This is a genomic window from Streptomyces sp. NPDC052396 (assembly GCF_044593195.1).
GTDB lineage: Bacteria > Actinomycetota > Actinomycetes > Streptomycetales > Streptomycetaceae > Streptomyces.
Genome location: NZ_JBIUAW010000007.1, coordinates 1 through 457306 on the forward strand (window position 1 = coordinate 1; position 457306 = coordinate 457306).

At 71.7% G+C, this 457306-nt stretch carries 394 protein-coding genes and 8 pseudogenes (1 of these 402 cut by a window edge); 176 read left to right on the forward strand and 226 right to left on the reverse strand.

The window, feature by feature from the left end; translation table 11 throughout:
* A partial coding sequence (locus tag ACIHFE_RS19185; protein ID WP_400108778.1) for a helix-turn-helix domain-containing protein occupies window positions 1-347 on the reverse strand: 347 nt, incomplete at its 3' end.
* Window positions 348-490: 143 nt separating this feature from the next.
* Here ACIHFE_RS19185 and ACIHFE_RS19190 point away from each other — a divergent pair.
* Window positions 491-1429, forward strand: a complete 939-nt coding sequence (locus ACIHFE_RS19190; RefSeq protein WP_400108062.1) for an ATP-binding cassette domain-containing protein — start codon at window positions 491-493, stop codon at window positions 1427-1429.
* Entirely contained in the window at window positions 1426-2190 is a 765-nt protein-coding gene (locus ACIHFE_RS19195) for an ABC transporter permease (protein WP_400108064.1), read from the forward strand. The genes ACIHFE_RS19190 and ACIHFE_RS19195 overlap by 4 nt, the downstream gene beginning before the upstream one ends.
* Here ACIHFE_RS19195 and ACIHFE_RS19200 read toward each other — a convergent pair.
* Window positions 2174-5326, reverse strand: a complete 3153-nt coding sequence (locus ACIHFE_RS19200; RefSeq protein ID WP_400108066.1) for a BTAD domain-containing putative transcriptional regulator — start codon at window positions 5324-5326, stop codon at window positions 2174-2176. The two genes, ACIHFE_RS19195 and ACIHFE_RS19200, sit on opposite strands and share 17 nt — an antisense overlap.
* A 299-nt stretch (window positions 5327-5625) precedes the next feature.
* Window positions 5626-6468, reverse strand: a complete 843-nt coding sequence (gene ddaH, locus ACIHFE_RS19205; RefSeq protein ID WP_400108068.1) for a dimethylargininase — start codon at window positions 6466-6468, stop codon at window positions 5626-5628.
* A 735-nt stretch (window positions 6469-7203) separates the two neighbouring features.
* Between ddaH and ACIHFE_RS19210 the strand changes: the two genes are divergently transcribed.
* The 12 genes from ACIHFE_RS19210 (at window position 7204) to ACIHFE_RS19265 (ending at window position 34977) form a co-directional block, all read left to right on the forward strand.
* Window positions 7204-7434, forward strand: coding sequence for a phosphopantetheine-binding protein (locus ACIHFE_RS19210; protein ID WP_400108070.1), 231 nt, complete (start codon window positions 7204-7206; stop codon window positions 7432-7434).
* Window positions 7431-8681: a cytochrome P450 gene (locus tag ACIHFE_RS19215; protein ID WP_400108072.1), complete on the forward strand. Its 1251-nt coding sequence runs from the start codon at window positions 7431-7433 to the stop codon at window positions 8679-8681. Before ACIHFE_RS19210 ends, ACIHFE_RS19215 begins: the two co-directional genes overlap by 4 nt.
* Window positions 8678-9415 carry a thioesterase II family protein gene (locus tag ACIHFE_RS19220; RefSeq protein ID WP_400108074.1) on the forward strand — a complete coding sequence of 246 codons (738 nt, stop codon included), beginning with the start codon at window positions 8678-8680 and terminating at the stop codon, window positions 9413-9415. The genes ACIHFE_RS19215 and ACIHFE_RS19220 overlap by 4 nt, the downstream gene beginning before the upstream one ends.
* A gap of 25 nt (window positions 9416-9440) precedes the next feature.
* Window positions 9441-12566: a type I polyketide synthase gene (locus ACIHFE_RS19225; RefSeq protein ID WP_400108076.1), complete on the forward strand. Its 3126-nt coding sequence runs from the start codon at window positions 9441-9443 to the stop codon at window positions 12564-12566.
* A 40-nt stretch (window positions 12567-12606) separates the two neighbouring features.
* Window positions 12607-18168 carry an SDR family NAD(P)-dependent oxidoreductase gene (locus ACIHFE_RS19230; protein ID WP_400108078.1) on the forward strand — a complete coding sequence of 1854 codons (5562 nt, stop codon included), beginning with the start codon at window positions 12607-12609 and terminating at the stop codon, window positions 18166-18168.
* A gap of 9 nt (window positions 18169-18177) precedes the next feature.
* The gene (locus ACIHFE_RS19235) at window positions 18178-24753 is read left to right on the forward strand and encodes a type I polyketide synthase (protein WP_400108080.1); all 6576 of its coding nucleotides are present in this window, start codon (window positions 18178-18180) and stop codon (window positions 24751-24753) included.
* Between the two features lies 1 nt (window position 24754).
* The gene (locus ACIHFE_RS19240; protein ID WP_400108082.1) at window positions 24755-27874 is read left to right on the forward strand and encodes a type I polyketide synthase; all 3120 of its coding nucleotides are present in this window, start codon (window positions 24755-24757) and stop codon (window positions 27872-27874) included.
* A gap of 187 nt (window positions 27875-28061) precedes the next feature.
* Window positions 28062-31271: an amino acid adenylation domain-containing protein gene (locus tag ACIHFE_RS19245; protein WP_400108083.1), complete on the forward strand. Its 3210-nt coding sequence runs from the start codon at window positions 28062-28064 to the stop codon at window positions 31269-31271.
* A 92-nt stretch (window positions 31272-31363) separates the two neighbouring features.
* Window positions 31364-32710: a lysine N(6)-hydroxylase/L-ornithine N(5)-oxygenase family protein gene (locus ACIHFE_RS19250; RefSeq protein ID WP_400108779.1), complete on the forward strand. Its 1347-nt coding sequence runs from the start codon at window positions 31364-31366 to the stop codon at window positions 32708-32710.
* 55 nt (window positions 32711-32765) lie between these two features.
* Window positions 32766-33521 carry a thioesterase II family protein gene (locus tag ACIHFE_RS19255; RefSeq protein ID WP_400108085.1) on the forward strand — a complete coding sequence of 252 codons (756 nt, stop codon included), beginning with the start codon at window positions 32766-32768 and terminating at the stop codon, window positions 33519-33521.
* Between the two features lie 65 nt (window positions 33522-33586).
* Window positions 33587-34072, forward strand: coding sequence for a hypothetical protein (locus ACIHFE_RS19260; protein WP_400108087.1), 486 nt, complete (start codon window positions 33587-33589; stop codon window positions 34070-34072).
* Between the two features lie 68 nt (window positions 34073-34140).
* Window positions 34141-34977, forward strand: a complete 837-nt coding sequence (locus ACIHFE_RS19265) for a DUF4097 family beta strand repeat-containing protein (RefSeq protein WP_400108089.1) — start codon at window positions 34141-34143, stop codon at window positions 34975-34977.
* 51 nt (window positions 34978-35028) lie between these two features.
* Here ACIHFE_RS19265 and ACIHFE_RS19270 read toward each other — a convergent pair whose 3' ends face one another.
* Together ACIHFE_RS19270 and ACIHFE_RS19275 are read right to left on the reverse strand one after the other, a co-directional pair.
* Window positions 35029-35544 carry a hypothetical protein gene (locus tag ACIHFE_RS19270; protein WP_400108091.1) on the reverse strand — a complete coding sequence of 172 codons (516 nt, stop codon included), beginning with the start codon at window positions 35542-35544 and terminating at the stop codon, window positions 35029-35031.
* Between the two features lie 476 nt (window positions 35545-36020).
* The gene (locus ACIHFE_RS19275; protein WP_400108093.1) at window positions 36021-36854 is read right to left on the reverse strand and encodes a DUF4097 family beta strand repeat-containing protein; all 834 of its coding nucleotides are present in this window, start codon (window positions 36852-36854) and stop codon (window positions 36021-36023) included.
* Window positions 36855-37516: 662 nt separating this feature from the next.
* On the opposite strand from ACIHFE_RS19275, the gene ACIHFE_RS19280 reads away from it, so the two are divergent.
* Window positions 37517-37717, forward strand: a complete 201-nt coding sequence (locus tag ACIHFE_RS19280) for a hypothetical protein (protein ID WP_400108095.1) — start codon at window positions 37517-37519, stop codon at window positions 37715-37717.
* Window positions 37714-38982, forward strand: a complete 1269-nt coding sequence (locus tag ACIHFE_RS19285) for an ABC transporter ATP-binding protein (RefSeq protein ID WP_400108097.1) — start codon at window positions 37714-37716, stop codon at window positions 38980-38982. The genes ACIHFE_RS19280 and ACIHFE_RS19285 overlap by 4 nt, the downstream gene beginning before the upstream one ends.
* Window positions 38983-39039: 57 nt before the next feature.
* Here the strand turns inward: ACIHFE_RS19285 and ACIHFE_RS19290 are convergent, their stop codons facing one another.
* Window positions 39040-40128, reverse strand: a complete 1089-nt coding sequence (locus ACIHFE_RS19290; RefSeq protein ID WP_400108099.1) for an IS701 family transposase — start codon at window positions 40126-40128, stop codon at window positions 39040-39042.
* Window positions 40129-40890: 762 nt separating this feature from the next.
* Between ACIHFE_RS19290 and ACIHFE_RS19295 the strand changes: the two genes are divergently transcribed.
* Window positions 40891-41571 carry an LmbU family transcriptional regulator gene (locus ACIHFE_RS19295; RefSeq protein WP_400108101.1) on the forward strand — a complete coding sequence of 227 codons (681 nt, stop codon included), beginning with the start codon at window positions 40891-40893 and terminating at the stop codon, window positions 41569-41571.
* Between the two features lie 60 nt (window positions 41572-41631).
* On the opposite strand, the gene ACIHFE_RS19300 is transcribed toward ACIHFE_RS19295, so the two are convergent.
* On the reverse strand, window positions 41632-42276 hold the full coding sequence (locus ACIHFE_RS19300; RefSeq protein WP_400108103.1) for an FMN-binding negative transcriptional regulator: 645 nt from the start codon (window positions 42274-42276) through the stop codon (window positions 41632-41634).
* A gap of 890 nt (window positions 42277-43166) precedes the next feature.
* Between ACIHFE_RS19300 and ACIHFE_RS19305 the strand changes: the two genes are divergently transcribed.
* On the forward strand, window positions 43167-43433 hold the full coding sequence (locus ACIHFE_RS19305; RefSeq protein ID WP_400108105.1) for a hypothetical protein: 267 nt from the start codon (window positions 43167-43169) through the stop codon (window positions 43431-43433).
* 313 nt (window positions 43434-43746) lie between these two features.
* Window positions 43747-45072, forward strand: a complete 1326-nt coding sequence (locus ACIHFE_RS19310) for a phosphatase PAP2 family protein (RefSeq protein WP_400108780.1) — start codon at window positions 43747-43749, stop codon at window positions 45070-45072.
* Between the two features lie 143 nt (window positions 45073-45215).
* Here ACIHFE_RS19310 and ACIHFE_RS19315 read toward each other — a convergent pair whose 3' ends face one another.
* From ACIHFE_RS19315 to ACIHFE_RS19345, 7 genes are all read right to left on the reverse strand, one after another.
* Window positions 45216-46295 carry a mechanosensitive ion channel family protein gene (locus tag ACIHFE_RS19315; protein WP_400108107.1) on the reverse strand — a complete coding sequence of 360 codons (1080 nt, stop codon included), beginning with the start codon at window positions 46293-46295 and terminating at the stop codon, window positions 45216-45218.
* A gap of 408 nt (window positions 46296-46703) precedes the next feature.
* The gene (locus ACIHFE_RS19320; protein WP_400108109.1) at window positions 46704-47504 is read right to left on the reverse strand and encodes a maleylpyruvate isomerase family mycothiol-dependent enzyme; all 801 of its coding nucleotides are present in this window, start codon (window positions 47502-47504) and stop codon (window positions 46704-46706) included.
* A gap of 98 nt (window positions 47505-47602) precedes the next feature.
* The gene (locus tag ACIHFE_RS19325) at window positions 47603-48799 is read right to left on the reverse strand and encodes a cytochrome P450 (protein WP_400108111.1); all 1197 of its coding nucleotides are present in this window, start codon (window positions 48797-48799) and stop codon (window positions 47603-47605) included.
* Window positions 48800-48858: 59 nt separating this feature from the next.
* Window positions 48859-50070 carry a cytochrome P450 gene (locus tag ACIHFE_RS19330; RefSeq protein WP_400108113.1) on the reverse strand — a complete coding sequence of 404 codons (1212 nt, stop codon included), beginning with the start codon at window positions 50068-50070 and terminating at the stop codon, window positions 48859-48861.
* Window positions 50067-53177 carry an amino acid adenylation domain-containing protein gene (locus ACIHFE_RS19335; RefSeq protein WP_400108115.1) on the reverse strand — a complete coding sequence of 1037 codons (3111 nt, stop codon included), beginning with the start codon at window positions 53175-53177 and terminating at the stop codon, window positions 50067-50069. Before ACIHFE_RS19335 ends, ACIHFE_RS19330 begins: the two co-directional genes overlap by 4 nt.
* An 89-nt stretch (window positions 53178-53266) precedes the next feature.
* Window positions 53267-53716, reverse strand: a complete 450-nt coding sequence (locus tag ACIHFE_RS19340) for a pyridoxamine 5'-phosphate oxidase family protein (RefSeq protein WP_400108117.1) — start codon at window positions 53714-53716, stop codon at window positions 53267-53269.
* A gap of 212 nt (window positions 53717-53928) precedes the next feature.
* On the reverse strand, window positions 53929-55455 hold the full coding sequence (locus ACIHFE_RS19345) for an MFS transporter (protein WP_400108118.1): 1527 nt from the start codon (window positions 55453-55455) through the stop codon (window positions 53929-53931).
* A 228-nt stretch (window positions 55456-55683) separates the two neighbouring features.
* Here ACIHFE_RS19345 and ACIHFE_RS19350 point away from each other — a divergent pair, with 228 nt between their 5' ends.
* The 3 genes from ACIHFE_RS19350 (at window position 55684) to ACIHFE_RS19360 (ending at window position 59825) form a co-directional block, all read left to right on the forward strand.
* Window positions 55684-56466, forward strand: a complete 783-nt coding sequence (locus tag ACIHFE_RS19350) for an isoprenyl transferase (protein ID WP_400108120.1) — start codon at window positions 55684-55686, stop codon at window positions 56464-56466.
* 126 nt (window positions 56467-56592) lie between these two features.
* Window positions 56593-57780, forward strand: coding sequence for a CaiB/BaiF CoA transferase family protein (locus ACIHFE_RS19355; protein ID WP_400108122.1), 1188 nt, complete (start codon window positions 56593-56595; stop codon window positions 57778-57780).
* A 380-nt stretch (window positions 57781-58160) separates the two neighbouring features.
* Window positions 58161-59825 carry a BTAD domain-containing putative transcriptional regulator gene (locus ACIHFE_RS19360; protein ID WP_400108124.1) on the forward strand — a complete coding sequence of 555 codons (1665 nt, stop codon included), beginning with the start codon at window positions 58161-58163 and terminating at the stop codon, window positions 59823-59825.
* A gap of 11 nt (window positions 59826-59836) precedes the next feature.
* Here the strand turns inward: ACIHFE_RS19360 and ACIHFE_RS19365 are convergent, their stop codons facing one another.
* The 3 genes from ACIHFE_RS19365 to ACIHFE_RS19375 are packed head-to-tail and all read right to left on the reverse strand — an operon-like array spanning window position 59837 to window position 62158.
* Entirely contained in the window at window positions 59837-60961 is a 1125-nt protein-coding gene (locus tag ACIHFE_RS19365) for a MalY/PatB family protein (RefSeq protein ID WP_400108127.1), read from the reverse strand.
* Window positions 60958-61389 carry a GFA family protein gene (locus tag ACIHFE_RS19370; RefSeq protein ID WP_400108128.1) on the reverse strand — a complete coding sequence of 144 codons (432 nt, stop codon included), beginning with the start codon at window positions 61387-61389 and terminating at the stop codon, window positions 60958-60960. Before ACIHFE_RS19370 ends, ACIHFE_RS19365 begins: the two co-directional genes overlap by 4 nt.
* Window positions 61379-62158, reverse strand: a complete 780-nt coding sequence (locus ACIHFE_RS19375) for a 2OG-Fe dioxygenase family protein (RefSeq protein WP_400108130.1) — start codon at window positions 62156-62158, stop codon at window positions 61379-61381. The genes ACIHFE_RS19370 and ACIHFE_RS19375 overlap by 11 nt, the downstream gene beginning before the upstream one ends.
* A gap of 424 nt (window positions 62159-62582) precedes the next feature.
* On the opposite strand from ACIHFE_RS19375, the gene ACIHFE_RS19380 reads away from it, so the two are divergent.
* Genes ACIHFE_RS19380 through ACIHFE_RS19440 form a run of 13 tightly spaced genes read left to right on the forward strand, consistent with a single transcriptional unit; the run spans window position 62583 to window position 83748 of the window.
* Window positions 62583-63899, forward strand: a complete 1317-nt coding sequence (locus tag ACIHFE_RS19380) for a trans-sulfuration enzyme family protein (RefSeq protein ID WP_400108132.1) — start codon at window positions 62583-62585, stop codon at window positions 63897-63899.
* A complete protein-coding gene (locus ACIHFE_RS19385; protein WP_400108133.1) occupies window positions 63896-64888 on the forward strand; it encodes a hypothetical protein in 993 nt (330 codons plus the stop codon). The genes ACIHFE_RS19380 and ACIHFE_RS19385 overlap by 4 nt, the downstream gene beginning before the upstream one ends.
* Window positions 64885-66159 carry a lysine N(6)-hydroxylase/L-ornithine N(5)-oxygenase family protein gene (locus ACIHFE_RS19390; RefSeq protein WP_400108135.1) on the forward strand — a complete coding sequence of 425 codons (1275 nt, stop codon included), beginning with the start codon at window positions 64885-64887 and terminating at the stop codon, window positions 66157-66159. Before ACIHFE_RS19385 ends, ACIHFE_RS19390 begins: the two co-directional genes overlap by 4 nt.
* Complete coding sequence (locus tag ACIHFE_RS19395) at window positions 66156-67400, forward strand: MFS transporter (protein ID WP_400108137.1); 1245 nt, start codon at window positions 66156-66158, stop codon at window positions 67398-67400. Before ACIHFE_RS19390 ends, ACIHFE_RS19395 begins: the two co-directional genes overlap by 4 nt.
* 5 nt (window positions 67401-67405) lie before the next feature.
* A complete protein-coding gene (locus ACIHFE_RS19400) occupies window positions 67406-68416 on the forward strand; it encodes a class I SAM-dependent methyltransferase (protein WP_400108139.1) in 1011 nt (336 codons plus the stop codon).
* Window positions 68417-68420: 4 nt separating this feature from the next.
* Window positions 68421-77111 carry an amino acid adenylation domain-containing protein gene (locus tag ACIHFE_RS19405; protein ID WP_400108141.1) on the forward strand — a complete coding sequence of 2897 codons (8691 nt, stop codon included), beginning with the start codon at window positions 68421-68423 and terminating at the stop codon, window positions 77109-77111.
* Window positions 77108-77581, forward strand: a complete 474-nt coding sequence (locus ACIHFE_RS19410; protein WP_400108142.1) for a VOC family protein — start codon at window positions 77108-77110, stop codon at window positions 77579-77581. Before ACIHFE_RS19405 ends, ACIHFE_RS19410 begins: the two co-directional genes overlap by 4 nt.
* Window positions 77578-78516: a hypothetical protein gene (locus tag ACIHFE_RS19415; RefSeq protein WP_400108144.1), complete on the forward strand. Its 939-nt coding sequence runs from the start codon at window positions 77578-77580 to the stop codon at window positions 78514-78516. Before ACIHFE_RS19410 ends, ACIHFE_RS19415 begins: the two co-directional genes overlap by 4 nt.
* Before the next feature lie 34 nt (window positions 78517-78550).
* On the forward strand, window positions 78551-79444 hold the full coding sequence (locus ACIHFE_RS19420) for an LLM class flavin-dependent oxidoreductase (RefSeq protein ID WP_400108146.1): 894 nt from the start codon (window positions 78551-78553) through the stop codon (window positions 79442-79444).
* Between the two features lie 55 nt (window positions 79445-79499).
* Window positions 79500-81296 carry a gamma-glutamyltransferase family protein gene (locus ACIHFE_RS19425; RefSeq protein ID WP_400108148.1) on the forward strand — a complete coding sequence of 599 codons (1797 nt, stop codon included), beginning with the start codon at window positions 79500-79502 and terminating at the stop codon, window positions 81294-81296.
* Window positions 81297-81300: 4 nt separating this feature from the next.
* The gene (locus tag ACIHFE_RS19430; RefSeq protein ID WP_400108150.1) at window positions 81301-82596 is read left to right on the forward strand and encodes a peptide ligase PGM1-related protein; all 1296 of its coding nucleotides are present in this window, start codon (window positions 81301-81303) and stop codon (window positions 82594-82596) included.
* Window positions 82593-83522 (forward strand): fatty acid desaturase family protein, encoded by a 930-nt coding sequence (locus ACIHFE_RS19435; RefSeq protein ID WP_400108152.1) that lies wholly within the window; start codon window positions 82593-82595, stop codon window positions 83520-83522. Before ACIHFE_RS19430 ends, ACIHFE_RS19435 begins: the two co-directional genes overlap by 4 nt.
* Window positions 83523-83532: 10 nt before the next feature.
* Window positions 83533-83748 (forward strand): MbtH family protein, encoded by a 216-nt coding sequence (locus ACIHFE_RS19440; RefSeq protein WP_400108154.1) that lies wholly within the window; start codon window positions 83533-83535, stop codon window positions 83746-83748.
* Here the strand turns inward: ACIHFE_RS19440 and ACIHFE_RS19445 are convergent.
* The 5 genes from ACIHFE_RS19445 to ACIHFE_RS19465 form a co-directional block, all read right to left on the reverse strand.
* On the reverse strand, window positions 83694-85271 hold the full coding sequence (locus ACIHFE_RS19445; protein WP_400108156.1) for a BTAD domain-containing putative transcriptional regulator: 1578 nt from the start codon (window positions 85269-85271) through the stop codon (window positions 83694-83696). The genes ACIHFE_RS19440 and ACIHFE_RS19445 overlap by 55 nt on opposite strands.
* Before the next feature lie 114 nt (window positions 85272-85385).
* Complete coding sequence (locus ACIHFE_RS19450; protein ID WP_400108157.1) at window positions 85386-88256, reverse strand: NHLP bacteriocin export ABC transporter permease/ATPase subunit; 2871 nt, start codon at window positions 88254-88256, stop codon at window positions 85386-85388.
* Window positions 88257-88265: 9 nt separating this feature from the next.
* Window positions 88266-90491: an NHLP family bacteriocin export ABC transporter peptidase/permease/ATPase subunit gene (locus ACIHFE_RS19455; protein WP_400108159.1), complete on the reverse strand. Its 2226-nt coding sequence runs from the start codon at window positions 90489-90491 to the stop codon at window positions 88266-88268.
* Window positions 90488-91291: a hypothetical protein gene (locus ACIHFE_RS19460; protein WP_400108161.1), complete on the reverse strand. Its 804-nt coding sequence runs from the start codon at window positions 91289-91291 to the stop codon at window positions 90488-90490. Before ACIHFE_RS19460 ends, ACIHFE_RS19455 begins: the two co-directional genes overlap by 4 nt.
* 127 nt (window positions 91292-91418) lie before the next feature.
* Window positions 91419-91637: a hypothetical protein gene (locus ACIHFE_RS19465; RefSeq protein ID WP_400108162.1), complete on the reverse strand. Its 219-nt coding sequence runs from the start codon at window positions 91635-91637 to the stop codon at window positions 91419-91421.
* Between the two features lie 508 nt (window positions 91638-92145).
* On the opposite strand from ACIHFE_RS19465, the gene ACIHFE_RS19470 reads away from it, so the two are divergent.
* From ACIHFE_RS19470 to ACIHFE_RS19490, 5 genes are all read left to right on the forward strand, one after another.
* The gene (locus ACIHFE_RS19470; RefSeq protein ID WP_400108164.1) at window positions 92146-92709 is read left to right on the forward strand and encodes a PadR family transcriptional regulator; all 564 of its coding nucleotides are present in this window, start codon (window positions 92146-92148) and stop codon (window positions 92707-92709) included.
* 65 nt (window positions 92710-92774) lie between these two features.
* Complete coding sequence (locus ACIHFE_RS19475) at window positions 92775-94496, forward strand: acyl-CoA dehydrogenase family protein (RefSeq protein ID WP_400108166.1); 1722 nt, start codon at window positions 92775-92777, stop codon at window positions 94494-94496.
* Between the two features lie 135 nt (window positions 94497-94631).
* Window positions 94632-95012 carry a hypothetical protein gene (locus ACIHFE_RS19480; RefSeq protein ID WP_400108168.1) on the forward strand — a complete coding sequence of 127 codons (381 nt, stop codon included), beginning with the start codon at window positions 94632-94634 and terminating at the stop codon, window positions 95010-95012.
* Window positions 95013-95063: 51 nt separating this feature from the next.
* Window positions 95064-96869 (forward strand): peroxidase family protein, encoded by a 1806-nt coding sequence (locus ACIHFE_RS19485; protein ID WP_400108169.1) that lies wholly within the window; start codon window positions 95064-95066, stop codon window positions 96867-96869.
* Between the two features lie 15 nt (window positions 96870-96884).
* Window positions 96885-99893: a hypothetical protein gene (locus ACIHFE_RS19490; protein ID WP_400108171.1), complete on the forward strand. Its 3009-nt coding sequence runs from the start codon at window positions 96885-96887 to the stop codon at window positions 99891-99893.
* Between the two features lie 22 nt (window positions 99894-99915).
* Here ACIHFE_RS19490 and ACIHFE_RS19495 read toward each other — a convergent pair whose 3' ends face one another.
* From ACIHFE_RS19495 to ACIHFE_RS19510, 4 genes and pseudogenes are all read right to left on the reverse strand, one after another.
* Window positions 99916-101151 (reverse strand): serine hydrolase domain-containing protein, encoded by a 1236-nt coding sequence (locus ACIHFE_RS19495; RefSeq protein ID WP_400108174.1) that lies wholly within the window; start codon window positions 101149-101151, stop codon window positions 99916-99918.
* Between the two features lie 214 nt (window positions 101152-101365).
* Entirely contained in the window at window positions 101366-102472 is a 1107-nt protein-coding gene (locus tag ACIHFE_RS19500; protein WP_400108176.1) for a sensor histidine kinase, read from the reverse strand.
* Window positions 102465-103140 (reverse strand): annotated as a pseudogene (locus ACIHFE_RS19505) (response regulator transcription factor). The gene ACIHFE_RS19500 and the pseudogene ACIHFE_RS19505 overlap by 8 nt, the downstream one beginning before the upstream one ends.
* A gap of 655 nt (window positions 103141-103795) precedes the next feature.
* Complete coding sequence (locus ACIHFE_RS19510; RefSeq protein WP_400108178.1) at window positions 103796-104716, reverse strand: helix-turn-helix domain-containing protein; 921 nt, start codon at window positions 104714-104716, stop codon at window positions 103796-103798.
* Between the two features lie 107 nt (window positions 104717-104823).
* On the opposite strand from ACIHFE_RS19510, the gene ACIHFE_RS19515 reads away from it, so the two are divergent.
* Entirely contained in the window at window positions 104824-105627 is an 804-nt protein-coding gene (locus ACIHFE_RS19515) for an alpha/beta fold hydrolase (RefSeq protein WP_400108781.1), read from the forward strand.
* A gap of 102 nt (window positions 105628-105729) precedes the next feature.
* Here the strand turns inward: ACIHFE_RS19515 and ACIHFE_RS19520 are convergent, their stop codons facing one another.
* From ACIHFE_RS19520 to ACIHFE_RS19555, 8 genes and pseudogenes are all read right to left on the reverse strand, one after another.
* Complete coding sequence (locus tag ACIHFE_RS19520; protein WP_400108179.1) at window positions 105730-108078, reverse strand: ATP-binding cassette domain-containing protein; 2349 nt, start codon at window positions 108076-108078, stop codon at window positions 105730-105732.
* A gap of 251 nt (window positions 108079-108329) precedes the next feature.
* Complete coding sequence (locus ACIHFE_RS19525; protein WP_400108792.1) at window positions 108330-108869, reverse strand: hypothetical protein; 540 nt, start codon at window positions 108867-108869, stop codon at window positions 108330-108332.
* Window positions 108870-109222: 353 nt separating this feature from the next.
* Window positions 109223-110563, reverse strand: a complete 1341-nt coding sequence (locus ACIHFE_RS19530) for a PP2C family protein-serine/threonine phosphatase (RefSeq protein ID WP_400108181.1) — start codon at window positions 110561-110563, stop codon at window positions 109223-109225.
* Between the two features lie 163 nt (window positions 110564-110726).
* The gene (locus tag ACIHFE_RS19535) at window positions 110727-111881 is read right to left on the reverse strand and encodes an MFS transporter (protein ID WP_400108782.1); all 1155 of its coding nucleotides are present in this window, start codon (window positions 111879-111881) and stop codon (window positions 110727-110729) included.
* 224 nt (window positions 111882-112105) lie between these two features.
* On the reverse strand, window positions 112106-114109 hold the full coding sequence (locus ACIHFE_RS19540) for an ABC transporter ATP-binding protein (RefSeq protein WP_400108183.1): 2004 nt from the start codon (window positions 114107-114109) through the stop codon (window positions 112106-112108).
* Window positions 114106-114588: an NUDIX domain-containing protein gene (locus ACIHFE_RS19545; protein ID WP_400108185.1), complete on the reverse strand. Its 483-nt coding sequence runs from the start codon at window positions 114586-114588 to the stop codon at window positions 114106-114108. The genes ACIHFE_RS19540 and ACIHFE_RS19545 overlap by 4 nt, the downstream gene beginning before the upstream one ends.
* A 330-nt stretch (window positions 114589-114918) precedes the next feature.
* A complete protein-coding gene (locus ACIHFE_RS19550; RefSeq protein WP_400108187.1) occupies window positions 114919-115851 on the reverse strand; it encodes a LysR family transcriptional regulator in 933 nt (310 codons plus the stop codon).
* 175 nt (window positions 115852-116026) lie between these two features.
* Window positions 116027-116296: pseudogene (locus tag ACIHFE_RS19555) on the reverse strand (hypothetical protein); the annotation flags it as partial.
* Between the two features lie 406 nt (window positions 116297-116702).
* Between ACIHFE_RS19555 and ACIHFE_RS19560 the strand changes: the two are divergent.
* Window positions 116703-117362, forward strand: a complete 660-nt coding sequence (locus ACIHFE_RS19560; RefSeq protein WP_400108189.1) for a zinc ribbon domain-containing protein — start codon at window positions 116703-116705, stop codon at window positions 117360-117362.
* A 267-nt stretch (window positions 117363-117629) separates the two neighbouring features.
* On the opposite strand, the gene ACIHFE_RS19565 is transcribed toward ACIHFE_RS19560, so the two are convergent.
* From ACIHFE_RS19565 to ACIHFE_RS19590, 6 genes are all read right to left on the reverse strand, one after another.
* A complete protein-coding gene (locus ACIHFE_RS19565) occupies window positions 117630-118436 on the reverse strand; it encodes an RNA polymerase sigma factor SigF (protein WP_400108191.1) in 807 nt (268 codons plus the stop codon).
* Between the two features lie 108 nt (window positions 118437-118544).
* The gene (locus tag ACIHFE_RS19570; RefSeq protein ID WP_400108193.1) at window positions 118545-119480 is read right to left on the reverse strand and encodes an anti-sigma factor RsbA family regulatory protein; all 936 of its coding nucleotides are present in this window, start codon (window positions 119478-119480) and stop codon (window positions 118545-118547) included.
* Window positions 119477-119815 carry an STAS domain-containing protein gene (locus tag ACIHFE_RS19575; protein WP_400108195.1) on the reverse strand — a complete coding sequence of 113 codons (339 nt, stop codon included), beginning with the start codon at window positions 119813-119815 and terminating at the stop codon, window positions 119477-119479. Before ACIHFE_RS19575 ends, ACIHFE_RS19570 begins: the two co-directional genes overlap by 4 nt.
* A gap of 66 nt (window positions 119816-119881) precedes the next feature.
* Window positions 119882-120133, reverse strand: a complete 252-nt coding sequence (locus tag ACIHFE_RS19580; protein ID WP_400108197.1) for a WhiB family transcriptional regulator — start codon at window positions 120131-120133, stop codon at window positions 119882-119884.
* A gap of 32 nt (window positions 120134-120165) precedes the next feature.
* The gene (locus ACIHFE_RS19585; protein ID WP_400108199.1) at window positions 120166-121395 is read right to left on the reverse strand and encodes a sensor histidine kinase; all 1230 of its coding nucleotides are present in this window, start codon (window positions 121393-121395) and stop codon (window positions 120166-120168) included.
* A 99-nt stretch (window positions 121396-121494) separates the two neighbouring features.
* The gene (locus tag ACIHFE_RS19590) at window positions 121495-124278 is read right to left on the reverse strand and encodes a SpoIIE family protein phosphatase (protein WP_400108201.1); all 2784 of its coding nucleotides are present in this window, start codon (window positions 124276-124278) and stop codon (window positions 121495-121497) included.
* A gap of 116 nt (window positions 124279-124394) precedes the next feature.
* Here ACIHFE_RS19590 and ACIHFE_RS19595 point away from each other — a divergent pair, with 116 nt between their 5' ends.
* Window positions 124395-125408 (forward strand): SDR family oxidoreductase, encoded by a 1014-nt coding sequence (locus ACIHFE_RS19595; RefSeq protein WP_400108203.1) that lies wholly within the window; start codon window positions 124395-124397, stop codon window positions 125406-125408.
* A complete protein-coding gene (locus tag ACIHFE_RS19600) occupies window positions 125405-126067 on the forward strand; it encodes an endonuclease (RefSeq protein ID WP_400108205.1) in 663 nt (220 codons plus the stop codon). Before ACIHFE_RS19595 ends, ACIHFE_RS19600 begins: the two co-directional genes overlap by 4 nt.
* Before the next feature lie 21 nt (window positions 126068-126088).
* Here the strand turns inward: ACIHFE_RS19600 and ligD are convergent, their stop codons facing one another.
* Window positions 126089-127033: a non-homologous end-joining DNA ligase gene (gene ligD, locus ACIHFE_RS19605; RefSeq protein WP_400108207.1), complete on the reverse strand. Its 945-nt coding sequence runs from the start codon at window positions 127031-127033 to the stop codon at window positions 126089-126091.
* A gap of 2 nt (window positions 127034-127035) precedes the next feature.
* Window positions 127036-127194 carry a hypothetical protein gene (locus ACIHFE_RS19610; protein WP_400108209.1) on the reverse strand — a complete coding sequence of 53 codons (159 nt, stop codon included), beginning with the start codon at window positions 127192-127194 and terminating at the stop codon, window positions 127036-127038.
* Between the two features lie 128 nt (window positions 127195-127322).
* Here ACIHFE_RS19610 and ACIHFE_RS19615 point away from each other — a divergent pair, with 128 nt between their 5' ends.
* Entirely contained in the window at window positions 127323-127868 is a 546-nt protein-coding gene (locus ACIHFE_RS19615) for a DUF6328 family protein (RefSeq protein WP_400108211.1), read from the forward strand.
* A 45-nt stretch (window positions 127869-127913) separates the two neighbouring features.
* Window positions 127914-129005 (forward strand): enolase C-terminal domain-like protein, encoded by a 1092-nt coding sequence (locus ACIHFE_RS19620; RefSeq protein ID WP_400108213.1) that lies wholly within the window; start codon window positions 127914-127916, stop codon window positions 129003-129005.
* Window positions 129006-129080: 75 nt separating this feature from the next.
* Here ACIHFE_RS19620 and ACIHFE_RS19625 read toward each other — a convergent pair whose 3' ends face one another.
* Together ACIHFE_RS19625 and ACIHFE_RS19630 are read right to left on the reverse strand one after the other, a co-directional pair.
* The gene (locus ACIHFE_RS19625) at window positions 129081-129923 is read right to left on the reverse strand and encodes an RNA polymerase sigma factor SigF (protein ID WP_400108215.1); all 843 of its coding nucleotides are present in this window, start codon (window positions 129921-129923) and stop codon (window positions 129081-129083) included.
* Window positions 129924-130235: 312 nt separating this feature from the next.
* On the reverse strand, window positions 130236-130406 hold the full coding sequence (locus ACIHFE_RS19630; protein WP_400108216.1) for a hydrophobic protein: 171 nt from the start codon (window positions 130404-130406) through the stop codon (window positions 130236-130238).
* Window positions 130407-130541: 135 nt separating this feature from the next.
* On the opposite strand from ACIHFE_RS19630, the gene ACIHFE_RS19635 reads away from it, so the two are divergent.
* A complete protein-coding gene (locus tag ACIHFE_RS19635; protein WP_400108218.1) occupies window positions 130542-130715 on the forward strand; it encodes a CsbD family protein in 174 nt (57 codons plus the stop codon).
* A gap of 92 nt (window positions 130716-130807) precedes the next feature.
* Here ACIHFE_RS19635 and ACIHFE_RS19640 read toward each other — a convergent pair whose 3' ends face one another.
* The 4 genes from ACIHFE_RS19640 to ACIHFE_RS19655 form a co-directional block, all read right to left on the reverse strand.
* On the reverse strand, window positions 130808-131251 hold the full coding sequence (locus ACIHFE_RS19640; protein ID WP_400108220.1) for a DUF5360 family protein: 444 nt from the start codon (window positions 131249-131251) through the stop codon (window positions 130808-130810).
* On the reverse strand, window positions 131251-131577 hold the full coding sequence (locus ACIHFE_RS19645; protein ID WP_400108222.1) for a DMT family transporter: 327 nt from the start codon (window positions 131575-131577) through the stop codon (window positions 131251-131253). Before ACIHFE_RS19645 ends, ACIHFE_RS19640 begins: the two co-directional genes overlap by 1 nt.
* A complete protein-coding gene (locus tag ACIHFE_RS19650) occupies window positions 131577-132155 on the reverse strand; it encodes a TetR/AcrR family transcriptional regulator (protein WP_400108224.1) in 579 nt (192 codons plus the stop codon). Before ACIHFE_RS19650 ends, ACIHFE_RS19645 begins: the two co-directional genes overlap by 1 nt.
* A 106-nt stretch (window positions 132156-132261) precedes the next feature.
* On the reverse strand, window positions 132262-132441 hold the full coding sequence (locus ACIHFE_RS19655) for a hypothetical protein (RefSeq protein WP_400108226.1): 180 nt from the start codon (window positions 132439-132441) through the stop codon (window positions 132262-132264).
* 166 nt (window positions 132442-132607) lie between these two features.
* Here ACIHFE_RS19655 and ACIHFE_RS19660 point away from each other — a divergent pair, with 166 nt between their 5' ends.
* From ACIHFE_RS19660 to ACIHFE_RS19680, 5 genes are read left to right on the forward strand one after another with little or no spacing between them, the layout of a single operon-like run.
* Window positions 132608-133795 carry an aminotransferase class I/II-fold pyridoxal phosphate-dependent enzyme gene (locus ACIHFE_RS19660; protein WP_400108228.1) on the forward strand — a complete coding sequence of 396 codons (1188 nt, stop codon included), beginning with the start codon at window positions 132608-132610 and terminating at the stop codon, window positions 133793-133795.
* The gene (locus ACIHFE_RS19665; RefSeq protein ID WP_400108230.1) at window positions 133792-134406 is read left to right on the forward strand and encodes a hypothetical protein; all 615 of its coding nucleotides are present in this window, start codon (window positions 133792-133794) and stop codon (window positions 134404-134406) included. The genes ACIHFE_RS19660 and ACIHFE_RS19665 overlap by 4 nt, the downstream gene beginning before the upstream one ends.
* Window positions 134306-135235: a methyltransferase domain-containing protein gene (locus ACIHFE_RS19670; RefSeq protein ID WP_400108232.1), complete on the forward strand. Its 930-nt coding sequence runs from the start codon at window positions 134306-134308 to the stop codon at window positions 135233-135235. Before ACIHFE_RS19665 ends, ACIHFE_RS19670 begins: the two co-directional genes overlap by 101 nt.
* A complete protein-coding gene (locus ACIHFE_RS19675) occupies window positions 135232-137796 on the forward strand; it encodes an MMPL family transporter (RefSeq protein WP_400108234.1) in 2565 nt (854 codons plus the stop codon). The genes ACIHFE_RS19670 and ACIHFE_RS19675 overlap by 4 nt, the downstream gene beginning before the upstream one ends.
* Before the next feature lie 15 nt (window positions 137797-137811).
* Entirely contained in the window at window positions 137812-138504 is a 693-nt protein-coding gene (locus tag ACIHFE_RS19680; protein ID WP_400108236.1) for a CPBP family intramembrane glutamic endopeptidase, read from the forward strand.
* Between the two features lie 12 nt (window positions 138505-138516).
* On the opposite strand, the gene ACIHFE_RS19685 is transcribed toward ACIHFE_RS19680, so the two are convergent.
* From ACIHFE_RS19685 to ACIHFE_RS19695, 3 genes are all read right to left on the reverse strand, one after another.
* Complete coding sequence (locus ACIHFE_RS19685) at window positions 138517-139536, reverse strand: DUF1259 domain-containing protein (protein WP_400108238.1); 1020 nt, start codon at window positions 139534-139536, stop codon at window positions 138517-138519.
* Between the two features lie 133 nt (window positions 139537-139669).
* Window positions 139670-140977, reverse strand: a complete 1308-nt coding sequence (locus ACIHFE_RS19690) for a phosphoribosyltransferase family protein (RefSeq protein ID WP_400108240.1) — start codon at window positions 140975-140977, stop codon at window positions 139670-139672.
* 52 nt (window positions 140978-141029) lie between these two features.
* Complete coding sequence (locus ACIHFE_RS19695) at window positions 141030-141461, reverse strand: HIT family protein (protein WP_400108242.1); 432 nt, start codon at window positions 141459-141461, stop codon at window positions 141030-141032.
* 36 nt (window positions 141462-141497) lie between these two features.
* On the opposite strand from ACIHFE_RS19695, the gene ACIHFE_RS19700 reads away from it, so the two are divergent.
* Window positions 141498-142259, forward strand: a complete 762-nt coding sequence (locus ACIHFE_RS19700) for a DUF72 domain-containing protein (protein WP_400108244.1) — start codon at window positions 141498-141500, stop codon at window positions 142257-142259.
* Between the two features lie 186 nt (window positions 142260-142445).
* Window positions 142446-142820: pseudogene (locus ACIHFE_RS19705) on the forward strand (L,D-transpeptidase); the annotation flags it as partial.
* 42 nt (window positions 142821-142862) lie between these two features.
* Here the strand turns inward: ACIHFE_RS19705 and ACIHFE_RS19710 are convergent.
* Genes ACIHFE_RS19710 through ACIHFE_RS19720 form a run of 3 tightly spaced genes read right to left on the reverse strand, consistent with a single transcriptional unit; the run spans window position 142863 to window position 145237 of the window.
* Complete coding sequence (locus tag ACIHFE_RS19710; protein ID WP_400108246.1) at window positions 142863-143498, reverse strand: pyridoxamine 5'-phosphate oxidase family protein; 636 nt, start codon at window positions 143496-143498, stop codon at window positions 142863-142865.
* A gap of 24 nt (window positions 143499-143522) precedes the next feature.
* Window positions 143523-144152, reverse strand: coding sequence for an MBL fold metallo-hydrolase (locus ACIHFE_RS19715; protein ID WP_400108248.1), 630 nt, complete (start codon window positions 144150-144152; stop codon window positions 143523-143525).
* Complete coding sequence (locus tag ACIHFE_RS19720) at window positions 144152-145237, reverse strand: S-(hydroxymethyl)mycothiol dehydrogenase (protein WP_400108250.1); 1086 nt, start codon at window positions 145235-145237, stop codon at window positions 144152-144154. Before ACIHFE_RS19720 ends, ACIHFE_RS19715 begins: the two co-directional genes overlap by 1 nt.
* A gap of 140 nt (window positions 145238-145377) precedes the next feature.
* Here ACIHFE_RS19720 and ACIHFE_RS19725 point away from each other — a divergent pair, with 140 nt between their 5' ends.
* Both ACIHFE_RS19725 and ACIHFE_RS19730 read left to right on the forward strand, forming a co-directional pair.
* Window positions 145378-145653 carry a hypothetical protein gene (locus ACIHFE_RS19725; RefSeq protein WP_400108252.1) on the forward strand — a complete coding sequence of 92 codons (276 nt, stop codon included), beginning with the start codon at window positions 145378-145380 and terminating at the stop codon, window positions 145651-145653.
* A gap of 50 nt (window positions 145654-145703) precedes the next feature.
* Complete coding sequence (locus tag ACIHFE_RS19730) at window positions 145704-145895, forward strand: hypothetical protein (protein WP_400108783.1); 192 nt, start codon at window positions 145704-145706, stop codon at window positions 145893-145895.
* Window positions 145896-145930: 35 nt separating this feature from the next.
* Here ACIHFE_RS19730 and ACIHFE_RS19735 read toward each other — a convergent pair whose 3' ends face one another.
* The 7 genes from ACIHFE_RS19735 to ACIHFE_RS19765 form a co-directional block, all read right to left on the reverse strand.
* Window positions 145931-146356, reverse strand: coding sequence for a cold-shock protein (locus ACIHFE_RS19735; protein WP_400108254.1), 426 nt, complete (start codon window positions 146354-146356; stop codon window positions 145931-145933).
* A gap of 93 nt (window positions 146357-146449) precedes the next feature.
* Window positions 146450-147385: a zinc-binding alcohol dehydrogenase family protein gene (locus ACIHFE_RS19740; protein WP_400108256.1), complete on the reverse strand. Its 936-nt coding sequence runs from the start codon at window positions 147383-147385 to the stop codon at window positions 146450-146452.
* A gap of 5 nt (window positions 147386-147390) precedes the next feature.
* Window positions 147391-148530 (reverse strand): glycine amidinotransferase, encoded by a 1140-nt coding sequence (locus ACIHFE_RS19745; protein ID WP_400108258.1) that lies wholly within the window; start codon window positions 148528-148530, stop codon window positions 147391-147393.
* 50 nt (window positions 148531-148580) lie between these two features.
* Window positions 148581-149915, reverse strand: coding sequence for a peptide ligase PGM1-related protein (locus ACIHFE_RS19750; RefSeq protein ID WP_400108260.1), 1335 nt, complete (start codon window positions 149913-149915; stop codon window positions 148581-148583).
* The gene (locus ACIHFE_RS19755) at window positions 149912-150415 is read right to left on the reverse strand and encodes a MaoC family dehydratase (RefSeq protein ID WP_400108261.1); all 504 of its coding nucleotides are present in this window, start codon (window positions 150413-150415) and stop codon (window positions 149912-149914) included. Before ACIHFE_RS19755 ends, ACIHFE_RS19750 begins: the two co-directional genes overlap by 4 nt.
* A 21-nt stretch (window positions 150416-150436) precedes the next feature.
* Window positions 150437-151666, reverse strand: coding sequence for an aminotransferase class I/II-fold pyridoxal phosphate-dependent enzyme (locus tag ACIHFE_RS19760; protein WP_400108263.1), 1230 nt, complete (start codon window positions 151664-151666; stop codon window positions 150437-150439).
* Window positions 151666-152553, reverse strand: coding sequence for an HpcH/HpaI aldolase/citrate lyase family protein (locus tag ACIHFE_RS19765; protein WP_400108265.1), 888 nt, complete (start codon window positions 152551-152553; stop codon window positions 151666-151668). Before ACIHFE_RS19765 ends, ACIHFE_RS19760 begins: the two co-directional genes overlap by 1 nt.
* 282 nt (window positions 152554-152835) lie before the next feature.
* Between ACIHFE_RS19765 and ACIHFE_RS19770 the strand changes: the two genes are divergently transcribed.
* Together ACIHFE_RS19770 and ACIHFE_RS19775 are read left to right on the forward strand one after the other, a co-directional pair.
* A complete protein-coding gene (locus tag ACIHFE_RS19770; RefSeq protein WP_400108267.1) occupies window positions 152836-154428 on the forward strand; it encodes a hypothetical protein in 1593 nt (530 codons plus the stop codon).
* Between the two features lie 90 nt (window positions 154429-154518).
* On the forward strand, window positions 154519-155718 hold the full coding sequence (locus ACIHFE_RS19775) for an aromatic acid exporter family protein (RefSeq protein ID WP_400108268.1): 1200 nt from the start codon (window positions 154519-154521) through the stop codon (window positions 155716-155718).
* A 64-nt stretch (window positions 155719-155782) separates the two neighbouring features.
* Here the strand turns inward: ACIHFE_RS19775 and ACIHFE_RS19780 are convergent, their stop codons facing one another.
* Both ACIHFE_RS19780 and ACIHFE_RS19785 read right to left on the reverse strand, forming a co-directional pair.
* On the reverse strand, window positions 155783-156643 hold the full coding sequence (locus ACIHFE_RS19780; RefSeq protein ID WP_400108270.1) for an oxaloacetate decarboxylase: 861 nt from the start codon (window positions 156641-156643) through the stop codon (window positions 155783-155785).
* Window positions 156644-156999: 356 nt separating this feature from the next.
* Entirely contained in the window at window positions 157000-157536 is a 537-nt protein-coding gene (locus ACIHFE_RS19785) for a DUF4232 domain-containing protein (protein ID WP_400108272.1), read from the reverse strand.
* Window positions 157537-157762: 226 nt separating this feature from the next.
* Between ACIHFE_RS19785 and ACIHFE_RS19790 the strand changes: the two genes are divergently transcribed.
* Entirely contained in the window at window positions 157763-159253 is a 1491-nt protein-coding gene (locus tag ACIHFE_RS19790) for a M28 family peptidase (RefSeq protein WP_400108274.1), read from the forward strand.
* Here ACIHFE_RS19790 and ACIHFE_RS19795 read toward each other — a convergent pair.
* The 5 genes from ACIHFE_RS19795 to ACIHFE_RS19815 all read right to left on the reverse strand — a co-directional run bounded on the left by ACIHFE_RS19795 (window position 159246) and on the right by ACIHFE_RS19815 (window position 168930).
* Window positions 159246-160448, reverse strand: a complete 1203-nt coding sequence (locus tag ACIHFE_RS19795; protein WP_400108275.1) for a DUF418 domain-containing protein — start codon at window positions 160446-160448, stop codon at window positions 159246-159248. The two genes, ACIHFE_RS19790 and ACIHFE_RS19795, sit on opposite strands and share 8 nt — an antisense overlap.
* 125 nt (window positions 160449-160573) lie before the next feature.
* A complete protein-coding gene (locus ACIHFE_RS19800; RefSeq protein WP_400108277.1) occupies window positions 160574-161824 on the reverse strand; it encodes an aspartate kinase in 1251 nt (416 codons plus the stop codon).
* A gap of 57 nt (window positions 161825-161881) precedes the next feature.
* Complete coding sequence (locus ACIHFE_RS19805; protein ID WP_400108278.1) at window positions 161882-163252, reverse strand: diaminobutyrate--2-oxoglutarate transaminase family protein; 1371 nt, start codon at window positions 163250-163252, stop codon at window positions 161882-161884.
* A gap of 31 nt (window positions 163253-163283) precedes the next feature.
* Window positions 163284-167336, reverse strand: a complete 4053-nt coding sequence (locus ACIHFE_RS19810; protein ID WP_400108279.1) for a Pls/PosA family non-ribosomal peptide synthetase — start codon at window positions 167334-167336, stop codon at window positions 163284-163286.
* A 1207-nt stretch (window positions 167337-168543) separates the two neighbouring features.
* Window positions 168544-168930 carry a hypothetical protein gene (locus tag ACIHFE_RS19815; protein WP_400108281.1) on the reverse strand — a complete coding sequence of 129 codons (387 nt, stop codon included), beginning with the start codon at window positions 168928-168930 and terminating at the stop codon, window positions 168544-168546.
* 250 nt (window positions 168931-169180) lie between these two features.
* Between ACIHFE_RS19815 and ftsH the strand changes: the two genes are divergently transcribed.
* The 6 genes from ftsH (at window position 169181) to ACIHFE_RS19845 (ending at window position 176675) form a co-directional block, all read left to right on the forward strand.
* Window positions 169181-171115, forward strand: coding sequence for an ATP-dependent zinc metalloprotease FtsH (ftsH, locus tag ACIHFE_RS19820; protein WP_400108283.1), 1935 nt, complete (start codon window positions 169181-169183; stop codon window positions 171113-171115).
* A gap of 318 nt (window positions 171116-171433) precedes the next feature.
* Window positions 171434-172501, forward strand: coding sequence for a phytanoyl-CoA dioxygenase family protein (locus tag ACIHFE_RS19825; RefSeq protein ID WP_400108285.1), 1068 nt, complete (start codon window positions 171434-171436; stop codon window positions 172499-172501).
* The gene (locus tag ACIHFE_RS19830) at window positions 172483-173811 is read left to right on the forward strand and encodes a DUF6271 family protein (RefSeq protein WP_400108287.1); all 1329 of its coding nucleotides are present in this window, start codon (window positions 172483-172485) and stop codon (window positions 173809-173811) included. Before ACIHFE_RS19825 ends, ACIHFE_RS19830 begins: the two co-directional genes overlap by 19 nt.
* Window positions 173808-174992, forward strand: a complete 1185-nt coding sequence (locus tag ACIHFE_RS19835; RefSeq protein ID WP_400108289.1) for a type III PLP-dependent enzyme — start codon at window positions 173808-173810, stop codon at window positions 174990-174992. The genes ACIHFE_RS19830 and ACIHFE_RS19835 overlap by 4 nt, the downstream gene beginning before the upstream one ends.
* Window positions 174985-175512, forward strand: coding sequence for a GNAT family N-acetyltransferase (locus tag ACIHFE_RS19840; protein WP_400108291.1), 528 nt, complete (start codon window positions 174985-174987; stop codon window positions 175510-175512). The genes ACIHFE_RS19835 and ACIHFE_RS19840 overlap by 8 nt, the downstream gene beginning before the upstream one ends.
* Window positions 175512-176675: an MFS transporter gene (locus ACIHFE_RS19845; protein WP_400108293.1), complete on the forward strand. Its 1164-nt coding sequence runs from the start codon at window positions 175512-175514 to the stop codon at window positions 176673-176675. Before ACIHFE_RS19840 ends, ACIHFE_RS19845 begins: the two co-directional genes overlap by 1 nt.
* Window positions 176676-176760: 85 nt before the next feature.
* On the opposite strand, the gene ACIHFE_RS19850 is transcribed toward ACIHFE_RS19845, so the two are convergent.
* Window positions 176761-177048: a dsRBD fold-containing protein gene (locus ACIHFE_RS19850; protein ID WP_400108295.1), complete on the reverse strand. Its 288-nt coding sequence runs from the start codon at window positions 177046-177048 to the stop codon at window positions 176761-176763.
* Between the two features lie 132 nt (window positions 177049-177180).
* Between ACIHFE_RS19850 and ACIHFE_RS19855 the strand changes: the two genes are divergently transcribed.
* Complete coding sequence (locus ACIHFE_RS19855; protein ID WP_400108296.1) at window positions 177181-178638, forward strand: ATP-binding protein; 1458 nt, start codon at window positions 177181-177183, stop codon at window positions 178636-178638.
* A 52-nt stretch (window positions 178639-178690) separates the two neighbouring features.
* Window positions 178691-179542: an SAM-dependent methyltransferase gene (locus tag ACIHFE_RS19860; RefSeq protein WP_400108298.1), complete on the forward strand. Its 852-nt coding sequence runs from the start codon at window positions 178691-178693 to the stop codon at window positions 179540-179542.
* 7 nt (window positions 179543-179549) lie between these two features.
* On the opposite strand, the gene ACIHFE_RS19865 is transcribed toward ACIHFE_RS19860, so the two are convergent.
* From ACIHFE_RS19865 to ACIHFE_RS19875, 3 genes are all read right to left on the reverse strand, one after another.
* Entirely contained in the window at window positions 179550-180053 is a 504-nt protein-coding gene (locus ACIHFE_RS19865; RefSeq protein ID WP_400108300.1) for a hypothetical protein, read from the reverse strand.
* A 117-nt stretch (window positions 180054-180170) separates the two neighbouring features.
* Complete coding sequence (locus ACIHFE_RS19870; RefSeq protein WP_400108302.1) at window positions 180171-181301, reverse strand: VIT1/CCC1 transporter family protein; 1131 nt, start codon at window positions 181299-181301, stop codon at window positions 180171-180173.
* A 70-nt stretch (window positions 181302-181371) separates the two neighbouring features.
* Window positions 181372-182880, reverse strand: coding sequence for a glycoside hydrolase family 3 protein (locus tag ACIHFE_RS19875; protein WP_400108304.1), 1509 nt, complete (start codon window positions 182878-182880; stop codon window positions 181372-181374).
* 217 nt (window positions 182881-183097) lie between these two features.
* Between ACIHFE_RS19875 and ACIHFE_RS19880 the strand changes: the two genes are divergently transcribed.
* The 3 genes from ACIHFE_RS19880 to ACIHFE_RS19890 are packed head-to-tail and all read left to right on the forward strand — an operon-like array spanning window position 183098 to window position 186331.
* Window positions 183098-184495 carry an MFS transporter gene (locus ACIHFE_RS19880; RefSeq protein WP_400108306.1) on the forward strand — a complete coding sequence of 466 codons (1398 nt, stop codon included), beginning with the start codon at window positions 183098-183100 and terminating at the stop codon, window positions 184493-184495.
* Window positions 184482-185483 carry a zinc-binding dehydrogenase gene (locus tag ACIHFE_RS19885; RefSeq protein ID WP_400108308.1) on the forward strand — a complete coding sequence of 334 codons (1002 nt, stop codon included), beginning with the start codon at window positions 184482-184484 and terminating at the stop codon, window positions 185481-185483. The genes ACIHFE_RS19880 and ACIHFE_RS19885 overlap by 14 nt, the downstream gene beginning before the upstream one ends.
* Window positions 185480-186331 (forward strand): Gfo/Idh/MocA family protein, encoded by an 852-nt coding sequence (locus tag ACIHFE_RS19890; protein WP_400108310.1) that lies wholly within the window; start codon window positions 185480-185482, stop codon window positions 186329-186331. The genes ACIHFE_RS19885 and ACIHFE_RS19890 overlap by 4 nt, the downstream gene beginning before the upstream one ends.
* Here ACIHFE_RS19890 and ACIHFE_RS19895 read toward each other — a convergent pair.
* The 8 genes from ACIHFE_RS19895 to ACIHFE_RS19930 form a co-directional block, all read right to left on the reverse strand.
* Complete coding sequence (locus tag ACIHFE_RS19895) at window positions 186312-187523, reverse strand: galactosyltransferase-related protein (protein WP_400108312.1); 1212 nt, start codon at window positions 187521-187523, stop codon at window positions 186312-186314. The genes ACIHFE_RS19890 and ACIHFE_RS19895 overlap by 20 nt on opposite strands.
* 46 nt (window positions 187524-187569) lie before the next feature.
* Window positions 187570-188424: a phytanoyl-CoA dioxygenase family protein gene (locus tag ACIHFE_RS19900; RefSeq protein ID WP_400108314.1), complete on the reverse strand. Its 855-nt coding sequence runs from the start codon at window positions 188422-188424 to the stop codon at window positions 187570-187572.
* Window positions 188425-188455: 31 nt separating this feature from the next.
* Window positions 188456-189553 (reverse strand): hypothetical protein, encoded by a 1098-nt coding sequence (locus ACIHFE_RS19905; protein WP_400108315.1) that lies wholly within the window; start codon window positions 189551-189553, stop codon window positions 188456-188458.
* Window positions 189550-190755, reverse strand: coding sequence for a hypothetical protein (locus tag ACIHFE_RS19910; protein WP_400108317.1), 1206 nt, complete (start codon window positions 190753-190755; stop codon window positions 189550-189552). The genes ACIHFE_RS19905 and ACIHFE_RS19910 overlap by 4 nt, the downstream gene beginning before the upstream one ends.
* A complete protein-coding gene (locus ACIHFE_RS19915; RefSeq protein ID WP_400108319.1) occupies window positions 190752-192854 on the reverse strand; it encodes a DegT/DnrJ/EryC1/StrS family aminotransferase in 2103 nt (700 codons plus the stop codon). Before ACIHFE_RS19915 ends, ACIHFE_RS19910 begins: the two co-directional genes overlap by 4 nt.
* Window positions 192855-192914: 60 nt before the next feature.
* Entirely contained in the window at window positions 192915-194120 is a 1206-nt protein-coding gene (locus tag ACIHFE_RS19920) for a radical SAM protein (protein WP_400108321.1), read from the reverse strand.
* Between the two features lie 55 nt (window positions 194121-194175).
* Window positions 194176-195243, reverse strand: a complete 1068-nt coding sequence (locus tag ACIHFE_RS19925; RefSeq protein WP_400108323.1) for an NAD(P)-dependent alcohol dehydrogenase — start codon at window positions 195241-195243, stop codon at window positions 194176-194178.
* Between the two features lie 120 nt (window positions 195244-195363).
* Window positions 195364-196158, reverse strand: coding sequence for a PIG-L family deacetylase (locus ACIHFE_RS19930; protein ID WP_400108325.1), 795 nt, complete (start codon window positions 196156-196158; stop codon window positions 195364-195366).
* Between the two features lie 217 nt (window positions 196159-196375).
* Between ACIHFE_RS19930 and ACIHFE_RS19935 the strand changes: the two genes are divergently transcribed.
* Window positions 196376-197113, forward strand: a complete 738-nt coding sequence (locus ACIHFE_RS19935) for an SDR family oxidoreductase (protein ID WP_400108327.1) — start codon at window positions 196376-196378, stop codon at window positions 197111-197113.
* 36 nt (window positions 197114-197149) lie between these two features.
* Here the strand turns inward: ACIHFE_RS19935 and ACIHFE_RS19940 are convergent, their stop codons facing one another.
* The gene (locus ACIHFE_RS19940; protein ID WP_400108329.1) at window positions 197150-198313 is read right to left on the reverse strand and encodes an alpha/beta hydrolase family protein; all 1164 of its coding nucleotides are present in this window, start codon (window positions 198311-198313) and stop codon (window positions 197150-197152) included.
* Window positions 198314-198579: 266 nt separating this feature from the next.
* Here ACIHFE_RS19940 and ACIHFE_RS19945 point away from each other — a divergent pair, with 266 nt between their 5' ends.
* Together ACIHFE_RS19945 and ACIHFE_RS19950 are read left to right on the forward strand one after the other, a co-directional pair.
* Entirely contained in the window at window positions 198580-199029 is a 450-nt protein-coding gene (locus ACIHFE_RS19945) for a CBS domain-containing protein (RefSeq protein ID WP_400108331.1), read from the forward strand.
* On the forward strand, window positions 199007-199681 hold the full coding sequence (locus ACIHFE_RS19950) for a protein-L-isoaspartate(D-aspartate) O-methyltransferase (protein ID WP_400108333.1): 675 nt from the start codon (window positions 199007-199009) through the stop codon (window positions 199679-199681). Before ACIHFE_RS19945 ends, ACIHFE_RS19950 begins: the two co-directional genes overlap by 23 nt.
* 21 nt (window positions 199682-199702) lie before the next feature.
* Here the strand turns inward: ACIHFE_RS19950 and ACIHFE_RS19955 are convergent, their stop codons facing one another.
* Window positions 199703-199996, reverse strand: coding sequence for a hypothetical protein (locus tag ACIHFE_RS19955; RefSeq protein WP_400108335.1), 294 nt, complete (start codon window positions 199994-199996; stop codon window positions 199703-199705).
* A 301-nt stretch (window positions 199997-200297) separates the two neighbouring features.
* Between ACIHFE_RS19955 and ACIHFE_RS19960 the strand changes: the two genes are divergently transcribed.
* The 3 genes from ACIHFE_RS19960 to ACIHFE_RS19970 all read left to right on the forward strand — a co-directional run bounded on the left by ACIHFE_RS19960 (window position 200298) and on the right by ACIHFE_RS19970 (window position 202638).
* Entirely contained in the window at window positions 200298-200711 is a 414-nt protein-coding gene (locus ACIHFE_RS19960; protein WP_400108337.1) for a hypothetical protein, read from the forward strand.
* 136 nt (window positions 200712-200847) lie between these two features.
* Window positions 200848-201492 carry a hypothetical protein gene (locus ACIHFE_RS19965; RefSeq protein ID WP_400108339.1) on the forward strand — a complete coding sequence of 215 codons (645 nt, stop codon included), beginning with the start codon at window positions 200848-200850 and terminating at the stop codon, window positions 201490-201492.
* 144 nt (window positions 201493-201636) lie between these two features.
* On the forward strand, window positions 201637-202638 hold the full coding sequence (locus ACIHFE_RS19970; protein WP_400108341.1) for an Ig-like domain-containing protein: 1002 nt from the start codon (window positions 201637-201639) through the stop codon (window positions 202636-202638).
* A gap of 30 nt (window positions 202639-202668) precedes the next feature.
* Here the strand turns inward: ACIHFE_RS19970 and ACIHFE_RS19975 are convergent, their stop codons facing one another.
* Entirely contained in the window at window positions 202669-203742 is a 1074-nt protein-coding gene (locus ACIHFE_RS19975) for a sulfite oxidase (RefSeq protein ID WP_400108343.1), read from the reverse strand.
* 198 nt (window positions 203743-203940) lie between these two features.
* Between ACIHFE_RS19975 and ACIHFE_RS19980 the strand changes: the two genes are divergently transcribed.
* Window positions 203941-204705: a MerR family transcriptional regulator gene (locus ACIHFE_RS19980; RefSeq protein ID WP_400108784.1), complete on the forward strand. Its 765-nt coding sequence runs from the start codon at window positions 203941-203943 to the stop codon at window positions 204703-204705.
* Between the two features lie 119 nt (window positions 204706-204824).
* Here the strand turns inward: ACIHFE_RS19980 and ACIHFE_RS19985 are convergent, their stop codons facing one another.
* Both ACIHFE_RS19985 and ACIHFE_RS19990 read right to left on the reverse strand, forming a co-directional pair.
* On the reverse strand, window positions 204825-205460 hold the full coding sequence (locus tag ACIHFE_RS19985) for a DedA family protein (protein ID WP_400108345.1): 636 nt from the start codon (window positions 205458-205460) through the stop codon (window positions 204825-204827).
* Between the two features lie 143 nt (window positions 205461-205603).
* On the reverse strand, window positions 205604-206581 hold the full coding sequence (locus tag ACIHFE_RS19990; protein ID WP_400108347.1) for a zinc-binding alcohol dehydrogenase family protein: 978 nt from the start codon (window positions 206579-206581) through the stop codon (window positions 205604-205606).
* A 92-nt stretch (window positions 206582-206673) separates the two neighbouring features.
* Between ACIHFE_RS19990 and ACIHFE_RS19995 the strand changes: the two genes are divergently transcribed.
* Complete coding sequence (locus ACIHFE_RS19995) at window positions 206674-207018, forward strand: ArsR/SmtB family transcription factor (protein WP_400108349.1); 345 nt, start codon at window positions 206674-206676, stop codon at window positions 207016-207018.
* 9 nt (window positions 207019-207027) lie between these two features.
* Here the strand turns inward: ACIHFE_RS19995 and ACIHFE_RS20000 are convergent, their stop codons facing one another.
* The 3 genes from ACIHFE_RS20000 to ACIHFE_RS20010 form a co-directional block, all read right to left on the reverse strand.
* Window positions 207028-207996: a CapA family protein gene (locus ACIHFE_RS20000; RefSeq protein ID WP_400108350.1), complete on the reverse strand. Its 969-nt coding sequence runs from the start codon at window positions 207994-207996 to the stop codon at window positions 207028-207030.
* Between the two features lie 136 nt (window positions 207997-208132).
* A complete protein-coding gene (locus tag ACIHFE_RS20005) occupies window positions 208133-208366 on the reverse strand; it encodes a hypothetical protein (protein WP_400108352.1) in 234 nt (77 codons plus the stop codon).
* A 179-nt stretch (window positions 208367-208545) separates the two neighbouring features.
* Complete coding sequence (locus tag ACIHFE_RS20010) at window positions 208546-209031, reverse strand: hypothetical protein (protein WP_400108354.1); 486 nt, start codon at window positions 209029-209031, stop codon at window positions 208546-208548.
* A 63-nt stretch (window positions 209032-209094) separates the two neighbouring features.
* Here ACIHFE_RS20010 and ACIHFE_RS20015 point away from each other — a divergent pair, with 63 nt between their 5' ends.
* The 16 genes from ACIHFE_RS20015 (at window position 209095) to ACIHFE_RS20090 (ending at window position 228763) form a co-directional block, all read left to right on the forward strand.
* The gene (locus ACIHFE_RS20015; RefSeq protein ID WP_400108785.1) at window positions 209095-211224 is read left to right on the forward strand and encodes a RiPP maturation radical SAM C-methyltransferase; all 2130 of its coding nucleotides are present in this window, start codon (window positions 209095-209097) and stop codon (window positions 211222-211224) included.
* Window positions 211225-211311: 87 nt separating this feature from the next.
* Window positions 211312-211464 carry a bottromycin family RiPP peptide gene (gene botA, locus ACIHFE_RS20020; protein ID WP_400108356.1) on the forward strand — a complete coding sequence of 51 codons (153 nt, stop codon included), beginning with the start codon at window positions 211312-211314 and terminating at the stop codon, window positions 211462-211464.
* Between the two features lie 35 nt (window positions 211465-211499).
* Window positions 211500-212663 (forward strand): YcaO-like family protein, encoded by a 1164-nt coding sequence (locus ACIHFE_RS20025; RefSeq protein WP_400108358.1) that lies wholly within the window; start codon window positions 211500-211502, stop codon window positions 212661-212663.
* Complete coding sequence (locus ACIHFE_RS20030; RefSeq protein ID WP_400108360.1) at window positions 212587-213948, forward strand: YcaO-like family protein; 1362 nt, start codon at window positions 212587-212589, stop codon at window positions 213946-213948. The genes ACIHFE_RS20025 and ACIHFE_RS20030 overlap by 77 nt, the downstream gene beginning before the upstream one ends.
* Window positions 213945-215819 carry a RiPP maturation radical SAM C-methyltransferase gene (locus tag ACIHFE_RS20035; protein ID WP_400108362.1) on the forward strand — a complete coding sequence of 625 codons (1875 nt, stop codon included), beginning with the start codon at window positions 213945-213947 and terminating at the stop codon, window positions 215817-215819. The genes ACIHFE_RS20030 and ACIHFE_RS20035 overlap by 4 nt, the downstream gene beginning before the upstream one ends.
* The gene (locus tag ACIHFE_RS20040) at window positions 215809-216594 is read left to right on the forward strand and encodes an alpha/beta fold hydrolase (RefSeq protein WP_400108363.1); all 786 of its coding nucleotides are present in this window, start codon (window positions 215809-215811) and stop codon (window positions 216592-216594) included. Before ACIHFE_RS20035 ends, ACIHFE_RS20040 begins: the two co-directional genes overlap by 11 nt.
* Window positions 216591-217985: an amidohydrolase gene (locus ACIHFE_RS20045; RefSeq protein WP_400108365.1), complete on the forward strand. Its 1395-nt coding sequence runs from the start codon at window positions 216591-216593 to the stop codon at window positions 217983-217985. Before ACIHFE_RS20040 ends, ACIHFE_RS20045 begins: the two co-directional genes overlap by 4 nt.
* Complete coding sequence (locus ACIHFE_RS20050) at window positions 217975-219150, forward strand: cytochrome P450 (protein WP_400108367.1); 1176 nt, start codon at window positions 217975-217977, stop codon at window positions 219148-219150. Before ACIHFE_RS20045 ends, ACIHFE_RS20050 begins: the two co-directional genes overlap by 11 nt.
* Window positions 219128-221080 carry a RiPP maturation radical SAM C-methyltransferase gene (locus ACIHFE_RS20055; RefSeq protein WP_400108369.1) on the forward strand — a complete coding sequence of 651 codons (1953 nt, stop codon included), beginning with the start codon at window positions 219128-219130 and terminating at the stop codon, window positions 221078-221080. Before ACIHFE_RS20050 ends, ACIHFE_RS20055 begins: the two co-directional genes overlap by 23 nt.
* Window positions 221081-221148: 68 nt before the next feature.
* The gene (locus ACIHFE_RS20060) at window positions 221149-221730 is read left to right on the forward strand and encodes a DUF2087 domain-containing protein (protein WP_400108371.1); all 582 of its coding nucleotides are present in this window, start codon (window positions 221149-221151) and stop codon (window positions 221728-221730) included.
* A gap of 3 nt (window positions 221731-221733) precedes the next feature.
* The gene (locus tag ACIHFE_RS20065; protein ID WP_400108373.1) at window positions 221734-223194 is read left to right on the forward strand and encodes a leucyl aminopeptidase family protein; all 1461 of its coding nucleotides are present in this window, start codon (window positions 221734-221736) and stop codon (window positions 223192-223194) included.
* A 74-nt stretch (window positions 223195-223268) separates the two neighbouring features.
* Window positions 223269-224537 carry an MFS transporter gene (locus ACIHFE_RS20070; RefSeq protein WP_400108375.1) on the forward strand — a complete coding sequence of 423 codons (1269 nt, stop codon included), beginning with the start codon at window positions 223269-223271 and terminating at the stop codon, window positions 224535-224537.
* Window positions 224534-224686 carry a hypothetical protein gene (locus ACIHFE_RS20075; RefSeq protein ID WP_400108377.1) on the forward strand — a complete coding sequence of 51 codons (153 nt, stop codon included), beginning with the start codon at window positions 224534-224536 and terminating at the stop codon, window positions 224684-224686. The genes ACIHFE_RS20070 and ACIHFE_RS20075 overlap by 4 nt, the downstream gene beginning before the upstream one ends.
* 113 nt (window positions 224687-224799) lie before the next feature.
* Window positions 224800-226245, forward strand: coding sequence for a glyceraldehyde-3-phosphate dehydrogenase (locus ACIHFE_RS20080; protein WP_400108379.1), 1446 nt, complete (start codon window positions 224800-224802; stop codon window positions 226243-226245).
* Window positions 226246-226385: 140 nt separating this feature from the next.
* Window positions 226386-226760, forward strand: a complete 375-nt coding sequence (locus ACIHFE_RS20085; protein WP_400108381.1) for a peptidoglycan-binding protein — start codon at window positions 226386-226388, stop codon at window positions 226758-226760.
* Window positions 226761-226903: 143 nt separating this feature from the next.
* On the forward strand, window positions 226904-228763 hold the full coding sequence (locus tag ACIHFE_RS20090) for a glycoside hydrolase family 15 protein (protein ID WP_400108383.1): 1860 nt from the start codon (window positions 226904-226906) through the stop codon (window positions 228761-228763).
* A 12-nt stretch (window positions 228764-228775) separates the two neighbouring features.
* Here ACIHFE_RS20090 and ACIHFE_RS20095 read toward each other — a convergent pair whose 3' ends face one another.
* Window positions 228776-229963, reverse strand: coding sequence for a serine hydrolase domain-containing protein (locus tag ACIHFE_RS20095; RefSeq protein ID WP_400108384.1), 1188 nt, complete (start codon window positions 229961-229963; stop codon window positions 228776-228778).
* Between the two features lie 177 nt (window positions 229964-230140).
* Here ACIHFE_RS20095 and ACIHFE_RS20100 point away from each other — a divergent pair, with 177 nt between their 5' ends.
* From ACIHFE_RS20100 to ACIHFE_RS20110, 3 genes are all read left to right on the forward strand, one after another.
* Window positions 230141-231370: an oxidoreductase gene (locus tag ACIHFE_RS20100; RefSeq protein ID WP_400108386.1), complete on the forward strand. Its 1230-nt coding sequence runs from the start codon at window positions 230141-230143 to the stop codon at window positions 231368-231370.
* Window positions 231371-231483: 113 nt separating this feature from the next.
* Complete coding sequence (locus tag ACIHFE_RS20105; RefSeq protein ID WP_400108388.1) at window positions 231484-232227, forward strand: HAD family hydrolase; 744 nt, start codon at window positions 231484-231486, stop codon at window positions 232225-232227.
* Entirely contained in the window at window positions 232224-234623 is a 2400-nt protein-coding gene (locus ACIHFE_RS20110) for a glycoside hydrolase family 65 protein (RefSeq protein WP_400108390.1), read from the forward strand. The genes ACIHFE_RS20105 and ACIHFE_RS20110 overlap by 4 nt, the downstream gene beginning before the upstream one ends.
* A gap of 6 nt (window positions 234624-234629) precedes the next feature.
* Here ACIHFE_RS20110 and ACIHFE_RS20115 read toward each other — a convergent pair whose 3' ends face one another.
* Window positions 234630-235460, reverse strand: a complete 831-nt coding sequence (locus tag ACIHFE_RS20115) for an alpha/beta fold hydrolase (RefSeq protein WP_400108392.1) — start codon at window positions 235458-235460, stop codon at window positions 234630-234632.
* A 117-nt stretch (window positions 235461-235577) separates the two neighbouring features.
* Window positions 235578-236411 (reverse strand): class I SAM-dependent methyltransferase, encoded by an 834-nt coding sequence (locus tag ACIHFE_RS20120; RefSeq protein WP_400108394.1) that lies wholly within the window; start codon window positions 236409-236411, stop codon window positions 235578-235580.
* Between the two features lie 90 nt (window positions 236412-236501).
* Here ACIHFE_RS20120 and ACIHFE_RS20125 point away from each other — a divergent pair, with 90 nt between their 5' ends.
* The 4 genes from ACIHFE_RS20125 (at window position 236502) to ACIHFE_RS20140 (ending at window position 239890) form a co-directional block, all read left to right on the forward strand.
* Window positions 236502-237059: a hypothetical protein gene (locus tag ACIHFE_RS20125; RefSeq protein ID WP_400108396.1), complete on the forward strand. Its 558-nt coding sequence runs from the start codon at window positions 236502-236504 to the stop codon at window positions 237057-237059.
* Between the two features lie 47 nt (window positions 237060-237106).
* On the forward strand, window positions 237107-238420 hold the full coding sequence (locus ACIHFE_RS20130) for a glycosyltransferase (protein ID WP_400108398.1): 1314 nt from the start codon (window positions 237107-237109) through the stop codon (window positions 238418-238420).
* Window positions 238421-238661: 241 nt separating this feature from the next.
* A complete protein-coding gene (locus ACIHFE_RS20135) occupies window positions 238662-239297 on the forward strand; it encodes a TetR/AcrR family transcriptional regulator (RefSeq protein ID WP_400108399.1) in 636 nt (211 codons plus the stop codon).
* Window positions 239294-239890, forward strand: coding sequence for a DUF2867 domain-containing protein (locus ACIHFE_RS20140; RefSeq protein ID WP_400108401.1), 597 nt, complete (start codon window positions 239294-239296; stop codon window positions 239888-239890). The genes ACIHFE_RS20135 and ACIHFE_RS20140 overlap by 4 nt, the downstream gene beginning before the upstream one ends.
* Here the strand turns inward: ACIHFE_RS20140 and ACIHFE_RS20145 are convergent.
* Together ACIHFE_RS20145 and ACIHFE_RS20150 are read right to left on the reverse strand one after the other, a co-directional pair.
* Window positions 239887-240297 (reverse strand): (2Fe-2S) ferredoxin domain-containing protein, encoded by a 411-nt coding sequence (locus tag ACIHFE_RS20145; RefSeq protein ID WP_400108403.1) that lies wholly within the window; start codon window positions 240295-240297, stop codon window positions 239887-239889. The two genes, ACIHFE_RS20140 and ACIHFE_RS20145, sit on opposite strands and share 4 nt — an antisense overlap.
* Window positions 240298-240444: 147 nt before the next feature.
* Window positions 240445-241644, reverse strand: coding sequence for an RNA-guided endonuclease InsQ/TnpB family protein (locus tag ACIHFE_RS20150; RefSeq protein WP_400108405.1), 1200 nt, complete (start codon window positions 241642-241644; stop codon window positions 240445-240447).
* Between the two features lie 51 nt (window positions 241645-241695).
* Here ACIHFE_RS20150 and tnpA point away from each other — a divergent pair, with 51 nt between their 5' ends.
* Entirely contained in the window at window positions 241696-242124 is a 429-nt protein-coding gene (tnpA, locus tag ACIHFE_RS20155) for an IS200/IS605 family transposase (RefSeq protein ID WP_400108407.1), read from the forward strand.
* A gap of 76 nt (window positions 242125-242200) precedes the next feature.
* Here the strand turns inward: tnpA and ACIHFE_RS20160 are convergent, their stop codons facing one another.
* Window positions 242201-242629 (reverse strand): hypothetical protein, encoded by a 429-nt coding sequence (locus ACIHFE_RS20160; protein WP_400108409.1) that lies wholly within the window; start codon window positions 242627-242629, stop codon window positions 242201-242203.
* Between the two features lie 83 nt (window positions 242630-242712).
* Window positions 242713-243027, reverse strand: coding sequence for a hypothetical protein (locus ACIHFE_RS20165; RefSeq protein WP_400108411.1), 315 nt, complete (start codon window positions 243025-243027; stop codon window positions 242713-242715).
* Between the two features lie 294 nt (window positions 243028-243321).
* On the opposite strand from ACIHFE_RS20165, the gene ACIHFE_RS20170 reads away from it, so the two are divergent.
* Window positions 243322-244407: a branched-chain amino acid aminotransferase gene (locus ACIHFE_RS20170; protein WP_400108413.1), complete on the forward strand. Its 1086-nt coding sequence runs from the start codon at window positions 243322-243324 to the stop codon at window positions 244405-244407.
* A gap of 9 nt (window positions 244408-244416) precedes the next feature.
* On the opposite strand, the gene ACIHFE_RS20175 is transcribed toward ACIHFE_RS20170, so the two are convergent.
* A complete protein-coding gene (locus ACIHFE_RS20175) occupies window positions 244417-245349 on the reverse strand; it encodes an aldo/keto reductase (RefSeq protein ID WP_400108415.1) in 933 nt (310 codons plus the stop codon).
* 129 nt (window positions 245350-245478) lie between these two features.
* Between ACIHFE_RS20175 and ACIHFE_RS20180 the strand changes: the two genes are divergently transcribed.
* The 3 genes and pseudogenes from ACIHFE_RS20180 to ACIHFE_RS20190 all read left to right on the forward strand — a co-directional run bounded on the left by ACIHFE_RS20180 (window position 245479) and on the right by ACIHFE_RS20190 (window position 247916).
* The gene (locus tag ACIHFE_RS20180) at window positions 245479-246405 is read left to right on the forward strand and encodes a DUF5937 family protein (protein ID WP_400108417.1); all 927 of its coding nucleotides are present in this window, start codon (window positions 245479-245481) and stop codon (window positions 246403-246405) included.
* Between the two features lie 204 nt (window positions 246406-246609).
* Window positions 246610-247101: pseudogene (locus tag ACIHFE_RS20185) on the forward strand (TetR/AcrR family transcriptional regulator); the annotation flags it as partial.
* A 125-nt stretch (window positions 247102-247226) separates the two neighbouring features.
* Window positions 247227-247916, forward strand: a complete 690-nt coding sequence (locus tag ACIHFE_RS20190; RefSeq protein ID WP_400108419.1) for a VOC family protein — start codon at window positions 247227-247229, stop codon at window positions 247914-247916.
* Window positions 247917-247962: 46 nt separating this feature from the next.
* Here the strand turns inward: ACIHFE_RS20190 and ACIHFE_RS20195 are convergent, their stop codons facing one another.
* The 3 genes from ACIHFE_RS20195 to ACIHFE_RS20205 all read right to left on the reverse strand — a co-directional run bounded on the left by ACIHFE_RS20195 (window position 247963) and on the right by ACIHFE_RS20205 (window position 251258).
* A complete protein-coding gene (locus tag ACIHFE_RS20195; protein WP_400108421.1) occupies window positions 247963-249795 on the reverse strand; it encodes a trypsin-like serine peptidase in 1833 nt (610 codons plus the stop codon).
* A gap of 269 nt (window positions 249796-250064) precedes the next feature.
* On the reverse strand, window positions 250065-250565 hold the full coding sequence (locus tag ACIHFE_RS20200; protein ID WP_400108422.1) for a peptidylprolyl isomerase: 501 nt from the start codon (window positions 250563-250565) through the stop codon (window positions 250065-250067).
* A gap of 93 nt (window positions 250566-250658) precedes the next feature.
* On the reverse strand, window positions 250659-251258 hold the full coding sequence (locus tag ACIHFE_RS20205) for a histidine phosphatase family protein (RefSeq protein ID WP_400108424.1): 600 nt from the start codon (window positions 251256-251258) through the stop codon (window positions 250659-250661).
* A 246-nt stretch (window positions 251259-251504) separates the two neighbouring features.
* Between ACIHFE_RS20205 and ACIHFE_RS20210 the strand changes: the two genes are divergently transcribed.
* Entirely contained in the window at window positions 251505-251789 is a 285-nt protein-coding gene (locus ACIHFE_RS20210; protein WP_400108426.1) for a DUF805 domain-containing protein, read from the forward strand.
* A gap of 55 nt (window positions 251790-251844) precedes the next feature.
* Here ACIHFE_RS20210 and ACIHFE_RS20215 read toward each other — a convergent pair whose 3' ends face one another.
* The 5 genes from ACIHFE_RS20215 to ACIHFE_RS20235 all read right to left on the reverse strand — a co-directional run bounded on the left by ACIHFE_RS20215 (window position 251845) and on the right by ACIHFE_RS20235 (window position 259480).
* Window positions 251845-252984, reverse strand: coding sequence for a substrate-binding domain-containing protein (locus ACIHFE_RS20215; protein WP_400108428.1), 1140 nt, complete (start codon window positions 252982-252984; stop codon window positions 251845-251847).
* On the reverse strand, window positions 252981-253943 hold the full coding sequence (locus ACIHFE_RS20220) for an ABC transporter permease (protein ID WP_400108786.1): 963 nt from the start codon (window positions 253941-253943) through the stop codon (window positions 252981-252983). The genes ACIHFE_RS20215 and ACIHFE_RS20220 overlap by 4 nt, the downstream gene beginning before the upstream one ends.
* Before the next feature lie 44 nt (window positions 253944-253987).
* Entirely contained in the window at window positions 253988-255517 is a 1530-nt protein-coding gene (locus ACIHFE_RS20225) for a sugar ABC transporter ATP-binding protein (protein ID WP_400108430.1), read from the reverse strand.
* Window positions 255518-255598: 81 nt separating this feature from the next.
* Window positions 255599-258391 (reverse strand): SpoIIE family protein phosphatase, encoded by a 2793-nt coding sequence (locus tag ACIHFE_RS20230; protein ID WP_400108432.1) that lies wholly within the window; start codon window positions 258389-258391, stop codon window positions 255599-255601.
* Between the two features lie 150 nt (window positions 258392-258541).
* Window positions 258542-259480 carry a cyclase family protein gene (locus ACIHFE_RS20235; RefSeq protein WP_400108434.1) on the reverse strand — a complete coding sequence of 313 codons (939 nt, stop codon included), beginning with the start codon at window positions 259478-259480 and terminating at the stop codon, window positions 258542-258544.
* Window positions 259481-259747: 267 nt separating this feature from the next.
* Between ACIHFE_RS20235 and ACIHFE_RS20240 the strand changes: the two genes are divergently transcribed.
* Window positions 259748-260269, forward strand: a complete 522-nt coding sequence (locus ACIHFE_RS20240; protein WP_400108436.1) for a secondary thiamine-phosphate synthase enzyme YjbQ — start codon at window positions 259748-259750, stop codon at window positions 260267-260269.
* A 59-nt stretch (window positions 260270-260328) separates the two neighbouring features.
* Here ACIHFE_RS20240 and ACIHFE_RS20245 read toward each other — a convergent pair whose 3' ends face one another.
* Window positions 260329-261417, reverse strand: a complete 1089-nt coding sequence (locus ACIHFE_RS20245; RefSeq protein ID WP_400108438.1) for a trypsin-like serine peptidase — start codon at window positions 261415-261417, stop codon at window positions 260329-260331.
* 89 nt (window positions 261418-261506) lie between these two features.
* Entirely contained in the window at window positions 261507-262601 is a 1095-nt protein-coding gene (locus ACIHFE_RS20250) for an alpha/beta hydrolase (protein ID WP_400108440.1), read from the reverse strand.
* Window positions 262602-262796: 195 nt separating this feature from the next.
* Here ACIHFE_RS20250 and ACIHFE_RS20255 point away from each other — a divergent pair, with 195 nt between their 5' ends.
* On the forward strand, window positions 262797-263762 hold the full coding sequence (locus tag ACIHFE_RS20255; RefSeq protein ID WP_400108442.1) for a LuxR C-terminal-related transcriptional regulator: 966 nt from the start codon (window positions 262797-262799) through the stop codon (window positions 263760-263762).
* Window positions 263763-263906: 144 nt separating this feature from the next.
* Complete coding sequence (locus tag ACIHFE_RS20260; protein ID WP_400108444.1) at window positions 263907-266159, forward strand: MMPL family transporter; 2253 nt, start codon at window positions 263907-263909, stop codon at window positions 266157-266159.
* On the opposite strand, the gene ACIHFE_RS20265 is transcribed toward ACIHFE_RS20260, so the two are convergent.
* From ACIHFE_RS20265 to ACIHFE_RS20280, 4 genes are all read right to left on the reverse strand, one after another.
* Complete coding sequence (locus ACIHFE_RS20265) at window positions 266156-266587, reverse strand: hypothetical protein (protein WP_400108446.1); 432 nt, start codon at window positions 266585-266587, stop codon at window positions 266156-266158. The two genes, ACIHFE_RS20260 and ACIHFE_RS20265, sit on opposite strands and share 4 nt — an antisense overlap.
* A 40-nt stretch (window positions 266588-266627) precedes the next feature.
* Window positions 266628-266951, reverse strand: a complete 324-nt coding sequence (locus ACIHFE_RS20270) for a nuclear transport factor 2 family protein (RefSeq protein ID WP_400108448.1) — start codon at window positions 266949-266951, stop codon at window positions 266628-266630.
* Window positions 266952-267037: 86 nt separating this feature from the next.
* Window positions 267038-268546 carry a methionine--tRNA ligase gene (locus ACIHFE_RS20275; protein ID WP_400108450.1) on the reverse strand — a complete coding sequence of 503 codons (1509 nt, stop codon included), beginning with the start codon at window positions 268544-268546 and terminating at the stop codon, window positions 267038-267040.
* Between the two features lie 242 nt (window positions 268547-268788).
* Window positions 268789-269508: a B3/4 domain-containing protein gene (locus ACIHFE_RS20280; protein ID WP_400108452.1), complete on the reverse strand. Its 720-nt coding sequence runs from the start codon at window positions 269506-269508 to the stop codon at window positions 268789-268791.
* Between the two features lie 102 nt (window positions 269509-269610).
* On the opposite strand from ACIHFE_RS20280, the gene ACIHFE_RS20285 reads away from it, so the two are divergent.
* The gene (locus tag ACIHFE_RS20285; RefSeq protein ID WP_400108454.1) at window positions 269611-270186 is read left to right on the forward strand and encodes a GNAT family N-acetyltransferase; all 576 of its coding nucleotides are present in this window, start codon (window positions 269611-269613) and stop codon (window positions 270184-270186) included.
* On the opposite strand, the gene ACIHFE_RS20290 is transcribed toward ACIHFE_RS20285, so the two are convergent.
* From ACIHFE_RS20290 to ACIHFE_RS20300, 3 genes are all read right to left on the reverse strand, one after another.
* On the reverse strand, window positions 270144-270554 hold the full coding sequence (locus tag ACIHFE_RS20290) for a hypothetical protein (protein WP_400108456.1): 411 nt from the start codon (window positions 270552-270554) through the stop codon (window positions 270144-270146). The two genes, ACIHFE_RS20285 and ACIHFE_RS20290, sit on opposite strands and share 43 nt — an antisense overlap.
* Window positions 270551-270862: a hypothetical protein gene (locus tag ACIHFE_RS20295; RefSeq protein ID WP_400108458.1), complete on the reverse strand. Its 312-nt coding sequence runs from the start codon at window positions 270860-270862 to the stop codon at window positions 270551-270553. Before ACIHFE_RS20295 ends, ACIHFE_RS20290 begins: the two co-directional genes overlap by 4 nt.
* A 176-nt stretch (window positions 270863-271038) precedes the next feature.
* Window positions 271039-271257 (reverse strand): hypothetical protein, encoded by a 219-nt coding sequence (locus ACIHFE_RS20300; RefSeq protein WP_400108460.1) that lies wholly within the window; start codon window positions 271255-271257, stop codon window positions 271039-271041.
* A 15-nt stretch (window positions 271258-271272) separates the two neighbouring features.
* Here ACIHFE_RS20300 and ACIHFE_RS20305 point away from each other — a divergent pair, with 15 nt between their 5' ends.
* The 3 genes from ACIHFE_RS20305 (at window position 271273) to ACIHFE_RS20315 (ending at window position 275046) form a co-directional block, all read left to right on the forward strand.
* On the forward strand, window positions 271273-272214 hold the full coding sequence (locus ACIHFE_RS20305) for a cation diffusion facilitator family transporter (protein WP_400108462.1): 942 nt from the start codon (window positions 271273-271275) through the stop codon (window positions 272212-272214).
* An 828-nt stretch (window positions 272215-273042) separates the two neighbouring features.
* Entirely contained in the window at window positions 273043-274281 is a 1239-nt protein-coding gene (locus ACIHFE_RS20310) for a cytochrome P450 (RefSeq protein WP_400108464.1), read from the forward strand.
* 231 nt (window positions 274282-274512) lie between these two features.
* On the forward strand, window positions 274513-275046 hold the full coding sequence (locus ACIHFE_RS20315) for a hypothetical protein (RefSeq protein ID WP_400108466.1): 534 nt from the start codon (window positions 274513-274515) through the stop codon (window positions 275044-275046).
* A gap of 62 nt (window positions 275047-275108) precedes the next feature.
* On the opposite strand, the gene ACIHFE_RS20320 is transcribed toward ACIHFE_RS20315, so the two are convergent.
* Entirely contained in the window at window positions 275109-277439 is a 2331-nt protein-coding gene (locus tag ACIHFE_RS20320; RefSeq protein ID WP_400108468.1) for a collagenase, read from the reverse strand.
* Between the two features lie 253 nt (window positions 277440-277692).
* Between ACIHFE_RS20320 and ACIHFE_RS20325 the strand changes: the two genes are divergently transcribed.
* Entirely contained in the window at window positions 277693-278868 is a 1176-nt protein-coding gene (locus ACIHFE_RS20325) for a PP2C family protein-serine/threonine phosphatase (RefSeq protein WP_400108470.1), read from the forward strand.
* Window positions 278869-279471: 603 nt separating this feature from the next.
* Here ACIHFE_RS20325 and ACIHFE_RS20330 read toward each other — a convergent pair.
* Window positions 279472-279756, reverse strand: coding sequence for a YciI family protein (locus ACIHFE_RS20330; protein WP_400108471.1), 285 nt, complete (start codon window positions 279754-279756; stop codon window positions 279472-279474).
* A 180-nt stretch (window positions 279757-279936) separates the two neighbouring features.
* On the opposite strand from ACIHFE_RS20330, the gene ACIHFE_RS20335 reads away from it, so the two are divergent.
* Window positions 279937-280563: a hypothetical protein gene (locus tag ACIHFE_RS20335; protein ID WP_400108473.1), complete on the forward strand. Its 627-nt coding sequence runs from the start codon at window positions 279937-279939 to the stop codon at window positions 280561-280563.
* A gap of 45 nt (window positions 280564-280608) precedes the next feature.
* Here the strand turns inward: ACIHFE_RS20335 and ACIHFE_RS20340 are convergent, their stop codons facing one another.
* The gene (locus ACIHFE_RS20340; RefSeq protein WP_400108475.1) at window positions 280609-281439 is read right to left on the reverse strand and encodes a peptidoglycan recognition family protein; all 831 of its coding nucleotides are present in this window, start codon (window positions 281437-281439) and stop codon (window positions 280609-280611) included.
* Between the two features lie 212 nt (window positions 281440-281651).
* Here ACIHFE_RS20340 and ACIHFE_RS20345 point away from each other — a divergent pair, with 212 nt between their 5' ends.
* Window positions 281652-282077 (forward strand): hypothetical protein, encoded by a 426-nt coding sequence (locus ACIHFE_RS20345; RefSeq protein ID WP_400108477.1) that lies wholly within the window; start codon window positions 281652-281654, stop codon window positions 282075-282077.
* An 80-nt stretch (window positions 282078-282157) separates the two neighbouring features.
* Complete coding sequence (locus ACIHFE_RS20350; RefSeq protein WP_400108479.1) at window positions 282158-282976, forward strand: SGNH/GDSL hydrolase family protein; 819 nt, start codon at window positions 282158-282160, stop codon at window positions 282974-282976.
* Here the strand turns inward: ACIHFE_RS20350 and ACIHFE_RS20355 are convergent.
* Window positions 282940-283854, reverse strand: coding sequence for a LysR family transcriptional regulator (locus ACIHFE_RS20355; RefSeq protein ID WP_400108481.1), 915 nt, complete (start codon window positions 283852-283854; stop codon window positions 282940-282942). The two genes, ACIHFE_RS20350 and ACIHFE_RS20355, sit on opposite strands and share 37 nt — an antisense overlap.
* 12 nt (window positions 283855-283866) lie before the next feature.
* A complete protein-coding gene (locus tag ACIHFE_RS20360) occupies window positions 283867-284466 on the reverse strand; it encodes a TetR/AcrR family transcriptional regulator (protein WP_400108483.1) in 600 nt (199 codons plus the stop codon).
* A 134-nt stretch (window positions 284467-284600) separates the two neighbouring features.
* On the opposite strand from ACIHFE_RS20360, the gene ACIHFE_RS20365 reads away from it, so the two are divergent.
* On the forward strand, window positions 284601-285473 hold the full coding sequence (locus ACIHFE_RS20365; protein WP_400108484.1) for an NAD(P)-dependent oxidoreductase: 873 nt from the start codon (window positions 284601-284603) through the stop codon (window positions 285471-285473).
* Here the strand turns inward: ACIHFE_RS20365 and ACIHFE_RS20370 are convergent.
* The gene (locus ACIHFE_RS20370; RefSeq protein ID WP_400108486.1) at window positions 285454-285879 is read right to left on the reverse strand and encodes a YybH family protein; all 426 of its coding nucleotides are present in this window, start codon (window positions 285877-285879) and stop codon (window positions 285454-285456) included. The genes ACIHFE_RS20365 and ACIHFE_RS20370 overlap by 20 nt on opposite strands.
* A 94-nt stretch (window positions 285880-285973) precedes the next feature.
* Here ACIHFE_RS20370 and ACIHFE_RS20375 point away from each other — a divergent pair, with 94 nt between their 5' ends.
* The gene (locus ACIHFE_RS20375; protein WP_400108488.1) at window positions 285974-286897 is read left to right on the forward strand and encodes a helix-turn-helix domain-containing protein; all 924 of its coding nucleotides are present in this window, start codon (window positions 285974-285976) and stop codon (window positions 286895-286897) included.
* A 169-nt stretch (window positions 286898-287066) separates the two neighbouring features.
* Here ACIHFE_RS20375 and ACIHFE_RS20380 read toward each other — a convergent pair whose 3' ends face one another.
* Together ACIHFE_RS20380 and ACIHFE_RS20385 are read right to left on the reverse strand one after the other, a co-directional pair.
* A complete protein-coding gene (locus ACIHFE_RS20380; RefSeq protein WP_400108490.1) occupies window positions 287067-287909 on the reverse strand; it encodes a siderophore-interacting protein in 843 nt (280 codons plus the stop codon).
* Window positions 287910-287937: 28 nt separating this feature from the next.
* Window positions 287938-288975 carry an ABC transporter substrate-binding protein gene (locus ACIHFE_RS20385; RefSeq protein ID WP_400108492.1) on the reverse strand — a complete coding sequence of 346 codons (1038 nt, stop codon included), beginning with the start codon at window positions 288973-288975 and terminating at the stop codon, window positions 287938-287940.
* Between the two features lie 126 nt (window positions 288976-289101).
* On the opposite strand from ACIHFE_RS20385, the gene ACIHFE_RS20390 reads away from it, so the two are divergent.
* The 4 genes from ACIHFE_RS20390 to ACIHFE_RS20405 all read left to right on the forward strand — a co-directional run bounded on the left by ACIHFE_RS20390 (window position 289102) and on the right by ACIHFE_RS20405 (window position 292595).
* Window positions 289102-290166, forward strand: coding sequence for a FecCD family ABC transporter permease (locus tag ACIHFE_RS20390; protein WP_400108495.1), 1065 nt, complete (start codon window positions 289102-289104; stop codon window positions 290164-290166).
* Window positions 290163-291188: a FecCD family ABC transporter permease gene (locus ACIHFE_RS20395; protein WP_400108496.1), complete on the forward strand. Its 1026-nt coding sequence runs from the start codon at window positions 290163-290165 to the stop codon at window positions 291186-291188. Before ACIHFE_RS20390 ends, ACIHFE_RS20395 begins: the two co-directional genes overlap by 4 nt.
* Window positions 291185-292036, forward strand: a complete 852-nt coding sequence (locus ACIHFE_RS20400; RefSeq protein ID WP_400108498.1) for an ABC transporter ATP-binding protein — start codon at window positions 291185-291187, stop codon at window positions 292034-292036. The genes ACIHFE_RS20395 and ACIHFE_RS20400 overlap by 4 nt, the downstream gene beginning before the upstream one ends.
* Before the next feature lie 160 nt (window positions 292037-292196).
* Window positions 292197-292595 (forward strand): DUF4440 domain-containing protein, encoded by a 399-nt coding sequence (locus ACIHFE_RS20405; RefSeq protein ID WP_400108500.1) that lies wholly within the window; start codon window positions 292197-292199, stop codon window positions 292593-292595.
* Window positions 292596-293075: 480 nt separating this feature from the next.
* On the opposite strand, the gene ACIHFE_RS20410 is transcribed toward ACIHFE_RS20405, so the two are convergent.
* A complete protein-coding gene (locus ACIHFE_RS20410; RefSeq protein WP_400108502.1) occupies window positions 293076-293765 on the reverse strand; it encodes a hypothetical protein in 690 nt (229 codons plus the stop codon).
* Window positions 293766-294147: 382 nt separating this feature from the next.
* On the opposite strand from ACIHFE_RS20410, the gene ACIHFE_RS20415 reads away from it, so the two are divergent.
* A complete protein-coding gene (locus ACIHFE_RS20415; protein WP_400108504.1) occupies window positions 294148-294564 on the forward strand; it encodes a hypothetical protein in 417 nt (138 codons plus the stop codon).
* A 21-nt stretch (window positions 294565-294585) separates the two neighbouring features.
* Here the strand turns inward: ACIHFE_RS20415 and ACIHFE_RS20420 are convergent, their stop codons facing one another.
* Window positions 294586-295056: a MarR family winged helix-turn-helix transcriptional regulator gene (locus tag ACIHFE_RS20420; protein ID WP_400108506.1), complete on the reverse strand. Its 471-nt coding sequence runs from the start codon at window positions 295054-295056 to the stop codon at window positions 294586-294588.
* A gap of 100 nt (window positions 295057-295156) precedes the next feature.
* Here ACIHFE_RS20420 and ACIHFE_RS20425 point away from each other — a divergent pair, with 100 nt between their 5' ends.
* On the forward strand, window positions 295157-295531 hold the full coding sequence (locus ACIHFE_RS20425) for a cupin domain-containing protein (protein ID WP_400108508.1): 375 nt from the start codon (window positions 295157-295159) through the stop codon (window positions 295529-295531).
* Between the two features lie 4 nt (window positions 295532-295535).
* On the opposite strand, the gene ACIHFE_RS20430 is transcribed toward ACIHFE_RS20425, so the two are convergent.
* The 9 genes from ACIHFE_RS20430 to ACIHFE_RS20470 form a co-directional block, all read right to left on the reverse strand.
* Window positions 295536-296639, reverse strand: coding sequence for an alpha/beta hydrolase (locus tag ACIHFE_RS20430; RefSeq protein ID WP_400108510.1), 1104 nt, complete (start codon window positions 296637-296639; stop codon window positions 295536-295538).
* A gap of 612 nt (window positions 296640-297251) precedes the next feature.
* Window positions 297252-298304 (reverse strand): hypothetical protein, encoded by a 1053-nt coding sequence (locus ACIHFE_RS20435; protein WP_400108512.1) that lies wholly within the window; start codon window positions 298302-298304, stop codon window positions 297252-297254.
* A 5-nt stretch (window positions 298305-298309) separates the two neighbouring features.
* The gene (locus ACIHFE_RS20440) at window positions 298310-299065 is read right to left on the reverse strand and encodes an aldo/keto reductase (RefSeq protein ID WP_400108514.1); all 756 of its coding nucleotides are present in this window, start codon (window positions 299063-299065) and stop codon (window positions 298310-298312) included.
* Window positions 299062-299661 carry an AAA family ATPase gene (locus ACIHFE_RS20445; protein WP_400108516.1) on the reverse strand — a complete coding sequence of 200 codons (600 nt, stop codon included), beginning with the start codon at window positions 299659-299661 and terminating at the stop codon, window positions 299062-299064. Before ACIHFE_RS20445 ends, ACIHFE_RS20440 begins: the two co-directional genes overlap by 4 nt.
* Window positions 299655-300260: an exonuclease domain-containing protein gene (locus ACIHFE_RS20450; RefSeq protein ID WP_400108518.1), complete on the reverse strand. Its 606-nt coding sequence runs from the start codon at window positions 300258-300260 to the stop codon at window positions 299655-299657. Before ACIHFE_RS20450 ends, ACIHFE_RS20445 begins: the two co-directional genes overlap by 7 nt.
* Before the next feature lie 19 nt (window positions 300261-300279).
* The gene (locus ACIHFE_RS20455; protein WP_400108520.1) at window positions 300280-301449 is read right to left on the reverse strand and encodes a radical SAM protein; all 1170 of its coding nucleotides are present in this window, start codon (window positions 301447-301449) and stop codon (window positions 300280-300282) included.
* Window positions 301450-301506: 57 nt separating this feature from the next.
* Entirely contained in the window at window positions 301507-302076 is a 570-nt protein-coding gene (locus ACIHFE_RS20460) for a nucleoside-diphosphate kinase (RefSeq protein WP_400108522.1), read from the reverse strand.
* A complete protein-coding gene (locus ACIHFE_RS20465; protein WP_400108524.1) occupies window positions 302073-303095 on the reverse strand; it encodes a thymidylate synthase in 1023 nt (340 codons plus the stop codon). Before ACIHFE_RS20465 ends, ACIHFE_RS20460 begins: the two co-directional genes overlap by 4 nt.
* 321 nt (window positions 303096-303416) lie before the next feature.
* Entirely contained in the window at window positions 303417-303659 is a 243-nt protein-coding gene (locus ACIHFE_RS20470) for a hypothetical protein (protein ID WP_400108526.1), read from the reverse strand.
* Between the two features lie 445 nt (window positions 303660-304104).
* Between ACIHFE_RS20470 and ACIHFE_RS20475 the strand changes: the two genes are divergently transcribed.
* Both ACIHFE_RS20475 and ACIHFE_RS20480 read left to right on the forward strand, forming a co-directional pair.
* The gene (locus tag ACIHFE_RS20475) at window positions 304105-304905 is read left to right on the forward strand and encodes a Scr1 family TA system antitoxin-like transcriptional regulator (protein ID WP_400108528.1); all 801 of its coding nucleotides are present in this window, start codon (window positions 304105-304107) and stop codon (window positions 304903-304905) included.
* A complete protein-coding gene (locus ACIHFE_RS20480; RefSeq protein WP_400108530.1) occupies window positions 304883-305104 on the forward strand; it encodes a DUF397 domain-containing protein in 222 nt (73 codons plus the stop codon). Before ACIHFE_RS20475 ends, ACIHFE_RS20480 begins: the two co-directional genes overlap by 23 nt.
* Before the next feature lie 424 nt (window positions 305105-305528).
* Here ACIHFE_RS20480 and ACIHFE_RS20485 read toward each other — a convergent pair whose 3' ends face one another.
* The 5 genes and pseudogenes from ACIHFE_RS20485 to ACIHFE_RS20505 all read right to left on the reverse strand — a co-directional run bounded on the left by ACIHFE_RS20485 (window position 305529) and on the right by ACIHFE_RS20505 (window position 312377).
* The gene (locus ACIHFE_RS20485) at window positions 305529-307016 is read right to left on the reverse strand and encodes an MFS transporter (protein WP_400108532.1); all 1488 of its coding nucleotides are present in this window, start codon (window positions 307014-307016) and stop codon (window positions 305529-305531) included.
* A gap of 74 nt (window positions 307017-307090) precedes the next feature.
* Window positions 307091-308887: an IucA/IucC family protein gene (locus ACIHFE_RS20490; RefSeq protein WP_400108787.1), complete on the reverse strand. Its 1797-nt coding sequence runs from the start codon at window positions 308885-308887 to the stop codon at window positions 307091-307093.
* Window positions 308888-308977: 90 nt separating this feature from the next.
* A pseudogene (locus tag ACIHFE_RS20495) lies at window positions 308978-309454 on the reverse strand (GNAT family N-acetyltransferase); the annotation flags it as partial.
* Window positions 309451-310773: a lysine N(6)-hydroxylase/L-ornithine N(5)-oxygenase family protein gene (locus ACIHFE_RS20500; RefSeq protein ID WP_400108534.1), complete on the reverse strand. Its 1323-nt coding sequence runs from the start codon at window positions 310771-310773 to the stop codon at window positions 309451-309453. The pseudogene ACIHFE_RS20495 and the gene ACIHFE_RS20500, both read right to left, overlap by 4 nt.
* Window positions 310774-310838: 65 nt before the next feature.
* Window positions 310839-312377: a pyridoxal phosphate-dependent decarboxylase family protein gene (locus tag ACIHFE_RS20505; RefSeq protein ID WP_400108536.1), complete on the reverse strand. Its 1539-nt coding sequence runs from the start codon at window positions 312375-312377 to the stop codon at window positions 310839-310841.
* A 393-nt stretch (window positions 312378-312770) separates the two neighbouring features.
* On the opposite strand from ACIHFE_RS20505, the gene ACIHFE_RS20510 reads away from it, so the two are divergent.
* A complete protein-coding gene (locus ACIHFE_RS20510; RefSeq protein WP_400108538.1) occupies window positions 312771-314090 on the forward strand; it encodes a DUF2254 domain-containing protein in 1320 nt (439 codons plus the stop codon).
* 114 nt (window positions 314091-314204) lie between these two features.
* On the opposite strand, the gene ACIHFE_RS20515 is transcribed toward ACIHFE_RS20510, so the two are convergent.
* Both ACIHFE_RS20515 and polX read right to left on the reverse strand, forming a co-directional pair.
* Entirely contained in the window at window positions 314205-315608 is a 1404-nt protein-coding gene (locus ACIHFE_RS20515; RefSeq protein ID WP_400108540.1) for an NAD(P)/FAD-dependent oxidoreductase, read from the reverse strand.
* Window positions 315609-315664: 56 nt separating this feature from the next.
* On the reverse strand, window positions 315665-317383 hold the full coding sequence (polX, locus tag ACIHFE_RS20520) for a DNA polymerase/3'-5' exonuclease PolX (RefSeq protein ID WP_400108542.1): 1719 nt from the start codon (window positions 317381-317383) through the stop codon (window positions 315665-315667).
* Window positions 317384-317516: 133 nt separating this feature from the next.
* On the opposite strand from polX, the gene ACIHFE_RS20525 reads away from it, so the two are divergent.
* Complete coding sequence (locus ACIHFE_RS20525) at window positions 317517-317840, forward strand: plasmid stabilization protein (RefSeq protein ID WP_400108544.1); 324 nt, start codon at window positions 317517-317519, stop codon at window positions 317838-317840.
* 10 nt (window positions 317841-317850) lie between these two features.
* Here the strand turns inward: ACIHFE_RS20525 and ACIHFE_RS20530 are convergent, their stop codons facing one another.
* Window positions 317851-318417 (reverse strand): TetR/AcrR family transcriptional regulator, encoded by a 567-nt coding sequence (locus ACIHFE_RS20530; protein WP_400108546.1) that lies wholly within the window; start codon window positions 318415-318417, stop codon window positions 317851-317853.
* 65 nt (window positions 318418-318482) lie between these two features.
* On the reverse strand, window positions 318483-319391 hold the full coding sequence (gene bla / locus ACIHFE_RS20535) for a class A beta-lactamase (RefSeq protein WP_400108548.1): 909 nt from the start codon (window positions 319389-319391) through the stop codon (window positions 318483-318485).
* 83 nt (window positions 319392-319474) lie between these two features.
* Here bla and ACIHFE_RS20540 point away from each other — a divergent pair, with 83 nt between their 5' ends.
* Window positions 319475-320359, forward strand: coding sequence for a LysR family transcriptional regulator (locus ACIHFE_RS20540; RefSeq protein WP_400108550.1), 885 nt, complete (start codon window positions 319475-319477; stop codon window positions 320357-320359).
* Window positions 320356-321258, forward strand: coding sequence for a serine hydrolase (locus tag ACIHFE_RS20545; RefSeq protein WP_400108552.1), 903 nt, complete (start codon window positions 320356-320358; stop codon window positions 321256-321258). Before ACIHFE_RS20540 ends, ACIHFE_RS20545 begins: the two co-directional genes overlap by 4 nt.
* Window positions 321259-321270: 12 nt before the next feature.
* Here the strand turns inward: ACIHFE_RS20545 and ACIHFE_RS20550 are convergent, their stop codons facing one another.
* The 8 genes from ACIHFE_RS20550 to ACIHFE_RS20585 form a co-directional block, all read right to left on the reverse strand.
* Complete coding sequence (locus ACIHFE_RS20550) at window positions 321271-321807, reverse strand: type 1 glutamine amidotransferase domain-containing protein (protein ID WP_400108554.1); 537 nt, start codon at window positions 321805-321807, stop codon at window positions 321271-321273.
* Entirely contained in the window at window positions 321804-322439 is a 636-nt protein-coding gene (locus ACIHFE_RS20555; protein WP_400108556.1) for a diguanylate cyclase, read from the reverse strand. Before ACIHFE_RS20555 ends, ACIHFE_RS20550 begins: the two co-directional genes overlap by 4 nt.
* On the reverse strand, window positions 322436-324091 hold the full coding sequence (locus tag ACIHFE_RS20560) for a GMC family oxidoreductase (protein WP_400108558.1): 1656 nt from the start codon (window positions 324089-324091) through the stop codon (window positions 322436-322438). The genes ACIHFE_RS20555 and ACIHFE_RS20560 overlap by 4 nt, the downstream gene beginning before the upstream one ends.
* Window positions 324088-324678 (reverse strand): gluconate 2-dehydrogenase subunit 3 family protein, encoded by a 591-nt coding sequence (locus ACIHFE_RS20565; RefSeq protein WP_400108560.1) that lies wholly within the window; start codon window positions 324676-324678, stop codon window positions 324088-324090. The genes ACIHFE_RS20560 and ACIHFE_RS20565 overlap by 4 nt, the downstream gene beginning before the upstream one ends.
* Window positions 324675-325124, reverse strand: a complete 450-nt coding sequence (locus ACIHFE_RS20570; RefSeq protein WP_400108562.1) for a hypothetical protein — start codon at window positions 325122-325124, stop codon at window positions 324675-324677. Before ACIHFE_RS20570 ends, ACIHFE_RS20565 begins: the two co-directional genes overlap by 4 nt.
* On the reverse strand, window positions 325121-326929 hold the full coding sequence (locus ACIHFE_RS20575; RefSeq protein WP_400108564.1) for a thiamine pyrophosphate-requiring protein: 1809 nt from the start codon (window positions 326927-326929) through the stop codon (window positions 325121-325123). The genes ACIHFE_RS20570 and ACIHFE_RS20575 overlap by 4 nt, the downstream gene beginning before the upstream one ends.
* Before the next feature lie 12 nt (window positions 326930-326941).
* A complete protein-coding gene (locus ACIHFE_RS20580; RefSeq protein WP_400108566.1) occupies window positions 326942-327901 on the reverse strand; it encodes a TIGR03557 family F420-dependent LLM class oxidoreductase in 960 nt (319 codons plus the stop codon).
* Window positions 327902-328014: 113 nt separating this feature from the next.
* Window positions 328015-328575 (reverse strand): hemerythrin domain-containing protein, encoded by a 561-nt coding sequence (locus ACIHFE_RS20585; RefSeq protein WP_400108568.1) that lies wholly within the window; start codon window positions 328573-328575, stop codon window positions 328015-328017.
* A 269-nt stretch (window positions 328576-328844) separates the two neighbouring features.
* Here ACIHFE_RS20585 and ACIHFE_RS20590 point away from each other — a divergent pair, with 269 nt between their 5' ends.
* Genes ACIHFE_RS20590 through ACIHFE_RS20615 form a run of 6 tightly spaced genes read left to right on the forward strand, consistent with a single transcriptional unit; the run spans window position 328845 to window position 332553 of the window.
* Window positions 328845-329012 carry a hypothetical protein gene (locus ACIHFE_RS20590; RefSeq protein ID WP_400108570.1) on the forward strand — a complete coding sequence of 56 codons (168 nt, stop codon included), beginning with the start codon at window positions 328845-328847 and terminating at the stop codon, window positions 329010-329012.
* A 1-nt stretch (window position 329013) separates the two neighbouring features.
* Window positions 329014-329445 carry an MrpF/PhaF family protein gene (locus ACIHFE_RS20595; RefSeq protein ID WP_400108572.1) on the forward strand — a complete coding sequence of 144 codons (432 nt, stop codon included), beginning with the start codon at window positions 329014-329016 and terminating at the stop codon, window positions 329443-329445.
* On the forward strand, window positions 329438-329686 hold the full coding sequence (locus ACIHFE_RS20600; protein WP_400108574.1) for a hydrogenase subunit MbhD domain-containing protein: 249 nt from the start codon (window positions 329438-329440) through the stop codon (window positions 329684-329686). Before ACIHFE_RS20595 ends, ACIHFE_RS20600 begins: the two co-directional genes overlap by 8 nt.
* Entirely contained in the window at window positions 329683-330423 is a 741-nt protein-coding gene (locus ACIHFE_RS20605; RefSeq protein ID WP_400108577.1) for an MnhB domain-containing protein, read from the forward strand. Before ACIHFE_RS20600 ends, ACIHFE_RS20605 begins: the two co-directional genes overlap by 4 nt.
* The gene (locus ACIHFE_RS20610; RefSeq protein ID WP_400108579.1) at window positions 330420-330764 is read left to right on the forward strand and encodes a sodium:proton antiporter; all 345 of its coding nucleotides are present in this window, start codon (window positions 330420-330422) and stop codon (window positions 330762-330764) included. The genes ACIHFE_RS20605 and ACIHFE_RS20610 overlap by 4 nt, the downstream gene beginning before the upstream one ends.
* Before the next feature lie 7 nt (window positions 330765-330771).
* Window positions 330772-332553 carry a complex I subunit 5 family protein gene (locus tag ACIHFE_RS20615; protein ID WP_400108580.1) on the forward strand — a complete coding sequence of 594 codons (1782 nt, stop codon included), beginning with the start codon at window positions 330772-330774 and terminating at the stop codon, window positions 332551-332553.
* Window positions 332554-332773: 220 nt separating this feature from the next.
* Here the strand turns inward: ACIHFE_RS20615 and ACIHFE_RS20620 are convergent, their stop codons facing one another.
* Together ACIHFE_RS20620 and ACIHFE_RS20625 are read right to left on the reverse strand one after the other, a co-directional pair.
* A complete protein-coding gene (locus tag ACIHFE_RS20620) occupies window positions 332774-333001 on the reverse strand; it encodes a hypothetical protein (RefSeq protein ID WP_400108582.1) in 228 nt (75 codons plus the stop codon).
* A gap of 66 nt (window positions 333002-333067) precedes the next feature.
* Window positions 333068-333754, reverse strand: a complete 687-nt coding sequence (locus ACIHFE_RS20625) for a hypothetical protein (RefSeq protein WP_400108584.1) — start codon at window positions 333752-333754, stop codon at window positions 333068-333070.
* A 257-nt stretch (window positions 333755-334011) separates the two neighbouring features.
* On the opposite strand from ACIHFE_RS20625, the gene ACIHFE_RS20630 reads away from it, so the two are divergent.
* From ACIHFE_RS20630 to ACIHFE_RS20655, 6 genes are all read left to right on the forward strand, one after another.
* Window positions 334012-334542 carry a DUF1360 domain-containing protein gene (locus ACIHFE_RS20630; protein WP_400108586.1) on the forward strand — a complete coding sequence of 177 codons (531 nt, stop codon included), beginning with the start codon at window positions 334012-334014 and terminating at the stop codon, window positions 334540-334542.
* 27 nt (window positions 334543-334569) lie between these two features.
* Window positions 334570-334896 (forward strand): hypothetical protein, encoded by a 327-nt coding sequence (locus ACIHFE_RS20635; protein WP_400108588.1) that lies wholly within the window; start codon window positions 334570-334572, stop codon window positions 334894-334896.
* 113 nt (window positions 334897-335009) lie between these two features.
* Window positions 335010-335165, forward strand: a complete 156-nt coding sequence (locus ACIHFE_RS20640; protein WP_400108590.1) for a hydrophobic protein — start codon at window positions 335010-335012, stop codon at window positions 335163-335165.
* Between the two features lie 20 nt (window positions 335166-335185).
* Window positions 335186-336145, forward strand: a complete 960-nt coding sequence (locus tag ACIHFE_RS20645; RefSeq protein WP_400108592.1) for an SDR family NAD(P)-dependent oxidoreductase — start codon at window positions 335186-335188, stop codon at window positions 336143-336145.
* Window positions 336145-336807, forward strand: a complete 663-nt coding sequence (locus ACIHFE_RS20650) for a UdgX family uracil-DNA binding protein (protein ID WP_400108594.1) — start codon at window positions 336145-336147, stop codon at window positions 336805-336807. Before ACIHFE_RS20645 ends, ACIHFE_RS20650 begins: the two co-directional genes overlap by 1 nt.
* A 228-nt stretch (window positions 336808-337035) precedes the next feature.
* Complete coding sequence (locus ACIHFE_RS20655; protein ID WP_400108596.1) at window positions 337036-338340, forward strand: MFS transporter; 1305 nt, start codon at window positions 337036-337038, stop codon at window positions 338338-338340.
* A gap of 104 nt (window positions 338341-338444) precedes the next feature.
* On the opposite strand, the gene ACIHFE_RS20660 is transcribed toward ACIHFE_RS20655, so the two are convergent.
* Genes ACIHFE_RS20660 through ACIHFE_RS20710 form a run of 11 tightly spaced genes read right to left on the reverse strand, consistent with a single transcriptional unit; the run spans window position 338445 to window position 349176 of the window.
* Window positions 338445-338672, reverse strand: coding sequence for a DUF6480 family protein (locus tag ACIHFE_RS20660; protein WP_400108598.1), 228 nt, complete (start codon window positions 338670-338672; stop codon window positions 338445-338447).
* Window positions 338673-338691: 19 nt separating this feature from the next.
* On the reverse strand, window positions 338692-339657 hold the full coding sequence (locus tag ACIHFE_RS20665; RefSeq protein ID WP_400108600.1) for a glycosyltransferase family 9 protein: 966 nt from the start codon (window positions 339655-339657) through the stop codon (window positions 338692-338694).
* A 41-nt stretch (window positions 339658-339698) separates the two neighbouring features.
* The gene (rfaE2, locus tag ACIHFE_RS20670) at window positions 339699-341087 is read right to left on the reverse strand and encodes a D-glycero-beta-D-manno-heptose 1-phosphate adenylyltransferase (protein ID WP_400108602.1); all 1389 of its coding nucleotides are present in this window, start codon (window positions 341085-341087) and stop codon (window positions 339699-339701) included.
* Window positions 341088-341108: 21 nt separating this feature from the next.
* The gene (locus ACIHFE_RS20675; RefSeq protein ID WP_400108604.1) at window positions 341109-341711 is read right to left on the reverse strand and encodes an SIS domain-containing protein; all 603 of its coding nucleotides are present in this window, start codon (window positions 341709-341711) and stop codon (window positions 341109-341111) included.
* Window positions 341708-342928 carry a glycosyltransferase gene (locus tag ACIHFE_RS20680; RefSeq protein ID WP_400108606.1) on the reverse strand — a complete coding sequence of 407 codons (1221 nt, stop codon included), beginning with the start codon at window positions 342926-342928 and terminating at the stop codon, window positions 341708-341710. Before ACIHFE_RS20680 ends, ACIHFE_RS20675 begins: the two co-directional genes overlap by 4 nt.
* Window positions 342925-343887, reverse strand: a complete 963-nt coding sequence (locus ACIHFE_RS20685; RefSeq protein WP_400108608.1) for a glycosyltransferase — start codon at window positions 343885-343887, stop codon at window positions 342925-342927. The genes ACIHFE_RS20680 and ACIHFE_RS20685 overlap by 4 nt, the downstream gene beginning before the upstream one ends.
* Window positions 343884-344918 (reverse strand): glycosyltransferase family 9 protein, encoded by a 1035-nt coding sequence (locus ACIHFE_RS20690; protein ID WP_400108610.1) that lies wholly within the window; start codon window positions 344916-344918, stop codon window positions 343884-343886. The genes ACIHFE_RS20685 and ACIHFE_RS20690 overlap by 4 nt, the downstream gene beginning before the upstream one ends.
* Entirely contained in the window at window positions 344915-345463 is a 549-nt protein-coding gene (locus ACIHFE_RS20695; RefSeq protein ID WP_400108612.1) for an HAD-IIIA family hydrolase, read from the reverse strand. The genes ACIHFE_RS20690 and ACIHFE_RS20695 overlap by 4 nt, the downstream gene beginning before the upstream one ends.
* A complete protein-coding gene (locus ACIHFE_RS20700) occupies window positions 345460-346488 on the reverse strand; it encodes a glycosyltransferase family 2 protein (protein WP_400108614.1) in 1029 nt (342 codons plus the stop codon). The genes ACIHFE_RS20695 and ACIHFE_RS20700 overlap by 4 nt, the downstream gene beginning before the upstream one ends.
* Window positions 346485-348155: a carbamoyltransferase gene (locus tag ACIHFE_RS20705; protein WP_400108616.1), complete on the reverse strand. Its 1671-nt coding sequence runs from the start codon at window positions 348153-348155 to the stop codon at window positions 346485-346487. Before ACIHFE_RS20705 ends, ACIHFE_RS20700 begins: the two co-directional genes overlap by 4 nt.
* Before the next feature lie 43 nt (window positions 348156-348198).
* Window positions 348199-349176, reverse strand: coding sequence for a UDP-glucuronic acid decarboxylase family protein (locus ACIHFE_RS20710; RefSeq protein ID WP_400108618.1), 978 nt, complete (start codon window positions 349174-349176; stop codon window positions 348199-348201).
* Window positions 349177-349601: 425 nt separating this feature from the next.
* Between ACIHFE_RS20710 and ACIHFE_RS20715 the strand changes: the two genes are divergently transcribed.
* Complete coding sequence (locus ACIHFE_RS20715) at window positions 349602-351728, forward strand: catalase (protein WP_400108620.1); 2127 nt, start codon at window positions 349602-349604, stop codon at window positions 351726-351728.
* A 182-nt stretch (window positions 351729-351910) separates the two neighbouring features.
* Here ACIHFE_RS20715 and ACIHFE_RS20720 read toward each other — a convergent pair whose 3' ends face one another.
* The 6 genes from ACIHFE_RS20720 to ACIHFE_RS20745 form a co-directional block, all read right to left on the reverse strand.
* Window positions 351911-352378: a hypothetical protein gene (locus tag ACIHFE_RS20720; RefSeq protein WP_400108621.1), complete on the reverse strand. Its 468-nt coding sequence runs from the start codon at window positions 352376-352378 to the stop codon at window positions 351911-351913.
* 69 nt (window positions 352379-352447) lie between these two features.
* Complete coding sequence (locus ACIHFE_RS20725; protein ID WP_400108623.1) at window positions 352448-353575, reverse strand: Vms1/Ankzf1 family peptidyl-tRNA hydrolase; 1128 nt, start codon at window positions 353573-353575, stop codon at window positions 352448-352450.
* A 125-nt stretch (window positions 353576-353700) separates the two neighbouring features.
* Window positions 353701-354663, reverse strand: a complete 963-nt coding sequence (locus ACIHFE_RS20730) for an iron-containing redox enzyme family protein (RefSeq protein ID WP_400108625.1) — start codon at window positions 354661-354663, stop codon at window positions 353701-353703.
* A gap of 59 nt (window positions 354664-354722) precedes the next feature.
* The gene (locus ACIHFE_RS20735; RefSeq protein ID WP_400108627.1) at window positions 354723-354926 is read right to left on the reverse strand and encodes a CDGSH iron-sulfur domain-containing protein; all 204 of its coding nucleotides are present in this window, start codon (window positions 354924-354926) and stop codon (window positions 354723-354725) included.
* Window positions 354907-355548 (reverse strand): HemK2/MTQ2 family protein methyltransferase, encoded by a 642-nt coding sequence (locus ACIHFE_RS20740; RefSeq protein ID WP_400108629.1) that lies wholly within the window; start codon window positions 355546-355548, stop codon window positions 354907-354909. The genes ACIHFE_RS20735 and ACIHFE_RS20740 overlap by 20 nt, the downstream gene beginning before the upstream one ends.
* Window positions 355549-355552: 4 nt before the next feature.
* Window positions 355553-356518, reverse strand: a complete 966-nt coding sequence (locus ACIHFE_RS20745) for an LLM class F420-dependent oxidoreductase (protein ID WP_400108631.1) — start codon at window positions 356516-356518, stop codon at window positions 355553-355555.
* A 164-nt stretch (window positions 356519-356682) separates the two neighbouring features.
* On the opposite strand from ACIHFE_RS20745, the gene ACIHFE_RS20750 reads away from it, so the two are divergent.
* Window positions 356683-356874, forward strand: coding sequence for a CsbD family protein (locus ACIHFE_RS20750; RefSeq protein ID WP_400108635.1), 192 nt, complete (start codon window positions 356683-356685; stop codon window positions 356872-356874).
* A gap of 32 nt (window positions 356875-356906) precedes the next feature.
* Here the strand turns inward: ACIHFE_RS20750 and ACIHFE_RS20755 are convergent, their stop codons facing one another.
* From ACIHFE_RS20755 to ACIHFE_RS20770, 4 genes and pseudogenes are all read right to left on the reverse strand, one after another.
* Window positions 356907-357089, reverse strand: coding sequence for a hypothetical protein (locus ACIHFE_RS20755; protein ID WP_400108637.1), 183 nt, complete (start codon window positions 357087-357089; stop codon window positions 356907-356909).
* Window positions 357090-357189: 100 nt separating this feature from the next.
* A pseudogene (locus ACIHFE_RS20760) lies at window positions 357190-357354 on the reverse strand (glutathione-dependent formaldehyde dehydrogenase); the annotation flags it as partial.
* The gene (locus tag ACIHFE_RS20765) at window positions 357335-357967 is read right to left on the reverse strand and encodes a hypothetical protein (protein ID WP_400108639.1); all 633 of its coding nucleotides are present in this window, start codon (window positions 357965-357967) and stop codon (window positions 357335-357337) included. The gene ACIHFE_RS20765 and the pseudogene ACIHFE_RS20760, both read right to left, overlap by 20 nt.
* 124 nt (window positions 357968-358091) lie before the next feature.
* Complete coding sequence (locus ACIHFE_RS20770) at window positions 358092-358985, reverse strand: glycoside hydrolase family 19 protein (protein ID WP_400108641.1); 894 nt, start codon at window positions 358983-358985, stop codon at window positions 358092-358094.
* A 320-nt stretch (window positions 358986-359305) separates the two neighbouring features.
* Here ACIHFE_RS20770 and ACIHFE_RS20775 point away from each other — a divergent pair, with 320 nt between their 5' ends.
* On the forward strand, window positions 359306-359728 hold the full coding sequence (locus ACIHFE_RS20775) for a cysteine/serine endopeptidase inhibitor (RefSeq protein WP_400108643.1): 423 nt from the start codon (window positions 359306-359308) through the stop codon (window positions 359726-359728).
* Window positions 359729-359861: 133 nt separating this feature from the next.
* Here ACIHFE_RS20775 and ACIHFE_RS20780 read toward each other — a convergent pair whose 3' ends face one another.
* Window positions 359862-361418: an FAD-dependent oxidoreductase gene (locus ACIHFE_RS20780; RefSeq protein WP_400108645.1), complete on the reverse strand. Its 1557-nt coding sequence runs from the start codon at window positions 361416-361418 to the stop codon at window positions 359862-359864.
* Between the two features lie 138 nt (window positions 361419-361556).
* On the opposite strand from ACIHFE_RS20780, the gene ACIHFE_RS20785 reads away from it, so the two are divergent.
* From ACIHFE_RS20785 to ACIHFE_RS20795, 3 genes are all read left to right on the forward strand, one after another.
* The gene (locus ACIHFE_RS20785) at window positions 361557-362237 is read left to right on the forward strand and encodes an HAD family hydrolase (RefSeq protein WP_400108646.1); all 681 of its coding nucleotides are present in this window, start codon (window positions 361557-361559) and stop codon (window positions 362235-362237) included.
* A 26-nt stretch (window positions 362238-362263) separates the two neighbouring features.
* Window positions 362264-364024, forward strand: coding sequence for a glycoside hydrolase family 15 protein (locus ACIHFE_RS20790; RefSeq protein WP_400108648.1), 1761 nt, complete (start codon window positions 362264-362266; stop codon window positions 364022-364024).
* Window positions 364025-364181: 157 nt separating this feature from the next.
* Entirely contained in the window at window positions 364182-364634 is a 453-nt protein-coding gene (locus ACIHFE_RS20795; RefSeq protein ID WP_400108650.1) for a hypothetical protein, read from the forward strand.
* Between the two features lie 42 nt (window positions 364635-364676).
* Here the strand turns inward: ACIHFE_RS20795 and ACIHFE_RS20800 are convergent, their stop codons facing one another.
* Window positions 364677-366803, reverse strand: a complete 2127-nt coding sequence (locus ACIHFE_RS20800) for a glycoside hydrolase (RefSeq protein ID WP_400108652.1) — start codon at window positions 366801-366803, stop codon at window positions 364677-364679.
* Window positions 366804-366961: 158 nt separating this feature from the next.
* Between ACIHFE_RS20800 and ACIHFE_RS20805 the strand changes: the two genes are divergently transcribed.
* Window positions 366962-367387, forward strand: a complete 426-nt coding sequence (locus ACIHFE_RS20805; RefSeq protein ID WP_400108654.1) for a hypothetical protein — start codon at window positions 366962-366964, stop codon at window positions 367385-367387.
* A gap of 9 nt (window positions 367388-367396) precedes the next feature.
* Here the strand turns inward: ACIHFE_RS20805 and ACIHFE_RS20810 are convergent, their stop codons facing one another.
* The 5 genes from ACIHFE_RS20810 to ACIHFE_RS20830 all read right to left on the reverse strand — a co-directional run bounded on the left by ACIHFE_RS20810 (window position 367397) and on the right by ACIHFE_RS20830 (window position 371445).
* Window positions 367397-367924 (reverse strand): hypothetical protein, encoded by a 528-nt coding sequence (locus tag ACIHFE_RS20810; RefSeq protein ID WP_400108656.1) that lies wholly within the window; start codon window positions 367922-367924, stop codon window positions 367397-367399.
* Window positions 367925-368017: 93 nt separating this feature from the next.
* Window positions 368018-369427: a sensor histidine kinase gene (locus ACIHFE_RS20815; protein WP_400108658.1), complete on the reverse strand. Its 1410-nt coding sequence runs from the start codon at window positions 369425-369427 to the stop codon at window positions 368018-368020.
* Window positions 369424-370131 carry a response regulator transcription factor gene (locus ACIHFE_RS20820; protein ID WP_400108659.1) on the reverse strand — a complete coding sequence of 236 codons (708 nt, stop codon included), beginning with the start codon at window positions 370129-370131 and terminating at the stop codon, window positions 369424-369426. Before ACIHFE_RS20820 ends, ACIHFE_RS20815 begins: the two co-directional genes overlap by 4 nt.
* Before the next feature lie 62 nt (window positions 370132-370193).
* On the reverse strand, window positions 370194-370571 hold the full coding sequence (locus ACIHFE_RS20825) for a hypothetical protein (protein ID WP_400108660.1): 378 nt from the start codon (window positions 370569-370571) through the stop codon (window positions 370194-370196).
* 25 nt (window positions 370572-370596) lie between these two features.
* Window positions 370597-371445 (reverse strand): patatin-like phospholipase family protein, encoded by an 849-nt coding sequence (locus ACIHFE_RS20830; protein ID WP_400108661.1) that lies wholly within the window; start codon window positions 371443-371445, stop codon window positions 370597-370599.
* A 109-nt stretch (window positions 371446-371554) separates the two neighbouring features.
* On the opposite strand from ACIHFE_RS20830, the gene ACIHFE_RS20835 reads away from it, so the two are divergent.
* Window positions 371555-371923, forward strand: a complete 369-nt coding sequence (locus ACIHFE_RS20835) for a MerR family transcriptional regulator (protein WP_400108662.1) — start codon at window positions 371555-371557, stop codon at window positions 371921-371923.
* A gap of 51 nt (window positions 371924-371974) precedes the next feature.
* Here ACIHFE_RS20835 and ACIHFE_RS20840 read toward each other — a convergent pair whose 3' ends face one another.
* Window positions 371975-373009 (reverse strand): zinc-binding dehydrogenase, encoded by a 1035-nt coding sequence (locus ACIHFE_RS20840; RefSeq protein WP_400108663.1) that lies wholly within the window; start codon window positions 373007-373009, stop codon window positions 371975-371977.
* The gene (locus ACIHFE_RS20845) at window positions 372994-373416 is read right to left on the reverse strand and encodes a cupin domain-containing protein (protein WP_400108664.1); all 423 of its coding nucleotides are present in this window, start codon (window positions 373414-373416) and stop codon (window positions 372994-372996) included. The genes ACIHFE_RS20840 and ACIHFE_RS20845 overlap by 16 nt, the downstream gene beginning before the upstream one ends.
* A gap of 232 nt (window positions 373417-373648) precedes the next feature.
* Here ACIHFE_RS20845 and ACIHFE_RS20850 point away from each other — a divergent pair, with 232 nt between their 5' ends.
* Genes ACIHFE_RS20850 through ACIHFE_RS20860 form a run of 3 tightly spaced genes read left to right on the forward strand, consistent with a single transcriptional unit; the run spans window position 373649 to window position 375329 of the window.
* A complete protein-coding gene (locus ACIHFE_RS20850; RefSeq protein ID WP_400108665.1) occupies window positions 373649-374785 on the forward strand; it encodes a PP2C family protein-serine/threonine phosphatase in 1137 nt (378 codons plus the stop codon).
* A complete protein-coding gene (locus tag ACIHFE_RS20855) occupies window positions 374782-375123 on the forward strand; it encodes a nucleotide pyrophosphohydrolase (protein WP_400108666.1) in 342 nt (113 codons plus the stop codon). The genes ACIHFE_RS20850 and ACIHFE_RS20855 overlap by 4 nt, the downstream gene beginning before the upstream one ends.
* Window positions 375120-375329: a hypothetical protein gene (locus ACIHFE_RS20860; protein ID WP_400108667.1), complete on the forward strand. Its 210-nt coding sequence runs from the start codon at window positions 375120-375122 to the stop codon at window positions 375327-375329. The genes ACIHFE_RS20855 and ACIHFE_RS20860 overlap by 4 nt, the downstream gene beginning before the upstream one ends.
* Window positions 375330-375544: 215 nt before the next feature.
* Here the strand turns inward: ACIHFE_RS20860 and ACIHFE_RS20865 are convergent, their stop codons facing one another.
* The gene (locus ACIHFE_RS20865; RefSeq protein WP_400108668.1) at window positions 375545-377113 is read right to left on the reverse strand and encodes an MFS transporter; all 1569 of its coding nucleotides are present in this window, start codon (window positions 377111-377113) and stop codon (window positions 375545-375547) included.
* Between the two features lie 238 nt (window positions 377114-377351).
* On the opposite strand from ACIHFE_RS20865, the gene ACIHFE_RS20870 reads away from it, so the two are divergent.
* Window positions 377352-377654, forward strand: coding sequence for a hypothetical protein (locus ACIHFE_RS20870; RefSeq protein WP_400108669.1), 303 nt, complete (start codon window positions 377352-377354; stop codon window positions 377652-377654).
* Window positions 377655-377741: 87 nt separating this feature from the next.
* Here ACIHFE_RS20870 and ACIHFE_RS20875 read toward each other — a convergent pair whose 3' ends face one another.
* The 11 genes and pseudogenes from ACIHFE_RS20875 to ACIHFE_RS20925 form a co-directional block, all read right to left on the reverse strand.
* Entirely contained in the window at window positions 377742-378962 is a 1221-nt protein-coding gene (locus ACIHFE_RS20875; RefSeq protein ID WP_400108788.1) for a macrolide family glycosyltransferase, read from the reverse strand.
* Between the two features lie 117 nt (window positions 378963-379079).
* A pseudogene (locus ACIHFE_RS20880) lies at window positions 379080-379739 on the reverse strand (NADPH-dependent F420 reductase).
* Between the two features lie 182 nt (window positions 379740-379921).
* Window positions 379922-382423, reverse strand: coding sequence for an acyl-CoA reductase (locus ACIHFE_RS20885; RefSeq protein ID WP_400108670.1), 2502 nt, complete (start codon window positions 382421-382423; stop codon window positions 379922-379924).
* Window positions 382420-383559, reverse strand: a complete 1140-nt coding sequence (locus ACIHFE_RS20890; RefSeq protein WP_400108671.1) for an acyl-protein synthase — start codon at window positions 383557-383559, stop codon at window positions 382420-382422. Before ACIHFE_RS20890 ends, ACIHFE_RS20885 begins: the two co-directional genes overlap by 4 nt.
* Window positions 383556-384695, reverse strand: a complete 1140-nt coding sequence (locus ACIHFE_RS20895; protein WP_400108672.1) for a GNAT family N-acetyltransferase — start codon at window positions 384693-384695, stop codon at window positions 383556-383558. Before ACIHFE_RS20895 ends, ACIHFE_RS20890 begins: the two co-directional genes overlap by 4 nt.
* Window positions 384692-385996: an MFS transporter gene (locus ACIHFE_RS20900; protein ID WP_400108673.1), complete on the reverse strand. Its 1305-nt coding sequence runs from the start codon at window positions 385994-385996 to the stop codon at window positions 384692-384694. The genes ACIHFE_RS20895 and ACIHFE_RS20900 overlap by 4 nt, the downstream gene beginning before the upstream one ends.
* Entirely contained in the window at window positions 385993-387264 is a 1272-nt protein-coding gene (locus ACIHFE_RS20905; RefSeq protein ID WP_400108674.1) for a phenylacetate--CoA ligase family protein, read from the reverse strand. The genes ACIHFE_RS20900 and ACIHFE_RS20905 overlap by 4 nt, the downstream gene beginning before the upstream one ends.
* A gap of 205 nt (window positions 387265-387469) precedes the next feature.
* A complete protein-coding gene (locus tag ACIHFE_RS20910; protein ID WP_400108675.1) occupies window positions 387470-387775 on the reverse strand; it encodes a glutaredoxin domain-containing protein in 306 nt (101 codons plus the stop codon).
* A 114-nt stretch (window positions 387776-387889) separates the two neighbouring features.
* Window positions 387890-389173 (reverse strand): aspartate kinase, encoded by a 1284-nt coding sequence (locus tag ACIHFE_RS20915; RefSeq protein WP_400108676.1) that lies wholly within the window; start codon window positions 389171-389173, stop codon window positions 387890-387892.
* 40 nt (window positions 389174-389213) lie between these two features.
* Complete coding sequence (locus tag ACIHFE_RS20920) at window positions 389214-390620, reverse strand: aspartate aminotransferase family protein (protein WP_400108677.1); 1407 nt, start codon at window positions 390618-390620, stop codon at window positions 389214-389216.
* On the reverse strand, window positions 390617-394636 hold the full coding sequence (locus ACIHFE_RS20925) for a Pls/PosA family non-ribosomal peptide synthetase (RefSeq protein WP_400108678.1): 4020 nt from the start codon (window positions 394634-394636) through the stop codon (window positions 390617-390619). Before ACIHFE_RS20925 ends, ACIHFE_RS20920 begins: the two co-directional genes overlap by 4 nt.
* Window positions 394637-394786: 150 nt before the next feature.
* On the opposite strand from ACIHFE_RS20925, the gene ACIHFE_RS20930 reads away from it, so the two are divergent.
* Window positions 394787-396004, forward strand: coding sequence for a GNAT family N-acetyltransferase (locus tag ACIHFE_RS20930; protein WP_400108679.1), 1218 nt, complete (start codon window positions 394787-394789; stop codon window positions 396002-396004).
* A 3-nt stretch (window positions 396005-396007) separates the two neighbouring features.
* Here the strand turns inward: ACIHFE_RS20930 and ACIHFE_RS20935 are convergent, their stop codons facing one another.
* Complete coding sequence (locus ACIHFE_RS20935) at window positions 396008-397099, reverse strand: M4 family metallopeptidase (protein WP_400108680.1); 1092 nt, start codon at window positions 397097-397099, stop codon at window positions 396008-396010.
* Window positions 397100-397235: 136 nt separating this feature from the next.
* On the opposite strand from ACIHFE_RS20935, the gene ACIHFE_RS20940 reads away from it, so the two are divergent.
* The 3 genes from ACIHFE_RS20940 (at window position 397236) to ACIHFE_RS20950 (ending at window position 399822) form a co-directional block, all read left to right on the forward strand.
* On the forward strand, window positions 397236-398567 hold the full coding sequence (locus tag ACIHFE_RS20940; protein ID WP_400108681.1) for an alkaline phosphatase family protein: 1332 nt from the start codon (window positions 397236-397238) through the stop codon (window positions 398565-398567).
* Between the two features lie 110 nt (window positions 398568-398677).
* Window positions 398678-399004, forward strand: a complete 327-nt coding sequence (locus ACIHFE_RS20945) for a hypothetical protein (protein WP_400108682.1) — start codon at window positions 398678-398680, stop codon at window positions 399002-399004.
* On the forward strand, window positions 399001-399822 hold the full coding sequence (locus ACIHFE_RS20950; protein WP_400108683.1) for a hypothetical protein: 822 nt from the start codon (window positions 399001-399003) through the stop codon (window positions 399820-399822). Before ACIHFE_RS20945 ends, ACIHFE_RS20950 begins: the two co-directional genes overlap by 4 nt.
* Here ACIHFE_RS20950 and ACIHFE_RS20955 read toward each other — a convergent pair.
* The 9 genes from ACIHFE_RS20955 to ACIHFE_RS20995 form a co-directional block, all read right to left on the reverse strand.
* On the reverse strand, window positions 399762-402029 hold the full coding sequence (locus tag ACIHFE_RS20955; RefSeq protein WP_400108684.1) for a germacradienol/geosmin synthase: 2268 nt from the start codon (window positions 402027-402029) through the stop codon (window positions 399762-399764). The genes ACIHFE_RS20950 and ACIHFE_RS20955 overlap by 61 nt on opposite strands.
* A 169-nt stretch (window positions 402030-402198) precedes the next feature.
* Complete coding sequence (locus ACIHFE_RS20960; RefSeq protein WP_400108685.1) at window positions 402199-402681, reverse strand: hypothetical protein; 483 nt, start codon at window positions 402679-402681, stop codon at window positions 402199-402201.
* 101 nt (window positions 402682-402782) lie between these two features.
* Complete coding sequence (locus ACIHFE_RS20965) at window positions 402783-403325, reverse strand: RNA 2'-phosphotransferase (RefSeq protein ID WP_400108686.1); 543 nt, start codon at window positions 403323-403325, stop codon at window positions 402783-402785.
* An 84-nt stretch (window positions 403326-403409) separates the two neighbouring features.
* Window positions 403410-404021, reverse strand: a complete 612-nt coding sequence (locus tag ACIHFE_RS20970) for a hypothetical protein (protein WP_400108687.1) — start codon at window positions 404019-404021, stop codon at window positions 403410-403412.
* A gap of 121 nt (window positions 404022-404142) precedes the next feature.
* A complete protein-coding gene (locus ACIHFE_RS20975) occupies window positions 404143-404820 on the reverse strand; it encodes a response regulator (RefSeq protein ID WP_400108688.1) in 678 nt (225 codons plus the stop codon).
* On the reverse strand, window positions 404817-406136 hold the full coding sequence (locus ACIHFE_RS20980; RefSeq protein WP_400108689.1) for a sensor histidine kinase: 1320 nt from the start codon (window positions 406134-406136) through the stop codon (window positions 404817-404819). Before ACIHFE_RS20980 ends, ACIHFE_RS20975 begins: the two co-directional genes overlap by 4 nt.
* A gap of 37 nt (window positions 406137-406173) precedes the next feature.
* Window positions 406174-407013 carry an ABC transporter permease gene (locus ACIHFE_RS20985; RefSeq protein ID WP_400108690.1) on the reverse strand — a complete coding sequence of 280 codons (840 nt, stop codon included), beginning with the start codon at window positions 407011-407013 and terminating at the stop codon, window positions 406174-406176.
* Window positions 407010-407972, reverse strand: coding sequence for an ABC transporter ATP-binding protein (locus ACIHFE_RS20990; protein ID WP_400108691.1), 963 nt, complete (start codon window positions 407970-407972; stop codon window positions 407010-407012). The genes ACIHFE_RS20985 and ACIHFE_RS20990 overlap by 4 nt, the downstream gene beginning before the upstream one ends.
* Before the next feature lie 158 nt (window positions 407973-408130).
* Complete coding sequence (locus ACIHFE_RS20995) at window positions 408131-408646, reverse strand: GNAT family N-acetyltransferase (protein WP_400108692.1); 516 nt, start codon at window positions 408644-408646, stop codon at window positions 408131-408133.
* Window positions 408647-408759: 113 nt separating this feature from the next.
* On the opposite strand from ACIHFE_RS20995, the gene ACIHFE_RS21000 reads away from it, so the two are divergent.
* Window positions 408760-409737: an alpha/beta fold hydrolase gene (locus ACIHFE_RS21000; RefSeq protein ID WP_400108693.1), complete on the forward strand. Its 978-nt coding sequence runs from the start codon at window positions 408760-408762 to the stop codon at window positions 409735-409737.
* A 44-nt stretch (window positions 409738-409781) separates the two neighbouring features.
* Here the strand turns inward: ACIHFE_RS21000 and ACIHFE_RS21005 are convergent, their stop codons facing one another.
* The 6 genes from ACIHFE_RS21005 to ACIHFE_RS21030 all read right to left on the reverse strand — a co-directional run bounded on the left by ACIHFE_RS21005 (window position 409782) and on the right by ACIHFE_RS21030 (window position 423499).
* Complete coding sequence (locus ACIHFE_RS21005) at window positions 409782-412373, reverse strand: condensation domain-containing protein (protein ID WP_400108694.1); 2592 nt, start codon at window positions 412371-412373, stop codon at window positions 409782-409784.
* Window positions 412370-416443 (reverse strand): amino acid adenylation domain-containing protein, encoded by a 4074-nt coding sequence (locus ACIHFE_RS21010; RefSeq protein WP_400108695.1) that lies wholly within the window; start codon window positions 416441-416443, stop codon window positions 412370-412372. Before ACIHFE_RS21010 ends, ACIHFE_RS21005 begins: the two co-directional genes overlap by 4 nt.
* Window positions 416444-416507: 64 nt before the next feature.
* On the reverse strand, window positions 416508-417665 hold the full coding sequence (locus tag ACIHFE_RS21015; RefSeq protein ID WP_400108696.1) for an acyl-CoA dehydrogenase family protein: 1158 nt from the start codon (window positions 417663-417665) through the stop codon (window positions 416508-416510).
* Window positions 417662-420778, reverse strand: coding sequence for an amino acid adenylation domain-containing protein (locus tag ACIHFE_RS21020; RefSeq protein ID WP_400108697.1), 3117 nt, complete (start codon window positions 420776-420778; stop codon window positions 417662-417664). The genes ACIHFE_RS21015 and ACIHFE_RS21020 overlap by 4 nt, the downstream gene beginning before the upstream one ends.
* 97 nt (window positions 420779-420875) lie before the next feature.
* Window positions 420876-422153, reverse strand: coding sequence for a non-ribosomal peptide synthetase (locus ACIHFE_RS21025; protein ID WP_400108698.1), 1278 nt, complete (start codon window positions 422151-422153; stop codon window positions 420876-420878).
* An 80-nt stretch (window positions 422154-422233) separates the two neighbouring features.
* Complete coding sequence (locus tag ACIHFE_RS21030; RefSeq protein ID WP_400108699.1) at window positions 422234-423499, reverse strand: MFS transporter; 1266 nt, start codon at window positions 423497-423499, stop codon at window positions 422234-422236.
* 543 nt (window positions 423500-424042) lie between these two features.
* Between ACIHFE_RS21030 and ACIHFE_RS21035 the strand changes: the two genes are divergently transcribed.
* The gene (locus tag ACIHFE_RS21035) at window positions 424043-424729 is read left to right on the forward strand and encodes a transglycosylase SLT domain-containing protein (protein WP_400108700.1); all 687 of its coding nucleotides are present in this window, start codon (window positions 424043-424045) and stop codon (window positions 424727-424729) included.
* Between the two features lie 43 nt (window positions 424730-424772).
* On the opposite strand, the gene ACIHFE_RS21040 is transcribed toward ACIHFE_RS21035, so the two are convergent.
* Entirely contained in the window at window positions 424773-426446 is a 1674-nt protein-coding gene (locus ACIHFE_RS21040) for a bifunctional 3'-5' exonuclease/DNA polymerase (RefSeq protein WP_400108701.1), read from the reverse strand.
* Window positions 426447-426572: 126 nt separating this feature from the next.
* On the opposite strand from ACIHFE_RS21040, the gene ACIHFE_RS21045 reads away from it, so the two are divergent.
* Window positions 426573-427178, forward strand: coding sequence for a disulfide bond formation protein DsbA (locus ACIHFE_RS21045; protein WP_400108702.1), 606 nt, complete (start codon window positions 426573-426575; stop codon window positions 427176-427178).
* On the opposite strand, the gene ACIHFE_RS21050 is transcribed toward ACIHFE_RS21045, so the two are convergent.
* Genes ACIHFE_RS21050 through ACIHFE_RS21060 form a run of 3 tightly spaced genes read right to left on the reverse strand, consistent with a single transcriptional unit; the run spans window position 427171 to window position 429288 of the window.
* Window positions 427171-428040: a phosphotransferase family protein gene (locus ACIHFE_RS21050; protein WP_400108703.1), complete on the reverse strand. Its 870-nt coding sequence runs from the start codon at window positions 428038-428040 to the stop codon at window positions 427171-427173. The genes ACIHFE_RS21045 and ACIHFE_RS21050 overlap by 8 nt on opposite strands.
* A gap of 40 nt (window positions 428041-428080) precedes the next feature.
* Complete coding sequence (locus ACIHFE_RS21055) at window positions 428081-429130, reverse strand: ABC transporter permease (RefSeq protein ID WP_400108704.1); 1050 nt, start codon at window positions 429128-429130, stop codon at window positions 428081-428083.
* Window positions 429127-429288: a hypothetical protein gene (locus tag ACIHFE_RS21060; RefSeq protein WP_400108705.1), complete on the reverse strand. Its 162-nt coding sequence runs from the start codon at window positions 429286-429288 to the stop codon at window positions 429127-429129. The genes ACIHFE_RS21055 and ACIHFE_RS21060 overlap by 4 nt, the downstream gene beginning before the upstream one ends.
* Before the next feature lie 100 nt (window positions 429289-429388).
* Between ACIHFE_RS21060 and ACIHFE_RS21065 the strand changes: the two genes are divergently transcribed.
* Window positions 429389-429622 (forward strand): hypothetical protein, encoded by a 234-nt coding sequence (locus ACIHFE_RS21065; protein ID WP_400108706.1) that lies wholly within the window; start codon window positions 429389-429391, stop codon window positions 429620-429622.
* Here the strand turns inward: ACIHFE_RS21065 and ACIHFE_RS21070 are convergent.
* Together ACIHFE_RS21070 and ACIHFE_RS21075 are read right to left on the reverse strand one after the other, a co-directional pair.
* Window positions 429619-430857: a serine hydrolase domain-containing protein gene (locus ACIHFE_RS21070; protein ID WP_400108707.1), complete on the reverse strand. Its 1239-nt coding sequence runs from the start codon at window positions 430855-430857 to the stop codon at window positions 429619-429621. The two genes, ACIHFE_RS21065 and ACIHFE_RS21070, sit on opposite strands and share 4 nt — an antisense overlap.
* Window positions 430858-431095: 238 nt before the next feature.
* The gene (locus ACIHFE_RS21075) at window positions 431096-431251 is read right to left on the reverse strand and encodes a DUF6131 family protein (protein WP_400108708.1); all 156 of its coding nucleotides are present in this window, start codon (window positions 431249-431251) and stop codon (window positions 431096-431098) included.
* Window positions 431252-431453: 202 nt separating this feature from the next.
* On the opposite strand from ACIHFE_RS21075, the gene ACIHFE_RS21080 reads away from it, so the two are divergent.
* Window positions 431454-432494, forward strand: a complete 1041-nt coding sequence (locus ACIHFE_RS21080) for an AI-2E family transporter (protein WP_400108709.1) — start codon at window positions 431454-431456, stop codon at window positions 432492-432494.
* A 166-nt stretch (window positions 432495-432660) separates the two neighbouring features.
* The gene (locus tag ACIHFE_RS21085) at window positions 432661-432873 is read left to right on the forward strand and encodes a hypothetical protein (protein ID WP_400108710.1); all 213 of its coding nucleotides are present in this window, start codon (window positions 432661-432663) and stop codon (window positions 432871-432873) included.
* 174 nt (window positions 432874-433047) lie between these two features.
* Here ACIHFE_RS21085 and ACIHFE_RS21090 read toward each other — a convergent pair whose 3' ends face one another.
* The 6 genes from ACIHFE_RS21090 to ACIHFE_RS21115 form a co-directional block, all read right to left on the reverse strand.
* Window positions 433048-433749: an RraA family protein gene (locus tag ACIHFE_RS21090; protein WP_400108711.1), complete on the reverse strand. Its 702-nt coding sequence runs from the start codon at window positions 433747-433749 to the stop codon at window positions 433048-433050.
* Window positions 433750-434044: 295 nt separating this feature from the next.
* Entirely contained in the window at window positions 434045-434929 is an 885-nt protein-coding gene (locus tag ACIHFE_RS21095) for a hypothetical protein (protein WP_400108712.1), read from the reverse strand.
* 12 nt (window positions 434930-434941) lie between these two features.
* Window positions 434942-435781 carry a papain-like cysteine protease family protein gene (locus ACIHFE_RS21100; RefSeq protein WP_400108713.1) on the reverse strand — a complete coding sequence of 280 codons (840 nt, stop codon included), beginning with the start codon at window positions 435779-435781 and terminating at the stop codon, window positions 434942-434944.
* A gap of 76 nt (window positions 435782-435857) precedes the next feature.
* Window positions 435858-436421: a hypothetical protein gene (locus ACIHFE_RS21105; RefSeq protein ID WP_400108714.1), complete on the reverse strand. Its 564-nt coding sequence runs from the start codon at window positions 436419-436421 to the stop codon at window positions 435858-435860.
* 62 nt (window positions 436422-436483) lie between these two features.
* The gene (locus tag ACIHFE_RS21110; protein ID WP_400108715.1) at window positions 436484-438529 is read right to left on the reverse strand and encodes an RICIN domain-containing protein; all 2046 of its coding nucleotides are present in this window, start codon (window positions 438527-438529) and stop codon (window positions 436484-436486) included.
* A 369-nt stretch (window positions 438530-438898) separates the two neighbouring features.
* Entirely contained in the window at window positions 438899-440314 is a 1416-nt protein-coding gene (locus ACIHFE_RS21115) for a M14 family zinc carboxypeptidase (RefSeq protein WP_400108716.1), read from the reverse strand.
* A 266-nt stretch (window positions 440315-440580) separates the two neighbouring features.
* Here ACIHFE_RS21115 and ACIHFE_RS21120 point away from each other — a divergent pair, with 266 nt between their 5' ends.
* Window positions 440581-441633, forward strand: coding sequence for an ETX/MTX2 family pore-forming toxin (locus ACIHFE_RS21120; RefSeq protein ID WP_400108717.1), 1053 nt, complete (start codon window positions 440581-440583; stop codon window positions 441631-441633).
* Here the strand turns inward: ACIHFE_RS21120 and ACIHFE_RS21125 are convergent.
* Window positions 441573-442985 carry an alpha/beta hydrolase family protein gene (locus tag ACIHFE_RS21125; protein ID WP_400108718.1) on the reverse strand — a complete coding sequence of 471 codons (1413 nt, stop codon included), beginning with the start codon at window positions 442983-442985 and terminating at the stop codon, window positions 441573-441575. The genes ACIHFE_RS21120 and ACIHFE_RS21125 overlap by 61 nt on opposite strands.
* A gap of 202 nt (window positions 442986-443187) precedes the next feature.
* Here ACIHFE_RS21125 and ACIHFE_RS21130 point away from each other — a divergent pair, with 202 nt between their 5' ends.
* Window positions 443188-443421, forward strand: coding sequence for a hypothetical protein (locus ACIHFE_RS21130; RefSeq protein WP_400108719.1), 234 nt, complete (start codon window positions 443188-443190; stop codon window positions 443419-443421).
* A 292-nt stretch (window positions 443422-443713) separates the two neighbouring features.
* Window positions 443714-444583: a class II glutamine amidotransferase gene (locus ACIHFE_RS21135; protein WP_400108720.1), complete on the forward strand. Its 870-nt coding sequence runs from the start codon at window positions 443714-443716 to the stop codon at window positions 444581-444583.
* Window positions 444584-444647: 64 nt separating this feature from the next.
* Here the strand turns inward: ACIHFE_RS21135 and ACIHFE_RS21140 are convergent, their stop codons facing one another.
* Together ACIHFE_RS21140 and ACIHFE_RS21145 are read right to left on the reverse strand one after the other, a co-directional pair.
* On the reverse strand, window positions 444648-445037 hold the full coding sequence (locus ACIHFE_RS21140; RefSeq protein ID WP_400108721.1) for a hypothetical protein: 390 nt from the start codon (window positions 445035-445037) through the stop codon (window positions 444648-444650).
* 102 nt (window positions 445038-445139) lie between these two features.
* The gene (locus tag ACIHFE_RS21145) at window positions 445140-445895 is read right to left on the reverse strand and encodes a G1 family glutamic endopeptidase (RefSeq protein ID WP_400108722.1); all 756 of its coding nucleotides are present in this window, start codon (window positions 445893-445895) and stop codon (window positions 445140-445142) included.
* A gap of 132 nt (window positions 445896-446027) precedes the next feature.
* On the opposite strand from ACIHFE_RS21145, the gene ACIHFE_RS21150 reads away from it, so the two are divergent.
* From ACIHFE_RS21150 to ACIHFE_RS21160, 3 genes are all read left to right on the forward strand, one after another.
* Complete coding sequence (locus ACIHFE_RS21150) at window positions 446028-447005, forward strand: helix-turn-helix domain-containing protein (protein WP_400108723.1); 978 nt, start codon at window positions 446028-446030, stop codon at window positions 447003-447005.
* Between the two features lie 49 nt (window positions 447006-447054).
* Window positions 447055-447879: a chitosanase gene (locus ACIHFE_RS21155; protein WP_400108724.1), complete on the forward strand. Its 825-nt coding sequence runs from the start codon at window positions 447055-447057 to the stop codon at window positions 447877-447879.
* Between the two features lie 103 nt (window positions 447880-447982).
* Window positions 447983-448570: a 50S ribosomal protein L25/general stress protein Ctc gene (locus ACIHFE_RS21160; protein ID WP_400108725.1), complete on the forward strand. Its 588-nt coding sequence runs from the start codon at window positions 447983-447985 to the stop codon at window positions 448568-448570.
* Window positions 448571-448638: 68 nt separating this feature from the next.
* Here the strand turns inward: ACIHFE_RS21160 and ACIHFE_RS21165 are convergent.
* A pseudogene (locus ACIHFE_RS21165) lies at window positions 448639-449298 on the reverse strand (sirohydrochlorin chelatase); the annotation flags it as partial.
* The gene (locus ACIHFE_RS21170) at window positions 449295-450419 is read right to left on the reverse strand and encodes a uroporphyrinogen-III synthase (RefSeq protein ID WP_400108726.1); all 1125 of its coding nucleotides are present in this window, start codon (window positions 450417-450419) and stop codon (window positions 449295-449297) included. The gene ACIHFE_RS21170 and the pseudogene ACIHFE_RS21165, both read right to left, overlap by 4 nt.
* Window positions 450420-450610: 191 nt before the next feature.
* Here ACIHFE_RS21170 and ACIHFE_RS21175 point away from each other — a divergent pair, with 191 nt between their 5' ends.
* The 4 genes in view from ACIHFE_RS21175 to nirD are tightly spaced (each overlapping or abutting the next) and all read left to right on the forward strand, a layout consistent with a single transcriptional unit that may run on beyond the window.
* Window positions 450611-452710 (forward strand): molybdopterin oxidoreductase family protein, encoded by a 2100-nt coding sequence (locus tag ACIHFE_RS21175; protein WP_400108727.1) that lies wholly within the window; start codon window positions 450611-450613, stop codon window positions 452708-452710.
* Window positions 452707-453915 (forward strand): NAD(P)/FAD-dependent oxidoreductase, encoded by a 1209-nt coding sequence (locus tag ACIHFE_RS21180; protein ID WP_400108728.1) that lies wholly within the window; start codon window positions 452707-452709, stop codon window positions 453913-453915. The genes ACIHFE_RS21175 and ACIHFE_RS21180 overlap by 4 nt, the downstream gene beginning before the upstream one ends.
* The gene (gene nirB, locus ACIHFE_RS21185) at window positions 453912-456431 is read left to right on the forward strand and encodes a nitrite reductase large subunit NirB (RefSeq protein WP_400108729.1); all 2520 of its coding nucleotides are present in this window, start codon (window positions 453912-453914) and stop codon (window positions 456429-456431) included. The genes ACIHFE_RS21180 and nirB overlap by 4 nt, the downstream gene beginning before the upstream one ends.
* Window positions 456428-457306: the 5' portion of a nitrite reductase small subunit NirD gene (gene nirD, locus ACIHFE_RS21190; protein ID WP_400108730.1), read on the forward strand. The gene runs 804 nt beyond the window's last position; 879 of the gene's 1683 nt are visible here — the first part of the coding sequence; the start codon lies at window positions 456428-456430; its stop codon lies off the right edge, out of view. The genes nirB and nirD overlap by 4 nt, the downstream gene beginning before the upstream one ends.

Genomic DNA, 457306 nt, shown 5'->3' on the forward strand with positions numbered 1-457306 from the left:
ATCGACCGCGTCGACCAGTGCGTCGCGTTTTTCGGCTTCGTCTCCAGCGTCCTGGTGACGACAGCGGCGACTTGCTCGTCGGTCACCGTTCGGGGTCCGCCCGAGCGGGGCATGTCTCCCAGGCCGGCGATCCTGTGCTCGACGAACCGTGCCCGCCACCGGCCCACCGCATGAGGTGTCGAACTCAGACGGAAGGCAACGTCCTTGTTCGAAGCGCCCGTTGAGCACTCCAGGATGATCCGGCACCGCAAGGCCCATGCCTGCGGCGTGGACCGACGCCGCACCCACCTTTCCAGTGCAGCCCGTTCCTCGTTCGACAGCGTTAATTCGGCCAGCGGCCGCCCCATACGTGCCACGAGGCAACTCTACTCATCTGAACAGGATTCCTGACTCGGCAGACTAGGTGCTGTCGATGTACTGGAACACCGTGTCAGAGGTCATGTCAGGGGCGTGACAGGAACGTGTCAGGCCCGGTGGGGATGGTGGGCACATGAAAAGTTCAGCAATCGCGGTTTCGGGACTGCGCAAGGCGTTCGGCGACAAAGTCGTGCTCGATGGCATCGACTTCGATGTCGCCGCGGGATCGGTATTTTCCATGCTCGGCCCGAACGGGGCGGGCAAGACGACGACGGTGAACGTCCTGACGACGTTGCTGAAGGCCGACGCCGGGACGGCGCGCGTCGCAGGGCACGACGTGGCGGCCGCGACCAAGGAGGTACGCGCGGCCATCGGCGTGACCGGTCAGTTCGCCGCGGTGGACGAGCTGCTGTCGGGCCGGGAGAACCTGCAGCTGATGGCGGATCTGAAGCGTGTGCGCGCCGGTGAGAAGCTGGTCCAGCGGCTGCTGGAGCGGTTCGACCTGGTGGAGTCGGCGGACAAGATGGCGGCGACCTACTCCGGGGGCATGAAGCGGAAGCTGGACCTGGCGATGACGCTGGTCGGCGACCCGAAGATCATCTTCCTGGACGAGCCGACGACGGGTCTCGACCCGCGCAGCCGGCGCACGATGTGGGGGATCGTCCGCGACCTGGTGGCCGACGGCACCACCATCTTCCTCACCACCCAATACCTCGAGGAAGCCGACCAGCTCGCCGACCGGATCGTGGTGCTCGACCAGGGCCGCCTGGTCGCCCAGGGCACCCCCGAGGAGCTCAAGCGCCAGGTCCCCGGCACCCACGTCCGGCTCCGGTTCGCCGACCTCGACGACCTCGACACGGCGGCGAGGGTCCTGGCCGGGGCCATGCGGGACGAACAGGAGCTGACCCTGCGGGTACCCAGCGACGGTGAGTCGAGGTCGCTGCGGTCCCTGCTGGACCGGCTCGACGAGCACATGATCAACGCCCAGGAGTTTTCCGTGCACACACCGGACCTCGACGACGTCTTCCTCGCCCTGACCGGGCGCACGAGCACCGAGGCGGTCGCCAAGTGAACAGTGCCTCAACGCCGTTCGGCGACACGATGATCATGCTGCGCCGCAACTTCAAGCACACGGTCCGGTATCCGGTCACGCTGTTCAACGCGATTTTCCTGCCCATCATCATCATGCTCATGTTCGTCTGGGTGTTCGGCGGCGCCTTCGACGTCAAGGGCAAATACATCAACTACGCGGTGCCGGGCATGCTCGTGATGGCCATCACCTACGGGCTGTCGCCAACCGCGGCCGCCGTTAACGGCGACATGACCAAGGGCATCATCAACCGGTTCAAGGCCATGGACGTCTCTCATGGCGCGGTGCTCGCCGGACATGTCGTCACCACCACCCTGCGCAGTCTGGTCGCCATCGCGGGCATCATCGGAGTCGGATTCCTGATGGGATTCCGTCCGCATGCGAGCTTCGCCCAGTGGCTCGGCGTGACGGGCCTTGTGCTGTTGCTCGCTTTCGCGGCCAGCTGGCTCACGGTCGCCCTGGGCCTGAGTGCGAAGACCGTGGAAGCGGCGGGCATGGCCACCACGCCGCTGATCCTGCTGCCATTCCTGAGCAGCACCTTCGTCCCCGCGGACACGATGGCGGCCGGCGTGCGGCAGTTCGCGGAGTACCAGCCCTTCACTCCGATCATCGAGACGCTGCGCAGGCTGCTGGCGGGGGAGGACCCCTCGAGCGGCAAGCTGCTCGCGGCCATCGCCTGGTGCGTCGGACTCACCCTCGTCGGCTATGTGTGGTCGGTCTCCACGTTCAAGAAGCGAGCGTGACCTCGACCAGCTGAGACCAGTTGGCCCGCGCCCCCTCCCGAGCCGCCTTGGCGAACCACGCGTCGCCGAGGCGGCGCCGCGCTGTCTGCTCGATCCGGGCCACGTCCGGGTGGGAGCGATCCTGCAGCCCGCGTACGCCCGCGCTCGCCGCGAGCAGCCGCACGGCCTGCTCATGCTCGTCGCGGCGCAGCGCCAGGTCCGCGACCCCGACGAGTACCTGCGCGATCAGCGGCGCGTGTCCCGCCTCGGACGCCGCCCGGCAGGCCGCCGCGCGGTGCGCCCGGGCCTCGCCGAGGTCTTCGGCGAGGTAGCCGAGCAGGTCGTGCGTCACCGCGCGGATGTTCGCCTGCTTCGCTTCGTCGCCCAGCTTGGCCGTCGCGACGCCGAGTTGCCGGTACGCCTCCTCGGCGTTGCCGCTCCACCGGGCGAGTTCCGCCTTCGAGAGGGCCAGCCCGGCCAGCGCGCCCGGCCAGGTGACCTGCTCCGCGTACCGCTCCGCCTCGGCGATGGCGGCCGCACAGGCATCCTCGTCGCCCTGCAGCCAGTACAGCTGCGCCTGCAGCGCCCGCATGCGGATGACGTCCTCGGTGGCACCGACCTCGGTGACGACCGCGATCGCCTGTTCATAGTGCTCGCACGCACTGGCGAACTCGCCGCGCACGGCTATCCGGCTCGCCAGCTCCGTCAGGGCGAACGAGATCCCGAACCGCTCACCGAGCGCCCGGAACTCGGCGAGTGCCATCTCCAGATACGCGTCAGCGTCCCGCCCGTCCCGGCCGAGCATGATCCGCATCTTGCCCAGGTGCAGCCGGGCCAGCGCACGGGCCCAGGGGTCCTCGTCGTCCAGCAGCGATTCGAACGCGGGCAGGAACGCGTCCGGCGCCTGCAGCATGCGTTCCAGCGGGGCGACCAACCCCAGCAGCGGGTGGCTGCGCTGGCTGGACCGGCTGCGCTGGCTGAACCGGTGCGCCTTGTGGATCCACTCCGCGGCCTGGTGCTCATCGCCCGGCCCGGAGTTCACAAACATCGAGATGAGGGCGTAGACCGTGGCCCGGATCTCGTCGGCCACCTCGCCGGGCGCCCTGGTGGCCGCGGTGAGCAGCTCCATGCCCTCGGTCTTGTGCCCGCTGAGCCACCAGTACCAGCCGGCGCCCGCCGCGAGCCGCATCGCCGCCTGCGCCTCGCCCGCGGCGAGCGCGCCGCGCATGGCCGCACTGATGTTGTCGTGCTCGGTCTCCAGCGTGGCGAGCCACTCCAGTTGCTCGGCGCGGCGCAGATGCGGCTCCGCGGTCTCGGCGAGCTCGGTGAAGCAGGCCAGGTGCGCGCGGCGGGCCCGGTCCGATTCCCCCGCCTCCGCGAGCCGGTGCCGGGCGTACTCCTTGATCGTGCCGATCATGCGGTAGCGCGGGACGCTGTCGGCCTCGGCGAGCAGTAGCGACTTCTCGGTCAGTGCGGTGAGCAGCTCGAGCACCTGCTCCTGTTCGACCACGTTGCCCGCGCAGACCCGTTCGGCCGCCTCCAGGCTCGCCCCGCCGGAGAACACCGACAGCCTGCGCAGGACCACCCGCTCGGCGTGGGTGAGCAGCTCCCAGCTCCAGTCGACAGCCGCGCGCAGCGTCTTGTGCCGTGGCAGCGCGGTCCGGCTGCCGCTGGTCAGCAGGCGGAACCGGTCGTCGAGCCGGTTGGCGAGCTGGTCGATGGACATGGTGCGCAACCGGGCCGCGGCCAGTTCGATCGCCAGCGGCATCCCGTCCAGCGCCCGGCAGACGCGCGCCATCGTCGCCAGCGTGTGGGCGTCCACCGCGAGATCCCGGCGCACCGCCCCGGCCCGGTCCCGCAGCAACTGGACGGCCGGCGAGGACTCGATCTCACCCGCGCCCGCGCCCCCCTCCGGCAGGGCCAGCGGCTCGACCTGCCACAGTGCCTCCCCGGTGATGCCGAGCGGTTCCCGGCTCGTCGCCAGGATCCGCAGCCGCCGGCACTCCCCGAGCACCCGGTGGGCGAACACCGCCGCGGACTCGATCACATGCTCGCAGTTGTCCAGGACCAGCAGCGCTTCCCGCTCGCGGATCGCGGCGATGAGCCGGTCCGTCAGCTCCGCGTTGGGGGCCCCGCCGAGCAGGGCGTCCCGGAGGCCGAGCCCGGCGAGCGTCGCCTGCGCCACGTCGCCGTCCGCGCCGATGGCGGCGAGTTCCACCAGCCAGGCCCCGTCCGGCAGATCGTCGAGCAGCGTGCGCGCGGTCTCCGTGGCCAGCCTGGTCTTCCCTGAGCCGCCCGGCCCGATCACGGTGGTGAGCCGGTGCTCGGCGATGAGCTCGCGGACCGCGGCGACATCGGCGCCCCGGCCGACCAAGGTGGTCAGCTCGGCACGCAGGTTGGTCTTGCGGCTGTCCTTCCGCTGCCCCAGCTCGCCCCGCAGCAACGCGACGTGCAGCGCGGCCAGCTCCGGCGAGGGGTCAGCGCCCAGCGCGTCGGCCAGGGACTCCCTGGCGCGCTGGTACACCAGCAGCGCCTCGCTGTCGCGGCCGGCCGCGACGAGGGCGCGCATCAGCGCGGCGACGAGCCGCTCCCGTACCGGGTGCGCGGCCACCAGGTCGGTCAGCTCTGTGACCATCTCCGCACCGCGCCCAAGGGCGATCTCCGCGTCGACCCGCTCCTCCATGGCGGTCAGGCGCAGTCCCTCCAGCCTGACGACCGCGGCGTCCAGCGCGGCGCTGTCCTGCAGACCGACGTCCTGCATGGCCGCACCGCGCCACAGCTCGAGGGCCTCGCGCAGCAGCCGCACCCGCCGGGGACTGTCCTCGGCGCGGGCCCGGCCCGCGATGACAAGGCGTTCGAACCGCACGGCGTCGACGGCGTCGGGCTCCACCGTCAATCGGTAGCCGTCCGTATGCCCTTCGATCGCGCCGTCCGGCAGTGCCTTCCGCAGCCGGGAGACCAGACGCTGCAGAGCGTTCGTCGCATCGGCGGGCGGGCGTTCCCCCCAGATCCAGTCGACGAGCGACGCCTTCGGGACCGCGTGACCCGTCCTGAGCGCGAGGGCGATCAGCAGTCCGCGCAGCCGTGCGCCCGGCACGTCGGCCAAGCCGCCGTCGTCCGTACGAACCTCGAATGGACCCAGCATCCCGATCTGCACCTGCTGATTTTGCCATGGTCATTCGGCAGGCATCCACTTGCCGATACTTTACGGGAAATTGGCGTGATAACGAGGTTGAACTGGTGCCGGGGGGCCAGGACTTGACTCCCAAAAAGTAACAAGTCCGGGAAAGCGTGCGGGTGGAGACCCCGAAAGGTTCGAGTGGGGCCGGACGGCTGTCCACGTCGGCCGCACCCTGCGCGGCGTGTGACGGCCCTCGCTCCTCCCCGTGTATCGGTGCGGGCTGTCCCGTCGGAGGGCAGCCCGCAGACCGCGCCGCCCTCACACAACCCCGCGCGTCATCCCCGGAGTTCGAGCGTGCAGCACTTGACGCTGCCCCCGGCCTTCAGCAACTCGGTGAGATCGGCGCCGATGGGGTGGTAGCCGCGCTCGCGCAACTTCGCCGCGAGGCCGGTGGCCGCCCGCGGCAGGACGACGTTGCGGCCGTCCGACAACGCGTTGAGGCCGAACACGGCGGCATCCGCCTCTTCGGCGTGGATCGCGTCCGGGTACCGCTCGGCGAGTACTGCCCGGCTCTCCGGGGAGAACGCCTCCGGGTAGTACATGATCTCCTCGTCCCCGAGCACCGCCAGTGCCGTGTCGAGGTGGTAGAACCGCGGATCGACGAGGGTCAGGCCGGTCACGGGGCGCCCGAAGAACTCGCGCACCTCGTCATGGGCCCGAGGGTCGGAGCGGAAGCCGGTGCCGGCCAGGATCTCCCCGCCCGTGAAGAGGAAGTCGCCCTCGCCCTCGTTGACATACTCCGCCTGCTTGACGGTGGACCAGCCGCCGCGGCCGAACCACTCCAGATAGGCCGCGGACTCGTCCGTGCGCTGGGGATGCCGGAAGCGGGCGACGAGCACCTTGCCGTCCACGACGATGGCGCCGTTCGCGGCGAAGACCATGTCGGGAAGCCCCGGTACGGGCTCGATCAGCTGTATGTCATGGCCCAGACCGACGAAGGTGTCGAACAGGTCTTTCCACTGGGCCAGTCCGGTGTCTGCCGAGGTGGGGCGGTCCGGGTCCATCCACGGATTGATCGAGTAGGTGACGTCGAAGTAGGTGGGGCGGCACATCAGATAACGTCGGGGCGACGCCTTTCGCTGCTCTTGCGCCGTCTGGTCCGACTGTATGTGCGACACCTTGGCTTCCCTTCTGCCGGTGAAATACCGAGACTTTCGGAACCGATTCCGAAGCGGTTCCAGAGTGAGAATGGAATAACGTAGCGGCACCGGAGTCAATGCTCATTCGATTCACGGTGATCCCAGCGTGAATTCAGTCCCGATGCGGCCCGGCAGCGAAGTCGAGTGCCGGCGGTGAAGGACCGCTGCCGCCCGGAGCGGTGGCTGCCCGCCACGCCCGACGCGCCGCCGGGCAGATCCCGGACAGTGCGGGGCCACACCAACGGCACGGTCGCAGACGGAGGTTGGCGGCGTCCGGCCTGCGCTCCGGGCAGTCGGCACCGGCGCGAGTGCAGGCACCCGCATTACTGTCCTGTCGGCAGGACAACCGCTGCCCGGCAGGATGTCCGCACAGTCGTCTCTTGCACTGGGTTTCCCCGGCCAATTACCTTGGCGTCGCGAGAATGCTTCAACAGCCGCTCACCGCAGAGTTCTTCGAGTGGCAGCCCGCCTACTGCTGACATCGCAATATGCTGCGCAGATTTGTCTCGCCGGCGGGACAGTGAAAAGGACACAGGGGCTCAGTGCCCGTGACGGCGATGACGGTCCGGAATGGGGCCGGCAATGGTGTGGGCGGGCCCGCACTCCCGCCGGCGGAGGAAAGAGAGGCTGGCAATGGAATCGTCGCCGCAGGTCCACCGGCGAGGTGGGCAGGACGAGGTGTCAGAACGGCAAGCCGCGCCTTCGAGTGCGCCGGTGTCACTTGTGCGGGAGATCTCGGCGCTGTGGGGGGCGTACCTCGGCGGTCGCGAGGTCGGGGCGGAGGACGACTTCTTCGCGCTCGGCGGTAATTCACTGACCGGGATCAAGATCATCGACCGGGTGGCCCAGGACTACGGCGTTCAGCTGTCCGTGCGCGACTTCTACCTGGCGCAGACCCCGGCCCGGGTTGCCGAGCTGATCGAGCAGGGGAGGGCGCGACTGTGAGGTTGACGCCGGGTGCCGCGCGCGACATCGACCTCGACCGCGTCGACCTGTTCGACCTGGACCTCTACACCTCGGGTGATCCGCACCCGATCTGGGACGTGATGCGGGCGAAGGCGCCCCTGCACCACCAAGTCCTGCCGGACGGCCGGGAGTTCTGGTCGGTCACCCGCTACGACGACGTCTGCCGTGTGCTCGGCGACCACCAGGAGTTCACCTCGGAGCGCGGCACGGTACCCACCCACCTCGGGACGGACGACGTCGCGGCCGGCGTGCTGCTGACGTCCACCGACCCGCCGCGGCACACCGAGGTCCGCAGGCCGATCGGCGCCAAGCTCACCGCGCGGGCGGTGAAGTCCTGGGAGGACTCGATCCGGCGATCGATCGTGCGGTTCCTCGAGCCGGCGCTCGACGGTGGCACCTTCGACCTGGCCGAGAAGGCACTGCTCCTCCCGGCGATGGTCACGGGCCCGCTCCTCGGGATCCCGGAGAAGGACTGGGAAGAACTCGTCCAACTGACCGCGATGGTGACGGCTCCCTCGGACCCGCACTTCCAGCAGGGCAGCGAGGCGGCGACCCTGGCGATCGCCCACCATGAACTCGTCACTTATGTCAAGGAGTGGGTCAAGACGCGGCGGGCGGCCGGAGACGAGGACGACAGCCTGCTCCACCACCTCATGAGCGTCCGCCCGGGAGGCGCGCCGCTGACCGACGAGGAGATCGCCCTCGACGGCTACAGCATTCTCCTGGGCGCCAATGTGACGACGCCGCACACCGTCTCGGGCACGGTGCTCGCGCTCATCGAGCGGCCCGAGCAGTTCGCCAAGGCGCAGGCCGACCCTTCGCTGGTCCCGAACCTGGTCGAGGAAGGGCTGCGTTGGTCATCGCCCGCATGTAACTTCATGCGGTACGCGGTGGGCGACACCCGGATCGGCGGGGGCACCATCCCGGCCCGTGGCGCGGTCGTCGCGTGGATCGGTTCGGCCAACCGGGACGAGTCCCAGTTCACCGATCCGCATGAGTTCGACATCACGCGAAGCGGCGCCAACCGCCAGGTGGCGTTCGGGTTCGGACCGCACTACTGCATCGGGGCACCGCTGGCCCGGATGACCCTGCGCATCTTCTTCGAGGAACTGCTCCAGCGGTTCGCATCGATCGACCTCGACGGCGAACCACAGCATCTGCGGTCGTACTTCATCGCCGGGATGACCCACCTCCCCATCGTCGCCCAGAAACGAAAGACGCCATGACATCCGGCTCCACCGCCGCCACGTCGCCGTGGTTCGTCCGGCCGCAGTCCACCGACCACCCCGCCCGGATCTTCTGCTTCCCCTTCTCCGGGTCCGGGGCCTCGGCCTTCAGCGCCTGGCCGGCCGTGATCGACAGCGCCGAGGTCTGCCCGGTGCAGTCCCCGGGCCGCGAGAACCGGTTGGCCGAAGCCCACTACGGCACCTATGAGAACCTCGCCGCCGGCCTGGTCGAATCCCTGGTGCCGCTGCTCGACCGGCCGTTCGCGTTCTTCGGGCACTGCGCGGGTGCGCTGCCGGCGTTCGAGACCGTGGTCCGGCTCGCCGAACTGGGCCTGCCGGAGCCCGAGTGCCTCTTTGTGTCGGGCCAGCCCGCACCGCACGACGCCGCGGGCGACCGGATGCTCACCATGACCGAGCCCGAGCTGCGCGCCGAGCTGGAGTCGTTCCTCCGCGGCCGGGGGCTCGAACCGCGGCCGGACATGATCGATCTGGGCATGCTCGTGCTGCTCCGTGATCTCGCCGCCGCGCGTGCGTACCGGCGGACGGAGCCGGTCGCGGTGCGCTGCCCCATCGTCGTACTGCACTGGCGGGACGACCCCGATGTGAGTCTCGACGCACTGGAGGGGTGGCGTAGGTACTCGGGATCGGTCGACATCCGGGCGGTCGACGGCGGCCACTACGACTTCATGAACGCTCCGGACGAATTGCTGAAGCTGTTGAGCTCATGGCGGTGAAAGCAGTGCAGCCCGTGAGAGCCGTGTGTCGAGGGAACCGGAAGGGGTTCGCATGAGTGGCGCAGCCACTGATATCGCCGTCATCGGGATGTCGTGCCGCTTCCCCGGTGTGCGCAGCCCGGATGAATTCTGGCGCTTGCTGCTCGACGGGAAGTCGACCATCGGAAGGTTTCCCGAGCATCGGGCGGTCGACTCCAGCCGCATGTCCCACCCGGACGCCGCCACGGTGAACTCGGGTTCGTTCCTCGACTCCATCGACGGGTTCGACGCGGAGTTCTTCGGAACGGGGTCGGCGGAGGCGGCCGCCATGGACCCTGTGCAGCGGCTGGGGCTGGAGCTCGCCTGGGAGGCTGTCGAAGACGCCCGTATACCGGCGACCGCGCTGGCGGGCCGTGAGATCGATGTCGTGGTCGGCGCCGCGCCCTCCGGGTACGAGCTGTTGCGCAAGATGTCCGGCAGCGACCGGGACGACCATTACGCCGCACTCGGTTCGAGCGGTGCGCTGATCGCCAACCGGATCTCGAGCCTGTTCGATGTCCGCGGCATGAGTTTCTGCGCGGACTCGGGCCAGTCCTCCTCACTTGTGTCGCTGGCGCTGACGTGCGAACGGATACGGAGCGGCGCGGTCGACATGGCGATCGCGGGTGGCGTGCACCTGGTCGCCGATCCGGAAGCGGGACTCGGCCTGGCGAATCTGGGTGCCTTGTCGCCCGATGGCGACTGCTTCCCCTTCGATGAACGGGCCAACGGCTTCGTCCGGGGCGAGGGCGGGGCGTTCGTCCTGCTGAAGCGGCTCGACCTGGCCGTCGCCGATGGTGATCACATCTACGCGGTGGTGCGCGGCTGGGGCGTCGGCAGTGGTGGTGCGTCCTCACGGATGCCGGACCCCAGCCCCAGCGGGCAGGCCGCAGCCGTGCTGTCCGCTCTCAAACGCGCGGCCGTTCCGTTCGACGGTGTCGACTACATCGAGGCCCACGGCACCGGCACACGACTCGGCGATCCGGCTGAGATATCCGGACTGCGCGAGGTGTTCCGGGAAAGCGGGCGGAGCCGCCCCCTGGTGATCGGCTCGGTGAAGGCGAATGTCGGGCACCTGGAGCCGGCCGCGGGGATCGTCGGCTTTGTGAAGGCAGCGCTCTGCGTGGACCGCGCCCACCTGGTTCCGAACCCCAACTTCCGATCTCCGAATCCCGCCATCCCGGATTTCCGGGAGGACTTCGAGGTGCTCCAGGCCGCGCGGCCCTGGCCGGGCACGCCGGGCCGGCCGCGGCGGGCAGGGGTGTCGTCGGTCGGGATGGGGGGCACCAACGCGCATGTGCTCCTCGAACAGGCACCGGAGGAGCAGACGGGATCCCGTGCCACAGCTGAGGGTTCGGCCTCCGGGGGCGTATCCGGGGCGGTGCCGTGGGTGCTGTCCGCACGGACGGAGCCGGCACTGCGGGAGCAGGCGGCGCGGTTGCGGGATCTGGTGGCCGCGGACGCGTCGCTTTCGGCGGCCGATGTGGGGCATTCGCTGGCGTCGACGCGGTCGTTGTTCGAGCACCGGGCGGTGGTGCTGAGCGGCGGCCGTGCGGAGGCGCTGGCCGGTCTCGACCTGGTGGCGGCGGGCGGTGATTCGGCGAGGGTGGTTCGCGGGGTGGCCACGGGGCCGGTGGGTCCGGTCGTCTTCGTTTTCCCCGGCCAGGGATCGCAGTGGCTGGGCATGGGAAGGCAGCTGTACGCGGAGTCGGAGGTTTTCGCGCGCTCGATCGATGAGTGCGCGCGTGCTCTGGCGCCGTGGCTGGACTGGTCACTGGTGGACCTGGTGACCGGTGCGGAGTCGGCGCCTTCGCTGGAGCGCGGGGATGCCGTGGTCCAGCCGGCGCTGTTCGCGATGATGGTGTCCCTGGCGCGGGTATGGCGGTCGCTGGGAGTGGTCCCCGACGCGGTGGTGGGGCACTCGCAGGGAGAGATCGCCGCGGCGTGCGCCTCGGATGCGCTCTCCCTGGAGGACGCGGCGCGCATGGTCGCCCTGCGCAGCCAGGCATTGACCGAGCTGGCCGCCCTGGGCGGGATGAACGCGGTGGCCGCGCCCCTCACCTGGGTTGAGGACCGGTTGAGGCGGTGGTCCGGGCGGCTCTCCGTGGCCGCGGTCAACGGGCCGGCTTCCGTGGTGATCTCCGGGGACCTTGAGGCGTTGGACCAGTTCGCCGCGATGGCGGCCGGTGACGGTGTCCGGGTGCGCCGGGTCAGAATCGAGTACGCGTCACACTCCCACCAGGTCGAACGCATCCGTGATCGTGTGCTTGAGGCCACCGCGGGTGTCTCGCCGAGGGAAACAGCGGTGGAGTTCCACTCCACGGTCACCGGGGGGCCGCTCGACACACGCCGGCTCGACAGCTCGTACTGGTACGACAACCTGCGCTCGATGGTGCGTTTCGGCGAGGTGATCGAGCACCTGATGCGTGACCGCGGCGGTGTGTTCCTGGAAGTCAGCCCGCATCCGGTGCTCGCGGTGGCGATGGAGGAGACCGCCGACGCGCTGGCGGCCTCGCCGGTGGTGGCAGGCACCCTGCACAAGGACGACGGGAGCGCGAGCAAGATCCTGGCGTCGCTGGCCGAACTGCATGTGCGTGGTGTGCCGGTGAACTGGGAGGCGGTGTTCGCCGCGGACCGGCCGCGCCGGATCGGCCTGCCGGCCTACCCGTTCCAGCGGCAGCGGTACTGGCTGACGGCACCCGATGACGCCGCCACGAACACGGACTCCGCCGCGCGGACGAGCGGATCGGGCGCGAGCACCAGGGCAGCGGACCTGGGTTCGGAATCGTCGGTCCTCAAGCTCGTATGCGTCGAAGCGGCAGCGGTGCTGAGCGTGAAGGACGGGGATCTGACGGGTGCCGATCTTTCGGCGAGGTCGACCGACACCTTCAAGGACCTGGGCTTCGACTCCTCGATGGCCGTGCGGCTCCGCAACCGGCTCGCCGCGGCGGCCGGAGTGCGGCTGCCGGCCACCATCGCGTTCACCTATCCCACTCCGCGAACGCTCGGTCGCCACATCTTCTCCCTCCTCCAGCCCGAGGCGCCTGACGCCCCGGAATCGGCGGAGGAAACCAGCCTGGAAAGCCGCAGTGATGACGATCTGTACGCATTGATCGACCGCGGATACGTGTAGCCACACCTGTTCTTCTAAGCAACCGTTGGGGGAGGCCCTGGTGGAGGATGTCGACAAGCTCCGGTCCTACTTGCGACGCGCCGTCGGCGATGCGCAGCAACTGCGCGAGCGGGTGCGCGAGTTGGAGGAGTCCGCTCGCGAGCCCATCGCGGTCGTGGGTGCGGGGTGTCGCTTCCCGGGTGGGGTGACATCCCCCGAAGGACTGTGGGGAGTCGTGTCCAACGGGGTGGACGCGATGGGCGACTTCCCGTCGGACCGTGGCTGGGACGTGGAGGCGCTCTACGACCCGGATCCCGAGGCGCATGGGAAGACGTACACCCGCTCCGGCGGATTCCTGCCCGATCTCGCGGAGTTCGACGCGGCCTTCTTCGGGATCAGCCCGCGGGAAGCGCTGGCGATGGATCCCCAGCAGAGGCTGATGCTGGAGACCTCGTGGGAAGCGCTGGAACGGGCGGGCATCGACCCGGCCGGGTTGCGCGGTTCGGCGACCGGGGTGTTCACCGGGATCTACGCGGTGGACTACGGCCCGCGGCTGGGCAGCGGGGCGGCCGGCGAGGTGGAGGGCTTCGCGATCGCGGGGACGTACACCAGCGTGGCCTCGGGCCGGGTGGCGTATGTGCTGGGGCTGGAGGGCCCGGCGGTGTCCATCGACACCGCGTGCTCGTCGTCGCTGGTCGCCGTCCACCAGGCCGTGCGGTCCCTGCGGTCCGGGGAGTGCACGCTGGCGCTGGCCGGTGGCGTGTCGGCGCTGCCGACTCCGGGGATGTTCGTGGAGGCCGCCCGGCAGCGGGGTCTGTCGGCCGACGGACGGTGCAAGTCGTTCGCGGCGGCGGCCGACGGAACCGGCTGGGGCGAGGGCGCCGGCGTGCTGGTGCTGGAGCGGCTGTCGGACGCGCTGCGCCATGGGCGCCGGGTCCTGGCGGTGATCCGGGGCTCGGCGGTCAACCAGGACGGGGCGTCCAACGGACTGACCGCGCCGAGCGAACTGGCGCAGCGGCGGGTCATCCGGGCGGCCGTGGCCGATGCCGGGCTGTCGCTCGGCGAGGTGGACGCGGTGGAAGCGCATGGGACCGGCACCAAGCTGGGTGACCCCATTGAGGCGGAGGCGCTGCTGGCCACCTACGGGCAGGACCGGGATCCCGGCAGCCCGCTGTGGCTGGGCTCGCTGAAGTCGAACATCGGCCACACCCAGGCGGCCGCGGGCGTCGGCGGAATCATCAAGATGATGATGGCGATGCGCCATGGGGTGCTGCCCAGGACGCTGCATGTGGACCGTCCGACCCCGCATGTGGACTGGTCGGCCGGGGCGGTGGAGCTGCTGACCGAGGCCAGACAGTGGCCCAGCACCCCGGGGCGGCCCCGGCGTGCGGGCGTGTCGTCCTTCGGGGTCAGCGGCACCAATGCGCATCTCATCCTGGAGCAGGCACCGGAGGAGGCAGCGGCTCGTCCGGCCGCGGACTCCGCCACCGGTGCCCCCGGAGCGGTGCCATGGGTGCTGTCGGCGCGGTCGGCGGACGCGCTGCGGGAGCAGGCGCTGCGGCTGCGGGACAGCGTGGCCGCGGACCCGGACCTGCCGGTCGCGGGGGTGGGGCAGGCGCTGGTGACGACACGATCGCTGTTCGAGCACCGCCAGGTGGTGATCGGCGCGGACCGGGACGAGCTGCTCGCCGGCCTGGCCGCCGCTGCCGAGGGGGCCAGGAACCCCGCCGGGGTGGTCTCCGGCGTCGCCAAGCCGGTGGGCGGGACGGTGTTCGTCTTCCCGGGCCAGGGGTCCCAATGGGTGGGAATGGGGCGCGAGTTGTGGGAGTCGAGCCCGGTCTTCGCCGAGCAGATGCGGGCGTGCGCGGAAGCGCTGGAGCCATGGGTGGACTGGTCGGTGATCGACACCGTGTGCGGCGGGCCAAAGGCGGCGGACCTGGACCGGATCGACGTCGTCCAGCCGCTGCTGTTCGCGGTGATGGTGTCGCTGGCGCGGGTGTGGGGTTCGCTGGGCGTGACGCCGGACGCGGTGATCGGTCACTCCCAGGGTGAGATCGCCGCGGCCTGCGCCGCGGGCGCCCTGACCCTGCCGGACGCGGCCAGGATCGTGGCCCTGCGGTCCCGGCTGCTGACCACGACCACCCAGGACGGCGGCATGGCCGGGATCGTGGCGCCCCAGGACCGGGTGCGGGAGCTGCTGAGGCCGTGGGAGTCCCGGGTCGCGATCGCCGCGGTCAACGGACCGTACTCGACGTCGGTCTCCGGTGAGGCCTCGGCAGTGCGGGAACTGGTCGCGCACTGTGAATCCCAGGGCGTTCGCGCGCGGTGGATCCCGGCGAGCGTGCCCGGCCACTCGCCGCTGATGGACCAGTTCGAGGACCGGCTGCTGGACGAGCTGGGCCGGATCACTCCCATGCCCTCGCCGGTGGCGTTCTACTCGACGGTGACCGGTGGACTGATCGACACCACGGAGCTGGACGCCGCCTACTGGTTCCGCAACTTGCGGGAAACGGTCCAGTTCGAAGCCACCATGAAGCGGCTCTTCGAAGCCGGGTACGGCGCGTATATCGAGGCCAGCCCGCACCCGTTGCTCACAGTGAACATCCAGGCGATGCTCGACACCCACCCCGATGCCACCGGAGTGGTGGTGGGTTCGCTGCGCCGCGGCAATGGCGGGCTCGCGCGGTTGTACCGGTCGGCGGCCGAGGCCTTTGTGGCGGGCGTCGCCGTGTCATGGGCGGCGGCGTTCCCTGGCGAGGACGGCCGGTGGGCCGAGTTGCCCACCTATGCCTTCCAGCGGCAGCGCTACTGGCTGAACACGCCCAACGAAACCACCACCGAGAGCACATCGGACCACCCGCTGCTCGATGCCGTGATCGATCTGCCCGAGGACGGAGAGCACGGCGGAGTGGTGGGCAGCGGGCGCCTGTCGCTGGAGCGCCACCCCTGGCTCGCCGGCCATGTGGTCCACGGTGCCGTCCTGGTGCCGGCCGCCGTGCTGGCGGAGCTGGCGGTGTGGGCGGCGCACAAGGCGGGGTGCGATTTCGTCGGCGAACTCACGCTGGAGGCACCGCTGGTGCTGTCGCGTACGGCCGGTCGCGAGATCCGCGTCATGGCCGACGGCAAGCGGGTGATCAGCGTGCACTCCCGGGGCGAGGGCGAATCCGAGTGGACGCGTAACGCCGTCGGGGTCGCCGGGTCCGGCACCGCGGGAGCCGGTCGCGAGGACGACCTCCTCGCATGGCCCCCCGCGGGCGCGGTCGGCGTGCCCTTCGAGGACGAGTACGCCAGGCTGTCCGCCCTCGGGTTCAGCCATGGGCCGCTGTTCCGCGGCCTGAAGAAGGTGTGGCGCCGCGACGACGCGCTGTTCGCGGAGGTGGAGCTGCCCGCGCCCGACGGCACGGACCCGGGCCGGTTCCGGATCCACCCGGCGCTGCTCCATGCCGCGCTGCTCCCGGCCGGCCTGGGGCGGATCGTCGACAACTCCCGGCCCGAAGGCTGGCTGCCGTTCCGCTGCACGGGGATCCGGGTGAACTCCGCTCAGCCGACCGCGCTGCGCGTGCGTCTGGCGCCCGCGGGGGAGAACGCGCTGTCCATGGCCCTCGCGGACCAGAACGGAGCACCCGTCGGCGGCATCGAGTCGCTGACCCTGCGGCCCGTGGACATCGGGAAGCTGACCGAGCTGAGCTTCGACCACCAGGACTCGCTGTTCCAGGTGGACTGGGTCGCGCGCCAGGTCCCGCCCGGGGAAGCGGCGGGCCGGTACGCGGTGCTGGGGGAGCCCGACGCGATCACCGCATCCCTGGGGCAGGGCCGGGCGGTCTTCGCCGGCCTGGGCGAACTCGCCGCCGCCGGCGGGGCGATACCCCCGGTCGTCCTCGCCGGCATCGACCGGTCGGACGCGGGCGCCGGCGACCCCCCGGCCGTCGCCGAGCAGAACCTCCACCGGGTGCTGCGGTGGACGCGGGACTGGCTCTCCGACGACCGGTTCTCCGACTCCCGCCTGGTCATCGTGACGCGGGAGGCCATCCACGACGACGAGGTGCCCCACACCGACCCGGCGGCGGCCGCGATCTGGGGATTTGTGCGCACCGCGCAGACCGAGAACCCGGGCCGGTTCACGCTGGTGGACACCGATGACCACCCCGCTTCGTGGGCGGGCATCCCGGCGGCGGCCGCGACCGGAGAACCTCAGCTCAAGATCCGGGCCGGCCTGGTGACCACCCCCCAACTGGCGCCCGCCCCAAGGCCGTCCGGCCGGGCGGCGGACGGTCCCGGTCTCGGGTCCGGGACGGTGCTGATCACGGGCGGTACCGGCGGCCTGGGGGCCATGCTGGCCCGGCACCTCGTGGCGCGGCACGGCGTGCGCCGGCTGGTGCTGACCAGCAGGCGAGGGCCGGCGGCCGCGGCGGCGGCCGGGCTGCGGGAGGAGCTGACCGCGGCGGGGGCGCGGGTCGAGATCGTCGCCTGCGACGTCACACGCCGCGAATCCGTCGCCGGGCTGATCGCCGCGATGCCGGACGAGCACCCGCTGACGGCGGTGATCCACTGCGCGGCCGCGCTGGACGACGGGGTCGTCGAGGCGCTGACCGAGGACCGCGTGGACGCGGTGCTGGCGCCGAAGACGCACGGCGCCTGGCACCTGCACGAGCTGACCAGGCATCTGGACCTGTCCGCGTTTGTGCTGTTCTCCTCGATCGCGAGTGTGCTCGGGACGGCGGGGCAGGCCAACTACGCGGCGGCCAACGCGTTCCTCAACGGGCTGGCGGAGGCCCGCCGCGCCGAGGGTCTGGCCGCCGGCTCATTGTGCTGGGGTTACTGGGCGGAACGCGGTGAGCTGGGCGCCGGCCTCGTTGAGGCGGACATCGTGCGCCTGCAACGGCAGGGCGTGCAGCCGATGGCCTCGCACGAGGGGCTCGCGCTCTTCGACGCGGCGATCGCACGGAACGAGCCGGTGCTGGTGCCGGCGCGGCTGAACCTCCAGGCGCTGGGCGCACCGCAGGCCGGCCAAGCGGGTGCACCGCTGCTGCGCGGTCTGACCGGGACGCCGGCCGGCCCCGGCGGCCCGGAGAGCCGGGAGGCCACCGACGCCGGAATCGCGCAGCAGGTCAGGTCGCTGCCGCGGGCCGACGCGGAGGCGGTGCTGCTCGATGCCGTCCGGGCGCAGACCGCGATCGTCCTCGGCCACGCCGACACCGGGCGGGTCGGTCCCGCGGTGGCGTTCAAGGATCTCGGGATCGATTCGCTGATGGCGCTGGAACTGCGGAACAAGCTGGCGGAGGTGACCGGTTTGAAGCTGTCCGCCACGCTCGCGTTCGACTATCCGAACCCGAGCGCCCTCGCCCAGTTCCTGACCGCGGGTGTCAGCCCGGGCTCCGCTGGGGAGCCGGAATCTCCGGCCGGCCGCCTGACCAAGGAGATCGAAGGACTGGGCGCCCGGCTGGAGGACGCGTTCCTCGGTCTCGCGGACGAGGACAAGGCCGCCATCTCCACGCTGCTCGGCGAGTTGCAGGGCCGGGTCCGTTCGATGGCGGGCGATGGATCACCGGTCGGCATCGTCGACCGGATCAGTTCGGCATCAGCTGGAGAGCTTCTCTCGCTGCTGGACAAAGAGCTCGGCTAGGGGAGAGCGATGACAAACGACAACAACGCTGATGTTCTCGACTACCTCAAGCGGACGTCGATCGAGCTGATCGAAACACGCCGGCGCCTGAACGAGCTGACGGAGGCCGCCGCCGAGCCCATCGCGGTCGTGGGTGTCGCCTGCCGTTACCCGGGCGGCGCGGTCTCCCCGGAGGCGCTGTGGGACCTGGTGCGGGAGGGCCGGGACGCGGTGTCGGACCTGCCGGACGACCGCAACTGGGACCTGGAGACTCTGTACGACCCGGATCCGGACCGGCCGAACTCCTGCTACACGCGCTCCGGCGGATTCCTGTACGACGCGGGTGACTTCGACGCCGAGTTCTTCGAGATCAACCCGCGCGAGGCGCTGGCCGCCGACCCGCAGCACCGGTTGTTGCTGGAGACCTCGTGGGAGTCCCTGGAGCGAGCCGGCATCGACCCGCAGACCCTGCGCGGCAGTAACACCGGCGTCTTCGCCGGTCTGGCGTACTTCGGGTACGGGAACCACTTCTTCACCCCCGAGACCATCGCGGGCTACGGGCAGACCGGTTCCCTGCTGAGCGTGGCGTCCGGGCGCGTGGCATACGCGCTGGGCCTGGAGGGCCCGGCGCTGTCGACGGACACCGCGTGCTCCTCGTCGCTGGTGGCGGTGCACCAGGCGGTGCGGTCGCTGCGGCAGGGGGAGTGCGGGCTGGCCCTGGCAGGGGGCGTCACCGTCATGGGGACGACACAGGTCCTCCGGGAGATGTCGCGGCAGCGGGGCCTGGCGGCGGACGGCCGGTGCAAGGCGTTCGCCGAGGCGGCGGACGGCACCGGCTTCTCCGAGGGCGTCGGGGTCCTGGTGCTGGAGCGGCTGTCGGACGCGCGGCGCCATGGGCGCCGGATCTGGGCGGTGATCCGGGGCTCGGCCATCAACCAGGACGGGGCGTCCAACGGGCTGACCGCGCCGAACGGGTCGGCGCAGCAGCGGGTGATCCGGGCGGCGTTGGCGAACGCCCGGGTGCAGGCGAGCGATGTGGACGTGATGGAGGCCCACGGGACCGGTACGACGCTGGGCGATCCGATCGAGGCGCAGGCGGTGCTGGCCACCTACGGGCAGGACCGGGATCCCGGCCGGCCGCTGTGGCTGGGCTCGCTGAAGTCCAACATCGGCCATGCGCAGGCGGCCGCGGGCGTCGGCGGCATCATCAAGATGATTATGGCGATGCGCGACGGGACGATGCCCAGGACGTTGCATGTGGACCGCCCGACGACGCATGTGGACTGGTCGGCCGGGGCGGTGGAGCTGCTGACCGAGGCCCGACCGTGGCCGAGCACCCCGGGGCGGCCCCGGCGGGCGGGCGTGTCCGCCTTCGGGGCCAGCGGCACCAATGCGCATGTGATTCTGGAGGAGGCGCCGGAGGAAGGGACGGTGCCCGACGCCGCCGGTCAGATGCCCGGCGGGGTGGTGCCGTGGGTCGTGTCGGCACGGTCGGAAGGGGCGCTGTGGGCACAGGTTGAGAAGCTGCGCGATTTCGCCGCCGCCAACCCGGGTGCGGATATCGCCGACGTGGGTTGGTCGTTGGTGTCGAGCCGGTCGCGGTTCGAGCACCGTGCGGTGGTGCTGGGCCGTGATCGGGACGAACTGCTGAGCGGTCTGGCGTCGTTGGGCGACGGCGCGGAGTCCGCCGGGGTGGTACGCGGTGTCGCCGGGGACCTTGGTGGAACGGTCTTTATGTTCCCGGGGCAGGGATCGCAGTGGGTCGGCATGGCGCGGCAGCTGTACGACGCCTTCCCCGTCTTCGCACAGAGCCTCGACGAGGTCTGCGAACGCTTTGACACACATCTGCCCTACGCCCTGAAGCCCTTGCTCCTCGCCGACGCGCCCACAGAGGCCCAAGCCCTGCGAACCGATGTTGCGCAGCCGGCATTGTTCGCCCTGCAGGTCAGCCTGTACGGGCTCCTGGTGCATTACTGCGGGCAGCCGAACCAGCTGATCGGCCACTCGGTCGGCGAGATCGCCGCCGCCCATGTGTCCGGCGCCATCGACCTGGACGGCGCGACCAGGCTCGTGGCCGCCCGCGGACGGGTCATGCAGACGGTTACCGAGGGCGGCGCCATGCTGGCGGTGCGCGCCTCGGAAGACGAGGTGAGCGCTCTGCTCGGCCCGTACAACCGCGTCGGCATCGCCGCCGTCAACGGCCCGGAATCGGTGGTGGTCTCGGGCAACCGCGACGAGGTCGTCGCGCTCCGGGAACAACTCGTCGCCGGCGGCACCTCGGCAAAGCTGCTCGAAGTCGACCACGCGTTCCACTCCCCGCTCATGGATCCGATCCTTGAGGAGTTCGCGGGATCGATCGGCGAGCTCCCCGCGGGGCGCATGGCGATCCCGGTCGTCTCGACCAGGCTGGGCCGCGAGGCCACGCTCCAGGAGCTGACGTCCGTCACGCACTGGGTGAACCACGTCCGCGAACCCGTTCGCTTCTTCACCGCGGTGGAATGCGCCCGTGCGGCCGGTGCGACCGTCTTTCTCGAAGTGGGGCCGGGGTCGACCCTTGCGAGCATCACCAAAGAGGCGTTCGCCAGTGTGGGCGTGGACGACGCGGTGGTCCTGTCGTCGTCGCGGCGGAACCGCGGGGCGGTGGAGACGCTGGTCGGCGCGCTGGCCCAGTTCCACGTCCGGGGCGGGTCCGTGGACTGGGGTGCCCTGTTCGGGACGCGTCGGTCCGTGGATCTCCCGACGTACGCGTTCCAGCGGACCCGGTACTGGCTGGACTTCCTGGCCGGGATGGGTACGGCGGACGTGGCCGCGGCCGGGCTGTCGACTCCGGAGCACCCGCTGCTGGGTGCCGTGGTGGACCACCCCGGCACCGACGAGGTGGTGTTCACCGGCCTGTGGTCCCTGCCCACCCACGACTGGCTGGCCGATCACGCCGTGTTCGGTGCGGTCGTCGTACCGGCGACGGCCTACCTGGACCTGGCGCTGTGGGTGGGCGACTTCGTCGGGTGTGCGGCGGTCGAGGAACTCTCCCTGGAGGTTCCCCTGATCCTTCCCGGCTCGGGCGATGTGCAGGTGCGGATCGTCGTCGGTGCTGCGGACGAGACGGGAGGCCGCTCCCTGGACGTGTACTCGCGTCCCGGCGGCGACGACCGAACGGCCGGCGGCTGGACCCGTCACGCGACGGGGAGTCTGGCACTGGGCACGGCGCCGATGGCCGCGTGGACCGATGACGCGCGATCACTCGCCGTGTGGCCACCGGCCGGGGCGCAGCAGCTCGACACCGACGGTCTGTACGACTCCTTCGCGGACGCGGGTTTTGACTACGGTCCGGCCTTCCGCGGGCTGCGCGAAGTGTGGCAGCGCGGTGACGATCTCTTCGCGACGGCCACGCTGCCGATGACCGCCGACGGCTCGGCCGGTGGCGGGTTCGCCCTGCATCCGGCACTGATGGACTCCGTGCTCCACGCGGTGGTGGCCGGCGGTGTCCTCGAGATCAGCGGCGAGCAGGGGTGGATGCCCTTCTCGTGGTCCGGGGTGGACCAGGCCGGAGAGTGCGGCTCGACCGTGAGGATCCGGGTATCCCCGGCCGGCGGCGCCGCCGTGTCGGTGGCGGTCGCCGACGAGCACGGCCGCAAGATCGCTCATATCGGGGCGTTGACGTTCCGGCCGGCGAGCGCCGAGCAACTCCACTCGGCGCACGGCGGGCACGAGCAGTCGCTGTTCGAACTGGAATGGCGACCGGTCCGGCAGAGCGAGCGGGAAACCCACCGCGAGTCGTGGGGAGTTCTCGGCGCAAAGGACGGCCTGGCCTCCCGCCTCTCCGAGGCGGGTGACGAGAGCGTCGTGTGCTACGCGTCCATCGACGACGTCCTCCTGGGGGAGGTGCCCCGGCACCTCGTCCTCTGCCTGGACGATCTTGTCGACGCCGACCCCGGTCTGCTCGCCACGGTAGGCAGCGCGGACACGCGCGTGCTGGACTCGGTCCAGCGGTTCCTCGCCGAGGAGTCGCTCACCGGATCCACGCTGGTGGTTCTCACCCGCCTGGCCCTCGACACCGGTGGCGGGGAGAGCGTCGAAAGCCTCCCCGGCGCGTCCGTATGGGGCCTTATCCGGTCCGCCCAGACAGAGCACCCCGGCAGGTTCCGGCTGGTGGACGTCGACGACGAGGAGACATCCTGGGCACTCCTCCCGGACGCGCTCGCCCTCGGTGAGGACCAACTGGCCCTGCGCGGTGGGGCGTACCTCGTCCCCCGCATGACACGCGCCTCACTTGCGAACAACCAGATCGAACCGCCGGCGGCCGGTGCCCACCGGCTGGGCATTCCGAGCAAGGGAACGCTGGAGAACCTGACCTGGGTTCCCTGCCCCGAGGTGGAGGCGCCCCTGACGAGCGGTCAGGTCCGTATCGCCGTTCACGCCGCAGGGCTCAACTTCCGGGACGTCACGATCGCCCTGGGACTGGTGGAGAGGACGGCCCTCGACGCCGGGATCGGCGGCGAGGGCGCCGGGACCGTCCTGGAGGTGGCGGACGACGTCACCGGTCTGGCACCGGGCGACCGGGTGATGGGCGTCTTCTCCGGCGCCTTCGGAAAGGTGGCGGTGGCGGATCATCGCCTGCTCATGCCCATCCCCGCAGGGTGGAGCTACACCGAGGCGGCGTCCGTGCCGGGCGCCTTCCTCACCGCCTATTACGCCCTCTTCCACGTGGCGAACCTCAAGAAGGGCCAACGGATCCTCATCCACGCCGCGGCGGGCGGTGTGGGAATGGCCGCCGTTCAACTGGCCAGACACGTCGGTGCCGAGATCTACGGAACCGCGAGCCCGGCCAAGTGGCCCACCCTGCGGGGGCTGGGGCTGGACGACGCGCATCTGGCATCGTCGCGGGATCTGGAGTTCACGGACACGTTCCTGGCCTCCTCGGGCGGTCGCGGTGTGGACGTCGTGCTGAACTCCCTCGCACACGGTTTCGTCGACGCCTCGCTGAAGCTGCTCCCCGAGGGCGGAAGCTTCGTCGAGATGGGTAAGACGGACATCCGCGATCCCCAGCAGGTGGCAGCCGACCACTCCGGAGTCGACTACCAGGCCTTCGACCTCTACGAGGCGGGCCCGGACGTGATCCACGAGATGTTCCGTGCCGTCATGAAGCTTTTCGCCGACGGGCGGGTGCACCTGAACCCGATCGCCGTCCGGAACATCCGCGACGCGCGCAAGGCGTTCCGCGAGATGAGCCAGGGCCGCCACGTCGGGAAGATCATTTTCGACCTGGGCGGCGGCTTCGGCGGTGGGACCGTGCTGGTCACCGGCGGGACCGGGGGAGTGGGTTCGCTGGTGGCACGGCACCTGGTCGCTGAACACGATGTGCGGAGCCTGATACTGGCGAGCCGTCGGGGCATGGCGGCCGACGGGGCTGCCGAGCTGGTTTCGGACCTGGAGGGGGCAGGCGCGCTCGTCAGGGTCGTGGAATGCGATGTCGCGGACCGGGCCGCCGTGGCCGACATGCTCGCGGACATGCCCCCCGGGTACCCGCTGACAGCGGTCGTGCATGCGGCGGGTGTGCTGGCGGACGGCACCGTCGAGTCGCTGACCGCGGAGAGCCTCGACCGCGTGCTGCGCGCCAAAGCCGGCGGTGCGGTCAACCTGCACGAGCTGACCAGGGAACTCAACCTCTCGGCGTTCATCCTGTTCTCCGCACTGGCGGGCACGCTCGGCACCGGGGGACAGGCGAACTACGCCGCGGCCAACGGGTTCCTGGACGGCCTGGCTGCGCAGCGCAGGGCGTCCGGCCTGGTCGGCACCTCGCTGTGCTGGGGCTGGTGGGAGGAGAGCAGCGGCATGACCGCGGACCTGGACCAGGCCGACCTCTCACGGGTCCGGCGGCTGGGCGTCGCCCCGATGCCGACACCCGAGGCACTGGCCCTGTTCGACTCGGCGAGCGCGATCAACAAGCCCGTGCTCATCCCGGCCCGGCTGGACCTGTCCGCGCTGCGGAACAAGACCGGTGACGAACTGCCGCTCCTCCTGCACGACCTCGTCGACGGCAGCCGTCCGCTCCGGACCCGGACGAGCACGGCCAGGGACAGCGGCCCCCTCGGTCTGTCCGCCAGGCTGGCCGTCCTGTCGGAGGGCGAGGCGGAGGCAGCCGTCCTCGACTGGGTCTGCGAGCAGGCCGCCATCGTGCTGGGACACTCGTCCAGCACGGCCGTCGAGGCCGACCAGGCGTTCACCCACCTCGGATTCGACTCGCTGACCTCGGTCGAACTGTGCAACCGCCTGGCTTCCTCGACCGGACTGCGCCTGCCGTCCACCCTCGTCTTCAGCTACCCGACACCACGCGAGCTGAGCCAGTACATATCCGGCCTGCTGCGTCCGGAGCCGGCGGCCCGCACAAGCTCGGCTGAGGACGCGGAGATCCGGGAAGTGCTGCAGAACCTCTCGGTCGACAGGCTGCGGAGCGCGGGCATCTTGGAGCTGGTTCTGGAATGCGCCGGCCCGCTTCGGCCGGACGCCGACGGGCGGGTGCCGGACGCGGCCACCGGTGCGGGCGAACTGCATGCGATGGACTTGGAAGCACTGGTCGACCTGGCTCTGGACGAGAGGGGAAAGTGACATGAACGACGCCGCGGATCGCGCAGCGGACGGTGGGGACCGGGTCGAGCGGGCGCTGCGCATGCTGCTGAAGGAGCGGGACCGCCTCCGGCAGGAGAACGACGCCCTGAAGGCCGGCCGTGTCGAGCCGGTCGCAGTGGTGGCTATGGCCTGCCGCTACCCGGGAGGTGTGTCGTCGCCCGAGGAGCTGTGGGACATGGTCCGCGGCGGTGTGGACGCAGTGGATGAATTCCCGGCGGACCGCGGATGGCGGGACGTGTACGACCCGGACCCGGATGCGGTCGGCAGCTCCTATGTGCGCCGGGGCGGGTTTCTGACCGATGTGGCCGCTTTCGACACGGATTTCTTCGGTATCAGTCCGCGTGAGGCGCTGGCGATCGATCCGCAGCAGCGCCTGTTGCTGGAGACGTCGTGGGAGGTCCTCGAGCGGGCGGGCATCGTTCCCGCTGATGTACGCGGGGCCGACGTGGGTGTCTTCGCCGGGGTCAGCTCGTCCGAGTACGGCTTGCGTTTCCTGGAAGGCGACAAGAACGAGCTGGAGGGCTACCTGCTGCACGGGAGCGCGCTGAGCGTCGCGTCCGGCCGAGTGGCGTACGAGCTGGGGCTGACCGGGCCGGCGGTGTCGGTGGACACGGCGTGTTCGTCGTCGCTGGTGGCCCTGCACCTGGCGGTGCAGTCACTGCGTGCGGGGGAGTGCTCGCTTGCACTGGCGGGCGGGGTGTCGGTGATGTCGACGCCCGCGATCTTCGTGGAGTTCTCCCGGCAGCGCGGTGTGTCGGCCGATGGCCGGTGCAAGTCCTTCGCGGACTCCGCCGACGGGACCGGCTGGGCCGAGGGAGTGGGTGTGCTACTGCTGGAGCGGTTGTCCGACGCCCGCCGCAACGGACACCCGGTGCTGGCTGTCATCCGCGGTTCCGCAGTGAACCAGGACGGCGCCAGCAACGGGCTGACCGCGCCCAATGGCCGCGCCCAGGAGAAGGTGATCCGGCAGGCACTGGCCAACGCGGGGGTCGCGCCCTGTGAGGTGGACGCGGTCGAGGCCCATGGCACCGGCACCGTGCTGGGGGACCCCATCGAGGCGGGCGCCCTGCTGGCGACCTATGGGCAGGACCGGGGTGAGGACAGGCCGCTCTGGCTGGGGTCCATGAAGTCGAACATCGGTCACGCCCAGGCCGCCGCCGGGGTCGCCGGCATCATCAAGATGGTGATGGCCATGCGCCACAGGTTCCTGCCGAAGACCCTGCATGTGGATACGCCCTCACGGCACGTGGACTGGTCCTCCGGTGCGGTCGAACTGCTGGTGGAGGGGCGCGAGTGGACCCGGGCGGGCGGGCCGCGGCGGGCCGGGGTGTCGTCGTTCGGAGTCAGCGGCACCAATGCGCATGTGATCCTGGAAGAGGAACCGCCGCTGGAACAGACGGACGGGCGCGGTCCGGGCCCAACGGTTCTCGGCGGGCTGGTGCCGTGGGTGCTGTCGGGCAAGAACACGGCGGCCCTGGAGCGGCAGGCGGGCAAGCTGCGCGATTTCGCCACGGCTGATCCAGGTGTGGATGTCGCTGATGCCGCTTGGTCGTTGGTGTCGAGCCGGTCGCGGTTCGAGCATCGTGCGGTGGTGCTGGGGCGCAGTCGGGACGAGTTGCTGAACGGTTTGGGGTCGTTGACCGACGGCGCGGAGTCCGCCGCGGTGGTGCGTGGTGTCGCCGGGAACCTCGGTGGTGTCGTCTTCATGTTTCCCGGGCAGGGCTCTCAATGGGTGGGTATGGGCCGACAGTTGTATGACACGTTCCCGGTCTTCGCGCAGACCCTCGACGAGTGCGCGGCCGCATTGGCCGAGTGGGTCGACTGGTCGCTGCTCGATGTGGTGCGTGGCGTGGAGGGGGCGCCAACACTGGACCGGGTGGATGTGGTTCAGCCGGCGCTGTTCTCGGTGATGGTGTCCATGGCCGCCCTGTGGCGGTCCTGGGGTGTGAATCCGGCCGCAGTGGTGGGACACAGTCAAGGCGAGATAGCTGCCGCCTGTGTGTGTGGTGCGCTGTCATTGAGGGACGCCACCAAAATCGTGGCGCTCCGCAGCAAGGCTCTGGTGGATCTGATCGGTCATGGAGGGATGGCGTCGGTCACGGAGTCCGCGGATGTCGTGGCGGAACGTCTGACTCCGTGGAACGACCGGGTGAGCATCGCCGTTGTCAACGGACCCCGCTCGGTGGTGGTGTCCGGAGAACCGGACGCACTCGACGAATTCATCGAGAAGATGAAGGCCGAAGGCGCTCAGGCCCGGAGGATATCGGTCGATTACGCCTCCCATTCACACCAGGTGACCCGGGTCCGCGACCAGGTGACCGGCCCGCTGTCCGATGTGAGCCCGAAAACGTCGACGCTGCCCTTCTACTCGACCTTGTACGGCAAAGTCATCGATACCGCAGAGCTGAACGGTGACTACTGGTACAACAACCTGCGCGAGAAGGTCCTCTTCGAATCTTCCGTCCGGCGGCTGGCCGACGACGGTTTCCGGGTGTTCATCGAGATGAGCCCGCACCCCGTTCTGACTGTCCCGGTGCAGGAAATGGTCGAGGACGTGGACGACGCGGTGGTGCTGTCGTCGTCGCGCCGGGACCGTGGGGAGGTGGAGGCCGTGGTCGGCTCGCTGGCTCAGCTGCACGTCCGGGGCGGGTCCGTGGACTGGGACACCCTGCTCGGGAAGCGTCGGCGGGTGGACCTGCCGACGTACGCGTTCCAGCGGACCCGGTACTGGCTGAACTCCTCGCACACGGCGGTGGCGGCGGAGGTGCCCGCGGCGGAGCCGCCCGCAGACGATGACCAGCCCGTCGCCCTGTCGGACAGGGTCTCCACCCTTCCCGACGGTGACGCGGAGGCGCTCGTGCTGGACCACGTCCTCGAAAAGGTCGCTGCCGTACTCGGACACTCCTCCGGCGAATCCATCGACCCCGACCAGGAGTTCAAGGACATGGGATTCGACTCGATGCTGTCGGTGGAGCTGAGTAAACGCCTGGCCGCCTCGACCGGACTCAAGCTGAGGGCAAATCTGGTGCTGCGGAACCCGTCACCGAGACTGGTCGCCGGGCACATCAGGTCCTCGATGGCCAAGCGCGATCCGCAGTGAACCGACCGTGTTCCGGGGGCCTTTCCGCCCCGTAGGGCCGTCCTGTCGACGGGACACCGCAAGTTCCACAGCGGTTTGTCCCGCCCCGGCACCAAGTTGTCTTGACCGGCTGATCCACTTCCGTGAAGGTGGAGGTGATCCGCGAATTCCCCCGATTTCCGGGCCTGTTGCTGAGGGGTTGATCCGTGTGCGTTCGTTCGGTGCGTCGTCTGCGCATAAAGGGCTGTGGCTGGCGCAGAAAATGTCTTCCGACACGCTGAACCATGCACTGACCATGTGGGATGTGGACGGTGAACTGGACGCGGCGGTCATGGAATCCGCTTTCCTGCATGTGATGGGCGAGGCGGAAGTGCTGCGCGTCAACTTCACCGACGACGGCAGCGGACTGCGGCTGACACCCCGGGAATTGGGGGACTGGCGGCCGTTCTTCCTGGACCTCAGCGCCGAGGCCGATCCCGAGCAGGCGGCGCGTGAAGCGCTGGCCGACATGGTGCGGCAGCCGTTCGACCTGGAGCGGGATTTGCTGTTCCGGCTGGGTGTGGTCAGACTCGCGGCGACCCGTTCTCTCCTGGTGATCGCCTACCACCACCTCATATCGGACGGGTTCGGCGCGGGCGGCCTGCTGTCGCGGCGCCTCGCCGAGGTGTACACGGCGCTGGTGCGGGGCGAGAAGGTGCCGGAGTTGCCGCACCCATGGGATGCCGAGTCGTTCGCAACCGAGGCAGTGGAGTACCTCGCCTCCCAGAAGTTCACCGAGGACACGGAGTTCTGGCGCGACTATCTGGCGGATGCGCCCGTGCCCGCGCAGGTTCCGCGCATCGCCCTGCCCGACTCGATGCGGTCCGCGCTCTCCGAACCGATGAGCAACGCCGACCGCTGGGCAGAGGTGTCCGAATCCATCGGCATGGTGAGCCGGACGCTGACCGTTCCGCGCGCCGAGGCGGACGCGTGGACCGAGACCGCGAAGTCCATGGGCGTGTGGATGTCATCGATGCTGACCGCGGCCGCGGCGGTGTTCTTCCGGCACCGCTGCGATCGTCCGGAGTTCCTCCTCTCGCTGGCCGTGGGCAACCGGGTCGGGGTGGCGAGCAGAACGCCCGGCCTGGCGGTGAACGTGGTGCCGGTGCGGTTGCGGGTTCCGCTCGGTGCGACCTTCTCCGAGATCGCCGACGCGATCGTCGACGAGACGTATGAGATCTTCGGTCACACCGCCTGCCACTACTCGGACATCCAGCGCGCGAGCGGAGCCGTCCTGAGCGGTCGCGGCAGCTTCGGTGCCGTCCTCAACATCGTCGAGTTCGCGGAGCAACTCGACTTCGCCGGCAACCCGGCGCGCCACCTCGGCGCGACGACCGGGACCTTCGACGAACTGTCGATCGGTGTCTACACCGACGGGAGCGCCGACAGTGACCTGTTCATCCGGCTCGACGCCCCCGCGGACCTCTACTCCCGTGCGGAACTGCGCTTCATCGGCGAGGAACTGATCGCGCACATCCGTGCCGTGCTGGCCGCCGATGCGCAGCCGGTCGGTGCGCTGGATGTGGTGAGCGGTGCCGGGCGGGACCGGGTGCTGACGGCACCGAACGACACAGAGGTACCGGTGCCCGGGCTGACGGTCCCGGAGCTGTTCACCCGCCAGGTGGAGCGCGCTCCCGATGCCGTCGCGATGGTCTCCGGGGACTCGGCGGTCTCGTACCGGGAGCTGGATGAGCGGTCGGACCGCCTGGCCGAGGCGTTGCGACGGCGGCACGTCGGACCCGAGACGGTCGTGGCGGTGGCGATGCCCCGATCGGTGGACCTGGCCGTTGCCCTGCTGGGGGTGGTGAAGGCGGGCGGAGCCTATCTGCCGGTCGACCCCGCGTTCCCGGCGGAGCGGATCAGGTCGGTGGCCGGCGATGCGTCGGTACGCGTACTGCTCACCGATGCGGCGACAGCCGAAGTGCTCTCCCTCGGTCCGGATGTTCCGGTGGTTGTGTTCGACGACATCCGGTCGGAGACCACCGACGATGAGGAGATTCCGGTTCTGGCACGCCGGGACAACCTGCTGGCCGTGATATACGGCTCCGGATGGACCGGTGCGGCCACAGGAATCGCCGTGACGCACCGGAACATGGAGCAGTTCGTCCTGGACCGCCACTGGCAAGAGGGCGGCCACAGCACCGTGTTGTGGCATGCGCCGCACACCTCCGACGCGCTTGCCCTCGAACTGTGGGTGCCTTTGCTGAACGGCGGCCGGGTGGTCGTGGCTCCTCCCGGGGAGCTGGACATCGATGTGCTGACCGAGTTGCGAGCAGCGAGCGAGATCTCCACGGTATGGCTGCCCGCGGGCCTGTTCTCGGCCATCGCGGCAGAAAGCCCCGAGTGTCTTGCCGGATTGCACGAGGTGTGGACCGGTGGTGACCATGTGCCCGCGGACGCGGTACGACGCGTGCGGGAAGCCTGCCCCAAGCTGACGATCGTCAATGGTCACGGTCTGACGGAAACGACCGTGTTCGCCGCATGCGACCGCCTGGCGCCGGACGAACCGGTGCACCACGCGGGCACGGTCGGCCGCCCGATGGACAACACCGCCCTCTATGTGCTGGGGCCGGGGCTGGCGCCGGTCCCCGTCGGCGTGGCCGGAGAGCTGTATGTGGCCGGGCCCGGTGTGGCGCGTGGCTGTCCCGGGCGGCCCGGGCAGACCGCGGAGCGGTTTGTGCCCTGCCCCTTCGGTCCGGCCGGCGGGCTCATGTACCGGACCGGAGACCGGGTGCGCTGGGGCACCGATGGCCGGCTCGAGTACGTGGGCCGGGCCGGCGCCCAGGCAGATGTACGAGGTGTCCGGGTCGAGTTGGCCGAGATCGAAGAGGCGCTGTCCGAGCACACCGGGCTGGCACAGGCGGTGGTGGTCGTCAGGGAGGACGACTCCCGGCAGCAGCGACTGGTGGCCTATGCGGTCGCGGTGGGCGGCCAGGCCGTTTCGGGTGAAGAGCTGCGCCGGTTCGCCGCGGGGCGGTTGCCGGAGTTCATGGTGCCGTCGGTGTTCATGGTGCTGGAACGCCTGCCGGTGACGGCCAATGGGAGAGTGGACCGGGCGTCGCTGCCGGAGCCCGAGTTCGATGACGGGCGGTACCGGGCACCGCGCAACCGCACCGAGCGGGTTCTGGCCGAGGCGTTCGCCGATGTGCTCGAACTGGACCGGGTGGGAATCGACGAGGACTTCTTCGATCTCGGTGGCAACTCGCTGCGGGCGATCAGGCTGGTCGGCCTGATCCGGGCGGAGTTGAACCACGAGGTCTCCATCCGCACATTGTTCGCGGCGCGCACCATAGCCGGTCTGTCGGAGATGTGGCAGGACCTCGCCCAGTCGAGCAGGCCGGCTTTGCGCAAGAGGACGAGGGACGGCGAAGTCCTCTGAGTGTTGTCCGTCGCGCAGCCGCGTCGGCGGAAGATTACCGGTCGGAGATGCGAACAGCGCATCGCGCAGCCATGCCAGCGGGAGAATTCTCTATGAGTAAGCGTGAACACGAGATCTACGATGTGGTCGGCATTGGGTTCGGTCCGTCCAACCTTTCGCTTGCCATTGCCCTGGAGGAATACCGGGCGAATGGTCTGGGGAATGAGATCAGCAGCCTCTTCTTCGAGCGTCAGTCCTCCTTCGGCTGGCACCGCAATATGCTGCTGCCGTCGACGACCATGCAGATATCCTTCCTCAAGGACCTGGTCACCTTCCGCAATCCGACGTCGAGTTTCAGTTTCATCGCATACCTGCATGCGTCGGGGCGGCTCCCGCAGTTCGTCAACAACCAGGACTTCTTCCCCACGCGCCAGGAGTTCCACCAGTACCTTGAGTGGGCGCAGACGCGGGTGGCCGATCGCGTCGCGTACGGCTCGGAAGTGATGTCGATCCGGCTGCCGTCGGGCGACGCCCCGGAGCGGTCGGGCCATCTGCGCCTGGAGGTGGCGGATGCCACCGGCCGGGCCGGCCACGTGGTCGAGGCACGTAACGTGGTGATCTCAACGGGCCTGGTTCCGAGCATGCCCGGGGGAATCGAGCGCGACGAACGGGTATGGCACAGCTCCGAGTTCCTGGAGAAGTACCGCCGGATGAACCCCGGGGAGCTGCGCCGGGTGGCGGTGGTCGGTGCGGGCCAGAGCGCCGCCGAGATCACCAGGTTCCTGTACGACGAGCTTCCGCACGCCCAGGTGTACGCGGTCATCCCGTCCTATGGCTACTCCCTCGCGGATGACACTCCTTTCGCCAACCAGATCTTCGACCCGGCGGCCGTCGACGACTACTACTTCGGCACCGAGCAGACGCGGGAGGCGTTCTGGCGGTACCACCGCAACACGAACTACTCGGTCGTCGACGACGAGGTGATCAGGGAGCTGTACCGCAAGTCGTACGACGAGGACGTACGGGGTGTCAGTCGCCTGCATTTCCTCAACCTGTCGAGGGTCACCGATGTGAAGCGCGCCGGCGCCGAGACCCGCGTCTCCCTGCAGGTGGGCCCCGACGCCGAGGTGCGCGAACTCGATTTCGACGCGGTCGTCTGCGCGACCGGCTACAACGCGATGGAACCCACGGGCCTGCTCGGCGATCTCGACCGTCACTGTCTGCGCGATGAGGCGGGCCGGTACCGGATGGAGCGGGACTACCGCATCGTCACCACCCCCGAAATACAGTGCGGCATCTATCTCCAGGGCGGCACCGAGCACACCCACGGCCTGACCTCCTCGCTGCTGTCGAACATCGCTGTACGAAGCGGCGAGATCGCCGACTCGATCGCCGCCCGGCGTGTGGGGCAGAGTGCCGGGCAGGCAATCCTCGCCGAGGTCGGAGGCGACATTCGCTGACTGCCCGACAGAGCCGTCTCCGGCGTGCGAGAGGGGATTTTCGATGAGGAGTCCGGTGGAAGAGCAGTGGGTGCGCCGCTACCGTGACGACGACGGGTGCGAGACGAAGCTCGTCTGCTTCCCCCACGCCGGAGGTTCGGCGAGCGCATACCGCACCTGGCCGCTGGGCCTGCCTTCGGACATCGGCGTGCTCGCCGTCCGGTACCCGGGCCGGGAGGACCGGCTTGGCGATCCGTTCCCGTCCGGGCTGGAAGCCCTCGCGGACGATATGGCCGATGCGCTCGGCGGGCTGACGCGGCATCGGCTGGTGCTGTTCGGCCACAGCATGGGGGCTTCGGTGGCGCATGAGGTGGCGCTGCGCCTCCAGGAACGGGGGCGTCCGCCGGCTGCCCTGTGCGTGTCCGGCAGATGTCCGCCGCATGCGCTGGACGGCCTGCGCGAGTACTTCGGCACGGACGAGGAGATCATCGCGGATGTCATGCGCTTCGACGCGAGCAGTGCGGCGGTCTTTGCGGACCCTGGCCTGCGGGAGCTCGTGCTCCCCGCGGTCCGCGCGGACTATCGGTTGGTGGACGGCTATCCCGGTGGCAGCCGGCCTCCGCTCGACTGCCCGGTGTACGGCTACACCGGTGACAGTGATTCCGAAGTGACCCCGGAGCAGATGCGCGGCTGGGCGGACATGACGCATGACGTGTTCCGGCTTCGGGTCCTGCCCGGTGGGCACTTTTACCTCAAGGCCGAGGAGGCCGCGCTGCTGGCGGACTTGAGTGACGTACTGGGGCACGTCAAGCGCCGTACAAAGGCCGTCTGAACCGGGTCCTCTTCAGCGCGTTCGGGCAACTTGTGATGGCGCAACTTATGCGCCATGATGGCGCCATGGATGTAGGTCCGTTCGTGGACGGAATCGGGCGCGAGTTGGCGGCGCTCGCTCCGGTCGACAGTGAGGGTGTCGGTGCGCTGGTGGCACGATTGGAGCCGGTGATCCGGAGCGCGTTGTTCGACGCGCTGGCAGCTGCTGTCGACGAGATCAACCGCGACCTCGCCCCGGGCTCCGTTGCACTGCGCTTCCGCGGAGGCGAACCGAACTTCGCCGTGACGTCACCGTCGCCGGAGCGGTCGTCCGAAGCTGCTGCGGGCAGCGGCACGCCGAGCGCCGAGAGAGGTGCCACCGCAGTTGTCACCGTGCGCATGCCCAGACAGCTGAAGGCGGCCATTGAGCAGGCCGCCGGCCACGAAGGGCGTTCGATGGACGCGTGGTTGGTGCAGATGACCTCCGCCCTGGTGCAGCAGGAGCGCGCTCCCTGCGCCCCCGATCGGCGTGGCAAACGGGGCCGGCAGCACTACACCGCCTGGGTGCGCTGAATCAGCCCGACCGTCATCTCGTCCCGACGTATGGGGACGCCCATCAGACATCACGAGAAGGAACAGCCATGCCTGCTTTCGATACTCCCGAACCGATTTCCGTCACGCTCGACATGGGTTCCGGCGATGTACAGGTCATCGCCGAAGACCGCACCGACACCCTCGTCGAGGTACGGCCGGCCGACGCGAACGACAGCTCGGACGTGAAGGCCGCCGAGCAGGCGAGCGTCGAATTCGACGGCCGCGTACTGGTGATCAAGACCCAGAAACCCCGGGCGATGAGCCGGAAAAGCTGGACGGTGGATGTGTCGATCGTGCTGCCCACCGGCTCGCATGTGCGTGGCGAAGTGGCAATGGGAGACCTCCGCTGTTCCGGCCGCCTCGGGGGGTGCAACTTCAAGACGCCTGCCGGGCACATTCAGCTCGATCACGTCAGTTCGATGCGCGTGAAGACATCAGCCGGCGACATCATCGTGGGCCGAGTCGACGGCGCCGCCGAGGTCAACACCGCCAATGGGCGGCTCCGTATCGGAGAAATCGGCGGCACGGCCGAGGTCAGGAACTCCAACGGCAGCACGGAAATCGGCAAGGTCATCGGCGACATCACGGTCCGCTGCTCCAACAGCCAAATCTCCATCGACCACGCTCTGGGTTCCACGACCGATGCCGCAACCTCCAATGGCAGTATCCGTGTTGGGGAAGTGACCCATGGCACGGTCGTGCTCAAGACCTCGGCCGGTGACCTGGAGGTCGGCATCGGTGCGGGGCACCCGGCGAAGCTGGACCTGACCACTGGATTCGGACGGGTGCACAACATGCTGGAAAACACCGTCGAGTCGTCCGAGAAGTCGATCGGTGTGCGGGCGCACACCTCCTACGGAGACATCAGGATCAAACGCGCCTGACGCATACCCTCTTCGGCGGGGAGGACGGGCCGTTGTGCTCGGTCGCGGTGGTTACCGCACCCAGCCGTTGAACTGCTGCTTGCCACGAGGGGTTCGCCTGCTGTTGGCCAGCGCCGCGGCGGAGGCTCGGATCATCCACGCGTTGACCGAGATGCCCTGCCTGGACGCCGCCTCCTCGATCTGGTCCTTCATCGCCTGCGGAGGCCGGAAGTTGATCCGCGCCGTGGCGCCGCTCGTGGCGCCACCGAGCGCTCCAGCCGACCAGTCGCTCGCCGCGTGACCGGTCATGTCCATGGTGTCCTCGGCGGGGCCGCCCTCGTCCGAGGGCGGCGTCACCACAAAACTGGGCTCCATCCCACGCAGGCGCAGGTCCACCGAGCCAGGTGCCAGGTCCCGGGTGATCTCGTCGGCGGCGGCGGACAGCACGTTGAGCAACATGAGCTGGACGGCCGACTCCAGCGGAGCGATGAGCCGCTCGGCGACCGCGCGGGTCTCGGCATCTCCTGCTGCTGCAGACACTGCGACAAGCTCCTCGCGCAGAGCCTCGACGTACACCCGAAGTTCCATGGAATCATCATGGCACGCCGTTTGCGCCACACGGCACCTGCTCGGCTCAACAGTCAAGGACAACCCTTTTGCCCAGGTGGAGCCCGGCCTCTCGATCGGTCGGCGGCAGCTTTTCGCATGCGATCCGGCCACTGGGCACAGGCGTGTTCGGGAGATCCGTCGCCATGGTGGTTTGATCTGGCGCCATAAGGGCGTCAGATCATATGTCGCACGCGAGCGTGGCCAGGGAGCGCCGCCGAAGTGCGCAGATCAACCGCGACCGGCCGACTCGTGCGCCAGTGTGGTGTGCAAAGGAGCGGGCCCCGGAGGGCGGGGGATTTTCCTCTCCGGGGCCCGCGATCCTCGGGGGAGGGATCTCGCGCGCAACTTGTCATGCGCAGCTGAGATCCTTGGCGCCATTGTGGCACCGCTTTGGCTCCCATTGCAAGTGACGGCGAGGTGTCGCTGACGCCACGGACTTGGCGGTGCGATCGAATTCATTCCACGCAGGAACGCTCTATGACAACGTCGCCGATCAGGGTCCGGGCCTGTACGCATACCACTTCGTCGGACTGCGCCCCCGCCTCCAGGAGCGAGAGGGACGTGTAGACGGTGCCTGCGGCGGAGTCGAGGGACAGGAGGGCGCTGCTGGGCTCGGCCACACCGACCCGGATGCTGCCGCACATGGCGGTGGCGACGACGGATCCCCGCACCACCTCTCTGACGTCGATGTCGCCCTGGGCCGTCCGGGCCTCCACGTCGGCGTGCGCCCGGCCGATCCTGATGGCCCCCTTCCCGGTGTGCATGCGAGCGACTCCTCGCACCTTTTCCACGCTGGCGTCGCCATCGCTCGCTCGGATCGTGGCCCTGCCCTCGACCTGCCCCAGGGTGACGTCGCCATGGTCCGCCATGGCTTCGACGCTGCCGGACGCACGGTCGACCGTGATGTCACCGAGGCAGGCGGTCAGTTGGAGGCTGCCGGTACGGTCGAGCTTGATGTGCCCCAATTCCGTGCTGAGTTGGCACTCGCCCAGCTCTCCCACTCCGAGGAAGTCCGCCGCCATACCCCGGCCGTGCAGACTCGATCCCGTGGGCACGGCCATCATCACGATGACCGCGCCCCCTCTTCCGCCGGGCTCCGGGACGTTCACGAGCAGCCGGCCATCGGTGAATTCGATGCGCAGCTGCTCGGCGGTCTGCACATCGTCCTGGTCGTCGCTGTCGCACGGATACGCCTCCACCGTCGTCTCGGCGCGGTCACTCGCGACGATCCGGACCTGGCCGAACATCAGGTTGAGCACCACGCGGACAGGTTCAGGCGTATCGAACATCGGCATTGCGAGCCACCTTCGGGATGTCTGCGGCCGCCGATCTGGTGCAGATGGCAGCCGGAACGACGCAGGTCCACGCTTCGTCGCGGAGTTCGTCTCCGGCCCCGGGGCGCGAGCCACCGGGATATGGGCCCGTACCGCTGGGGGCGCAGCGGATTCCGGCCCACCCCACCGCGTCGCACACGGGCGCACCTCGCGGTTCGGAGAGTAATTCTCCGCTGACGCCATGTGGTGTCACACTAGCGCCATAACAAGATATCCGGGCCCGGATGTTGGTGTGGCCCCCTTGGTATGCGGAGGTCCGGTAGTCGGTTGCCTGCGGCAGACCCGGGTTCCCCGGAGGCTGGTCCACGATGAGGGCGCACCTCGATGGCGACCCATCGGCGCACGCCCCGGCGGCGCCATCGGGGCGCCGCCGGATGCCCCCTGCGGTCCTCTCGTGCCCTGCGCCTCGGCCGGTCTCAGGGGCAGGCGCCGTTGTCTTCCGGTCAATCCAAGGCTGTGGCCGGCCGAGTGCCGTCTGCCTCGTCGAGGCACGTCCGCAGATCACAGCCGTGATACGGGGAGAGAGGCGGGCATCCGGTACCCCAGTGCCGCACAGTATCAGCCAAGGTGGCACGGTCGATGGTAGACATGGCGCCACATGGTGCCATGATGGCACTATGACTGCTCTGCGATCGCCCTGCCTGCCGATCGCCCGGCTCACAGCCCGGTGGGGATCCCCGGAACACTTCAGGTTCCCCGGGAACCGGTCCGCCGGGCTGACGGAGTACGAGGAGGAACACAGCGGTGCGGAACGAGCGGTGCGGAACATCACCCTGCCGCTCGGCACCGGGCCGCGCATCGAACAGGGGGCGCCATGAGCCAGGCAGCGGCCGCCGCGGGGCCGCACCACCTGCTCCCCGGACCGCAGGACCCCCCGGCCATCCGGGTTCGGGGGCTGCGGAAGGCATACGGAAGGACGACCGCCGTGGACGACCTCCAACTGGACATCCCGCACGGCAGCGTCTTCGCCCTGCTGGGGTCCGAGGGCGCCGGCAAGACCACCGTGCTGCGGATCCTCTCGGCGCGCACCGCCGCCGACGGCGGTGACGTCCGCATCGCGGGGTACGACCTGCCCACGGATGCCGGCGCGGTACGCGCCGCTGTTGGATTTGCCGGCCGGGCTTCGGTGGTGGACACCTGCCGCACCGCTGAGGAGAACCTGCGGCTGACACCGGCTCTGCGCCGACTGCCGGCTCAGCAGGGCAGTGCGAGGGCAGCCGAACTCCTGGCACGGCTCGGTCTGTCAGGGGTCGCCACCGAGCCCGCGGCTGCTCTGTCAAGCGACCAGCGGCGTCGGCTCGATCTGGCCATGGTGCTGGCCGCGGGTCCGGAAGTCGTCCTGATGGACGAGCCCACCGCCGGTCTCGACCCGGTGGGCCGCCGCATCGTGCGGGACGTGGTGCGCGATCTCGCCGCCGACGGCATCACGGTGCTGTTCACCACCCGCTCGCCGCAGGAGGCGGGCCAACTCGCCGACCGGATCGGCGTCCTGCACCGCGGTCGGCTCGTCGCCGAGGGCACGCAGGACGCACTGCTGCGGCTGGTCCCTGGTGGTCACATCCGTCTGCACTTCGCCGACACCGCCGACCTCGCCGCCGCTACCGCGCTGTTCCGCCTGGACACGGTCGTCCGGGACGAGGCCGAGCTCAGTCTGCAGATCCCCGGCGACGGCAGCATGGGCCTGATCCGCGCCGTACTCGACATTCTGGAGAACGCCCAGGTGGAACCGCTGCGGCTCACGGTGCACAGCCCTGGACTCGAGGACGTTTTCACCGCGCTCGTGAACAACGGCTCCCCGGGTCCGCCGGACGCCCCGGCTGGGGAGGAATCGCGCGACGGCAGGTCTCGGTGGCACAAGGTCCTGCCCATCGTGGCCGCGGCACTGCTGCTCCCCGCATACGCAGTGGAGGCCGGGCTCGCCCCCCTGCCCGGTGTGTTTCTGACGGTCCTGGTGTGCGCCGCGCTGGCGCTCGCCGGGCGCCGCAGGCGTGCCGCTCCCCGTCCGCCGCAGCGCCGCGGCCCCCTCGCGCAGCCCGGTCCGGCCCGGCTTGACCGAGCGGGCGACTTCTCTTGCAGCCGTTGATGTCCCCGGTGCGGCCGGCCCGATCCCGGAACCGGCCCCCACGATCGGGCCACGCCGCTACGGCACCTGCTGTGCCGTGTCGTGGGACGGCACCATGATGAGCCCGTGCAGGCGACGATAGGTGTACGCCGCCGAGACGAGGGCCATGTGGTGGTACCAGCCGGGGAACGAGCGCCCCTCGAAGTCCAGCAGCCCGAAGTCCTGCTCCATGGAACCGATCGCGTCCACTGTCCCGGTGCGCAGCGCGGCGATCGAGCCGACCTGCGCGAGGGTGTCGTGGGTGAGGCTGGTGAGCCACAGTGGGCGCGGCGCGTGGGCGGGACCCACTTCGGTGAAGAGCCGGTAGGGAGGGCCGGGGCAGCGCCCCTGGGAGCCACTCGGCAGAAGGACAAGCGCCGCCTGGAGGTGGGTGATGCGCTGCTCCCCGCCGGGCAGCTGGACGACGGCCGCCTCCGGGCTCTGCGCGAGGGCCAGGGCCCTTGCGCTCACCGGTGCCGTGCTGCCCTCGCCGGCGGGCAGCACCGCCAGGTGCGGTGGCACCGCGACGACAAAGTCGCGGCGGCGCTTGGCGAGTCCGTGCAGCAGGTACCCCACCTCGGGTTCGTCGCTCATGTCGACGAGGACGACGGAGGACGCGGAATCCGTGCGAGCCGACAGCCGGTCGACCAGCCGGAGCGTATGTGCCCACAGCGGCCGGTACCGCTGGGAGTCCGGTATGCGCGCGTCCCTGCGCCGTTCGGGGTCCTGCGTCCAGGTCGTCGACAGGCGCAGGCACCAGTCGACGGGGACCTGAGCGGTGTCCAGGCAGAGGAAAGACCCCAGTCCCAGCTGGCAGTTGAGCGTACGGCCCGAGGAGAGGTCGAAGTAGCGGTGGACACCCACCGACCGGTCACCGCGCTTGGGCAGGACGGCCCGGCCGATGGACCACACGGGCACGGACCGATGATCCGTCACCCAGTGGGTGAGCTCCTCCATGACTTCGTCGAAGTCCCATGGGCTGAGGCTGACGAACTGACGCAGTGACTGCACGACGGACGGGTCGCGGGAGATCGCGGTGGCGAGCCGTCGCGGCGACTTCTTGCCGGATGTGACGAGCAGCCCCTTCAGATAGGCATGTGCCCATTTGCGTTGATCGACCCTGCGCAAGCTCTTGAAAAGCGTTTCGCTGAAATGCTCCAGAGATGATTCCGGATTGACGGATTCCGGATTGATGGCGTACGTCACGCCTCGTGAAGCCGACGAGATGTCCGCTTGTACCTTATTCATGCCGCAATAACTCCCCCGACGTTACTGAGCGTTGTGGTGGGGAGTGTAGGTCGCACTCCACTGTGGCGCCAACCGTCCGAGGGCGGACGGTTGCGGTGCCTTGAGCGGTACGTAAACTCCCGGCGCTTGGCGGTGGAATGACGGCTGGATTTCACTCATGCCCGGCCGGCGTGGACCGCTCGGTCCCCTGTGATGGCGACAGCGTCTGGACTTGGCGACAATGCGGCTGTGGCCTGCAAGGACGCGGAGTGCGTGCGGTCTGTCGGGGTGATGACGCAGGGGCGGGGTGGTGTCGGGGGAGCGGCGTGTTCGCCCTACGTGTATTCAAATCAAGCCACATAGTGGACTAGACCACTGAGGGGGAGGGTGTTAGGACTCTGCAAAGTAGTGCTCGGGGCGCCGAGGTCCTTGATCTCACATCGATGTCGAGATCTACTCGAGGGCGCGGCAGTTGGCCATCCAGACCTCAACGAGTAACCGTGCAAAGCACGGGTTACTCGAGTTTCGCAAGAATTCGTCTGTGGGTAGTGGCCACCGCTTTTGGCATGCGTGTAAAAAAACGGGGTGAACGCGCTGTCTGTATTCGATGGGGAGCCACCACAAACCTGCCCGGTCGAATAGGCGCGTTGATACGGAGGCGTGATGACGAATCAGGTCCAGGACTGCAAAGACTCCAAGGCGCTCATGTTCGGCCGGACCGCGGAGGCCGTGCCGAGGGCCCAAAGAGCCGGCGAGGTGGAGTCGCGGCGCGACCAGGTACTCACCACGAAGACGGGGCTGCACATACCCATAGGGCTCGCCTTCGAGGAGTGGGAGCGCGCCGGGCGCCAGCTCTCCGGGCTGCTCAACTCGTCGTCCTGGTGGCTCGGGGACTGGCTCATCTTCGGCAAAGACCACTATGCCGACCGCTATGAGCGCGGCATCCGCGCGGCCGGGCTCCAGTACCAGACGCTGCGCAACTACGCCTGGGTTTCCCGGCGGTTCGAACAGCATCGGCGGCGCTCCGCGCTCAGCTTCCAGCACCATGCCGAGCTGGCGTCGTTGCGGATTGATGAGCAGGAGGAGTGGCTCGATCGTGCCGAGCGGATGAAATGGAGCACCAAGCAACTGCGCACTGCCATCCGGGCTCAGCGTGAGGGCATTCCGCAGCAGACTGGCGCTGTGGCGACGACGCGCCGGCTCGCCGTGCCCGACAACCGGCTGCAGTGGTGGCACAAGGCGGCGGCCCAAGCCGGCACGGAGCTGGGGGAGTGGGTGATGGCCACGCTCGACGCCGCCGCCGATCAGGTGTTGAAGGAGGACGACCGGCCGCCCCTCACCTGACTGGTTGTCGCGGGGTCCGCACACGCCAAGGGCGCGGACCCCGCGACGCGGGGAAAACGGTTACGGCAGGCGGCTCATGAGATCCGCCGTCTGTGCGTGCCGGGTGCATCCGCGTCCGGCGAACGACTGCACCACTCGGTCGCGAACCTCGGGACGCTGTTCCTGGCTGAGCTTGAACATTCCCTCGGCCTTGGTCACCCGGATGTGGAAAGCACCCACGCCGGACACTATCTTGCGGAAGTAGTCGACAGATTCGCTCATGTCCCAGCTGTGGCCGAATTCCTTCTCGAATTCCTGGACCGTCGCCTGTACGACGCCCAGCGTCTCCTCCATCGAGTCGATCTTCTCCACGACTCCGTGCACATGCACCGAGGTGAAGTTCCATGTCGGGGCGGCCGGCGTGATGTCGTAGACGGTGGGTGAGACATAGGCGTGCGGACCGGTGAACGTCAGCAGGATCACCGTCCCGGTTTCCAGCGCCGCCCAATGCGGATTGGCGCGGTTCATATGACCCAGCAACTGCATGCCGGCCAGGTCCGTGGTGGGCTGCCCCTCCCACTCGGGGTTGGTGATGACCGGAAGGTGGGTGGCGAACGGCCCGTCAGCCGGAGTCCCGTTGCTGGTCATCTGTGCCAGCGGGTTCGCGCGCATCAGATCGACCATCCATGAGACGTCCGGTTCCCGGTAATGGCTGGGGACGAACATACAGCACTCACCTTTCATGGTGTGGCGAGAACAATGACATTGCGGTGTCGCGCTCGTGAGGCTCAGCAATGATGCGGAGAATGGTCGACGAAACCGCTGCACTGTCCTGTTGGCAGGACAACGGGACCTCCATCGTGGACCGTCCGTCGCCTCCGGCGCAATGAAAGGGTGAACCGGACCCGGAAACTTTCGCCGGGAACGCCAGGAACGGAAAGCAAGGTTTCCATTCAGCGGTCAGGAGGAATTCATGGGAAACGGGCAGGCGGTTTGACTCGGCGGACGCCGGGATCCGCGAGCTGCCCGTGCTGGTGGCGTTCGGCGAGTTTTCGTCCGGTCAGGGGCGCCTGCGGCGGCCGGCCGGCGCGGCCTGACCCGCCGTTCTGGCCCCATGTCCGCTCCTACGGGAGGCCGGCCTCGACATGGAAGCCGCCTCAGCCTCACCGCGGCGACCGTGCACGGCCCCCGGGCTGCCCGGTCCACCGTGGAGAAGCCTGAACCTTTACCTGGGGGTGCCGGGCGCGGTCCAGGAAGTACAGCTCGCAGCGTCATGGTCGGTCTCCTGCGGGCGGCGCGGTCTGCGGTGGGGGGACGGCCGGTGGCGCGCATACCCGGCTCCCCGCGCGGCGGAGGCCGCGCTGCGCCGACGGCGTCGCGCCGGCCGACGGTGAGGACGGTCAGGTCAACGCCATTGTCCAGAGCCCTGGTAAGGGTGACTCTTGGATCGTTCCGCAGCGCGCCGAGGAAAGGGTGGCGGTGTCCACGGGTGGGGCGCCGGCGGCGCGGGGGAGGGCGAGGACGGTCACACCGGCGAGGCGGTCGCGTTCCTTCGGTGAGCGCGATGGCGTCGGGCGACTCGGTCGCCTCCGGAGCCGGTCGGTGTTGTCGGTCCGGTGACAGATCTCCTCGGTTTGCCGTCGCCGTCCGGCTTTTTGCGTGTGCAGTTGCGATGGACGGTGAATACCGCCCTGGCGGCTGCAGGAGCTTTTTCTGGGGGCGTGGTACGGAATCCGCTGGATTTTCGTGCGGCGCAGATTTTTGTCCGCAAAGCGGAAGAGCTCTGTCTGCTGGCGGTCAATGGCCCGGTGCATGAGCGTTACGCCGCTCAGGCAGGGGCGATTCGATTCGTGCCACGCGTCGGCTGTCTGAATACGATCTAGCGGCAGCGGCAGCGGCAGCGGCAGCGGCACGTGGACGGGGGACATGGATGCCGCGTCCGGCCGTGCGTCGGGGGCGAAGGGCCACTCCCGGAGCCCGCTGAGCGCCTCGTGGCCCCTGGGGCGTCGAGCCCGGGACCGGCCGGCCCGCCCGCAACCGCGTGGCCAGTGAAACCCACCTCCGGTCACCCCGATAGCATGTTCGAGCTCGCGGTGATCACCCTCATCGCCCGTCTTCCACCGGAAAACATCTACCAAATCGGCCAAACAATTGATATCTATAACATCGCGGCTGCTTTCGCGAATAAACGGCGGAATTGCGTCCGCTGCATGGCGCCGACCACGGGCGATACTGTGGGCCACGGCGGGTGTGGTGACCCTTGGATTCCTTATCGCGCTGGAAATCGCCGCACGTCACTATGGCCTGCCGGGGCCCATGGCCAACCAGGTGAAAGAGGTGATATGCGCCCCCAAATCGGGGCCGCTGTTGTACGCCAGTATGGCGTTGATGATGCTGGTGCTCACCTGGCGGCAACGGTTTATCGCGGCCGGTGTCGCGATCGGTATCGACATTGCCTTCTTCTTGGTGCGGTGGGCGGTCGGCGCCAAGGAAATGATGTTCGGCAATGGCGCGTTGTGGGTGGTTCTGGGTTATGCGGTCATCGCCGTCACACGCCGAACCGGCCGGGAACGTGCCCTGCTGCTGAAGGGCGTCGGGCTGGCCCTGCTGCTGGTGACCGGCCGTAAAACCGGCGATACCTGGCTGCTCATCACCTCGAAGACCCGCCCCATGGTGCTCGACCAGTATGTGGCGACCGCCGACCACGCACTGGGCAACCCCTCGTGGCTGGTGGGCCGGATGGTCCGGGCCTCCGGTTCGGTCGGCGCCCATGTTCTCCACTTCGTCTACGGCCAGCTGGTGGTGGCCGCGGTGGTTGTCGCGGTGTACCAGCTGCGCAAGGTGGCGGTGGAGCGCCGGTTCCCGGTCCATCACCTGGTGCGCACCTTTCTGGTGATCGGCCTCCTGGGGCCAGCCATCTACATGATCTTCCCGGTGGTCGGACCGATCTTCGCCTACAGCAGCGAGGGCGCCTTCGGCACCGGCGGCGGGCACTGGGCGGTGGCCAGCCTGTGGCCGGACACGCTGGTGACCGGTGCACCGCACCATATGCCGTTCGACGCGGTCACCCCGCGCAACTGCATGCCCAGCCTGCACACGGCATGGGCCACCGCGATCTTCATCCATTCCCGCAAGGGCCCGCGAATTCTGCGGTTCGCGGGCACGTTCTGGCTGATTGCCACGCTCGGCGCGACGCTGGGATTCGGCTACCACTACGGCACGGACATCGTTGCCGGTGTGGTGTTCACGCTCACGATCGAGGCAGGGCTGCGCTCGTTCGACCGCGGCTGGGACCGGTCGGGAATGCAGCTGACCGTTTACGGTGCAGCGGTCTTCACCGCGTTTTTGCTGTCGTATCGCTATCTGCCGGTGGAGATGGCCGAATATCCATGGGTGTTCGGACCGCTTCTCATTCTGGCGATGGTCTCGGTGATCTACGGCTATATACGGATCACCAAACTGTGGGAACCGAAGGCCGTCGCACCGGTGCGGCAACCGGAACCGCTGCCCGAACTGGTGTGACCCGCGTCCGGGGCGGCGGCCGGATCGCCGGCCGGCCGCCCCGTTCCGAGCTGCTTCCGAGCCTGCCCGGCCAGGCGGTCCCTGTCGTCAGCCCGGGGCGGTATCCGGGCGCTCGGCCGCTCCAATTCACCGTGGCAGTGCGGTCAGTCGCCGGTCCGGGCGGCGGGGATCCGCTGGTGCGGGATCAACGCCTCGGTGCTCCCGCGCAGTGAAACGGTTCGCTCGGGGGCGGGTATCCGGATGCCCTCGACCCGGTAGCGCTGATGCAGACGCTTGATGAACTCATGCTTGATGCGGTACTTCTCGCTGAACTCGGCAACGCCGAGGATCACCGTGAAGCCGATCCTGCAGTCCCCGAAGGTGTGGAACCGCACAGCGGGTTCATGGTCGGGGACGGCACCGGCGACGTCCTTCATCACTTCCTCGGCGATCTCGATGGTGACCCGTTCCACCTGCTCAAGGTCGCTGTCGTAGGCGACCCCCACCTGCACCGTGACGGTCAACTTCTGTTCCGGCTGGCTGAAGTTGGTCATATTGGTGCCGGCCAGCTTGCCGTTGGGGATGATGACCAGGTTCTTGGAGAGCTGTTCCACCACCGTGTTGCGCCAGTTGATGTCCACGACATAGCCCTCCTCCCCGCTGCTGAGCCGGATGTAGTCGCCCGGCTGCACCGTCTTCGAGACCAGGATGTGCACGCCGGCGAAGAGATTGGCCAGGGTGTCCTTGAGCGCCAGGGCGATCGCCAGACCGCCCACCCCGAGGGCGGTGAGCAGCGGGGCGATGGAGATGCCCAGCGTCTGCAGGATGACAAGGAAGCCCACCGCCAGCACCGCGATCCGCGTGATGTTGACGAATATGGTGGCCGATCCGGCCACTCCGGAGCGGGACTGTGCCACGGCATGCACCAGGCCGCCGATCACCCGTGCCGCGGTGAGGGTCACAATGAGGATGACCACCGCCGTCAGCGACTGGTTGACGACGTGCCCCATGGCGCGGGTCAGCGGCAGGGCGGCGGCCCCCGCCGCGGCGCCCGCCACGACCGCTGCCCAGGGAGCGGAGGTGCGCAGCATGTCGACGATGATGTCGTCCCCGCTCCACCGGGTCCTGAGGGCCCGCTCGGCGAGCCAGCGCAGGATCACCTTCAGCAGCAGGGCCACGGTCAGGCCGGCCAGCAGCGCGATGCCGGCGGCGATGAGGTTGTGCAGGGTCGGGGAATGGTTCACCGGTGGCCCCCTGCCGGGCGGAGCGGGACGGCGGGACCGGGGCTCACCAGGAGACCGCGGTGATCAGCGGGGTAATGGGGCGTCAACTTTCACCTTGCCTGTGCGGGGGAGTCACATCGCGCGGGGCCCTGGGGCGTCCGGCGCGAGCGATCATCCTGCCTCACGGCCCCAGTGAGCCGGCACGCGCCTGACCGTCCTGCGTCGCCCGACCGCCGTGAGTCCGCGGCACCGGCGGACGGAAGTTCTGTTGCCGCATGGCATGCCGCATGCACTCCGTCCCGGACCCCATTCGCCGATCGAGTACCGGTCCGAGGTGCGCGGGGCGGGGCGGCTCGACCCCGCCGCGCTCAACCGGTGCACGCGCCGGTTCCACGTCATTTACGACCTGGAGTCAGCGGTCGCTCCGGGCTAGAACTCGGAGTTGGTGAACCAGCGTTCCAGCAGATCCTGGTCGCCCCGCACCGCGAAGACATCCGCGTCACGGCCCAGCCGGCCGTACACCAGGAGCAGCAGATCCGCCGCGGGCCCCTCGATGGTGGCGTCGGCGGATTCCGAAGTGGTGCCCTGCTCGACGTCGAAGCCATCCGGCCGCAGGCGGATGAGCCAGTCGCCGGAGGTGTCCGTGCAGCGGAAGCGGAGGGTTTCGTCGGTGCCGGTCAGCTGGGCCACCTTGGGGGCGAAGAAGGTGGCGAAGCGGAGGTTGACCAGGAATTCGTCCACGCCATCGGCCGCCAGACCGTGGTCGATCACGGGGCGGAGGCCGAGGGCGAGTTCCGCGTCGGCGCGGTGGACCAGGGTTTCGAACAGCATGCGGCGGACCCAGAACCGGGCGTGCTGGTCGGCGCCCCAGGCCCACATCGCGGCATCCGGGTCGGTGATGGCGAAGGCGCTCTCGGCCTCGGCCGCGCTGTCCGCCAGCCAGTCGGGGTATCCGGCCTCGGTGGCCGGCAGTCGCAGGTCCACCTCGCGGCTGCGCGGCGGTTCCTGGACGAGTTGGCGCAGCAGGACGGAGAACCAGCGCTGCACGCTGCCGGTGTGGCGGATGAGGTCGGTCAGGGTCCAGCCGGGGCAACTGGGCACCGGGGTTGCCTGGTCGGCGCCCCGGACCAGGTCCGCGAACCTGGCGCTCTCCGCCGCGATGGCGGCCCGGTGAGTGGCGGGGGCGGCTGCCCAGCCCGAATGGTCCGAGGTGTGGTCCGAGGTGCTCACGGTGGTGCTCTCCTGGTCGTCGCGGGCCCGGCACCGGCCGGCCGGGCCTCGCCACGCAGCCTGTCACATGGCGTGGCCCGGGGCCGGGACCGGGCTCGTCACCAGGTGACCGGCAGTCCGGCCGGCATGATCGCCATCCGGTTGGGGTGCCAGGGCACCTCTGCCACCGGTACCGCCAGGCGAAGGTCCGGCAGCCGGTCGAGCAGCACGCGGAAGGCGGTCTCGGACTGCCGGCGGACCAGGTGGGCGCCGGGGCAGTGATGGCGGCCGTAGCCGAAGCGCAGATGGGGGTTGGGGGAGCGGGCGGGATCGAAGGCGCCGGGTTCGGCGAAGGCGGCGGGGTCGTAGTTGGCCGCGTCGAGTGACAGCAGGATGAGGTCGCCCTCCCGTACGGCCGTGTCGCCCAGTTCGGTGTCCTGGGTGACAAAGCGGGGGATGGCGTTGCCCAGGACGACGCTGCAGCGCAGCAGTTCCTCCACACACTGGGGCAGGGTCTCCGGGTGGGCGCGCACGGCGTCCATCGCCTCGGGGTGCTGGAGGAGGTTGAGCGCCGCGACGCCCAGGAAGCTGGCGAAGTCCTCGTAACCGCTGACGAACAGCACGGCGGTGATGTTGGACAACTGCCGGTCGGTCAGCCCCTGTTGGCGTTCGTTGAGATCGGCGAGGCGGTCGATCAGACCGCGGGGCCGGCCGGGCCGGCGGGCGGCCATGTGCTGCTGCATATGGACACGGATCTCCTCCCAGTTGCGGGCGAGTTCCTCGTCGGTGGGGGTCACCATGGTCAGGTCGAGGTCGGCCCGTACCGCCAGCCAGTCGCGGTCCTCGAAGGGCAGCCCGAGTACCCGGCACATGCACTGGGCGGCGACCCATTCCGCGAAGTGGCGCTGCAGATCGCCCGGGCTGCCCTGCCGGACCATGGCGTCCAGGCCCTCCCGGGTGATCTCGGCGACCCAGTCGGCGGGGAGCCCGGGCTGGTTGCGGCCGAGGGCCTTGAGGACCTCGTCGCGCAGCCCGGCCTGCTGAAGGTGGTTCATGGCGTCCAGCAGTTCGGGGGCCAGGATCGGGGCGTCCTGGGTGGGCCCCCCGGGGTCGCCCAGCACGGACCGGGCGAACTTCCGCTCGCGCAGCACCTGCTGGGCCAGCTCGTAGCCGGTGACCAGCCAGGCCTCGCCGCCGGAGTTGGTGCTGACCCTGGCCACCGGGCAGCTGCGTTGCAGCTCGCCGAGTTCGGGGGCGAGACGGTCGCCCTGGGTGCTGAAGGGGTAGTGCGGCAGTTCCTCGTGCGGTGCGGTCACCTTGCGGGGGCCTTTCTCATCCGGTCGTGGGTCCAGTCGTGGGTCGTCGGGGAGGTGCGTCACCAGCGCACCGGCAGCCGGGCGGGGGCCCGCAGGGGAGTGGACTCGTCCCAGGGCACCGACTCCGCCGGCACGGCCAGCTCGATGCCGGGCAGCCGCTCCAGCAACACCTCGATGGTGATGCCGAGTTGCAGCCTGGTCAGGTGTCCGCCGGTGCAGGCATGCGGCCCGTGCCCGAAGGCGACATGCGCGTTGGGGCTGCGGGTCAGATCCAGGCGGTCGGGGTCGGTGAACGCGTCCGGGTCGCGGTTGGCGGAGGCGGGCACCGGGATGACCGCGTCCCCGGTGCGGATGTGCTGCCCGTGCAGGGTGAAGTCCTCCTGGGCGACCAGGATGTTGATGGCGTTCATCAGGGGGACGTAGCGCAGCAGTTCCTCCACCGCGGCACCGGTCCGCTGGGGCGCGTCGCGCAGTTCACGCAACTGGTCCGGGTGGGTGAGCAGGGTGAACAGCGCGTTGCCGGTGTGCTGGATATTGGTCTTGTAGCCGGCCATCAGCATGGTGACCACAAAGCTCACCACGTCGTCCCGGGTCAGTTCGCTGCCCGGGCGGCGGCTCTCCGCCAGCAGGAGGTGGAGGTAGTCCTCGCCCTCACCCTCCTTCTCCTTACGGGAGATCAGTTCGCCGGCGTAGTCCTGCAGCGCGTACAGGGCCGCCAGCACCTCGTCCATCGACAGCCCGGCGGCGCTGAGCAGGGTGAGGGTGTGCGGCAGATAGATGTCGCGGTCCTCGTGCGGCAGTCCGGTCGTCTCGCACAGCACACGCAGCGGCAGCGGTTCGGCATAGGCGGCGATCAGATCGGCCGTGCCGCCGTCGGCGGACTCCACCATGGCGTCGATCAGTTCCCCGGCCATGGCCCGGATCCGGGGCGCCATGAACTCCAGGCGGCGCCTGCCGAAGAGCGGCAGCACGGTGCGCCGTACCCGCTCATGGTGCGCGCCGGTCATCTCCAGGAACGTCGGCAGGCACGGCGGCGGGGCGTCGGGGCCCTCGCGGGGCGGCCAGGCGGAGAGCAGCGGCCGGATGAGGCGGGGGTCGGCGAAGGCGGCCCGTACATCCTGGTAGCGGCTGAGCAGCCAGCCCGTCTCACCGTTGGGCAACTGGGCCTTGACCACGGGCCGTTCGGCGCGCAGCCGGGCATAGCCGCAGGGCGGGCCGGGCGTGCCCGGGTCGACCTCCGGGACCGGGACGATGTCCTCGGGGGCGGTCATGCGGTGTGCTCCGTTCCGGGAAGCGGCCGGTGTCCGGTGGGCCGGGGGATATAGCCGGAGGAGAAGAAGAACTCCAGGTACCGGTCCAGCAGGGCGGAGTCGACCGGCGGGCAGTGCAGCCCGCTGTCGGCCAGCGCCTCCTCGGCGTTGCGGCGGCCCAGCACCGGGAAAACGCCCTTGAGGTACATCTCCTTGACCGAGATATCGGCCTTGCGGCTGCGGTCCACGCACAGTGAGACAAAGGGGGCCGTCGCGCTGGCCGGGTTACGGGCGACATGGCGCACCAGCTCGCCCACCCACTGGTCGTAGGGCAGCGTGCGCAGGGTGAAGCCCGCCGCGCGCATCCGGTCCAGGACGTCCGACAGCATGGCCGGGCGCGGGTTGGTGAGGTGATGGACGCGCCCGGTGGCCGGCCGGCGGGTGGCGATATGGACCACGGACTCGGCGAGGTGGTCGACGGGGACGAAGTCCATCGGCAGCTCGATGTCGGGGGCCAGACCGGTCTCGGCGATCGTCTTGAACAGGGAACAGATGGCCGTCTCGGTGTTGCACACACCGCTCACCCGGTCGCCCGTCACCTCGTAGGGCCGGTGGACGGCCACCGGCAGGCCCTGTTCGCCGGCCCGCCGCAGCACCTCTTCGGCGACCCACTTGCTCTCCGCATAGCCCATGGTGAGCCCGTCGGCGTGGGCCAGCGGGGTGTCCTCCTCGACCTTGTCCACTCCGGCCGTGCCGAATCCGGCCACCACGGCGATGGTGGAGATGAAGTGGACGGGTATGCGGCGCGGCGCCGCCAGTTGAATGACCCGCCGGGTGCCCTCGACATTGGGGGCGCGCAACTCCTCATAGGGGTAGAGGAAGTTGACCCGGGCGGCATTGTGCACGATCAGGTCCAGGCTGCCGGCGAGTCCGGCGGCGTGACCGGTGGAGAGCCCGAGGCCGGGTTCGGTCAGGTCCGCGGGGAAGCACTCCACCCGTCGCCAGTCGGCCTCGTCCAGGCGCAGACCATAGCGGGCCAGGGTGTTGCGCACCCGCCGGGTGGCATGTGCGCCGCTGGACGCCCGTACGGGGCAGTGGACGCGCGCGGAGGTCATCCGCAGCAAGCGGTCCAGCAGGAAGGCGCCGACAAAGCCGGAGGCGCCGGTGAGCAGGATGTTCCGGGGATTCCCGGGGCAGGGGGCCGGGCCCTGGACGGGCGGCAGCTCAAAGCCGAGTTCGCTCTCGCGCTCGAAGTCGACGGGCGGTTCGGCCGGCGCCGGGCCGGTGGTGCCGGTGCGCAGGGCGCGGACGGCCGTGCCGAAGCCCTCCAGAGTGGGCGCGGCCAGCAGGGCCCTGATCAGAGTGGAGCCCAGTCCGGCATCGATGCCCAGCACCGCGAGGGTGCGGGTGACGGTCTCGGAGGCGAGCAGCGAGTCGCCGCCGAGGGCGAAGAAGTCGTCCTGAGGGGTGGGGCGTATGCGGAGCACCTGGTGCCATACCTCGGCGAGGACGTCGAGCAGTCCCTCGACCCTGGCCTGGTCCGTTTCCCCTTCCCCGGGTTCCTCGGGTTGTGGTGCGAGGGCCCGCAGCCGGGCGCGGTCCACCTTGCCGCCGCTGGTCACCGGCAGGTGGTCCATGGCCACCAGCGCCGGAACGGCCTGGGCCGGCAGCCACTGGGCGCAGTAGGCGCGGATGGCGGGCAGGGGCAGGAGGCCGCCGGGCTCGGCGGCGGTGACATAGGCGGTCAGCGCCCCCTGTTCCAGCTGGACGACGGCCTCGCCGACCTTGGGATGGGCCCGCAACCGGGCCTCGATCTCGTCCAGTTCGACACGTACACCGCGCAGTTTCACCTGGCGGTCCAGCCGTCCCCGGTACTCCAGCAGCCCGTCGGCGCGCCGGACGGCCCGGTCACCGGTGCGGTACAGGCGCCCATGCGGCTCGATGGCGGGCACGGTCACAAACCGTTCGGCGGTCAGCCGGGGATCGCCGAGGTAGCCCAGGGCCAGGCCGTCCCCGCCGACGCACAGCTCCCCCTCCTCGCCCGGCGCCGCGGCCGAGCCATCGGGGCGCAGGATGTGACAGGAGGTGGCGCCGAACGGACGGCCGATGGGGACCTGGGTGGCGTCGGCGGGCAGGGCGCGCACCCGGTACGCGGTGGAGATGACCGAATTCTCCGTGGGACCGTAGAAGTTGACCACGGTGGTACCGGGGCAGGCGGCCAGCACCTCGTTCGCCAGCCGGGGGTCCATCGCCTCCCCGCCGGCGGAGACAAAGCGCAGCCCGGCCAGGGCCTGGGGCCGGGTGCGGGCCACCAGGTGGAAGACACTGGTCGTGAGGTAGGCGACGGTCACGCCCTGGGCGCGGAACAGTTCCTCCAGCGCGAGAGGGGAGAGGAGTTCCGCGCGGTCCGCCAGCACCAGGCAGGCGCCGGTAAGCAGCGCGGCCCAGATCTCCACGGTGGAGGCGTCGGAGGACAGGCCATAGGCGTGCAGTACGCCGTCACCGGGCCCGGGCGGGGGCAGTTCACGGTCGGAGCGCACCAGGCGGACCACGCCGCGGTGCGGTATCGCCACCGGTTTGGGGCGGCCGGACGAGCCGGAGGTGAACATCACATAGGCGCAGTCGCCGGCCGAAGTGACCGGAGCGGGAATGGAGTTGGCATCGGCGGTGTGATCGACGGTGTCGAACTCCACACGTACGGCCAGCCCGCGCACCGGGCCCGCACTGCCCGGCAGGACGACGGCCGCGCGCAGCCCGGCGTCCTCGGCCATGGCCCGCAGCCGGGCCGGCGGCAGGTCCTCGTCCAACGGGACATAGGCACAGCCCGCCTTGAGGATGCCCAGCAGTGCGACCAGCGCCTCCAGGGAACGGCTGCCGCACACCCCCACCGGTGTGCCGGGCTCCACGCCCCGGGCGAGCAGCTGCGCCGCCAGCGCGTCGGAGCGGGCGCTGAGCTGACCGTAGGTCAGGGTACGGTCCCGGTGCCGGGCGGCGGGCGCCTCCGGCCGGGCGGTCGCCTGCTCCTCGAACAGCTCGGGAAGGCACCGGTCACGCGGGTACTCGCGGATGCCGTTGAGCTCGGGGCGGGCGCAGGATAACGGTCGGACGGAAAGCTCGATGTCTGTCATGAAGACCTTGTTCACTCGGGGTGCGGGGGGTGTCATGTCGTTCATGCCGTGCGGTGGTGCCTGGTGGGCCGGGCCCCGGTGGGTGAGGTTCAGCCCTTTTCGGCGAACTCGGCGGCGAAGGCCGCGAAGTTGGCCGTGCGCCAGTGCCGTGGGCGCATCCGGAAGGTGATGTCGTCCTTGAGCTGGTCCGCGGTCGCCTGGAGATAGGCGCGCGCTTCCTCGGGGTCCAGATAGCGGTGGGCGATGGCCTCGCGCAGCGCGGGGTCGACCGGGTCGGTGACCGAGGTGACGGGCCCTTCCACGCTGACATACCGGTACGGCCGGTTCTCGTCCTGGGCGCAGAGGCTGAACCGGCCCGCCGCACGCAGCAGTTGGGCCTTGACCGTCTCCCGGCCGGTCTGCACCACGACCTCCCCGCCGGGCTCGTAGTGGTACCAGACCGGCACCAGCAGCGGGGCGCGGTCGCCGCGGGGATCGGTGACGCCCAGCACGCCGATGCGCGGCTCGGCGAGAAAGTCTTCACGTTCGTGATGCGGCATGGCGGGCAGCATGAGGCGGCTCCCTGTCTCGGCAGTGATTTCCGGGGTGACTGACTGCGGGGGCTTGGCTGCCCCCTCCCGGCCGGATTACCGGTAATCCAGCCCTTTTACGAGGACTTAACGCCAACAATCGCACTATGGCGGGTTGTTCGGCTGCTGAGACTGGATGCTTCCCTTCCGTCTGTCAACCACCAACATCATTCCCAGCCAGGTCAACTCGCCGTGGTTTGATCCGGTTTGGCGGGGAGCAGAAAGGAGGCCAGGAGTGTCACCGCGAGCAGTCCGGCCTCCGCGCCCAGCGTGATCTCCATGGTTCTGGCATAGCCCAGGCGGGCCGCCGCCCCGGCCGGTGTCGCGGCGGTGACCCGGCCGCCGAGTGCGGAGAAGAAGACCGTGCCCAGCACCGCGCTGCCCAGCGCGCTGCCGAACTGCTGCACCGCGGTCAGCGTCCCCGCGGCCGAACCCGTCTCATGCGGTGCCACGGCGGCCAGCACCGTCTGGAAGAACGGGCCCATTACCAGCCCCATCCCCAGCCCGACGACCACCAGCGCCGGGGCGCCCTGCCACACCGTGACCCGGGGGCCGGCCGACCGCAGCGCACAGGCGAAGCCGCCGACGCCCAGCGCCATCACCACAACGCCGGTCTGCACCAGCGGGCGCCCGAGCCTGCTCAGCGGCCTGGAGCCCTCCAGCGCCCGCACCACCGCGAAGCCGGCCACGGTACCGGCGGACCAGGGCAGCACCGCCAGCCCCGCCTTCAGTGGCGAAGCCCCCAGCCCCGACTGGAAGTAGACGCTGAGCACCAGCGAGAAACCGGCCACCGCGGCGAACAGCGCGGCACCGGTCACCAATCCGCCCGAGAAGGCCCTCTTGCGGAACAGCCCCGGCACTACCAACGGGTCACCGCCGGCGCGAGCGACACGCCCCTCGTACCAGCCGAAGACCCCGAACAGGGCCACTCCGGCCGCCATGGACGCGAAGGCCCATACCGGCCAGCCCAGTTCGCGTCCCTGCACCAGCGGAAAGACCAGCGGCAGCGCGGCGGCCGAGGCCAGCGCGGCACCCACCAGGTCCAGCCTGGTCACGGTTGTCGGGCCGGAGGCGGGCAGGAACCGCCACCCGCCGAGGAACGCCAGCAGCCCGAGCGGCAGGTTGACCAGGAAGACCAGCCGCCAGCCGGCCCCGAAGCAGTCGGCGCTCACCAGCCAGCCGGCCAGCACCGGGCCGCCCACATAGGACACCCCCATCACCGGCCCGTACATCCCCAGCGCCTTGCCGGTCTCCCCGCCCTGGAACATCTCCTTGATCAGGCCCAGCCCCTGCGGGATCATCACCGCCCCGAACAGCCCCTGCGCCCCCCGGGCCGTGATCAGCACCTCCGGCGACATGGCCGCCGCGCACAGCAGCGAAGCGCCGGTGAAGCCCAAGACGCCGGCCAGGAACGTCCGTCGGCGCCCCATGACATCCCCCAGCCGTCCGCCCGTGATCAGCCCGACCGCCATGGCGAGTGCGTAAGCCGCGCCCAGCCACTGGGTGACACTGGCCCCGCCGCCCAGCTCCGCCCGGATCGACGGCGCCGCGATGGCGGCCACCAGCGAGTCGAGCATGTCCATCGCCTCCCCGGCGAGCAGCACCCATAGCGCCGCCCAGCGCCATCGATAGGGCGGTGGCTTCGGTGCGGCGGCGAGCCCGCCGGGGGCGGCGGATAGAGCAAGGTCATCGGCGTGGGAATCGGACATGGAAACGATCTTGCCCAGGGACGCGGGCAGCGAGACGGACTCGGCGCCGGTTGGCGGGAATTGACTGAGCGGACGGCCGCCCCGCGGGAACCGGGGACGGAAACCAGCCCATCGGCTTCCGGCCAAGTCGCTTCCCTGTCCGGGCTGTTGCGAACATTTATGCGGAATGGCGCTGGTGGCCCCTGGTAAAGTCGCCGGAAGAACTGCACAACGCGATGGAGATGGTCCATGAAGCTGCTCCCCCTGTTTCTCCGACGGCCGATGGAGAGGGTGTACGAGCGCCGACTGGCCGCCGGTCTGGCGGGGCTGCCGCGCCCCCAGCACGTGGGGATCATGCTGGACGGCAACCGGCGCTGGGCCCGGAAGGCGGGACACGCGGACGTCCGGGAGGGGTACCGGGCGGGTGGCGCCAAGGCGACCGAGTTTCTGGGCTGGTGCACCGCGGCGGGGATCGAGCATGTCACCCTCTTTATGCTCTCCGACGACAACCTAGGCCGGCCCGCCGAGGAACTGGGCCCGCTGATCGAGACCATCGAGGAGACCGTCCAGGACATCGCGGCCCAGGGCCGCCCCTGGGAGGTCCAGGTGATCGGCTCGCTCGACATGCTGCCGGGCGACAGCGCCCGGGTACTCAAGGAGGCCGCCGCCGGGACCACCGGACGCGGCGGGCTCAAGGTCGATGTGGCGGTGGGCTACGGCGGCCGGCGGGAGATCGTCGACGCGGTGAAGAGCGCCTTCGAGACACATATGGCGGCCGGCGGCGACCCCGCCGAACTGGTGGAGCGGTTCGAAATCGAGGACATCTCCCGCCACTTGTACTCGCCGATCGCCGACCACACCGACTTCATCATCCGCACCTCGGGCGAGCAGCGGCTGTCCGGATTCCTGCTCTGGCAGTCCGCGTACGCCGAGATGCACTGGGTGGACTGCTACTGGCCGGCCTTCCGCCATGTGGACTTCCTGCGTGCGCTGCGCTCCTATGCGAATCGTGAGCGGCGTTTCGGGAAGTGAGCTTCCGTGACGGGGTGCGGGTCGTCTGTGGCTGGTCGCGCCCACGCGGCGGAGCCGCATGAGCACAGCCGTCCCGCGCCCCTTACGGGGCGCCCCCGGGCACAACGCGCCCCGCGGGCCCGCCCGATGAGCCCCCGCCCGCCGCTCGACGGCGTCACCGTGGTCGCACTGGAGCAGGCGGTCGCCGCGCCCCTGGCCACGCGGCACCTGGCCGACCTGGGGGCCCGGGTGGTGAAGATAGAGCGCCCCGACGGCGGCGACTTCGCCCGTGCCTACGACCGTAGCGTCAATGGCCTGGCGAGCCACTTCGTCTGGCTGAACCGGGGCAAGCGCTCGGTCACCCTTGACCTCAGGACCACCGGCGGACGCGCCGTGCTCGCCGACCTGGTGGCGGGCGCGGACGTCTTCCTGCAGAACCTGGCGCCCGGGGCGGCCGGCCGGCTGGGCTTCTCCTCGGCCGAGTTGCGCAACCGCCACCCGCGCCTGATCACCGTGGACATGTCCGGGTACGGCGCGAGCGGGCCATATCGCGACAAGCGCGCCTACGACATGCTCATCCAGTGCGAGGCCGCACTCGCCACGGTGACCGGACCACCCGAGCGGCCGGCCAAGACGGGGGTGCCCGCCTCGGACATCGCGGCCGGCATGTACGCGCTGTCGGCCACCATGGCCGCCCTGGTCGGACGGGCCACCACGGGGCAGGGCACCGCGATCGAGATCTCCATGTTCGAGGCAACGGCCGAGTGGATGGGCTACCAGCTCTACTACGCACAGGGCACCGGGAGTTCACCGGGTCGGGCGGGACTTTCCCACCCCAGCCTCACCCCCTATGACGCGTACCCGGCCGCCGATGGCGGCGAGGTGCTGATAGGCGTGCAGAACGACCGCGAATGGGCCCGGTTCGCCGAGGGGTTCCTGGGCCGTCCGGAGCTGGCCGGTGATCCGCGGTACGCGACCAATGTGGCCCGGGTGGGCAACCGGCGGACCGTCGACGCGCTGGTGGGCGGGCGCACCGTGACGATGACGGTCGAGGAGGCCATCGAGCGGCTGGACACTCTCGGCATCGCCTCGGCACGGCTGAACTCCGTCACCGACCTGTTGCGGCATCCGCAGCTCGCGGCCCGTGACCGCTGGCGGCCGGTGGAGACCCCGGGCGGCCAAGTACGCGCACTGCTGCCGCCGTTCGGCTTCGCCGGGCTGGAGCTGCCGATGGGCCCGGTGCCGGCGCTGGGCGAGCACACCGAGGAGGTGCTGCGCTCGCTCGGGTACCCGGCGGACCGGATCGCCGCCCTCCGTGCGGACGGTGCGCTCTGATCCCGCCGGCCGGCTGATGGCCCACCGGGACCTGGGCGGGCCGACCGGCCACCGTTGACGTACCGGCTGCCCGACCCGCGTGCCCGACGACCGGCGATCCATGCCGGGCGGGATCCCGGGGCCCGCGGAAGAACATGACGGACGGGCCGGATCCCGGATGCCGAAACCCGTGGCACCTGCGCCGGATGCCAACCGCCCTGCCGGGCAAGGCGGTCGGGCGCCGGTCCGTCCCGTACACCCCACCCGCTCAAGCCCGGGAAAACGATTCATTTCCGCCTATGGGATCCGGACGGGCGATATGCCAAGATCATCCTCCAAACGCGTGCCGTGGATCGCGGACACGCCTTCCGGCACAGTCCTGGGAACGGTGATCCATGTCCGTGAGGGAGACCTTGACGCCCCGTCCGGCCGGTCCCGCCGATCTGCGGCTGCGTGTGCTGGGGTCCATATCGGCCCGGTACGGCGACACCGACCTGGTGCTGGGGCCACGGCGCCACCGGGCGCTGCTGGCCCTGCTGACCCTGCGGCTGGACCGGGTGGTGCCCACCGGTCTGCTGATCGAGGAGCTGTGGGGCGACGAGCCGCCACGGCGGCCGGTGGCCACGCTGCAGACCTATATCTGCCATCTGCGCCGGGTGCTGGACTCGGCCACCGGATGCAAGTCCCCCTCCCTGCTGAGCTACCGCGCACCGGGCTATGTACTGCGGCTGACCCCGGAGCAGGTGGACGCCCACCGCTTCGAGGCCCTGGTCAGGTCCGGCTGCCGGCTGCTGGACCAGGACGATGTGTCCGGTGCGCGCGAGGTGCTCACCGAGGCCCTGGCACTCTGGCAGGGGTGCCCCTACCAGGAGTTCGAGGAACTCCCGGCGCTGGCCGACGAATGTGCCCGGCTGGAGCAGATCCGGCTGACGGCCGTGGAGTCACTGGCCCGGGCCCGGCTGACACTGGGCGAGGCCGCCGCCGTCGCCGCCGAACTCGCCCCGGAGGCACGCCGTTACCCCATGCGCGAGCATCTGATCGGGCACCTGATGACCGCGCTGTCGGAAATCGGCTGCCAGGCCGAGGCGTTGCGCGTCTATGAACAGACCCGGACCTGTCTGGCCGAGGAGTTCGGGGTGGAGGCCGGCGCCGAGCTCAAACGGGTGCACGCGGCGGTGCTGCGGCAGGAATCCCTGCGGCACGGCGTTCCCGGGCCGGTCATCACCTCCGTCGGCGGAGAGACCTTCTTCCTCGGGGCCGGCACGATGGCCATGGCGCCCCCCGGCGGCCGGGGCGCCCTGCTGTCAACTGCGGTACCGGCTCCGATGGCGAGGCCCCTGTCCTGGCTCGGTCCGCCGGGGAAGGGGCCGGAGTTCCCGCGAGCGCACCGGCTCGGCGAAGACCGCGCACCCCGGCGCGTCCCCGGCGAACTGCGGGTGGCCACGCTCCAGTCGATCAGCATCGGCGTGATGCCGCCCGCCCTGCGCGTGCTGTACCGGGAGCGGCCCGATATCCGGCTGGTCCTCACCGAGTATATGAACGCCGCGGAGCTCCAGACCGCCCTGGAGTCCGGGGAGGCCGACCTGGCCGTCGGTCCGCTGCCCGATATGTGGCCCCATCCGGTGCGCCTGCTGGGCACCGAGGAGTTCGCCATTGTGCTGCCCCCCGACGACCCGTCCATCCCGTCCATCGGCGCGCGGCTGCCGTTCTCCCTGCTCCGCGAGCGCGAATGGGTCCGCCTCGCCCCGCGCAACGGCCTCGCCCGCTTCCTCGACGAGAGCTGTGCCGCGGCGGGCTTCCACCCGCGCACCGCCATCTACACCGAACAGAGCGCCGCCGCACCGATGTTGACCCTGTCCGGGCTCGGCCCCGCGCTCATTCCGGCGAATATGATCCCCGCGCACTTCGCCGGCCGGGTCTTCCTGCCGGACCCGCCCATCCGCCGCACCCTGGCCGCCTATGGCGGTGGCCACCCGGACGCGGCGGCCACCGCCTTTGTCGAGACCCTGGCGGCGAGCGCGCACATCATGCCCCCGGGCCTGGTGGGCGCGCTCCCGGGGCGCTGACCGGGCGGCGGTCAGCCGGCCGCCGCCGCCAGCCGGGCCACGATCCGGGTGAGCAGCTCGGGGCTGGTGGCGAAGTTGAGCCGGATAAAGCCGCGGCCCGGCGGCCCGCAGTCGGTGCCGTCGACCACCGTCACCTGGGCGCGCTGGGCGAAGAACTCCGCCAAGTTGTGCTCCGGCAGGCCCCGTTCCCGGAAGTCCAGCCAGGCGAGAAAGGTGCCCTCGGGCGGGTCGTATGCCACCCCGGGCAGGTGGGTGGCCAGCAGTCCGGCCAGCAGCCGCCGGTTGCCGGCCAGTTGGGCCAGCACATTCTCCAGCCAGGGCTGCCCCAGCCGGTAGGCGGCCACCGCGGCCACCGCGCCCAGGGTGGCCGTCCCATCGGTGGCCAGCCGCCCCAGGTTGGCCCACCGCTCCCGGTCCGGGTCATTGGTCAGCAGCATCTGGGCGCACTTCAGCCCGGCCAGATTCCACCCCTTGGACGCCGAGGTGGCGGTGAGGGCATGGCGGGCCGCCGCCGGTGACACCGAGGCATAGGGAATGTGTCGGTGCCCGGCGAGCACCAGCGGGGCGTGCACCTCATCGGCGAACACCCGCCCGCCATGCCGTTCCACCACCTCGCCGATGGCCAGCAGTTCAGCGCGCTCCAGCACCCTGCCGACCGGGTTGTGCGGATTGCACAGCACCAGCAGGTGCCCGCCGGCCGCGAAGGCGCGGTCCAGCGCGTCCAGGTCATGGACATACCGGCCGCCGGAGCGGACGAGTTCCACCGGGAGCACGGGACGGCCCAGCAGCCCGGGTACGGTGAGGAACGGTGCGTAGGCCGGCACCGGGACGATCACCGGCGACCCGGGGCGGGAGAAGTGCTGGACGGCCACATGGAAGGCGCGCACCACATCGGGCAGCAGCCGGACGTCCTCGGCGGCCACCCGCCAGCCATGGCGCCGGTACTGCCAGTCCGCGCAGGCCGCACCGGCCTCGGCCGCCAATGACGCGGTGAGGTAGCCCAGTTGGTCGCGGGACACCGCGGTCCGCAGTGCCTCGGTGACCGGTGGCGCGGTGCCGAAGTCCATCTCGGCCGCACAGGCCCCCAGTCCGCCGGGGCCGGCCGTCTCCCACTTCAGCCGCTCGGTGCGCGTCATTCGCTGAGCACATGCTGTCCGGCGGCCATGCTCTCCTCCCAGTTCTGCCCGTCGAACTCCACATAGGTGATGTTCTCGGCGGCCGAGAGGTCCAGGCAGCGGGCGTTGACGCTGAAGTACCCGGTGGGGTGCGAGCGCGGGCGGTAGAAGGGCATGATGCCGCAGACCGCGCAGAAGGTGTGGTCCGCGATGCAGTTGCCGAACCGGTAGGGCTTGAGGTACTGCTGCCCCTGGTGCAGGGTGAACCGCTCCTCGGGGACCATCAGTTCCTGGTGCCCCGACTTGTAGCAGATCCCGCAGTTGCACAGGGTCAGGGTGAGGTTGCGGCCGGCGCGGGCCGCGAACCGCACGCCTCCGCAGTGGCAGGAACCCTCGTACCGGACTCGCTCGATGGTGTCCTCGGTTTCGGTGGCCGGCTCAGTGGACATGGCACTCGGCTCCCCCGTGGGTCGGCTCGGTGACGGGCGACGGCAGGTCCACCGACATGGGAAGTCCGGTGTGCGGCCGCAATGAGTCGTGCTGGTGGGACACATGGCCCGGGCCGGCCGGCCGGCGGGTGAAGAAGATCAGCATGTCCCGGGTGGACGGCCGGCCGGGATCGGCGGCGACCACGGGGGAGACGCTGTGCTTGCGCTCATGGTCGACCACCAGCAGGGTGTCCAGGAAGCGGTGGTGACGGACCGAGCCCAGCAGCAGCTCCGGATCGGTCTCATGCCACCGGCCGGCGTTGGCCTCGCGCATGTCGTGGAGATAGGTCACCGCGCTGTCCTCGGTCATATTGGTGCTGCCCAGGAGCGTGGTCATGGTGTGGTCCACGCCGTCGCTGTGCACACCTTCCAGGGCCGGCTCGCCCAGCAGGCCGGCCTCGGTGACCGTTCTGAGGTTGAACAAGGTGCAGATCCAGTCGGTGGACCGGTAGTCCAGCAGCGGGCGGCGGGCCGTTTCCACCCCCTCGATCAGCAGCAGCTTGAAGGCCAGCAGAGCCTGGAAGGCCGTGTTCAGCTGGAGGTCGTCCCGCACCTCGTCAAAGACCCGCAGCTCTCCCGAGTCATGCCGGACGAAGTCCTCCTCCTTCGACAGCACAAAGGGCTGGAACTCCAGCCGGCGGGCCTGCCGGGCCACCGGATCCAGACAGAAACGGCCGTTACGGGACTTCCGGAAGGGCAGCGTCGGATCGCCGACCAGCCCGTCGCTCACCGACGCCAGGCTTTCCAGATCCGCTGCCGCGGCTCCCAGTGACCGCAAAATGCCCGCCAGGTGCGGGCCTTCAATGAAGACCGACCGGTCGCGTATGTAACGGGATTTGATGTCCCTGATTTCCGCGAAAACGGCCGGACTGAGTTCCGAGGTTTTCACGCAACCTCCTTGTCAATGGTCCGGAGTAAACGATCCGGACGGGGGACCGCATCCCCGCATTCCGCGGCAAAGTTAGGTGCGGATCGAGCAGGGTGTCAAGTGCCGCGATAAGCAAGGGATTTAACCGGTCCGGAAAGCCGGATCAACGCCGTTGACACCGCGTTGACATCTCGTTGACAACTTATCGGCGCGGCCCCACTAGCTTGTGGCCGAGGCAGCGGAGAAACGCCGTTCCGGCCCGAATCGAATTCACCTAGGGGAGCATGTGACGAAAGAGAGTCGTACGGCGATCGGCTTCGAAGAGGGCCGCACCGGTGAGGCGAAATGGTTCAACGACCTCACCCGGTCGCGGTTCGCCGGGCCGGTGACCCCGCACCACCGGGTGCTGTCGCGCACGGTCTCCCCCGAGACGCTCGCCGTGCACGCCGGCACCTATGAGGACCCCATCACCGGCGCGGTGGGCACCCCCGTCTTCCAGACCAGCACCTTTCTGCTGGACGACGCCAGCTATGCGGCCTTCTCCGACGGAACCTCGCGGGATGTGCCCATCTACACCCGGTACGGCAACCCCTCCCAGTGGTCGGTCCAGGAGAAGATCGCGGCCCTGGAGGGCAGCCGCAGCGCCCTGGTGACCTCCTCCGGGATGAGCGCCATCGCCAGCACCGTCTACGCGCTGACCAACGCCGGCAGCCACATCATCTCCGCCTATGACGCCTATGGCGGGACCTACAACCTGCTGCGCGAGGACATGCCCTCGGCCGGCCGCGAGGTCACCTTTGTCGACCCCACCGACATCGGGGCCATCGAGGCCGCGGTCCGCCCCGAGACGCAGCTGCTGTTCTTCGAGACCCTGACCAACCCCCTGCTCAAGGCCCCCTCGATCCGGCGCATTGCCCGGATCGCCAAGGAGGCCAACGCCCTGCTGGTGGTGGACAACACCTTCCTCACCCCGGTGAATATGCGGCCGCTGGAGCTGGGCGCCGATGTCGTGCTGCACAGCGCCACCAAATACCTCGGCGGGCACAGCGACCTGACCGCCGGCGCGGTCGTCGGCCGGCGCAAGTTCCTGGACCGGATCTGGGCCCAGGCACTGCGGTTCGGCGGCACCCTGGAACCCCTCACCGCCTTCCTGCTCGAACGCGGGCTGAAAACACTGCCGTTGCGCATGCGGGCGCAGAACGACAATGCCCGCGAGATCGCCCGCTTTCTCGCCGGGCACCCGCGTATCGCCGCCGTGCACCACCCGGAAATCGGCGGCACCCGCTATGCGGAACTGGAACGGGCGGACTATGCGGGCTTCGGCGGCATGGTGAGTTTCGAGGTACGCGGCGGGGACGAGGCCGCGCTGGACTTTATGAAGAAACTCGACATCCCCTATGTGGCCACCAGTCTCGGCGGCGTCGAATCACTGGTGAGCATGCCCAGTAATACTTCGCACAGTTCGCTCACCGCACGCCAGCGGGCCCAGATCGGCATCAATCCCGGACTGGTCAGGTTCTCGGTGGGCATCGAGAACGCCCAGGACCTGATCCGCGACCTGGACAACGCACTCGGCACGCCGGACGAGAAGGACATGCGATGAGGAACAGCTTCAACACCGCTGGATTCAGCGAAGTGGTGCATGAAATCCGCAATGACCCGGCCGAAGGTGACTTCTGGTACACCGCCAAGGCCCGCTCCTCGCCCTACCGGGGGCTGTCCACGAGCATCGGCCCCGCCCTGTTCGGCACCGTCAAGTCCGCACGGCGCTTTGAGATCGAGGCCGGCGACCCGGCCGGCACCCCCGGCGCGGACGGCCCGCTGCCCCTCCATCTGGCGCTCACCGGCATCGCCTCCTGTGCGCTGACCACCCTGGTGGGCGGCGGCAGCGCCCAGGGCGTGGTCTTCGACAGCGCCGACATGGAACTCACCTGCAAGGAAGGGAAGTTCGAAACCCGGGTGGCCGTCGGCGGAGTGTCCGACGACGGGATTCTCGCCGGACTCATCGAGCAGGTCGAGCAGTTCAGCCCCAACTACCGCACCCTCACCCAGCCCGTCTCGGTGGCCCTGGACTTCGCCGCCGGCCCGCTGCCGGGCACCACCCGGGAACATGTCCCGGCCGGGCCGCCGGCCGCCTGCCGGGTGCGCTGGATCAGCGGTACCCAGCTGCTCTCCCGCCCCCTGGGCCCCGGCACCGGCCCGGATCTGCGCATCGACGCCCCCAAGCAGCTCACCGGCGTCGACTGGGGACCCAACCCGCAGGAGTACCTGCTGATGGGCCTGGCCGCCGACCTGGCCGCACAACTGGGCCGCCACGGCCGGGAGACCACCGGCCGCCCCCTCACCTGGGAGGTGGTCGCCAAGGGCCGCGAGGACGTCGGCGGACTGCTCCAGGCCGACCCCTCGGCCGTTGTCCACCTCCAGGATGTCGCCTGCACCGTGCTGATGCCCCGGGACGCCGAACCCGGCACCGAGGGGGAACTGGCCGAGCTGGTGGCCGGCGCCTTCGCCGACTCCGAGGTACGGGAGCTGATCAGTGCCGCCCGGACCGCCGGCATCTCCTGGCAGCCGCAGGGACCGGACCACGCATGAACCACCATGGCCCCACCGAGGTCCTCGCCATCGGCGGCGGACCCGCCAACCTCAGCCTGGCCGCCCTGGCCCAGCCCCTCGGTGAACTCCGCGTCACCACCGTGGAGTCCAGGAGCTCCGTCGCCTGGCACCCCGGCCTGCTCTGGAGCAGCTCCCGGCTCCAGGTCAGCAGCGTCAAGGACCTGGTCAGCCTGGTCGACCCGCGCAGCCGCTTCAGCTTCCTGAACTACCTCCATGAACAGGGCCGCCTCTACCGGCACCTGACCGCCGGCGCCGGCCAGGTCAGCCGCAAGGAGTTCGATCAGTACTTCACCTGGGCCGCCCAGCTCCTGGGCGTCCGCCTCGGCGAAGAGGTCCGGGCCGTGGAACACCACGGCGACCGGTTCCTCATCCGCACCAGCCGCGGCACCCACCACGCGGACCACCTGGTCCTGGGCGTCGGCCAGACGCCCTGGCTGCCGGACTGCGCCCGCGGCCTGGCCGGCCCCCGCCTCTGGCACGCCGCCGAACACCTCACCCAGGACACCCCGTTGACCGGCCGGAACATCCTGCTGGTCGGCGGCGGGCAGAGCGCCGCCGAGGTGGCCCTGGACCTGCTGTCCGGACGGTCCGGGATGCCCCGCCGCCTGACCTGGGTCACCGGACGCCATGGCTTCGCTCCACTGGACGACTCGCCGTTCGCCAATGAGTGGTTCAACCCCCGGTATGTGGAGTACTTCCGCACCCTGCCGCCCGGCCCGCGCTCGGCCCTGCTCGACCAGCAGCGCTCCGCCGGCACCGGCATCACCCGGGAACTCCTCACCCAGGTCTACCGGCGCCTCTATGAACTCGACTACCTCACCGACACCCCCTTGCACCATGAACTGCTGGCCGGTGTACGGCTGGAGGAGCTCACCCAGGACCACGAGGGCTTCCGGGCCGGGCTGCTGGACACCGTCACCGGCGACCGCCGGCCGTGCCACAGCGACATCGTGATCCTGGCCACCGGCTACCGGCCCCAACTGCCGTCCTGCATGGCACCCCTGCACCACCGCATGCCGCTGGACGGCGACGGCTACGCCGTGGCCGCCGACTACCGGGTGCCCTGGGACGGCCCCGACGGCAACCGGATCCATGTCCAGAACGCGGCCCGCCCCACCCATGGCATCGCCGACCCCAACCTGGGCCTGGCCGCCTGGCGCGCCGCTGTCATCCTCAACAGCCTGCTCGGCCGCGAACACTACGAGCTCAAGGCCGACGAGATCACCCTGGGAACCGGGGGCCGGCCATGACCGACGGACCCCAGCGGCCCCCGGCCCCCAGCGGCGCCGGACGCTACCGCGCGGTGTTCGCCGCCCCCGGCGTGGCCCGCTCCCTCCTGCTGATGTTCATCGCCCGCCTGCCCGTCACCGCCATGGGACTGACCCTGACCCTGCACGTGGTCAGCGGCCTGCACCGCGGCTATGTGGCCGCCGGGCTGGTCGCCACCTCCACCACCGTCGGCACCATGCTGGGCGCCCCGCTGGTGGGCCGGGCCCTGGACCGCCACGGGCTGCGCCCGGTGCTCGCGGTGTGCGCCACCACGGCCACCGTCTACTGGCTCAGCACCCCCTGGCTGCCCTATGAGGCCCTGCTGGCCGCCGCGTTCCCGGCCGGCGCCCTGGTGATCCCGGTGAGCTCGCTCTCCCGCCAGGTGCTCACCGCCCTGGTGCCCGAGGACAGCCGCCGCACCGCCTTCTCGGTGGACGCCATCGCCATGGAGACCTCCTTTGTCGTTGGCCCCGCCGCCGCCCTCTACCTGGCCGCCCGCTGCTCCAGCCGGATCGCGCTGACCTCGATCGGCGCGGTGGTGGCCCTGACCGCGGTGCTGCTGTACCTGCAGAACCCGCCGCTGCGCGGCCGCCGCGAGACGGCCGCCCCCGCACCACAGGGCCCGCGCTCCTGGCTCAACGGCCGGATGACCGCGACCCTGCTGGTCTCCATGGGCGTGCTGTTCGTCCTCGGCGGCACCGAACTGGCGCTGGTGGCCGCCCTGCGCGCCACCGGCGAGACGGCCTGGACCGGCATGGCGGTCGCCATCATGGCCCTGGCCTCCATCATCGGCGGAGTCGTCCATGGCGCGGTACGGCGCTCACTGCCCCAGTCGGCACTGATGACCCTGCTGGCCGCGCTGGTGATCCCGGCCGGTCTGATCACCGGCCCCTGGTGGCTGCTCGGCCTGGCCCTGGTGCCCATGCAACTGGTGTGCGCGCCCACGCTGGCCGCCATCGCCGAAAGCGTCAGCAAGCTCGCCCCGCCGCACGCCCGCGGCGCCGCCATGGGCCTGCAGGACTCGGCCACCCGGCTGGGCGGGGCACTGAGCTCCCCGGTCATCGGACTGGTCATCGACCGCTCCACACCCGCCTGGGGGTTCGCCGCCTCCGGACTGGGCGGCCTGCTGTTCGTCACGGCCGCCGCGGCCTGCACCGGCGGCACCCGGCTCGGGTCCCCCCGGCGCCAACCCTCCCTTGAATCCCTCGACATGAACAGGTGAAGACGATGACGACCCTCGACACCGACGCCGGATCCTGGACCACCGCCGCCCGGATCTACAACTCCACCGTCGCCTCCTGGGCGATCAGCGCCGCCTGGGAACTGGGCGCGCTGGACGAACTCAATGACCAAGGCACCCTGGACACCCAGGAGTTCGCCACCCGCCACGACCTCGACGCCGCCTCCACCCTCGGCATGTTCCGCGCCCTGGCCTCGGTCGGCATAGTGCACCGGGACGGCACCCGGGTGACCCCCGCCGAGGGCTTCGCCGAGATCCACCGCACCCGCTCGCTCTTCCACTGGCTGGTACGCGGCAGCGGCGAACTGTTCCGGCAGATGCCGGCCGTACTGCGCAACGAGAACCGCTTCGGCGAGTTCTACCAGCGCGACCCGGTCGCCATCGCCCGCGCCTGCAAGGAGATCAGCACCTTCTGTTACGACCCCTGGTTCTGGTCGGCCATGGACGGACTCGGCTTCACCCCCCGGGTCGCGGCCGACCTCGGATGCGGCAGCGGCGAACGCCTGATGCAGATCCTGCGCCGCCACCCCGGGACCCGGGCCATCGGCATTGACATCGCCGGCGACTCCCTGAAGGTCGCCCAGGCCGACGCCGCGGAGGCCGGGCTGGCCGCCCGGATGTCCTTTGTCGAGGCGGACATGCTCACCATGGACCCGCGGCCGGAGTTCGCCGAGGTGGAACTGCTCACCTGCTTTATGGCCGGGCATGACTTCTGGCCGCGGGAGCAGTGTGTGACCACCCTGACCCGGCTGCGACAGCTCTTCCCCAACGTCCGCCGGTTCCTGCTGGGCGACGCCACCCGGTCGGTGGGCGTACCCGACCAGGAGATGAGGGTGTTCACCCTCGGCTTCGAGGTGGCGCACGACCTGATGGGCACCTTTATGCCGACCGCCGCCGACTGGGAGTCCGTGTTCACCGAGGGCGGCTGGCGACTGCGCCACAAGCACGCCATTGACATGGTGGCCAACGAGGTCATCTTCGAACTCGAGCCCCGGTGATCCGATGACCTTCGTACACGAACTGTTCCAGGAACAGTGCCGGCGGACGCCGGATGCCACCGCCGTGGTGTGCGGGGGCGAGTCCGTCCGCTACGCGGACCTCAACGCCCGGGCCAACCGGCTGGCCCGGCACCTCGTCCAGCTTGGCGCCGGCCCCGAGCGGCGGGTGGCGGTGCGCCTGCCCCGCTCGGTGGAGGCGCTGGTGGCCCTGCTGGCCTGCCTGAAGTCCGGCGCGGCCTATCTGCCCCTGGACCCGGGGCAGCCCGCCGGGCGGATCGCCGCCCTGCTCCAGGAGGCCGCCCCAACCACCGTGATCGACAGCCTTGTTGACACCGAAGGCCACCCCGGCACCGACCTCACCGACGCCGACCGCACCGCCGCACTGCACCCCGCCCACCCGGCCTATGTGATCCACACCTCCGGATCGACCGGAACGCCCAAGGGCGTGGTGGTGGAACATCGCAGCCTCACCAACCTCTTCCGTCACCATGCCGAGGTCCAGTACGCCGAGGTGGCGGCCGCCGGTGAGCGGCTGCGGGTGGGCGGTATCGCGCCGCTGTCCTTCGACGCCTCCTGGGACCCGGTGCTGTGGATGGTCGCCGGGCATGAGCTGCACCTGCTGGACGAGGACACCCGCCAGGACGCCGCCGCGCTGACCGACTATGTCCGCCGCCACCGCCTGGACGTCATCGACCTCACCCCCTCCCACCTCGAACAGCTGCTGCCCTACGGCCTGATCCGTGACCCCGCCGCCCGGCCCCGGCTGGTGGTCCTGGGCGGCGAGGCCCTGAGCGAACCGCTGTGGCGCGAACTGCGCGACACCCCCGGCGTTACCGCCCACAACCTCTACGGCCCCACTGAGTGCACGGTGGACGCGCTCTGGGCACCGGCCACCGCCGCCGAGGATGTGGTGATCGGCGAGCCGGTCCGCGACACCGTCGCCCGGGTACTGGACGACCGGCTGCGGCCGGTCCCGCCGGGTGTGACAGGTGAGCTCTACCTCGGCGGCGCCCAGCTGGCCCGTGGCTACCTCAACCGGCCCGGGCAGACCGCCGGGCACTTTGTGGCCGACCCCTTCGGCCCGCCGGGTGCCCGGATGTACCGCACCGGAGACCTGGTCCGCCAGGAGGCCGACGGATATCTGCGCTACGCCGGCCGAGCCGACGACCAGCTGAAGATCCGCGGCTTCCGGATCGAACCCGGCGAGATCGAGGCCGTGCTGCGCGACCACCCCGCCATCGCCCAAGCCGCCGTCCACGCCCATGATGTCGGCCGGCACGACCGGCGCCTGGTGGCCTATGCGGTGCCCGCCGCGAAGGAGACCGTCTCGCCCGACGACCTCCGCCGGCATGCGGAGCGCCGGCTGCCCGCCCATATGGTGCCCGCCACGGTGCTGCTGCTGGACGCGCTGCCGCTCACCGCCAACGGCAAGCTGGACCGCGCCGCGCTGCCCGTACCGCACCCCGCCGCCACCACCACCGGGCGCGCCCCGCGCTCGGCGGGGGAGCGGCGGCTGTGCGAACTCTTCGCCGAGGTGCTGCGGCTGCCCCAAGTCGGCCCCGAGGACTCCTTCTTCGCCCTGGGCGGCGATTCCCTGCTGGCCATCCGGCTGATCGGCCGGATCGGCGCCGCCCTCGGGGTAAGGGTCACCGTCCGCGATGTCTTCCACCGCCCCACCCCCGCACAGCTCGCCGGCGTACTGGACGGCGCCCTGGCCGCCCCCGTCACCCCGCTGGTGAGCGGGGAGCGCCCGGAACGGGTGCCGCTGTCCTTCGCCCAGCAGCGGCTGTGGTTCCTGGACCGGCTGGAAGGCCCCAGCCCCACCTACAACGTGCCGGTCGTCTCCCGGCTTTCCGGCCCGCTGGACCGGCAGGCGTTGCGGGCCGCGCTGCGGGATGTGGTGGTGCGGCACGAGAGCCTGCGCACCCGGTTCCCGGAGGCCGAGGGGGAGCCGGTGCAGCAGGTGGTGCCGGCGGACGAGGCCGTTCCGGTGCTGGAGGTGGAGCGGATGGCGCCGGAGTCGGTGGAGGAGCGGCTGCGTGAGGCGGCCCGGTACGCCTTTGACCTCGCCGGTGAAATCCCCGTCCGGGCCTGGCTGTTCGAGGTGGGCCGGGATGAGCATGTGCTGATGGTGCTGGTCCACCACATAGCCGTCGACGGCTGGTCCCTGGACCCGCTGGCCCGGGATCTGGGCCTGGCCTACGCCGCGCGCTGCCAGGGCGCGGAGCCCGAGTGGCCGCCGCTGCCGGTGCAATACGCGGACTACACGCTGTGGCAGCGCGAGGCGCTCGCTGACACCACCGCCCAGTCGGAGTTCTGGAAGCGCGAACTGGCGGGCGTTCCCGATGAGTTGGGGCTGCCCTTCGACCGTCCGCGGCCGGCGGTGGCCTCCTACCAGGGCGGGACGGTGGACTTCCAGGTCCCCTCCGCCGTCCACCAGCGGCTGGTGGAGCTGTCCCGCCGCCGGGGCGTGACCACCTTTATGGTCTTCCAGGCCGCGTTGGCGCTGTTGCTGGCCAAGCTGACCGGCGGCAGCGACATCCCCATCGGCACCCCGGTCGCGGGCCGCGCCGACCAGGCGCTGGACGAACTGATCGGCTTTTTCGTCAACACCGTGGTGCTGCGCAACGATCTGTCCGGCAGCCCCACCTTCGAGGACCTGCTGGAGCGGACCCGGGAGACCGACCTGGCCGCCTTCGCCCACCAGGACATCCCCTTCGAGCAGGTGGTGGAGGCCGTCAACCCGGTCCGCTCGCCGGCCCGCAACCCGCTGTTCCAGGTATCCATCACCATGAACGACCTGGACACCGCGCTGTCCCTGCCGGGACTCGCGGTCACCGGCCGGTCACAGGCCTTCGGTGTGTCCAGGTTCGACCTCAATGTCAACTTCCAGGAACGGGCTCAAGGCGTCAGCGGACATATCGAGTTCAACGCCGACCTGTTCGACACCGGCACCGTGCGGGCCATGGCCGACCGGCTGGTCCGCGTGCTGACCGCCGTCGCCGGCGACCCGGGCCGGCCCTGCGGCGCCATCGACATCCTCGCCCCCGAGGAGCGCACCCGCATCCTGGCCGACTGGAACGACACCGCGCTGGATGTCCCGGCCGCCACGCTCCCGGAGCTGCTGGAGGCGCAGACCGCCCGCACCCCCGACGCACCCGCCGTGCAGACCGGGGACACCACCCTGACCTACGCCCAGCTCAACGCCCGGGCCAACCAGCTGGCCCGGCATCTGATCACGCATGGCGTCGGCCCCGAGGCCCTGGTGGCGCTGCGGATGCCGCGCTCCGCCGACCTGGTGGTGGCGGTGTGGGCCGTCCTCAAGGCCGGCGGCGCCTATCTGCCGATCGACGCCGAATACCCGGAGTCCCGTAACGACTTTATGCTGCGGGACGCACAGCCCACCCTGGTCCTCACCGGGCCCGTCGATGTCTCCCATGTGCCGGACGGCGACCTCACCGACGCCGACCGCACCGCCCCGCTGCTGCCGGAGCACCCCTGCTACGTCATCTACACCTCCGGCTCGACCGGGGTGCCCAAGGCTGTCTCCATGCCCGGGGCCGCCCTGGTCAACCTGGTGGTGTGGTGGGCCACTTGGGAACCGCCCGCCCGTATCGCCCTGTTCTCCGCCACCAGCTTCGACGTCTCCCCGATGGAACTGCTCATCGCCACCACATCCGGCGGCTGTGTGGTGGTCCCTGAGGACGCCATCCGCAAGGACGCCGACCGGCTGGTGGAATGGCTGGCCGAGCAGCGGGTCAGCGATCTGACGGTGGTGCCCAACTTGGTGCTGAACGCGGTGTGCGAGGCGGCCCGGGCGGCGGGCACCCGGCTGCCGGCCCTGCGGCACGTCGGGCAGGGCGGCGAGGCCCTGGTGCTGTCCTCCGCCGTCGAGGAGATCTTCCGCGCGGACGAGGGCAGGCGGCTGGACAACTGCTACGGCCCCACCGAGACCCATATGGCCACCGGCTACCGGATGCCCGCCCGGACCGAGGACTGGCCGGCGGACCCGCCGATCGGCCGGCCCATCGGCAACACCCAGGTGTATGTCCTGGACCGGTGGCTCCAGCCGGTCCCGGCGGGGGTGCTGGGCGAGCTCTACATCGGCGGCGCCCAGCTGGCCCGTGGCTACCTCAACCGGCCCGGGCAGACCGCCGGACGCTTTGTCGCCAACCCCTTCGGTCCGCCCGGCGCCCGGATGTACCGCACCGGAGACCTGGTGCGCTGGCGGGCCGACGGCGAGCTGCTGTTCACCGGCCGCGCCGACCACCAGGTCAAGATCCGTGGCTTCCGGATCGAACTGGGCGAGATCGAGACCCGGTTGCGGGAACACCCCGCCGTCGCCCAGGTCGCGGTGATCGCGGTGACGGACCGGCCGGGCGCCAAGCGCCTGGTCGCCTATGTGGTGCCCGCCGCCGAAGCACCGGAACCGGAGGCCCTGCGCCGGCATGTGGCCGCCGCGCTGCCCGACTATATGGTGCCCGCCGCCTTTGTGCTGCTGGATCGCATGCCGCTGAGCCCCAACGGCAAGCTCGAACGCCGGGAACTCCCGCCGCCCGTCTATGACACCAGCGGCCGCGCCCCCCGCACCCGGGTGGAGAAGGCACTCTGTGAGATCTGGTCCGAGGTCCTGGACACCCCCTCCGTCGGCATCGACGACGACTTCTTCGCCCTGGGCGGGCACTCGCTGACCGCCACCAAGGTCATCAGCCGGATACGCGGCCGGCTCCACGCCGAGCTGCCGATCCGCGCCCTGTTCGAACACCCCACGCCCGCCGGGCTCGCCGAAGTGGTCGGCACCGCCGCCGGCGCCGGGCCGCGACTGGAACCCCGGCCGCGCCCGGAACGGATACCGCTGTCCTTCGCCCAGCAGCGGCTGTGGTTCCTGGACCGGCTGGAAGGCCCCAGCCCCACCTACAACAACCCCCTGGTGTCCCGGCTTTCCGGCCCGCTGGACCGGGACGCGCTGCGGGCCGCGCTGCGGGATGTGGTGGTGCGGCACGAGAGCCTGCGCACCCGGTTCCCGGAGGCCGAGGGGGAGCCGGTGCAGCAGGTGGTGCCGGCGGACGAGGCCGTTCCGGTGCTGGAGGTGGAGCGGGCCGAGGCGGAGTCGGTGGCGGAGCGGCTGCGTGAGGCGGCCCGGTACGCCTTTGACCTCGCCGGTGAAATCCCCGTCCGGGCCTGGCTGTTCGAGGTGGGCCGGGATGAGCATGTGCTGATGGTGCTGGTCCACCATATCGCCAGCGACGGCTGGTCCCTGGACCCGCTGGCCCGTGACCTGGGCACGGCCTACGCCGCGCGCTGCCAGGGCACGGAGCCCAACTGGCCGCCGCTGCCGGTGCAGTACGCGGACTACACGCTGTGGCAGCGCGAGGCGCTCGGCGACATGGCGGAGCAGGCCGACTTCTGGCGGCAGGAACTGGCCGGTCTGCCCGATGAACTGGGCCTGCCCTTCGACCGTCCCCGTCCGGCGGTGGCCTCCTACCGCGGCGGGACGGTGGACTTCCGGGTGACCACGGAGGTCCACCAGGGGCTGGTGGAGCTGTCGCGCCGCTGCGGGGTGACCACCTTTATGGTCTTCCAGGCCGCGTTGGCGCTGTTGCTGGCCAAGCTGACCGGCGGCAGCGACATCCCCATCGGCACCCCGGTCGCCGGCCGGGCCGATGAGGCACTGGACGAACTGGTGGGTTTCTTCGTCAACACCGTGGTGCTGCGCAACGATCTGTCCGGCAACCCCACCTTCGAGGAGTTCCTGGAGCGGACCCGGGAGACCGACCTGGCCGCCTTCGCCCACCAGGACATCCCCTTCGAGCAGTTGGTCAGGGCCCTCAACCCGGCCCGGTCGGCGGGCCGGCACCCGCTGTTCCAGGTGATGATGCCGTTCAACAGCAACCTCGCCGACACCGGTATCGCCCTGCCCGGCCTGGCCGCGCGCACCGAACCCGAGCCGCTGGAGGTCGCCAAGTTCGACCTCTCCGTCAATCTGCGCGAGGAGTTCGGCCCGGCGGGAGAGCCGGCCGGTGTCCGGGGCGCCATCGACTACAGCACCGACCTGTTCGACCACCGGACCGTGGCCACTCTGGCCGAACGCCTGCACAGGGTCCTGGCCGCCGTGCTCGCCGACCCCGGCACCGCTCTCTCGGACATCGAGGTGCTGGCGCCGGACGAGCGGGAGCGCCTGCTGACCGAGTGGAACGGAGCCCCGGCCCCCGGCCAGGTGGCCTTCGCCCACCGGATGTTCGAGGAACAGGCCGCCCGGGTCCCGGCCGCGCCCGCCGTGCAGTGCGGCGAAGAAAGCGTGGACTACGCCGAGTTGAACCGCCGGGCCAACCGGCTGGCCCGCTGGCTGATCGCCCGGGGCGCCGGCCCCGAGGACCGGGTGGCGGTGCTGCTGCCCCGCTCCGTGGACCTGGTGGTGGCCCTGCTCGCGGTATGGAAGACCGGGGCGGCCTATGTCCCGGTCGACCCCGGCTACCCGGCCGGCCGCATCGCCTACATGATCGAGGACGCCGCCCCCACGGTGGTGCTCGACGGACCGGTCGACACCCGGGGCCTCGCCGAGGACGACCTCACCGACGCGGAACGGCCGGTCCCCCTCGACCCCGCCCACCCCGCCTATGTGATCTACACCTCCGGATCGACCGGCCGGCCCAAGGGCGTGGTGACCGAACACCGCGCGCTGGCCGCCTATCTGCGGCACTGCCGCTCCGCCTACCCCGGTGTGCCGGGCACCAGCGCCCTGCACTCCTCCTTCTCCTTCGACCTGACGGTGACCGCGCTCCACGGCCAGCTCACCACGGGCGGGTGCGTACGGCTGGCCGAGCTGACCGAGGACGGCGTACGGGGCACCGTACGGCCGGACTTCGCCAAGCTGACGCCCAGCCACCTGGGGCTGCTGACCGCGCTGCCCGAGCAGGCATCGCCCGGCCGGTGCCTGGTCATCGGCGGCGAGGCACTGACCGGAACCGCACTGCGGGCCTGGCGGGAACAGCACCCGGAGGTCACCGTCGTCAACGCCTACGGCCCCACCGAATCCACCGTCAACTGCTGCGACTTCCGGCTGCCCCCGGGCGAGCCCCTGGGCCCGGGACCGGTGCCCATCGGCCGGCCCTTCCCCGGGGTCCGGATGTACGTCCTGGACCGCGGGCTGCGGCCGGTGCCGGTCGGCGTCGCCGGAGAGCTGTACATCGGCGGCGACCAGCTGGCCCGCGGCTACCTCAACCGGCCCGCCCTCACCGCCGAACGCTTTGTCGCCGACCCCTTCGGGCCGCCCGGCGCCCGGCTGTACCGCACCGGGGACCTGGCGCGCTGGCTGCCCGAAGGCGTGCTGGAATTCGCCGGACGGGCCGACGCCCAGGTGAAGCTGCGCGGCTTCCGTATCGAACTCGGTGAGATCGAGGGCGTGTTGCGCGAACAGCCCGGGGTGGCGCGGGCCGCCGCCACCGTGCACCGCTTCGGCAACGGAGACCGGCGGCTGGTCGGCTATGTGGTGCCCGAACCAGGCGTCACCATCGACCCGGAAGCGATACGGCGGCGCGCCGCACGGATGCTCACCGCAGCCACCGTGCCCGCCATGGTCCTCAGCCTGCCCGCCCTGCCGCTGACCCCCAACGGCAAACTCGACCGCGGCGCGCTGCCCCTGCCCGAACCCACCGGCGCCACCGCCGGGCGGGCCCCGCGCACCCGGCGCGAGCACCTGCTGTGCGACCTGTTCGCCGAGGTACTGGGCGTCGACCGGGCCGGGCCCGAGGACTCCTTCTTCGACCTGGGCGGACACTCCCTGCTGGTGATCCGCCTGGCCGACCGGATCAGCACCACCCTGGGCGCCGGGGTCAACATCCGCGACCTGCTGGACGCACCCACCCCGGCCGCCCTCGCCGCCCGCCTGGCCGCCGACGGCGGCACCGGCACCGCGGACCCCCTGACGCCCGTCCTGCGCCTGCGCGGCGGCCGGGGCACCCCCCTGTTCTGTGTGCACCCCGCCGCCGGCATCGGCTGGGTCTACTCCGGTCTGCTGCGCTACCTGGACACCGGCCGGCCGGTGTACGCCCTCCAGGCACCCGGACTCGGCACCCCCGGCCACCCGGCCGGCTCACCCGAGGACATGGTGAAGGACTACCTGGCACGGATCCGCGAGGTCCAGCCGAGCGGGCCCTACACCCTGGCCGGCTGGTCCCTGGGCGGACTGATCGCCCATATGCTCGCGGTCCGCCTCCAGGACGAGGGCGAGGAAGTCGCCCTGCTCGCCCTGCTGGACAGCTATCCCCGCGTCCCCGAAGCGGAACAGGACGAACAGGGGGACGCCGACGAGGCCACCGCGCTGCACCAGCTGGCCGCCTCCCTGGGCCAGGACGTCGCCCCCGACGGCACCCTCACCGGCCTCGCCGATGTGGAGGTGTCCGCCCTGGTCAGGGTCTACCGGGAACTGAGCCGCAGCTATGCGGAGCCGGTCCTGGGCCGGTTCCGGGGAGACCTGCTGCTGTTCCGGGCGGCCGCCGACAAACCCGGCGACTCCCCGTACACCCCGGACCTCTGGCGCCCGCACCTCACCGGCGACCTCGAGGTGCACCAAGTCGACTGCACCCACGGCGAGATGACCCGCCCGGGCCCGCTCGCCGCCCTGGGGCCGGTGCTCAACCAGCGGCTGGACCGAGCGACGGCCGGCCGCCACGACCACAGCGGAGAAACACCGTGACCACAACCACCAAACCCCCGGCACGGCTGCACCACATCGGGGTGCAGACCTTCGACCTGGACAACTCCCTCGCCTGGTACCGGGACTTCCTCGGCTGCCGGCCCACCTGGACCGCGACGGCGTTCTCCGAACTCACCCGCAGCCGGCTGCCCGGAGTCTCCCGGATCACCGAGATCGTCACCGAGGGCGTCCGCCTCCATCTGATCGAGCGGGACAGCCGGGAGCGGCAGCACGGCCCCGAGGACCGCGTCCAGTTCCAGCACCTGTGCCTCGCCGTCGACTCACCGGAGGAACTGCGCGCCACGCTCGCCCGCTGGCAGCGGCTGCACGCCTCCGGAGACTACGAGTTCCTGCGGCCCGACCCGCCCACCGGGATCGTCACCGACGCCGAAGGCGTCCAGAGCTTCTACTGCTTCGACGTCAACGGCCTGGAAATCGAGTTCACCCACCTCCCGGAAAGCGCGCGATGAGCAGGAATTCCACCACGGCCGCCCTGTCCCTGCCCGCCACCCTGGGCTGGGACTTCGGGGACTACCCCTACGCACTGGAACCGCTGACCCTGCCCCACCCCGGCGAGCCCTGGCTCGCCCCCGGCGCCATCGGAACCGGCCTCGCCGCCTCCTGCCGCGAACTGCTGGCCGCCGCCGGCAGCGGATCCCTGGCGGTCCCGCCCGCCACCGCGGCGGAACTGGAGCAGCTGTTCTGGTTCCGCTGGATCACCGGGCACCACATTTCCTTTGTCATCTGGCGGCTGATCGCCGCCCGCCTGGAGCAACTGGCCGCCGGCGAAGGGGACCCGGACGCCATCGCCCGGGAGATCACCGAGTACGTCCGGGCGTACAGCGCCATGATGCTCTACACCGGATCCAGCACCCGTGAGATCTACAACCGGACCATCCGGCCCAGCATGTACCGGATGCACAGCACCTTCAGCGGCACCTGGGCCGCCGACTACGCCGCGGTACGCGGCCTGTTCCGCGGCCGCAGACTGCCCCCCGTGCCCGCCGGCGAAGCCGGTGCTCTGGCGCAGGAGATCGCGCTGAGCCAGCGCATCCATCTGGGCGTGGCCGCCAAACTGGTCGCCGACGGACGGTCCTTGCTCCAGCACCTGGTCGACCAGCCCGCCGAACGGCAGCCCCGGGTCTGGAGCGGCATCTTCGACTGCTACTTCCTCACCCTGCGCGCCCCGGCCTCCGGCGAGGAGGTGCTCGCCCAACTGCTGCGCCGCTGCAAGGCGGTGGCCATGGACCTGGCGGCCAACGGACTCTACCCCCGCGTCGCCGACTACACCGGCCCCACCCCGGACGAGCTGTGCACCCCCGAAACCCTGGCCTGCGAAAGCGAACTGGCCGACATCGTGCTCCGGGTGGCCGCCCTGGCCACCGGCTGCCGGCCGCCCCGCTGACACCCACGACCACCCAAGAGAAAGCAGCCAACTCATGCGACACGGAGTCATCGTCCTGCCGGAAAAGCGGTGGACCGAGGCCCGCAAGGTCTGGGTGCGGGCCGAGGAACTGGGCTTCGACCACGCCTGGACCTATGACCACCTGATGTGGCGCTGGTTCCGGGAGAAGCCCTGGTTCGCCACCATGCCCACCCTGACCGCCGCCGCCACGGCCACCACCCGCATCGGCCTGGGCACCATGGTGGCCAGCCCCGGCATCCGCCACCCGGTCTCCTTCGCCAAGGAGATGATGACCCTGGACGACGTCTCCGGGGGACGGGCCATCTGCGGCATCGGCGCCGGCGCCGGTGGCTTCGACGACGACGCCCTGGGCCTCACCCCGCTGACGCCACCCCAGAAGGCGGAACGCTTCGGCGAGTTCGTGGAACTCACCGACCAGCTGCTGCGCCGGCCGGAGACCAGCTACCAGGGCCGGTGGTTCACCACCACCGGCACCCGGCTGCACCCCGGCTGCGTCCAGCGCCCCCGGCTGCCGCTGGCCGTGGCCGCGCTCGGCCCCAGGGGCATCCGGCTGGCCGCCCGGCACGCCGACATCTGGGTCACCATCGCCTGGCCCGGCCATGGCGAACCGCTCCCGTACCCGGAGGCGGTCCCGGTCATCCGGCAGCAGTCGGCGCTCCTGGACAAGGAGTGCGAGGCCATCGGGCGCGACCCGGCCACCATCCGCCGGCTGGTGGTGACCGGGGCGATGATCGACGGCGTGCTGGAGTCGGTGGAGAGCCACCGCGACGCCTGCGGCCTGTTCGGCGAGATCGGCGTCACCGACCTGGTCGTCCACTGGCCGCGCCCCGACTTCCCCTACCAGGGCAGCCCGAAGGTCCTGGAGGACATCGCCGCCGAGGTGCTCACCCCCGCCCGCGCCGGCTGACCGGCCCCGCCCGCCATTCCACGGCCCCACGGCCCGTCCCGAAAGGCTTTCCCCAGTGCTGTACCGACCCGAACTCCACGGCTACCACGGCGCCGTGGCGTCCACCCACTGGCTGGCCACGGCCGCCGGCAACGCCATGTTCGACCGCGGCGGCAACGCCTTTGACGCGGCCGCGGCCGCCGCCTTTGTCATCCAGGTTGTCGAACCCCACCAGAACGGCCCGGCCGGCGATGTGCCGATCATGGTCCATGACGCCGCCACCGGACAGGTGAAGGTCATCTGCGGCCAGGGCCCGATGCCCAAGGCCGCCACCATCGAGGCCATCCGCGAGCGCGGCCTGACCGGGATACCCGGCTCCGGCCTGCTGGCCGCCTGTGTGCCCGGCGCCTTCAGCGCCTGGATGACCCTGCTGCGCGACCACGGCCGGCTCACCGTCGCCGATGTGCTGGAGCCGGCCATCGGCTACGCCGAGGACGGCTATCCGCTGCTGCCCCGGGCCGCGTTGATGATCGAGGCGCTGGCGCCGCTGTTCCGTGAGCACTGGACCGAGTCCGGTGCCACCTATCTGCACCATGGCGCGGCCCCCGCCGCCGGCGCCCGGATGCGCAACCCCGCCCTGGCCCGGACCTTCCGCCGGATCGTCGCCGAGGCCACCGCCGCCACCACCGACCGCCAGGGACAGGCCGAGGCCGCCATCCACACCTTCCACCAGGGGTTTGTCGCCGAGGCCATCGACGCCTTCCTCGCCACAACCGAGGCCATCGACTCCACCGGCCGCCCCCAGAAGGGCCTGCTGACCGGCGAGGACCTGGCCTCCTGGCGGCCGTCCGCCGAGCCGGCGGTGACCCTGGAGTACCGCGGCCGGCTGGTGCACAAGCCCGGCCCCTGGTCCCAAGGACCGGTCTTCCTCCAGCAGTTGTCCCTGCTGGCCGGCTTCGACCTGGGCGCCATGGACTTCGCCGGACCCGACCACCTGCACACCGTCATCGAGTCCGCCAAGCTGGCCTTCGCCGACCGGGAAGCCTGGTACGGCGACCCCGAGCACGCCGACGTCCCCCTGAACACCCTGCTGGACCCCGGCTACGCGGCCGCCCGCCGCGCCCTGATCACCGCCGAGGCATCCGCGGAACTGAGGCCCGGCTCACCCGACGGCCGCACCCCGTGGATCCCCCCGGTCCTGGACGCCACGGACGGCCCGCTGACCCCCGAGTGGCGCGCCGAACTGGCCAACGGCATCCCCACCGTGCTGCGCAAGACCGCCGGCAAGGCCGACACCACCTGCGTCAGCGCCACCGACCGGGACGGCAACATGGTGGTCGCCACCCCCAGCGGCGGCTGGCTCAAGAGCTCCCCCGTGGTGCCCGGACTCGGTTTCCCGCTCGGCACCCGGGGCCAGATGGCCTGGCTCACCGAGGGCCACAACAACTGCCTGGCCCCCGGCAAACGGCCCCGCACCACGCTCAGCCCCACCCTGGTCAGCACCGACGACGGCAAGCCCTACCTGGCCTTCGGCACCCCCGGCGGCGACCAGCAGGACCAGTGGACGCTCAACTTCTTTGTCAACCATGTGGACTTCGGCATGTCCCCGCAACAGGCCGTGGAGGCCGCCGCGTTCCACACCGAGCATGTGCCCACCTCCTTCGCACCCCGCCAGTTCAAGCCGCTGGGCGTGCTGGCCGAGGAGGGCATCCCCAAGGACACCATCACCGAACTCCGGCGCCGCGGCCACCGGGTGACCACCGTGGAGGCGATGACGCTGGGCAAGGTGTGCGCCACCGGACCCGACGCCACCGGCGGGGTGTTCGCCGCCGCCAGCCCCCGGGGCGCCCAGGCCTACGGCATGGTGCGGTGAACCGATGAGGATCCTGGTACTCAACATAGGCACCGCGGCCGCCCGCGCCGTCCACCGCCAGCTCTGGCTGGTGCGCCCGGGCGATGTGGTGATCAGCCCCATCCCGGTGGACGAGCCCTTTCTGCGGTATGTCTGCGGGGAACTCGGCGTGGACCGCGACACCGTCCAGGTCGTGAATGCCGGCGGTGAGTTGACCGACAAGGCACTGGTCCACCCGGACCTGGTGGAGTGGCTGCGGCCGATGACCAAGGACGACGCCCAGCTGCTGCCGGCCGCCCACACCGAGGGCGTCGCCGCCCTGGCCCGGCTGCTGGGCCTGCCCCCCGGCCCCGGACTGCGGTTCGCCGCCCAGCGAGGCCCGGTCCTGCTCAACCGCAAGTCCCACTTCCGGCAACTGGCCGTCGGCGCCGAACTGCCCGTACCGGCCGGCTCGGTGGTCACCGGCGCCCGGGAACTGGCCGCCGCCATACGGCGCCATCTGCCGCGCACCGGCACCGTGATCGTCAAACGCGACGACGACCTGGGCGGACAGGGCAATGTGGCCCTCACCCTGGGCGATACCAGCCCGCTGCCCGGGGTCTGCCGGACCCTGGCCGCCACCGATCCCCGCACGGCCGCCGATGCGCTGTGGGCCGAACTCACCGACGACCACAACCCGGTTGTGGTGGTGGAGAGCTACCACCCGGCCACCCACAGCTTCTACGCCGAGTATCTGATCGCCGAGGACGGCCGGATCACCTTCCTCAACAGCGGCGGCATCCGGCGCAGCCCGGACCCCGACCCCGCCGCCGCGGAACTGGTCTGGGTGGGCCTGGAACTCCCCGCCGACCTGCCCCCCGGCACGGCCTCCCGGGCCCTGACCGCCGCGGCCCGGATGGTCGCCCTGGCGGCCGCCATCGGCTACCGGGGCCATATCAACATCGACGGCATCCGCACCACCGACGGATCCGTGCTCTTCAACGAGGTCAACGCGCGCTGGGGCGGCAGCCTGGCCCTGCACACCATCGGCGAACGGCTGCTGGGACCGGACTACGCCGACCACCATGTGATCTCCGGACTCCGGGACATCACCGCACTGCCGCTGCCCGAGGCACTGCGCATCCTGCGCGAGCAGGGGCTGGCCTTCTCGGCCGCGACCAAGGAGGGCGTGGTCATCGTCGGCGCCGACCCCCAGCTAGGCGCCCCCCTGGAGTGCGTCGCCCTCGCCCCCTCAACGGCCCGGGCCCGCCAGATCGAGACCCGCCTCCGCCGGGCCACCGCCCCTGCCCCGGCCGACCCGGCCATGGGAGCGCGGCGATGAGCGAACGAACACACCGCCCGGCGATCGACAAGACCCTGCTGCGCGGCCTGGCCACCGCCGACCGGGGACGGGTCCTGGCGCGCACCGCGGTGCTGCTCACCGGCTACGCGGCGGCCGCCACCCTGGCACTGGCCACCGACTCCGGATGGTGGGCACTGCTGTGCTCCGCCGTGCTGGGCCTGGTGCTGGCCGGTTTTATCAACGCCGCCCATGACTGTGTGCACGGCAGCCATCTGCGCTCCAAGCGGGCCAACCGGCTCGCCGGAGCCGCCTGGTCCACCCCCATCCTCCTGAACTTCACCATCTACCGGCACCAGCACCTGGTGCACCACCGCTACACCGGAGTGGAGGGGGACACCGAACCCGAGGAGACCTTCACCACCCTGCGCGGCTATCTCTACGCCCTGTCCGGGGTGCCGTTCTGGCCGGGCTTCCCCAAACGGATCTGGAAGACCTGGCGCAATGACTTCCCGGCCAGCGTGGGCACCGACAACCGCCGGCGCGAGGCCCGGCAGGACAACTCGGCCATCTGCACCTGGCTGTTGCTGATGGCCGTGCTCACCGTCCTCTTCCCCTACCCGCTGCTGATCGCCTACTGGCTGCCGCTGGTGCTCTCCCTGCCGGCCGGCGTCTTCCTGAGCCTGCCCGAGCACTATGGGCTGTGGGGCGTACCGGAGATCTCCCGCAACACCCGGACCGTCCGCTCCAACCGGCTGGTCCGCTATCTGGTCTGGAACGCCAACTACCACGCCGAGCACCACCTTTACCCGGCGGTGGCCTCGGTCAACCTGCACCGGCTGCACCGGGCCCTGCCCACCCCGCACCCCATCCAGGAGAAGTCCTACCTCCGCTTCCACGCCGGCCTGTTCGGCGCCCTGAGCAGGGGAGAGCGGGACTTCGGCAAGCTGACCACTCCCCAGGACTGAGAGGCGCCCCATGTCGAGCAACCCCTTCGAGGACCAGGACGGCATCTACCGGGTGCTGGTCAACCAGGAGAACCAGCACTCGCTGTGGCCGGACTTCGCCGAGGTGCCCGCCGGCTGGATCGTGGTGCACGGCCCGGCACCCCGGCAGGAGTGCCTGGACCATATCGAGCGTCATTGGACGGACATGAGGCCCGCCTCCCTGGCCGGCCACACCTCCGCCGGCTGAACCGCGGCCCCGGTGCCCAGCCCCCGCCCGGCCTCGGCCACGCCCAGCCGCGGCGTGGCCAGCAGCCGTGCGGCGGCACCGCGCAGCGCCAGCGGCCGGTAAGCACAGGATTCGGCCAGCCGGGCCGCCGCCACGGCATCCCGCCGCAGCCGCTCATGCCCCACCGCGGCACCCAGCAGATGCAGCGCGTCCGGCAGAGTGAGCCCGTCCAGCACCACGGTGTGCGCGCCGGGCACCCCGGCCGGCGGCCGGCGGCCGGTCAGCAGCGCCGCGGAGCCGGGCGAACGGGGCAGCAGGGGCAGCACCTCGGCGCCGTCCGGCACATCGTCCAGCACCAGCAGCAGCCGCCTGCCGTCCGTCAGCCTCCGCCACAGCATGGTCAGTTCGGGCAGCGATCCGGTCAGCCGGGCGTCGGTGACACCGGCGGCGCGCAGCAGCTCCGCGAGCACCGTCCGCAGAGCCACCGCCCTGCCGTCCGGCCCGGTCAGCGCCGCGTACAGCCGGCCGTCCGGGAAGCGCGCCCGCAGGTCGTGCGCCGCCCGCAGCGCCAGCGCGGACTTGCCGACCCCGGCCGGGCCGGCCAGGGCCACCACCGCCGGGGAACGGCCGTCCGACAACCGGTCGCCGATCTCGGCCAGTTCGGCCGCCCGTCCCACAAACCCGTCCGGAGGGTCGGGCAGTTCGGCCGGGGCCGGCCAGGCCGGAGCGGGGGCGGACGCCACCGGCGCCGGCTCGGGGTCCTGGGCCAGCAGCGCGCGGTGCAGCTCCCGCAGCCCGGGGCCGGGCTCCAGCCCCAGCTCGGCGCAGAGCAGTTGCCGGACCTCCTGATAGACGGCCAGCGCGTCGGCCCGCCGGCCCAGCCCCGCCAGCGCCTGCATGCGCAGCTCCCACAGCCGCTCGCACAGTGGCTCGGCGGCCAGCGCCGGTTCCAGGGCCGCCAGCGCCTCCGCATGATGCCCGAGCAGGACCTGCACGGCCGCCAGCTCCTCCACCGCCACCGCCCGCGACCGCAGCCACTGCTCCCGCTCGGAGAGGAAGTAGGCGGTGTGCGCCTCCGCGAAGGGCGTGCCCCGCCACAGCGCCAGTCCGTCCTGGAAGTGGCCCAGCGCCGCCTCCAGCTCGCCCCGGGCCCGGGCCCGGCGGGCCAGCGCCAGTTGTTCCCGGAACAGGTCGGTGTCCACCGTCGCCCCGTCCGCCGTCAGCAGATATCCGCCGGCGCAGGACCGGATCTCCAGCCGGTCCGGGCCGGCGGCCTCGCCCAGCACCCGGCGCAGCCGGCAGATATAGGTGCGCACGGTGCCATCGGCCCGGCGCGGAGCCGTCTCGCCCCACAGCGCCCGGGTCGCCTGCTCACAGGAGACCGGTTCGTCCCGCCGCAGCAGCAGGACGCCGAGCAGGGCCCGTTGTTGCGGGGAACCGAGATCGAGCTCGGTGTTCCCGGCCCAGGCACGCACCGGCCCCAGCAGCGAGAACCGTGGCGGAGAAGGAGATAACCGGCCTGCGAAGATGCTCTTGGCTGTCACGGGCACAGAGTCGGACAGCCCGCTTGCAGTTTGTTCGACGTCTCGCTTGCGGCCCGCCTTGCGGTTCAGCGCCTGCGCGACCTCGGGGAGCTGTGATCGGCGGTGCGCGGCAGATCAGGCCAGCTGGCGTCGCACCAGTTCATGGAACAAGCCCGCGGTATCGGCGAGCAGTTGGGCAGGTGGCCCCTGCTGTACGATCCGTCCCTCCGACATCACCACCACCCGGTCCGCGTCCATCACCGTGGACAGCCGGTGGGCGATCACCACGCGGCTGGCGCGCAGGGCGCGGGTGGACTCGATGACCACCCGCTGCGCCTCGTTGTCCAGCGCGCTGGTCGCCTCGTCCAGAAACAGCACCCGCGGCTTGCGCACCAGCGCCTGGGCGATCATCAGCCGCTGGCGCTGCCCGCCCGAGACGGTGCCGCCGCCGTCGGACAGCATGGTGTGCATGCCCATGGGCATGGCCTTGATGTCCTCGGCCACCCCCGCCAACGCGGCGGCCTCCCAGACCTCTTCCAGCGAGAACGCCTCGGCGCCGCGGATGCAGTCCAGGATCGAGCCGGAGAAGGGCTGGGCGTGTTGCAGGACCACACCGCACTGGCGGCGGACGGCGGCCCGGTCCAGGGCCGCCAGGTCCTGGCCGTCGTACAGGACGCTGCCGGATGACGGATTCTCGAAGCCGATGAGCAGCCGCAGCAGGGTCGACTTGCCGCAGCCGCTGGCCCCCACGATGGCCACGAACTCGCCCGGCCGCACCCCGAACGACACCTCGTCCAGGACCAGCGGGCCGTCCGCGGCGTACCGGAAGGACAGGTTCTTCGCCTCCAGGGCCCCGCTGAGCGGTCCCGGCCGGACGCTGGAGCCGCTCACCTCGGGTGTCTCCCGGAACAGCGGCCCCACCCGTTCGAACATGGGCTGTACGGCGGCGGCCGAAAGGAGCGCACCGGTCAGCTGGGTGACCGAGGACAGCAGCATGGTCATGGCGGTGCTGAAGGTGAGGAACTCCCCGGCGGTCATGCTGCCTTGGGCCGGTCCGGCCAGCAGCGCGAACATCACCAGGGTGCACAGCGGCAGACAGACCGCGTTGAGCACGGTGACAACATTCTTGATCCGGCCGATGCGCTGCTGGAGCACCCGGGTACGGGCGAACTCCCGGGCCCAGGCGGCGTAGGCGAAGCTCTCGGCCGCGGCCACCCGCAACTTGGGCAGCCCGCGCAGGGTTTGGAACGCCTGATTGTTGAGCCGGTCCTCGAGCCTGATCAACTGCCGCTGATAGCGCAGCTGCCACAGCCCCAGGCCCAGGAAGACCGCGGCGATCACCAGCAGCATGGCCAGGGCCACCAGGGCCAGCGGCACGCTGTAGACCAGCAGCAGAACGAGGTTCACCAGGCCGACCGTGCCCGCCTGTACCGCCACCGAGCCGATGCCGGACAGCACCCGGCGGATGGCGCCGATGCCCATGGCCGCGCCGGCCAGCTCTCCGGTGGAGCGGCCGGTGAAGAACCTGGCCGGCAGCCGGAGCAGCCGGTCCCAGACGGCGGGTTGCAGGGTGGCCTCGATACGGCCCTCCAGGCGGAGGACGGCGATGTTCTGCAGCAGGGTGAAGGCGGCCGAGACCACACCGGTGGCGATGAGCCCCACCGTGGTCTGCACGATCAGGTCGTTGTCGGCCCGGGGCACATAGCTGCCGAGCACCTTGCCGGTGGCGATGGGCACCAGGGCCCCCAGGCCCACCGCGAGCAGTCCGCCCAGCAGGATGCCGCGCAGGTCCCGGGCCGTGCCGCGCAGGCTGAAGCGCAGCAGCCGGAGCGGGCTCAGCCTCCCTTCGGGCAGCGGGCGGTAGAACATCACGGCCTGCGGTGCGAAGGCGGCCGCATTGGCCTTGCCGACGCGTTCCCGCTTACCGGTGGCGGGATCCACGGCCCGGTATCCGCCGCCTCGCCACAACAGCGCCACCGGTGTGTCGTCCTCCGCGCGCCGGCCCACCAGGGGCCCGCTGTCCTCCCGCCACCAGCTGCCGTCCAGCCGTACGGTCCGGGTACGGATCCGGGCGGCGAGCGCGATGCGTTCGACCGGATCCAGGCGCCCGTCGACGTCCCCGGCTCCTGCTCCGGTTCCTGCTCCGGCTCCGGCTCCGGGCTCGGCGAGAGTGATGCCCGCCGCGCCGGCCACCAGCCGGCACACGGCGAATGTCGTGTCGTCCCCCGTGCCACGGTGCACCGCGGCATGGGAACGGTCGATGGAGGCCAGCAGCGTCCGGTCGGCCTGGGCGCGGGCGGCCTCGCCGGCCTCGATGCCGGCCGCCGCGCGGTCCTCATGGGCGCGTTCGAGCCGCTCGATCCAGTCGTCCAGGGCATACAGCAGCCGGTACTGCTGGTCGACCATGCCCTGCCACATCCCCGGGTCGACGAGGAGCGCGCCGGCCGTGCCGGTTCCCTCGTAGAGGGCGCCGTACTGCACCGCGCCGGGAGCGACCCGCATCCACAGCACGTCGTCGTCGGCCGCGTCCGGGCCGGTGGCGGAGCGGCTTTCCAACGGGGCCTGGTAGAGCACGCGCAGACCGCGTCCCACGCCGAGCGCGAAGGCGTTCTCCAGGGGACTCGGCGCGGCGTCGGCCACACCGTACGGGTCGGGGCCGTACGGCGGGTGGCTGAGCTCACCCAGCTCCACGCGGCGCAGCCGGCAGCCCTGTACGGGGCGGCCGAGCAGGGTGTGCCGGGGGCCCTGGGCCGGGCCCAGCAGCAGGGTGCCCGCGGCCAGCCGGCCCAGGAAGTGCCAGTGGCCGTCCTGCGCCGCGTCGACGGCGAACAGGTCCAGTTCGCCGTCCTCGACGAGCCACAGCACATGGGGCCCCTCCAGGGACAGGCTGCGCAGGCCCGCGCCGTCCACGGCCGTGCCGAGCCGGCCCAGGGCCTCCACGACCGGATCGGGGGCCGGGCCCGGCCGGGTGCCGGTGGTGACCGGGGTGTAGTGGGGGGATGTCACCTCAATACCTCAGTGTTCCTTGACCAGTTGGGCGTAGGCGCCCCGCGCGGCGAGCAGTTCCTCGTGCCGTCCCCGTTCGACGACCGTGCCGCGGTCGAGCACCACGATCTCGTCGCTGTCGCGGACCGTGCTCAGCCGGTGGGCGATGACCACACAGGCGCAGCCGCGCCGCCGCAGGTTGTCCATGACGAGCTGTTCGGTCACCGCGTCCAGGGCGCTGGTCACCTCGTCCAGGACCAGCACACGGGGGTCGCGGACCAGCGCCCGCGCGATCTCCAGGCGCTGGCGCTGGCCGCCGGAGAAGTTGCGGCCGTCCTGTTCGACGCGGCTGTGAATGCCGCCGGGGCGCCGGGCCACCACCTCGTACACGGCGGCGTCCCGCAGGGCGGCGATCACCGCCTCGTCCGTGATGGACGGGTCCCATAGCGCGATGTTGTCGCGGACGGTGCCCTCGAAGAGGAAGAGGTCCTGGTCGACGAAGGAGACCGAGGCGGCCAGCGCGCCGCGTGGAATGTCCGCCAGCCGCATGCCGTCGATACGGACGGCGCCCTCCCAGGGGGCGTACAGGCCGGAGATCAGCCGGGAGACGGTGGACTTGCCGCTGCCGGAACCACCGACCAGTGCCACCTGCCGCCCGGGCCCGACCGAGAGGGAGAAGTCCCGCAGCAAGGGGGCGTCCAGCGGGCTGTAGCCGAAGGTGACGGCCTCCAGCTCGACCTGGCCGGTGAGGCGGCGGGTACCGGCGAGGGGCCCGGGCCGGGAGTGCAGCGGGTCGGCGGGGAAGTTCTCGACGTCCTTGAGGCGGTTGACATCGGCGGCCAGATCCTGGACCCGGCCGGCCATGCCATTGAGGCGGGCGAGCGGCGCGGTGAAGCCGGTCACCAGTGCCTGGAAGGCGACCAGCAGGCCGACCGAGAGCTGCCCCTGCGCCGCCCGCAGTCCGCCGATCAGCAGAATGAGCGCGCTGTTGAGCGCCGCCAGCGCGGGCGCGACGACCGCCAGCCAGGCGCTGGGCACCCCCAGCCGCTGCTGTACCTCCAGGGTGACCGCGTGCTGCCCGGCCCACCGGCGGAAGAAGCCGTTCTCCCCGCCGGTGGCCTTCATGGTCTCGATGAGCTGCAGGCCGCTGTAGGCGGTGTTGACCAGCCGGGCGTTCTCGGCACGCAGCTTCTCGGTACCGGTGGCCCGCACCCGGACGACCACCCGCAGGGCGACCACATTGAGCAGCGCGATCCCGATGCCGACCACGGTCAGCTGGGGGTCGTAGGTCCACAGCAGCACCGCGTAGAGGACCACCACCACCGCGTCCACCGCGGCGGCGGCCACATCCCTGGCCAGGGTTTCGGCGACGGCGTCATTGGACTGCAGGCGCTGCACCAGGTCGGCCGGACTGCGCTGGGCGAAGAAGGTGACCGGCAGCCGCAGCAGGTGCCGCAGAAAGCGGGCGCTGCCCAGGGTGGAGGAAATGACGCGGCCGCGCAGCAGATTGGCCTGCTGGAGCGCGGTGAGCGTCCCGGTCAGCAGCACGGCGACCGTCATCGACGCGAAGAGCACCCCGGTCAGCGAGGTCCGGCCGCCGATCAGGAAGGTGTCGACATAGGTACGGCTCAGCGCGGGCACCGCCGCGCCGACGACCACCAGCAGCAGGCTGGAGACCACGGCGGCGAGCAGGGTGCCCGAGGTGCCGCGCAGCCGGGCGGGCAGGGACGCGAGAACGCCGGGGGCGCGGCCGGTGCGGCGGAAGCCCTCGCCGGGTGCGAAGGTGAGGACCACCCCGGTGAAGCAGGTGTCGAACTCCTCCATGGGCACAAAGCGCCGGCCCTTGGCCGGGTCATTGACATACACACCGCGGCGGCCGAGGCGGCGCCCCATGCCGTCATAGACGACATAGTGGTTGAACTCCCAGAACAGGATGGCCGGGCCGCGCACCTCCGCCAGCGCGGCCAGGTCCATCTGCATGCCCTTGGCGGTCAGCCCATGGCCCCGGGCGGCCTTGAGCAGATTGCTGGCGCGCGACCCGTCCCGGGAGACGCCGCAGTCGATGCGCAGCTCTTCCAGCGGGACAAAGCGGCCGTAGTGGCCGAGCACCATGGCCAGCGCGGCCGCCCCGCACTCCACCGCCTCCATCTGCAGCACGGTGGGGGTGCGTACCGGCCGGGGCGTCCTGCCCCTGGGAACGGGCGCGGCGGCCCGGCGGCGGCGCCCGGGCGGGGTGCCCCGGTGCGCGGCGGTCATGGCAGCAGCCAGTCGACGGGCCGCTGAGCGGCGAGATGGACGGCTGCGATGACCGGCGTCGGGGAACCGAGCGGGTACGGAGGCCCGCCGGCGGAGGACCACCGGTAGCCCGAGGCGGTGGCCGAACGCTCCAGCCGCACCAGCACCGCGACCGGGTCGCCCTGCCGGCCGAACTGCGCGGCCAGCCGGCTGTCGCCGAGGAAGCCGCTGAGCTGCGCCTGCGTCTGCGGGGTGCGGCCGACGGCCGCGACATGGCCGCGCAGCACGCCGAACCGCTCCCGGGGGACGGACGGGACCGTGAGGTCGACCGGTGCGCCCGGGGAGATCCCCGCGCCGCCGTCGCCCGGTATGTACACCATGGCCACCAGCGGGTCGTCCGGGCTGCGCAGGCGCTCCACGATCGCCACATCGGCTCCCGTGGTGAGGACCGTGCCCGTCCTGGCGACCAGGGTGGTCACCCGTCCCGGCGCCACCGCGCGCACCGCACGGACACCATGGTCCGTGGCGATCTCCGCCAGCGGGGTGCCCGGGGAGAGCAACTGGCCCTCTTTGGCGAGCACCGTGGTGACCTGTCCCGCATAGGGGCTTTGCAGCAGATAACTGCCGTCAGGATGGGTGAGGATGCCCGGCGCGCTCAGCTGCGAGGACACCGACCCGGTGAATACCCAGACACCGGCCGCCACCATGACAAGCAGGGTGACGGCAAGCACAAGCCGCCCCTGGGGGCGGGCGAAGCGCAGGGGCACATCGAGTTCTTCGGGGGATTGCAGCTTGGAAAGCGCCTTCTGGCGGAACTGCACGAACTAGTCCTTCGACTGCATTCTCGGCGGAGCTGCTGAATACCGCTCAACACCGCTGAATCATTTCCGGGGAACGGCCATGAGCCCCGGAACAGGGAGGAGTTCCGGGGCTCATGGACTTTCCGGATCAGAGGCCGGCGACGCCGACGTTGAGGCCGAGGATGCCCTCGACCTGGCCCGGGACGGCCTTGGCGGCGCCGACCGTCTGCAGACCGGTCACGGTGCTCACCACGTTGTGGACGTCACCGGTCACGGCGCCGAGGAGGCCACCGGAGATGCTGACGCCACCGGCGACGGCGTCCAGGTCGGCGTCGGCGATCTCACGGGTCTCGATGTCGTTACGCATGTTGTTGCGCACCTTTCACTGTCGAATGACTCTTCCTCAAACCGGCGGCAGGCAAAAGAAATTCACCGGCCGACCGCCCGCAACGGTCCGGCCGGAATCCGGCCACCGTTCTCAGAACCACCGCGGTGCCGCAGATATAAGCACGCGAACGGATGGCGCTGCCAACCGTGTTGCCGGTCCCGGACGGGCAACTCACCGTCCCGGACAGCCGACTTTTCGATTTCTTTGCCTCATCGATACGACTTCTCCACAAGATCGAGTAACAGATTCGCGCCCCACCTCGCGCTCCCGGAACATAAATGGACACAGCGCCACCAAGTGCGCCGGGCATACCCGGCATTTCGCGAGGCGGCGGGCGGGGCGGACCGCTTGCCCGTCGCAGCTGTAAAGATTTTTTGAAGCGACCCACCGTGGCGGGCGCAGCACCGAACGTGGCGGATGAGTGAGCCGCATCTCACCCGAGCGGGGCCACTTGCCTATGAAACGAGTTGCATAGAGGATCCGGCGTATGGCGCTCGAGCACGCGATCCTTGTCTCCCTGCTGGAGAAGCCGGGCTCCGGCTATGAGCTGGCCCGGCGCTTCGACCGGTCCATCGGCTACTTCTGGACCGCCACCCACCAGCAGATCTACCGCGTCCTCAAGCGGATGGAGAACGACGGCTGGGTCACGGTCCGGGAGGTGGCCCAGCAGGGCAAGCCGGACAAGAAGCACTATGCGGTGGCCGCCGCCGGGCGGGCCGTACTCTCCGCCTGGCTGCATGAGCCGATTGAGCCCGAGAGCGTCCGGCACGATCTCGCCGTGAAGATCCGGGGGGCGGCCTTCGGTGACCAGTCCGCCCTCCTGCGCGAGGTCGAGCGGTACCGGCAGGTGCACTCCGAACGGCTTGCCCACTATCTCGCCGGTGAGCTGCGGGACTTCACCGGGCCCGATGCCCCCGCCGAGCCGGACGCCATGGAGGAACTGCAGCATGTGGTGCTGCGCGGCGGCATCGCCTATGAGCGGATGACGCTCGACTGGCTCGACGATGTGCTCGCCACCCTCCACCGGATCAGTGAGCGCCCCATCCGCTGACACCGCACCATCCAGCCCCCGATCCCGACCCCGAACCCGACTCCGAGCCGAAAAGGCGGACCACCATGGCCGACCCGCTTCTCCTCAACCCGCGCACCTACGACCCGGCGCACTTCGACCCCGAGACCCGCAGGCTGCTGCGTGCCACCGTCGACTGGTTCGAGACCCGCGGCAAGCGCAGGCTGATCGAGGACTACCGGTCCCGCGCCTGGCTGGCGGACTTCCTTGAATTCTCTGCCAAGGAGGGCCTGTTCGCGACCTTCCTCACCCCCGCCGCGGCCGCCGGCGACGATGACAACAAGCGGTGGGACACCGCCCGCATCGCCGCCCTCAACGAGATATTCGGCTTCTACGGGCTCGACTACTGGTACGCCTGGCAGGTCACCATCCTCGGCCTCGGCCCGGTCTGGCAGAGCGACAACGCCGCCGCCCGCGCCCGCGCGGCCCAACTGCTGGACCAGGGCGAGGTGTTCGCCTTCGGCCTGTCGGAGAAGACCCACGGCGCCGACATCTACTCCACCGATATGCTGCTGGAGCCCGACGGCCAGGGCGGCTTCCGGGCCACCGGCTCCAAGTACTACATCGGCAACGGCAACGCCGCCGGCCTGGTCTCGGTCTTTGGCCGCCGCACCGACATCGAGGGCCCCGACGGCTATGTCTTCTTCGCCGCCGACAGCCGCCACGAGGCGTACCACCTGGTGAAGAATGTGGTCGACTCCGCCAAGTACGTCAGCGAGTTCCGCCTGGAGAACTACCCGGTCGCCGCGGACGACGTCCTGCACACCGGACGCGCCGCCTTCGACGCCGCGCTCAACACCGTCAATGTGGGCAAGTTCAATCTGTGCACCGCCTCCATCGGCATCTGCGAGCACGCGATGTACGAGGCCGTCACCCACGCCCACAACCGCATCCTCTACGGCCGCCCCGTCACCGACTTCCCGCATGTGCGCCGTGAGCTGACCGACGCCTATGTCCGCCTCGTCGGCATGAAGCTGTTCAGCGGCCGCGCCGTCGACTACTTCCGCACCGCCGGGCCCGAGGACCGCCGCTATCTGCTCTTCAACCCCATGACCAAGATGAAGGTCACCACCGAGGGCGAGAAGGTCATCGACCTGATGTGGGACGTCATCGCGGCCAAGGGCTTTGAGAAGGACACCTACTTCGCCCAGGCCGCCAGCGAGATCCGCGGCCTGCCGAAGCTGGAGGGCACGGTCCATGTCAACCTGGCGCTCATCCTGAAGTTCATGGGCAACCACCTGCTGGCGCCCGTCGAGTACCCGCCGGTGCCGACCCGGCTGGACGCGGCCGACGACACCTTCCTCTTCCAGCAGGGCCCGGCCCGCGGCCTCGGCTCGGTACGCTTCCATGACTGGCGCGCCGCCTATGACGCCTATGGCCACCTGCCCAACGTCGCCCGCTTCCGGGAACAGGCCGACGCCCTCTGCGAGTTTGTCACCACGGCCGCGCCCGGTGCGGAACAGAGCCGCGACCTCGACCTGCTGCTGGCCATCGGCCAGCTCTTCGCCCTGGTGGTGCACGGCCAGCTGATCCTGGAGCAGGCCGCGCTGACCAGCGGCGAGGAGGACGTGCTGGACGAGCTCTTCGCCGTCCTCGTCCGCGACTTCTCCTCCTACGCCGTCGAACTGCACGGCAAGGACTCCGCCACCGAGGAGCAGCAGACCTGGGCCCTGGGCGCGGTCCGCCGCCCGGTCGTCGACGCCGAGCGCTCGGCACGGGTCTGGGAGCGGGTGGCGGCGCTGTCGGGGGCGTATGAGATGGCGCCGTAGGCGCGTCGTCAACGCCGGGGTGCCCGACGGTTCGGGTGCCCCCGGCGGCCCCGGCGCGCGCATCGGGGATGCGTCACCTATGGTCGAACCAAGGGCGCAACGCTCCCTGGACGTCCCCCGGGAAGGGGCGCTGAGATGGACGCGCGGACGGCCGCGCGCTATTCCCTGGCCGGAATCCGACTGGTGAACGGCGCGGCGGCACTGCTGACCCCGCGAATGATGGCCCGCCGGCTGGGCGCGGACCCCCAACAGCCCGCGCTGGTCTATGTGCTGCGCATGTTCGGGGTACGCACCGTGGCGATCGGCATCCAACTGCTCTGCCCCGCGGACGCCGGTGAACTCGACCGGGCGCTGCGGACCGGCACCCTTATTCACGCGAGTGATGCCCTGTCCGCCGCCTGCGCCGGGCGTGCCGGCCTGCTCCCGTGCCGCATGGCCCGGGCGGCCACCGCGATCTCCACGGTCAATGTGGTGCTGACGCTGGTGGCCCGGCGGCGGCCGTCCACCGCCGGCTGACCAGACCGCCGCGCCTGACTCCCAGGGAGGGTATGCCGGAAGGAGTTCCCCATGAGCACAACACCCGCTCCCTGGTTCGTCCAGCTGCACGACCGACTGGCGGTCGCGGTCGACCAGAGGGTCGGCTGGCAGAACCTGCCCAAACCGCTGGGGCTGCTGACGCTCATCGGCCTGCGGGACAACCTGCGCCGCGAGAACCTCTTCGACACCGGCGGCTTCCCCTCCCGGCAGTTGCCGGACATCGGCCCCCCGAAGCCGGAGAACCTCACCGGACGCACCGCCGACGGGACGTACAACGACCTGGCGGATCCCCGGATGGGCATGGCCCGTTCCCGGTTCGGCCGCAATGTGCCACCGGACCGGGCCTTCCCGGAACCCGAGGCGGAGCTGCTCTCGCCGAGCCCCCGGGAGGTGAGCCGCGCCCTGCTGACCCGGCACTCCTTCGTCCCCGCCGAGTCCGTCAACACCCTGGTCGCCGCCTGGCTGCAATTCATGATCAAGGACTGGGTGAGTCATGGGCAGGGCACCATGGACCGCCCCTGGCGCATCGCCCTGGCCGATGACGACCCATGGCCCGCGCCACCGATGCTGGTGCCGCGCACCATCCCGGACCCCACCCGCCCGGAGGGGGACGACGGACTGCCGCCGACCTTCCTCAATGACAACTCGCCCTGGTGGGACGCCTCCCAGCTGTACGGCGACAGCCTGGACGAACAGCGGGCGCGGCGCACCGGGCAGGGCGGCAGGCTCCGGGTCCCCGACGGCCCGCTGTCCCCGGACGACCCAGGGAAGGACCCGGCCGCGGTGCCCGGATTCTGGCTGGGCCTGGCCATGATGCACCTGGTCTTCATCCTTGAACACAACGCCATATGCGGTGCGTTGGAGCGCGCCTTCCCCGCCTGGTCCGACGAGGAACTCTTCCAGCGGGCCCGGCTGGTCAACGCGGCGCTGATCGCCAAGATCCACACCGTGGAGTGGACCCCGGCCGTCATCAGCCATCCCACGACCGTCACCGCCATGCACGCCAACTGGTACGGCCTGCTGGGACAACGCATACACAAGCTGCTCGGGCGCCTCAGCGGCAGCGAGGTGCTCAGCGGCATCGTGGGCGGGCACACCGACCACTTCGGTGTCCCGTACTCGCTCACCGAGGAGTTTGTCGCCGTCTACCGGATGCACCCCCTCATCCCCGACGACTGGAGCCTGCGGTCGGCCGCCGACGACTCGCCGCTGCGGCAGGCCACCTTCGCGGAGCTGACCGGGTGGCAGGCCTATGACATCCTCGGCAAGCATTCACTGACCGACCTGCTGTACTCCTTCGGCACCGCACACCCGGGCCTGGTCACCCTGCACAACTACCCCAGATATCTCCAGGAGTTCCGGCGACCGGACGGCAAGCTGATGGACCTGGGGGCGGTGGACATCCTGCGCTCACGCGAAGTCGGCGTCCCCCGCTACAACGAGTTCCGCCGGCAGCTCCACCTGCTGCCCGCCCAGGACTTCGGCAGCCTCACCGACAACCCGGCCTGGGCAGAGGAACTACGCCGGGTCTACCGGGGAGACATCGAACGGGTCGACCTCTCGGTGGGCATGTTCGCCGAACCCCGCCCGCCGGGCTTCGCGTTCAGCGATACGGCCTTTCGCATCTTCGTCCTGATGGCATCCCGCCGCCTCAACAGCGACCGGTTCCTCACCCGGGACTACACGCCCCAGGTGTACACCCAAACCGGCCTGGACTGGATCGAGGACAACAGCATGACCAGCGTGCTGCTGCGGCACTTCCCGGGGCTGCGGCCGTCCCTGCGGCCGGCCGGCAACGCATTCGCCCCATGGGCCGCGGCGAATGCCGCGCGGTGACGATGGAGGTGGGTGATGGAACCCGTGACGCGCCCCGCGCGTATGTCGCCCCGGTGGAGCCTGCTGCTGGTCCTGGTGGCGGCCGCCGTGTTCGCCGTGGGCCTGTGCATCCGTCACAATGCCCCCTGCGTCGACGACATCCGGCTGCAACTGGCGGGCAGCGCCCGGGCGGCACACCGGATCACCGACGGCCGGACCGCCGACTTCCGCACGGCCCTGACCGCGGACTTCTTCCCCATCGGGGGATACACCATCGCCGCGGTGCTGGTGTTCTGGCTGAGCGGCCGCACCATCGCGGTGCGGATGCGGCACCGGTGCCTGGTCGGCTACGGGATCACCGGCGTACTGGCCGCATTCGTCTGCGCGGTGGCGGAGAAGCTGCTGCTGCTCCATGGACTCGCCGGTGCCGCCTGGCCGTTCGCGGTGGCCACGGTGTTCGCCACGGTGAAGTGGCTGCTGCTCGTCCTCACCCTGCCCATCGCGGCGATCGCGGCCGGCATCATCCTCAAACGGGCCGCACTCCACGCCCTGGCCGGGACCGGAGGGGACACCGGCGAGTCCCGGGTCATCCCGCCCTGGCCGGTGATGCAGTCCGACGGGCAGCTGTGGCCCACGGCGACGCGCTACAGCGCGCCACGCTCCAGGACGGCGCGCTGGGATGACGGCAGCCGGGTGCCGCCCGGCCGGGAACAGGGCGGGTCCGGCTTCTGTGTCTCCGGCGGCGGCATCCGCTCGGCCTGCTTCGCCCTCGGTGCGCTCCAGGCCCTCCGCGCCCAACTGGGCCGGGCCCGCTATCTGGTGTCGGTCTCCGGCGGCGGCTACCTCACGGGTGCCCTGCAACTGGCGCTGACCGGGCCGCCCGACGACGGCCGGGGCAAGAAGGCCGGCCTGGACGAGGGTTCGTACCGGATCACCGCCGACGAGGTCTATATGCCCGGCACCCCGGAGGAGAACCACACCCGCCGGCACTCGATGTACGTCGCCGAGGGCACCGGACAGTGGCTGGTCGCCCTGGGCGCCGTGCTGCGGGGCCTGCTGGCCTCGCTGGCCCTGCTCACCGCTTCGGTGCTGGTGCTGGGACTCGCGCTGAGCTGGGGCTACCACCTGGTGCCGCTGACCCAACCGGTGCTGCCGCCCGGGCCGCTGACCTTCCGGGCACCGGCCCTGGCGGCCGTCGCCCTGCTGCTCGGCCTCGCCGCCGCCTGGTGGTTCCTGTGGCTGGTGTCCTTGTGCCTCGGCGTACAGCGGCTGTCGGACGTGCTGCAGACCGTCTACCGGACGCTGCTGGTGGTGGGCCTGCTGCTGGCCGTCCTGGTGATCGTCATCCCCGGCCTGGCCTGGGGAACCATCCGGCTCAAGCAGGGATTCGACGTGGGCGCCCCGCAGGTCGGGGCAGGCGCGGGCGGCACCGCGCTGTTCGCCTATGTGACCGTGCTGGTGAGCACCATGTGGCGGCGCGTGGAGAAGGTCAAACACCTGGCCGGCGGTCCCAAGCACGCCCGGTTGCAGCGGGCCGTGCCCAATGGGATCACCCAGTACATCCTGGTGTGGACGGTGCTGTTGGTGGTGACGGCGGCCGCACTGCTGGTGCTGGGCTGGGCGACCGCCACCGGGCGGCACTGGCCGGAGTCCCCGGTCCCCTGGCAGATCGTGCTGCCCGCCGTCCTGGTGACGGTGGCCCTGAGCCTGGACCAGACCTGGATGAGCCTGCACCCCTTCTACCGCACCCGGCTGGTCTCCGCGTTCGCCGTCCGCCGCTGGACCACACCGGGCGGGGCGCAGATCGCCATCCCCTACGGCTTCGAGGAGCCGACCCCGCTGTCCCGGTACGGCGCCAGACGCCCCGGCTTCCCCCAGGTCATCTTTGCCGCGGCGGCCAGCCTGTCCGGCGACGACCGCACACCGCCGCACCGGCACGCGGTGTCGTTCTCGCTGTCGTATGACTACATCGGCGGCCCGGACGTGGGATACGCCCCCACCGACGTCCTGTGCCGGACCACCAAGCCGGCCGTCAAACCGGTCATCCGCAAGGACCTCACCGTGGAATCCGCCGTCGCCGTCTCCGGCGCGGCCTTCGCCTCGGCCATGGGACGCCAGGCCCGCGCGTTCCAGACACTGTTCGCGCTCACCAATGCCCGGCTCGGCACCTGGCTCCCCAACCCCGGTGTACTCGGGGCCCTTTGGGCCAAGAACGCCGACTGGGCACTGCCACCGCTGCCCGCCGTCCGCCGGCTGCCCTATCTGCTGCGCGAGGTGTCCGGGCGCTACCCGATGGACGACCGGATGCTGCTGGTCACCGACGGCGGACACTACGACAACCTGGGCCTGGTCGAGCTGCTCCGCCATGGCGTCACCACCGCGGTGTGCGTCGACGCCAGCGGAGGCACGCCGCCCTTCGCCGCCGCCCTGGGCGAGGCCATCACCCTGGCCCAGGAGGAGCTCGGCGTCGAGATCACCTTCACCCCCGAAGAGTGGGTGAAACTCGTCCCCGGCGGCATGTCCCCCCTGGTGCCCCACAGCCCGCCGTCGCAGGGCCCGCCCGCGCCGCCGACCTTCCTGACACCGCCCAACCCACTGGCGTCCATGAACGCCCGGCTCTCGCCCCAGGCGGTGATCGAAGGGGTGATCACCTACCCCCGTGAGCTGAAGGACGGCAACGGCCGCAAACTCGGCACCAAGGGGCGGCTGATCGTCGCCCGGTCGACGCTGACCGGCGAGATGCCCTATGAAATCCTCGCCTATGCCCAGGGCAGCCCGGTCTTCCCCCGTGACTCCACCGGCGACCAGTGGTTCGACCACCGGCAGTTCGACGCCTACCGGGCGCTGGGCTACTGGATCGGCCTGCGTGCCGAGGAGAAGCTCCGCGCTTGCGGTCCGGACGGCCCGGACGGCCCGGGCAGCCCGGACGGTCCGGGCGGCGGGGCCCCGGCCCCGGCGCGGAAGAAAGCCGCCCGCAGATGGTGTCGCCGGAAGCGCGCCGCCCATGGCAAAGGAACCACGAGGGTTCCGCACAGCGGCAGTTGAGACGGACCCTCGCCGGGCCGTTTCAGCCACCACCTCCCTCGCCGGGCGAAGCCCCGGTGATGGCCTGCAACTCCCGCCCGGTGATCTCCTGCAGCGACAGACCGTCGCAGTTGCCGAGGACTACGCCGACCCAGCCGGTGTACGGGTAGACGTTCCAGTTGGCGCTGACACCGGGATTGCGACCGCCGCGCCCGAACACCCACTGGCCGTTGACGATACGGACCGGCATGTCGTAGGCCCCGAACGACGAACCGCTGTGGGGGATCTTGGCCCCGGTGAGCAACTCGGCCCAGGGCCGGTCCAGCACCGTGCCGTCGCCCAACGCGCGCGCGAACCGGACCAGATCCGGCGCGGTGGCGAAGCCGCCGTCCCCGGGGGCATCGATAAAGCTGCGGCCCGGATTCTTGCCGAGTACGTCCGGGTCCGGGCTGCCCTTGTCCAGATTGCGGACCGCGTCCACCTGGCTGCCGTCGGCCAGCGTCATATACGGGCGCGCGATGTGCTCGTCGGTGAGCCACTGCGGCCTGGTGCGGAACGCCGAGCCGGTCATGCCGCAGCGCCCGAAGATGTTCTCCTGCACGTAGTCCCAGTACGTCTTGCCGCTCACGGCCTCCACGATCAACGCGGGGATGGCGATATCGGCGCCGGAGTGGCCGGTGGGAGTGCCGGGCGGGGCCACCACCTTCGACTGCCGGGCCCACTGCTCGTAATACTCGTGCACCTCCTCCCGGCTCCGGAAGATGCGTTGCACGTCCTCATCCGGGGTGTCCAGCCCGGAGGCGCCGGAGAGCAGGTGATGGATGGTCACCTGCTCGGCGATGTCCTTGGCGAAGCCCTTCAGATGGGTGCCCACCGTGTCCGACAGGCTCAGCTTGCCCTGCTGTGCCAGCTGCAAGATGGCCACCGCGCCGAACGGCTTGCCCGCCGAGCCGAGGCTGAACGCGATGCCTTCGTGATTGCGGATCCCCTTCTCCCTGTCGGCCATGCCGTAGCTGCGGGACAGCACCGTCCGGCCCCGGTGCGACAGCAGCACCACGCCGGAGAACTTCCCCTCGGCGGCCAGCTTCGCCACGTACTGGTCGTAGGCTCCGCCGGGACGGGTGGCCGGTGGGATGTCGGAGTCGGTCGGGGCCGGGTCGGCGTGGCCGGGTCGGGCGCCCACCAGCGGCGCGCCGGCCGCCAGCACGCCGGCGGCCGCCAAACCGCTCCACCCGAGCAGCCGCCGCCGATTGATGCCACGTATGGAATCCGCGTCCATGATCACGGTCCTTTCCTGATCGATAGATCGACCGTTGCAGGTCTGCCGGCGACCGCTATCGGCAACTGATCACCACCCATGTGGTCCCCGTGCCTCCACTGAAGACGGGAGACTGCTGCGGTGGCGTATGCGATTTTCGATACGCCCGCGATACACCGGATCCCCGGCTCAAGGAACTGGCGCAGGCCGGCAGTGCGATGGTCCTGCCGCCGGCCTAGTGGGCCCCGCTCGGGGACGATGCCTGTGGCGTGCCGGGGAGTCGAATCGTGACAAGGAGACCGCCGGTGGGGCGGGGTGCGAGGTCGATGGTCCCGTCGTGTGCCCGGACGATGCTGTGCACGATGGCCAGCCCGAGGCCGACCCCGGCATGTTCGTCGGTGCGTGTGCGTTCTGTTCCACGTTGGAAGGGTTCGGTGAGGGTCGGTAGGAGTTCCGCCGGGACCCGATGGCCGGTGTTCTCGACCCGCAGCACGCTCGCGTCGTACTGCGATTCGGTGTGCACCGTTACGGTGCCGCCGGAGGGGAGGTTGTGGACGACGGCGTTCTGGACGAGGTTGGTCACCATCCGCAGCATGAGCGCCGCGGAGCCGAGGGTCTGTGCCTTCTCGCCGGTGACATCGAGCGTGATCCGGCGCTTTTCGGCGAGGGGAAGCAGCGTTTCGCCGGCTTCTTCGGCGATGAGGGACAGGTCGACGGGCTCGCGGGTGAAGCCCTTGCGGTCGGCGCGGCCGAGCAGCAGGAGGGCCTCGGTGAGGTCGATCGCCCGCGTGTTGACGGTGTGGAGGCGTTCGATGAGTTCGCCCTGATCCCGTGTGGGGTCGTTGCGGGCGAGGTCGAGGAGGGTCTTCGAGATCGCCAGCGGGGTGCGCAGTTCGTGGGAGGCGTTCGCGGCGAATCGTCGCTGTTCGCTGACGTGGGATTCGAGTTGTTCGAGCATGATGTCGAACGCGTCGGCGAGTTCGCGGAATTCATCTTGGGGACCTTGCATGCGGACCCGGTGGGACAGTGATCCGTTCGCGGCCATCCGTGCCGCGTCCGCGATCCGTGTGAGTGGTGCGAGCATCCGGCCGGCGAGGATCCATCCTCCCAGGAGGCCGAACGCCAGCAGGAAGGCCAGTGCTATGGCCGCGGCGGGGGCGAACATGCGCAGGAGGACGTAGCGGTTGGGTGCGACCCCGAGAAGGCCCTGGGGGCTGTCGGGTACATAGCGCAGCAGGAACCCCCACACCACGGCCAGCAGGAGAGTGCCGGCGATGAGGAGGAATCCGGCGTAGCTGACGGTGAGTTTCAGGCGGGCGCTGAGCCCTGGGCGCCTATTCATGAGTGCTGCCGGTGTCGATTCGGTAGCCGACGCCGGGCACCGTGGCTGATGAGCCATGGTTCGCCGAGTCGTTTGCGCAGGGCGGAGACGGTGATGCGGACGGCATTGGTGAAGGGGTCGGCGTTGGCGTCCCAGGCCCGCTCCAAGAGTTCTTCGGCGCTGACGACACCGCCTCCGGCGACGACGAGGACTTCGAGCACGGCGAACTGCTTCCGGGTGAGCGCGATATAGCGTCCGTCGCGGAAGACCTCCCGGCGGAAGGGGTCCAGCCGCAGGCCCGCGATCTCGCTGACCGGTGGTCGGGCGTGGGCGCGTCTGCGGTCCAGCGCCCGCAGCCGCATGACGAGCTCCCGGAGCTCGAACGGTTTGGTGAGGTAGTCATCGGCGCCGAGCTCGAACCCGGACGCCTTGTCGTCGATCCGGTCGGCAGCGGTGAGCATAAGGATCGGGATGCCGCTGCCGGAGGCGACGATTCGCCGGGCGATCTCGTCGCCGGAGGGGCCGGGGATGTCGCGGTCGAGGACCGCGAGGTCGTAGGAGTTGACGCTGAGCAGTTCCAGAGCGGAGTTGCCGTCGCCGGCGATGTCGGCGGCGATCGCTTCCAGCCGGAGACCGTCCCGGACGGCTTCGGCCAGGTAGGGCTCGTCCTCCACGATCAACACGCGCATACCCGGAGCCTAAGCAGCACGGCATATCGCCGGCATATGTTTCTTCACCCGGCTCGGACTCAGTCCCCTTGTCCGCGCGCAAGGGAAAGGTCATCGTCCGGTCCGGCGAGGGCGAGGCATCCCGCGCGGACCGAACGCGCCTCCTGGCCCGGCGCAGACAGCCCTGCGCTGTTCCTCAACCGACGCGGCGGACGGCTCGGCATCCGGGCTCAGCGTCTCCTCGGCGGCCCGCAGCGCCGCCCCCACGATCGGGTCGCACCGCCCCGGGGTGGGCGGCTCGATGCACTCCGCACAACAACGGGCCAGGCCGCCGGCTTGTCCGCGTCCGCGACACTGCGCTCACGGAAGCCCAGGTGCCCGCGGATTTGCGCACGGTGGTGCTCGACCGTCCGACCGCTCCACTCATACGCACCGCGCTTGCCGGACACGAGCCCCTGCCCGTCCTTCAACAGCGTCCAGTGCTCGACCAAGTCGTCCAGGTACAAAGGGGTACGAGCCACAGTCGTCGATCGTCCTCTCGGCACCCCATGACGGCCGGTCGTGGCGGACCTGCCGGCCCGTCTCCTGCCCAACCGCGGGCGTCTCCGGCGGTCTTGGCGGCGCCACACGGGCCCATGCCGCCAGTACCGCAGCCGAGGCGATCGGCAACGTCCTTTCACGGCCGGCCAGTTCGCGAAGAAGGCAACCGCACCTCCGCCCTGCCGTGCCCGGCGCGCCAGCGGCTGGGCGGTACCCCGGTCTGCCGTTGGAAGAAGGTGGTGAAGTTCGCCGCGTCCGGGAAGCCCAGCCGCTCCGCGCACCGTGCGACCGGCAGCCCGGTGTGGGCGAGCAGCCGTTGGGCCTCCAACAGGATCCGCTGGTCGAGGAATTGCTTGGCACCCAGCCCGGTGGCCGCCCGGGTGGCCCGGGTCAGGGTGCGCCGGCCGTAGCCGAGGGCGGAGGCATAGTCCGCGACCTGGTGCCGCGTGGCGAAGTGCTCCTCCACCGCCGCCCGGTAGCGGCGGAACACCGCATGCTCCTCCGGTGCGCACCCGGCCGGCCGGGCCGGGCCGGACGGCGGCAGCACCCGCAGCACCAGCGCCGCCAGCAGGTGGGCGAGCAGCGGGGCCGAGGCCGGCGACGGGGCCGACACCCCGGCCGCGTACTCCCGGCCCAGATGCTCCACGGCACCCAGACACAGGGGCCAGACCTCCTCGGCCGACTCCCAGCAGACCGGGCCGAAGACATCCGCCGCGGCGTCCGCGGCCGGGCCGGGGGCGGACAGGAAGCCCGGTGCGAACAGCACCAGGAATCCGTCCAGTTCCTCGGCATCGGCCCAGCGGTGCACCACGCCCGGACGGATCCAGACCACGGTCCGCTCCCGCAACGGGTAGTCGACGAAGTCCGCCGAGTGCCGTCCGCTGCCTGATGCGATCAGAGCCAGCACATGGAAGTCCGGACGCTGGAGCCGCGTTCGCCGGCCGGCCGGGTCCATGTCCCGCAACCGTGCGAAATCAAGCACCTCGACCCCGGACTCCCCGCCGGGGGCGGGGGCGTAACGCAGCTGCCGGACGCCGGGGAACTGACCGGTTTCCACAAGAACTTCGCGCCTTTCGACCGGGATTCCTCAGGGGAGACGACCGTAACCTCTCGGGTATCCAGCCATGAACCCACCCCGGGGAGACCGTTGTGCCCACGCCGGAAATCACCAGCACCCACCGCGTACCCGTCACCGGAGGAACACTTGGCGCCCACAGACGGGGACGGCGCGGGCCGACGCTGGTGTTGGTGCACTACTGGGGCGGCTCGGCGCGCACCTGGGACGCGGTGGTCGCGGAACTCCCCGCCGATCGCGACACGGTCTGCTTCGACCAGCGCGGCTGGAACGCGTCACGGGCGCTGCCCGGCCCGTACCACCTCGGCCAACTGGCCGACGATCTCCTCGACATGATCGCCGGCCTGGGGCTCGACCGGTATGTCCTGGCCGGCCACTCCATGGGCGGCAAGGTGAGCCAGCTCGTCGCGGCCCGGCGCCCCGCCGGCCTGGCCGGACTCGTTCTGCTCGCCCCGGCGCCGCCGCGGCCGCCCGCCACCGTGACCACCGAGTACCGGCAGGCCCTGGGACACGCCTATGACTCAGCGGAGACCGTAGAGCAGGCACTCCAACACGCCCTGACCGCCTGCCCGTTGGCCCCGGCCGCCCGGCGCGCCGTGGTGCGCGACAGCCTGGCGGCCGCGGATGACGCGGTACGCGCCGAGTGGCCGATGCGGGGCATCGCGGCCGACATCACGGACGCCGCCGCGGCGATCGCGGTCCCCGTGCTGGTGCTGGCGGGCGAGCACGACCGGGTGGAACCACCGGAGGTGCTGCGCCGCTGCCTGCTGCCCCATATCCCGCAGGCGCGGCTGACCGTGATCCCGGGCAGCGGCCATCTGCTGCCCCTGGAGGCGCCGGTCGCGGCCGCCGCGGAGCTGGAATCCTTTGTCGCGGGGGTCGCGGTGGGGTGATCAGCGGGGGCTGTCGCGTTTCAGGCGCGGGCCGCCCGTGGCTGGTCGCGCAGTTCCCCGCGCCCCTTGTGGGCCGCCCGACCCGCGCCTGAACGAAGGCCGTCAGCCGCCCACATAAGCCGCGAGATGCTCCCCGGTGAGCGTGGAGCGCGCGGCGGCCAGATCGGCGGGGGTGCCCTCGAAAACGACCCGGCCGCCATCGTGGCCGGCGCCGGGGCCGAGGTCGATGATCCAGTCGGCGTGGGCCATGACCGCCTGGTGGTGCTCGACGACAATGACCGACTTGCCGGAGTCCACCAGCCGGTCGAGCAGGCCCAGCAACTGCTCGACATCGGCGAGATGCAGGCCGGCGGTCGGCTCGTCGAGGACGTAGACGCCGCCCTTCTCGGCCATATGGGTGGCCAGCTTGAGCCGTTGCCGCTCGCCGCCGGACAGTGTGGTGAGTGGCTGACCCAGAGTCAGATAGCCCAGCCCGACATCGGAGAGCCGGGCGAGGATACGGTGCGCGGCCGGTGTGCGTGCCTCACCGGCGCCGAAGAACTCCGCCGCCTCGGCCACCGGCATCGCCAGCACCTCGCTGATATCGCGCCCGCCAAGGCGGTTCTCCAGGACCGACGCCTGGAACCGCTTGCCCTCGCAATCCTCACAAGGGGTGGCCACGCCGGCCATCATCGCCAGGTCGGTGTAGATGACGCCAATGCCATGGCAACTGGGGCAGGCGCCCTCGGAGTTGGCGCTGAACAACGCCGGCTTGACGCCACTGGCCTTGGCGAACGCCTTGCGGATCGGATCGAGCAGCCCGGTGTAGGTCGCCGGGTTGCTCCGCCGCGAGCCTCGGATCACGCCCTGGCCGACCGACACCACCCCTGCGTCGGCCGGAATCGACCCATGGACCAGCGAGCTCTTGCCGGAACCGGCGACACCGGTGACCACGGTCAGCACCCCGAGCGGGATGTCCACATCCACCTCGCGCAGGTTGTGCGTCCGCGCGCCACGGATCTCCAGCATGCCGGTGGGGGTGCGCACCGTCTCCTTGACAGCGGCCCGGTCGTCGAAGTGGCGGCCGGTGAGGGTGCCACCCGCCCGGAGCCCCTCGACGGTGCCTTCGAAGCAGACGGTGCCGCCCGCCGCACCGGCCCCCGGGCCGAGGTCGACCACATGGTCGGCGATCGCGATCGTCTCCGGCTTGTGCTCCACGACCAGCACCGTGTTGCCCTTGTCCCGCAGCCGCAGCAGCAGGCCGTTCATCCGCTGGATGTCATGCGGGTGCAGGCCCGTGGTGGGTTCGTCGAAGACATAGGTGGCGTCGGTGAGCGGCGAACCCAGGTGACGGACCATCTTGACGCGCTGGGCCTCGCCGCCGGACAGCGTGCCCGCCGGCCGGTCGAGCGAGAGATAGCCCAGGCCGATCTCCACAAATGACTCCAGGGAGTGGTGCAGCTTGCCGAGCAGCGGCGCCACCGAGGGCTCGTCCAGGCCGCTTACCCAGGCGGCCAGGTCGCTGATCTGCATCGCACAGGCGTCGGCGATGCTGATCCCGCCGATCCGCGAGGAGCGGGCCGCCTCGCTCAGCCGGGTGCCCTGGCACTCGGGGCAGGTGGCGAAGGTGACCGCCCGGTCCACAAACTCCCGGATATGCGGCTGCATCGCCTCACGGTCCTTGGCGAGCATCGACTTCCGGATCCTCGGGATCAGACCCTCATAGGTCATATTGATGCCCGCGATCTTCATCCTGGTCGGCTCGCGGTGCAGGAAGTCCTCCAGTTCCCGCTTGGTGAACTCCCGGACCGGCTTGTCCGGGGAGAAGAAGCCCGACTCGCTGTAGAGCCGGTAGTTCCAGCCGCCCGCCTTGTAGCCGGGGACGGTGATGGCGCCCTCGGAGAGCGACTTGGTGTCGTCGAAGAGCTGGGCGAGGTCGAGATCGGAGACCGTGCCCCGGCCCTCGCAGCTCGGGCACATGCCACCGGTGCGGGTGAAGGTGGTCTTCACCGCCTTCTGGGCACCCCGCTCCACCGTGATCGCACCGCTGGCCCGGACCGAGGGGACATTGAAGGCGAACGCGCCGGGCGGGCCGATATGCGGCTGCCCGAGCCGGCTGAAGAGGATGCGCAGCATCGCGTTGGCGTCGGTGGCGGTGCCGACCGTGGAGCGGGGGTCGGCGCCCATCCGCTGCTGGTCGACGATGATCGCGGTGGTCAGCCCTTCGAGGACATCGACCTCGGGCCGGGCCAGTGCCGGCATAAAGCCCTGGACGAACGCGCTGTAGGTCTCGTTGATCAGCCGCTGTGACTCGGCCGCGATGGTGTCGAACACCAGCGAGCTCTTGCCCGAGCCGGAAACACCGGTGAACACCGTCAGCCGGCGCTTGGGAAGCTCGATGCTGACGTCCTTGAGGTTGTTCTCGCGCGCCCCGTGCACACGGATCACATCGTGGCTGTCGGCAATGTGCATGGTGTCTCCCTCGGTCCGGCCGGGCGCGCCCCCGATCATAGACAGGCGCAGTCGAACGGGGAGAGGTACGGCCGGTGAAGCGAGGGCGGGCCCTGGCCGTCCTGGGGACGGCCCAGTTCCTGATGGTGCTGGACACCTCGGTGATGAACGTCTCGATCAGCAAGCTGGTCGAGGACTTCCGGCGGGTGAGACGGGCCGGTCCGGCGTGCACGCCTGAGCGCCCCTCAGGACACCGGGCACCGTCGCCGCCCTCAACTCAGCAGTTCCCGCGACCACTTGGGTTCCACGGTCTGCCATTCCCGGGCCCAGCGCGCATAGCGCACCCGGTCGAAGCCGGCGTTCAGCCCCGCCCAGCAGGCGCCGAAGGCCAGCACCAGGCCGCCCGCGCACACCACCCCGGCGGTCCAGCCGGCCGCGAGCGCCTTGCGCGGGCTCATCGGCGGCCTGGCCGCCTGTCCGGTGTGGTCCACCCATACGGTCACCGGATCGCCCCGGGCCGCGCCGTCCGGGACCTCGGCGATCGTGGAACGCTCGGCACCGCGGCGGTCGGTCCAGCGCACCGGCGCCCAGTGCGGGCCGTCCCCGGGCGCCTCGGGAACGTCGGCGGCGAGCCGGGCGGTGACCCGGTGGCGGTGCGCGGCCTGGCTGTGCACGGTGTGCAGCCGTGACTGATAGGTGCCGCACCCCGCCAGCGGGGCGACCGTCGCCAAGGCCCCGAGCAGCAGCACACACAGGCACAGCCGGAGCCGATGCTGCCACCGGTCACAGGAGCGGGTGTGGTCGGGCTTCATGAGTGCCTCCGGGGGCGGGGCCGGCCGGTGTGGATACGTGACGCCCTTCGCGGTTGAGCGTGGGGGCAGGGGACTCGGCTCATCACCGTCCAACCGGTCCAACGCCCACTGAACCGCCGCCGGTTGGACCCATGAGAGGTCACCGCCGGCAGGAGCCCGGCCGGATACGGCGCTCTCCGCCGGACTTATGCCCGTTTTCCGGGGGTGCCGAACCGTCCGCGTACGGCCGCGAGCCATGTGATAAAGCCAAAGGAGCTGACGGCGCTTCGGCGGCGGACGAAGGGGGTGCCCCCGTCCCGCGCCTGCTGTGCGACACCCGGGCCCTGGCACCGGAGACCGGCGGAGCCGGCCGGCTAGTCCACCCCGGGCACGCGCACCACCAGCAGCGCCATGTCGTCGTGGTCATCGCTCGGCCGGGCCGCCACCACGGCCCGGCCCAGGGGCTCCGGATCCCGGTCCGCATGGGCCGCGGCCGCCCGCGCCACCTGGTCCACGGCCACTTCGGGGTCCAGGTCCGGGCGTTCGACCAGGCCGTCGGTGAACATCAGCACCGTGGCCCCGGGCGGCAGCGGGCAGCAGTGGTCCTGGCGGGGCAGCGAGGGATCGACTCCCAGCGGGACGCCCGCTTCCTCATCGGGCCGGACGGTGCGGCCGTCCGCGGTCACCACCAACGGTGCCGGATGGCCGGCGCTGCTCCACCACAGCGACCAGCCGTCGGCGGCGGGCTGGATCCGGGCCAGGCAGACGGTCGCCATGGTGGGGTCGCCGAAGGCGGCCAGCGCGCGGTCCAGCCGAGACAGCAGTTCGCCCGGCGGGGCAGCGGAGTCGAAGGCCAGGGCGCGCAGCATATTGCGGATCTGTGCCATGGCGGCGGCCGCCCGTACGTCATGGCCCACCACATCGCCCACGATCAGCACCACGGTGCCGTCGGGCAGCAGCAGGGCGTCGTACCAGTCGCCGCCCAACAGCCGTGGATCGGCGGCCGGTTGGTACATCGCCCAGGCGGAGAACGGGGTCAGATCCGGCAGCCGGGGCAGCAGCAGGCGCTGGAACTGCTCGGCTCCGGCGCGCAGTTGGCCGTACAGCCGGGCGTTCTCGATGGCCACGCCCGCCGCGCCGGCCAGGGCGATCACCACCGCCTCGTCGTCCTGGTCGAAGGGCTTGCCGTCCTGGCGGTCCGTGAGGTAGAGGTTCCCGTAGATCTTGCCGCGCACCGAGATGGCCACCCCGAGCAGGGTGCGCATCGGCGGGTGCCCCGGGGGAAAACCGGCGGCCTGGGGATGGCCGGGGATGTCATCGGTTCGCAGCGGGCGGGGATCGGTGATCAGCTGGCCCAGCAGACCCTCACCATGGGGCAGGGCCACGCCCGCCAGCCGCTCCCGCTCCTCCTCGCTCAGTCCCACCGGGATGAACTCGGCCAGCTCCGAGCCCTCTTCGTCCAGTACGCCCAGCGCCCCATAACGGGCGTTGGCGAGATCCATGGCGGTGCTGACGATGCGGCGCAGCACGACGGGCAGTTCCAGCTCCCCGCTGATGGCGAGTATCGCCTCCAGCAGCCCGTGCATCCGCTCCTGGGCCCGGGCGAACTCGGCCAGCCTCTCGCCCAGCCGTTCGAGGTTCTCGTCGAGAGCCGATCGAAGGCCGGGGAGGCCGGCAGGCGGGGGAGGTCCGTCACCCGCATCGCTGGTGGTCACAGTCGATCAGCCTATCGGCCGGGCGGGCGGGGCCGGGGCGGAACCGGGCCGGCCGGGGCTGATCGGCGGGCGCCGGGCCGCCGGGCCGGGGGCGTCCCCGTCACCCTTCGGTGCGGGCCGTCGACGGCTGGTCGAGCAGCCCCTTACGGGCACCGGCAGGGCCCTACGACCCGCCCCGCTCCACCGGCCGCAGCGCCGGCAGCACCGCGGTGGCGGCCGCCAGCAGGGCGACGCACCCGGTGAAGACCAGGCCGGACTGGCGAAGCCCCAGGGTGACGGCCATCGCCCCCACCCCGATCACGGGAAGCGAGAGGGCCACATAGAACACCACAAACAGCGCCGAGTTGACCTCCGCCCGCCGCCCGGCCGGACTCCGCTCGCCCACCACCGTGACACCGGCCCGGAACGACAGGCCCTGCCCCATGCCCGCCGTCACCGCCCCCAGCACCAACAACGGCAGCGAGGACACGAGCAATGAGCAGAAGATGACCGCCATGCCCGCCACCAGCACCACGCACCCCCAGGACAGTGCCCGGTGCACACCGCTCCGCCCCATCAGCAGCTGCCCCGCCGTCGAGGCCGCGAACACGGCGCAGACCACACAGCCGGAAACCGCCGGGCCGCTCACTCCCACCACCTGGCTCAGAAAGCTGGGCGCCACCGAGGTGAACAACCCCAGCGTGGCGAAGCCCGCGAAGCCGGCCATGGCCGCCGGGACAAAGGCGGGGCGTACGGAGCGAGGGACCCGCAGCCGCCGGGGGCGCGGCGGGACGCCGCGTTGGGCCCGTACCGTCTCCGGGACCGTCAGCAGGCCCGCCATGGCCACCGCCACCAGCATGAGATCCACCAGGAACACCCAATGGAGCGGATCCGGCCCGTACTGCGCCAGCAGGCCCGCGAGCAGCGGCCCGCCGCCCAGCCCGCCCATGTTGGCGGCGGTGGCGGTCAGCGCGGCGGCGCCGGCCCACCGCCGGGGCGCCAGCTCCACCACGGCGGCGGTGGCGGTCCCCGTGAACAGCCCGGCGGACAGCCCCGACAGCACCCGGCCCGCGAACAGCTCGGGCAGTCCCCGTGCGAAGAGGAAGCACAGGGCGCTGAGCGCGGACGCCACCAGCCCGGCGAACAGCACCGGCCGCCGGCCGACGGTGTCCGACAGCTGTCCCAGCAGCAGAAGCACCGCGATGACCCCAAAGGCATAGACGGCGAAGATCACCGTCACCATCAGCGCGGAGAAGCCCAACTGCCGCTGGTACAGCCCGTACAGCGGAGTGGGCAGGGTGGTGCCGCACATCACCACGGCGAAGGCATAGGCGGCCACGACGAACGGCCGGCCGGATTCACGGGCATCGTGGCCGTCGTCGTGTGTTCGCCGGGTGGGCGCGTCCTTGGTCACCCGCGACTGCCTATCAGGCACACCAGGGGAGGGCGGGGAGCCCCACGCGGGGCGCTCCTCGGAGGTCCACCCCCATGGCTCACGGCCGGCGAGCGCCCCGGCGGGCAGCCCGTGCCGTCACCGGCCGCGCTGCCGCGCCGGGGCGCCGGTCACCGCTCCATGCCCGGGTGCGCCGGCGCGGCCGGGCGCCGCTGCCCGGGCAGTGCCGCGGGCCGGAACTGGCGGGCCTGCACCTCGTACAGTTCGCGGAACACGCCGGCCGGCGAGGTGTCCAGCAGCTCCTCGAAGGAGCCGCTCTCCCGCAACTCCCCTTTCTCCAGGACGTGGATGAGATCCGCGTACCGGACCGAGGCGAGCCGGTGGGTGATCAGGACGACGGTCCGGCCGCCGTCGGCGAGCTCGCGGATCTGCTCGAACACCTCCTGCTCGGCCCTGGCGTCCAGGGCCGAGGTGGGCTCGTCGACGATGAGGATGCCGGCGTCGCGGTAGCGGGCCCGGGCGATGCCCAGGCGCTGCCACTGGCCGCCGGAGAGCTGGTGCCCGCCCCGGTATCCCTTGGACAGCAGGGTGTCCCAGCCACGGGGCAGTCCGGCCACCATCGCGCCGGCGCCCGCGTGGCGGACGGCCTCCTCCAACGCCCGCTGGTCGACCGGGCGTTCCGGGCGGCCGATGGCCACATTCATCCGGCAGGTGAAGGGCCAGCGGTGGAAGTCCTGGCCGACCATGGCGAAGCGGGCGAACAGCTGGGCGCGGTCCAGTTCGCGGGCGTCCACACCGTCCCAGAGGATGCGGCCGGCATCCGGCTGGTAGAGGCCGGCGAGCAGCTTGGCGACCGTGGTCTTGCCGGATCCGTTCTCGCCCACCAGGGCCACCACCTTCCCGACCGGGAAGTCCAGGGTCACCGACTTCAGCGCCGGGCGCGGGGCCGCCACGTCCTGGTCCTCACCGGCCCGGTCCTCATCGGCGGGGTAGCCGAAGGTGACCCGGTCGAAGCGGATCAGCGACAGTCCGTCCGGGACCGGGCGGCCGCCTTCCGGGATGGCCCACCGCTCCGCGTCGGCCAGCAGCCGTTCGAGGTCCTGGACGTAACACGCCTCCTCGGAAAGGCTGTTGACCTGGAGAACCAGGGCGGACAGGCTCTGCCCGCCGGTGCGCACCGCGAGGACGGCGGTGCCGGCCACCGACAGGGCCATCACCCCGGTGGAGAGGAGAACCCCCAGCGACAGGTAGGTCAGCAGGGCGGCCGCTCCGGTCAGGGCGGAGGCGGCCAGCCGGACCCGGGCCGCCTGGCCGGCCAGCCGCGACTGCTCGGCCTCCGAGGCCTCCGACATCTCCCGGAAGTGGCGCAGGATGAACGGGCCGACGCCATGGACCCGGATCTCAGGGGCGGGATCGGGGCGCAGCAGCGTCTGGCTCAGCAGCCGGCCGGCCCGTGAGTGCTGCATCCAGCGCAGGTAACTTCCGTACCGGGCCCGTGAGTTGCGCAGTGACGCCCAGGACCGGGGCACGGTCATCAGCACCAGCAGGGGCAGCAGCACCGGGTGCAGCGCGGTGAGGACTCCGGCGGCGGCGACAAAGCTCACCAGGGAGCCGATGACGCCGGTGCACACCTTGACCATGCGCCGGGCCGCCGCGGCGCCGTACTGCGCGGAGTCCATCAGCCGGTTGAAGTCGGTGTCCTCGATCGCCGCCAGCTCCACTCCGGTCACCCGGTCCAGATAGAGCTCGGTGGCGGCCCGTTCGACCTTTGGCTCCAGCCGGCCCGTACCGGAGGTGGAGGCCGAGGTCGCCAGGGCGCCGATGATGCCGGTGACGGCCACGCCCAGCATGGCGGGGACGGCCGACTGCACCCGGTGCCCGATGGTGCCGGCGGCCAGTACGGTGGCCAGCATGCTGTTGACGGCCATCAGGCCGATGGCCTGGCTGGTGCCCTGGATCAACTCCCCGGCGCCGACGGTCCACAGGGCGCGGCGGTCGGCGCGCCAGGCCAGCCGGCCGGTGAAGGCGACCAGGCGGGGCAGCCGCCGGGCCATCGCCCACAAGGACATCTCGAAGTACGCCTTGTTGTGCTCGGCCCACCGGGCGTCATGCAACAGCGGTCCACCGAACAGGAGTCGCTCCGAGGGGGACCCTTCCTGGTGCTCGTTCCTCACGCCCGGCCTCCCGTCGCCGGCCAGCCGTGGACGGAGGCCAGCGCGCCGGCGCAGAACTGGGTCAGGACGGCGGCGGTGTACGGCACACAGTCCGCCGGTGGCCGGGCGGGGTCGGCCCACACCAGGGCCGAGCACCGGTCCGGCTCGCGGTTGGCGGGCTCGCCGGACCACCGCTGGGCGGTGAAGACCACTCCCAGCCGGCCTTCGCCGTCCCGCGGGTCGCGGTGGTGGAGCAGATGGCAGAACTCCAGGTCCCGCGGGGCGATCCGGACGCCGGTCTCCGCGCCGACCTCGCGCAGCGCACCGCCCATCATGGTCTCGTCGCGCTCCAGACGCCCGCCGGGCGGGGCGAGCAGCCCGGCGGCGTACGGTTTTCCGGTCCGGCGGAGCAGCAGGACCCGGCCGTCGTCGCGGTGCATCAGCACCATCACATGGACCAGGGGCCGATAGCGGACCCGCTGATCGTGTTCGAATCGCAAACGCACCTCCGTGGCATTCGCCGGCCGGGCTTGGCGGTGATGCATAAACCCTCCTCGTTGACTGGTGGATCGGACGAGTGATCGGGAAAACGGCCCCCGTAGGGAGCCGGTCACGGCCTGCCGGGGGCGCTGTGTCGGCCAGGAATTCGAGGGGCTGTCAACCGGCCCGGAACCATGGGGCGGGCGCCCCGGCGGCGCCTGTGCGATTCACTCCTCGGTGGCCGCTCACCCGATCCGGGCATTGCTTCGCTGCCGAAAACGATCAATGGGCGGGGGTGTGCCCGACGCTTCCGGAAAGACGGCGGGCGCTGTTTGCAGACGGAGCCGGCGTCAGGTGTGCTGCCCGTCCCGGGAGGCGGCGCGGCCGTCCCCGACCGCGCCGGCGACCGTTTCGGCGACGGTTTCGGCGAAGGCCCGGGCGAGCGGAGGGAGCGCGTCCCAGCGGCGCACGGCCCAGCCGACGGAGAGCGGGGGCAGGTCCGGGACGGGGACGAGGCGCAACGGCCCGTCGCCGGGGGCGGGCAGGCCCGGGAGGGCGGGCACCACCGCGTGTCCCAGGCCGAGTTCGGCCAGGAGCAGGGCCGTGTCCCAGTCGGCGACGCTGGTGTCCGAACCGGCTTGGACACCCAGTTCGGTGAGGGCGGCGTCCAGTTGGGTGCCGGAGGCGGAGTGGGGCGGCAGCCGGACCAGCGGAACTCCGGCGAGCTCCGTGGCGTCGATGTGTGACCGGGCCGCGAGCGGGTCGCCGGCCCGTACTGCGAGCACCCAGGGCAGGCGGACGACGGGCCGCTGCCCGATGCCGCGGACCGGGGCGCCGATGGTGATCCAGGCCAGGTCCAGTTCGCCGCAGAGCAGGGCGTCGAAGCATCGGCGACCGGAGGTCTCGGTCCGGAACTCCAGGCTCACCCGGGGGTATCGGCGGCGGAAGGCGACGATCGCCTCGGCCATGAAGTGCCGTACGGTCGTGCCGCCGGTGGCGATGCGCACCGAGCCGGTTTCGCCGTTGACCAGATCGCCCAGGCGGCGCAGGGCCAGATCGAGCCCGGCGAGCCCGTCGGCGGCGGCCTCGTAGAGGATGCGGCCCGCCGCCGTGGGCACCACACCGCGTGGCCGGCGCTCCAGCAGACTGATGCCGGTCTCCCGCTCCAGCCGCTTCACATGCTGGCTCACCGCCGACTGGGTGCAGGTCAGGTCCCGGGCCACGGCGCTGAGGCTGCCGGCCCGGCACACGGCTATGAACACACGTAGATCATCGAGAGTCACAGGACCCAGCAAGACCCAAGCGATGCCTTGGGTCAAGTGAGTAATCCCCAGGATTGACTGGACACTTGGGTGCCACGAGGATCGACGCAGGGCCCAGGCGGCAACCCGTCCGGTGTCTTCGTGGGAATCCGGATCAGGCGAAGACGACCGGACGGGTGCCGACCGTCGCGCGCGGTCAGTGCCCGGCGGTGGCCGTGGGCCGCAGGCGGACCCGGGCGGTGGGAGGTATCGACTCCCTCGCGGCGCCGGTGTCCAGAGGGCGGTATCCGAGGCCGTCGGACGGCTCGTACTCCCAGTCCAGCGCACGTGCCGGCACGCCGGTGACCGGGTGGTCGCGGTAGTAGCGGGCCCAGTCGGGCCAGCGCCAGGTGCGGTTCTCGCCGGCCAGGGCGGTGAGCCGGAGCCGTTCCGCGGCCAGGGTCGCCACGATGTCCTGGGCGCGGCGCCGGTAGCCGGTGGGGGGAGCGGAAGGGGGCCGTGGTGCGGGTGGCGGTGCCGTCCTCCTCGATCCAGTCGACGGTCACCTGTCCGGTGTTGTGCACGGTGATGACCGCGTTCAGGGCGGCGTTCCACCACAGCACGCCACGGCCGATCCAGCCGACCGTCAGTGCCCTGCCGGCCGCCGGCCCATGCCGGGGCACGGTGCGTTCGGCCGGCTCGTGTGAGCCAGCCGGCGGCGAGGGTGACGCCGATCGCCAGACTCCGGGCCGGGGAGGGGGACTTGGCCGTGCCCGGCCATGAGGTCCGCCGGTTCCGTGCGAATGTGCGACACTTCCGGCACCGGAACCGGACCAGCGGCATGGGCGTCGTCCGGCTGGGATGCAGTCATGGCCACATCGGGGGAGCGAGCGGTGAGCAACGAGATCTACTTTGCCCACAATTACCGGGATCTGTGCGAGCAGCATGGCACGGCGGCGGGCTTCCAGTTCGAGTTCTCCTGCTCCCGCTGCTACGACACCTGGCGCTCGGCCTTCGAGCCGTACCGGGGAGGCCGGCTGGCCGGCTGGCTGAACAAGGGCGTGGGCGCGGCCTCCGGGCTGCTGGGCCGGGTGGCCGGGGAGATCAGCACCGCCGCCGACGGGCTGGCGGGTTCGAGCTGGGGCAGCTCCCGGGACGCGGCCTTCCAGCGTGCCATCAGCGCCGCCCAGGGCCACTTCAACCGGTGTGCCCGGTGTGCCGGTTATGTCTGCGGCCGCTGCTGGCACCCGCAGCAGGGCATCTGCTTCACCTGCGCCCCCGACACCGCCGGCGAGATGCTGGCCGCCCAGCAGCGGGGCGTCAACGACATGGTGACCCAGCGGGCCTACGACGAGGGGCAGCGGCGCGGTCAGGAGCATGACGTACGCACCCCACGGCAGTTGGTCTGCCCGCACTGCCGCACCGAGACCCATGGCGGCCGGTTCTGTATGGGCTGCGGTCAGCAACTGGCCCAGCAGATCCCCTGCGCAGGCTGCCAGGCGCCGCTGCCGGAGGGGGCCGCCTTCTGCCCGGGATGCGGGCGGCGCAGCTAGGGCCTTTCTGACGGCTCTTGACCAGCCGCTCGCAGGCACGGACGCAGCGCGCTGGTTCGCCATGGCGCGGCTCAAGGTCCGTCAGACGCAACCTGGACTGCGAGGTCAGGCCAGGAGCGGCGCCCGGTCCCACTCGGGTCCGGCGCCGGTGGCGGTAGCCGACAGGATCGGGGCCCGCGAGCCCCAGGGTGGCCTGGTGCAACTCCTCGGCCAGGGTGCGCAGTCGGCCGTCGTCGGCGGGGGGAGGGGCCGGAGCGGCGGAGGTGCTCAGGAGCAGTCCGCCAGCATCTCCTGCCGCAGCCGGCCCACGATGCGGGAAAGCAGCCGGGAGACATGCATCTGGGAGAGCCCCAGGTGTTCGCCGATCTGTGCCTGGGTCAGCTCCTCGACGAAGCGCAAGTGCAGTATCCGGCGGTCGCGTTCGCCCAGGCCGGCGATGAGCGGGGACAGGGACTGGAAGTTCTCCACGAGCTCCATGGCCGGGTCCTCCTCGCCGATCACATCGGCGAGTGCCGGCTCCCCGTCGCCGCCGGGGGTGGCGTCCAGGGAGGCCGAGGTGTAGCCGTTGGCGGCCACCCGGGCCTCGATGACCTCCTCCTCGCTGAGCCGCATGGCCGTGGCGAGTTCGCCGACGGTGGGGGAGCGGCCCAGGCGGCTGTGCAACTCATCGGTGGTCTTCGCCAGTTCCACCCGGGCCTCCTGAAGGCGCCGGGGAACGTGCACGGCCCAGGAGGTGTCCCGGAAGAACCGCTTGATCTCGCCGATGATGTAGGGGATGGCGAAGGTGGGGAACTCCACCTCGCGGGAGAGCTCGAACCGGTCGATCGCCTTGATCAGGCCGATGGTGCCGACCTGGATGATGTCCTCCATCTCATCGGCGCGGTTGCGGAACCGTCCGGCGGCGTAGCGCACCAGCGGCATGTTCATCTCGATGAGGGTGTTGCGCGCGTACTGGTACTCGGCCGTGCCCTCCTGGAGGACGGAGAGCCGGTCGAAGAAGAGCTTTGACAGAGCGCGCGCGTCCCGGGGCGCCACCTTGCCCGGGTCGGTGACCTCCGGCAGTCCCGTCGTCATGGATGCCGTCACCACAGACATATTCCCTCCCGCTCGTCGGTGTGTGAGCGGCGCTTGCCCACTTCGCGGGAGTTCATGCGGGGAATTTCGCCGGGCCGGTGCCGGGGGTCAGCGCCGCACCCAGCAGCGGGTGAGGGTGGCGCCGGGGCGGGTGTGGGTGTGCACCAGGTCGCTGAGGTAATGGACCAGCAGCAGGCCGCGGCCGCCGGGCCGTTCCGGGGTCGGCGGGCGGCGGCCCGCCAGTGGATCGGTGTGGTGGCCGCGGTCCGCCACCTCCCACACCAGGTGACCGTCCTCGGCCCATACCCGCACCGTGCCGGAGCCGCCGCCGTGCACCACGCTATTGGTGGTCAACTCGGCCACGGCCAGCGCCAGATCGTCCAGCGCGGCCGGGGACAGGCCCAGGGCCCGGGCCCGGTCGACCACAAAGCGGCGGGCATCGGGCAGGCGGGCGGCGTCGAAGGGGAAGCGGGCGGGTGGCCCGGGCGGGGGCGCGGGCGGGCGGTTGTAGGCGGCGATGACCTGGTCGGGGGCGTAGCGGTCGCTGGGCCGGGCCCGGCCGTCCCGGATGATCAGGGGATGGGTGGCATAGGCGTCCACCAGCGCCCGGGGGCTGAGCCGGCGGGTGTCATAGGGGCACAGGATGGTCACCCGGCGCCCGGCGAAGGCATGGTTGATCAGGGCCTCGTGCTGGGCGCAGGCCGGATACTCGGCGGCCGAGCGGCCGGCCCACACCGGCTCGCCGATGATGCGGACCGGCCGGTCGGGGTGGGCGTCGGCGAAGGCGCGCAGCACCCGGGGGATGATCCGCCCCGGATTACGGCCGGCCTGCTCCATGTCGATAAAGCGCACCGCCCTGCCCTCCGTGCCCAGTTCGGCGCGCAGCAGCTCCAGGCCGGCCGCCGGCACGGCCACCGCCACGGGTTCTCCGGCGGCCAGCCCGGCCCGGATGAACGAGGTGGTGCCCGCCAGGTATTCGGCCTGGTCCCGGTAGAACAGCGCCGGGTGGACAAAGGGGTCGGGCGGGGTCGTCGGCTTGCTCACAGGGTCACCTCGATCGCCGGCAGGTCGGACCAGAACGCTTCCAGGGCGCGCCGCAGCGAGGGCGGCGGCCGGTCGACGATCAGGCGCCGGCCGTGGCCCAGGCGTTGGGCGGTCAGCGCCAGGGCCGCGGTCCCGGCGACGTCCACAAAGGTCACCAGGGAGAGCTCCAGATACACCGGGTCGGCCCGGCCCGGCAGGGTGGCCAGCGCACCCTCCCAGGCGTGGCGGGTCGGCAGGCTCACCTCGCCCGCCAGGCCGAGCCCGGCCCGTTCGCAGAGCGGCCAGACGTCCAGGGCGGCGCGGTACGGTGACCACCCGGCCGAAATGTCTGTCATGTTCACCCCCAAGCTGGGTTGTCCGGGCCAGTATCGCCCAGCGCCACCACCCCGGGGGAGTACGGATCAACCGGCCGCGGACAGCCGCCGGGACCGCGCCCGGTGCAGCAGCCGGCGCTCCTTCTCGCTGGTGCCGCCCCACACTCCGTGCTCCTGCCCGTGGTCCAGGGCCCAGCGCAGGCACTGTCCGCGCACCGGACAGCCCCGGCAGACCGACTTGGCCTCCTCGGTCTGCCGCACGGCCGGGCCGCAGGTGCCCACCGGGAAGAACAGGTCGGGATCCTCGTCCCGGCAGGCGGCATGGTGTCGCCAGTTCACGGTGATCGCTCCCTCGCGTGATCGGTCCTCCGCTACGCCTCGCCCGGAGCGGCGGAAATATCCCTGTCGTCATGGGGGCTGGGCAGCGCCCGGGGATTGGGCAGTGAGAAGCGCACCTCGTACCCGGCGGGTTCGATGGGTCCGGCGCGGAAGGTGCCGCCGTAGACGGTGACCCGCTCCCGCATCCCGATCAGGCCATGGCCGCCACCGGGCACCGGTTCCGGGGCGGTTCCCGGTTCGCCCCCGTCGTCGCGGACCGTGATGGTGAGCGATTCGGCGGAGTGGTCCAGGCTGATGCTGACGCGGGCCCGCCCGGCGTGCTTGAGCACATTGGTCAGCGCCTCCTGGACGATCCGGTAGGCGCACAGATCGGCGCCGGGCGGCAGCGGCCGTGCGGGGCCGCCGGCGCGGATCTGCACCGTCAGCCCGGCGATCCCCATCCGCTCGGCCAGCGCGGGCAGTTGGGCCAGCCCGGGGGAGGCGGCACCGTCCGGCCCGCCGGGACCCTGGCCGTCCTGCCGGGAGACCCGCAGGATCCGTAGCAGCCCGCGCATCTCCTCCAGGGTCTGGGAGGCGGTGCTGGTGACGGTGTCCAGCGCCGCGCGCGCGGTGGGCGGGTCGGAGTCGAAGACATAGCGGGCCAGCGACCCCTGGACCGAGAGCACCGACAGATGGTGGGCCACCACATCGTGCAGCTCCCGGGCGATGCGCATCCGCTCCTCGGTCACCGCGTGGCGGGCCCGGGCGGCCTGCTCCACCTGCAACCGGCGGGTCAGTTCGGCCAGTCGCACGGCCCGCTCCTGGCTCTGCCGGACGGTGTGCCCGATGACCCAGGCCAGCCCCACCACCAGCAGCGTCTCGGCGGTGGCCACCGGGAAGGACACCGCCCGGGCACGCACCACGCTGAACTCGACGGCGGCCAGGGCGGGCACGGCCGCCGCCGCCGAGGTGCCCGGCGGCCGCAGGGTGACCAGGCTGAAGAAGGCCAGCACCGTCCCCCAGACGCTGACCGAGGGCTGGTAGCCGGCCGCCGTATAGGCCGTCAGCCCGGCCGCGCAGCACAGCAGCGCGGTCCATGGCGCCCTGCGGCGCAGGGCCAGCGGCAGATTGGCCACTCCGGTGAGCGCCACCGCCCGGGCGCCGAACCGGGGCCAGCCCTCGGGGTGGTACTGGCGGGCGAAGGACACGGCGACCGCCGTCAGCGACACCGCGATCGTGATGTCGATGACCGCCCGCAGCGCGGGAGACCTGCCGATCTGCATCCGCGCAGTGTACGGGCGGCCCCTGGAACCCTCACGGCGGCGGGAGTCCGGCCGCGGCGCGACGGGAGTCCTGCCTCGGCGCGGTGGGGGCCCGGCCCTTCAGCGCAGCGGGAGTTCGGCCCAGATGATCTTTCCTTCGGCGGTGTAGCGGGTGCCCCAGCGGTCGGCGAGCTGGGCGACCAGGAACAGACCGCGGCCGCCCTCGTCCTCGGCGGCGGCGTGCCGCAGATGGGGCGAGGTGCTGCTGGTGTCGGCGACCTCGCAGATCAGCGAGCGGTCGCGCAGCAGGCGGACCCGGATCGGGCCGGAGGCATGGCGGATGGCATTGGTGATCAGTTCGCTGAGGATCAGTTCGGTGGTGAACACCGCCTCCATCAGGCCCCATTGGGTCAGCCGCTCGGTGACCTCGGCCCGGGCCCGGCCCACCACCGCGGGGTCGGCGGGCAGTTCCCACTCGGCGATATGGTCGCTCGCCAGCACCCGGGTCCGGGCCACCAGCAGGGCGATGTCATCGGTCTGGCGCGGCGGCAGCAGCGCCTCGAGCACCGCCTCACAGGTGTCGTGCGGCGAACGGCCCTGCTGCCGCAGGGTCTCGGTGAGCAGCCCCAGCCCGGTGTCGATGTCCCGCTCCCGGTCCTCCACCAGTCCGTCGGTGTAGAGCACCAGACTGCTGCCCTCGGGCACCGTGAACTCCAGGGACTCGAAGGGCAGTCCACCCAGGCCCAGCGGGGGACCGGCGGGCAGCTCGGGGAACTCCACGCTGCCGCCGGGGCGCACCAGCGCCGGCAGCAGATGGCCGGCCCGGGCCATCGAACAGTCCCCGGTGGTGGGGTCGTAGATCGCGTACAGGCAGGTGGCGCCCGCCACCGGCGGCAGCTCCTCGTCCACACCGGCCGCCTCCTGGTCGATCCGGGCCACCAACTCGTCGAGGTGGCCCAGCAGTTCGTCCGGCGGCAGGTCCAGGGTGGAGAAGTTCTGCACCGCGGTGCGCAGCCGGCCCATGGTGGCGGCGGCATGCAGGCCATGGCCCACCACATCGCCCACCACCAGCGCCACCCGGGCCCCCGGCAGCGGGATGACATCGAACCAGTCGCCGCCCACCCCGGCCTGGGCGGGCAGATAGCGGTAGGCGACCTCCAGCGCGTTCTGCTCCGGCAGGTCGCGCGGCAGCAGACTGTGCTGGAGGGTGACGGCCAGGGCGTGCTCCCGGGTGAACCGGCGGGCGTTGTCGATGCACACCGCCGCCCGGGCGGCCAGCTCCTCGGCCAGCGACAGATCATCGTCCTCGAAGGGCGGACTGCCCTGGGTGCGCCAGAAGTTGGCGATGCCCATCAGCACCCCGCGGGCCCGCAACGGCACCGTGATCATCGAATGGAAGCCATAGTCCAGCACCGCCTGGGTGCGCTCCGGATCCTGGGTGCGCCAGCCCAGATCGGTGCCCAGATCGGGCACCAGCACCGGGCGCCCGCTGACAAAACCGGTGGCCTGCGGGGTGGGCGCGGCAAAGGTCACCAGGTCGCCCGCCGGATAGAGCGGGTGGTCGTCCCGCGGCCCGGTGAGCGCCACCCGGCGCAGCACCGCCTGCCGGCCGCGCAGCCCCATGCCCATCGCGGGTTCCTCGCCGCGCAGCACCGGCTCCGCCAGGTCGACGGTGGCGTAGTCGGTGAAGCCGGGTGAGGCCACCTGGCTGAGCTCCCAGGCGGTCTGCTCGATGTCCAGGGTGGTGCCGATGATCACGCTGGCCTCGTAGAGCAGCCGCAGCCGGCTGCGGGCCGTCTCGGCCCGGCCCGCCAGGGCACGCAGCTCGGTGGAGTCCCGCAGGGTGGCCACCGAGCCGGCCGGGCCGCCCCGGCGCTCGATGGGCCGGTTGTTCACCGCCAGCAGCCGGTCGCCGACCGGGATCACCTCGTCGGAGGCCACCCGGCAGGAGGCCAGCAGCTCGGCCATCCGGGGCTCCAGGCCCAGTTCGGTGACCGGGCGGCCCTCGGCGTCCGCCTCCAGGTCCAGCAGCCGGCGCGCCTCGTCGTTGGCCAGCAGCACCCTGCCCTCGGCGTCCACGATCAGCACGCCCTCGCGCACCGCGTGCAGCACCGCGTCGTGGTGTTCGTACATCTGGGTCATCTCGTCCGGGCCCAGGCCATGGGTCTGCCGCCGCAGCCGCCGGCTCACCAGCGCGGTGCCGCCGGTGGCCAGCGCCATCGCGGCCACCCCGGCGACCAGCACCAATGGCAGCTGCCGGTCGAAGGCGCTGCTGACCGCACTGACCTTGAGGCCGGCCGAGACCATGGCGACCACCCGGGCGTGCGGGTCGGTCTGCGGGTCGGTGACCGGCACGATGGCCTGCACCTCTTCGCCCAGCGGGCCCTGGACGGTCTCCACGGTGATCCGGCCCTGCTGGGACGGGCCGATGGTGCCGATGAACTTCTTGCCGATCCGCTGCGGCATGGGGTGGGTGTAGCGGATGCCATCCCGGTTCATCACCACGATGAAGTCCACCCCGCCCTGTTTGCGGGCGGCCTCGGTGAGCGGCTGCAGGACGGCACTGGGGTTGGGGGTGCGCAGGGTGGCCAGCAGGCCGGGGGAGTGGGCATAGGCCTCAGCGGCGGCCAGCGAGCGGCTGCGCGCCGCGGAGAAGCGGTCGCTGCGGGCCTGCAGCAGCAGGGCCGCCACCGCGGCCACCACCAGCAGCAGCACGATCAGCACTTGGAGCACAAACATCTGACCGGCGACGCTGCGGACGCTTCTCACCCACCGCAGGCGCCGCCCCGGCGCCGGCTCCCGCGAGCCTGGGCGCCCCTGTGGCCGCTCACGTCGGCCGGCCGGGCGCCGACCGTCCAACCAGCGGCCCCAGGCTCCTTGGGAGCGGCCCCGGATTCGGGCCATACCCCCATGTCTACCCCGGCCCCCTCTCCGGCGCGAACGAAGCGCACCAGGAGGGGCAACCCCCGCCATGGCCGGCCGCCCGGTTTGCGGTCACCGCCGCCGGGTACCCGGCGGCGGTGACCAGAAGCCGCACACCACAGGTCGTCGTTGTGACAGGGGCGAGTGGCGGGGTAGGGCGTGCCACCGCCCGGGCCTTCGCCGCCCGCGGAGCCAGGGTCGCCCTGCTGGCGCGGGGCAGTACCGGGCTGTCCGCCGCCGCCCAGGACGTGGAACGGGCCGGCGGGCGGGCGCTGAGCCTGGTGGTGGACATGGCCGACGCTGCGGCCGTGCGGGAGGCCGCGAACCGGGTGGAGGAGGAGTTCGGGCCGGTGGACGTCTGGGTGAACAACGCCTTCGCCACCGTCTTCGCGCCCTTTGTAGAGATCGACCCGGAGGAGTTCCGCCGGGTCACCGAGGTGACCTACCTGGGCTATGTGCACGGCACCCAGGCCGCGCTGTCCCGGATGTTCCCCCGCGACCACGGCACCATCGTCCAGGTCGGCTCGGCGCTGGCCTACCGGGGCATCCCCCTGCAGTCCGCCTACTGCGGGGCCAAGCACGCCATCCAGGGCATGAACGAGTCACTGCGCTGTGAACTGCTGCACCAGCGCAGCAAGGTGCGCACCACCATGGTCCAGCTGCCGGCGGTGAACACCCCCCAGTTCCGCTGGGCGCTGTCCCGGATGCCGCACCGGCCGCGGCCGCTGCCGCCGGTCTACCAGCCCGAGGTGGCCGCCCGCGCGGTGCTGTACGCCGCCGACCACCCCCGGCGCCGGGAATGGTGGGTGGGCGGCAGCACCACGGCCACCCTGCTGGCCAACGCGGTGGCACCGGGGCTGCTGGACCGCTATCTGGCCAGGACCGCCTTCGCCGCCCAGCAGACCGAGGAAGCCGCCGACGAGGATGCCCCGGTGAACCTGTGGAGCCCGCTGGACGGGCCGGACGGGCATGACTTCGGCGCCCATGGCACCTTCGACCAGGTCATCGGCCACAGCCCGCAGCAGTGGCTGTCCCGCCACCGCGACACCCTGGCCCTGGCCGCCGTGGGCGCCGCCGCCCTGGCCCTGGCCCGCCGCCGGGCCGCCCGGTGAGCGCCACGGACGACCAGCGCCGTACGGTGACCGCCCTGTTGCGCACCCATGGCCGTACCTATGCCGAGGAGGCGGGCATCGGACTGCGGGACACCCCGCAGCCGCTTTACCAACTCCTGGTGCTCTCCCACCTGTTGAGTGCCCGCATCCGGGCCTCGGTGGCGGTGGCGGCGGCCCGCTGCCTGTTCGCGGCGGGTATGAAGGACGCCCGGCGGATGGCCGAGGCAAGCCGGCAGCGGCGGGTGGACGCGCTGGGCGAGGGCGGCTACCGCCGCTATGACGAGCGCACCGCCACCCAACTCGGCGAGGAGGCCGAGCAGTTGCTGGAACGCCATGGCGGAGACCTGCGGCGGATGCGGCGGGCGGCGGACGGTGACGCGGACCGGCTGGCCGGGCTGCTGCGGGAGCTGCCGGGCATCGGCCCGGCCGGCGCGGACATCTTTCTGCGCGAGGTCCAGGGCGTCTGGCCGGAGGTCTTCCCCCGGATCGACGGCAAGGCCCTGCAGGGCGCCCAACGGCTGGGCCTGCCCGGCGATCCCGGCCCGCTGGCGCGGCTGGTCCGGCGCCAGGACGCGCTGGCGTTCGCCGCCGCGCTGGTCAGGGCCGCGCTGGAGAAGGAGGTCGCCGAGGAGGTGCGGGCGGCCGCCGCCGGGTCCTAGGGCACCCTGCCCGCACCACGGTCATCGCGGCCGCTCACGGACCACCTCCGTCGCGGGCTTGTCCTCCCGCAGGCCCAGGAAGCGCGGGTGACGCAGCTGCCCGGCCCGGGTCCACTCGGTGAAGCCGATCTGGGCGACCAGTTCGGGACGCACCCAGTGCGCGCCGCGCTCCCGGACCGGATCGGCGAACGGCGAGGCGGCGGCGCCCAGTTGGTCCAGCCGGTGCCGCAGCGAGCGCAGGGTGGCGGTGTCGAATCCGGTGCCCACCTTGCCCGCGTACCGCAGCCGCCCCTCCTGGTGGTAGCCCAGCAGCAGCGCCCCGAACCCGGTGCGGCTGCCCGCCGGTTCGGTGAAGCCGCCGATGACGAACTCCTGGCCGAGGCCGCACTTGAGCTTGAGCCACTCCGGCGAACGCCCATGGACATAGCGGGAGCCGGCGCGTTTGGCGATCAGCCCCTCCCAGCCCCGCCGGCAGGCGTCCGCCAGCAGCTGCCCGGCATCACCGGTGCGGTGCGGGGTGAAGCGCAGCGGCGGACCGAAGCCAACCGCCCCGCGCAGCAGGGACTTCCGGTCGCGCAGCGGCAGCACGGTGGTGTCCTGCCCGTCCAGGCGGAGCAGGTCGAACAGGTAGTAGGTCACCACGATGCCGCTGGCCCGGGCCTGCACCGGACTGGTGAGCTGCATCCGCCGCTGCAGCCGTTCGAAGTCGGTGCGGCCGCGGTGCAGCGCGACCACCTCGCCGTCCACGGTGAAGTCCGCGAAGAGCTGGGCGTCCAGCGCGTCCACCAGCTCCGGGTAGGTGCGGTTCAGCGGCTGCCCGCTGCGCGAGCGCAGCCGCACCTCGCCCCGGCGGCGGGCGGCCAGGACCCGTACCCCGTCCAGCTTCCGCTCGAAGAGCCAGCCCGTGTCGAAGGACCGGCGGTCGCTGAGCACCGCCAGCATCGGCGGCCCCATGTCCTCGTCCATGGTCAGTCCATGGTCGGCGGGTGGTAGGTGCCCTCGTCCCAGACGTGCCGCCGCCGTACTCGCTCGCCCCGGCTTCCGGCCCGGGCGCCGCCGGGTTCGGCGGTACGGGAGAAGTCGCGCTTGCGGCGGTACTCCGCCAGCGCGGACCGGGCGCGGGCCATGGGCTCCTCCCTCCGGGACGGCGGACGCCGAGCGTGGGGCCGGAAACCGGGTACCCGTATCGCGGCCGGGCAACCAGGGGCCGGCCGCCGGCGGTGAAACCACCGGCAGCCGCGGGAAGGGACGGGCGATGGTGTCGAGCGGAGCCGAGCCACCGGGCGGACCGGACGCGACGGGGCAGGAGCCCGGCGGATACGGACGGCACCGGCACGGGCGGGAGGAAACGCCCGAGGAGCGGGCGGACCGGCGCTGGAACGACATCATCCAGGAGGTGCGGGTCGCCCAGACCGGGGTGCAGATCCTCTTCGGCTTCCTGATGACCGTCGCCTTCACCCCGGTCTTCGCCACCCTGGGCGGCACGGAGAAGACCATCTATGTGGTGACCGTGGTGCTCGGCGCGGCCACCACCGGCGCCCTGGTGGGGCCGGTCTCCTTCCACCGGCTGCTGACCGGGCACCGGCTCAAGCCGCAGACCGTTGTCTGGGCCTCCCGGCTGACCCTGATCGGAGTGGTGCTGCTGCTGGCCACCATGGTCTCCGCGCTGCTGCTGATCCTGCGCATCGCGTTGCGTGGCTCGGCGGTCCCCTGGGTGGTGGCCGGGCTGGCCGCCTGGTTCGTGCTGTGCTGGTTCGGACTGCCGTTGTGGACCCGGCACCACTACCGCGCCCGGAAATGACCCGCCCCGCGTTTCGCCGCGGCGGTGCCGGTTACCCGTGCGGGCGTGAGGATCGACGAGATCACCGCCCACGCCTACCGGATCCCCACCGAGGCCCCGGAGGCCGATGGCACCCTCGCCTGGGACGCCACCACCCTGGTGGTGGTGCACGCGCGCTGCGCCGGGACCACCGGACTGGGCTGGACCTACGCGCCGTCCGAGGCCGCCGCGGCGGTGACCGGCCTGCTGGCCGGCCTGGTCACCGGCCGCAGCCCGCTGGACATCGCCGGGGCCAATGAGGCGATGGCCCGGGCGGTGCGCAACGCCGGACGCCAGGGGCTGCTGGGCTGCGCCCTGTCCGCGGTGGACATCGCGCTGTGGGACCTCAAGGCCCGGCTGCTCGAGCTGCCACTGGTCCGGCTGATCGGGGCGGTCACCGAGGAGGTGCCCGTCTATGGCTCGGGCGGCTTCACCACGTACCACGACACCCGGCTGGCCGCTCAGTTGACCGGCTGGGTACGGGGCCATGGCATCCCCCGCGTCAAGATCAAGATCGGGGAGTCCTGGGGACGGTCGGTCTCCCGTGACCTGGACCGGGTGCGGCACGCCCGCGAGACGGTCGGGCCCGAGGTGGCGCTGTATGTGGACGCCAACGGCGCCTACTCACGCAAGCAGGCGGTCAGGGTCGGGGAGGCGCTCGCCGAACTGGGCGTGGGGTGGTTCGAGGAGCCGGTCTCCTCCGACGACCTGGAGGGGCTGCGGGTCGTGCGTGACCACTGCGCCTGCGATGTGGCCGCCGGGGAGTACGGCTATGACCCGGCGTACTTCGCGCGGCTGGCGCCGGTGGTGGACTGCCTCCAGGCGGACGCCACCCGGTGCGGCGGGCTGACCGGCTGGCTGCGGGCGGCCGCCGTGGCACAGGCCCATGGGCTGGAGATCTCGGGGCACTGTGCTCCGCACGTCCATGCCCATGCCGCCGCCGGGGTGCCCAACCTCCGGCATCTGGAGTGGTTCCACGACCATGTCCGGATCGAGTCCACCCTGTTCACCGGGGCGCTGGACCCGGCGGGCGGGGTGCTGCGGCCGGGGGCCGGGGGCCGGCCGGGGCACGGTATGGAACTGGACCGGGAGCGGGCGGCGGAGTTCCGGGTGGGATGAGGCGCCCCGCCGTGTCCCGCTGTGGTGTGCCGTCGCGGCGGCCGCGCGCCCGGTCTCGTGCCCCGGCGGACCGGATCAGGACTGGGCCAGCAGGCCCTTGCGCAGCCGCCCCAGCGTCCGGCTGAGCAGGCGGGAGACATGCATCTGGGAGACGCCCAGCTCCACCCCGATCTCGGTCTGGGTCAGCTCCGCGCCGAACCGCAGCCGCAGCAATGTGCGTTCCCGTTCGTCGAGTTCGTCCATCAGATGCTGGAGGACATGCAGGTTCTCCGCCTTCTCCAGGTTGTCGTCGACCTCGCCGATCCGGTCGGCCCAGGACCGGGCGGAGTCATGGGTGCGCGGGGTGTCGTCGGCGGGGGCGTCGATGGAGCAGGCGGTGTAGCCATTGCAGGCGATCCTGGCCTCCAGCACCTCCTCCTCGGACAGGTCCAGCAGGCCGGCCAGCTCGCGGATGGTGGGGGCCCGGCCCAGCCGGCCGGCCAGCTCATCGGTGGCCTTGGCCAGTTCCACGCGCAGCTCCTGCAGCCGGCGCGGTACATGGACCGCCCAGCTGGTGTCCCGGAAGAACCGCTTGATTTCCCCGGTGATATAGGGGATCGCGAAGGTGGTGAATTCCACCTCGCGGCTGAGGTCGAACCGGTCAATGGACTTGATGAGGCCGATCGTGCCGACCTGGACGATGTCCTCCATCTGTTCCGCCCGGCCCCGGAACCGCCCGGCCACAAAGCGCACCAGAGAGAGGTTCATCTCGATGAGTGTGTTGCGCACATACTGGTATTCACCGGTGCCCTCCTGAAGCACTGTGAGTCGGTTCAGAAAGAGCTTGGTGAGTGCACGGGCGTCCTGCGGGCTGACGCTGCCGGGATGTTCGATCCGCGGCAGTACGGCGGTGCCGAGACCGACCTTGGCGCTGGCCACGGTAATGACCTCCTTCGCTGCGGTTCCCCGTGGTGCCGCTTCTGCCCGGCATCGCGATGGGCATTCCGCTTCGGCGCGGATTCCGGCCGGTGTTCACCCACAGGTGTCGGCTGGGGGCGTGCTGGGCGGCGGCCGGTACGACGGGCAACTGCCGCCCACGGGCGGCGGGTTGTGCTCCGGGCCGGCGCCAGGGCGCCCGGCACCAGGGCGGCCGGGCCGGCTGGGACGGCCGGCCTCCGAATACGGCGGGCCCGGCCGGAATCCAAGGATCCGGCCGGGCCCGGGAAGTAGGAACAGTCGATTGTCCGGCCATCACCACCTATACCAGCGGCCGCGTCCGCCGTCTGCCCCGGTCATCCGGACCAGGAAGCCCAGCAGCCAGATCACCAGCACCGCCACGGCCACCCACCAGAGCAGCTTCACGGCGAATCCGGCGCCGAAGAGGAGCAGTGCGAGAAGCAGAACGAGAAGCAGTGGACCCATGTCAGTCAACCTCCTGCCGTTCGGTTGCCCGGTGAATTCCCGTTTACTCCCGCCGACTTTGTTGTTTGGGGGTGCACAAGGGGGGCACCCGAAGTGCGGCCGTAACGGAATGGCTGTCGAGAGGAGCGAGTGACCATGAGTGCCGGTGAGAAGGCCAAGGCAAAGGCGGAACAGGCCAAGGGCGCGGTCAAGCGGGAAGCGGGCCGGGCCGTCGGGAATGAGCGCAAGACGGCGGAGGGGCGCGGCGAGAAGGCCAAGGGGGATCTGCGCAGCGCCAAGGAGAAGGCGAAGGACGCCTTTCGGCGCTGAACGCGGCTGAGCGGCGCGGCTGGGCTGCGCGACTGAGGTGCGCGACTGAGCTGCGCGGCCGGGACCCCGGGTGGGTCCCGGCCCTCGCCGTGTCAGTCGGCCGCCGCGGCGGCCCCGGGAACGGCCGTGGCGCGGGCGGTGGCCACGATGCCCGGCACCGGGAAGAGCAGCAGGAAGAGATTGGGAACCCACCACTGGGCGGACCAGTCGCCGCGCAGCGCCCAGAAGGCGATGGCCTGGAGCCCCGCCACACTGGTCAGCGCCAGGGAAAGCAGCATCAGCGGCCGCCAGAGGCCGTTCTGGGCGCACCGGGACAGCCGCAGCGCGGCCAGCCCGGTGAGGCTGGCGGCGATGTCCAGCGGGACGAAGGAATAGTTCCAGTCACTCATCACCGGGTCGTCGTAGTTCTTGTAGGCGTATTCCGGCGGGATGAGGCGGAAAAGGGTGGCCGCCCAGTACAGCAGGAAACCGATGTCGGTGACGAGCATGGCCCGTTTCGTCAGCCGCAGTCCCCTCGGTGTTTTCCGGGAGTTCATCAGTGCTCCATTCCGCCGCCGAGATACATCACCGCGACACCGATGACCACCAGGACCACACCGGCCACCGTCGCCGGACGGATGCGTTCACCGAACAGCAGCACCCCGCCGGCGAAAGCCCCGACCGTCCCCAGGCCGGACCAGATGGCATACACCGGGCCCACATTGAGCGTCTTGAGCGCCTGGGAGAGCAGGACAAAGGCTGCTCCATAACCGATCACCAGAATGATGGTGGGGCCGATACGGGTGAGGCCGTGCGAGGCACGCAGCGAGAGGGTGGCGATCACTTCGGAGAGGATCGCCCCGGCGATCATCAGGGCTCCCATCAATGTGCTCCTTCACTGGTGGAGTGGCTGCGCCGGACGCCGGTGGCCCGCGGTACGCCTGGGTCTTGGGTTAACTCGTAGAGCAATTGGTGCAGTTGGGTGTGCAGGGCGTCATCGGGGGCGGCCAGGCCGAGGAGGCGCGCGGTCCACCAGCCGTCCACGGCCATGCGCACCAGGGTGCTCACCGCTGGGTCCAACCCGTCCTGTTCCAGGCGCTGTTGCCAGCCGGTGTAGCGCTCGCGCAGCACCTCCAGGACCCCGGGGCCGCCGGCGGCGGCGAGCAGGGCGAGGGGCACCTGGTCCGCGGTGCGCTCCCCGTCCGCGGTGGCCGGAACGGTGGTGGTCAGCCAGGCCCGGGTGAAGGCGCCGGGCGGCGCCCCGGGTGGCGGCAGACCGGCCTCGAAGCGGTCGGCCAGGCGCTCCACCACCCCCTGGATCAGGGCGAGTTTGCTGGGGAAGTGGTGCAGCAGGCCGCCCTTGCTGACCCCGGCCTCGGTCGCCACCGCGTCCAGCCGAAGGGCGTCCACGCCCCGGTGGGCCAGCAACCGTTCGACCGCGTCGAGCAGTTGGTCACGCACATGCTCTCCCGTCACTGGGCTGTCACCGTGCCCGCCGGGTGGTTGGCCAACCGTCCAGACGGTCGGAATCAGACTAGCACCGGGCCTGACCAGCCCGGATTTTCGATCAAGTGCCGCCAGGATAAAGGGGATCGAGCGATTCAGGATGGCGCTCGTCATAGCGGACCGGATTTGCTTGACTATCGCGTCCGGGGCTGACTACGGTCGGCTTCAATTCGACCGGAGTAGCGAATTGAACGCCTCCGGTGGTGGCGCCCGCCATGTCGGGACGCGCCTTCTCATTCATGATCGGGGGAATCAGGAATGATCGTCTGTCCGTTGTGCTGACATTTCGCCGGCGGCCCTGACCAGGGTCTCCGATCGTTCTCCGCTGTTCTCCGCCCGCCATGCGGTCATTCGGCATGTCCGGACATCGGCCCGCATGGATTCACGAACAGGAAAGAAGGAATCCGGTGGATGTCTTCGCACGGTTCTCCACCTTCACGGCCGCCCGGGAAGTGATCGCGGCCGGACTCTATCCCTACTTCCTCCCGCTGGACGGCCATGAGGGCCCCACCGTCATCCGCGACGGCCGGGAGATCATCATGTGCGGCTCCAACAACTACCTCGGGCTGACCGGGGACTTACGGGTGCGGGCGGCGGCCCGTGCCGCGGTCGACCGGTACGGCACCTCCTGCACCGGCTCCCGCTTCCTCAACGGAAACCTCACCCTGCACCAGGAGCTGGAGGCCGAACTCGCCTCCTTCTACGGCAAACAGGCCGCCCTGGTGATGTCCACCGGCTACCAGACCAACCTGGGGGTCATCGCCGCCCTGCTCACCCCGCGCGACCATGTGCTGATCGACCAGGACGCGCACGCCTCCATCATCGACGGCTGCCGGCTCAGCGGCGCCCGGCTGCGCCGCTTCGAGCACAATGACGCCGGCTCCCTGGAACGCGCCCTGGCGGCCCTGCCCGAGGACGCCGCCCGCCTGGTGGTGGTGGACGGGGTGTACTCCATGGAGGGCGACATCTGCGACCTGCCCGCCATCAGCCGGGTCTGCCGCGCCCATGGCGCCCGGCTGATCGTCGACGACGCGCATGGCCTGGGCGTCCTGGCCGGCGGCCGCGGCACCCCCGCCCACTTCGGCCTCACCGACGAGGTCGACCTGGTCACGGTGACCTTCAGCAAGTCCCTGGCCTCGCTGGGCGGCGCGGTCATCGGCGACGAGGACGCCATCCACTACCTGCGCCACCACGCCCGCAGCCTGATGTTCAGCGCCTCCCTGCCGCCCGCCGACACCGCCGCCGCGCTCACCGCCCTGCGCATCCTGCGCGACGAGCCCGAACTGGCCTACCGGGCACGGAAGAACGCCACCTACGTCCGAGGCGAACTGGCCAGGGTCGGGGTGGACACCGGCAGCAGCGACACCCCCGTGGTCCCGCTGCACACCCCCGGCACCACCGAGACCCTCACCCTGTGGCGGCGGCTGCTGGACCGCGGCGTCTATGTCAACCCGGTGCTGCCGCCCGCCGCCTCACCCCGCCTGCGCACCAGCTATATGGCCAGCCACACACCCGAACAACTCGACCGCGCCCTGGATGCCTTCGCCGCCGAGGCCCACCTGCTGCGGCAGCCGGAACCGGCGGCCGCGACGTGACACGCCCCCGGCCGCCGGCGCCCGGAGCACACGCCGCCCCGCTGCCCGCCACGGCGGCGCTCGGGGCCACCGGCGCCGCCCTGCTGGGCCCCGCCGGACCGCACACCCCGCTCTGGCCACCGCTGGCCGCGGCCGCCCTGGGCGCGGCGGCCGGCACCCTGCTCGCCCGCGGCGGCCGGTGGCACCGCCCGGCCCACCCCGCCGCCCCGGCGGCCGGACTGCTGCTGCTCGGCGCCGTCCTGCCCTGCCTCTGGACCGCCCAGGGCACCCGCACGGCCGCCGCCCTGGCGGCCCTGTGCGCCCTGGCCGCCGGCCTGGCCATGGCCCCGGCGCTGCCCACCCGCCCCGCCGCGCTGGCCGCGGCGGCCGGCGCCGGCGCCATCGGCTGGGGCGCCGGCCTGGCCTTCCCCGCCCGGACCGCCGCCGTCCTGGGCACCGCGGCCTGCGCCCTGGGCCTGCTGCTGCTCGCCCGCACCGCCGCCCCGACCCACCCATCGAAGGAGTTCCCCCATGAGCCGTGCCCGCCTCGCCGCCCGGGCCCTGCGCCTGGCGCTGAGCAGGTCGCACGCGGACCCCACCGCGGACTACAACGCCGCCAGCGAGGACTATGACACCTACTTCAGCCCCGTGATGGGCCGGCACTCCCTGGCGGCCCTCGCCGAGGTGCCCGTCACCCCCGGCGACACCGTCATCGAACTCGCCTGCGGCACCGGGCACTTGACCGCCGAGATCGTCCGGCGGCTGGAGGGCCGGGGCACCGTGCTGGCCGTCGACAAGTCGCCCGGCATGCTGGCCGTCGCCCGGGCCAAGGTGCCGCCGCGGCCCGGCGGCCGGGACAGCCTGCGGGTGGAGCTCTCCGAGGGCGACATGGAGTCCTTCCTGCAGGGCCTGCCCCGCGGCAGCGCCGATGTGGTGGTGGTCGGCTGGGCCATCTGTTACAGCAAACCGCCCCGGCTGCTGGCCCAGATCGAGCGGGTGCTGCGGCCCGGCGGCCGGGTGGTGGTCATCGAGACCCGGGCCGACGCCCATAAGGCGCTCACCGAACGGCTGGAACGGATCTTCGCCGACGACCCCACCCTGCTCACCGGACTGGTGCGGGTGGCCCTGCCCAAGGACGCGGCCACCGTGGCCCGCTGGTTCACCAAGGCGGGGCTGACCGTCGCGGTACGCCGGGAGGGCAGTCAGGTCATCCCCGCCCACACCCCGGAGGACGTGGTGGAGTGGATCCAGCGCTCGGGCGCCGCGGCCGGCTTCAAGGACGCCGTGGACTCCGCCCGTGAGGAGCAGGTGCTGGACCGGATACGCGCCGGACTCGCCCAACTCCTCGCCAGGGAAGGCAGGCTGGACCTGCACCACACCTTTGTGGTGGTCACTGGCGCCAAGCCCGCCGACCGGCCGGCCGCCGCCCCCCGAGCCGGCACCTCGGGGGCCCGCACATGAACCGCTCCACCGGCGAGGCACCCGCCGGCCGGGCCGCCGCCGCACCGGCCGGGCCCGCGCCCGTCGGTACGCCCGGCCGTACCCAGCGGGCCCTGCGGCGCTTCGCCGAACAGATCACCGCCCGGCCCAAGACCGTCATTCTGGTGTGGCTGCTGCTGATCGCCGCCTGCTTCCCCTTCGCCTCCCGGCTCAACTCCTCGCTCACCGACCAGGGCGCCTCCAAGGTGGTGCCCGGCACCAGCAGCGCCCGGGCGGAGAAGCTGGCCGAGACCTCCTTCCCCCAGCGCTCCCAGCGCGAGGTGACCGTGGTGGTGCAGGCCGACTCGGTCCAACGCCCGGAGATCCGGGCCCTGTTGGCCGGGCTGGACGACCGGCTGGCCGGCCGGGTCCGCAGCGGCGAGGTGGACCGCACCAGCTCCGCGTTCACCGTCTACCGGGACGCGGTCAGCGCCGTGCTCGAACCGGTGCACAAGCGGGCGGCGAGCCAGGGCGGCACGGACGACCAGCGGCGCCGGGTGGCCGACGCGGCGGTGACCGCCGGCCAGGTGCCCGCCGCACTGGCCGACGCCGCCCGCCAGGCGGCCACCGCCCCCGACGAGGCGGGGGTGCGTGCCGCCGCCACCACCGCCACCGTGCGCGCCGACTGGCGGCACTTCCCGGTGCCGGTACCCGCCGAACTGACCGGACGGCTGCTGGCCCCGGACGGCCACACCGCACTGGCCTCGGTCAGCTACACCCCCAAGGCCGGCAAGGACCCCGATGTGGACTGGCTGCGGAAGACCACCGCCGGCCTGGTGGAGCGCAACCACCTCAAGGGCACCGCCACCGTGCACATCACCGGCGAACTGGCGCTGATCCATGACACCTACGCCAAGGCCGAGGACGACAACTCGCTGATGGAGTCGGTGGCCTACGCCATCATCCTGGTGGTCCTGCTGCTGTTCTTCCGCGCCCTGGTGCCGGCCGTGCTCACCCTGGTCATCATCGGCCTGGCCATGAACGTCTCCCAGGCCGGGCTGTATCTGCTGGGCCGGCAGGTCACGCTCACCCAGTTCACGGTCACCATCATGACCTTTGTGATGCTGGGCGCCGGCGTGGACTACAGCATGCTGCTCTCCTCCCGCTACCGGCAGGAGCGGCTGGCCGGCCGCCCCCCGCGCCAGGCCGCCGTCCAGGCCACCGTGCACGCCGGCGAGAGCATGCTGCTGGCGGCCATCGCGGTGGCCCTGGCCTTCGGCGCCACCCTGGTCTCCCCGGTCGACTGGATCCCGCCGCTGGGCTACGGCGGGCTGCTCGGCATCCCCGTGGTGCTGCTGGCGGCGCTCACCCTGACCCCCTGTCTGCTGGTCCTGCTCGGCGACCGGTTCTTCGCCCTGGGCCGCTCCCCGCTGGCCGACCTGGAACACCACAGCGCCCTGGGCCGGTACCTGCGGCGCACCGCCGAGTTCGCCCGCCGCCGCAAGGTGGCCGTGGTGCTGGTGTTCGCCGCGGTGACGGTGCCGCTGGCCCTGGTCGCGGCCGATCACCGCTCCACCGCCGACCCGGTGGCGCTCAGCCCGGCCACCGACTCCCGGGCCGGCTTCCAGGCCGTGGCCCGCACCTGGGGGGAGTCCGCCGTCCTGCCCACCGTGGTGGTCGGCCGCGCCACACCCGGCACCGTGACCGACGGCCAACTCACCGAACAGGGACGGCAGAAGGTCGCCGCCTTCACCGCCCGCCTGGCCGCGATCCCCGGAGTGGCCTCCGTCGACTCCGCAACCAGCCCCTTCGGCAAACCCTGGGACCAGGACCGGACCAGCCGGATGCCGGCCGGGCTGCGCGAGGACTATGTCTCCCGCGACGGCGCCCTGCGCTTTGTGGTCGCGCTGGCCGACCCGCCCTACTCTCCGCCGGCCGCCCGGACCGTACAGCGCGTCCAACGGGCCGTGGAAACCGGCGCCGGACAGCCGGCCCGGCTGGAGGTGGGCGGCGCCACCCAGGTCGACCGCCAGTACGGAGCCGCGCTGCGCACCAGCTTCTGGCAGATGGTGGCGCTGGTCTCGGCGGGCGTCTGCGTGATGCTGGTGGTGGCGCTGCGCTCCCTGCTGATCCCGCTGCGGCTGATCGCCACCCTGATGATGAGCAATGTGTGGGCGATCGGCCTGACCGTGCTGCTGTTCCGGGACTGGCGCGGCCAGGCGGTCATCGACGACCTGCCCATCTTCCTCACCGTGCTGATGATGGGGCTGGGCATGGACTATGAGATCTTCCTGGTCACCCGGGTGCGCGATCTGGTGCGCGGCGGGGTGCCCCAGGAGGAGGCCACCATGCGGGCCGTGGTGGACACCGGCCGGGTGATCAACGCGGCCGGGCTGGTGATGGCCGGCAGCCTGGGGACCATGGTGCTGTCCTCCACCCTGATGCTCCGTCAGTACGGCACCGGGCTGGGGCTGGCGGTGCTGCTGGACGCCACCCTGATCCGGATGCTGTTCGTCCCCGCCACCCTGTTGCTGCTCCACCGCTACAACTGGTGGCTGCCCAGCCTGAGTTGGCTGCGGCGCCGCCCGGCCAGGGCGGGGTGAGCGGCGGTGGCGGTGATGGTGACCACGGTCGCCCGGCTTCGGGAACGGCACACCGCGGCCCCCGCCGCCTCGGCGGCCGTACTGTTCGCGGTGCTGGCGGTGGTGCGGGTGGCCGGGGCGTTCACGGTGGCGCTGATGGCGCTGTCGGTGCTGCTGAGCGCCGCGGTGCTGGTGGTGGTGGAGCGAGAGGGCCGGGCCGACGGGGCGGGACTGTGCCGCTTCGCGTTACGGCCGGCGGTGGCCGGCACCGCGCTGGTCGCCCTGGCCTATGCCGAGACCTTCCTGGCCACCCGGGCGGCATTCGGCCGGGGCGAGGACAACTGGGTGGTGCTGGTACCGAAGTTGTTCGACGGCCTGGTGCCCGGCCCGCACTGGCTGGGGGTGGCCGCCATGCTGCTGGTGATGGGCGCGGTGGTGCCGCTGGCCGAGGAGGTCTGCTACCGGGGAGTGCTCTACAGCGCGGTACGGCGGGCCGCCGGCGGCTACGCGGCCATGGTGCTCACCGCGGCCGGCTGGGCCCTGGTCCACCTCGGCGACTACGGCCTGCACCCGCTCAACCCCAAGGTGATCTGCGGGGTGTTGCCCTCGGTGTTCCTGATGGGCCTGGCCCTGGGCGTCTGCCGGGCACTGACCGGCTCGGCCCTGGCCTGCGCGGTGGCCCAGGGCGTGTGCAACCTGCTGCTCCTGGGGGCGATAGCGCTGCTGTAGAGGGCAGTTCGGTCACCTGGACGGCAGCACATTGGTGGCGTCCAGCGCCGGCCGCAGGGCCCGGGCCAGCTTCACGGCGTCGTCCACGCCCCAGAAGTGGGTGAAGAACAGCCGGGGTTCATCGGTCAGACCGTGGTTGTGCAGTTCGACCAGATCGATCCCGCCCCGGCGCAGCGCCCCGAGGGCATCGGGGACCTCCTCGGCGGTCATCACAAAGTCACCGCTGAGCGCGGCCCTGCCGCCGCCCAGGGGCTGGAAGTTGAAGGCCGTGGTGGCCCCCAGTCCCGGAGGCAGCACCCGGCCCATGTCGGTGATGGTCTCCCGGCGGTTGAAGGTGCAGGTGTGCACGCCCTCACCACTGATCCCCCTGGTACCCAGGGCCTCCTCGATCCCGGCGATGTCCAGGTCCAGGGCCTGCGCCCGGTGGGCCGGGGCCGGGGCCGGCGGCGGGGTGCCGGTGTGCCGGAGGACGGCGCGCAGCGCCCGGGCCAGCTCGGCCGGGTCGTCGCCATGTGCGTGGGCATGCGTCCACCAGACCTCGGGGGAGTGGGCCGGCAGGTGCTTGTGGATGGCGGTCTGGGTGAACCCGTGGGCGCGCAGGGCATCGCTCAGTTTCTGCAACTCGCCCTCGGTGGCCACCAGATCACCCATGACCATGGTGCTGTCGTCGTCGTAGTGGACAAAGGACACATGCGACCCCAGGGCCAGCGCGGGGCTGACCCGCACCCCGCGGCACATCACCCGCAGATCCCCGCGCGGGAAGGGCACGTGGTAGTACAGCTCATGCAGCATCTCGCCGCGCCGCTCCAGGGATTCGGCGACCCCTCCCCAGTGCTCGGCGGTGGTGGGCACCGGCTTGACGGCCGGCGCGCACCCCAGGGGCCGCACGCCCGCGGCCGGAGCCGGGGCTGACGTGGCCGGAGTCGTCGCGGCGCCGGCCAGCACCGGGGCCAGCATGACTGAGGTCACCAGCCGCCGCCGGCCCACTATGAGGCCGGCGCCCGCCGGGTCAGGGGCGTCCGCTCGCGTCATGGAACACCTCCGCAGCGTCCCCGAAATCGGTCGGAACGGATGCTTGCGGAGTTCCCCGTCACAGCGCCGGATAACAGACCCGGGCTTGATCTTTTCGCCGTCCCGCGGTCCGACGGGCGGTCGGGGCCGCCCGTCAGGACGCCGCGGCCGCGGCCGGCGCCAGATGGGCCAGGAACCAGTCACAGGCCAGGTCGGAGACGGTCTCCAGGGCGCCCGGCTCCTCGAAGAGATGGGTGGCGCCGGGCACCACGTCCAGACGGTGCTCACAGCGCAGCCGGGCGGCCGCCTGCCGGTTGAGGTCCAGCACTGTCTCGTCCCGGCCGCCGACGACCAGCAGGGTGGGCGCGGTGACATCCGGCAGCCGGTCCATGGCCAGGTCGGGGCGCCCGCCCCGGGAGACCACCGCCGCGATCTCGCCGGTGTGCACACCGGCGGCGGCCCACAGGGCGGCCGCGGCGCCGGTGCTGGCCCCGAAGTAGCAGACGGGCACGGCCTCCTTGCGCAGCCAGACGGTCACCTCCGCCAGCCGGCGGGCCAGTGGCTCCACCGCGAACACATTCGCCCGGTCCGCGGCCTCCCGGGGCGTGAGCAGGTCGAACAGCAGGGTGCCCAGCCCGGCGTGGTTGAGCGCCTCGGCCACCGCCCGGTTGCGCGGGCTGTGCCGGCTGCTGCCGCTGCCATGGGCGAAGGCGACCACCCCGACGGCCCCGGCGGGCATGGTCAGATCGCCCTGCAGGGCCACCGTGCGGTCGTCCACCGCCAGGTCCACCGGTGCGGTGGAGTGGATGTGGGTGGCCGGCGCGGTGGGGCCGGCGCTGCGCCGCAGCAGCTCGATGACCTGCTCGTCCTCGGTCTGGGAGAAGTCCCGGTACCACTCGCCGACCGCCGAGAACAGCGCCGGGGTGGACAGGCAGACCAGCTCGTCCACCTCGTGCCGCAGCTCCTCGGCCGCGTCCGGCGAGGCCACCGGCACCGCCAGCACCACCCGGTCCGCTCCCTGGGCCCGGGCCACCTTGCAGGCCGCGGAGGCGGTGGACCCGGTGGCCACTCCGTCGTCCACCACCACGGCGGTGTGGCCCTTGAGGGGGATCCTGGGGCGGCCGCCGCGGAACCGTTCGGCCTGCCGGCGCAGCTGGGCCTCCTCGCCGTGCTGGACTTCGGCCAGGTCGTGCTCATTGACCCGGCTCATCCGCATGATGTCGTCGCGGACCACCCGGACGCCGCCCTCGCCGAGGGCGCCGAAGCCCAGCTCACGGTGGTAGGGGACGCCGAGCTTGCGGACGATGATCACATCCAGTGGGGCGTCCAGTTCCCGGGCCACCTCATAGGCCACCGGGACGCCGCCGCGTGGCAGGCCCAGCACCACCGGATGTTCCGAGCGCAGGTGCGTCAGCCGCTGGGCGAGGCGGCGGCCGGCATCCGCTCTGTTGTCGAATCGCATGATGCACCTCCCCGCCCTTCCAGTATTCGGCCGGTCCGGTGGAGGGCCAAGTTCAGGCTCCGTCCCCGCCCAGGGCCGCCCGGATCCGGTCCGCCACCCCCGCCGCCTCCTCGGCCGAGGCATAGCGGCCGCGCGGCCAGAAGAAGCCGCGCAGCCCGTCGCGGGGATTGCGCGGCACCACATGGACATGGAAATGGGGCACCGACTGGCTGACGCGGTTGTTGGCGGCGACCAAGCTGCCCGCGGCATCCATCCCGCGCTCCACCGCGCCGGTGATCCGCCGGATCCGTTCGAAGAACGGGCCGACCAGCGAGGCGGGCAGGTCGGTGAGGGTGGCGCTGTGCCGGCGGGGCACCACCAGCACATGGCCGGGGAACAGCGGGCGGGCGTCCAGAAAGGCCACCGCCGCCGCGTCCTGGAACACCAGGTGGGCCTCGGCGGCGCCCGTCACGATCGCGCAGAAGGCGCAGTTCGGGTCGGTCATGATGGGCCTCTCCGGTCTCGGGGCACAGATCGTTCCATGCCCGTACTCATCGGAACCTCGGGATGGCAGTACCCGGACTGGCGCGGTGTCCTCTACCCCGAGGGCTGTCCGCAGCGGCTGTGGCTGGAGGAGTACGCCCGGCACTTCCCGACCCTGGAGAACAACAACGCCTTCTACCGGCTGCCCTCCCCGGAGACCTTCGCCTCCTGGCGGGAGCGCACTCCCCGGGGGTTTGTGATGGCGGTCAAGGCCAGCCGCTATCTGACCCACATCAAACGGCTGCGGGAACCGGAGGAGCCGGTGGACCGGCTGCTGCGGCACGCGGCCGGGCTGGGGGAGCGGATGGGGCCGGTGCTGTTGCAGCTGCCGCCCACGCTCAAGGGCTCGCCCGAGGCCCTGGACGCGGTGCTGGCCTGCTTCCCGGAGCGGATCCGGGTGGCGGTGGAGCCCCGGCACGAGTCCTGGTGGACGGACGAGGTGCGGCGGGTGCTGGAGCGCCGGCAAGCCGCGCTGTGCTGGGCGGACCGCGACTCGCGGCCGGTGACCCCGCTGTGGCGCACGGCCCCCTGGGGCTATGTGCGCTTCCACCACGGCCGGGCCCGGCCCTGGCCGCGCTACGGCCGGGCGGCGCTGGCGAGCTGGGCACGGCGGATCGCCGATGCCTGGCCGGACTCGGCGGAGGTCTACGCGTACTTCAACAACGATTCCGGCGGGGCCGCGGTGCATGACGCCCGGCTGTTCGCCCGGGTGGTACGGGGGACCGGGCGGACGGTACCGGAGCCGATGACCGGTCCGTAATATCCCGAACAAATCATCTGGTTCCCGTGCAACCATTCGATGATGTGCCCGGTCTCACGGACCGTGACGACTACACACAACACGTTCAGAACGCGGCTGGGCGTACTGCTCGCGGCCGCGGGGCTGGCGGTGCCGCTGGCCGTGGTGAGCGGCGGTTCCGCACAGGCGGCCACCGACCCCCACCACAAGTGCCCCGTGAACAAGGGGCGGATCGCCTGCGTCGACCTGACCCGGCAGATCAGCTGGATCCAGGACGGCAAGCGGATCACCTACGGGCCGGTCCATATACGCTCCGGCCGCAAGGGCTTTGTCACCCGGACCGGACTGAAGCGGATCTATCTGCGCGACAAGAACCATATGTCGACGCTGTACCACGTCCGCATGCCCTACAGCCAGTTCTTCGACCGCGGGCAGGCGTTCCACTCCATCGCCGGGAGCGTCTACTCGCCGCCCGGCTCGCACGGCTGCGTCAATATGCGGCTCAGGGACGCCAAGGCATACTGGCAGCGGCTGCGCACCGGTGACGCGGTCTTCGTCTACGGCCGCAAGCCCGGCACCTGACGCGGTTCTCGCGGGGGCACCGCCCCCGCGAGGAGAGAGGCGTCAGTAGAGGTTCTTGGCGTAGCCGGGGCCGTAGTAGCGCTCCAGGTCGGCCAGGGAGTCCTCCGGGCGCTCAAGTGCCTGGGAAATACGGGCCCTTGAGGCCATCGCCTCCGGGTTCCAGGTCTCCTGCCGCCAGAGGTCGGACCGCAGGAACGCCTTGGAGCAGTGGTGGAACACCTCCTCCACCTCCACCAGCAGGGCGAGCCCGGGCCGGTGCCCGCGCACCGTCATCCGGTCGAAGAACGGCGCGTCCCGCAGCACCCGGGCCCGGCCGTTGATGCGCAGGGTGTCGGTCCGGCCGGGCAGCAGATAGATCAGGCCCACATGGGGATTGCTCAGCACATTGTGGAAGCCGTCCGCCCGCCGGTTGCCCGGGCGTTCGGGGATCACGATGGTCCGGTCGTCCAGGACCAGGGTGAACCCGGCCGGGTCGCCCTTGGGGGAGACATCGCAACTGCCGTCCGCCGCCGAGGTGGCCACCAGGCAGAACGGCGAGTGGGCCAGCCACTGCCGGTCGAGCTCATGGAGACGGGGGCGCTCCTTGTGGGCGACCCGGGGCACCGGCTCGCCGAGCAGCGCACGCAGCTCGGCCGGGTCCGTTATCTCCGCGATCCCGGTCAAGTCGGTTGATTCCATGCTGACTTCCCTTCGGTGGGGGTTTCAGTGACCGCGGGCCAGCCACTCCTCGAGATGCGGGGCTTCCTCGCCGATGGTGGTGGACTCCCCGTGCCCGGTGCGCACCACGGTCTCCGGCGGCAGCGTCAGCAGCCGCTCACGGATCGAGGCGACAATGGCGGGGAAGTCGGAGAACGACCGGCCGGTGGCGCCCGGCCCGCCCTGGAACAGGGTGTCCCCGGTGAACACGGTGCCCAGCGCGGGCGCGTGGAGACAGACCGCCCCCGGCGCGTGCCCCGGGGTGTGCAGCACGGTCAGCTCGGTGCCGGCCACCCGCAGCACCTGGCCGTCCGCGAGCTCCCCGTCCGGCGCGCGGTCGGGGTGGGTCAGCCGCCACAGCGGCAGGTCGGCGGGGTGCAGCAGCACCGGCGCGCCGGTCAGCCGGGCCAGCGCCGGCGCGGCGTCGATATGGTCGTCATGGGCGTGGGTGCACACAATGGCCACCACCCGTCGGCCGCCCACCGCTGCCGCGATGGCCTCGGCGTCATGGGCGGCGTCCACCACCAGCACCTCGTGCTCGTCGCCCACCAGCCAGACGTTGTTGTCCACCTCCCAGACACCGCCGTCCAGCGAGAAGGTGCCGGAGGTGGTGAGGTGTCCTACGCGGGCCGTCATCAGAAGACCACCACCGAGCGCAGCACATCGCCGTGGTGCATCCGCTCGAACGCCTTCTCCACCTCGGTCAGTTCGATGGTCTCGGTGACAAAGGAGCCCAGATCCAGCCGGCCCTGCAGATGCAGGTCGATGAGCATGGGGAAGTCCCGGGAGGGCAGGCAGTCGCCGTACCAGGAGGACTTCAGCGAGCCGCCGCGCCCGAAGACATCCAGCAGCGGCAGCTCCAGCTTCATCTCCGGGGTGGGCACTCCGACCAGCACCACGGTGCCCGCCAGGTCGCGGGCGTAGAAGGCCTGCCGGTAGGTCTCCGGGCGGCCCACCGCCTCGATGACCACATCCGCGCCGAAGCCGCCGGTCAGCTCGCGAATGGCCTCGATGGGGTCGGTGGTACGGGAGTTGACGGTGTGGGTGGCGCCCATCTTCCGGGCGGTCTCCAGCTTGCGGTCGTCGATGTCCACCGCGATGATCCGGGCCGCGCCGGCCAGCCGGGAGCCGGCGATGGCCGCGTCGCCCACCCCGCCGCAGCCGATGACCGCCACCGAGTCGCCCCGGCCCACCCCGCCGGTGTTGATGGCGGCACCGATGCCCGCCATCACCCCGCAGCCCAGCAGCCCGGCCACCGCGGGGGAGACTCGGGGGTCGACCTTGGTGCACTGCCCGGCGGCGACCAGGGTCTTCTCCGCGAAGGCGCCGATGCCCAGCGCGGGGGAGAGCTCACGGCCGTCGGTGAGCGTCATCTTCTGCCGGGCGTTGTGGGTGTTGAAGCAGTACTGCGGGCGCCCGCGCAGACAGGCCCGGCACTGGCCGCACACCGCCCGCCAGTTGAGGATGACAAAGTCCCCGGGCGCCACCTCGGTGACGCCCTCGCCGACCGTCTCCACCACGCCGGAGGCCTCATGGCCGAGCAGGAAGGGGAAGTCATCGCTGATGCCGCCCTGCTTGTAGTGCAGATCGGTGTGGCATACCCCGCACGCCTGGATCCGGACGACGGCCTCGCCGGGGCCCGGGTCCGGTACCACGATCGTCTCCACCCGGACCGGCTCGTCACGGCCCGGTGCGATCACTCCACGGACTTCCTGCGCCACCGCAAGCCCCTTTCTCGGTCAGCTCTTTCTTGATCACCTACGGGGCCCACTCTCGCACGGCCGCTTCCGCCGTCCAACAGCACCTGCACCACGGCGCGGGGCACGTCGCATACTGTGTCGGCAGCCCTGAGGAGGATGTGATGGACGCGACGCTGAAGACCGTGATCGGCGGAGAACTGGTGGAACTGCCCGCCACCATCGCCGGCATCCGCTCGGCCCTGGACGAGGACCGGGCCGCGGCCTTCGACCGGGAGATCCGGCACCTGTCCACCGTGGAGCTGCCCGTCGCGCTGACCCGCTGGGCCCTCTCCCTGACCACCGCGGACCAGGAGGACGAGGAGCTCTTCGACCGGCTGCAACGCGGTGAGGACATCGGGGCGCTGCCCGCCGGGGCGGCCCGCCCGGAGATGGCGTGAGCGGCTACCGGGTGCAGTACGCGCCGCCCGCCGACCGGGCGTGCACCACGATGGACGGGGCCCGGCGCAGCCGCTTCGAAAGCGCCCTGCGCGCCATGGCCGAGGACCCCTACGGCCATGGCTCCACGCCGATCAACAAGGAGGAGGACCGGCGGGAGGCCACCGTCGCCGATGTGGTGGTGCGCTACTACGTCAGCGAGAGCGTGCTGACCCTCACCGTGGTGCGCCTGGTCTACCTCTGACACCCGGTCCGCCTTCCGGGACCACGACGGGTGCGTTACGCCTCCACCCAGCCATGGTGGCCCGCGAGGCGCAGCAGCCGCTGGCGGGCCTGGAGGATCTGCTCGGCGGTCATGGTGGGCGCCGAGCCCAGCAGGGCCTCGGTTACCTCGTCCAGGAACTCCTTGGTGGACAGCACATCGCAGTCGCCGTCCTCCCCGCCGCCGGATCCGGCCGCGAAGCCGCCCGGCTGCGGGGAGCCGGAGCGCACCGTGGCGGGCCGGTCCAGCAGGCGCACCTGGGAGGCCTTCAGGCCCCGGTCGCCCTCTTCCACCAGGAACTCCACCAGCGCGCCCGGAACGATCAGGCGCTTGTCCGCATCCACGTCGTTGACGTGCATAAAGACGTCCTCGCCACCGGTGTCCGGCGCGACGAACCCATAACCGCGGAACTCATCGAAGCGAATTATCTTACCCGTGACCACAGACACTTCCCCACCTACACCGCGAGACAGCAACGGCCTGATCCACAGACCCGAGGGGACCCTACCCACTGCCCGCGCCGCGCACAATCCCCGTCAAGTCCGGGTGTCCAGCAGCAACTTGCCCATGGTGCGGCGGCCGGCCATGGCGGAGTGCACCGCCGCGGCCCGGGCCAGCGGGGCCACCCGGTCCAGGTGCGGGGTGAGCCGTCCGGCGCGGGCCAGGGCGAACAGCCGCTCCACGGTGGCGGTGAACACCGCGCGGTCGTCCACCACTTGCTGCATCCACAGCGCATGGGCCCCCAGGGACCGCTCGGTCAGCTCGGCCATCGACGGTGCGGCGGGCTCCTGCCCACGGTGCCCGTAGTAGACCAGCCGCCCGAACGGGGCCAGCGCCGCCAGCACCGGCTTGAGATCGGGCCCGCCGAGGGAGTCCAGACAGAGGCCGACGCCGCCGGGCACCACCTCGGCCACCTGCCCGATGGAGGCGACCGTATGCTGGGCCCCGGCGCGCCGGGCCAGCTGGCGCTTCTCCTCGGTGGAGGCGATACCGACCACGGTGGACGCGCCCAGGGCACGGGCCAGTTGGACCGCGAGGTGGCCCACCCCGCCCGCGGCGGCGGCCACCGCCACGCTCTCGCCCGGGGCCAGCCGGCCCACCGTGACCAGGGCGGCATAGGCGGTGCAGCCCTGTTCCAGCAGGGCGGCCGCGGTGCGGTCGTCGATGTCCTCGGGCAGTTCCACGCTGTACGCGGCCTTGACCGCGGCCACTTCGGCGTAGCCGCCGCCCGCCCGGAGCAGCGCGGCCACCCGCCGTCCGTCCGGGCGGCGGCGGCCGACCACCTCGGCGCCGGGCACCGCGGGCAGCGCGGGCGGCCGGTAGGCGCCCTGACGCACCTGCAGATCGGCGTAGTTGACGCCGGCCAGGGTGACGTCCACCAGGAACTCCCCCGGGCCGGCGGTGGGTTCGGGTATCTCCCGCACCCGCAGCACCTCGGGACCGCCGAAGCGGTCCATCACCACCGCTCGCATCCGGCTCAGCCTCCCAGGTAGTCCTCGGGCGCGGACCCCTCGCGCACCGTGTCCAGGGTGAAGCAGTGCAGTCCGCCGCCGAAGAGCCGGCGATGGCGGTGGCGGACCGGCACCACGGTGAGGCGGTGGCGCTCCAGGGTGCGCATCAGCTCCGGGCAGGCGGAGTTGACCAGCACCGTGTCAGGGGAGACGGACAGCACATTGAGGTCGATATAGCGGCTGGTGAGCACCAGGTCGTCGTCCTCGTAGACGGGGAACTGGTTGTCCCGGGGCTCCGGCGGGAAGATCATGTCCCAGGACTGGAGCCGCTTGGGCAGTCGCTCGGCGATCTGCGGGGAGCGCACCAGCAACAGCCCCGGGCGCAGGGCCAGTACGGTGCTGTCGATATGGTCGGTGGCCAGGGCGTCCAGGCGGTGGACCCGCAGCCGGCCCGCCAGGTGGCGCTCCAGCCAGTCATAGCCCAGGGCGTGGTTGGCGGTGGAGACATTGATGAACACATCCAGGCCCAGCCGCAGGCACTGGGCGCCGTCGATCATCATCTCCAGGCCCACGTCATAGGGCGAGGGCCGGGGGTCGGCGATGGGTTCCAGGAGTTCGCCGGGCGGACTGTCGGCGGTGATACGGGAGATGTCGAAGGAGGCGTCGGTCATCAGCGGCCTGGGCATCACGCTCCAGCGGGCGCCGCGCCGGAAGTAGTCGGCGAAGACCGGCTTGAGGAACTGGGTCTCGAAGTAGCGGGCGCGCACCTGGGGCGCGGTTTCGATGATCTCGTCGCCGAGGACGATGCAGTTGTCGCGCACATTGAGGGCGGGGATCACGCCCGCGCTGAAGGCGGGGGTACGGACCTCATGGGTGCCCGGGTCCAGCCGGGCGGGCCGGTGCACGGTGATGGACAGCGAGGCCAGGATCTCCGCCATCTGCTCGACGTCCTCGTTGAGTTCGTCGATATAGCGCCGCTTGATGGGGCTCTTGGCGGCGGCCCGGTCCGGTGGCAGATGGCGGGGGTAGTACATCTGGTCGTGGGGCATCTCGGGGTGGAAGAACAGGTCGAAGGAGAGCTCACGTTCATGGCAGGAGTAGTTCTCCGCCGTTCCCAGGATCACTTCGCGCAGCGGGGACCAGCCGTCGTAGCTGTTGAGGCGCATGGGAGCCCTTCGGGGGTCGGGGGACGGGGGTGCGTGGTTGCACGGGGGTGTCAGGCCCGTACGCCGGTGACGAGCCCGGCCAGGGCCCGCTGGATGTCGCGGACGGTGTCCGCGTCTTCGGCGATCACACAGTGCGTCACGGTGCCGTCGGCCGTGGTGGAGTCTGCGGTCAGGAGGGTGCCGGTGCCGGTCGCCGGGTCATAGGCCAGGCCGCCGGCGGACAGGCGGTCGCGGGCGGCGCGGAAGGAGGGGGCGGGCAGGCCGCCGTCCTCGGCCAGCACCCGGTGGGCGCGGCGGTCCGGGCCCAGCAGCCGGGCGCCGATCGCGGAGTGCAGATGGGTGGAGCCGGTCAGCCGCCCGTTGGCCTCGGTGAACAGCAGCTCCCCGGCGGGGGTGTGGATGGCGTCCGGGCTGAGGTTCCCCCGGTAGCCCATCGCCTGGTAGACGGCGCACAGCCGCCGGGCCTCCTCGATGAGCAGGCGGTGCCGGCCGGCGGGCAGGACCAGGGCGGGCGTGATCTCCCCGGTGACGGTGGGATCCATCAGCATCTCACCGGTGCCCAGCAGGGTGACGGCCCGGTCGCCGATGTCGAACTCGGCGTAGACGGCGGTGGATTCGGGGTAGTAGCGCTCGATCACCAGACGGTGCCGGTGGCCGGCGGTGAGCACCGGCCAGCGCTCGGCCAGAAAGCCGTGTACGGCGGCCGCACCGGTGGTCACGGTGACCGTGCGGGCTCCCCTGGGCCGGACGCCGGGGCGTGGGCTGAGGATGTGGTTGCCGGCTCCGCCGCAGGCGAACTCCTGCTTGAGGATGGCGCAGTGGCCTTGGTCCAGCAGGGCGGTGACCGCCAGGCCGGCCTCCTCGGGGTTGGTGGCCACGGTGCCCGGTGGCAGCGGGATGCCGCAGCCGGCCGCGATGGCGCGGAAGGCGGCCTTGCCGTTGACCAGGGCGCCGCCGCCCTGGGCGTGGAAGGCGTGGCCGGGCAGCGCGGACTCGGCGCCCAGCCGGCCGGCCAGGGCGGCGACGGCGGGGTCCGCGTAGACCGGGAGCACTCGGTCCACGGTCCGTCCGGCCAGCGCGGTGCGCAGCCGGGCCAGGAAGCCGGGGTCGGCCAGCCGGTCGGGGGAGAGGATGCCCGCCCCGAGCCGGCCGGGGGCGGGGACCAGCACGGTGAGCGAGTCGCGGCGGATGCCGGTGAGGGCGGTGACGTAGTCGGCGTAGTCCTCGCCCGGCGCGGTGGGCAGCACCAGGACGTCGCCGTCCCGGGCCCACCACAGCATCCGGTGGGCGGCGCAGGCGGCCAGCCGCCGTTGGGCGACGCTCTGCGCGCCGAGGTCGCCCACCATGTCCTCGGTGCGGGTGTTGCCGATGAGCAGAGCGGTCATCGGGCTCCCTCCCGGCAGGGGACCAGGAAGCTCCGTTCGAAGACGATCACCACATCGCCCTTGGCGGTGGTGCCGGTGGTCCGGCAGGAGATGATGCCCTCGCCCGGCCGGCTCCTGGACGCGCGTTTGGCGAGGATCTCGGTCTCCGAGTAGAGGGTGTCGCCGACGAACACCGGGTGCGGCAGCCGGATGTTCTCCCAGCCGAGGTTGGCCAGCGCCTTGCCGCTGGTGCTGCGGGCGGTCATCCCGCCCACGATGCTCAGCGTCACCAGACTGGAGACCAGCGGGCGGCCCCAGGGGGTGCTCTCGCAGTAGGCGCTGTCGATGTGCAGGGGGGCGTCGTTCATGGAGAGCATGCTCATCAGCACGTTGTCCATCTCGGTGACGGTCCGTCCGGGTCGGTGCTCGATCACCTCGCCCACGGTGAAGTCCTCGTAGCAGAAGCCCACCACTTCCCGGAACCGCTGGGGGCCGGTGCGTTCATAGCCGCTGGGCGGCACGCTGTCTCCTTCCGACTCGGGTCAGTCCTCGGTCAGTTCGCGGATGTGGCCGATAAACTCGTCCAGCTTTTCCCGGCTGAGGTCGGATCGCAGCATGATGCGCAGCCCGGCCTCGCCCTTGGGGACGATGGGGAAGAAGACCGCGGAGCAGTAGAAGCCGCGCCGGTACATCTCCTCCGAGAGCTTGACGGCGGCCTGGGGCTCGCCGACCGTGATGCGCCGCACCGGCAGCCCATTGCCCGCGAAGGCGGTCGGGTAGCAGCGGTCGAAGTGCTCGATGTTCTCCCGCAGTTGCCGCTGGAGTCCGGCCAGTTCACCGGAGCGGTGCAGTGCGGCGCTGGCCAGCGAGGCGCCGACCAGCGGCAGGGACATGTTCTGGGACCAGCCGACCGGTCCGGCGTTGCGGTGCAGGAACTCGAACAGGGCCCGGCTGCCCAGCATGGCGATCCCCCCGCCGGTGCCGAAGCCCTTGCCCAGGCTGGAGACGATCACGGTGAGCTCGTTCATCTCCAGCCGGGAACGGACAAAGCCCTGGCCCCGGTCGCCCAGGATGGACAGCGAGTGGGAGTCGTCGATGTAGAGGAACAGCCCGTAGCGGTCCTGGAGTTCGCGCAGTCCGTCCAGGGCCGCGGCGCCGCCCATGGAGTAGGCGCCGTCGGCGACATAGGTGACCCGGGGGTAGCGGCGGCAGATGTCCTCCAGCTCGTCCAGGTCATTGTGGCCGCAGGTGAGCACCAGGGACTCATCGGCGCAGATGGGTTTGACATAGGACATACAGAAGTGGCAGAAGCGGTCGAAGACCATCACCCTGGGCTTGCCGTCGCTCAGATGTCCGGAGGCGATCAGCGGCAGGATGCCGGCGGTCAGCGCGGTGCAGGAGGCGCCGGGCAGCACATGGGCGCCGAAGAGCTCGCCGAGCTCCTCCTCCAGCCTGGCCAGCAGCCGGTGGCGGATCCGGGTGGTGGCCACCACCAGCCAGGTGGCCTGGGCCTCCTGGAGCGCGTCCACGGCGCCCTGGATGATCCGCGGGTGGTGGTTGAGCCCCAGATAGGCACAGGAGCACATATTGACGAACTCATGGCCGCTGTCCGGGTCCACCAGCCGGTTGTTGGCGTCCGGGGTGTCCACCCGGATGCCGATCAGCCCGGCCTGGGCGGCGCCCTGCCAGGCGGGATCGGCGGCCTGGAGCATGGTGGCGCTATTGCGGTAGTGATGGGGGCCGGTGATGTCAAGTGGGGGATTTTCGGCCATCATTCCCTCTCCTGGGCAGCGGGGGTGGAGTGCACGGGGTCCGCACGGCGCTCGCCGAACTCCTCCAGGAGCCTGCGGGACGCCTCGAAGAACGGCATGCCGACCATGGCGCCGTCGACCACGGTGATGTCCCGGCCGTTGCGCCGTCCCGCCTCGACGATCTTCCGGGCCCGGGCCAGGGTCTGTGCGTCGGGCGAGAACGCCCGGTTGATGACGGGTACTTGGCGGGGGTGGACCGCGATCTTCCCGCTGAATCCCAGGTCCTTGGCGAGCGCGGCCTCGCAGGCCAGCGCCCCTTCGTCCAGCACCTCGAACAGCGGGGAGTCCATCACCTCGATGCCCGCCGCCCGGGCGCTGTTGACCAGCCGGGAGCGGGCGTAGGCCAGTGCCTCCCAGGACAGCCGGGCGCCGGTGGCCAGGACATAGTCCGCCGAGCCGAAGACCAGTGCCCGCAGCCGGGGCGAGGCGGTGGCGATGGCGGGCGCGTCCTGCAGTCCGCGCGGTGTCTCCAGGACGGCGAAGTACTCGGTGTCCGGGCAGCACGGCCGTAGCACCTGCTCCACGATCTCGATGTCGCGCCGGGACTCCACCATGGGCACCAGCACCACATCCGGCTTGATCCGGTAGCTGTGCAGGGCCAGCAGGTCCCGTAGCCCCTCGGGCCCGCTGACGGTGTTGATGCGCACCGCGCAGCGCACGCCCCGGGCCGAGGGGGCCGAGAAGAACGCCTCGGCGCGCCGCCTGGCCTCCTCCTTCCGGGCCGGCGGAACGGAGTCCTCCAGATCGACCATGGCGATGTCCGCCCCGGAGCGGTGACCGGCGACGTACCGGCCTACGGCGGTGGCGGGGGTGGATAACAGGGACCGGCAGTACCGCGTGTACTTCATGGCTGATCTCCGACCGGGGGCGGCACAGGGGCAGGGCAGCGGGTGCCGTCCGTTGATCGGCCCCCCGCCGTTCCATGCCTACCGCAACGGCGTTGTTCGGGACCGGTGCCTGCCGCTCGAACAACCAACTGCAACCAACGGTGAACAATCGAAAATGAGCGGTATTGGTTGTCATATCTGACGGGACTCTTCGATGAATCGACGGAATTTATGGTGCTGTTGACCGTTCCGCAGTGGATAGCGTGCTGATCCACCCATTGCGACGGGGAGGAAGGCGGGTCAGTGCCACGTAGCGAACGGCCGCTGGACGAAGGGGACGCGCCCCTGCTGAGATTCGCCGCCGGCCTGCGGCTGCTGCGGCAGCGGGCGGGCAGCCCCACCTACCGCCAACTCGCCCTGCGCGCCCACTCCTCGGCCGCCAGCCTCTCCGTGGCGGCCGGTGGCCGCAAACTGCCCACCCTCGCGGTGACCAGCGCCTATGTCCGTGCCTGCGGCGGCGACGTCAAGGAGTGGGAGGCCCGCTGGCACACGGTGGCCGCCTCCCTCAACGGCCGGGGCGCCGCCCGCCCGCCCTACCTGGGTGCCGCCGCCTACCAAGTGGCCGACGCCGGCCGCTACTTCGGCCGGGAACGGCTTGTCGAGGAGGTCTGCGGCCGGCTGCGCGGCGCCCGGGTGACCGTACTGACCGGCCCCTCCGGCTGCGGCAAGACCTCCCTGCTCAACGCCGGCCCACTGGCCCGGCTGCGGGCCGCCGCCCCCGCACCGGCCGTCATCGGCTGCACCCCCGGCCCGGAACCCATGCGCACCCTCACCCACTGCCTGACCCGCGTCGGCCGGGAACAGCGCCCCGGCACCCCCGAACCCCTGCTCCTGGTCGACCAGTTGGAAGAGCTCTACACCCGCTGCCCGCACCCCGCCGAGCGGGAACGGTTCCTGGACGCCCTCTGGCAGACCGCCCGCACCGGCGGACCGCCCTGCCGCCTGCTGCTGGCACTGCGCTCCGACGCCCTGCCGCACTGCGCCGGCCACCCCCTGCTGGCCCACCCGCTGACCATGGAACCGATGAGCCCCGAGGAACTGCACCGGGCCATCGTGGAACCCGCCGCCCGGGCCGCCTGCACGGTGGAGGACCGGCTGCTCGCGGTGCTGATTGCCGGCACCGCCGGACAGCCCGGCGCGCTGCCCCTGCTCTCCCGCGCCCTGCTGGCCACCTGGCACGCCCGCACCGGCACCCTGCTCACCCTGGCCCAGTTCCGCGCGGCCGGCGGCCTGGAACGGACCCTCGTCGAGGCCGCCGAGACCGCCTTCACCGCGCTGGACGAGGCCGGGCGACGGCACGCCCGGCAGGTGCTGCTGCGCCTGGCCGACCCGGGCGGCACCGGCGGCCCACCCCGCCCGGTGGCCCGGACCACACTGGATGACGACCCCGGCACCGCCGCCGTCCTGGAACACCTCGCCGCCGCCCGGGTGCTCACCCTGGACCGGGACCGGGTCGCCCTGGCCCATGGCGCCACCCAGCACGCCTGGCCCCGGCTGGCCCACTGGACCGCCGAGGACCCCGAGGACCTGCGCCGGCGGCACGCCCTGGCCGAGGCGGCCGCCGGCTGGCGGGCCGCCGGCCGCGACCCCGCGCTGCTCTACCGGGGCCGCCGGCTGGCCGAGGCCCGGCGCCGGCCGCCGGACGAGGGCCGACTGACCACCGCCGAACGGGACTTCCTGGCCGCCGGAGCCCGGGCGCAGAGCGCCCGCTGGCGCCGGGAGGCCGCCCGGCGCGCCCGGCTGCGCGCCCAGCGCCGGCTGATCGCCCTGCTGGCCACCCTGTTGACCACCCTGGCCCTGGTGGTCGCCGCCACCGCACCGCTGGCCGTCCGCTAGGACGTCTGCCAGAGCATCCGTCAGCGGGTCCGTCAGGTCGTCCGTCAGGTCGTCCGTTAGGGCCAGTCTTGATCGGGAACACGACTAGGCGTGGTCGAGATCGTCAAGCCCCTGACCGTCCTGGCCCGCCGCAGCAGAGAACCGGTGGTGGCACAGACCGTGCGCTCCACCGCGGCGGCGGTGATCTCCTATGTGGTGGCCCTGAACCTCAGCAGGGAACCGGCCCCGCTGACCGCCCCGCTGACCGCGCTGCTGGTCGTCCAGGTCACCCTCTACTCCACCCTCACCACCGGCATCCGCCGGGTGAACTCGGTGGTGGCCGGCGTGCTGATCGCCATTGGCTTCAGCGTCCTGGTGGGCCTGACCTGGTGGAGTCTGGGACTGATCATCTTCGCCTCGCTGGTGATCGGCCACTTCGTCCGGGTGGATGAATTCGTCCCCGAGGTGGCCATCAGCGCCATGCTGGTGCTGGGCGTCACCCGGGTGGCCGAGACCGCCTGGGACCGGGTGCTGGAGACCCTGATCGGCGCGGTGGTGGGCCTGCTGTTCAATGTGCTGCTGGTCCCCCCGGTCTGGGTGGAGCCCGCCGGGCAGGCCATCCAGGAGATGGCCCGCCGGATGCGCCGCCTGCTGGAGCACATGGCCACCGCCGTGGGCCGGCACATCCCGGTGGAGGAGGCCGCCGCCCGGCTGTACGAGGCCCGCCGCCTGGACCATGACATCACCCAGGTCGACGCCTCGCTGCGGCAGGCCGAGGACAGCCTGCGGCTCAACCCGAGGGTCCGGGAGGGGCTGTTGTCCCGGATCGTGCTGCGCACCGGCCTGGACGCGCTGGAGATCTCCGCAGTGGTGCTGCGGGTGATGAGCCGCACCCTGACCGACCTGGCCAAGGAGCGGTCCGAGGAAACCCTCTTCCCTCCGGAGGTGGCGGTCGCTCTGGAGGACGTCCTGGGTCATCTGGCCCGAGCGGTGGAGAGCTTCGCGGTGCTGATCACCTCCCAGGTCAGCGCCAGCGCCGAGGCGGCGGAGAACCGGCTGGCCGAGGACCTGGCCGCGGCCCGCACCGGCCGGGACCGCGCCGCCGCCCTGCTGCTGTCCCGGGTGCGCGAACACCCCCGGCAGTGGCAACTGCAGGGCGCCCTGCTGGCCGAGATGGACCGGGTGCTGGCCGAACTCGACGTGGAACAGCGCTCCGCCCGGCTGTGGGAGGAACTGGACCGCCGCTCCCGGGAGTTGCGCGAACGCTACCCCAAACTGCACCGGCTCAGACGGCTGCTGACCGGCCGCTGACGGCCGCCGGACGACGGGCCCCGCCGCGGAGGGCGACGGGGCCACGCCGTTGGCTGACGGTCGGTCAGACGACGGGTATCCGGTCCCGGCCGTGGTGCCGGCTGATGTTCTTCTCCAGCAGTTCCAGGCAGTCGGCCACGCCCACACTGGACTCGGTGAACTCCGGCAGCCGGCCCTCGTCCTGCTTGAGCCGGGCCAGCGCGCCGTCCATGGCGGTCTGCGCCGCGAACAGGCAGGGGGTGCTGTAGATGGCCACATCCACGCCGAGTCCGGCCAGCTCCGGCAGGGACAGCCGGGGCGACTTGCCGCCCGCGATCTGGTTGAACAACAGCGGCTTGTCACCGATGACATCGCGCACCTTGCGGATCCAGTCCACGCTGCGCACCCCGTCCACCAGCACCACATCGGCGTCGGTGGCCGCCAGCGCCTTGGCCCGGCGCAGGATCTCGGCCTCCTCCGTGGCGTCGGTACGGGCCACCACCACCAGGTCCCGGCGGGCATCCAGCACCATCTCGAGCTTCTCCAGGTACTCCTCCAGCGGCAGCACCTGCTTGCCGTCCACATGGCCGCAGCGGCGCGGGCGCTTCTGGTCCTCCAGGATCACCCCCGACGCCCCGATGGATTCCAGGAGTTGGACGGTGTGGCAGGCGGTCTCGGGATCCACATAGCCGTCGTCGATGTCGACCAGCAGATGCTGCTGCGGGAAGGCCAGGCGTAACCGCTGGACGAAGGCCACGATGTCGGGCCAGGCGATGAACCCGATGTCCGGCAGCCCGTAGTGGGAGGCGGCGAAGCCGAAGCCGGAGACAAACATGCCGTCGTAGTGCTGGGCCGCCACCGAGGCGGAGAACATGTCGAAGACGCCGATGAGCGGGGTGGTGCCGTCAGCGCTTATGGCTTCGCGTAGCCGATTCGGGTGGTTCACGGTACCCTCCGGGGATGGGTTGTCGGTGACGCGCGGGCCGACCGCTGCCGCCAAGCTCGGGATCGTCCCTGACGCGTCCTTCACCAGGACCCGGGGTGTTCCGTCACGGACGGAACACCCCGGGTCCTGTGTTGTCTGATGCTGCCTGTGCCGGCACTGCGGACTCTGCCGTGATTCCACGGCCAAGTACCCCCAACAGAAGCCCACGTTCACCTGAACTCTGCCGGTCGCCGGAGACCGACGTTAGTCAAGAGATGGTCATGGGGCAATATCGGCAAGGCAAACTCCCCTGGGTCTGGGCGATTTCACGCCGACCCGCGGAGCGCCCGGTTCAACCCTGCGGAGGACGCCCCGGGTTAACCGCGCAGCGGCACCCGGGGGGCCACCGCGGTGACATGGAGCTCGCCGAAATCCACCAGGTCGTTCAGCGGTATCACCCGATGGCCGGTGGAACCGGGCGGCGTCACCTGGAGATATGAACTCCGGTGGGCCTCGGTGCCGGAGTGGGTCCAGGCGACCACCGCCCGCACCGTCGCGCCGGGCCGCAGCCGCACCGCCTTGTTGCCGGGGTCGTCCGCGTACCAGGTGGTGCCCCACACGGTACGGCTGGGCAGCACGGCATGGCCGCCGTCCTCCAGGCCCAGGCCCGGATAGCCGCGCATGGCGCAGGTGTGCCCGCCGGTGTTCCGGAACTCCAGTACGCCGCCCGCGTGACTCATCCCGCCGCCCAGCCGCTCGGCGAACCCGATGGCCAGATCCGGGGTGTGGCAGGTGGGCACCGAAGCGCCGGACGGCGCCGCGTGGGCCGGACCGGTGGCGGTGGTGACGGCGGTGACGGCGAGAACGGCACCGGCGGCCGTGGCACCCAGGCGCCGGGCCGAATATGTGGGCATAACTGGCTCCTTTCGTGAACCTCTGGTGAAGTCCCTCCGGAAAGGGGACGGTTGTCCTTGGCCCGCCGTTCCCATCCGGGTCATCCGCCCGTCTACCCCCGGCCATTTCCCGAACTCCCCTGGATCCTGACCCGATTTCGCCGCAGGGGTCCCGCTGACACCGCCCGGCGCGGTAGGCTGCCCGCCCCTTGCGTCGACACGGGGGTCCCTGATGTCCCTTAGGCACGTGGCACGTCAAGTGGTAAGCGGCATACGGCCGCGCGGCGGACGGTCCAAGGCCCTCGCCCTGGCCCTGACCTGCGCCCTGGCACCAGGACTGGCCCTGCCGGCCGCCGCGGCCGCCGGGGAGCACCACCCGCAATCCACCCAGCTCGCCGACCGGCTGGCCCACCAGGTGACGGTGGCCGGCGCCTGGCGCCACCTGGAGGCCCTCCAGCACGCCGCCGACACCCATCACGACCTGCGCGCCGCGGGCACCCCCGGCTACCAGGCATCGGCCCGCTATGTGACCGGCCGGCTGCGCCAGGCCGGATACCGGGTACGGCTCCAGCCCTTCTCCTTCCCGGACTCGGCGCCGGTGGCCGAGACCGCCCGCCTGCTCACCCCCGAGCCCCGCACCCTGCACCCGCTGCTGGCCCGTTACAGCGCCTCGCTGCCCGCGAGCGGCTGGACCGGTTCGCTCGCCGTGCCCCCGCAGGGCGGCGCCGCCGCCTACGGCTGCCGGCCGGGCGACTACGCGCATGGCGACTTCCGGGGCCGGGCGGTGCTGCTGCGCTACGGCCTGTGCGATGTGGCGGCCAAGCTCCGGCAGGCCGCGGCGGCGGGGGCGAGCGTGGTGCTGCTCAACGTCGATCAGCAGCCGGCCGGCATGAACATCCGCGCCGGGGTACGGCCGCCGTCCGCCGCCGTGCTGCCGGTCGCCACGCTGCCCCGCGACGAGAGCGAGCAACTGGCCGCGGACACGGCCCGCGGACCGGTGCGCCTCGCGCTGGACCTGCGCGGCCGCGCCTTCACCAACCACACCTTCAATGTGCTGGCCGACACCCCCACCGGGCGTCCCGAGCACACGGTGGTGGTCGGCGCCCACCTGGACAGCGCCACCGAAGGTCCCGGCGTCAACGACAACGGCAGCAGCGTGGCCATGACCCTGGAGACGGCGCTGCGACTGGCGCCGTACGCCAAGGAGATCCACAACCGGGTGCGCTTCGCCTTCTGGGGCGCCGAGGAGGAGGGCCTGTACGGCTCCACCTACTACGTCTCCCAACTCACCGCCGCCGAACGCCGCCAGACCGCCCTCGACCTCAACTTCGAGACCATCGCCTCACCCAACTACCTGCGGCTGGTCTACCACGGCTCCGGCGCCGTCCCCCCGGGCACCGGCAGCGTCGAGAAGGTCCTGCTGGACCGGTTCGCCGACCGCCGGCTGCCCACCGCGCCCCTGGAGTTCGACGGGCGCTCCGACTTCGTCCCCTTCATCGCGGCCGGCATCCCGGCGGGCGGCGGCTCCTCCGGCTACAACCAGGTCAAGACCCCCGAGTGGCAGAAGCTCTTCGGCGGCCGGGCCGGAGCGATCGCCGACCCCTGTTACCACCAGCGCTGCGATGCCCTCGGCCACCTCAACCGGACCATCCTGGGGCAGCTGGGCGACGCCCTGGCCTGGGCCACCGGCCGGTTCGCGGTGGATACCGCCGATGTGGAGCGCGGCCGGCTCACCTGATCCAACGGGCCGCCCCGGTCGTCTTGTTGAGCAGATACTCCAGCGGGCCACGGTCGAAGAACCTCGACCACAGCATCGCGAAACCGGTGGCGGCCACCAGGAAGCCCAGCAGCGTCCACAGCGAGGAGCCGGGCACCTTCCGGATGCCCAGGACCCAGATCCCCGCGATATTGAGCACATAGGCGGTCAGTGACATCCGGCCCACCGAGGCCACCGGAAGCGTCAGCCACCGCGACCGGGGCAGCGCCTCGGTGACCAGCAGACAGGTGGCCAGCGCCGCCACCGCCACCCCGGTGTTGCCCACGATGGACAGCGTGGTCTCACTGTGCGGTGAGGCGGCCAGCAGCCAGCCGGCCCGGTCACCCGGCGGAAAACCGGCGGTGTCCGACCACCAGGCGGCCGGCGGCGGCCCCGGGTGCCCGCCCGCCGCCAGCATCCGCAGCGCCACCCAGGAGGTCCCGTACCCCGCGACCGCCAGCACGCAGCCGGTGACCGCCAGCCGCACCCGCACCACCGCCGAGGACAGATCCAGCCGGGCCAGGGCCATCCCGGCCAGTACGAACGGCATCCAGGTCAGCACCGGATAACTGCCGGTGAAGAACAGGTCCACAAAACCGTCGGTGCCGCTGATCCGGGCCAACGGGTCATGGTGCGCGGCCCGTTCGGCCCAGGTGCCGTCGTCGATGGACGCCTGCACCACATAGAGCACCTGGGGCAGCACCAGCGCCCCGGCGGCCGCCAGTGCGGCCAGCGCCCCGGCCTTCAGCCGGTGCAGCGGCAGCGCCAGCACAAAGTACAGGCCGTAGTAGGCCAGGATCACTTCGACCTGGGTGCCGGTCATGGTCAGCACGGTGCCCACGGCCAGCAGCACCGCCGAGCGGATCAGCACCCGGCCCACCGCCTGCCGCCCGGCCCGTCCGGTCCTGGGCAGTGGCCGGCCGGTCAGCAGAATCAGGGAGAAGCCCGCCAGCAGGGCGAACAGCGCGGACGCCCGGCCATGGGTGAGTTCCATCAGGGCGCCGGTCCGCCCGCCGTCGTCCGGATCCGGGCCCACATGGGCGGCGTACATACCGAAGACCGCGAGCCCGCGGGCCAGATCCACGCCGGCCAGCCGGGCCGGGGGAGCCGGCCGGAGAGCCGGCGGCGGTATACAGCGGGCGGGCGCGCGGTCCGCCGGAGAGACACTGTGCGACATACCCCCAGCCTCAGCCGGTGGCAAGCCTCTGGGGGCGGCTTTCCCCGGAATTTGTACCGAGGTTGGGGATCTGACGGGCAGTCGGGACGGCCGCCTCCGCGGACCGCCCCGGCCGCCCGTGCCCGCTAGGCCGCCACCGCCGCCGCCCGGCCCAGGCCGAAGGCCTCGTGCAAGGCCCTTACCGCGTCCGGCACTTGGCCCTCCCGGCAGAGAACCGAGATCCTGGTCTCGGCGGTGGAGATGGCCGCGATGTTCACCCCGGCCGCGGACAGCGTCTCGCAGCAGGTGGCGATCACCCCGGAGTGGGTGCGCATCCCCGAACCGATCAGCGACACCTTGCCGATGCTCTCGTCATAGCCGAGATCCCGGTAGCCGATGGCCGCCCGGCCCGCGCGCAGCGCGGCCAGTGCCGCCGCGCCGTCACCGCGCGGCAGCACCAGGGTGAGATCGCCGGCCCGCCCCGCACCGTCCCGGCCGCCGTGGTGCACCGCGGTGTCCAGGTCCACCTGGGCCTCGGCCAGAATGCGGAACACTCCCGCCATGGCGGCCGGACCGCCGGGCATCCCGGCCACCGTGAGCCGGGCCCCGGACAGGTCATGGGCGACCCCGGTCACCCGGGGCTGCTCCGCGCCCACCGCCTCCGCGTCACCGCACACCACCGTGCCCGCCTCGGTGCCGAAGGAGGAGCGCACATGCACGGTCACCCCGTGCCGCCGGGCGTAGTCCACACTGCGCTGTGCCAGCACCTTGGCGCCGGCCGCGGCCATCTCCTGCATGGCCTCGTAGGTGAGCCTGGACAGCCGCCGCGCGGTCGGCACCAGGCGGGGATCGGCGGTGTAGACCCCGTCCACATCGGTGTAGATCTCGCACACATCGGCCTTGAGCGCGGCGGCCAGCGCGATGGCCGTGGTGTCCGAACCGCCCCGGCCCAGTGTGGTGATGTCCTCGGTGTCCCGGCTGATGCCCTGGAATCCGGCCACCAGCACCACCGCCCCGCGGTCCAGGGCCTGGCGGACCCGCCCCGGAGTCACCTGAAGGATCCGGGCTTTGCCATGGGCCCCGTCGGTGATCACGCCCGCCTGCTCGCCGGAGAGCGAGCAGGACTCAACCCCCAGGGCGCCGACGGCCATCGCGGTCAGCGCGCCGGAGATGCGCTCCCCGGCCGTCAGCAGCATGTCCAGTTCACGGCGCGGCGCGACCGGAGCCACCTCCCCGGCCAGCTGGAGCAGTTCATCGGTGGTGTCCCCCATGGCGGAGACCACCACCACGACATCGTGGCCCTCCGCACGGGTGGCGACGATACGCTCGGCGACCTTCTTGATCCGCTCGGTACTGCACACCGAGGAGCCGCCGTACTTCTGGACGATGAGAGCCATCGGTGAGCCTCCCCCAACGACCGCCTGTGGCGGCCGAGTTCGATGAGTGGTGACGCTTCAGGTCCGGGCCACGGCGGCGGTGACGGAATCCACCAGGATCGAGCACCCGGTGTCCACCACCTCCGCCGTCACATTCAGCGGCGGCAGGAGCCGCACCACGCCGTCCTGCCGGCCGCCCAGTTCGGTGATCAGTCCCCGCCGCAGCGCCTGCGCCTGTACCGCGGCGGCGAGCCGGGAGGCGGGGGCCCCGGTGTCGGGGTCCGCCAGTTCCACCCCCCACAGCAGCCCACGGCCGCGCACCTCGCGCACCCAGGGCTGGGAGGTCAGCCGGTCCAGCCGGTCGCGCACCTGCTCACCGCGCCGGCGCACATTGCCCAGCACATCCTGCTCGCGCACCACCCGGACGGCCGCCACCCCGGCGGCGAAGGCCAGTTGGTTGCCGCGGAAGGTGCCGATGTGCGCCCCCGGCGCCCAGGTGTCCAGCCGGGAGTCGTAGAGGATCAGGGCCACCGGGGTGCCGATGCCGCTGAGCGCCTTGGACGCCACGATGACATCGGGGTCGATGCCGTACTGCTCGAAGGCGAACCAGGTGCCGGTGCGCCCGCAGCCGGTCTGGACCTCGTCGACGATCAGCGGGATGCCCAGCTCCAGGGTCAGCTCCCGCACCCGCCGCACAAAGTCCATGCGGGCCGGTATCACCCCGCCCTCGCCCTGCACCAGCTCCATCACCACGGCGGCCGGCAGCGGCACCCCGCCGTTGGCGTCCCGCAGCGAACGTTCCAGCAGGGCAACGCAGTTGGTGGCGCAGTCATCTGGGCTCAGGCCGACCGGGCAGCGGCCGCAGTAGGAGTAGGGGAAGAAGTGGACACCGGGCATCCCATGGGCCACCGGCCGCTTCTGGGCGACCAGCCCGCTGACCGCCATGGTGGCGTGGCTGCTGCCGTGGAAGCCGCCCTGGAAGGAGACGATCTCCCCGCGTCCGGTGGCCGTCTTGCAGAGCTTGATGGCCGCTTCCACCGCGTTGGCTCCGGTGGGACCGCAGAAGTGCACCTTCATACGGTCCTGTAAGTGCTCCGGCAGCATGGAGAGTTGGGCTTCGGTGAAGGCATCCTTGACCGGAGTGGGAAAGTCCAGCCCATGGGTGAGCCGGCTCAGCTGCTCGGTGACGGCCCGGACCAGCGCCGGGTGGTTGTGACCCAGCGACAGCACACCGGCTCCGGACAGGAAGTCGATGAAGACATTGCCGTCGGCGTCCCGGACAAAGCTGCCGAAGCCCTCCTCCAGGGCGATCGGCAGATGCCGGGGATAGGTACGGGCATTGGACTCCCGCCGCTGCTGGCGGGCGAGCAACTCGGCCGAACGCGGCCCGGGGAGCTCGCCGGTCACCTGCGGGGCGGTCCAGGCCTGCGGCGTTACGAGCGAGGTCATGGGGACTCCAGACGAGGCAGAGGGAATCGGGTCAGCAGGGACGGGAAGGGATGCCGCGCCAGCGGGTGCCGTCGGGCAGCCGTTCCCCCTTCATCACCAGCGACAGGGCGTCGACTCCCGCGCCCGCGCCGACCGTTGCGTCATAGAGCACGACCGAGCGGGCGCCCACCGAGGCACCCGGGCCGATCCTGGTGAAGGACATCTTCATCACCCGGTCCTCGAACAGATGGGTCTGCACCGAGGTGAACTCCCCGACGGCCGCGTCATCCCCGATCTCCACCAGGTCGAACTCGGTGAGATAGGTGGTGGACAGCCACACCCGGCGGCCGATGCGGACGCCGAACAGGCGCAGCACGGGGGAAACCCAGGGCGAGCCGGTGAGCAGGCTGAACAGCGAGGGGACCACCAGGTTCTCGAACAGCCCGGTGATCAGCTCGGTGCGCCGGACCCAGACGCTCCACAGCGGTTCGGTGCGCGGCCGGTAGCGGCCGATCACCAGCCATTTGAGCAGCACGGTCACCAGGGTGGCGACCACTCCGGTGCTCAGCAGCAGGGCCGGGCCCAGCAGCAACAGGGTCAGCGGCGTGAGGTGCCGGGCCAGTTGGAGGGAGGCGTAGAGCGAGACCAGGGCGCTGAGCGCGCCGATGGTGGCCGGCAGGGTGATCCGGAAGTACTCGATGGCCAGCCGGGCGGCGATCAGGCCGCGGCTGGGCTGGAAGGTGTACTTCGCCGGGAACGTCCGGCTCTCCTCGCGGCGCGGCAGGAACAGGGCGGGCGAGCCAAGCCAGGTGGTCTCCGGCTCCACCGGCTTGGGCGGCGCCACCGAGTGCACCCCGAGCAGGCTGTTGTCGCCCATCCGGCAGGAACCGGGGACCAGCGCGCCATTGCCCACAAAGCTGAGCCTGCCCACCTCGGCCGGTGCCAGGGCGATCCGGCCCTGGTGGAAGACGGCCGGCCCCACCACGCTGATGTCGGCGACAAAGCTGCGCTCGCCGATGACCAGCATGTCCGGGTCGACGAAGCTGACGGTGGCCACCTCCGACCAGCGGCCGGTCCGGGCGCCCAGCGCGCGCAGGAAGGGCACCAGATAGAGGGTGGAGTACAGGGCGTGGGTGACGGTCAGGCTGAGCGTCATCATGCCGTCGGCGATCCACTTGCGGACTCCGAAGGCGCCGCGCTCCGGGTGGATTCCAGCCCGTACCGAGGGCAGCACGGACCGTTTGACGGCCAGCACCAGCAGGCAGGTGGCCAGCACGGTCAGCGGTCCGGTCGCGGCGGCGGCCAGGGCGGCCCCGCCGAAGCCATGCTGCCAGGCGGCATAGGCCACCAGACCGGACCCGCCCAGGGCGAGGGCCGCCGGCAGGGCCGTCAGCAGCAGGGCACCCAGGGCGTAGGCGGCCAGCACGGGCCATGACCAGGGGCGGTGGTCGGCCTGGCCGGCCATGTCCTGGAGCAGGTGCGGGCGGGCGTCCTGGCGGATGGCGGGCGATCCGGCCCAGTGCTCGCCGGCGGGCACCGTCCGGCCGGCGGGCACCAGGGACTGCTCGCCCACGGTGGCCCCGTCACCCAGCGAAGCCCCCGGCAGCACCACGGAGTTGGTGCCCACCGCACAGCCGGTGCCGATATCCACGGTGCCCAGCCGCAGCCAGCCGTCCTGGACCGCGTGCGGCTGGAGGCGGGCGCCATAGCCGATGCTGCTGTGGTCGCCGATGCACACCAGTGAGGGCACGGCGGGGACGGTCGACAGATGGCAGCCGCGGCCGATCCGGGCGCCCAGCAGCCGCAGGAAGGGCGGCAGCAACGGCGAACCGGCCAGCTGGGCGGCCGGGGTGAAGGCCAGCACCTTGCCGTGCAGCCAGAACCGCCAGTAGGTCACGCCCCACAGCGGATACCAGCCCGGTCCGACCCCCGCCATCAGCAGCCGGCCGCCGAGCACCGGCAGCACCAGGGCGCTGACCAGCAGCCAGACCGCGTCCAGCGCCACAAAGGAACCCAGCGGCAGGTCCACCAGGGTGCCGGCGAGACTGTGGGCCGAGGGGGCGCGCACCGGCAGGTGCCAGGCCGCGCACAGCCGGTAGATCAGCAGCACCGCGGGCAGGCTGATCAGTATCAGCCAGCCGTAGAGCCCGGCGAGCTGGGCCGCGCCGCAGGCCCATACCCGGGCGCTGGAGTGCTTTCTGGGCGGCGGTGCGGCCGGATCCGGCGGCTGCTCCTCGGCGGCGGACGCCTCGATGTGCCCGGCCAGGGAGCGGATGGTGGGGTGGGCATAGAGGTCGCCCATGGCCACGCCGCGCAGCTCGGGCCGTTGCCGCAGCCGGGAGATCAGGCGGGCGGCGGCCATGGAGTGGCCGCCCAGGTCGCAGAAGAAGTCGTCCTCGACCGAGATGCGGTCACCGCCGAGGATCTCCCGCCAGTCGGCGGCCAGTTGCTCCTCCAGCTCCGTGGCCGGGGCGGCGTGCGGACGGGCGCGGCGGGTGAGCGGCGGTGAGCCGGGGGCGGGCAGCGCGGCGCGGTCCACCTTGTCGGCGGCCAGCAGCGGGAACTCGGGGAGGATCTCCACAAAGGCCGGGATCATATAGGCGGGCAGCCGGCGCTGCAGGGCGCCGCGCAGCCGTTCGCGCAGCTCCTCGGGGGCCTCGGCGGGCGCCCGGGCGTCCAGGGTCACATAGCCGATCAGGTCCTGGGCCACGCCGTCGCGTTCCAGCGGGGTGACCACGGCGTTCTCGACCGCCGGGTCCTCTCTGATCACCTGCTCGATCTCGGCCGGCTCGATGCGGTAACCGCGGATCTTCACCTGGGTGTCGACCCGGCCCAGGTACTCGATCTCCCCGCCGGGGGTGAGGCGGCCGCGGTCGCCGGTGCGGTAGATCCGCGGGACCTCGGCTCTGTCGCTCTCCACCGGATTGGTGATGAACCGTTCCGCCGTGAGCTCGGGCCGGTTGACATAGCCGATGGCCACGCCCGGGCCGCCCACACAGATCTCGCCGCTCCCGCCCTCGGGGACCGGGCGCAGCCGCTCGTCCAGGATGTAGACGCGGTAGGTGGGCAGCGGGGTGCCGATGGTGACCGGCCGGTGCGGGGAGAGCTCGCCGCAGGTGGCGGTCACGGTCGCCTCGGTGGGGCCATAGGCGTTGAGAATGCGGCGGCCCGGCCGGTGCCAGCGCCGTACCAGGTCCGGCGGGCATGCCTCACCGCTGACCAACAGGCTGCGCAGCGAGGGGACTTCGGCCTCAAGGGTCATCAGCAGGGTCGGTACACAGCACAGCACGGTGATGGCGTGCTGGATGAGAAAGGCGGTGAGCCCATGCCCGACCCGGCGGCCGTCGGTGGGCCCGGCCACCAGGGTGGCGCCCGCCATCCAGGCCGGCCAGATCTCCTCGATGGCGAAGTCAAAGGCGATGGACAGCCCCTGGTAGACCCGGTCCTCCCGGCCCACCCGGTAGATCGGGGCCACCACCTGAAGGAAGTTGACGATATTGGCATGGGAGACGGCCACGCCCTTGGGGCGGCCGGTGGTGCCCGAGGTGTAGATCACATAGCTCATGGCCGAGGGCTCGATGGCGACCCGCGGCCGGTGGTCCGGCTGACGGGCCAAGATCTCGCCGGCCCGGTCGAGTTCGAGCACCGCGCAGGGCAACTGCCCGGTGCGCCCGCGCAGCTTGGCGCAGGTCACCAGGGAGTGCAGGCCGGCGTCCCCGGCGATGAAGGCCAGCCGGTCGGCCGGGAAGGAGGGATCCAGCGGCACATACACCGCGCCCGCCTTGATCACGCCCAGCAGGGCGACATAGGTCTCCACGGAGCGTTCCAGGAAGATCCCCACCGGAGAGCCGGGCCGCACCCCGCGTTCGGCCAGCAGATGCGCCAGCCGGTTGGCCCGGCGGTCGAGTTCGCCGTAGCTGATCCGCTCGGACTCGTAGATCACCGCGGTGGCGTCCGGATAGCGGTCACAGGCGTGCTCGAAGAACTGCGGCAGGGCACGCACCGGTGGCGCACCGTATACCGGATCCGGACCCGGATCCTCCGCCGGAGGCCCGGGATCCGCGTCGATCGCCCCCTGACGTGCGGGGGTCCGGGTGTCTGCCATGGCGTCTCCTTCTCGGTGGATCCTTCGGCGGATCCGTGCGGGTGCAGGAATATTTCGTCTTTCTGTTCGCCTTGGGGACCGGTATTGTTCAGGGACCGTCCAGGGCGCCGTGACTTTCCCGTTGGCCCGGAGGTGACGGATGGTGAGGGCGATAGTCGTATGCGAAATTCGGCGGGTCGCGGCGGGTTCCGGGGAACTCCGCCACGCACGCCCGGAGGCTCTCGGCCGGGCCCGCCACGTCCACTTCTCCTGGCGGGTGCCCTGATGAGGGTCAGTCCACGCGGCCCGGAATCCTGGCGCTCTTCCGTCTGCGGTGACCCGTCATGCGTCCATACACATCCTTGAAAGTCACGTGTTAAAGCGGTGTGAAAACTAGGTTGGCGATGGTTACCCGAACAGCGGGATATGAGCCAACGTAGTTCGGCCCAATTGCCCTGGGTCAATGCCACGCCAGGTAATGGCCCGGCGGGGCGCGGTACATCGCATTCTTCCCCGGCGCGGTATCGGCGCGGCCTCTGAGCAGCCTCTGCGTCGCCCCGGAAGCGGTGATTCCGTGACGGGGTGTCGGCTACGCCCCGTCACGGGGCCCGGCGAAACCCGGACGATCGCCGGACGCGACATCCGGCTCAATTGCGTCGAGGACGCCTGAGATCGGGCAAAGACTCCCTCTCCGTTCTCCCTTGGGTTCCCCGGCTGAAGCTGTGAAAGGTCATCAGCACCCCAGGAAGGGGGGCGCCCCGCCAGGGGCGCGCTGTGCATGCGGCTCCGCCACGGGGGCCCCGTAAGGGGCGCGGGACGGCTGCATCAAGCGGCTCCGCCGGGTGGGCACGACCAGCCACCCAGGGCCTGCGGTCGCACGACGGGATTCTCGGCAGACGCCATCTCGCCGCCGGGTGCGGCCCGGTGGCCGGTTGCCGGCGACGATCCGGCGCGCGCCAAGTGCCTTGAGCGCAGCGGCGCTTCGGCGAGCGCGGGTGCGCCGGTCAGATTTCGGGTGCGGGCCGGCTGTGGCCGGTCGCGCCCACGCGGCGGAGCCGCATGATTCAGCCCGTCCCGCGCCCCTTACGGGGCGCCCGGCGCCCGTCGGCAAGAACGGACCACACCTGGACCGAATCGGCCCGCACGGGCGAGGAGTTGCCGGCAGCACGGCACGGGCCCGCCGGCCCCCGGAACACAGGGCGAGGCCAAAGCGCACTGCCCCGCGCTACTACTTCGGCAGCGGCGTCAACCGCAGCCGGACCTCCAGCTCATGCTCGCCCGGCACCGTGCCGCGCTCCTCGACGGCGAAGGCGGCGGCCAGTTCCTCGATGACCTGGTGCACCGGGTCCGCCGCTCCGAAGAGCCCCGCGTCCACCGGGTCCGCCAGGTCCACCCGGGTGGCGGCGCCCCTGTTGCGGCCCCGCGCGTCGATCACCGTGCACCAGACCAGCGGGTGGCCGGAGCCGCCCGCCGTGTCCCGCGACTGGGCCGAGACCACCTCCGCACCCCGTGGAAACGAGGTCCGCAACGCGCCGATGACCGCTTCCGCCGCCTCCTGGCCGCAGCCGGTCAGATGGACGCTGACATGGTCCGGACTCTCCGGGGTACTCGTCACCGCCGCTCCTTTTGCCGTCAGGTCTGTGCTCCCGACCGTACGCGTCCCGGCCCGGCACCGCATGCCGGACGGGTCCGGGCGCGGTACCGGCCTTGAGGCGGCCGCCCCGGGGGCATCCTGGAAGTGCGCGGTTACGCCGAACAGCGCAGGCCGGACCCGTTCGGCCCTGCCGACCACCCCCGGCATCCCCGATGCTGGGGGCTGGGACCCGCGGCGCCACCCGCGAGAGCCCATGAAAGAGAGCGGTTCAGTGATCACACGAGTTCGCCTGCCGCACCGGCACCTGTCGCCCCCGGTCCGGCCCGGTCCGCCGGGCGGACCGCCGCAGGGACAGCCCCAGCAGCCTTCACCGGGCTGGGGACGCTGGGTGCTGGCGCTCGTCCTGATGACCTTCGTGATCATCCTGCTGCTCGCCCGGGGCTTCTCCGGCCCCACCCGTCACCAGGAGTCCTACAGCGACTTCGTCGGCAAGGTGAACACCGGCCAGGTGCGTACCGTCGAGATCAGCGACAAGGGCACCGTCACCGGCACTCTCAAGGACGGCACCCAGTTCACCACCCAGATCCCCACCGCCCTGGGTTCCGGACAGCTGGCACAGCAGCTGCAGTCCCAGCACGTCCAGATCAACGCCACCCAGAGCAGCGGCGGCAACCCCTGGCTGTCGGTGCTGCTGGCCTTCCTGCCCCTGCTGCTGCTCGGCGGCTTCTTCCTGTGGAGCGCCCGGCGCGCGGCCGGCTCGCTCACCGGCGGCATCAGCACCATCGGCCGCTCCCGGGCCAAGATCATCGAGGCCGAGCGGCCCACCACCGGCTTCCCCGACATCGCCGGCTACGACGGCGTCAAGCAGGAGATCGGCGAGGTCGTCGACTTCCTGCGCCACCCCGAGCGGTACGCCCGGGCGGGCGCCAAGGGACCCCGCGGCGTGATCATGGTCGGGCCGCCGGGCACCGGCAAGACGCTGATCGCCCGCGCCGTGGCCGGAGAGGCCGATGTGCCCTTCCTGTCGGTCACCGGCTCCGCCTTTGTGGAGATGTTCGTCGGCGTCGGCGCCTCCCGGGTGCGCGACCTGTTCGACGAGGCCCGCAAGCGCGCCCCGTCCATCATCTTCATCGACGAGATCGACGCGGTCGGCGGCCGCCGCGGCGGCGGCACCCGGCTCGGCGGCAACGACGAACGCGAGCAGACCCTCAACCAGCTGCTGGCCGAGATGGACGGGTTCGACCAGGGCACCGGCATCGTGGTGCTGGCCGCCACCAACCGCCCCGACGCCCTGGACCCCGCCCTGCTGCGCCCCGGCCGCTTCGACCGGCAGGTGACCGTGCCGCTGCCCAACCAGGCCGAGCGCGCCGCCATCCTGACCGTCCACTCCCGGGGCAAGACCCTGGACCCGGCCGTGGACCTGGACACGGTGGCCCGTGCCACCCCCGGCTTCTCCGGCGCCGATCTGGCCAACCTGGTCAATGAGGCGGCCATCAACGCGGTGCGCGCCGACCGGGCCACCATCACCCCGCAGGACCTGGACACCGCCCGGGACCGGGTGCTGCTCGGCCGCCGGGAGACCTCCAACGCCCTGCTGCCGGAGGAGAAGCGCTCGGTGGCCGTGCACGAGTCCGGGCACGCCCTGGTGGCCGCCCTGTGCGAACACGCCGATCCGGTGGCCAAGGTCACCATCCTGCCCGCCGGGGTGTCGCTGGGCGTCACCGAGCAACTGCCCGAGGCCGAACGGCACCTGTACACCGAGGGTTATCTCACCGACCTGCTGGCGGTGCGGCTGGGCGGCCGGGCCGCCGAACTGGTGGCCTTCGGCGAGGGTTCCACCGGGGCCGCCAACGACCTGGCCGGTGCCACCCAGATCGCCACCCGGATGGTCCGGGAATTCGGCCTGTCCTCGAAGCTGGGCCCCATCGGCTATGCGCTGGGCGGCCAGCCGTTCCTGGGGGAGAGCCCGGACGACCTCCAGCACCGGCCCTACTCGGAGCAGACCCAGCGGATCGTGGACGAGGAGGTCTCCCGTCTGGTCCGGCACGCCGAGGAGCGTGCGCTGGGCCTGCTGCGCGGGCACCGTACGGCGCTGGACCGGCTGGCCGATCTGCTGGTCGCCAAGGAGACCGTGGACGGGTCGGTGGTCCTGGAGGTCCTGCGCAACGAGGAGCGGCCCGAGCCCTCCGTGGACCCGGCCGCCTGACGGACGTCATGGCGCCGGCCGGGCTCCGTTCTTTGCCTGTTCGTAACCTTGGGTAAACGTCTCGGGATTGACGGTTTGTCAAATCCAACTCCCGATATTGACACGGCCAGTTGGTCTAGTCCACTTTGGTATGGCGCGAGTTCGACGAGGGACGGGGTGGCACACAGCCTCGGGGAACTGTGGCGCGGGCCGGCTGCCCTTACGCCCGGCGCCGGTGCGCACCCCGGGATGACCTGTTGCCGATTTCACGGCACCCGTGTGGGCCGAAGTCTGCCCGGACCCGGGGTTCAGCAAGGAACCGAGTTGTGGAGCAGTTGTATGCCGCCGACGCCTGACCGTTATCTCCATCGAGCCGCTTCGGACATTCCCTATTTCAGCGCGGACGGCGAGAGCTACCTCGCGCAGACCCCGCTGCGGGACCTGAAGAAGACCCGCCCGCTCAGAGTCCTGTCCGAGGACGACTTCGCCTGCTGGCAGACCTATGGCTATGTGGTGGTGAAGCAGGCGATCCCGGCCGCGGCCGCCCGGCGCCTGCTGGACTTCGCCTGGGAGTTCCAGGGACTTGACCCCGGCCGCCCGGACACCTGGTACCAGGAGCGCGAGTTCCGCTCCGACCTGGACCGTGACCTGTATGTCTACGGCTTTGTGGAGGCGTACCACCACCAGCTGATCTGGGACAGCCGCCAGACCCGCCGGGTCTATGACGCGTTCGTCGACGTCTGGGACTGCGAAGAACTCTGGGTGACCCTGGACCGGCTCAACCTGAACCCGCCGAATGTCCAAAACCGCGACCGGGCCCTCATCGAGCGTACCGAGAAGGGATTCGATATCGAGCTCCACTGGGATGTCGACACCTCGCTGGCGGTGCTGCCGCAGCGCGTCCAGGGAATCATCGCCCTGACCGACACCAGCCCGGAACTCGGCGGATTCCAGTGCTGCCCGGAACTCTTCCGCGACTTCGACCGCTGGAAGCCGGCCCAGCCGGCGGACCGTGACCCGATCCGGCCGCAGATCGACGGGACCCGAATGCCGGTCATCCGGCCGGAACTCGCCGCCGGGGACCTGCTGATTTTCAATGGCCTGCTGGCGCATGGAGTGGCGCCCAACACCTCGGAAAACGGAGTACGGGCCGTCCAGTACCTGTCGATGATGCCGGCGCTGGAATCCCATACGGAATTGCGGCGTTCCCGGGTCGAATCCTGGCGCACCCTCGGCACACCGGACTGGAACGGAACGCTCCTCGGTGACGCCGTGAAACACGAGTCCCTGCGCTACGGCCCGGCCGCACTCAATGAACTGGGCGCCAGGCTGCTCGGATCGACCTCCTGGGCCGAGCGGGACCGGGACCAGCACAACGGGGAAGAGATATGCGCCGAATCTGTCTGACCCTGCCCACCAACCGCCCCTGCCCGGCGACCATCGCGGCCGTCGCGGGCGAAGCGGCCTATGCCGCCGAGCGGTTCGGGGCGGAGGTCCACCTGCTGATCCTGGACTCCTGCCCGGCCGCGGTGTACGCGGAGCACACCGAGGCCATCCGCGGCCTGCCCGACCACCCCCGGATCGTGGTGCACCACCTCGACGAGGCCGCACAGCGGGACTTCCTGCGCCGGGTGATCACCGCCTCCGGTGCCGCCCAACCGGACCGGCTGCTGGAGCTGATGCTGCCGGACCGCCTCTCCTACGGCGCCTGCACCAACCGCGCGTTCCTGATCGCCCGCGCACTGGGCTGCGAGTCCGTCCACCGCAGGGACTCCGACAGCCGCTACCAGAGCGCCGGCGGACGGCCGGTCCACCCCATCCACCATGAACTGCTGTCGCTGGGCCGCCGGGCCGCCGACGCCGCCCGGGACGTCTCGGAGACCGGCCTGGACCCGGCACACCAGAACAAACCGGTGGCCATGGTGGGCAGTTCCTTCATCGGTGAACTCTCCGTCGACATCGAGGAGATCCTCCGGCTCGACCCCGAGGTCTACCACGATGTGGTCGGTCTCTGGGCGCCCATGGACTGGTCCGCCGAGCGCAAACGGCAGCTGGTCGGCGAATCCTTCCGCGGGGCCGGCGCCGAGCCGTTCCGGCGGGACCACTCGGTACTCACCCTGGTCGACCCCATGCGGGTGGACATGTGCAACATCGCCTTCCATGGCGTACAGGAACAGGTGCCGCTACCGCCCGCCACCGACACCATCGGCAGCGACTACTTCCTGATCCACCTGGTCCATGACGCCGCACTGCCGGGCGTGCTGCACAACCGGAACATCGTCAACTACTACACCGGCGAACGCCGGACCGACCCCGGCTTTCTCGCCTACCAGCTGCGGTTCGCCAAGTTCCTGCTGTCCATGCGCTACTTCAATGTCCTCTACGACCGGATGGCCCAGGCCGGCCCGGAACTGCTCGACGAACACGGCCGGGTGCGCGCCGCCGCCATCGCCGGCTTCGCCCGGGAGAGCAGCACGCTCGACCGGACGGAGAACCACCAGCGGCTGGACGTCCTGGACGCCGCCTACCGCCAACTGGGCGGCCGCTACGCGGCCTTCGCCGACCACCTGGCCGCACACCGGGAACGGCTGCTGGACGAAGCACAGCGCGACATCGAGGACTTCGCCCTGCTGACCGAGGCCTGGGAAGCCCTGATGCGGACGGCCGGGCACACCGCGCCGCACCCGTCGCCGCAACGACCGGAGCGGGCACGGTGACCGAGCGCTACACCGCACGTCTGCGCGCCGCGCTGGCGGCCGCCGGCGAGGACCGGATCGTCTATGACCTGGCCGGAATCCAGGACCGCTACCGCGACCTGCGCCGCGAACTGCCCGAGGCCGACATCCGGTTCGCCCTCAAGGCATGCCCGGTGGACGAGGTGATCGCCTGCCTGGTGCGGGTGGGCGCCGGAATCGACGCCGCCAGCCCCCGGGAGATCCGGCAGGCCCTGCGGGCGGGGGCGCCGGCCGGCCGCACCCACTACGGCAACACCGTCAAGTCCGACCGGGACATCGCCGAGGCCCACCGGCTGGGCATCACCGACTTCGCGACCGACAATCTGGAGGATGTGGCGGCCATCGCCGCTCACGCCCCCGGCGCCCGGGTCTTCTGCCGGCTGGCGACCAGGGGCGAGGGAGCCCTGTGGGGCCTTGGCGAGAAGTTCGGCTGCCCGCCCGGACAGGCCGTACAAGTCCTGCTCACCGCACATGACTTGGGGCTCACCCCGGCCGGTCTGTCGGTCCATGTGGGCTCCCAGCAGATGACGGCCGACGCCTGGCGCGCCGCCTTCGAAAGCCTGGCGGATGTGCTGACCACCCTGCACCACCACGGCATATCCCTGGATCACCTCAACCTCGGCGGCGGCCTGCCGGCCCTTGGCTACCTCGACACCCAGGGCACCCCGCTGGACCCGCCACTGGACAAGATCTTCGCCGTGATCCGCGAGGGAATGCTCCAACTGCGCCGCAGCCATGGCGAGAAGCTCCGCTTTGTGATGGAACCGGGCCGCCACCTGGTCGCCGACCACGGCGCCATCCGGGCCCATGTGGCCCGGCTGGCCCGGCGCCCCGGGGCCGACGGCGAACCGCGCTACTGGCTTTATCTGAGCTGCGGCAGGTTCAACGGCCTTTATGAGATGGACTCCCTGCAGTACCCGCTGGAGTTCCCCACCCACCCGGAAGCCGAGTACGTCCCGGCCGTACTGGCCGGTCCCACCTGCGACGGCGATGACGCCCACTCCCGGGAGCACGCCCCCGTCCAGGTGCCCAGGAACCTGGCCTCCGGCGACCCGGTCTGGGTGATGTCCAGCGGCGCCTACGCCACCAGCTATATGACCCAGGGCTTCAACGGCTTCGCCCCGCTGCCCTGCCGCTGGACGGGCGGCGAGCACCATGACTGACCCGGTACGCGTCCGCCCCATCGCCGAAGGCGACTGGGACGGCATCGTGGCCCTGGAATCCGCCGCCTACACCCCCCTCGGCCTGTCCGAAGGGCAGGCCGCGCTGCGCTCCAGGGCGGAGGCCTCGCCCGGCACCTGCTTCGTCCTGGACGTCGGTACCCAGCTGGCCGGCTATCTGCTGGCCCTGCCCTACCCGGCCTTCCAGTACCCCGAGCTGGCCCGGGCGGAGCGGCCCGCCGCCGACTCCCGCAACCTCCATGTGCACGACATCGTGATCGCGCCCGCCCTGCGCCGCAGGGGGATGGCGCAGCGCCTGCTGCACCGCCTGGGCCGGATTGCCGGCGCGCGCGGCTATGAGCGGATCTCCCTGGTCGCCGTCGGCGACAGCCAACGGTTCTGGTCGGCACGGGGGTTCGCCGCCCACCCGGGGATCGTCGACCCCCGGAGCTATGGCGCCAACGCCGTCTATATGTCCCAACGGGTGCCGGCCCTGCCGCCCTTGCCCGCCGAAATGAGCTGATGTGTGTGTTCCGCCTGTATGACCCCTTCCACCGCGGCCAGTTGGCGATCGCCGCGCTGTTCTGCTCGCTCGGCTTCCAGTACGCCACCTGGGCCTCGCGCATCCCCGCCCTCAAGTCGGACCTCGGCCTGACCGCCGCCGAGGTCGGGGTGCTGCTGATGGCGGCCGGCATCGGGGCGACCGCCTCCTTCCCGCTGGTGGCCCTGCTGATGAGACGGCTGGGCTCCGGACGGCTGGCCCTGCTGTCCGCCCTCTGCCTGACCGTGCTGCTCCTGGCCCTGGCCGTCGCCCCCAACTACCCCGTCGCCTTGGGGGTGATGTGTGTCGACGGCGTCTTCGTGGGCTGCCTGAACACCGCGATGAACGCCCAGGGCGCGGCCCTGGAGGCCCGGCATGGGCGCAATGCCATGGCCCGGCTGCACGCCACCTTCAGCGGCGGCTCCCTGCTCGCGGCGCTCCTCGCCTCCGCCATGAACACGGTCACCTCATCGGTGCCGGCCCACTTCGGCGCGGCCGCCGCCGTCCTGCTCCTGCTGGCCGCCGGCGCCCGGACCGGACTGGTCGAGGACGGCCCCGCCGAGGCGGCGCAGGAGAAAAAGAGCCGCACCCGATGGACCCCGCCCTCCCGGGTGACCTGGTGGATGTGCTGCGCCATGGCCCTGGGCACGGTGACCGAGGGGGCCATGAACGACTGGACCAGCCTGTATATGAAGGACGTTGCCAAGGCATCGGCCCAACTGGCGCCGCTGGGCATCGCGGTGGTCTCGGGGATGATGGTGGTCGCCCGCCTCTTCGCGGACCGCTGGCGCGGCCGCTGGGGCGATGGACGGGTGGTCCTGCTGGGAAGCGCGCTGGCCGGCCTGGGCCTGGCCTTCGCGCTGGTGAGCGGGGGAGTGCCGGCCGCCCTGCTCGGCTTCGCCTGCGTCGGCCTGGGCATCGCGGCGGTGACGCCCTGCGTCTATGTGGCCGCCGCCCGGCAGGGTTCGGACGAACTGGCCCTGGTCGCCGCCATGGGCACCACGGGCTTGCTGGCCGGGCCCCCGCTCATCGGCTTTGTGGCCGGCGCCGGCAGTCTGGTGTGGGGGCTGGGGGTGGTGGCCGGCGCCGCGCTGGCGGTATCCCTGTGCAGCATGCGGATCCGCTGGGCGGCGGCGAGCGGCTGATTCTTCCGGGGCTGATCCTTTCGGGCCCGGCCACCGGAGCGGAGTGCTCCGGTGGCCGGGCCCTCCTGCGTGGACTTATGGGCGCCTACAGCGCCCAGCCGTACATCGGCGATGTCCGCGGCTCCGGAGCCGCCCCCATCGCCGCCACATCGCGCTCCGCCGTTCCCAGCAACTGCTCACCCAGGTCGCGCAGCGCCCGACCGGCGGCATACTCGTCGCCGATCGCCGGGACGTCTTTGTCGCCCGGCGCGCGATGAGCCGCGCCATGGCCCCGGAAACATGCCGCGCCGGTGTCCAGGGTCGCGTCGGCCTTGGTGAGCGCGCCGTCCTCGGTCAGGTCCACCCGGACCTTCCACTCCGTTTCGTGCTGCATGGTTCACCCCTCGCGGTCAGGGAATCCGGTCCCTTTTCACCTATTCTGCGCTTCTTGTCTTGTGCGGTGCGCGCGAGGGAGAGGTCTACTGGAAGTCCAGCAGGCTCAACCAGCCGAGGGATGGGAGCGGCGGTGCCGGCGGACCCAGCGAACCTTCCCGACCGGCCGCCCGAGATGTTCGACCGGGAGGCCGAGTGGGACGCCCTGACGCGTTTCGCCGGCGATACCCGCCCCGGCCCTGCCCTGGGCGTGGTCACCGGCCGCCGCAGACAGGGCAAGTCCTTCCTGCTGGAGGCCCTCACCCGGGCCACCGGAGGCTTCTACTACGACGCCCAGGAGATGGTCGAGGCCGAGTCCCTGCGCCGCCTGGCCGACCGGTACGCCCAGTACACCGGCGCCCCGCCGCCGCACTGGGCCCACTGGCAGGACGCCCTGGACGCACTGCTGGCCCTCGGCGAGAGCCGGCCCCTGCCCGTGGTGCTGGACGACTTTCCGCACCTGGTGCGGCAGAGCCCCGCACTGCCCTCGGTGCTGCACCACACCGCACTGCGGCTGGGCGGCGAGCAGTCCGCCAACCGCCTGCGCCTCCTGGTCAGCGGCCCCACCACCACCGTGCTGCACCGGCTCTTCCACGGCCCGGCACCACTGCACGGCATGGTCCGGCTCGAACTGGAGGTCAAGCCCTTCGGCTTCCGCCGCGCCGCCCGCTTCTGGGGCATCGAGGACCCCCGGCTCGCCGTCCAGGTGCACACCGTGGTCGGCGGTACCCCCGCCTACCGGCGGGACTATGTCTGCGACGACGCACCCGCCGGCCCCGGCGACTTCGACGCCTGGGTCTGCCGCACCGCCCTCAATCCCCGGGTACCGCTCTTCTGGGAGTCCCGCCGGCTGCTGGAGGAGGAGACCGACCACGCCGACCGGGTCCTGTGCCACTCGGTCCTGGCCGCCATCGCCACCGGCCGCACCACCCGCGGCGAGATCGCCCAGGCCCTGGCACTGGGCTCGATGCCCGGCGTCAGCCGCGCCCTGGCCCTGCTCCAGGACTGCGGACTGCTGCGCCCGGAGCCCGACGCCTTCCGGCCGGGCCTGAACCACTACGAGATCACCGAGCCGCTGCCGGCCTTCGAACACGCCATTGCCTGGCCCAACCGCTCGGCCCTGGAACAGGAGGACACCGCCATGGTCTGGCAGCGCCTGCGCCCCCTGTTCGACACCGCGCTGGCCGCCCCGCACTTCGCCCGGCTGTGCCGGCGCTGGGCCCTGGACCACGCCGCCCCGGCCACCTTCGGGTCCCGCCCCGACTCGGCCACCTTCGGCGAGGACGCCGATGTGGTACTGCGCGGCACGGTGGACGGCCGCCCCGGAGTGCTGCTCTCGGTGGGCCTCGCCCGCTGGACCGAACCCATGGACACCGAGGACCTGGACCGGCTCCGTCAACTGCTGGACCGGCTCGCCGAACAGGGCGAGGACATCAGCCGGGTCCGGCCCGCCTGCTACGGGGCCGCCGGATTCGGCCCCGGCCTGCGGACCGCCGAAGCGGCCGGCGAGGTGGTCCTGGTTGATCCCGAACGCCTGTACCGAGGTGAATGAGCCCGAGCGAATCCGCGTTTGCCCCGGCCGTGCCCGGTGGAGGTATTGCCCCATGAGCGAGGATGACGCGACACAGGCGGCCGGCGTGGCACGCGACTACTACAACACCCGTGATGTGGACGGCTTCTACGCCACCGTCTGGGGCGGCGAGGACATCCACACCGGTATCTACGCCGGCCATGAGGAGGCCATCGGCCTGGCCTCCCGGCGCACCGTGGAGCGGATCGCCGACCAGGTCGCCGACGCCCTGGGCCCCGGCCGCGGCCTCCTCGACCTGGGCGCCGGCTACGGTGGCGCGGCCCGCTATCTGGCCCGTCGCTTCGGCTGCCGGATCGTGGCGCTCAACATCAGCCCGCTGCAGAACGAACGGCACCGCAAGCTCAACGCCGAACAGGGCTTCGCCGGCCTCATCGACGTGGTCACGGGCTCCTTCAATGACATTCCGGCAGCCGACGGCCGGTTCGACGTGGTCTGGTCCCAGGAGGCCCTCTGTCACAGCGGCGACCGGGCCCTGACCCTCGCCGAGGCGGTACGCGTTCTCGCCCCCGGCGGCCGGCTGGCCTTCACCGACCTGATGGCGGCCGACGGCGCCCGCCCCGACGCCCTGCGCCCGCTGTGCGACCGCCTCAACGTCAAGGACCTGGCCACCGCCGCCTTCTACCGCGAGCGGCTCACCGCCCTCGGCCTCACCGGCGTACGCTTCGAGGACCTCAGCGAGCATCTGCCGGTCCACTACCAGCGCCTGGCCGAGGAAGTCGAGCGCCATGGGCCGGAATTGACCGAGGTCATCAGCGAGGAATACCTCAACGGCCTGCGCGAGAACCTCCCGTTGTGCGTCAGGGCCTGCCGGGAGGGGCTGCTCTCCTGGGGCATCTTCCACGCCCGCAAGCGCCAGGCCGTATGACCGGGACTCAGCGGCCGGCCTGAACCCGGTGCGCGCCGCGCAGCACTCCCGGCATCGCCCGCCGGTGCTCCATGGACATCACCGGCCAGAGCCGGGACGCCATCGGGTGGTTGTAATGGATGACCGTGGCCACCGACGTATGCCGGTCATCGACATGGAAGACCAGATGCGCGGTCAACAGCCAGGAATCGGCCTGGACCCGGAGCCAGTCAGGGCCGCGCTCGGCGATCCGCCACCCGCCCACATGGTCCGGTGACGTCCCCCAGCCGAGCCGCAGCCCGAGCAGTACCCGCCAGACGAACTGCGCCTTGAGGCCCTGGGCTTCCTCGATCGCGGCGCGTGCCCACCGCTCGGGGGACGCGGAGGTGACGCCACTGGTGGTGACGGTGAACAGGTCGAGGTAGTCGGACTCGGCGATGATGCCGAGCGCGCGGATCGCCTCGGGGATCAGGTGCTGCCGGCGGACGGTCGGTACTAAGTGCGCGGCCGGTGCCGCCTGTTCGGGCTTCATGGACCACAACTCCCTTGGCAGGAACGGAGAAACGGAGAAGGTGAGCGCTCCATCGCAAACTAACATGCGTGCATGCATGTATGGAATATCGTCTCGGCGGAGGTCAGGACATGGAGGTCAGGACACGGAGGTGCCGATCAGGCGGCCGACGCCAAAGGTGACCGCCGCCGCCAGCGCCCCGACGAGCACCTGGCGGGCCGCCGAGCGCAGGGGCGGGCGGCCGTTGAGGACGCCGATGCCGGCCCCCACGGTGGCCAGGGCGAGGACGAACAGGGACACGGCGGCGGCGAAGGCGGCCGTGCCGGAGGTGATGAGGTACGGGAGGATCACCACCAGGGCGCCCAGCGCGAAGGTGAGCATGCTGGAGGCGGCGGCCGACCAAGGGGAGCCCAGCGCATTGGGGTCCAGGCCCAGTTCCTCGCGGGCCAGGGTGTCCAGGGCCACCGTCCGGTCGGCCATGATGGTGTCGGCGACCCGCGTGGCCTCCTGTTCGCTGAGCCCCTTCGCGCGGTAGAGCAGCACCAGCTCCTGGCGCTCGGACTCCGGGTCCTCCTCCAGCTCCTGGCTCTCCAGGCCGATCTCCCGCTCGTACATCTCCCGCTGCCCGGACATGGAGACATACTCGCCCGCCGCCATGGAGAACGCCCCGGCCAGCAGGCCCGCCGTCCCGGCCAGCACAATGGCGGTACGCGAGGAGCCGGAACCGGCGATGCCCATGACCAGGGCGGTGTTGGACACCAGCCCGTCGCTGACCCCGAAGACCGCGGCCCGCAGCGCACCCGAGCGGTCGCCCCGGTGCCAGGGCTCATCGCGGGTGATGCCCGCCCGGGGGTTGCCCTCGGTGAGGCGGGACAGGGTACGGGCGTGTCCGCGCTCCTCGTCCGCCATCCCGGGCGCGGCGTCCGGTTCGGCGTCATAGGTGCCGGCGTCGGCCCGCTCCGACCGTTCCACCAGCGGCAGCACCGCCGCCGTGGACCAGTGGTCCGCCACCCGGCCCAGCAGCCGGGCGCGCAGCGGCACCGCGCCCGGTGCCGGGACCTCCGCTCCGGCGGCCCGTAGCTTGCCCTCCCAGTGCGCGGCATGGCGGCGTTCCACGGCGGCCAGTTCCCGCAGCACCTCCCGGCGTTCGCCGGTTTCCGCCCGGGCCAGCCGCTCGTACAGCGCCGCCGCCGCACGCTCGTCGCGCAGCAGCTCCCGCCAGCGGCGCAGCCGGGCCGCGGTGGGCTGTTCACCGGTGGGGTCCGGCATGGTTCTCGCTCCTCGCCGTCGGCCCCCGTTCCGACGGTAGCGGGGCGCCCCCCGAGGGGCGAGGCGCGGCTCAGGCCGGCGCTCCCGCCAGGAGCTCCGCCGCGGCCTGGCCCGAGACCCGGGTCGCGCCATGGGTGGCCAGGTAGACCGCGGCGGGCAGCGGGGTGCCGGGGACGCCCATTTCGACGACCACCGCGTCCGGACGGTCGCGCAGCAGCCGTTCGGCGGCCCGGGACATCCAGGCATGGCGGGCGGCGTCGCGGACCACGATGACCAGCGGCCGCCCGGCCGCCGGGGCCAGGGCGTCCTCGCGCAGGGTTTGTTCGCCCAGGTCGGGGTGGGTGAGGCGGACCGAGGTGGTGCCGGGGCGCAGGTCCCGCAGCGGGGCCGCCACGCCCCAGGGGGTCTGCCGGTCGATGGCCAGGGTGGAGGTGGGCACCAGCTCCACCACATGGGGGTCGGCGGTGAGCGGGAGGGCCGTGCCGGGGCGGGAGATGACCTGGACGGCCCGGCGGGCGGCGACCAGGCCGATCCCGGTGGTGGCGGGGCCGGTGGCGGCCGCCTGCCGCAGTTGCCGGGACCAGGCGGCGAACTCGGCCACCCGGGCGGCGGCCCGGGCCAGCCGCTCCTCGGGCAGCGAGCCGTCCATGACGGCCCGGGCCAGGGCGGAAGCCAGGAGCTCGGTGGTGGACTCCTTGGCGCTCTCGCCGCCGACGCACACCGCGTCGGCGCCCCCGGCCACCGCCCGTACCGTGGCCCCGTCGATGCCATAGCGGCCGGAGACCGCGCTCATCTCGATGCCGTCGGTGACCACCAGGCCGTCGAAGCCGAGCTCGCCGCGCAGCAGCTCGTCCAGGACCCGCCGGCTGAGGGTGGCCGGGAGGTCCGCGTCAAGGGCGGGCACCAGCAGGTGGCCGGTCATCACCACCCGTACGCCCGCCTTCATGGCGGCGGTGAAGGGCGGCAGCGCGGTGGCGGCCAGTTCCTCCAGGGAGGCGGTGACCCGGGGAAGGCCGTGGTGGGAGTCCACGGCGGTGTCCCCGTGGCCGGGGAAGTGCTTGGCGCAGGCGGCGACCCCGGCGGACTGCAGACCCCGTACCCAGGCGGCGGTGTGCCGGGACACCAGGCCGGTGGTGGCGCCGAAGGAGCGCACCCCGATCACCGGGTTGAGCGGATTGGAGTTGACGTCGACGCTGGGCGCGTAGTCCAGGGTGACGCCCGCCGCGCGCAGTTCACGGCCGATGTCCTGGGCGACGGACTCGGTGAGGGCCGTGTCGTCCACCGCGCCCAGGGCGAGGTTGCCGGGCCGGGAGGCGCCGGTCCAGGCCTCCAGCCTGGTGACATCGCCGGCCTCCTCGTCGATGGCCACGATCAGGTCGGGGTTCTCCGCGCGCAGCGACGCGGTGAGGCGGGCGACCTGTTCGGGACCGGCGATATTGCGGCCGAAGAGGACCACCGCGGCCAGTCCCTCGCCGATCCGGCGGCGTACCCAGTCCGGGGCCTCGGTGCCCTCGAAGCCCGGTTGCAGAACCGCGTTGCTCAGCCTGGTGAGTTCCTCGCTGTGACCGCTGGCCAGCATGACTGGTTACCTCCGGTGGGGTGGGAGCGGGGGAGCCGAGCAGGTCAAGTGAGGCCCCGTTACAGGGAGATTGGCCTATACCAATGGAGGTGTCAAGATCGGTCGGCCGCATTCCGGCCGCCCCGGCACGGGCCCGTTGACGCCGCTTGGACGCCTGTGCGAGCCTCGCCCAGGAAAGATCAAATCCCGCTGACCGTCCGGCCGTTGGAGGGAAGCGATGGACCCCGAGCCGTTACCGGAGCCGTCAACCGGCCTGTTCTCCCGCCCCTACCGGTCCTGCACCACCGCCGTGGCCTCGGTGTTCGCCCTGGTCGCCCTCACCGAACTGGCCCTGGGCACCGTGATGCCGACCGCGGTGCGGGACCTGGACGGACTCTCCCTCTACGCCCTGGTCTTCGGCGGCTGCCTCACCGCCGGCATCGTCGGCACCGTCGTCGGCGGCGACCGCGCCGACCGCACGGGGCCGGGCCCCGTCCTCTACGCCGGCCTGGCCTGCCTCGCCCTGGGCGCCCTGGCCGCCGGCCTGGCCACCACCATCCTCCCGTTCCTGCTGGGCCGTTGCATCCAGGGAGCCGGCGGCGGCGCGGTAACCGTCGCCCTCTACACCGTCGTTGGCCGCGCCTACCCCGCAAGCCTGCGCCCCAGAATGTTCTCCCTGGTCACCGCCTGCTGGATCCTGCCCTCCATGCTGGGCCCGCCCGTGGTGGGCACCATCGCCCAGCACACCTCCTGGCGCTGGGTGTTCCATGCCATCGCCGCCCTGGCCGCCGGCGCCACCCTGCTGTTCACCCGGCCGCTGCGCCGCCTGCCTCCCCCCGCCCCGGAGGCCACCGGCCGGCCGGCCGCCAGGATCCGCCCGGCCCTGACCGTGGCCGCCGGAGCGGGCCTGCTCCAGTACGCCGGGACCGATCCCGGCTGGCGGTCCCTGCCCTTCGCCGCCGGCGGCCTGGCCCTGGTCGCGGTCAGTGTGCGTGCCCTGCTGCCCCGGGGAACCCTGCGCGCCCGCGGGGGACTTCCGGCCCTGGTGCTGCTGCGCGGGGTGGCGGCCGGCGCCTACTTCACCGCCGAGTCCTTCATCCCCCTGATGCTGGTCGACGAACGGCGGCTGTCCCCGGCCGCCGCCGGAACCTCGCTGACCGGCGCGGCGCTCACCTGGGCCGCCGCCTCCTGGCTCCAGGCCCGCCCGGGCCTGCGGCTACCCCGCCGCCGGGTGGTGGCCATCGGCGCGCTGGTGCACTTCGGCGCCGCCGTGCTGACCATCGGCGGGGTGCTCCGCGAAGCTCCGGCGGTCACCGCCGCCCTCGGCCTGGCGCTCGCCGGGTTCGGCATGGGGCTGCTGCTGCCGGGAGTGGGCGTGCTCACCCTGGAACTGTCGGAGCGCAACCAGCAGGGCGCCAACTCGGCGGCCCTGCAACTGGCCGACAGCCTGTGCAGCGTCCTGCTCATCGGCCTGTGCGGGGCCGTGTTCAACACCGCACACACCCGGCCCGGCCAGGACGCGGGCGCCTTCGCCCTGGTCTTCACGGTGGTCGCCGCCGTGGCGGGCCTCGCCTGTGTGCTCGCCGGAAGAATCACCACGCCACTCACCAAGGAGGAGGCCCATGCTCCGCTATGACCTGACCGGCCGCCGGGAGATCCGGCTCGACGAGGACGCCCCGGTCCCCGAACCCGGGCCCTTACAAGTCCTGGTGCGCGTCCGCTCCTGCACCGTGTGCAACCGCAGCGACCTGGCCTACTACCACTACTGGGGCCTGCGCGAGCACTGCGCCACCGGCTGCTTCGGCCATGAGATCGCCGGTGTGGTGGAGTCCACCGGCCCCGGGGTCACCCGAGTCCGGCCCGGCCAACGGGTGTTCGTCCGTACCCCGCTGACCACCGGATACGCCGAGTACGCGCTGGCCCGCGAGGTCTGTGTGGGCGCCCTGCCGGACGACATCCCCTTCGCACAGGGATCCATCCTGCAACTGCTGCCGCTGGCCGTACACGCCACCCGTGGCATCGGCCTGGGCGACCGGGTCGCCGTCATCGGCCAGGGCCCGGTGGGACTGATGGCCCTGCAGATGGCGGTGGCCCGCGGCGCCGCCTCGGTGACCGCCGTGGACCTGGACGACTGGCGGCTGGAGCGGTCCCGCCAACTGGGCGCCGACCACTGCCGCCGGGTCGACGGCAGCGCCGGTGAACTGGACTCCCTGGGCGGCGACTTCGATGTGGCCATCGACGCCGTGGGCACCCCCACCACCCTCAACTCCGGTGTCCGGCTGGTGCGGCAGAACGGCCTGGTGGTCATGCTGGGCACCCACCATGTCGACACCCAGGTCACCGTGGACCTGGTCACCTGGGAGCGCAAGGGCCTGCGGGTGCACAGCTCGGCCGAACCCACCGATGTGGCCCGGGCCCAGGCGATGGCCGTCGCCGAACGCCTGGCCGCACACCGCGCCGGCCGGCTCAACCTCTCCGCCCTCCTCACCCATGTGCTGCCGCTGAGTGAACTGCCGCAGGCCATCGAGCTGTTGTCGGCCAGCCGGGTGCTCTACCCCGACCAGGAGCAGGCCCCCTTCGCCGGCCCGCCGCCCAAGGTCCTCAAGGTGGCGATCCAGCCATGAGATGGGGGGTGGCCGGCTATGGCGACATTGTGCGGCGGCGGGTGCTGCCCGCGCTGGACGCTCTGGGCCAGGAGACCGTCCACCTCTGGGGCCGGGACGCCGGCCGCGCCGACCGGCTCGCCGGCCGGCACGGCATTCCCGGCAGCGGTGACGACTTCGGGCGGCTGCTGGACGGGGTGGACGCGGTCTATGTGGCCACCCCCGTGGCCGGCCATCTGCCGCAGGCCCTGGCCGACGCCGCCCGGGGCGCCGGCCGGCTGGCGGCCGTTGCCTACTACCGGCGGCTGGGACCGGCCGCCGCCCTGCTGCGCCACCACCTGGGCACGGCCGAACCCCGGCAGGTACGGGTGGAGTTCCGCTGTGCCTTCGCACCGGGCCCCGGCCACCCCATGGGCTGGCGCACCGACCCCGCGGTGTCCGGCGGCGGAGTGCTCGCCGACGCCGGAAGCCATCGCCTGGACCTGCTGCTGATGGCGCTGGGCCGGCCGCTGGAGATCGCCGCCCGGCTGGACCGCGCCTTCCCGGCGGGCGCCGAGCGCCGGGCGGAGCTGCGGCTGCGCTGGGCCTCGGGGACGCGTGCCCAGCTGCTGGCGGAGTGGGACGAAGCGCCCGCCCGGGACCGGGTCGAGATCATGGGCGGCGAACCGGCCGTGGTCCTGGACCCGTTGGACGAGGGGCTGGCGGACAATCCCCATCTGCCGCTGATCGCCGACTTCCTGGCGGCCGTACGGGAAGGGCGGCGCCCGGCCTGCCCGGTGGCGGACGCCGCCCTGGTGGACGAGGTGATCAGCGCCGCCGGGCGGTCCAGCGCCCAGGGCGGGCGCTCGGTCAGGCTCGGGACGCGGTGAACTTCAGCGGATCGCCATAGCGCTCCGGGGCCCAGCTCAGCGGCTCGATATGGGCGTTGAAGGGCTGCCCCTCCCGGGTCATCTGCGGACGCGGATGGTTGAGGTGCAGCAGCGGGTCCTCGAAGCGCACCACCGGCGCCGCACCGGACAGCCGGGCGATCACATCGTCGTCCTCGCCGCCCCAGCCCTCATAGCGCTCGTCAAAGCCGCCCACCTTGTCGAAGATCTCGGTACGGGTCCAGACACAGCCGCCCGGCGGTTCCCGCAACAGCAGCCCGCGCAGCGCCTCATAGGGCACATCGGCATGTTCCGCGCGGATGCGCAGGGCCCCCAGGGTGGAGGACTCGTCCAGCGAAAGGGACCAGCGGAACGGCAGATGGGTGCCATGGCCGCCGCCCGCGATCCGCCCGGTGTTCCGTCGTACGAAGGAGCGGTCCACCAGGATGTCCGCGTCCAGCACACAGGTGTAGGGGAAGGGGTGCGGGGCGCCGGCCACCCCCACATTCACCGCCCAGGACTTGTTGAACAGGCCGCTCTTCTCGGCGAACACATAGGAGTCGACCAGCGGCGCCAGCAACTCCCGGGAGCGCGGCACCTCATCGGTCTCCACCACCGTCACCCAGGGGGCGGCCCCCGCCTCCTGGTCGGCCAGCGACCGCAGACAGGCCAGCAGGTTACGGGTCCGCAGCCCGCCGCCCTCCCGGTCCCGGAACGGGATGACCACATGCACCTGGGCGTCTGCCCGGCCGCGCCGGCCGAAGTCCGCCACCGGACCGTCCCCGCCCCCGGGCAGCCCGTCCTCGGGAAGGCCGCCTCCGGCAAGCCCGCCCCGGTGCCCGGCGCCCAGGTGATAGTCGATCCAGATATGCCGGTCGGCCTCGGCGACCGCGGCCGAGAGTTCCGCCCGCTCCTCCCCGGACGCGTCCTCGAGCAGCCCCGTCAGCCGGTCGCGCAGGGCGTGCTGCGGAGCCAGGTCCGCGGTGTCGGTGACCAGCGCGGTGTAGAGCGGGCGCGCCTCCGGCCGGCCGTGCAGAAAACCGGTGAGCAGCGCGTCCACCGCACGGTAGTGCGCCTCGCTCAACTCCCAGTAGTCCGCGGCGATCTGGGGTACCGCCGGATCATGCGCCAGAACGGCATGGGCGGTCAGCCGCTCGGCCAGCTTCCTGGCGTCGGTCCCTCGGGGGCCGTGCATGGGGTGGCTCCAATCGTCCCTCAATATGGCGTGCGGAGACGGGCGTTCAGGCCCCGTCATCCGCCGACCACGGACGAAGCCAGCGCGGATCCGGCCGGTCGCCGCCGCGGACGAACCGGGTGTCCACGGAGACCCGCATGGCATCGGTGGTCGTGTCCAAGGATGCATGAATGATGTGGGGCAGATGCACCATCACATCCCCCGCCCGGTAATCGGCCCACATCCAGCGCCGGTTGAGCCGGTGCGCGGTCTCCCGGAGGTCATGGCTGATGGGCCGCCGGTCCTGGGGGCGGTCGGTGATGCCGCGCAGCGGTGCGTAGTCCTCGGCCGGCAGGGTGTGCGACTTCTCCAGGTAGACCAGGCCGCCGGTGGCCGGCGGGCAGTCGCCCACCGGAATCCAGGCGGTCAGCACCCGGTGTGAGCCCCGGTCCATATAGTCGTAGTCCACATGCGCCCGGGAGGCCAGCCGTGACCCCCGGTGGAAGTGCCGCAGTATCCGGCGGGGCAGCATCTCGGTGCTGCCGCCCAGCAGGCCCTCGGCCAGTTTGGTCAGCACCGGGTTGTCCAGGAAGCGCTGGAAGATCTCGGAGCGGACAAAGGAGTGGGCGGGGTGCCCGGCGACCCCATAGGCGGGCAGGTCCACCGGAACACGCCCGGAGAAGATCCCGTCCCGCACCATGGTGCCCGGCGCGAAGTAGGAGGCGTCGAAGAGCCCGAAGTAGGCGGCCCGCAGCTGCAGCACATCGGACCGGTCCAGCAGTTGGGGCAGATACAGGCAACCGTCCGCCCATAACCGCTCGTTGAGGGCGTCCGGCTCGCCGATCAGCGCCGAACTGTCCCGGAGCGGGGTGAAGAGTTCCTCGGTGAAGGGCAGCGAAAGACCATTGGAAGACAGGAGCATGGTGAGGTTCCTCGTCAGTCCTCGGTAGGAATCAGTACACACCTTCGACGGCATCGGCGGTTTCCTCGCCCACGGCCCGCCACGGCCGCACCGCCGCGACGCCCTCCCAGGGAAACCAGGGATGCGGGCCGGTCCGGACGGCGCTGTCCCGCTCCAGCAGGTTGGGCAGGAACAGGTCCTCCAGCAGGGTGGTGGCCCGTACCCGGCCGCGTTCCCCGACCGCCACCTCCCGCCAGGGATCGTCCGGGTCGACCACCTTCAACACCGCGAAGGGCGGCGGCAGATGGTACGAGTGGGCACCGCCGTCCGGCGCGTCGGCCTGCAGGGCATGACCCACCAGGGTGTTGCCATAGGTGTCGATCCACTGCACCCCGGCCAGCTGCTCCTCCCGCAGATACTGGGCTTCGGCCGGGGTGCAGGAAGTGCCACCGGTGCACACCGCGCGCAGCCCGTAGTCGCTCAGCGGCCGGGGCAGCCGCATGGCCAGCGCCAGCAGCAACTGGGCGGTGGTGAACAGCAGGGTGGGCCGCTCGGCCGCCAGCAGGGTCTCGGTCTGGGCCACCAGATGGCCGGTGTACGCGTCGGCGCCGCCCTTGGCCCGGATCTCGGCCTTCACCCAGCGCGGGTCGAAGTCGATGGCGAACACCGCGCCACGCCAGCTGTCCGCCAGACCCTCCACAAAGTGCCCATAGGCATGCGGCCCGCCGGGCGTCATCGCCAGCACATCCCCGCCCGCGACCCCCCGGGCCTCCAGCACGGTCCGGTAGATCTCCACGTCATAGGAGAGCCTGCTGACATTGACGATCCGGCACGGCCGGCCGGTGGTGCCCCCGGTCTCGAACACCCGGAACGGGCGGTCCCGGTAGCCGCGCGGCAGCAGATCCCGGGCGGACGCGGCCCGCAGCTCCTCCTTGTCGAACAGCCCGAACAGCGCCAGGTCGGCAAAGCCGTTGATATCCCCGATCGGATCGAAGCCCAGTGAGGAACGGCGGGAGACCCAGAACGGGGAGCCGGTCCCGGGCGAGAAGTGCCAGCGCATCATCCGCCGCGTCCACTCGTCCAGACCGACACCGAGCTCGGGAACCCGCCGGCGCAGCACCTCGGGCAGGGTGGCGAAGCTGACGGTCATGGTGCTCCTCCCGCGGAAAGCCGGTGGACGAACAGGGAACCGGCCGCGATCGCCCCGGCCTCACCGGCGGTGGCGCTGACCACCGCCGCGAACGGGAACGGGACTTCATACCCGACCAGGGGGTGCGGATCCGTCATGCCGACGGGCCCGGCGAGCAACACCAGGGCGGGGGCGAGGAATTCCCCGCCGTCGCTCCGGCACACCACCGGCCGCCGGGTGACCAGCCGGTCCCCGGGACGCAGCCGCCCCAGCAGCCCCTCGGCCAGCCGGCAGGCCTCTCCGGGCACCCGGCTGGCGGTGAGCGGCCAGCGGGGGTCGGCCGGCGAGGTACGCACCGAATCCAGCGCGGCGCCCAGCGCTTGGGCCAGCTCCCGGGCGCGCTCCGGCCCGTCCGGGCAGACGATGGTGCGCACATTGCTGCAGAACCGCCCCGAGTCAGCCACCACCAGCGGCAGCAGCCGGCCCACCGCCTCGGCGATCCCGAAGCCCGTCGGAAGCAGGGCACAGCCACGCCCCGGCCCGCGCACCGTCAGCCCAGGAGCGTCACCCATCGCCTCCGCCAACCCGGCGCCGCCATAGACGACTTGGCGTTGTGTCAGGCGGATGAGGCCGGGCAGCGCCTGCTGCCCGGACGGGTAGAAGCCCAGCCGCTCGGGCGGCCAGCCCACCTGGAGCAGCGCCGCCACCAGCCGGGCGGCGGACAGCGGCTCCCGGCGGCTGGGACGCGCCCACACCGCGCCGGCGGCGGCCGCCTGTTCCGCCACCGCCTCCAGACAGCAGAAGGTGTTCCCGGGCAGCGAGACCAGGACCAGGGCGTCATCGGCCGCCACCGGCGCCTGCCGGGCCACCCGGTCCCGCAGCAGCCCGCACCAGCGGTCCACCAGCGGCGCCGGAAGCCCGGCCGTCCGCCACAGCTCCCGGCGGAAGTCCCGGGCGCTCTGCGGGCCGGGACCGGGTACGGTCACGGTTCCCCCGGCGAACAGCTCCAGGGCCGCCGCCAGCAGCTTGCGCCGCGCACCGGCATCGAAGCCGCCGGGCAGGGCGGCCACTTGGGCCTGCCACCACCGCCGGTCGGCGGCGGCCACCACCTCGGGGACCAGTGCCAGCCGCAGACCGGTGTCCCCGGGCAGCGGGGCGGTGTCCAGCGAGGGCTGCCAGGCTCCCCGGCGGAACGCCGGTATCAGCGGGTCCTCGCCGGTCATAAGAGCTCGCTTCGCAGCGCCGCCACCACACGAAGCTGCTCGGCCTCGGTCATGGCGGGATAGACGGGCAGCGCCAGATGACGCCCGGCGAACCAGCGGGCCCTGGGGAACTCCCCGGCCGGCACCCCGGCGAAGAAAGGCTGGTCGCACAGCAGGGTGTCGTACACCTCACCGGCCGCCGAGACCCCATGCCGCTCACGCAGCCGGTTCTTCAGCTCCGCACGGTCCACCGGCCGGTCCAGAAAGACCAGGTATTTGTAGAAGTTGCAGGCCACTTGGGCGGGCACGGCATACGGCCGGACGCCCGGCACTTCCCTGAGCAGCGTGTCATAGCGTGCAGCCAGCGCGCGGCGGGCCTCCAGGGTGGTGCCGAAGCGTTCCAGGTCCGTATTGCCCAGCGCGGCGTGCAGTTCGCTCATCCGCCAGTTGCCGCCGGGCCGGTCGTGCAGGGTGGAGCCCGGGGCGGTCTTGCCATGGTCCCGCCAGCGCCGCGCCTGCTCCAGCTGATCCGGGTCGGCGCCGGTGAGCAGACCGCCCTCACCACTGGTGGCCACCTTGGTGGGGAAGAACGAGAACGCGCCCAACCGGCCCAGGGCACCGGCCGGCCGCCCGTCGAGCGTGCTGCCCAGGGCATGTGCCGCGTCCTCCAGCACCGGCACCCCCCGGTCCCGGCACTCCGCCAACACCTCGTCCAGCGCGGGGGAGATGACGCCGCCAATGTGCACCGGGATCACCGCCGCCACCTCCCGGTGGCGGTCGAGCGCCTCGCGCAGCGCCGCGGGATCCATGCCCAGGCCGTCCAGCTCCAGGTCGACGAACCGCACCGCCGCCCCGGCCCGTACCGCGGCCGCCGCGGTGGCGAAGAAGGTGTTGACGGGTATCAGCACCGTCCGGCCGGCCACCCCCAGGACACGCAGGGCGATCTCCAGCGCGGCCGCGCCCGAGTTGAGCGCGACGCCCTCCCGCCCCGTCCAGTCCCGGGTCAGGGACTCGAACCGGGCCACCTGGGGCCCCTGGGTGAGTACCCCGGAGGCCAGGGCCTGGTCCACCCCGTCCAGTACCCTGCGCCGTTCCTCGGCGTGGAAGCGGATCAGCTGGGCGGGCACCGGCGCCGGGTCCGCGACCGGCCGCTCCAGGGCGCGGGCGAAGAACCCGGCCGCCAGGCCCGGATCCGTGCCATGGCCCATGGCGAGCTCCAGCACCTCCACCCGGTCCCCGGCCCCGGCCGCCGCATAAGCCCGCCGGACCGTTTCCGCGGCCCGGCGGGCGTCCGCCGGGTCCAGCCAGCGGTCGTCGAGCCCGTACTGCAGGTGCAAGGGGGCGGGCGCCAGGGCGGCGAACAGGTCGGGCAGATCGGCGTACTCCAGGATGCCCGGCAGCACCGCGCCCTCGTAGCCGGTGAGCAGGCGGGTGAACAGGGCCGGATATCCGCCGAGATGACTGGCCACACACACCGGCAGCGGCTGTGGTGACAGCAGCGCGGTGTGCAGGGCGATGGCCCCGCCGAGGCTGTGGCCGAAGATCCCGGTGCGTTGGGCGTCCGCCCGGGGATGGCCGCGCAGCCAGGCCAGCGCGGCCAGCGCGTCACTCAGCAGCGAGCCCAGCAGACTGTGGCCGCGCAGCGCGAAGGCATGGGCCAGCAGGGCGCCTTCGGGACGGCCGGCCAGCCGGCCGGAGTCCAGACCGGCGTCGATGCCGTAGTCGAAGGTCAGCGTGGTGAAGCCGGCCCTGGCCAGATGCTCGGCCATATTGCGGTCCGGGAAGTCCGGTGGCTCGGTGCCGGTGACCATGTCCAGCCGGGCGTTCTTCCCGGCCAGCACGAGGACCGCCGGATGGCGCCCCGGCCGGGCCGGAGCCAGCACCGTGCCATGGAACCGGCCCCGGCCCTCGCTGTGGAACAACAGCTGCTCACGGCTGAGGCCGTCGCGGATGACGGTCTCGGACGCGGCGACGGCCGGCGGCTGGGGGTTGGCCCGCGCCAGTCGGTCCACCATGTCCCTGACCCGCCCGGACCAGGACCGGTGTTCGGCCGGCGTACCGGGAACGAAGCGCAAGGGCCGCTCGGATGCCAGGAGTTGATTCAGTCGATGGATCTGCATGTGCCCTTTGCTCTTCGTGGGTCGCCGGACTGCGGGACGCGGGGACGGTGGGCCGCGAACTCAGACGAAGTCCGCGTGCAGGGTGCTGGGAACCTCCACCCGGTAGGAGTCCAGGGCCTCGTCCAGGTGGATCCGGCCCTGCTGCAGCAGCTCCAGCAGCTCGTTCTGCGGCCGGTAGAAGCAGGACTTGCACAGGTCGGTGCGCATCGGGTTGGACGCCTCCCACTCCGCGCGGGGCCCGCCCTCCAGCACCTCGGCGTACCCCTCCTCCAGTACGTTGCCGATGCGGTACCGGCTGTTGAGGTGCACCTGGGGGCAGGGGTAGAGATTGCCGTCGGCGCCGACCGCGGTGACAAACCGGCTGTAGTGGCACTTGTCGAAGTCGCCCTCCACGGCCTCCACTTGGTCCATCGGGCCCCGGTCGAGCTTGGGTACCGAGACCTCGAAGTCCGCGTCGGACAGCCGGGCCGCCTCGCCGAGGGTGGCCGCGATGTCGGGCATGGCGTCCTCGATGGTCTCGTGCCCCATGGCGCTGTAGAACTCCGGCTCGAACCGCACATAGTGCGCCCCGGACTCCTTGGCCACCCGGGCGGCCGCCATGATCTCCCGATGGTTCTGCAGGGTGATCACATAGTTGAAGCCAATGCGGAAGTCGGGGTCCGCCGCGGCGGCACGCAGCCGGCCCACGGTGCTGAGGAAGGAGGCGAAGGTCTGCTCCCGGTCCCGGGTGATGTCGTTGAAGGTGGCCTCGGTGCCGGCGTTGAGGCCGATTCGCACCCAGGTGTGGGTTTGCGCCACACACTCGGCCAGCGCGGGCCGGCCGAGCCGCGAACCATTGGTGATCAGCCCGATGCGCAGCCCCGCCTGGTGCCCGGCCCGGCAGATGTCCACATAGCCGGGGTGGATGGTGCACTCGCCGCTGCCGCAGAAGGTCACCGCCCGGCCGTCGTTCTCCGCGAACTGCCGCAGCAGGGTGATGGCCTTGTCCTTGGGAATGGAGTCCTTGAAGGAGAACAGGTCGTAGAACTGCTCCTCGTTGGGCGAGTGGAAGTTGCAGAAATTGCAGCGCATATTGCAGGCGCCCATGATGCCGATGCGCATATGGATGGGCCGGATCTCCTGGCCCGCCACAAAGCGCCGCAACAGGTCGCCGTGCGCGAGGACCTTCTGCGGCGAGTGGGCCTGGTCCAGGCTTACGATCGGCAGTCCGGGCCGGTTGCTGGGGGCGGCGGCATGGTAGGTCTGCGGTGCGGCACTGTCCTTCATGGTGATTCCCTCACAGGAAGAAAGTCGGTGCGATGGTCACGCGGCGGATGACAGGTCAGCGCGACATGTCGAGGGGCGCGTTGAATGACGCGGCGTCGATGACGAAGCGATAGCGCACGGCTCCGTCGGCCACCCGGTCATAGGCCGCGTTGAGCTGCCCGGCGGAGATGACCTCGACCTCCGCTCGAATACCGTGCGCGGCACAGAAGTCGAGCATCTCCTGGGTTTCCGCGATGCCCCCGATCATCGAGCCGGCCAGCCTTTTGCGGCCGGGGACCAGGGCGCTGAGGTCAAGGGGTACGGGGGTGCCCGGAAGTCCCACACTGACCAGGGTGGCATCGGTTCTCAGCAGCCGGAGACAGGAATTGAGATCGGCCACGGCGGAAACGGTGTTGATGACCAGGTCGAAGGAGCCGGCCAGTTCCTCGAAGACGGCCGGGTCGGTGGTCGGACGGAAGTGGTGGGCCCCCAGGCGCAGCGCGTCGTCGCGCTTGCCCGGCGACCGGCTCAGCACGGTGACCTCCGCGCCCAGGGCATGGGCCAGCATGACCCCGGTGTGGCCCAGCCCGCCCATCCCCTGGATGGCGACCCGCCGCCCGGGCCCGGCACCCCAGTGCCTGAGCGGGGAGTAAAGGGTGATCCCGGCACACAGCAAGGGTGCCGCCGCATCGAGGGGAAGCGCCTCCGGAATGCGAAGCACATAGTTCTCGTCGACGACGATATGGGTGCTGTAACCGCCGTAGGTGGGTTCACCATCCCGGCCGATGGCGTTATAGGTGTTGGTCATGCCCTCGGCGCAGTACTGTTCCCGCCCCGCCCGGCAGTTGGCGCACTTGCGGCAGGAGTCCACGAACACTCCGACGCCCACCCGGTCACCGTTCCGGTAACGGGTCACATCCGGGCCGGTCCCGCGGACGATGCCCGTGATCTCATGCCCCGGCACCATGGGAAAGATGCCGCCTTCCCATTCCCCGCGCACCTCATGCACATCGGAATGGCAGATGCCGACGTATCTGATCTCGATCAGGACATCGTGCGCACGCGGCGAACGGCGCTGGATGGTCGTGGGGGCGAGGGGGGATCGAGGTGCGGGAACGGCGTAGGCGTTAACGGATGTTGCCACAGGGTATCTCGCCTTGTCTTTTCAGAACTCGGCCAGTTAGGGGGGCTGTCACCGTATGGATATGCCGGTCGGTGTTGCCGGTCGATGTGTTGTACAGCTTTGCATCGGTCCGCAGGGTTGTCACAGTCCGGTTTCAGCCAAGATTGCCGTCTCATTGCCAAGTTGCCCGGCTGGCAAGGCAGTTGTCCCGGGTGCCAGCTCCCAGACCAACTCCGCCTGCAGTGGCCCGGGATAACGCAGGTACCCGCCGTGTTTTACGGCCAGGGTGGCAAGTTGGGAGCCATGGCACAGCACCGCCGCGCGTTTGACGGCCCATTCCCGCTCGTCGAGCCGGATGTTGTGCACCGGCCGCAGCCGGTATCCGCCCGCGAGGTCGCGATAGGCCCGCCCGCAGACCTCGTCCCCGGCCAGCGCCGCCTCCGCCGCCTCCGTCCCCCACTCGGCTACCGCACCGGAGTACGGCAGGTCCGCGTAGACCAGCGGCAACCGCCGTCCGGCCGCGGCGAGCGCGGCCAGGGCCTGGTCCCGTACCGCCTGATGGTCCCGCTGGTCCGTACCCATCGGCACCAGCACCTCGGCCGCCGGATCCAGCTCCGCCAGGAACTCCGCCAGCGCCGTCAGCCGCGCCCCCGGTGCGTAGGGCCCGTCCGGATGCGGCAGCGCGATCTGCTCCGCGCCCAACAGGGCACAGGAACGGGCGTCTTCGGCCAGCCGGGCCGCATGTGCCTCGGCGCCGGAGACAAAGCCACAGGCCGCGTCCCAGGCGGAGGCGGCGGCGTGGTCGGCCGGGGGTCCGCCGTGCACGGTCACCACGCTCTTGGGGCGGTCGAGCCGGCCCAGATAGCCGCCCAGGGAGAGGGCGGCGTCGTCGAAGTGGGGGGATATGACCACAAGGGGTGCGGGATGGCGTGTCAAGGCTGCTCCGAGGGAGGGGAGTCGGGCGCGTGATGATGCTGATGTGCAGGCCGGCCCATGGAGTTGCACGGTGTGCTGAGGTGCTGCCCCGGTTCGCTCCACGGCTAAACCGGGGTGGGGCCCCTGGGAGATGGTGATGGCCCTGGCCCGGGACGGCGCCACCATGTCATGATCGAACAGTTGTCATTGATCACTGTTCGAGTGGAGAGGGGCTCCCATGTCGGGAATCGACGGCAAGGTGGTGGCCATCACCGGCGCCAGCAGCGGCATAGGCGAGGCCACCGCCCTGTTGTTGGCCGAACGCGGAGCCCGGGTCGTGCTCGGCGCGCGCCGCGCGGACCGACTGCGGGACCTGGTGGCCCGGATCGAGGCGAATGGCGGGCAAGCGGCCTGCACGGCCACGGATGTGACGCGCCGGGCGGACCTCACGGCTCTGGTCGGTCTCGCCCGGGAACGCTTCGGCCGCTTGGACGTCCTGGTCAACAACGCCGGCATCGGGCCGATTTCCCCGCTCGACGACCTGCGCGTCGAGGAGTGGGAGGCGATGGTGGACGTCAACTTCAAGGGCGTGCTCTATGGCATCGCGGCCGCCCTGCCGGTGTTCCGCGAGCAGCGGAGCGGGCACCTGGTGAATGTGGTCTCCACCGCCGGGCTGCAGATCGTGCCCAACCAGGCCGTGTACGCGGCGACCAAGAACGCGGTGCGCACCCTCTCCGAGGGCTTGCGGAAGGAGGCCGGCGAGCAGCTGAGGGTCACCGTGGTCTCGCCCGGTTTCGTACGGACCGACTTCGTCGACGCGGTGCCGGACGACCGGATCCGGGCAGAAGTCAACGCCGTCAAGGAGCGGTTGGCGATCCCGCCGGAGGCGATCAGCGAGGCGATAGCCTTCGCGATCGGCCAGCCGGCCACCGTGGATGTCAATGACATCGTGGTCCGGCCGACCGCACAGGCGTAACCCCCGCGTTCCATCGCCGAAACCCGGGGCTCAGGATCAGGGTCCGTGGAAGGTCACTTCGGGGTACTCCGGCGACGGCCCGTTGAACAGGGGCTCCCGAACGCCCTTGAGGTGCTGGTCGAAGAAGGCGGTGACATAGGCCCGGGTGATCCGGTCCGCGCGCGGACCGGAAATACTGGCGCCGGTCAGGGGGATGCCCGCCTGCTCGGCGATCACGCCAAGGTCGGTGAAGCTCGGGTGGACCGTGCCGGCGACGGTGAGCCAGCGCTTCCAGCCGTCGAGCCGGGACCAGCCCTCCGTCCACGAAGGGTCGTTGACGCCTCCGGGCAGGGGGTGCCCCATCATAAGGAACGGACGCCCGCCGAGCCCGGACGCGGGGACCGCGCCGTCGAAGCTGCCGTCCAAGTTGACCCCGGCCCGAACCCGCTGGTCGGCCGCCATCGTGGCGGCGCTGGAGGCGCCGCCCAGGGAGTGGCCGGCCATGCCGATGTGCTTCTTGTCGATGAGATGGGCATGGCGCCAGGCCGGGTGGCGCCCGGTCAACTCGTCCAGAACGAAGGAGACATCCTTGGCCCGGCTCCGGGGGATGACCTCGATGCCGCCCGCCGGGCGCTTGTCGCAGATGGCACAGGGCAGGGTCGTCCCGTCGGGGAAGGTCTCGCCCAGGTTTTCGTAGGTGTGGTCGACGAGCGAGACGACATACCCGTGGCTGGCGAGCTCTTCGGCGAGGCCGGTGAGAGTGGCGCGCTGCATGGTGAAACCGGGGGAGAGTGCGACCAGCGGGAACCGCCCATGCTCCGGGCGGGCGTTGGTGCGGGCCCAGGTGCGGGTGTGGCTCAACACCTCGGGCGGGAGCGTGGCTTGCGGGACCTTGGTCAGCAGGGCCCGTGCCTCGGCAGTGGTCATATAGGGGGCGGGGCCGCCGCTGTGCGGCCTGGCGGGGTAGTACATGGACACCATGAGCTGCCGGGGCCCGGCCGACGGCACCCAGGGGTCCTGGCGGTTCCGGTCCACCAGGTGCAGCACCTCACGGCCGACGGCGTGTGTTCCGGTGGGCCGGGGGAGCGCCAGGTGTGTGGCGGTGGACGTGGACGCGACGGGGGCGGGCCGGGGCGCGGCGGATGCCACCCCGGCGATCGGCAGCGGCAGGACGAGCGCGAGCACGGCGGTGGCTGTCGCGGTGCGACGGAGTCTTGTCATGCCAGGGAACGCTAGGCCGTGCGCCCGGTGGGTGGCATCAACCCCGGGAGGTACTCGCAGGTCAGACCGCAGTATGAGAAGTACCCCGTCCCGTATGGGAGTTGGGCTGCTGCCCTGATCCCCGATTTCCCGCCCGGCGGGCACTCTCCGGAGTGCGTCCGGGACGTCGCGCTCCGGCCCGAGGCGGCCCGGCGGGGCCGAGCGGTGGCGGCGTGCCGGGCGGACAATGGCAGGGGGGATCCGGACGAGCGCGGCAGGGGATGGACATGGAGATCAGGTACGCCATGAGCTCGCCGCCGGCCAGCGTGGGGCCCGAGGCATCGGTGGAAGAGGCGGCCCGGCATATGGCCGACGCCGGCGTGGGCGCCCTGCCCGTGGTGCAGGACGATGCGGTGGTCGGCGTGGTGACCGACCGGGATCTGGCCGTCCGGGTGCTGGCCCGGGGACTGTCTCCTCAGTTGAAGGTTGAATCGGTCATGTCCATGGACCCGGTCACCGTGGCGGCGGACACGCCTGTGACGGCCGCGCTGTATGCCATGCGCTCGATCGGGGCCAGGCATCTGCCGGTGCTGGAGGAGGGGCGGCTGGTGGGCATGGTGTCCTTCGACGACCTGTTCTCCTACCTGTCCCGGCAACTGGGCACCCTGGCCGATGTGGTCGACGCGGTCCGTAAGGTCCCGGACCCGGAGACCGGTGGCTCCTGCAGTGCGGGGTGACCGACCGGAACGCCCGGGGCCGGGCTCTCCCGCGAACCTGGTCCGCGCCCTGAGGGCAGCGGGCATCGAGGATGAGCGCCTGCTGGCGGCCGTCCGGAACACCCCCCGAGCGGCCTTTGTGCCGCCCGGCCAGGAGGCGGCGGCCTACCATGACCTGCCGGTGCCGATCGCCCATGACCAGGTCACCACCCAGCCCTCACTGTCCGCCCTGATGATCGAGGGGCTGCGGCTGGGCGGCGACGAGCATGTGCTGGAGGTGGGCACCGGGCTCGGCTTCCAGACCGCGCTGCTGGCCCGGCTGGCCGCCGATGTGGTGACCATCGAGCGCTGGCCGGACCTCGCCCGCCAGGCAGGGCACAACCTGGCCGGGCAGGGCATCGGCAATGTGGAACTGCGCGTCGGGGACGGCAGCGGCGGGGTACCCGAGCGCGCCCCGTATGACGCGGTCCTGGTCTCCGCCGCGTTCCCGCGGGTTCCCGCGCCGCTGGCCGGACAGCTGAGGGCCGGCGGGCGCCTGGTGCAGCCCATCGGGCCGGGCGGCCGGGAGGAGGTGGTGTCCTTCCGGCGCACCGAGGACGGCCTGGAGCCATGGCGGATTCTCGGCCCGGCCTGCTTTGTGCGGCTTCGGGGGAGGTATGGCTTCACCCCCTGAACCGGCCCGCCGGCCGCCCGCTCACCCCAGCCGCGGCAGGCCCGGCAGCTCGTTGATCCGCAGTGCCCGGGCGAGCAGCAGGAACAGCACCACCATGGTGGCGCCCCCGGCTGCCAGTGACAGGGCCGGACCCCGGAGCGGGCAGACATGGGCCGCCAGCCGGCCGAGGGCGCCCGCCGAGGCCGCGCAGGCGGTCAGCTTGCCGTAGGTGCGGCACAGCCGCCTGCCGTCCAGGCGCCCTTCGAGGCGGGGGCGCAGCCGCAGGGCGGTGAGGAGCAGGCCGAGCGCGTAGGAGACGGCATAGGACGCGGCCATGCCGGTGACCGACCAGCGGGCGGGCAGCAGCAGATGGCAGCCGTCCGGCCGCCATCAGCAGGGAGGAACGGCGCGGCCCGTTCTGCCCGGCGGCCGGTCCGGGGGGCGGCGTGCCGCCCGCGTTTCCTCCTGCGCGGGCGGCGGGCCGTCGCTTGATCGAGATCGTTGGTCATGTGGTCAACCTATGTGGATCGCCGGAGCATGCGGCCGGCCCATCGGTGCCTTTCGCTTGGGGGAACGCTCGGCACCGGTAAGGCGCCTGACGGCTTGTGTGCGCATGACAGCCGCCTTTCGTCGCCTGATGCCCGTACCGCTGACGGTACTTGGGGATTTTTTGTCCGGTCGGGCCACGCTGCCCGTTACGGTTCGTCATATCGGTCTATCGCTGTGTTGGCCCGGTAGCGTCCTGGGTGACACAAGGGCCCTGATCGGCGGCACCGAGCGCCAGGGCCCTCAACTCTCCCTGTTCCGCTCGATCCTGGAGGGACTCATGCCTCCTTGCCATGCCCTCGCCCGCACCGGCGGCCTGCGCCACCTGACGCCGGACATCCAAGACATCCAAGTGAGCCTGTTCCTGGTGCACTTGGTGGTGGCGGTGGTGCTCATCCACCAGCCCGTTCACGATGCCGGCCCGGCGGGCACCTTACTGGCCCTGCTGCCGCTGCTGAAGAGTGACCGGTCCCGCCCGCGGTATCGGCTGCCGCGCGCCATATGACGGTGGGCCGGCTGCCGGGCGGGGTACTGGGGGCCCGGCCCGGCAGCGCCGGCAGCCGACGGCTCCGGCCGCGGTGCGAGGCCCGGCGCCTCGTCACCGGTCACCATCGCAGGAACACCCGGAAAGGGTCAGCCAGATGACGAACGGAGCGGATGACACGGTCGTCTGCCTCAATCCCCGGTGCTCAAACCCGGTCGCACCCTCCTCCGGCTCCGGACGGCCGCGCAAATACTGCAGTGACCGTTGCCGCGGGGCCTTCCACCGGACCGGTGCGGGGCGCCCCACACCGACCCGGGAACGCCATGACGGCTATGTCCACCAGCTCCTCGGCGAACTGCTGGAGAAGATCGACAGCCTGCACCTCTTCGCCCACGCCGACCGCACCGAGCTGACCGAGCCCTCCCTGCTGCACTGGCACTCCCTGGCCCTGCTCCGCGGGGCGGAGGGCATCCGCAAGGACCTCCAGGACCTGGACGCGGCCATCGTCCAGCAGGCCCGCGACCGGGGCGTGCGCGTGGTGGAGATCGCCGAGGCGCGCAACGTCAGCCCGGACAAGGTCCGCAGGGACTGGCCCGAGGGCGGTATCGACCGCCGCATGCTGCAACGCCCGGTGCGTCCCCGCCTGCCGCGCCGCACCACTGCCCCCCTGGAACAGGCGAGCCCGCACTGCACCTATCTGCCCGGCCGGTACCTGCCCGGCGAGGCTCCGAGGAGCCTCCCCGAGTACGGGCATGACGCCACCGAAGGGCCACCGGGCGCGCCGCCGGCGGCGGCGGCCTAGGCGGCGGTGCGGCGTCCCGGGTACCCGGGACGGATGACCTTGGCCTGATCTTTGCCATCGGGGTGCAACCCATTGGCTCGAGCCCCCGTGTCCAAGGATGTTGATGGAACATCTGACCGAAAATGATCTAGGGGAAACGAGAGCATGGGGCGCATCGAGCGCAGTATTGGGGTCGCATTGCTGGCCGGCGCGGTGCTGACGAGCGTCAGCGGCTGTGGTGGTCATGCGTCGGCCTCGTCCTCCGACGCCAAGGCGGCGTCGAAGGCCACCGCCAGCGCCCATCCCGCGGCCAAGCCGTCGCCGACCCATCCGTCCGGCCCGGCGATGCCGGTGGAGTCGATCGCTCCCGAGGACGGCGCCACGGTGGGGGTGGCCATGCCGGTCTCGGTCCAGTTCACCCATGGGATAGCCAACTCGGCCCGGGCCGAGATAGAGCGGCACCTCAAGGTCACCACCTCCACGCCGCTCACCGGCGCCTGGCACTGGTTCGCCGATGACGACGGCACCTACACCCGGGTGGACTGGCGGCCGGAGAAGATGTGGCCCTCGGGCACCAAGGTGACGCTCAATGCCGAGCTGGACGGAGTCGGGGACGGCAACGGCCGCTATGGCACGCGCAATTACCGCCACTCCTTCACCATCGGCGCCGACTTCGAGGCCAAGGTCGACGTCCCCGGCCACTCGATGAAGGTCACCCACAACGGCGCGGCGGTGAAGACCCTGGCGATCGACGCCGGCAGCTCGGACTTCCCCTCCTGGGACGGCACCATGGCGGTGATGGACAAGGAGCCCGAGGTCCGTATGACCTCGTGCAGCGTCGGCATCGCCTGCGACAAGGGCAACCCCAACTTCTATGACAAGACCCTGCCCTGGGACGTCCAGCTGACCACCTCCGGGACCTATGTCCACTACTCCCCGGGCGACCCCGACCCGGGCAACGGCGAGGGCTCGCACGGCTGCGTCCACCTGTCGTGGACCGACGCCCAGTGGTTCTACAACCAGGTCAAGCAGGGCGACCCCATCACCATCACCGGTTCGCCGCGTGGCGCGGTGCATGGGGACAACGGCTATGGCGCCTTCACCCTCAGCTGGGCCGACTGGCTCAAGGGCAGCGCCACCGGGGCGCAGCAGACCAGCGCCGGCTAGCCGGCGCCCCGGCTCGGCGGAGCGCCCGGTTCAGGGGTGACAGGTGAAGTACACCCGCGCCCAGGAGTTGTTGGCGTATCCCCTGGGGTTCCAGACGGTGGCCGCCGACTCCGGCTGGACGGCCGCGGTGGAGTCCCAGGCGCGGGCGAGGAGTTCCGCCTCGCCCGCGGGCAGGGTGAGCGTGGTGCGCCAGTGCTGCCAGGTCCAGGGGTTCTCCGGCGGGTCCAGCTCGGCCTGGACCCAGGTACGGCCGTGGTCCCGGGAGACGTCCACCCGGGTCACGGTCCGGTCGTCCCCAGCCAGGGCGTAGCCGCTGACCTCGGTCGGTCCGGCGGGCAGCCGGGAGCCCGCGCCGGGCCGCAGGATGGCGCAGTGGAGGGCGAGCGGGCCGAGGACGATGCCGGTGCCGCGGGGGTGGGCGTCCGGCGGCAGGATGCTGTACTCGGCGTGGAAGTGATTGTCCGACACCTCGGCCCGCGCGGTGACGCGCTGGAGCCATTTGACGCTGCGGGCCCCGATCCAGCCCGGCACCACCACCCGCAGCGGGGCGCCATGCGCGGCGGGCAGCGGCCGGCCGTTTATCCCCCAGGCCAGCAGCACCTCCCCGGAGAGCGCCTTGGCCACCGGCACCGAGCCGCCGAAGGGCTGGGCCGGGGTGGTGCTGACCGTCAGGTCGCCGCCGGTGAAGGCGATATGGGCGGCCCCGTCCCGCAGCCCGGCGCCCGCCAGCACCTCGGCCAGCCGCACCCCCGTCCAGCGCGCGGTGGAAACGGCCGCGGGACCCCAGGGGACCTGGCCCGGTATGTCGCGGAACGCCATCAGGTCGGCCCGGCGGTTGCCCGCGCACTGCAGGGTCGCCACCACCTGGTGTTCGGAGAAGCGGCGCCGCAGTTCGTCCAGCGACAGCTCCAGCATCCGCTCGACCAGCCCGTCCACGCGCAGGCGCCAGCGTGCCGGGTCGATGCGGGGGACCGGACCGTGGTTGCGGCTGTAGAAGGTGTCCAGTGGGGTGAGGTGACCGGCCAGGGCGCCCGGCGGCGGTTCGGCGTTGTACGGCTCGGTCTGATGCACCAGCATGTCGTCCCGCTTGTCCCAGAGACCCATGGGGTGACTGTTCCCGCATCCCTGGCCCGGGTGGTACACCTGATCCGGTCGATTCGGCCGGGCCGTGGGGCGAGCCGGGGAAGGACACCAGCCGGGGCGGGAGCCGGACGCCGGTATCGGCTTGCGGTTGCCGCGACGTCAACTTCTACGGTCATCCATGTGGCCGGAGAGACCGGCCCGGTGATGGGAGGCAGGGCAATGGCCTGGTCGATCGCGGAAGTGGCCCGGATGTCCGGGGTGACGTCCCGGACGCTGCGGCACTACGACGAGATCGGTCTGCTGCCGCCGGCGTGGATCGGGAGCAATGGGCACCGCTACTACGAGGAGGCCGATCTGCTGCGGCTGCAGCAGATCCTGCTGATGCGGGAGCTGGACCTGGGGCTGCGCGAGATCCGGGCGGTCCTGGACAGCCAGGTCGACCAGGTGGCGGTGCTCCGCGAACACCAGCGGCAGCTGCTGGCCGAGCAGCAGCGGCTGGAGACCCTGGTCCGCACGATCGGCCGCACCATCGCCGAACTGGAGGAAGGCAAGGACGACAAGGACATGGTGAAGATCAACCGGCCGGAGAACCTGTTCGAAGGCTTTGAGCACTCCGAGGAGATCGACGCCGAGGTGCGGGAGCGGTGGCCGGAGGCCTGGGAGCAGTCCCGGCAGGCCGCGGAGGCGCTGACCCCCGACGACATGGAGCGGTGGCAGCGGGAGGTGACGGCGCAGATGATCCGCCTGGCGGAGTTCATGGTGGCCGGTACCCCCGTCACCGATCCGGCGGTGCAGGCCGAGATGGAGATCCACTACCAGAGTGTGTGCCGGTTCTGGACCCCCAACAAGGCCGCGTACAAGGGGCTGGGCCAGACCTATGTCGATGAGCCGCAGTTCCGGGCGAACTACGGCAAGATCGCGGAGGGGCTGGCGGAATACCAGCGCGATGCGATGGTCGTCTACGCCGACACCCGGCTGAGCTGACCGATGGCTCATGCCGTCGGGGGCTGCAGACCCCGGCGGCGAGCGGGCCGCGTATGGCGTCTTCGCGCGCGGACGACCCGAGTCCGTTGCCCGGCGGGCCGATTGCCGGGAGCGGCGGCTCACCGGTGTCCGCCGGAGCCCCGGCGGCGCCGGTACCGGTGACGGGCGACCAGGCCGGCGACCAGCAGCACCAGGGCGCCGAGCAGATACAGCTCATAGCGTTCGATGGCCGGATAGAGGGTGTTCAGGTGCTGTCCGGCGAAGTAGCCCAGAGTGACCCAGGCGCCCACCCACAGCGCCGCCCCCAGGGCATTGAAGACAAGGAACCGCCGCCATGGCATCTCGCTGAGGCCGGCCACGATGCCGTTCAGCTGCCGGAGACCCTCGATGAACCGGGCAATGATGACGATCTTGCCGCCGTGCCGGGCGGCGAAGTCCTGGGCCTTGGCCAGGCGTTCCTCGGTGAGCAGGACATACCGTCCGTAGCGGAGCACCAGCCGCTGGCCCCCGTAGCGGCCGATGGCATAGCCGATGTTGTCCCCGAGGACGGCCGCGAAGAAGGCGATCACGGCCACGGCCGCCACATTCAGGCGCCCGGCGCCGGCGTACACCGCGGCCGCGGTCATCACGGTCTCGCCCGGCACCGGCACCCCGAAGTCCTCGACGAACACCAGCAGGGCGACCGCCAGATAGCCCCAGTGGTCAAGGAGCGGGGCGAGGTTTTCGAGCACACCCGGCAGCGGAGGCGGAGCCATCTGGCGCCTTCCTGGTCAAGGGAGCGGGACCTGGGGCGGTCATCGTCATCATCCACACACCTACCACCACACGGCCCGGATGCCCCGGCCTTATGGCCGGAGCACCAGGTATTGGTTCCGTCTATGGCCCGGGCCGGCGAGAGTCAGCCGACTTTCAGCAGCAGCTTGCCCGTGCTGCGGCGGCTGCCCAGCAGACGGTGGGCCTCGGCGGCCTCGGCGAGGGGGAACTCGGCGGTGACGGGCAGGCGTACCGTGCCGTCGGCCACCAAGGCGAAGGAGCGCTCGGCCAGTTCACGCAGGGCCCCCGGTGCCGTATGGGCCAGCTGCAGGACGGAGAGGGCGGAGACCGAGCGGCCCAGCGGGGACAACGCCGCGGCCCCCACCTGCCAGGGCTCCTCGGAGCCGGCGTTGCCGAAGGAGACCAGCCGGCCGAAGGGAGCCAGGACATCCAGGCCGTGCCGGAGCGTCTGCCCGCCCACCGGGTCGAGCACCAGGTCCACGCCACGGCCCCCGGTGGCGCGGCGGACCTCCTCCGCGAAGCCGGAGGGATCGGTGAACACCCGGTCATAGCCGTGCTCTTGGGCATGGGCGACCTTGTCGGGGGAGGACACCACGCCGTATACCGCACCCGCCCCGGCCGCCCGCGCCAGTTGCCCGACGACCGTGCCGACGCCGCCCGCCGCCCCCTGGACCAGTACGCTCTCACCGGCCCGCAGCCGCCCGGCCTCGTGCACCAGGGCATGGGCGGTGGGCAGTACGGTCGGCAGGGTGGCGGCGGTGCGCAGGTCCACGCCCCGGGGGAGGGCGAACACGGTGGCCGCCTCGGCCACCGCGACCTCCGCATAGCCGCCGCCGGGAAGGAACGCCGCGACTTCCTGGCCCACTTGGAGGTCCGTCACCCCCGGGCCCAGGGCCCGGACCCGGCCGGAGACGTCCAGTCCGGGGCGGAAGGGCAGGGACGGCACCCGGTAGCCCTCGGCCCGGGCCTTGAGGTCGGCGAAGTTCACCCCGGCATAGACCACATCGATGCCCACCTGGCCGGGACCGGGCTCCGGTATCTCCGCCTCGATCCCCAGCAGGACCTCGGGACCGCCGTACCGGTGGAACTCGATGACGCGCATGGCAGCACACACCCCTCGACAAGTGTTCAATGAATGGCGAACACTTGAGACTGTATGGTTGCGATCGAACACTCGGCAAGGGGAGTTGAGACATGGAACAGGAGCCCTGCCATCGCGCCGCGCCCCCGCACACTCATCCGCGGCAGGTGCCCATCCGGACTGCGCTCACCGCGCTGGCCGACCCGGTGCGGCTGCTGATCGTGCGGGAGTTGGCCGGTTCGGCCGACTGGACGCGGTCCTGCGGCAGCCTTCGGGTGCCGGTGGGCAAGGCGGCCCTCAGCCACCACTTCTCGGTACTGCGCACGGCCGGGCTGGTCGAGCAGCGTGATGAGGGGGCCAAGCGCCTCAACCGGCTGCGGCGCGCGGAGTTCGAGGAACGCTTCCCGGGGCTGCTGGATCTGGTGCTCCGTGCGGAGGACGATGCCGGGGACGGCTGAGCGGCCGGGTCACCACTCCAACACCAGCCGCCCGTCGGCCCCTTCGGTCACCGTGGTGCCCAGGGCCGCGCAGGCGTGGGAGAAGCGGTGATGGATCCAGTCGCGGTCGGCCTCCTCGGCGAGGACGGTGCGGCAGTAGTCCAGGTACAGCGGCACCGCCTCCAGCCGGACCGGCCGGGCGTCCTCCAGGGTGACCAGGAAGAGCAGGCCGAGGTCATTGCGCAGCCGGGCGTCGACGGCGTAATCGTCGATGAAGTCGCCCAGGTCATAGAGGACCCGGTCGCCCACCCCGTGGAAGACATGCGCCGAATGCCCGGCGATCAGGGTCACGCCCGCGCCGCGCAGGATGGTGGCGCTGTCCCGGACATAGGACGGCGGGCGGGAGGTCATATTGGGGCCCCAGTGCGGGGTGAGCAGCACCGCGTCGGCGGCCTCGGCCGCCCGGGCCACGGTGTCCAGCAGCCACCCGGGTACGCCATGGCGGAGGTCGGCGAAGGCCACCCCGGGGCGGTCCGGGGCGGCGGCGAAGTCCTCGGGGTGATCGGTGGCGCCGATCACCGCCAGACGCAGGCCGTCCGCCTCCAGCACCGTGAACTCATGGGCGGCGCCCAGGTCCTGGCCGGCACCGACGACGCGGATGCCCGCGCGGGGCAGCAGGGTCAGCGTGTCGGCCAGGGCGTCATAGCCATAGTCCAGGGCGTGGTTGTTGGCGAGCGTCACACAGTCCACGCCCAGCTCCGCCAGGACATGGGCGGCGCTCGGCGGGGCACGGAAGAAGAACGGCTTGCCCGGGGCGGGCCAGGGCTCACCCCGGTCGGAGACACAGCACTCCAGATTGAGCACCCGCAGATCGGCGCCCGCCAGAAGATCGCGCACTTCGGGGGCGAACAGGTTCTCCGCGCCGGGAGCCTCGATCAGCCGCTCGGCGACGCCGCGCCCCAGCATGGTGTCGCCGGCCAGGGCCACTGTGACTGCCACGTCCGGAACACCTCCGTCCGGTCCGGCTGATTCCAGTCTCGGCGGTCCGGGTGGGCGGGGCAAGTATCCGCGGGGCGGCTGTGTACTTCGAGTGCCCGGCTGGTGACGTCGGGTACGTAAAACCTCGCCGGGCGGGCTAGTACCACAACCTGAGGTCGTATCCGGAGCTTTGGTGCGCTGAGGCCTCGCACAGATAGCGCGCCCCGGAGGTCTTGCCCGCCGTGGTGCATTCGCTCAGGGTGGAGTAAGTGCCCGCGTAGTTCCAGTACTCCGCGGCGCCCGTCGATGACGAGTGCCGGGCGGGAGCGGCGGCGGCCGAGACCGCTGTGGCGGCACCGATGCCACACAGCAGCGCAGCGGTGATTCCCACGGCGGAGACGCTTCGTCGGATCCGGAACATGGTTGCTCCTGTCATGTGATGACTGATTTCTTCGCCTTGAAGCCGGCCGGACCTTCCACACGGGCGCCGTCGGCCTCAGGGCGTGCTCAGGACGCTAACCCGGGGGCGTTTCGGTGTTCTTGAAGGAATGCGCGCTTCGTCCGGCGCGCTCAGGTGCAGGGCGGCAGGTCGCCCGGATCATTCCGGGCGAGATAGTCGGCGCTGATGTAGACGTCCCCGCCGCCCTGGTCATTGGTGGTCCGCACCCATATGTCGCCGGCATGGCCCAGGGCGGTGAGCGGCTCCCCATGTGTCCAGCAGGAGAACCAGCGCGGGCCCGGCCCCACTTCTCCCTGGTGGGTGGTGCGGTCGGCATCGGGGGTGCGGTGGGCCCAGTTCCGGGAGGTGACCACCAGCCGTTGCGGGCCGAGGACGCGGGCCCGGTCGAAGGCGCCGGCCGCCCACAGGGCCAGTACGGTCCCGACGGCGGACAGCAGGGCGGTGAGGGCGAGCAGGAGAGGCAGGCGCGCCCGGCCGGGGCGGCGGGGCCGCGGGGGAGGCGGTGATGGGTGGTTGTCGGTAATGGCCGTCCCCCTGTTGTCCAGCGGCGTGTTCCTGCCGCCATGGTTATAGCGGCCACCGGGCGCACACGCCATGGAGGGAGCCGGTCCGGGTGGGCGATTGAGTAACACCCGCACACACCAGGGCCGGTGGCCACCATGGTCACCGGGCGTCCGGATTTTCCCTGCGGTGCATCACGAACTCCCTTGCCGCAAAAGGCAATTCATTTTCGCGTCGAGTTCCAGTTCGAATGCCGACCGGGGTTGACACTTCTGTCATCGCATTCTCAGAATGAAGTCCGGGTACGTTGCAATCAACCGTCGGCTATCGACGGGGTTTTCCGGGTACGGGGGTTCCGGAACGTGAACTGTGCTGCACGCGTTTCTCTTGTTTCGATGCCATGGAACAGTGTGACGCGACCGTCGATCCAGGTGGGAACGCTGCGTTCGGTCGCCGAGGACGAAGGCTGGACCGTCGATTCGCACTACGCCTACCTGAATTTCTATGCGCTTGGGCAGCGCATGCTCGCCCTGAATCCGGATGACTGGGCGGCCGCCTATGAGCTGGTGTCCGAGAAGCTCTACCATCTCTCGGCCGGCGACTGGATTTTCACTCGGCGCCACGGTGATTCCCGTTCGCGCCAGGACTATTTCGCGCTGCTGCGTGCCAAGCGTGTGGACGAGGCGTCCATTGCCCTGATCGACGGACTGCGGGACGTGGCCGAGCGGCATGTGACGGAAACCGCGGCCGAATTGCTGCGCAGGGCCCCGGATGTCATCGGATTCACCACGATGTTCAGTCAGAACGGTCCGACGCTGGCGGTGGTGGAGCGGCTGCGGGCGGAGGGGTTCGCGGGGACGATTGTGCTGGGTGGCAGCAATTGTGAGGGGTCCATGGGGCGTGCGTTGCTGGCGAATTTTCCGGCGGTGGACGCGGTGGTGGATGGTCCGGGGGAGGAGGCGTTCGCGGCGTTGCTGCGGCAGGTGGCGGCCGGTGGTCCGGTGGTTTCCCGGGGCCGGCTGGTCACCCGCCGGGAGGCGGAGGCGGCTGGTGGCCGGGTGCCGGTGCCGGCGCGGCTGGAGGTGCCCACGCCCAACTATGACGGTTTCTTTGAGCAGTTGCGGGACGCGGGGCTGGCGGATCTGGAACCCTCCATCACCCTGCCGGTGGAGTTCTCCCGGGGCTGCTGGTGGGGGCAGCGGACGCACTGCACCTTCTGTGGCCTGAACGGGTCGACGATGCGCTATCGCAGCAAGCGGCCGGAGACCGTGGCGGATGAACTGTCACGGCTGATGAGCCGCTATGGGGTGCTGGACTTCTTCGCGGTGGACAACATCCTTGATCTGGCCTATCTGGAGAGCGCGTTGCCGCTGGTGGAGCGGCTGGGCACGGATCACTCGCTGTTCTTCGAGGTCAAGGCGAACATGGAGTGGGCCGATATCCGCAGGCTGCGACGGGCCGGCGTACGTTCGGTCCAGCCCGGCATCGAAAGCCTCAGCACCGAGTCACTGCGCGCGCTGAAGAAGGGCACCACCGCGTTCCAGAACATCCGGTTCCTGCTGGGCTGCGCCGAGTTCGGCGTGCAGGCCGACTGGAACATCCTCACCGGATACCCGGGCGAGACACCGGCCTCGATCATCGCGCAGAGCGATCTCATCGCCTCGGTCTCGCACCTCCGGCCGCCGCATATCACCCTCGTCCGCTTCGACCGCTTCAGCCCCTACGCGGAATCCCCGGAGAGTTTCGGGCTCACTCTCTCCCGGCCGTTTCCCGGCTACCGCCATGCCTATCCGGGCATGTCCGCCGAGGACTTGTGGGACATCGCCTATCACTTCGAGGGCGAATTCGGCGACGACGACCGCAATCCCGAACTGAGGCGCCGCCTCGCCGCCCGGGTGCGGTTGTGGCGCACCCACCACCCCGCCGCCCGCTTCACCTACCGGCTGGGATTTGAGCGGGTGAATCTGCACGACCGGCGTCCCGGGCTTCCGGAACAGCACACCACGCTCACCGGAGACGAGGCCCGGCTTTTCCGGGCGTGCATCGGCGGAACCAGGTTCCGGGACCTGAAGGCCCAGGGCTGGGACGGCCCCCGCTGGGAGTCCGCATGGGAAACCCTGCGGACCTGGCAGCGGCGCCGCTGGGTGCTTGTCGAGGGAACCAAGGCCATTGCCCTCGCGATTCGCCGGGAGCCGTCGGCGCATCGCTCGGAACCGGCGGACGGCGCCGTCCGGCGAGCCCGGATGCCGCTGCCGCTGACCGTGGCCGACCGGAAGAGAAAGGGGTGAGCGCATTCGCGCCGGGCGAGTGTCGGCAGCACATCGGGCAAGCACGGATCACAAAGATGAACCACCCTAGTGGAGAAGGAGATTGCGATGGGTCCGCTCGTCGTATTCGACTGCATGACGGCAGATTTCCTCAACGATGACCCCAACAACGCCGAGCTGAGTGAGCTGGAGCTCAAGGAGCTGGAGTCCTGGGGCCTGTGGTCCGACGACTCCGAGGCCGCTCGGGACGCCAAGGCCTGAGCAGGCTCGGCACTCGGGAATCGGGAAGCAGACACATGAACCAGACGCCGGCGGCGCGATGCGCCCTGCGAGGGGCCTTCTACCGCACCTACCCGTCGAGCCGGACCGTAACGGTCCGGTGCACCCTGGTGTCCGACTCGGGCACTGCCCAGGCCGACGGGTACGGGACGGCGGAGACCACGGCCGTGGCGCGGCGCAAGGCGCTGTCCGAGGCGGTGGAACGGTTGGTGGCCTGCAGTCCATACGCGCTGGCCGCCCGGCCCCCGGTGGCCCGGGCCGGTTCCGGCGCGGTGCGCTCCCCGCTGTCCGGCGGGGTGCGCACGGCCCCCGAGGGATGCCGGGTGCGCTGGTACCACTCGCTGACCGGCGGCGCCGCGGAACCGGTGCCGATGTACTGGTCGTCCCCCTGGGTCGCCGACCTGGAACTGCGGTCGGCGGTGCTGGCCCGGGGGGAGGCCCGGCTGTCCAGCACGGTCGGCTGGGCGGTCGGGCCGTCACCGGCCGTGGCGCTGCGCCGTGCCCTGTTCGAGCTGACCGAGCTGCTGAACTATGGAGCGTTCCTCTACCGCAGCCTGACCGGTCCCGGGACGGCCGGAGCGACGGCGGGCGGGCGGGAGCGGGCGGAACCGCGGATCGTGCCCATCGCCTTTGCCGCCCGGACACCCACGGTACTGGCCCTGGTACGGCACCCCGGCCGGGTGATGCCCGCCACCGGCCTGGGCTCCGCGCCCACCACCGCCGAGGCCACCGAACGGGCCCTGCTGGAACTGGCCCAGGCCGAGGCGCTGTGGCGGGCCAACCGGAGCGCCGGCCCCGATGAACGCCTCTTCGTCCGGCGCTTCGACCGATGGCCGCTGCTCAGACGCTGTGTGACGCTCGACGAGGTCGCCCCGGTGGCGGCCGATCCGCTGCCCGGCTCCGTCCCCTGCCCGTCCCCGCTGGCCGAGCTCACCGCGCGGTCCATCGCCACCTGGGCCGACTGCGGGGCCATCGACCTGCACGGCCCCGGCATCCGCGCGGAGCGTCTGCACTTCGCGCATGTGGTGTCCCGGCCGCAGCCCCTGCTGGGACTCGTCCGCTCCGGCGTCCCGGTCTTCGACACCAAGGAAGTGAGGAAGGTCCTTGACCGAGCACGTCGACCTCCTGACCACGCTCCCGCCGGACGCCGCCTCGCGGGAGGACGTACCACCGGAACGTGAGACACCCATCGGGGCCGCGCTGGCCGCCGTCGGCGCCTGGCTGGCCGGTGAGCGGCTGACGCCGGACATCCGCCGGTACGGGCCCGAGGACACCCCGACCTATGAGGTGCGGCTCAAGGACGCCGACGGCCGGCTGTGCTCGCGCAGTTCGGGCAAGGGCCTGGGGCAGCGCAGCATGGCCAGCGCGCTGTTCGAGAGCGCCGAGCACTACCACCTCGACTGGCGGCGCGACGCCGGGGCCGCCGACGCCGCGTTCCTGCCCGGTGCCGAGATCGCCCGCCGGCCCACCGCCCGGCGGTCGGCACTGCTGCGGCGCCTGGGCGGCATCATGCCGGAGGCCCCGGTGCTCACCCGCGCCTACCGCCCGGTCGCCGAAGCCGTCGGGGAAGCCGTCGGGGCCGGGCACAGCGGAGAGGAGCACGGCGGGGCGGAGCACCGGCATCCGGTCTTCCTCCGGGACGGGGGCTACCGCAACTGGCCGCATCCGGCGGACGACGGTTCGTTCCAGCCGCTGTGGCACTACACCTCCAGCGCCGGGCACGCGGCCGGAAGCACCCTGTGCGAGGCACTGGTGCACGCCCTGGGCGAGCTGATCGAGCGGGACGCCTGGTCATGCCAGCTGGCCAGGTCGTACTTCGGCGTGGACGGACCCGGCGACGGGGCCGGTCTGCTGGTCGTCGAGCGGGAGAGCCTGCCCGCCGGCCTGGGCGAACTGGCCGGCCGGATCGAGGAGTTGACCGGGTCCACGGTGCTGATCGCCTCGATCGCCTGTGACACGGAGGTGCCCGCCTATGTGGTGTGTGACGCCGTACGCCACGAGGAGGTCCGGGCCATCGGCAGCGGCGCCTCGCCGGTATCGGCCTACGCGGTGCAGCGGGCCCTGCTGGAGTACCTCCAGGTGCGCACCATGCTGCGGCACGGCCCCCTGGACGAGGAGCGGGAGGCCCGCCAGATCGTCACCGCCCTGGCCCGCTACCCCCGCCATCTCGCCGCCGCCCGCTTTGACATCCACCGGCTGCCCCACCGGTCGCACCCCTTCCGGGCGGACGCCGGGCTCCCGGCCGACGCGCGGCCGGAGCGGCTGCTGAGGCACCTGGTGGAGCGGCTGCACGCCGTCGGGGTGGCGGCCCACTACCGGGTGCTCACCCGGCCCGGCGCCATTGTGGTGGTCGATGTGGTCGCTCCCGGACTGGAGTTGCTGGACAAGGCGCGCTCGGGCTACCCGGTGCTGCCCACCGGACGACTGGCCGGCGCGCTGCCCCGGCAGGGGAGTGGCCGCCCATGAGGCTCGTCCTGGTGGCACCGCCGTGGAACAGCCTGTACCGGCCGTCGATCCAGATCGCCACCCTGGCGGCGGCGGGCGAGCGGACCGCCTGCGAGTACGCCTACCTCGACTGGTGCGAGTTCGCGATCGACGCCCTGGGCTGGGAGCCCGCCCGGTTCATCCCCGTCTATGACACCATCGGCGAGGAGCTGTACGGCCTGGGCGTGGGGGACTGGATCTTCGGGGGCGCGCTGCCGGCCGCCGAGGGCATGGACGAGCCGGCGGTACGCGCGGAGTACGCGGCCTTTCTGCGTCAACGCGGGGTGGCTCCCGACCTGGTGAGCTGTGTGCTGGCACTGCGCCAGGCGGCCGTGCGCTTTGTGGCCGACTACGCCGGCCGGCTGCTGGCCACCGGAGCCGAGGGCTTCGGTTTCACCACCTCCTTCAGCCAGTTGCTGCCCGCCCTCGCCCTCGCCAGGGCGGTCAAGGACCAGGCACCCGACCGGTATGTGTTCCTGGGCGGGGCCAACTGCGACCGGCCCATGGGCGAGGCGGTGATGCGGGCCCACCCCTTTGTGGACGCGGTCGTCCAGGGCGAGGGCGAGGCGGCGATGGCGGCACTGGAAGCCGCCGGAAAGCCGGGCGAACCGCTCTCGGCACCGGGCCTGGTCCAGCGGGACGGCACGGGCCTGCGGGTGTCCCCGCCGGTGAACCAGACGCTGGACGCCGTGCCGGTGCCCCGCTACGACGCCTACTTCGACCGGCTGCGCCGGCTGCCCTGGCGCACGCTGATCGAGCCGGAGGTCGCCCTGCCCTTCCAGATGTCCCGGGGCTGCTGGTGGGGCGAGAAACTGCAGTGCACCTTCTGCGGCGAGAACGGCAGTGGCATGCCCTACCGGAGCCGGCCCGGACGCCAACTGGTGGACACCGTCCGTGCGTTGACCGAACGGCATGGTGTCTTCGACACCTATGCGGTGGACACCATCCTGGCCAGGGACGACAACGGCCTGGCCGAACTGGCCGAAGCCGAGGTCGACATCACCACCTTCTTCGAGGTCAAGGCCAACCTCGGCGCCAAGGAGCTGGGCGTGCTGCGGTCGGCCGGAGTGACCATGGTGCAGCCCGGCATCGAGAGCCTCAGCAGCGGCGCCCTCAAGCTGCTGCGCAAGGGCGCCACCGGCTTCCACAATCTGCGCTTCCTGGTGCTGTGCCGGGAGCTGGGCATCGATGCCCAGTGGAACCTGCTGTCCGCCATGCCCGGCGAGACGGCGGCCATGCTGGAGGAGCAGCTCCGGCTGATCCCCTTCCTCACCCACCTGGCACCGCCGTCCACGGTGAGCAAGGTCCGGGTGGACCGCTACAGCCCGTACTTCGAACAACCCGGGGAGTTCGGCATCGAGCTCACCGGCCCCGAGGCCAAGTACCGCTTCGTCCATCCCGGTCCGGGCGTGGACCGGGCGGCGCTGGCCTACTCCTTCGAGCACCGGGAGACCCGGGAACCGCGGGGCGACGCCGAGTCGATGACGGCATTGCGGCGCCGGCTGGGCGCCCGGGTGGGGCTGTGGAAGAAGCTGCACGGGCAGTCCCGCCTGGACTACCGGTTCGGCCCGGACCTGACGGTGGTCCAGGACCTGCGCCCTCAAGTGGGCGTGGGGCGGCGGGTGTTGCGCGGCTGGGAGGACGAACTGTTCCGGGCCCTGGTGCATGGCGGCCGGGTGAGCCAGGCGCTGGAGAAGGCGGGCGATCCACGGGCCGCCGGCACCCTGGACGCCTGGGCGGCGGCCGGCTGGGTCCATCTGGAGGGCCTGCGCGGACTGGTGCTGGCCGTGCATGACAGCAGGTTCGACGAACTGGGCCGGGCGGCCGCGCTGGGAGGCCGCGATGCGGGATGACGGGCTCGAGCCCTTCACGGTCGTCTCCGGCGATGGTGTCCGGCTGCGCGGCCTGCGCCGCCCCGGCCCGGGCCCGACGGCCGTCCTGGTGCACGGGGTGGCCATGGACACCCGGGTCTGGGCCGAGTCCGGTGCCCTCGGGGCCCTGGCCGGGGCGGAGGTGCTCGCCCTGGACCTGCGCGGGCGCGGGGAGAGCGACCGCGTCGGCAGCGCCCGGCGGCACTCCGTCGCGCACTGTGTGGCGGATGTGCAGGCCGTGCTGGACGCCTTCCCACGGGAGCGGTACAGCGTCCTGGGGCTCTACTTCGGCGGCAGGATCGCCCTGTTGACCGCGGCGGCGGACGCCCGGGTCACGAGGGCCGTGTCGTTCTGCGCACACGCCGAGGAGGTGACGCTGCCCGAGGAGGCGGTGGAGGCGGAGGCCGCCGCCCTCGAGGGACCCGGCGGACGGGCCTATCTGCGGGACCACTTCACCAAGGCGGGCGCGCCGCGCTGGATGACCGACGCCTGCGAGCGGGCCGACCTCGGTGAACTCGCCGCGGTCACCCGGGGGTTGCGCTATGGATCCGGGCAGGGCGTGCCGCCCTGCCGCCCGGGCCAGGAACTGGTGCTGGTCACCGCCGGCGGAGATGCCGGCCTGGCGGAGTTCCGGGCCGGCGAACGGCGGCTGGGGGCACACCTCTGGCTGGTCGACGGCGCCACCAGGATCCGCGCCGCCCACCGGCTGGCCGAGGTGGCGGGCCGGGTCGCCGGGGTGCTGGAGGAGACCGGATGACCGCGCTGGAAGACGCCCTGTGGAGCTACCGCACCGGTTTGCTGCCGGCGGGCCATCCGCTGACCGATGCCCTGGAGGAACTGGCCGGGCGGCCGCGCGGCCATGTGCTGCCCGCCGTGGGGCTGGTCGATGTGCGCACCGGCCGGGCGGCCCCGCCACGCGATCTGGAGGTGGCCGACGGGCGGATCCTGGACCGGGGCCCGGCGCCGGCCTGTGCGTGGTACGCGCTGCCGGGCCTGGTGGACGCCCATGTGCATATGTCCTCGGCCGCCGATCTGGTGGGGCTGCTGGTGTACGGGGTGACCGCCTACCGCCAGATGTGGGGCGAGCCCGCGCACCGTTATGCGGCCGGGGTGTACCGGGCCCGGCATGCGGTGCTGCCCCGGCCCTGGGTGGCCGGCGGAGTGGTGGACGGACCCCGCTCCAGGGTGCCCGCCGCGGTCACCGTGGTGGACGGCCCGCGCGCGGTGCGGCATGTGGTCAATGAGGCCCTCGCCTTCGGCTTCGACGGCATCAAGGTCTATGACGACCTGGCGGAACGGGAGTTCACCGCCCTGGTACAGGCGGCGGAACGGGTCGGGCTGCCGGTCGTCGGGCATGCGCCGGAGCGGGTGCCGCTGACGGCGGCGCTGCGCGGCATGTGGTCCACCGAGCACCTCTACGGGGTGGTGCCCAATGTCTTCCGGCTGCCCCCGGCGGCCAGGTGGTCCGCCCTCGCCGGGGCCCTGGACCGGCGGGAGGCCCAACCCGGCCCGCTCGCCGAGCTGTTCGCGGGCCGCTGGGTGTGCCCGACCCTGACGGCCTGGCGGGCCCGGACCGGGGAACGCCGGTACACCCGCCCGTCCGGAGCGGCCCTGCGGATGGCCGCCGGCGGGCGCCGCCGGTCCTGGGGCGCCGCCGCCCGGGAGGCCCTCGGCACCACGGAGGCGGTGGCCGCGGAACGCGGCCGGCTGGTGGACCGGCTGGGGCACCTGACCCGGCTGCTCGCGGAAGGCGGTGCGCGGCCGCTGGTGGGAACCGACTGCGGCAACCCTTTTGTGGTCGCGGGGCCTTCGTTCCACAAGGAGCTGGCGGAGCTGTCCCGGGCGGGGCTCGGTCTGGCCACGGTCCTCACCGCGGCCACCACCGGGGCCCAGCAGGCCCTGCGCCTGGACGATCCGGGCCCGGCCGGCCTGGTCCTCTACCGGCGGCTCCCGGCCGCGGTGGGCGACCTGGCCCGCCCGGACGCGGTCCTGGTCGACGGCGTCCTGCTGGACGGCGCCGACCTCGACCGGCTGTGGGCCCTGCGGCTGGCGGACGCCGGGCTGGACGCGGCGGACTGGCCCCGGGGCGAACTCGATGCGGTGGTGGCCGGTGTGCCACGGGAGAGGGAGGTAACCAGTGCGGGCTGAGCACAGCACCGAAGAGGCGGGGGCGGTGGACTTCGACTACTTCAACGCCCCCGGGGAATACCGCCGGGTGGCGGCCGAGCACGCCCGCGACGGGGCGTTCCGCAGCGAACACGGCGGCGGTTTCTGGGTGTTGACCACCTATGCCGGCATCTGCCGGGCCTTCCGCAATGAGGCGGACTTCACCGTCGGCCGGGTCAGCGCCGCCGAGGGGGCCGAGGCGGAACGGTGGATCCCGCTGACCGTCGACGGCCCCGAACACACCGAATGGCGGCGGCTGCTGGCCTCCTGGTTCACCCCGCAGCGGGTGCGGGAGATGACCCCCTGGATCCGGCAGCGGGCCCGGCGCCGCATCGCCGGGTTCCGGGAACGCGGCGAGGCGTCCTTCTCCGAGGACTTCGCCCGGCCCTATGTGCTGGAGAACCTGATGACGGCCGTGGGCTGGCCGCTGTCCGACCTGGACCACCTGCTGCGGATCAACCGGGCCATGATCGCGGCCCGTTCGGAACCCGACCCGCGCGAGGCGTTCTTCTCCGACCTGGGCCTGCCCGCCCTGGAGGCCTATGTCGGCAAACAACTCGAGCACCGCCGCGCCGAACCGGCCCCCGACCTGATCACTGCCACCTTCGACTGGAAGATGGGCGGTGCGCCGGTCACCGACGAGGACCGCGTCTCCCTGCTGTGTGTGCTCTTCCTCGCCGGGGTGGACTCCACCGTCAACCACCTGGCCAATGCGGTGCAGCACCTCGCCTGCCACCCGGAGGACCGGCGCCGGTTCCTCGCCGAGGAGGCCGTGCGCCCGGTGGCGGTGGAGGAGTTCCTCCGGGCCTTCTCCTGTATGTACCCCGGACGGATGACCGCACGGGAGGTCAGCTGCCCGGTGGCCGGGCACGGGGAGACCGTGCTGCTCCCGCTCGCCCTCGCCAACCATGACCCCGATGTCTTCCCCGAACCGGGCCGCGTCGACTTCGACCGCGAGCACAACCCGCACATCGCTTTTGGCACCGGCCCCCACCAGTGCCTGGGCGCCGCCTTCGCCCGGGCCCAGCTGCTCACCGCCCTGGAGGAGTGGCACGCGCAGATCCCCCGCTACACCCTGCCGCCCGAGCAGGACCCCTCGGCACCGCCGTTCCTGCGCAACTCCTATGACCTCAGGCTCATCTGGTGAGGAATCCGTGAATGACACCGGCCGGGTGGCCCTCGTCTCCATGCCGTGGAACAACGTCGCACGGCCGTCGATCCAGATCGGCACCCTGCGCTCGGTCGCCGAGGCCGAGGGCTGGCGGGTCGAACCCCACTACGCCTACCTGTCCTTCTACGGCCTCGCCCGGCGGAGCCTGGGCCTGGGGGCGGAGGAGTGGGACCAGGCCTATGAGCTGGTCTCCGAACAGCTCTACCACCACTCCGCCGGCGACTGGATCTTCACCTGCCGCCACAGCGGTGCCTCCGAACGCGCGGACTATCTGGACCTGTTGCGCTCCCGGGGCGTCGGCGAGCAGGCCGTCGCCCTGGTGGACGCCCTCGGTGAGATGGCCGAACGCCATGTGGGCCACACCACGGCCGCCGTATTGAGCACGGCCCCGGACGTCATCGGATTCACCACCACCTTCAGTCAGAACGGTCCGACGCTGGCGGTGGCGGAGCGGCTGCGGGCGGAGGGGTTCGCGGGGACGATTGTGCTGGGTGGCAGCAATTGTGAGGGGTCCATGGGGCGTGCGTTGCTGGCGAATTTTCCGGCGGTGGACGCGGTGGTGGATGGTCCGGGGGAGGAGGCGTTCACGGCGTTGCTGCGGCAGGTGGCGGCCGGTGGTCCGGTGGTCTCCCGGGGCCGGCTGGTCACTCGCCGGGAGGCGGAGGCGGAGGCGGCCGGTGGCCGGGTGCCGGTGCCGGCGCGGCTGGAGGTGCCCACGCCCAACTATGACGGTTTCTTTGAGCAGTTGCGGGACGCGGGGCTGGCGGATCTGGAACCCTCCATCACCCTGCCGGTGGAGTTCTCCCGGGGCTGCTGGTGGGGGCAGCGGACGCACTGCACTTTCTGCGGCCTGAACGGGTCGACGATGCGCTATCGCAGCAAGCGGCCGGAGACCGTGGCGGATGAACTGTCACGGCTGATGAGCCGCTATGGGGTGCTGGACTTCTTCGCGGTGGACAACATTCTTGATCTGGCCTATCTGGAGAGCGCGTTGCCGCTGGTGGAGCGGCTGGGCACGGATCACTCGCTGTTCTTCGAGGTCAAGGCGAACATGGAGTGGGCCGATATCCGCAGGCTGCGACGGGCCGGCGTACGTTCGGTCCAGCCCGGCATCGAAAGCCTCAGCACCGAGTCACTGCGCGCGCTGAAGAAGGGCGCCACCGCGTTCCAGAACATCCGGTTCCTGCTGGGCTGCGCCGAGTTCGGCGTCCGGGCCGGCTGGAACGTCCTCACCGGATTCCCCGGCGAGACACCGGCCTCCATCCTGGCCCAGACCGACCTGATCACCTCTCTTACCCACCTGGAACCCCCGGACACCGACATCCTGCCCGTGCACTTCGACCGCTTCAGCCCGTACACCGAGTCCCCCGACTCCTATGGCCTCCGGCTGCGCCGGCCGCTGCCCGGATACCGGTACGCCTACCCGGAGTTGTCCGCCGAGGACCTGTGGGACATCGCCTATCACTTCGAGGGTGAATTCGCCGACGACGACCGCAACCCCGAACTGAGGCAACGCCTGGCCGCCCGGGTGGGTTTCTGGCGCACCCGGCACCAACAGGCCGAATTCAGCTACCGCCTGGGCTTCGACAGCGTGGTGCTGCGCGACCGCCGGCCCGGACTGCCCGCCCATGACGCATGCCTGACCGGCGAACGCGCCGGGCTGTTCCGCGCACTGCTCGGCGGTACCAGGCTGCGCGATCTGCGGGCCCAGGGATGGGACGAGCCGGAACTCGGCACCGTACTGGAGGAGTGGCGGCGGCGCCGCTGGGTGTACACCGAGGGGACAAAGGTGATCGCGCTCGCCGTACGGCGGCAGCCCTCCGCCCACCGCACACCACCCGCCCGGACAACCCCCAGGAGTGCTCGAACGCATTTCCCCATCACCGTTGAGCAGGGCGGGATATGAGGGCACACCGCCCTCCCCGGCCCGGCACGAGTGGAAAGACGACATCGGTGTCTGTTATGCCTGTGACCGTGACCAAGGCGCCTTCCCCGAGCAGCGATCCCACGGTGGACATCACCGCCCCGGAAGACCATCCGCCCTCCTGCGGCGACCTGGTGGGCGCCCTCGCCGAACCCGACCGGTGCGCCGCCTTCGCCGCACTGGTTCTCGGCGCGCGCTCCGTCAGGGAGGTCACCGAAGCGGCCCGGCTCAAGCCCGCGACCGCCGCGAGCGCCCTCCAGCGGCTCGCGGACAGCGGACTGGTCACCGTCACCGACCCCCAGGCACACACCTATGAGGTCACCAAGGACATCTTCCGTAAGGCCATCCGGACTGAGGAACGAGTGGCCGGCAAGGAAGGCGGCGACGGCGCCGGAGCCTACTTCCGCCGGGGCCGGCTGCGGGCCATCCCCGGGGACGCCGCGGTGCGCGGCCGGGTGCTGCGGGTGGTGGCCGACTCCTTCCGGCCCGGCGAAACCTACTCCGAGGCCAAGGTCAACGCCCTGTGCGGGGAGTGGCTGGACGACTGGGTGAGCCTGCGCCGCGCCCTGATCGACGAGGGACTGCTGGACCGGGACGCCACCGGCACCCACTACCAGCGCGCCTTCGACTGAGCGATGGTCCGCATCGCGGCGGCGACCCCGGCCGAGGAGTGGCCCGCCGACGCGGTCGCCCGGCCCTGGCACTCGGGCGCGCGGGTGAGCGCGTTCTGCCGGCGGCGCGGCTTCCTGGCCCGTCCCGGCCAGCTGGTGGCCGAACCCTCGGCCGACGGCCGGTCGGTCACCCTCAACATCGGTCTGGGGCCGCCCGGTTCGGCGACCATGGCGACCTTCCGGGGTGCGGCCGCCGCCGCGGTCCGCGGCGCCGGCCCGGCGCGTACGCTCCGGCTGGACCTCGCCCTGGCCGGCGACAGCGGTCTGCCGGCCGCCGACCGGGCCCGCGCGGTGACCGAGGGCGCGGCGCTGGCCGCCTACCGCTACGACGCCCACCGGCCGGGCCGCACCGCCGCTGTGCTCCGGGAGATAGCCGTGGTCACCGACCGGCCCGCCGCCGTCGCCGAGGCCCTGGCCGTCTGCGAGGGCACCTGCCTGGCCCGGGACCTGGTCAACTGCCCCGGCGGCGAACTGACACCGGCGGAGTTCGCCCGCCGTGTCCAGGCCCTGGCCCGGCGGGAAGGGCTGGACTGCGCCGTCCACGAGGAAGCCGGACTGGCCCGGCTGGGGCTCGGCGGACTGCTGGCCGTCGGCGCGGGCTCCCCCCACCCGCCCCGCCTGGTGGAACTGGAGTACCGGCACCCGGACGCACCGCCGGGCCCGGTGCTCGGACTCATCGGCAAGGGCATCACCTTCGACTCCGGCGGGCTGTGCCTGAAACCCGCCGCCGGCCTGCGGTCGATGAAGGCCGATATGGCCGGGGCGGCTGCGGTGGCCGGGGCGCTGGCCGCCCTCCCCCGGCTGGGACTGCCGCTCCGGGTACGCGGCTGCCTCCCGCTCGCCGAGAACATGCCCGGCGGCCGCGCGCTACGGGTCGGGGATGTGGTGCGCCAGGCCGACGGGACGAGCACCGAGATCACCGACACCGACAACGAGGGGCGGGTGGTGCTGGCCGATGCGCTGGTCCACGCCGGCCGGGGCCCCGGCCGGTGCGAGGTGCTGATCGATGTGGCCACCCTCACCGCCGCCGTCGCCCACACCCTGGGCACCCGGGCCGGCGCACTGTTCGCCAACGACGACGCCCTCGCCGAGACGGTGCTGCACGGGGCCCGGCGGGCGGGTGAGGCACTGTGCCGGCTGCCGCTGCTGGCGGCCGAACGGCGGCATCTGCGCTCGGCGGTCGCCGACCGGGTCAATGGCTCCCACCGCCCCGGCGACGCGGTCCAGGCGGCGCTCTTCCTGAGGGAGTTTGTGACACCCGGCACGCCCTGGGCACACCTGGACATCGCCGCGGCCGCCTTCAACGAGGAGGGCCCCTATGACGAGACCCCCGGCGGCGGGACCGGATTCGGAGTGCGGACGCTGGTCGAAACGCTGCGACTGCTGGCCCCGGGGGCGAAACCAACCGGAGGCGGATCGGGTTAGAGCACGGCGTGAGCGGTTCCGAAGCGGGGCCCGGTCCGGTGACATCGACGGACGGCCCAAGGGATGGGAAGAAGATGAGCGAGGGGCAGGGGCAGCCGTCGCCCACCGGCCAGGACACCGGGAGGAGTGCGCCGACCGGTCCGCGCCCCCCGGTCGGCAAGCCGTTCTGGCTGCTGTGGACCGCCTCCACCCTGTCCACCCTGGGCGACGGCATCCGCTATGTGGCCTTCCCGCTGCTGGCCACCCTGGTCACCAAGGACCCGGAGGCCGTCTCCCTGGTGTTTGTGGCCGGCTATCTGCCCTGGCCGCTGTTCGGGCTGGTCGCCGGAGCGGTGGCCGACCGGGTGGACCGCCGGCGGCTGATGTGGACCGTGGACCTGGCCCGCGGCGCGCTCACCGGCGGCTGCGCCTTCTTCCTCACCACCCGGGACGCCCCGGTGGCGGCCCTGGCGACGGTCTCCTTCAGCCTGGGAGTGGCCGAGACCTTCTTCGAGAACGCGGCCGGCGCCATCATCCCGATGCTGGTGCCCAAGGAAGCGCTGGAACGCGCCAACGCCTGGCTGTACTCGGCACAGACGCTGATGGCCACCCTGGTGGGAGCACCCGTGGGCGCGGCGCTGTACGGACTGGCCCACGCCGCGCCGGTCGCCGCCGACGCGGCCAGCTTCCTGGTGGCCACCGCACTGATCTTCGCCCTGCGCGGCTCCTTCCGGGTCCGGGCCCGGACCGTCCGTACCAGCATCCGGCAGGACATCGCCGAAGGGCTGCGCTGGCTGTGGCACCACCGGCTGCTGCGCACCCTGTGCGCCGTGGTCGCGGTGACCAATGGCACGCTGGCCGCCGCCGAGGCCGTACTGGTCCTCTACGCCCTGCAGGTGCTGCACCTGGGCGGCATCGGCTACGGCCTGATGCTGGCGGCCCTGGCCGGCGGCGGCATCCTCGGCTCCGCCCTGGCACCCCGCGCCCGGCGGCGCCTGGGCGTCCGCATCCCGCTGATCGGCTCCATGGTGGCCCAGGCGGCCGGATTCCTCTGCGCCGGGCTGACCTCCTCCGTCCCGGTGGCGGTGGCGGTGCTCGCCCTGGTCGGCGCGGGCGGCGCGGTGTGGAACGTACTGGCCGCCTCGCTGCGCCAGCGCCTGGTCCCGGCCGAGATGCTGGGCCGGGTCACCAGCAGCTACCGCACGGTGGCCCTGGCGGCCATGCCGGTGGGCGCCGGCCTGGCCGGGGTGCTGGCCGACGCCTTTGGCCTGCATGCGCCGTTCCTGGTCAGCGGTGCCCTGCTGGCACTGACCATCGCGGCGGCCTGGCCGTGGGTGCGGGAAGCGCTGCTGACGGAGGAGTGAGGCGGTGGCGCCCGGGAAATGCCTATCAACTCCTGTGTGACACCCTGGGGTTGCTGCCCCCGGTCGCCGGGGTGGCGCTGTATGAGATGCACCCGGAGAGCTATGGATACAACGGGGTGACGCAGCTGGAATTCCGCCGCCGGAAGTGAGGGCGGCCCCGGGCCGGTGACCGCGATCAGCCGGGGGTGACGGCACCCCCTGAACGATCAAAGTGGCGGGGGGTTAGCATGTGAGCGCCGCCTAGCTCGAAAGAGATGCACCTGTGACTGTCAACGAGGACACGTTCACCAACTGGAAGAACCGCGAGGAGATCGCGGAGTCGATGATCCCGATCATCGGGAAGCTGCACCGGGAGCGAGACGTCACCGTCCTGCTCCACAGCCGCTCCTTGGTGAACAAGTCGGTGGTCAGCATTCTCAAGACCCACCGTTTCGCCCGGCAGATCGCCGGTGAAGAGCTCTCGGTCACCGAGACGATGCCCTTCCTGCAGGCCCTCACGGCGCTCGATCTCGGCCCGTCCCAGATCGACATCGGCATGCTCGCCGCGATGTACAGGACCGACGACCGCGGTCTGTCGGTCGCGGAGTTCACCGCCTCGGCCGTCTCCGGCGCCACCGGTGACAACAAGATCGAGTGCCGCGAGCCGCGCGATGTCGTCCTCTACGGCTTCGGCCGCATCGGCCGCCTCGTCGCCCGCCTGCTCATAGAGAAGGCCGGCTCCGGCAACGGCCTGCGACTGCGTGCCATCGTGGTGCGTGGAGGCGGCGAGCAGGACATCGTCAAGCGCGCCTCCCTGCTGCGCCGTGACTCCATCCACGGCCAGTTCCAGGGCACGATCACCGTGGACGAGGCGAACAGCAAGATCATCGCCAATGGCAATGAGATCGCGGTGATCTACTCCAACGACCCGACCTCGGTGGACTACACGGCGTACGGCATCAAGGACGCCATCCTTATCGACAACACCGGCAAGTGGCGCGACCGCGAGGGCCTCTCCCGCCACCTCCGGCCCGGCATCGCCAAGGTCGTCCTGACCGCGCCCGGCAAGGGCGATGTGCCCAATGTCGTCCATGGCGTCAACCACGACATGATCAAGCCGGACGAGCAGATCATCTCCTGCGCGTCCTGCACCACCAACGCGATCGTCCCGCCGCTGAAGGCGATGGCGGACGAGTACGGTGTGCTGCGCGGCCATGTGGAGACCGTCCACTCGTTCACCAACGACCAGAACCTGCTGGACAATTACCACAGCTCCGACCGCCGCGGCCGCTCCGCGCCGCTCAACATGGTCATCACCGAGACCGGTGCCGCCTCCGCCGTCGCCAAGGCGCTGCCCGACCTCAAGGCCCCGATCACCGGCAGCTCGATCCGGGTCCCGGTGCCGGATGTCTCCATCGCCATCCTCAGCCTGCGGCTCGGCCGTGAGACCACCCGCGAGGAAGTCCTGGACTACCTGCGCAATGTGTCGCTGACCTCGCCGCTCAAGCGCCAGATCGACTTCATCAGCGCCCCCGACGCGGTCTCCAGCGACTTCATCGGCTCGCGCCACGCCTCGATCGTCGACGCCGGCGCCACCAAGGTGGACGGCGACAACGCGATCCTCTACCTCTGGTACGACAACGAGTTCGGCTACTCCTGCCAGGTCATCCGGGTCGTCCAGCATGTCTCCGGAGTGGAGTACCCGACCTTCCCGGTGCCGCTGGCCTGATCCGGCCCGGCGCCCCGGTGGTACCGCGCGGTACCACCGGGGTTGTACTCCCTTGCTACCGCACGGGTTTGACGACAATCCCCGCAGTCACGGCCATCCTCGGAACCGACCGGGAAAGCCATGAGACAGGGGTACCTGCGGTGAAACAACGATCCTCACTTCGCCTGGCGGCCGCGACCGCGGCCGTCGCCCTGGGCACCCTGTGCCTGGGCGCCGCGCCGGCACCGGCCGCCACCGCGCGGCCCGCGGGAAGCCAGGCCCCCGCGAACAACTACGGATGCGCCTACTACTACGGTCACGCCCTGACCGAGTACGGCGACCGCGGGCCCCGGGTCCGCCAGGTCCAGTGCCTGCTGTCCAAGTGGAGCCTGATGGACCCGTCCGAGGTGGACGGCATCTTCGGGGGACACACACGGGATGTGGTGCGGGGCTTCCAACAGGAGAACGATCTTTCCCCGGACGGCCAGGTGGGCGTCCTGACCTGGGCCCGCCTGCGGTGCGAGGGCGGCTGCTGAGACCCGGTGGTGCCACCGCCGCGGCCCTGGCGATCACGGGCAGCGGCGGTGCCCGCCGGGGCGCGGTATAACGGGTGGTGAGACACACCGGCAGCACGGCTGCCGAACGCACCACCCGCCTCTCCCGCTGAGGAGGGAGCGCGATGAAACACGACCTCACCGCCCCGCCCCCGGCCGCCGACGGCTATCTGCCCATCGAGGACCACGGGATCATCGGCGATCTGCACACCGTCGCCCTGGTGGGCGTCGACGGCACCATCGACTGGTGCTGCCTGCCCCGCTTCGACGCCCCCTCGGTCTTCGGGGCACTGCTGGACGCCCGGCGCGGCGGCTCCTTCTCGGTATCGGTGCGCGATGTGGAACGCACCAAGCAGATGTATATGCCCGACTCCAATGTGCTGCTGACCCGCTTTCTGGCCGAGCACGCGGTGGCCGAGATGTATGACTTCATGGTGCCCGACCATCCGGCCTCCACCGCCGGAGCCGCCCGGCAGATCGTCCGCCAGATGCGGGTGCTGCGTGGACGGGCCACCGTGGACGTACGCTGCCGGCCCGCCTTCGACTACGGGCGCGCCCCGCACACGGTCACCGTACTGCCGGATGCCGGCGCCCAGTTCAGCTGCGCGGCCGGATCGCTGGCGCTGCGCTCCTCGGTGCCGATGGAGTCCGACGGCGAGGCGGCGTACGCCACGGTGACCCTGGAACCCGGCCAGACCCTGGAACTCACCGTCGAGTGGGGCGGTGAGCCGGGACGCATCCGCGGCACCGAGGCCAACCGGCTGCTGGACCGCACCCTGGGCTACTGGGACGGCTGGCTGCGGCAGTCGAAGTACACCGGCCGCTACCGCGAAGTGGTCGAACGCTCCGCGCTGGCCCTGAAGTTGCTGGTGTACCAGCCCACCGGCGCACTGGTCGCGGCGCCCACCACCTCGCTGCCGGAGTCCTTCCAGGGCGGGCGCAACTGGGACTACCGCTACACCTGGATCCGGGACGCCGCCTTCACCCTCTACGCCCTGATGCGGCTGGGGTTCACCGAGGAGGCCGCCGCCTTTATCGACTGGCTGCACCAGCGCTGTGTGGAGGCCCCGCCCGGCACCGGACTCCAGGTGCTCTACGGCATCGACGGCCGCTCCGAGCTGCCGGAGACACTGCTGGACCACCTGGAGGGCTACCGGGGCGCCAAGCCGGTGCGGGTGGGCAACGCCGCCGCCCGGCAGACCCAGCTCGACATCCACGGTGAGCTGATGGATTCGGTGTACCTGTACAACAAGTACGGCGAGCCCATCTCCTATGAGCTGTGGGAGGCGCTCACCCGGCAGCTGGAGTGGCTGGAGAAGCACTGGGAGGAGCCGGACGACGGCATCTGGGAGACCCGTGGCGGCCCCCAGCGCTTCACCTACTCCGCCCTGATGACCTGGGTGGCCTTTGAACGGGCCATGCGCATCGCCCGTCACCGGGGCATGCCCGCCCCGGTGGAGCGCTGGCGGGACACCGCCGCCGAGGCCTACCGCTACGTCCAGAACGCCTGCTGGACACCGGAGTTGGGCGCCTATGCGCAGAGCGCCGAGAGTTCCGTGCTGGACGCCTCGCTGCTGGTGATGCCGCTGGTGAAGTTCGCCGGGCCCAAGGACCCGCGCTTCCTGTCCACGGTGCGCTGTATCGAGCGGCAACTGGTCAGCGACAGCCTGGTGTACCGCTACCGCGCCGAGGGATTCGACGGACTGTCCGGCCGGGAGGGCACGTTCAACCTGTGTTCCTTCTGGTACGTGGAGGCGCTGGCCCGGGCGGGCCGGGTGGGTGAGGCCCGCTATGTCTTCGAGAAAATGATCACCCACGCCAACCACCTGGGGCTCTACGCCGAGGAGATCGGCCCGGCCGGCGAGGCGCGGGGCAACTTCCCGCAGGCCTTCACCCACCTCGCGCTGATCAGCGCCGCCACCAATCTGGACCGGGAAGTGACCACCCACCGGGGTCCCATCGCCCGCCGGTGCGGCGGCGGTTGACCCGGGCCGGGCCTAACGCCGGCCGCACAGCGCGTCGTCCACCAGCTTGCGGGTGGCGACATTGAGCGCGGGCAGCTTGGGCAGGCTCCCGGCACTGGTGACGGAAACCGCCACCGAACGCCGCCCGTCCGGGGTGACACCGGTACGGGTGTAGGAGCCCAGGCCGTCGCCCTCGTGGTGCCAGTAGCCGCCACCGCAGGACAGCGGCACCCAGCGCAGGCCCAGGCCATAGCCGCCCTGCGGCCACTCCGCCAGGTCCTCCTCGGCGCCGGTCCGGGCCACCGTGTGCTGCATCTGGGCCAGTTGGGCCTTGGGCAGCAGCTTTCCGCCGGCCAGGGCGCGGAAGAACGTGCCGAGGTCGGCGGTGGTGCTCACCACCCCCGAGTCGGCGGTGTGCTGGATGCTGTGCTCGGTGACGTCCACCCGGCCCGCCGGGGTGTCCAGGACCGCCGAGGCATGCGGCCCGGGAAGGTACGGGTCGGCGCCCGGTATATAGGTGTGGCGCAGGCCCAGCGGGGCGATGATGCGGTGCTCGATCTGCTCCCGCCAGCCCAGGCCGCCGGCCTTCTCGATGATCATGCCCACCAGCAGGTAGTTGGTGTTGGAGTAGGCCCAGCGCGGGTGGCGGTGGTCGGGGGTGAACAGCGGAGGATGCCGCAGCGCCAGGGCGACCCACTGCTCGGCGGGTGTGGCGTCAAGGCGGTGCTTCTCGAAGTCCTGGCTGATCGCCTGGATCACCGAGGGGTCGTTGACATAGTCGAACAGGCCGCTGGTCTGCTGCAGCAGGTCCCGGACGGTGATCTTCGACCCGTCGTTGCCCTGGCCGGAGACCAGGCCGGGCAGCCACTTCTGCACGGTGTCGTCCAGGGACAGCCTGCCCTCGGCGACCAGTTGCAGCGCCACGGTGGCGGTGAAGGTCTTGCTGGTGCTGGCGATGCGGAACTGGGCGTCCCAGGGCACGCCCGCTCCGGTCCGGGACCGGGCGGCCCCCCTTTCGGTGTGCGATTCGGCCAGGACATTGACGCCGCCGCCGGCCGCCCGCACCGCCCGCACATCCGCATCCAGGACGCGGCTGCTGCCGGCGGAGGGGTCCGCCGGCCGGGCCTGGGCCACCCCGGAGGCGACCGCCGCCAAGGCCAGGGCCACCGCCCCGACCCGGCCCGCTCTGGCCCGGCGTCCTGCTCGTCCCCACGCACGCATTGCTCTCTCCCTGGTTCGGTCGGCTGTGGCGGGAGCCGTTCACCCGCCACCAAGAGCCAATCAGCACCGGGGGATTGGGACCATGGGCCCAGTGCCACCCGGGCATGGTGGTGACAGCACCACCATGGAGCCTTCGCCAAGCGGTATCTTTGCCAATGCATTACCAAACTCCTGGAAGTGAAGGACCGGTTGCCCGCCATGGACGCCAACACCGCCATTCAGCCCGCCTCGTCCGCGGCCCCTTCCGGCTCCGGCGCGTCCGGCTCCAGGGCGTCCGGCCTCGGCGCGGCCGCCGCCCGGGCCGCCGTGGTGGCCGCGCCCGCCGCATCGGCTGCCGACGCCGGAGCGCGCTTGGACGCGGCCGTGGTGGCCGCCGTCACCGAGGCCGGATTCGCCCGGCACTTCGTCCCCGGCCGCTGGGGCGGCACCGAAGGCACCGTCACCGAGCTCTTCGACGCCGCCGTCCAGTTGGCCGGGAGCTGCCCGTCCACCGCCTGGTGCGCCACCCTCTGGGCCTGGCACGGCAGATTCGCCGCCGTACTGCCGGAGCAGGGCCAGCGCGAACTGTGGGCCCATGGCCCCGACGCGCGGATATCGGCCACGGTGGTGCCCCCCGCCGGCCAGGCCGAGCAGACACCCGGCGGCTGGCGGGTGACCGGCCGATGGCGGTTCGCCAGCGGAGTGGACCACGCCGACTGGCTGCTGGTCACCACCCCCGGCCCCAGCGGGACACAGCACGGCCCGCTGGTGCTGGCCGTCCCCCGCCGGCAGGCCCGGATCGCCGCCCCCTGGGACGCCCTGGGCCTGCGCGGCACCGGCAGCCATGACATCGCCCTGGACGAGGCCGAGGTGCCCGCCCACCGCGCCTTCCCGCTGGCCCGGCTGCTGGGCGGCGACACCCGGCCCGGGGTGCCCCGCTGCCACGCGGCGCCGCCGGAGCTGGCCGCCGGGCTGCTGATGTGCGCCTCGGCACTGGGCGCCGCCCGCCGCGCCCTGACGGTATGGACCGGCCTGGTCGCGGCCAGGGCCGCCGAGGCCCCGGCCCCCTACGCCGCCCCCGTCTGGGAGGCCCTCGCCCGCTCCACCGCCGAGCTGGACGCGGCCCGGCTGCTGCTGCGCGAGGGCGCCCGGCGCGCCGACCAGGAGCCGGTGATCACCCCGGAGCTCACCGCCCGTGCCCGGTGCGAGGCCGCCCTGGCCGCCGAGATGACCACCACCGCCGTGCAGCGCCTGTTCCGCACCGGCGGCTCACACGCCGGCAACGCCCCGGGTGAACTCCAGCGCGCCTGGCGCGATGTCCACACCGCCACCGCCCATGCGGCACTGCGGCTGGGGCCCGCGGCCCAGTCCTATGGGCTGGCGGTGGCCGCCCGCACCCAGCCCGGGGAGGAACCGGCCATGGGCTGAGGCGCGTTGACGGCCGACGGCCGGGGTAGCAGGCCAGAGGTGACAACCACTGATCGAGTGATTCGCCCGATGCGCGGGCACGGGCCGGGCGATCCAGGGAAAGGGGAAGAACCGTGACCTCCCTCGGCCTGCCCCCCGCGATCCAAGCCTGCCTGTTCGACCTGGATGGCGTCCTGACCAGCACTGCCACCGTGCACGCCGCCGCCTGGAAGGAGACCTTCGACGCCTTCCTCGCCCGCCGTGAAGGGCCCGAATTCCAGCCCTTCGACCCGGTCACCGACTATGACCTCTATGTCGACGGGATGCCCCGGGCCGACGGAGTGCGCTCCTTCCTCGCCTCCCGGGGCATCCGCCTGCCCGAAGGGGACGAGGGCGACCCGCCGGACCAGGACACCGTGCAGGGCCTGGGCAACCGCAAGAACGCCCTGGTGCTGGCGAAGATCGAGGAAGTGGGGGTACGGGCCTTCCCCGGCTCGGTGCGCTATGTGACGGCGGTGCGGGAGGCCGGGCTGCGCCGGGCCGTGGTGTCCTCCAGCGCCAACTGCCAGGCGGTGCTCGCCGCGGCCGGCATCGAGGAACTCTTCGAGGTGCGCATCGACGGAGTGGTCGCCGCCCAGCGCCACCTGCCGGGCAAACCCCACCCGGACACCTTCCTGGCCGCCGCCGAAGCCCTGGGCGTCGGCCCGCACCAGGCCGCCGTCTTCGAGGACGCCCTGGCCGGCATGGAGGCCGGCCGCGCCGGCGGCTTCGGCTATGTGATCGGCGTCGACCGGGCCGGGCAGGCCGACGCGCTGCGCAAGCACGGCGCCGACGCCGTGGTCACCGACCTCGCCCAACTCCTGGGAGAATCCGCATGATTACCCATCCCGCCTATGTGGTCGAGCCCTGGTGCCTGCGCGAGACGGAACTCAACCTCGATGTGCTCTCCCAGAGCGAGTCGGTCTTCGCCCTCGCCAACGGCCATGTCGGCTGGCGCGGCAACCTGGACGAGGGCGAACCGCACGGCCTGCCCGGCACCTACCTCAACGGCGTCTTCGAGTTCCGCCCGCTGCCCTATGCCGAGGCCGGCTACGGCTACCCGGAGTCCGGCCAGACCGTCATCAATGTCACCAACGGCAAGCTGATCCGGCTGCTGGTCGACGACGAGCCCTTCGACCTGCGCTATGGCCGCCTCCACCGGCATGAACGGGTCCTGGACTTCCGCACCGGACTGCTGCACCGCACCGCCGAGTGGACCTCGCCCAGCGGCCGGAGCGTGCGGGTGCGCTCCACCCGGCTGGTCTCCTTCACCCAGCGCGCTGTCGCCGCCATCGCCTATGAAGTCGAGCCGCTGGACGGTGATGTGCGGATCGTCATCCAGTCCGAGCTGGTGGCCAATGAGCAACTGCCCGACCAGGTGGGCGACCCCCGCACCGCCGCCCAGCTCAAGGACCCCCTGCTGCCCGAGCAGCACGCCGCCCAGGGCTCCCGCATCCGGCTGCTGCACTGCACCGCCCGCAGCAATCTCAAGGTGGCGGTGTCAGCCGACCATGTGGTGGACGGACCGGAGAAGACCGAGGTGTCCGCCGAGTCCGTGGAGCACCTCAGCCGGCTGACCATCACCTCGCGCCTCACCACCGGCCAGCGGCTGCGAGTGGAGAAGTTCGTCGCCCACGGCTGGTCGGCGGCGCGCTCGGTGCCCGCCGTGCGCGACCAGGTGGATGCCGCGCTGGCCGGTGCCACCAGCACCGGCTGGTCGGGCCTGCTGGCCGAACAGCGGCAGTTCCTCGATGACTTCTGGGCCCGGGCCGATGTCGAGGTCGACGGTGACGCGGAGATCCAGCAGGCGGTGCGCTTCGCGCTCTTCCATGTCCTGCAGGCCGGCGCCCGTGGTGAGGCCCGCGCCCTGCCCGCCAAGGGCCTGACCGGTCCCGGCTATGACGGCCACTGCTTCTGGGACACCGAGTCCTTCGTCCTGCCCGTCCTCACCTACACCGCGCCCCAGGCCGTGGAGCAGGCCCTGCGCTGGCGCCACAGCACCATGCCCGCCGCCCAGGAACGCGCCTGTCAACTGGGCCTGAAAGGTGCGGCGTTCCCCTGGCGCACCATCAGCGGTGACGAGTGCTCCGCCTACTGGCCGGCCGGCACGGCGGCCTTCCATGTCAACGCCGATATCGCCGATGCCACGGTGCGCTATGTCGGCGCCACCGCGGATGACACCTTCGAGCGGGAGGTGGGGCTGCCGCTGCTGGTGGAAACCGCCCGGCTGTGGCGCTCCCTGGGCCACCACGACCACCATGGCGACTTCCATATCGACGGCGTCACCGGCCCGGACGAGTACAGCGCCATCTCGGACGACAACGCCTACACCAATCTGATGGCCCAGCACAATCTGCGGGCCGCGGCCGCCGCGGTGGAGCGTCATCCGGACGCGGCCGCGACGCTGGGCGTCGATGACGAGGAGACCGCCGCCTGGCGGGACGCCGCCCTGCGCATAAACCTGCCCTACAACGCCGAACTCGGCGTCCATGAACAGTCCGCGGGCTTCACCGCGCACCAGGTGTGGGACTTCGCCCACACCGACGAGGACGCCTATCCGCTGATGCTGCACTTCCCCTACTTCGACCTCTACCGCAAACAGGTCGTCAAACAGGCCGACTTGGTGCTGGCCATGGTGCTGCGGGGCGATGCCTTCACCCAGGAGCAGAAGGCCCGGAACTTCGCCTACTACGAGCAGTTGACCGTCCGCGACTCCTCACTGTCCGCCTGCAGCCAGGCGACCATGGCGGCCGAGGTCGGACATCTGCGGCTGGCCTATGACTACCTGGGCGAGGCCGCCATGATGGACCTGTTCGACCTGGAGGGGAACACTCGCGACGGCCTCCATATCGCCTCCCTGGCGGGCACCTGGTTCGCCCTGGTGATGGGCTTCGGCGGCATGCGTGACCATGACGGCGGGGTGGTGGCCTTCGCGCCCCGGCTGCCCGAACAACTGGGCCGTCTGGCCTTCACCGTGCAGATCCGGGGCCGGCGGCTGCGGGTGGAGATCACCGGGCACACCGCCACCTACACCCTGCTGGAAGGGGAGGACCTGGAGATCCGTCACTGCGGTGAGCCGCTGACCGTCTCCATTGTGGCCCCCGAGTCCCGTGAGGTCCCCACCCTGGCCGCCGGCCCCGCCCCCGAACAGCCGCCCGGCCGGAGCCCCGTCCGGCGCCGTGCCTCCAAGCGGGAGGAGGGCGAGAGCGGGTCCGCATACGGCACCCATGGCTGACCCCGGCTACCGCGAGAGGAAGGCCCCGATCTCCCGGGCCACGGCCTCCGGCTCGTCCAGCATCGACAGCACATAGGCCCCGGGCACCTCCGCATAGCGCCCGGCGGGCAGCAAGGCGGCCAGCCGGCGCCCATGCCCGGGCGGCATCACCCGGTTGTCCGGCGACCACAGCACCAGCGCCTCCCCGGTGAAGCCCCGCAACGCCTCGGTGTCCCGGATGAGTTGACGCTTGTCGAGCCGGCCGCGGCAGTAGGCCGTCACATCGCGCCGGACGCCGGGGTTCCGGAGGAAGGGCTCCGTCCACCGGCGGGCCAGCGCATCGGGTAACGGCCGCCGGGCCATCTGCCCGAACATCATGGGCAGCCGGCGCAGGGCGGCGATCCTCATCTGGCGCACCGCGAGCGACAGTCCGCCGGGCACCCGGATGGCCACGGTCAGCATCTTTCCGGGCAGTCCCGGCGGGAAGTTGTCGAATGCCTCACAGGGCAGGATCACCTGCCGGGCGATGCGCCGGTCCCAGCCGTAGGCGGTGAGAAACAGCGCCCCGCCCCAGTCCGAGTGCACCAGGGTGACATCCGTCAGGTCCAGCGCGTCCAGGAAGTCGGCGACCAGCCGGACCTGTCCGCGCAGGGTGAGATCGGCGCCCGGTTTCATCGGCCGCCGGTGGGCTCCCAGCGGCAGCACCGGGCGCAGATATCTGAACCCCCCGGGGAGCAGCGGCAGTACCCGGTCCCAGACGGTGTGGTCCATCAGCAGTCCATGCAGCAGGACGACGGGTGGACCCGATCCCTCGTCCTGGTACTCGATGACTCCGGCCGGCACCTCGACGGTCCGCATGGCCGCCCCCTTTGCGAGATAGCTGCCAACTCCACCGGGACCATCCTCGCACCGGGCCGCCGCCCTGCCGCCGCCGGGGCCGGCCACGCTGGGCGGCCGGCTCCCGGCAGCGGCTCCTCAGGCCGGGGGTATCCGGCCCCAGGCCTGGACCAGGAGTGCCTCCCGGACGACGGTATCGGGGTGGGCGAGGTGCCGGCGGAGTTCGGTGGTGAGCGCATCCAGGGTCCGCGGATCGGTGCCGTTGGCGGTGATGCGGTCCCGGAAGAGGCCGGCGAAGTGCAGCAGCAGACCCTGGTAGCGGTCGCCGGGGCGCCAGTAGAAGGTGTGCGCCGCCAGGCCGATGTCCATGGCGCCCACCTCCCGCAGCAGGGTGGGCAGTTGGCCGCCGATATGCACATCGCCGCCGAACACCGGGACCAGCAGGGACTTGAGCCGGTCCCAGGCCGGATGCGGCGGGTCGCAGTGCCAGGAGGCCCAGTCGAATTCCTGGACGGCGATCCAGCCGCCGGGACGGGCCGACGCGGCCATCGCACCGAGGATCCCGCGCGGATGCGCGTTGTTGATCAGGAGCAGCCGGCAGTGGACCAGATCGAAGGCCGCCTGTGGCAGCCGGGGCGACGGCAGAGTGCCCTGGACCAGGGAGACATTGGGGAGAGAGAGGGCGGCGACCGACTCCCGGGCCCACTCGATCATTCGCCGGTCGGCGTCCAGGCCGGTGACCCGCCCATGGGGACCGGTGCGGGCGCTGAGCAGATCCATGATGCCCAGTGGCCCGCAGCCGACATCCAGCGCCCGCGCCCCCTCGGCCAGGGGAAGCCGGTCGAGCAGTTCCCGGGCCGCCGGGCGGAGTAAGTCACCCTGTGCCAGCAGCCGTTGCCTTTCGGCCTCGGAGGCGCCGAGACGGTAGTCGTGATCCGATGCGTGGGGAAGTAGCTGAGGTTGATGAGACATAGGGGGCATCATCCGCTGTGCGGGGGCGGCTCGTTAAGGTGTTCTCCGCTACGGTCGCCGCCGACCGCACCCACCCGAAGGGAACCTGTTGTGCCCCAATCCGTCATATCCCGCGCCATGGTGACCACCGCACTGGCCGCCGGTCTGCTGGTGCCGGGCCAGGCCATGGCCGCGGCGGCCGGGACCACCCCCGCACCGTCACCGGGGGCGGCGGCAGCGGCCGTTGCCCCGGTGCGCATCACCGAGGGACAGGTGAAGGAGGCCCGGCCGGGCGGGAGCATCCTCTACCCCTCGGTCACCAGCTGCCTCACGGTGACCGCCCGGCTGTCCGGCGGGGGACTGGTGGGGGCGCATATCAGCCTGTTCCAGGTGCCCGGCGCATACCGGTCGGACCAGATCCTGCCTGTGCTGCGCACGGTGGTCGGCAAGCGCCGGGTGCGGGAGGTGGAGGTCAAGGGTGCGGTGGGAGCCTGGTATCCCGGCTATCTCACCAAGGCGGTGGAGAGCTATGGGCCCGATGAGCAGGTGCCCACTCCCGCCAAGCCAGACCCGGACGGAATCGCCGACGCCGTGGCCCGCGGACTCCTGCTGCCGCGTTCGGCGGTCACCGTCCAGGACGTACCGGACGGCGACCTGACGGTGCGTTGACCAACCTGCCCTCGGCGCGCGCCACGACCGCCAAGTACCGTCAGGACATGCCGAAAATCATTGTCGCGGCCGTACCCGCCCATGGGCATACGCTCCCGCTGCGTGCGATAGCCGCCGATCTGGTGGCCCGGGGGCATAAGGTGGACTTCCTGGGCGGGGCCCGGTTCGCCGAGTCCATCGAGGCCACCGGGGCCCGCTTTGTCCCGCTGCCCCGCGAGGCCGACTTCGACGACCGGAGGATCGCCGACCAGTTCCCGGACCGGGCGCTGGTGCCGCCGGGGCCGGGCCGGGTGGCCTTCGACATCAAGCACATCTTCACCGACCTGGCGCCGGCCCAGTACCGCGCGCTGCAGGGGCTGTTGGCCGATGTCCCGGCGGCCGCCGTGATCAGCGACAACTTCTTTCTGGGCGCCTTGGCGCTGACGCTGGCCCACGCGCCGGCCGAGCGCCCGGTGACCATCAGCGTGGGTGTGGCACCGCCGACCCTGCACAGCGTGGACACCGCACCCTTCGGCCTGGCCCTCCCGCCCAGCGGGGACGCGGCGGAGCGAGCCCGCAACCGGGAGCTCAATGCCGAGGCGGCCGCCCGTGCCGAGCCGCTGCGGCGGTACGCGGCCGAGGTGTTCGGGCGCGTCGGCGCCGTACTGCCCGTGGAACACCTCGGCAATGTGATGGTCGCCGTGCCCGATCACTATCTCCAGCTCACCGTGCCCGGTTTTGAGTACCCGCGCAGTGATCTGCCCGGTTCCTTCCGCTACATCGGGGCGCTGCCGGCCGCCGTCGACGCCACGGAGTTCGAAGAGCCCGCCTGGTGGCCGGAGTTGACGGACGCCGCAGGCGTGGGGCGGCCGGTGGTGGTGGTCACCCAGGGCACCAACGCCAATGACGACCTCTCCCTCCTGGCCGCTCCCGCGGTGCGGGCGCTGGCCGACGCCGAGGCGCTGGTGGTGGTCACCACCGGACGCCCGGATGGCCCGCAGGCCCTGGCGGACCTGCTGGGCGGGCTGCCGGACAACGTCCGGGCCGTTGGCTACCTGCCGTTCGAGCGGCTGCTGCCGCACACGGATGTCCTGGTCAGCAATGGCGGCTATGGCGGAGTGCATACCGCCCTGCGCCATGGCGTGCCGCTGGTGGTCGGTGGCGAGGGGGAGGACAAGCCGGAGGTCGCGGCGCGGGTGCGGTGGAGCGGCGCGGGGATCGATCTGCGCACCGGCACCCCCGACGCCACCGCCGTGCGCACAGCGGTCGGCCAGGTGCTCGCCGACGCCGGCTACCGCGCCCGCGCCCGGGCCCTCAGCGAGGAGATCGCCGCCTGCCGGCCCTTTGATGTCATCGCCGAACTGGCCGTAGACACACGGTAGTCGTCAGGGCGGCCGCGCCGACGGCTGCCCGGCCGCCGCGCCCAAAGGGCCCCCACGCTGGAGGTGCGCAGCGACCTCGCCATCAAGCTGATCTCCGGCATCAGCGACCCACGCAGCTGAAGAGCCGCCCGCACCGGGCGGAAACCCGCTGACCGAACCCCCCTCGTCCCGCGAGGAGTTGGCGGTGGTAGCGTGTGCCACGCCATTACATACATGCGTGTATGCATGCAGGGGAGGGGTCATGACGGTGACGGCAAGACCGGAGGGCACCCGCAGGACACAGACGGAGCGGCGCGCCCGGACCAGAAGCGCACTGCTGGAGGCCGCGGCGCGGGGGCTGTCCACCTATGGATACGGCAACCTGGTGCTGGAACGGGTGGCTGCCGAGGCCGGCTACACCCGGGGCGCCCTCTACCACCTGTTCGCCAACAAGGAGGAGCTGGCGCTGGCGGTGGTGCAGTGGGTGGAGGAGACCTGGGATGCCGAGGTCGGCCGGCCCGCCGCCGAACTGACCTGCCCTGTCGAGGCGTTGACGGCGGTGGCCCGGAACCACGCCGTCTACTGCCGCCGCGATGTGGCCCGGGTGATGATGACGCTGAAGGTGGAGTTCGCCGGGCAGGACCATCCGGTCGGCCGGGCCCTGGCGCGGATCCGGGACCGGCTGGTCGCCGACTTCGCTGAGCGGATCACCGCCGGACGCGGCAGCGGTGCCATACCGCCCGGGCCGCCGCCCGGGGAACTGGCGCTCGCCCTGCTCGGCGCCCTGGAAGGGCTCACCATCTCGCTGTCCGGGCACGCTCCCCATGACGCCGAGCTCGCCGAGCGGGCCGCCCGGGGGCTGCTCGGCCTGCCGCCCGCGCCGGAGGGGCACCGATGAGGCTCCCCAACTCCGCGCATACCTCCCGGCCTTGGCGGATCCATGAGATCGTCCCCGACTTCCGGGTCGAGGACGTCTGGGAGCTTCCCACACCGGGCGGCCCGGACGACTTCCACCGGCTGGTGACGGGATTCGTCTGCGATGACTCCGTCGCCGGGTCCTCGCGCCTGGCCGACCTGCTGATCAAGCTCCGCCGGAAGATCGGCAGCCTGCTGGGCCTGGACCGGCCGGCCAAGGGCGTCGGCGGCAGGGCCGGCACGCTCCGGGACCGGCTCCCGGAGGACCTGCGTGACGCGCCGACCGGCCCGCAGTCGGACGGATTTCCCCTCACCCCGGTCTATCTGCTGCGGAACGAGTGGGCGGCCGAGCTGGCCAACCGGACGGTGCACGCGGTGATGCACCTGTCCTGGGTCTCGGACGGGTCGGGAGGCTACCGCGGCCGGATGGCCATCCTGGTGAAGCCCAACGGGCCCTTTGGAGCGGCCTATATGGCGGCCATCAGGCCGTTCCGGCACCTCATCGTGTATCCGGCGATGCTGCGCGGGATCGGGCGGATGTGGGCGACAGGACCGGAGCCGTCAGCCGGGCCCTAGCCTTCCAGGGCCTTGCCCACCCGGCGCGAGACCGTGAACTCATAGAGGTCCAGGACGCCCGGCGGCTCCGCCAGGCCGGGGCCGCCGGAACGCACCCAGGCGGCGATGTCGGACAGCGCCGCATCGTCGTTGACCAGGCCCAGCCATACCGGCCTGCCACCCGCCGCCCGGCCGGCCGCCGACGGCTGGACCACCATCACATTGGCCTGATCACAGACATCCAGGCACTCCGAGGCACGTACCTGGGCGGCACCGGCCAGGGCCGTGCGGAGCCGCTCGATCTGCCCGGCGTGATCGACGCCCGGCACCTTGCGCGGGTCGCCGCAGCAGCAGCCACGGCAGACGGTTATCCGGCACGGGGCGGTCGAGGCGGCCGCCGGGCTGCGGCGGGGGCGGTTGCTGGTCATCCCGGCGATCATACGCGGGGCGTTACGCGGGGACGTTATGCGGGGACGGCCCCGACGCAGCGCCGTCGGGGCATGAGGCCGGCCCTCAACGGACGTTGACGGTCACCTTCCGTGACTCCTCCATCCCGTAAACGGGGTGGTTTCTCGCTATGCCGGTTGGGCTTGGCGACGGGCCAGCCCGGCCCGTAGAACGTTCAGGGCGCCCACCGTGTCCGCGTGCGCGTTGTGGCCGCATGCCTGGCAGTGGAACTTCTCCTGTGTGGGCCGGTTTTCCTTGGCGGTGTGCCCGCATTCGGGGCATCGCCGGGAAGTGTTGCGGGGGTCCACGGCCATCACTTCCCGCCCGGCACTTGCAGCCTTTGCGTTCAGGATCGCGAGGAACACCCCCCATCCGGCATCAGCGATCGAGCGGTTCAAACCGGCCTTGGCGGCACCCCCATTGGGCAAGAAGGCACCCGGCCTGCCGGGATCGGGCTTCGGTGCGGGGGTCTTGCTCATGTTGCGGATCCTGAGGTCTTCATACGCGATGAAATCGTGTTCCCGCACGAGACCAAGCGCGGTCTTGTGTGCGTGGTCGAGCCGCTGGCGGCGCACCTTACGGTGCAGCCGGGCCACCTTCTCGACCGCCTTGCGGCGGCGCTTGGAACCGCGCTTGCACCGGCTCAGGGCTTGCTGCGCGGCTCCCAGTTTCGTGGCGGCCTTCCGGCCGTGCCGCGGGTTCTCGATGAACCCTCCGTTGGAGTCGGCGAGGAAGTGGGCTATGCCCATGTCGATACCGGCCACAGAGCCCGTTGCGGGCAGCGGCCCGGGCTGGGTCTGCTCGGCGGTCAGGATCACATACCAGCGCTTTCCCTCACGCTTGACCGAGATCGTCTTGACCTTGCCGGCCACGGGCCGGTGCTGGTGCACACGGACGTGCCCAACACCTTGCAGCCGGACACGGGTCACCGGGTCGCGCGGCGTGGAGTCCCAGCGGCAGCCATCGCCGTCCTTGGGGAAGTCCACCGTGTCAAAGCGGCCGATCCCACGGTAGCGCGGGTATCCGGGTTTCTCACCGGCCTTGATCCGGCGGAAGAACGCGGCGAACGCCTTGTCCAGCCGTCGCAAGGTCGCCTGCTGGGAAGAGAAGGACCAGCGGCCCTGACGCTCCGGGTCGCATGCCCGGATCTCCTTGAGCTGCGCGGACTGCTGCCCGTACGTGATGCTCGTCTTCGAAGGGTGCCGCCAGGCGCCGCGGCGTTCCTGCAACGCGCCGTTGTAGAGCGAGCAGTGATCCCGCAGCATCTCAGCAAGCGCGATCGTCTGGCCCACGGTAGGCCGCATGAGGAACGTGTACGCACGGATCATCCGGCCCACCCCCCCCCGTTCAACTCGGCGCAACCACCCTACACTTGGTTCATGTCACCACGCTGGGAACCAAACCCCGAGGTGCGACGTGGCCGTCACGTTGTCCACAACCTGCACGCACACTTGGTGTTCGTCACCAAGTGCCGGCGGAACGTCTTCAACGACGAGATGCTGATGCGCTGCGAAGAGATCATGCGAAACGTCTGCGCGGACTTCGACGCCGTCCTGATCGAGTTCAACGGCGAAGAGGACCATGTGCACCTTCTCGTGCACTACCCGCCGAAAGTCGCCCTGTCGAACCTGGTCAACTCCCTCAAAGGCGTCTCCTCCAGGTACCTGCGGGCCGAGTTCACCGGCCGCGTGAACCGGGCCACGATGCACGGACGGTTCTGGTCGGGCTCGTACTTCGCCGGGTCCTGCGCTGGGGCACCGATCCAGGCAGTGAAGGACTACATCGAGAACCAGAAGCACCCCGCCTGAACGGGGCCCATTCCGGAGCGATACTGCGGCGCTCCGCGCCGCAAGGCCCAGGATCGGATTCCCTCCCCACCTGAAGTTATCCACGGGGATTCCCTCCGAAGAAGAGGGATGGCACCACCACATGCGGGCAACGGTGCCCCGGACGGGTCACCACACAGCGGCGGTGGGCGGTGAGGGCGCTGGTCCCGGTGGACTGGGCACGGAAGTGGGCGACGGCATCACCGCCCGGCGAGACCCTGCCGTCAACCCGCTTGAGCACCGCGGCCGAGGAAGCCTGCGGCCCGTCCCACTCCCACCGTTCGCCATCGGCCCGGCCCGCGGTGAGGCGGACGGTGATCCGGTCGCCGTTGCGGATGCCGACGGTGCGCCCATTGTCCTTGTTGGACAAGTCCACCGTGCCGTGCACCGCCGCGCCGCGTACTGCCGCGCCCGCGTCCGGCAGGGCCGGCGGGATGGCGAGCGCGGCGGCGAGAGCGGTGGCGGCGATCAGGGTCCTGCCGAGCATAAGCGGTTCTCCCCCTGGGACTTGTGGCCTTTGGCGCCAGGGTAGGAGCCGCCCGCGAGCCCCGGGCCCGCCGCCCCGCCCGTTCACACGAAGGGAGAACCGGCCCGGCCGGTGTTCGGGGCCCGTTGGTCCAGGTATTCGACCAGCCTCGCCTCGCTCCGCCGGAGGTGCTCCCGCTGCTCCGGGGCGAGCTCGGACAGGACGTCAACCAGGCGTCGCCGACGGGGAATGTGCACCATGGAGGCCGAATAGATCCGGCAGCCGGAACACCAGGCGAGCCCCACGCATCGCTCGAAAAGGTCGGATCCGGGAGGGTGGAAACGGTACAGATAGCGGCGGACGGGCGCCGCACAGGCGGCGCAGACCCGCTCCTCCCCGGAGGGAACCGACCAGGCCACGGCCTTGCGCCACGGCTGCCGCTGGTGTCGTGCTCTTCACATCGTCATGCCGAGCATTCTTGCCCAAACGGAGCCCCCGGTGTCAACTGAAATGATTCCGGAGTGATTTCCCCGCGTGATGCGTGGGAGACGACGATGGCGTGTCGGACCGTTGAGGGCGAGCGGCGCGTCCTGAGCCGCCGGCCGGGCCGCGGTATGACCCTTCCTTGGTGAGCGGCGATTAACATGGCAGAGCGGCCCCCGGCGGGCGGCGGCTCTCCATGGGAAAGTCCGCATCGGCATGAGGAGTTGGCAATGAGCACGGGCTTCTCTCTGACCCCGACCACCCGGCCGGTGCCCGGGGCCGAACGTGCGGCGATCCTCGCCGCGCCGGGTTTCGGCCGGTACTTCACCGACCATATGGCCTCGGCCGTATGGACGCCGGACGGCGGCTGGCAGGACCGGAGGATCAGGCCGCTGGAGCCGTTCACCCTCCACCCCAGCGCCGCCGTCCTGCACTACGCACAGGAGATCTTCGAGGGGCTGAAGGCCTACCGCCATGCCGACGGCAGCGTCTGGCTGTTCCGCCCGGAGGCCAACGCCCGGCGCTTCGCCCACTCCGCCCGGCGGCTGGCGCTGCCCGAGCTGCCGGAGGAGGACTTCCTCGCCAGTGTGTTGGAGCTGGTGCGGGCCGACGAGCCCTGGGTCCCCGCCGCCGGTGGCGAGGAGAGCCTCTACCTGCGGCCCTTTATGTTCGCCTCGGAGGCGTTCCTGGGGGTGCGCCCGGCCGCCCAGGTGACCTACTCCGTCATCGCCAGCCCGGCGGGCCCCTACTTCCCCTCCGGTGTCACCGGGGTCACGCTCTGGGTGACCAGCCGGTACACCCGGGCGGCCCGGGGCGGCACCGGGGCGGCCAAGTGCGGCGGCAACTACGCCGGCAGCCTCGCCGCCCAGCTCGAGGCCGAGGAACAGGGCTGCGACCAGGTGGTGTACCTGGACAGCGAGGGCCAGGGCAAGCTGGAGGAGTCCGGCACCATGAACCTCTGCCTGGTCACCTCCGACGGCCGGCTGATCACCCCCGAGCTCGGCACCATCCTGGAGGGCGTCACCCGCGACACCGTTCTGGCGCTGGCTCCCGGCCTCGGCCTGACCCCGCAGGAGCGGACGGTCACCCTGGACGAACTGCGCTCCGGCGCCGCCGATGGCGCCATCACCGAGGTCTTCGCCGCGGGCACGGCCGCCGTGGTCACCCCGGTCACCGGTTTCAAGGGTGAGGGCTATGAGTTCACCATCGGTGACGGGATGCCGGGCGAGCAGACCATGGCGGTGCGCAGGCATGTACTGGACGTCCAGTACGGGCGGGCCGAGGACAAACACGGGTGGCTGCGGCGGGTGCTCTGAAGGCTCCGGTCAGCCGGCCGATCCCGCCCGGCGGTGCGCCGCCTCCAGCACCGCCAGGTCCGCCGCGCTGAGGCGGAGCGCACCGGCGGCCACATTGTCGGCCAGATGCTCCGGGTCGCCGGTCCCCGGGATGGCCAGCACATGCGGCCCCCGGTGCAGGGTCCAAGCCAGCCGCACCTGAGCCGTGCTCACGCCGTGAGCACGTGCCACGGCGAGCACTTCCGAACCCTCGGCGCCGTCCTCACCGCCCCGCAGGCCCGCCTCGCGGGCCTTGCCGGAGAGGGAATAGAACGGGACGAAGGCGACGCCCTGTTCACCGCAGACGCGGAGCAACTCGTCCTGCTCGGGCTGGGCGCCGATGCCATAGGCGTTCTGCACACAGACCACCGGTGCGATGGCCTGGGCCTCGGCGAGATGGTGCGGCTGGATGTTGGAGATGCCGAGGTGGCGGATGAGTCCGGCCTGACGCAGTTCGGCCAGTGCGCCGAACCGCTCGGCCAGCGAAGCGCTGCCGAGGATACGGAGGTTGACCAGATCCAGGTGGTCGCGGCCCAACTGCCGCAGGTTCTCCTCCACCTGGCCGCGCAGCTGGTCGGGGGTGGCGTGCTTCAGCCAGTCCCCCGAGGGGCCGCGGGCCGGTCCCACCTTGGTGGCGATCAGGAGGTCGTCCGAATAGGGGGCCAGTGCCCGGTTGATCAGCTCATTGGCGGAGCGCCGGGAGGAGAAGTAGAAGGCGGCGGTGTCGATGTGGTTGACACCGAGCTCAACCGCCCGGCGCAGCACGCCGATTGCCTGGTCGCGGTCGCGGGGCACGGCATCGGCCACCAGGGCCGGGCCGCGCTGGGGCAGACGCATGGCGCCGAAGCCCAGGCGGTTGACGGTCAGGTCGCCCAGCCGCCAGGTGCCGGAAGCCGCCGCGTTGATGGAGATCGGTGAGGTCATGCCGGAATGTTCGTCCCGGGGTAAGGTGATCGCCATTGATTAAGGTGTACCTGAATCCTGGAGGATGTTCTGGCGGAACTCGCCTTCTCGGCAGGCGATCTGGCGCGGGTCCGGTTCGCGGTCTCCCCGATGTGGGAGGTGGGTGCCGCCTTCCGGCTGCTGGCCTCCGGCCGTCCTGATCCGGTGCACCGGCGCTGGATCGGTCAGGTGCGGCCGCGGATCGCCGCCGCCGGGCTGGACCAGGGCTGGCTCGCCGAGTTGATCCCGCCCTCCGGCTATGTGCCGGACTTCCTCAACCCCGCGCCGTCCGGCCCCGCTCCCGCGCCGGCGGTGGAACTGGCCGCGATCCTGGCCACTCCCGAGGACCGGGTATGTGCCGACCTCGGACATCTGGCCCGCCACCGTGGGCCCTTGAGCCCCCGCCTGCGGTCCCTGTACGCCGATCCCCGGGCCCGGCTGCCCCGGGTCGCGGAGGAGATCGAGACCTTCTGGGAGCTGGCCCTGGCTCCGTACTGGGCACGGATCCGGGCCGTGCTGGACGCCGAGGTCTTCCGCCGGGCCCGGCAGGTCGCCGAGTACGGAGCGGGCAGCCTGCTCAACGATCTGCATCCGGCGGTCAGCTGGGAGGACGATGTGCTCCGGCTGGCGCACCGCAAGCAGCCGCTGTCCCGCCGGACGGCGGGGCCGGGACTGCTGCTGATCCCCTCGGCCTTCAAGGGGCCGGGCCTGTCCACCCGGGTGGCGCCACCGGATCCGCCCCAACTCGCCTATGCGGCACGGGGCGTCGGCACCTTGTGGGAACCCCGGGCGGCCGGCGGTACCGAGGCCCTGGCTGCGGTGGTCGGCCGCTCACGGGCCCTGCTGCTGACCGAACTGGAGACCCCGGCCTCCACCACCGAACTGGCCCGGCGCACTGGGCTGTCCGCCGCCGGGGTCTCCCAGCATCTGACCGCGCTGCGGGACGCGGGGCTGGTCAGTGCGCATCGGGTTGGGCGCTCGGTGTTGTACGCCCGGACCGCCGCGGCTGAAGCGCTGCTCGCGGCGGCGGTCCGGTAACTACGGCGGTGTGCTTGCGCGCCAAGCGCGGCGGATATCAGGTGCGCACAGGTCGGCGCTCGGTCCCCACCAGATGAGTTCACTGTGCTTCCGGATGGGGCTCAGGGTGTCTGGTGGTGGGGTGGATGGCCGAAGGCGGTGTCATGACGCTTGTGGACAGTCCCCAGTTCTGCCCCGCACCGCCTCCCCTGATTTCGCCATCCACACCGAGCCGTGGATACGGCCGCGCAAGTCCCCTCCGGTACCGCCAAGAACTACTTCCCGACCAGAGACGCCCTGTTGCGCGCGGTGGCCGAGCGCTGTATGGAGCAGTACCGGCGGCTCACCGAGGGGCCGCCTCCCGCCGACCGGGAAGCCCTGGTGGCGATGCTTGTGGCCCTGCTGCGCAATGTCGCCGGTCCGGGCCGCTCTCGCCTGATCGCGTTCCAGAAACTCCTGGTCGAGGGGGCCCGCACGCCCTGGCTGTCGGACATCCTGGATCCCCTCGCCGAGTCCGACTTCGCTGGTTTCGAACTGGCCCAGCGCGCCGCCGGCCTTCCGGTCACTCCGCACCGCGCGGCCACCGTCACCCTTGCCTTTCACGCGGCCATCCCCTATCTGCTGGCCGGTAGTTCCCGACGGCTGGCCACGTCCGGCCTGGACGATCCCGAGCGCTTTGTGCGGAACCTGCTGGCAACCGTGTACTCGGAGCCATAAACCATCCCTGGGCTCAAGGAGTGCGCGCACGCTCCCCGCTCGTCGCACCCCGTCCGCACCGAAAGCTACCCTCATGTGTGAGTGGCCACTGTGCGTGGAGTGGCCTGGCTGAAGGGGGAGTTGGGGTGTCCACAAGACTGACCGGTGTGGTGATCCGGGCATTGGATGTACGGGCGCTGTCCCGGTTCTGGGCCCAGGCCCTGGGCTGGACCGTCACCGAGGGCGATGGCGCAACGGCCGTACGCCCGGCGGAAGTCGACGGCGTCGGGCTGCTGTTTGTGTCCACCGGCCGGCCCAAGGCCGGAAAGAACCCGGTGCATCTGGACCTGCCCGGTGGCCCCGCCGAGGTGCGCCGGCTGCTCGGCCTGGGGGCGGTACGTGTGGACATCGGCCAGGGCGAGGTGCCCTGGGAGGTACTCGCCGACCCCGAGGGCAATGAGTTCTGTGTGCTGCCCAGGTGGTCGGACGAGGGCGGCCGCATCGCCCAGATCTGCCAGGACGCCGCCGACCCGGGTGTGCAAGGGGCGTTCTGGGCGGCGGCCGGCGGCTGGCGCATCGTGGAGGAGGGGGCCTGGGGCGTCAGGCTGCGTGCCGCCTCCGGCACGGGGCCGGAGCTGGTGATGGGGCCGCCGGTGGCCGCCAGGACGGAACCCCACCGGCTGCACCTGCTGCTGGAACCCGTGCCCGGCGCCGGCCCGCACGGTCTGACGGACCTGGGCGCGGTACGGGCGGACGGCGGGCGGGCCGGCGAGGAGCGGTGGGAGACGTTCATCGATCCGGAGGGCAATGAGTTCGGGGTGCTCCCCAGAGTCTGAGCCACCCCTCGGCCGCCGCCCGTGGCGGACGGCGGCCCGGCGCCCGTCACAACACCGGGTACACCAGGGTGTCCTCGATACCGAGCCGGGACAGCCCGGTATTGCGGTAGACGGTGGTCTCGCCGTCCGACCAGCGCACCATGAGGTCGGTGGTCAGGCCGGTGGAGGCGAAGTTGCCGGTGGTGATGGCGGAGGCATGGGGCCAGGTCGGGTTCTTGTCCGCCATGCGGTTCTCGGAGCCCAGGCCCGAGGTGGTGATGCCATGGTAGGTGTCGAGTTCGCCATCCACCCAGCGGACGAACAGATCCCACTTCTGGTAGCCCGCGTACTGTCCGGCCGTGAGCAGGGTCGCGTCCTTCCAGGTCCCATTGGGCTTCAGCAGCTGGTGCTCCTGGCCGAACCCGCCCTGGCCCACATTGGTGTAGAGGGTGACCTCGCCGTCCACCCAGCGCACGATGAGATCGGTGACATAGGTGTCCGCGACGAACCGGCCCGCCGCGATCTGGGTGGCGTTCTTCCAGACCGATCCCTTGGCCGCCAGCTGGATGCCGTCCCAGTTGACGCCCCGGCTGCCCACGTCCGGGTAGAGGGTGACCTCGCCGTCCGACCAACGGACCAGCAGGTCGAACTGGTTGGAGCCGGCGAAGTCCCCGGCCGTGATGGTCTCCGCATGGGTCCAGGTGCCGTTGTGCGGAACGAGCTGCCGCTCCCCGCTGAAGTTGTCGTCCCCGTCACCGGAGTAGAGGGTGACCTCCCCGTCCGTCCATACCACCAGCAGCCCGTCCCGCCCGGTGCCGGAGAAGTCACCGGAAGCCATGAGCCTGGCGTGCTTCCAGGTGTCGTAGGTGCCGATGGAATAGGGGAGTTGCGGCTGCTGATAAGGGTCACGGTGGGGTGTGCGGTTGTGCTGGGCGTCCTCGTAGAGGGCGAAGAACCAGTCCGCGTGCAGCGGGCTGTAGGTCAGCCGGTTGTAGAGCGGATTGCTGGTCGGGACGTCGGGGCCGCCGCCGTTGAAGCCGCCGACATTGCCGATGATCTCTCCGGTGCCCTTGTCGAAGTCGACCTGGGAGAACCAGGGACCGCCGGAGACACCGCCCCACATCCCGGCGCAGTCGATGCGCATCTGGTAGAAGTTCGGCAGCGCTCCGGTGTGGGTGAAGCAACGGACCGGTCTGTCCGAGCTGTTGTGGCCGACGGACGGGTAACCGATCACCGTGACCGAGTTCTTGGCACTCGGCGTCCGGGCCAGGGTGCTGGCGCCCACCACGTCCTGGACCTTCCGCCCGTCCTCGTTGGAGCCCACCCGGGCGAAGGAGAAGTCCAGGTCAGACTCCTTCACCTTGGAGTTCGCGGTGTAGCGGGGGTCCTTGAACCACTTGCCCGCCAGCACCGGGAAGACGCCGTACGGTTGCCTGTCCACCGGCTTGGAGCCGTCATAGTGCGGGATGAAGGCGGCCTTGGCGCCGTTGACACAGTGCCCGGCCGAGAGGATCAGATCACGGCCGGCGCTGCGCACCACACTGGCCGAGCAGTAGTGGCGCTTTTCGCCGTTGTCCACCAGGAACAGCACCCCGACGGACTTCAGGCCCGCGAAGTGCTCCGAGGTGTCATGGATCAGATTGGGGTGCATGGGCGAGGGGGCGGCCGCCGGTCTGGGCGGTGTGGTGCGGGCGCCCAGCGGAGTGGCGGAGGAGATGTGCCGCGGGGTCCAGTAGCGGATGGCCGCCTGTGCGGACCAGGTGCCGGACGGGGGTGCCGGCGAGGGGCCGGCGGTGGCGGTGGCGGTGGCCGCTGTGCCCAGGGGCAGCAGCAGTCCGCAGACCGCGGTGGCTATCAGGCCGCGTAGCCGAGGGAGACGCGGAGAACGCGAGGTGCGCAAGTCAACTCCCTTACCTGAAAGGGGAGATGCCCGCGCCGGACGTCCTCAGGTGGTGGGGGGCCGGGCATCACCCTGCGGGCCGTACCGCACGCACCATAGACTTCCTGGCCCCCTCGTCAACAGCTCGGTGACCTGAGCGGTCTGCCGTGCGCCCGCGTGCGCGAGGGCGCCCCCTCAGGGGCGCGGAGAACCGCGCGACCGGCGGCGAACGGCCCGAGCCGCGGTCCGGGCGGCCGACCCCGCTGCCCGGACCGCGTGGCGAACGGGCCTCAGGCCACCCGCTCCGCGCGCTCGATGAGCACGTCGTCCTTGGGAACGTCCTGGTGGAAGCCGCGCGGGCCGGTCGGCACGGACTTGATGGCGTCCACGACGTCCTGGCCCTCGACGACCTCACCGAAGACCGCGTAGCCCCAGCCGCTGGGGGACTTGGAGCTGAAGTTGAGGAAGTCGTTGTCGCCGACGTTGATGAAGAACTGCGCGGTCGCCGAGTGCGGGTCATTGGTACGGGCCATGGCGACGCTGTACAGGGTGTTCTTGAGGCCGTTGTCCGCCTCGTTCTCGATCGGCGCGTTGGTCGGCTTCTGGGTCATGCCGGGGGCGAAGCCGCCGCCCTGGATCATAAAGCCGGGGATGACCCGGTGGAAGATGGTGCCGTTGTAGTGGCCTGCGTCGACATAGGAGAGGAAGTTGCTGACGGTCCTGGGCGCCTTCTCCTCGTTGAGCGCCAGCACGATGTCACCGTGGTTGGTGCTCAGCCGGACCTTGGCCATGAAGTGCTCCGTGTGTGTGCGAGTGCGCGTTATCGCGCGTTTGGACATAAGTGATCACGAGTCTTTCACATCCGGGTCGGCCGTCGCCCGCCGTCAGGGCGGGATGTTCCAGCCGGTGATCACCGGCCGGGTGTGTTCCCGGCCCAGGGTGGACAGGGTGGCGGTGTCCAGTCGGTACAGTCCGCCGTCCCCGGGCGGCCGGCCCAGCCAGCGTGCGGTCAGGGTCCGCAGCACATGGCCATGGGCGAACAGCGCGACATCGCCGCCGCTCTGTTCCAGCGCGGCGACGGCCCGGGCCAGAACCTTGTCGCAGCGCTCGCCGACCTGCTCCAGCGTCTCGCCGGGGCGCTCCGGCCCGCCGGTCGGCACGCCGTCCCGCCATAGGTCCCAGCCGGGCCGCTCCTGCTGGATCCGGTCGGTGGTCAGGCCCTCGTAGGCGCCGTAGTCCCACTCCATCAGGCCCGGTTCCAGGACCACTCCCTTGCCGCGCGGCAGGCTCAACTCGGCTGTACGCACGGCGCGTTGCAGGGGGCTGCACAGGACATGGGTGATCCGCCGCGCGGCGAGTGGCCGGGCCAGGGTCAGGGCCTGGTGTTCTCCCGCCGCCGTGAGCGGCAGGTCGGTACGGCCGGTATGGCGGCCGGTGCGGCTCCACTCCGTCTCGCCGTGCCGGATCAGCAGCAGCTCGCCCATGGGACCGTCACCCCTCCTTCCGGCAGGCAGGTCTTCTCCCAGTACACGACTCCCCCCTGCCACCTGCATCCCGGATGCGTTTGGCCAATGGTTGACCAACCCCCGTGGGCTCCCTACGTTCGGCATGAGGCCAGGCCCATCAGGGCAGGCCATCGCGGTTCTTGGGGGCGCGAAGTGCACTGGTATACGGATGTGCTCAAGAAATACGCAACCTTCAGCGGGCGGGCGGCCAGGCCGGAATTCTGGATGTTCGCACTGATCAACTTCCTTGTCGGACTTCTGCTGGGCATCGTCGACGCGGCCCTCGGCACCAGCCCGCTGCTCGGGCTGCTGTACGGCCTCGCGGTGTTCCTGCCCAACCTCGGTGTGAGCATCCGCCGGCTGCATGACACCGGCCGGACCGGCTGGTGGGTGCTGCTCGCCCTGGTGCCCCTGGTGGGCGTGATTGTGCTGCTGGTGTTCCTGGCCCTGCCCGGCACACCCGGCGACAACGAGTACGGCCCCGCGCCGCAGCCGGACGCGGTGCTCTGAGCCCATGGGCGCGATGGTGCGGTGGCCCGGCGGCCGGTGCGGCCGTCGGGCCGGCTCATCCGCCCCAGATCCGGCGGTATGCCGCCCGGTAGCCGGGCGGATCCCAGGCCGTCGCCCCCAGGCTGTTGGCGGCGGTGGCGATGTGCACCGGAGACACATATCCGCTGGCGGGCGCGCCGGAGAAGGCGCGGTTGAACTCATCGACAATCTGCCAGCCCTGCTGGGACAGCGGCTCGGGCACCGTGGCCGCCTGGAACTGCCTGCTGTTGACCCGCTGGAAGGCGGAGGGATCGCCGTCGCCCGCACCGATGTTGAACGGGGCCCCGGCTCCCTTGTGGCGGGCGGCGCGCAGCGCCGGGGCGGCGTCGGCGAAGTACACATCATTGATGGCGACGGAGTGGGTCCATCCGCCCCGGAAGCGGGCGAGCAGCGCGGAGACCGCCTGCGGGGTCCGGCTGCTGGTGTCCGTGAGCGGGATGTTCTCCTCGGCCAGCAGCCGCACCTGCGGGCAGGCGGCCAGCCGGGCCCTGATCAGCTGGGACTTGTGCCGGGCGAAGGGGATCGAGGCATCGGTGAACAGCACGGCTCCGGCCTGGCCCAGGGAGTCGGCGATGATCCAGTCGGCGGCGGCCCCGGCGACATCCGCGACCTTGGTGGTGAGGTTGGTGAACAGCCGGGGACGACGGCTGGGACCGGGGGAGGCGACCGCGTGCCAGCCGATCAGCGGGATGTGTTCCGCGTCGGCCTTGGCCACCTGCTGGGAGGTCAGCCGGGGATCGAAGCCGCCGATGACAATGCCGGCCGGGCGCAGCGCGATGGCCTGGCTGAACGCCCCCTGGACACCGGCGGGGGTGCCCTGCCCGTCGATCACCCGTAGTTTCCAGCCGATGGCTTTCACGGCCTCCCGCACCCCCTGGGCGGCACCCGCCACGCCCGGGTTGGTCATGGCCTGGGCGACATAGACGATGCTCCGGCCGGATACCGCCCGGGGGCCGGTGGTGGGGCCGTCCCAGCCCAGGGCCGTCCGCTCGGCCCGCCGGACGGCCGCCCGGGCGCCGGCCAGGACGGTGGGGCAGCCGGCGCGCGGCGGCTTGGCGGGGGAGGGCGCGGGGCCGGTGGACGAACCGCGCTCGCAGCCGGCCAGGCCCGCGGCCAGCACGGCCAGTGCGGCCGCCCCGCCCAGCGCGGCTCTCATGGGGCGGTTCCGGTGCGCCCGCGCCGCAGCTGACGACGGGCGGCATAGCCGGCCAGGCCGACGGCGATCAGCAGGGTGCAGCCGTTGAACAGCGGGGTGACCCAGAACTGGGCGCCCAGCTGGCCGATGCCGGCCAGACCGATGGCCAGCACGGTGACCGCGACCAGGGTGCCCCCCGCGTTGGCCCGCCCGGGCCGGATGGCGGTGGAGCCGAGCAGCGCCCCCACAAAGGCCGGCAGCAGATAGTCCATGCCCACGCTGGGATTGCCGATCTGCTGCTGGGCGGCCAGCAGCACCCCGGCACAGCCCACGACCAGGCCGGAACCGGTGAAGGCGTGGACGACATAGCGCCGGGAGGGGATGCCGACCAGGTCCGCGGTGCGCGGGCTGGACCCGATGACATACCAGTAGCGCCCCAGGGGGAGCCGCTCCAGCAGCACCCACAGCACGGCGGTCAGGGCCAGGACGTACCAGGCGGACACCGGCAGGCCGAGGAACCGGGAGTCGTAGAGGTCGGTGAAGGCGGCCGGCAGGCCGTGCGGGCCGGGGACGATCCGGGCCCCGTCGGTGATCCAGCCGGTGCCGGCGTACATCACGCTGCCGGTGCCCAGGGTGGCGATAAAGGAGTCGATCCTGGCGAACTCCACCACGGCCCCGTTGACGGCCCCCACGGCCGCCCCGCCCAGCATCACCACCAGACAGGCCGTCGGCCAGGGCCAGCCCTCGGTGACGATCAGCCGCATGGCCATCACATGTGCCAGGCCGAGACCGTAGCCGAGGGACAGGTCGAACTTGCCGGTGGCGATGGGGATGGTCGCCCCGAGCGCCAGCAGGGCGGGGATGGAGTGGGTGGACAGGACGGCGGAGATGTTGTCCAGGGTGGGGAAGGTGTCCGGCAGGGCCAGGGAGAAGGCCAGGAACAGCAGGCAGGTCAGCGCCGGCAGGCCGTAGGCACCCATCAGATGCCCCAGCCCGCGGCCCGGCCGGGCACCGGGCGAGCGGGTCACTCCGCCGTCCCGGTGAGCGGCGCCATGGCCGAGGCGGCACGGGTGAGCTCGGCGGCGGTGAGGGCCCGGCCGCTCAGCTCCGCCGTCACCCGGCCGAGGACGAACACCATGGCGCGATGGCACACGGTGGCGACCTCCTCGAAGTCGGTGGAGATCAGCAGCACGGCCAGCCCATGCGCCAGGGCGTCCTGGAGCAGGCGGTGGACCGCCGCCTTGGCGCCCACATCCACGCCCGCGGTCGGTTCCTCCAGGATCAGCAGGCGCCGGTGCAGGCCGAGCCACCGGCCGATCATCACCTTCTGCTGATTGCCGCCGGACAGGGTGGCGATGGGCGCCTCGGTGTCCCGGGGCCGCACCGAGAACCGGTCGATCAGGGCGGCGGCCCGGGCCCGCTCCCGCCCGGGGCTGAGCCAGTGGGGGCCCGGCGGGCCGCCCGCCCCGGGATTGGCCAGGAAGTTCTCCCGGACGGTCAGTTCCGGGGCACAGCCCTCCGTCTGGCGGTCGCCGCTGACCAGGCCGGTGCCGGCCGCGACGGCGGCCGTCACCGAGCCGGGCCGGTATGGCCGGCCGTCCAGCAGCGCCTGCCCGCCCAGCAGGGGGCGGCAGCCGGCCAGAGCGCGGCCGAGCGAGAGGTGCCCGGCGCCGGTGAGGCCCACCATGCCGAGGATCTCGCCGGGGTACAGGCACAGGCTGACCGGCCCGGTGTCCTCGGTCCGCACCCGGTCCAGGGTCAGCACCGGCGGTCCGGTGACGGTAGCGGTCAGCCGGTGGGCGTCCGGCTGGTGGCCCACGATGTCGTGCACCAGCCGGCCCGGGTCATAGCCGCCGAGCGGACCCCGGCTGACCAGGCGTCCGTCGCGCAGCACCGCGAAGGTGTCGGCGACCCGGTACACCTCGTCCAGGCGGTGGGTGACAAAGACGACGGCCCGGCCGTGGTCGCGCAGGGTGTGCAGGACATCGAAGAGCCGGGCGCAGTCCGCGGCCGGCAGACTGGCGGTCGGCTCGTCCAGCACGATCACCCGGGCCCGGGTGCACAGGGCGCGGGCGATGGCCACCAGTGAGCGTTCGGCGCGGGAGAGTCCGGCGACCGGGGTGTCCGGGTCGAGGTGAGCGGCGATGGTCTCCAGGGCCCGGGCGCACTGTTCGCGGGTGCGCCGCCAGGACACCAGGCCCGCACGGCGGGGATATCCGGCGCCCAGGGCGATGTTCTCGGCCACCGTCATCCACCCCACCAGGGCCAGATCCTGGTGGATGAAGGACATGGCGCGGGCAGCCGCCTCGCTGCCCAGCGGATGACCGGCGACGGTCACCTCGCCCCGGTCCGGGTGGTGCACTCCCGCGAGCACCTGGATGAGGGTGGACTTCCCGGCGCCATTGGGGCCGAGCAGGGCCAGCACGCTCCCGGGACGGATGTCCAGGTCGACCGAGTCCAGGGCAAGGGTGCCGCCGAACCGCTTGCTCAGACCACGGATACGGACGAGGGGCGCGGAACCCGGCGAGTCCGTGGTACCCGGCATATCCGTCATGTCGTGCCCCTCATGGCCGTCATGCTAAGACCCCCTCAGGCCCCGCGCCCGGCGTCGGACGGGCCCGCGCCGGATGGCCCGTCAGATCGCGGGAATGTCGTCGAAGGAGATCTCGGACAGCTCGGCCTCGCCCGCGGACCCCGGGGACATCTCCAGCGGGCACTCCGCCCAGATGACCTTGCCCCCGACGGTGTAGCGGGTGCCCCAGGCCTGGCAGAGCTGGGCGACCAGGAACAGGCCGCGGCCGCCCTCGTCGGTGGTGGCGGCCAGCCGCAGATGCGGGGCGGTGCTGCTGGCGTCGGAGACCTCGCAGGTCAGGGTGCGGTCGTAGAGCAGCCGCACCTCGATGGGCTCGCTGCCGTACCGGATGGCGTTGGTGACCAGCTCGCTGAGCAGCAGCTCCACCGAGAAGCCGGTCTCCGCCAGCCCCCAGTCGGCCAGCTGCCGGTTGACCGCCGCGCGGACGGTGGAGACCAGCGCCGGATCGGCGGGCACCTGCCAGGAGGCGATCCGGTGCGGGTCCAGGGCGTGGGTACGGGCCACCAGCAGGGCGATGTCATCGACCGGATGCTTGGACACCACCGACTCCGCCACCGCCCGGCAGGTGTCCTCCGGCGGCCGGCTGGGATGGGACAGCGCACGGCGCAGCTGCTCCAGGGCCGTGTCGAAGTCGCGGTCGCGGTCCTCGATCAGGCCGTCGGTGTAGAGCACCAGCTGGCTGCCCTCGGGCAGGTCGAACTCCGCCGTCTCAAAGGGCAGTCCGCCCAGTCCGAGCGGTGGGCCCGCGGGCAGGTCGGGGAAGGTGACGGTGCCGTCCGGGCGGACCAGCGCGGGCGGGCAGTGCCCGGCCCGGGCCATGACACACCGCTGCGAGGAGGGGTCGTAGATGACATACAGGCAGGTGGCGCCGATGATCCCGGCGAAGGAGTCGTCGCCGCACTCCTCCCGGTCCAGCCGCCCCACCAGGTTGTCGAGGTGGGTGAGGACCTCGTCCGGTGGCAGGTCCAGCTCGGCGAAGTTGCGCGCGGCGGTGCGCAGCCGGCCCATGGTCGCGGCCGCGTGCAGCCCATGGCCCACCACATCCCCGACGACCAGGGCGACCCGGGCGCTGGACAGGGGGATGACATCGAACCAGTCACCGCCGACCCCGGATTCGGCCGGCAGATAGCGGTGGGCGACCTCCACCGCGTTCTGCTCGGGGAAGCCCTGCGGCAGCAGACTGCGCTGCAGGGCCAGCACCATGGCGTGCTCCCGGGTGTAACGGCGCGCGTTGTCGATGCAGATGGCGGCCCGGCTGGCCAGTTCCTGGGCCAGCGAACGGTCGTCGTCACCGAACGGGGCGGGGTCCCGGGAGCGGTAGAAGCTGGCGATGCCCAGGGCGATGCCCCGGGCCAGCAGCGGCACCGCGATCAGCGAGTGGACGTTGTGCGCCAGGATCCGCTGGGCGTTCCCCCGGTTCTGGCTGATCCAGCCGGTGGCCGTGCGCAGGTCGGGTTCCAGGACGGTCTGTCCCCGGGTAAGGCAGCGCAGCTGAGGCGTAGTCGGCAGCAGATCGACCCGTTCGCCGACGGGGTAGAAGGGGCAGTCGCCGCGGATGCCGTGCACCACCGTGCGGTGCAGGTCCTGGGTGGGGTCGGTGGGCTCGTCGCCGCGCAGCACCGCCTGGGGCAGGTCGATGGTGACATAGTCGGCCAGCCGCGGCACGGCCATCTCGGCCAGCTCCCAGGCGGTGCGGCCGACGTCCAGCGTGGTGCCGATGCGGGTGCTGGCCTCGGACAGCAGCTCCAGACGGCGCCGGGCCGCCACCGCCAGCTTGCCCACGCCCGGCTCGCCCACCAGCACAAGTCCCTTGGGGGCGGCGGCGGTTGCGGCCTGCACCGGCTCCCGTGGTACGGGCGTGGCGGCCTCGGCCACGGCCGGCAGGGCCGCCGGGCCGGGCGCGGAGTCCGGTCCGGTGGACAGGGCGAGCCGCCGGCGCTCCTCGGTGAGCACCGCCTCCACGGCGACGCCCGCCACCCCGGAGGCGCTGGTCACCAGGCGGCTCAGCAGGGTGACGCGCCGGCCGCCGGGCAGTGACACCTCGACGGCGGCCCGCTGGGCCGCCGAGATCAGCTCGGCGGCCTTCTCCTCGAGGATCATCCGGTCCCGCCAGTCCAGCCCGCTGGTGCCGACCTCGCCCGGGCGCCGGTCATCGGCCGGCATCCGCCGCCGGACGTCCAGATACGCCTGGAGCAGGGAGCGCTCGCGCTCCGAGCTCTGCTCCAGCAACCGTCGTTCGATGGCCCCGGCCGCCCTGCCGATCACGATGTCCAGCGCCACATCCGCCGCGGAGCGGGGGTAGCCGAAACACAGAACGCCCTCGACCTGCCCATTGAGCGGATCGCGAATGGGGATGGCCGAGCAGGCGTTTGACTGCGAGCGTTCGGCGAAGTGCTCGGCGCCATAGACGGTGATCAGCCGGCGCTCCGCCAGGGCCAGCCCGATGCCGTTGGTCCCGCCGAACCGTTCGGCGAACACAAAGCCCGGCACGCTCTGGATGGGATCCAGCCGGGCGGCCAACGAGGCGTCGCCGAACCGGCGTTGGAGCACCGCCCCGCGCCCGTCGGCGAGCGCGATATTCATTCCGGTACCCGCGAACCTGGCCTGCAGCCGGTCCATCACCGGCGCCGCCGCGTGCACCAGGCGGCCGTCCAGATCGAGATCCTGGACGAAGGGCAGCTCACAGCCGTCCGGCGAAAGGCCCAGCGAACGGCTGCGCTCCCAGGAGCTGAGGATGAGGTTCCGCACGCCCCCCTCGCCCCCCTCGAGCGTTCCGTGGAGCAGGAACCGCTGCCGGGCGAGTACGGGGCCGAGGTCGGCTGCCAGAAGCCCCATCCGGATCACTTCCCTCATCCGTACGAGCGGGCATGCCTATGCCGTACGGCAGAGCACTTGCACTGGCGTTCCATTTTAGAACTCCCGGCACTTCCGGGCCCCGGGCAGCGCGGGCAGCGCTCGGGTACGTCCCGTAACGCAGCGCCGTCCTTACAGCACCGCGACCGGGCTGACCGGGGAACCCGTCCCGCCCGGGATGTTCAGCACCGCCACCACCAGCAGGAACGCATAGTGTCCCGTCCGGGCGCAGGCCTCGGAGAGCGCCTCCAGATCAAGGTTGTCCAGCAGGGGCACGCCCATGGCGGCGATGGCCAGGGTGTGGACGGGGGAGTGCAGGCCCTCGACCGGCGAGGGGCGCACATCGCTGTCGCCGTCGCCGCCCAGCAGGGCGAGGCCGCGCTCGGCCAGCAGCGGCACGGCATCGATATGCAGGCCCGCGCAGGCGGTGTCGGGGTCCCAGGCGCCCAGCTCCCTCCGGCGCCGGAAACGGCCGACCCGCAGCAGTACCGCGTCCCCCTCGCCGATCCGTACCCCGTGCGCCGTTTCCGCGGCGGTGAGGTCGGGGGCGTGCACGGCCTGCCCGGGCTCCAGCCAGGGCTTCCCCCGCACGGCCGGCAGGTCCAGGAGCACCCCCCTGGTCACCAGCGGACCCAGCGCCGCCACATCCCCGAAGCGGGCCCCCAGGGCGCCGACCAGGTCCCGGGCCCTGCCGCCGCCGTAGAGCCGGCCCCGGTAGGCGATATGGGACAGCGCGTCCAGATGACTGATGGCCTTGCCGTGGTAGTCGGCCCCGATGAAGTCCTTGTGGGCGGTGGGCTCGGGCGCCTCGACGTCCCCCAGGTCGGACATGTAGTGCAGGGCGGGCCTGCCGTTGTCCGGGCCCGCCGTGGTGTCCCAGGCCCGGCCCAGCGGCACCACCTCTCCGGTCCGCACCAGGGCCGCCGCCTGCCGGACGCGCTCCCGGGTCACCCGGTTCCCGGCACCCCGGCCGCCGGCCTCCCACTGGTCCCAGGTCCGCAGCCGCTCGAAGAGGGCGTCGAACTCCTGGCGGGAGACAGTGGGGCCGTTGTCGGCGGGGTGGCTGCTCATCTGCCGGTCCAGGGGCGGGTGGGAATGAGTGCGGTCGACACCAGTGTGGACGCTGTGACAGGGGCCCGGCATCCCGGGAGGCTCGCCGTCGCGTCTCGGATGCGCGTCGTCGGTGGCCGGTCGCGCCCACGCGGCGGAGCCGCCTCATGCAGCCGCCCCGCGCCCCTTACGGGGCGTGGGTGCACCAGCCTTGGCCGACAGGGGAGTTGCGGGAGCGGGCGGGGCTGCGGGAGCGTGCCGGTGACCCCCGCCGTAAGGGAGGCAACCATGACCACCATCCCCGGCACCCGCGTGGAAGTGACCGCACAGCGGACCTTCCCCCGTGGCAGCGCCCTCGCCCGCACGGCTCGCCTCGGCATCATCGTCGAGCGGGCCGAAGCGCTGGTGGATCTGACCGGCAGCGTAAGGGAGTTGGTGGCAGGCTCGGGAGTCGACGAAGGCACCGTACAGCTCTACTGCGGCCACACCACCTGCGGGCTGCTGATCAATGAAAGCGATCCCGGCCTGGAGACCGATCTGGGACGGGCCCTGGAACGCCTGCTGCCGCACAGCGGCCACCATCCCTACGCCCATGACAAACACCGCACTCCCGCCGAGCGCCTGCTGCACGGCGAACGCGACAACGGCCACGCCCACTTGCGCACCCAGCTCACCACCCACCCGGAGCTGAACATCCCGGTCACCGAGGGGGCGCTCCACCTGGGCCGGTGGCAGGCCGTCCTGCTGGCCGAGTACGACGGCCCGCGCACCCGGGAACTGCTGGTGCGCATCATCGATTTGGGGCGGTGAGCAAGCGGCCTCGGCCTCCCGGAGTCAATGTCCGGGAGACCGAGGCGAGTTGTCCCGGCTTATGCCCGGTTCACTGACTGGGCGGCGAAATAGACGGCCTGCTCCTCGTCGCCGAACTGGGTGGCCTGGAGGTTGGGGCCTATCAGCCAGCCTTGGATGCCGATGATCTGGGCCGGGTCGTCATAGCGGGAGAAGGCCCCGGTCTGGACGCCTTCCCCGGTCGCGGGGTCGAAGTTCTGCAGCCAAGGGCCGCCGCTGCTGCCCGGCGCCATCGCGCCGGTGATCACATCATTGGCGTAGACGGGGTCGGCCCAGGAGTCGCCTTCGGCGAACATCAGGGTGCGGCCGTCGAAGTCGCGCTGGAGCGCTGCTGACACCGCGTTCCGGGAGTGCGCGTAGTAGTTGCGCTCGTTGCTGGTCGGATAGCCGAACATCGCCGCGTGCCGGGCCCGCGGCTGGTTGAAGGCGATCTTCTGCCCGCCCGTTACCTCGGCGATCGGCCGCGGATCACTGGGGTTGGCCACCAGGAGGGCCGCCATGTCGCCCCCCGCCACCCAGTCGCCGTTGTGCGCCCAGGTGTCCGTGGTCCACTCGCGGGTCACTCCCCAGACCCCGTACGGTGCCACGTCCTTGCCGGGCAGCGCGGTGCTGTCGCTGTGGCGTGCCAGGCCGGCGCCGTTGAAGCCGGGGATGAACACCATCTTGTCGACGAAGAGGTTCGGGCCCACAACCGGCAGGTGGTAGCCGATGCAATGGCCGGCGGTCACCACCACGCTCTTGTTGGCGCTGGTCACCACGTTTCCGGAGCAGGCGTCCAACTCGGTGCCACCGGTGTCCAGATTTTTGTACTCCATGAGAAGCTTGCCGGCCGTGCGCCCGATGAGCCCCTGCTGGACCGGCCATGGCTTGCTGAGGCGGTCCCAGCCTCCCGAAGGCGGAACCGCGTCATGGTCCTCGTTGTTGAGCGCGGCCTTGGCCATCCTGGACAGGTTCCAGAACTCCACCTCGGCCTTGAGGTTCTGCTGGTAGTCCGGCCCACTGGGCACCAGCGCGGGCATTTCGACCACGGAGTTGTCGGCCCGTGCCGATGGGGCCATGGTGAACAGGGCGGCCAGCAGCGCCAGTACGCCAACGGCGGCTGTGCTCATACGTCTTGCGGTGGACAGTGTCCCGACTGACATGTCGGTTCCCCCTTGAGAGTGTTGACGGAGAGAGGACGGGTCAGGGCGCCGTCCGGTCAGGCCGAGGCGAAGGCCGCCTCCAGGCGCGGCACAAAGTCCTCCAGGTCCTGTGCCCAGCACTCGGGTTTATGGCCGCCCCGGCAACCCTGGCCCCACCCGGAGCCATTGCCGTAGTCCACGAAGTGGTAGGGGTGGTTGAGGGCGTCCAGATGGTCCTTGGCGTGGTAGGCCGCCGACCGCACCCAGAACTCGGGTTCGGCTGGGTCGCCGGCGCCGTCGCCGGTGTAGAGGGAGATGCCCATGCCGGCCAGCTTGTCCATATGTGCGGACGGATCGGCGGCGTTCCAGCGCCAGTCGGCGTTGAACACCGGGTACGGCGAGCCGAAGACGGCGTCACTGGACACCGGGGGACCGAAGTCGAGCGCGCAGTCGCCGCCGGAGCTGGAACCGCACAGCGCGGCGCCGATGTTGGTGAGCGTGGCGACGACGGCACCGCGGATGACCGCCTCGTCCATGGAGAGGTCATCGGCACCGGAGAAGGTGGCGACCTGGCTGAAGAGCTCGGGGTGGTCCTGTGCGTAGTGCAGGGCACCGAAGCCGCCCATCGAGATTCCGCCAATCGCTCTGCCCTGCTTGGTCCCCAGGGTGCGCAGATTGGCGTCAATGAACGGGATCACCTGGTTGATGTGGAAGTTCTCCCAGTTCTGCGCGCCCGCGGCGGTGTCCTGGTCAAGCCAGTTGGTGTACCAGCCGCGCAGGCCGCCGTCCGGGATCACGGTGATCATCGACTTGGCGGCGGTGAGCGCCGGATAGGCCAGATGAGGATTGCCCGGGTCGTCGGACGCACCATGCAGCAGGTAGAACACCGGATAGCGCTTGGTGGAGTCGGCCGCGTAGCCGTCGGGCAGCAGGATCCGGATGCGATGCTCCCCGGCGACCTGGGCCGTGGTCACCGTGACCACGAAGTTGGCCGCCGTACCGGTGGCCGTGCCGACCTGGGTGAGCCCGAAGCCGTCGGTGAACCTGGGCGGCGCCGGGGCCTCGGCGGACGTGGCGTGCGCGGCTGGTGTGCCGAGCATCAGCAGGGCGGTGGCCACCGCGGCCAACAGTGTCTTGGCGCGGGACAGCCGAACGGGCAGGACGGATCTCATCAGTTGTCCTCGAAGTGGGCGGATGCCATGGGGCCGGTGGTTCCGCTTGACCGGCACGGCTCATCTAACGGGCAGCCCCCGGCCGGACGCCATACGGTTCGATGGCTCAGTTGCGCCGTTGGCGCAGGTGAGCCGGGTGCGCCATAGTCTCCGGGAACCGATGCAATCGGACATCAGTGCGGCCAAGGGGGTGTTGTGCACGACGTCCTGGATCCCGACTCCACCCGTGGCCGGGTCTACCGGCTGCTGGTGAGCCACCCGGGGGCGCCGGCCGGCCTGCTGGCCACCCGGGCCGGGCTGAGCGAGGCCGTGGTGCTCGCGGTGCTGGAGGAACTCGCCGCCGAGGACATCGCGGTGACGGCCGGTCCGGAGGCCAGGACCTGGGAGGCGTTGTCGCCGCTGCAGGTCGTGGAGACCCTGCTGCAGCGCGAGGCGGCCCGGCAGGCCGCCCTCCGGCGGACCGGCGCCGAACTGGAACGGCTCTACCGCTTCGCCCGCCGGGACGCCGGGCACTATGGCGCGCTGGAGGTGGTCGAGGGCAACGCACAGATCCTGACGGTTGTCCGCCGGCTCCAGCAGTCCGCGCGCCACCAGGTCCGGGTCATCGACATGCCCCCGTACTCCGGGCCGCCCGACCACTACCTCGGCCAGGAGACCCTGCAGCGCCAGCGGATGGCCGCCGGCGTCGTCTACCGCGTCCTCTATCACGGCTCCGCCTTCGACGACCCGATCGCGGGCCCCAACATGGCCCGCATGATCGAGGCCGGCGAACAGGCCCGCACCCTGCACGAGCCGCCCATGAAGCTGGCCATCGGCGACAACGACCTGGCCGTGATCACCCTGGCCGGCGACGACCGCCCCGGTGCCATCGCCCTGCTGGTCCGCCCCTCCAGCCTGTTCCGGGCCCTGGCCAATGTCTTTGAGTCCCTGTGGGGCCTGGCCGTACCGGCCTCGGCGGCCGGTGTGGACACCCAGATCGACGCCCGGGACCGCCAGATCCTCACCCTGATGGCCAGCGGCGCCACCGACGACGCCATAGCCCGACGCCTGGGCCTGGGCCGGCGCACCGTGGTACGCCGGGTCTCCGCCCTGCTGGCCGCCCTGGGCGCCACCACCCGCTTCCAGGCCGGAGTCCAGGCCGCCCGGCGCGGCTGGCTGTGAGACCCATGACACGGCCGGCACGGCCGACACGGTCCCTGAGGCCGGGGTCCGGCCGGTCACTCGTTCTCCGGAACCCGGCGTGCCGGGCCGGCGCCCCCGGCATCTACTGAATCCGGAGCCGGCTGCCGATCACCCGGAGGGTCAGTGTCCGTTCCGGGCGAAGGCGAACCGCGTCCCCGAGCGCCGGCCTCCCCAAGGCCGGGAATCCGGGGAGCCCTGGCCACCCTGGGCGAGTGGTGCGCCCGCCACTTCCTGGTGGTCATGGCCGGCTGGCTGCTGGTGCTGGCCGGTGTGGAGGGGCTCAACAGGGCCTACAGCGGGCCCTTCTCCGATGACTTCACCCTGCCCGGGGTGCAGTCGGTACGGGCGATCGACGTACTGAAGGCCCACGATCCGGCCGTCGGCGGCTACAGCGCCCCGGTGGTGCTGCATGACGCCAAGCGGCCGCTGACCGCCGTCGCCGCCCAGGTGAACGGCGCGGCCGCCGCGCTACGGCGGCTGCCGCATGTGCTGGCCGTCCAGAACCCGCTGCCCCCACCCTCCGCGTACCCGGCGCAACCACCACCCCCGGGCCGGCGGAACGTGGGACCGCTGTCCGGGGACGGCCGCACCGCCTACCTCACCGTCCGCTTCGACACCACGCCACTGCTGCTGGGCCAGGACTATCTGCATGGGGTCGACCGGGCCGTGGCACCACTGCGGGCGGCCGGAGTGCGGGTGGAGTACGGCGGTCCGCTGGGTGAACTGGCCCGGCCGCTGCCCAACGACCGGGGGAGCGAACTCATCGGCTACGGCGCGGCCGTGGTGATCCTGCTGGCCGGATTCGGCAGCGTGACGGCGGCGGTCCTGCCGATGCTCACCGCTCTCATCGGGGTCATCACCGGACTGGCCTGCCTGGGCCTGCTGGCGGCCGCGTTCACCTTCTCCACCGTCTCCCCGACCCTGGCCACCATGATCGGGCTGGGGGTGGGCATCGACTACGCCCTCTTCCTGATCACCCGCCACCGGCAGCACGTCCTGGACGGGACGGATCCCGCCACCGCCGCCGGGCAGGCCGTGGCGACCAGCGGCCGGGCCGTGCTGGTCTCCGGCTGCACGGTCATCGTGGCGCTGGCCGGACTATGGGTCAGCGGCATCTCCCTCATCGGGAAACTGGGCACCGCCGCCGCCATCACCGTCATCACCGCCGTGCTCACCGCCCTCACCCTGGTCCCGGCCCTGCTCGGCCTGGCCGGACGCCGGATCGACCGCTGGCATGTCCGCACCCCGGTCGCCGAGGCGGCCCCCAAGGGCCGCGAGCCCGGACGCGCCGGCTGGCACCGATACGCACGGCGCGTCCAACGCCACCCCTGGTGGTTCCTCACCGGCGGCCTGGCCACCGCGGCCGTCCTGGCCGTCCCGCTGTTCTCCATCCGGCTGGGGCACATCGGCGACGGCGCCGACCCCACGAGCTTCACCGACCGCCGCGCCTTCGACCTGATGTCCGCCGCCTTCGGCCCCGGCGCCAACGGCCCGCTGACCCTGGTCATCGACCAGAGCACCGTGCCGCCCGCCGAGCGTCCGGCCCTGGCCACCCGGGCCGGGCACGCCCTGGCACACGTCCCCGGCACCGTCACCACCACCTCGCTGCGCCCCACACCCGACGGCAAGGTGCTCACCGCCACCACCATCCCCGCCACCACCCCGCAGGACGCGGCCACCACCCGCCTGGTCAACCACCTCAGGGACACCGTGCTGCCCCGAGCCGTGGCCGGCACCACCGCCCACGGCTATGTCACCGGCACCACCGCGGTCCAGGTCGACTTCCTCGACATGGTCGCCGACCGGCTGCCGCTGATCATCGGCGTGGTGGTCGGCCTGGCCTTTGTGATCATCCTGGCCGTCTTCCGCGGCCTGCTGGTGGCCCTGAAGGCGGCCGTGCTCAATGTGGTGTCGATCGCCGCCTCCTATGGCGTGATCGTCGCCGTCTTCCAGTGGGGCTGGGGCAGCGGCGCCCTCGGCGTCGGCGGCCCGGTGCCGGTCGAGAGCTTTGTGCCGATGATGATGTTCGCCATTGTCTTCGGCCTGAGCATGGACTACGAGATCTTCCTGCTCACCCGCGTCCAGGAGAACTGGCTGCGCACCGGCGACAACGCGGAAAGCGTCTCCCAGGCGCTGGCTACCACCGCCCGCGTGATCACCTGCGCCGCGCTCATCATGACCAGCGTCTTCGCCGCCTTTGTGGCCAGCCCGGTGATCGTCGTCAAAATGCTGGCCGTGGGGCTGGCGGTCAGCGTCCTGATCGACGCCACCCTGATCCGCCTGGTCCTGGTCCCGGCCACCATGACCCTGCTGGACCGCAGCAACTGGTGGATCCCCCGCTGGCTGGACCGGGTCCTGCCCCGGGTGCGGTCCTAGAGCTCGTGGTCCCGGGCCAGTTCTTCCCAGGGAACGTCACACAGCGGGTGCTGGTCACTGTCCCCTGACGGGACGTCCGGGACGGCCTGGAACCAGACGATGGTGAGGGCGGAGCGGTACAGCACCGGATCGCGGCCGGGGTCGACTGCCGTGGAACGGAAGGCGCCGACGCAGGCCACGGCGGGCAGTACCTCGACGGGCCCGAAGCCGCCCGGAGCCAGGTCCGGGAACTCACGGGAAGGCGGAACGAGATGAACCGGCCCGCCGGGGAAGGCACTTTCCGCGGTCCGCAACAGGCCACGGATCTTCATCTCGTTGATGGGCCGGCACGGATAGCCCTCCAGCATCGTGCCGTAGGTCGAGCGCAGCCGCAGCTCGGTGAGTTCGATGGAACGGCCGGAGGAGAGCGAGAGGCGGCTGAGTGACATGGCCGTACCCTACGACCAAGATCCACTTCAGGTAAGTGCTTTACGCCTGGCCCGTCTCGAAGCGGCTGATCCTGCCGTCTGCCACCTCGAACCGCCAGGCCGTCCGCATGGCGCCCCAGCGGTCGTTGGTGAAGACGGCCACCAGGGCCCGGCCGCCGTCCGACTCCGCCTCGACGTCCATCCGGCCGTTGGAGCCGAAGATCTCGTCCTCCGTCCAGCCCTGGAGATCACGGTCCGTGCCGTCGTCGGACATGGTGGCGTCCTCGGTGAGCAGGTCCATAAATCCTTGCCGGTCACCGGTGTTGATGGCGGTGACCAGGGCTCGTACGGTCGGGTCGGACGGCTGGTCCGGGGCGACGCTCATGGGAACTCCTCTGCCGGTGCGCTGCCGGTGCCGGGGAGACCCAGCCAAGCACCGCCGCCGGGGCACCGCCACCGATGGTGGTCCGCTCAGCCGGTGGGTGCGGTCAGCCGGCCGAAGAGCGGGGTCGCCGGCGGCAGGACGCCCTGGTGCGGGGTGCACTGGCGGGCCAGCCGGGCGGCGGCCGTGGGCAGGAACGGGGACAGTTCGCCGGCGAGCTGCCGGCAGGCCGCGATCAGCGCGGCCAGTACGGCGTCCAGGCGCTCGTCCCGGCCGTCCCGGGCCAGTTCCCAGGGACGCGTTCGCTCGACACAGCGGTTGGCCTCCTCCACCACCGTCCACAGCGCGGCCGTGGCGGCACGGAAGTCGTAGGCGGCCAGGGCCGCTTCGATCCGGCCGGGCAGCCGGTGGCAGACCTCGGCCAGCCGCTCGGTGCCGGGAGCGCGGCCCGGGGCGTCGTCCGGAAGCCGGCCCGCACGGTAGCGGTGCACCATGGACACCACCCGGTGGGCCAGATTCCCCAGGCCGCCGGCGAGATCGGCGTCGGCCCGGGCCACCAGCCGGTCCCGGGTGAAGTCGGCGTCCCCGATGCGCGGCACCTCGCGCAGCAGCCACCAACGCACCGCGTCCGTACCGTAGTCCGCGACCAGCCCGACCGGATCCACCGTGGTACCGGCCGACTTGCTGATCTTCCGGCCGTCCACCGTGAGGTAGTCATGCACCAGGATCTCGGTGGGCAGCGGCAGCCCCGCGGACAGCAGCATGGCCGGCCAGTAGACGGCGTGGAAGCGGAGAACTCCCTTGCCCGCCAGGTGAATGCGCCGGCCGCCGCCCGTCCACCAGGTGTCGAAGTCCGGGGCCGAGGTGCCGTAGCCGAGGCTGGTGACATAGTTGCCCAGGGCCTCCCACCAGACATAGACGACCTGCTCCGGGTCGCCGGGCACCGGAATGCCCCAGCCACGGGCCCGGGTCCGGGAGCGGGAGACGGAGAAGTCGTGCAGCCCGCCGGCGAGCAGGGCCAGCACCTCGTTGCGGCGCTGCCCCGGCTGGATGCGCAACCGCCCACTGGAGATCAGCTCTTGAAGGGCGCCGGTGTAGCGGGACAGCCGGAAGAACCAGTTCTCCTCGGCCACCGGCTGGGGCGCGGTGCCGTGTTCGGGGCAGCGGCCGTCGGGCAGGTCCTGCGGGACGTAGAACTGCTCGCAGCCCACGCAGTAGAGCCCCTGGTAGTGCGTGCGGTAGAAGTCACCGGCGGCTTGGCAGCGCCGCCAGAGGCGTTCGACGCCGACGCGGTGGCGCGGGTCGCGGCTGGTGCGGATGAAGTCGTCGAAGGACAGGGCCAGTGGCTCGCGAAGGGCCGCGAAGGCTGCGGCATTGCGGTCCACCAGCTGTTGGACGCCGGTCCCCGCCGCCTCGGCGGCCAGCACATTCTTGAGCGAGTTGTCATCGGTGCCGGTGAGCAGCCGGACCTCGTCGCCCGCGCGGCGGCGGTGCCGGGCCAGGGTGTCCGCCTGGACGAGCTCCAGCGCGAAGCCCAGATGGGGACGGGCGTTGACATAGGGGATGGTGGTGGTGATGAAGCAGCGTGGGACGGTCATGGGAGCCTCCTCCAGCGAGCCGGGGCTCCCCCCGGCGGATGCGGAAGAGGCCCCGTCCCGGGGCCTCGGATAGGTCAAGCGTCCGTGTCAGCAGCCCCGTTGACGGGGCATCATCGAGTGCTGGGGCGCGGACGCGAGGTTCATGCGCTGGACCGTAGCGGGCCCAAACGGGCCCGGGCAAGGCGATTGTGGTCATCCCGGCCCGCCCGGCCGCGACCGTGCCCGGCCCGGGGCCGGGCACGTCAGTCGCCGCGCACCAGCCGCTGGGCCGGCACCGCCTCCGGGCTGCTCCTCAGCAGCGCCTCCGTCAGGGCCTCACCGGCGGCGGCCAGGGCCGCGTCGTCCAGGGGGCCCAGGGCGTCGAGGATGAAGACGGCGCGGGTGGTGGTGCGGGTGAGCCGGGTGCGGGTGCACTGGCGCCAGTTCCAGCGGCGGCAGGTCACGCCCCGGTCGTCTCGCCACACCACCTCGCCGGGCGAGCAGTGCTCGGTGGCCGGTTCCCCGCCCGCCGTGGTCTCGAAGACCTCCTCGCCGGTGGCGCGCACCAGCCGGGCCGGACCGGCGTAGTGGTCCAGGTCCTCGCCGCCCAGCGGCAGGACATGGGCCACCGAGACGGCGTTGTAGAGGTCGGTGAGCCGGTCCACCCTCGGCAGCCCGGTCTCCGCCCGGCGCACCAGGGCCTCCGCGCTGGGCCGGGTGCGCTGCGGCTTGGCACCGAAGGCCCGGAAGGCATCCCGCCAGGCGGCCAGGTGCGGGTGTTCCTCCACCGGCGTATGGGCGAGCCAGGCCCGGGCGGTCTCCTCGGCCGCGGTCAGCAGCCGTTCGCTGGTCGCGTCACTGGGCCCGGGGCGCAGCCCCTCGGCGGCTATCACCAGGGCCCGGTAGTCGGGGCGCAGCTCCCGCACCGCCGGATCGACGGTCACGGTGTCCAGCCAGGCTTTGAGGTCGGTGGTGTCGGCCATCAGGCCCTCCAGGCGCAATATTGTGTACCAGATGGTGCTGTGTACCGTACCAGGCCGGAAAAATCGCGGGCGGACTCCGGTCCGCCCGGTCAGACTGCGAGGATGCCGACCTTCAACATCCCACCGCAGATCAGGCTCGCTCGGCCCGATGAGCTCCCGCTGCTTCAGGAGATCGAGCGGGCGGCGGGGGAGCGCTTCCGTGAGATCGGGATGCCGGAGATCGCCGACGACGACCCGCCCGCGCTCCACCTGCTCGCCCGCCACCAGCGGCACGGTCTGGCATGGGTGGCCGCCGACGTATCCGACCGCCCGGTCGGCTATCTGCTGTGCTCCTTCGCGGCCGGCGAGCCGCATGTGGATCAGGTGTCGGTGCACCCCGCCAACTCCCGGCGGGGCATCGGCCGTTCACTGCTCGACCACCTCGCCGGAAGTCAGGCGGCCAACGGCCGGACGATGCTGACCCTCACCACCTTCGCCCAAGTCCCCTGGAACGCGCCCTACTACGCCCGCTGCGGCTTCGAGGTGATGGCGGAGGGGGAACTCAACCGGGCGCTGCGCAAGAAGGTTGAGGAAGAGGCCGCCCAGGGCCTGGACCGCTGGCCCCGGGTGTGTATGCGCCGTCGGCTGGCCGGAGTTCAGACCAGCCCGAACACATCGATGTCGGCGGCCAGCGGCTGATACCGGCCGGGATCGGTGGTGAAGACGGTCCAGCCGGAGGGCACCGCGATGGCGGCGGTATGCGCCAGCGCGACGTCCTCCAGCCCGTAGCGGCGCATCATCGCCCCAGCGGCCTGCACGGCGGGCAGGTCCAGCGGTCGGATCAGCACCGAGGGCCCGCACCGGGCCAGCAGCAGTTCCAGGGCCGTACGGGCCAGGCCCGGCTTCTCCCGCTCGGCCAGCACCAGTTCGCTCTGTGGAACGTTGACGGTGACCGCGTGCCAGCTCCACCGGTCGGTGAGCACTTCATGCTCGATCCGGTATCCGGTGCTCAGGTCGCAGAGGAAGCCGGCGTCCAGGACGACCCCGGTCACACCGTCCTGGCTCATGCGGCGCTGCTCCGGCGGGTGGCGATGTACTGCTCCAGGGACAGCCGGGTGCGCTGGTTGGTGGCGTCGTCGGCCCACTGCCGGGCCAGCGTCATCCGGTCCTCGTCCAACCCGAAGTCCTGGCGCAGGCGTTCATCGCTCTCGCGGTGTCTGCGGTCGCGGTCGATCTGGCCCGCGAGCGTTCTGGTGACGAAGGCCGACACGGACTCGATGACATTGGCGTCCTTCATCCCGCGCAGCTGCTCGGCGAGCTCCCGCGGCACGGTGATGCTGATCCGCTCGTAGTCGGAGGTCTTCTCTTCGCCCATGGCCGAAATATTACTGGACGCGCTGCCGGTAATACCGGCTTTCCGGCGAGCCGGGCGGGGAGCCGACGCCTGCCGCCGTGGCCCACCACCGGCGCCTGCCGGACGCCACGCGCCCGGCGCGCCGGCCCATGACCCATATCGATAACCGTATTCAAGAAATGGCCCGCGCCGAAACGCTATCGAAAACCGTCTCCATTGCAGCCTTTGCCGATTCCTTGAATATGCGCTTCACTGCCGTGGATGCCAGGGCGATTTCCCAGGGGGTTTTGATGCGGCAAAAGCGCGGCCGGAACGGCGGCGGTCACGACCATGCGCACGGGCACGGGCACGGGCACGGTGACGACCACCAGCACGGCCACGGCCACGGCCACGGGCATGGCCACGGGCATGGCCACGGCCACAGCCATGGTGTGGCCCAGGACGCGGACCGCCGCTGGCTGTCCATAGCCCTGTGTCTCATCCTCGGCTATATGGCGGTGGAAATCGTTGTCGCTTTTGCCGCTCATTCCCTGGCGCTGCTGTCGGACGCCGCCCATATGCTTTCCGACGCCGGTTCCATCGTGCTGGCGCTGGTGGCGATGAGGCTGGCCGCCCGGCCCGCCCGTGGCGAATACACCTATGGCCTCAAGCGGGCCGAAATCCTCTCCGCGCAGGCGAACGGCCTGACCCTGCTGCTGCTCTCGGTCTGGCTGGCCTATGAGTCCGTCCAGCGCCTGCTGAGCCCGCCCGAGGTCGGCGGCCGCCTGGTGCTGATCACCGCGCTGAGCGGGGTGGTGGTGAACATCGCCGCGGCCTGGTGCATGTCCCGGGCCAACCGCTCCTCGCTCAATGTCGAGGGCGCCTTCCAGCACATCCTCACCGACCTCTATGGCTTTGTCGCCACCGCGGTGGCCGGAGCCGTGGTGATGGTCACCGGGTTCGCCCGGGCCGATGCCCTCGCCACGCTGGTGGTGGTGGCGCTGATGGTCAAGTCCGGACTGTCCCTGGTACGGGCGGCCGGGCGGATCTTCCTGGAAGCGGCTCCGGCCGGGGTGCAACCGGATGTGATCGGCGACCGGATGGCCGCCCAGGCCGGGGTGGTGGAAGTGCACGACCTGCACATCTGGGAGATCACCTCGGGTGAGGCGGTGCTCTCCGCCCATGTCCTGGTGGAACCCGGCGGCGATTGCCACGCCGTACGCCAGGCCGTCCAGGGCACCCTGCGCGAGGAGTACGGCATCACCCACGCCACCCTCCAGGTCGACCACGCCGCCGAGGCGCTGGCCGGCGCCGGCCAGGCGCCGGGCCGGGCGGACGCGCACTGCGAGCAGCCGCACGGCACCGTGCACCACCGGGGGCCGCACAGCCACTGACGCGGGCCGCCCGGCAGCAGGCCCGCCGCCATGGCGTCCGGTGCGGAACCGGTCTTCGCCGCCGGCGGTGCCGGACGGGCTTGTGCAGCCCGCCTCGCGGCCGGCGGAGCGCGGGTCGCCGGCGTCGGCCTGGACCCGCCACCGCGTCAACTGCCGTGCCGCGCAACGGTGATCGGGGGCGCCACCGATGCCGGTATCCTCGCCCGCGCGCCCGCGCCTTCGACGCGCACCCCGGTGGCTCCCGTCGGTACTCATCCACGCACTTCTGGGCGAGGACCGCGCACCGCCGGCCGAAGTGGCCGCGGACCGGCTGCGCACCGTCCCTGGACGTCGGCCTGGCAGGCCGACGCCGAGTTCGCCCGTTGTGGCGTGGGGCGGCCCGGCATCATGGTGCTGATCCGCACAGCCGTCCCCCGCACCGAGGCGCACGCACACAGCGAGGCCGGGCCGACGGCAGATCCGCCGCTCCCCCCCTGCCACGCGCCTGCCGGCCAAGGAGATCGCCGAGGCCGGGGCCTTCCTGGCCGGGGCGGCGGCCTCCTATGTCAACGTCGCCGGTCTGCCGGTGGACGGTGGGATGCCGGCCCTGTCGCCGGAGAGCGAGGTGGACGCCCCCATAAGGAACGCGGGGCGGCTCCGCCGCGTGGGCATGACCGGCCATCCGCGGACCGAGCCGGAGGCCGCCGGTCCGATGCGCCGGGAGATCAAAGGCGCAGCGGCGAAGGCCTGCCATAGGCGCCCACTTTGTAGGAACCCAACAGACCCGCCCCCGCACTCCTGCGGAAAATCAGTGGTCCCGGCCGGGCGGAGATCGGTGAGGATGAACGGGTGCCTCAGCCACTGAACCCCGCGGACCCCGCCTTCGCGCGTGACCCCTTCCCGTACTACGCCCGGCTGCGTACCCAGGGCCCGGCCGCCCGGGTGGCGCTGGCCAACGGCAGTGACGCCTGGCTGGTCACCGGGTACCGGCAGGCGCGTGAGGTGCTGGCCGACCCCAGGTTCTCCAATGTGCCGCCGCAGGGCGCCGGGCGCCCCAAGCCGGATTCGGCGGCCCAGCGTGCCCGGGCTCTGCTGGCCCGCCATATGCTCAACTCCGATGCCCCGGACCACATCCGGCTGCGCCGGCTGACGGTGGCCGCCTTCACCCCGCGCCGGGTGGACGCCCTGCGGCCGCGCATCGCGCACCTGGCGGCCGGACTGGTGGACGGGCTCGCCGGCCGGCTGGACCGGGACGGCATCGCCGACCTGGTGGACGCCTTCGCCTTCCCGCTGCCGGTGCTGGTCATCGGCGAGGTGCTGGGCGTGCCGGAGGAGGACCGGGCCGCCCTGCGCGACTGGACGTACCGGGTCGGCTCACCCGCCGACGCGCTGGAGCCGGGCGCCGTCGATGCTGCCTGGCAGCAGCTGTACGCCTACTTCGCCGCACTGATCGAGCGCAAGCGCCGGACCCCCGGCGAGGATCTGTTCAGCACGCTGGTCCAGGACGCCGGGGAAGGCGGCCTGGATGACGCGGAGTTGCTGGCCATGGCCTTCCTGCTGCTGTTCGCGGGCTATGAGACCACCATGAACCTGCTGGCCTCGGCCGCGCTGCTGCTGCTCACCCACCCCGGGCAGCTGGCCCTGGCCCGGCGCGGCGGGGAGGAGCGCTGGGCCGCCGTGGTGGAGGAGGTGCTGCGGCATGCCAGCCCGCTGGAGGGAACGACCTGGCGGCGCACGGTGGAGCCGGTGGACCTGGGCGGTGGAACGGAGATCCCCGCCGAGGCCTCGGTACTGGTGGTGCTCGCCGCGGCCAACCGTGACCCGGAGCACTTCCCGGCGCCGGACGACTTCCGGCCCGAGCGCTATCTGGGCGGCCCGGACCGGGCGGCGCCCCACGCCGCCTTCGGGCACGGGCCGCACTTCTGCCTGGGGGCCCGGCTGGCCCGGCTGGAGGCGGCGGTCGCACTGCCGCTGCTCTTCGACCGACTGCCGGAGCTGAGCCTGGCGGCCGGTCCGGCGGAACTGCCCTACCGGCCCGGTCTGTTGGTCCGGGGGCCGCGCAGCCTGCCGGTACGCAACGTCGGTTGACCTTTCGGCAAGGGCAAGCCGCAACGTCATCGCCGTGAGGCAGGTCCGTCCGGTGGGTCCGCTGATGACGGACGGCGGCTTCGCCGGGCCGGGCGACCGTCCGGAGTGGGGACCCGCAGCATACGGTGCGTGAACTCATCGCCCTGGCCCGCCGATCCACCGGCCCGGACAACATCGGCCGCGCGGTGGCCGATGTGCCGATGCCTCAGCAGGGCGATTAGGGTTGGCGGAATGACGACCCGTGCCTTCGACGCCGCCGTGACCGCCCTGAGCGAGAATTCCTGGCTGCCCACGGCCGAAGAGGCCGCGCTGGGCAGGGAGTTCTTCGCCCGGCGGGAGATGGTGGCGCCCCGGTCACTGCCCGGGATGCCGGAGTGCCGGGAGGCGACGGGCTGGGCGTCCCAGCATGTGCTGTGGCTGGAAGATGTCGCCCGCCTCACTCATGGGCTGCTGGAGAACTGGCGGTCCTATCTGCCCGGCAGCCATATGGTGGCGCTGCTGGACGGCTATGCCGACCAGGCCCGGGCGGTGGCTCCGCTGGCCGCCCGGCTCACCCGGGCCTGGCAGACCGAGCGGCCCGATCCCTGCTCCTACCAGGAAGCGGTGTGGTGGGAGGAGTGGCAGCTGCCGGAGGAGGAGCGGCAGGAGCTTGACGCGCTGACCCACCGGCTGATCCGGGTGGGTGCGATGGTGGTCGTGGCGGTGGACCGCGGCGAGGCGGGATATCAGGGCCAAGCCGGCCACCAGAACGGCGCCGGGTATTGAGACGGCGCCGGCGGACCCGACCCAGGTCCGTCCGGCGCCGCCCGCCCCGTCCGGCGGAGCGCTCAGCGGCGCAGCGGCCCCTCACAGGTGAGGGGCGCGGTGCCGGCGGTGCCGTCGGACCAGATGTCCACCTTGCCGAAGTAGCAGTTCATATCGGCGAGGTTGTTCACGGTGTTCTCGGTGCGCTTGAGGATGAAGTTGTCCACGGTCTGCGACATATCGGCGAAGACCAGGTCCGGATCATCGGAGTTGACCAGACTGGCGGAGATCCGCCCGGTGCAGGTGAACCGGGGCCGGCGCTGGTCACCGTTGCCGGTGCACACCGGGGTCATGCCGGTGGCCTTGGCGAAGGCGGTGCGGATCTGCTTGGGGGTGGACAGCGCCAGCTTGGACTGGGGCGTGAAGGAGGTCGACGGGACGTAGAGACCGTCCACATCGGCGATCTGCTTGTCGAGGAAGGCGTCATAGTCGCGTTGCAGCTGGATGTCCGCGCCCAGCCGGGTGCGCCAGGCGTCGAAGCCCTTGGGATCGTCGGCCCGCTGGTAGCCGTACATCTCCCGGATCAGCGAGGGGTGCTGGTCCCAGAGGAACTCGAAGAACGTGCCCGCGTAGTTGTAGAAGCGGAAGCCGCTGCCATAGGTGGCGTGCAGCAGCTCATTGACGGTCATCCGCGGGCCGCCGCCCGCGGTGTCCGCGATGATGCCCTTGACCAGGGACTTGCGCACCCTGATGCCATCGGAGCGGGTGCCGGCGTCGAAGAACTCGGCGGTGCCCTCGTCCATCGCGGTCACCAGGTCATTGGTGTACCAGCGGGCGTCACCGAAGGTGCCGGGCACGGCCCAGCGGCCGTTGAGGTAGTGGGTGTACTCGTGCCGGAAGAGCTCTTCCAGGGTGAGGGTGGAGTCCTGGGGGACCCGGCGCTGGTAGGTGTAGAAGGTCGCGCCGTCCTCGATGTAGATGCCGCCATTGTTGGTGCTCAGCCCGGTCAGCAGCGGCTGGAACGCCTCGTATTCCGCGCGTGAGGCGTAGAGGTGGATGTGCAGCGTGGAGTTGGGGTCCCCGGCCAGCGGGGCATCGGTGCCCAGCACCCGGAAGAACTGGGTTTTGACCTGTTTACTGGCGTAGTAGAGCTGGTCCACGGTCGCCTGGTCCAGCGAGGTGCGGACCACGATGGCACCCTTGTCATAGGTGTAGGTGTGGGTGAACAGCCGGTCCTCGATCTGCGGCTTGCACACCTGGTAGGGGGCGCAGGCGTTGTAGTCGATCAGCCAGGAGGCCACCGACGCCCAAGGGGCGCTCATCTCGCCGAAGTTGTCCTTGGTGGTGCCCAGCAGGGTGCCGAGGTCGGCCACCACCGAGGCGTTCAGCTCGTCGATCTGGCCGAAGCGCCCGTACTCGCCCATGGCGTCGCGCGCCACCCAGGCGTTGGCGGTGTCCTTGAGGTGCCGGTAGCCGGCGAAGACCTTGAAGGCCGCCCGGTAGTCCGGGTCGGCGGCGGCCGCCTGCCGGAAGGCGGTGTCCTTGTTGCCCGGGTAGATACCGAGGTAGTTGACGCTCAGCGCGGACAGCACCGCACCGCCCCAGCTGGGGTCGGTGGCCGTCCTGGCGTCCGGGGCCATGGTGCTCAGGACCCGCTTGACCAGGGGGAGTTGGTACTGCCGCAGCCCCGCCGCGCTGCCCGCGTACAGGGCCTCGCGCAGCGAGTCGGCGTTCTGCCGGGTGGGGTCGAAGGTGTGCCCGGCCGCGCCGAAGGCCGCGATACCGTCGCGCACCGCGCCCAGTGTGGTGGGGTCGTTCAGGCCCACCTCGGGGTGGGAGAAGGCATGGTAGGCCACCGCGTGCAGATAGGTGAGCAGTTCGTAGAGGTGGCCGGCGTCGGTGCCGTCATGGGACGGGGCCAGGGTGGCGATCCGGTGGGCGACGGCCTGGATGTGCGCCGAGGACATCACCGGGGCCAGCCGGGTGTCCCAGGTCCACAGCACCTCGCGCAGACAGGAGTCCGCGGTGACGTCCGGGCCGGTGAGGAAGTCCGCGAACCGCTCCGGGTCCAGGCCGGTGATGCCGTCCAGCGTGCAGGGCACGGAGCCGCGCAGCCCCGCGCCCGGCCGTCTCTTCGCGGATCCCGGCTGACCGGAGACGTCCCCGGGTATGCGGCCCTGGGCGATGGTCCCGCCACCGGGCACCGGCGTCAGCCGGCCGTTCTTGGGCGGGCGGGCGATGTGGTCCACATCGTTCTGGGGGGTGGTGCCGACGCCGGCGGCCGGCCGGCCGGATCCGGCGCCGGGGGCCGGGTGGCCGGGTGCGGCCTGGACGGCCTGTGCCGTCGGCAGGGCCAGACACGCGGCCAATGCGCCGGCCAACAGCCCTTTGCGCACGGTACGCAGCGAATGCACGGGCGTACTCCTTGGGGGGGTTGACGTTGAGTCAGTGGAGCGCCTGTACCGTAGTAGTGTGACATTGTACTGACAACCCGTTCGCCTGGGCTTTGCCGAGCCTTCACCCGCATCCGGCAAGTGCCCAACGCCCAGGGCGACTTCGGCCCGACGGCCGGACATGCCGCCGATGGCCTAATGGCACCGCCGGGCCATACGGCCGGGTCAGGCTGGTCGTCCTGATCATCATCCGGCGTCGGCCACGGAGCGACAGGTGAACCAGCGACACCGCCGCATCGCCGGCAAGGCCGGCAACAACCATGCGGTGCGGCTGAGCAGCTCCGGACTCGAAGTGCCCGCCCCGCCCGCCTGGATGCGCTGGCTGCCGGCCGCCCTGGTGGCGGGCATCCTGCTGCTGGAACCGATCACCCCGGTGGAGTGGCCGGTGAGCTTTCTGCTGGTCGCCCTGCCGGTGGTGGCCGCGTTCAGCTTCGGCCCGGTCTCCGTCGCCGCCTTCACCGTCTTCGCGGTTGTCTTCGAGGCCATCCTGGCGGGCACCCCGTGCTGCGCCGGCCGCCCCACGCACGTGCTCTGGGAACGCCACTATGTGGGCGCCTATGTCTGCACCGCCTTGGTCGGTGTCCTGGGTACCGCCCTGGCCGCCCACCGGCAGCGGCAGGAGGCCCACCTGCTGCACGCCAACTCGGTCGCCGAAGCACTGATGCGCACCCTGCTGCGGCCGGTGCCCGCCCGGATCGGACCGGTGCTGGCGGCCGGCCTCTACCGCCCCGCCGAGGCGGGCACCATGGTCGGCGGCGACCTCTTTGACATCCGGGCCACCGAGAAGGGGGTACGGGCCGTCATCGGCGATGTCCGGGGCAAGGGCCTGCAAGCTGTCCGCACCGTCGCCGACCTGCTGGGCAGCTTCCGCCAGGCCGCCTATGCCATGGGCGGCCTGGCGAAGGTGGCCGCCGAGATGGAGCGCTGTATCGCCCGCGAGGCCGAGGCGACTCCCGACGCGGAACTCTTTGTCACCGCCGTCCTGGTCGAGTACGACGCCGCCGGACAGCGGGTGACCATCATCAACCATGGCCATATCGAGCCGGTCCTGCTCTCCGGCGGCGAGGTGCGCGCCCTCACCGGCCCGCCCGCCCTGCCACTCGGCCTGGGCACCCTGTCCCGCGAGGAGCCCGTCCCCTACACCCACTCCTTCACCCCGGGCGATGTCCTGCTGCTGTGCACCGACGGCCTGATCGAGGCCCGCGACGCCGACGGCGCCTTCTACCCCTTCCTGGACCGTCTCGGCCACCGCTTCACCGGCCGGCCGGCCACCGGGCCCGCCGAGGTCATCGACTTCCTGGACACCGACCTGCCCCGGCACACCCATCTCTTCCACGACGATGTGGCCATCCTGGCCATCGCACCGGCACCGGAGGAACAGGCGACCTGAACCGCCTTGACCCAAGGGCGGGTTACGTACAAGGGCGGCCGGAACGTAGACCGCCGCCGCATTGAGTGGCTACTGTCGAAGCGCTTGGTGCCGTTAGTCCCCAGCGTGGTGCGAAGGACGGTCCGCCGGAGCGCGTTATGGCGAACAGGGCGGCTACCAGGTACACCGCTTTGTCGCCATACCCGGCGCGGACATCGGCCGGGCCATCACCGACTTCTTCGAGTCGCTGACCACCAGCCTGGTCAGAGTTGTCGCCCGTGGTGACCGGCCCGCTGTTGTCGCGCCCAATGGCCACCGCACGTGCCCCGCTCGCCGTGGCGGTCTCGGCCGCGGTGGCCGGCGGCAGCATCGCGGCCGGCTGGGCGAGCAGCGCCGGTCGGTGGTGAGCACCTTGCGGATCTGCAGACGCAGTGCCGCCAGGGCATCCGTATCCAGATGATCGACGGCCAGGTCCGCCACCGCGCCCTCCAGTGAGTCCCGTCGGGGAGGGCGATGGAGGATCTTCGCCAGGAGCCGCTGGCCCAGGCTTACGGTGGCGTCGGCGGCGTAGCCACTGCCGTCGGCGCCCAAGCCCCGTGTGCCGGCGGGAATTTGAGACAGATGTCAGGGGACGGCGATCTCCGCGAGGGCGGACCGGGTCGGCTGGAGTTCGAAGAGTTCACAGGTCGCGGCCCCGCTGCTGATGAAGGGATCCTCGGCGAGAATGGCCTCCAGCTCTTCCCGGTTCACACCCCGGGCGAGAAAGGCCCCACCGGTCCGGGGCTGCCGGCGGGCGGCCAGGACGAAGGTGCCATTGGCGAAGTACCGGTCCACATGGGCGTAGTGGGCGGTGAGCAGGGCGTCGATGCGGTCCAGGGGGACCTGGTAGGTGAGCAGTACGAAGAACATGGGGCAAGTTCAGCAGGCGGGGCGGTGGGCGTCCACGACGTGTTTCCTCAGGGGTGTTAGGCACTGCCTAAGGCCCGCCCGCCGCCCGCCATGGGGGACGCGCGTCGGGGCAGACGGCCCGCGTCTGGGCGGAACCCCGGGAGATGTGTGCCCCTCTCATCCACCGAAGGGGGCACACCAATGAAGACCATGACTCGCTACGCAGCCCTTGCCACGGCGCTCGTCTGCTGCTGCTTACCGTTGACCGCCTGCGGTACGGAACACGCAGGGGCCGGGGAGCAAGCGGCCGCCACGCCGGGGCCGAGAACTTCGGCGACACATGAGACCGACCAGACCGACGAGTCCGACCAGACTGACGGGACTGACGGGACTGACGGGACCGACGAGACCTACGGGACCGACGAGACGAGCGACGATCACCAGGAAAACCTCCCCGACACCACCGACGAGCGTCCGGACCCCGACGGCCCGCCCAGGGACAACACCGAGGATGACGACGGCGCTGTGCCAACGGCCGGTCCACACCGCTGGTTCCCGATGCGTCGCGAATTCCGTGCGTACCTCGGAGCGCATGCGCCCAAGGCGGATGCCGCCATCGCCTCGCATGTGAGGAGTGTCTACACCCGCACGCCTGCCGGCAGCGCCCGTCTCGTGGCCGTGGTCCGGGTCGACTACGGGATCACGCAACAGGACGACGCGGACCGCACCGCCAGGGTGTTCGCCCGCTGGCGGCGTTCCCTGTACGGCGATCACGGCCATGTGGAGGTCTACGGTCCGGCCAAGACCGATGCCCAACAGGACTGGTAGTGCTGCGAGATCGTGGCACCGCCCGCCTTCGGGTGGACAGGCCCCTCAGCGAGTCGGATCCAGTGGCCCGAGCGCCGGCCCATGGTCATGGGCAGGGCCCGTCCGGGTGGATGGGAGGTCTTCCCGCACATGGTTGGGGGAGCCGTCCCCGACCGGCAGGCCCATCGCCTCGGCGATGTCCGCGCGCAGCTTGGGCAGTTGCTTGTACAGGGCGTTGCCCGGGCACTCGGTGGTGAGGGTGGTGTCCGGCTGGTTGAGGTCCCGGTGGCCGACGATCGCGGTCATCGGGGCGAGCCGGTAGCGGTGGCAGAGCCAGGCGCAGGTGGCCACCAGCGTCCGCCACTGCGCTTCGGGCGGGAGCTCGGTGATATAGGTGCCCTCGTTCTCGATTCCGATGGCGGCGGTGTTCCAGTTGGCGACCTGTGCCCCGATGACATGTCCGCCCCGCCCGATCGCCTCGGCCGACCGGTAGCGTCCCTCCATCAGGAACCCGCCGCGGCTGATGGTCAGTTGCTGGCCGATGTCATTCCAGCCGTTGTGGTGCATGTGGTCGTACTGGCAGATCCGGGAGAGCTCGAAGGCGTGCTCAAGCGAGTAGTCGGTGCTGTTGGGGTAGTCCATGTGATGGACCACGATCAAGGACGGTCCGAAGGGCTCCACTCTGACGCCGGCCGGGTCCTCGGGCGGAACCGCCTTCCACTGCTTGCGGGTCCAGAGTCTGGGCGGGGGAACGGGGCAGGCGTCGCCCGGTCTTGGTTCCGCCTGTGCGCGCGGGGCGGACAGTGCGCCGGCCGCCACCGCGGCGGCTCCACCGGCCAGTGCCCCGCTGAGCAGGCCACGGCGCCCCACCCTGGACTTCTCCGATTGTTCGGTCACGGCTCAACGATCCTTTCGTGAGCGGCACACCTGCTGGTAGGCGCCGACTGTAAGCCTGGTACCGGCGGTTCCGGCAGCCCCGGCAACCGAAAGAGCGTTCAAAGGCCGCTGTCACTCATATCGGCGACCGGTCGCATCGGCTGTGTGCGCAGGGGGCAGGGACGGAAGCGGATGGCAAGCATCCGGAACCAAGGATGGGTTGAGGTGGAGCGATGAAGACTGCCCGATGGGTGGCGGCGGCCCTGGCCGCGGTACTGGCCCTGACCGCCGCGCCGTTGGCGGCCGCGAAGCCGGGGGCACCGCGGCACATCAGTCTGTCCAACAAGGACAACAAACAGTCCGTCACCGTACACACGGGCGACGAGATCGACGTCCAGCTCTCGGGCCAGCGGAACGAGGACTCCAACTGGCAGTGGAGCGCGCCCACCGCGGCCGACGGCGCCGTGCTGCACCGGGATTCCGCCGGGACGGCGGCCAACGGTGACACCGTCGCGGTCTTCCACGCCCGCGCGGACGGCACGACCACCCTGGACTCCGAGCTGGGGTGCCTGTCCCGTAAGAAGGGCTATTCCTGTTCGCGGGTGGTCGTCCCATGGCAGGTCACGGTGACGGCGCACACGCGGAAGAAGAAGCGATGACCGGTGGTCAGTGTTTGCGGGCGGCGGCGTAACCCGTCAACCGCGGTCTCGTTCCCCCGGACATGAGCAGAGTCTGCGGATTGCGTCGTCGTCTTCTCGCCGCCCTCCTCTGTCCGTGGTTCCTTGTGACGGCCGGCACCCCTGCTGCCGCCTCCGCCGGTCCGGCGGCGGTGAGTATCCGGCACCGGGTCTCCTACGCCGCGTTGGGCGACTCGGTGGCCTCGGGGCAGGGGGCCGGCCGCTATGACCCGGACAGCCGTCGGTGCCTGCGCAGTTCCGGGGCGCACCCGGCGCTCTGGGCCGCCGGGCATCATCCGGCCCGGTTTGTCTTCGCCGCCTGTTCGGGGGCGAAGACCTCCGATGTGGTCAAGAGTCAGCTGGACGCGGTGGATTCCCAGGTGACGCTGGTGAGCGTCACCGTCGGGGCCAATGACGTCGGCTTCGCGGATGTCATGACGACCTGCACGCTGGGGAACGAGCAGAGCTGTCTGGACCAGGTCGCCAGGGCCGAGAAGGCGGTCCAGCGGACGCTGCCGGGGCGGCTGGACGCCGTCTACCGGGCCATCAAGGGCAGGGCCGGCCGGGCCAGGGTGGTGGCGCTGGGCCTCCCCCGGCTCTTCGGCCCCGAGGGCTGCCGGGTGGGGCTGATGACCAAGCGGGGGGAGCGTGCGCTCAACCGCGCGGCCGACCACCTCAATGCCGTCACCCGCGGCCGCGCCCACGCCCATGGGCTGGTCTTCGGAGACGTGGCACCCGCCTTCGCCAGGCATGGGATCTGCTCCGAGGACCCATGGATCAACGCACCGTCCCTGCTCCACATGGACGGTGCCTACCATCCCAACGCCGAGGGCCAGCGGCTGGGCTATCTGCCGGTGCTGGCGGCGGCCGCGCGGTCATAGTCGGCCGGGGCCGTGTCCGAGGGGCCCTGATCCCGTATGCGGCGGGCCAGTTCCGCGGCGCCGTGCCGCCCCGGTGACCAGGCCAGTGCCAGCCTCAGCCGGGGCGCCGCCTCGGTCAGGGGGCGCCAGACCAGGCCATCCGCCAGGGCGGAGCGGGGGCGCAGGGCCACCACCCGTTCCCCGCCGTCGAGTTCGGCCTGCACGATCGACCGCCGGGCGGGGGCGATGCGCAGCCGGGGTTCCCAGCCGCCCGCGCGACAGGCGGCCAGCACCATGTCGTGGTAGCCGGGGGCGAACTCGCGGCGGAACCACAGGAGTTCCTCCCCGGCCAGATCGTGCCAGGAGAGGCGGGCGGCCGAGGCCAGGGGATGGCCGGCGGAGAGCAGCACACCCAGGGGCTCGTCGGCGACCACCAGGGTGTGCAGGCCGTCGGTGCCGGCGGGCAGGGTGACCAGCGCCAGGTCGGCCTCTTCGCGGCGCAGCCTGGCCAGTTGGTCGGCGGTGGCGGCGCTGTCCAGCACGAGGTCGGCGCCGGTGGTACGGGCCGCCGTGTGCAGGCGGTGCAGCAGGGCGGGCGGGGTGCCGGGCGCCACCAGGGCGCGCAGCGAGGGGCGTTCGCCGGCGGCGGCCCGGGCGGTGTGCAGCGCGCGGTCGGCGGCGGCGAGCACCGCGCGGGCCTCCGGCAGCAGGGCCTGTCCGGGCGCCGTCAGGGTCATTCCGGCCTGGGAGCGGACGAACAGCGGGGCGCCGACCTCCCGTTCCAGGGCCTTGATCTGCTGGCTGAGCGAGGGCGAGCTGAGCCGCAGCCGCTGGGCGGCCCGGGTCAGGCCGCCCTCCTCGGCCACCGCGCAGAAGTAACGCAGCTGACGGAACTCCACGGCGGTGCTCCCTCAGCTGCCTTGGTGATGCGCCCGGACCAGCAGGGCGAGATGGCGGCCCGCGGTGAGCAAGGGCGTCTCGCTGTGCAGCACTTGGGCGGTGGTCTCGGCGCCCTCCAGGGTGTTGACGATGGTCAGCGCGAGGTCGCGGGCGTCGTCCTCGGACAGCCCGGCGGCCCGCAGTTTCTCCGCCACCAGGTCGCACCAGTGCCCGATGGCCGCGCCGCAGGCCCGCTGGATCTCGGGGGAGGTGTCCAGGGTTTCCAGCGCGGTGGCGGTGACCGGGCAGCCCTCGGTCCAGCCGGACTCACGCAGCGCGGTGGCCAGCAGCCGGGTGCAGGCGGTGATGGCCTCGGCGGGGTCGTCCTCGGTGGCCAGCCCGTCCCGCAGCAGCTCCGCGAACTCCTGGTCGCCGTGCTGGATGGCGGCGACCGCCAACTCCTGCTTGCCGCCCGGGAAGAAGTGGTAGACGGAGCCGAGGGTGGCCTCGGCCTCACGGGCGATCTGCTTGATGCCGGTGCCCTCGAAGCCCTGGCGCTGCAGCAGCCGGGCCGTGGTCCGCACAATCCGCTCCCGGGTGCCCAGGGCGGCCTGTTGGTCTGTGGTGCGCATGGGCCGAGATTACCGGATAGAGCGCTCGTTCTAGATCTGTGCTACCTTCTGGCTCGTTAAATAGAGCGCTCGTTCTAGAGCGCCCAAAGGGGACCGATGAGGATCCAAGGGGATCCGAAAACGGAGGGGAAATCATGGGCAAGCAGGCAGTGACCGTCATCGGACTGGGCCCGATGGGGCGGGCGATGGTGACCGCGTTCCTGGCCGAGGGCCACCCGGTCACGGTCTGGAACCGGACCGCGAGCAAGGCCGGGGAACTGGTCGCCCAGGGGGCGGTGACGGCGTCATCGGTGGAAGAGGCGCTGGCCGCCAATGAACTGGTGGTACTGAGCCTGACCGACTATGACGCGATGTACGCCATCCTGGAGCCGGCCGCACACGCGCTGGCCGGACGAGTGCTCGTCAACCTCAGCTCGGACACCCCGGACCGGGCCCGCGCGGCCGCCGCCTGGGCCGCCGGGCACGGGGCCGAGCACCTCACCGGCGGGGTGCAGGTGCCGCCGCCGCTGATCGGCAAGCCCGGCTCGGCCACCTTCTACAGCGGCCCGCGCGAGGTCTTCGACGCCCACCGGGAGACCCTGGAGGTGCTGACCGGGACCGACTTCCGGGGCACCGATCCGGGGCTGGCGGCGATGTACTACCAGGCGCTGATGACCATCTTCTGGACCAGCATGCTCAGCTATCTGCAGACCCTCGCCCTGGCCGGGGCCCATGGCGTCACCGCCGCGGAGATGCTGCCGTACGCGTCCAGGGCGATGACGATGATGCCGCACTTCCTGGAGACCTACGCCCCGCACATCGACGCCGCCCGGTACCCGGGCGACGTCGACCGGCTGGCGATGGGCGCCGCCAGCGTCCAGCACGTCCTGCACACCAACCGGGACGCCGGGCTGGACACCGCCCTGCCGGCGGCGGTCGACGGCATCTTCCGGCGGGGCATGGACCGGGGCTTCGCCGAGAACAGCTTCTCCAGCCTGGTGGAGGTGCTCAAGCAGCCGGCCGGCTGACCCTCGCCGCGGGCTCGGCGGTACCGAGCGGGTTGAGGAGGGTGAACCGCCAGCCGCCATCGGTGCCTTGGCGGGCGATGTTGGCGGTGGTGCCGGACGGGGTGATCCGTTCGCCGCCGGGGCCCTCGATCTCCAGGGTCCAGTCGGTGACCAGGAGGGCGGTGCCCGCGCCGACGAGCGTGTGCCGCCGCACATTGGTCAGCCGGCCGCCGGCGGCGACGGTTCCGCGGATCTCCGCACGCAGTGCCTCGGTGCCGGCGATGTGCTCGCCGGCCACCGTGCGCATGCCCGCACCCGGGGCGAACAGGGCCAGCACGCCGTCGACATCGCCGGCGTTCAGAGCGTCCTGGAACAGCATCGGCAGCTTCGCGGGATCGGTGACGAGGCCGGTGACAACAGGGGACATGGTGAAAGGTCCTTACTTTGGGGAGGGGTGGTGGTATCGGGCTCCACAATGCCGCCGGGGCCGCCCTTCCCACGAGGTAGGGTCAGGACCCGAGATGGTCAGAAGTGGACAGCGCGGCGTCATCGACATCGCCTATGACAACCCCGACCGGTTGCACACCGGCATCGAGGTGCTGACCTTCAACGCGCTGAAGCCGCGTCTGAAAAGCTCGGTGGCCCGCCGGCCGAGCCGCCTCGACTTCCACCAGGTCATGCTGGTGCGCGGCGGCGAGGGCACAGCCATGGTCGATTTCGTCACCTATCCATGCGGCCGGGGCACACTGCTGCATCTGCGGCCCGGCCAGGTACAGCGGCTGCCCTCCGGTGCCAACGGCCGCCCCGCGGAACTCGACGCCGTCCTGCTGCTGTTCACCGCCGACTTCCCGCCGCCGCTGCCCGCGACGCGCGAGGTACTCGATGGATTCGGCCCGGTCGCCTGGTCGCTGCCGCCCGACCGGTTCGACGCTCTGGATCGCGCCGTGACCGAGCTGGAGGCGGAATACCGGGCCCTTCGAGACGCGCGGATACCTGGCGCAACCGGGCCCGCCGGCAACGAGGTTGAGCTGACCGCGGCGTTGCTGCGCCAGCTCCTCGGCGCGCTGCTCATCCGCATGGCACGCCTCCCGGACCCGGCCGGACACCCGGAGGCCGCCGCGCCCGGCGCCGAGGTCTACCTCGCCTTCCGGCGCGAGCTGGAGCAGTCCTTCGCCACCACCCGCTCCGTCGAGGACTATGCCGCGCGGCTCGGCTACTCCCCTCGGACCCTGACCCGCGCATGCCTGGCCGCAACCGGCCGCAGCGCCAAGCAGCTCGCGGACGCCCGGGTCGCCCTGCAAGCGCAGCGGCTGCTCGCCCACACCGAGTTGCCCGTGGCCGCGATCGGCCGCGCGCTCGGCTTCACCGAAGCCACCAACTTCGGCAAGTTCTTCGCCCGCGAGACCGGCCGCACGCCGGGTGGCTTCCGGCGGGTGCAGCGGTGAGAGGGCCTCGCGACCGCGCTTTCCAGGTGCGGCAATGCGCGCCCCTGGGACGGCCGGCGGTGCGGCCCGCCGTCCTTGGCGCCAGGTTGTGTCCGACGAACCCTGGACCGCGCCATGGCCGGTCGGGGCGCCCCGGAAGGCACCGGCGCACGCCGGCCGGGGCCGGACTTCAGGCCGCGACGGCCTCCGCCCGCAGGTCCTCTTCCGAGGCGCCCAGCCGCCAGTAGCCGGTGAAGTTGACACCGCGCCGGTCGAAGCCCCGGTCGCCGACCAGATGGCGGCGCAGCGCCCGTACCATGCCGGACTCGCCCGCCATCCAGGCGTACGGCCGGCCGCCGGGCAGTTCGGCCGCCCGGACCGCGTCCAGCAGCCGGCCGCCGTCGCGCGGGATCCAGGTGATCTCGGCATCGGCCGCGGTGCTGAGGTCCTGGATGTCCTCGGCGTGCGGGACCTCGATCCAGACCTTGGCCCTGGTACCCGCGGGCAGCCAGGAGAGGATGCCGGCGGCCGCCGGCAGGGCCGTCTCGTCGGCGGCCAGCAGCACCCAGTCGGTGCCGAGCGGCGGGCGGAAGCCCACGCTCTTGTTGTCCTCCACCGCCGGGCCCAGCAGCTTGACCCGGTCACCGGGCCGGGCCGCGGCGGCCCAGCGGGCGGCCGGGCCGGCCGGGGCGTGGCCGGCCGGCGCGTCAATGCCGTGCAGCGCGAAGTCCACGTCGATCTCGGCCCGTTCGCGGCACTGCCGGCGCACCGTGTACGAGCGCATCACCCCGCGCACCGAGGGGTCCATGGACCGCCAGCGGGCGAACCAGCCATCGCCCGCCTCGGTGGGCACCACCGGGGCCGGCTGGCCCGGATGCGGCAGGAACAGGGAGAAACTCTGGTCCCGGCCGCCGCCGGCGAATTCCGCCAACTGCTCACCGGCGAAGGTGATCCGGACCATGGAGCGGCCCAGGCGTTCGCGGTGCGCCACCTGTGCGTCGAAGAAACGGAACGGGCTGACGGCGGTGGTCATGGGAGCTTCTCCTTCCGGAAGGTGCGGGTCAGTGGAGCTTCTTGGCGCCCTGGACGGCCTTGGCCAGGGCCTCCAGCAGCGGGGCGGAGCCCGCCCAGCTGAAGCGGGGCACCGACTGCCAGGGGGTGACCTGGCCGGCCTTGACCGCGGGCAGCGCGGACCAGGCGGGCTTGGCGGCCAGGTCCTTGGGCTGCAGGGCCGTGCCGCGGCTGTCCAACAGAATCAGGTCGGCCTGGTACTTGTCGGCGTTCTCCCAGCTGAGGCCCTCGAAATAGCCGCCCTTGTCCAGCTTTTCGGGGAGCACGAACTCCACCCCGAGTTCGCGGAAGTACAACAGGTCGGTGTTTACCTTGGGGTTGGAGACATAGAACAGATCGGGGCTGCCGGAGGCGGCCATGACCCGTAGCCCGCCATTGGCCTTGGCGGCCTTGCGCAGGGTCTCGGCGGCCGCCTCGAAGCGGGACTTGGCCTCGGTGACCTTCCTGGCCTTCAGGTCGGCGCCCAGGGACTCGGCCAGTTCGGCATAGCGCCTGATGGGCTCGGTCATCGGGACCCGGGCGGTGGTGATGGCCACGCTGGGCGCCAGATCCAGGATCTTCTTCTTGCTCTCATCCGGCACGTACCACAGCGCGTCCGGCTCGTACATGTGCGTCACCAGCAGCTCGGGGCGCAGGGCGGCGTACTTCTCGATGCTGAATTCGCCCCAGACATTGCCCAGGATCTCGACCCTGTCCACGTCCAGGTCGCCGGCCTGCGGGTCGGGCTTGCCGTTCTTGAGCCTGGTCTCGCCGAACACACCGACCAGCTGCTTGTCCAGACCGAAGTCGTGCAGCGCGGCCGCGGTGCCGGTGAAGGCCACCACCCGCTGTGGCACCGACTTGGCGGTCACCTTCGTCCTGCGGTCGTCGGTGAAGGACCAGGGGCCGCTCTTGGATGCGCCCTCGCCGCCGTCCTTGGTGCCCGAGCCGCTGCCGCCACAGGCGGTGAGCAGGGCGCCCAGGCCGAGCGCGCCGCCCGCGGCGAACAGGGAGCGGCGGGAGAGGTGAGGGGTTCCGGCAAGTGGCATGGCAGTGACTCTCGTAAGCAAAGGGGTGCCCTAGGGCCTTCGATCTTGGTTAGGTTAACCTAACCTAAAACCACGCCTTGTGGCCAGGGGCGTCCTCGGCGCCCCGGCCCCTACCGGAGTCCGTACGTGACCATCAGCAACTCACCCCAGGCCACCGGGGTTTCGGCCCAGGCGCCGGACCCCCGGCCGCGACCGCCCGGCGGGCGCGACGCGGCCCGCGCCGCCGGACTGCTCGCCGCCCTGCTCCTTCTCCTCGCCGTGCTGGTGCTGAGCATCGCGGTCGGCGCCAAGCAACTCTCCCCGGCCGAGGTGTGGCGGGGACTGACCGACCAGGACGCCGCGTCCTACCTCCAGGTGCACCGGATGCGACTGCCCCGCACCCTGCTCGGCCTGCTGGCCGGAGCGGCCCTGGGGCTGGCCGGGGGAGTGATGCAGGCGCTCACCCGCAATCCGCTGGCCGACCCCGGACTGCTGGGCATCAACGCGGGCGCCTCCGCCGCCGTGGCCTCGGCGGTCTCCTTCCTGGGCGTCGCCTCCTACACCGGCCAGGTCTGGTTCGCCTTCCTGGGCGCCGGAGCGGTCTCGGTGCTGGTCTACACGGTCGGCGGCGGCCGCGGCGCCACCCCGGCACGGCTGGCGCTCGCCGGGGCCGCGCTCAATGCCACGCTCTACTCATTCGTCAACGCGGTGATGCTGATCGACACCAACTCCCTGGAACGGATGCGGTTCTGGACGGTCGGCTCACTGGCCAGTGCCGACCCCGGCACCGTCGCCCGGCTCACCCCCTTCGTCCTGACCGGCCTGTTGCTCACCCTGGCGCTGGCCCGCCCGCTCAACGCCCTGGCGCTGGGCGACGATTCGGCCAAGGCGCTGGGCGCCCGGCCGGCCCGGGTCCGGGCGGCGGGCCTGGTGGCGGTCACCCTGCTGTGCGGGGCGGCCACCGCCGCCTGCGGCCCCATCGTCTTCGTCGGCCTGATCGTCCCGCACCTGGTCCGCGCCCTGACCGGGCCCGACCTGCGCTGGCTGCTGCCCTACTGCGCGGTGCTGGCCCCCGTACTGCTGCTGGGCGCCGACGTCCTGGGCCGGGTGCTGGGCCGCCCCGGCGAACTCCAGGTGGGCATCGTCACCGCGGTCCTGGGCGGGCCGCTCTTCCTGTACTTCGTCCGACGGCGGAAGGCGGTACGCGCATGAGGACCGTACGCACCGGCCGGATCTCCCTGCGCTACCGGCCCCGCTCGCTGGCCGCCGGCTCCGCCTGCCTGCTGCTCGCGCTGGCCATGGCCGTGGTGTGCCTGGGCAGCGGCGACTACGCCATGAGCCCCGGCCAGGTGCTGCGCACCCTGGCCGGACAGGGCGCCCCCGCCGATGACTTCATCGTCAATGAACTGCGCCTGCCCCGGGTGGTCACCGCCCTGCTGGTGGGCGCCGCGCTGGCACTGGCCGGTGCGCTCTTCCAGTCCCTGGTGCGCAACCCCCTGGGCAGCCCCGATGTCCTGGGCTTCACCCAGGGCGCCGCCACCGGCGCGCTGCTGGTGGTGGTCGCCGGCGGCAGCAGCCTCGCGCTGGCCGGGGGAGCGGTGGCCGGCGGGGTCGCCACCGGCCTGCTGATCTACGCCCTGGCCCGCCGCGACGGCCTGCACGGCTACCGGCTGGTCCTGATCGGCATCGGCGTGGCCGCCATCCTCACCGGCGTCAACGGCTATCTGCTCACCCGCACCCAGCTCACCGATGCCGCCCGGGTGGTGCTCTGGCTCACCGGCAGCCTGGACGGCCGCGGCTGGGAGAATGCCACCCCGCTGCTGATCGTCCTGGCGGTGCTGGTGCCGGTGGTGCTGCTGGGCTGCGAACGGCCGCTGCGGATGCTGGAGATGGGCGATGACGCCGCCCATGCGCTGGGCATCCGGGTCGAACGGCTGCGCCTGGTGCTGCTGCTGGCCGCCGTGCTGCTGGCCGCCTTCGCCTCCGCCGCCGCCGGACCGGTGAACTTTGTGGCGCTGACCGCACCCCAGCTGGCCCGCCGCCTCACCAGGGCACCCGGCCCCAATCTGCTGCCCTCCATGTGCCTGGGCGCCGCCCTGCTGGTCAGCTGCGACTGGCTGGCCCAACGCATCGTCAGCGGACACCAGTTGCCGGTGGGCGTGATCACCGGAGTGCTGGGCGGCGGCTATCTGGTGTGGCTGCTGGCCGCCCAGCGCAAGGCGGGCCGGATATGACCGATTTCAGTAAAACGACGGACGGAGTACGGGACGTGGAACAGGGCGCGGCACGGCTGACCGGCAATGGGCTCACCCTCGCCTATGAACGGCACACCATCGCCGAAGGGCTGGACGTTGCCATCCCCGACCGCTCCTTCACGGTGATCGTCGGCCCCAACGGCTGCGGGAAGTCAACCCTGTTGCGGGCACTGGCCCGGATGCTCAAACCGACGGCCGGCACGGTCCTCCTGGACGGCCAGGACATCGCCCGCCTCCCCGGCAAGCAGTTGGCCCGCACCCTGGGCCTGCTGCCGCAGTCCTCGGTCGCGCCCGACGGCATCACGGTGGCCGACCTGGTGGCCCGTGGCCGCTACCCGCACCAGAGCCTGCTGCGGCAGTGGTCGCGCGAGGACGAGCGGGTGGTCGCCGAGTCCATGGCCGCCACGGGCGTTGCCGAACTGGCGGACCGCCTGGTGGACGAACTCTCCGGCGGCCAGCGCCAACGCGTCTGGATCGCCATGGCCCTGGCCCAGCAGACCCCCCTGCTGCTGCTCGACGAGCCCACCACCTACCTGGACATCGCCCACCAGCTGGAAATCCTGGACCTGTGCGCCCGGCTGCACCAGGAGGAGGGCCGCACCCTGGTCGCCGTGCTCCATGACCTCAACCAGGCCGCCCGGTACGCCACTCATCTGATCGCCATGCGGGACGGACGCGTGGTGGCCGAGGGCACGCCGGCGGAGGTGGTGACGGCGGAGCGGGTGGAGGAGATCTTCCGGCTGCCGTGCCGGGTGATCGACGACCCGGAGACGGGCACGCCGCTGGTGGTTCCGGCGGCGGGGCGGGGCCGGGTGGTGGTGGGGTAGGGCGCCCCGCCGGTGTGGTTCCTCCGCGCGCCCACGCGGCGGAGCCGCTCTCGCACAGCGGCCGCCCCACTGCCCCTTGTGGACGGGCCCCCGGACCCGACATGACGTCTTCCCGACCTGTCAGCCCGGGGCGGCGCCGGCCGGAAGGTACCGTCACGCCATGTCCAAGACCGAAATAGACCTGCTGACCGCCGAGTTCTTCGGCGCCTTCGACAACCGGGGCGGCAAGGCCGCCGATGTGGCGCGGATCAGCAGACTGGTGCTGCCGGGTGGCCTGATCGTCAAGACCGGCCCGGAGTTCACCGTCTACACCGTGGACGAGTTCATCGAGCCCCGCCAGAGATTGCTGAACGACGGCCGGCTGGTTGAGTTCTCCGAGTGGGAGATCTCCGAACGGACCGAGATCTCGGGCGATATCGCATCGCGCTTCAGCGAGTACCGCAAGTCCGGGATCCTCGACGGTGAGCCGTTCGAGGGCGGCGGGACCAAGTCCCTCCAGTTCGCCCGCACTTCGGACGGCTGGCGGATCGTGGCGGTCGCCTGGTATGACCAGGACTGACCGCCGAGGCGATCCGCTGCGGTTAAAAGCCGGTCAGTCGCCGAGGCCACGCGCTTCGGAGTCCCGAGTCGGAGCGCGTCCGCATCTGTCCACCCACTGCCATCGGCCTCCAACTCCCTGCTGGGAGACAGTGGGTGTTGTGCAGCTGGTGGACGGGTCGGTGAATGAGGCTGACTGGGAGCCGGAGTTGTGGATGCTGCTCGGTGTCCTCGGTCCACGCCGGTCGGCGTGTGCGAGGGGCGCTCCCACTCCCAGGAACAGGGCGGTACCTATGGTCGAGACAGCGAGACGGCGTAACCGCAAACGCGAAGTTACCAAGGAAATTCCTTCGATGAGACGGTGATGCGCTCCGGCCCAGGACACCGGAGGGCAGAGGGATCCGCTGATACCCGCAGGAACAAGCGCGTTTGGCGCGCTTCACGGCGGCGCGGCAGACGAGGATTGCGGGACTGCAGGCGATCAGGACGAGGAAGCGGCGGCCTATCGGCGCCGGTGCACGATGAAGCCAAGAGCAGCCAGGATGCCGGCCCCGGCGGCGATAACACCGGTGGTCAGCCAAGGCTGGCTGTTCGAAACCGGCTTTCCGGCCACCACCAGCTGCTGACTCGCACTCTGCTGGCCGCTGACCACCGTTATGGGATACCGCCCCGGAGATGCATCGCTCCGTACTGTGGCGTGCCCACCGTAGACCGTGTCGCCGTCATCCCCCTTGCAGCCGGGGTCATTGGCGCCCTTCTTGATGGTCACCGGCCGTTCGAAAGCCGATGACTTGATGGTCAGCGTGGTCTCGGAACGGCTGGGGTGGCGGTCAGCGACCAGCACGTCGACCTCGGCGCCGGGCCGGACGGCCGCAGGGTCGGAGCCGCAGGGCGCCGCGCCCTTCGGATGGATGACAAACCGGTCGATGGAAAGAGCGTTCTTGGCGGCGACGGTAAGCCGCACGGAGGCCACGACACGGCCCCGGATCGTCGCCGTGACGGGATAGGCACCCGCAGGAATATTACTGCGAATGTCGTGGTGCGTTCCGGGCTTGTCCACCTGGACGAATTGAGTGGAGCCCTGTTTGTCCGGAGTGAGCGAAATAGGCTCGACCAGGGCAGGCGAGGTGACGACCACTGCTTCCGTGCCGGCCGGCACATTCAGTGCGTTGAAGGCGATCGGTCCGCCCACTTCGATCCCCTGGCGGCTACCTGTGTATGTCAGGTGGACCTCTGGAGAGGGCGAAGACCGCGCCATTAACGGTCGCGCACCAGCGGGAACCGGAGCAGCGGATAAGCAGGCCAATACCGCAATGGCGACGACCCCCACTGATCGCCGCCGGGCCGTGACGGCCCAGCCCAGGCTCCTGCTCACAAGTAACCCCTCCCCCCTAACTCCCCCAGAACCAGGGGAGTTGGACAACTGCAACGCCGTCCACCGCGTCGCCGCAGCTTTCAGCGGCTTGATCCTGCCATAGTCGCCACCTTTGTCGCGGCCGATGCCCTGGCAGGTTGCCTTCGCGTCCAATTCATACGCCCAACGGATCCCCCGGACCACCGACTTCGCTGAGGCCATGGGAGTCGCCATGCGGTTGCGGGAGTTCGCCGATACCAGTTCCCTGGAAGTCGACTTCGATGAACGATTTTCCTCAACCGAGGCCCTGGAGCCACTGATCGAGCTGCTGCCGGAGGCCGAATGGTGGTCCGACGGGATCGGGCATGGTTCGTCGGGGCATGGCGATCGCCCCTCGGATCACCTACCGGTCCGGTTGCAGAGCTGGTGTATGTCACCGGATGCTGTCGGAGATCTGCTCGCGGCGGTGGGCAAGAGTCCCGCCACGGTGCGCTGGGACTTCTCCGGCTGGCCTGAGGCGCCCGACGTGCAAACGGTGTTTGTCCACGTCAAACAGGTCGAGGCCAAAGGTGCCGGGTGGTTGACGGCTCAAGTCGGGCTGCGGGTGACCGGGAACTCGGTGATGGCTCCCTGGTGATCCGTGTGGCGCGGGTGGCCCTCACCAGACCGGGCGGAAGGGGACGGCCTGGTCGCCATAGGTGTGGTCGACATAGGTGCGCAGGGCCTGGCTCAGGGCGGCCAGTTGGTCCGGGCCGATGACTTCGGCGAGGTGCTGCTCGGCCTCTGCCCACAGCTCGTCGGCCAGCCGCAGATAGGCGCGGCCGTGGTCGGTGAGGGCGAGCAACTGGGCGCGTCTGTCGGTGGGGTGAGGGAGGCGCTCGAGATAGCCCCAGTCCTGGAGCTCGGCCACGGCCTTGGAGGCGGCCTGCTTGGTGATGCCGAGGTGGGCGGCCAGATCCACGGTGGTGGCGGCAGGATGGGCGGCGAGATAGCGGAAGGTGTAGCCGTGCGCCGGGCGCAGTGGTTCACGGCCCAGCTCGGCCAGGCGGGCGTGGAAGCGGTCCGTCATCGCCCGGTAGGCGACGGCCAGTTGCAGGGGGACCTGCCCGGGGTCGGTGGGGGAGGACATGGGCGCTCCACGAGTAGACGGTCAACTTGGTTGACCTATCTTCGCATGATGCCTACCGTGAAATGGTCAATCAGGTTGACCATATCTGTGGAGGAGACCCATGCCCCTGTCCACCCTCGCCGACGCACCCGTCTTCGAGCGCCATGGCTTTGTCTTCCGTCCGCTCGCCGTCCCCTCCCGGGGCAGCACCGAACTGGCCGTCTGGGCACTGGAGATGCCGCCGGGCGCACAGAGCGAGAGCCATCACCTGGACCGTGAGGAGGTCTTTGTGGTCGCCGACGGAAGGGTGTCGGCCACCATCGCCGGCGACGAGGTGACCGCCGGCCCCGGCGACGCCCTTATCGTGCCCGCCCACGCCCTCCTTCAGCTGCGCAACGCCTGCCCGGACCAGCCCGCGACGCTCACCGTGGTCACCTCGGCGGGAATGCGGGCGACCATTGGCGATGCCGTTGTCGCACCCCCGTGGGCACAGTGACCGCTCAGGACGACGGCGTCGGCCCCTCCAGCTGATCGCTGATCCACTTCATGGGCCCGCTCATATTGGCGCCATAGGTCGCGCCATTGTGGGTGCCGCCCGGTATCTCCCAGAGCTTGGTGTGGACCGGGCCATGGCCGTAGGTCTTGATGAACTTCTTGACGTCGGTCATGGTCGCCTTGTTCTCCCTGGTGCCGACCTGGAAGGCGAGGTAGACATCCGGGCCCTTGGCGGCCGCCAGTTCCTTGGCCAGTACCTCCGGGTTGTTCTCCCGCATCTCCTGGGGGTGCCCCCGCCACAGGGGGGAGTCGGGCACGATGTCCGGGCCGTTGGCGATGGCGGCCTTGAACCTGTCCGGGTACTTGAGCACCGACTTCAGGCTGGCGAAGCCGCCGGTGGAGGAGCCCATATAGGCCCAGCCCTCACGGGACTTCAGGGTGCGGAAGTTGGCCTTCATCAGGTCGGGGACGTCCTCCGTCAGCCAGGTGCCCATCTTCGGCTGGCCGGGAATGTCGCTGGCGTCCCAGTAGATGCCCTTGTCATCGGGGCCGGGGTTGAGGACCGGCATGGCCAGCAGGAAGGGCTTGCCGATGCCCTGCTGGTACCACTTGGAGACTGCCTCCTGGAGCGAGAAGCCGCCCGGCTTTCCCATCCAGTAGTTGCTGTCATAGCCCGGGCCGCCCGGCAGGGCGATCATGACAGGGAAGCCGCTGGCGGCGAACTTGGGGTCGTCGGTGTACTCCTTGGGCGCCCAGACCCACACCTTGCCCTTGTAACCGGACTTCTTGCCGTCCAGGGTGACCACGCTGATGTGGGTCCCGTCGTCCATGGTGTTGACGTTCTTGAACGCGGCCTTGGGACCGGTGGGCAGCAGGACCTTGGAGTCCCCGGAGTGGGCGGCCTGCCCCGGTTTCGGGTTGTCCGCCTGGTCGTAGCTGACGGGGTCGCCCTTGTCGGTGAAGGGCGGAATCTCGTAGTAGCTCATCACCTGCCAGGTGATCAGCCCGAGCGCGGCCAGGGACATCACCCCGATCAGCCATCGTTTGGCCCGGGAAGCCCGGCGGCGGCCCCGGGACTGGTACCCGGAGGGTGGGTTCGGGTTCGGCATCACATGGCTCCGGCTGGTACTGCCCGCACGGGGCAAATCGGTCGGTTCTTTACTTACGGATGACCGACCGGGGCCGGAGGTTCCCGCCGCGGCTGGGTTATCCGCGCGTTGTCACTGAACGCTCATACATGCCGGTGGACGGCGCCGATGTCGTGCCGTGTTCAGCCGCCTGCCGAGTGCAGCTTCCTTGCGGCGGCGGTGCGGCCGGAGGGCGACGAATCCGGCGCCCTCCGGATGATGCGCGTACCCGGGGCGGCCGCTCTGCCTCGTCCGTGGTCCGGCCGCTCCCGCAGGCGGAGCGGCCCGGTCACTGGTGAGGCCGCTGTTGTTTACAGCCGGTTGCCGCCACGGTCCGGCGTGGTGGCGGATCCTTGTCAGCGCCGGTACGGATCAGATGAGTTGGCGATTCTGGCCTTGGTGCTCAGCACCTCGTTGAACGTCGCCGGGCGCACTTCCGACGGCTTGGCGTTCCACTCCAGCCCGCCCTGGAGAGGGAGGAGTTGGCGCGCACAGGCAAGGTGGAGCAAGGTCGTGCGGTCGTGGTGCTTGCAGGGAGCCAGGACCACGGGGGACGGCTGGGGTCGGACGTCGCCAAGAGGTGCTCCTTGCTGGCTAGTTTTGCTGGTGTGTGATGCAGTCTTCGGCGTTGGTCGGACAGTTCAGCAGCTGGTGGATGGTGGCGATCTGGCGGGAGGCCCGGAACTGGTCGAGCCGGATCAGGCAGGCGGCGAGGAGTTCGGCGCGGTGTCTGTCGCTGGCGTTGGCCAGGCAGGTGACGATGCGCGCCACATGGCCGCCGTCGGCTGCTTGCAGGTCGGGTGGGACGAACCGGTTGATGGCGCGGATGTCGGCTGGTCCGATCGGCAGGCACCCGGCGAGGACTGCTTCCGCGAGGCGCTGGCTGACGGCTCCGGTGGTGGCGTACCGCTCGGGCATCAGCAGGACCGTGGCCAGGGCCTCGTGGTGGAGTTGCTGACCGGTGAGGAAGCCGACGCGGCCGACGAAGTTGACGTGCGGCCACGCGGCAGTGTCAGTCCACTTCCCGGCCACCTGGTGGCGGTGGACTCGGGCGGCGGGCGCGAAGTACTGGTCGAACGCGGGGTCGCGGCCGTACTGGTTACCGACGTAGACCAGCGGCCACGGGCGCTCGCCGGTGACCAGGCCGGCCGGGTCCGCCGCGTCGAGCACGCGATCGGCGACGGGGCAGCGCAGCGTGACCGCGCCCGGCGTCGGGAACGTCGCGGGCTCACACACCGTGACGGCGAGGTGTCGGCGGATCGGGTCGTTGGCGGGGATCATGCGGTCCAGGTCCCAGGCGATCGTGGGGACGCCCAGGCGGTGGGTGTAGTGGTCGAGCAGGTCTTGCTGTCGGTGCAGGTCGCAGGTGTGCCCCGGGGATCCGCAGGCGGTGGTGTTGCGGCCTGGCAGGGGCCAGCGCCATTCGAGGAACAGGGCGTCAAGTTCCGGCAGGCCAGCGTCCCAGGTGAGGTGTGTGGTGAGGTCGTCCCCGGCCTCGGTGAGGTCGCGGTTGGCTTGGAGCAGGATCAGTTGGTGGCCGGCCTCGGTGAGGGCGTCGAGCAGTGTCCGGCGGAACGACCGGCCGCCATCGGGGGTGTTGGTGATGCCGGGGCCGATGAAGCCCCAGAAGCTGTAGCCGATCTTCACCGCGCTTACTCCTCGTCCGGCTGGGTGGCGAAGATGGCCCGCAGATGCTCGGTGTTGCTGGTGCCGGGGATGGGGGCTATGTGGTCGCCGAGGCCGAGTAGCCAACGCAGCGCGCCGGCGGGGCCTTCGCCGGTGAGGCGGCCGGCGTTCAGCGGCCGGTACGCAACGTAGGGGATGCCGGTCTGAGCGCAGTAGGAGACGGCGGGGTCGGTGGACTCGTCGGCGTTGAGGCAGTTCTGCACGGCGGCGATCGGGATCACCGCGGTGGCCTCGCGGATTTGCTCGGGGGTGACCTTCGACAGGCCGATGGCCGCGATCTTCCCCTCTGCGTGGAGTTCCGCCAGTGCCCCGACCTGGTCCGCGAGTGGTACGGCGGGGTCGATGCGGTGCAGGTAGCACAGGTCGATGCGGTCGGTGGTGAGGCGGCGCAGGGATGCTTCGACGGCCGCGCGCAGGTAGTCCGGCCGGCCGAGGGGCCGCCAGACGTTCGGGGCGGGCCGGATCATGCCGACCTTGGTGGCCAGCAGCAGCTCGGGCGGGTAGGGGTGGAGCGCCCAGCGGATCAGTCGTTCGACGGTGTGGGGGCCGTAGGCGTCGGCGGTGTCGATGTGGCCCACGCCCAGGTCGTGGACGGCTTCTCGCAGCAGGTGGACGGCTCTGGCGGTGCTCTCGGGGTTGCCCCAGGTGCCGGGGCCGGTCAGGCGCATTGTCCCGAGCCCGATCCGGCCGACCTTCTTGCCCGCGATGACGATCTCGTTCACGCGGCGGCCACCTGGTCGAGCAAGGCGGCGACGGCGGCGTTGACGGCGTCGGCGTGGCCGGTGGCAGGTACTGGGAGGTGCTTGATGTGCTGGGCGGTGAGGTGGGCGTGCAAATGCTGGTCAACCGCCGTCCGGAAGCCCGGGTCCTGGTAGGCCGGGTCCTTGCGGGGGTGCTCGGCAAGCGGCAACGCCGGGTCGAGGACGGTGGCAAGCAGCAGGCGGTGGCGGCGGGCGTGGAGCTCGGCGAGGGTGGTCAGGTGGGCGAGTGTGTCCGGGTCGGGCACCTCGTCGCGGTACTGGAGTGCGGCGAGGTAGTAGGCGATGGCGTCATGGGCGGTGCGGTCCACGAGCACCACGTCAGCGCTCAGCGCGTTTTCGAGGACGGCCGCCGCACTGGCGGTGATGATCCACTCCGTGGACTCGGCGGTGTGGCGGGTCATCTTCGGGAAGCCCAGCTCGGCGGCGCGCTGGGCCAGGCCGCTGGTGCGGGTGACGGTGAGGCCGGTGGCGCGGAGTTCCATCTCCACGCGCCGGGCGAGCGTGCTCTTGCCGCTGGAGTGGGTGCCGGCGAAGCCGATCTCAACTGCGTTCACCATAGGGGCTGTTCCTCGTGGTCGGGTTCGGGAGCGCCGGGCATGCCGGCCGGGACGGCGGCGGCGATCAACGCTTCCCAGGTCGGGTAGTGGGCGGCCATGTTGATGAGCAGGAGCGCGGTGGCGTGGGCGTCGAAGCCCGCGCGGTGCCGCTGGCCGGGAACGGCGGAAAGGTCGATGCGGGTGTGCTCGATGAGCGCGTCGAGGCCGTAGCGCGGGCCGTCGACGAAGGTGGCTCGGGCCAGGCGCAGGGTGTCGATCACCCCGGCGGGCTCCCAGGAGGACAGGTGCCGCTTGAGGACGCCGTAGTCCACCGAGGCGTTGTGCGCGGCGATCCAGCAGCCCGTCAGGTCGCGCTGCACCGCCGGGGCGATCTCCTCCCAGCTCGGGGCGTTCGCCACGAACTGGTTGGTGATGCCGTGGATGCGGGTTGCGAACGGCGTGATCGGCTGTGGGGGACGGATCAGCGTGGCGCGCGCCAGAGTCGGCACCGGCCGGCCGTGCTCGATGGGGATGGCGGCGACTTCCACCAGGTCGGGCATGGATTGCCCGTTGCCCTCTACGTCAACGACGAGCAGGCGCGGCCAGGTGCCGAAGTCCATGAGCTTCTCCGTGAGTTCGTCAGGCGGCGGGCCAGCCGATATCGGCGCGGCCGTGCTGCCGGTAGCGGTGCGGCTTGTCGCGGTCGTGGACCTGGTAGCCGAAGCCATGCTGCATGAAGTAGCGCGGCGGCTCGTTCAGGCCCTGGACGATGATGGCGCGTTCGGTGACCGTCACATCGCCGGTCGCACCGAGTTCACGCGCCAGGGCGGCGGCCTCGGCGTGGTCGGGGGCGCGCCAGGCGCCGGCGCAGACCTTGAGCTGCGCGAGGGGGCAGATGTCGCACAACTCCCGGATGCCATAGTGCCCGTTGTAGTCGGCATCCCCGTGGGCGTAGGCGACGCCGCAGCTCGTTTTGCGGAACAGCGGCCCCCACGGCTCGGCGGAGTCGGCCGGCCGGTGGAACGCGGCGAGGATGCGCTGCTCGGACTCCTCCGGCATGATCTTGCGGCGGGCGGTGTCTTCGTACGGCATCGGAAGGCCGTGGTCGGTGTAGTACGCGGCGATCTCGTCGCGGAAGAACAGCCCGGTGAACACCGTGGCGTGCGCGTGGTGGGACAGTCCCTTGGCGTGGGCGATGTGCTCGGCGGAGTCGTTGAGCCCGGGGACGATCGGCCGCCAGTACAGGATCGTGCGGTACCGCTCGGCGTGCTCGTAGAGGGTCTTGAGGCTGGCCGCGGCGATGGCGGAGTCCACCGGTTCGATGCCGGGGTGGTCGATGCCGGAGTGCGTGACCAGGATCGTCAGCTTGATGTTGCGGAAGCTGTTCAGGACCTGGCAGTCCTCAGGGCTGACCCGCCAGCGGGTGATGACCAGGACGTGGTTGGTCAGGCCCTGCTCGTCCAGGAGCCGCAGCACGTTGAAGGTGTGGGGCTTGACGATGGGCAGCATCGGATCGGTGGCCCGGTTGAACAGCTGGATCGGGGTCCGATGGGCGCGGAAGTACTGGTGTCCGGTGAGCTGGGTGACGGCCTCCTCGTCGCTCATCAGCGCGCGCGGGGTCTTGAGTCCGAAGTTGTCGAACAGGTGCCGCACGCAGTAGCCGCACTCCAGCGGGCAGCCGATGACGTGGTTCAGGGACAGACCTGACTTGCGGTACTCGATGACCTCGCGCAGCTCGGGCTTGAGGCTGCTGATCTGCGCGGGCGTCAGCAGCGGGAGCGGCCTGCGGGGCCTGGTCGCTGTGGTCATGGTTCAGGTCTCCTTCTCGCGCCGCGGGGCAGCGCTCTGGTAGGGGACGAACGGTCGTCAGATGCGGGGGCGATGGGCCTGCGCGGGAACGGTGTCGGCGGCGCGCGAGGCCAGCAGGCGGTGCTGGTCGGCTCCGAACCAGGTGCCGAAGTCGCGGCAGGCCGCCTGCGGGTCATCGGAGGTGTGGACCAGGTTCTCCACCAGGCGGCGGCCCGCTCGGGCGGCGGTGAGGCTGTCGGTGCCCAAGTCGGCGCGGATCGTCCCCGGCTCGGCTTGGGCGGGGTCGAAATGCCCCAGCAGGCCCCGCAGCCGCTGCGGGGTGCCGTGGGGGCCGTGGGCGAGCGCGACGACCACCGGCCGGCCGATGTACGTCCGGCGCAGGCACTCGGGTACGTCCACGTCGAGCCAGTCGCGATCCACCAGCAGATCCCAGTAGTGCACGAAGATCTGCCAGTCCTGGACGATGACCTGCTGGTGGTGGACGATCTCGGCGGCCGTGGCGATACGGTCGAGAACCTGGCTGGTCAACCCGCGCCGCACGCAGTCCGGTTTGAGGAGGACCACGCTCCACCGGTCCCACTCCACCCCGCCCAGCACACCGCCGGGGCGGTCGGTTCGCTGCTTCACCGCCTCACGCTCCTGGCCGGCATCCGGGCGGGCCAGCGCCGTTCGAGCTGCCAGCGCAACCCGGGCTCGAGAGCTTCGAGGAGCTGCGGATCAACGGGGTCGGCGGTGCAGTGAACGATCTGCCGGTGGGCCTCGAACAGCAGCACCGCCTGTTGCCAGTACGGCGGCAGGCCCAGGGCGGCGACATCGGCCGCCGTGTGCTGGACCTGGTTGGTCCGCAGCAGCTGCTCGTGCTCCAGCACCGTGCGCACGTGCGCCCAGCCGGTATCGCAAGGCATCGCGGGGACCGTGAAGCGCGGCCCGCCTCCCGCACGGTCGTCGGCTTCGGCCAGCACCCGGGCCACACGGGGAAGGTCCCCGGTGGCCAGATGCATGGAACCGACATGGTGGGTGTAGGAGCCCAGCTCCAGGCCGAGCAGCGCGGCGGTGAACTCCTGGATCAGCGTGAAGGAGTAGACGTCCGCGATCAGGCCACGGTCGGCGTCGTTGGCCCGCATATAGGCGACCATGTGCAGGCGGCCTTCGCGGGCCAGGAGGTGCAGGCCGAGCAGGCAGGGGACGTCGGGGCTGGCGGAGTCGTCCAGCTCGCCGGGCCGGAACACGGGCAGGAACGCCCGCTTACTGTCCTTCTCCGACCGCAGCAGCGACAGGGCTTGCTCGAACGGCGAGATGCCCGTGCTGGTGGGGGTGAAGATCCTCGCGCCGTAGGCGGAACCGTCGATCGTGGCCCCGTCGCGGGAGTCCGCGCGGCGGCGCGGCGCGTAGTGGGCGATCATGTCGAGGTTTCGTCGGCCGCCGAGATACCAGAGAGCTTCGGCCAAGTGGTACACGGGGTTGACCTTGCGGGCCGCGAGGAACAGTGTCCGCTGCCGGGGGTCGGCCAGCTGGAAGCTGACGCCGATGCATTCGCGACTGGCGTTGCCACGCGGGGCGTTGGAGAACTCGTAGTCCTCGCTGACGTGCCGCAGCACGTCCACATAGGCTTGCTCGAAGGACACACAAGGGGTGGGAGCGAGCACGCTACCTCCTGGATTCGGATACGGGGGCAGGGCTGTGCGGGGGTGGTGGCCGGCGGGAGCCGTTCGCTGCCCGGAATACGCCCGGGGCCGTGCCCGGCCCGGCCGGTCTAAGAGGTGGGGCCCCGGCTGGCTCGTCGCTGGGCCGCATCACTGAGGGCCCTGCGGCGGGCGAGGACCAAAGGCGTCACGTTCACCGGCCAGCGCAAGGCCCGGATGACGAAGGACGGTTGGGGCTGCGGGCTTCTGGAGTACGAGCGCACGTCGAAGGGCCCGCTCACCGGGGCTGCCGGGCACAGAGGGTTTCGTAAGGCGCCCTGGCCTTCATCGTGTGTGCGCATGCCACTCACTCGGCCCCCCGGCTGCCTTGCGGCGGTCGATGACGTTGTCGAGCTGGAACCACAGCGACATCTGCTCGTCCGGGTCCAGGATGAGCAGGGCCTCGCTCGCGGTGCCGTCGTTGAAGTGCACGGCCACCACGATGGCTGTCTGTTGGGCCCGGGGGTCGTAGGTGACGTCGCGTTTGATCCAGCTGACCTGGGAGACGTACGGATCAATTGTGGTCATCGGTCGCCTGCCCTCCGGGGACTCACGGCTGGGCTCCTGGTGGTGCGGTACGAGCGGGTATTTGGCTGCCAGTTGCTGCTGAAGGGTCTGGGGGCGGGGTACTTCCTTGAGCGGGGGAAGTGGGGCTCTGGCGGTTCCAGGCCAATAGGGCATGCGTGAGCTCCAGAGTGGTCGAGTGAGTGGCGCCTTGGCTGCGGCGGGCCGCCGCACTTGGAGGCACCGGGTGCCAGTCGGGGAACCGTCAGGGCCCGCGGATGCCCCCTTCGGGAGCCGGAACCCGGTTGAGGTGTCCAGTATCCGGGTCTGTCGGTTGGGCCACCATGCTCTGGGTATCGATGTTCCGGGCCGCATACCAGTTGACGCGCTAATACGGATTGGGGGCACAACTGTGCCAGCAGCCAAGGAACTTGACCCACTGCGGAACCTGCCCTCGCTAGCTGGGAAAATGCTCCGGAACCGGCGCAAGGCAGCGGGCATGACGCAGAAGCAACTCGGGGACCTCATCCCGCTCTCGCAGTCCATGATCGCGGCAATCGAACTCGGAAATGAGGTTCCGAGTGCACCTACCGGACAGGCGATCGACAACGCCGTGGGGGCGGACGGCGAGCTGGCGGCCATGTGGCACCATGTCCGCAAAGATCTTCAGCTGCAGGCCACACATCCGATCTGGTCGATCGGCTATCTCGCAGCTGAAGCAGAGGCCACACGTATCCAGCACTTTGCGAACGTCTTCCCCGGGGTGACGCAGACCGAAGAGTACGCCCGTGCCATGATCGAGGCAGCCAATCCGATCTTCGGTGGCAACGTCGAGGAAAAGGTCGAGGCCCGCCTGGATCGAAGGGTCATTCTCGACCGGGACGACCCGGTGTGGTTCTGGAGCATCCTCGACGAGTCCGCGCTCTACCGGGTCGTCGGGAGTCACGAGGTCATGTGCGGCCAGCTCTCCCGCATCCTTGAACTCGCCCAGCGCCCCCGTGTGGTGTTCCGCATCCTGCCGTATGACAGAGGTATGCCCTGCGGCGTTGTCTCGATTGGAGCGCTTCTGCTGCTGTCGCGGCCGGGGAAGAACGAGGCAGTCTACTGGGAGAGCGGCCTCAATGGGGCTCTCATGGAGACTCCTGGCGAGGTCGAGGTATACAGGGCGTTCTACGATCACCTGGATCTCGAGGCTCTGCCGCCCAGAGCGTCAATTGACCTGATCCGCAAGGCTCGTGAGGAGCACCATGCGCACTGCACGCACCACTAGCACGGCCAACCTCATCTGGCGCAAGTCGACGTACTCCGGCAACGGTGCGGAGTGCGTCGAGGTTTCCGACGACTTCAAGTCCGACGGTCTGGTGCCTGTCCGGGACAGTAAGAGGAAGAGCGGGCCGAACCTGGTCTTCGCGGACACATCCTGGTCCGCGTTCGTCCACAGCGGGTACGCACGTAAGATCGTCAACTAGTGGGATCCCACACAAACGCGGCTCGCCCCAGGTGAGTTGGGGCGAGCCGCGCTGTGCTGTCCGGACCACGGCAGTGTAGGCATTCGGCGTCCCGTATGGGCAGTACGCCTACCATCCCGCCCATTCCCATCGTCCATCGCGCGCCGATGATCCGAACTCGTGCGTCTCCCTGGTGTATCGATGCCAACCACGATGGGCCCCGCGTCTTAAGTGCGGCCTGGCTATTCCATAGCCCGCCGCCGAGTTGAGGGCCTCCTGAACACCGGTTGTCCGGCCCGGTGTGGCGGTGGGGTGCGGACCAGGGCCCCGTCGGGCAGGACGACATGACCGACCGTGAGGGGCGGCGCAGCTGCCCTCTGGCCGTAGTGATGGTGGTGCCAAACGCCGGACGGAGCCGACGGCCCGTCCGGCGTTCGAGAACCCTCTACCCCCGTGCCGCCCGTCGCAGCAGTCCCGCCGCCAGCCAGCCGCCCAGCAACAGTGCGGCGGCACCGACCAGTTGGCCGGCCTGGACGCCGGCGGCGAAGGCGTCGGTGACCTGGGCGCGGGCACTGTCGGAGGCCGCCGCCAGGGTTTCCGGGAGGGAGCCGTGGCTGCTGAGGCCGTCCGGGAGCAGGGCGGCGAAGCGGGAGCCCAGGACCGCGCCGAGGACGGCGACGCCCAGGCCGTAACCGCATTCGCCCAGCGTGCCGTTGACGCCCGCGCCCACGCCCGCCTTCTGCGGCGGGATGGCGGACATGATGGCGTTGTGCATGGTGGGCATGGCCACGGCGATGCCGATGCCCATCAGGACCAGCCCGGCGAGCATCCCGCCATAGCGGTGCGAACCGAGCAGGGCGACCGTGGCCAGGCCCAGGCCCAGGATGGTCATGCCGGAGGCGATGGTGAGAGGGGTGCCCAGCCGGGCCGATGCCCGGGCGCCGAGGGGGGTGAGGTTGACCAGCAGCACGGTCAGGGCCAGCGGAGCGGTGCGCAGGCCCGCGGCCATCGGCCCGTAGCCGAAGACGAACTGCAGATGCTGGGTGAGCAGGAACATCGAACCGCCGAGGCCGAAGGCGACCAGGATGCCGCCGGTCACCGCGCCGATGAAGCGGCGGTCGCGGAAGAAGGACATATCCAGCATGGGGTGCGGGACATGGTGCTCCCAGGCGACAAAGGCGGCGAGGCCGGCCAGGCCGAGGAGGGCGGAGAGCAGGACCCGGCCGGAGGACCAGCCGTGGTCCGGGCCGGAGATGATGGCGTAGACCAGCGCGCTCATGCCGACGGTGGACAGGAGGGCGCCGAGCAGATCGGGTCTGGTGCCGTCCTGGGTCCGGGACTCGGGGATGAAGGCGAAGGCCGCGACCAGGCCGAGCAGGGCGACCGGGACGTTGATCAGGAAGATGGCGCCCCACCAGAAGTGGGCGAGCAGGGTGCCGCCGATCAGCGGGCCGGCCGCGGCGCCGATGGAGTTGACGGTGGCCCAGATGCCGATGGCCCGGGGGCGTTCGGCGTCGTCGAAGACCTGGACGACCACGGCCAGGGTGGTGGTGGTCAGCAGGGCGCCGCCGATGCCCATCCCGGCCCGGGCGGCGATCAGCTGGCCGGGGGAGTGGGCGAAGGAGGCGGCTATGGACCCCAGGCCGAAGACGGCCAGGCCGGCCAGGAGCATCAGCTTGCGGCCGTAGCGGTCGGCGGCGTTGCCGGCGGCGAGCAGCAGCCCGGCCTGGACCAGGGAGTAGGCGTTGATCATCCATTGGATGTCGGCGGTGCCGGCGCCCAGTTCCCTGGTGAGGGAGGGGATGGCGACGCCCAGGACGGTGTTGTCCAGCAGCACGGTCAGCTGGGCGAGGCAGATCACCGCCAGGATCAGCCACCGGGTGCGGTGGGCGGCTTGGCCGGGCGCGGTGGCATCGACGGCCACGGCTGGCATAGGGACTCCAGACGAGAAACGGACAAGGACCGGTCCCGCCGTGCGGGGCGGGACCGGTCAGCGGGGGTCAGGGTTCAGGAACGCGGGGCGAAGCGGGCGATCGGGTTCTTGAGGGTGCCGACGAACTGCAGTGCGGCGGAGGGGTCGGTGAGGTCGACCATCTGCCGGTTGTTGCGCAGCTGCAGCCGGTTGAGGCAGGACAGCGCGAATTCCTCGGCGAACAGGTCGTACTCGCCGAAGCGGTCGGCCAGTTGAGGGTTGTCGCGCTGGTAGTCGGCGATGCACTCGGCCACCGTGGACCAGAAGGCGTCCTCGGTGAGGGTGCCCTCGGTGGCCAGGGTGGCGCCCAGGAACCGGAAGAAGCAGTCGAAGACGTCGGTGAAGACGGCCAGTACCTTCTCCTCGCGCGGGATGTCCGCGCGGACGCGCTCCACGGCCGGGGGCAGTTCCGCCTCCGCGTTCATCACCACGATTTCCTCGGCCAGGTCCTTGAAGACCATCCGGACCGGGGCCCCGTCCGCCAGCACCATGATGACGTTCTCGCCGTGTGGCATAAAGGCGAGGTCATAGGCGTAGAGGCAGTGCACCAGCGGGGTGAGGTAGGCGTCCAGGTAGCGGCGCAGCCACGCCTCGGGGGCCAGGCTGGAGCGCTGGATCAGTGCGGTGGCGAAGGAGCCGCCGTCGCGGTCGACATGGAGGAGGGAGGCCATGGTGGCCAGGCTCTGGCCCGGCTCCAGGAGGGGCACCGGGCTCTCCCGCCAGAGCGCGGCCAGCATCTTGCGGTAGGGGGAGCCCTTGGCGGTCGCGGCCTCGTACTGCCGGTGGTGGTAGCCGATGGCGGCCCGCTCCCGGATGATGGCCAGCCCGGTGCGCTTGAGCACCTCGTCCGCGTCGATCAGGGCGGCCAGCCAGTCGTTGATGGCGGGGGTGGCCTTCATGTACTCGGCCGAAAGGCCGCGCATAAAGCCCATATTGAGCACCGAGAGCGCGGTCTTCACATAGTGCTTCTCGGGGGCGCTGGTGTTGAAGAAGGTGCGGATGGACTGCTGGGCGAGGTAGCTGTCCTCGCCCTGGCCCAGGAACACCAGGTCGCGACGGGCCACTTCGCCGGCGAAGGTCACCGCCAGCTTGTTCTGCCACTGCCAGGGATGGGCGGGGATGAGGAGGTAGTCGTCCAGGTCCAGGCCCAGGCCGGTCATGGTGGCCGCGAACCGCTCCAGGGTGGCCGGGCCCAGTTCGGCGTGGATCAGCTCCTGGTAGTCCAGGCCGGCGGAGCCGGAGAAGGTGGCCAGTTCACGGCGGGCCGCCAGCCAGACCAGATGGACGGGCGAGGCCGCCTCGGGGGCGTAGGCGTGGTACTCGGCCGCGTCGAAGCCCAGGCGTCCGTTGTTGGCGACAAAGCAGGGATGGCCTTCGGTCATCCGGGTCTCGATCGCCTGGAAGCCGGCGCCGGCCAGTTCGGCCGAACTCACCGGCGTGGCCGCCAGCTTGAAGGCGGAGCCGGCCAGAGTGCTGGAGATCTCCTCCAGATAGACCGGCAGGATCTCGTCGCTCAGGCCGAGGGCGGTGCGCAGCTCGGTGATCAGGTCCACGGCGTCCAGAGGCAGTTCGCGCTCGCCCCGGTGGCGGGTGATGCTGCCGGGGTCGATCCGCCAGTGGTCCAGGGAGAGCAGCTCGGCGGTGAAGCGGTAGACCACCGAACCGTCGTCGCTGTGCACGGCATAGCGGCCGTCCGGCAACTCCTCGGGCGTCAGCAGGCGTTCATGGGAGAACTCGGCGAGGGCCTTGCGCACCAGCAGCCGGTTGGCGTGCTCCCAGTTTTCGGGGGTGAGATGGGCGACGGCGTCGCCGGGGGTGGTGCTGGAGGGCATGGGGCTTCCGTGCTCGCGGGCGGCCAGGAACTGTTCGCGGGTGCAGATGCTCAGCAGGGCGTCTTTCTCCGGTTTGGCGATCGTGCCGACCGGCTGGAAGCCGACCGCCGCGTTGAGCGCGTGCACCTTGGTGTTGCGCACATCGGGCTCCACCACCACCCGGCGGGTGGCCGGGTCGGCGAACAGCAGCTCCATCACCGTGGTGATCACGGCCCGGGTGAAGCCGTGCAGCGGGCTCTCGGTGGGGGCGCACAGGAAGTGCATGCCGACGTCACCGGGCCGGGCCGGGTAGAGGCCGACCAGTTCCACCCGCGCGGGGTCATAGCGCTCGACCAGAAAGGCCGGACGGCCGTTGTGCAGGCCCAGGAACGCCTCGTGGTGGGCATGGGCGTCGATGTCGCGGTAGGCGCGCTCGACGTCCGCCACCGAGGCGTCCCGCATCATCCAGAACGCCGACTTGGGGTGGGTGACCCAGGAGTGCAGCAGCGGGGCGTCGGCCACCGGGTCCAGGGGGCGGATGGCGAACTCGCCGAGCCGCTCATCGGTGCGGGTGAGTGCGGTGATCATGCGGACTTCGCCTCCCGGGCGGCGCTGGGCACGCCGAACTCCTGGAAGGCGATGGACTTCTCCACCGGATAGATCTCGCGGCCCAGCATCTCCTTGATGATCCAGGAGTTGCGGTAGGCGCCCATGCCCAGGTCGGGGGAGGTGATGCTGTGCGCGTGCACCGCCGAGTTCTGCAGGAAGACCCCATTGCCGGTGACGTCCACGCTGTAGTTGCGGGCGACCTCGAAGCGGCCCTTGTCGTCCCAGCGCAGCCGGTCGCCCACCGGCGCCAGGAACTCGGGCACCTGGTAGCGGTAGCCGGTGGCCAGCACCAGCCCCTGGGTGTCCAGGGAGAAGTCGGCCCCCTGCTCCTCGTGGCGCAGGCCGAGGGTGTAGGTGCCGCTGCCGGCGTCGTAACGGGCCGCGGTGAGCGCGGTGTTGGTCAGCAGCCGGGTCGGGGCCGGGCCACGGCGGTTCTTGATGTAGAGCAGATCGAAGATCTCGTTGATGAGATCGGAGTTGATGCCCTTGTAGAGGTTCTTCTGGGAGTCCACCAGGCGGTCCCGGGTGGCCGGGGGCAGCGCGTGGAAGTAGTCCACATACTCCGGAGAGGTCATCTCCAGGGTGAGCTTGGTGTACTCCAGCGGGAAGAAGCGGGGCGAGCGGGTCACCCAGGTGAGCTCATAGCCATGGGTGTCGATGTCCTGCAGCAGGTCGTGGTAGATCTCGGCCGCGCTCTGCCCGCTGCCGACCACGGTGATGCTCTTCTTGGTCTGGAGGGCGGACTTGTGCTCCAGATAACGGGAGTTGTGGATCAGATCCCCGCCGAGGTCCCGGCAGGTGTCGGGGACATACGGCGGCGTACCGGTGCCCAGCACCAGCCGGCGGGTGCGGAAGGTGCGGCGCTCGCCGGAGGCGGTCAGCTCGGCGTGCACCGTGTACAACTCCTCGGCCTCGTCGTACTCGACCAGGGTGACCCGGTGGCCGAAGCGCACACTGGTCAGCTGCTCGGCGGCCCAGCGGCAGTAGTCGCTGTACTCCGCGCGCAGCGGATAGAAGCTCTCGCGGATATAGAAGGAGTACAACCGCCCATTCTGCTTGAGGTAGTTGAGGAAGGAGTACGGCGAGGTGGGGTCGGCCAGGGTGACCAGGTCGGACATAAAGGGCGTCTGGAGCGTGCTGTGCTCCAGCAGCATCCCGGGATGCCAGTCGAAGGCAGCCCGGTCGTCCAGGAACAGGCCGTTGAGTTCGGCGATGGGTTCGGTCAGGCAGGCCAGGCCCAGATTGAAGGGGCCCAGGCCGATGGCGATGAAATCATGCGGGGCTGCTGCGGCGGACACGGTTGCCTTCCCAGTCTCTGGTAGGTGGTTGAAGATTTGGGCGCTCGTCGAAGGGCGCGGAGCGCCTACGCCGCGATCTGCTCGGTAAGGAACCGCTCCGCATGGCCCGCGATCAGATCCAGCACCTCGGCGATGTCACGCGGCGTGGTCTGCGGGTTGAGCAGAGTGAACTTCAGATACTGGCGGCCGTCGACCTTGGTCCCGGCCACCACGGCCAGACCGGAGGCCATCAGTGCCTCCCGGGCGTGGAGGTTGACCCGGTCGGCCAGCACCGGGTCGCTGCCCGGCGCGGGCAGATAGCGGAACACCAGGGTGCTCAGCGTGGGCTCGGTGACCACCTCGAACCGGGCGTCCCGGCGCAGCAGTTCATAGCCCTGTACGGCCCGGTCCACCACCTCGTCGAAGAGCCGGCCGACGGCGTCCGCGCCCATGATGCGCAGGGTCAGCCAGAGTTTGAGGGCGTCGAAGCGCCGGGTGGTCTGCAGCGATTTGTCCACCTGGTTGGGGATGCGCTGCTCCACCATGCGCACCGGGTTGAGGTAGTCCGCGTGGTAGGTGACATGGCGCAAGGTGGTGTGGTCCGCCACGATCAGGGCGCTGGAACTGACCGGCTGGAAGAACGACTTGTGGTAGTCGACGGTCACCGAGTCGGCGCGCTCGATCCCGTTGAGCAGGTCCCGCCGGCGGGATACCAGCAGGCCGCAGCCGTAGGCCGCGTCCACATGGAACCAGGCGCCGTAACGCTCGCACAGCCCGGCGATGGCGGGCAGCGGGTCGATGCTGCCGAAGTCGGTGGTGCCGGCGGTGGCGACCACCGCCATGGGCACCAGGTTCTCCTCGCGCAGCCGCTCCAGTTCGCGCGCCAGGGCCTCGGGCCGCATCCGGCGGTTCTCATCGCACTCGACGGTGATCACGGCCTCGGCGCCCAGGCCCAGCAGGGTGGCCGACTTCTGGACGCTGAAGTGGCCGCACTCCGAGGCCAGAATGCGCAGCCGGGGCAGGATCTCGGGGGTGCGCAGGGCGGTTTCGGAGTTCTTGCGCACCAGGCGGCAGGCCTCGTCCCGCGCCAGCAGCATGGCCTGCAGGTTGGACTGGGAGCCGCCGCTGGTGAAGATGCCGTCCGCGGCCTTGCCGAAGCCGATGCGCCCCGCCGTCCAGTCGATCAGCCGGCGCTCGATCAGGGTGCCGCCCGCGCTCTGGTCCCAGGTGTCCAGCGAGGAGTTGACGGCGGAGAGCACCGCCTCACCGACCACCGCCGGGATCACCACCGGGCAGTTGAGGTGAGCCAGATAGCGGGGGTGGTGGAAGTAGATCGCGTCCCGCAGATAGACCCGCTCCAGCTCGTCCAGGGCGGCGGTCGCGTCGTTCAGGGGCCGGTCGAGGTCTATCTCCGCGATGGCCGGGGCCAGCCGCTCGGGGGTGATGCCGGTGAACGGCCGGTCGGCCTGGGCGAGTCGGGCCGACACCCGGGCGACTCCCTCGGCCACCGAACGCCGGTAGGTCTCCGCGTTCTCGTCGTTGAGCAGATGTGCCCGGTCCGCCGGGGAGGCGGATATCGGCCAGGCTGCCGGGGGTGCTTCGGCGGGGAATGCGGGGGGAGTCACGATGCGCTGCCTCCAGAGGCCAACAAGATCACCAGATGTGGAGTGAGGTTAGCCTAACCTAAGGTTGATCTGGCTGGGTACAAGGGAGGGCTCGTGGGGCTGCCGCGAGTCCTTTGCGTCGGTTGCCGGACGGGTCGTCAGGGGCGCTGGGGCCGCTTGAGGACGGCGGGTGCCGCCTTGCTCAGGGTGGGCCCGGACGTGGTGGTGTGGTGCTCCAGGCTTTGCCATGCCGGGCGCCCTCGGCGCCGTCCGGCCGATGACCGAAACGGTCGCGCCGGCCGGTGAGGAGGCGACCGATGGCCCGTCCGGTGCAGATGACCGCGCGCCGTCGGGCGGCACGGGGGAGGCTTGCCGGCAGGAGCAGCCAGCTGGCGGGAGATGGATATGCGGCCGGTGCGACGGGGTGCCCGAGCCGCGGCGCTCGGTGAGTATCTGCGCGGTGCCCTGTGGGTGCTGCCGGGCACCGCCGGGGCGCTGGCCCTGGTGGTGGGCGCCCTTCTCTCGCGGGTACGGATCCCGCCGCATTCGGTGTGGCGCTCGCTGGCCTTCGCCGGTACCGCCGACGACGCCCGCCAGGCGCTGATCACGATCGCCTCCACCATTGTGACGGTGATCGCGCTGGTCCTCGGCCTGACGATCGTCACTCTCCAGCTGGCCTCGACCCAGTTCTCCCCCCGACTGCTGCGCAACTTCCTGCGCGACCGCCCCAATCAGGTGGTGCTGGCCGTCTTCGTCGCCACCTTCGCCTACAGCACCGCCGGGCTCTACACCGTCCGGGCCGCCGGTGGCGCGGACTTCCCACGGCTCGCCGTCACCGGAGCCATCGTGCTGATCTTCCTCAGTCTCGGGATGCTGGTGTTCTTTGTGCACCACATTGTGCACTCGATCAAGATCGACACGATTATGACCTCGGTCGCGGAGATGGCCGGCCAAGCCGTGCGGGCCTATATCCCCGAGGGTCCCGGCCTCGACCGCAAGGGGCCGGTCCCACCGCCGGAGGCGCTGGCCCTGTCCGCCACGCGCTCCGGCTATGTGCAGACCGTCCACCCCGAGCGGCTGCTGGAGGCCGCGGTGGGTCAGGACGCCGTGGTGGTGCTGGTCCCATGGGTGGGCGACCATATGGTGGTCGGCACGGCGCCGCTGGCTCTGGCCTGGTCGCGCGGGGGCGGCCCGCCGAGGGACGTCGCCGCGCTGGCCCGTGCCCTGAGGCACGATGTGCAGATCGGCTCGGAGCGCACCCTCCAGCAGGATGTGCTGTTCGGCCTGCGCCAGCTCGTCGATATCGCGCTGCGCGCCCTGTCACCCGCGGTCAACGACCCTTACACCGGCGTTCAGACGCTCGACCGGCTCTCGGTGCTCATCAGCGTGCTGGGCGGGCGCACCCTCGGCGATGACATCAGGACGGACGAGGCGGGGGTGGTCAGGGTGGCCGTCGCCGGACCTGCCTTCGCCGACTACCTCGACCTCGCCTGTGGCCAGATCCGTCGCTACGGCGCCGCCGAACCGGCCGTGTGCCAGGCGCTGTTGCGCCTGCTGGCCACGGCGGCCGCCTCCGTCACCGACGCTCACCGCCAGGCCGCGATCACCTACCAGGCCGAACTGGTGCTGGCCGACGCCGAGTCACGTATCGCGCGGCCCGCGGATCGGGTGGTGGCCCGTGAACTCGGGGCCAGGCTCCTCGGTCGGGAGGTGCCGGGATCGGGCTCGGGGTGATGGCTCACCGTCGGTGCGATTCACGGTGCGGGCCGGCTGTGGCTGATCGCGCAGTTCCCCGTGCCCCTTATGGGGCGCCCCGGAGAGCCGCCGTGATTCTCCGGGGCCGGGACTTCACTCCAGCCGCGTGGGGGGCTCGCTCGGTGCCGGTGGCTCCGGGCCGAAGAGGACCGCCCGGGCGATGGGCGGGGCGAACAGCGAGCCGGTCGGGGCGGTGAGCGCCGTCACCTGGCGGAACGCGGTGGCCACCAGAGGATCACCGCAGGCCCGGCGCTGGACCCGGGCGAAGTACCAGTCGACCGGACCGGCGAGTGGACTCGACCGCAGGGCAGTTCCCCGCGCGCCCGGCATCTTGCGGTCCGCACCGGTGGCGATGTCCCACGCCTGCCGGGCCGCGCCGGACAACGCCCGCTGCACCCGTAGCGTGGTGGGCGTACCGTCCGCCCCGCTGAGCGCCTCCCGCAGCGCCAGCGCGCTGAGCGCCGCCACGCTCATGCCCTGCCCGTAGGTGGGGTTGAAGGAGCACAGCGACTCGCCGGTGGCCAGGAAGCCCGCCGGGCGCCGGCCCGGAAGGTCGTAACGGCGCCGGATATTGGCGGTGTTGCGGAAGCCGTGCACCGGGGAGACCGGCTCGGCGGTACGCAGCCACTCGCGCAGCACCGGATGCGGCAGCAGCTCCACGAACGCCTCGAACCCCGCGTGGTCGGTGGGCGGTTCACTGCCGCGCAGCCCGGACAGCAATACGGTCCACAGCCCTCCCTCGGCCGGCAGCAGCAGCCCGGTCCGGATCTGCTGGGGATTGGGCAGGATGCCGCCATAAGGGAATTCCGGCGCGTCGGGCCGCTGCCGGTACAGCCGGGTGGCATAGGCCAGGCCGGTGTCCAGCGTCTCCTGCCGGGGCGGCTCCGCGCCCAGCGCGGCAAGCCACTGCGCGGCGTGGGAGGCCCGGCCCGAGGCGTCCACCACCAGCTCCGCTTCCAGGGCCACGCCGTCCCGCCCCGCCGCACCCTGCCCGCGCTCCCGGATCCGGACCCCGCGCACCCGGGCCGCGTCACCCAGCAGACCCGTCACCTCGGTGTGCTCCAGGACCCGGATCCGGGTATCGGCCAGCACCCGGCGCCGGACCACCCACTCGGTCAAAGGCCGGGTGCCGGTGAGGATATGGGACGTGGCGGCGGTGCGCCGATACCAGTAGCCGTTCTGCCAGCCCACCAGGTCATTGGGGAGGCCCACCCGGGGCGAGCCCTCCTTGACCATCTCCTCGGTGATCCCCGGCAACAGGGTCTCCAGCGCCTGCTGCCCGCTCTCCAGCATCACATGCGTATGCCGGTCCTGCGGCACCCCGCCCCGCGACTCCGGCCCCTGCGGAAACCGGTCCCGTTCGATGACCGTCACCGAGTCCGCGTGATCGGCCAGCACTCGCGCGGCCAGCAGACCGGCCAGGCTGCCGCCGATGACCACCGCCCTGCGGTGTCCCGTCAAGTGCTCGGCCTCACAGGGAACTTGCTCTGTCGCCATGCCCGGTCCCTCCGCTCAACGGTCGGTACCGGGCGATGGTATGCCGGGGCCGGACCTCACCGCCCGTGATCCAGGAAACGCCGCAGCCGCGCCATCGGCCAGGTGTTGATGATGTCCTCCTTGGTCAGCCAGCCGCGCTGGGCCGTGCCCACGCCATAGCGCATATAGGGAAGGTGCGTTATCGAGTGCGCGTCCGTGTTCACCGCGAACTTCACCCCGTGCCGCTTGGCGCGCAGGATGTCCTCGTCGCACAGGTCCAGTCGCTCCGGATGGGCGTTGATCTCCAGCGCCGTGCCGGTACGCGCACAGGCGGCGAAGACCGCGTCGAAGTCGGCGTCGATGCCCGGCCGTTTGCCGATCAGCCGGGTGGTGGGATGGCCGATGATCTTCACATGGGGGTTCTCGCAGGCTCGCAGCAGGCGTTTGGTGAGCTGCTCCCGGCTCTGGGTGAAGTGCGAGTGCACCGAGGCCACACACAGGTCGAACCCGGCCAGGAACTCGGCGGGCCAGTCCACCTCGCCGTCCGGGCCGATGTTCAGCTCGGTGCCGTGCAGCAGGTGCACCTTACGGTGCCTGCCGTCGAGTTGGCGTACCCGCTCGCGCTGCGCCAGCATCTTGGCGTCGGTCATCTGCTGCATGGCCATGTCCGGGGCGTGATCGGTCACCGCGTAGTACGCATAGCCGCGCGCGGCGGCCGCGGCCACCATGTCCTCCAACGAGGCCACCCCGTCGGTGAGATCGGTGTGGGTGTGCAGATCGCCGCGGATGTCCTCCTCGGACACCAGGGTGGGCAGCGCATCGCGCAGGGCGGCCGCGACCTCGCCCCGGTCCTCGCGCAGGGTCGGCGGGATCCAGGGCAGGCCGAGGCGGGCGTAGACGCTCTCCTCGGTGCGGGAGGCGAGGTTGCGGCCGGTCTCGGTGTGGAAGAGGCCGTACTCGGAGAGCTTGAGCTTGTGCCGTACGGCCAGTTCACGGATGCGGATGTTGTGCGCCTTGGAGCCGGTGAAGTACAGCAGGCCCGCGCCCCAGGCGCCCGGCGGCAACACCCGCAGATCCACCTGCAGGCCCTTGGCGGTGCGGATGGAGGTCTTCTTGGCGCCCCGCGCGATGATCTCGGCCGTGTCGGGCAGGGCCGTGATGGCTTCCATAAAGGCGGCCGAACGCTCGGCCGCCACCAGGATGTCGATATCGCCGATGGTCTCCCGCATCCGCCGCAGCGACCCGGCATAGGTGCAGCCCTGGCAGCCGGGCACCTCGGAGAGCGCGGCCACGATCTGTTCGGCCGTCTCCATGGCGGCGCCCAGCAGGATGCGTCCGCCGGCCTTCTGCAGCAGGGCGATGCCATGGCGGATGTTGTCCTCGGTCTTCTCGCCGAACCCCTTGAGGTCGCGGAGGCGTTCGTCGTCCAGGGCGTCCAGCAGTTCCGCCACCGAGGAGATGCCGAGTTCCTGGTGCAGGACCAGGGCCTTCCTGGGGCCCAGGCCGGGGATGGTGATCAGCTCCCGGACGCCGGCCGGGATCTGGGCCCGGGCCTCCTCCACGGTGGAGACCTGGCCGGTGCGCAGAAACTCCACGATCTTGTCGGCGATGGACTTGCCGACGTTGGGGACCCGCAGGCCCTTGTCATCGAGCTCGGCCACATCGGTGGGGAAGCCGTCGACGGCCCGGGCGGCCTTTTCATAGGCGCGCGCCTTGAAGGCATCACCGCCGGTGATCGCCAGCAGGTCGGCGTACTCCTGCAGGAGCGCGGCGACCTCCGCGTTGGAGCGGGCCATGGGTTCAGCCTGCCACTGCCCGAACGGGTGTGCAGCTTCTGCGGTGGTGCGCATGCCGTGTCAGGGTGAGGGAATCCGAGTCCCGACCCGGCTTCCGGCGAATCCGACGAAGACGAACCCGAAGGAGCAGAACATGCCCAGGGGATCGAGCGCCAAGCGTGAGCGGCAGTACGAGCACATCAAGGACAGCGCCCGGGAGCGCGGGGCGAGCGACAAGCGGGCCAAGGAGATCGCGGCGCGCACGGTGAACAAGGAGCGGGCCAGGAGCGGTGAGTCCAAGACGGCCAGCCGCACCTCGACCCAGGACATCTCCTCGTCGCGGCGCGGCGGTCTGCGCTCCCGGTCGGGGGCGCAGGGGCCGACCAAGGACCAGCTCTATGCGGAGGCCCGGAAGAAGAACATCCATGGGCGGTCGGACATGAACAAGGAAGAGCTGCGGAAGGCGCTGGGGCGCTGACCTGGCCTGCTCAGCGGGCGCCGTGGGCGGCGAGCAGCCCCAGGACGCCGTCCACCGCTTCGGTGAACGGCCCGGTCGAGTCGGCGGCGCGGGCCAGCACATAGCCGCCCTGGAGTACGGCGACGATCGCCGAGGCGGTGGCGGCCGGGTCGATCGTGGGGCTCAGCTCGCCCCGGTCGCGCCCTTCGGCCAGGACTCCGGCCAGCCGGGCGCGAAGCCAGGCGAAGGTCTCCTCCACCGGGCGGTGCAGAGTGGCGTCGGCCATCACATCGGGATCCTGGGTGAGACGGCCCAGCGGGCAGCCCTTGAGGACATCGCGTTCACGCCGCAGATAGGCGCTGATCCGGTCGACCGCCGTGCCGGGCACGGCCAGCTGGGCGTCGATCGCGCCCCGCATCTCCTCGGCGGTGCGGCTGATCGCGGCGAGTGCCAGGGCGGGCTTGCCGTCGAAGTGGTGATACATACTGCCCTGTCCGGCGCCGGCCCGCTGCTGGATGGCCTTGGGGCTGGTGCCCACATAGCCGCGTTCCCACAGCAGCTCGCGGGTGCTCTCGATGAGGCGTTCCGATGTATTCACCCCAGTAAGCGTACGTACTAGTAGGTACGCTGACAACTCCCGTCCGGTGCGGCCGGCTTTATGAGTCAGCCGAGGGATTTCAGGGCGGCCCTGGTGGTCTCCGCGATCAGGGCGTCATCCGAAGCGGCATTGGCCTTGCCACGGTCGGACAGCACCACGATGACCACCGGACGGCCGCCGTGCGGCGGCCAGGCGACCGCGATGTCATTACGGGTGCCATAGCCCCCGTTGCCCGTCCGGTCGCCCACCTTCCAGCCCGTGGGCACCCCGGCCCGGATATAGGGGCCCCCGGTGGTGTTGCCCACCAGCCAGTCGGTGAGCAGCCGTCGGCGTCCGGGGGAGAGCACATCGCCGAGGGCCAGCCGGCGCAGATCGCCGGCGAGGGCGCGGGGCGTGCTGGTGTCCCGGGTGTCACCGGGGGTGGCCTCGTTGAGGGCCGGCTCGGGGCGGTTGGTGTTGGTCGTGGTGTCGCCGAGCTCGCGCAGCTGCCGCTGCAGGCCCGGCGGGCCGCCGAGGTGGTCCAGGATGAGATTGGCCGCCGTGTTGTCGCTGTACCGCATGGCCGCGTCGGCCAGATCGCGCAGCCGCATACCGGTGTCGGTGTGCTGGGAGGTGACCGGTGCCCACTTCTGGAGGTCCTTGGGGCCATAGGTGACCACCTTGTCCAGGTCCGCGTCGGAGGTCCGGCGCAGCAGGGCGCCGACGGCGAGGGCCTTGAACGTCGAGGCATGCGCGAATCGTTCGTCCGCGCGGTAGGTCACCTGCCGGCCGCTGCCGGTGTCCAGCGCATACAACCCCAGCCGGGCGCCGAAGCGTTGCTCAAGCCCCTTGAAGGAGGCGGTGGTTGGGGCGGTGGTGGCGGTGCGGGATGGCGCCGGTGCGCCGGACTGGCCGGTGTCGCATCCGATGAGCAGGGTGACGGTGAGCAGGGAGGAGGCGGCCGACAGGGCTGTTCGGGATGGGGTGTGGAACATGGCGGACAGCCTGCCGCCAGGGATCTGATGCGCGCAAAGACGGAATTGATGGCTGCCATGCGTTTTCGGCATAACATGGGGCGATGGACTTGGTGGGGGCGTGCCGGGTATTCGTCAGGGTCGGTGAGCGAGGGAGCTTTACGCTGGGCGCGGCGGCGGCCGGGGTGCCGCAGCCGGTCGCCAGCCGGCGCGTCGCCGCGCTCGAAAAGCACCTGGGCGGGCTGCTGTTCGACCGGTCCGGCCGGCGCGCCGTGCTGACCCCCTTCGGACGGGATCTGCTCCCGTCCGCGAAGCGGCTGGTCGAGCTCGCGGACGCGCTGGAGTGCGACGCCGAGCAGGCCAGGCTGCGGCCGCTGCCGATGGCGGTCCCCGAGATCTGCCCGGTCCGGCGGCTGGCGGCGCTGGAGGCGGCGGCCCGGGAGGCGGGCATGGTGCTGGGCTTCCGCACCGCGGGCCCCGCCGCCCGGACGGAACTGCTCAGCGCCCATGAGGTGCGCCTGGCTCTGGCCGCCGTCCCGCCGGACGGGGCCACCTGGACCGTCCCGCTGGGCGTGGCCGGCGTGGCCCGTACCGACGGCCGGCCGCTGCGCATCGAGACGCTGCGGTCCCGGCAGGCGGACACCTTCCGGCGGATCTGGATCCAGCCGGAGGACGACCTGCCCCATATCCGGGACCCCCTGGAGCAGTTGGGCCATCGCGCCGCGCTGCTGCCCGCGCAGATCGCGGTGGCGGCCTCGCTCACCGCCGCCGTGTCCGAGACCCTCCGCACCAAGGCCATGCTGCTCTGCTCGGCCGCCCAGGCGGAGGAACTGGGCCTGTTCTGGCGTCCGTTGGCGGGCCGGCCCCTCGCCCGTGGCTACCGGCTGTGCGCCGGCGGCGGCGAGGATGTGCGGCGGGTGAGCGGGGAACTCCGGGAACCGGTCGCGCGCTGCCTGGGTGTACCGGCCGGTGAAGGGGAGCGGCCATGAACGCCCAGCGGGCCGTCCGGCGGCTGCGGGCGCTGCTCAAGGACGGCGGGCTGTCCGGCTCGTTTCTGGTCCGGGACCTGGCCACCGGTGCGGAACTCGGCATCGCCCCGGATGTCGAACTCCCGCTGGCCTCGCTGGTCAAGGTGCCGCTGGCGCTGGCCGTGCTGGAACGCGTCCGGGACGGGCGGATCGACGGGGCCGCCATGATCGAGGTGCCGCCCGGAAGGCTCACCTCGGCGGGGCCGGCGGGGCTGAGCAGATTCCGCCACCCGGCCCGGATCGCCGTCGAGGACCTGCTCCACCTCAGCACCGCGCTCAGTGACAACACGGCGGCGGACGCCCTGTTCGGACTGGTCCCGCCCGCCGGGGTCCAGCACACCCTGCTGGACGCCGGCATCGACGGCATCACCGTCCGGCACCCGATGCGCGAGCTCACCGACACCCCGGTGGAGCGGTTCCGGCCGGAGGATGTCCACCTCGCCCAGTCCCTGGCGATCGGCGCCCGCACTGCCGGCCATGGGCACCCGGTCCCCCAACTGGACATCAGCCGCGCCAACTCCGGGACCGCCCGCGCCTGTGTGGACCTCCTCCAGGCGCTATGGGTGCCCGGCCGGATCCCGGCCGAGGTGGCCGCCGGTGTCCGTGCCCTGATGGGCCAGAACGTCCTCCGGCACCGGCTGGCGCCCGACTTCAGCTCGGATGCCGCGCGTTGGTCGTCCAAGACCGGCACCCTGCTCAATCTGCGCCATGAGATCGGGGTGGTGGAACACGAGGACGGTGCACGGTATGCCATCGCCGCGCTGACCGAGTCCACCGTCCCGGCGTCCGTTCAGCCGGCGGCGGAGGCGGTGATGGCACGGGTGGCGCGGGCGTTGCACGATGAGCTCCGGGCGGGGTGAGGGCGCCCTGCTCTAGGCCTTTTTGAACTCCTCCAGGAAGGCACCGCAAAACGCCGGAAGATCAGCCGGCTTGCGGCTGGTGATCAGCGTGTTGGGGCCGCCGGTGCAGACCTTGACCTGTTCATCGACCCAGATGCCGCCCGCGTTGGTGATATCGGTGCGCAGGCTGGGCCAGGAGGTCAGGGTGCGGCCGCGCACCACATCGGCCTCCACCAGGGTCCAGGGCGCATGGCAGATCGCCGCCACCGGCTTGCCCTGCTCGAAGAAGGCCCGGACGAACGCCACGGCCTTGCCGTCCATGCGCAGGAAGTCGGGGTTGGCCACGCCGCCGGGCAGGACCAGGGCGTCGTAGTCGGCGGCCGAGGTGTCGGCCACCACCGCGTCCACCGGGAAGGTGTCGGCCTTGTCCAGGTGGCGGAAGGCCTGGACCTTGCCGGGCTTGGGGCAGACCAGGGCGGGGGTGCCGTCCGCCTTCTCCACGGCCTGCCAGGGATCGGTGAGTTCGGCCTGCTCCACGCCTTCGGGAGCGGTGAGGAATGCGACCTTCATGATGCGATCCTTTCCATGTCCAGGTACTGCTGTGGCGGGGCCGGACGGCGGCGCTCGCCACGGCGGCGGGCGCGCAGGCAGCGGATGAGTTCCTCGGCGTAGGGCAGCGCCACGAACGCGCCCACCGCCAGGGCGACTCCGGCCCGATAGCGGCGCGGCAGCGGCGGGCGGCGGGGGACGAGGCGCCAGGCGCCGGGGGTGCCGCGGCCGCCGTGGAGCAGGGCGCGCGCCTGGTCGTGGTGCAGGCACATCAGGGCGGCGAGGGCGGCGAAGGGCAGGGATTCCAGGAAGCTGTGGACGTGCTGTTCGACGGGCCTGACCTCGCGGTCGCCGCGCACCGCGGTGCGTACGTCCCACAGGGCGGTCGCCTCATGGCAGGCGGTGGCGCCCAACTGGACGGACAGCAGCAGGGGGTTGACGCGGTAGACGAGGGTGAGGGCGATGGGGATGCCCACCTCGGTCATCATCAGGGAGTGGATCAGGGACTCCCGGAGGCCGGAGGTGTCCTCGATGCGGGTGCGCCGGTGCATCGCCCAGTCGGCGACGCCGGGGATGAACCAGGACGGCAGCAGCCCGTACATCAGGTAGCGGACGGTGGCGTCCTCCACCGAGGAGGAGTCGCGGACGGTCATGGGGTGCCTCCGGTCAGCCGGCCGGCGGCCCGGTCGGCGAGGGCCATGATGGTCAGGGCGGGGTTGGCGCTGCCCTGGGTGGGCAGCACACTGCCGTCGGTGATGAAGAGGTTGGGGATGGCGAAGGTGCGCAAGTCCGCGTCCACCACACCCTCTTCGGGGCCGCGGCCCATCCGGCAGCCGCCCACCAGATGGGCATAGCGCTCGATGGTCATCAGCTCGGTGGCGCCGGCGGCCCGCAGGATGCGTTCCATGGTCTCCTGGGCGGCCCGCATCAGCAGGTCGTCGTTCTCACAGCGGGAGTGGTCGAAGCGGGCGACCGGCAGGCCGTGCCGGTCCTGCTCGTCGGCCAGGGTGACCCGGTTGCCGGGCTGGGGGAGGAGCTCGCACAGGGCGCCCAGGGTGGCCCAGTGGCAGTAGTCCGTCATCCGCTGCCTCAGGTCCTTTCCCCAGTGACCCTGCTGGGCGACGTGCTCGGCCCAGGTGATGGGGAGCGGGGAGACGGTCTGGAGGGAGAACCCCCGGCGGTAGGGCTTGGCGGGGTCGGTCTCGTAGAAGTCCTCGCTGCACACCTCGGGCGGTGGCGCCTTGTACATCCGGATCTCGTCGGGGAAGCGGCCGGCGGTCTGCGGGGCGCCCTGCACCATCACATAGCGGCCCACCAGGTCGTGGTCGTTGCACAGCCCCTCGGGGAAGCGGGAGTTGGCGGAGTTGAGCAGCAGCCGGGGAGTCTCGATGGAGTAGCCGGCAATGGCCACGGCCGCGGCGCGCTGGAAGCGTTCCCGGCCGCCGCGGACATAGCGGACACCGGTGACCCGCTGCCCCTGGGGGTCGGTCTCCACCCGGGTGACCATGGCGTCGGCCCGGATCTCCGCGCCATGCACAATGGCGTCGGGAACATGGGTGATCAGGGGCGAGGCTTTGGCGTTGACCTTGCAGCCCTGGAGGCAGAAGCCACGGTAGACGCAGTGCGGGCGGTTGCCGAAACGGCCGTTGACGATGGCCACCGGGCCCACCCGGGCCTCGATGCCCAGGGCCGCGCAACCCTCCAGCATCACCTCGCCATTGCCGCCGACCGGGTGCGGGGGATAGGGGTGCGGATGCGGGTCGCCCCAGGGCCAGTACTGGCCGGCCACCGGCAGTTCCTGTTCCAGGCGCTGGTAGTAGGGGCGCAACTCCTGGTAGGAGAGCGGCCAGTCGACGCCCACACCGTCCAGGGTGCGGGTGCGGAAGTCGGAGGGATGCAGCCGGGGCGCGTAGCCGGCGAAGTGCACCATGGAACCGCCCACACCCCGGCCGGAGTTGTTGGAGCCCAGGGGCACCGGATGATCGCCGCCGATCACCCGGGGCTCGTTCCAGTACAGGTGGTGGGAGCCGGACTCATCGCTGACCCAGTCCCGTTCGGGATCCCAGAACGGGCCCGCCTCCAGACAGACCACCCGCCAGCCGGCGTGCGCCAGGCGCTGGGTGAAGGTGGCGCCGCCGGCGCCGCAGCCGACCACCACCATGTCCACCTCGTCCCGGTCGGCGAACTGCCGCATGGTGGACCGGAGCCGGGTGACATCGGGCAGCCAGGCGGAGGAGTTGCGGCGGCGGATGCCGCCCTGGGGGCGGGCCGTCTCCCTGAGCGTCTGCCACCAGGCCGGGTTCACCGCGGCTCCTCCCAGGGCTCCCGCAGGCCGCGGCCCAGCCGCAGATAGCCCTGTGGATAGGCGGGGCCGCCGAAACCGATCTCGTCCCAGGCGTAGGGGTGGGCGTAGTAGGCGGCGGTGGCATAGCGCGTCCACAGGGTCCATACATGGGAGGCGGGCATGCCGTACCAGTCGCCGGGGCCCAGCTGTTTGATGTGGTGCAGCAGCCGGTCCTGGTCGCCGTGGTCCAGAGCGGCGAAGGCGCGGCCGGAGTGGCGCAGCCGGGCGTCCTCGTCGAGCGCGGCCAGGGAGCGGCGCCAGGTCTCGTCGTCCTCGGGAAGGTCGGCATAGCGCCAGCCGTCGCCCTGCCCGGTGGACAGCCGGGCGTCGATGACGGAGAGCACCGGCACCGGAGGGTCCTCGGGGGTACGGGCCAGCAGATGGTCCAGCAGCGCCTCGGCGGCGGCCTCCTCGGCGGGGGTGAAGAAGCTCAGCGGCGGCTGCGGCCGGGGGCCCAGCCGGGCCAGCACCACTCCGGCGGTGGCGGCGTCCCAGTCCCCGGCCCGCCCGGCCACACCGGGGACCCGGCTCAGCGGGGAACGCCTCACCGCTCCCTCCGCAACGCGCTCGCCAGCAGCCCCATGCCGCCCACCATGCTCATCAGCAGTGGGGCGAACAGCGGCGGTCCCAGCTCGATGTTGTAGCGGGCCAGCCGCCAGCCGCCGGGCTTCTGGCCGATGCCCCGGATATGCAGATAGGTGCCCTGCAGACCGTTGGCGACGATGGCGGCGGAGGCCAGCGGCAGCGCGGTGTGCGCCGCCCGTTCGCTGCTGAAGCCGGCCAGCCCGGCCGCCACCCCCACCGGCCCCAGCAGCACCGGCCACCACATCACCCGGTTGCCGAAGCCGGCCCGGTCGTGCTCCAGATAGATCTCGGCGGCGGTGATGGCCGATCCGGCGGCGGTCAGCAGGGACAGGGAGCGCTCCAGCCGGCCGTGCCGGATGTCGTAAGCCGCCCGGGCCGCAGGGGACTTGGCGCGGGAGACCGTGATCACGAGGAGCCTCCCGAGTGCTTGGGGCCGCCCGGCAGGAACTCCTGGATCTTCGCCTTGACGCCCTGGCGGATCATGCCCTTGCGGTCGGTGTCCCCCTTGATGATGGACGCCGCGGTGGCCTCGATCTGGTCCCAGTCGGCGTGCGGGGGGATCGGCGGCACCGCCGGGTCGGTGAGCACCTCCACCACGGCGGGGCGGTCGGCGGCCAGCGCCTCGCGCCAGGCGTCCGCCACCTCCTCCGGGCGCTCCACCCGGATGCCGACCAGCCCGATCTGGCGGGCGAAGGCGGCGTAGGAGACATCCGGGATCTGCTGGGAGGGCAGGAACTGCGGTGAGCCGCTCATGGCCCGCATCTCCCAGGTGACCTGGTTGAGGTCCTGGTTGTTCCACACCCCCACCACCAGCCGCGGGTCCTCCCACTGGCGGTAGTACTTCATGGCGGTGATCAGCTCGGCCATCCCGTTCATCTGCATCGCCCCGTCGCCGACCAGGGCCACCACCGGCCGGCCGGGGTGGGCGAACTTGGCGCCGATCGCATAGGGCACGCCCGGGCCCATGGTCGCCAGGGTCCCGGACAGCGAACCGCGCATGGTGCCGCGCATCTCGATATGCCGGGCATACCAGTTGGCCACCGAGCCGGAGTCGGAGGTGAGGATGGTGTCCTCGGGCAGCTGCGGGGACAGCACCCGGGCCACATGTTCCGGGTTGACCGGGTCCGCGCTCACCGCGGCCCGCCGCTCCATCACCTCGTGCCAGCGCTTGACCCCCTTGATCACCGCCTCCTGCCAGGCACGCTTCTCCTTGCGGCGCAGCAGTGGCAGCAGCCGCTGCAAGGTGGCCCGGGAGTCACCGATCAGATTGACCTCATAGGGGTAACGCAGGCCCGCCATATGCGGATCCAGCTCGATCTGCACCCCGCGGGCCGACCCGAAGTCCGGAAGGAACTGCGAATAGGGGAAGTTGGAGCCGATGGTCAGCAGGGTGTCGCAGTCCCGCATCAGCTCATAGGACGGGCGGGTGCCCAGCAGACCGATCGCCCCGGTGACATAGGGCAGTTGGTCGCTGAGCACATCCTTGCCCAGCAGCGCCTTGGCCGCGCCCGCACCCAGCAGCTCGGCGGTCTGCTCCACCTCCTGGCGGGCGCCGGCGGCACCCTGGCCGGCCAGGATGGCCACCTTCTCCCCGGAGTTGAGTACCTCGGCGGCCCGCTGGAGGGCCTCCTGGGAGGGCACCGCCTGCCAGCCGCTGCGGTCCAGGCTGGAGGGCACCATCTTGAAGCTGTGGGTGGGCGGCGAGTAGTCCAGCTCCTGGACATCGGCGGGGATGATCACGGCGGTGGGGGCCCGGCGGGCGTAGGCGGTGCGGATCGCCCGGTCCAGCACATTGGGCAACTGCTCGGGCACGGTGACCATTTCCAGGAAGTCGGAGCAGACATCCTTGAACAGGGTGTGCAGATCCACCTCCTGCTGGTACGAACCGCCCATCGCGGTACGGGCGGTCTGGCCCACCACGGCCAGCACCGGCACATGGTCGAGCTTGGCGTCATAGAGACCGTTGAGCAGATGGATGGCGCCCGGCCCGGAGGTGGCCACACACACCCCCAGCCGCCCGCTGAACTTGGCGTAGCCGACGGCTTCGAAGGCGGCCATCTCCTCGTGCCGGGCCTGGATGAACCTGGGCCGGTCCTTGGCGCGTTCCCAGGCCGCCTGCAGCCCGTTGATCCCGTCTCCGGGGTAGCCGAAGACGCGTTCCACGTCCCACTCGCGCAGTCGCGCCAGAATGTAGTCGGAGACTTTCTCGCTCACGGTGTTCCTCTCTCAGCCGGTCAGGCTCGGCAGCACCTTGGTGCGGTAGAAGTCGAAGAAGCCCTGCTGGTCGGGACCGATCTGGCTGATGTGCACCCGGTCGAAACCGGCCTCGGCATACGCCTGGAGGGTGCGTACATGCTCGTCCGGGTCGTCGCCGCAGGTGACCTTCCCGGCCACCTGCTCCGGGGTGACCAGACGGGCGGCCTGCTCGAAGTGGGCCGGGGAGGGCAGGACCTGGTTGAGCTCGCCCGGCAGCTGCTCCACCGCCCACAGCCGGTGCGCGGTGCGCACCGCCGCCTCGCGGTCCGGGCCCCAGCAGACCTTGACGCCGCCGAACACCGGCTTGCCGGCCCCGCCGGCCCGGCGGAAGCGGTCCACCACCTCCCGGTCGGGCCGCGTGGTCACCAGCCCGTCCCCCAGCCGGGCGGCCAGACTCAGGGCGGCCGGGCCGAAGGCGGAGACATCGATCGGCGGCGGCTGGTCGGGCACCGTGTAGAGCCGGGCGTTCTCCACCGTGTAGTGCTTGCCGTGGTGGCTGACCTTGCCGCCCTCGAACAGGCGGCGCATCAGCTGGATGGCCTCCTCCAGCATCTCCAGCCGCACCGACGCCTCCGGCCAACGGCCGCCCAGGATGTGCTCGTTGAGCGCCTCGCCACTGCCCACGCCCAGCCGGAAGCGGCCATGGCCGAGCAGTGCCGCGCTGGTGGCCGCGGCCTGGGCGGTGATCACGGGGTGGATCCGGACGGTGGGGCAGGTGACCGCCGTGCAGACGGGCAGCGAGGTCACCTGGGACAGGGCGCCGATCACCGACCAGACAAACGGGCTCTGGCCCTGTTCCCCGGTCCAGGGATGGAAGTGGTCGGAGATCCACAGGGAGGTGAAGCCGGCCTGCTCGGCCATCCTGGCCTGTTCCAGCAGGGCCCGCGGGGGGTGCTCCTCACAGGACAGGAAGTAGCCGTACTCGGTCATGGGGCCGTGCCTCCTCCGGGTCAGGGTCGACGGGTAACCGGTGGGAGCGGGGCGAAACATCCCGGTACGTACCGGCGGGCTTGCCCCGGGCGGCCCCGGGGCAAGGGCATGGTTCATCCGGAGCGCAGGGCGGCGCGTACCGCGTCCCGGGCCCGGTCGGCCACCGCGTTGGCCGGGCCCAGCACCAGGTTCCCGGCCGCCGACTCGGTACCCGGATGCGGCCGGGTGGGCGCCACGGCCTCCGCCGCCCGCACCGCCTTGGCCAGCAGTTCCAGCCGGTCCGGGTCGCCGGCCTGGCGCAGCCGGGTGAACTCCTGCCGCTCCTCGGCCTCCGCGTGTTCCAGCACCGCCTCACGCAGCGCGGTGAACCGCTCCACAAAGGCCGGATCATCCGGATCCAGCCCCTCAAGCCGGGTCAGCCCCCGCTTGGCCGCCTGCTCTTCCTTCAGCCGGTCGGCCACCACGGGCTCACCGCCCGCCACCGACCGCCGGGCATAGGGGTGGACCACCTCCTCCTCGGCCGTCTCATGCACCGCCAGCAGCCGCACCAGCCGCTCAAAGGCGTGCCTGCGCTCGGTGCCGGTGTGCGCCAGCACCTCGTCCAGGCGGGCCCGGATCTCCCGGTGCTGCCGGGTCAGCAGCTCCACCACATCGGTCTGCTCCGAAGGCGCCATCTCGCGTCCCTCCTCGAATCGTTCGGTGAATCGTTCGGTCTTGGTTCGCTCGGTCTTGGTTCGCTCGGTCCCGGTTCGTTCGGGCGGTCGGTGCATCCGGCTACCCGGCACCGCCCCGCCGACACCCGGCCCGGCCGTGCTTCCCCGCGGTTTGGCCGGAAGGGGGCCGGGCACCCGCAGGGACGGCGACACGCGACCGGGCGGATCGCGCCCGGCCGTCGGCCGGTGGCCGATACTTCGAAGCCCCCGGAGCCGGAGGAGGAACGAGGATGGCGCGAGGCGCCGCGGCGGCGGAGATCGCCGGGTGGTGGGCCGGACTGACCGCCGTGTGGACCGTCCTGATCAGCACCGTTGACACCCTGGAACTCGCGATGGGCGCCGCCTGCGCCCTGGCGGCGGCCTGCGCCGCACGTGGCGCCCGCCAGGCGGTGAGCTGAGGTGAACCCCTGGCTGGCGGCCGCCGCCGCGCTCACCGCCGGCGGCCTGGGACCTTGCCTGTGGGGCGCCGCCCGGGGCGGCGCGGGCCGGCGGGTGGTCGCCCAGAACATGGCCACCCTGCTGCTCTGCCTGGTCTTCCTGCTCCTCGCCCAGGGCTATGGCCGCACCTCCTATGTGGACCTGGCCCTGGTGGTGTGTGTGCTGGGCCCGGCCGGCACCCTGGTCTTCGCCCGGCTGCTGGGCGAGGAATTCGAGGAAAGCCCGCCCGGCGCACGGCTGTTGACGCCCGCGGTGCTCATCGGCACCCCGGCCACCGTCATCCCGCTGTGCCTGGTCACCGGCCCCGGCCGGGCCATGCTCAAGCTGCTGCTGATCGGAGTGCTGCTGATCGCCGGAGGGATGGTCACCACCCGGGCGGTGCGGCGTGGCTGACACCCTGATGGTGATCGCCCTGCTGCTGGTGGCCGGCGCGGCCACCGCCGCCGTGCTCAACCGGGACCCGGCCCGCCAGGCGATCCTGCTCTCCCTGCTCGGCCTTTGCCTGTCCGTGCTGTTCACCGTGGAGCAGGCGCCCGATGTGGGGCTGTCCCAGCTCGCCGTGGGCTCCGCGGTGACCCCGCTGATGATCCTGCTGACGGTGCGCAAGGTACGACGCCGGAGGCGGGACGGATGAGCCGCCGGGTGCGGCTGTGGCTGCTGCTGCTCTCGCTGGCGGCGCTGGCCGTGCTGCTGGTCCCGGCCCTCGCCGAACTGCCGCATTTCGGCGGGCAGTCGCATCCCTATGGCGACCGGGCGGTACAGGCCGCACTGCGCCGGCGCACCGCCAACACCGTCTCCTCCGTCAACTTCGACCAGCGCGGCTTTGACACCCTTGGCGAGGAGAGCATCCTGTTCGCCTCCGTCCTGGGCACCGTGGTGCTGCTGCGGCAGACCCGTGACGAACGGCGGGTGCGGCCCCAACCCACCCGGGTCTCCCCGGTGTCGCGCCGCTACGGATTTCTGCTGCTGCCCGTCACCCTGCTGATCGGCCTCTATGTGATCGCCCATGGCCAGCTCAGCCCGGGCGGTGGCTTCCAGGGCGGGGTGGTGGTGGCCACCGCCATACACCTGCTGTACATCGGCGCCGACTACCGGGCCCTGGAACGCATCCGGCCGATGGGCCTGTTCGAGCTGGTCGACGGGCTGGGCGAGGGAGCGTATGTGGTGCTCGGCGGCGCCGGGCTGCTGGCCGGTTCGGCATATCTGGCCAACATCCTTCCGCTTGGCACCTTCAACACCCTCTCCTCCGGCGGCACCGTCCCCCTGCTCAATGCCGCCGTCGGCATGGAGGTCGCCTCCGCCGTGGTGGTGCTGCTGGCCCACTTCCTCGACCAAGCACTGGAAATCGAAGGGGGGGAGGAGAAACAGTGAGCGTGCTGCCCTATCTGATCGCCGGATGGATCTTCCTCATCGGCGTCTACGGCATGGCCACCAGCCGCAACCTGGTGCACGCCGTGGGCTGTCTGTCGGTGGCCCAGTCCGCCACCTATGTGCTGCTGCTGGCCATCGGCTACCGGCGCGGCGGCAGCGCCCCGGTCTTCTCCGACGTCCCCACCTCCACGGTGACCGTGGACCCGGTGGTGCAGGCGCTGGCCCTGACCGATGTGGTGGTGGGCGCCACCGTCACCGCGCTGCTGCTGGCGCTGGTGGTCCAGGTGCAGAAGCGGCACGGCACGATCGACCCCGACGAACTGTCCGAGCTGAAGGGCTGACCGGCGGATGGGCCGTATGCTCCCCCTGATCGTGGCGGTGCCGCTGCTGGGCGCCGCCCTGCTGGTGAGCACGGGCCGCCGGATGCCCCGGCCCGTCGCCGAGACCCTCGCCTGCGCCTGCGCCGCCGTCTCCACGGCGCTCGGCCTGGCCCTGCTCGCCCGGGGGACCACGGATGTGGTCTGGGTGGGGGACTGGCCCCCGCAAGGCGGTCACAGCGTGGGCATCGTGCTCACCGGAGACCGGACCGGACTGGGCCTGGCCACTCTCACCTCACTGCTGATCGTCTCCGTACTGGCCTACTCCTGGCGCTACTTCGACGAACCGCCCCGGGGTCACGCCGGTGCCTTCCCGGCGCTGATCCTGCTGTTCCAGGCCGGCATGTGCGGCTTCGCCCTGACCGGTGACCTGTTCAACGCCTTTGTCTTCTTCGAGCTGATGGGAGTGGTGGGCTACGCCCTGACCGGCTACCGAGTGGAGCAAGCACGGCCGGTGCAGGGCGCATTGGCCTTCGGCTTCCTCAACTCCCTGGGCGGCTACGCCTCCTTGCTGGGCATCGGCCTGCTCTACGCCCGCACCGGCGAACTGGGCATGGCCCAGGCCGGCCGGGCACTGGACGCCTCCCCGCACCGGGACGCGCTGGTCATCACCGCCTTTGTGCTGGTGCTCACCGGGCTGCTGGTGAAGGCGGCGGCGGTGCCCTTCCACTTCTGGCTGCCGGACGCGCACGCGGTGGCGCCCACGCCGGTGTGCATGCTGCTGTCCGGAGTCATGGTCGAGATGGGCGTCTATGGCGTGGCGCGGGTGAGCGTCACGGTCTTCGGCGGCCCGGGCGGGGTACCGGCGGAGGACATTGGACGGGCCCTGCTGGTGCTGGGCGTGGCCGGGGCGCTGACCGGCGCGGTGATGTGCTGGCAGCAACGGCACATCAAGCGGCTGCTGGCCTTCTCCACGGTGGCGCACACCGGACTCTTCCTGACCGGCGTGGCGCTGCTGAGCCCCCGGGGCATGACCGGGACCTCGCTGTACATCCTGGGCCACGCCGGGGCCAAGGCGGCACTGTTCGCCTGCACCGGCGTACTCCTGGACCGCTACGGCAGCGTGGACGAGCTGGAACTGCACGGCCGTGGACGGGAGTTGCCGGTGATAGGGGCGCTGTTCACGGTCGGCGGCCTGGCCCTGGCCGGGCTGCCGCCGTTCGGCACGGGCCTGGGCAAGGCACTGGTGGAGGAGGAGTCCGGCTGGCTGCCCGTGCTGTTTGTGACGGTCTCGGCGGTGACCGGCGGCGCGGTGCTGCGCGTGGCCGCCCGGGTCTTCGCGGGCGCCGGACGGTGCGCACCCGAACGGCATGCGGAGGACGAGACCTCGGGCGAGGACGAGGAACCGGAGACCAGCCGGCCGGTGCGCCGGGCCCCCTGGCCGATGGTCGTGGTGGCCGGGCTGCTGCTGGCCGGCGCGCTGGCGGTGGGCACGGTCCCGGGCCTCGCCCGGGGCGCCGGCGTCGCGGGGGCGCACTTCGCGGACCACGCCGGGTACATGGCCGTGGTCCTGGACGGACTGCGGTGGCCCGGCGGCGGGACGGTGGAGACGGCATGGACCTGGCAGGGCGCCGCCCTGGACCTGCTCTCCGTGGCCCTCGCCGGCGGCCTGGCGGCCCTGGGTGTACGGCGCCCGGCACCGGCCCTGCCCGCGCTGCGCCCGCTGCGCCATCTGCACTCCGGGCACGTGGGCGACTATGTGGCCTGGACGGCGGCCGGGATCGGACTGCTGGCGGCACTCACCTGGTGGTGACCCGGGGCGGTGGCCTGCGGGGCACGGGCGTTTGAGACCGGCCGTGACGAGCGGGGCTCCCAGGGATGGAGAGGTGAGCTGTCCTGCCCGGACGGGAGGAACTGCCGTCCACGCCGGCGCGCTCCACGAGGGCGTCGACGAACGGGCGTCCAAGCGGCACCTCTATGAGCAGGCACGGACTTCAGCGCCCCGCTGTTGCCCCGCGCCCCTCAAGGGGCGCTCAGCGCCACCTGCGCCGCCTGCGTACCCGGCTCCAGAACCAGCCGGCCGGCGGCCGGTCCGCCCGCCAGGGCTGGGGTTCGGGCTGCTCCCGCCGCCAGCGGGCGGCGAGCATCCGGGCCCGGGCGGAGGGCTCCCGGCTGGATGCCGAAAGGACGAAGGCCTCGTCCAGTTCGACCTCGTCCCAGCCATTGCCGCCCTCGGGGCCCGGCCTCGCGTTCTCGGGCATCCACGCACTCCTCTCCCATGCGCCTTCCAGCATCCGGTCCAGGACGTCAAGGCGGCGTGAAGAGACTCATCGCGAGGGCGCCAGCGGCACCACGCCCACCGCCGACTCCACCGGGCTGCCCAGGAACAGGCGCCCGTCGTGCTCGCAGACTCCGGTGACCGTGCGGAAGCCGGTGCCGGGGCGCTGCAGGTCGTGCACCACCCGCCCGGGGGCGTCCAGGGCGATCACCCAGGCGGTGGGGCGCGGGCCCGGTAGCAGCGCGGACGGCAGCCGCCACAGCGTCCGGCGCAGGCCGCCGCCGGTGCGGTGCAGCAGGTCCAGCAGGGGATCGCCCCGGCCAGGGCCACGTCGCGCAGCACCGTCTCGATCCGTCCCGAGCCCGGGTCCACCCGCAGCAGGCCGCGCTCCGTATCGCACACCAGCAGCCGCGTCCGGCAGCGGACACAGGCCCAGCGGGCGGCCGCCGGTGTCGGCGACCATGCGCACCCGGCCGTCGGCCGGGTCCAGGCCGAGCACGGGCCCGTCCTGGACCCCGGTGAGCACCAGGCCCGTGGCATCCACCCGGACGTCCTCCGGCCCCCGGGCGGCCGGCGCAAGACGCCGCACCGGCGGCAGCGGGGTGCGGCTGTAAGGGGCTCTGGAGCGGGGCGGGCGCCGCGGCGGCCACCAGCGGACCGGACGCAGCGCGGGCTTGCCCCCGGGCTCCGTCCCGGACGTTCCCACCGGCTGTGCCACCAGCTTTCCCTCGGGCATCGGCCAAGCCCCCCTTCTTGGATGAGCCGCCCCGGATGAGCCGCCTCGGACGAGCCGAGACCGTACCCGGGGCCGGTGGGCCGAAATGCCCGCGCGGGCGGCGCCCAGTAGCTCCCGCCGGGTTTGGCGGGCGCCCGAGCGGCAAGCCGCCCTTGTCGAGGGCTTGCCGCCGACGGGCACGGTCCGCCCGGGTGCGCCTACGGTGGAAGGGCGGCAGACCCTCACAACCACCCGACACGGCGGGAACGGAGGTGGCGATGCCCAGCCCGGAGGAAGCCCAGGACCGGGTCCGGCGGCGGCTCTACCAGGAGAACGCGGCCTACCAGGGCGAAGGCGACCATCCGCTCGGCTCGTACGCCGGAGCGATGGGCGTCTATGTCGCGGGCATCGCGGCCCTGGGGGCGGCCGCCCGGCTCTCCGGCCGTACGCTGCCCGACCCCACGCCCTGGGACGTGCTGTGCTGGGCCGGGGCCACCCACCGGCTGTCCCGGCTGGTGGCCAAGGACCCGGTGACCAGTCCGCTGCGCGCCCCCTTCACCCGCTTCCGCGGCACCACCGGCCCCGCCGAACTGGACGAGGAGGTACGTGGCCAGGGTGTGCGCAAGGTGGTGGGCGAGCTGCTGACCTGCCCCTTCTGCAATGGCATGTGGATAGCCAGCGGGATCGCCGCCGGGGTGGTCTTCGCGCCGCGGACGACCCGGCTGGCGACCGCCACGCTCACCGCGCTGGCCGGCTCCGACCTGCTGCACTTTCTGCGGGTGCGGATGCAGCAGGCGGTCGGCGAGTAGACCCGCAGGTCTGGAGGCGAGACTTCGATGTCCGGCAATGAGATGCCCGGTTCCGGGGTGGTGCCCGGCTGGGGGGCGCCCGGTTATGACGTCACCCCGCCCGATCCGGTGCCACCGGAACCCACCCGTCCGCCCGGGCCCGGCGGACCGGATCCCGGGCCGATGCCCGGTCCCCGGCCGGTGCCCGGTCCCGACCCGGTGCCGCCCGCTCCGCCCCAGCCGGAGCCGGACCGGCCCCCGCCCGCCCCGCCGCCCGGCCCGGACCCCTGGCCGCGGCCCGGACCGGTGCCTGGCCCCAAGCCCCGCCCGGCGCCCGCCACCGCACCGCCCCCGGACGACGACCTGTACCTGTGATCCGGTACCGGTGACCCAGCACGGTGATCCGGTACCGGTGACCCGGCCCGCCCGCGCGGCAGGCGCGAACGCGGCCGGCGGGAGACACTGGGCGAGCGAGGAAGGTGAGGCCGATGATGCCCGTGGTCATAGTGCTGCTGCTCGCTCTCCTGCTGTTCGGCCTGGGATTCGCCGTGAAGGTGCTGTGGTGGTTCGCCATCGCGGTCGCGGTCATCTGGCTGCTCGGATTCCTGGTCCGGCCCGGCGACGGCCGCTGGTACCGCTGGTGACACCCGGTGGAGGTGGTTCCATGGCGCGCTGCTCCTCCCGTCGCCTGGGCGGTGGCGCACTGGTCACCGGGGCGTCCCGGGGCCTCGGTCTGCTGATCGCCCGTGAACTGGCCAGAAGCGGCTGCCAGGTGATGCTCTGCGCCCGGAGCGCGGATGAACTCGCCGCCGCCAAGCGGATGTTGCGGGACGAGGGAGCCGAAGTGCGCTCCCTCGCCTGCGACATCACCCAGGAGGGAGTCCCCGCCAACCTGGTACGGGCCACCGAGGAGGCATTCGGCAGCCTGGATGTACTGGTCAACAATGCCGGGACGATCCAGGTCGGCCCGTTCGCCGCCATGACCGAGGCCGACTTCCGGGACGCCATGGAAACCATGTACTTCGCCCCGCTGCGGCTGGTGCTGGCCGCGGTGCCGGGCATGCGGGAGCGTGGTCACGGCCGGATCGTCACCATCAGCTCGCTCGGCGGCCGGATCGCCGCCCCGCACCTGCTGCCCTACGCGGGTGCCAAGTTCGCCGCCACCGGACTGTCCCAGGGGCTGCGCGCCGAGCTGGCGGCCGAGGGGATCAGCGTCACCACCGTGCTGCCCGGGCTGATGCGCACCGGCTCGCACACCGCCGCCCGCTTCAGCGGGCAGCCCACCCGGGAGTACGCCTGGTTCGCCGCCGCGGCCGGCCTGCCGCTGCTGTCCATGGACGCCGAGCGGGCGGCGCGCGCCATCGTCCGGGCCGCCGAACGGCGCCGCCCCGAGCTGGTGCTCACCCCGCTGGCCAAGGCGGCGGTACGGGTCCATGGCCTCGCCCCCGCCACCACCACCCGGGCACTGAGCGTGGCCGCCCGGCTGCTGCCGGGCTGCGGCCCCGAGCCCGAACGCGGCGTACCGGGGCGGCATGCAGCCCGCACCCTGGGCTCGGCCGCCCTCAACCGGCTCACCGCGCTCAACGACCGTGCGGCCCGCCGCTTCAACCAGCGAATCATCTGATGGCGGGCGGCGGCGAGGAGTACGACGCCGGTCCCTATGTGCCGCAGGGCGCCGGTCTGGAGGCGCTGCGGGAGGCCGCGGCCGGCTGCCGGGGGTGCCCGCTGTACCGGGAGGCCGGCGGCACGGTCTTCGGCTCCGGTACCGCCTCGGCCCGGGTGGTGCTGGTGGGGGAGCAGCCCGGGGACCAGGAGGACCGGCGCGGGGAGCCGTTCGTCGGACCGGCCGGCGGGGTGCTGATGCGGGCCGTGGACGAGGCGGGCATCGACCCCACCGAGACCTATGTCACCAATGCCGTCAAGCACTTCAAGTTCCAGCCGGCGCCGGGCGGCAAAAGACGCATCCACAAGACGCCCAGCCTGCGCGAGATCAGCGCCTGCAAGCCCTGGCTGCGCGAGGAACTGCGGGTGATCGGCCCCGAAGTGGTGGTGGCCCTGGGCGCCAGCGCCGGCAAGGCCCTGCTGGGGTCCTCGTTCCGGGTGGGCCAACAGCGCGGTGTGGCACTGCCGTTGCCCCCGCTGGACGGGGCGGAAGAGGCGGGGGAGGGCGTGCTGGTGGCCACCATCCACCCCTCGGCGGTGCTCCGTGCCGGGGACGCGGACCGGGCGGCGATGTACGCGGGGCTGGTGGCGGATCTGCGGGTGGCCGGGCGGCTGTTGCGGTGAGCGGGTCACGGTGACGGCGGTCACGGTGACGGCGGTCATGGTGACGGCGGTCACTGGTGACGCACCGCACAGCCGTCGAACTTCCCCCGTGGGGGAAGCGCTTGTGACGATGGCTGGGACGTTGACGTGCCCCGTCGTGCCGTATGAGGGCTCCGCCCGAGTCGCGGCCCGAGAGCCGGACGGGCCGAGCAGAGCGTCACACCCTGCCCGCCCGACCCTGGACCGCCTTTGCCTGTCTCACCCGCCCCTGCCCGGACCCGCCGATTCAGCGGCGACCGCTCCCCCTGGCGTTGTCTGCGCAGCCGCAGCATGCGCTGGTGGTCGGCCGCCAACCTGATGTCCAACCTCGGCACCTGGATGCAGCTCACGGTGCAGAACCTGCTGGTGCTCCAGCTCACCGGCTCCGCCGCCGCCACCGGACTGTCACTGTCCGTGCAGGCCGCGCCGGGCCTGCTGTTCGGGCTGCTGGGCGGGGCCGCGGTGGACCGCTGGCCGCGCAAGCTCACCGCGGCGGTCAGCCAGGCCGCGCTGGGCCTGGTGGCCTTCGCCACGGCCGGCCTGGTGGCCTTCGGCATGCTCAGCGTGCCCCTGCTGCTGGTGCTGTCCGCCATCACCGGCCTGATCGCCACCGTGGACGGCCCGGCCACCTCCCTGCTGGGCAACGATCTGGTGCCGGAGGAGGATGTGCCCTCGGCCATCGCCCTGGGTTCGGTGGTGCACAGCGTGGGCCGGCTGGCCGGCACCGCCCTTGCCGCCGTCGGCATCGCCGCCATCGGCACCGCCGGCGCCTATGCGGTCAACGGGCTGTCCTTCCTCTTGGTGACCGCCGTCATCCCCTTTCTGCGCCCGGCCCGGCACGCCCAGGAGGCGGCCGCCCGCGCCGCCGGGCAGCCCGAGGACACCCGGGGCGGCCTGTCCTTCTTCCTCAGCCGCCGCAGCCTGGTCGCGCTCGCCGTGATCGCCGCGATCAGCGCGGTGCTGGGCCGTAATTACCAGCTCACCCTGGCCACCCTGGTCACCGGGCCGATGCACGGCGGCGCCGGTGCCTATGGCCTGGTCTCGGCCCTGCTGGCGGTCGGCGGCATCGCCGGCGCCGTACTGGCCGGGCGGCTGCGCAAGCCCACCGTCCGGCTGGTGGCCCTGCTGGCCGCCGCCGGTGCGGTCTGCCAGATGGTGGCCGGACTGAGCCCGGTGATGGGGATGCTGCTGCTGATGGTGGTGCCGATGGCCGTGGTGGAGTCGGTGTGCGACACCGCCACCACCACCGTGCTGCAGACCGACCCGCCCGCCCATATGCGCGGCCGGGTGCTGGGCGTGTGGCGCAGCGTGAGCACCGGCTGGGGCCTGGCCGGCCCGCCGCTGCTGGGCCTGCTGGTCCAGGGCGCGGGCGAGCGGGGCGCGCTGGTGCTGGGCGGCGCGGTGATCGTCGCCGTGATCGGTGCGGGTCTGCTCGTCCAGCGGCGGCGGGCCGCGCGCGGCGGGGCGCCGGCGTTGGTGCGGGTGCCGGAGGCCGCGTACCAGACGGCTGCGTAGCGGTCCGCCGGGTAGGGGGCGGCTGGCTGCGGGCCGTCCTTGGCCGGTCGCGCCCACGTGGCGGAGCCGCATGACGCCGCCGCCTCGCGCCCCTTACGGGGCGCTCAGACGATGGCAGCCCAGATGATCATGGTGACGACCAGGAGGATGACCAGGGCGCCGATCACCACGATCGGGCCCTTGGCCCAGCCGCGGGCGGGGTTGTAGGTCTCCTGGGGGCCCGCGCCCGAGAGGCTGGACTCGCCGGGCGGGGTCTCGCCCGGTGGTACGCCGCCGCCGGGTTCCAGGCCAGGGGTGACGGCCGGGTCCGGATCGGGATTCGCGCCGCTCATGACGCCACCTTCCTTCTGGTTACGCGGCCGGTGGGGAGACCGGCGAAGCCGTCTCCAGGGCCGCCAGGACCTCTTCCGGGTGGATGCGCAGCAGCAAGGGGTCGGGCCGGCCGCCGTGCGGATCGCCGGGCGGGCCCTGATGCCATAGTGCCGCGTGCCGTGGGTGGGGCGGCGGGCCCCACAGGGCCGGGGCGACCGGCCCGAACAGGGTGACGCTGGGTGTGCCGAGGGCCACGGCCAGGTGGGCCGGGCCGGTGTCCCCGCTGATCACCGCCCGGGCCTCGGCGACCAGGGCGCACAGCGCGCCGAAGGAGAGCCCGCCGGGCAGGGCGCGGGTGCCGGGTACGGCCACCCGCCTCACCAGCGCGTCCTCGCCCGGGCCGCCGGTGACCACCACCCGGTGGCCACGGGCCAGCAGCAGTCGGGCCAGCGCGGCGAAGCGGCCGGCGGGCCAGCGGCGGGCCGGCGCGCCCGCGCCGGGGTGCAGCACGGTGGCGCCGGGGACGGGGGAGAGCGCGGCGGGCCGGCGCAGGGCCAGGTCCGCGGGGTCGGCGGGGATGCCGTAATGGCGGAGCAGTCTGCACCAGCGTTCCCGTTCGTGTTCGTCGGGGCGCCAGTGCGGGCCGTCGATACCGGGGGTGCCGGGGTGGGCGAAGGCCAGCAGCCGGCCGGGGCGCAGCTGTTGCAGGAGAAGGTGGCTGGGCGGGCCGTTGCCATGCAGGTCGACGGCGATGTCGGGGGGTGAGCCGGTCCAGGGCAGGGACTCGGGGACGGCGCGGTGCGGTGCGGAGGCGGGGAGGAGGGTGTCCACGGCGTCGGTGGCCGTGGCGGCCGCCGCGAGGCCGGCGGGGGCGGCCAGGATCAGCTCATGGCCGGGGTACGCGCGGCGCAGGGCGCGCAGGGCCGGAACCCCGGTGAGGAGGTCGCCCAGGCCCAGGGCGCGGAGGACCAGCAGGCGCGGCCCGGCGGGTGGGCACGCCCCCATGGGGCGAAGGGCGCCCATTCGCCCGTCCGGCACCCGGCGCCTCATGCCCGGGCCTCCGCCGAGCGCGCGGCGCGGGTGGCCAGCCTGGTGCTGGAGCGGCCGTCCAGATAGGGCAGCAGCACCGCCTGCCCGCCCCACTCCGCCAGCTGTGCCGCCTCCGGCAGCCGCTCCACGGCGTAGTCGCCGCCCTTGACCCAGATGTGCGGGCGCAGCCGGGACAGCAGCCGCTCGGGGGTGTCCTCGTCGAAGACCACCACCGCGTCCACACAGTGCAGGGCCCGGAGCACCCGGATCCGGTCCGGCAGCGGATTGATGGGGCGCCCGGCGCCCTTGCGGCGGCGTACCGAGGCGTCCGAGTTCAGGCAGACGATCAGGCAGTCGCCGATGCCCCGGGCCTGCTGGAGCAGGCTGACATGGCCGGCGTGCAGCAGGTCGAAGCAACCGCCCGCGGCCACCACCGTGCCACCCGCGGCCCGTACCCGGCCGGCCAGCCGCAGGCCGTCCGCCGCATCGCGACGGTCCGGTGCCACCGTGGGCTCCGGGCCCGGAGCCACCGCCCGGGCGCCGCCCTCGGCGACATAGCGGGTGGCCGCCGCCACCGCCTCCTGCACCGCCTCCGCCGGCAGGGCGCCATCGCCCAGCAGCCCGGCGGCGGTCGCCGCGAAACAGTCACCGGCGCCACAGGTGTCACCGCTGTGCCGGGCGGCGGTCGGCACCAGCATGGGCCCGTCCCCCTGGGACAGCAACGCGCCCTGCCCGCCCAGGGTGACCGCCACCCACACCGCCCGCCAGCGGCGCACCAGCTCGGCGGCGGTACGGGCCACCGCGCCCAGGGACTCGCCCTCGGACGCCCCGTCCCCGGCGAAGCCACGGGCCTCCTCATGGGTCGGGGTGGCCAGCCGGGCGCCGGCGACCGGCGGCAGGCCGCGCGGGTGGGGATCCCATACCAGCGCGGTGCGCGGGGCGATGGCGGCCAGCTCCGCGCGCAGCACCTCGGCGGCGCCCCGGGCGTAGTCGGCCACCAGCACCGCGGGCGCCTGGGCGAGCAGACGGCGGGCCCGGTCGGTGACGGTGCTCGCCCGCCCGTTGCCCCGGTCCAGCCGCACCACCGGGCGGCTGTCGGCCAGCACCCGGGTCTTCTCCGCCAGTGGACCGTCCAGCGGCAGCGGCACCACCGTCACCAGTCCTTCCAGCAGCGCTCCGACCCGGCGGCTGGCCGGGTCGTCACCCAGCGGTGCCAGCAGGGTCACCGGACGGCCCGCCCGGGCGGCCAGGTAGGCGGCGAGCGCCGCGCCGCCGGGGCGCAGCCACTCCTGGCAGCCGTCCAGCACCGGGACCGGCGCGTCCGGCGCCAGGCGTTCCGCGGTGCCGACCAGATCGCGGTCCAGCAGGGCGTCGCCGACGACCAGCAGTGGTGTCCCGGTGCTCATGACAGCCCCTTTCGGTCCGGGTCAGGAGTCCAGCGCCGCGTCGAAGGCGGCACACATCAGATGCACCGCCACCAGGTGCAGCTCCTGGACGTTGGCCGTGCTGGCCGCCGCCACGCACAGCGTCTCGTCGCCCGCCTCGGCCAGCGGATTGGGCGCCGGACCGGTCAGTGCCCACACCCCGGCCGCCGAGGCCCGGCCGGCGGCCGCCGCGGCCAGCAGATTGGGGCTGGCCCCGCTGGTGGACAGCAGGATCAGCACATCGCCCGGCCGGGCGTGCGCCCGCACCTGACGGGCGAACAGCTCGTCCGGGCCGTAGTCGTTGACGATGGCGGTGCAGCTGGAGGTGTCGGTGTGCAGGGCGATGGCCGAGAACGGGGCCCGGTCCTCCCGGTAGCGCCCCACCAGCTCGGCCGTCAGGTGCTGGGCCTGCGCGGCGCTGCCCCCGTTGCCGGCCGCCAGCAGCCGGCCGCCCGAGGACAGCGTCGCCGCCAGCCGGGCGCCCCAGAGCCGGGCGGTGGCCGCCTGCTCGGCGCGGAAGGTCTCCAGCGCGGCCAGCAGCCGGGCGCAGTGATCGCCGTCGGCGGCGGGGGGACGAGCGGTACCGGATGTACGGGTCACGGTCATCGCGGGGCTCCTGACGCCATGGGGCGCAGACGGGTGGCCCGGTCGTAGACGCGTTCCACACCGACGGCCACCTTCGGCCAGGCGAAGCGGGCCACCGCCCGCTCCCGCCCGGCCCTGCCACAGGCCGCCAACCGCTCGGGGGAGTGCAGCAGTTGACGTATCGCCTCGGCCAGCGGCGCGAGCCGGTCCGGCGGCACCAACAGGCCGGTCTCGCCGTGCGCCACGGTGTCCCGGTGCCCGCCCACATCGGTGGCGATCACCGGTACACCACAGGCCATCGCCTCCAGCGGAACGATGCCGAAGGGCTCGTACACCGGGGTGCACAGCACCACATCGGCGCTGCGGATCAGCGCCGGCATGTCCTGGTGCGCCACACCGCCCAGCAGCACCAGCCGGTCGGCCACCCGCAGCCGGCGGGCCAGGGCCAGCAGCCGCATCGCCTCGGCGTCCCGGGCCAGCCCGTCCCGGGGCGGTCCGCCCGCCACCAGCAGCTCGGCGTCCGGAACCCGGCGCAGCGCGTGCAGCGCCAGATCCACCCCCTTGCGCGGCACCAGCCGGCCCACCGCCAGCAGCCGGTGCCGGGCGCGGCGCGGCGGACCCAGGGCGATCCGGCCCCGGGCCGCGAAGTGCCCGGTGTCCACCCCGCAGGGCACCACCGAACAGCGCTCCGGAGCGATGCCCATCCGGCCCAGCTCCCGCACCTCGTCCGAGCAGGTGGCCAGGATCCGGGCGCAACTGGCGCCGATATTGCGCTCGATGCCCAGCCGCTCCGGCGGACTGGTGTCCGCCGCCCCCTGGTGCCGCCGCTTGACCGTGCCCAGCGCGTGATACGTCTGCACCACCGGCACCCCCAGATCCCGGGCGCCCAGCAGCGCCGCCAGCCCCGACATCCAGAAGTGCGCATGCGCCACATCCGGGCCGTCGCGTTCCCAGGCCCGCGCCAGATGCGCGCCGAACCCGGGTATGAACGGCAGCAGTTCGTCCTTGGGCAGCGAACGCGGGGGGCCGGCCCGGACATGCTCCACCACCACCCCCGAGGGCAGCGGCACCCGGTCCGGCAGCGCGGGGTCGTCCCGGCGGGTGTAGACCGTCACCTGGTGGCCGCGTCCGGCCAGCTGGTCCGCCAGCCGCGCCACATAGACGTTCTGGCCCCCGGCGTCGGGGCCGCCCAGCACCGCCAGCGGACTGGCGTGCTCGGACACCATGGCGATCCTCATCGGGTCACCTCCTTGATCAGCCGGTTCCAGTCGTCCAGGAACCGGGGCAGCCCATAACGGGCCAGTGCCGCCGCCCTGGCCGCCCGGCCGGTCTCCCGGGCCCGCTCCGGCTCGGCGAGAAAGCCGCGCACCGCGTCCCGTAGCACCTCCAGCCGGTTGGAGACCACCCCGGCACCCGGCGGCACCGCCTCGGCCACCTCGGTGGTCGCCAGGGCCACCACCGGCATGCCCAGGTGCATCGCCTCCAGCAGGGACAGCCCCAGCGAGGTCCAGCGCACCGGATGCAGATAGACCCGCCGCCCGGCCAGCGCCAAGTGCAGCTCGCGCTGCGTCAGTTCATGGGCGCGGCAGCGCTCCGGCCCGAGGCCCAGATGCTCCGCGACGCCCTCGGTGCGCATCCCGAACACATCCAGCGGCGCCGCCCGCGCGAAGTACGGCAGCAGATCGGTACCGGTGGTACGGCCGCGCCGCAGCGGCTCGTTGACCACCACCGCCGCCCGCGCCAGCCGGCCCGTCCACAGCGAGCCCGGATCGACGATGCCATGCTCGATCACCGTTGTCGCGGTGGCACCGCAGTCCCACATCAGCCGGTTGAAGTGGGTGACATGGGCCACCGTCAACTCCCGCCGGTCCGCGGCCGGATGACGGGTGTCCGGCACGGGGCCGCCGGGCGCGTTGTGCTCGAGGTACACCGTCGGCACATCCACGCCCGGCCGCCGGCCCAGCCAGCGGCGCGCCAGCTCGAACTCATGCGGCCGCTGAAGCACCAGCAGATCGATCTCTGTCTCCCGCAGCCGTTCGGGCGGCACTTCGCGGACCGAGTCCGGCCAGTCGAAGGTGGCGGCCCGGCCCAGCCCGTCCGGGCCCCGGTCCGCCGTCACCGGCACCAGATAGGTGTGCGGGCCCTGGACGAACGCCGTCGTCCAGGAACCGTGCACATGCCACAGCAGGATCCTCATGGCGTCCGCTCCAGGGGTTCGAGACCGGGTGTGCTCCCGGTCAGCTTCGCCACGGCGGCCAGCACATCCCCGGGGGAGACCCCGTTCAGGCAGGGATGCCCGGCCACCGGGCAGATCCGGGCCCGGCTGCCCGCGCACGGCGCCCGCTCGTCCCCGAGCAGCACATGGGGCACCCCGTAGGGGGCCCACCGCTCGGCCGGCACCACCGGCGCGAACAGCGAGACCACCGGAGTGCCCACCGCGGCCGCCAGATGCGCCGGGCCGGTGTTGCCCACCACCACCGTGGCCGCCCGGGACAGCACCCCGGCCAGCTCGGCCGGGCCGGTACGCCCGCCCAGGTCCAGCGCGCCGCCCAGAGCCACCGCGGCGGTCAGCTCCCGCTCCTGCCGGCCGCCGGTCACCACCACCCGGTGGCCCGCCCGCAGCAGTTCCCGGACCGCCGCCGCACACCGCTCCCGCCCCCACCGGCGGGCCGGCACCGCGGCGCCCGGGTGCACCACCACAAAGCCGCCCTCGCCCACCAGGGCGTGGGTGGCCGGCGGCGCGGTCACCCTCAGCCGGCCGTCATCGTCCTCGGGCAGCGGGAAGCCGGCCGCCTCGGCCAACTCCAGCCCGGCCCGCACCTCATGGGCCCGGGGATCACGCCGGTGCCGTACATCCAGCAGCGCGCCCGGGTAATCGGCGCAGTCCGCGGCCAGCCGCCGTACCCCGGCCAGCCGCAGCAACAGGGCCAGCGGCAGCGGGCTTTGATGGAAGGAGGTGAGCAACAGGCCGACGTCCGCCCGCAGTCCGGCCATCCGGTCCACAAAGCGGCCGGTGGCCGCGCGGTCCACGGCGGGCGGCTCAAAGCCCGCCCAGGGCGCATCCCACACCACCACCTCGTCCACCCCGGGCAGCATCCGCGCCGCCGGGGCGCCGCGCGGCCCGCACAGCAGGACGGTGTGCTCCGCGCGCGCGGCCACCGCGCGCACCGCCGGCCCGGCCAGCAGCACATCGCCGAAGCTGTCCAGCCGGGCCACCAGCGCCCTCATCGCGGCTCACCCCCGCCGTCCAGCAGCAGGCGCACCGCGCCCAGCAGGTCGGGCGCACGGCACTCGGCCCGCGCCACCTCCTCGGGCCGGGTCACCGGCGTGGGCACCAGCACCCCGCGCGCCCCGGCGGCCGAGGCCGCCGCCAGATCGCCGCCGATGTCCCCGACCACCGCACAGTCCGCACAGCGCACCCCCAATTCCCGGGCGGCGCGCAGGATCAGGCCCGGCGCCGGCTTGCGGCAGTCACAGCCGTCCGCCGGCCCATGCGGGCACACCGCCCAGACGTCGAACGGGCCCAGCAGCCGCTCCACCCGCGCGTTGACCCGCCCCACCTGGGCCATGCTCAGCAGCCCGCGCGCCACCCCGGACTGGTTGGTGACCACCCCCACCCGCACCCCGCGCCCACGCAGCAGCCCAAGGGCCCGCCGGGCCCCGGGCAGCGGGCGCACCCGGCCGGGGTCGCCGTTGAAGGGCACGTCCTCCACCAGCGTGCCGTCCCGGTCGAACAGCACCGCCCGCGGTATGGCCGCCCGGCCGCCGCTCATGGCACACCCCCGGCCGGGACAGCGGCCGGCAGCGGGCGCGCCGCCCGGTGCCGCCAGGTGCCGCGCAGCCGGTGCCCGACGGCCAGCGGCGGGATCACCGCGCTGGTGGCCAGCATCGCCGTCACCTCGGGCAGGGTGCGCGGCCCCGGCGCGATCCGCGCCCAGGCGAACTCCGCGGTGCCCAGCGCCCAGCCCGCGGCGGCCACCAGCCCGCCGCCCCGCCGCCCGGTCAGTGCCAGCGCCACCGCCGCCGCCCCGGCCGCCGTCACCGCGGCATGCCGGGGCAGCCGGCCGCGCGGCGCGCCCGCCCGGTGCCACCAGTCGGCCCCGTGCAGCCGCAGCATCAGCGCGTCGTCCGCGTTGCCCGCCTGGTGGCGCAGCGAGATCCAGCGGCCGGCCGGGCGCACCGGATGCCGGGTGGTGCGCCGGCCGCGCTCCAGGCGGCGGCCCGCCGCCAGCACCCGCAGCGCCAGATCGGCGTCCTCCCGGAAGGCGCGCGGAAAACGCTCGTCGAAACCGCCCACCGCCTGCAGCACCGCGCTGCGGTACGCCATGTCGGCCGTCGCCCAGCGGGCCCCGGCCAGGCCCGCGGTGTTGCGCTCCCAGTCGGTGGGCGCCCGGTCCTCGGGCAGCGGCACCTCGATGACCCCCTGGATCCCGTCCACGTCCGGGGCGGCATGCGCCAGCTCACGCACCAGCCGGGCCCGCCAGGCGGGGCCCACCTGCACATCGTCGTCCAGGAACACCACCCAGGGCGTTCCCACCGCCCGCCAGCCGGTGTTGCGGGCCGCCGCCGGGCCGCGCCCGCCGCTGTTCAGCACCCGGGCCCGCGCGCCCAGTTCACCGAGGGCGGCCAGCGGCAGCGGCGCCCGGTCGTGCCGGGGGCCGGGACGGTCGTCCACCAGCACCACCGCCCGCGGGGCGGGCCCGGCGGACAGCGCCAGCGCGTCCAGACAGGCCGCCAGGCAGGGCCGGCCCAGCGTGGGGATGACCACCGCGTACGGGGGCCAGTAGCCGCCGCTCATGTCGCCTCCTCGGCGGCCGCCCGGCCGCCCGCCGCGAAGACCCGGCCGCGCCGGACCGCGAACGGCCCGATCGCCAGCAGGTCCACCGGGGCGGAGCCAAAGCACTCCAGGGCGTCGCGCGGATCGTCCACCATGGGCCGGCCCGCCGTGTTCAGGCTGGTGTTGACCACCACCGGCAGCCCGGTGCGCCGCTCGAACTCGGTGAGCATCCGCGCCACCAGCGGCTCCCGCGCCGGATCCACGGTCTGGATACGGGCGGTGCCGTCCACATGCACCACCGCCGGGATCCGCTCCTGCCAGGAGCGCACCACATCGTGGACAAACAGCATGTACGGGCTGGGCAGCGGCCCCTCGAAGATCTCCACCGCCCGGTCGGCCAGCACCATCGGCGCCACCGGCCGGAACTCCTCCCGGCCCTTGACCTGGTTGAGCCGCTCAAGGTTGGCCGCGCGCCCCGGGTGGGCCAGCAGCGAACGGTGCCCCAGCGCTCTGGGCCCGTACTCGCTGCGGCCCTGGAACCAGGCCACGATGCCGTCGCGGGCCAGCTCCGCCGCCACCGTGGCGGCGATGTCCGCGGGACGTTCATAGGGGATACGCGCCCGCTCCAGCCAGCCGCGCAGTTCCTCCTCCGACCAGCCCCGGCCCAGATCGGCGCCGTCCATTGGCGCGGCCGGCTCCCCGCGGGCCGCCGCCAGGTGCAGCGCCGCGCCCAGCGCGGTACCGGCGTCCCCGGCGGCCGGCTGCACCCACACCTTGCGGAACGGGCCCTCGGCGGCGATCCGCGAGTTGGCCACACAGTTGAGCGCCACCCCGCCGGCCAGGGCCAGCGCCTGGGCGCCGGTGCGGCCATAGAGCCAGCGCACCAGGTCCAGCAGCAGCTCCTCCAGACAGGCCTGGGTGCTGGCGGCCAGGTCGGCATGGTCCTGGGTCCACTCCTGGCCGGGCGCGCGCGGCTCGGTGAGCGCCGCCCAGGGCACCGCATGCGCCTGGAAGCCGCCGTCACCCGTGGCATGCATCCGCTCCCTGAGCTCGGGCAGGAAGCGCGGCTTGCCATAGGCGGCCAGCGCCATCACCTTGTACTCGTCGCTGCTGCGCAAAAAGCCCAGATGCGCGGTCAGTTCCTCATAGACCAGCCCCAGCGACTGTGGCAGCTCCTGCGCCCGCAGCACCTCCAGCGCACCGCCCGAATAGCGCCCGGCCAGATGGGAGGCGCACTCCCCGCGCCCGTCCAGCACCAGCACCGCGCTGTCCGGATGGGGCGCGGCCAGCCCCGCCGAGGCCGCGTGCGCCACATGGTGCGGAACGAAGCGCACTTTCTCCGGGGCCAGCCCCGGCAGGGCGTCGGCCAGGAAGTAGGGGGCCTCCCGGGCATAGGTCTGGCGCAGGCTGTCCCAGGGGTCGTCCAGCCCCATGGTCTCCGCCGGGCGGGCCAGCGCCGGATCGTAGGAGTAGCCCACCGCGTCCAGTTCGCCCGGGCTCAGCCCGGCCCGCTCCAGACACCAGGCGGCCGCCCGCAGGGGAAGTTCCCAGGCCGCGAAGGGCACCGGACGCTTGCCGTGCTTGCGCCGGGAGAACCGCTCCTCCTCCGCGGCGGCGACAATCCGCCCGTCGGCGACCAGCGCGGCCGCCGGGTCGTGGAAGAGGGCGTTGATACCGAGGATGCGCATGGCGTGCTCCGTAGGCGTCGGGGGAACTCCGGGGGAACTCCGCTTACCCTGACGGGAGTTGCTGCCGGACGGACCGGGCGAACCACTCCACGGTCCGCTTGAGGCCCTCCGCGCACTCGAAGCGCGGCTGCCAGCCCAGCTGACGGCGCGCGGCCGTGGTGTCGGGGCGGCGCTTGGCCGGATCGTCCGCCGGGCGGTCCACAAACTCGACGGTGGACGCCGAACCGGTCAAGTCCACGATGTGCCGGGCCAGTTCGAGCATGGTGGTCTCATCGGAGCTGCCGATGTTGACCGGACCGGGGCGGCCACTGGCGGCCAGCGCCAGGATGCCGTCCACCGTGTCGTCCACATAGGTCAGCGAACGGGTCTGGCTGCCGTCACCGGCCACCGTCAGCGGCTCGCCGGCCAGCGCCTGCCGGATGAAGGTGGGCACCGCCCGGCCGTCGCCCGCGCGCATCCGCGGACCATAGGTGTTGAAGATCCGCACGATCGTGGTGTCCGTGCCATGGGTGTGCCGGTAGGCGGTGACCAGCGCCTCCGCATACCGCTTGGACTCGTCGTAGACGCTGCGCGGCCCGATGGGATTGACATTCCCCCAGTACGCCTCGCGCTGCGGGTGCTCCAGTGGGTCGCCGTACACCTCCGAGGTGGAGGCCAGCAGAAAACGGGCCCGGTCGCGGCGGGCCAGCTCCAGGGCGGTACGGGTGCCGCCGCTGCCCGCCTCCAGGGTCTGGATGGGCAGCCGCAGATAGTCGGCCGGGGAGGCCGGGCAGGCCAGATGGAGCACCAGCCCCACCCGCCCGGGTACCGCCGCCAGACTGCCCTCCCGCGACACATCGGCCTCGAGGAAGGTGAAGCCCGGATCCCCTTCCAGATGCGCGACGTTGGCCCGGTCGCCGGTGACCAGATTGTCCACGCACCACACCTGGACACCCTCGCCCAGCAGCCGCTCGCACAGATGGGACCCCACGAATCCGGCCCCACCGGTGACCACCGCACGGGTCCAGCGTCGTTTGTCCATGATCACACTCCTTCGGCTGCGGGCCGGGGACGGCGGCCGCCGGACGGCAGCGGGCAGACCGCTCCCGCACCGGGGGCCTGTCGGCATCGCGTGATGGAGTTCCGGCCGCCGCTCCCGCGCTCCTGGCGCCGCGGCGGTGGTGGCTACTCGGGAACCGGCGGGGCCCTTGCCCTCTTGAGCCGGTGGGTCCTCTTGAGCCGGTGGGTCCTCTTGAGCCGGTGGGTCCTCTTGACCGTCCGTAGCCGAAACGACTCACCAGCAGGCTCGCACACCCCCGCCGATTACTCCACCCGAGGCGTTCGCTACGCCCCGGCACCGCCGGTTTCGGATTGCCCGCCCCGGGAAGCCGGGTGAGCCTGAGGAGGCGAGCGGCACCGTGCCGACGCCCGGAGAACCATGACCCCGACACGGAAGGAAGTGCACGCGTGTCCGCTCAATCCGAGTCAGCAGGCCGGGACGCCGCCTCGTCCCAGGACGCCAAGGACCAGCAGCTGGCGGGGTTCCGTGCCGCACCCCGGCATGACGCGCTCACCACCGACCAGGGTGTCCGGGTCGACGACACCGACAACGCGCTGCGCGCCGGAACCCGGGGCCCGACCCTGCTGGAGGACTTCCACAACCGGGAGAAGATCACCCACTTCGACCATGAGCGGATCCCGGAGCGGGTGGTGCACGCCCGGGGCGCCGGCGCCTATGGCTACTTCGAGGCCTATGCGCCGCTCACCGAATACACCTGCGCCGACTTCCTCGCCGAAGCCGGCCGCCGGACACCGGTGTTCGTCCGCTTCTCCACCGTCCAGGGCCCGCGCGGCTCGGCGGACACCGTACGGGACGTCCGTGGCTTCGCCACCAAGTTCTATACCAGGGAAGGTAATTACGACCTGGTCGGCAACAATATGCCGGTGTTCTTCATCCAGGACGCCATTAAATTCCCCGACTTTGTGCACGCGGTGAAAATGGAGCCCCAGCACGAGATGCCCACCGGCGGCTCGGCGCACGACACCTTCTGGGACTTCGCCTCCCTGCAGCCGGAGACCACCCATATGCTGATGTGGCTGATGTCCGACCGGGCCATCCCGCGCAGCTTCCGGATGATGCAGGGCTTCGGGGTGCACACCTTCCGGTTCGTCACCGCCGAGGGACGCGGCACCTTTGTGAAGTTCCACTGGAAGCCCAGGCTCGGCGTCAACTCACTGGTCTGGGACGAGGCACAGATCGCCGCCGGCCGCGACCCCGACTTCAACCGCCGCGACCTGTGGGAGGCCATCGAGGCCGGGGAATACCCGGAGTGGGAACTGGGCGTCCAACTGGTGCCCGAGGAGGACGAGTTCTCCTTTGACTTCGACCTGCTGGACGCCACCAAAATCATTCCCGAGGAGCAGGTGCCGGTACGGCCCATCGGCCGCCTGGTCCTGGACCGCAACCCGCAGAATTTCTTCGCCGAGACCGAACAGGTGGCCTTCCACACCGCCAATGTCGTTCCCGGCATCGACTTCACCAACGACCCGCTGCTCCAGGGACGCAACTTCTCCTACCTGGACACCCAGCTGATCCGCCTGGGCGGCCCCAACTTCAGCCAGATCCCGGTCAACCGCCCACTCGCGGACGTCAACCACAACCACCGCGACGGATTCGGCCAGCAGGTCATCCACCCCGGCACCAACTACTTCCCCAACTCGCTGGGCGGCGGCTGCCCCGCGCACGCCGGATCCGGCGGCGGGCCGGGGGTGTTCCAGCACTACGCCCAGCGCGTGGACGGCGAGAAGATCCGGGTGCGCAGCGACAGCTTCCAGGACCACTACAGCCAGGCCGCGCTGTTCTGGAACAGCATGGCCGACTGGGAACGGCGCCATATCGTCGAGGCGTTCCGCTTCGAGCTGGGCAAGGTGGTGTCGGTGCCGGTGCGCGAGCGCATGGTCGGCAACCTGGCCCAGGTCAACGGTGAGCTGGCCGCCCAGGTCGCCGACGGCCTGGGCCTGCCCGCCCCGGCGGCGGCCGGCGGCATCACCACCGCCACCTCGCCCGCCCTCAGCCAGGAGAACCTGGCCACCACCGCCGGCATCCGCACCCGCAGGATCGCCGTACTGGCCGCCGACGGCACCGACGGCGCCCAAATCGCCGCGGTACGCGAGCGGCTGACCGCGCGCGGCGCCATGGTGGAGGTGCTGGCCGCCAAGGGGGGCAGCGTACGCGCCGCGGACGGCAATGGACTTGAGGTCGACCGGGCGCTGCCCACCATGGCCTCCGTCCTCTATGACGCGGTGGTGGTCCCGGACGGCAAGGAAGCGGTCGGCGAACTGGCCGCCGATCCGGCCGCGGTGCGCTTTGTCGAGGAGGCGTACCGGCATGGCAAGCCGCTCGCCGTGTTCGGCGAGGGCACGCGGCTGCTGACCGAGGCCAGGCTGCCGGAGGATGTGGTCCTGGGTGAATCGGCCCCCTCCTACGGGGTGTTCAGCGGCAATGGCACGGCCTCGCCCGGCGATGTCGCGGACGCGCTGGCCGCGGGGCTGGAGCGGCACCGTTTCCCGCGGCGGCCGGGTTTGCTCAACTGAGCGTGTCATGGGGCCACGGTTTCGGGTGCGGGTCGTGGTCGTCGTGGGCCGGTCGCGCCCACGCGGCGGAGCCGCATGACGCCGCCGCCCCGTAAGGGGCGCGGGGAACTGCGCGACCGGCCCACGACGACCCGCACTCAAAAGGCCCTGCTCCGCACCAGCGGCGCTGGTTCGCCGACGGCTCAGCGCAGCAAGGGTGACGCCAACGACACAAACGCCTCGATCGCGCGCCGCGCCCCCGCGTCCCGGGCATCGCGGCCCGCCCGGTCCACCGCGTTGGACACCTCCCAGACGCACCGATAGGCCCGCTCGGCGGCTTGGACTACCTCCGGGTCGTCAGTGAGCAGCCGGACCCGGTAGAGCGCCTGCCGGGCCGCCGTCCGCAGCTGGTGGGCCTCGTCCCGGGCGGCGAGGAACGACGGCCCCCGCGGATCGTCCTGCCCTCGGTACCAGCGGTCCGCCTGGCCATGGCGGTAGTCCTCCAGTGCCGCGGCGAACGCGCTGTAGGTGGCTATGCGTTCCTGCCGGAGCGCCTCGGAGCGGGTGAACCGCTCGGCGCGGCCGGAGGACAGACGCTGTGAGACATGGGTGACGACGGAACCCAGCAGTGTGCCCGTCACCGCTACCAGACTTGTCCAGATGGCTTCCACGGCACCAGTCGAGCACAACGCCGAGGCGGGGCGGACCTTGGTCCGCCCCGCCTCGTACCGCTCACGCCGTCAGGCATAGGAGTACCGGCACAGCCCGGCCGTGCCCTGCTCCGGGGCCTGGGCCAGGTCCGGCTCCAGGACCCGGACGTCCGCGCCGGTCAGCAGGGCGGCCCGGACCGCCACATCCGCCAGCCGGCCCTCATGGGCCTCGGGGCCGCCGCCCTCGGGCAGGTCCTCGCGGCGCTCCCGGACATCCGTGGGCGCCGGACCGAACCAGGCGGTGCGCTGATCCCGGGGATCGTCGGTGACGGCGAGGATCCGCAGCCGTCCCACCGACAGGGCCTCCAGGGTCTCATTGACCCCCAGCACCGCGTGCCCGCCGGGGGAGCGCTCCTGCTCCAGCAGGCGCAGCAGCCCGTCGGTCCGGGCATGCCCGGCACGGGCGGCCTCCGCTTCCACCTGGGCCGCCCGCTCCGTGGCCGAGCCGTCCTCACTGCGGCTGCCGCTGACCTGCCCGATGGTCACCTCGCGCCGGACCCACTGCGGCAGGTGCTTGGTGAGGTACTGCCGGGCCCGTACGTCCCCGGCCAGCAGCAGCAGCCGGGCCGAGGTCTCGCTGAGCGCGGTGCCCAGGGCCTCGGCGACCCGGGTCGCGTTGTGCTCCCAGGAGTCCTCGGCGCGGTGCTGGAAGCGCATCTGCGACATTCCGCCGGGCTGGCTGCGGACGATCTCGTCGTCCGAGCCCTCGATGGTGCGCCGCTCGGGCTCGGTGGAGCCCTCCGGGTAGAGCAGCAGGTCGGCGCCGGCACGGTCCACCACGGCGACCACCCGGGCGGGGTGGTCCTGGCGCCACTCCAGCAGCGGCAGCAGATGCGGTACCGCGGAGAACTCGGCGATGTCGCCGCGCGCCGCGCCCGGCAGCTCGGTGACATGGCGTATCTGCCCGTCGTTGGTGGCGAACAGGGCCAGGGTGCCGGTGCCGGGCAGTGCGTCCAGGACCCGGGAGGTCAGGGCGTCGAGCGTGCGCTGGTCGGCACCCTCCCGGGCCAGCCGGGCGGCCAGGTCGCGCCAGCGCGCCTCGGCCTCCCCGGCCCGTTGCGGACGTACCTCGAGGTCGAAGTAGACCGATACGAAGGGGCCCGGCGCATCCAGCAGATCGCGCAGGGTTCCGGTGTCGGGGCGGGTGGCTGTGGTCATATGGGCTCCTCCTTCAACGGGCCGAGCCGATCGCGCCGGGCGCACCGCACCGGGCGGATTCCGGCCACCTCATACCAGGTGACCAGATATGGCCCGGATATGCCAGCGCGAGGGGTTTTCGCAGGTCAGGGCTGGGAGCGTAGGGAAGATCTTTGGCTCTGCCAGGCGGCGAGCACATCCGTCTCGAAACGCTCGTCCAGCCACCGGGTGGCCAGGATGCCGAACTCCACATCCGCCGCCAGCCGCGGCTCCCGGCGCAGCAGGTCGCCCACCAGGTCATGGCGGACCAGCTGCTCATGGACGGCGTCGGCCTCCACATGCTCGGCGTAGAAGTGCACCGCCGCCGGACCGGCGCCCAGCCGCTGAAGCGCCTGGACCAGCCGCCGGGAGGCCGGTGGGGAGAGGCTCTCCACGGTGGCGAAGTGCCCGGCCAGCGCGCCGCGCGAAGCCCGGTGCAGACCGAACAGGGACATCAGGTTGACGGTCGCCAGGGTGCTCGCCGGCACCGCGTCCAGGTAGTGACCGTAGGAGTCGTCCAGGCCCAGGTCCCGCATCAGGCCGGCGAACAGCCGGGCGTGCACCCGCTCGGCGCGGCCGGCCCCGAACTCGTCGTACTCCACGGCCACCAGCGCCGCTTTGGCCCGCCCGGTCAGCCGGGGGATCATCCAGGCGTGCGGGTCGGCCTCCTTGAGCTGGTACAGGGAGCGGTGCACGGCGTATTCGCGCAGCTGCCACAACTCCCCGTGGTCGCACAGGAAGTGGCTCAGTCCACGGCTGTCGCGCGGCTCCAGGACCAGCTCCTCCAGTGCCGCCGCCACCCCGGCGCCGGTGGGCACGTCCGACCGGAGCGCGGTCAGGAAAAGGTTCTCCAACTCACCGCGCAGCCGCAGCAGTCCGGGGTCCCACTCCCAGTCGTCGGACACCCCGGCCACGCCCCGGTAGTGCAGTTCGTAGCAGGTGTAGAGGGCCAGTTGGAGGTCGTCCCCGTAGGGGTCCGCGGGGCCGGCGCGGGGCAGTGGGCCCTCGCCGGCCGTCAGCGTGCCGATCAGCGCCGCGGAGATCTCCCCGCGGGGCAGCGGAGCTCGCATCGCCGTCTCCCAAGTCCCTTCGGTACCACGGGCATCACGGATACCCGGCCGGGGCGCGGTCATGTTCGGCTGCGCCGGTGGCTGGTGTCGCACCAGGGCGGGATGCCGCTGCGGCCGCACAGGCACAGTGCCACCATCGGACGGTCGGAGCGCACCAGGCTGCCGTCCGGCAGTTCGACCTCCACCGGGCCCTCGATCAGCAGCGGTCCGCCCGGGTCCCGCCGGATCCGCCGGGCCGGGCGCTCAGCCGGGTCGTTGGGCACGGATCACCACTAGTTCCTCCTTGTCCTGGCCCGCGTCCAGCAGGCCGCGCCGGCGCAGCCAGTCGCCGCGGGCGCGCAGTACCGGGCCCAGCGGCACCAGCCGCCGGTCGGTGATCCCGGTCTTCAGTCCGCCCGTCGTGAGCGCCCGTACGGTCTCGGACACCCCGCTGAGCGCCGACTGCACCAGGAGCAGCACCCCGCCGGGCAGCAGCGCGTCCGGCACCTGGGCGGTCAGGCGGTCCAGCACGGCCCGGCCGTCGTACCCGGCGTCCACCGTGCGGCTGCCCCGGGGCGCGGTGGAGGGCACATACGGCGGGTTGGCCAGCACCAGATGGAAACGCTGCCCGGCGACCGGCGCCAGCAGATCACCATGGCGCACGGTCACCCGCGCCCCGGCGAGCAGCGCGTTCAGCCGGGTGCTGAGCACCGCGCCCAGCGCCGAGTCCACCGCGACCACCCGCGCGGCGCTTTGGCGGGCCGCGCTGATGGCCAGCGCCCCGGTGCCGCTGCCGATGTCCAGTACCCGCGCACCGGGCGGCAGCCGCTCCCGGCCCAGCGCCTGCCGGAGCAGGAAGGAGTCGGCCTGCGGCGGGTAGACCCCCGGCGCCCGCAACAGGCGCATCCGGTCACAACTCCCGCAGGGCGGGCAGCAGTTCACCGGTGGCCCACTTCAGGAACGGCTCCTGGTGGCCGCCGCCGATCTGGACCAGCGCCACCTCGGTGAAACCGGCGTCCACAAAGGGCCGTACCGCCTCCACAAAGGTCTCCACCTCGGACCCGCAGGGAATCGCCCGGGCCACATCGTCCCGGGTGACGAACCGCGAGGCGGAGGCGAAGGCGAGGTCATGGGGCAGTTCGGAGTTGACCGGCCAGCCCAGCCCGAACCAGCGGAACTGGTCATGGGCCCGGGCGATGGCCGCGTTCCGGTCGGGGTCGTAGCACACCGGCAACTGCCCGATCCGGGGCTTGCCCGCTCCGCCGTACCGGTCGAACGCCGCCAGCAGCTCCTGGCGCGGCTCGGTGGCGATCACCAGATCGGCCAGCTCCCCGGCCAGGCGGCAGGACTGGTCCCCGGACACCGCGATGCCGACCGGTGGCACCGGATCCGGCAGGTCCCACAGTCTGGCGTGCTCCACGTCGTAGTGCGGGCCGTGGTGGGTGAGGGTACGCCCCTCGAAGAGCGCCCGGATGATCCCGACCGCCTCCTCCAGCATCTCGTGCCGCACCGCCACCGATGGCCAACCGCCGCCCACCACATGCTCATTGAGATTCTCGCCCGATCCCAGGCCGAGCCGGAACCGCCCCTGGGAGAGCAGTTGCACGGTGGCGGCCTGCTGGGCCACCAGCGCCGGGTGGTAGCGGACGGTCGGACAGGTCACATAGGTCATCAGCGGAATCCGCGAGGTGGCCTGCGCCGCCGCGCCCAGCACCGCCCAGGCGTTGGAGGAGTGGCCCTGCGAGGCCAGCCAGGGAAAGTAGTGGTCGGAGATGACGGAGAAGTCGAAGCCCGCCTGCTCCGCGCCCACCACATGGGAGACCAGGTCCCGGGGGCCGGCCTGTTCGGTCATCATCGTGTAGCCGATTCGCGCCATGCGGCCCGGGTTCCCTCTGCCGCCGGAGAGAAACGGTCTGCCCGTTCGGTCGTACGGGAGGTGCGTGCGCCACGGTGGCGGGTGAGACTCGTGCGCGGAGGGGACGTTCCCATCACCTCCGTCGAAAGCTCCGTGGAAAGTCCGTGGAAAGGGAGTGCCGTGGCATGAGCGCCAAGAACAGGGCCAAGGCGAAGGCCGAGCAGGCGAAGGGCCGGCTCAAGGAAGCGGCGGGCCACCTCACCGGCGACAAGCGGATGCAGGCCGAGGGGCGTGTCGAGCGCATCAAGGGCGACATCCATGACGCGGTGGAGAAGGTCCGGCACACCAAGCACACCAAGAAGAAGCACGGACACTGACGGAGCCCGCCGCCCGCGGCGGGACCGCACGGTCACCGCAGGTCGTCGAAGTCATCGAAGCCGTCCGCTTCGTCGAAGGAGCTCTCGTCGTCCTGCCGGGCGCGCTGCGGGGGCTGCTGCTCGCGCCGCCGCTGCCGCTCCCGTTCGGTCTCCGTCTCGTCGGCCACGTCCTCGATGTAGTCGTCTTCGCGGTAGGGGTCGCGTTCTCGGTCCATGCCGTGCTCACTCCTCGGCGTGGTGGAACGGGGCGAGGCCGCCCCAGGCCAGCGTCACACGAGCCCGCGGCCCACGCATGCCGACGGGGAGGCTCCCGCGTCAAGGCCGCAGCAGCGTCTTGACCATCCCGTTCTCCTTCCGCTGGAAGGTCTCGTACGCCTTCGGCCCGTCCTCCAGCGGCAGCACATGCGTGGCGAAGCCCGCCACGCCCAGCGGGTCGGAGTCCGCCAGCAGCGGGAGGATCTCATCCACCCAGCGCCGGACAGCGGTCCGGGGCCGAAACGGCGGAGGGCCGGCCGGCGACAGCGACCGCCATCGGGTTCCGGGCGCGGGCCGTCAGCGGCTGGTCTGCCCCGGGCCCCTTTCCGGGGCGCCCTCCGCGCGTACCCGTACCGTCCGCAGGGCCGGATCGGCCGCGTCCCGGGCCGAAGAACGCCTCCCGCGGCGGGCACACCTGGTCCAGCCGCAGGTGCGCCGGGCCGGGTACGGTCACGGCGGGCGCCGGGCCGAGGGCAGCCGCCCGGGCGGCGAGGTCGCGCAGGGCGGTGAGCAGGGCCTTGGCGGTCTCCCGGTCGTCGGCATGGGTCAGCCGGGAGCTGATCCGCCGGTGGTCGGCCAGATGCATATCGAGGTGGTGGTGCCGGCGCAGCCAGCCGGCGGCCCGGTAGCCGGTGATGCCCAGGCCGGGCAGGTCGATGACCACCGGCAGCGGGTCGAGGTCCGCCGCCAGGCCGGGACCGGTGAAGTCCGTGCGGTCATGGACGTGCAGACCGTCGATGCCCTCGATCTCCGCCCGGATGGATGCCGCCGACTTACGAGTGACCCACTCGGCGGGGACGAGACCGGGAACACGGCATCGGGGCCGCTCCCGGGACACGATCGCCAGGCCGTTGCGCCCCCTTTGGCCGTGCCCTCTCAACCTGCTGCGGAAGGGGCCGAGGTGCCGGTACCACCGTGACCGGGTGGAGAAGCCGGCCACGGTGGAAGGTGTGGTGGAAGGTTCAGCAGTACAGGCTGCCACCCGGCGCCACGCCCAGGAGCTGGGTGAAGCGCTGGTAGTTGGTCACCCGGCTCTGGACCTGGGCGGGGTTGCGGCCGTCGCATTCCACGGCTCCGTTGATGCTGCGGATGGTCTCCCCGAATCCACGGCCGTTGACCATGGCCTCGTGCGGCGTCATGCTTCCGGGGCCCCGCTGGGTGTTCCAGTACCACAGCGCGGTCTTCCAGGACACGGCCGCGTCGTTCTGCACCAGATAGGGGTTGTTGAGCAGGTCGATGCCCAGGGCGTCACCGGCCGCCTTGTAGTTGAAGTTCCAACTGATCTGGAGGGGGCCGCGGCCGTAGTACGCGGACTGGCCGGCCGGGCAGCCATAGGGCTGGTTCCAGTCGCAGTAGTGCGGGTAGTTGGCGGTGTTCTGCTCCACGACATAGACCAGTCCGCCGGTCTCATGGGCGACATTGGCGAGGAAGGCGGCGGCCTCCTGCTGCCTGGTCTCCCTGCTGCCGGTTCCGGCGAAGCCCGGGTATGCCCTCAGCGCCGCGACCAGCCCGTCGTAGGTGTAGAAGGAGTTGCGGTTCGGGAACATCTGCTGGAACTGCGCCGCGCTCACCGGGAAGTCACCGGGCTGCGGGTCGCCGCCGCCCTGGCAGGTGTAAGGGCTCCAGTACCAGGTGCTGATGACCGGGTCATAGCCGGGATTGTCGTGCGTGGCTATGTAGTACTGGCCGTTGGTGTAGCGGACGACCGAGCCCGCCGGATACCAGCTGCCCGCGGTCCAGTTGGCCGCGCTGTCACAGCGGCCGGCGGCGCTCGCCGTGGCCGAAGGGGTCAGGACGGCCATGCCGATCAGGGCCAGAACGGCCAGCAGCAGGGCAGCGATGCGATTTCTTCTCACGGCGGCTCCTAGGGGGATTGGTGAGTGACGTCGCCATCGCGCAGTGAATAGCTCCGGCGAGTTTGCTGTCAACGCCAACCGTCATATTCGGCCCAACTCACTTCACTCATCAACCACTTCAGGACAAGTGCGGCCCCAGAGGGTTGCGGACAGGTCGATGGACGTGCCATCCATATATCCGGAGCCGGACGCGCGCCGATGAACTGCCGCTGTCCTGCGGCTTCTTGTGCCGGTGAGCCGCCTTGGCTCTTCCAGGTTGGCGTCCGATGTCTTACCGGCAAATGCAATGCGCACGGAATACCCCTGAACAAGGAGAGAACATGCGTGCATTGAGGCCCGCGCGATACGCGGCCACCATCCTGGCCGCCGCCGTCACCGGCATCGCCCTTGGCGCGGGACCGGCCGCCGCCGGTGTTCCGATCGGCCAGCCGATGAGCGGCAAGATGACCTACTACACGGACCGGGGCTATGGCGCCTGCGGGACGCCCATCGACGCCTCCTCCCAGGACCTGGTCGCGGTCCCGGCCGCCTGGTGGACCTCCGCCAACCCCAACAACGACCCCCTCTGCCAGGGGATTTCGGTCGAGGTCAGCTACAACGGCAGGACCGTCAGAGTGCCCGTCAGGGACAAGTGCCCCTCATGCGACCGGACCCATATAGACCTCAGCCAGCCGGCCTTCGCCAGGCTGGCGCCGCTCGACCGGGGTGTGATCAACGGCATCACCTGGAAGTTCGTCCGCTGACCGAGCCGTGCCACGGGGCGGGCGGATCCGGCTCGTCATGGGCGTGCCGCCCGGACGCCGTCAACTCCGCCCGTCACCACGGCCGTTACCACTGTGGCGAGCACGGGAAAGGCCGGCCGCGCCGGGCCGCTCCTCAGCCCTCGTCCAGCGTGCGCGGCTCCAACGGCCGTACCGCCGGCCCCTGCAGCACCGTGCCGTCCAGGCCGAACCTGGACCCATGACAGGGGCACTCCCAAGCCCGTTCCGCCGCGTTGAACGCCACCAGGCAGCCCAGATGGGTGCAGCGCGCCGAGACCGCGTGCGCCCGGCCGTCCTCGTCCCGGTAGACGGCGCACCGCCGGCCGCCCACCCGCACCACCGCCCCCGAGCCGGGGGCGATGTCCTCGGCGGAGTCCGCCGGGGCCGGCCGCAGCCGGTCGCCCACGAAGTGCCGTACCACCGACGCCTGGTGCTCCAGGAACGCGGGCGCCTCCCGCAGAGCGCTCCACAGCCGCCGTGGATCGTAGAGGTCCGCCCAGGGCGGCCGGTGCCCGGCGATCAGGTCGGTCAGCAGCCGGCCCGCCATCACTCCGCCGCTGATGCCCCAGCCGCCGAAGCCGGTGGCCACATAGGTGTGGCGGGCCCGCGGATGGAACGGGCCCACCAGCGGCACCGTGTCGGTGGAGTCGATGTCCTGGGTCGCCCAGTGATGGCGGATCTCGATACCGGGGAAGTGCTCCCGCGCCCAGCCCGCCAGCCGCCCGAACCGCTCGGCCACATCGGCCGTACCCGGCAGGAAGTGCTCCCCGGTCACGATCAGCAGCCGCCGCCCGTCCCGCCATGGAGCGGTACGCACCGAGCGCACGCCGTCCTCCCGGGTGATGAACATGCCCTGCGGATCCCGGTCCGCCTCGATCGGCGCGGCCACCACCAGCTCCCGGCGCGGGGACAGCCGGGCGAACAGCAGGGCCCGGTCGAAGACCGGATAGTGCGTGGCCACCACCACGTCCCGGGCGGTGACCCGGCCCCCGTTCTCGGCCGTCACCCGGCATGGCTCGCCCTCGCTCAGCCCGGTCACCCGGGTCCGCTCGTACACCGCGCCGCCCCGGGCCACCAGGTCCCGGGCCAGCGCCAGCAGGTACTTGCGCGGATGGAACTGCGCCTGGTCCTCCACCCGCACCGCCCCCTGGACCGGGAACGGCAGCCCGGTCTCCACCACATAGGAGGCCGGCAGCCCCGCCTGGGCGGCCGCGTTGGCCTCCTCCCGCAGCACCGCCCGGCCCGCCGGCTCGGTCACATAGGTCAGCGCGGGCCGCCGCTCCAGCTCACAGTCCACCTCCAGCAGCCCCGCCACCTCACGCACCCGCTCCACCGCCTCCTGCTGCGACCGCGCGTACAGCCGCGCCCCCTCCGGCCCCCGGGTCCGGCGCAGCTCCGCATAGACCAGGGTGTGCAGGGCGGTCACCTTGGCGGTGGTGTGCCCGCTGACCCCGGCGGCGATCCGGTCCGCCTCCAGCAGGACCACCGAACGCCCGGCCCGGGCCAGCTCCCAGGCCGTGCTCAGCCCGGCGAACCCGCCGCCGATCACCACCACATCGGTCTCCGGATGCGCGTCGGCGGCCAGCGGGGGATAGTCGGTGGCCTCGGAGGCGGACATCCAGTAGGACTCGGGAACACCCGTCAAGGCCGGGTCGCCGGAAGGATTCACCATGCGGGGACGGGTTCCCCCGGTGAGCGGGCCGATCCCCCGGCCCGGCACCGGGTTCCTTCGTTCGGCCCCGGCCCGCCGTTTGGCCACGCCCCGGCGGGGCACCCGGCGGCAAAGCCCCCCGGCCCCCAGGCGGAACTCATGACACCGAGCCACAGCCCCCGCGCGGCCGTCTTCGATGTGGACGGCACCCTGGTGGACACCAACTACCTGCACACCGTCAGCTGGTGGGAGGCGCTGCACCAGGCGGGCCACCGGGTGGCCATGACCGACCTCCACCACACCGTGGGCATGAGCTCCGACCGCCTGTTGGACCGCCTGCTCCCGGCCGGCCGCGACCGCGAACAGGACTCCGCCATCAGCGCGGCCCACAAGACGCTCTACGCCACCTGGTTCGACCGGCTGCCGGTCCTCGACGGAGCCCCCGAACTGCTGCGCACCCTCGCCCGGCAGGGCTGGCGGGTGGTGCTGGCCACCTCCGCCCAGGGCAGCGAACTGAAGGCGCTGCGCCGGGCCATCGGCGCCGAGGACGCCATCCACGCCGCCACCAGCGCCGATGACGTCCAGTCCGGCAAACCCGCCCCCGACGCGGTCCGGCAGGCCCTGGAGCAGGCCGGGGCGGAACCCGGACGGGCGGTGTTCGTCGGTGACACCGTCTGGGACGTCCAGGCCGCCGGCCGGGCCGGCGTGGACTGCGTGGCTCTGCTGTCCGGCGGCATCGGCCGGGCCGAACTCACCGAGGCCGGCGCCGTCGCCGTCTACCGGGACCCCGCCGATCTGCTGGCCGGCCTGGACGGCAGCCCGTTCGGCCGGACCGAGTGAGGACCCGACGACGCGAAGGACAGGCCATGCCCGATCCGTCCCCCGGCCGATTCCCGCCCCACCCGCTACGCCAGTACGCGCTGCTCGCCGACGGCGAGCGCGGCGTGATGATCGGGCCCGCCGGCGAACTGGCCTGGATGTGCGTGCCGCGCTGGGACTCCGAGGCCGTCTTCGCCACCCTCGTCGGCGGCAGCGGCGTCTACGCGGTCACCCCCGCCGGCCGGTATGTCTGGGGCGGCCGCTATGCGGAGGGCTCACTGATCTGGTGCAGCCGCTGGGTCACCGAGCAGGGCATCGTGGAGTGCCGGGACGCCCTGGCCTTCCCCGGCGACCCGCACCGGGCGGTGGTGCTGCGCCGGGTGACCGCCCACCGGGTCCCGGCCCGGCTCACCGTCCTGCTGGAACCCCGGGCCGGCTTCGGCCGGTACCCGATGCGCGGGGCGCACCTGGACCGGGACGGAGTGTGGACGGCCCGCGCGGGCGAGCTGCGGCTGCGCTGGACCGGCGGGGCCCGGGCCCGTCCGGACGGAGACCGGCTGACCCTGGACCTCACCGTGGACCCCGGCACCCACCATGACCTGGTGCTGGAGATCAGCGACCGGGAACTGCCCACGGCGCCGCCGGACCCCGGGCACTGCTGGCGGCAGACCATGGACGCCTGGCGGCAGGCGTGCCCGGCACTGGACGACACCATCGCTCCCCGGGACGCCCGCCAGGCGTACACGGTGCTGCGCGGACTGACGGGTACGGCCGGCGGCATGGTGGCGGCCGCCACCACCAGCCTGCCCGAGCGGGCCGAACAGGGCCGCAACTACGACTACCGCTATGTCTGGATCCGCGACACCAGTTACGCGGGCCAGGCGGCCGCCCGCGCCGGGGACCACCGGCTGCTGGACGGCGCCGTCCGGTTTGTCACCGAACGGCTGCTGGACGACGGGCCCCGGCTGGCCCCCGCCTACACCGTCGACGGCCGGCGTATCCCCGACCAGCGCCGCCTCGACCTGCCCGGCTACCCCGGCGGCTTCGACCTGGTGGGCAACCGGGTCAGCGAGCAGTTCCAACTGGACGTCTTCGGCGAGGCATTGCTGCTCCTGGCCGCCGCGGCCCGCGCGGACCGGCTGGACCCGGATGCCGCCCGGGCCGCCGACACCGCCGCCCAGGCCATCGCCCGGCGCCGGCACCAGCCCGACTCCGGCATCTGGGAACTCACCCCGCGCCACTGGGCCCACAGCCGGCTGACCTGTGCCGCCGGGCTGCGGGCGATGGCCCGTGCCCGGGCCCCCGGCGACCGCTCCGCGCGCTGGACCGCCCTGGCCGACGCCCTGGTCGCGGACGCCGCGGCGGACAGCCTGCACCCCTCCGGACGCTGGCAGCGCGCCCCGGACGACCCCGGCCTGGACGGTGCCCTGCTGCTGCCCCCGCTGCGCGGCGCGCTGCCCGCCGACGACCCGCGCACCGTGGCCACCCTGCGCGCCTACACCGCCGAACTGACCGACGACTGCTACGCCTACCGCTTCCGCCATGACGACCGCCCCCTGCAGGAGGCCGAGGGAGCGTTCCTGCTGTGCGGGTTCGTGGTGGCGCTGGCCGAACACCAGCAGGGCGAGGAGGCGGCGGCCATCCGCTGGTTCGAGCGCAACCGCTCCGCCTGCGGCCCGGCCGGTCTGTTCGCCGAGGAATACGACGTGGACCTGCGGCAGTTGCGCGGCAACCTGCCGCAGGGATTCGTCCACGCCCTGCTGCTGGAGTGCGCGGTGCGGCTCAACCGCCCCTGGTCCGACTCCTGATCACCGCTCCGGTCAGCGTTCCCGGGCGCGCCCGGGGCCGGGGCCGCCACGGCCGGGCGCGCCTCCGTCGCCGCGTAGCGCCCGACGTGCACCTGTCAATATGGCTCAAACCGCTGTCTGGTTATGATCGTCTGCCGGTTCGACGAACGAGGGACATATGCGCAAGACGGTCACCGCGACGGCCCTGCTGCTCACCGCCACCCTGCTGACGGGGTGCGGCGGCGGGGACGGCGGCAAGAAGGACAAGGGCTCCGACAGCGGCAAGAACACCGCCTCCACCGCGGCCAAGGCGCCCGCCGGGTCGCCGGGCCGTACGGAAAGCCACGAGGTGACCTTCGACATCAAGGGCACCGGCACCACGCAGATCTCCTACGCGTCCGACACCAACCACGCCGAGCAGGTGACCCTGCCCTGGCACAAGACCACCAAAGTCACCCTGGAGGGAGCGGAGTTGCGGGTCGGCATAGCGCTGTCGGTGGTGCCCGGCTCGACCCAGGACTCCGACGGGATGCTGCGGGCGGCCTCCTGTGTCATCACCGTGGACGGCAAGAAGGTCGCCGACAACCAGGACGGCAAGTCCAACAAGCCCTGCGAGTACACGCTCAAGTAGTGGACGGGTCCTCGCGGTTGCCGCGAGGACCCGAAGCCTCCGTCAGGAGATGACCTTGCCCGGGCACATCCGCTGCGCCCCGGACCGGCCCTTGAGCCTGGCGTCCACACAGCCGCCCGGCAGCCCGTCATGGGTCTTGGCGCCGAAGTTGGCGGTGACGGTCAGCGTGCCGTCCCCGAAGACGGTCCGCTGCACCGAGTGGTCGCCGGTCAGCCAGCGGAAGGAGGTCAGCCGCTGGGTTCCGGCCGCCTGGTGCAGCGGGGCGAAGTACTTCTGCAGTGCGGCCAGTTCCCGCAGGTTCCGCTCATTGCGCGGGTCCTTGTCGCTGAGCACGAAGTTCAGCGGGGTGTTGTAGAGCATGGCCAGCAGCGCCCGGTCCCGCTTCTGGTCCGGCAGTTTGCCGAACGGCAGCTCCCAGCGCTCGGCGTTCACCAGCGAGCCGTGCAGGGCCGTCTCATAGAGCGGCACCCGGTAGGCCGGGTCGTACATGGCCTTGAGGGCGTCGGCCACCCTGGCCCGGTGCTCGGGCTTGAAGTCGTCCACGCGCACCGGCTTGAAGAAGGTGGCCGCGGCCTGTTCGGGCGCATAACCGCCCCAGGCGCCATCGTCCTTGGGCTCATCCACCCTGCTGTCGAAGTGGCCGGTCTCCATGGCCCACAGCCGGCCGTCCACCGGAGTGCCCGAGCCATGATCGTAGGCCAGCACCTCGTTGGCCCAGGAGACGGCGGACTCCGAGCCCAGCACCAGGGGGTTGCGCCGCTTCGCGGACGGATCGTAGGTGCCGTCCGCCAGCCGCCTCATCCGGGCCAGCCGGTTGATGCGGTCCTGCGCCATGGTCATCGGGTGCTTCTCGTCGAAGTCGCGGAAGAGCTCACCGGCCGCGTCCACATCGAGGAAGTAGCTGTTGGCGCCGTTGGCCACCAGGGAGCGGGAGCGGTCGGCCAGATAGTGCTTGGCCGGCTCGGCCTGCTCGAATGCCTGGGAGCTGAGGTAGCAGCCCTGCTTGTGGAATCCGGGCTGCGGCGTGCCGTCGGAGCGCTGGACGCAGAACTTCGGGTAGACATCGTCGGGCCAGACCGAGTTGGGCGGGGTGTCGGCCGACTTCGGGCGGCCATTGGCGAAGGAGTCGTACGGCCCCACCAGATAGCCGGCGGCCTTGGCGGCCTTGACGTCCGCGCTGCTCATGGGCGCCATATCGGCGTCATAACCCAGCCACAGCCGGGAAACCCCCAGCTCCTTCAGGCGCTTGACGCCGGAGGCCGTGCGGGCCCCGCCCCAGGCATAGGCATGGAAGGCGCCCAGCAGCTTCCCGGTCTCCGGATTCCGCTTGATTTTCTCGCTCAGACTGCCCAACTGGCCGTGCTCGGAAAGCCAGTTGCGGTAGTCAGCGGCCGGAGCCACCGGGGAGCCGTCGGTGAGGGAGAAGGCCACGGTGTACTCCTGGGTGCCTTTTCCCCTCGCGAACTCATGCGCCGCCGTGGCCCGCAGCCGTCCGCCCTGGGAGGTGAAGGTCAGCGAGGAGCCGATGTCGGTGGGGGTGATATAGCTGACGCCATGCTGCCCGGAGCGCAGCGAGTAGCCCCACATGGGCATGGACAGCTGGGAGCTGATGTCCTGTTCCTCGCCCACCAGCCCGCCGTCGGCGGAGTTCCAGAACCGGTCGCCGACCGGCACGGACAGCCCCTCGCCGCGCGGGAACTGGATGGCCTCGGCGGCCGGGTCGGTGGCCGTCACCGGCCACTGCAACGAGGTGTTGCCACCGGTGGCGGTGAAGGTGACCAGCAGCCGGCCGTGCTCGGCGCGGGCCTTGGCCTTCAGGCCCTTGCCCTGGTACGACCAGGTGGCGCCCTGGTCCGTGACGGTCAGCCCGGTGGGCTTGCCGGGGGCCTGGGCCGCGGGAGCGGACAGCAGGAGGGTGCGGCCGTCGGCGGTACGGGCCTCGGCCTTCAGGGTGGCGGGATCGATGGTGGCGGTGCCGCCGCGCACCGGGATGTCGACACGGCCGTCATGGATCCGTACCTGCGCCGCGGCAGCGGAGCCCGCGGCGCCGATGGCGGTCTCCACGGTGGTGGCCGCCAGCGCGGTGGCGATGGCGAGAACCAGGACGGTGCGCCGGCCGTACCGACGGGACGGTCCTGCGATGGATGAGTTCCGGGTACCGGTGTTCATGGGACAGTGATACGGAGGGGGTCTAAGAAGTGTTTAAGAAACCCCCGGGGTCACCAACTCTCCACTGAGCGCCGGGAGATGACCGGAAGTCGGCCCCACTCGTGTGAGGGATCCCCGATGCCCCGTTCGCCTGCTTCGCTGGGTATATGCCCAAACATATGCCCCATCGTGTGTGGCTTCGGGCCCTGGTGCTTACGCTGGTCCTGGCGGCGGCCGTGCCCACGCTGACGACCGCCCCGGCCCGGGCGCGAACCCGGGCCGAGGCACGTGTCGGCTCCTTCCTGACCGCCTACCGCCGGGCCGTGCTGGGCCAGGGCGGCAACCCGCGCTCGGTACGCGCCGCCTATCTGACGGCGGACCTCAACCGGCGCCTGGACGCCTGGGCCAGGACTCACCGTCTGGACCCGGTCTTCCGCACCCGGACGGTCCCGGTGCGGTGGTCGACCCGGTACGAGGGCAGCGGCGCCGGCCACTCCTTTGTGATCGTCACCGAGCGATTGCGCGGCGGGGGCAAGCGTGAAGTCTGGTACCAGGTGCGGCTGTCCAGCTTGGTGATCTCGGATCTGGAGGATCCGCCGAGCTGAGCGCTGCGCTCAGTTCCAGGGGTTGGCGTTCTGGTCGTTGATATAGGTCCACATCCTGGTGTTGGCGGGCAGATCGCCGTACGCCCAGAACGACCAGCCGCCGGTCGAGCCCAGGTCCGGCCCGTAGTGGCCGTCATGGAACTCGGCGATCCGCCAGCCCGCGCCGAACTGGGCCTGGCAGACGCTGTCCGCGGCGGCCCGGCTGTTGAGGCGCGAGCCGCGCACGGGTCTGCTGGCGGCCACCGTGCCCTGCGCCCAGCCCTCGTAGAAGCCCGGGGTGATCCCGTCGGGCACCGGGCTGCCGTCCACGGTCAGGCAGAGCACCGGCAGCACCGCGCTCGCCGGGGTGTCGCCCTGGTAGGGGTTGCCCGCGTTGCCGGTGCCGACCCGCACCGTGCCGTCGGGGCCATCGGCCAGCTTGCCCCAGGTCAGCCCAGGGTGGGTGGCCGGACCGGCCGCGTCGGCGGGGGCGGCGAGGAGTGCGACGGCGGCCAGGGCGGCCGCACCGGTCAGGGAAGCGAGCTTGGACAAGCGCATGGCGGATCCTCACGGGAGAGGGATTCACAGGGCTCGGGCCGAGCATTCTGTACGCCCTTCACGCTTCCTTCACAGTCGCGATCCGGACATCTGTCACCCCTCGTCCGGCAGCGGGAAGCGGAAGCGGAACCGCGCCCCGCCGGACTCCGCACGCTCCGCGGTCAGTTCAGCGCCGTGCGCCCGGGCGATCTGGCGCGCCATGGCCAGGCCGAGGCCGGAACCGGGCAGGGCACGGGCCTGGTGGGAGCGGTAGAAGCGGTCGAAGACATAGGGCAGGTCCTCCTCGGCGATCCCGGGCCCATGGTCGCGTACCGTCAACTCGGCGCAGCCGTTCTCCTGGACCAGGCGGACCTCCACCAGCGCACCGGGCGGACTGAACTTGGCCGCGTTGTCCAGCAGGTTGGACAGCAGCCGGGCCAGCCGGGCCGGTACCCCGAGGACCGTGACCTCCGCCGCCACGTCCAGGGTGAACACCGCCTCCGGCCAGTGCCCACGGGCGTCCGCCACACACCGCCCGGCCAGCGGCCCCAGCCGCACCGGCTCCACCAACTGGCGCGGCTCCTCGTCCCGGGCCAGCTCGATCAGGTCATTGACCAGGCCGGTCACCTCGCGCAGCTGACGGCCCAGCGCCCCCGAGGCCCGGGCGCGCTGCTCCGGCGACAACCGCTCCGCGCGGGCCAGCAGTTCCACATTGGTGCGCAAGGCGGTGAGCGGGGTGCGCAGTTCATGGGAGGCGTCGGCGACCAGCCGCCGCTGGGCGGCCACCGCCTCCTCCAACTCGCCCAGCATGGTGTTGAAACTGGTGGCCAGGCTGGTGATCTCGTCCTGGCGCCGGGCCTCATAGGGCGGCAGCTCGATGCGGTGCGCCGGGTCGCGGGTGGCGGCGATGCGCTCGGCGGTGGCGGTGAGCCGGGTCACCGGGCGCAGCGCGGTACGGGAGGTGAAGTAGCCCAGCCCCGCCGCCAGCAGCACCCCGCCGCCGCCGACCGCGCCCAGCAGCAGCCCGGCCTGCTCCACCCCCTGGTCCACGGTGTCGGAGCGGGCCGCCACCTGCAGTGCGCGGCCGTCCCGCAGCGGGGTGGTGTACATCCGCAGGGCGTGTCCGCGCAGTTGGATGTCGCTGTAGTACGCGCCCAGGGTGCCGGCCGCCACCTTGCGGGTGGCTCCGGTGACCGGCAGCACCAGCCCGCCCTGCCCGGGCGCGGCCGGATCGGCCCGGACGATCTGGGCGCAGGCGGGGGAGGCGAGCCAGGCGCACTCCCCGTACAGCACCCCGGTCTTCTGGCCCCAGCTCTGCTGGGCGGCCATCCCGGCCTGCTGTTTGAGCTGGAGGTCGAGCTGGCGGCCCAGCTCATAGCGGATGACCACATAGGCGGCGCCCAGCACGCCCAGCGCGACCAGGGCGACGGCGGCCGAGGTGACCAGGGCGAGCCGGGTGCGCAGCGGCCGGCGGGCCAGAAACCCGCGGCGCGGCCGCCCGTTCGTCGCCTTCACCGCTGTCACCTCTCCGCCAGGCGATAGCCGATGCCGTGCACGGTGTGCAGCAGCCGGCCGCCCCCGCCGCTCTCCAGCTTGCGGCGCAGATAACCCACGTACACGGCCAGGGAGTTGGACTCCGGTCCGAAGTCGGCGCCCCACACCCGCTCCTGGATCATCTCGCGGGGCAGCACCTGCCCCGGGTGGCGCAGGAACAGTTCCAGCAGGGTGCACTCGGTGCGGGTGAACTCCAGGGCCACCTCGCCACGTTCACCGGTGCGGGTGCGCGGGTCGACCGTCAGATCGGCGAAGGACAGCAGCTCGCTCTCCGGTTCGGCGGGCGCCGCGCGCCGCAGCAGGGCGCGTACCCGGGCCAGCAGCTCATCCAGCGCGAAGGGCTTGACCAGGTAGTCGTCGGCGCCCGCGTCCAGGCCCGCGACCCGGTCGGAGACCGAGTCCCGGGCGGTGAGCACGAGGATGGGCGTACGGTCCCCGACCTCGCGCAGCCGCCGGCAGACGGCCAGGCCGTCCAGCACCGGCATGGCCAGGTCGAGGACGATCACCGCGGGCGGCTCCGCGGCGACCGCGGAGAGCGCCCGCAGGCCATCGGCGGCGGAACGGACGGCATAGCCTTCGATGGACAGACCGTCGACCACGGCCGCCCGTACCTCGGGATCGTCGTCCACGACGAGTACGGACGTGTCCGGTGTGGTGGAGGGGGTGCCTGGCACGGGTGGGGCCTCTCGCCGATGGATGTGTTTTGTGATCACACCTTCGCAGACGGGCCGCGGGATCAGTCGGCGGGCTGCCGGCCGCGCTCCTGGTCACGCTCTCGGTCACGCTCCTGGTCACCGAGGTGCTTGAGGGCCATGCGGGCGGCGACGATGGTCTCCCCGGAGAGCGTGGCCCACCAGGAATGGCAGGACACTTCGACGCTCAGCTCCAGGGCCCTGGCGCGCAGCGCCCCGACCTGCTCCCGCTCCTCCTCGGTCCATCCGGGACTGGCCGGACGGCGGGTGGGATGCCACCGCTCGGCCGGATCCGCCCACCCGTCGTGCGGCTCCACCGACCAGGGCAGGGCGCGCAGCAGGGCGGCCAGTTCGGCGTTGACCCGGTGGAGCTCCTGCTGGGTGTCGCGCAGGTCGGCGGGGAACTCATACTTTTCAGCCACGGCCGAAATGATACTCCTGTTCGAATTACGGCTGAGTGCCCCGACACAGGAGTGAGGTGAGGGAGGGAGCCGCCGCGAGACCGTCCTCATAGCCGAGGATCGCGGCGACACCTCGTACATCCGGGTCGAAGGGATCCGGGCCGAAGCCGGCGCGGGCGCGTTCGGACGGCTCCAGCAGCGTGGCACGCTCAAGGACCTGCCGGCGCTCCTCGGTCAGATACTCGGGCAGCTCCGGCATGGGGCGGAGCACGATCACCTGGTCGGCGGCCCCGGCGAGTTCGGCGTGGGTGAGGGAGAAGGTGCCGCCGTCGATGTAGTCCTCTCCCTCGATGCGCACCACCGGCCACAGCCCCGGAACGGCGCAGCTCGCGGTGAGGGCGTCCACCAGACCGACCCCTGAGGCACTGGTGAAGACGGTGCGGCTGCCGGTGGCGTGGACGGCGGTGATGTGCAGACGATCGCTGGGCCAGGTGTCGCTCCGGACGCGTCCGGCGATGGCGGCCCGGCGCCGGGCCGGATCGACCCCCGAACGCTGCCGGGACAGTTGCATAAAGCGCCCGGTCTTCGCCGCCGGAGAGGCCCCGCTGCCGTGCACGGCCAGGACGCCGGGAAGCACCTCGGCCAGGGCCACCGCCGGGGCGAGTTCATGGTTGCGGAGCGACTTGCGCACCATGGTGTTGAACTCGGCGCCCGCCGATCCTGCTTGGAGCACGGCGGCCGCCACCGCGGCGCCCGCCGAGGTGCCGATGACCTGGTCGGCGGTGTCCAGCCGGAGCACCCCCTGCTCCTCCAACGCCGCGAGCACCCCAGTGGTCCAGCCGATGCCGGCGAGCCCGCCACCGCCGAGTACCACGGCCGTTGAGTGTCCGGACACAGTATTGCTCCCCTCCCGCTTCCCGGTGAACCGCCCGCCGGCGGCTCGTGGTTCGAACGCTAAACTCCGACACCGGTGTCAGAGTCAAGCCAAGGGAAGCGGGCTTCAGATGCGGATGAAGGAGATGGTCGCCCGCACCGGCGTCCATGAGCGGCTGCTGCGCTACTACGAGCAGCAGGGCCTGCTCACGCCCGGACGGCTGCCGAGCGGCTACCGGGTGTATGCCGAAGGGGACGTGGAGGTGGTGCGCCGCATCCGCTGCCTGCTGGCAGCCGGTCTCCCGACAGCGGTGATCGCCCAGGTCCTGCCCTGCCTGACCGACGACGAGAGCGCCGTCGGGCTCGCTCCCGCCTGCCCCGAGCTGGTCGCCCGGCTCAGAACGGAGCGTGCGCGAATGACCGAGGAGATCAAGGTCCTGCGCAGCTCTCGCGCCACGCTGGACACCATCCTGTTGGCCGGGAACAGCTCCGCCGGCTGACGCCGGCCGCTGCCGGGACCTGCCCGCCCGGCCGCGGCCATCAGGGTGCGATCAGGGTGCGATCAGCACCTTCAGTGCCTCCCGGGCCGCCATCGCGCGGTAGCCGTCGGGGACTTCACCCAGGCCCACCGTGCGGTCGAAGACCCGGCCGGGCTCGATCCTGCCGTCCAGGACGTCCGGCAGCAGTTCCTCGATATAGGCGCGGGCCGGCGCCACGCCGCCGGTGAGGGTGAGGTTGCGCCGGAACATATCGGGCCCGACCGGCCCCTCCTCGTACTGCGGAACCCCGACCCGGCTCACCGTACCGCCGTCCCGCACCACACCGAAAGCCATCTCCAGGGCGGCCCTGGTGCCCACGCACTCCAGCACCGTGTGGGTGCCCTCGCCACCGGTCAACTCCCGTGCCCGCGCGATGCCTTCCTCGCCGCGTTCGGGGACCACATCAGTGGCCCCGAAGTCCCGCCCCAGATCGGTGCGTTGGGCATGCCGCCCCATGAGCACGATCCGCTCGGCGCCGAGCCGCCGGGCGGCCAGCACCGCGCACAGTCCGACGGCACCGTCACCGATGACCGTCACCGTGGTCCGGGCATCCACTCCGGCCATCACCGCACAGTGGTGGCCGGTGCAGAACACGTCGGAGAGGGTGAGCAGGGACGGCAGCAGGGCGGAGTCCTCTCCGACCGGGAGCTTCACCAGGGTGCCGTCGGCCAGGGGCGTCCGCACGGCCTCGCCCTGGCCGCCGTCCACACCGTCGGCGCCCCAGAAGCCGCCGCGCGGGCAGGAGGTGTGCAGCCCCTCCGAGCAGAAGCCGCAGGTGTTGTCCGCATAGGCGAAGGGGGCGACCACCAGGTCACCGGCTTTCAGCCCGGACACCTCCGGGCCGGTGTCCTCCACCACGCCCAGGAACTCATGGCCGATGCGGTCGCCCTGCTCGGTGACCGGTCGTGACCCGTAGGGCCACAGATCGCTGCCGCAGATACAGGAACGCACCACGCGCACCACGGCGTCGGTGGGGTCCTGCACGCGCGGGTCGGGGACGTCCTCCACCCGGATGTCCCCGGCACCGTAGATCAATGTCGCTCGCATAGCACTTGCCCGTTCCGGTATTCCTCATCGGTGACCCGCTCGCCCCACTCGGTTTCCGGGCCCCCGCCCTCGCCGGGGCCTTCCCACAGGGCCAGGTGGGTCATGAAGTGGTCGCGGGCGGCGCCGTGCCAGTGCCACTCACCCGGCGGCGTGTGAACGGTGTCACCGGGACGCATCACCATGACCTCGCCGCCGCGCGCCTGCACCAGCCCGAGTCCCTCGGTGACATGCAGGGTCTGTCCCACGGCGTGCCGATGCCAGGCAGTACGGGCACCCGGCGTGAAGCGCACCATATTGCCGCGCAACCTGGAGGGCGCCTGGCCGGCCGCGATGACGTCGAACCAGACGTCACCGGTGAACCAGTCGGCCGGGCCTTTGACGGTCGGCTTCTTCGGCAGCAATTCCATGGAGTTCTCCTTCTGGGGCGCTGCCGCCACTGCAATTGTCCGGCGGTGGGGTGTGCGTCGCGACCCGGGACGGCTGCCTCGGGAAAATTCCTCCGGGCTTGCGGCCGAGTTCCCGGCCCACCGGGCGACATCGCATCGGCTGTCATCGGCCACCGTCCGACAGGCGATCGGATCATAAGGTGCATATGATCGCTGTCCGGGCGTAGACCGGTCGATCGGGAGCGGGGCGCGGATGGACGCTACCTCCACGGGCTGGCCCCGGTACGCCCGGCTCGCGCCCGCCGTTCTGGTCGTCGGCGGGACCCTCTGGAACGTGCTGTCCCCCCGGGCGTTCTGGGGAGATCCCATGCTGGCCGCCGCGGTGGTGGTGGCCGGGGCACTGTTCTCGCTGCCGTACACCGTCGCCACCGCGGCGGCCGTGGTCCTGTCCGAGCTGGCGCTGACCATCAACGACGGCTATTTCGGCCATGTCGCCGGCACCCTCAGCCTGGCCAACGCGGTATTCACCGGCCTGGTCGGCCTGGGCGTCAACCGGGTGATCGCCGCCCATGGGCGGCGGCTGGAGGCGATGCGGTCCGTGGCAGAGGCCGCCCAGCAGGCCGTACTGCCCGCACCGCCCTCGGCGGTGGGCCCGCTGGCCATCGCCGCCGTCTACAAGGCCGCGCAGATCGAGACCCTGGTCGGCGGGGACGCCTATGCCGTGCAGGAAACCCCGTACGGCACCCGGCTGCTGATCGCGGATGTCCGGGGCAAGGGCCTGGGCGCGGTGGGCGTGGTCTCGGTACTGCTGGGAACCTTCCGCGAGGCGGCGGACCGGGTGCCCGACCTGGTGGGACTGGCCGAGCATCTGGAACAGGCCCTGCTCAAGGAGGCGGCGCGGCGCGAGGAGGATGTCCGCCTGGAGGGATTTGTCACCGCCGTGCTCGGCGAGATCACCCCGGATGCGGACCGGGTCCGGCTGCTGAACTGCGGCCATCCCTGCCCCTATCTGATCGAGGACGACCGGATCTCTCCGCTGGACAGCGGCGATCCCGGCCTGCCCCTGGCCATGAGCGTCCTGGGCGTGCCACCGGCCGGCCCCAAGGACTGGCCGTTCCCGGCCGGCGCCACGCTGCTGCTGGTCACCGACGGAGTGACGGAGGCCCGGGACCGGTCCGGCACCTTCTACGACCCCATGGCCCGGCTGACCGGCCGGGGTCCGTTCCAGCGGCCCCAGGAGGTACTGGAGACGCTGGAACGCGATGTCGAACGGTGGACCGGCGGGCCACGGGACGACGACATGGCCATGCTGGCCATCACCCGGCTCGCCCGGGGGGCTGGCGCGCGCCGGCCCCGAGGGGCACAGTGGCCGGAGAGGGGGCTGGGGTGAATCTCTCCGAACCGCGGGACCGGGCGCTCCACATCCATGACCTGTACGACGAGTTGAACCGGCATGAGCGCGAACGGGCCTGGTCGCGCGAGGGGTTCATGCTCGGGTTCATGGGAGACGTCGGCGATCCGGCCAAGCTTGTCATGGCGAAGGAGGGCGCCGGGCCGGGGCCCGGCGGGCGGGCGGCGCTGGAGCATGAACTGGCCGATTGCCTGTGGTCGGTGCTGATTCCGGCGCACTGCTGCCAAGTGGACCTGGAAGGCGCCTTCCAGCGGGCCATGGCCGAACTCGAAGCCGCCATTCGCGCCCGGCTCGCCGGGGGCGGTGAGCCGGAGTGACGGCGCCGCGCCGACGGCCGATATCGCTGGGCAGCCAGCAGGGGAACGCCCATCTGCACTGGCATATCGCCGGGTTGCCGCCGGGAGTGCCATATGAGCGCCAGCAGTACCACGCGCTGATGACCGAGAACAACGGAGTGCTCGCCGAAACCGGCCGGGAACGGGCGGAGACCGCGGCGCGGTTGCGGCGCGCGATCGCTGGGTGAGGGCCGGGACTTCGGCCGGTCGTCGCTGTTCCACGCGGGGGGCGCGGATATGGATATACGGCGGATCGCTCCAGCCAGTGCGCACCTGGACGCGCAGGCGCGGGCGGCATCCCCACGCCCCCGCGAGCAGCGCACCCAAGCGTCGCGCCGCCCCCCCGCGCACTCCGGGCCTGGCCAACCCGCCGCGCATTCCCGGGAGTTCGGCAGGCCGGGCCCTACACCGAAGCGGATACGGCCTGCTCATCGGCCGCCCCCGTACGCTCCCGCTCCGGCAGCCACCGCCAAGTGGCCGCGATGGCGGCCAGGGTGACCAGCCCGGCGACCAGGGCCGTGCGGGTCAGGCCGGTGACAAAGGCGTGCTCCGCGCTGTGCAGCAGCAGTGCCCGCGATGGGGCGGGCAGGCGCGCGGCCGCATGTGCGGCGGACAGGACATTGTCGGCGGCCGGGGCGAGGGATGCCGGGGCGTGGGCCCGGGCGAGGGCGTCGTTCATCCGGCCGGTGTACGCGGCGGCCAGCACCGAACCCTGGACCGCGACCCCCAGCGTGGCGCCCACCTGGCGGGTGGCGTCGTTGATGGCCGAGCCCAGCCCGGCCTGGGCGCGCGGCATGGCGTCCATGACCGCGGCGGTGGCGGTGGGCGCCATCAACCCGGCGCCGGCCCCCGCGACCGCCTGGAAGGCGGCCAGCCGGCCATAGCCGGAGCCGGGCCGGGTGCCGGCCAGGATGAAGAACCCGGCCACCACCACCGCCAGCCCCAGCAGCAGGGTGGTCTTCTCGCCCCGCCGGGCGGCCAGCGGGGCGGCCAGCGCGGCCCCGGCGACCAGCCCGCCGGGCATCGGCAGGGTACGGATCCCGGCCTGCCAGGGCGTGTAGCCGAGCACCCCCTGGAGATAGAGGGTGGCCACGAACAGCGCCCCGAACAGGGCGAAGGACATCAGCGCCAGAGCGGCGGCGGCCATGCTCACCCGGGGACGCCGCAGCAGGTGCAGCGGCAGCATCGGGGCCCGGGCCCGGTGCTGCCGCTCGGCGAAGGCCGCCAGCAGCAGGGAGGCCAGCGCGAACACGGCCAGCACCAGCGGGCTGGTCCAGCCCCGGCCGGGGCCCTCGATGATGCCCCAGACCAGTGCCAGCAGCCCGGCCGCGGACAGTGCCGCCCCCGCCAGATCCGGCCTGCCGCCCCCGGTCCGCCGGGTGGCCGGCACCAGCCAGAGCGCCAGCAGTACGGCCACGGTGGCGCAGGGGACATTGACCCAGAACGCCGCCCGCCAGGAGAACCGGGTGACCAGCCACCCTCCGGCCAGCGGCCCGCAGGCGCCGCCCAGGCCGCCGACCGCGGCCCACAGCGCGATAGCCCGGCTGCGCGGCCCGGGCTCCGGGAACAGCCCGGTGATGATGGACAGGGTCGCGGGCATCAGCAGCGCGGCCCCCGCGCCCATCCCGGCCCGGGCGGCGATCACCTGCCCGGGAGCGTCGGCCAGCGCACCGAACACGGAGGCCACCGCACATCCGCTCAACCCGCCGATGAATGCCCGGCGTCGGCCCAGCCGGTCGGTGACCGCACCCACCGACAGCACCGCACCCCCCAGCACCAGCGAATAGGCGTCCACGATCCATTCGGTCTGCCGCATCGAGGCATCGAGACCGTCACGGAGACCGGGCACGGCCACATTGAGCACGGTCAGATCCAGACCGAGCAGAAACAGTCCCAGACAGGCGGTGACCGCGGCGGCCCAGCGGCGGCGCGATGACGTCCGGGAGGCGCTGACGAGCGTGGGGTCGGGCATGCCGTCTGCCTACCACCGGGTTCACCGGGAGCCGCCGCCGGCGGTGCCAATCCCCACGAATCAGCTATCGGCCGCCCACCGCTTGGCGGCAAACCACGCCGCCCGCCCGCTAGTTGACGCTCGTCAGGTTGTCAACCCGGCCGCAGACCGATGGTGGGCATTCCCCGGCAACCGGCACCGGCGCCCGGCCCGCTGTCCTACCGTGCTGCCCACACAACCGGTGACAGGGAGAAACGGCGTGGACGAGGAAGAGGACCGGCGGCTGAGGGCGATCGCACCGGAGATCTCCCGGGTCACGATCGGCCTGATGCGCACGGTGGTGGGCCTCGAACCCGCGGAGCGGGTGCCGGAGGAAGCCCTGTATGTGGCCGATGAGGTGCTGGCCAAACACGGCCCGGACGGGTTGCGGGTGCTGGTGATGAGCCTGACCGGATGGATGGCGGTGGGCATCGAGAATGTGGCCATGCTGACCGGAAAGACCCATGAAGCGGTCATCGACGATATCGAGTTGACCTGCCTGGAAGCTAACCCCGACGGCTGAGGGGCGGGCGGTACCGCCGGACCGGCCTGTCCCGGCCCGCCCGGCGGCGTTCCCGGCCCCGTCCTCAGCCCTGTCCCGGCCCCGTCCTCAGCCGCGGCCGGGGAACTCGGCCTCGACCAGGTCGGCCGCCCTGGCCGTGCCGCCCAGGTCGCGCAGATCCTGGCGGATGGCCGCCAGCCGGCCGGCCACCTCGGGGTCGGTGGTGAGCTCGAGCAGCGCGGTGCGCAGCGCCTCCGCGGTGGCCTCCTCGGTGTCGATCCGCCGGCCCACACCGAGTTCGGCCAGTCTGTCGGCATTGACGAACTGGTCGGCCGCCTGCGGTACGGCGATCATGGGCACTCCGCAGTAGAGGCCCTCATTGACACCGCCCATACCGCCATGGGTGACAAAGGCGTCCGCCTGCTCCAGCACGGCCAACTGCGGTATCCAGGAGTGCACTTCGATATTGCCGGGTATCGGCCCGAGCTCCGCCTGGTCCACCTCCCGGCCGACCTGGAGCACCACATGCCAGCCCGGCAGGTCGCCGAAGGCACGCAGGCAAAGACGGTAGAAATCGGGCCGGTTGGTGAAGACGGAACCGAAGGAGACCAGCAGCAGCTTCTCCGCATGGTCCGGCCGCGTCCAGTCGCCCTGCGCGGAACGGTCGCCGAGGCAGGGGCCGACATGGGTGACCCGGCTACGGTCCACCCGGTCCGGATGCGGCTGCATCACCCAGGGCGCCATGGACAGGGCGCGCCCGGCCCGGGTGATGAACGCCTTCGGGTCGAGCGCGCCGCCGTCCTCGGCGGTGATGCCGTTGTCGCCGAGCCAGTCGGCGAACCGGTCGTAGTACTCCTGGGCACCGGGAAGCGGCGGCAGGATGCCGAAGACGGGCGCCCCGTCCTCCACGGCACCGTCCCAGGGCACATAACTGGCCGCCAGCTGGACCGCCGGCACGCCCAGTTGCTCCGCCAGCACCCGGGCGGCGTAGCTGCCATGGTCGTACAGCACCACATCGGGCCGGTTGTCCGCGAACACCTTCCGCAACTGCGGCAGTTGCCCCATTGCATCCCGCAGGAACAAGCTCATGGCGGCGACCAGGTCGCCCTTGGGCAAGGCCGTGGGGTCGGATGGCAGAACAGTGTCGTACGGGATGAAATCGGCGCCGGTGGGCTCGATAATCGGTGCTGTCCAGGGGGCGTTGACATAGCTGACACGGTGTCCACGGAGGACCAGCTCGCGGATCAGCGCCAGCCCGGGAAAGACATGGCCGAGGGCGGGGATGGAGACAATCGCGATATGCGCGGGACGGGGCACGTTCTCCTCCAGAGTGCCAAGGGGATCCGACGCGTCATTTTGTTGATCACGTCGCTGGCAGTGTGACCCGGCCCATCGGCTGGGGGGACCGGATTTCGCCACCCCGCGGACGACCGCCTGCGGGCGCTGCTAGGCCCGGAACGCCTCCGGCCGCTCCGGCGATGCCTCGGCGAGCGCCTTGGCCACGCCCTCCACGCCGGCCCGCAGGCCGTAGACGGGGGTGTCGGGCTGCTGGCGTCAGGACTCGTCGATGCCTCCCGCGTCGACCGAGTCGAAGCCCAGCTCGTCGACGAGGGCGCGGACCACGTTCTTGGCCGCCTCGTCATCACCGGCCACCGGTACCGCGATCCGCTCCGGGTCGCCCTTGGGCCGCGGGCGCTCCAGGATGTCCTGGGCATAGGTGCCGTTGAACACCTTGATGACCGGGTGGCCGAGGTGCTGCTCGGTCCAGCGGCTCTCCGGCAGACCGTCCTCGATGGCGGCGATGCGGCCGTCGCGCTGCTGGGGGTAGTAGTTGCCGGTGTCGATGACGGCGACGCCGTCGGCGGCCTCGTCGAAGAGCCCGGACGGCAGATCCGGGATGGCCTTGAGCGGAATGGTGACCACCACCACCTGGGCACCCCGTGCCGCCTCGGCCACGGTGACCGGTCTGGCACCGGTCTCGGCGGCCAGGTCGGTCAGGGTCTGCGGGCCACGGGAGTTGGCCACGGACACCTCATGGCCGAGAGCGGTGAGCCGACGGGTCAGGTTGCCGCCGATGTTGCCCGCGCCGATGATGCCGATCTTCATGATGCGTCCTTCCAGAACCTTGGCGACCGGGTGTCGCAGCCGTCACAACTCACCTGGTTCGCGGGCTATTCCCCGCGCTGCGCTGCCCCGGCCTCCGCGCGGGCCGCGCTGACCGGCGTGGGACCGGGCGGCACCGTGGTGCTGCGGAGCACCGGGGGCCGCCCGGCCGACCCGGGCCGGATTCAGGAGCGGTTGTCCACCACCGTGCGCAGCTTGCCGCTGGCGGCCGTCCGCAGGAAGCCGGTGCCGTCGGTCGGCTCCACGGCGAACGCCAGCAGTTCCTCCTCCACCGCGGACCGCAGCTCCGGGTAGTGCGCCAGGAAGGCGGCATGCGCCCGCGCGGCGTCGGTGGTCTCCAGACGGACGGTCAGCAGCTCCCGGGCGCCGTCGTGGCCGAGCACCAGCTGGAGTTCCCCGCTGTGGCGGAGGTGCTCGTCGGCGATGGCGGTGAAACGGCGGTAGTTGAGGAAGTAGGTCGCCACCCGCACCACATCGCCCAGCCTGCCCAGCAGTTCGAAGCGTGGCGCCCGGTTGCCGCAGGCGCAGGGACCGGGCAGGGCGCGGCCGAGGTCGCCGATGACATACCGGTCCAGGCGCTGGCCGCGCCGGGCCCGGGTGGTGAACACCAGCCGGCCGGTCTCGCCCGGCGCCACCGGGCGGTCCGCGTCCGGTTCCAGGATCTCCAGGGTGTGCAGATCGGCGTGCAGATGATGCACGCTCCCGGTGGACTCGGCGCACTGATAGCCCAGCGGGCCGAGGTCGGCGCTGCCATAGGTGATGGAGTGCACCACCTCGATACCGAAGGTCTCGGCGAGGGTGCGGCGCTGCTCGGCGGTGAAGTGCTCACCGCCGTAGTAGATCTTGCGGAGGCCGCCGTAGGAGAGCAGCAACTCCTGCTGTTCGTGCAGCAGTTGCCACAGATAGGAGGGCATTCCGAAGAGAGTGTCCACCTCATAGGCGACCAGCGCCTCGGCCACCGTCCGGTGGTCGGTGCCCGCGGCCATGGGTATCTGGACGCCGCCCAGCCGCTCCAGGATGGAGAAGAAGCTGAAGAAGCCCCCGTACATCCCGCCGCTGTAGAAGAGGTTGGCGGTGCGGTCGGCGCCCGGGTCGTAGCCGGCGGCCAGCAGGCCCCGGGCGGCCGCGTGCATCTGGGTGTCGTAGTCCTCCCAGGTGTACAGCGACAGGGCGGGTGTGCCGGTGCTGCCGCCGCTGCGGACATACAGCTCGGCGTCGCCCCGGTCGATATGCCGGTTCAGCTCCTGGACGGCCGCCTTGTCCAGCAACGGACCGGCGGGCGGCGGGAATTCGGGGGTGCGCACCAGGTCGTCCAGGCAGGCCGTGGTGGCGAAGCGCCCGTCGGCGCGGACCGCCACCCGGCGGCTGTAGCGCTGCAGCGCGTAGACGCCGTCATGCGGCTCGCCGGGGTAGCTGCCGAGCATCTCGCCCAGCGGGGTGACCCGGGTGACACCGGCCGCCAGCACGGTGCGGGCCAGTTCCGCGATGTCCGCCCGGCTGCCGCCGATGGCGGCCGTCTGCAGATAGCGGCGCATGGGGCGCAGGGTGGCCAGCATCCGCTTGCGCGGCAGCGGCTTGACCCAGACGCTGCGGTGCAGCGGGGAGGCGGTGAGCGCGGACCGGGTGTCGGCCATCACCCGCCAGGAGCCGTCCTCGGCGGCGAACACCCGGGTCAGGCCCAGGTGTTCCTCCAGGCGGGCCAGCAGCTCGGTGGTGGTGAGCTCGGCCTCCTCGGCCAGGTCCGGCTCCCGGGCGGGCGCGGCCGGCACCCGGGCCAGCTCGGCGGCCAGGCGCCCGGCGAAGGCGAAGACCTGCTCCTCGTCCTCGGTGTCCAGATAGACCACCTGGGGGCTGGAGCAGGCCTGCTGTTCCAGCAGGCAGACATCGGCCGCCAGCGCGGTGAGCGCGGCCGGGTCGGCCCAGGCATCGGCGGTGAGATAGGCGAAGGAGATCTTGTGGCCCCACTCCACCAGGCGGCAGCCCGGCGGCACATGGGCCGCGATGCCTTCCACGGCGGCCTCGCCGCCCCACACGGCCACCGCGTCGGCGGGCGCGCACATCAGGCGCAGCCACTCCTGGCGGGCGGAGGAGAAGCGCAGCACGATCACCCGCTCGGCGATGGCCCCGGAGGGGTCCGCCTCGGCCAGGGCGGCCAGCAGGTGCTGGGCGAGCAGGCTGTCGGAGCCGCTGGTCTTGAGGATGTTGACATTGCCGGACAGCAGACCCTCGACCAGGCTGAGCGGGGCCACCGTGGCGGCGTTGCCGGGCGCGATATGGGCGACCAGGCCGACCGGGGCCCAGGCCTCGTAGACGGTCTCCTTCGCCTCCGGGCGGCCGAGCCGCTGGGGTGCGGTGGAGCCCAGCTCCCGGCGGAGCTTGCGGGTGAGTTCCGCACGGCTGAGGAAGGCGCCCAGTTCGGCCAGCAGTCCGGCGGCGTCCTCGCCCGCCGGCACCTGGGCGGCCAGGGCGAGGTGGACGGGGTGCGCGGGATCGCGCAGCGCGGTGGCCAGCCGGTCGCAGGCGGCCAGCACGGTCTCGGTCTCCAGCGGGGTGGCCAGGGCCTGCCCGACCAGCGCCGGCAGGGCGGCCAGGCGCCGGCCGGCCTCCTCGTCGTCGATGAACGAGCCCTGCCAGTAGTGGGGTTGGGCGTGGGCGAGCACGGTCACGACATTCCCTTCATCAGTTCGGCGGCGGCCACCGCGCAGCTGCGGTTGCGGCTCACCCCGGCCCGGCCGTGGATGGTGAACCAGTCGGTCTTCAGCCCGCAGCCACAGGCGGAGCCCGGCTGCCGGGAGGCCAGGTCGCCCATCAGCACGCTCTGGGCCGGCACGGAGGTGATGTACGGGGAGACCAGGTGCAGGTAGCCCCGCTCCCCGTAGGGGAGTTCCTCCAGCGTGCGGGTGGAGCGGATGAACACCCGTGACCACACCGGGACATGGAGACGGTGCCGCTCGCACTCGGTGTAGGGCACACAGTGCTCGACGGAACCAAAGGTGTCCCGGATTCGCTCGCCCGGGATGCCCAGTTGCCCGGTCACCCGGGCGTACAGCTCGTCCTTGCCGATCTGCCGGTCGGCGTGGCCCTTCCAGCCGCCGCCCAGCACCACCAGCGAGCCCTCCGGCAGACGCAGCGGCGGCAGCCCCATGGCGCGCATCCGCTCCAGGGTGAACCAGAGGAAGGCCGGGAAGCCCAGGATGCGGACCGGGGCGTCGTCCCGCTCGAAGCGCCGCAGCGCCTCGACACAGCCGAAGGGGTCGAAGTCATGCCCGTTGCCGGTGTGCCGCAGGGCGTAGGCGACCTGGCGCACCGGTGCGAAGTCGCACAGGTAGTTGTCGGTGAAGGAGGTGCCCAGCTTCAGCTCTGGCGCCGGTTCATAGCTGTAGAGCAGGTAGTTGGCGTCCCGGTCCGGGGTGATCCAGCCGTTGCGCTCGAAGATGCGGGCCACCATGCGCTGCGCCGAGCGGATGGTCCACTCGTCGAAGAACATCTGGGACTTCTGGCCGGTGGTGCCGGAGGAGGTCAGGTGCAGGTGCACCGACTCGCGCGGGATGGACAGCACCTCATGGCGCTTGAAGAAGTTGGCGTGCACCAGCGGCCGTTGGCCCTCGGGGGTGCTCTCGCGCAGGCTGCGGAAGAAGGGCGAGCGCTCGGCGTGCCAGGCGTCGATCTCGGCCATGGCGGCGGCGAACAGCTCATCCTCGGCCGGGCCATGGGCGTAGGGGTCGGTCAGGTCGCACAGTTCCTGCACCCGGGGCAGCAGCTCCGGGTCGGGAACGGCGACGGGAGCCAGATGGGGGTTCATGAGACAACCTCGAGGGTGGGCAGATAGGTCGACGCCCAGGCCGACGCATAGGAGTCCAGGTAGGGCCGCAGCGGCTCCTCGACCACCAGGGACCGGAAGTCGATCTGTTCGGCCGTGCGGGACATCACCACGTAGTCCTGGAAGCCCTCGCCGTCCGGGCGCATCGCCGGGTAGAGGGCACTGGGGATGTAGCCCTGGGTGAGGAAGGCGGAGAGCAGGTCGTGCCGCCGCAGCGGCAGCAGCGCCTCCAGGTAGCCGACACCGGACCGGAACAGGGTCCGGGTGACCGGTTCCAGCCAGCCGGCCGCCTCGGCCGGTTCCGGATGGCCGGCCACCAGGGCGCCATAGCCGCCGGCCCGGCTGACACAGGCGTAGACCTCGATCCGGCCGTCCTCGGAGAGCAGCAGGGTGTTGGGGGTGTGCAGCGGATAGAACCAGCGGGCGCGGTCCGGGAACCCGGCGGCGAAGCGGCGGCGGACGAAGCCGGGGGCCTCCACGACCTCCAGCCGCTCGGCACCCACGGGCGGGGCCGGTGCGGGGGCCGGTGCGGTGCAGCGGGTGGCGGAGTAGTCGATGCCCAGGGTGCGCTCCACGGTGCGCAGCAGCGGCTCCAGCGGGGCGGGCACCTCGGGTACCGGAATCCGCCGCTCCAGTACCCCGGCGGAGTACCGCGCGTAGAGCGCCAGGCTCTCCCGGCCGCCGCACTCCACCGTGTTGGGCATGATGCCCATGGGGCGGAAGCCATGGCGGGAGACCACCCGCTGGGGGCCGGTGCTCACGGTGCGGACGGTGGCGTAGACCGAGTCCAGCCGGCCCTCGCCGAGCATCCGCTCGCACAGTTCCTCGGTGAGGGTGCCGGCCATTCCGGAGGCCCGGTGCTCGGGGTGCACCGCCAGGCCCTCCAGCCGGCCCAGGCGGCTGCCCGGCTCGCCCTGGATGGCCGCCGAACCCACCAGGGCGCCGGTGCGCCGGCACCGGGCGGTCAGCCACAGGGTGTCCGGGTTGGCGGCGAAGGCGGCCATCTGGGCCGGGTCGGTGTAGCGGGCGACGGGGTAGTGCGGGCCGTAGACCGCGTAGTAGAGCTGGCGCAGCTCGGCGACGTCGGCCGCGGTGGCCCGTTCGATGACGGCGTTCATCGCTTGGCTCCCACGGGTTCGGCGGCGGCCGGACCGGCCGCGGATTCGATGGCGTCTTCGGCGTCTTCGGCGTCCTGGGCGCCGTCGGCGTCCGGGACGCGCAGCAGCGCCAGGACGCAGGCGGCGGGCAGCAGGCCGGCCGCCTGGACCAGGCACAGGGTGCGCGCGGACAGGTGGTCGCCCAGCATGCCGAACAGCAGCGAGGCGAGCGGGAAGCTGGCGCCCAGCACGGCCTGCATCACCGCGAAGAAGCCGGGCTTGTCGGCGGCGGGCACCAGGCGCTGGAACAGGGCGACAAAGCGCACACCGATGGTGCCCACACACCAGCCGGCCACCACCAGGCCGCCGGCGAAGACCCAGCGTCCGGTGACCAGGCCGGGGGCGGCCAGGGCGGCGGCCATGGCGGCCAGGCAGCAGGCGCCCACGGTGGTCGGCCGGCGGTCGGCGGCCACCCGGGCACCGGTGAACGAGCCGATCAGGGTGCCCGTGCCCAGCGATGCCTCCAGCAGGGAGACGGTGCTTCCGCCGTCCCCCAGCACCGACTTGGTGTACAGCGGGATGACCACGAAGACGGCGGTGGTGAAGAGATTGGCGGCGGTGAAGCAGACCAGGATCCGGGTGACGAACGGCAGCCCGGACAGGATCCCGCGCAGGGTGTGCCGCTCCGGCTCCCCGTCCGCCGCCTCGCCGGGCGCCTGGGCGGTACGGAACCGTACCGGGGCGATCAGCGCGGCCGCGCAGAGATAGGCGAGGGCGCAGCCGGTGGCCAGTCCGGTGATGCCTGCCCGGTCCGCGATCAGCGCGCCGAGGAAGGCCCCGCCCAGACCGGCCAGGGACTGGGTGGACAGCTCGAAGCCGGTGGCGGCCTCGATGTCCGCGTCCTCCACCAGCTCGGGCACCGAGGTGGTCAGACAGGGGTCGAAGAACGCCTGGCAGGTGGAGAGCGCCAGGGTGGCGGCATAGGCGGCGGCCAGCGGCAGGTCACCGGCGGACGCCCAGGCGGCCAGCGCCGCCATCGCGGCGCCGGCCGCGGCGGCCGCGGTGCGCAGCACCGAGCGGTGCGCGAAGCGGGCGACCGCCCGGGCGACCAGCGGGGCCAGCGCCACGGCGGGCAGGGTGCTGACGGCCATGAACAGCCCGGAGGCCAGGCCGCGTCCGCCGTTCACCGCATAGGCGACCAGCCACCAGGCCACGCCGACCTGGAACATCCGTACCGCGGCCTGGGTGAGCACCTGGCCCAGCCAGACGGCGCCGAAGGCGCGGTTGCGCAGCACCAGCGGGGTGCGATTCGGGGCGGTCATGAGGTCGGCCTCTCGTCCACGACGCGAATGAGCTTTCCGGTACGGGAGTTGACGGCCAGTTCGCCATGGCTGGTCCACTCCACGGCCACCGGGTGGACAAAGCCGGAGCGCACGCTCTCGCCGTACAGCGGCCTGGCCCCGTCCAGTTCGGCCAGCACGGCCTTGGCCAGGACCTCCAGGGTGGCGGGGTCGTGGTCGCCGGGCGCGGTGGCCAGGCGCAGCACCAGCTGGTCGCGGCCGTCGTGCCGGCGTACCACCAGCTGGGTGCCGATGACCCGGCCCTCGGTGTCGGCGGCGGCGATGGCGGCCAGCGCGTCCTGGGTGTAGAGCGAGACCGGGCCGACGCGAACGCCCTCCTCGGCCCGGCCGAGGATGCGGAACAGCCCGTTCTCCGGGTCGGTCCACTCGGCGCGGTCGCCGGCGGGGTAGCGGATGACGGGCATCAGGCGGCGGAAGAGGCTGGTGACCACCACACGTCCCGGCCGGCCCGGCCGCAGGATCGGTTCACCGGTGGTCTCGTCGAGGATCTCCACCATGGTGTGCGGGCTGAACACCCGGTGCACCCGGGGGTCGGGCCCGGGCACGGCGCAACCCAGCAGGCCGGCGTCCACACTGGCGTAACCGACCGAGCGGGCCTCGGCGTTGGGGAACGCCGTGGCCAGCAGCCGCCGTTGGTCGGCGAAGAGGGCCTCGCCGGCGAAGAACAGCAGCTCCACCGAGGGCAGCCGGTCGCCGGTGGCGATCAGGTGCTCGGCCAGCCGGCACAGGGTGGTGGGAGTGCCCGCCACCACCTGGGCGGCGAACTCCCGCAGGGTGGGAACGGTGGACTCCAGCGGCGCGGCTCCGCCGATGGGCAGCCGGACGTTGTCCACCGGGGCCTGGGCCAGGGAGTCGAGCAGGAAGAGGAAGCTGGCGTAGAGCTCGCCGGCATAGAAGAGGTCGGCGACCCGGTGGCCCGGCTTCAGCCCGGCCTCGATGAGTCCCTGGCCGAAAACGGTGGTGAACTCCCGCCATTCCTCACGGGTAAAGCAGGAGAACTTCGGGTAACCGGTGGTACCGCCTGTCTTGAAAACGACGGATTCGCTGAGCGGTCCGGTCAGAACACGGTTGTCGTGCAGTGTGTTCGCCGCCCAGAATTCCGCCTGGTCGACCACCGGGAGGTCGGTGAGCCGCTCCACCTGTGGTGGCAGGTCGGCGTAGAGAGCCCTGTAGAACGGGGAGTTGTGACGGGCATGACGTATGAGGTCCGATAGTTGATGGACGGACATTCGGCCTTTGCCTAGCTGAATTCGGCCAGCGGGGGATCCGCCCCGCTGCTGCCGGTGATTGCTGAGTGAATACGCAAGGGGAGCGCGCGTACTGCGAGTTCGGTCGCGTCGGCGTCAACACCTGACGTGTGTTCACATCATCCAACACGGTGCAAGGTAAAGCCAAATCGGGTGCCCGGCCCATCCGGGAAAATTGTTGAACTCCTTATGAACGCTTATGGGCCGGCGTGCTGATGCGGGACCTGGGCAGCAGATGCGGGGCGTACATGCCGACCGCGGTCAGCAGTTGCCGCTTGGAGGGGTTCACCATGGCCTTGCCGGCCACGGTCACGGTGGGCACGGTCTCGTTGCCGCCCGCGATGGAGCGGACAAAGGCGGCGGCCTCGTGGTCCCGCCAGATGTTCACCTTGGTGTAACGCAGCCGGGTGAGCCGCAGGGTCACCCGCAGCTTGATGCAGTAGGTACAGCCGGGCCGCCAGTAGACGACCACCCCGTCACGATCTCCGGCCATTGGATCGCCCCCAGTCCCCAGGTGTACGCCGAGCGTAGACGAGGGGCGTGCGGCGCATCGAGAGCGCGCGACCAGCCACCGGCGGCCCGCACTTGACACCCATCGGGGCACCTTTCAGCCACGGCCCAGGCACGGCACCGGCATCCGGGCCGCGGGCAACCGCGACTGCCCGTCCGCGCCCAGGCCGTACGCCTGGTGCAGGGCGGTCAGCGCCTGCGGCACCTGCCCAGCCCGGCACAGGGCGCAGATCCGGGTCGGCGAGGCGGTGACCGTCTCAAAGGGCACCGCGGCCCGCGCCAGCGTCTCGCAGAAGGTGGCCAGCACTGCCGCGTTCAGCCCGCACCCCACCAAGGACACGGTGCCCACCGGATCGCCGTACTCCAGATCCCGGTAGCCGATCTCCGCCCGGTGCGCCCGCAGCGCGGCCAGCGCGGCGGTGGCGTCGCTCTCCGGCAGCACCAGGGTGAGGTCACCGCACTGCCCGTTGGGCGAGGGCAGGGTCGCCCGCGCCGCGGTGTCGATCTCCGCCCCGGCCTCGGCCAGCACCCCGAACAGCCGGGCCGTGATCCCCGGCCGGCTGGGCAGCGCGGTCACGGTCAGCCGGGCCTGGGACAGGTCATGGGCGAGCCCCACCAGACCCCGGGGCTCCACCGGCCCGTCCGCCACCGCGTCCGAGACCACCGTGCCGCCATCGCTCCCCAGGGAGGAACGGACATGCAGCGGCACCCGGTACCGGCGGGCGTACTCCACGCTGCGCGGCGCCAGCACCCTGGCCCCGCTGTCGGCCAGTTCCTGCATGGTGTCGTAGGCCAGGCGCCGCAACGGCCGTGCGGCGGGCACCAGATGGGGATCGGCGGTGTGCACCCCGTCCACGTCGGTGCAGATCTCGCAGACCTCCGCGCCGAGCGCCGCCGCCAGGGCGACGGCCGTGGTGTCGGAGCCGCCGCGGCCCAGCGTGGTGATGTCGCCCGTCTCCCGGCTGAGCCCCTGGAAGCCCGCCACCAGAACGATCTCGCCCCGCCCCAGCGCCTCACGGACCCGCCGGGGTTCGACACCGGTGATCCGGGCCCGGCCGTGCGCCGCGGTGGTCAGCACGCCCGCCTGCGCGCCGCTGAGCGAACGGGCCGGTACGCCCAGCGCCTGCACCGCCATCGCGGTCAGGGCGTTGGAGACGCACTCGCCCGTGGTCAGCAGCAGGTCCAGTTCCCGCCGGGAGGGCACCGGCGCCACCTCACGGGCCAGGCCCAGCAGCTGGTCGGTGGTGTCGCCCATCGCGGACACCACCACGACGACATCGTGGCCGGCCCGGCGGGTGGCGACGATGTGCTCGGCGACCTGTCTGATCCGCTCGGTACCGGGTACCGAGGAGCCGCCGTATTTCTGGACGATCAGAGCCATCGGTCGGGCCTTCTCCCGGGGCCGCCGCACGGGCGGCCGGTCAAGTCCCCGGCCGGTACCGGCCGGAGACGGGTGGCACAAAGCGGTCCGGGCCGCACTCCGTGACGGCCCGCAGCAGCAGGGCACAGGCGTCCTCCACCACATCGGCGGTGACGTTCAGCGGCGGCAGCAGCCGGACCACCCGGTCGTCCCGGCCGCCCCGCTCCACGATCAGCCCCCCGCGCAGCGCCCGCGCCTGGACCTCGGCGGCCCGCTCGCCCGCGGGACGGCCGCCGGCGTCCGCCAGCTCCACGCCCCACATCAGGCCCCGGCCGCGCACCTCGCGCACCCAGGGCAGGCCGGCCAGCGGGGCCAGCAGGCCGTCGATCTGCCGGCCGCGCCGCCGGACGTTCTCCAGCACCCCGTCGCGCCGGACGACCCGCACCGCCTCGGTGCCCGCCGCGAACGCCAGCTGGTTGCCGCGGAAGGTGCCGATGTGCGCGCCCGGCGCCCAGGTGTCCAGCCGGGCGTCGTAGAGGATCAGGGCCACCGGCAGGCCGAGGCCGCCGAGCGCCTTGGAGGCCACCACCACATCGGGCTCGATGCCGTACTGCTCGAAGGCGAACCAGGTGCCGGTCCGGCCCCCGCCGGTCTGTACCTCGTCCACCACCAGCGGCACATCCAGGGCCCGGGTCAGCGCCCGCAGCCGCCGGACGAACTCCGGGCGGGCCGGCACCACACCGCCCTCGCCCTGCACCAGCTCCAGCAGGACGGCGGCGGGGCGCGCGATGCCGCCCAGCTCGTCGGTCAGCGCCCGTTCCAGCTGGCCGGCACAGTCCCAGGCACAACTGCCCGGCACCGGCCCGTCCGGGCAGCGGCTGGGGGAGCAGTAGGGGAAGAAGTGCACCCCGGGCATGGTGTTGCGCACCGGCTCCTTGGCGGCCACCAGCCCGCTGAGCGCCATCGCCGCATGCGTGCTGCCATGGAAGCCGCCCCGGAAGGAGACCACCTCGCCCCGCCCGGTGGCGGTCTTGCACAGCTTGATCGCGGCCTCCACCGCATTGGCCCCGGTCGGCCCGCAGAAGTGCGCCTTCATCCGCCGGCCCAGATCCCCCGGCAGCATGGCCAGCTGGGCGGCGGTGAACTCGTCCTTCACCGGGGTGGGGAAGTCCAGGCCATGGGTGAGCAGGTCCAGCTGGCGGTGGACGGCGGCCACCAGCTCCGGGTGGTTATGGCCCAGCGACAGCACACCCGCGCCCATCAGGAAGTCGATGAACACATTGCCGTCGACGTCCTTCACAAAGCTGCCCCGGCCCTCGGCCAGCGCGATGGGCAGATGCCGGGGGTAGGTACGGGCGCTGGACTCCCGCCGGTCCTGCCGGGCCAGCAGCTCGGCCGACAGCGGCCCGGGCAGCTCGCCCGCGACATGCGGGCCGGTCCAGGGGCGTGGCTGGGCGAATGTGGTCATGGCATGCCTCCCTGCGGTCGGGCCGGAATCCCCTGCCACCGGGTACCCGGCGGCAGCGCCTCGCCCTTCATCACCAGCGACAGGGCGTCCAGCGAGGCGCCGGCGCCCACCCGGGCGTCATAGAGGACGACACCGCGGCTGCCGACCGAGGCGCCGGCCGCCACGCGCACCCGGGACATCTTCATCACCCGGTCCTCGAACAAGTGGGTCTGCAACGAGGTGACCTCACCGACCGCCGCGTCATCGCCCACCTCCACCAGGTCGAACTCGGTGAGGAAGGTGGTGGCCAGCCACACCCGGCGCCCGATGCGGGCGCCGAACAGGCGCAGCGGCCAGGCGATCCACGGGGTGCCGGTGAGCAGGTTCAGCAGCGCCGGCACCACCAGGTTCTCGTAGAGACCGGTGATCAGCTCGGTGCGCCGTACCCATACGCTCCACAGCGGCTCCACCCGGGGCCGGTAGCGGCCGATGACCAGCCACTTGAGCACCACCGCGACCAGGGCACAGGCCGCCCCGCTGGCCAGCAGCAGGGCCGGGCCGAGCAGGAACAGCGCCAATGGCGTGAAGTGGTCGGCCAGTTGGACACAGCCGTAGAGGGTGCCCAGGGTGCACAGCGCCGCGACGGTGGCCGGCAGGGTGACGCGGAAGTACTCGATGGCCAGCCGGGCGGCGATCAGCCCGGGACCGGGGTCGTAGGTCAGCCTGGCCGGGAACCTCCGGCTCTCCTCCCGCCGCGGCAGAAAGATCGCGGGGGAGCCCAGCCAGGTGGTCTCCGGGGGCAGCGGTCCGGCCGGGGCCACCGAGTGCACGCCCAGCAGACTGCCCGGGCCCAGCCGTCCGCCGCCCGGCACCAGCGCCCCGTTGCCCACAAAGCTGCGCCGCCCGGCCTCGGCCGGGGCCAGCGCGATCCGCCCCCGGTGGAAGACGGCCGGCCCCATCACACTGATGTCCGCCAGGAAGCTCTGCTCGCCCACGATCAGCATGTCCGGGTCGACAAAGCTGACCGTGGCCACCTCCGACCAGCGGCCGGTGCGCGCCCCCAGGGCACGCAGGAAGGGCACCAGGTAGAGCGTGGAGTACAGGGCGTGGGTGAGGACCAGGCTCAGGGTCAGCAGGCCGTCGCTGATCCACTTGCGGACCCCGAAGCCGCTGCGCTCCCGGTGGACGCCGGCCGGCGCGGCCGGCAGCACGGCGCGCTTGACGGCCAGCACCAGCGCGCAGACCGCCGCCACCGCCAGCGGCCCGGCCACCGCCGCCGCCAGGGTGCCCCAGGCGAAGCCATGCCGCCAGGCCGTCCAGGTGACCAGCGCCGTGACGCCGGTGGCCACCGTCAGCGGGATCAGCAGGAACAGCAGCGCCCCGGCCGCGTAGCCCAGCAGCACCGGCAGCGGCCAGCGCCCCTCGTCCGGCCCGGCGGCCAGATGGTCCAGCAGCGGCGGCCGGCCGTCCTGGCGTGCCGCCGGGGAGCCGGCCCAGTGCTCACCGGCCGGGATCACCCGGTCCTGGGGGACCAGCGACTGCTCGCCGACGGAGGCGCCGTCCCGCAGCACCGCCCCGGGCAGCAGCACGCTGTTGGTGCCCACAAAGCAGCCGGAGCCGATGCGCACCGTCCCCAGCCGCAGCCGCCCGCCCTCCACCGCGTACGGCTGGATCCGGGCCCCGTAGCCCACACTGCTGCCGGCACCGATCTCGGCCAGCGAGGGCGGGTAGACCAGGGCCGACAGATGGCAGGCCGGGCCGATACGGGCACCCAGCAGCCGCAGACAGGGCGGCAGCAGCGGAGAACCGGCCAGCAGGCCCAGCGGGGACAGCAGCAGCACCTTGCCCAGCAGCCAGAACCGCAGATAGGTGACGCCCCACAGCGGGTAGCTGCCCGGCCGTACGCCCGCCATCAGCAGCCGCCCGGCCGGCAGCGGCAGCACCAGCAGGATCACCGCCAGCCAGCCCGCCTCCAGCCCGGCCAGGGCCGGCCAGGGCAGCTGGGTCAGCCAGGCCAGGACGCCGCCCTCCGCCGGCGGCCGCACCGGCAGATGCCAGGCGGCGGCCAGCCGGTACAGCAGCACCACGCCCGCCAGACCCAGGGGCAGCAACCAGAGGTAGAGCGCGGCCAGTTGAGCCAGGCCACAGGCCAGCACCCGGGCGCCGGAATGGCGCCGGGGCTCGGGCGCCGGCCGCCCGGCGGTGTCATCCGCCGTGCCCGCCCGCGCCTCCACCAGGGCGGCCAGCCCCCGCACGGTGGGATGGGCGTAGAGGTCCCCCATGGCCACCTCCCGCAGCCCGGGCTCGGCCCGCAGCCGGGAGATCAGCCGGGCGGCGGTCATGGAGTGCCCGCCCAGGTCACAGAAGAAATCGTCCTCGACGGAGAGCTCCGCCCCGTCCAGCACCTCCCGCCACAACCCGGCCAGCCGGAGCTCCAGCCCGGTCGCCGGGGCGGCGCGCGGCCGGCTGTCCCGGCCCAGCGGCGGGGAAGTGGGCGCGGGCAGCGCGGCCCGGTCCACCTTGTCCGCCGCCAACAGCGGGAAGGCGGGCAGCACTTCAAGATGGGAAGGGATCATATACGCGGGCAGCCGGCCGCGCAGCCGGGCATGCAGCCGCCGGCGCAGCTCCTGCTGGTCCACGGTCCGCTGACGGGCATTCAGGGTGAGATAGCCGGCCAGCGCCTGCGGCACCCCATCCCTGACCAGCGGGGTGACCACCGCGTCCGCCACCGCCTCGTCCTCCCGCAACACCGCCTCTATCTCGGCGAGTTCGATCCGGTAGCCGCGCAGCTTGACCTGGGTGTCCACCCGACCCAGGTACTCCAGCTCCCCGGTGACGGTGAACCGGCCCCGGTCGCCGGTGCGGTAGACACGCGGGACCTCCGCACGGTCCCGGGCCACCGGATTGGGGATAAAGCGCTCGGCGGTCAGCGAGGGGCGGTTGACATAGCCCAGGGCCACCCCGGGCCCGCCGATGCAGATCTCCCCGCTGGTGCCCTCGGTGACCCGGCGCAGCCCGTCGTCGAGGAGGTAGACCCGGTAGCCGGGCAGCGGAGTGCCGATGGTCACCGGCCGGTGCGGCGCCAGTTCGGCGCAGGTGGCGGTCACCGTGGCCTCGGTGGGACCGTAGGCGTTGAGGATCCGCCGCCCCGGCCGCGCCCAGCGGCGCACCAGCTCCGCGGGACAGGGCTCACCGCTGACCAACAGGGTCCGCAGGGCGGGCAGTTCGGCGTCCAGGGTGGCCAGCAGGGTGGGCACACAGCACAGCACGGTGACGCCCTGCCCGGCCAGCAGCTCGGCCAGGCCCGACCCCGCCCGGCGGCCCTCCTCGGTGCCCGCCACCAGGGTGGCGCCCGCCATCCAGGCCGGCCAGATCTCCTCCACCGAGAAGTCGAAGGCCAGGGACAGCCCCTGATAGACCCGGTCCTCGCGGCCCACCCGGTAGACCGGGCCCGCCACCCGCAGAAAGTTGACGATATTCGCCTGCGAGACCGCAACTCCCTTGGGCCGCCCGGTGGTTCCGGAGGTGTAGACGATGTAGCACAGCGAGGAGGCGTCCACCCGCACCCCGGGCCGGTGCTCCGGCCGCCGCGCCAAGTGCTCCTCCTCCCGGTCGAGTTCCAGCACCGGGCAGGGCATCTCCCGGGTCCGCTCGCGCAGCGCCGACTCCGTCACCAGGCACCGCAGCTCCGCGTCCCGGGCGATAAAGGCCAGCCGCTCGGCGGGGAAGGAGACATCCAGCGGCACATAGGCCGCGCCCGCCTTGCCCACCCCGAGCAGGGCCGCATAGCCGGCCGCACCACGCTCCAGCAGGATCCCGGCCCGGGCGCCCTCGCCCGCGCCGCGCTCCCGCAGCAGATGCGCCAGACGGTTGGCCCACCGCTCCAGTTCCCGGTAGCCCAGCCGCTGATCCCCGCAGATCACAGCGGTGGCGTCCGGATGACGGTCACAGGAACGCTCGAAAAACTCCACCAGGCTCCGCACCGGCGCCCCGGCGGGCGCCCCGGCGGGCCCCGTGGTCGCTGTCGACTCTGCCATGACCTCTCCCTGTGGCAGATGTGCAGCTCGTTGTCCTCGTTCCCCGGTACGGCGGCCGCCCCACTACTGCTCAGTAGCGCACGGCCATCTCCCTATCCACCCTAGAAAACCTCCCGCCGAAGCGAAAACGGAGGCACTAGCATCCGGGTGATGAGCACTGTGCGATTCCGTGAGGTTCCCCGATCCCGGATCGACCGCGTCCTCGACCACGCCTACCTGGTCTTCCACGAAGAGGACGAGCGTCCCGGCGAGCGCGAGTTCCTGCGCCGGTGCGAACGCCTCGGCGCCTACGAGGACGACCACCTGGTCGGCTTCCTCGGCGCCCTCCCCCTCCGGCTGTCCGTCCCCGGCGGCCAATTGCCCTGCGCCGGACTGACCTATGTCTCCGTCGCCCCCACCCACCGCCGCCGCGGAGTGCTCTCCGGAATGCTCCAGGAACAGTGGCGGCGCTGCGCGGCCGCCGGGCAGCCGCTGGCCGCCCTGTGGGCCTCCGAGGCCGCCATCTACGGCCGCTTCGGCTTCGGCGCCGCCACCCACCTGTCCACCGTCGAAATCGACTCCCGGCGCCCGCTCGCCCTGCGCGTCGCCCCCGACGACCGCCCGCTGCGCCTGCTGGACCCCGAGGAGGCCCCCGCCGTCATCGGCCCGTGCTACGAGGCGGAACGCGCCCGCCGGGCCGGACGCCCGGCCCGGGACGCCTACTGGTGGCGCGAGCAGATCCTGCCCGAGGAGGACGAGGACGACGACGAACTGGGCCCGCCCCGGATCGTCACCCTGGGCGGAAACCCGCCCGCCGGCTACGCCGTCTACCGCACCCGCGCCGGCGACGACGACGCCGGTACCCCCGGCCTGGTCCAGCTGTATGAACTGGAGGCCGACACCGCCCCCGTCGCCGCCGCCCTGTGGAGCTACCTGGCCGCCATCGACCTCACCGGCAAGGTACGCGCCTGGGGCCGCCCCGCCGACGATCCACTGCCGCTGATGGCCACCGACAACGACCAGGTCCGCGTCACCGACACCTTCCCGGCCCTGTGGCTGCGCCTGGTCGACGCCCCGGCGGCGCTGACCGCCCGCCGCTATGCCGGCCCGGTGGACCTCGCCCTGGAGATCCAGGACGAGACCCTGCCCGCCAACCATGGCACCTTCCGGCTCACCTCCGGCCCGGACGGCACCCGCTGCGACCCCACCGAGGACCGCCCCGACCTCACCCTGGACGTCCGCGACCTGGCCGCCTGCTACCTGGGCGGCGTCCGCCCGGTCCGGCTGCTGCGCGCCGGCCTGGTCACCGAGCACACGGCCGGTGCCGCCGAGGCGCTGGAGGCCGCCCTGCGCACCGAGTTCCTGCCCTTCACCAGCGATGAGTTCTGACCGTCAACTCCCGCTGAAGCTATTGCCGTTGACACCCACCTGAGCCCACGCCTTGCGCACCGCGTCCTCCTCGGCACCCGCCCCGTACAGGGAGTGCGCGGTGGCGGCGGTGGCCTGGGCGAAGGTCGCGAAGTCCGCGTTGGAGGGCAGGGTGCCGGCGGTCAGCGTCTGGTACCAGATCCGTCCGGCCTTCTCCCAGGCATAGCCGCCCAGCGCGTCGGCCACCAGGTAGAAGGCGTAGTTGGGAATGCCGGAGTTGATGTGCACCCCGCCGTTGTCGGCCTGCATCTCCCGGTAGTCCGCCATCACCGCGGGCTGCGGGTCCTGGCCGCCGAGCCGGGGGTCGTCATAGGCGGTGCCCGGGGCCTTCATGGAGCGCAGCGCCACACCGCTGACCCCCGGGGCGAGCACCCCCGCGCCGATCAGCCAGTCCGCGTCCGCCGCGGTCTGCCGCAGCGCGTACTGCTGGACCAGGGAGCCGAAGACATCGGAGATCGACTCATTGAGCGCCCCGGACTGGCCCTGGTAGTCCAGGCCGCCGGAGAACTGGGTGACGCCATGGGTGAGTTCATGCGCCGTGACACCCACATTCCCGGTGAAGTTCTGGAAGATCCGCCCGTCACCGTCGCCGAAGACCATCTGCTGGCCGTTCCAGAAGGCGTTGTCATAGTCGCGGCCGAAGTGGACGGTGGCGTTCAGCGGCAGCCCGGCGTTGTCGACGGAGCGGCGCTGGAAGACCTCGTAGTAGAAGGTGAAGGTGGCGCCCAGGCCGTCGTAGACGTCATTGGCCGCCTGGTCGCGGCCCGGCTGGTCCGGCTCGCCCCGGCTGCGGTCGCCCGGCAGGTCCGTGCTGTGCCGGGCGTCGAAGATGGTGCGGTCGGGCTGGTCACCGGCCGCCGGCGGCGCGGCCGGCGGTGCGGTGATGGCCTGCAGCCGCTGCTGCCGGTGCAGGCGGTCCTGCTCCTGGGTGCGCTCACCGATCGCGCGCAACTCCGGGTCGTCGGAGGCGGTCAGGGCGTCCACGATGTGCGGGGGAACGATCGGACAGAAGCAGGGCGTGGCCGTGGACCCCGGGCGGGGCTGGTGACTGTTCATGCCACCCACGCTCCCCGGACTCGCCGCGACCGTCCCGGCGCACGGGCGCGATTCGCCAGCTTGGCCCACCAAAGGCATCGCGGAGGCGATGGACTGCCCTACCGTGGTACGAGCCGTCGTCGCTGGGAGGCGCCAAATGCCCGATGCCACACGCCTGGACCGGATCGATCACATCGTGGTCCTGATGCTGGAGAACCGCTCCTTCGACCATATGCTGGGCTTTCTCTACACCGACCAGGGCAACCGCTCCCCGTCCGGGCAGCCCTATGAGGGCCTGACCGGGGACGAGTCCAGTCCGGACGGGAACGGCGGCAAGGCCACGGTCTTCCGGATCGACCCCACCAAGCCCGGCGCCTACTTCATGCCGGGAGCCGACCCCGGCGAGGGCTTCCAGGCGACCAACAACCAGCTGTTCTCCACGCCCACCCCGCCCGACCCCGCCCCGGTCCCCACCAACCAGGGCTTTGTCACCGACTACGCCGCGACCCTGCGGCAGCGCGCCCGCCAGGGCTGGTCCGTCTACCCGGGCACCACCGCCGACGACATCATGGGCTGCTTCACCCCCGAAGGGCTGCCGGTGCTGTCCGGCCTCGCCCGGGGCTTCGCGGTGTGCGACCACTGGTACAGCTCGGTGCCCACCGAAACCCTGCCCAACCGTGCCTTCGCCCTCGCCGCCACCAGCCAGGGGCATATGGACGACCACACGCACAACTTCACCGTCCCCAGCATCTTCGGACGGCTCAGCGACCACCAGGTGCCCTGGGCCGTCTACGGCTACCACGCCCAGCCGCTGACCCGGGGCAACTTCCCCGATATCTCGCGGGCCGACGAGTCCCACTTCGGCCAGTTCATCGACTTCAAGAACGCGGCCGCCGCCGGCACCCTGCCCGGCTTTGTCTTCCTGGAGCCCTCCTGGTCCTCCACCGGCAACAGCCAGCACCCCAACTATGACGTAGCGGCCGGGGAGTTGTGCATCCACGATGTCTACCAGGCGCTGCGCAACGGACCGGGATGGGCCAAGACCCTGCTGGTGATCACCTATGACGAGCACGGCGGCTGCTACGACCATGTGCCGCCGCCGTCCGGCGCCACCCCGCCCGACGACACACCGGGGGAGTACGGCTTCGACTTCACCCGGTTCGGGGTGCGGGTGCCCACCGTGCTGGTCTCCCCGCTGATCGAACCCGGCACCGTCTTCCGGGTCCCCGAGGGCAGCGTGCCCCTGGACCACACCTCAGTGCTCAAGACGGTGGAGCAGCGCTGGAACCTGCCCCCGCTCACCGCCCGCGACCAGGCCGCCCCCGGCATCGGAGAGGTGCTGACCCTGGACCAGCCCCGCCAGGACGATCCGCTGGCCGGCGTGATCGTCCCCACCTCGGTGGGCCTCAACCCGGCCCGGACCGAGGTCTCCCACCTGGACCAGGTGCACGCCGACCTCGTCCAGCGGAACCTGATCCCGGACCTCTGAAGGCGACTCCGCCCGGAGGACGCCGCCCGGCACCGCGTGGCGTCCCGGCGGGCGGAGCGCAACCTCCCCCTAGCCTGTTGGCGATCAAGGGGGGATTCCAAGGAGGTTCCATGCGAAGGGTCGCTCGGCGCGCGGTCGCCGCCACCGCCTGGGCAGGCGTCTGTCTGCTCTGGATGACCGCCTGTTCCTCGGACGAAAAGCCCAAACCCGCTGCCAGCTCGTCCTCCCCGGCGGCGTCCTCCCCGGCGGCGTCCTCCCCGGCGGCATCCTCCCCGGCCCGCCCCTCCTCCTCTTCCTCCGCCGCCCCGCCGTCGGCAGCCAACGGCTCGATCGCCCCGCCGCCCCCGCCGCCCAAGGCCACCGCGTCGCACCAGTCGGGAGGAGGGCCGGTCGTGGCGCCCACCCGCACCCCGCCGCCATCCGTCAGCCGGACATGAGCCACCCGGACGCCCGAGCGCCGGAACGTGCCGCACCCGCCTCCGGGGCGGCGGACTACGCCAAGGTCCTCATCGGCCAGGCCTCGCTCATCGCCGCCCTGATGTTCTATGTGGGAGCGGTCTACACCAGCAGCTACTACGGCTACTTCCATCTGTCCCCGTTCACCCTGGGACTCGGCTTCCCCGAGCTGGTCGTGGAGAGCCTCAACCTGCTCAAGCTGCCCGTGCTGGTGGCCGGCGTGGCCGTCCTGCTGCTCGCGGGGCTGCCCCCGTCCTCCCGGCGGATCCGGGCCGCCGTCACCGCCCGGGCGGCCCGCCTGCACCTACCGGTGGTGGCCGCCGGGCTGGTGCTGCTGGTGCTGTGGCGGTGGATCCAGCCGTACGGCTGGATCGTGCCGCTCGTCATCGCCGCCGGACTGCTGCTGGGGCAGGCCGGCGGCGGTCGTGAGCGGCTGGAGGGGGTGCGCCGCCGGGTGCTGTCCCTGCTGGCCACCGGCCTGCTTCTGCTGTGGGCGGTCACCGTCCTGGCCGCACAGCTGGGCGAGAGCGACGCCCGGGGCCGCGCCCGGGACGTCACCGGATGGACGGGCGTGCTGGTGCTGAGCGGCCGGCGCCTGAGCCTGCCCGGCGTGCGGGAGGAGGATCTCGGAGCCGGCCTGCGCCACCGGTACCGCTACACCGGCCTCAGACAGCTGGTCGAGGGCCAGGACGGGTACTACGTGGTGCCGCTGGGATGGAACGTCGGCACCGACGCGGTCTATGTGATCCCCAAGGGCGGCGACACCTGGGTGGGCCTGACCCCCGGCACACGCCAGTGAGCCGGTACGTACACCGCCGATGCCCCCGGCCCCGACGGCTCGCCCAGCCGGGAAGCCCCCACCGGGCGCCGTAGCTCATCCTCCCGGTAACGGCGGCACTCACGGTGCCAGTTGAGGATGCCGGACAGCCAGTTCCGCAGCTCCCCGACATAGCCGTCCATGGTGGCCCGGCCCTCCTCGGACAGCCTGAAGTCCTCGTACACCTGCGGGAGTTCATGCGCCACCACATGCTCGAACTGGCGCATCCGGGAGTCCATCAGATCGTGGACGATGGCCAGGGCGGTGGGGTAGTCGCAGTCGAAGAAGTGCTGCACCACCAGCACGCCGTTGTGGAACTCGCCCTCGAACTCGACCTCCTTCTGGTACGAGAAGATGTCATTGGTCAGACAGGCGTAGTCGGCGGCCGCGTTCTCCAGCGAACGCAGCGGACCGCTCCGGTAGATCTCCGGCGGCACCCGCTCGCCGTGCGCCAGCCGGCACAGGCTCATGGCCAGGTCCGAACCGAAGGTCTTGCGGCGCATCTCGAGGTAGTCGACCGGGTCCGGGATGCGGTGCTGAGCCTGGTTGGCCAGCTCCCACAGCCAGCTGTCCAGCATCTCCACGATGGTGGTGCGGAAGTCCCGGCGGGCCTCGGCGGCCATCTGCGGGGCGGTACGGCCCCAGAGATCGGTCAGTCCCCGCTCCAGGGCGTTCGCCGGGACGGCCGCCGGGGCGCCCTCCAGGGGCATCAGGGCCGCCAGCCGCTCGGAGCAGGCCCGGGCCCCGGCCAGGTCACGGCGCCGGCCGAAGACGGCCGGATAGTAGTCGTCCCCATAGGTCCTCCAGGTCAGCCACTGGGAGTCCAGGTCGAGTTGCTCCATGGTGGCGTCCGGGTGCAGACCGGCGGCGCACAGCGGGAAGTCGAAGGCGCTGAGCTTGTCCCCGTCCCAGATACGGGCCTCGCCGGGGACCGGCCGCAGCATGCCCATGCGGTCCGCCCACTGGACGATATGGCACCGGGCGGCGTCCAGATGCGGACTGAGGGCCGGCCCGAAGGGCATAGAGAAGTCCGGCAGCCGGGACGGGCCCACCCGCTGGTAGGGGACATGGGTGAAATTGCGGACCCGCGCGGCCCCGGTGCTGTCGGCGGTCAGCCGGACATCGGCCGCCGAAAGGCCCGGACCGCCGGGCAGGAACGAGGACAGCACCGAAGCCGCCGGCGTGGCACGGGAGTTCACGCCGGAGTTCATATAGCGGCTGGAACGCATATGCCACTCATGGCCTCCGGACTGCCAGTCCTGAAGGCCCTTCACATACGCCATCAGCCGCGCACAGGACCGCAGGTCCAGGCCCTTCTCGGCGGCCAGCGCCGGGAGTTCGGTCAGCGCCGTGTTCTCGAACTGCTGCAGCCGGGAGGTCAGCAGGTCATTGACGGCGTCCGCGGCCTCCTGGGTGGTGCAGCCCAGAAAGGTCTCCAGGACCAGGACGCCATTGCTCAGCTCGCCCTCGTCCTCGGTCTCCCGCTGGTAGGAGAACAGGTCATTGCGTAGGTGCACCGCGTCGGCGAAGGTGTCCCGCAGCACCCGCAACGGCCGCGAGCAACTGACCGCCGCGGGCACCTCGGCACTCGCCGCGAACTCCACCAGGCCCGCCGACCAGGGCGCACCGCCCACCTTGCGGCGCATCTCGATGTACTCGACGGGGTTGGGTACGCGATCGGCGTTGATGTTGGACAGTTCCCACAGCGATTCATTGAGCAGATTGCGGGTGCTCTCCGCGAAACGCGCCCGCCAGCCAAGGGACATGGACGGCACGGTGCGGGCCCATAGGTCCGCCAGCCCCGCCTCCACCGGATTGGTCGGTTCCGGAAAGCCCTCGGCCAGGTTCATCGGCATAAAGGCCGCCAGCCGGTCCAGGTATTCCTTGGCGCCCTGGCGGTCCGGATTGCGCTTGTACACCTCAAGGAAGTGGTCGTCGAAGAAGAAGACCCACACATACCAGTCGGTCACCAGCGACAACTTGGGGCCCGGGGCATCGGGATGGGTGTAGGAGCACAGCAGGGCGTAGTCATGGAAGTCGAGGTCCTGCTCGTCCCAGACGCCGGAACCCTCCAGCATCCCCATGGCACGGGCCCACTCCTTGGAGTGTTCCCGGGCTTCCTGGAGACAGGGGTTGAGACGCGCTGGATACGGCAGATAGAAGTCCGGCAACTCAAAGGGCTGGGTCACTCGCTGTCCGGCCTTTCCATCGGGAGGGGCGAGAGGGCCGCTTGAGGGCTCGCTCACTCCTACCCGGGGCCTGGACCTGCCTACCGCGCAAGTGGGTGTGGAGGGGCGCCCGTTGGGGCGCGGCATATCGCACGCGCCCGGTCCGGCGCCCCCGGCCGCTTGTGGGGCGTCAGAGGGAAATGGTCCTGCCCTGGGCGAAGTCGGTGCCCGCCTGGCCGTAGACCGTGATCTGGTAGCGCGTGCTGGGGCCCTTGAGATGCTCGCCCACGGCGAACAGCGTCATGGTGTTGGCGTCATTGTTGAAGTAGAAGAGGGTGGTGCTGGTCTGACCGTCCCCCGAGCTGGCGTGCAGGACCGGGTGGTTCCTGAACGTGTAGCCGCCCGTGGCCTTGCCGCCCCCGTTGAAGGCCTGGTTGAGGGCCTGCTTGAGGCTCGCCTGCTTGTTCAGCATCCGCTGGTCCTTGAGGACGTTCACCATGTACGACTCGGCCTGGGGCTGGGCCATGGGCCGGGTCTCTCCGCTGCCGTCGCGCTTGTCGATGATCATCGATTTGCCCGCGGCCGCCGAGGGCTCGATGGTCGCCGAAACGGCCGCGAGGGCGATGCCCGCCGCGGCGCCGGTGCGAATGGCGGCTCGGCTCAGTTTCCTCATCGTGGTTCTCCTTCTCGCAGGGGGAGTTGGTGGTGCGGTACGGGGAACACGATGCGGGCAAATGATCGACAGCTGATTGACAAAGGATAAATGAGGCCCGGTCAGCCGGGGAAGCGGAGGAAGCGCGGCGGGACCTCGTCCACCAGCCACACACCGTTGGCGCTCAGCAGGAACTCAAACCCGGCCGCCCGCATCGCCCCGGCGTCCACCGACAGCACCACCGGCTTGCCGCGCCGCGCCCCCACCCGGGTCGCGGTCTCCCGGTCCGCGGACAGATGGACATGGTGCCGGTTCATGGGCCGCAGGCCCTCGGCGCGGATGGCGGCCACACTGCGGACCACGGTGCCATGGAAGAGGAACGCGGGCGGGACCGCGGCTGGCAGGCCCAGGTCCACCGGCACGGTGTGGCCCTGGCTGGCCCGGATCCTGCCGCCCTCGAGCGCGAACCGCCGCTTGTCATTGGCGGCCACCACCTGCTCGAGCTCCTGCCGCCCGATGGGAAAGCCATGGGCCGCGGCGGCCGCCAGCAGGGTGTCCACACCGACCCAGCCCTGCGGGTCCAGCCGGATGCCGATGCGGTCGGGCTGGTGCCGCAGGTGCCGGCTGAGGTACTTCGACACCCGGACGGTTCGTGCGTGATCCATGCTCCCAGGGTGCCTCAGGGGGCGCGGGACGCACCCGGATATCGGTGGTGCACCGCCGGGCGGGCGCCTGTGCGGTCCCAGGGTCTAATGGACCATGTTCCACATCTGGTACCGGTTGGAGTGGTTGTAGCAGGTGGTCTTGGCGACCGGAGCGCCCTTGGGGGTCCCCTGGTCCCACAGCAGCTGGTTCATGTGCCCGTCCTGGCCGCGGTCGAGACAGTAGACATGGCCGTCGCCGTCCCTCCCGCTCTGGTAATTGGCGAACTGCCAGCTGTGCTGCGGGTTTCCGCCCGTGTTGCCCACCCAGGTCAGGTTCCACTGCTGGTGGTAGTCGGTCCACTCGCACCCGGCCCCACGGGTGGCCGTCCAGTCCTGGGTGCCCCACGGGAACTTGGAGTGGTAGTGCTGAGCGCGCAGGCAGTGGCCTTCCTTTACGTGGATGATCTGTACCCGGTCGTAGTAGCCACCGACGTTGCCGTCATAGGAGAGCACGTTCCACCGCTGGTACGGATTGCCGGGCTGACACGGGTTGGTGTAGACGTCACCGCCGTTGCTGTCGAGGCAGTAGCCGGTCGCGTAGTCCTGGAGCATCACGTTGTACTGATAGGTGTTGGCGTGGGCCGTGCCCCCCGTTGCCACCGTTGCCGTGGCCGCCAGCGCCCCGGCCACCAGTGCCGATCTCACCTTGAAGTTCACCGAGAGTCCTCTCTCTCCCCGTACCTCGGTGGTACGCGCAAGAACCCTGGCAGTCGGACGAACAGATGGACAGAGGACGGAAGTTCAAGAAACGGTTCACTCCGCTCTTGGCACCCTTGCGTCAGGTCAGCCTGTTGGGACGGACCAGACCGAGGTCATAGGCGAAGATCACGGCCTGGATGCGGTCGCGCGCGCCGATCTTCGACAGGACGCGGCCGACGTGGGTTTTGACCGTGCTTTCCGAGAGCACCAGGCGCTCGGCGATCTCGCCATTGCTCCAGCCCCGGCCGATGGCGAGGAGGATCTCGTGCTCGCGGTCGGTCAGGGCGCGCAGCCGGGGATCGGTGGCCGGGTCCTTGGCGGCGGGCGGGGCCGGCAGGCGGTGGGCGTAAGTGTCCAGGAGGCGCCGGGTCAGCCTGGGCGCGATGACGGCATCGCCCGAGGCCACCGCGCGGATGCCGGCCAGCAGCTCCTCGGGGAAGGCGTCCTTGAGGAGGAAGCCGCTGGCCCCGGCCCGCAGTGCGGCGTGCGCGTATTCGTCCAGGTCGAAGGTGGTGAGGACCAGGATGCGGGAGCGGCCGCCGGCGGCCACGATCCGCCGGGTGGCCTCGATGCCGTCCATACCGGGCATCCGCACATCCATCAGCACCACATCCGGGCGCAGTTCGGCGGCCTGGCGGACGGCCTGGGCACCGTTTTCCGCCTCGCCGAGCACCTCGGTGCCGGGGGCGTTCTCCAACAGCATCCGGAAGCCGAAGCGTTGCAGGGGCTGGTCGTCGGCGATGAGCACGGTGGTCATGATGCCGCGGCCCCGGGGGCGAGGGTCTGCGCCCGGGGCACGGGCGCGGGGTCGAGCACCGCTTCCACCCGCCAGCCCCCGCCGGGCCGCGGCCCGGCGGTCACCCGGCCGCCGTACAGCGCGGCCCGCTCCCGCATCCCGGCGATGCCCTGCCCGTCCCCGCCGGTGGCGGGCGCGATGCCCGTCGGCCCGTCCTCGCGGCCGCTGTCCTCGATCGTGACGCGGACCCGCCGGTCCTCCGCGCTCAGGGTGAGCCCGGCTCTGGTGTCCGGGCCCGCGTGCTTGAGGGTGTTGGTGAGTGCCTCCTGCACGATGCGGTAGACGGTGAGCTGGAGTCCGCGGTCCAGCGCCTCCACGTCGCCCACCGTCCGGTAGACGACCTCGGGGCCCGCCGCCCGCACCCGGGCGCAGAGCGTCTCCAGGTCCGCGATGCCGGGCTGCGGGTGGAGTTCCAGGGCGTCCTCCCGTTCCTCGCGCAGGACGCCGAGCATCCGGCGCAGCTCGCCCAGCGCCTGGCGGCCGGTGCCGGCGATCAGGCGCAGGGCTTCCTCACCGCGCCGCGGGGCGGCTCCGGCGGCGTAGGCGCCGCCGTCGGCCAGGCCGATGATGACGGACAGGTTGTGGCCGATGATGTCGTGCATCTCACGGGCGATGCGCGTCCGCTCGGCGGCGGCGGCCAGCCGGCTGCGCTGGTCGCGTTCGACCTCCAGGCGCGCCGCGCGTTCGCGCAGGGCTCCCAGATAGGCCGTGCCGATGCGGACCGCCAGGCCCAGGGCGGTGGCCGCGGTGGCCGCGCAGCTCAGGAAGAACAGCGCCACCAGCGAGGGAACCACCACCGAGACCCGGGCGATCACCAGGAGCAGCGCGCCGGCCGTCGCCGCGCCCGCCCAGGGCAGCCGGCGCAGCCGGTCGTGCCGGGCGACGCTGTAGAGGCCCAGGAACAGCGCGATATCGGCGTGCAGCCAGATATTGAGCGACCACTGCGCGGTGAAGACCGCCGCGATGGTGGCGAAGACCGCGGTGGGGTGGCGCCGCCGCCACAGCAGCGGCAGCACCAGCCCCACCTGAAAGGCCACCACCGCGGCCGGCGGCAGTCCGCCGCTGTGTACGATGCCCGGCCGGTCCTCGCCGTGGAACAGGTCCGGCAGGCCGAACACCAGCAGCACCACCAGGACCACTCCCGCGTCCAGCGGCCATGGCCGGGCGCGGTCGGCCTGCCGCGCCCGCCGGCACACCCGCACCAGGCCGGCCACCAGGGGGTGCCCCCATATCGGGTCGCCGGTGCCGCCGTCGGGGGCGGTGGTCGCGCTGGTCATCGGTGTCACCTGTTCATCGTCGCGGGCCGGGCGGTGCTCAGGCGTCGGTGCGCTTGAGCCGGTAGGCGGCGCCGGCCAGTGCGAGCGCCGTCCACAGCGCGAGGACCAGCAGGCCCGCACCCGGCGTCAGGGTGTGTGCGTCATGGTGCAGCGCGTACATGGAGTCGCCCGCGTGGCTGGGCAGGTACTGGCTGACGTTGTTCCGCCAGCCCGTCGGCAGCAGCGAGACAAGCCCGGGAACGAGCATCAGGGTACCGATCAGGACGGCGATGCCGCCGGCCACCGAACGCAGCCAGGAGCCCAGGGCCACCCCGCACACCCCGATCAGGGCCAGGTACACCCCGGCCATGAGCAGACTGCGCAGCACTCCGGTGTCGGAGAAGGTCAGTGCCGCACGCGTCCCCGACACGATGCCATGGCCGAAGCCGAAGGCGGCGAACGCGCCCACCGTTCCGATGACCAGCGCGATGAGGCCGAAGACGGCGGCCTTGGACCACAGCACCGGCAGCCGGCGCGGGACGGCCGCCAGCGTGGAGCGGATCATGCCGGTCGAGTACTCGCCCGCGGTGACCAGCACACCCAGCACCCCGAGGGCCAGCTGGCCGAAGTTCAGCCCGAACAGGGACAGGCTGACCGCGTTGGCCCCCAGCACCTCCGGGTCCATGGGGTGGCCGGCGGTGAGGTTGGCCTTATAGCGCCAGGTCCGGATCAGGCCGAAGGCCAGGACGAACACCAGAGCCAGGGTCAGGGTGATCCAACTGGAGCGCAGCGACCAGAACTTGGCCCACTCCGAGCGCAGTACGCGCCCGGCGGTGACCTTGTAAGGGGACTGCTGGGTACGCGCGGGCGCGGCCCCGGTGGTGGTGGCGGTGCTCATGCTGCGCTCCCTATGGGCTCGGCGGTCTCAGCGGTCGGAACGCCGGGGGTGGTGATGTTGCCGTGATACTCCACGGAGTCGCGGGTCAGCTCCATGAACGCCTCCTCCAGTGAGACGCCCTTGGTGGTGAGCTCGAACAGCGCGATGCCGTGCTCCGCGGCCTTCAGCCCGATCGCTCGCGCGGCCATCCCGGTGACCAGGAGTTCCTCGGAGCCGGAGTGGCCGCTGATGTCCACGCCCGGACCGGCCAGCACCTCACGCAGCCGCGCCGGGTCGGAACTGGCCACCTTCACGGTGTCCCCGCCGGACTGGCGGATCAGCTCCTTGACCGTGGTGTCGGCCAGCAGCCGCCCCCGCCCGACGATGATCAGATGCTCGGCGGTCAGCGCCATCTCGCTCATCAGGTGTGAGGACACAAAGACGGTACGGCCCTCGGCGGCCAGGCGGGTGAGCAGATTACGGATCCACAGCACGCCCTCCGGGTCCAGACCGTTGACCGGCTCGTCCAGCATGACCGTGGCCGGATCGCCCAGCAGCGCGGCCGCGATGCCCAGCCGCTGCCCCATGCCCAGCGAGAACGCGCCCGCGCGCTTCCTCGCCACCGGCCCGAGGCCCGTCAGCTCGATCACCTCGTCCACCCGGCGGCGCGGGATGCCATGGGTCAGCGCCAGGGCGTTGAGGTGATGGAACGCCGAACGCCCCGGGTGGATGGACTTCGCCTCCAGCAGCGCACCGACCTCCTGCAAGGGGGCACCGTGCTGTGCGTAGCGGCGGCCATTGACCGTGACCGAACCGGCGCTCGGCGCGTCCAGGCCCACGATCATGCGCATCGTGGTGGACTTGCCCGCCCCATTGGGCCCCAGGAACCCGGTCACCGTGCCCGGCTTCACCGTGAAGTCCAGCCGGTCCACCGCCGTCTTCTCCCCGTACCGTTTGGTCAGCTGCTGCGCCACGATCATCGGGTGTCTCCCTCTTGCTCCGGCCGCCGGATCGTTCCGGCTTCGCCTCAGCCGCAACGCTAGGAACCCGGGAGGCGAAAACGGTGGTACCCCGGGGCTGAACCGGGGCGAGGCAGTGGTACCCCGGTACTACGGCGAACCGCCGCACACCCCGCCGCTCACCCCAACGGTCTCTCCAGCCAGGCCACATCCCAGAAGCTGCCGAACTTCCGCCCCACCTGCCGCAGCAGGCCCGCCGGGCGGAAGCCGAAGCGCTGATGCAGGCGCATGGACGCCTCATTGGGCTGGGTGATCCCGGCGTAGGCCCGGTGCACATCCTCGGCGGCCAGGACCTCGAAGAGCTCCGAGTAGAGCAGGCCGCCCAGGCCCCGTCCGGTGTGGCCGGGCAGCAGATAGACGCTGGTCTCCACCGAGGTCTCATAGGCCCGCCGCTCGCGGAAGGGGCCGCTGGAGGCGTAACCGACCACGGTGCCCGCCTCCTCGGCGACCAGCACCCGGTGCCGTCCGGTGCCAGGGTGGGCCGCCAGCCAGGCGCGGCGCTGGTCGATCGCCACCGGTTCGATATCGAAGGTGACCGGAGTATGGGTCACATAGTGGTTGTAAAGGCTGGTGAGTTGCTCCAGATCGCCGGTCTCCGCGGGACGGACACGGATACCGGTGTTGCCGTCGTACATAAGTGCTCCCTTCCTGGCGCGGACGGTAGCGGGGCCCTGTTACCCGGGTGTTTCGGCCGTCCTAGGGTGGGCCGAGCACGGCATCGCCAGCCCACAGCTGCCAGGAGGTACGCATGACCGGCGCGATCGACCACCGCTATGTCGAGGTGAACGGCGTCAGACTGCATATCGCGGAACAGGGGGAAGGACCACTGGTCCTGCTGCTGCACGGCTTTCCGGAGTGCTGGTACTCCTGGCGCCACCAGTTCGGGCCGCTGGCCGAGGCAGGCTACCGGGTGGTGGCCCCGGACCAGCGCGGCTACGCCCGCAGCGAGCAGCCGGACAACATTGACGCATACACCATGCTGCATCTCACCGGGGATGTGGTCGCCCTGATCCACGCACTGGGGGAGCGGCGGGCGGTGGTGGTCGGACACGACTGGGGCGCCCCGGTCGCCTGGAGCACCGCCCTGCTGCGCCCGGACCTGGTACGAGGGGTGGCCGGGCTGAGCGTCCCGCCGTCTCCACGCGGTACGCTCCCGCCGCTGAGCGAGATGCGCGAGAAGGTCGGCGACGATTTCTATCAAATCCACTTCCAGCAACCGGGCGTAGCCGACGCCGAGTTCGCGGCCGATATCGCAGGCAGCTTCCGCCGTCTGCTGACCGCCGCGTCTGGCGACAATCCCCATCGCATGGGTGTGGTGGTGCCCGGAGGCGGGGCCTCGACGGCCGCGATGCCGGAACCCGGGCGGCTGCCCGGCTGGCTGACCGAGGCGGACATCGAGGTCTTCACCGGCGAATACGCCCGGCACGGGGAGCGGGCCTTCACCGGCGGCCTCAACTGGTACCGCAATATCGACCGCAACTGGGAGCTGCTCGCCCCCTTCGAGAACCGGGTCATCGACACCCCGGCGCTCTTTGTGGCGGGCGACCGCGACCTGGTGATGGAGTTCCCCGGCATGGATGAACTGCTGCCCGCGCTGCCCCGGGTGCTGCCGGGTCTGCACCGCAGCCTGCTGCTCCCCGGCTGCGGGCACTGGACCCAGCAGGAGCGGCCCGAGGAGGTCAACTCGGCGTTGCTGGACTTCCTGGGCAGCCTGCCCAAGGAGTAGCGAAGGCGGGGGTGTGCGCCGGAGCGGCGCACACCCCGGCCCGTTCAGCGCCGCAGCATCCCGGCGATCGCGGACCGCCAGTCCTCGCCCGGGCGCGGCACCAGCAGCTCCGCCAGTGCCTCGGCACGGTAGCGGTGGCGGTGCAGCAGGCCCGGGGCCGGGTCGGGCGAGGGCCGGATCCCGCTGGGGCTGTCCAGCAGACGGACCAGCTCGGCCGCGAACTCCGCCCAGCCGACATGCCCGCCGATGGCGTTCACCACCCCGCCCGCCGGCCGTTCCGCACAGTGCACCAGGGCGCGGGCCAGCGCGGCCGCGTGCACCCAGGGGGCTCCATACCAGCCGTCACCGGAGGCCGGGACGGCCCCCGCCGCCGGCAGCACCACCGGGGCCCCGGCCAGGGCAGCCTGGTAGAGCGCCCCGGTCGCACCCCAGCGCAGCTGGTCGCGCAGCCGGTCGTGGGCACCCCAGACGATGGGCGCGCGCACCACGCTCGCCCGGGCGCCCACCGCCGCCAGCAGCATCCGCTCGCAGTCCAGCTTGGCCCGGCCATAGGAGGACAGCGGCTCCTCGGACGGTGTCCCCTCACCCACCTCGGCCACCGACGGCCGGCCATAGGCGTCCACACTGCTGACAAAGACGAACGAACCCTGCCGCCATCCCTCCAGCAGCGCCCGCATCGCCGCCACATCCACCTCGGGAGAGGTGAAGGTGCAGGCGGCATGGATGACCGAGTCCACGCCCCGGACCGCCGAGCGCAGGCTGTCCGGATCCGCCAGGTCGCCCTCGACCACCTCCACCCCGTCCCCGGACACCAGATGCGCCGACTCGGGCCGGGCCAGCGCCCGTACCGGGCGGCCGCGTGCGGCCAGTTCCCGCAGGACGAACGCGCCCACCCCGCCGGTGCCCCCGGTGACCAGGACGGTTCCGGTACGGGCGGGGGAGGGACGGTGGACGGCACCGGTGGACGAGCGGCGGCGTACCCGCTCGTCCAGCAGGGCCGCCAGGGCGCGCGGCGTACGGTGCTCCAGCACATCCAGGCCGGTCAGTGGCGCCCGGAAGCGTTCCCGCAGCCGGTCCGCGACCCGCACCGCCAGCAGCGAGTGCCCGCCCAGCAGGAAGAAGTCCCCATCAGGGCCCGGGTGTTGACCGAGCAGCTCGGTGAACACCTCGGCCACGGCGGCCAGGGAGCCGGCCGAGGCAGGGTCCGGCCCGGCGGGCGCGGCCGGGGCGGCGGTCAGGGAACCGGGTGCCGCCGGCAGCTCCCGCGCCGGGTCGTCGGCCGCCGTGGCGAGCGCGGCGGCGAAGGCGTCGAGCAGTTCACGGGCCGCGGCCTCGTCCAGCCGCGCCGGATCGTACTGCACCAGACAGCGCGGCTCCGGCACCGTCTCCAGATAGAAGCCCAGGCCGAACTTGGCGGTCCCCAGCGGCACTTCGACCGGATCGCACCGTATGCCGGCCAGCCGCAGGCACACCGGCTCCGGCAGCACATCGGCGGTCACCCCCACCAGCGGGTTGCCGGCCGCGTCCCGGGCGGCCGCGCCCAGCCGCTCCACGATCAGGTCGAAGGGGACCTGCCGGTGGCGCTGTGCCGCCAGCAGTTCGTCCCGCACCCGCCCGAGCACGGTGGTGAAGTCCCCGGCGCCGGCGAGGTCCGGCCGCAGCGGCAGGGTGTTGACGCACAGGCCGACCAGCTCACGCCAGGCGGCCCGGTCCCGGTGGCTGCTGGCGCAGCCGATCACCAGGTCCTGCTCGCCGGTCGCCGAGCGCAGCGCGGTGAAGGCGGCGGCCAGGACCACGGTGAACAGGGTGGACCGATGGGCCCGCCCGGTCGCCCGCAGCGCTTCGACCGCCCCCGGCGGCAGCACGGTGCCCAGCACCCGTCCCTCGCCCCGGTTGCCGCCCGGGCGGCCGGGCAGCGCCAACGGCCGGGCGCCGGCGAGGTGTTCGGTCCAGTACGCCAGGCCGGACTCCAGCGCGGCCGTGTCGGCGCGCTCCTGCCGGGCGAAGTCGGCATAGCACGGGGCCCGGTGCTCGGGCTCCGCCCCGCTTCCGGCCAGGGCCGCCGCGTACCGCGCCGCCAGTTCGGTCGCCACAAGGCCCAGTGAGCCCCCGTCGATGGCGATGTGATGGAAGGTCAGCAGCAGGGTGTGGTCATCGGCCGAGTGCCGCAGGTGCAGGGCCCGTGGCAGTGGACCGGCGGCCAGGTCGAAGGGGCGTTCCGCCTCCTCGCGCAGCAGCCGGGGAGCCTCCCCGGGCGAGGCCTGGACGGTCCGCACCGGGATCCGCACCGGTGGGAGGACGTCCTGGTAAGGCTCCTCCTCCCGCGCCGGGTAGCGGGTGCGCAGCACCGGATGCCGGTTGACCAGCCCGGTCAACGCCTGGGCGAATGCCTCCGGTTCGAAGGGGCCGCGCAGGCGGGTGGCGAAGGGGACGTTGTAGAGGGCGCCGTCATGGCCCAGCCGCTCCATCAGCCACATCCGGTGCTGGGCATGGGAGAGCGGTGCCGGGCCGTCCTGGTCCGGCGCGGATTGCGGGGCGCGGTGCCGGCGGCGGCGTGCCCTGGCCAGCAACTCCTCCTGGCGCGCGGTTTCCTGTGATGCGGTGTCCTGTGATGCGGTGTCCTGTGAGGCGGTCATCGCCCTTCCTCCATGCTCTCCGTGCTCTCCGCGCCCAGCAGTTCCCGCTCGATCAGCAGCGCCTGCCCGGCCACGGTGGGTTCCGCGAAGAACGCGGCCAGGGTGAGCTCCACGCCCAGGTCCTCGCGGAGGTCGTCCACCACCCCCAGCGCCAGCAGGGAGTGCCCGCCCATGGCGAGGAAGTCGGCCTGGGCATCGGTGACTTCGCATTCCAGGGCCCGGCCCCAGGACTCGGCCACCGCCCCCTGGATCGGCGTCAGCGCAGCCGGGCCCTGGGAGCCGCCCGGTGCGGCCCCGTCCAGCGGCAGCTCGGCCAGGGCGCCGCGGTCGACTTTTCCATTGGCGGTCAGCGGCAGACTCTCGGTGAAGGACCAGGCATTGGGCAGCAGATGCGCGGGCAGCCGCGCGGCCAGGTGATCGCGCAGCGCGGCGGCGGCGGGCCGGGCGCCCTCGGCCGCCACCACAAAGGCGGTCAGCCGGGCGTCCGGCGCCACCACGGTGACCGCGGCGTCCGCCACCTCGGCATGGGTGCGCAGCGCGTGCTCGATCTCGCCGGGCTCGATACGGAAACCCCGGACCTTGATCTGGTCGTCCAGCCGGCCGTGGAAGTCCAGCACCCCATCCGGACGGGCGGAGGCCAGGTCACCGGTGCGGTAGAGCCGGCCCAGGGTGGGGTGCTCGATGAAGCGCTCGGCGGTCAGGTCCGGCTGGTTGAGATAGCCGACGGCCAACCGGTCGCCGCCCAGGCATAGTTCGCCCCGGCTGCCCGGCGGAAGCTGTCCGCCGTGCTCGTCCAGCACATGGGCGCTCGCCCCGGCGACGGGAAGGCCAATGGGCGGCGGGGCCGCGCAGTCGGACTCGGTGACCCAGTGGCAGGTGGCGAAGGTGGTGGCCTCGGCCGGACCATAGCCGTTGATCAGCTCCAGCCAGGGGGACTCGCGCAGCACGGCCCGGGCATGCCGGGCGGACAGCGCCTCACCGCCCACGATCACCGTGCGCAGCACGGCGAAGGCGGTGGAGGAGCGGTCTGCCAGGGCGTGGAAGAGCGCGGTGGTGAACACCGCCACGGTGGTGCCCAGCCGTTCGATGTCCCGGGCCAGACTGTCCAGCGACCGGCGGTCGGCAGTGGAGATCACCACGGCGGCGCCATTGGCCAGGGCGACCCAGCACTCGAAGGGGGAGGCGTCGAAGGTGAGCGGGGAGTGGAAGAGCACCCGGTCCCGCGAAGTCACCGTCACATAGCCGGGGTTGACGGTGAGCCCGGCCACGCCCCGGTGGGTGATGCCGACGGCCTTGGGGTGGCCGGTGGAGCCGGAGGTGAACATCACATAGGCCAGGGCGCTGGGGTCGTAGGCCGGTACCGCCGGCAGGTCCTCCTCCTCGGCCGCCGCCAGGCAGGGCATGTCCTCGGCCGCCCCGGCCGCGGAGACGGCCAGCGCCCGGGACGGGTCTGTGCCCATGGCCTCCAGGGCATCCTTCTCACCCACGGTCAGGCCCACTTGAGCGTCCCGCAGCATGGCCTCGGTACGGGCCCGGGGATAGGTCGCGTCCAGCGGGACATAGTGCCCACCGGCCCACCAGACGGCCAGCTGGGCCACCAGCAGGGCCGGCGAGTGCGGCAGCAGCAGACCGACGGCGGTGCCGGGCACCACACCCCGGGCACGCAGTGCCGCCGCCAACTGCCGTGCGGAGGTCACGAGTTCGCGGTAGGTCAGGGCCTGGGTGCCGTCGTACACGGCGAGGGCGGACGGGGTGGCGGTGGCATGGTGCAGCACCTGTGCCAGGACCCCGGCGGCGGGCCGGCTTCCGGGGGCGAGCAGGTTTCCGGGCTCGGGCCGGGCGATGGCTTCGGTCGGGGCCGGGGCGATGGCTTCGCCTGTGGTGCCGGCCGCAGCCGGGGTGAAGGCTCCGGTCACGGCGCTGGTCGCGGCCCGGGTGGTGGCTTCCACCGGGGCGGCGGTCGCGGCTGGGCCGATGGCTTCGCCGGGAGTGGCGGGGGTGGCCGCCTCGCTGGGGGCGGCTGTCGTGCCTGGGGCAATCGCTTCGGCCGGGGTATCGCCTCCGATTGAGGTTTGGGCTTGGCTCGAGGCGGCGGACCTGGCTTGGGCTCCGGCTCCGCCCAGGGCGGTGGCCGTTGCCCTGCCGGCCGGCTGGGCCTGGGCGTGCGGCTTCAGGAGCGCCGCCGGCTGGGCCTGTGTGTGCGAGTCCAGCAGGATCGTCGGACGGGCCTGCGCCCGCGACTCCAGCAGAGCCGGCGGACGGGCCTCGGCCCGCGCGTCCAGCAGTGCGGCCAGTGCCCGCAGATCCGGCTGGCGCAGCACCTGTGGCGCCCGTAGCCGGACCCCGCATGTCTCTTCCAGTGCGGTCAGCAGTCGGGCGGCGGACAGGGAGTCGCCGCCGGCGGTCAGGAAGTTGTCTTCGGGGGTCAGGTCGGGGCGGCCGAGCAGGCGGCGGCACTGGTCGAGGACCAGGTCCTCGGTGGCGGTGGTACGCGGGGTGGCGGACGCGCCGGGCGCCGGAGCGGTGGGCTGTGCCAGCAGTGCCGCCCGGTCCACCTTGCCATTGGCGTCGACCGGGAACTCCGTGACAAAGCGGACAGTTGCCGGTACCGCCTGTTCCGGGAGCCAGTCGCGTGCGGCCGTGAGCAGTTCGGCGTCCGACGGGGCCGGCTCGCCGGCGGTGGGGCGGATGAAGGCGATCAGCCGGGCGCCGCCGTCGGCGGAGGAGTCCACCGCCACGGCCGCGCGCAGTACCCCGGGGTGGTGCTCGAAGGCCGCCTCCACCTCGGCCGGTTCGATCCGCACCCCGCGGATCTTCACCTGGTCGTCCAGGCGGCCGAGGAACTCCAGCACCCCGTCCGCCCGCATCCGCACCCGGTCCCCGGTGCGGTAGACCCGGTCGACGCCGGTCACCTCCGGGGGAGGTGCCACAAAGCGCCGGGCGGTGAGTTCCGCGTCCAGGTAGCCCAGCGCCAACCCGGCACCGCCCACCAGGAGTTCACCCTCCGTGCCGCGCGGCACCACCCGGCCGTCCATGTCGGTGACACAGGCCGTCACCCCGGAGACGGGCAGGCCGATGGGCGGCAGCCCCTCGTCGTCCGGGTCGGTCAGTGGGTGCGCGGTGACCAGGACGGTGGCCTCGGCCGGGCCGTAGGCGTTGTCCACCTGGGCGGTCACCTCGGGCGAGGGGCGGTGCCGCAGCCGGTCGCCGCCGGTCTGCAGATGGCGCAGCGGCAGGTCCCGTGGCCAGGGGCGTTCGAAGACCAGCTCGGCCAGCGGTGTGGGGGTGATGGCCACCGTGACCCCGGCGCGGCGCCACCAGCCGGTGAGGGTGTCCGGGTCGAAGCGGACCGCGTCCGGTGCCACGGTGAGCGCGCCGCCGGAGGTCAGCGCGGTCCACAGCTCCAGGAGGTGTGGGTCGAAGGAGACGCCGACCAGCAGGCTGTGCCGGTCGCCGGGGCCGAAGCCGGTGCGTCCGGCGTACCAGCGCAGCCGGGCGGCCAGCGCGGCGCCGGACACCGCCACCGCCTTGGGGGTGCCGGTGGAGCCGGAGGTCAGCACCGTGTAGAAGGTGCCGTCCGGGGCCATGGCCCGGTCGGCGTCCGGCGCGGTCACCGGGAAGGCGGCGACCGGCGCGGCGCCGCCGCCGGTGGCGGGCAGCGGCAGCGGCCCGCCCTGCGGGCGGTACGCCCCGGGCAGGACCTCGCCCGTGCCGATCAGGCAGCTCACCGTCAGCCGGCCGGTCACCGCGGCCAGCCGCCGCTCGCCGGGGCGTGGCCCCAGCGGCAGATAGACGGCGCCCAGCCGGGCCAGTGCCACCGCGGTGGCCACCAGGGCCACCGAGCGGTCCAGGCACACCCCGACCAGGTCACCGGGGCGTACCCGGTCCCGCAGCGCCTCGGCGGTACGGTCGGCAAGGGCGTCCAACTCGCCGTAGGAGAAGGACAGTTCGCCGTCCTCGACAGCGGGGGCGGACGGGTCATGGGAGACCCAGTGCGCATAGCGGGCCAGGATGTCGTCCCAGCCGGCGGGGTCCAGGGCGGGGCCGTGGATGATGGATGCAGTGGTCATGATTCCTCGGTTCGAGTTCCGTGGGATCGGGATGGCGAGGGGGAGGGAGTGGGGGGTGAACCGCTCAGCCCAGGCCCATGGCCCGGGCGATGATCACCTTCTGGATCTCCGAGGTCCCCTCGATGATCGTCATCATCCGGACGTACCGGTACAGGAACTCCAGGGGGTGGCCGCGCACCCAGCCCGTCGCCCCATGCACCCGCAGCGCCCGGTCCACCACCCGCACCGCGGTCTCCGAAGCGGTCAGCTTGGCCAGCGCCGCGTTCTCCGGCGCCTCCACCCCCTGGTCCACCAGCCGGGCACAGGCCAGGGTGAGCAGCTTGGCGGCCTCCACCTCCGCCCGGCTGCTCACCAGGTGCTCCTGGACATGCTGGTAGACGCCGATCCGCTCGCCGAAGGCCCGCCGCTCGCGGGCGTACTCCACACCCAGCCGCAGCGCGTACTCGGCGATGCCATTGCACATGGCGGCCACCACCAGCCGGCCCCGGGAGAGGCTGTCGATGCCATGGCCCAGCGCCGCGCCGATCCCGGCCTCGCCGCCGATGACGGCATCGGCCGGCAGTCGCACCTCGTCCAGCACCAGCTCGTACAACTCCTCGCCGGACATGCCCTGATAGCGCTGGCCGATGCGCAGCCGGGGGTGGTCCATCGCCGCCACAAACGCGGTGGGGCCGGCCTCGGCCTGGGCCACCACCAGCGCGAAGTCGGCGTGGCCGGCATTGCTGACAAAGGTCTTGCGGCCGGTGAGCAGCCAGCTGCCGTCCGCCTCCCGGCGGGCGGTGGTGGTCAGCTGGAAGGCGTCCGAGCCGGCGTTGGGCTCGGTCAGTGCCAGACAGCGGGTGGCCTCGCCCCGCACCAGCGGCAGCAGATAGCGCTTGATCTGCTCCTCGGTGCCCTGCCGCAGCAGCGGGCTGGGCCCGTCGGAGCCGGCCAGGGCATAGGGGGCCAGCGGACAGCCGCTGCGGCCGGCCGCGTGGTGCAGCAGCACCACCGCGGTGAACGGCATGTCGGCGCCGCCCAGTTCCTCCGGGTGGTCGGCCGCGTAGAAGCCCAGCCGGGCCGAGCGCTTGCGGACATACGCGCGTAGATCGGCGGGCGGCAGGTCCCCCGCTTCCGGGAGTTCGGCAGCCAGCGGCACCAGCTCCCGGCGGACAAAGGATGCGAAGGCGTCGACGATCTCCCGGTGTTCGGTCTCCAGGACCGAGGAGGGACTGGTGCTCATCGGGCCGCCTCCGTCACCGCGCGGGCCTGCTCGGCCAGGACCGGGTGCTGGAAGAGCACCCGCAGCGGCGGACGGCTGCCCAGTCGGGGCTCCAGCCAGGCCGCCAGCTGGGCGGCCAGCAGGGAATGACCGCCGACCTGGAAGAAGTGCGAGGAGGGCGAGAAGCGGTCATGGCCCAGCACCTCCCGCCAGCCCTCGCTCAGCAACTCCACGGCCGGGTCGGTGACTTCACCGGACCCCGCCCGCTCCTCCGGGCCGGGCGCCCGCTCGGCGGCGATCCGGGCCAGCGCGGCGCGGTCGGGTTTGCCGCCGGCCAGCAGTGGCATCCGCTCCAGCCGGATCCAGTGCGAGGGCACCAGGGCGGCGGGCAGCCGGGCGGACAGCGCCTTGTGCAGCAGGAGCTGGTCGATCTCGGCGCCGCCGTCCAGAAAGCCCACCAGGCAGGGGCCCGCGGGCAGTTGGCCCAGCGTCACCGCACAGGAACGGCCGCCCAGTTCGGCCGAGGCCGCCGCCTCGATCTCCTCCAGCTCGATCCGGTAACCGCGCAGTTTGACCTGGTTGTCCCGGCGGCCCAGGAAGTGGACCAGCCCCTGGTGGTCCCGGTAGCCCAGGTCGCCGGTGAGGTAGACGCGCTCGCCGCCCAGCGCCGGCACGGTGACAAACCGTTCGGCGGTGGCCGCGCGCGCCCGCTCATCACCGAGATATCCCTCGGCCAGGCCGCCGCCGGAGATGGCCAGTTGGCCCACCGCCCCGGTGGGCAGCGGACGCAGCCGGGCGTCCAGCACCCGCACGCCCACGCCCGGCAGCGGGACGCCCAGCGGCACCTCGGCCGCCTCGTCGAGTTCCCGGGGCACCTCATGGATGACGGAGGTGATGGCCGCCTCGGTCACGCCATAGGCGTTGAGCACGGTGGCGTCGGTGGCCGCCAGCAACTCCCGCAGTGCCGTGGCCGGCAGCCGCTCGCCGCCGAAGACCAGTAGTCGCGGCTCCCACAGGGCCTCGTGCAGCGCCTCGGTCAACTCCGCGCGTGCCGCCAGCAGATAGCTGGTCGGCAGGTTGGCCACGGTGACCCGGCGGGAGGCCAGCACCGCGATCAGCTCCGGCCCGGTGGGCACCTCCCGCTGCGGCAGCACCAGGGTGCAGCCGGCCAGCAGCGAGGGCAGCACCTCCTCCAGCGCCACATCGAAGGAGGGCTGGGCGAACAGCAGCACCCGGTCGGCTGGGGAGAGCCCGAACGCTTCGGCCATGGCGGTGGCATGCCGGGCCAGCGCCGGCCGCCCCACCAGCACCGCCTTGGGCAGACCGGTGGAGCCGGAGGTGTGGATGGCATACGCGGCACCGTCCAGGCACTCGGCCGGGACGGCGGCCGGGAAGGCCGGACCGTCCAGCAGCGCCGGCGGCGGCCCCTCGGCGGGCAGCGCCAGCGCGCTGTCCCGGTCGGTCAGCACCAGCGCCGGACGCAGCCGCTCCAGCAGCGTCCGCAGCCGGTCCGCCGGGTCGTTGGGCGACAGCGGGCAGTACACCGCGCCCAGCCGCAGACAGGCCAGCAGCGCCAGCACGCTGTGCACACCGCGCGGCAGCACCACCGCCACCGGCTGCCCGCGCCGCACCCCGGCGGCCGCCAGCCGGTCGGCCAACTCGCCCACCAGGCCGTTGAGTTCACCATAGGTGAGCTTACGGGCGCCGCTGATCAGCGCCAGGTGCCCGGTGTCGTGGCGGGCCACCGGGTCCAGCACCTCCTCGGCGGCGGCGGGCACCGGCACCGGTGCGGCGGCCGGTTCCGGGGCCAGCGCGGCCAGCGGGGCCGAGGGCGCGTCCAGATACGCCCGCAGCAGGGCCAGGAAACGCCCGGCCAGCACGCCGGCGGTCGCCTCGTCGAACAGGTCCCGGTCGTAGTCCCACACCAGGGTCATCCCGGCCGGGCCCTGACGGAGGCCGACGGTGCGCCGGTCATCCGGTATCAGCACCAGGTCGAGGTCGAAGCGGGTGGTGCCGGTGTTGAAGCCCTCGAACAGCGACACCTCCAGCCCGGGCACCGCGATCTCCGGCAGGGCCGCGTCATGGGCGCTGAACATCACGCTGAACAGCGGGTTGTCCGCGCCGGAGGTGTGCAGTCCCAGCTCCCGGGTGAGCACCTGGACCGGCACCTCCTGGTGCGGCAGCGCCCGGATCAGGCCATCGGTGACCTCGTCCATCACCTCTTCGGCCGGCGCCTCGGCGTCCAGCCGCAACCGCAGCGGAATGGTGTTGACGAACATCCCGACGGTGTCCTCGAAACCCTCCGGACGGTTGCCCACCGCCGTGCCGACGACCAGATCGGCGCGGCCGCTGTGGCGGCGCAGCAACTCGGCGAACAGGGCGAGCAGGGTGGAGAAGGGAGTGTGACCCTGGGTCCGGCTGTGCGCGCGCAGCCGCTCGGCCAGCTCCGCGTCGATGGACTGGCGCAGCTGAGCCCCGGCGTGCCGACGCCGGGCGCCGGGCCGGGTGAGCCCGGGCAGCGGCAGGTCGAAGGCGGCACCTTCCAGTTCACCGCGCCAGTACGCCAGGCTTGCCGCCCGCCGCCCGGCCCGGCCGGGGCCCTCGGCGGTCGCGATGTGCTCCTGGTACGAGGGGGCCTGGGGCGGCTGGAAGGGCTCGCCCAGCACCCGGGAGCGGTACCCGCCGAAGACGTCCCGCAGCAGGATGGCGAAGGAGTGCCCGTCATGCACCAGATGGTGCTCGACATGGATCAGCCGGTGGTGCCGCTCGGCCAGGCGCACCAGGCACCAGCGCAGCAGCGGCGCCCGGTGGACGTCCAGCGGGGTCTCCGCCTCGGTGCGCAGCAGCCGCTGGAAGGCGGCCTCGGGATCCTCCTCCCCGCCGAGGTCCATGGTGCGCAGCGGGGTCGTACACTCCTGGCGCACCCGCTGGGCGGGCAACGCCCCCTGGGTGTCCACCAGTTCCAGGCGCAGCCCGGGATGCCGCTCCAGGGCCGTGCCGAGCGCCGCCCGCAGCGCGTCCTCGTCCAGCTCGCCACGCAGGTCCATGGTGGCGGTGAAGTTGTAGGCGCGGCTGCCGGGCAGCATCTGCTCATGCAGCCAGACGATCTCCTGGGATGTGGAGAGTCCGAACATGGTCAACCTTTCCGGTCGAATGGCCCTCGGATGCCTTGGCAGGCCGAGGGCCGGTGCACCGGACGCCGGTCCGGCGGAGGGTGCACCACAACAGGGATCAACTCGTGGACGCGGCAAGGCCGTCGACGAGTGCGGTGAAGGCTTCTTCCGCCGCTCCGGCGGGCAGCGCGGTGCGCCGCCAGGCCATCCGGACCAGCAGGTCGGTTCCATAGGAGACGGACACCGCGAACGGAGCCGGCAGCGGGCGGGAGTCGAAGTAGGTCTCCTCGCCGGCCGCCTCGCCCAGCCGCAGCGGCGGGCGGCGGTGCAGGTCCTCGAAGGTGAGCAGGCCGTCCAGCCCGCCGGACCAGGGCGCCCCGGCCGCCCGGGCGGCATGGACGACCTGGTCGAACGGGGTGTCGGCGTGGTCCAGGTCGTCCCACCAGGCGGCGGTGCGCTCCGCCGGGCCCTCGGCGGTGGCGGGATGGACCACCGTGTTGAGGAAGCAGCCCAGCACCGGTGGCGCACCGGGCGGACGGCCACCCCAGGTGTAACCCAGCGCGGGCACCCGGTCCGTCCCGTACAGCAGGCGGGCGGCGGCCGCGCAGGCGTCCAGCAGAGCCGGGAAGGCCACCGCGCGGGCACCGTCTGGCGGTAGCGGCAGCCGGCGCAGGAGGCCGCCGGTGTCCTGCCCGGAGCCGGCGGCGGGGAGCGGCTCCGGCGGGTTCAGGACGGCCAGGCGCCTGGCCCAGTAGGTGAGGAAGTCCGGTGCGGAGGCGCGTTGTTCGGCGGCCAGCTGGAGGTGTATCGCCTCCTGGTAGGCGGCCAGCTCCTGGGCCGCCCGGTGCGGGGAGACGTCCTCGGGTGTGAGCCGGCCGGCATAGGCACCGGCCAGACCGTCGGTGACCAGGCCCAGTGAGTGCTCGTCGCAGGAGCCGTGGTCCAGTACCAGGGCGAGGAGGTCCCGTTCGCCGTCGGCCGCCAGCCACAGCCGCAGCGGCGGCCCCTCGGCGGACCAGCCGGCCAGTTCGCGCAGCAGTGCCTGGGCGGGCTCTTCGCCGGGGCGTGCGGTGACCCGCCGCACCCAGCCCTCGGGGACGCCGATCCGCTGCACCGGCACACCCCGCTGTACGCCCGGCACGGAGCGCAGGGCCGGGTGCAGGGCGGCCAGATGGCCGGCGGCGGCGCGCAGCCGTGCCAGGTCCAGCGACCCGGGCGGGAAGGTGAAGAACAGCGGTACCAGGGCGGGGCGTTGGCCCGGATCCAGGCGCCGGGTCAGCAGGAAGCGCCGCTGGGCGCCGGTGACCGGGAGCAACTCCGCCGGATCCGCCGCCCGTTCGGCGACATTGCGGTAACCGGCCAGATAGGACGCGGTGATGCTGTTGCTGGACTGCACAAGGACCTCCCGCGCACCGGTCGGGTGCGGCTGAGTGGGGAAGGACGGGGTACGGCGGGCCGGTGGCGCCGGGAGCGGGATCAGGCCGCCTCGGGGCGCGGGACCGCGGCCGGCTGGGGCAGATCGCGCAGCCGGCGCAGCGGGGACAGCAGCAGGGGCAGCGGAACGAGCAGGAACCCCGCCGCGCACACCCATACCGCGGCACGCGCCCCGGCGGCCGAGGCGATGGCACCGCCGGCCAGGGCGCCGAAGGGCATGGTGCCCCAGACCATAAAGCGCAGGGTGGCGTTCATCCGGCCCAGCAGGGCGTCGGGGCACAGGAGTTGGCGGAAGCTCACCTGGGCCACGTTGTAGACCACGGCGCCGAAGAAGACCACCGCCGAGGCCAGGGCGAACCACCCGGCGGCGGCGCCATGCCCGGCAAGCGGCCAGAGCAGGGCGAACGGGCCGGTGACCACGGTCGACAGCCAGATCACCCGCGCTCTGCCCAGCATCCGGGCCAGGGCGCCCGCGCTCAGCGCCCCGGCCAGTCCGCCGACCGCGGAGGCGGACATCATCAGCCCCAGCACGCCCGGCGGCAGCTCCAGCACCCGGACCAGGAAGACGGTCTGCACCGCCAGCAGCATCGCGTTGAAGAAGTTGGCCACCGCCGTGGCACAGGCGATCATGCGCAGAATGGGGTTGCCGAAGACAAAGGCCAGCCCCTCGGCCACCTGGGCACGCAGCGAGGTGCCGGCGGCGGGCGGCACAGGCGCCGCCTCCGGGGTATGGATCCGGCGCAGGAACAGCGCGGACAGCAGATAGCCCAGCGCGTCGGCCACCAGCGCGAAGGGCGCCCCCACCGCCTGCACCAGGCCGCCGCCCAGCCCGGGGCCGGCCACCTGGGCGGAGGAACGCACCGTCTCCAATGCGCCGTTGCCCGCGACCAGTTGCTCACGGGGCAGCAGGGCCGGCAGATAACTCTGGTGTGCCACATCGAAGAAGACCGTGGCCACCCCGGTGATCAGGGCTACCAGATAGAGCTGGGCCATGGTCAGGGCGCCGGACCAGGCGGCGAACGGCAGACTGGCCATGGCCACGGCCCGGACCGTGTCCGCCCGGATGAGTACCGGCAGCCGGCGCATCCGGTCCACCCAGGCCCCCGCGGGCAGGCCCACCAGCAGGAACGCGGCTGTTTCGGCGGCGGTGAGCGCCCCCGTCTGCAGGGCCGAGGCATGCAGCTCGACCACGGCGACCAGAGGCAGGGCCACCACGGTCACCTGTGCGCCGAGCTGACCTGCGGAGGCCCCGGCCAGCAGTAAGCGAAAGTCGGTGTTCCGTAACGGGCTGCGGTCTCCAGGCGTCATTGCCAACATTTGATAGACATTTGGTCACGGTGCCCCGTTCAGTCAAAAACGGGCGGATATTTTCGGTCAGTTGTGTTCGCAATGCGAACAACTGCGGGCGGCTGTGCGGTAAATGAGAGCTGTCCGGCGATCAAACGCCGATCAACGTGACCTGTGGTGTCAGTGTTGCTGGTGGGGTTCGGGTGGCGGGTTGCCCCGGGTAAGCGGATGTCCGGATTTCAGTGCCGGAGCGCATGGTTCCGCTGCGCCGGGCCCGTCGCGGCAGTAGCGAACGCTCGCGCTGGGTGAAGGAACGGGCCCCGCGGTGTGAGCCCACGCATAGGACCCGGATCACTTACGAATCCGCTTAGTTCCGAGTGCGCCCGTCGACGGGCGCCACACCGGGGGAGAGCCGCGGCCGGCACGAAAGTCCGTCGTAGGTCACACCTTTGCCAGCCGGATTTTCCGCCGCTAACAATGACCGGGTCGCAGGGCGCCGTCGCACAGACGCGGCGCCGCTTTCGCGCCCCGAACGTCCCCCATCGGAAGAGGTTCAGCTCGCCTATGCGCTCCAACCACTCCGGCTATACCCGCCTGACCACGTTCCACAAGGTCTCCGCCCTCGCCCTGGTCGCCACCGGTGCCGCCGCCCTGGCGTTCACCGCCACCGGCAACGCCGCGGCCGCCGAGACGCAGCCGGTCGGCGTCAAGCCGGTCGCGTGGAACGCCAAGGCGCCGGCCACCGTGGACCGGAGCACGCTGACGCGGCACGCCGCCGATGCCGCCAGCCGGGCCAAGACCGACGCGGCCGCCAAGAAGCCGGCCGCTGCCCAGGCCACCGCCAAGGCCGAGAAGGACCGCGCCGCCAAGAACACCACCGCGAGCCGCTCCACGGCCCGCAAGCCGGTGCAGGCCGCGCCGAAGACCTACGCCGACAACCTGGACGGCTGGATCAGCCAGGCGCTGGACATCATGCACGCCAAGGGCATCCCCGGCTCCTACGACGGCGTCAAGCGCAACATCATGCGCGAATCGAGCGGTGACCCGCAGGCCATCAACAACTGGGATGTCAACGCCCAGGCCGGTATCCCCTCCAAGGGCCTGCTGCAGATCATCGACCCGACCTTCAAGGAGTTCCACGTCGACGGCACGTCCTGGGACATCTACGACCCGGTCGCCAACATCGTGGCGTCCTGCAACTATGCGGCCAAGACCTATGGCTCCATGGACAACGTCAACTCCGCCTACTGACAGCGGCGCAGATCAGGCGCTGCCGCGCCAGGCGGCCCACCGGTCAACCCTTGGCATCCGCATAGCAGTCCACCACCGCCGTGGTGAAAGGAAACCGCACCGGCGTCCGGCCGAAAGCCAGCAGGCCGGCCCGGTCCCCGGCGGTGCGCACGGCCTCCACCACCGCCGGCACCTCCTCCTCGGGGCAGTGCACCATCAGCTCGTCGTGCTGGAAGAACACCAGCTCCGCCCGTAGACCGGCGATCTCCTGCCGGACCGTGGCCAGCACCATCAGCGCCCAGTCCGCCGCACTGCCCTGCACCACGAAATTGCGGGTGAACCGGCCCCGCGCCCGGCTTCCGGGCGTACTGCCGTAGACCGGCTCCTCCTGCGGCAGGCCCGCCTCGTCCCCGCCGGCGAGCGCGGCGGACACCGGCGGGCAGGTACGGCCCAGCCAGGTGCGCACCAGCCGGCCCTCCTCGCCCGCCCGCGCCGCCTCGTCCACCAGGGCCACCGCCCGGGGAAAGCGGCGTCGCAGATCGGCAAGGTGCTTGAGCCCGTCGCCCGAGGTCTGACCGTAGATCGCGCCCAGCATGGCCAGCTTGGCCCGGTCCCGGTCCCCGGAGAAGGCCCGCTCGGCCAGGTCCGCGTACAGATCGCGGCCGCTGCCCGCCACCTCCATCAGCCCGGGATCCCGGGAGATGGCGGCCAGCACCCGGGGCTCGATCTGATCGGCGTCCGCGACCACCAGCCGCCAGCCCGGATCGGCCACCACCGCCCGGCGGATCACCCGGGGAATCTGCAGCGCCCCGCCGCCATTGGTGGTCCACCGGCCGGAGACCGCGCCACCGGGCAGGTACACCGGCCGGAAACGCCCCTCACGCACCCAGGACTGCAACCAGGACCAGCCGTGCGCGGTGTGCAGGCGGTACAGCCGCTTGTACTCCAGCAGCGCGGGGACCGCGGGATGGTCGACGTCCTTCAGCTCCCAGGCCCGGGTCGAGGACAGCGCGATGCCCTGCCCGGCGAAGGCCCGCACCACCTCGGCGGGCAGATCGGGCCGTACCCGCTCGCCGAAGGCCCGCGACACCTCGTCCGCCAGCTCGGCCAGCCGCCGGGTCTCCTGGCCGCCCGGATACCGCTCGCCCAGCAGCTCGGTCAGCAGCGCCCGGTGCACATCGGCCCGCCAGGGCACTCCCGCCCGGCTCATCTCGGCCGCCACCAGGGTGCCCGCCGACTCCGCGGCGATCAGTAGCCGCATCCGCTCCGGATGCTCCGCCCGCTCGACCCGGGACTGCTGGTGCGCATACACCTCCAGCAGCGCCCGCAGTGGATCGGTGCCCGGCGGCAGCGGCGCCGGGCCGGGCTCGAACAGGGACGGCTGGGTGCCGGGCGCGGCCGGCGGGGGATCGGCGGGCACCGGCAGCCCATGCAGCCGCGCCCAGGCGGCCGCCAGCGAACGCGGCTGGCCGGCCTGACCCTCCTCATGCCCGATGAGCAGCGCCTCCGCCGCCTCCACATCCCAGCACCGCGCCACCCGCACCCCGGCGGGCAGCGGCCCGTACAGCCCCGCCGTGGACCGCCACACCCAGCGCGCCGCCTCCGGCCGTCCGCGCACCGCCTCGGCCAGGCCGGCCGCGCGTTCCACGGGCCCGGCGGGCCGCCCCTCGGCATCCAGCGGGCAGAGCAGGACGCCCTCCTCGCCCCCGGCGCCCTCGTCCGTCACTGCCCATCGCATGATCCGGAGTCTGCCAGCAGGGTCTGACAACCGGCCCGGACAGCCGGCCCGCCGCCCGAGTAGCCCACGATCTTGGTGGCGAAGTGGCCCACACCGGCCGCACCCGACGGCCATAGCCTCGGCGGCGTGACCCACCGAGTTGATTTCTACTTCGATCCCATCTGCCCGTTCGCCTGGATCACCTCCCGCTGGATCCTGGAGGTGGAAGCCCAGCGCGAGCTCGACCTGCGCTTCCGTGTGATGAGCCTGTCCGTGCTCAACGAGGGCCGCGAGGACCTCCCCGAGCGCTACCGCCGGCTGTTCGACGTGGGCTGGGGCCCGGTGCGCGTCTGCATCGCCGCCGCCCAGGAACACGGCGAACATGTGCTCCGCGACCTCTACACCGCCCTGGGCACCCGGCTGCACAACCAGGACCGGGAAGTCAGCGACGCCCTGCTCGCCGAAGCCCTGGCCGAGGCCGGGCTGCCCACCTCGCTGGCCGAGGCGGCCCACCGCACCGACTACGACGAGGACCTGCGCAAGAGCCACCACGAGGGCATGGACCCGGTCGGCGAGGAGGTGGGCACCCCCACGATCCATGTCGACGGCGTGGCCTTCTTCGGCCCCGTACTGACCGCCATCCCCCGGGGCGAGGAAGCCCTGCAGATCTTCGACGGGGTACGGCTGCTGGCCGGTCATCCGCACTTCTTCGAGCTCAAGCGCACCCGCACGGGCGGCCTGGACTTCAGCTGACCGCGCTCTCCGCCCAGGCCCGGTCGCGCTGCGCCCGCAGCAGCGGCAGCGGACTGTCGTCCCCGCCGTAGAGCCGGCCGGCCAGCCGGACCAGGGTGTCGCAGCGGGCCAGGGCCAGGCCCCGAGCGCACAGCGCCGGCCCGTATCCCGCGGCCGCGGCCACCCGGACGGCGGCCGCGGCACCCACCGCGATGGTGAGCCCGGCGATGTCCTCCGCCGGGTCGCCGATCACCGCGTCCGTCCAGTCCAGCACGCCATGGACCCGGCCCCCGGCGGCCACCAGCAGATGCTCGCCCTTGAGGTCGTGGTGCACCAGGACGCCCGTGCCCGAGGCGGCGACCGGGCGGGGCAGTGCCGCCCCGCCGAACTCGCCGTCGGCCGCGAGCCGTACCGCGGCCTCCCGGGCCCGCCGGCGCAGCCCGGCCATGGACCGCGGCGCCCGCACCGGCACCCCGAGCGCCCCGATCGCGGCCATGGGCAGCTCCCGCAGGCCACGCAGCATCCCCATGAGGTCCTCCTCTCCGCGCCGGGAGACCCGCCGCAGCTCGGCGGAGACCCCGGACAGCCGGGTGTCCAGCGTGTAGCCACACCCGTCCGCCCACTCCCCGGACGCCACACTCACCGGCACCGTCACCCCCACCCGGGGCCGGAGGCGCTCCCGCAGAGCGATCTCCCGCCGCTGCCGGCCGGACGCGTCCGCGTCCAGGGCGAGCCGCAGCACATGGCGCTCACCGATGAACCAGGTGGAGTGCTCCCCGCCCTCCCCGGCCGGCCGCACGGCCCCGGCACCGTCCCCGCCCAGCGCACGGCGGGCCAGGGCGCGTACGGTGCGCTCCGTCGGAACGGGTACGGGCGGTGTCATCCGGCCATGCTGGCAGGGCCGGGCCGTGCGCTCGACTCCTTTAACCTCCCTCGGCGCCGGGTACGGCGGCCGGTTCCCGCCCGCCCGGGTGCCGGTGCCGCCACACCCAGAAGACCGTGGTGGACACCGCCGCCCACACCACCAGCACCCCGAAGGGGAAGAAGTGCTGGTGGCCGCGGAAGTAGACGGCGGTGTGCTGGGCATTGACCGAGGCGCCCGGGGGCAGCCAGCGGCCGATGGTGCCCAGCGGGGAGGGCAGCAGAGCCCAGGAGACCGCGCCGCCGGAGGAGGGGTTGCCCAGGATCACCAGCAGGCCCCAGGTGGGCAGCATGGCCCAGCGCCCGAAAAGCGTGTTGAACATGGTGAAGACCATGCCGCTGGTGAACATGGTCAGCGCCAGAATCCCCCAGGACTCCAGGAACGGCAGCCGCAGCGCCCCCAGGCCCCAGTCCACGATCGCGGCGATGGCGAAGCCGCCCGCCACCGAATAGGCCACGGTGAAGCCGACGCGCTCGGCCGGGTTGAGACCACGGGCGTTCACCCCGAGCTGGACGGCGCCGATAAAGCCCAGGATCACCGCGGCCAGCGTGATGTAGAACAGCGCCAGACCGTGCGGATCGCCCCGCTGCAAGGGATTGATGTCCCGCACCGTGACCGGCACCCCGACCGCCTGGCCCACCTTGGGCGCGGCCGCGGTCAGCAACTGCGCCACCGTGGCACCGGAAGCCCCCGACACATCCAGTTGGGCACCGTCCGGACGCGGCCGCAGGATGGCGTACACCTCCTGCTGCGCCACCGCGTTCCGGGCCGCGTCATCGCTCCCATAGGGGTGCAGCCGTATCGAGGCGCGCAGGTCCTGCTCTATCCCGCGGACGAACTCTTCCCGCTTGACCTGGGAGGAGGGCACTCCGGTGACGGCGACGGGGATACGGTGCGGCGTCGGGTTGGCCATGGCGTAGGTGTACGAACCGGCGAACAGCCCGGCCGCCGCGGCCACGATCAGCACCAGCACCGTCGCGGGCAAGAACGGCGAGTTCCGGAACCGGGACCATGCCCCGGGCCGGTGACCTCGGCCGTCCGTACTCGTCAAGCGGACTTCCCCCCGGGGGACTCGTTCCCCTCTTCCTCCTCGTCGTCCCGCTCGCCCTCCGCCTGCGAGGGTGTGGTGTGGGGCGTCATCGGATGCTTCCGCTGTTCCTCGTCGTCGTCGCGCTCCCCTTCGGCCTGGGAGGGGGTGGTATCGGCCATGGTGACTCCCGGGATGAGAGGTGCGGGTGCACCGCGGGCCGAGTGCCCCTTCCGGTGTTGTTTATGCACCGCAGGGCGCCGATTCCGCTCCATAGGGTGGTTGGAATCCTTCGACCGTGCCTTCCCCGGCTTCGGCGGCGAGATCCACGGGGTGACCGTCGATCCCGCCACCGGCGACTACCGGATCGAGTGCGTCAGGGATGCCCTCCGAGGGGCGCGGGGCGGCTGTGTCATGTGGCTCCGCCGCGTGGGCGCGACAGCCGCCCAACCGCCCGCACTCGACAACGGCGCACCGGGCAATGGCGCGGCCCAGGGGCCGTCAGCCACGGCCTAGAAGCGCGCGTCCTCACGAGCCATCGGCACATTCCGCTTGGCCAGGGACTTCGGCGCCGCGCCGCAGAAAGCCGGCTCCAGCACATTGGTCAACGCCTGGGTCACCGCACCGTTGTTGGACGCGTTGGCGAAGGCCACCACCGTGCGCCTGCCGTCCGGGGTGGCGAAGGACTGGGTCTGGTACCCCTGGACGATGCCGCCATGGCCCAGCACCTTGCCGCAGGACAGGGCGATCTCCCGGATGCCCAGGCCATAGCTGACCTTCGCGGTGGGAGTGGGCAGCACGGCGGTCATCTGGCGCAGGGACTCGTCCGAGACCAGGCCGCCGGAGCGGCCGGCCAGCAGATGGGTGAGAAAGCGGTCGAGGTCGGCGGCGGAGGAGATGATCGCTCCCGCGCTCCAGATCCAGGACGCCGTCTGCTCGGTGGAGTCCAGCAAGGGCTTGGTCCGGTCGTCATTGGTGAGATAGCCGGTGACATGCGCCCCGGCAATCTTCTTCTCCGGCACCACAAAGGAGGTCTGGCGCAGCTTGAGCGGCTCCAGGATCTGCTCGCGCAGCACCTCGGCGTACGGGCGCCCGGTGAGGTGCTCCACGGCCAGGCCCAGCAGCACGAAGTCGGTGTTGGAATAGGAGTACTTGGTGCCCGCCGGGTACTGAAGGCCATGCTTCACCGACAGGGCCACCAGGTCCTTGGGGTCGTACACATTGTTGCGGATGCGCTTCTCGAAGGCGGCGGTGGTCTCCTCCCCGGGCTGCTCCAAGAGGTCATCGGTGTGGTCGTAGACGCCTGCCCGGTGCTCCAGCACCTGACGCCCGGTGATGTTCCAGTCCGCGGGCAGCATGCCTTGCGGGAGGTAGTCGCGCAGCGGCTTGTCCAGGTCGATACGGCCCTGCTCGGCCAGGCGCATCACCAGGACCGCGGCGAACATCTTGCTGTTGCTGCCCACCCGGAACCGCCAGTCGGCGTGCATCGGGGTGCCGTTGAGGTCGGCCCGGCCCACCGCCAGCGACCGGCGGGCCTCCTTGGACCTTCCGTGGTCATGGAGGTGGTCACTGACCACCACGGACGCGCCCGGCGCTCCCGCGGCGAGGACCTGCTGCAACGCGGTCCGTACCGCGGCGTCGTCCGCCGCGGCCGGTGCCGCCGTGGCCAACGCCGGTGCCGAACCCGTGGCCACCAGGGCCAGGGTGGCGGCGACCGCCGCCGTGGTACGGGCCAGCCCGAATCTCACCATGAGTTAAATTCCTCTGCCTGCCGGTGACTTGGCGTGACCCACTGTGAAGATCACGCATGGCAGGCGAGATGGTATCGGGCCGGTAGGGCGCGATGGCCTCGCCGGGTGGCTTTCCCGAACGAGCGTCAGGGCGGCGATTCAACGGGACTCGGTCTCAAGGCTGTTGGGGCGCCGGGCCACGGGGCCGCGGTCATTGGCGTGCAGCCCCGTGGTGAGCCGGCAGAGCGTCCGCCAGCGGCTACCAGTAATGCCGGCGTCCACCGACCGCGTGCCCGGCGGCGCCCAGCAGCCAGAGGATCGCTCCGATGACGAGCAGGATGATTCCGATGGTCCAGAGGATCGCGATGTTGGCCACGAATCCGATGATGAGGAGGATCACTCCGAGGACGATCATGGGACATCCTCCGGTTTCGTATAGCTGTTCCTCTCTCACTATGTTCCCTGCTCTCTCCCGGGCGCAACAGCTGGCGACGGGCGCCCCACTCGCCCCAGCAGGTGGTCTTGGCCAACCCGGCGGTGCGCCGGTCGTCCGCCCGGGTAGGTAGAGCTGTCCAGGGGGAGTCGTCGCTGGTGGCAGGCCGGTCGGAGAGGGCGAGATGCTGTCGAGGGTCCGTCCCACCACATCCTGGTTCGCCGCCGGCTTCACCCTTGGGCTGGGGATGACGCTGGCGTATGTGGGGGTGCAGACGGTGCTGCGGATCGGCAGTGTGCTGACCCTGCTGTTGCTGGCGCTCTTTGTGGCGATCAGCCTGGAGCCGGTGGTGGCCTGGCTGGCCCGGTCCCGGCTGGGACGGGGGTGGGCGGTGACCGTGGTGGTCGTGCTGCTCCTGGGGCTGCTGGCCGGCTTTCTCGCCCTGGTGATCCCGCCGGTGACCAGTGAAGTCGGCGCCCTGGTCGAGTCGGTGCCCAAGTGGCTCAAGCAACTGCACGACCACCACTCGTTCCTGGGCCGGCTGGAGGACCGCTACCACCTGATCTCCAAGGCCCGCCAGCAGCTGGGCTCCAGCGCGGGCTCGGCCGTGGTGGGCGGGCTGCTGGGAGCCGGCCATCTGGTGATCAACGCCGTGTTCAGCACCGTCCTGGTGGTGGTGCTGACCGTGTACTTCATGGTGGGCATGGAGCAGCTCAAGGAGTTCGCCTACCGGTTCGTCCCCCGCAGCAGACGGGCGGGCACGGTGGCGATGACCGAGGTGATCCTGGTCCGGGTCGGTCGCTACATGCTCGGGAACGTGGCCACCTCGGCCATCGCGGGCCTGGCCACCTTCGCCTGGTGCGCGGCCCTGGACGTGCCCTACCCGGCCGCACTGGGCGTCTTCGTGGCCCTGATGGACATGGTGCCGGTGGTCGGCTCCACCATCGGAGGCGTGGTGGTCAGCCTGGTGGCGCTGTCCGTCTCCTTTGTCATCGCCCTGGGCACGGCCGGGTTCTACACCTTCTTCCGGCTGGCCGAGGACTACCTGATCATGCCCAAGGCCATGCGCTTCGCGGTCGATGTGCATCCCATTGTGACGGTGGTGGCCGTGGTGATCGGCGGGGCGCTGCTGGGCATCATCGGGGCCCTGATCGCCATCCCGGTGGCCGTGGCCATCGGGATTGTGCTGGACCAGTCGGTCTTTCCCCGCACGGACGCGGCCTGAGCGCGGGTGCCCGCGGCCCCCGGCGCGGCCGGAGCCGGGCTGTTCGGGTGACGCTGCCGGGCCCGGGGGTGTCCGGCCGGGCCGACGGCTGGAAGAAATGCGGACAGATCCATCGAAGAGCCCACCATGACCAGGCGCGCTGTCGCGCGGACCACGAGGGAAGACCATGCAGACCGACACCGTCTCGCGCTTTCTCCACGCCCTTTCCCCGGCCCACCGGGAGACCGTCCGGCAACTGCCCCGCGAGCAGCAGGAGCGGCTGGCGGAGCAGTGGGAGGGCTACCTCAGCGATGACACCGACCTGCTGTCGCTGAGCGAGCTGGACCCGGCCGGCGCGGAGGCCGCGGCGGCGGCGCATGTGGTCAAGGATCTCGGCTGACCCAGGGGTTTCCCGAGGCCGCGGAAGGTAACGCGCCCTGGGGACGGCCCTTCCCGGTAAGGAGTCCCGATGGTCCTGGTCGCCCTCCTGATGCCTCCGCTGCTGCTGGGGGCAGTGCTCGTGCTGGCCTGCTACGAGGACCGCGTGCTCGGCGGGCCGGACGCCCATGGCCCGCTACTCCTCGATGGCACCGCCCACGGCCCGCAGATAGTCGCGGAAGGTCAGCGCGGGGTCCCGGCGGCGCCGGGCGAGGAAGTCCTCGAAGCCGAGCTGCTCGCGCAGCGAGACCCCGGAGCGGATCCGCTCCGCCTGCCGCCGCTCGGTGTCGCGGATGCCCTCGGCCAGGGTGAACAGCTCCCCGGCCCGGTCGGCCGGGACGAAGAGCACCCCGTCCTCGTCGGCCAGCACCAGATCGGCGCGGCTCACCGTCCACTCGCCGGCCCGGGCGGATTCCAGGGCGTCGGCCGGCCGGGCGTCCAGCCGCTGCGGGCCGGTGGGCAGGGCACCCAGGCTGAAGACCGGCAGCCCGATGGCCCGTACCTCCGCGGTGTCGCGGTGCAGCCCCCAGATCACCACCCCGGCCAGTCCGGCGGCCCGGGCCTCCAGGACCGCGAGGTCGCCCACACATGCCTCGTCCAGCCGCCCTCCGTTGTCGACCACCAGCACATCGCCGGGGGCGGCCTCCCGGTACGCCTCCAGGAAGACATCGACGCTGCCGGCATGGCGGGCGGGACACACCCGGCCGGCCAGCCGGCCGCCGGGCAGCACGGGGCGCAACGGCACACAACGCACCGGAAGCCGCGCTCTGAGGCACGCGTCGGCAAGGTGAGCGGTCGTCAACTCCGCGAATCGGCGGTCGAGTTCCTTCGCTTCCATGGCAAGTCTCCTGCGGCCGGCTGTTCTGGGACTTCGGATGACGGGGAACGTTCCGCGGGCACGCGGGCCGTTGGGGCACGGCGGAGGGCCCGGCCCGCGAGGTGGCCGGTGCGCTGAGTCCGCCGGATGGGACGTCGCCTCCATGCCCGGGTACAACGACCGCGCCGGCACAGCGAATTCCGGGGCCCGTGAAGACGGCCCGCATGTGCGCCCGCATGGGACGCAAAACCGCACACCGCCGGCGCGCCGGCCGCTGTCCAGGACGCGACCGGCGCGCCGGCGGTGGTGGGTTGCCCTAGCCCTGGCGAGCCGCCGGCCGGCGCCGGCGGCGCAGCAGCGCTCCGGCCGTGCCGGCGGTCATCAGCGCGGCCGCGCCATAGGCGGCGGGCCGCCAGGACGCCGGGGCGGCCGTGGTGCCGGCCGCCTGCGCGGGCCGGTCGTCCCCGGTCAGCGCATAGCCGCCGGTGTAGCCCTTGCGGTCATAGCGGGAGCCGGGCAGCTTGTCCCCGTAGCGCTTGTTCACCAGCTGCTGGTAGGCGGCGAGGGAGACCTGGCGCTTGCCGTGCAGACCGTCGGCCGCCTCCTTGTTGAGGGGCTCCACGGAGCCGCTCGCGGTGAGCCGGTACCAGGCGTGGATCTGCGGCTCGATGAAGGTATGGGCCGAGGCGGTGCCCTGCTCGGCGAAGGCCACCTCGCCGGCACCGTCCTGGATGCCGGCCAACTGCCAGTTGTGCGCGCCCCCTTGCTGGGCGAGCAGAACCGCGGCCTGGTGGCCGTCGGAGGCCGAGACCCGGGAGGCCAGGTAGGACAGCCGCAGCGCCTGGCCGGTGGTGGGCCGGGCCTTGCCGGCGACGAACTCGGGGGAGAGCTCGAAGAGCGGGACCGGCCCCCGCAGCCGGAAGTCCGGTGCCTTGGCGGGCGCGGGCGCCGCGCCGGCGGGGGCCAGGGCGGTACCGCCGTCGGCGCCGGCCGGGGCGCGGCGCTGCTCGGCGGCGGTCAGGAACCGGGACACGGTGTCATGCACCCGGCTCGAACCCAGCACCTGCTGGGCGGCGTTGTAGTCCGGGGAGCCGGGTGCGTAGGGACCGTCGGCGGCCTGGGCCGGAGCGGCGGCGCACAGGGCGGCGAGGGCGGCCATGGCCACCGCGGCGGTGCGGCGACGAAGGTGCTTGAGCTGCATGGTGGTCGTCTCCTAGCCGTGCATGCCGAGGCGCGAGTGGGTCCACCGGAAGGAGTTGTTTCCGGAGTAGGTGGAGTAGTTCCACCAGGTGTAGGTCTGGGTGCTGGGCCAGGGGTCACCGACCGCGATCATGTTGCTGGAGCTGTCATAGCCGTAGATCACGTTCATATGGCCGCCGCCGCTGGTCCAGCCGATGCGCACCGCGAACGGCCGTCCGCCGGCGATCTCCTGGCTGGTCTCGTTGAAGGTGGCGTTGCGGTAGAGGTCGTAACCGCTGTTGCGGAAGCCCATGTTGGCCAGGCCGTTGGCCATGTCGTCCAGGGTGGCCGGCTGGTCGTTGCAGTCCAGGTTGCTGTTCTGGGCGGCCAGGCGGCAGAAGTCGTACTGGTTGTAGTTGGTGTGACCCCAGTAGTTGGCGATGGTCAGGCCGGAGGCGTCCCAGCACCACTCGTCCTGGACCTGCTTCTGCATGCCGATGCCCAGGGTGGACCAGCTGGTGGGCCGGGTGGAGCCACAAGTGGGCAGCGAGCCGGTGTCCTCCTGGATGAAGGTGTCGGCGATGTAGTAGGCGCCGGACCAGATCCAGCGGTTGTTGTTCTCCACCGTGTCGCCGGTGGTCCGGCAGATCATGGGTATCCGGTCGCCCGGCAGCGAGGTGCCGGTGACACTGGACGACAGGGAGGGCAGCGAACGCTGGTTGATGGTCTGGTAGTTGCCCTGTCCGGGGATGACGGTGCCGGTGGACGCGGCGTGGGCGGCGGTGCCCGAGCCGAGCAGCAGTCCGCCGGCCAGCACCGCGGTCATCGCGGAGGCCAGCGCTTTTCCGCGGCGGAGCATGCGGATTCCGAGCATGGGATTCCTTGGGGGGTTGGGGGCTCCGGCCGATGTGCGGGAGCCAGTGGGTGGTGCTGTGGGGGCCGGGTTCCGGTCAGGTCCTGCGGGCGCGCCGGCGCAGCAGCCAGAAGCCCGCGAGACCGGCCGCCACCGCCGCCGCGCTGATCGCGATCACGGTGGTGGTGGAGCCGGAATCCGATCCGGATCCGGAGTCCGAGCCGGTGTCCCGGGAGGCCGACGGCTGTTCGGTCCGCGCCGGGGCGGGGGTGGGGGAGGACAGGGAGGCGGTGGTCACCTCGGCCTGTCCCTGGACCCGGCCCAGCGCGGGGAAGGCGGTCTCCGCCGTGATGGTCCAACGGCCCGCCGGCAGCGCCTCCTTGGTGGTGAGAGTGCCGGGCTTGGCGCCCGGGACCGGCACCAGCCGCCAGGGGCCGGCGGTGGTGCCGTCGGCCGAGGTGGCGCTGAGGGTGCCCGCGATCTTCTCGTCCACCGGGTCGCCGTCGTTGTCCCAGACCGCGAGGGTGGTGGGGTGGCCGGCGGTGACCTGGATGGGGCCGAGGCGGATGGTGTCGCCATGGGCGTGGGCCGTGGTCGCCGGTCCCAGTGCGAGCAGGGCGGTGGCGGCGAGGGCCGTCGCGGTGAAGCGGCGGTTGGACATGGGCGGTTGGCTCCGGGGTAGGACGGGGGCCGCATCGGCGGCCCCCGCTTGCGGTGAGGGGATCAGCCGGTCTTCTGCACGGTCCAGGTGTGGTGACCGGGGCCGTCCGGCTTCTGGAGCTCCAGCAGCAAGGCGCCGTAGTACGGGCGGTCGCTGACGCCCAGGACCAGGGAGCTGCCCCGGGCCGTCACCTGTACACCGGTGCCGCTCTTGGCCAGGTGCCACTGCGAGGCGAGGCTGCCGGAGCAGGGCTGCTGGGCGATCCACTGGCCCTCGACGGCGTCCCCGCCGAGCTGCAGGCACTTGTTGGTGACGACCGAGCGGATGTGGACATAGCCGTTGCCGGTGTCGTCGAACACCCACTGCTGGCCGGCGTAGCCGTTGGGCTGGGAGCCGACCGCCACGGTGCCGTCGGCGGTCTTGTCGCCGTAGATCTGGGCGGCCACCCCGGCTTCGCCATTGGTGAGCAGGTAGCGGGTGCCGGGCCTGGTGGCCGCACCGGCCGCCGGGGTGTGGAAGGACACCGCCTTGCCGGGGTCGGTGTCATGTCCGGACCGGTCGCGGACCGCCACCGCCAGGGTGTAGTCGGTGTCCGGCTGCAGGTTGTAGACGCGCACCGAGTTGCTCTGCACCCAGCCCAGGTGGTTGCCGTTGAGCACCAGGCGGTACCAGTCGGCGGAGGGCACGGCCGGCCAGCTGAGCACCGCAGAGTCCGAGGTCAGCTCGCCGAGCACCGGCACCGGGGCGCCGTCGGTGCCCTTGGTGGGCGTGGGGGACGGGGTCGGCGTGGGGGTGGGCGTCGGGTTCGGCGTCGGGTTGGGGTTGGTGCCGTTGCCCGTCATCAGGAACTGGTTGTTGGCCACGTTCCAGTGGGTGTCGAGGTAACTGCCCTGCTGCGGGTTGGTGTTGTAGTAGTCGTCGTGGTTGCAGTCCAGGCGGTCGTCGTGCGCCCGGTCCGGGCAGACGATCTGCATCTGCGGGTAGTAGGGCGCGTCGGAGTAGCACATGATGTCCCACTCGTCGGTGCAGTGCGCGGCCTTGCTGCTGTGGGGCGCGCTGTTGTTGACGGCGCCCAGGTTGTGCCCCAGCTCATGGGCGGCGGTGGAACCGCTCCAGCAGCCGTTGTCGGTCCGCCCGTAGGACGGGCCGAAGTTGCTCTGGTTGTCCTGCCCCGGGCGCTCATCGCCGTTGAAGGTGCCGATGCCGCAGTAGACATTGGCATCGGCGAAGATCATGTACTTGCGGTCGCGGCGGTCGAAACCCTTGGCCGCCAGCGCCGAGTTGGTGGCGCTGAACTCGGCCAGCGCCGAGTCGGGCAGCTCCACATTGAGCACCGACGGCGTGCAGTCGGCGCCGGTGACAAAGCGGACGTGCCGGACGCCGCCGGTCTCCTGGGCGCTGGCGTAGTAGATGGTGTCCACGTCGGCGGCCCACTTGTGGAAGGACGCCAGGTACTCGGCGTACCGGTCGTTGCCGGGGCCGTGCACATAGAGCACCTGCACCCGGTTGCCGGTGGAGCCGTCGCCGTCGCAGGGCACCGTCTGCTCGCTGGGCGCCGCCTTGCCGGTGCCGCCCTTGGGGGAGGCCGGGGCGGGCGGGGTCTTGCCGCGCTTGCCGGCCTGCTTGGCGTCCAGCGCGGCCACGGTGCCGGTGGACGGCTGGTCGGTGGCGGGCTTCTCGGTCTCCGGCCGGCTCGGATCGGCGGCCGTGGCCTTGGCCTTGACGGCAGGCGGGGTGTCCTTCTTGATGTCCACGCCCCGGGGCGGCTTGTCCGGGCCGTGGGTGCAGCGTCCGCCCTCGGTCTCCAGCACACCCGCGCAGTGGTCGCCCTTGGGCGCCAGGCGCAGACCGGTGTAGACCATGCCATGGGCCCGGTCGTTGCCGGGTATCCGGGTCACGGGTTCGGGGGCCTCGTCATGCTCGGGCAAGGCGGCCGGCGCCGTGGCCACCGCCTGCGCGGTGACCCGGGAATGGCCGGAGCCTTCGCCGCCGAAGACCCCGCCCCAGGCGGCCCCGCCGATGACCGCTCCCGCGGTGACCGCTACGGCGGCCGCGACTATCCCGCGTCTTTTCCGGGGACGTTGAGCCGCTCTTCTGCCTCTGGACAAACCAACACCTCGTTTGCTGTGGGGGATTGAGTGCCGGAAGTGTGCCAGAGCTGAGGGAGCGTCAAATCGGATATTCCACACCCGATGAAAGACAAAGCTTGAACAAAGTTCGCCGTGTTTTTGTGAGCCGCGTCAATTCGCTTGCGGAGAAGGGGAGTTGAATCGCCGTCCGATAGGAGGTCTAAGCCAATTTCATGGGCTCGCACAGCATGACTTGACAAGATCGTTATTTTGGACTGACCGGTTCAAATTGCACTAGGTGGACGGGTAATCACTGTGTGGTGAGTTACCAGAAGTAATGTCTTGAGCCGTCCCCGGAACGACTTATGGCGGTCCGCCGTGGCGGACCGCCATAAGAGATCGGCTGGTTCAGTGCCGGTGTGCCGGTGAGCCGGCGGTGATCTGGTACGGGGCGGCGGAGTGCTGTGCGGCATACCTCAGGGCCGGCTCCAGCTTGGGCCAGAAGTAGTCGCCCTGGCAGGAGTAGGCGGGCGTGAATCCGTCGCAGCCGCGTCCGTTGTTGTCGCCCACCTCGATGGTGAAGCTGGCCAGGCCGAGCTTGTCGTAGGTCCAGTCGTCGGTACCGCCGGAGGCGTCGTAGAGGATCTCGCCCGCCTGCCCGGACTGGTAGCCGGTGATCGACCCCAGCTGCCCGGCCATGGCGCGCAGTTGGGCGTCGTTCCCGGTGTGCACGGTGTGGTCGGAGGCCCAGGGGAAGAGCACCATGCTGGCGTCGCTGTGCAGGGTGATCATGACGCCCCGGGTGTTCAGCGGGGCCGGGTCGCCGTCGCCGGTGCCGGAGCGCACCGCCGGGTACAGCTGCCGGAACAGGTCCTCCAGCGCGGAGTTCTCCACCTCGGAGTCCGCGGCCGGGCCCAGGTAGACCTCGCTGCAGGGCTGGTCGGAGGTGCCCAGCCCGCCCCAGTGGGTGCCCGCGTTGCGGTTGAGGTCCACGCCGATCTGCCCGAACAGGCCGCAGGAGCCGCCGTTGGCGTCATCGGCGTTCTTGCGCTGCCAGATGGGGTTGTTGCCGCCCTGGGCGACGATGTCCACGCCATCGGGGTTGGCGATGGGCACCACCCACATCTCGGTGGTGTCCATCAGTTTGGTGATCTCCGGGTTGCTGCCATAGCCCTGGGTCAGCTCGTCGATCCAGCGCCAGGAGATCTCGCCGGTGGTGAGCTCACGGGCGTGGATCTGGCTCATCAGGAAGAAGCGGGGCTTGGCCGAGTTGGGGTTGAGGGCGCAGTCACCCGGCTTGATCTTGGTGAGGCAGATGGCCTTGAGGTCATGACCCCCGGCTCCGCGCTGCTTGAGCCAGGACTGGCCGTAGGTGACCACCCCGGCCAGGTCCGGGTGCTGTGCGGCGACCTGGTCCAGGTGGGCGTTATGGGCGTCCACGGTGTGGTAGCCGCCGTCGTAGGTGCCGCTGTCGGCGGCGGTGACGGCCGTCGCCGGGCGGGGGAGCGGCTTGCTGGTCGAGGAGACCACGGTCGGGCTGAAGCCGAGACGGCGCAGTCCGGCCGCCGTGTTCCAGTCGCCCAGGACGAACAGGTCGTTGCCCTGACGGCGCTCCAGCAGGTCGTAGCCGGCCTTGGCCAGCTTCTGGGCGTCCTGGGGGTGATGGGTGGGCACCCGGTAGATGACCGCGGTGCGCTGCGGGGTGTGTCTGACGGCGGAGTGCGGGGCATGGGCCCCGGCCAGGGCGGACGGCGCCAGCGGGAGCACGGCGGCGGCAGCCATGGCGGTCGCTCCGGCGGCCAGTGCCACCAGTTTGCGGGGCATGGGATGACCTTCCGTGGGGGGATGGCTTGCGGGCATGATGCCGTGGTCATGTCAAAAAGGGAAGGCTGGTTCCGGCGCCTCCCGGGCCGGAGTTGACGGGGTGTCGGGGGATCGTCCGCCGCACCGGCGGCGGCGTGGATCGTGCAACATTGAACAGGATTGGTGGAGTTGGGGTTATCAGGACCAAAGTCCCTAGGATTCACAGGAGATTGCCGATTGGCTTGCCGCCAAGCGATTCCCCCCATCGCAAGGAGGTATGGAATTCCATGAGTGATGTCTCCAGGCGGCGCTTGCTGGCGCTGGCCCCTGCTCTCGGTGCGGCGGCGGCCGTTCCGGTGTCCCTGATGACGGCCGGCCCCGCGGCCGCGGCCCCCGCCCGGCAGAACTCCGTGCAGCACCCCGGGCAGAACTCCACGCGGAACTCCGGCAGTACGCGGGCGGCCGCCCGCTCGCTCCAGGAGATAACGGATGAGTGGGGGCGGTGGATGGCCCGGGAGAGATTCCCCGGATCCAAGGGCTGTCGCTTCACCGCCTCCACCGACTACGGCAAGCAGGGCGCCCTGGGCGCCTATCACCGGTACCAGGTGAGCACGGAGTACAGCGGAATCACCTATGACCCCAACGCCCCCTCGCCCATTCCCGGGCAGGTGAACTCGGTCGCCACCAACTACCGCAACGGCACCGCGGTGGAGCAGCTGGTCACCTACAAGCAGAGCCGCACCACCGAGCAGGAGCTGCGGATCTCGGTGACCGAGTCGCTGAAGATCGGGGTGACGATGGAGGTCTCCGCGGAGATCCCCGCGGTGGCCAAGGTCAGCGAGACCACCTCCATCGAGGCGAGTCTGTCCTCGACCCAGGAGTTCTCCCACAAGGAGACCCAGAACTGGAGCGTGGACCTCCCGCTGAAGATCCCCCCGAAGTCGCTGGTCGAGGCGAGCCTGGTGATCGGCACCCAGAAGTACGACATCGACTGGACGGCCACCGTCGCCCTCACCGGCCATGTGGCCATCTGGTTCGAGGAGAAGGTCGACCTCAACCACGACGGGGACTACCACTGGCTGTGGTTCATCCCCATCGAGGAGGTCTTCCGCGACTGCCAGGCGCACCACATCACCGACACCTCCGGCTATGAGGTCACCGCCGGTGGCGTCAACGCCTTCGCCGCCGGCACCTTCACCGGAGGCCAGGGCGTCTCGCTGAGCGTCAACGCCGTCCAGAAACCGCTCGACGGCCGGCAGAAGCGCAGCGCCGCCGCCGTTCAATCGATCCCGGTTCCCTTGAACGGCTCGGGCAGGAAGGTGATCGTGCCCGGCCGCTGAACGGCCAGTGAACCGCGCGGGGCCCGGTAACGGGGCGGGCTCCCGCGGCCCAGGCCCAGATCGGTGTGGTACGGGGTGCAGGCGGCCGCCGGGCGCCCGCCGTGCGCCGCCAGGAAGGACAGCAGGTCACAGATGGACTCGCCCAGCACCTGGTCGTGGTCGCCGGCCGGATAGACGCGATCCACCACCGAGGGCGATCCCAGCGCCCGCAGCCGGCCGACCACCTCGGCGGTCCACTGCGGCGGCACATCCTGGTCGGCCCCGCCCTGGATGACCAGCACCGGGCTCTTGATGGCGGCCCGGTCCGGGTCGCCATAGGCGCCCATCTTGCCGCCCAGCTCGGCGAGTTGTTCACGGTTGAACGGCAGGGTCTGCTCGGTGGAGACCCCCTTGAGCACTCCATAGCTGCTTCTGAGGCACTCGCCCAGCACCCGGGCGGCGGTCCGGCCGGCCACCGGCCCCAGCATCCGGCGCAGGTCGACGGATGGGTCGCTGGCGCTCAGCCCGGCCAACGAGTAGAGGGCGAAGGAGAGTTCGCTGGACACATGAGAGGCGATCACCCCCGGCAGCATGGTCTCCAGATGGCTGGCCGGGGCGATGGCCACCGAGCCGCCGAACCGCAGACCGGGCGCCCGGTGCGCCGCGTTGGCGGCGAACAGGGCGGCCTGCCCGCCCTGGGAGTGGCCGAGGGCGAACCAGGTCGGGGACAGTCCCGGCAGCAGCTTGCGGGCGGCGGTGACGATGTCCACCACCGCGTTGCCCTCGTCGGGCCCGACCAGATAGGTGTGCATCCCCGGGGTTCCCAGCCCCGCGTAGTCCGTGGCCGCCACCGCGTAACCGGCCCGTACCAGGGCGCGCAGCTCCTGGGCGTAGGCGTTGTAGCCCAGGTTCGCGGTGTGCGAGGGGGCGCATTTGTCGGCCACCCCGGTGGTGCCATGCGCCCAGGAGACCACCGGCCAACCCCCGGTCGGCGGCGTGCCATTGGGCAGCAGCAGGGTGCCGCTGACGGCGGTGTCGGCACCCCGGGAGGTCGCCGAGTGGTAGAGAACGGTCCAGCGGCGGGCATCGCCCAGCTGTGGGGCCGGGCCCTTTTCGGAGGCGGCTATCAGACTGCCGGGAGCGGCGGGAGCCAGCGGCTGGGGAACCTCATAGGTGTGGTCGGTGACCCGCACGGCCGGCAGCGCCGCATCGGGGCGGTCGGCCGACTGGGCCCGGTCCGGGGCACAGGCCGCGGCGGCCGCGGCGACGGCCAGGGCGGTTCCCGCGGCGAGGATGCCCGCGGCGCGCCGGGCGCGGGGTGAACTCGCGGCGGTGGCACGGTCCTCGGCACGGCCACCGCCGGATATGTTCACGGCTCACATTCCTTGGGCTGGAAACACGGGGAGTTCGGCATACCGAACAGCCTGTCACCGGCCCCGCCGGAGCGCAGACGCACGCCGCCGTACGGGTGACAACCAGGCGCCCGGGGCGGCCGGACTCGTTGAGCGGTGGCGGGCCCGGCCGGGCCCGGACGCGTCCGGAGCACCGGGCTCCGGAGGGTGGAGAGGAGAAGCTGTGCATCGGTTTGGTATCGCCCTGGCCGCGGCGGTGTTCGCGGTCGGCGGCCTGGGCGCCACGGCGGCGGCCGCCGCCTCCCCGGGTACCCCGCGGGTGGGCGGCGACAAGCCGCCCTTCCCGTACGCGGACTGTGTCAACGCCGCGAAGAAGAACGGGGAGAGCGCGGCCCACGCCAAGTGGCACTGCGACGAACTGGTGAAGAAGGGCTGGGTCAAGCGGCCCAAGAGCTGACGGTTCCTGGGGGCCGCCGCCGGGCCGGGATGGCCCCGGTCATGTTCCGGGCGGTTGGCCGTCGTTGGGCGGTCGCGCCCACGCGGCGGAGCCGCATGAGGCAACCGACCCATGCCCCTCATGGGGCACCCCGGCCCCTGCGTCCCGGTTCACCGTGTGGCGCGGGGGCCGGCGCATACCCCGCGCGGGCCGGTCCGCAAGGACACGGTCCCTTGCCAAGCCACCCCGCACCGCCCACCGTGAGGCGCGTGGGCCCATGCCCGCAGAGCCCCATCGAGGAGGGGAGCCCCGGATGTGCCGCCTTTTCGCCCTGAGCAGCAGCCCGCAGCGGACCCGCGCCACCTTCTGGCTGCTGGACGCCCCCGACAGCCTGCGGGAACAGAGCCGGCGTGACCCGGACGGGACCGGTCTGGGCTACTTCGGCCCCGAGGGCACGCCCCGGGTGCACAAGTCGGCCATCGCCGCCTACCAGGACCGGGCCTTCGCCCAGGAGGCCCGGCAGGTGGCCTCCACCACCTTTCTGGCCCATGTCCGTTACGCCTCCACCGGTGGCCTGGACAGCCGCAACACCCACCCCTTCCAGCAGGACGGCCGGCTGTTCGCGCACAACGGGGTCATCGAGGAGCTGGACCGGCTGGACGCCCGGCTCGGCCCGGACCGGAACCTGGTACACGGCGATACCGACTCCGAGCGGTTCTTCGCCCTGATCACCCGGGAGACCGCCGCGCACGGCGGCGATGTGGCGGCCGGTATCGAGTACGCCGCCCGCTGGATCGCCCGGAACCTGCCGGTCTACGCCCTGAACCTGATCATCGCCACCCGGGACGGGCTATGGGCGCTGCGCTATCCGGACACCCATGAACTCCATGTGCTCCGGCGCCCGGCCGGCGGTCCGCACGGTGACCGGCACTTCGACCACAGCGGCGCCGCCGGACGGATGCGGGTCCACTCCGGTGACCTGGCCACGGTCCCCTCGGTGGTGATCGCCAGCGAGCGGATGGACGACAGCCCGCACTGGCGCCCACTGGCACCCGGTGAGCTCCTGCACATCGGGCCGGACCTGGCCGTGAACGGCCGGATCGCGCTGCCCGAGGAGCCGGTGCACCGGCTCACCCTCAGCGATCTGCGCCCGCAGGCGGCCGCTTCGCAGACCGCCCGCTGAGCACCCGGCAACTCCACCGGCACGGCGGGGCGTTGACGGCGCCCCGCCGCTGACGCGGCCCCGGTCAGCCGCAGTCGACCGTGAGGGAGCCCACCGGAGCGCCGGTCAGCTCCCGGTCGCCGAAGCCGTCGATCTCCTGCTCGGAACCGGCGAAATGCGGCTTGTCATTGAGCCGCACCACGCAACCGAAGGAATCCGGCAGCGGGTTGTGCGCCGAACGCGGGGCCACCAACGGCTCCAGGGCGTCCACATCGGGGAACGAGAATCCGGTCCGGGTCACCTTCACCGGGACCCGGTAGAGCACCTCCCCGGTCTGATGGGCGCCGCTGAACAGGCAGAAATCGCCCTTGTGGCAGGTGGCCGACGGCGCCGCCGAGGCGGCCGGAGCGGCGGCGGCCGACAGGCCGAGGGCCGTGACGGCGGCCAGCGAGAGGGCGAGGGCGCGAGGTAACACGGATGACTCCTTTGACGGTCGGAGGTGCCCGGAGAGAGCACAAGCAAGATCAATCCCGCGCTCCCTACCCTGGCCGTCCGCCCGGCTAACGCCGCCCGCCGGTCAGTAACGGATCTTTGGCGGCCGGGCGTTGTGCGGGAGATGGAGCTGTCCGCCGCCGGGCGTCATGGCGAAGGAACCGCTCTGCAGCACCCCGGGGGAGTAGCCGCCGCTGGTCAGTGACTGCGGGGCGGCGGCGTCCAGGGGCCGGCCGTCCACCGTGACACCGGAGAAGTCCAGCCGGTCGAAGGAGGGATAGCTCTGGGTCGGCGACTCGATGACCGCCTCGGCGCTGGCGTTCTGCCCGTCCAGGGACTGCTGGGTGCTCTCCGTCCAGCCCTTGGTGTCATCGGTGAGGGTCAGGGTGTAGACGCCATTGCCCTGGGAGATCACGGAGGCGGTGAAGTGGTCGCCCTCGGAGACCGGGTCGTTCCAGTAGACCGGGGCGGCCGGATACATCTCGTACCAGGCCGACAGCACCGGCGACCCGCTGGAGCAGTCGGTCTGCACACCGGTCTGCTCCACGGTCTGCGAGCCATAGCCGTCCAGCCCCACCCAGGGGGCGAACAGGTCGTTGGAGGTGTTGCAGGTGGCATGGGGCTCGACCCAGGAACCGGTGATCCTGGAGAACGAGCCCTGGGCCACATAGCCGCCCCAGTTGCTGTCCTTGATGCGGGAGGAGTGCGGGCCGAAGCCATGCGCGCTCGCGGTGCCGGCGCCGACAGGTGCCAGGGCGCCGGTCAGCAGCAGCACGGTGGCGGTCGCCCGGACGGCTCTGGATCTGCCGATATGCCGAGGAAGGCGGACGGATATGCCCATGGGGCACGCTCCCTGGGGTGTGGGGGGTGGAGGCCGATCGGCCGCGCTCATGGTCGGCCCGCCGCCCCCGGCCCCTCAATGGGCCGCGCACGACCGGAATCCGATATGGCGAGAACATGACATGATGACGGGGTGGCTCCCCGTGACTCCCGACCGGCCGCGCTCCTGGAAGCCCTAGGCGTCCCGGAGGCCGAGGAGACCGCCTATCTGAGCGTGCTGGCCGCCCCGGAGAGCACCGTCGCCGCGCTGGCCGCCGAACTCGCCCTGACCCCCGGGCGGGCTGGGGAACTGCTGCGCTCCCTCACCGAACGGGGGCTGCTCCACCGGTCCGAAGGGCCGCCCGCCCGCTGGTCGGCCATCGCCCCCGACCTGGCCGTCCAGGCACTGCTGCTGCGCCGGGAGGCCGAACTGTGCCGGCTGCGGGGCCGGATCGGCGAACTGATGCGCACCCATCGCACCGCCCGGCGGCCGCCCGCCGCCGAACTGGTCGAGGTGGTCACCGGCCCGGAGGTCATCGCCGGCCACTGGCGCCGGATGCTGGCCGGCGCCCGGCACCGGGTGCTGCTCTTCGACAAGCCGCCCCATGTGGTGCGCGCCGACCCGGAGTTGGAACTGGGGCTGCTGAGCCGGGGCATATGTGTCCGGGTGGTCTATGAGGCCGGATCGGTCAGTGCCCCCGGACGGCTGGCCGAGATCCGGGAGTTCACCGGTGCCGGGGAACAGGCCCGGGTACTGCCCGAACTCCCCTGCAAACTGGCCGTGGTGGACGACCGCTGGGCCATGCTGCCGCTGTGCACCGGCTCCGCGCCGCACGGCGCGATGCTGATGCGCTCCTCCTCGCTGCTGGACGCCCTGGCCGGCACCTTCGAGGCCTACTGGAACCGGGCGGTACGGATCCCGGACCCCCGCACCCCCGCACGCGACCCCAAGGACCGGCACACCGAGCTGCTCACCCTGCTCTGCGCCGGCTTCACCGACGACAGCATCGCCCGCCAGCTGGGGGTCTCGCCGCGCACCGTGCAGCGCTGGGTGCGCGAGCTGATGGACTCCCTGGGCGCCCGGACCCGCTTCCAGGCCGGCATCCAGGCGGCCCGTGCCGGACTGCTATGACCCGTGTGTTGCCCATAAATGACGACTTTTTTCATGTTATGGACGACGCATGGATATCCGCCGGGTGCTGAAACACACCGTCATCGCCTTCGCCGTCATCCTCGCCGCGCACCAGCCCGCGCCCGCCGCCGCCCAGCCGCCGCCGGCCGGCCTGGACGACCCGCGGCTCAAGGAGGTGGCCATGGAACTGGTCGCCAGCGCCGAGAACTCCACCCTGGACTGGCGCAGTCAGTACCAGTACATCCAGGACATCGGCGACGGCCAGGGCTACACCGGAGGCATCATCGGCTTCTGCTCCGGCACCGGCGACATGCTGGAGGTGGTGGACCGCTACACCCGCCGCAAGCCCGCCAACCCCCTCGCGCCCTTCCTCCCCGCCCTGCGCAAGGTCAATGGCACCGCCTCCCACGAAGGGCTGGGCGACCCCTTCGTCCGCGCCTGGAAGCAGGCGGCCAAGGACCGGGCCTTCCAGGCCGCCCAGGAAGAGGAGCGCGACCGGGTCTACTTCGACCCGGCGGTCCGGCTGGCCAAGGCGGACGGACTGCGCCCGCTGGGCCAGTTCATCTACTTCGACGCCGTGGTGATGCACGGCAACGGCAATGACCGCAATGGACTGCGTGCCATCCGCGCCACCGCGATGCGGAACGCCAAGTGCCCCAACCGGTGCGGCGATGAACGCGCCTACCTCGGCGCCTTCCTGGACGCCCGCAAGGTGGCCATCAAGAACGAGACGGTGCACGGCGAGACCAGCCGGGTGGACACCGAGCAGCGGGTCTTCCTGGAACAGGGCAACTTCGGCCTCCAGCCGCCGCTGAAGTGGCAGACCTACGGGGACTGGTACGAGATCCGCAGCTGGCCCGCACCACGGGCGTGATCAATGCCCCTTCGTTTCGTTAGGCGTTGGTACCTGGGCGAGGTCTCTGGTTAGGCTGGCCGACGTCCAGTCGTGCCCCACGAGTTGTACGAGGAGAGCAGGAATGGCTGAGGTAAAGCTGGCCGCCGCACTGCGGACCGACTTCGGGAAGGGCGCCGCGCGCCGTACCCGCCGGGAGAACCGGGTCCCGGGTGTCATTTACAGTCATGGCGCCGACCCCAAGCATGTGACGGTCGACGGCCATGCGCTGATGATGGCCCTGAAGACCCCCAATGTCCTGATCAATCTGGATATCGAGGGCAACCGCGAACTGGTCATCCCCAAGGCCGTGCAGCGCGACCCGCTGAAGGGCTTCCTGATCCACACCGACTTCCTGGCCGTGCGCAAGGGCGAGCGGGTCACCGTCGACCTGCCGGTGCACACCGAGGGCGCGCTGGCCCCGGGAGGCAACATCCTGGAACATCTGCTGGACGCCCTCCAGGTCGAGGCCGAGGCCACCCACATCCCCGAATCGGTCACCATCTCCGTGGAGGGCCTGGACGCTGGTCACACGGTGCGCGCCCGGGATGTGGCACTGCCGGCCGGGGTGTCGCTGGCCGTCGACGGGGAAACGGCACTGCTCCAGGTCGTCCCGGCCCAGGCGGAGGCGCCCGCCATCGAGGGCGCGGCCGAGGAGACCGCGGCCTCGTAGCCCCTCGGCGCGACGCCCGGTGCCGCGAGCGCGAGGGCCTCGTCATAGCGGCGCAGGATCAGCCGGGCCACCGAGGGATGCGCGCCCAGTGGCGCGCCGGCCAGATCGGCGCCGCTGCCGGCGGCGGCCCGGTGCGCGAAGTCGCCGGGGGCCAGCAGATAGGGCGCCAGGGCCACTTGCTCCCGGCCCGCCCGGCGCAGCCGGGCGACGGCCTCGGCCGGACGGGGTGCGGGGCCGCCCAGAAAGGCCGGCAGGACCCAGCTGCCCAGGCGGGCGCCGAGCAGCCGGGCGGCCCGCCGGGCGGCGGAGTTGGCGGCCGGGTCGGTGGACCCGGCGGCGGCCAGCACCACACCCGTGGCCGGGCCCCGGGAGCGGAAGCCCGCCTGGTGCAGCCGGCCGGCCAGGGCCTCGGCCAGCAGGGGGTCGGGGCCCAGCGGGCGGGCGGTACGGACCCAAGGATGCCCCGAGCTGCCGAGCACCGCGGGAATGTCCGTCCGGACGTGATAGCCCGGGCCGAGCAGCACCGGAACCACCACCACCGGGCCCGGTATCCGGGCCAGCGCGTCCCCCAGCGCGGGCTCGGCCGGACCCAGGCAGCCATGGCGCACCCGCAGCCCGGGCCGCCCGGCCCGTACCCCTGCCAGCAGCCGGTCCACCTCCGCCATGCCCGCCGGATCGCGGGTGCCATGGACGGCCGCCAGCAGCACCGGCGGCTCGCCGGCCGTCACCGGGCCGCCAGACAGTAGCCGCGCTTGGGCACCGTACGGATCAACCCGGCCCGCGGGCCCAGTGCCTTGCGCAACCGGGCGATGGACACCTCCACCGCGTGCCCGTCGGCCCCGCCCTCCGGCCAGGCCCGGCGCAGCAGTTCGGCCCGGCTGAGCACCCGGCCGGGCCGTTCGGTCAGCGCCCGCAGCACGGCGGCCTGCAGCGGGGACAGCAGCACCGGGTCGCCGGGGCCCAGCAGCGCGTTGCCCTGCAGCACCAAGTCGCCCACTCCGGACGGCAGTTCACGGCGCCCGTGCCGGGAGAGCACCTGTTCCACGGTACGGACCAGGGCGCCCAGCCGGCCCCGCTCGGGGCAGTGCACCGCGACGCCCGCCTCCCGCCAGGGCTGTGCGCACAGCGGACCCACACAGCACACCGGCACCTCGGCGGCCGCCGCCTCCAGCAGCCGCTCCCGGCATCCCAGGGCGGCCGCGGCCTCCAGTACGGCCACCGCCGCCGGGGCGCTGGTGAAGGCGAGGGCGTGCACCTCGCGCCGGACGGCCGCCCGCACCAGACGGTGCAGCGCCTGCGGATCCTCCGGCGGACCCCACCGGTAGACCGGAACCTCCACCACCTCCGCGCCCCGCTCCCGCAGCGCGGCCACCAGCCGCTCCAGCGGCGCGCCATGTTCCTGCACCGCCACCCGCCGGCCGCGCAGGTCCCGGGTGAGCAGCCAGGACAGCAGCTCATCGGTGGCCTCGGTGGCGGGGGAGAAGGCCTCGGCCAGGCCGCTGGCCCGGACCGCACCGGTGGCCTTGGGGCCCCGGCTGATCACGGCGGCCGGCCGGAAGGCGGCCAGCAGTGCCTCCGCCGCCCCCCAGCCCTCGGCGGCGCTCATCCAGCCGCGCCAGCCCACCCCGGTGGTGGCGATGACAAAGTCCAGCGGGGCGGTCAGGCAGCGCTCGGTGGCCCGGCGCAGCGCGGTGTCGTCGCTCAGCGGCACCATGCGCAGGGCGGGCGCCTGGAACACCTCGGCGCCCCGGCGTTCCAGCAGCGCCACCATCTCCTCGCGGCGGCGGGCCGCCGTCACCGCGACGGTGAAGCCGGTCAGCGGCCGGATATGAAGGGCGGACGTTCGCATACCGGCAGGTTCTCCCGGCCGTGTTGCCGGGAAATTGCGTCCAGGTCAGCTCGAAGTCAGCGACGGGCGCGCCAGGTTACGAACGGGTGGCGCGGACATCACCCGGCCACCCGGCGGGTGGTGAAGGTTTGGTGGCGCGGCCGCAATGGAGCCGACCCGGGGCCGAAACTGATCGCATGGACGCTGGGCCCATGACCGCGACCGACACCCACTGCCCCTACTGCGCCCTGCAATGCGGCATGCGCCTGCACCCGGTGCCCGCCGCCCCGCCCGGCGCGCCCCTGGTGACGGTCGGCGAACGCCCCGGCTTCCCGGTCAACAAGGGGGCGCTGTGCGGCAAGGGCCAGTCCGCCGCCGCCGTGCTGGCCCACGCCGCCCGGCTGACCGCGCCCTTGGTCCGCCAGGGGCACCAACTGGTGGAGACCTCCTGGGAACAGGCGCTGGACCGGGTGGCGGAGGGCCTTGGCCGGACCGTCGAGCGGTACGGGCCGCAGGCGGCGGGGGTGTTCGGCGGCGGGGGACTGACCAATGAAAAGGCCTATCTGCTGGGCAAGTTCGCCCGGGTGGTGCTGCGCACCCCCAGCATCGACTACAACGGGCGGTTCTGTATGGCGTCGGCGGCCGCCGCCAGCCGGGCCGCCTTCGGCCTGGACCGGGGACTGCCCTTTCCACTGGCGGACATCGCCACCACCGGCTGTGTGATCCTGGCCGGCGGCAACCCGGCCGAGACCATGCCGCCCGCGCTGCGGTACTTCACCGGTATGCGGGAGAACGGCGGCCGGCTGATCGTGATCGACCCGCGCCGGACCCGCACCGCCGAACAGGCCGACCTGCACCTGCGCCCGGTGCCGGGCACCGATCTGGCGCTGGCCCTGGGCCTGTTGCAGGTGGTGATCGCCGAAGGGCTGGTGGACCGGGAGTTCATCGACAGCCGCACCACCGGCTTCGAGGGAGCCCGGGCCGCGGCCATGGCGCACTGGCCCGAGCGGGTCGAGGAGATCACCGGAGTGCCGGTGTCCCAACTGCGGCAGGCGGCACGGATGTTCGCCACTGCCGCCACCGGCATGGTGCTCACCGCCCGGGGCAGCGAGCAGCACAGCAAGGGCACCGACACCGTCCGTGCCTGGATCAACCTCTGTCTGGCCACCGGCAAGGCCGGGCGCCCGGGCAGCGGCTATGGCTGTCTGACCGGCCAGGGCAATGGGCAGGGCGGCCGGGAACACGGCCAGAAGGCCGACCAGTTGCCCGGCTACCGCTCGCTGACCGACCCGCAGGCCCGTGCCCATGTCGCCGGAGTGTGGGGAGTGGACCCCGGGTCACTGCCCGGCCCCGGGCCGTCCGCCTATGAGCTGCTGGACCGCGCGGGCACCCCCGAAGGGCCGCGGGCCCTGCTGGTGATGGGCTCCAACCCGGTTGTCTCGGCACCCCGCGCCGCCCATATCACCGCCCGCCTGGCGGCCCTGGACTTCCTGGCCGTCAGCGATGTGGTGCTCTCCGAGACCGCCGCGCTCGCCGATGTGGTGCTGCCGGTCGCCCAGTGGGCCGAGGAGACCGGCACCGTGACCAACCTGGAGGGCAGGGTGATCCTCCGGGAGGCCGCCCTGCCGCCGCCCGAGGGGGTGCGCACCGACCTGTATGTCCTCAAGGAGCTGGCCGCCCGGCTGGGCACCGGGCAGGGCTTCTCCGACCGGCCGGCCGAGGTCTTCGAGGAGCTGCGGCGCGCCTCGGCGGGCGGCCCCGCCGACTACGCCGGTATCGACTACGACCGTATCCGGGCCGAGAACGGCGTCTTCTGGCCCTGCCCGGACCCCGGCCACCCGGGCACCCCCAGGCTGTTCCTGGACCGCTTCGCCACCCCCGACGGCCGGGCCCGCTTCGCCGAGGTCAGCCACCGGCCGCCGGCCGAGCCGGCCGACCCCGACTACCCGCTGCACCTGACCACCGGACGGGTCACCGCCCAGTACCAGAGCGGCGCCCAGACCCGGCGGGTCGACCGGCTCAACGAGGCCGCCCCCGGCCCGTTCGTCCAGCTCCACCCCCGGCTCGCCGAGCGCCTGGACGTCCGGGAAGGCGATCTGCTGGCCGTGGTCAGCCGTCGTGGCCGCGCCCTGGCTCCCGCTCGGATCACCGGCGCCATCCGCCCCGACACCGTCTTCATGCCCTTCCACTGGAGCGGGCCGGGCCGGGTCAACACCGTCACCAACCCCGCCCTGGACCCCCACTCCAAGATGCCGGAGTTCAAGGTCTGCGCGGTACGCGTGGAGAAGGCCACCGAGGCGGGCAGCCGATGAGTACGCGGCACATCGCCGTGGCCGGCGCCGGAATGGCCGCCGCCCGGTTCGCCCGCCAACTGCTGGCGCGCACACCCCCCGGCACCGTCCGGCTGACCCTCTACGGAGCCGAAACCCACACCCCCTACAACCGCACCCGGCTCACCGAGGTCCTCACCGGCCGGCAGCGGGCCGAGGACCTCGGCCTGTCCTATGGGGACGCCGGGGTGCGCACCGGCACCGTGGTGACCTCGGTGGATCCCGCCACCGCCACGCTCCGCACCGCCGACGGCGGCACGGCGGCGTATGACGTCCTGGTGCTGGCCACCGGCGCCGCCCCGGTCCGCCCGCCGCTGCGCGGCACCCGGCCGGCCGAGGGCGTGCACACCCTGCGCACCCTGGCCGACTGCCGGTGCCTGGCCGCCGACGTGGCGCGCGCCGAACGGGCCGTGGTCCTGGGCGGCGGAGTGCTGGGCGTCAGCCTCGCCCACGCCCTGGCCACCGGCGGCACCGCCACCCAACTGGTGCAGGCCGCCCCCTGGTTGATGGAACGCCACCTGGACGCCGACTCGGCCCGGGTGCTGCGCCACCACCTGGCCGGGCTCGGTGTCACCAGCCACCTCGGCGTCCGGCCCACCGCCCTGCACGGCACCGGCCGGGTCACCGCCGTCGAACTGGCCGACGGCAGGCGGCTGGAGACCGACCTGGTGGTGCTGGCCTGCGGAGTACGCCCCCGCACCGGCCTGGCCCGCGCCGCCGGGCTGCGGGTGCGGCAGGGCATCGTGGTCGACGACCGGCTGGCCACCTCCGCACCCGGTGTGTACGCCATCGGCGACTGCGCCGAACACCGGGGCGTGGTCCACGGCCTGGCCGGCCCGGCCTGGGCCCAGGCCGACGCCCTGGCGGCCCGCCTCGGTGGCGAGGAGCCGTCACCCGGCAGCACCGGAGCCCCCGGCGTCATCCGGCTCAGCACCGGCGAACTGGAACTCGCCGCCTTCGGCGACCCGGCCGCCGACCCCGCCGCCCCCCATGACGTGCTGCACCTGGCCGCCACCACCCGGTCCACCTGCACCCGGCTGGTGCTGGACGGCGACCGGCTGCTGGGCGCCGTGCTGCTGGGCGATGCCATCGCCGCCGCCGCCGACCTCATCCACCTGTGGCGGCGCCAGGAACCACTGCCCGCCGACCCCTTGACCCTGCTGCCGACCCAAGGAGCGCACCCATGACCCCGCCCACCGCACCGCCCGTGCCCTCCCGGCTGGTCCTGATCGGCCACGGCATGGTGGGGCAGCGCTTTCTGGAGGCCCTCCAGGAACACCCCGCGGCCGCCCGCCGGCAGGTGACCGTGCTGGCCGCCGAACCCCGGCCCGCCTATGACCGCGTCCACCTCACCTCGCTGTTCACCGGCACCGCCGCCGAGGAACTGACCCTGTGCCCACCGGGCTTCCTCGAGGAGCACGGCATCCGGCTGCGGCTGGACGACGCGGTGGTGGACATCGACCGGGACAGCCGCACCGTCACCACCGCCGCCGGGCACCGGCTGGGCTATGACGCACTGGTCCTGGCCACCGGCTCCTACCCCTTTGTCCCCCCGGTCCCCGGACACGACGCCCGGGGCTGCCACGCCTACCGGACGACCGAGGACGCCGCCGCCATCCGAGCCCGGGCCGCCACCGCCACCAGCGGCATTGTGATCGGCGGCGGACTGCTGGGCCTGGAGGCCGCCGGAGCCCTGCGCGCCCTGGGCCTGGACACCCGGGTGGTGGAGTTCGCACCCCATCTGATGGCCGTCCAGATCGACCCGGCCGGCGGCGCACTGCTGCGCCGCAAGGTCGAGGAACAGGGCATCACCGTGCACACCGGCGCCGCCGCCGAACGCATCGAAACCGGCCCGGACGGCGAGGTGACGGCCGTCCATCTGTCCGACGGCACCCGGCTGGCCACCGAACTGGTGGTCTTCTCGGCCGGCGTCCGGCCCGAGGACCGCCTGGCCCGCGGCTGCGGCCTGCCGGTGGGCGAGCGCGGCGGCATCCTCGTCGACACCGCCTGCCGCACCGCCGACCCGGACATCTGGGCCATCGGCGAATGCGCCCGCACCGCCGACGGCAAGGTCCATGGCCTGGTGGCCCCCGGCTATGCCATGGCCGAGACGGTGGCCCGCCAACTGTGCGGCGAATCCGGCGAGTTCACCGGTGCGGACGGCGCCACCCAGCTCAAACTGCTCGGCGTGGAGGTGGCCAGCTTCGGCGACGCCCATGGCACCACCGAGGGCGCCCTGGATGTCACCTACGCCAACAGCAGGTCCGGCATCTACCAGAAGCTGATCGTCAGTCCGGAGGGCATGCTGCTGGGCGGCGTCCTGGTAGGCGACACCGCCGCCTATGCCACCCTGCGCCCGCTGGCCGCCGCCGGCACCCCGCTGCCGGTGCCCGCCGAGCAACTGCTGTTCCCCCGGGGCGGATCCGCCGAGGCCGTACCCCTGCCCGAGGAGGCCGTGATCTGCTCCTGTCACAACGTCAGCAAGGCCGCCATCCGCGCGGCGGTCACCGAAGGCGGCTGCCACACCGTGGCGGCGGTCAGGAAATGCACCAAAGCCGGTACCGGCTGCGGCGGTTGCGAGAAGACCATCGCCGCCCTGGTCCGGGAATCCGGCACCCCGGCCGAAACCGGCCTGTGCGAACACTTCCGGCACAGCCGCGCCGAACTCTACGAGATCATCAAGGTCAAGAACATCACCACCTTCGGCCGGCTCCTCGCCGAGCACGGCACCGGCCAGGGCTGTGCGGTGTGCAAGCCCGTCATCGCCTCCATCCTCGCCGGACTCGGCGACAGCCCGTACATCCTGGACGGCGAACAGGCCGCCCTCCAGGACACCAACGACCACTTCCTGGCCAACCTCCAGCGCAATGGCTCCTATTCGGTGGTGCCCCGCATCCCCGGTGGCGAGATCACCCCCGACGGCCTGATCACCATCGGCGCCGTCGCCCGCGACTTCGGCCTCTACACAAAGATCACCGGCGGCCAGCGCATCGACCTGTTCGGCGCCACCGTCGACCAGCTGCCCGCCATCTGGCGCCGCCTGGTGGACGCCGGATTCGAATCCGGACACGCCTATGGCAAGGCCCTGCGCACCGTCAAGTCCTGTGTGGGACAGACCTGGTGCCGCTACGGCGTCCAGGACTCCACCGCCCTGGCCATCGAACTGGAACTGCGCTACCGGGGACTGCGCGCACCCCACAAGATCAAGGCGGCGGTCTCCGGCTGCGTCCGGGAATGCGCCGAGGCCCAGAGCAAGGACTTCGGTGTCATCGCCACCGCCAAGGGCTGGAACCTCTATGTCGGCGGCAACGGCGGCGCCACCCCCCGCCACGCCGACCTGCTGCTCACCGAGGCCGACCGGGACACCCTGATCCGCACCATCGACCGCTTCCTGATGTTCTACATCCGCACCGCCGAACCACTGGAACGCACCGCCCCCTGGCTGGAACGCCTGGAAGGCGGCCTGGCCCACCTGCGCGCCGTGACCGTCGACGACGCCCTGGGCATCGCCGTCGAACTGGACGCCCAACTCGCCCGCCACCTCACCGCATACCAGGACGAATGGGCCGCCACCCTGGCCGACCCCGAACGCCTGGGCCGCTTTGTCTCCTTCGTCAACGCCCCCGGAACGCCCGACCCCTCGGTGCGCTTCCTCCCCGAACGCGGCCAGATCCGCCCCGCCACCCCGGCAGGTGCCCGATGAACACCCCACCCGACGCCATGGTCGAGATCGGCCACGGCCCCTCCTGGACCCCCGTCTGCCGCTATGGCGACCTCACCCCCGGACGGGGCGTGGCCGCGCTGGTCGCCGGAGAACAGGTCGCGCTCTTCCGGGACACCGACGGAGGGCTGTACGCCCTGGCCAACCAGGACCCGGTCAGCGGCGCATGCGTGATCTCCCGGGGCCTCACCGGCAGCCGCGACGGCACCCCGGTGGTCACCTCCCCCATGTACAAGCAGACCTACGACCTGCGCACCGGCGCCTGCCTGGACGAGGACACCCCCGCCGGGACCCTGCGCACCTGGCCGGTGCGCACCCGCGAACCCGGCCGGCCGCGACCGGCGCGCACCCGCACCCTGCCCGAATGGCGGCCGGAGGACCCGGACTTCTGGGCCGCCACCGGCGCCCGCACCGCCCGCCGCAATCTGTGGCTGTCCGTGCTCACCGAGCACATCGGCTTCTCCGTCTGGAGCATGTGGTCGGTCCTGGTGCTCTTCCTCGGGCCCGAGTACGGCATCGACCCGGCCGGGAAGTTCACCCTCACCGCCGTGCCCACCGCCCTGGGCGCCGCCCTGCGCCTGCCCTACACCCAGGCCGTGACCCGGTTCGGCGGCCGCAACTGGACGGTGGTCAGCGGACTGCTCCTGCTGCTGCCCACCGCCCTGATGGCCCTTGTACTGCGGCCCGGAGTCTCCTACACCACCCTGCTGCTCACCGCCTCGGTGGCCGGCGTCGGCGGCGGCAACTTCGCCTCCTCCATGGCCAATATCAACCTCTTCTACCCCCGGCGCCTCAAGGGCCGGGCCCTGGGCATCAACGCCGGCGGCGGGAACCTGGGGGTGCCCGCGGTCCAGCTG

Excerpts from the sequence above, each read along its gene's own strand:
- ACIHFE_RS19590 (WP_400108201.1), bottom strand. The coding sequence starts at position 124,278 with ATGGCCCGAATCCGGGGCCGCTCCCAAGGAGCCTGGGGCCGCTGGTTG.
- ACIHFE_RS19990 (WP_400108347.1), bottom strand. The coding sequence starts at position 206,581 with ATGCGCGTCATCGAGTTCCACCGGTACGGCGGTCCCGAGGTCCTGCTG.
- ACIHFE_RS20905 (WP_400108674.1), bottom strand. The coding sequence starts at position 387,264 with ATGTCCGTCCATCAACTATCGGACCTCATACGTCATGCCCGTCACAAC.
- ACIHFE_RS20095 (WP_400108384.1), bottom strand. The coding sequence starts at position 229,963 with ATGCGTGCGTGGGGACGAGCAGGACGCCGGGCCAGAGCGGGCCGGGTC.
- ACIHFE_RS19870 (WP_400108302.1), bottom strand. The coding sequence starts at position 181,301 with ATGCCGGACCCCACCGGTGAACAGCCCACCGCGGCCCGGCTGCGCCGC.
- tnpA (WP_400108407.1), top strand. The coding sequence starts at position 241,696 with ATGTCACCACGCTGGGAACCAAACCCCGAGGTGCGACGTGGCCGTCAC.
- ACIHFE_RS21010 (WP_400108695.1), bottom strand. The coding sequence starts at position 416,443 with ATGACCACTGCATCCATCATCCACGGCCCCGCCCTGGACCCCGCCGGC.
- ACIHFE_RS19275 (WP_400108093.1), bottom strand. The coding sequence starts at position 36,854 with ATGTTCGATACGCCTGAACCTGTCCGCGTGGTGCTCAACCTGATGTTC.
- ACIHFE_RS20550 (WP_400108554.1), bottom strand. The coding sequence starts at position 321,807 with ATGAAGGTCGCATTCCTCACCGCTCCCGAAGGCGTGGAGCAGGCCGAA.
- ACIHFE_RS19260 (WP_400108087.1), top strand. The coding sequence starts at position 33,587 with ATGGATGTAGGTCCGTTCGTGGACGGAATCGGGCGCGAGTTGGCGGCG.
- ACIHFE_RS19765 (WP_400108265.1), bottom strand. The coding sequence starts at position 152,553 with ATGAAGTACACGCGGTACTGCCGGTCCCTGTTATCCACCCCCGCCACC.
- ACIHFE_RS20660 (WP_400108598.1), bottom strand. The coding sequence starts at position 338,672 with ATGAGCGGCGCGAATCCCGATCCGGACCCGGCCGTCACCCCTGGCCTG.
- ACIHFE_RS19715 (WP_400108248.1), bottom strand. The coding sequence starts at position 144,152 with ATGACGGCCCGCGTAGGACACCTCACCACCTCCGGCACCTTCTCGCTG.
- ACIHFE_RS20065 (WP_400108373.1), top strand. The coding sequence starts at position 221,734 with ATGGTCCGCATCGCGGCGGCGACCCCGGCCGAGGAGTGGCCCGCCGAC.
- ACIHFE_RS20180 (WP_400108417.1), top strand. The coding sequence starts at position 245,479 with ATGTGGGAGGTGGGTGCCGCCTTCCGGCTGCTGGCCTCCGGCCGTCCT.
- ACIHFE_RS19490 (WP_400108171.1), top strand. The coding sequence starts at position 96,885 with ATGGAACCCGTGACGCGCCCCGCGCGTATGTCGCCCCGGTGGAGCCTG.
- ACIHFE_RS19395 (WP_400108137.1), top strand. The coding sequence starts at position 66,156 with ATGACCGACGGACCCCAGCGGCCCCCGGCCCCCAGCGGCGCCGGACGC.
- ACIHFE_RS21105 (WP_400108714.1), bottom strand. The coding sequence starts at position 436,421 with ATGTCCAACCGCCGCTTCACCGCGACGGCCCTCGCCGCCACCGCCCTG.
- ACIHFE_RS19750 (WP_400108260.1), bottom strand. The coding sequence starts at position 149,915 with ATGACCGCTCTGCTCATCGGCAACACCCGCACCGAGGACATGGTGGGC.
- ACIHFE_RS19900 (WP_400108314.1), bottom strand. The coding sequence starts at position 188,424 with ATGCTCCTGTCTTCCAATGGTCTTTCGCTGCCCTTCACCGAGGAACTC.
- ACIHFE_RS20845 (WP_400108664.1), bottom strand. The coding sequence starts at position 373,416 with ATGGAATTGCTGCCGAAGAAGCCGACCGTCAAAGGCCCGGCCGACTGG.
- ACIHFE_RS20170 (WP_400108413.1), top strand. The coding sequence starts at position 243,322 with ATGAGCACGGGCTTCTCTCTGACCCCGACCACCCGGCCGGTGCCCGGG.
- ACIHFE_RS21030 (WP_400108699.1), bottom strand. The coding sequence starts at position 423,499 with ATGACGCCTGGAGACCGCAGCCCGTTACGGAACACCGACTTTCGCTTA.
- ACIHFE_RS21020 (WP_400108697.1), bottom strand. The coding sequence starts at position 420,778 with ATGTTCGGACTCTCCACATCCCAGGAGATCGTCTGGCTGCATGAGCAG.
- ACIHFE_RS20115 (WP_400108392.1), bottom strand. The coding sequence starts at position 235,460 with ATGCGGACCGTCGAGGTGCCGGCCGGAGTCATCGAGTACCAGGACGAG.
- ACIHFE_RS20790 (WP_400108648.1), top strand. The coding sequence starts at position 362,264 with ATGCCCGATCCGTCCCCCGGCCGATTCCCGCCCCACCCGCTACGCCAG.
- ACIHFE_RS20540 (WP_400108550.1), top strand. The coding sequence starts at position 319,475 with ATGGACTTGGTGGGGGCGTGCCGGGTATTCGTCAGGGTCGGTGAGCGA.
- ACIHFE_RS19345 (WP_400108118.1), bottom strand. The coding sequence starts at position 55,455 with ATGTCCGATTCCCACGCCGATGACCTTGCTCTATCCGCCGCCCCCGGC.
- ACIHFE_RS20280 (WP_400108452.1), bottom strand. The coding sequence starts at position 269,508 with ATGGCCGACACCACCGACCTCAAAGCCTGGCTGGACACCGTGACCGTC.
- ACIHFE_RS20910 (WP_400108675.1), bottom strand. The coding sequence starts at position 387,775 with ATGGCCGGAGATCGTGACGGGGTGGTCGTCTACTGGCGGCCCGGCTGT.
- ACIHFE_RS19890 (WP_400108310.1), top strand. The coding sequence starts at position 185,480 with ATGAGATGGGGGGTGGCCGGCTATGGCGACATTGTGCGGCGGCGGGTG.
- ACIHFE_RS19910 (WP_400108317.1), bottom strand. The coding sequence starts at position 190,755 with ATGACCGGCGAGGACCCGCTGATACCGGCGTTCCGCCGGGGAGCCTGG.
- ACIHFE_RS20925 (WP_400108678.1), bottom strand. The coding sequence starts at position 394,636 with ATGGCAGAGTCGACAGCGACCACGGGGCCCGCCGGGGCGCCCGCCGGG.
- ACIHFE_RS19690 (WP_400108240.1), bottom strand. The coding sequence starts at position 140,977 with ATGCGATTCGACAACAGAGCGGATGCCGGCCGCCGCCTCGCCCAGCGG.
- ACIHFE_RS20960 (WP_400108685.1), bottom strand. The coding sequence starts at position 402,681 with ATGAGGAAACTGAGCCGAGCCGCCATTCGCACCGGCGCCGCGGCGGGC.
- ACIHFE_RS19680 (WP_400108236.1), top strand. The coding sequence starts at position 137,812 with ATGGTGACCACGGTCGCCCGGCTTCGGGAACGGCACACCGCGGCCCCC.
- ACIHFE_RS20705 (WP_400108616.1), bottom strand. The coding sequence starts at position 348,155 with ATGCGCATCCTCGGTATCAACGCCCTCTTCCACGACCCGGCGGCCGCG.
- ACIHFE_RS20130 (WP_400108398.1), top strand. The coding sequence starts at position 237,107 with ATGCCGAAAATCATTGTCGCGGCCGTACCCGCCCATGGGCATACGCTC.
- ACIHFE_RS20290 (WP_400108456.1), bottom strand. The coding sequence starts at position 270,554 with ATGAGCCAGGACGGTGTGACCGGGGTCGTCCTGGACGCCGGCTTCCTC.
- ACIHFE_RS19400 (WP_400108139.1), top strand. The coding sequence starts at position 67,406 with ATGACGACCCTCGACACCGACGCCGGATCCTGGACCACCGCCGCCCGG.
- ACIHFE_RS20275 (WP_400108450.1), bottom strand. The coding sequence starts at position 268,546 with ATGACCGTCCCACGCTGCTTCATCACCACCACCATCCCCTATGTCAAC.
- ACIHFE_RS19430 (WP_400108150.1), top strand. The coding sequence starts at position 81,301 with ATGAGGATCCTGGTACTCAACATAGGCACCGCGGCCGCCCGCGCCGTC.
- ACIHFE_RS20755 (WP_400108637.1), bottom strand. The coding sequence starts at position 357,089 with ATGGACCGAGAACGCGACCCCTACCGCGAAGACGACTACATCGAGGAC.
- ACIHFE_RS20620 (WP_400108582.1), bottom strand. The coding sequence starts at position 333,001 with ATGCCCGAGAACGCGAGGCCGGGCCCCGAGGGCGGCAATGGCTGGGAC.
- ACIHFE_RS19385 (WP_400108133.1), top strand. The coding sequence starts at position 63,896 with ATGAGGAACAGCTTCAACACCGCTGGATTCAGCGAAGTGGTGCATGAA.
- ACIHFE_RS20215 (WP_400108428.1), bottom strand. The coding sequence starts at position 252,984 with ATGAGAGCCGCGCTGGGCGGGGCGGCCGCACTGGCCGTGCTGGCCGCG.
- ACIHFE_RS20235 (WP_400108434.1), bottom strand. The coding sequence starts at position 259,480 with ATGAGCAGCCACCCCGCCGACAACGGCCCCACTGTCTCCCGCCAGGAG.
- ACIHFE_RS19635 (WP_400108218.1), top strand. The coding sequence starts at position 130,542 with ATGAGTGCCGGTGAGAAGGCCAAGGCAAAGGCGGAACAGGCCAAGGGC.
- ACIHFE_RS19740 (WP_400108256.1), bottom strand. The coding sequence starts at position 147,385 with ATGCGAGCGGTGGTGATGGACCGCTTCGGCGGTCCCGAGGTGCTGCGG.
- ACIHFE_RS19640 (WP_400108220.1), bottom strand. The coding sequence starts at position 131,251 with ATGAACTCCCGGAAAACACCGAGGGGACTGCGGCTGACGAAACGGGCC.
- ACIHFE_RS19470 (WP_400108164.1), top strand. The coding sequence starts at position 92,146 with ATGGCGCTCGAGCACGCGATCCTTGTCTCCCTGCTGGAGAAGCCGGGC.
- ACIHFE_RS19630 (WP_400108216.1), bottom strand. The coding sequence starts at position 130,406 with ATGGGTCCACTGCTTCTCGTTCTGCTTCTCGCACTGCTCCTCTTCGGC.
- ACIHFE_RS19250 (WP_400108779.1), top strand. The coding sequence starts at position 31,364 with ATGAGTAAGCGTGAACACGAGATCTACGATGTGGTCGGCATTGGGTTC.
- ACIHFE_RS20740 (WP_400108629.1), bottom strand. The coding sequence starts at position 355,548 with ATGCGCCTGTTGCGGGCGCCGGGGGTCTACCCGCCGCAGGCCGACTCC.
- ACIHFE_RS19905 (WP_400108315.1), bottom strand. The coding sequence starts at position 189,553 with ATGACCGTCAGCTTCGCCACCCTGCCCGAGGTGCTGCGCCGGCGGGTT.
- ACIHFE_RS20150 (WP_400108405.1), bottom strand. The coding sequence starts at position 241,644 with ATGATCCGTGCGTACACGTTCCTCATGCGGCCTACCGTGGGCCAGACG.
- ACIHFE_RS19745 (WP_400108258.1), bottom strand. The coding sequence starts at position 148,530 with ATGCGCCTCAACAGCTACGACGGCTGGTCCCCGCTGCGCGAAGTGATC.
- ACIHFE_RS20940 (WP_400108681.1), top strand. The coding sequence starts at position 397,236 with ATGCCCGATGCCACACGCCTGGACCGGATCGATCACATCGTGGTCCTG.
- ACIHFE_RS20490 (WP_400108787.1), bottom strand. The coding sequence starts at position 308,887 with ATGCCCTCCAGCACCACCCCCGGCGACGCCGTCGCCCATCTCACCCCC.
- ACIHFE_RS19480 (WP_400108168.1), top strand. The coding sequence starts at position 94,632 with ATGGACGCGCGGACGGCCGCGCGCTATTCCCTGGCCGGAATCCGACTG.
- ACIHFE_RS19415 (WP_400108144.1), top strand. The coding sequence starts at position 77,578 with ATGAGCAGGAATTCCACCACGGCCGCCCTGTCCCTGCCCGCCACCCTG.
- ACIHFE_RS20225 (WP_400108430.1), bottom strand. The coding sequence starts at position 255,517 with ATGACGGATATGCCGGGTACCACGGACTCGCCGGGTTCCGCGCCCCTC.
- ACIHFE_RS20650 (WP_400108594.1), top strand. The coding sequence starts at position 336,145 with ATGGCGGGCGGCGGCGAGGAGTACGACGCCGGTCCCTATGTGCCGCAG.
- ACIHFE_RS19965 (WP_400108339.1), top strand. The coding sequence starts at position 200,848 with ATGACGAACGGAGCGGATGACACGGTCGTCTGCCTCAATCCCCGGTGC.
- ACIHFE_RS21060 (WP_400108705.1), bottom strand. The coding sequence starts at position 429,288 with ATGGCCGATACCACCCCCTCCCAGGCCGAAGGGGAGCGCGACGACGAC.
- ACIHFE_RS20375 (WP_400108488.1), top strand. The coding sequence starts at position 285,974 with ATGGTCAGAAGTGGACAGCGCGGCGTCATCGACATCGCCTATGACAAC.
- ACIHFE_RS19420 (WP_400108146.1), top strand. The coding sequence starts at position 78,551 with ATGCGACACGGAGTCATCGTCCTGCCGGAAAAGCGGTGGACCGAGGCC.
- ACIHFE_RS20975 (WP_400108688.1), bottom strand. The coding sequence starts at position 404,820 with ATGACCACCGTGCTCATCGCCGACGACCAGCCCCTGCAACGCTTCGGC.
- ACIHFE_RS19865 (WP_400108300.1), bottom strand. The coding sequence starts at position 180,053 with ATGAAGCCCGAACAGGCGGCACCGGCCGCGCACTTAGTACCGACCGTC.
- ACIHFE_RS20725 (WP_400108623.1), bottom strand. The coding sequence starts at position 353,575 with ATGACCACAGCCACCCGCCCCGACACCGGAACCCTGCGCGATCTGCTG.
- ACIHFE_RS19850 (WP_400108295.1), bottom strand. The coding sequence starts at position 177,048 with ATGCAGCACGAAACGGAGTGGAAGGTCCGGGTGGACCTGACCGAGGAC.
- ACIHFE_RS19830 (WP_400108287.1), top strand. The coding sequence starts at position 172,483 with ATGCGCCGAATCTGTCTGACCCTGCCCACCAACCGCCCCTGCCCGGCG.
- ACIHFE_RS19725 (WP_400108252.1), top strand. The coding sequence starts at position 145,378 with ATGGACGCGACGCTGAAGACCGTGATCGGCGGAGAACTGGTGGAACTG.
- ACIHFE_RS19370 (WP_400108128.1), bottom strand. The coding sequence starts at position 61,389 with ATGTCCACTGAGCCGGCCACCGAAACCGAGGACACCATCGAGCGAGTC.
- ACIHFE_RS19655 (WP_400108226.1), bottom strand. The coding sequence starts at position 132,441 with ATGAATGAGAAGGCGCGTCCCGACATGGCGGGCGCCACCACCGGAGGC.
- ACIHFE_RS21120 (WP_400108717.1), top strand. The coding sequence starts at position 440,581 with ATGAGTGATGTCTCCAGGCGGCGCTTGCTGGCGCTGGCCCCTGCTCTC.
- ACIHFE_RS19575 (WP_400108195.1), bottom strand. The coding sequence starts at position 119,815 with ATGACAGACATTTCGGCCGGGTGGTCACCGTACCGCGCCGCCCTGGAC.
- ACIHFE_RS20590 (WP_400108570.1), top strand. The coding sequence starts at position 328,845 with ATGGCGCGAGGCGCCGCGGCGGCGGAGATCGCCGGGTGGTGGGCCGGA.
- ACIHFE_RS19455 (WP_400108159.1), bottom strand. The coding sequence starts at position 90,491 with ATGACCGCCGCGCACCGGGGCACCCCGCCCGGGCGCCGCCGCCGGGCC.
- ACIHFE_RS19800 (WP_400108277.1), bottom strand. The coding sequence starts at position 161,824 with ATGGCTCTCATCGTCCAGAAGTACGGCGGCTCCTCGGTGTGCAGTACC.
- ACIHFE_RS21090 (WP_400108711.1), bottom strand. The coding sequence starts at position 433,749 with ATGGAAGCGAAGGAACTCGACCGCCGATTCGCGGAGTTGACGACCGCT.
- ACIHFE_RS21160 (WP_400108725.1), top strand. The coding sequence starts at position 447,983 with ATGGCTGAGGTAAAGCTGGCCGCCGCACTGCGGACCGACTTCGGGAAG.
- ACIHFE_RS19235 (WP_400108080.1), top strand. The coding sequence starts at position 18,178 with ATGACAAACGACAACAACGCTGATGTTCTCGACTACCTCAAGCGGACG.
- ACIHFE_RS20360 (WP_400108483.1), bottom strand. The coding sequence starts at position 284,466 with ATGCGCACCACAGACCAACAGGCCGCCCTGGGCACCCGGGAGCGGATT.
- ACIHFE_RS19340 (WP_400108117.1), bottom strand. The coding sequence starts at position 53,716 with ATGCCGCATCACGAACGTGAAGACTTTCTCGCCGAGCCGCGCATCGGC.
- ACIHFE_RS19220 (WP_400108074.1), top strand. The coding sequence starts at position 8,678 with ATGACATCCGGCTCCACCGCCGCCACGTCGCCGTGGTTCGTCCGGCCG.
- ACIHFE_RS21015 (WP_400108696.1), bottom strand. The coding sequence starts at position 417,665 with ATGAGCACCAGTCCCTCCTCGGTCCTGGAGACCGAACACCGGGAGATC.
- ACIHFE_RS20895 (WP_400108672.1), bottom strand. The coding sequence starts at position 384,695 with ATGAACGCCGTCATCGAACGGGCCACCGCGGCCGACGTCGCCGAGCTG.
- ACIHFE_RS20025 (WP_400108358.1), top strand. The coding sequence starts at position 211,500 with ATGAACCAGACGCCGGCGGCGCGATGCGCCCTGCGAGGGGCCTTCTAC.
- ACIHFE_RS21070 (WP_400108707.1), bottom strand. The coding sequence starts at position 430,857 with ATGGTGAGATTCGGGCTGGCCCGTACCACGGCGGCGGTCGCCGCCACC.
- ACIHFE_RS20585 (WP_400108568.1), bottom strand. The coding sequence starts at position 328,575 with ATGGCGCCTTCGGAGCAGACCGATGTGGTGGAGCTGCTGACCCGGCAG.
- ACIHFE_RS20040 (WP_400108363.1), top strand. The coding sequence starts at position 215,809 with ATGCGGGATGACGGGCTCGAGCCCTTCACGGTCGTCTCCGGCGATGGT.
- ACIHFE_RS20805 (WP_400108654.1), top strand. The coding sequence starts at position 366,962 with ATGCCCCATCGTGTGTGGCTTCGGGCCCTGGTGCTTACGCTGGTCCTG.
- ACIHFE_RS19500 (WP_400108176.1), bottom strand. The coding sequence starts at position 102,472 with ATGAATAGGCGCCCAGGGCTCAGCGCCCGCCTGAAACTCACCGTCAGC.
- ACIHFE_RS20385 (WP_400108492.1), bottom strand. The coding sequence starts at position 288,975 with ATGCCACTTGCCGGAACCCCTCACCTCTCCCGCCGCTCCCTGTTCGCC.
- ACIHFE_RS20345 (WP_400108477.1), top strand. The coding sequence starts at position 281,652 with ATGAAGACTGCCCGATGGGTGGCGGCGGCCCTGGCCGCGGTACTGGCC.
- ACIHFE_RS20555 (WP_400108556.1), bottom strand. The coding sequence starts at position 322,439 with ATGACCGTCCGCGACTCCTCCTCGGTGGAGGACGCCACCGTCCGCTAC.
- ACIHFE_RS19875 (WP_400108304.1), bottom strand. The coding sequence starts at position 182,880 with ATGCTGGCCAGCGGTCACAGCGAGGAACTCACCAGGCTGAGCAACGCG.
- ACIHFE_RS20230 (WP_400108432.1), bottom strand. The coding sequence starts at position 258,391 with ATGGGGCTTCTGGCAGCCGACCTCGGCCCCGTACTCGCCCGGCAGCGG.
- ACIHFE_RS20835 (WP_400108662.1), top strand. The coding sequence starts at position 371,555 with ATGCGGATGAAGGAGATGGTCGCCCGCACCGGCGTCCATGAGCGGCTG.
- ACIHFE_RS20850 (WP_400108665.1), top strand. The coding sequence starts at position 373,649 with ATGGACGCTACCTCCACGGGCTGGCCCCGGTACGCCCGGCTCGCGCCC.
- ACIHFE_RS20525 (WP_400108544.1), top strand. The coding sequence starts at position 317,517 with ATGCCCAGGGGATCGAGCGCCAAGCGTGAGCGGCAGTACGAGCACATC.
- ACIHFE_RS19520 (WP_400108179.1), bottom strand. The coding sequence starts at position 108,078 with ATGCACATTGCCGACAGCCACGATGTGATCCGTGTGCACGGGGCGCGC.
- ACIHFE_RS19970 (WP_400108341.1), top strand. The coding sequence starts at position 201,637 with ATGGGGCGCATCGAGCGCAGTATTGGGGTCGCATTGCTGGCCGGCGCG.
- ACIHFE_RS20200 (WP_400108422.1), bottom strand. The coding sequence starts at position 250,565 with ATGGCCAAGGTCCGGCTGAGCACCAACCACGGTGACATCGTGCTGGCG.
- ACIHFE_RS20515 (WP_400108540.1), bottom strand. The coding sequence starts at position 315,608 with ATGGCGACAGAGCAAGTTCCCTGTGAGGCCGAGCACTTGACGGGACAC.
- ACIHFE_RS20210 (WP_400108426.1), top strand. The coding sequence starts at position 251,505 with ATGTTCGCACTGATCAACTTCCTTGTCGGACTTCTGCTGGGCATCGTC.
- ACIHFE_RS20090 (WP_400108383.1), top strand. The coding sequence starts at position 226,904 with ATGAAACACGACCTCACCGCCCCGCCCCCGGCCGCCGACGGCTATCTG.
- ACIHFE_RS19350 (WP_400108120.1), top strand. The coding sequence starts at position 55,684 with ATGAAGCTGCTCCCCCTGTTTCTCCGACGGCCGATGGAGAGGGTGTAC.
- ACIHFE_RS19440 (WP_400108154.1), top strand. The coding sequence starts at position 83,533 with ATGTCGAGCAACCCCTTCGAGGACCAGGACGGCATCTACCGGGTGCTG.
- ACIHFE_RS20580 (WP_400108566.1), bottom strand. The coding sequence starts at position 327,901 with ATGACCGAGTACGGCTACTTCCTGTCCTGTGAGGAGCACCCCCCGCGG.
- ACIHFE_RS21000 (WP_400108693.1), top strand. The coding sequence starts at position 408,760 with ATGACCGGCGCGATCGACCACCGCTATGTCGAGGTGAACGGCGTCAGA.
- ACIHFE_RS20450 (WP_400108518.1), bottom strand. The coding sequence starts at position 300,260 with ATGGACTTCGGCACCTGGCCGCGCCTGCTCGTCGTTGACGTAGAGGGC.
- ACIHFE_RS20920 (WP_400108677.1), bottom strand. The coding sequence starts at position 390,620 with ATGACCACATTCGCCCAGCCACGCCCCTGGACCGGCCCGCATGTCGCG.
- ACIHFE_RS21040 (WP_400108701.1), bottom strand. The coding sequence starts at position 426,446 with ATGCGATGGGCAGTGACGGACGAGGGCGCCGGGGGCGAGGAGGGCGTC.
- ACIHFE_RS20015 (WP_400108785.1), top strand. The coding sequence starts at position 209,095 with ATGGTCACCGGGCGTCCGGATTTTCCCTGCGGTGCATCACGAACTCCC.
- ligD (WP_400108207.1), bottom strand. The coding sequence starts at position 127,033 with ATGGACGAGGACATGGGGCCGCCGATGCTGGCGGTGCTCAGCGACCGC.
- bla (WP_400108548.1), bottom strand. The coding sequence starts at position 319,391 with ATGTTCCACACCCCATCCCGAACAGCCCTGTCGGCCGCCTCCTCCCTG.
- ACIHFE_RS19645 (WP_400108222.1), bottom strand. The coding sequence starts at position 131,577 with ATGGGAGCCCTGATGATCGCCGGGGCGATCCTCTCCGAAGTGATCGCC.
- ACIHFE_RS19785 (WP_400108272.1), bottom strand. The coding sequence starts at position 157,536 with ATGCCCACATATTCGGCCCGGCGCCTGGGTGCCACGGCCGCCGGTGCC.
- ACIHFE_RS19795 (WP_400108275.1), bottom strand. The coding sequence starts at position 160,448 with ATGTCGCACAGTGTCTCTCCGGCGGACCGCGCGCCCGCCCGCTGTATA.
- ACIHFE_RS21175 (WP_400108727.1), top strand. The coding sequence starts at position 450,611 with ATGACCGCGACCGACACCCACTGCCCCTACTGCGCCCTGCAATGCGGC.
- ACIHFE_RS20690 (WP_400108610.1), bottom strand. The coding sequence starts at position 344,918 with ATGAGGGCGCTGGTGGCCCGGCTGGACAGCTTCGGCGATGTGCTGCTG.
- ACIHFE_RS19825 (WP_400108285.1), top strand. The coding sequence starts at position 171,434 with ATGCCGCCGACGCCTGACCGTTATCTCCATCGAGCCGCTTCGGACATT.
- ACIHFE_RS19880 (WP_400108306.1), top strand. The coding sequence starts at position 183,098 with ATGGACCCCGAGCCGTTACCGGAGCCGTCAACCGGCCTGTTCTCCCGC.
- ACIHFE_RS21145 (WP_400108722.1), bottom strand. The coding sequence starts at position 445,895 with ATGGGCATATCCGTCCGCCTTCCTCGGCATATCGGCAGATCCAGAGCC.
- ACIHFE_RS19675 (WP_400108234.1), top strand. The coding sequence starts at position 135,232 with ATGAACCGCTCCACCGGCGAGGCACCCGCCGGCCGGGCCGCCGCCGCA.
- ACIHFE_RS21005 (WP_400108694.1), bottom strand. The coding sequence starts at position 412,373 with ATGACCGCCTCACAGGACACCGCATCACAGGACACCGCATCACAGGAA.
- ACIHFE_RS19335 (WP_400108115.1), bottom strand. The coding sequence starts at position 53,177 with ATGACAGACATCGAGCTTTCCGTCCGACCGTTATCCTGCGCCCGCCCC.
- ACIHFE_RS20160 (WP_400108409.1), bottom strand. The coding sequence starts at position 242,629 with ATGCTCGGCAGGACCCTGATCGCCGCCACCGCTCTCGCCGCCGCGCTC.
- ACIHFE_RS20935 (WP_400108680.1), bottom strand. The coding sequence starts at position 397,099 with ATGAACAGTCACCAGCCCCGCCCGGGGTCCACGGCCACGCCCTGCTTC.
- ACIHFE_RS20945 (WP_400108682.1), top strand. The coding sequence starts at position 398,678 with ATGCGAAGGGTCGCTCGGCGCGCGGTCGCCGCCACCGCCTGGGCAGGC.
- ACIHFE_RS20890 (WP_400108671.1), bottom strand. The coding sequence starts at position 383,559 with ATGAACCCCCATCTGGCTCCCGTCGCCGTTCCCGACCCGGAGCTGCTG.
- ACIHFE_RS20295 (WP_400108458.1), bottom strand. The coding sequence starts at position 270,862 with ATGGGCGAAGAGAAGACCTCCGACTACGAGCGGATCAGCATCACCGTG.
- ACIHFE_RS20625 (WP_400108584.1), bottom strand. The coding sequence starts at position 333,754 with ATGCCCGAGGGAAAGCTGGTGGCACAGCCGGTGGGAACGTCCGGGACG.
- ACIHFE_RS20110 (WP_400108390.1), top strand. The coding sequence starts at position 232,224 with ATGATTACCCATCCCGCCTATGTGGTCGAGCCCTGGTGCCTGCGCGAG.
- ACIHFE_RS20710 (WP_400108618.1), bottom strand. The coding sequence starts at position 349,176 with ATGGACAAACGACGCTGGACCCGTGCGGTGGTCACCGGTGGGGCCGGA.
- ACIHFE_RS20780 (WP_400108645.1), bottom strand. The coding sequence starts at position 361,418 with ATGGTGAATCCTTCCGGCGACCCGGCCTTGACGGGTGTTCCCGAGTCC.
- ACIHFE_RS19265 (WP_400108089.1), top strand. The coding sequence starts at position 34,141 with ATGCCTGCTTTCGATACTCCCGAACCGATTTCCGTCACGCTCGACATG.
- ACIHFE_RS20950 (WP_400108683.1), top strand. The coding sequence starts at position 399,001 with ATGAGCCACCCGGACGCCCGAGCGCCGGAACGTGCCGCACCCGCCTCC.
- ACIHFE_RS21155 (WP_400108724.1), top strand. The coding sequence starts at position 447,055 with ATGGATATCCGCCGGGTGCTGAAACACACCGTCATCGCCTTCGCCGTC.
- ACIHFE_RS19980 (WP_400108784.1), top strand. The coding sequence starts at position 203,941 with ATGGCCTGGTCGATCGCGGAAGTGGCCCGGATGTCCGGGGTGACGTCC.
- ACIHFE_RS20455 (WP_400108520.1), bottom strand. The coding sequence starts at position 301,449 with ATGACCACAGCGACCAGGCCCCGCAGGCCGCTCCCGCTGCTGACGCCC.
- ACIHFE_RS19920 (WP_400108321.1), bottom strand. The coding sequence starts at position 194,120 with ATGAAGGACAGTGCCGCACCGCAGACCTACCATGCCGCCGCCCCCAGC.
- ACIHFE_RS19585 (WP_400108199.1), bottom strand. The coding sequence starts at position 121,395 with ATGCAGATCGGCAGGTCTCCCGCGCTGCGGGCGGTCATCGACATCACG.
- ACIHFE_RS20615 (WP_400108580.1), top strand. The coding sequence starts at position 330,772 with ATGGGCCGTATGCTCCCCCTGATCGTGGCGGTGCCGCTGCTGGGCGCC.
- ACIHFE_RS19945 (WP_400108331.1), top strand. The coding sequence starts at position 198,580 with ATGGAGATCAGGTACGCCATGAGCTCGCCGCCGGCCAGCGTGGGGCCC.
- ACIHFE_RS20055 (WP_400108369.1), top strand. The coding sequence starts at position 219,128 with ATGACCTCAGGCTCATCTGGTGAGGAATCCGTGAATGACACCGGCCGG.
- ACIHFE_RS19365 (WP_400108127.1), bottom strand. The coding sequence starts at position 60,961 with ATGACGCGCACCGAGCGGCTGAAGTGGGAGACGGCCGGCCCCGGCGGA.
- ACIHFE_RS19845 (WP_400108293.1), top strand. The coding sequence starts at position 175,512 with ATGTGTGTGTTCCGCCTGTATGACCCCTTCCACCGCGGCCAGTTGGCG.
- botA (WP_400108356.1), top strand. The coding sequence starts at position 211,312 with ATGGGTCCGCTCGTCGTATTCGACTGCATGACGGCAGATTTCCTCAAC.
- ACIHFE_RS19240 (WP_400108082.1), top strand. The coding sequence starts at position 24,755 with ATGAACGACGCCGCGGATCGCGCAGCGGACGGTGGGGACCGGGTCGAG.
- ACIHFE_RS19465 (WP_400108162.1), bottom strand. The coding sequence starts at position 91,637 with ATGCGTAACGACATCGAGACCCGTGAGATCGCCGACGCCGACCTGGAC.
- ACIHFE_RS20135 (WP_400108399.1), top strand. The coding sequence starts at position 238,662 with ATGACGGTGACGGCAAGACCGGAGGGCACCCGCAGGACACAGACGGAG.
- ACIHFE_RS20980 (WP_400108689.1), bottom strand. The coding sequence starts at position 406,136 with ATGACCAGCGCGACCACCGCCCCCGACGGCGGCACCGGCGACCCGATA.
- ACIHFE_RS20070 (WP_400108375.1), top strand. The coding sequence starts at position 223,269 with ATGAGCGAGGGGCAGGGGCAGCCGTCGCCCACCGGCCAGGACACCGGG.
- ACIHFE_RS21050 (WP_400108703.1), bottom strand. The coding sequence starts at position 428,040 with ATGACACCGCCCGTACCCGTTCCGACGGAGCGCACCGTACGCGCCCTG.
- ACIHFE_RS20175 (WP_400108415.1), bottom strand. The coding sequence starts at position 245,349 with ATGACCTCACCGATCTCCATCAACGCGGCGGCTTCCGGCACCTGGCGG.
- ACIHFE_RS20750 (WP_400108635.1), top strand. The coding sequence starts at position 356,683 with ATGAGCGCCAAGAACAGGGCCAAGGCGAAGGCCGAGCAGGCGAAGGGC.
- ACIHFE_RS19810 (WP_400108279.1), bottom strand. The coding sequence starts at position 167,336 with ATGGCAGACACCCGGACCCCCGCACGTCAGGGGGCGATCGACGCGGAT.
- ACIHFE_RS20485 (WP_400108532.1), bottom strand. The coding sequence starts at position 307,016 with ATGCCAGCCGTGGCCGTCGATGCCACCGCGCCCGGCCAAGCCGCCCAC.
- ACIHFE_RS20405 (WP_400108500.1), top strand. The coding sequence starts at position 292,197 with ATGTCCAAGACCGAAATAGACCTGCTGACCGCCGAGTTCTTCGGCGCC.
- ACIHFE_RS19995 (WP_400108349.1), top strand. The coding sequence starts at position 206,674 with ATGGAACAGGAGCCCTGCCATCGCGCCGCGCCCCCGCACACTCATCCG.
- ACIHFE_RS20635 (WP_400108588.1), top strand. The coding sequence starts at position 334,570 with ATGTCCGGCAATGAGATGCCCGGTTCCGGGGTGGTGCCCGGCTGGGGG.
- ACIHFE_RS20120 (WP_400108394.1), bottom strand. The coding sequence starts at position 236,411 with ATGTCTCATCAACCTCAGCTACTTCCCCACGCATCGGATCACGACTAC.
- ACIHFE_RS21085 (WP_400108710.1), top strand. The coding sequence starts at position 432,661 with ATGCAGACCGACACCGTCTCGCGCTTTCTCCACGCCCTTTCCCCGGCC.
- ACIHFE_RS21135 (WP_400108720.1), top strand. The coding sequence starts at position 443,714 with ATGTGCCGCCTTTTCGCCCTGAGCAGCAGCCCGCAGCGGACCCGCGCC.
- ACIHFE_RS20420 (WP_400108506.1), bottom strand. The coding sequence starts at position 295,056 with ATGTCCTCCCCCACCGACCCCGGGCAGGTCCCCCTGCAACTGGCCGTC.
- ACIHFE_RS20335 (WP_400108473.1), top strand. The coding sequence starts at position 279,937 with ATGAAGACCATGACTCGCTACGCAGCCCTTGCCACGGCGCTCGTCTGC.
- ACIHFE_RS20930 (WP_400108679.1), top strand. The coding sequence starts at position 394,787 with ATGAGCACTGTGCGATTCCGTGAGGTTCCCCGATCCCGGATCGACCGC.
- ACIHFE_RS20270 (WP_400108448.1), bottom strand. The coding sequence starts at position 266,951 with ATGAGCGTCGCCCCGGACCAGCCGTCCGACCCGACCGTACGAGCCCTG.
- ACIHFE_RS20700 (WP_400108614.1), bottom strand. The coding sequence starts at position 346,488 with ATGAGCGGCGGCTACTGGCCCCCGTACGCGGTGGTCATCCCCACGCTG.
- polX (WP_400108542.1), bottom strand. The coding sequence starts at position 317,383 with ATGGCCCGCTCCAACGCGGAGGTCGCCGCGCTCCTGCAGGAGTACGCC.
- ACIHFE_RS19475 (WP_400108166.1), top strand. The coding sequence starts at position 92,775 with ATGGCCGACCCGCTTCTCCTCAACCCGCGCACCTACGACCCGGCGCAC.
- ACIHFE_RS19390 (WP_400108135.1), top strand. The coding sequence starts at position 64,885 with ATGAACCACCATGGCCCCACCGAGGTCCTCGCCATCGGCGGCGGACCC.
- ACIHFE_RS20285 (WP_400108454.1), top strand. The coding sequence starts at position 269,611 with ATGCCGACCTTCAACATCCCACCGCAGATCAGGCTCGCTCGGCCCGAT.
- ACIHFE_RS19610 (WP_400108209.1), bottom strand. The coding sequence starts at position 127,194 with ATGGCCCGCGCCCGGTCCGCGCTGGCGGAGTACCGCCGCAAGCGCGAC.
- ACIHFE_RS19960 (WP_400108337.1), top strand. The coding sequence starts at position 200,298 with ATGCCCGTACCGCTGACGGTACTTGGGGATTTTTTGTCCGGTCGGGCC.
- ACIHFE_RS19700 (WP_400108244.1), top strand. The coding sequence starts at position 141,498 with ATGCCCGTACTCATCGGAACCTCGGGATGGCAGTACCCGGACTGGCGC.
- ACIHFE_RS20475 (WP_400108528.1), top strand. The coding sequence starts at position 304,105 with ATGCTCCGGAACCGGCGCAAGGCAGCGGGCATGACGCAGAAGCAACTC.
- ACIHFE_RS19435 (WP_400108152.1), top strand. The coding sequence starts at position 82,593 with ATGAGCGAACGAACACACCGCCCGGCGATCGACAAGACCCTGCTGCGC.
- ACIHFE_RS20250 (WP_400108440.1), bottom strand. The coding sequence starts at position 262,601 with ATGAGATCCGTCCTGCCCGTTCGGCTGTCCCGCGCCAAGACACTGTTG.
- ACIHFE_RS19270 (WP_400108091.1), bottom strand. The coding sequence starts at position 35,544 with ATGGAACTTCGGGTGTACGTCGAGGCTCTGCGCGAGGAGCTTGTCGCA.
- ACIHFE_RS20865 (WP_400108668.1), bottom strand. The coding sequence starts at position 377,113 with ATGCCCGACCCCACGCTCGTCAGCGCCTCCCGGACGTCATCGCGCCGC.
- ACIHFE_RS20990 (WP_400108691.1), bottom strand. The coding sequence starts at position 407,972 with ATGATCGTGGCGCAGCAGCTGACCAAACGGTACGGGGAGAAGACGGCG.
- ACIHFE_RS20665 (WP_400108600.1), bottom strand. The coding sequence starts at position 339,657 with ATGGGGGCGTGCCCACCCGCCGGGCCGCGCCTGCTGGTCCTCCGCGCC.
- ACIHFE_RS19860 (WP_400108298.1), top strand. The coding sequence starts at position 178,691 with ATGAGCGAGGATGACGCGACACAGGCGGCCGGCGTGGCACGCGACTAC.
- ACIHFE_RS21095 (WP_400108712.1), bottom strand. The coding sequence starts at position 434,929 with ATGCAGCTCAAGCACCTTCGTCGCCGCACCGCCGCGGTGGCCATGGCC.
- ACIHFE_RS20205 (WP_400108424.1), bottom strand. The coding sequence starts at position 251,258 with ATGGGCGAGCTGCTGCTGATCCGGCACGGCGAGACGGAGTGGAGCCGC.
- ACIHFE_RS19975 (WP_400108343.1), bottom strand. The coding sequence starts at position 203,742 with ATGGGTCTCTGGGACAAGCGGGACGACATGCTGGTGCATCAGACCGAG.
- ACIHFE_RS19935 (WP_400108327.1), top strand. The coding sequence starts at position 196,376 with ATGTCGGGAATCGACGGCAAGGTGGTGGCCATCACCGGCGCCAGCAGC.
- ACIHFE_RS19485 (WP_400108169.1), top strand. The coding sequence starts at position 95,064 with ATGAGCACAACACCCGCTCCCTGGTTCGTCCAGCTGCACGACCGACTG.
- ACIHFE_RS20745 (WP_400108631.1), bottom strand. The coding sequence starts at position 356,518 with ATGGCGCGAATCGGCTACACGATGATGACCGAACAGGCCGGCCCCCGG.
- ACIHFE_RS20330 (WP_400108471.1), bottom strand. The coding sequence starts at position 279,756 with ATGTTCTTCGTACTGCTCACCTACCAGGTCCCCCTGGACCGCATCGAC.
- ACIHFE_RS20985 (WP_400108690.1), bottom strand. The coding sequence starts at position 407,013 with ATGAGCACCGCCACCACCACCGGGGCCGCGCCCGCGCGTACCCAGCAG.
- ACIHFE_RS20965 (WP_400108686.1), bottom strand. The coding sequence starts at position 403,325 with ATGGATCACGCACGAACCGTCCGGGTGTCGAAGTACCTCAGCCGGCAC.
- ACIHFE_RS20640 (WP_400108590.1), top strand. The coding sequence starts at position 335,010 with ATGATGCCCGTGGTCATAGTGCTGCTGCTCGCTCTCCTGCTGTTCGGC.
- ACIHFE_RS19295 (WP_400108101.1), top strand. The coding sequence starts at position 40,891 with ATGACGAATCAGGTCCAGGACTGCAAAGACTCCAAGGCGCTCATGTTC.
- ACIHFE_RS20045 (WP_400108365.1), top strand. The coding sequence starts at position 216,591 with ATGACCGCGCTGGAAGACGCCCTGTGGAGCTACCGCACCGGTTTGCTG.
- ACIHFE_RS20810 (WP_400108656.1), bottom strand. The coding sequence starts at position 367,924 with ATGCGCTTGTCCAAGCTCGCTTCCCTGACCGGTGCGGCCGCCCTGGCC.
- ACIHFE_RS19190 (WP_400108062.1), top strand. The coding sequence starts at position 491 with ATGAAAAGTTCAGCAATCGCGGTTTCGGGACTGCGCAAGGCGTTCGGC.
- ACIHFE_RS20245 (WP_400108438.1), bottom strand. The coding sequence starts at position 261,417 with ATGAGCACAGCCGCCGTTGGCGTACTGGCGCTGCTGGCCGCCCTGTTC.
- ACIHFE_RS21180 (WP_400108728.1), top strand. The coding sequence starts at position 452,707 with ATGAGTACGCGGCACATCGCCGTGGCCGGCGCCGGAATGGCCGCCGCC.
- ACIHFE_RS20785 (WP_400108646.1), top strand. The coding sequence starts at position 361,557 with ATGACACCGAGCCACAGCCCCCGCGCGGCCGTCTTCGATGTGGACGGC.
- ACIHFE_RS19695 (WP_400108242.1), bottom strand. The coding sequence starts at position 141,461 with ATGACCGACCCGAACTGCGCCTTCTGCGCGATCGTGACGGGCGCCGCC.
- ACIHFE_RS19405 (WP_400108141.1), top strand. The coding sequence starts at position 68,421 with ATGACCTTCGTACACGAACTGTTCCAGGAACAGTGCCGGCGGACGCCG.
- ACIHFE_RS19670 (WP_400108232.1), top strand. The coding sequence starts at position 134,306 with ATGAGCCGTGCCCGCCTCGCCGCCCGGGCCCTGCGCCTGGCGCTGAGC.
- ACIHFE_RS20415 (WP_400108504.1), top strand. The coding sequence starts at position 294,148 with ATGGGAGTCGCCATGCGGTTGCGGGAGTTCGCCGATACCAGTTCCCTG.
- ACIHFE_RS19285 (WP_400108097.1), top strand. The coding sequence starts at position 37,714 with ATGAGCCAGGCAGCGGCCGCCGCGGGGCCGCACCACCTGCTCCCCGGA.
- ACIHFE_RS20915 (WP_400108676.1), bottom strand. The coding sequence starts at position 389,173 with ATGGCTCTGATCGTCCAGAAATACGGCGGCTCCTCGGTACCCGGTACC.
- ACIHFE_RS19330 (WP_400108113.1), bottom strand. The coding sequence starts at position 50,070 with ATGACCGCCCCCGAGGACATCGTCCCGGTCCCGGAGGTCGACCCGGGC.
- ACIHFE_RS20685 (WP_400108608.1), bottom strand. The coding sequence starts at position 343,887 with ATGAGGATCCTGCTGTGGCATGTGCACGGTTCCTGGACGACGGCGTTC.
- ACIHFE_RS19760 (WP_400108263.1), bottom strand. The coding sequence starts at position 151,666 with ATGGCCGAAAATCCCCCACTTGACATCACCGGCCCCCATCACTACCGC.
- ACIHFE_RS20995 (WP_400108692.1), bottom strand. The coding sequence starts at position 408,646 with ATGTACGACGGCAACACCGGTATCCGTGTCCGTCCCGCGGAGACCGGC.
- ACIHFE_RS20470 (WP_400108526.1), bottom strand. The coding sequence starts at position 303,659 with ATGACCACAATTGATCCGTACGTCTCCCAGGTCAGCTGGATCAAACGC.
- ACIHFE_RS19495 (WP_400108174.1), bottom strand. The coding sequence starts at position 101,151 with ATGGACGCGGATTCCATACGTGGCATCAATCGGCGGCGGCTGCTCGGG.
- ACIHFE_RS20675 (WP_400108604.1), bottom strand. The coding sequence starts at position 341,711 with ATGACCGTGACCCGTACATCCGGTACCGCTCGTCCCCCCGCCGCCGAC.
- ACIHFE_RS20695 (WP_400108612.1), bottom strand. The coding sequence starts at position 345,463 with ATGAGCGGCGGCCGGGCGGCCATACCGCGGGCGGTGCTGTTCGACCGG.
- ACIHFE_RS19615 (WP_400108211.1), top strand. The coding sequence starts at position 127,323 with ATGGTGTCGAGCGGAGCCGAGCCACCGGGCGGACCGGACGCGACGGGG.
- ACIHFE_RS19525 (WP_400108792.1), bottom strand. The coding sequence starts at position 108,869 with ATGAAGCCCGACCACACCCGCTCCTGTGACCGGTGGCAGCATCGGCTC.
- ACIHFE_RS19955 (WP_400108335.1), bottom strand. The coding sequence starts at position 199,996 with ATGGCCGCGTCCTATGCCGTCTCCTACGCGCTCGGCCTGCTCCTCACC.
- ACIHFE_RS21115 (WP_400108716.1), bottom strand. The coding sequence starts at position 440,314 with ATGCCCCGCAAACTGGTGGCACTGGCCGCCGGAGCGACCGCCATGGCT.
- ACIHFE_RS19915 (WP_400108319.1), bottom strand. The coding sequence starts at position 192,854 with ATGCAGATCCATCGACTGAATCAACTCCTGGCATCCGAGCGGCCCTTG.
- ACIHFE_RS20680 (WP_400108606.1), bottom strand. The coding sequence starts at position 342,928 with ATGAGGATCGCCATGGTGTCCGAGCACGCCAGTCCGCTGGCGGTGCTG.
- ACIHFE_RS19685 (WP_400108238.1), bottom strand. The coding sequence starts at position 139,536 with ATGACGCGAGCGGACGCCCCTGACCCGGCGGGCGCCGGCCTCATAGTG.
- ACIHFE_RS19300 (WP_400108103.1), bottom strand. The coding sequence starts at position 42,276 with ATGTTCGTCCCCAGCCATTACCGGGAACCGGACGTCTCATGGATGGTC.
- ACIHFE_RS20775 (WP_400108643.1), top strand. The coding sequence starts at position 359,306 with ATGCGTGCATTGAGGCCCGCGCGATACGCGGCCACCATCCTGGCCGCC.
- ACIHFE_RS20220 (WP_400108786.1), bottom strand. The coding sequence starts at position 253,943 with ATGGGTGCCTACGGCCTGCCGGCGCTGACCTGCCTGCTGTTCCTGGCC.
- ACIHFE_RS21080 (WP_400108709.1), top strand. The coding sequence starts at position 431,454 with ATGCTGTCGAGGGTCCGTCCCACCACATCCTGGTTCGCCGCCGGCTTC.
- ACIHFE_RS20445 (WP_400108516.1), bottom strand. The coding sequence starts at position 299,661 with ATGGTGAACGCAGTTGAGATCGGCTTCGCCGGCACCCACTCCAGCGGC.
- ACIHFE_RS20140 (WP_400108401.1), top strand. The coding sequence starts at position 239,294 with ATGAGGCTCCCCAACTCCGCGCATACCTCCCGGCCTTGGCGGATCCAT.
- ACIHFE_RS19355 (WP_400108122.1), top strand. The coding sequence starts at position 56,593 with ATGAGCCCCCGCCCGCCGCTCGACGGCGTCACCGTGGTCGCACTGGAG.
- ACIHFE_RS20365 (WP_400108484.1), top strand. The coding sequence starts at position 284,601 with ATGGGCAAGCAGGCAGTGACCGTCATCGGACTGGGCCCGATGGGGCGG.
- ACIHFE_RS20370 (WP_400108486.1), bottom strand. The coding sequence starts at position 285,879 with ATGTCCCCTGTTGTCACCGGCCTCGTCACCGATCCCGCGAAGCTGCCG.
- ACIHFE_RS20430 (WP_400108510.1), bottom strand. The coding sequence starts at position 296,639 with ATGCCGAACCCGAACCCACCCTCCGGGTACCAGTCCCGGGGCCGCCGC.
- ACIHFE_RS20010 (WP_400108354.1), bottom strand. The coding sequence starts at position 209,031 with ATGGCGTGTGCGCCCGGTGGCCGCTATAACCATGGCGGCAGGAACACG.
- ACIHFE_RS20730 (WP_400108625.1), bottom strand. The coding sequence starts at position 354,663 with ATGCGAGCTCCGCTGCCCCGCGGGGAGATCTCCGCGGCGCTGATCGGC.
- ACIHFE_RS19985 (WP_400108345.1), bottom strand. The coding sequence starts at position 205,460 with ATGGCTCCGCCTCCGCTGCCGGGTGTGCTCGAAAACCTCGCCCCGCTC.
- ACIHFE_RS19895 (WP_400108312.1), bottom strand. The coding sequence starts at position 187,523 with ATGCACGGCCCCCGAGGGACCGACGCCAGGAAGCTGGCCGAGCGGCTG.
- ACIHFE_RS20800 (WP_400108652.1), bottom strand. The coding sequence starts at position 366,803 with ATGAACACCGGTACCCGGAACTCATCCATCGCAGGACCGTCCCGTCGG.
- ACIHFE_RS20900 (WP_400108673.1), bottom strand. The coding sequence starts at position 385,996 with ATGACCGCCCCGAATCGCACCCCGCTGGTGCTGCGCAACCGCGCCTTC.
- ACIHFE_RS19940 (WP_400108329.1), bottom strand. The coding sequence starts at position 198,313 with ATGACAAGACTCCGTCGCACCGCGACAGCCACCGCCGTGCTCGCGCTC.
- nirB (WP_400108729.1), top strand. The coding sequence starts at position 453,912 with ATGACCCCGCCCACCGCACCGCCCGTGCCCTCCCGGCTGGTCCTGATC.
- ACIHFE_RS19565 (WP_400108191.1), bottom strand. The coding sequence starts at position 118,436 with ATGACGACGGGACTGCCGGAGGTCACCGACCCGGGCAAGGTGGCGCCC.
- ACIHFE_RS20265 (WP_400108446.1), bottom strand. The coding sequence starts at position 266,587 with ATGTCACTCAGCCGCCTCTCGCTCTCCTCCGGCCGTTCCATCGAACTC.
- ACIHFE_RS20480 (WP_400108530.1), top strand. The coding sequence starts at position 304,883 with ATGCGCACTGCACGCACCACTAGCACGGCCAACCTCATCTGGCGCAAG.
- ACIHFE_RS20380 (WP_400108490.1), bottom strand. The coding sequence starts at position 287,909 with ATGACCACCGCCGTCAGCCCGTTCCGTTTCTTCGACGCACAGGTGGCG.
- ACIHFE_RS20840 (WP_400108663.1), bottom strand. The coding sequence starts at position 373,009 with ATGCGAGCGACATTGATCTACGGTGCCGGGGACATCCGGGTGGAGGAC.
- ACIHFE_RS20545 (WP_400108552.1), top strand. The coding sequence starts at position 320,356 with ATGAACGCCCAGCGGGCCGTCCGGCGGCTGCGGGCGCTGCTCAAGGAC.
- ACIHFE_RS21170 (WP_400108726.1), bottom strand. The coding sequence starts at position 450,419 with ATGCGAACGTCCGCCCTTCATATCCGGCCGCTGACCGGCTTCACCGTC.
- ACIHFE_RS20240 (WP_400108436.1), top strand. The coding sequence starts at position 259,748 with ATGACCACCATCCCCGGCACCCGCGTGGAAGTGACCGCACAGCGGACC.
- ACIHFE_RS20630 (WP_400108586.1), top strand. The coding sequence starts at position 334,012 with ATGCCCAGCCCGGAGGAAGCCCAGGACCGGGTCCGGCGGCGGCTCTAC.
- ACIHFE_RS19885 (WP_400108308.1), top strand. The coding sequence starts at position 184,482 with ATGCTCCGCTATGACCTGACCGGCCGCCGGGAGATCCGGCTCGACGAG.
- ACIHFE_RS21035 (WP_400108700.1), top strand. The coding sequence starts at position 424,043 with ATGCGCTCCAACCACTCCGGCTATACCCGCCTGACCACGTTCCACAAG.
- ACIHFE_RS19710 (WP_400108246.1), bottom strand. The coding sequence starts at position 143,498 with ATGGAATCAACCGACTTGACCGGGATCGCGGAGATAACGGACCCGGCC.
- ACIHFE_RS19730 (WP_400108783.1), top strand. The coding sequence starts at position 145,704 with ATGGACGGGGCCCGGCGCAGCCGCTTCGAAAGCGCCCTGCGCGCCATG.
- rfaE2 (WP_400108602.1), bottom strand. The coding sequence starts at position 341,087 with ATGAGCACCGGGACACCACTGCTGGTCGTCGGCGACGCCCTGCTGGAC.
- ACIHFE_RS20395 (WP_400108496.1), top strand. The coding sequence starts at position 290,163 with ATGAGGACCGTACGCACCGGCCGGATCTCCCTGCGCTACCGGCCCCGC.
- ACIHFE_RS21100 (WP_400108713.1), bottom strand. The coding sequence starts at position 435,781 with ATGCTCGGAATCCGCATGCTCCGCCGCGGAAAAGCGCTGGCCTCCGCG.
- ACIHFE_RS20145 (WP_400108403.1), bottom strand. The coding sequence starts at position 240,297 with ATGACCAGCAACCGCCCCCGCCGCAGCCCGGCGGCCGCCTCGACCGCC.
- ACIHFE_RS20645 (WP_400108592.1), top strand. The coding sequence starts at position 335,186 with ATGGCGCGCTGCTCCTCCCGTCGCCTGGGCGGTGGCGCACTGGTCACC.
- ACIHFE_RS19840 (WP_400108291.1), top strand. The coding sequence starts at position 174,985 with ATGACTGACCCGGTACGCGTCCGCCCCATCGCCGAAGGCGACTGGGAC.
- ACIHFE_RS19280 (WP_400108095.1), top strand. The coding sequence starts at position 37,517 with ATGACTGCTCTGCGATCGCCCTGCCTGCCGATCGCCCGGCTCACAGCC.
- ACIHFE_RS20605 (WP_400108577.1), top strand. The coding sequence starts at position 329,683 with ATGAGCCGCCGGGTGCGGCTGTGGCTGCTGCTGCTCTCGCTGGCGGCG.
- ACIHFE_RS20400 (WP_400108498.1), top strand. The coding sequence starts at position 291,185 with ATGACCGATTTCAGTAAAACGACGGACGGAGTACGGGACGTGGAACAG.
- ACIHFE_RS19805 (WP_400108278.1), bottom strand. The coding sequence starts at position 163,252 with ATGACCTCGCTCGTAACGCCGCAGGCCTGGACCGCCCCGCAGGTGACC.
- ACIHFE_RS21075 (WP_400108708.1), bottom strand. The coding sequence starts at position 431,251 with ATGATCGTCCTCGGAGTGATCCTCCTCATCATCGGATTCGTGGCCAAC.
- ACIHFE_RS20035 (WP_400108362.1), top strand. The coding sequence starts at position 213,945 with ATGAGGCTCGTCCTGGTGGCACCGCCGTGGAACAGCCTGTACCGGCCG.
- ACIHFE_RS20425 (WP_400108508.1), top strand. The coding sequence starts at position 295,157 with ATGCCCCTGTCCACCCTCGCCGACGCACCCGTCTTCGAGCGCCATGGC.
- ACIHFE_RS20795 (WP_400108650.1), top strand. The coding sequence starts at position 364,182 with ATGCGCAAGACGGTCACCGCGACGGCCCTGCTGCTCACCGCCACCCTG.
- ACIHFE_RS20315 (WP_400108466.1), top strand. The coding sequence starts at position 274,513 with ATGACGACCCGTGCCTTCGACGCCGCCGTGACCGCCCTGAGCGAGAAT.